Below are 451,818 nucleotides of genomic sequence, written 5' to 3'. Positions count from 1 at the left end.
TCCCGGCCCAAGCTGACCCTTAGAGCGTTGCTGCAAGGCACACGCGCGAACGCCATTGCCGTTATAGGCGGAGCTAGATAACCACAATGAAGAATGATGCGCTGCATATAGCAAGCCTGCTGGTGCATTGCCGGCCCGAGCTGATCGCGGCCGTAAAACAGAACCTGGCGCTTCTGCCTGGCCTTGAGCTGCATCAGGAAAGCGCTGCAGGAAAGGTGGTAGTAGTCCTCGAGGCCGAGCATGAAAGCCAGATTCTGACCACCATCGACCAGATTCAGCAGCTGCCCGGCGTACTCAACGCTGCGCTGATCTACCACGAACTCCTCTCTCTCGAAGGAGAAGCCTGAATGAGCCTCACCCGTCGTCAATTTGCCAAGGCCAACGCCGCCGCTATCGCTGCCTCGGTAGCCGGCATCCCGATTGCCACCAGCGCCACCAACCTGATTACCGACCCTGAGGCCACCAATCTCAAGTGGCACAAGGCGCCCTGCCGCTTCTGCGGCACCGGTTGTGGGGTCATGGTCGCCACCCGCGATGACCGCGTCGTCGCCACCCACGGCGATGTAAAGGCCGAGGTCAACCGCGGCATCAACTGCGTCAAGGGCTACTTCCTGTCGAAGATCATGTACGGCACCGATCGCCTGACGCAGCCGCTGCTGCGCATGAAGAACGGTCAGTACGACAAGCAGGGCGAGTTCCAGCCGGTGAGCTGGGACCAGGCCTTCGACATCATGGAAGAGAAATACAAGAAGGCACTCAAGGAAAGCGGACCGAGCTCGATCGGCATGTTCGGCTCGGGCCAGTGGACCATCTGGGAAGGCTACGCAGCCAACAAGCTGATGAAGGCCGGCTTTCGCTCCAACAACCTCGACCCCAACGCCCGCCACTGCATGGCCTCGGCGGCGGTCGGCTTCATGCGCACCTTCGGCATGGACGAACCCATGGGCTGCTACGACGACATCGAAGCCGCCGATGCCTTCGTACTCTGGGGCTCGAACATGGCGGAGATGCACCCGGTGCTCTGGACGCGCGTGACCGATCGCCGTCTGACTGCTCCGCATGTGAAGGTGGCCGTCATGTCGACGTTCGAGCACCGCAGCTACGAGCTGGCCGACATTCCGATGACCTTCAAGCCGCAGACCGACCTGGTGATCCTCAACTACATCGCCAACCACATCATCCAGAGCGGTGCGGTCAATCAGGACTTCGTCAAGAATCACACCCGCTTCGCCAAGGGCGCGACCAACATCGGCTATGGCCTGCGCCCGACCGATCCGCTCGAGCTGAAGGCCGAGAACGCCGGCGTTGCAGGCAGCTGGACAGACATCAGCTTCGAAGACTACGCCGAGTTCCTCAAACCCTACACCCTGGAGCACGCGGCCAAGGAGTCCGGCGTGCCGGCCGAGCGTTTGAAGGCGCTGGCCGAGCTTTATGCCGACCCCAAGGTCAAGGTGATGTCCTTCTGGACCATGGGCTTCAACCAGCACACCCGCGGTGTCTGGGCGAACAACATGATCTACAACATCCACCTGCTCACCGGGAAAATCAGCGAGCCGGGCAACAGCCCCTTCTCGCTCACCGGCCAGCCTTCGGCATGCGGAACCGCGCGGGAAGTCGGCACCTTCTCCCATCGCCTGCCGGCAGACTTGGTGGTCAACAACCCGAAACACCGCGCCATCACCGAGAAGATCTGGCAGCTGCCAGAGGGCACCATCCAGGAAAAGCCAGGCTTCCACGCCGTGCAGCAAAGCCGCGAGCTGAAGGATGGCGGCCTCAAGGTCTACTGGACCCAGGTCACCAACAACATGCAGGCCGGGCCCAACGTAATGCAGGAAGTTCTGCCAGGCTGGCGCAACCCGGAGACGTTCGTCATCGTCTCCGACGTCTACCCCACGGTTTCTGCCCAGGCCGCCGACCTGATCCTGCCCGCCGCCATGTGGGTGGAAAAGGAAGGCGCCTATGGCAACGCCGAACGCCGCACCCACTTCTGGCACCAGCTGGTCAGCGCTCCCGGGGAGGCTCGCTCCGACCTGTGGCAGCTGATGGAGTTCTCCAAGCGCTTCACCACCGACGAAGTCTGGCCTGCCGAGCTGCTGGCCAAGAAGCCGGAGCTCAAGGGCAAGACGCTGTTCGAGGTGCTGTTCAAGAACGGCAAGGTTGACCAGTTCCCGACCAGCGACATTGCCGATGGCTACCGCAACCAGGAATCCGAGGAATACGGCTTCTACGTGCAGAAGGGTCTTTTCGAGGAGTACGCCGAGTTCGGTCGCGGACATGGTCATGACCTGGCTGATTTCGATGCCTATCACCAGGAGCGCGGCCTGCGCTGGCCGGTGGTCGATGGCAAGGAAACCCGCTGGCGCTACCGCGAAGGCCACGACCCCTATGTCGAGAAAGGCACCGGCGTGCAGTTCTACGGCTACCCGGACAAAAAGGCGATCATCTTCGCCCTGCCCTACGAAGTGCCTGCGGAGATGCCGGACGCGGAATACCCGTTCTGGCTCAGCACCGGGCGCGTGCTGGAACATTGGCATACCGGCAGCATGACCCAGCGTGTGGACGAGCTGCACCGCGCGGTACCCGATGCCCTGGTGTACATGCACCCGGAGGATGCGCGTGAGCTCAACGCGCGGCGCGGCAGCGTGGTCAAGGTCATCAGCCGTCGTGGCGAGATGCAGGCACGAATCGAAACCCGTGGCCGCAACAAGCCGCCGAAAGGCCTGATCTTCGTGCCCTTCTTCGATGCCAACAAACTGATCAACAAGGTCACCCTCGACGCCACCGACCCGATCTCCAAGCAAACCGACTACAAGAAATGCGCCGTGAAGATCGAAGTGGTCAGCATCGCCTGAGGAGAGCCATCATGAAATTTCGTGTACTGACATTGACCCTCCTCGCCGTTTGCGGCCTGGCCATCGCCGCCGAACCCAACTACCCGCTCGACGCTCCGGCGCCGGACGGGCGACGGGCGGGAGGCACCATCACCCAGGAGTTCACCCCGCCACCGCTACGTGACGAGGAGAACAAAGATCTCAAGCGCGAACGCAACTATCCCGAGCAGCCGCCGACCATTCCACACGCCATCCGCGGCTATCAGGTGGATATCAACAGCAATCGCTGCCTGGCCTGCCACAGCCGCGCCAACAGTGCCCGTACCCAGGCACCGATGATCAGCATCACCCACTTCACTGACCGTGACAGCCAGACGCTCGGGGCGGTCGCGCCACGCCGGTATTTCTGCACCCAGTGCCATGTAGTGCAGCACGACGTGAAACCGCTGGTGAAGAACGACTTCGAGAACATCGACCAGTTGCTCTATCACGAAAACACCCAGAACCAACAGTGAGGACGCCTGGATGAAGTCGCTACTCGCGTTTCTCAAACGCTACTGGAACGTTCTGAGCCGTCCCAGCGTGCATTACAGCCTGGGCGCCCTGACGCTCGGCGGGTTTATCGCCGGGATCATTTTCTGGGGCGGCTTCAACACCGCTCTGGAGGCGACCAACACCGAGACCTTCTGCATCTCCTGTCACGAGATGGAAGACAACGTCTATATGGAGATCAAGGAAACCATCCACTACAGCAACCGCTCGGGCGTCAGGGCCACCTGCCCGGACTGCCACGTACCCCATGAATGGACCGACAAGATCGCCCGCAAGATGCAGGCCTCCAAGGAGGTCTGGGGCAAGATCTTCGGCACCATCAACACCCGGGAAAAATTTCTCGGCCTGCGCCGGGAAATGGCCGAGCGTGAATGGCGTCGCCTGAAGACCAATGACTCGCTGGAATGCCGCAACTGCCACAACTTCGAGTACATGGACTTTACCCGTCAGGCTCCCCGCGCCGCTCAGTTCCACTCCACCGCTCTGGCCAGCGGAGAAGCGACATGCATCGATTGCCACAAGGGCATTGCCCACCGGCTGCCTGACATGCACGGCGTACCGGGCTGGTAAGACATTGGCTAAACAGGCTCGGCCCTACTCATGTAGGGCCGAATTTATTTAGCCTTTGCGTGTCGATCCGATAGCCGCCCTGCTCCATTGCTCGTCCTGGCAGTGCTCAAAACAATAAAGGAGAACCCCGATGCGTTATCCCCTGCTCGGCCTGCTCATGGCCACCAGCCTTGCCGCTCATGCTGAAATCCAGACCCAGGAAATCCCCTATACCGCCGCCGACGGCACCAAGATGGTTGGCTACTACGCCTACGACGACGCAGTCGAAGGGCCACGCCCCGGCGTCGTGGTGGTACATGAGTGGTGGGGACTGAACGACTACGCCAAGCAGCGCGCCCGTAATCTCGCCGAGCTTGGCTACAGCGCCCTGGCCATCGATATGTACGGCGAAGGCAAGAATACCGATCACCCCAAGGACGCCATGAGCTTTATGCAGGCCGCCACGGCGGACGCAGACGCTGCCAAGGCACGCTTCAATGCCGGCCTTGACCTGCTGAAGCAGCAACAACAGACGGACGCCGCCAAACTGGCTGCAATCGGCTACTGCTTCGGTGGCAAGGTGGTGCTGGATATGGCTCGCCAGGGTGTACCACTGGACGGCGTGGTCAGCTTCCACGGTGCCCTCGCCACCCAGACACGCGCCGTCCCCGGCAGCGTCAAGGCACGCGTGCTTGTCGAGCACGGCAGCGCCGACAGCATGATCAGCCTCGAAGACATTGCGGCCCTCAACTCGGAGATGGTGGCAGCCGGTGCCGACTACCAGTTCGTCAATCACCCAGGTGCCAAGCATGGCTTCACCAACCCGGGCGCGGACAAGTCCAAGGAAAAAGGCCTGGACCTCGCCTATGACAAGCAGGCCGACGAGCGTTCCTGGGCCAACATGCAGCGCTTCCTGGAAGACACCTTCAATAACCCACGGCCATAAACTACAGCGACCAAACATTTGCGCCTTCGGCTGACTCAGGCTATCTGCTGAAGCAGCAGTAGGCGCGAGCCATGCTCGCGAAGTTTTTTGCAGGAGCTACTTGCGCGGGCTCGGCAATGTCGTCCGAGGCTTATCCAACGCCCTCTGGCGCGGGCGGCTTCACCGTACCGTGCTAGCATTGCCGCCACCGCAACCCTCAACCGAACCCGAGTCATGGCCGAACACGATTTTCGCTACACCCTGCTCAACCCCGCCCACACCCTTACCGAATGTCGCGCACTGGCGCCGGGCCGTTATCAGGTCACCGGCAATGGCGGCTCGATTCGCATCGGCGATGTCCTGATCGTCACCCTCAAGGGCAGCCGTGACCTGTCGCAGCGCCTGGTCGTGGACAAGGTTCGTCATCTGATCAACCCGCCAGGCCAGTGGACAGCCATGGCCAGCGGCCCGGTCTTCCGAGAACTGGCGATCCACAACTGGCAGGTCGATTGTGATGGCTGCGGCGAGCAGCTGGATTTCGAATTCGCCGTTGACGCAGCCAAAGGCGAGGCCGCTCGCACCCCGGCCGCCGAAGCCCGTATCGCCGAACTCGGCTGGACCAACGACGCCGGCCGCCATCTGTGCCCGGCCTGCAAGGAAGCACAGCAATGAAAAAAGTCCTGCTGACTGCCCTCGCCGCGCTATTCGTAAGCGGCTGTGCCAACGACACGCAGAAGCTGCAATACGATGTCACCTACATCACCGAGTGGATTGGTGAGGAACCCGTGGTTGGCCGCAACCCCGTCTCGCTGACCTTCAGCCACGACCGTGCTTACGGGAACTCCGGCTGTAACCACTGGTTCGCCAGTTATGAGCTCGATGGCCAGAAGATCCGTTTCAGCCAGATCGGCAGCACCCGCAAGATGTGCGCCGAGCACTTGATGAAGCAGGAGCAACACTTCCTGCATCTGCTCTCGCAAATCGAGCGCTGGGATATCTCCAATATTGATCAGCTGCGCTTCTGGCCTGCCGAAGGCGCACCGATTCGCGTCTGGCCGGAACAGAACTGACTGCACCCGATCTGGGCATGCCGATGGCTCTGCACCATTGGCATGCACTACGAGCGCCCCAGCCAGACACCTCTCCGCCACAATAGCCGCGCCAGCGTTGGCGTACCGGCTTAAAACCCTGTTCACTGAAACTGGCACACGTAATGCATTGCGTAAAGCAATCCAGTTTTGGGGTCCTCGGTACAGGCAGGCCGGGGCAACCCCTCTTTTCTTCGCAGCTCAGTACGATGCTCAGGGAGCATCAGCACCCAGCCTGCGCCACATCGCACGGGTGATCCGCTGTCGATTGGCGTAACCCTCCCATGGATCCTGCTCAAGCTCCTCCAGGCGCTGCTGCAGATTGCCTACAGTCCATTGCCCTGCGCTGCGCAGGCCAGCCAGTTCGTCCCGCGCTATCGGCACCGAAACCGGCAAACCCGGCCGCGCTCGCACCGAGTAAGCAGCCACCGTACTGGCGCCACGGCCGTTGCGTAGGTAATCCAGAAATATCTTGCCGACCCGGTTCTTCGGTCCGGATGTCGCCGTGAAGCGCTCGGGCAGCTGGCGCGCCATGAACTGCGCAACCGCCTTGGCAAAGGCCTTTACAGTGTCCCAATCGGCACGCCGCGCCAGCGGCACGATGATGTGGATCCCCTTGCCGCCGCTGGTCTTGAGGAAGGCTTGCAGGCCCAGCTCGTCGAGCACGGTCAGGGTCAGCTGCGTCGCCTCCAGCATGCTGCGCCAGGGCAATGCGGGATCTGGGTCAAGGTCCAGTACGAAGTGGTCCGGCGTTTCGATGCGATCACTGGTCGCGCCCCAAGTGTGGAACTCGATACAGCCCATCTGCGCCGCACCCACCAGCGCCGGCAAGCTGTCGATTTCCATCAAGCGCGCGTGGCCGGGGTCCAGAGCCTGGTCCAGATGCTTGATGTTGGGAATCGCCAGACGCTCGGCGTGCTTCTGAAAGAACTGCTCGCCGCCGACACCTTCCGGCGCTCGCAGCAGCGACACTGGACGATTGTTCAGAAACGGCAACAGCCAGTCGGCGATGGCTGCGTAGAACTCCGCCAACTCCAGTTTGGTAATGCCACTCTCGGGATCGATGACCCGCTGCGGATTGCTGATCGTCACCCCCGCAATCACAGGCTTGCCGCTCGCTTTGGCTGCTTTCCTTTTTGCGCCCTTTTCAGGCTCAGCTGCGGGCGTGTCGCCCGGCCGTTCACGGATGATCTGCGTGGCCGGCTTGTCGCTGCGCAGGGCGATAAAGCTGGCCTGGCGCACGATGCCTTCACGCGTCCACTCGGCAAACTCGACTTCGCCCACCAGTTGCGGCTCTACCCAGCTCACGCCACGGGCCTGCGCCGCACTCAGCTTCTTGGCCAAGGGTGAGTCGGCGCGAGCCAGTTTGTGCAAACGCTGGTGGATATCCTTGAGTGAGGCCTCGCCAAAACCGGTCCCGACCCGCCCGGCGTAACGCAGGCCGTCATCCTCGCTCACTGCCAGCAACAAGGCGCCAAAACCACTGCGACTGCCTTTAGGGCTGCTATAGCCGACGATAACGAACTCCTGCCGCAGACGGCACTTGAGCTTGATCCAATCCGGATTGCGGCGCGAAACATAGAGGCTGCCCGAGCGCTTGCCGATCACGCCTTCCAACGACATGGCGCAGGCGCTTGCGACGATGTCACGGTGGTGGGCGGTAAACGCATCGGAGAAACGCAGAGGCGTATCGTCCGTATTGCCCAGAAGCGCCTTGAGCTGCTCCCGGCGCTGCTCCAGAGGAGACTGACGCAGGTCCTGGCCGTTGATAAACGGCGCGTCGAACAGGAAATAGATGAGACCCTGGCTGCGCCCGACATCAAAGGCATTCTGCAGTTGCTGAAAGTCCGGCAGTCCCTCTTTATTGAGCGCCACCACCTCGCCATCCAGCCAACTGTCCTCCAGCCCAAGTTTGGCCAGGGCCTTGGCCTGCTGCGGCAGCCGCTGCGTCCAGTCATGGCCGTTACGGGTGAAAAGGCGCACCTCGCCGCCCCTGATACGGGCAAGGATACGGTAACCGTCGTACTTCACTTCGTATAACCAGTCGCCTTCCGGAGGGCGGTCAACGAGCGTTGCCAACTGAGGGGCCAGGCTGTCGGGAAACGCCGCTGAAACCTCACGGGTTTCCTTGGCTTTGCTCGCCGCCTTGCGCTTGGGCGCCTTGCTCGGCCCACCGACCAGGGTGCCGCTGATCACGCTCTGCGGCTGCGCCTCGACGATGTCGTATTCGTCGCTGGAGCGGGCAATGTCGTCACGTTCCTTGATCAACAGCCATTGCTGCTTGTCGCTGCTACCACGCAGGCGGGTGCGGACCAGCGTCCAGTCACCTGCCAACTTCTCGCCAACCAGGGTGAACTTGAGTTTGCCCGCGGCATAGTCCGCTGCCGGGTCACCCTGGGGCTGCCAAATGCCGTGATCCCAGACAATGACGTCTCCGGCGCCGTAACTGCCCTCGGGAATGCTGCCTTCGAAACCCGCGTAGTCCAGCGGATGGTCCTCAACATGCACAGCAAGACGCTTGTCACGCGGGTCCAGGCTCGGCCCCTTGGGCACTGCCCAACTCTTCAGGGTGCCATCCAGTTCCAGGCGAAAGTCATAGTGCAAACGACGGGCATCGTGCTTCTGCACCACGAAACGCAGTGCACCGGCCTTGCTGCGGCGTTTCCCGGGCCGCTCGGGCGGTTCGCTGGTGCGTTCGAAGTTGCGCTTGCGGTTGTATTCGCTCTGCACCCTGGCCACGGTCGTGCTCTCCGCTTATTTACGCGCGGCCCTGGCGGCGGGCTTGCTGGGGCTGGAACGCTTGCGTGCCGGCTTCTTCGGCTTGTCCTCGGAGGAGTCTTCGGACTTGGCCGCCGGCTTGCCGCCAAGGCTGCGCTTGAGCAGCTCGGTAAGGTCGATGACATCGGCGCCGCGACGCTCCTCTTCGCCCTCCACTTGCTCGACGGCCTCGATCTTGCCAGCCCTGGCCTTCTGCTCTACCAGTTCGAGGATGCGCTCCTGGAAGCTATCCTGATATTCCTCCGGTCGCCACTCATCGCTCATGTCCTTGATCAGGCGCTTGGCCATGTCCAGCTCGCTTTTGGCCAGCTTGGGCTGGGTTACAGCCGTACCAAGATCCAATGCATCGAGGCTGCGGACATCGCTAGGCCAGCGCAGCATGACCAGCACCAGGGCGGACTCCAGCGGAAACAGTGCTGCCAGATGCTGACGAGTGCGCAATACCACGTGGGCCAGCGCGACCTTGTCCGTGCTGCTCAGCGCCTCACGCAACAGGGCATAGACCTTTTCACCCCGGTTGTCAGGGGACAGGTAGTACGGGGTGTCGATGTTCTGCAGCGGTATCTGCTCACGGTCGACAAACGAAAAAATGTCGATCGTCTGGGTCGACTCGGGGTGAGCGGCACGGATTTCCTCCTCACTCAGCACCACGTAGCGCCCCTTCTCGTAAGCGACGCCCTTGACGATATTTTCCTTGGTGACTTCCTTGCCGGTGACCTTGTTCACCCGCTTGTAGCCAACCGGCTCCATGCTGCGCTTATCCAGCCAGTCAAAATCCACTCCTTTGGAAGAGCTGGCGGAAACCAGCGCAACCGGTATGTGGACCAGGCCAAAACTGATGGCGCCTTTCCAGATGGCTCGGGGCATGGCGATCGACTCCTGAAGCTAGCAATGACAGGCGTGGCGACCGTAGCTTTGGGGCCCTGCGCCCTGAGCTGCAGCCCACAATCAATCGACCATCGATCGGCGGAAATGGTTTTATCGGAAGGCCGAGCGGTGTACATGCGCGCTAGAACAACCGCAGCTGCTCGAAACCACTGCGCAGATCGATCAGGCGCACGCCCACCCCGATCAGCCGCACCGGGCGTTTGCCGCGGTCAAAGGCGACTGCCAGCAAATCGGCATAGTCCTCCAGCTCCAGACCAGCGCCTGCCTGCTCCAGAGTGGTTTGAGTGAAATCGTGGAACTTGAGTTTGACGAAGGGCTTGCCGGGCCGATAACTGCCATCGAGCCGCGCCATCCGCTTGCTGAGCTGGTCGAGCAATTCAGGCAGCCGTTCGAGACATGCGGCAAGATCGGGCAAATCGCGCTCGTACGTATTTTCGACGCTCACCGACTGCCGCCGACTATCGACCTGCACCGGGCGCTCATCAATCCCATGAGCGAGGCTCCACAAGCGCTCGCCGAAGGAGCCGAAATCGCGAACCAGCTCCAGGCGCTTCCACTGACGCAGGTCGGCGCAGGTGTGGATGCCCCGCTTGTTGAGCTTTTCGGCGGTGACGCGGCCGACACCATGCAGCCTGGAGACCGGCAGCTCACGCACGAAATCATCGACCTGCGCCGGTGTAATCACGAACAATCCGTCAGGCTTTTTCCAGTCGCTGGCGATCTTGGCGAGAAACTTGTTCGGCGCTACGCCCGCCGAGACCGTGATCCGCAATTGCTGCCAGACACGCTGGCGAATGTCCTGGGCAATGCGCGTGGCACTTCCGGAAAAGTGCTCGCAGCCGGTGACGTCGAGGAATGCCTCGTCCAGGGACAGCGGCTCGATCAGGTCGGTATAGGAGCGGAAGATGCCGTGGATTTCCCTCGATGCTTCACGATAGGCCTCCATCCGCGGACGCAGAATCAGCAGATCAGGACAGAGCTTGAGCGCATGGCCCGAGGCCATTGCCGAACGTACGCCGTAGGCGCGCGCTTCGTAGTTGCAGGTAGCAATGACACCGCGACGCTCAGCCAACCCACCTACTGCAATGGGTCGATTCGCCAGACTGGGATCGTCACGCATCTCGATGGCGGCGTAGAAGCAATCACAATCGATATGGATGATCTTGCGCACGCGTGAATCACTCACTGCCGCTGCGCTCCGTAGGGAACGAGGCAGGAATGTGATCTGTCATCAATACTGATGTCGAGCGGTTTCCCTACCCGCAGCCTGAACAATTGGAGGTTCACATGAAAATCCTGAACGCTGGAACACTGTTTCTTGCCGCCCTGTTCTGCATCGCCAGCGTGGCGCAGGCTCAAGGCAAGGATATGCAAACCGAACGCCCCGTGCAGAACAAAGCCAACAACCCGCACATCGAGGCCCGCGAAGAGGCCAAGCGCGAGCACATGAAAAAGCTGAAGCAGGATCAATACCGAGAGGATGCCAAGCAACGCAAGGATGCCGATATGAAGCGCCCCGAGAGCGGCGGATAACCAGGTCGATCATTCACGCCTGTTGCTTTTTAGGAACGGACTCGTCCGCGAGTTTTGGCAGATAAACCAAGGCTCGCGGACAAGTCCGCTCCTGATCTCGAGGCGTTCGCAAGCCAACTCGACTTACAGCTGTAATGGAAAAGGTTCGACCAACGCCTTGCCATAACCCTCAAGAAACTCCGGCGGCATCCTCTTCGGCTTGCCGCTGGTCATTTCGATACAGACGAAAGTGGTCTTTGCCCGCAGCAGCGTCACCTTGTCGGTGGGCCTGATCAACTGGAAGTGCCGCTTCATCTTCAGCCGCTGATCGGATTCGACAATCCAGGTACCCAGCTGCAGACGCTCCCCTTCATAGGCAGCGGCCAGGTAGTCGATCTCGTGGCGCACTACCGCCATCGCACGATTGAGCCGCTGATAGTCTTCCAGACCAAGCCCCAGGCTCTGCGAATGCTGCCAGGCGCATTGCTCCAACCAGGTTACGTAAACCGCATTATTGGCGTGTCCGAGCTCATCGATGTGCTCGGGCTCGACGCTGATATCGCAGATGAAGACATCAGGCTGATCCCAGATCATGCATACCTCTCATTCCATGCGCAGTGAATCACGTTCGGTGAACCTATCTTGCACGGCGCATAGGACAGCGTCATGCATGATTGATCATTCACGGACTTTGCCGCCCGCTGCGCCTGAATGTTTTCGGCAGCCTACTGGCTGAACTCCGCGCAAAACAAAAAGGGCCATTTCTTGAGAAATGACCCTTTGGTGCCCAAAACGGGCAAGAAAAATGGCGTCCCCTAGGGGACTCGAACCCCTGTTACCGCCGTGAAAGGGCGGTGTCCTAGGCCACTAGACGAAGGGGACGAAACCTTCGAGACGATCCGGCAATGCCGAAGCGCGTGGAAATTGGTGGAGCTAGACGGGATCGAACCGTCGACCTCTTGCATGCCATGCAAGCGCTCTCCCAGCTGAGCTATAGCCCCGGATTTAACGTCTCCCGACTCGCAATGCTCGCGCATCACTGCTGGATATGGCGTCCCCTAGGGGACTCGAACCCCTGTTACCGCCGTGAAAGGGCGGTGTCCTAGGCCACTAGACGAAGGGGACAAAACCTTCTGACGCGACCCGCCGTCTGGCGCGTCGGTGGCAATCATTACCCGAAGATTGGTGGAGCTAGACGGGATCGAACCGTCGACCTCTTGCATGCCATGCAAGCGCTCTCCCAGCTGAGCTATAGCCCCATCTCGTGGACGGGGCGCATATTAGGGGCGGACCGGCGTAGTGTCAACGAAATTTTCATCTGCTTGGTGAAGAAAATTTGGCATCAGAACAATCACTTACCGTAAACGGCCGATGCGGAGGCTACATCCCGCCGACCTGGTGACCACAAAAGTCCGCAGGCGCCTTGTCATAAGGCCTAACCTGCCCCACCACTGCATGATTCAGCCAGCGGCAGGCAGGCCTTCAGGCGCTGCGAGCTGAGTCAGCCCATGGCTGCCAGCAGCTTCTCCCACTCCTTCACTTCCTTCTTCGATGCACCACCCAGCAACTCCAGCGCCTGGCGCAGACGGAAGCGCGTCAGATCCGGGCCGAGAATTTCCATCGCATCGAGCACGGAGACCGAACTGGCCTGACCGGTGATCGAGGCGAACATCAGCGGCATCACATCACGCAGTTTCAGTTCAAGATGCGCAGCGACCCCCTGGATGACCTCGGTGATGCGTTCCTTGTCCCACTGGCGCAGTGCTTCGAGCTTCCATAGCGTCAGCTGCAGCACCTGGCGCACCTGAGTGGCATCAAGCTTCTTGTGCTCGAACAGGGCCGGATCAAGGTTCAGCGCACCAGAGAAGAAGAAGCCGGCCAGCGGAGCGATCTGGCTGAAGGTCTCCACCCTGCCCTGCACATGGGGTGCAATCTTCATCAGGTATCGGGGGTTCAGCGCCCACTCCTGCACCTGGTTGGCGAAGGCCTCGACGCTCAGCTCGCGAATCCACTGCCCGTTGAGCCAGGAAAGCTTCTCGATATCGAAGATCGGCCCGCCCAGGGACACGCGATTGATATCGAAATGCTCGATCATCTCCGCGAGGGTGAATTTCTCGCGCTCATCGGGCATCGACCAGCCCATGCGCCCCAGATAGTTGAGCATCGCCTCGGGCATGTAGCCCATGCGCTCGTAGAACGTCACCGAGGTGGGATTCTTGCGCTTGGACAGTTTGCTCTTGTCCGGATTACGCAGCAGCGGCATGTAGCACAGCTGCGGCTGTTCCCAGCCGAAGTACTCGTAGAGTTTGATCAGCTTCGGCGCCGAAGGCAGCCATTCCTCTCCACGCAGCACGTGGGTGATGCCCATCAAATGGTCATCGACCACGTTGGCAAGGAAGTAGGTCGGCAGGCCGTCGGCCTTCATCAGCACCTGCATGTCCATGCGGTCCCAGCCGATCTCGACGGTGCCGCGCAGCATGTCCTGCACCTGGCAAACGCCTTCGGTAGGCACTTTCATGCGGATCACGTGGGATTCGCCCGCTGCAATGCGCTGCTGCGCCTCGGCCGGAGCTATATGCATGCAATGGCCGTCGTAGCGCGGGGTTTCCTTGTTGGCCATCTGCTCGGCGCGCACCTGATCCAGGCGTTCGGCACTGCAGAAGCACGGGAAGGCGTGGCCCTTGGCGACCAGCTCGTCCGAGTACTTCTTGTAGATCTCGCCACGCTCGCTCTGCCGGTACGGGCCGTGCGGGCCGCCAACGTCGGGGCCTTCATCCCACTCAATGCCCAGCCAGCGCAACGCATCATAGATCTGCTGTTCGGACTCGCGGGTCGAGCGCAGCTGGTCGGTGTCCTCGATACGCAGGATGAACTGACCACCGTGCTGGCGGGCGAAGCAGAGGTTGAACAGCGCGATATAAGCGGTGCCGACATGCGGGTCGCCGGTAGGCGACGGCGCGATACGGGTACGAACAGTGGTCATGAAGGCTCTCGGAAGAACGGAAATCGAAGAGCGGATGTTAGCAGGCGACGGGCTGCACGCTCCAGCCAAGGGCCGCGCTGCAGCCGGTTTGCCTTCAATTGGAGTCGGCTATTGCCGGTCGAGCACTGCGGGCCGTTCCGACGACAGGTTCTCAACAAACGGCTCGGCCAACCGATAACCCGGCATACAGGTTTCAGCCGCAAGCTCTTTCACATGCGGCGCCGCCAACACAAGCACCTCAGGGGAAGCCCGGCATGCAACTGATCGACAACAAGGCACTGATCGACGAAGCCCTGCGGCAGTCGGCCACGCTCACGGGCGATCGCTTCGATCATGGCTACTGGCTGAGCAAGGTCGGCGATGTGAAACTGGTGATCATCTCCAAGCCGGAAGTGCTTTTCGATCTCTCGATCAAGGTCTTCATCCCACTGGCGCCGGGACAGTCTCCGTCGGCAAGCTACGACGACGGCTGGTTCAACTGGCATTTTCTGGGAAGCAAAGGTGCACTGGTGACCATTGCCAGGGAAATTCTTGCCAGCGCCATGCGCAACCAAAAATCTCAATCCCCCACCCTCCAGGCCTGGAGGACAGCACTGGCTTCCTTCAAGCGCAGCGAACAGACCATCGCTGTTCTGGAGAAGAAACCACAACAGGATCTGGCTGGCCGCTAAGCCGCTTCGATCCTGCTCTTTGTATCTGCGCCCGCACCCGTCCAGAACTTTGGACTACCTTTCCAGTTTTTTGGACATTCATAGAAAAGCGTTGCCGGGAGTGTCTGCCAAGCTGGACTCGGGGCCGGCCTGCATTTGCACAAACCGCTCTAGCTCGCTACTTACAAGCGAGATCCAGAGTCAGGCACAGAACCTGCTACGTAACCGATGCCAGACGCCGGAGCGCTTGAAAGAGCGAGCAAGCGCGCTGCGCTTGATAGCCTGCCGCCATCCAGGTCTGCAACGTTTCCGCTTACCAGAACAAAAACAAAATTAAGGAATTCGCAATGTCGATAACAAAAAAGCTTTCCCGCCTTGCCTGCGCCACCGGTGCGACCACCGTCCTGAGTGCCTGCCTGATCAGCACCAACGCAGCCGCAACTGAAAAAATACGCTGGCAAGTGCCGCTCGCCTTTCCTTCCCACCTGATCGGCCTGACCACACCGGTTAAACACCTGTCTGAATCGCTCAAGGCCGTTTCCGGTGGTGATATCCAATTGCGCTACTACGAACCCGGCGAGCTGGTACCGCCCTTTGAGATCATGGACGCCGTCAGCAACGGCAAATACCCAGCCGGCTATACCTGGATCGGCTACGACCAGGGCACCATCGCCGCATTGCCACTGTATTCCGGTGCACCGTTCAACCTGGAGCCGCCGGCCTATCTGGCCTGGTACTACGAAGGTGACGGCAAAAAGCTGCTCGAAGAGATCTACGCTCAGCGCAATATTCACCCGATGCTGTGCAGCATCATCGGTCCGGAAGGCGCCGGCTGGTTCGCCAACCCCATCGAGAAGCTGGAAGACTTCGACGGCCTGCGCATCCGCTTTGCCGGCATCGGCGGCAAGATCCTTGAGAAGCTCGGTGCCTCGGTGACCATGGTGCCGGGCGGCGAGATTTACCAGGCGTTGGAACGCAAGACCATCGACGCCACCGAGTTCTCGCAGCCTGCCGTCGACAAGATGCTGGGCCTGGATCAGATCATCAAGAACTACATCATGCCGGGCTGGCACCAGACGCTGACCACTTCTCATCTGCTGGTTAACAAGGGTGTCTGGGACAAGCTCCAGCCGCAAAGCCGTGCCCTGATCGAGATGGGCTGCGAGTCCGCCACGCTCAAGGGCTTCGCCGAAAGCGAATGGGCGCAGCCGACCGCCCTGCGCGATTACGAAAAGCAGGGTGTGAAGGCTCAGGTACTGCCTGAAGAAGTGTTGCGCGAGCTTGAGCGCGTAACCAACGAAGTGCTCGACGAGATGGCTGCCAAGGACGAGATGTTCAAACGCGTGCTGGCCAGCCAGCGCCAGTTCATGAAGCATCACTCCATCTGGCACGGCAAGGGCTACCTACCGCGCGATTTCTACCGGTACGAGTAAGCGTCCGAGTCAAGGAGCGCAGCGCCGCTGTGCTCCTTATTTCAAGCGGGCCGTTGCCGTTCCTGTTTAGTGGCGACGCCTGTCCGTGCTCGATTTGCCGAGGTCGTCATGTCCTTTCATCCCGCTTCTCCTGATGACGCAGTGCCCGCCCCTGTCGCCCAAGCTGCGCTGCCCCATAACCGGCTCTCCTACTGGCTGGACAGGATTCTGGTCGCAATAGGCGAACTCAGCGCCTGGCTCTGGGTGCTGTGTCTTTTGGTTGTACTGACGAATGTGTTCAGTCGTTTCGTGATGTCACGCGGCTCGATTGCGTTGGAGGAGTTGTCCTGGCACCTGTTTGGCGCTGCCGTGCTGCTGTCCCTGGCTTACGCCGTGGTACGCGACGATCACGTACGCGTCGATGTGCTGAGCGAAAAATTCAGCCTGCGCAGTCGGGCCATCATCGAGTTGTTGGGGATCGTGTTTCTTGCCCTGCCGATCGTGGTGCTGATGGTCGACGCGCTGATTCCCTTCGCTTACCAGTCATTCGTTTACAACGAGCGCTCGCAGGCGCCAAGCGGCCTGCCGCATCGTTTCATTTTCAAGAGCGTGCTCCCTCTGGGCTTGCTGCTACTGGCCCTGGCCCTGTTCTCCAAAGCCACGCGCTGCAGCACGCTGCTGTTCAATTTCCCACGGGCTTTCATGGCCCCTTCGAATGGCCGGAATCACGGCCATTCGCAGCCCTGATGGAGTAGCCGTAATCATGGGTCTGGAACAAATCCTCGTTATCGGCATGTTCGCCAGTTTCATGGTGTTTCTTCTGCTTGGTTTCCCCGTAGCCTGGTCACTGGCCGGCATCGGCTTGCTGTTCGCCATCCTCGGTTACGTCCTGGTCGAGCACTTCGATGCCGACCTCTGGTTCACCTGGGAAGGCACCATTGGCGTACTGGACGCGTCGGCGGCTTCGATACCAACCCCGGCGGCGAGCTGGAGTTCGGCATCAGCTATATCGACGAGCCCAGCGGCGATAATGAAAACAGCGGCTGGGCGGTCACGCTGCAACACGAGCAGGCCGGCTTTCTGGGCGGCAAGAATACCTTTGCCGTTCAGTACGGAGAGGGACCGGGAACCGGGCTTGGCTACACCGGTGACACCAGCCTCGACAGCAGCGACAAGAGCTGGCGGGTGGTGGAGTACTTCGATTGGGAGTTTTCGCCTCGATTCACCGGGCAGCTGTCGGCGATATATCAGAAGGACAAACGCTCGAACAGCGCGGACTCGGAATGGATTTCCCTCGGGGTTCGGCCGGTCTACGCCTTTACCGATACTTTCAAGTTGGTCACGGAGCTGGGGCACGACCGGATCAACACCCAGGGCGAGAACAGAAAGCTGACCAAATTTACCATTGCGCCTACCTGGTCACCCAACGGGCCAGGCTTCTGGAATCGCCCGGAATTCCGCCTCTACTACACCTATGCGGTATGGAACGATGCAGCGCAGGACGCCGCAGCACCTGGCACCGCGCTTTCAGATTCGGGCAGCTTTGGCGGTGACCGTCACGGATCCAACTTCGGTGTGCAGGTCGAGCACTGGTGGTAGTCAGTGCTCTCCGAGGCTGGGCCAGGAGCGCGCTCAGGCGCGCAGGAACTCCAGCACCTGCTGACTGAACAGCTCCCCTGCCTCGACGTTGGACAGGTGAGCCGCTTCGAGCTCCAGCAACTTGGCGCCAGCGATACGCGCCTGCATAAAGCGGCCATCTTCGGTGGTGGTGACCGGGTCCTGGCTGCCGCAGACGATCAACGTCGGCACCTGGATCGCGCTCAGCTGCTCGCGGTAGTCGGCGTCACGCACAGCAGCGCAGTTGGCCGCATAGCCTTCGGGCGAGGTGCCGGCAATCATCTGGGTGATGCGCTGCGCTTGTGCTGGCTGCTGCTCGGCGAACGCCGGGGTGAACCAGCGGGCAATGGAGGCATCGCGCATATCACGCATGGTCTGCTCGCCGCCCTTTAGCACGCTGTCGATACGCTCGTTCCAGCCATCAGCGTTGCCGATCTTCGCTGCGCTGTTGCAGATCACCAGCCGCGTCAGCCGCTCACCGGCGTTGATGCCCAGCCACTGGCCGATCAGCCCGCCCATGGACAAGCCGCAAAAGGCGAAATGCCCGATGCCCAGTGCATCCACCAGCCCCAGCACATCACGCCCCAGCTGCTCGATGCTGTAGGGGCCCGGCGTGACCGACGAGCCGCCATGGCCGCGGGTGTCGTAGCGCAGCACGCGGAAATGCTCGCTGAAGGCCAGTGCCTGGGCATCCCACATGTGCAAATCGGTGCCCAGCGAATTGGAGAGCACCAGCACCGGTGCATCGACCGGGCCTTCAAGGCGGTAATTCAGTTCACAGTCGTCAAGTTTTACGGTGGTCATGGATAACCCCATCGAGAAGCAAAATAAAAGATGACCTGACCCCCGCAGCGAGGCAGAGCGCAGCTCATCGCAACGCTGTCAGACCCGTTCGATCGCCAGCGCCAGGCCCTGTCCAACCCCCACGCACATGGTCGCCAGGCCCAGCTTGCCACCGTTTTTTTCCAGTTGGTGAATCGCTGTCAGCACCAGCCGTGCACCGCTCATACCCAGCGGATGGCCGAGCGCGATGGCGCCGCCGTTGGGGTTCACCTTGTCGCTGTCATCGGCCAGGCCCAAATCACGGGTCACGGCCAGGCCCTGAGCGGCGAAGGCTTCGTTGAGTTCGATCACGTCGAAATCATTCACCGCGATGTTCAGCCGCTCGCACAGTTTGCGCACCGCCGGCACCGGGCCATAGCCCATGACACGCGGCGCCACGCCGGCGCTGGCCATGCCGAGAACCCTGGCGCGCGGCTGGAGTCCGTACTTCTGCACCGCTTCGGCGCTGGCGAGGATCATCGCTGCCGCGCCATCGTTGACGCCCGAAGCGTTGCCAGCGGTGACGGTCTTGTCCGGGCCGTTGATGGGCCGCAGTTTGGCCAGCACTTCTGCGGAGGTATCTGCACGGGGATGTTCGTCGGTATCGACCACGGTATCGCCCTTGCGACCCTTGATCACCACCGGCACGATTTCTTCGGCGAAGAAGCCGGCCGCCTGGGCGACGGCGGTGCGCTGCTGGCTGCGCAGGGCAAAGGCGTCCTGATCCTCACGGCTGATCTTGTAGTCCTCAGCCACGTTATCTGCAGTCTGCGGCATGGCGTCGACGCCATACAGCTCCTTCATCTTCGGGTTGATAAAGCGCCAGCCAATGGTGGTGTCCTCGATCTTCTGCGTGCGACCAAAGGCCGTGTCAGCTTTGCCCATCACATAGGGCGCGCGGGACATGGACTCCACACCGCCGGCTATGGCCAGCTCGATCTCGCCACAGGCGATGGCGCGAAAGGCGCTCCCCACGGCATCCATACCCGAGGCGCAGAGTCGGTTGAGAGTCACCCCGGGAACGGTTTCCGGGATGCCGGCCAGCAATGCGGCCATACGAGCGACGTTGCGGTTGTCTTCGCCGGCCTGGTTGGCGCTGCCCATGAACACTTCGTCAATGGCCGCCGGGTCCAGTTGCGGGTTGCGCTCCAGCAGCGCGCGAAGCGGAATCGCCGCCAGATCATCGGCGCGCACCGCTGCCAAGCCGCCGCCGAAGCGGCCGATGGGTGTACGCACGGCGTCGCAGATAAAGACTTCGCGGGTCATTCGTCACCTCCAGCCTGGCCATGGGCCGCCGCCGTGCGGGCTTCCAGCGCACGCAGCGCTTCCAGTTCTTCGGCGCGTGGCGCTTCGGTGGTAACGACGTTCTCAGCGAAACGGATGTCCCAGCCGGTGTTCTCGATCACCTGCTCGCGGGTCACGCCCGGATGCAGGGAGGTCACTACGAATTCATTGGTGCCGGCTTCCGGCTCCATGATGCACAGGTCGGTGATGATGCCTACCGGGCCATTGCCCGGCAGCCCGAGCTGCTTGCGATGCTCGCCGCCTTCACCAAAACCAACCGAGGTGATGAACGCCAGCTTGTCGACGAAAGTGCGGTGCGACTGCTTGAGAATGATCAGCACCTGCTTGGCCGAACCGGCAATTTCCGGCGCCCCGCCCGCCCCTGGCAAGCGCACCTTGGGCTGATGATAGTCACCGATCACTGTGGTGTTGATATTGCCGTACTTGTCCACTTGCGCCGCGCCGAGGAAACCGACGTCAATGCGCCCGCCCTGCAGCCAGTAGCGGAAGATCTCGCCGGTAGGCACCACGGTGTCGGCGGTCTCGGCCAGCTCGCCATCTCCGATGGACAGGGGCAACACCGAAGGCTTGGCGCCGATGGGGCCGGATTCGTAGATCAGCACCACTTCCGGTGCATGGGTCAGGCGCGCCAGGTTGGCGGCTTTGGACGGCAGGCCGATGCCGACGAAGCAGACGCTGCCATTGCCAAGGCGACGCGAGGCGGCCACAGTCATCATTTCATTGGTCGTGTAGGTCATCACTTGGCCTCCTGCTGCGCGGCCAGCTTGGCCTGGAATGCACTGAAATCGGCGGTACCGCGGATGAATTCATCGATCCAGGCGGTAAAGGTTTCGCGGCTGCGGGCAATCGGGTCCCAGGCCTGATAGAAGCGGTTGTCGCGCTCGTAGTAGCCATGAGCGTAGGACGGATGTGCGCCACCCGGTACCAGGCAGACGGCGGTTAGCGCCCAGGTTGGCAGCACGCAGGAATTCATCGGCGCCTGCAGGTCATCGACAATTTCCTCAACGGTGACGATGCAGCGCTTGGCTGCCAGAGCCGCTTCCTTCTGTACACCAAGGATCCCGGAGATCAGCACGTTGCCCTTGCGATCGGCCTTCTGCGCGTGGATCACGGTGACGTCCGGACGCACGCTTGGCACTGCCGCCAGCTTCTCACCGGAGAAGGGGCAGTCGATGAACTTGATCATCGGGTTGACCTTCGGCAGATCGGAGCCGAGGTAGGCACGCAGCACCGCGAACGGCAGGCCCGAGGCGCCGGCGACATAGGCATTGGCCAGATCGGCGTGGCTGTGTTCTTCGATTTCCAGCGGCTGCGGCCACTGCTTTTCCACCGCGTCACGCAGGCGGTGCAGGGAACCGACGCCGGGGTTTCCGCCCCAGGAGAAGATCAGCTTCTTCGCGCAACCGGCACCGATCAGCAGGTCATAGACCAGATCGGGCGTCATCCGCACCAGGGTCAGGTCCTTCTTGTCCTGGCGAATGATTTCGTGAGCGGCAGCGGTGGGAATCAGATGGGTGAAGCCTTCAAGGGCGACGGTATCGCCGTTCCTGACGAAGCGATCAATTGCTTCGCGGAGAGAAAGAATCTCGGCCATGGTCATGTCTCGTGTAATGGACTGGATGCACCAACGGATCGGCGCCTTCTCCAAACACTAACCATCGCCCCATAGCGAAACAATCCGATAATCGATTATCCGTTCGATAATCGAACACAAACAGTATTGGCTAAAACTGATACTTCGGCGGGAATTGTCTTTTTCGCGGGCATGGCCCGGTCCTACAGAAGCGGGCTGTACAACCTCTGTAGGGCAGGCAGGTCATGCCTGCGAACAAGGGATCTTCTGGGAACGTCTCGGGTGCCGCGATGAAAGCAGCCTAGGGATCGAATCATCGAACGCGCAGTTGCGCGCTCGTCGAATCCTCAATGAAACAAGCGCGTACTCAGCTCTTTGCTGGCTTCCAGCAGCACCGGCAGGAAGCGGGTTTCCAGTTCCTGGCGAGTCACGCGGCTGACGTGGGTACCAACGTTGAGCGCGGCCAGGACCTGGCCAGCGGAATCTTTCAAGGGCACGGCCAGTGAGCGCAGCCCGATTTCCAGCTCCTGATCGACAATGACCCAGCCCTGCTGGCGAATTTCGGCAACCGATGCACGAATGGCTTCCGGGGTATGCAGCGTGCGGCTGGTCTTGATCTGCAGATTGGCGTTTTCCAAATAATCGTCCAGGGCCGCATCATCCAGCGCGGCCAGCAGGATGCGGCCCATGGACGTGCAGTAGGCCGGTAACCGGCTGCCAACGCTGAGGTCGACGGAAATCAGCCGCTGGGGTGTGGCCGAGCGGGCGACATAGAGCACCTCATCGCCTTCCAGCGTGGCCATGGAGCAGGCCTCGTGGAGCTGGTTGCTGAGCTGGTCGAGGATCGGCTGCGCGGTTACGGCCAGAGGTGTCGAGGACAGGTAGGCGTGGCCGAGGGTCAGCACCTTGGGCAGCAGCGAATAGGTTCGCCCGTCCGTGGTGGCGTAGCCGAGCTTGATCAGCGTATACAGGCAGCGCCGCACCGCAGCTCGGGGGATCTCGGTGCGGTGGCTGATCTGGGCGATGGTCAGATGGCGCTTACGCTCCTGAAAAGCGTGGATGACCGCCAGCCCGCGCGCCAGCGAGCTCATGAAATTCGGGTCGCCTGTCAGCGCTTCGATGCGCTTGGCCGGCGATGCCACGATGGCCGGCGCCATCGGCGCGACAGCGGGGCGAGATTCCTCAGTCATAGCAGACGACCTTGTCAGAAAGCAGCGCTCGATTATCGACCAGGACTTCGATAATCGCAAAATGCCTGGCGCCGCCTGCCCTCCTTATCTGGGTTCGTCACCGCGCCGTCCCAAAGCCACTGACTGACCCGCGGCCAACGGCTGCGGGTCCACAGGACCTTACAGCAGCTGCCAGGTGTAGTTGAAGATCAGGCGGTTCTCGTCGATGTCGCTGCGGTAGTTGGAACGCGCTACGACATTGCGCACACGCACGTTGAGGTTCTTCAGCAGGCCGCTCTGGAAGGTGTAACCCACATCCAGATCGCGCTCCCACTCCTTGCCCTCGAAGCCCCTGCCGGTGTCCACGTTGTCGCCCGAGATATAGCGCACCGTGGTCACCAGACCGGGGATGCCCAGCGCGCTGAAGTCGTAGTCATGGCGAACCTGCCAGGAGCGCTCATCGGCGCCGGCGAACTCATAGGTGGGGACCTCATTGCCCAGCGGCGTGATGTTGTTGAACACGCGCGGAAAGGCGTCATCGCCGAACATGGCCTGATAGCCGACCATAAAGGTGTGCCCGCCATACCTGGCGGAAAGCTGGGTAAACGCCGCCTGGTTGTCGATATTGCCCAGCAGTTGGTCGCCGTCTTCCTTGGAGTCGTAGAAGCCGATGTTGACGCCCAGTACCCAATCTCCCACCGGCTCGCTGTGTTTGAGGCTGTAGAAGCGCTGGTTGTAGATATCCTCCAGCTGCGCGTACCAGACACCCACCGAAGTGCGTTTGTCATTGAAGGCGTAATCGGCAGCGGCGTAGTTGAAGCGGTCGCTCGCCGCATCGCCGCCCAGCTGTGGCGTATGGCCGAGCTTGACGCGCATCTTGCCGTCACCCGCCGCATTCAGCAGGCTGCCGGAACGAAACTGGCCACCTTGCAGGGTCAGGCCGTCGATCTCCCGGGAAACGATACTGGCGCCCTGGTAGGTCGGCGGCAGCAGGCGGATATCGCTGAAGGTGAGCACCGGCAGGTCAGGCGTTTGCTCACCGATCTTTAGCTCGGTTTGCGACAGCCGCACCTTGAGCGCCGCGCCAAGACGGCTGTAGTTGTCCACGGCCTTGCCATCGCTGTCGTTCGGCAACAACCCGGTATTGACCCGCCCCCCGCCGCTGTCGAGTTTGATGCCCAGCTGGCCGAGCAGATCGACGCCGAAACCTACCGTGCCCTGGGTGTAGCCGGAGTTCACTTTGAGAATGAAGCCCTGCGCCCATTCTTCGGATTTGGACTGCTGGCTGGGACCGACGATATCGGAGAAGTCACGGCTGAAATAATAATTGCGTGCCTGCAGGGTCGCCGTGGTGTCCTCAATGAAACCACCCTCGGTAGCGAAGGCAGACGGCATCGCCAAGGAGGCTCCGATAGCCAGGGCCAGCGGAGAGATGTTCAGCATTTTGGTCATGTCTTTTCTCGTTGTTGTTGTTTTTTAGGTACAGGCCAGCGCTTCCCGGGCACAGCAGCGGAAAGCGGCGGCAATTTCGGTTGCTCTTTTCGTTTCTTTTTTAGGTTTAGCTCAGCGCGCCGGCTGTTCGCTTTCGGAAGCGACTGGCGGGTGAGCCGCAACACTTGGCTTGGGCTTCTTCAGCCCCAGCAGAAAATGGGCGGCGATACCGAAGATCAGCCCCCAGAAGGCGGCGGACAGCCCTAGCAGCGACATACCCGAAGCAGTCACCAGGAAGGTGATCAGGGCGGCTTCACGATCCTTCGGAACCGCCATCGCCGAACTCAATGCGCCGCCAATTGCTCCCAGCAGGGCAAGACCTGCAAGGGCTGCGATAAGGGCCGCCGGAAAGGCGGTAAAGATCGAGACCAGGGTGGCGCCGAAAACGCCCAGCAGCAGATAGAACACACCGCCGGAAACGCCCGCGACATAGCGCTTGCCGGGGTCCTCATGGGACTCCCTGCCGGTACAGATGGCGGCAGTGATGGCCGCCAGGTTCAGGCCGTGGCAGCCAAACGGCGCCAGCAGCAATGAGCCCAGCGCGCTGCTGCTGATCAGTGGGCTGGCCGGTGTGTGGTAGCCATCGTTGCGCAGCACCACCATGCCTGGCACGAACTGCCCGGTCAGCGACACCATGACCAGTGGCAAGGCGATGCTGAGCATCACCTGCCAGCTGAATTCCGGCGTGATCCAGACCGGCGTGGCCAGCCCGATTACCAGCGCTCCGCTGTTCAGTTCCCCGCTGGCGAGCGTCATCAGCACGCCCACCACCAGCACGGCGAGCACTGCATAACGGGGCAATACCCGCTTGAAGATCAGGTAGGTGATGAACATCGCCAGCACCAGCCAGGGCTGATCCTTGACCGAAACGAACAGGCCGATGCCGAAGGAAAACAGGATGCCTGCCAGCATCGCCGCGGAAATCGCAGCAGGCAGTTTGCCGATGATGCGATCGAAGGCCCCCGACAGGCCGACCAGCAGGATGATCGCATTGGCGACCAGATAGGCACCGATTGCCTGATTCAGGGAAATGCCCGGCAAGAGCGTGACCAGCAGTGCCGAGCCAGGCGCGGACCAGGCGATGACGATGGGCACTCGATAGCGCAGGCTCAGAAGAATACCGAGCACGCCGCTGCCGATGGAAATGGTCCAGACCCAGGACGACAGCACGTCATGGGGCATGTTGGCCGCCTTGGCCGCCTGGAAGATGATCACCAACGGGCCGGCATAGGAAATCACCGTCGCGATAAAGCCGGCGACCACAGCAGATACCGAACAGTCCTTCAGTAGCGCTTTCATAGTGCCTCGCAAGTCAGGCATGGCTATCCGTGGCAGTGCCCGGATTGCTCTTGTTGTAGAGGTAACGCGGTGAAACGGTGGAACCAGGCGGGTCAACGGTGGATAAAAAGAGCGTTATCCACCCTACGAACCCTGATGCAAACGTAGGGTGGATGGCGCTTTATCATCCACCTTGAGTACCGCGAGAGGCTTAGGCCTCCTGCAGAGCGCGCGGACGCTGACTGCGTTGCTCGGCCTGGGGGGCTGGAGCCTTCTGCAGCTGGAAGTCGAAGTCCACTTCGGCAAAGCGGCCTTCAACACCACGGGCCCGTGCAGCTTCGGCATCTTCATTGAAGCGGATCTCGCCCACCAGGCCATCGCGAGTGGCATAGGCGAAGTCGTCCCACAGGTACTTGTCGCCGGACAGGTTGATCTGCGTGGTCAGGTGACGGTGACCTGGCGCGGAGATAAAGAAGTGGATGTGCGCCGGACGCTGGCCATGACGACCCAGCAGATCGAGGCATTCCTGGGTCGGGCCGTCCGGCGAGCAGCCATAGCCGGACGGTACGATGCTGCGAGCGCGGTAGCGGCCTTCGGCGTCGGTAATGATGCGGCGACGCAGGTTGTAATCCGACTGGCTCTTGTCGAAATAGGAATAGTTGCCCTGGGTATTGGCGTGCCAAAGATCGACCGTAGCGCCAGCGATCGGCTTACCGTCCACGTCGACGACCTGCCCTTCCAGGAACATCACGGTGGCAACGCCATCTTCGCTACCGTCATCCATGCGCACCTGCCCTTCGGCGATCGGCGCGCCAGCGACATACAGCGGGCCTTCGATGGTGCGCGGGGTGCCGCCGGTCAGGCCGGCCTGCTCGTCCTTGGCATCCTGCAGCAGGTCGAGGTAGTGCTCCAGACCGAGGCCGGCAACCAGCAGACCTGCCTCATTACGGCCACCCAAACGGTTGAGGTAATCCACCGCCTTCCAGAACTCATCCTGAGTAATTTCCAGGTCTTCGATGATCTTCGCGGCATCCACCAGAATGCGATTGATCACCGTCTTCAGGCGGCTGCTGCCGGCATCGTTACCGAAGCCGCTGGCTTCTTTGAAGAAGTTCTGTACATGTTCGGTGTGGGAAATTTGGACGGTCATGGTTTGAGCCTCATCTTGTATTTGTCGTTACACGGTTGACGCGCCGGGACGGGCCCGGCCTTGAGCGATTGATCAGCTGTCGTCGTCACGGATCGAGGACGGATGACGGCACAGCGGGTTGACTTCAATATCCATGTAGGGGAACAGCGGCAGCTGCATCAGGGTGTCGTGCAGCTCCTGCACGCTGGCGACATCGAACACGCTGTAGTTGGCGTACTGGCCGGCAATGCGCCACAGGTGGCGCCATTTGCCCTCGCGCATCAGGTTCTGCGCCAGTTCCTTCTCGTCAGCCTTGAGCTTGGCGGCCTTGGCCGGGTCCATATCCACCGGCAGTTTTACGATCATCTTTACGTGGAACAGCATGTTTTCAGCCTCCGGTCAGGTACGAGCGAAGAACGCCAGGCGCTCCTCGTCCAGGGTCAGGCCGAGGCCCGGCGTGCGCGGAACTTCCAGCTGGAAGTCGCGATAAACCGGCGCCTCGGTGACGATTTCTTCGGTCAGCAGCAACGGGCCGAACAGCTCGGTGTGCCAGGTCAGTTTGTTCAGGGTTACGAAGGCATGAGCCGAGGCCAGGGTGCCGATGGCACCTTCGAGCATGGTCCCGCCGTAAAGGGCGATGCCCGCCGCTTCGGCAATCTGGGCAGTACGCAGCACCGCGCGCGGGCCGCCGTTCTTGGCGATCTTCAGGGCGAAGATGCTGGCGGCGCCGTCGGCAGCGAGGCTGAAGGCATCCTCGACGCTCTCGATGGACTCATCGGCCATGATCGGCGCGATGCTGCTCTGGTTCAGGCGGATCTGGCCGCCGCGATTGATGCGCGAGATGGGCTGTTCGATCAGGTCGATACCGTTCTCGCCCAGCACCCGGCAGCCGCGGATGGCCCGGGACTCGTCCCAGCCCTGATTGACGTCGACGCGTACACTGGCGCGCTCCCCCAGGGCCTTCTTGATCGCCACCACGTGCTTGAGATCCTGCTCCAGCGGGTTGGCACCAATCTTCAGTTTGAAGATGCGGTGGCGGCGGATGTCGAGCATCTGCTCGGCTTCGGCGATGTCGCGTTCGGTGTCACCGGAGGCCAGCGTCCAGGCCACTTCGAGACCGTCACGGACGCGCCCGCCGAGCAATTCACTGACCGGCAGACCGAGGCGTTTGCCCTGGGCATCCAGCAGCGCGCTTTCCAGGCCGGACTTGGCGAAGGTGTTGCCCTTGGCGATCTTGTCCAGACGCTGCATGGCGGCGTTGATGTTGCTTGCATCCTGACCGACCAGCATTGGCGCCAGATGGCTGTCGATGTTCGCCTTGATGCTCTCAGGGCTCTCATTGCCGTAGGACAGTCCACCGATGGTGGTGGACTCGCCGATGCCTTCGACACCATCGCTGCAGCGCAGGCGGATGATCACCAGCGTCTGCTTCTGCATGGTGTGCATCGCCAGCTTGTGCGGGCGAATGGTGGGCAGATCGACGATCAGCGTCTGGATGCTTTCGATCAGGATTTGACTCATTGCTAGTCCAACCTCGTGTGATAAGTGTTCAGGCTTTCGCAGCCATCAGCGGAGCTGGCGCGGCGCGCTCAGGCCGCCTGGAAAGCACGAACAGGGTCATGGCAAGCGCAGCGATCACCCCGGGAATGGCGAAGGCGATGAAGTTCAGTTGCAGTGGCAGGTTGATCCCCAGCAGCGCGCCGCCCAGCAGCGGGCCGACGATGGCGCCGTTGCGGCCGATGCCCGAGGCCCAGCCCAGGCCGGTGGAGCGAATCGACAGGCCGTAGAATTGCGCGGCACAGGCGTAAAGCAGGATCTGCGTACCGATTACAGTGGCGCCGGCAATGGTGATCAGGCTGTAGAGCACCGGCATCGGCGTCTTGAAGCCCAGCAGGCTGATGGACAGCACCGACACGGCGAAAAACACCACCACCACCTTGGCCAGGTTGAAGCGATCCCCTAGCCAACCGCCGAGAATGGCGCCGAACATGCCGCCCAGATTGAGCGCCACCAGGAAGGACAGGCTCGATCCCAGGCTGTAGCCAGCATTGGCCATCAGCTTCGGCAGCCAGGAACCCAGCGCGTAGACCATCAGCAGACAGCAGAAGAACGCCACCCAGATCGACAACGTGCCCAGCAGGCGACCGTCGCGAAAGAGTTCGGTCACCGAGGCGCTCTTGGCCTTGGCCTCGACCAGTTCCAGCTCCTCGTCAGCGGCGAATTCCCGCTGCGGCTGGATCTTTTTCAGCAGTGCGCGCGCCTCCTCCATACGCCCCTGGCGCACCAGGAAACCCACCGACTCCGGCAGCTTCCAGAGAATCACCGGCAACAGCAGCAGCGGTACGGCGGCAGCGAAGAACATGGCCTCCCAACCGAAGCGCGGCAGCATGTAGATCCCCAGGCCGGCGGAGAACATGCCGCCCAGGGAATAGCCGCTGAACATGATCGCCACCAGCGTGCTACGCAGCCTCTTCGGCGCGTACTCGTTCATCAGCGCCACCACGTTTGGCATCAGCCCGCCGCAGCCAAGACCGGCCAGAAAACGGAAGATACCGAACTCGGTCGGCGTGCTGGCAAAGCCGTTGAGCACCGTCGCCGTGCTGAACAGCAGAAAACAGATGGCAATGCCCTTCTTGCGGCCGATACGGTCGGCCAGGGTGCCGAAGATCAGCGCACCGAACATCATCCCGAACAGTGCGTAGCTTCCTAGTGCGCCGGCCTGCAGCGGGGTCAGGCCCCACTCCTGCATGATCACCGGCAAAACCACGCCGTAGATGAACAGGTCGTAGCCGTCGAAGATCAGCAGCAGTGCGCACAGGCACATGACCAGCCAGTGAAACTGGCTGAAACGAGCGTTATCGATAACCTCGTGAACATCTATTCTTTTCTGCATGGCAAAGCGCTCTCTATTGTTTTTGTTGTGAAACCAAGCTGAATTTCTGCCGTTCAAGTAGCTCTCACGAGCCGTTTCAACCCTGATCGCCACCGCCTACCGGCAGGGTTACACCGGTGATGTAACTGGCATCGTCAGAGGCCAGGAACAGGATCGCGCCGGCCTGCTCATCGATGGTTCCGTAGCGCTTCATCTGGGTGGAATCGATGGTCTGGTCGACGATCTGCTGGTACCAGACTTTCTCCTGCTCGCTCTGCTCGGCGCTGTTGCGCGGGATGCGGCGCGGCGGCGCTTCAGTACCGCCTGGTGCGGTGGCGTTGACGCGGATACCGCGCTGAGCGTTTTCGAAGGCAAGGCAGGCGGTCAGTGCATTCACGCCACCCTTTGCGGCGCCGTAAGGCACGCGGTTGATGCTGCGGGTGGCAATCGAGGAAACGTTGACGATGGCGCCAGCGCCCTGCTCCAGCATGTGCGGCAGCGCGGCGTGGCAGCACCAGAGCGTGGGGAACAGCGAGCGGCGCACTTCGGCTTCGATCTCGTGCTCCTGGTAATGCTCGAAGGGCTTGGCCCAGATGGTGCCGCCGACGTTGTTGACCAGAATGTCCAGCCGGCCGAAGCGCTCCCTGGCCGCATCCATAACCCGGTGGCAATCGGCGAACTGCTCAAGATCGGCAGTCAGGGTCAGCACGTCGACACCCTTGGCGCCCAGCTCGTCGGCCAGTTCATGGACCAGCTCGGAGCGATCCACCAGCAGCAGCCGGCCACCCTCCTCACTCATGCGCTCGGCCACCCGACGACCAATGCCCTGGGCAGCTCCGGTGATAACGGCAACCTTGTTTTCGAAACGCTTGTTCATCTACCTGTCCTCGATTCGTACGGCTATCGCCGTGGCGAGCAGTTTTTGTAGGAGCGAGCTTGCTCGCGAAAGGCGCCCCCCGCCGAACGGGGCTTCGCGGGCAAGCCCGCTCCTACAAGGTCGGCTGTGTCCGCCCCTCAAGCGCTGGCGGCGAATTTCTCGTAGTAGAAGTTCGCTGGCTGCAGGCCCTGCTCACGGATGAACTGGCTGACGGCCTCGACCATCGGTGGCGGGCCACAGAGGTAGATGTCCACTTCGCCGTCGTTCAGGTGCTTCGGCTCGATGTGCTGGGTGACATAGCCCTTGTGCGGCCAGGCACTTTCCGGGCTGGCTACGCAGGCGCTGTAGGTGAAATTGGGAATCCGCGCCGCGAAAGCCTCGAGCTTGTCCATTTCCACCAGATCGTGATCCATGGTGACGCCATAGATCAGGTGCAGCGGATGCTCGCTCCCTTGCTCGGCGATCTTCTCCAGCATGGCGGTAAACGGCGCCAGGCCCGTGCCGCCAGCCAGCAACAGCAGGGGACGCCTGATGTCACGCAGGTAGAAGCTGCCCAGGGGGCCTGCCAGGGTGAGGCTGTCGCCGGCCTTGGCCAAGCCGGTAAGGAAGCTGCTCATCAGCCCGCCCGGCACGTTGCGGATCAGGAAGCTGACCTCGCCATCGCGGGGCAGCGAGCTGAAGGAATAGGCACGGGTCTGATCGCTGCCCGGCACCTTGAGGTTGACGTACTGCCCGGGCAGGAACGCCAGCTGATTCAGGGCTTCACCCTTGAGCGAAAGAGTGATGGTGCTTTCGGAGAGCTGGCGCACGTCGCTGATGGCTGCCTCGAAGCAGACCTGTTCGGTCTTGCAGACCTCGGACGAGGCCGGCACACGAATCACGCAATCGCTTTCGGCGAGCATCTGGCAGGTCAGCACGTAGCCCTGCTCGGCCTCGTCTTCGCTCAGCGCATCTTCGATGTATTCCTCACCGAGGTCGTACTTGCCCGCCTCGGCGAAGCATTTGCAGGCACCACAGGCACCGTCGCGACAATCCAGCGGGATGTTGATGCCCTGGCGATAGGCAGCGTCGGCGACGGTTTCGCCGCTATTGGCGTCGATAAAACGAGTGACGCCATCTTCGAAGTTCAAAGCAATCTTGTGAGTCATGGCGGCAGCCCTCAGAGGTGGTACACGTCGATCATCTGGCGGATGTAGTCGTTCTTCAGCACAACCTTCTTGGCCTTGATCAGCGGGTTGTCGCCGCGCACGTCGAGGGTGTAGAAGTTGGTGCCGTAGAAATGGTCGACGGTCTTGTAGCGGAAGCTCATGGTGTGCCAGTTGTAGCGCAGCTTGCAGAAGCCGTCGGCCTGCTCCAGCAGCTCGAGGTTGCTGATGTTGTGCGTGGTCCGGGTATCCGGAATGGTGGCACTGGAGCGCTCGGTCTTGATGCGGAAAACACGGTCTTCCAGGCCACGACGGTTGCCGTACCAGATCAGCGAAATTTCACGCTGCGGGTCTTCGGTCAGCTGATCGCGGTCATCCCAGGCCGGCATCCAGAAGGTGGCATCCGGGGCATAAAGCTCCAGCCAGGCGTCCCATTCCTTGTCGTCGAGGTAGCGCGCTTCGCGGTAGAGAAAATCCCGCACGGCTTCGTAAGTAATGGCCATTTACGCGCCCTCCACGTGGATCAGTTTCGCCTGTTCGGCCTCGACCGCCTTGATCATCTGCTCCTGCCAGTAGCGGTGCTGCATGACGAACAGCCCTTCATCCTCCGAGCGCACACCGCTGAGCAGCGGCTGCAGGTCGATCTCCTTGGCGCTTTCATCCGGCCCTTCGATCCAGTGTTTGGCACCGCGGGACATGTCGTTCCACTCCATGGCACGGCCCTGGAAACCGGCCTGGCAGGCGCGGAACTCTTCCAGATCGTCGGGCGTTGCCATGCCGCTGACGTTGAAGAAGTCCTCGTACTGGCGGATGCGGGTGGCGCGCGCTTCGGCGCTTTCGCCTTTTGGCGCGATGCAGTAGATGGTGACTTCGGTCTCGTCCACCGAAATTGGACGGGCAATGCGCAGCTGCGAGCCGAACTGGTCCATCAGGTACAGGTTCGGGTACAGGCAGAGGTTGCGCGAGTTGCCGATCATCCAGTCCGCGCGGGCTTCGCCGACTTCAGCAACCAGCTCATCGCGGCGGCTGAACAGAGGGCGGTCTTCCGGGTTGTCCCAGCGCGTCCAGAGCAGCATGTGGCCGTTTTCGAAGGAGTAGAAACCGCCGCCCTTCTTGCCCCAGCCGCCGGCGCTCATGGTGCGGATTTCCTCACCGGAGTCGCGCAGCTTGCGCTGGTTCTGGGTAGCGGCGTAGTTCCAGTGCACCGCGGTGACGTGGTAACCGTCAGCACCGTTCTCCGCAGTCAGCTTCCAGTTGCCGCCGAAGACGTAGCTGGAGGAGCCGCGCAGCACTTCGATGCCGTCATCCGACTGGTCGACCACCATGTCGATGATCTTCTTCGACTCGCCGAGGAATTCCTCCAGCGGCGCAACGTCTTCGCGCAGGCTGCCGAAGAGAAAACCGCGATAGGACTCGAAGCGGGCAACCTTCTTCAGGTCATGGGAGCCTTCGCAGTTGAAGCTTTCCGGGTAGCCGGCTTCCTTGGGGTCTTTGACCTTGAGCAGCTTGCCGGAGTTATTGAAGGTCCAGCCATGGAACGGGCAGGTATAGGTGGCCTTGTTGCCGCTCTTGAAGCGGCACAGCATCGCTCCGCGATGGCTGCACGCATTAATGAAGGCGTTGAGCTCACCTTCCTTGTTGCGGGCGATAAAGATCGGCTGCCGACCCATGTAGGTCGTGTAATAGTCGTTCTTTTCGGGAATCTGGCTTTCGTGGGCAAGGTAGATCCAGTTGCCCTCGAAAATGTGTTTCATCTCCAGCTCGAACAACCGCTCGTCCGTGAACATCTCGCGCTTGCAACGGAAGATGCCTTTTTCTTTGTCGTCTTGAACAAGCGAATCCAGGTAATCGATTCCCAGGGACATGGCCGGGGCCTCCATTGTTTTTGTTTCAACGTGATGAAGGCTATTGCGCGGAGAGAGGGATCAATATCCGTTTCCTGCAGCACCTCTATCCGTTTTCTGCAATGTGGCATGGAGTCGCACGACCAAGCCCAGCCATGGGCCGTCGAGTCGGGAACGCAAACGTGGGAGAAGGAAAAGGCTGCTAGCCGCGCCGGGTAGCAGCCTGAGGGGAATCAGTGGTGGCGGCGCAGCGTATCGGAAGGCAGCTCGCCGAAGGTGCTCTTGTAGCTTTCGGAAAAACGACCCAGATGCAGGAAGCCATAGTCCATGGCGATCTCGGTGATGTTGCGAACCTTGGCCGCAGGGTCACTGAGACGGCCGTGAATCTGCTCAAGCTTCCTCTTGCGAATATAGGACTTGGGCGTCGTACCGACCTTGCGCTCGAACAGGCTGTAGAGCGAACGCGGACTCATACGCGCCAGCTGCGCCAATTGCTCGACGGAGATGTCCTTTTTCAGATGCTCTTCAATGTAGTCGAGGATGCGCCCGAATGAGGGGCAGCTCTCGCCCTGCGATTCATACTGCACATTGCTGGCAAAGGTGCACAGCAGTTTGGAGGCAATGATGCGTCCGTACTGTTCCTGGAGCTGCGCAGCGCAATTCTCGGCTTTCGCTTCCTGACAAATCAGCCCGAGCAGGCTCTCTACACCTTCGAGCGACTTGAGGTCATAGCGACTTGCACTGAACCGGATGCCCTCGGCCGGCGCATGCCATTGGTTGTCAGCGCAGGCCTGCTGGAGAAAAGAGGCTGGCAGTTTGACGATCAGCTTTTCGCAATCCTCGGAATAGGTCAGGTCCACCGGATCGTCAGGATTAATCAGCAACAGCTCACCAGGGGTGAAGTAATGCTCCTCCCCGCGACCACGCCACAGGCAATGACCACGCTGCAGCAATTGCAGGTGATAGATGGTTTCCAGAGCCGGCGAAGTGACGTGCACACTGCCGCCGTAGCTGATCTGGCAAAGGTCCAGCTTGCCGAAACTGCAATGACTCAGGCTGGCCTGCAGGCTGCCGGAACGCGGTAGCCGGATGCAGTGGGTACCGACATGCTGATTTACATAGTCCGATACCGCATGGGGATCGGCTTGCTCGAAGACCGTATTTTTTGCACCAAGCAGACTAACCATCACAAGGCACTCTTTATATTTATTGGCGATGTGGGCGCCTCAGTGCCGCCGCCATCGGGCAGCTCCTAACGCCAGCATCAGGCAGAGTACTGCTGGACTGGAGCTTAGAAGATACGACCAAGGCACAACACTCAGGCCGTGCGATAACCGCACGCTTTCGGAATGAGGCGATCGCCGGCCGCTTAATTCCATATGGCCAATCCACCATCCCTTTTACACCCGATGACCTCCTCTAGGCGGCACTAGAACCTGCTCCCCGCAGCTCTCGCCTGCGCACCGGACAACGTTGTTTTGCGCGGTGACGAACGGCGGAATCTTTTTATTACAAAGCGTGTCCCACTTAACGGACCAGGATTAAGTTTCACAGTTGAAACTTGAACAAATCCTTGGCTGCGGTGCGAAAGCAAAAGGGGACGAGCATCCAGCCTGGATGCTCGCGGGGCAGCTACCGTCCAAGCGGACGTTATGAAGACTCGAAAGGGATATACCGATGCTCTTCAACTCCATGGAATTCATCGCCGGATTTCTGCCGGTGGTTCTGCTGGGTTTCATCCTGCTCGCAGGAAGCGGCAGGCAGCGTTACGCCGCCATCTGGCTAACTCTGACCTCCCTACTCTTCTATGGTTGGTGGAACCCCGCCTACGTACCGCTGCTGATCGGCAGCATGCTGTGCAACTACCTGATCGGTGGAGCCCTTGTGCGCCGCCCGTCGCGGGCCCTGCTGATACTGGGGGTTACCGCCAACATCGCCTTGCTCGGCTACTACAAATACACCGGGTTTCTTTTCGGCACGCTCGACCAGGCCTTTGACCTGGGCTGGACGGTGGGCGACATCATCCTGCCGCTGGCCATCTCCTTTTTTACCTTTCAGCAGATTGCCTATCTGGTCGACGCCCATGACGGCCAGGTGAACGAAAACGATTTCGTCAGCTACTGCCTTTTCATCAGCTTCTTCCCTCAGCTGATAGCCGGCCCGATCACCCATCACAAGGAGATGCTCAGTCAGTTCAAGGATTACGACACCTTTGCCCCGCGACTGGACAATATCTCCCTGGGGCTGACCGTCTTCCTGCTCGGCCTGTTCAAGAAAGTGATCATCGCCGATCCGTTGGGCGCACAGGCCTCGCCGGTCTTCGCGATTGCCGCCGACGGCACGGTTCCGGCTCTCTATGACGCGTGGTTTGGCGCGCTTTCGTACACGCTGCAGATCTATTTTGATTTTTCCGCATACAGCGACATGGCCATCGGCCTGGCGCTGCTGTTCGGGGTGCGCCTGCCGATCAACTTCAATAGCCCTTTCAAGGCGCATAACGTTATCGACTACTGGTCGCGCTGGCATATGACGCTGACGCGCTTTCTCACGGCCTACATTTACAACCCCATTGTCATGCGGATCACTCGCTCGCGCATGGCAGCCGGCAAACCGCTGCCTCGCCGAGGCAAGATGAGCCTGGGCACTTTCGTCATATTGGTGGCCTACCCCACCGTGCTGACCATGTTCATCTCCGGTGTCTGGCACGGTGCCGGCTGGCAGTTCGTTGTATTTGGTCTGCTGCACGGCTTTTACCTGGTGGTCGCCCACGGCTTTCGAGCCTGGAAGGTACGTCGGGGGTTGCCGCTCGACAGCGACAAGCACCTGTATCACTGCGCCGCCGTGCTGCTGACCTTTCTCTGCGTGGTCGTGGCCATGGTGTTCTTCCGCGCCGAAAGCGTTCAGGCGGCGCTGGCGATACTCACCGGTATGGTCGGCCTGAGCGAGCTGAGCACCAAGTTTGACAAGTCGGATTACCTCACCCTGGCGCTGCTGCTGGCCTTTGTCTGGCTGATGCCCAATGTGCAGCAGTGGATGGCGCACTTTCGCACCGCCCTGGATGCAAAACCTCAGGAGAGCTGGCTGCTGCGCTGGCTACCTGCCGCCTCCTGGAGGCCGACACCCGTCATTGGCGTCGCCATCGGCATGCTGGGTTTCTTCGCCCTGGGCGTGGCGTTCTCCGTTGCCCCTACAGAGTTTCTCTACTTCCAGTTCTGACTTTTCAGGGAGAACACAGGCATGGATCAGCTTCTCTGGCTAGCCGAACACCCGGACTTGAGTGCAGCCATCGGCGCAGGCAAGCGCGAGACAGATTCGCTCGCTCGGCTGCGGGCTGCCAAAAGCCTGACCGGTTACCGACGGGACTTCACCCTGACGATGCGCCTGGACCGGCTGGCGAGCGAAGGCCTGCAGGCAGTCGCCAGGGGCGAAGCAACCGTTGCGGATCTGCGCCCGCTGCGCATTGCCCTGCTTGCTTCGCATACGGTGGACCATCTGCTGCCAGCGATCCGCGTGGCCGGGCTGCAACGAGGCCTGGCGCTCGCGCTTCATGTGGCACCCTACGGCATGTACCGCCAGGCGTTGCTGATGGATGACCCGGAACTGGCGAGCTTCGCTCCGCAATTGATAGTGCTGGCGCTGGACGCCCGCGACGCACCCTTACAGCTGCCGCTAGAGGCCTCGACCGAAGAAGTGAACGCGGCGGTGAATGCACGGGTCGAGGAGCTGCGCCTGCTGTGGCGTCGCGCCCGCGAGCGCTACGCGGCGCAGGTGGTTCAGCAGACCATAGTGCCGGCCGACCCGCCGATCTTCGGCTCGTTCGAAGCGCTGGTGCCGGCTTCGCCCTGGGCCCTGATCGAGCAGCTCAACACAGCCATCCGCCGTGCCGCCCAGGAAGACGGCGTACTGCTGATGGATCTCGCCTGGGAAGCGGCACGCGGCAGCTACGGCGATGGCCTGGCCGAGCCGCTGCGCTGGCACCAGGCCAAGCAGCTGGTCAGCCCGAACCTGGCACCGCTGTACGGCGACCAGCTGGCTCGCATCGCCGCTGCGAGCGTCGGGCTATCGCGCAAATGCCTAGTGCTGGACCTGGACAACACCCTGTGGGGCGGTGTTGTCGGCGACGATGGCGTCGAGGGCCTGCATCTGGGACAAGGCTCGCCCAGCGGGGAAGCCTTTCTCGCCTTCCAGCGCTACGCCGCGTTGCTGGCGCGGCGCGGGATAATCCTCGCGGTGTGCAGCAAGAACGATCAAAACATCGCCGAAGCGGCATTCAACCACCCGGAAATGGCGCTCAGGCGCAGTGACATCGCCGCCTTTGTCGCCAACTGGGAGGACAAGGCCACAAACTTGCGCCGCATCGCTTCAACCCTGGATATTGGCCTGGACAGCCTGGTCTTCGTCGACGACAACCCAGCCGAGCGCGATATCGTGCGTCGCGAGCTGCCGCAGGTTGCGGTGCCGGAGTTGCCTGATGACGTCGCTGACTATCCGGCACGCCTGGCAGCAGCGGGCTATTTCGAAGCCGTTTCCTTCACCTCGGACGACACCACGCGAGGGCGCAACTACGCGCTGAATGCCGAGCGCAAGGCGGCCCTGAGCCAAGCCACCGATATGGAAGGCTATCTGCGTGGCCTGGAGATGGTGCTGCATGCCAGCCCAATCGGTGACGCCGAGCTTGCCCGCAGCACCCAGCTGCTCAACAAGACCAACCAGTTCAACCTCACCACGCGCCGCTACAGCGAAGCGGAGGTCGAGCGCATTGCGCGAGATACAGGCTCAGTGACGCTGGCGTTCCGTCTGGCAGACAAGTACGGCGACAACGGGCTGATCAGCGTCGTGCTGGCGCGCCCCGACCCAGCTTTCGCCGATGATGAATTACTCATCGACAGCTGGCTGATGAGCTGTCGGGTACTGGGCCGCCAGGTCGAGGAAGCCGTGCTCGAAGTGCTGGTCAATGCAGCCAGGGCGGCCGGCTATCGCACCCTGATCGGCGAATACCGACCCAGCGGCCGCAACGGCATGGTCGCCGAACACTATCCGAAGCTGGGTTTCGTCCAGCACCCCGTGCACACCGAGGCCGCCAGCGATGCAAGCTTCTGGCGCTACGACCTCGACTCCAACCACTCTACTCGACATTTCATCGAGGTAAGGCCATGACCGAAGCAGAAGTTATCAACGCACTCGCGCCGGTATTTCACGATGTATTCGACGACGACAGCATCGTCCTCTCGCCGGAAATGACGGCCAACGATATCGACGGGTGGGACAGCCAGACCCACGTGATGCTTACGGTCGCGGCTGAACAGCGCTTCGGCATCAAATTTCGCACGGCGGAGCTGGAATCGCTGCGCAACGTCGGCCATTTCGCCCAGGTCATCAGTGCCAAGCTCGAGGGAAGGTAGACATGCATCAGAACGCTAGAGAGTCCGCAGCCGGGAGCGACGATGAGCAGACAGCTACCGGCACTTCAGACCCATCGCCGGCCTGGTACCTCCTGGCGGTTCTGGCAGGTCTTGTCGGGGCACTGGCCTTGTTCTGGCTGACGCTCTTTGGCCTGGATCGGAGCGGCAATCTGCCGCCACCTGCGTTCTCCAACAACCTGTGCGTCGACGAAAAACTCAACTTCCTGCGGGACCATCCGATTCACGCACCCAACCTGCTGATCATCGGGTCCTCAGTGGCCTGGCGGCACGTAGATGGCAATGCGCTGGTCCAGGCCATGCCGAAGACCCGCCCCATGAACGGCGCGTTCTGCGGGCTGTTCGCCAACCAGTCGACTTACGTCGGCCACTGGCTACTCGACCAGGAGCCGAGCATTCGTAGTGTCGTGATGATCACCAACCCGCAGGACTTTACGGGGTGCTGGAAGGTGCCGACTGCAGTTTTCAGCCGCGAGGATGTCACGCCCTTCGTTTATGAGCGCGCGCCACGGTGGGGATACTACATGCGTTATTTCGCACCCCAGTCGCTTGTGCGCAACGCGCTGAGCGTCAAGGCACAGCGCGCCGGAGAAATCGAATGGGACCCGCTGGTTTTCAATCGCTTCGGTGACGGTCCGCTGCGGACCGACAACACCCGTGAACTCCTGTATGGCCGCCCGGACGCGCTGGACCAGAACTGCTTCGATGCCCTGCAAGAGATGAGCTCACGCCTGCGGCGCGAAGGTCGCACCCTGCTCGTGGTATCCACGCCACTACACCCGCAATGGAAAGAAAAATACGATCCAGACAGCTCTTTTCTCGCCAGCTTCGACGCACGTATCGAGGCTGCTCTGGATGCTGCCGGAGGCACCTACTGGAACGCCGACAAGGACTGGTCGACGCCATCGGATTCCTTCGTAGATGCGGTGCATTTGCGCTGGTCCGCCGTTCCAGAATTTACCCAAGCGCTTGCCGAGCAGATGAACAAAACCGCCAGCCAGACGGCTGCACCGAATGTGGCCAACCGTTCCGCCGAACGGCGATTGCCGATCTTTTGACACCATGCTATCTAAGTGACTGTATCCCGTCGTACCACGCAAGTTCCAGGGAAGAAAGACATGGACACTAAAACGGTTGCAATGACAGGTGCCGAGCAGTGGGGAGTTGTCTACTCGTACGGCAGCGTATTGGCGGTATTCGATAACGAGCAGGATGCTTTACTCGAAGCGAACAGCTTCGGGGGCGCAACGGTGAGGCTGGTTGAGGAAGCGTTGGGCGTAAGCGGCGACAGCAAACCCGACGCCGCTCTGCCATTGCTGGCGGCTCAGGCCATCGCCTGAGCCATAAGGAAGGACAAGGGCGGCGTTACCGTACCGCCGCCCTTGCATAGCCGCTGACTCTCAGAGCCGGCCTCGGCCTGATGATGCTCTGGCGCTGCCTGAGAATGATGTCCAGCACCCGGCTTGGCTGAACCTCGATGTCATCGAAGGTGATCATCTGGCCAGGTTCAAGGGCCCGCTTGAGCACCGTATGGCGCAGCAACCCGATCGGTACATGGTCCGGTTCTTCCACGAGGCGCACTGCCTCACCGCGCACATCGAACCCACCGATACCACGCACGATCGTCTCACCAGGCTTCATTGCGCGCTTGGCTATGGCCGCCACGCCCAGCGTCGGCCTGGTCGAGTTGTTCAGCAGCACACCTCCCCCCGCAAGCACACGCCGTACCGTTTTCCCGACCTCCAGCGAGCAGAGGTGGAATGGCCGCGTAAGTACATAGTACGGACCGGGACCCAGCTTGAAGTACTCAAGTGCCGGGGCCTGAACTTCATCGTGGCGACAGACCAGAAATACGCCGCCGGCCGGATAACCGCTGGGGATGACGTAGTCCACGATCGGCTGGCCGGCGGCTTCAGCAATCAGCCCCAGCACATTGGCACTGCGATTGAGGTCAGTGGAAGCCAGACCTTCCAGGCCAGGCCGGGAGATGGTCGCGCCAAAACCATTGCCCACGACCACCTGCTCGATCTGCACCTTGGTGCCGTCAGTGAACGAGGTGGTCTGTTCGATACTGATCCCCTGCCGTTTCGACCAGTAAGCCATGTCTTCACGGGTGGGGTTATGGTCGAGGTAGCCTTTCATGTTGCCGTATACGAGGGGCTTGAAGCCCATCTGCACGGCGTCCTCATGCAGCGCGGCAAGCGAGCCGGGCTGATCGCCTTCGGCCTCGGTAAGCAGCCCTTTTCCCGCCAGGCATGAACCGGTGGTGACCTGCAATTCGGCGTTCACGGTAACCACCGGCAAACCGGCTTCGAATGCACGCTCGATGACAGAGGTTCCAAAGAACACGTCGCCGCTGCATTCGACGATAAGGTCTGAATGCTCGACAAGCTCGTCAATGGAGTTGGTCAGCGCTCCCGGCAGCGGAAAGTCGCTTAGTGCATCCACCTTTCGGCGCGTAAGCACTCGGCTTATCCGCAACTCGGGATAATGTTGCATGATCAGCCGCACGAAGCAGCGCGAAATCATGCCAGTGCCGGAAACACCCACTCTCTTTTGTATTGTGGTGGCCATCTGGAAAATCCCTTTTTAGCGACCCTGTTTCGGACCGCCTCCTACAAAAAAAGTTGTATCTAAAGATCTACAGGGAATACCGGTTCAGGGAGGTATCTGGCCCCTTCATGGTGTAGCGTTAGGTCTCAAGCGGCTCCGCTGCCAGCGCCTCGCCTTTTGGCAGTGCCGTCGACTCCGAAAAGTACTGACGAACGGTCACCCCGAGCGCCTCGACAGGTGCGTCAGCTGGCTCCGCTTCAGGTGAGAACTTCCAGGCTTCCAGCAGGCCGGCGAATACGGTACGGGCTTTGAAAGACTGGCCAAGCCACAGCAAACGCATCACCAGTTTCAGGCGCGATAAGAACAGCAGCGGTACACGCCGCCAGTGGTGATAAGCGCGGGCGATAAACAACTCGTTGCGGACGAAATGCCGGTGCAACGCAATCCGCTGCGGGTTCGTTTCACGATGGATGTCAATCGAGCCGCTGACGCTGCGCAGATGCATAACGCGGCTCTCGGCAACCAGGTAGCCTGGCGTTTCCTGGCTGATACGCAGGGTGAATTCGGTATCGTCGCCCCACATGAACATCGCCGCGATCGGCAGCCCGTGGCGCTGCAAAGACAAACGAGGCACCAGAATCGAGACGTAAGTCGCCGGGCGCACTGGAACCAGACCGAACTGCAGCAGAGCCGGCCAGTTCTCATAGCCGATGGGATTGGTGCGCGTGTCCACCTGGGGCACGTTGGTCAGCAGACCATCGCCGGTATAAGCCGTGGAAAGCAGAAAGGAATAAGGCTGCTCGCGGGCGTCGAGCGTATCTCGGGCATCTAGCAGACGTTGCAGTGCGTCCGGCTCGGGTATGACATCGTCATCCATCATCCAGATGAAATCGGCACCCTTCTGGTAAGCGATGCGAAACCCGGCGCTGAAACCGCCCGAGGCGCCGGTATTGCGCGACAACTCGTAGACTTGGAGATTCGGCAGCTGCAATTGCAGCAGCATCTCCAGCGTTCCGTCACTGCTTGCATTGTCCACCACGATGATGCCGTCGCAAGGGCGACTCTGGCCATTGATCCCCTCCAGACAGCGTTTCAGCAAATCCTTGCGTTTGTACGACAGTACGACTGCGTAAATTTTGTCCATAGTGCCGCTCTCTGATCTGGCTCTGCTCCGACCAGCCAAACGAAGCCGGGTTCAGGCATCTGTAACAAATATTGAGTTTTACCCTTGCCCTAAAAAAGGACCACGCACGGGCAGCTGCACTCATTTGGCCCATCACTCGTCCGCACACAGCCTCCTGAAAAACCACAGGTATCCCGCGCAAGTCGTGCCAGCTCTGGGCTGCAGCCGACTTTTCCAGGACTGGCACACAAGCTGCTATTTCCCCCTCAGCGATAGGCCGACGAATTTGGAACGGCTTCGATTGAGGATCAGCTTATGAATGCAAGCGTCACCCCGCCCACCCGAGAAATTTTGGTCATCGTCGGCAACGGCATGGTTGGTCACCACTGCGTTGAACAGCTGACCGCCCGCGGCGCGGCGGAGCGCTATGAGATTCATGCCTTCGGCGAGGAGCACCAGCGCGCCTACGACCGCGTGCATCTTTCCGAATATTTTGGCGGGCGCGATACCGACAGCCTGGCGATGTGCGAAGCGGGCTGGTACGCCGAACAGGGTGTGCAGCTACATCTCGGTGTACAGGTGCTGGAAATCGACCGAGCCTGCAAGGAGCTGGTGACCACGCAAGGACGCCAGCCTTACGACCGCCTGATTCTCGCGACCGGCTCCTACCCGTTCGTACCGACAATTCCTGGGGCCGAAGGCAGCGCTCGGCTGGTCTACCGCACGTTGGACGATCTCGATGCGATTCGTGCCGCCGCAGCCAATGCCCGCCGCGGCGTGGTGATTGGCGGCGGCCTGCTGGGCCTGGAGGCTGCCAACGCGTTGAAGTCCCTGGGGCTGGAGGCCCACGTGGTTGAATTCGCGCCGCGTCTGATGCCGGTGCAGCTGGACGAAGAAGGTGGTGCCGCGCTGAAGGCCCGGATCGAGGCGCTGGGAGTGGGCGTGCATCTGTCGCGCGCCACCCAGGCCATCGTCACTGGTGAGGAGCACGCCTGGCGCCTGGTTTTCAATGACGGCGAGTTTCTGGAAACCGATCTGGTGGTGTTTTCCGCCGGCATCCGTCCGCAGGACGCACTTGCCAAACAGGCCGGACTGGAGCTCGGGGCACGTGGCGGCATCGCCATCGACAACGCCTGCTGCACCAGCGATCCGGCCATCTATGCGGTAGGAGAATGCGCCGCCTGGAATGGCAGCCTGTTCGGCCTGGTAGCGCCAGGCTACAGCATGGCCCGCACCGCGGCAGCGCACCTGCTGGACGACACCCAGGAAGCCTTCACCGGCGCGGACATGTCCACCAAGCTCAAGCTGCTCGGCGTCGATGTCGGCTCCATTGGCGATGCCCACGGCGCCACACCAGGATCGCGCAGCTACCGCTTTATCGACGAGGCGACCGCCAGCTATCGACGCCTGGTGGTCTCGCCGGACGGCAAGCACGTCATTGGCGCTGTGCTGGTCGGTGACAACAGCTACTACGACACCCTGCTGCAATACGCACAGAACGGCATCAAGCTGCCCGAGGAGCCGGCCAGCCTGATCCTGCCGCAATCCGGCGGCGCACCGGTGCTGGGCGCTGCAGCCTTGCCGGATACCGCCACCATCTGCTCTTGCCACAACGTCAGCAAAGGTGCGGTGTGCTGCCAGGTCGAGGCCGGAGTTACCGACCTTGGCGAGCTGAAGGCGGCGACCAAGGCCGGCACCGGTTGCGGCGGCTGCAGTGCGCTGCTCAAACAGGTCTTCGAGCACGAGCTGGCCGCGCGCGGCGTTGCGGTGGACAAGAGCCTTTGCGAGCACTTTGCCCATACCCGCCAGGAGCTGTACGGCATCGTTCGCGTCGAAGGCATCCTCAGTTTCGACGAGCTGCTGGCCAAACATGGCCGTGGCGCCATCGGTTGCGATATCTGCAAGCCGACGGTGGGCTCGATCCTGGCTTCCTGCTGGAACCAGCCGATCACCGATCCGCTGCTGATCCCGCTGCAGGACACCAACGATACCTTCATGGCCAACATGCAGAAGAACGGCACCTATTCGGTGGTGCCGCGTATCGCCGGCGGCGAGATCACTCCTGACAAGCTGATCGCTCTGGGAGCGGTGGCGAAAAAATACGACCTCTATACCAAGATCACCGGCGGCCAGCGTATCGACCTGTTCGGCGCCCAGTTGCACGAACTGCCGGAGATCTGGGGCGAGCTGATCGAAGCCGGCTTCGAGACCGGCCACGCCTACGGCAAATCCCTGCGCACGGTGAAATCCTGCGTCGGCAGCACCTGGTGCCGCTACGGTGTGCAGGACAGCGTCGGCATGGCGCTGCGCCTGGAAGACCGTTACAAGGGCCTTCGCGCACCGCACAAGATCAAGTTCGGCGTCTCCGGCTGCACTCGCGAATGCGCCGAGGCACAGAGCAAGGATATCGGGGTGATCGCCACCGAGAGCGGCTGGAACCTCTACGTCGCCGGCAACGGCGGCATGCGCCCGCGTCACGCCGAGCTGTTTGCCACCGACCTGGACGATGAAGCCCTGGTGCGCATCATCGATCGCTTCCTGATGTTCTACATCCGCACCGCCGACAAGCTGCAGCGCACCTCGGTCTGGCGCGAGTCCCTCGAAGGCGGACTCGACTACCTCAAGGCCGTGATCCTCGACGACAGCCTGGGCCTGGCGGCCGAACTGGAAGCCCAGATGCAACAGGTGGTCGATCTCTACGAATGCGAATGGGCCAACGCGCTGAAGGACCCGGAGAAGCTCAAGCGCTTCCGCACCTTCGTCAACGACCGCCGCGGCGACCCCGATATCCACTTCGTCAAGGAGCGTGGCCAGCGCCGCCCTGCCCGCGCCAATGAACTTCACCTGATTCCCGTCACCGAGGAGATGCTCTGATGAGCCAGTCCAATGCCCTGCGCCTGCCATCCGTCGAATCCAGCCACTGGCACACCCTGTGTAGTCGACGCGACCTGGTCGCCAATTCCGGCGTAGTCGCCTGGCTGGATGGCAAACAGGTCGCCCTGATTCACCTGCCCCACGGCGATGCCGGCGAACAGGTGTTCGCCGTCGAGAACCGCGATCCCAAATCCGGCGCCAACGTCATCGGACGCGGCATCGTCGGAAAGCTCCAGGGCGAGCTGGTGATCGCTTCCCCCTTGTACAAGCAGCACTTCAGCCTCACCGACGGGCGCTGCCTGGAATACCCCGACCAGCAGCTGCAGGTCTGGCCCGCGCGCCTGAACGGCGACGCGGTGGAAATCGCTGTCTGAGCGCACGGCAACGCGCACCCAAAACCCTAAAGAGAAGCCAATCATGTCTTACATCATTCCTGCGGAATTCGTCACCAAGATGGTCGACGCCGGCGAGTCGAAGATCTTCATGTCCACTCGCGACACCCTGATTCGAGCCTTCATGGCCGGCGCGATCCTGGCCCTGGCTGCCGTGTTCGCGGTAACCGTGACCGTGCAGACCGGCTCGCCGTTGGTCGGCGCGATGCTGTTTCCGGTCGGTTTCGTAATGCTTTATCTGATGGGCTTCGATCTGCTCACTGGCGTTTTCGTACTGGCGCCATTGGCGCTGCTGGACAAGCGCCCCGGCGTCACAGTGAACGGTGTGCTGCGCAACTGGGGGCTGGTATTCCTCGGCAACTTTGGCGGCGCGCTGACCGTGGCCATCATGATGGTGTTCGTCTTTACCTACGGCTTCTCCGCCGAGCCGGGTGAAGTGGCCAAGCGCCTCTCGCACATCGGAGAGGCCCGAACCCTGGGTTATGCGGAGTACGGCGCAGCCGGCTGGGCGACCATCTTCCTGCGCGGCGTGCTGTGCAACTGGATGGTGTCCATGGGCGTGGTCGGCGCGATGATCTCCACCACCGTCGGCGGCAAGGCCATCGCCATGTGGATGCCGATCATGCTGTTCTTCTACATGGGCTTCGAGCACTCGGTGGTGAACATGTTTCTGTTCCCGGCCGGACTGATGATGGGCGGCGACTTCTCGGTCATGGACTACATGCTGTGGAACGAAATCCCCACTGCCCTGGGCAACCTTGTCGGCGGCCTGGCATTCACCGGCCTGACGCTCTACACCACCCACATCAGAACCGCGCCGAAGCGTGCCTTCAACTGAGTGAGGTCAGCTGGCCCAATGAGTCAACTAAGCATCTCGCTGGGCCAGCACAGCGATCAAGGTTGCAAGGACTGCAACCAGGATTTCCACGGTGCCTGGTTGCCGGACGAACCGCAACTCACCAGCAAGGGCATCGCCCTCGCCGTGGCGGACGGCATCAGCAGCAGCGCCGTCGGCCATATCGCCAGCGAAGCCGCAGTGAGCGGCTTTCTGGCCGACTACTACTGCACCTCGGATGCATGGTCGGTAAAGACTTCCGCACAACGGGTGCTGATGGCCAGCAACTCGTGGCTACATGCCCAGACTCGACAAAGCCAGTATCGATACGACCGTGACCGCGGTTACGTCTGCACCTTCAGCGCCCTGGTGCTCAAATCCAACACGGCGCACCTCTTCCACGTTGGTGATTCGCGCATCTACCGTGTCCACGGCAAGGCGCTGGAACAACTGACCAACGACCACCGGGTCTGGCTCTCTGCGAGCCAGCATTGCCTGAGCCGCGCGCTTGGGGTCCATGATTCGCTGGAAATCGATTACCGCACCGAGCCACTGGCGGTCGGCGACGTCTTTCTCCTGGCCACCGATGGCGTTTACGACTACGTCAGCGCGGTTTTCATCACCGAGACCATCGAGCAGCATCCGAATGATCTGGATGCGGCCGCCCGGCTGATCATCGCTGAGGCCGTCAGCAACGGCAGCCCGGACAATCTCACGCTGCAGATCGTACGCATCGATACGCTGCCGACGCTGGCAGCCGATGAGCTGTACCGGCAGCTGACCGAGCTGCCCTTCCCGACAGTGCTGGAAGCCGGCGCGACCTTCGATGGCTATCGCATTCTGCGCCGCCTGCATGCCAGTAGTCGCAGCCATATCTATCTGGCACGTGACGAGGAGAGCGGCGCAACGCGGGTGATCAAGACGCCGTCCATCGACTTGCGGGAGGATGCCGCCTATCTCGAGCGCTTTCTCGCAGAGGAATGGATCGCCCGGCGCATCGACAGCCCTTATGTGCTCAAGGGCTGTTCGCAGCAACGTCCGCGCAACTTCCTCTATACCGTCAGCGAGTTCATCGAAGGGCGCACGCTCAGACAGTGGATGATCGACCATCCCCGCCCTGACCTGGAGGCGGTACGCGGTATCGTTGAACAGATCGCCAGTGGCCTGCGAGCCTTTCACCGGCAGGAAATGCTGCATCAGGACCTGCGCCCCGAGAACATTCTGATCACCCCTACCGGCACGGTGAAGATCATCGATTTCGGCTCGGCGCGGGTGGCGGGGCTGCTGGAAATCGCCTCGCCCATTGCCCGCATCGACCTGCTGGGTACGGCCCAGTACAGCGCACCGGAATACTTTCTCGGGGAAAGCGGTACAACCCGCTCGGACCAGTTTTCCCTGGCCGTCATCACCTATGAGATGCTCAGCGGCAAGCTGCCCTACGGCACCCAGGTGGCCCGCTGTCGCTCCCGAGCGGCACAGCACAAGCTCAACTATCAGCCGATTCGTGAGCAGAGTCTCGATGTTCCTCCATGGATCGATGGCGTGCTGCACAAGGCGCTGCATCCCGATCCGTACAAGCGCTTCGAAGATCTATCGGAGTTCGTCTTCGAACTGCGCCAGCCGAGCCAGGCCTTTCTCGATAGAAGCCGACCGCCCTTGCTGGAACGCAATCCGGTGCGGTTCTGGCAGTTGCTGTCGCTGTTCCTCGCCATCGCACTGGCCGCAGCACTGGTGCGCTGAAAAGGCGAGCTCACCACTGATCCGCTCCGCGCTGCCGGGCCCCGCTGCCCGTGGTCATATGACCGACGCGTGCCATTTCCGGAGCCCACATGTACCTCACACAGCTACTGCTGCCGCTCTACGATAACGACGGCAAGGACCTGCCAAAGGCACTGTTCGCCGAGGTTCGCGATGAGCTGACTCAGCAGTTCGGTGGGCTGACCGCCCATTCCCGCGCGCCCGTCGATGGGCTGTGGCAGGAAAACGACAGCCATGCCGTACGCGATGATCTCATCATCTACGAGGTCATGAGCGATGAACTCGATTACGCCTGGTGGAAGAGTTATCGCGCTTCGCTGGAGAAGCGTTTTCGCCAGGAGCAGGTACTGATCCGCGCGCACCTGATCGAAATCCTGTAGCGGGCAATGCTCGTTTCCGGTGATAGCGACGGATAAAGATCGCTTCGGCGTTTACCAATGTTCGACGCCAGGGAACCTTCGGTTTCGTGCGCTGTCATTCCTGACTGCAGTGTGACGGGCTGCAGGCTAAATCTTGGGAGAAAACATCCTCCTGTCGCCGCATCAACGCGCCTGCCCGTTGACTCATCGCAGCACGCTGCAGAGAAATCTCACTGGCTCCGGGTCCGCTTTCGCGCAGGCCTGCTCACATCGCCTTCATCATTTTTCAACGCGAAGATCATCATGTTCCTATCCCGTCATCTGCTTGCCCTGCTCTCCCGCCTTTCTTCGCCTTCTCGACACAACGCCTTCCGCGCCGGCGTCCTGAGTACGCTATTGGCGGTCATCGCACCGGCCCATGCGCAGCAGGCGGACAATGATCGCTGGGTCAGTGACAGCCTGGCCACTTACGTACGCAGCGGCCCCACTGATGGTTACCGGATAGTCGGCACGCTCCGCTCCGGGCAGAAGGTCGAGCTGCTGCAAAGCAGTGGCGACTACAGCCAGGTTCGCGGTGAAAACGGCGACCGCGTATGGATTCGTACCAGCGATCTGCAGGACGTACCCGGCCAGGCAGAGCGTCTGCCGCAACTCGAACAGCAGGTTGCCGAGCTCAGCGAGGAACTGCGCACCATCGATGACAGCTGGAAGACCCGCGTGCAGGGCATGCAGGAGACCCTGGACTCACGCAAGGCGCTGATCGAAGAGCTGGAGGCACGCCGCACCGCGCTCGACGAAGCGCTCACGGCGACCCAGGCGGAACTGCGCGAAACCCAGGCGAAGCTGGGCGACGAGAATAATCAGTTGCTGATGCGTTACATGGTCTATGGCGGCAGCATCGCCGGTGCGGGCCTTCTGGCCGGGTTGATCCTGCCGGCGCTGACCCGGGGCCGCAAGCGCAACAGCGGCTGGGTCTGATTGGGAAAGTCTCAGGCGCGCTTGCGCTCAGGATTGTCGCTGGCGATCAGGTCGCCCCAGTCGCCGTGCAGATACCAGTCTTCACCGATCATCTCCGATGGATGCTGGGTGCGATCGGCGCCGTTGCCACAGGCGAGCGCATCCGCAGGGCAATAGCGGTCGCAACCCCAGCAGATGCGTTCTGGATGTGGCGGGTTCAGCGGAAATTTCTTGGCCATGGCAACCTCGACCTGCGCCGATGAGTGCCGTCAGGTTACTCCCCGTGCCGAGGGCGGAAACTTGACCACACTCAAGAAAGGCACCAACCAGTAGGAGCGAACCTGTTCGCGAGCTTTTCTCCGCTCCGTACCGGCCCACAGAGCAAAGCTCGGGGCCTGGGCGCTCCCACACGAAGCGCACTTGATCGGGTGTAGAAACCGAATTCGTTCGGCGAGCACGCCACCCCTTCGGCACAGAGGAGCGCACAGCTCAGAACAACCCCAACTGCTCGTCGATCAGGGCGCTGAAGCTGTCATCCACGAACGGCAGGATGGCATCGGCGATGGGCTGCAGCTGGCGGGTTACGTAGTGATCGTAATCAACGGCCGCGCGGCGCACCTCCAGCGGTTCCGGGCCTGCAAGGGTCATCACATAGCTGATCCAGCCACCGCTCTGGTACTGCCGAGGCCGGCCCTGCTGCAGGTTGTACTCATCGGCAATCCGCGCAGCGCGCACATGCGGCGGCACATTGCGCTGGTAGTCATCCAGCCGACGCCGCAAACGCTTGCGAAATACCAGCAGCTCGTCCCGTTCACCTGCCAGAGTGCTGCGCACATAGTCGCGCACATAGTCCTGATAAGGCTCGCGCAGGAAAATGCGCCGGTAGAGCTCCTGCTGAAACTGCTGAGCCAACGGTGACCAGTCCGAGCGAACGGTTTCCAGCCCCTTGAACACCAGCCCTTCGCTGCCGTCAGGCTGGGTGATCAGTCCGGCATAGCGCTTCTTGCTGCCCTCCTCCGCACCGCGGATGGTGGGCATGAGGAAACGCCTGAAATGGGTTTCGAACTGGATTTCCAGCGCGCTGTTCAAACCGAACTCCTGCTGCAGGTGCGTTTGCCACCACTGGTTGATATGGCGCACCAGCGCCCGACCGATCTGCTCGGCCTCCGCGTCGCCGTGCGCGCGCTTTAGCCAGACGAAGGTCGAGTCGGTATCGCCGTAGATCACGCGGTAGCCCTGAGCCTCGATCAGCTCGCGCGTCCGCCGCATGATCTCGTGGCCCCGCAGGGTAATGGACGAGGCCAGGCGCGGATCGAAGAAACGACAGCCGCTGGAGCCGAGTACGCCGTAGAAGGCGTTCATGATGATTTTCAGCGCCTGGGAAAGCGGCTGGTTGCCCTCACGCTTGGCGGTCTCACGACCCTGCCAGACGCGCTCGACAATGGCCGGCAGGCAATGCCGCGTTCGTGAGAAGCGAGCCCCGAGAAAGCCTGCCACCGAGTCACTGTCCGCCGGATGACGCATGCCCTCGACCAGCCCCACCGGGTCGATGAGAAAGGTACGGATAATCGACGGATAAAGGCTTTTGTAGTCCAGCACCAGCACCGATTCGTAGAGGCCTGGCTGCGAGTTCATGACAAATCCGCCGGGGCTGGCCTGCGGTGGTCGCGCCCCCAGGTTCGGCGCGACGAAGCCCTTGCGGTGCATCAGGGGAATATACAGATGCTCGAACGCGGCCACCGAGCCGCCACTGCGGTCTGCGGGCAAACCAGTGACCGTGGCGCGTTCCAGCAGAAAGGTCAGCAGCTCGGTCTTGGCGAAGATGCGCGTGACCAGTTCGCAGTCCTTTAGGTTGTAACGCGCCAGCGCCGGCTTGTCCTCGGCAAACATGCGGTTGATTTCATCCATCCGCTGATAGGGCGTGTCGATGGCCTTGCCTTCGCCGAGCAGCGTTTGCGCGACACTTTCCAGGCTAAACGAAGGAAAGCTCCAGGTCGCCGAGCGCAACGCTTCTATACCGTCGATGACCAGCCGCCCCGCTACCGAGGCGAAGAAATGGTTGCGCCCGCCGCCATGCTCGCGCCATCCCATTTCCTCACCGCCCCGGCCCAGACGCAGCGGCACCTGATAACGCTGTGCCTGCTCACGCAGCACGCGCAGATCGAACTGCACCAGGTTCCAGCCAATGATCGCATCGGGATCATGCAGCGCCATCCAGTCGTTCAAGCGCTCGATCAGTTGCTTGCGGCTATCGCAGTACTCCAGCTGGAAATCCACCTCGCCGTCATCCCCGTTGGCCGGGCCGAGCATGTACACCTGTCGCTGACCGCAACCTTCAAGGGCAATGGAATACAGCTCGCCCCTGGCCGTGGTTTCGATATCCAGCGAGAGCAGTTTCAGTTGCGGGCGGTAGTGCGGCGCCGGCCTGACCTTGGCCTTCGCCAGCACGCCATCGATATCCGGCACACCAGTGAAGCTGACCGGCGCAGTGATAAAGCGCTCCATCAGGTAGCGCTCCGGCGGGCGAATGTCGGCTTCGTAAACATCCAGCCCTGCCTGGCGCAGGCGCTTTTCAAGGTTCATCAGCTGACGATGCTGGCGACAGTACAGGCCGACCACCGGACGCTGATCAAAGTCGCACAAATCGAGGGGGCGCAACTCCACGTCGCGCTCGCCCTTGAGCAAGGCCCGCGCCTGCTCGCACTGTTCAACAGGAAGGAAGGCCACCGAGGTCTGATTGGGCACACGAATCCTGCGCGGCCCCGTATCGGTCGCCAGCCAGAACTCCACCTCGGTACCCGCAGCCGTGTCGCGCCAATGCCGGGTCAGGACAAAACCCTGCTGTAGTTCCACCGCTGCCATCCTCAATCTGCGTAGCAGCACATTCTACGTGGCATTGGCTTAGCGCATCAGACCTCGGCGCCCTCGCCCAGGTGAATCGTCCGGGCTGCCTGGAGCATGCACTTGGTGATTTCCGGCGGGGAGAATTTGGTCAGAATGGCATTGGCCCCAACCGCCCTGGCCTTGTCGGCGCTGATGGTGCTGTCCAGGGAGGTATGCAACAGCACGTAGATACTGGCGTGATCCGGATGGCTGCGCAGCAGCTGGGTAAAGGAATAGCCGTCCATTTCAGGCATTTCGATATCCGAAACCACCACATTGATCGCCTCGGCGGTGTCTTTCAGGCGGTCGAGCGTCGCCAGACCTTCGCGAGCGCTACGCACTGCATGACAGGTGATGCCCATCTTGCTCAGGGCCGCCAGGGACATGTGCAGTGCTACCTGACTGTCATCGACGATCAGTGCGCGGGTTTTTCCGAGCAGCTGAGCGTCCTGGTCATCGAGCTCGGACATATCGGCTTCGACCGGCGCCGGCACGATATTCAGCAGCACCTTTTCCACATCGAGGATCTGCACAAGCTGGCCATCAATTTCCGCCGCACCGGTGATAAACGAATTGGCGCGGGTACCGTAGGGCGGCGGCAGAATCTTCGACGAGGGGATGTGCACGATCCTCACCACCGACTGCACGTGCAGTCCCTGCTTTGAGCGGCTGAACTCGGTGACGATCAGGCAGCCACCCTGGGCGTCCTGCAATGGCGGCATGCCGATGGCCATGCTCAAGTCGATTACCGACAACGGCTGGCCACGCAAGGTAGCGACACCGCGCACATGGGGATGCGACTCCGGAAGGCGGATCAGCCCCGGAGTCGGAATGATCTCGCTGACCTTCAACAAATTGATCGCCATTTGTTTGCCGCTACGCAGCGTGAACAGCAGAAGCGACAGGGAGCCGGTGGCCGATAGATTGTCCATGCATAGTCCTGTGGAGAAAGCCGGTTCGTCACCGGGAAGTCATCTCGATTCAGGATCTTATCGGCTGGGCTGGCGATTTCTTCAGGCGGCCTAGGGTACTTTCATCTCATGTGCTCGGTAAGGCGGCATCGGTGGCGATCAGGTCCGTCTGTTTGCCAGTTTTGTAGGCCTTCTTGCGGGCGCTGATGCTGGCCACACACTGGTCCTCATTGTTGAGGATGACGATGCATTCCAGGCACTGAATGCATTCGTCATAGTCGATGCGACCATCCCGCCGAATGGCGCCGATTTCGCAGTGGTTTCGGCAATGCTGGCAGGGCTTGCCGCAGGCATCGATGCGCTTGAGCCAGGAGAACAGCCGCAAGCGACCGAGCACTGCCAGCCCGGCGCCCAGCGGGCAGACGTAGCGGCAATAGAACTTGTGCACGAACAACCCAAGCCCGAGCAGCGCCAGCGCATAGAGCACGAACGGCCAGGAGCGCGCGAAGAACAGCGTGATGCTGGTCTTGAACGGCTCCACCTCCGCTAACCGCTCGGCCAGGGTCAGCGAATAGAAGGCCACCGGCACCAGGCCGATGAGGATCAGGTACTTGAGCCACTGCAGACGCAGGTGTGTGCGTTCGGAGATCTTCCACTGACGAATACGCAGGCGCTTGGCCACCCAGCCGAGCATTTCCTGCAGCGCGCCGAAGGGGCACAGCCAGCCGCAGAACACCCCACGCCCCCAGATGAATAAGGTGACGAAGGTGAAGCTCCAGAGAATGAAGATCACCGGGTCCATCAGAAATACCCGGATATCAAAATCCTTCGCCAGCGCCAGCAACAGGGTGAAGATGTTGACCACCGACAGCTGGCCCTGGGCGTACAGACCGATAAATACCAGGGTGAACAGCAGAAAACCTGCGCGGAACAGATGAAAGGCCCGACGTTCCCGGCTGATGCGGTGCTGCCAGATAAACACGCCGGTGAGCACGATCAGAGAGAGGCCGAGCAAACTGACCTGCCACCAGCGTTCCTGCCACATGCGCAACCAGATCGGAACAGGCTTGGCCGCCTCGACCGGTTCCAGAATATCGAACAGCTCTGGAGCAAGCGGGAAATCGCGGGTAAAGCTGGCGTTGTTTTCCACCAGGTGGTTGCGCTGCAGCTGGGCAATCAGCCGCAGCTGGGTACTCTCCGCCGGGTTGAAGGCGGCATGGGCCTTGATACGGAATACATTCGCCTCAGCCTCTTCAATGGGCGAGTTGAGTACATCCAGCACCGCGCCGTTATTGAAGTTCATGTCGTGCAGCTCGATGGCATGCTCGTTCTGCACCAGCACGATCCGGTTGGGCGCCGTGGCCGGGATGAAATCCTCGGGTACGTGAGGGTATGTACCGGACGACACCACCAGCACGGCCTGCTCACCCGGCTTGAGTTCCTCACTGAGCCGCTGGAAGCCTGCCTCTCCCAACAGATTGCGACCGATGATTGGCGCATTCAGGTAGGCGAAATACATGTCGGTGAAGGCCGGCTGATCCAGATCCAGCTGCGGATAGCCATCGAGTTCATGCCCGATGGCGGCCTCAACTTCCTCTTGCGACAGCGTCCAGCGCTGAACCAGCCCGCGCTCTAGCAGCTGGCTCCACTCAAGCGGTTCGTAGACATCCATCTTCGGGGTGGCCAATGGGCTGCTGGCGAAGTCTTCCAGCAGCTGGCGTGCGACCGTCAGTGCCGACAACAGAACCGTCTCGTTGAGAATGACCACCGACACCGTGGCCTTGCTGACGTTATCAATGCGCGTGACCGATTCGCCCTCGGCGGCGCCCTGCCGTCCACCAACGATGATCGGCTTGCTGATGGTCTTTTGGCGGTACTGGTCGACGAAGTCCAGCAACGATCGCTCGCCCAGACCGTGCAGAAATACCGGCTCGTGATGCTCAAGTACCTGGACTCCCGCCAGCACACCCTGCGGGTCCATGCCGATCAGCAGCCGTATTGGCTTACCGGAAAACCCCTGTAGGTTCGAGTAGTCATTGGATTCGAAGGCATAACCGATCAGTTCGTCCAACTGGAATACGCTATAAACCGGAGGTTGCTCCAACTTCGGCTCGATCCGCGTAGCCTTGGGGAACAGCTGCATGATCCGCGCATCCATTTCCTGGGCGTGTAGCGACGGGCTGAGCAAAATGCACAACAGCAAAAGCGCGCGCATGTAAAACGGAAGGCTGGCGCTACGTGTCATCGAGGACCTCGAACCTTGTTCCAGTTCCTCCCATGCTATCCAGCAGCCAGACCTGCACCATGCGACTTGCCGGTCGATGAGGCAGTACTTCAGTGCAACCCAAGGTCTATCTGCAAGACAGAACGCCACTCACGAGGACAGCCACATGAGCCATCCAGAGGCAAAGGTTCGGCACGACGAAGATCAGCAGCGCTACGTCCTGGAAATCGAGGGACAGGCCCTGGGCTTTGCGCAGTATCGCGCGGAGGGCAAGCGCATGGTTTTCACCCACACCGAAGTTGACGACAGCCTTTCCGGTCAGGGCATGGGCAGCCTGTTGGTTCGTGAATCACTCGACGATGCCCGCCGGCGCGGCATGGGCATCGTGCCGATTTGCGAGTTCATCGCGGCCTACGTGAAGAAGCATCCGGACTGGAACGACATCATCGAACAACCCGCCTGAAGTCCACCAGGGCGACTTCAAGGGGTACCATGGCCGGCCCAACGGCCCGGAAATCAGCGTCCAATGGACCGCACCAATCGCAAGATCGATCAGCTGAGACGCCAGATTCCCAGCTTTGCCTGTGAGCCCGGTTGTCATGACTGCTGTGGCCCGGTGACGGCCTCATCGGAAGAAATGGCGCGCCTGCCCCATAAGAGTGATGCCGAACACGACGCCGCGCTGGCGCACTGGAACTGTGTGCATCTCGGCCCGCATGGCTGCGAAGCCTATGACGAACGCCCGCTTATCTGCCGCCTGTTCGGCACCACCGCCAGCCTGCCCTGCCCGCGCGGCTGCGGGCCGAAAACACCAACCACGCCGCAGGTGGAAAAACAGGTGCATCAGCTGATCGCCAGCACGCGCCAAGTGCTGGTATGACGGCTTTTGCCGAACACGGCCCACAAGCGAAAACCCCGCCTTTCGGCGGGGTTTCAGAGATGGAACGAGACGGCCTTTATCAGGCCACTGATGTCTGCCGAGCGGAAGAAATGGGAACGACAACCGCCTCAGGCAAACCCAGCGACTGGCCCACCACATCGCCAATCATGTCCGCAGTGACGGCACTCAGCGTCCAGCCCAAGTGGCCGTGGCCGGTGTTGTAGAACACACAAGGTGACTTGCCGCGCCCGACCTTGGGCATCATGTTCGGCATCATCGGACGCAACCCGGCCCATGGGACGACGCTCTGGGTGCTGACACCTGGGAAACACTCGTTCACCCATTCCACCAGCGGGCGAATGCGGTCGGCACGAATGTCGCGGTTGTAGCCGTTGAACTCGGCAGTTCCTGCAACCCGGAAACGGTAGTCGCCAAGACGGCTGGTCACCAGCTTGGTTTCATCATCCAGCAGGCTGACCGTCGGCGCGGCAGCACGGCTGGCTTCGTCGGTAAGGTTGACGGTAATGGAATAGCCCTTGACCGGATAGATGTTCACACGGTCACCCAGCTGGGCAGCCAGCGCACGGCTGGCCGTACCGGCGCAGATCACCATGCCATCAAAATGCAGGGTTTCTTCGCCACTGGCGTTGCCGATGGTTACGCTGGCCTGCTTGCCATCTGTCGACACGCGCTTCACGTCCTGGCCATAGCGGCAATCAACACCAAGGCGAACGGCTGCGGCTGCCAGACCATTGGTAAACAGGTGGATATCGCCGGTGGAATCGCACTCGGTGTAGTAACCGCCGTAGTACTGCCCGGCCAATGTAGGCTCGATGGCACGCATTTCGTCCGGGGTCACGCTGCGGCGCGGCAGGCCACCGGCAGCCAACAGCTTGGAAACCTCACCGGCATGATTGAAGCTGGCCTGATCCCGATAGATATGCAGGATGCCAGCCTTCTTCAGATCAAAGTCGATGCCCTCTTCCTCGGCCCAGGCAAACAGATGCTCACGCGCCGCAATCGCCAGGCGCGCTGTTTCGGTGGTGTTATGGCGGTATTGGGAGATGGACGCGATGAACTCGGCGAACCAGGAAAGCTTGTGCCAGCTGGGCTTGGGATTGACCAGCAACGGCGCATCGCTCTTGAGCATCCATTTCATGCCCTTGACGATGGTCGACCAGTGGTTCCAGACCTCGGCGTTCGATGCGGAAAGCTGGCCGCCGTTGGCGAACGAGGTTTCCATCGCGGCATAACGGTGCTTTTCGAAAAGGGTGACGTTGAATCCGCGCTTGGCCAGCGCATAGGCCGTAGTGATACCTGTGATACCACCACCAATGACAGCGATTGTTTTCATTGTGTCGCTCCAGAACGTCATAGGGATTGGAACCCACCCGCAATATGCGAATAAGGCGCCCCCTCTGTCCTGGACCTGAGAGTTTTCGCGAGCGTACTCGCTTGCTCCTTCGGTGCGCCCGGCTGACGAATGCCCGGCGGCTCTTCAGAGTTCAACAGCAGTATCGGTCCTTTTGCCTGAGAGTTTCCGGGGCGGTTGCTCCTTCGGCGCTGTTTGCGGCCATGCCGTTACAGTCTCTCCCGATACCACATCACGCAGCTGCATTAGCAGCTCTGCAGAACACCCTGTCCCGCGCATTTTTTTGTAGCGCAGGACGGACTGCTCAAATTATTTCCCTGTGTTTCTACAGCAGGCTTGTAAGAAAAGATAGCCCAGAAGAATTTGGGTCGATAGTCGTACTTTTGGCTAGCGGGCTGGAAAGCGCATGTACTGGGCAATACACGGCCAAAAGCTTTGCAGATTGAAGAAATGAACCGGGCTCAATCACGAGCCCGGTTCTTTATTACAGACACAGGAATTGAGGTTCCGAGCGCAATTCTAGGACTACTACCTCGGCAGGCGGAAGGTAATGAAACTTGCCCGCCCCTGACGCAACACCCTCATTGACACCGAGCGATTGTGCGGCAGCTTTTCAACGACCTGACTGAAGGTCTTTACCGAATCAATGGCCTGGTTGTTCAGATGGGTGATCACGTCACCCGGGCGCAGGCCGATCAACGCTGCCGGCCCACTGCCGATTTCGCTGATTACCACTCCACCTTCCAGATCAAGAGCCCGCTTCTGCTCGGCATTCAACGCGCTCACCGTCACGCCCAGGCGATTGTCGCTGAGCTTGCCCGAGCCATTGGCCGCAGCGAGGGTCTGCCCCTCATCCGGCAGTGCACCGATCTTCATCTTGACGTTCTTGCGACTGCCATCGCGGATTACCTCGAACCTGACCGTGGTATCGGGTTTCAGCGCGCCGACCTGGTGTGGCAGGTCTCCGGACCTGTCGATGGACTTGCCGTTGATACTCAAGATCACGTCACCCACCCGCAGCCCACCCCTGGCCGCTGGCCCGCCATCCATCACCTGCGCCACCAGGGCGCCAGCGGGACGTTCCAGCCCAAAGGACTCGGCCAGATCCTTGTTCACATCCTGGATCACCACGCCGAGCCAGCCACGGCTGACCTTGCCATCTTCACGCAGCTGATTGGCGACATCCATCGCTACGTCGATGGGAATCGCGAATGAAAGGCCCATAAAGCCTCCAGAACGCGTGAATATCTGCGAATTTATCCCCACCACTTCGCCATCCAGGTTGAACAGCGGACCACCGGAGTTGCCCGGATTAATCGCCACGTCCGTCTGGATAAAGGGCACATAGCTTTCGTTGGGTAGGCTACGGCCGATGGCGCTCACCACGCCTGCGGTCACGGTGTGATCAAAGCCGAACGGTGAGCCGATGGCGACCACCCACTCGCCAGCCTTGAGCTTTTCCGAATTGCCCAGTTTCACCGTCGGCAGGTTATTGCCTTCGATCTTCAGCACGGCCACATCACTGCGCGGATCAGCGCCCACCAGTGTCGCCTGCAGTTCGCTGCGGTCCGGCAGGCGCACGATGATTTCATCGGCATCGGCCACCACATGATTGTTGGTCAGGATGTAACCATCCTTGGAGATGATGAAGCCTGAGCCCAGCGACTGCCCTTCACGCCGCCGATCCGGTTGCTGCGGTATGCGGCGTTCGAAGAATTCACGGAACATGGGTGGGATGCCCTCAAGATCGGGCATTTGCGCGGATGCACCGCGCACCGGCTGGTTTTGCCGGGTGCTGATGTTCACCACCGCCGGCGAAGCGTCCTCCACCAGCGGCGCGAAATCAGGCAATGCGGCCTGGGCAACGAGCGCCTGCCCGAGCAGGACGAAACCCGCTACAACGGCCAGGAAATGACTGCGAAGAAACATGATCGTTGATCTCCCGACGTGAGTATTTGATTGATCCGCCCGGACAGGCCGGGCAAACAAGCCAAGAATCTCTGGCTATCCCGGCGGCGACAAATGCCGACCGCTGAGGCGCCTCGGACAAATGTACGACAACCACAGTCAGCTTCGTGTGAAGTGGATGTAAAGGGAACGTAAGCTCTCGCTGCGATCCGAAAACACATTCTCCACTGTCAACAGGCTGTAACCCGGACCGGGCAATCTCTGCAGCATGGAAGGCCAGGACGGCCGGCGCAGGGATGCGATCCCTTATTCGCCCAAACGAGGAGACGCCATGAACAGCAAGACACTGGAAAATCTGGTCCGTCAAGCCGCACCCAGCACCCAGCCGCCGCTCGAGACCTGGAAGCAGCGCCGCAGAGGTAAACGTGATTATCGTCCCTGTGCTGCCGCGCTGGTTCGCCGCGCTACGCTGGATGCCGGGGTACAGGCTGCCGAAGGCTGGGGATAGCTTCCGCGCTCAACACAGCCACCATTCAATTGGCGGCCCTTAGTTCCTGCAAACGCAGCGCCCAGACGATCGACAGGCTGCCGACGGCCACCAGCGCGGCGCCGAGAAAAGCGTTCTGCAAGCCGATCCAGCTTGCCAGCCCACCCATCACCAAACCCGACATCCCCAGGGCGAGGTCGAAAAACATGGCAAAAACGCTTAGGCCGGAACTACGACTGGCCTCTCCCACCCTGGCCACTACCGCTACACCCAACGCCGGATAGAGCAGCGACAGGCCACACCCGGTCAAGGCGGAGCCGGCCAGCGCTCCACTTGGCGTTTCAGCCAGCCAGAGCATCATCAGCCCGAGAATTTCCACTGCCAGGCAAGCCAGCGCGACCCTGTAGCCGCCCACTCGATTGACCAGATCACGGCTCACCAAGCGTGTCGCGATAAAGGCAAAAGCGAATGCTGACAGACACCATGCAGCCCCCTCCCAACCGCGTGCACTGTAGTACAGCGCAATAAAAGCGGTCAGGGTTCCGTAGCCGACAGTAGCGAATGCCAGGCTGAAACCGGGTGGCGCGACCTTCCACAAGACCTTGCCGAAGGGCAGCCGCTCGCCAGGAGCAATCGGTGCCTCACCGCGGCGCCAGGCCAGCGCAAGTCCCGTTATCGCCAGCAACATGGTGATGGCTCCCAGAGTCCATATCCCTAGGGATTGAGTCATGAAGACGCCCAGCGGAGCGCCGATCCCGACCCCGCCGTAGGCGGCGACACCGTTCCAGGAAATCATTCGCGCGGTACTTTGCGGGCCAAGCCGGTTAATGCCCCAGCTGATGGCCGAAATCCCGATCAGGCTCTGCGCACAGCCAAGAACCAGGCGACTCGTCAGCATCGCGCCAAGACTTAGCAACGGCCAGCCCTCCAGCAAAGCAGCAACCAGCAACATGGCCCCGCTGATCAGACTGCAGGTCATGCCGACCAGCAACGCCCTGCGCGCGCCCCGCTCATCCACCAAACGACCCGCCAGCGGACGGCACAACAGCGTGACCAGGTATTGCAGCCCGATTACGCCCCCGGCCACAACGGTGCTGAAGCCGAGGCTTTCGTGGATGTAGCCCGGTAGCGAAGCCAGCGGAATGCCAATGGAGATGAATGAAATGAAGCTGAAAACCACTAGCGAGAGAATGAAAGAGGTATCTCTTGCAGAAGCTTTCATAGCGGACATCGATAGGCCTGCCTGACGTGTGAGGGTAAGTCTGATCTATCCTGGACCACCCAAGACCATTTTCATCCCACAGAAACGCCGAAGGCCCCGGAATACGGGGCCTTCGGTTCGCGATATGGCGGAGGAGGTGAGATTCGAACTCACGGAAGAGTTTCCCCTTCGACGGTTTTCAAGACCGTTGCATTCAACCGCTCTGCCACTCCTCCGCAGAGAGCGGGCGCAATAGTACCGGAACGAAACACACTGTCAAACTCTGTTGTCAGCTGTGAAGAAAAAGCTCTGTTATGATCCAGGGCAATTCGTCTCTGGCTGAATACATCTACTAGGAGTGTCGCCATGCAGCAACAGTACGCATCTACGCACACGCAGGTTGAACAACGGGAAGTCAGCCGTGTATTGCGCAATACCTATGGCCTGCTGGCCCTCACGCTGGGCTTTAGCGCTCTGGTGGCTTATATGGCCATGCAGGCCGACGCCGCCTACCCCAACATCTTCGTAGTGCTGATCGGCTTCTACGGTCTGTTCTTTCTTACCGCGAAGCTACGCAATTCCGTTTGGGGCCTGGTTTCCACATTCGCCCTGACCGGTTTCATGGGCTATACACTCGGCCCGATTCTAAACATGTATCTGGGCCTTTCCAGCGGCGGCGAACTCATTGCCTCTGCTTTGTCGATGACTGCCCTGGTGTTCTTTGGCCTTTCTGCATTCGTGCTGATCACCCGCAAGGACATGAGCTTCCTGAGCGGCTTTATCACCGCCGGTTTCTTTGTCCTGCTGGGCGCGATGGTTGCCAGCTTCTTCTTCCAGATCAGCGGCCTGCAACTGGCGATCAGCGCCGGCTTCGTGCTGTTCTCCTCGGTCTGCATCCTCTACCAGACCAGCGCCATCATCCATGGCGGCGAGCGCAACTACATCATGGCCACCATCGGCCTGTACGTTTCGCTGTATAACCTCTTCATCAGCCTGTTGCAGTTGATGGGCATCATGGGTGGCGACGACTGATAGAAACCAGCCTGCCAGACGATCAGCCCGCTTCGGCGGGCTTTTTCGTTTCTGCCGCTGGCGTATCATTGTTGCCCTGTTATCAAGGTGCCCCATGAAATTCGTTATTGCTTTACATGCCCCCGCCCACTCTCCCGCCTCCCGGCGCGCCTTGCGATTTGCCGAGGCGGCGCTTGCCGGTGGCCACGAGATCGTTCGACTGTTTTTATATCAGGATGGGGTGCATAGCGCTTCGGCAAATATCGTCTCCGCACAGGATGAACTCGATATCGCCAGCCAATGGAGCCAGTTCATCCAGGCGAACCAGCTCGACGGAGTCGTCTGCATTGCTGCCGGCCTGCGTCGTGGCGTGCTGGATGAGCAGGAAGCCAAACGCTATGGGCGACCCGCCGGCAACCTCGCGTCAGGCTGGGAGCTTTCCGGGCTGGGCCAACTGCACGAAGCAGCGCAGCAGGCCGACCGCCTTGTCTGCTTTGGAGGTCACTGATGGCCCGTTCGATGCTGATCATCAGCCGCCAGTCACCCTGGTCAGGCCCCTCGGCCCGCGAGGCACTGGATATCGTGTTGGCCGGCGGTGCTTTCGAGCTGCCGCTGGGCCTGCTTTTTCTCGATGATGGTGTATTTCAGTTGGCCCCCGGCCAACAGGCGGCGTCTGCCCAGCAGAAAGACCTCACCGCCAATCTTCAGGCATTGCCGCTGTTCGGCATCGAAGCGCTGTACGCGGCCAAGCGCAGCCTTGACGAACGGGGACTGTGCGAGGCCGACCTTGGACTACCCGTCGAGGTGCTGGGCGACGATGCTCTGCGCACACTTATCAACCGTTTCGACCATGTGGTTACCCTCTGATGGCTACCCTGCATCTACTTTCGCATTCGCCGTTCGCTGACAGCCGCCTCTCCAGCTGCCTGCACTTGCTGAGTGTCGGTGATGGGCTACTGCTCAGCGGTGACGCCGTCTACGCTCTGCAGCCCGGTACTGCCCAGCGCCAGGCACTGGAGCTGTTGCCGGAGGGTATCGCCCTCTTCGCTTTGGACGAGGACATCGCGGCACGCGGGCTAAAGGATTTGCCCAAGCAGCTGCGACAGGTCGATTACCCCGCCTTCGTCGAACTCTGCTGCCGCTACGCGCGGACCAATGCCTGGCTATGAGCGACCTCATGGTGGGCGGTATGGCGATTGCCACCGATAAGGAAGGCTATCTGTTGGATCTGGGCGACTGGAGCGAACCGGTGGCACAGGCACTGGCCCAGGCCGAAGGCCTCGATCTGCAAAACGAGCATTGGGAAATCCTGCTGTTGCTGCGCGAGTTCTATCAGGAGTTCCAGTTGTCCCCGGCAACTCGTCCGCTGATCAAGTATGTCGCACTGAAACTTGGCCCGGACAAGGGCAACAGCATGCACCTTAACCGTCTATTCAAGGGCACACCTGCCAAGCTGGCCGCCAAACTGGCGGGCCTGCCCAAACCGAGCAACTGCATATGAGTATCGTCACGCCTGCCGAACATCCCTTTGCCGTGTTCGTGCGCATCCTTGGCAAAGGCAAGCGCGGCGCCCGCGACCTGACCCGCGAAGAAGCTCGCGAAGCCATGGGCATGCTGATCGACGGCAAGATCGAAGACACTCAGCTGGGCGCTTTTCTGATGTTGCTGCGGCACAAGGAAGAGAGCGCCGAAGAGCTCGCAGGCTTTACCGAGGCGGTACGCGAACGGCTCCACGCTCCGTCAATCAGCGTGGACATCGACTGGCCGACCTATGCCGGCAAGCGCCGCCATCTGCCTTGGTATCTATTGGCAGCCAAGTGCCTGGCGCAAAACGGCGTTCGCATTCTGATGCACGGTGGCGGCGCCCATACGGCGGGCCGGTTATATAGCGAGCAACTGCTGGGGCTGCTGGATATCCCTCGTTGCGAGGACTGGAACGCCGTTGCCCATGCACTCGACACCGGTCAGTTGGCCTTCATACCGTTGGCCGCGTGGATGCCCGCTCTGCAACGCATGATCGACCAGCGCAATGTTCTCGGGCTGCGCTCGCCAATTCACTCGCTTGCGCGCATTCTCAATCCCCTGGGCGCGCGCTGCGGCCTGCAAAGCATTTTCCACCCCGGCTATCAGCCCAATCATCGCGAAGCCAGTCGCCTGCTGGGCGACAACAGCATCGTCATCAAGGGCGAAGGCGGCGAAATTGAAGTCAATCCGGACGGAGCATCCCATCTGTACGGCACCACGGCTGGCGTGGCTTGGGATGAAGAGTGGCCTGCCCTTTCGCCTCAACGCCATGTAAAACCCGCGCAGCTCGACCCGCAACATCTGCTCGCCGTATGGCGCGGCGGCGAAGATGCCTATGGCGAACTGGCGGTTGTTTCAACCATGGCGCTAGCCCTTCGCGGTCTGGGACACCCCCGCGAGGCGGCTTTCGAACAGGCCCGACAATACTGGGCGCAGCGAAACCCATCGCTTTGATCGATGGGTTTCATCCGACATTAGCCGCCTTCGTTCGAACCTTGCCCCCTAAACTGTCTCCAAGACATTTGCACTTGGGAGACGATCATGGGACTTCTGATTGACGGGCAGTGGCACGACCGCTGGTATGAAAACAGCGACGGCGGAGAGTTTCAGCGAGAACAGGCCCAGCGCCGCGACTGGGTCAGTGCTGACGGCTCAGCTGGGCCGGGCGGTCAACGCGCCGTCAAAGCGGAAGCCGGGCGCTACCACCTCTATGTTTCACTCGCCTGCCCTTGGGCTCACCGCACACTGATCTATAGAAAGCTCAAGCAGCTGGAATCACTGATCGATGTTTCAGTGGTCAGCTGGCTGATGGCAGAAAACGGCTGGACATTCGACAAGAGCACAGGCTCCAGCGGCGACGCGCTGGGCAGTCTGGAGTTCCTGCATCAGCGTTACACCGCCGATGATCCGGACTACACGGGCCGGGTCACAGTCCCTTTGCTTTGGGACAAGCAGGAACAGCGCATCATCAACAACGAATCCTCCGAGCTGATCCGCATCTTCAATAGCGCCTTTGATGCGCTGACCGGCTCGAAGCTGGACCTGTATCCCGAGCCATTGCGCGCCGAAATCGACAGCCTCAACGAGCGAATTTATCCAGCCGTCAACAATGGCGTCTATCGCGCGGGCTTTGCGACTACTCAGAAGGCTTACGAAACCGCTTTCGACGAAGTTTTCAGCGAACTGGACTGGCTCGAGCGGCGCCTCGGTCAACAACGCTACCTGGCTGGTGAGTTTCTGACCGAAGCGGATTGGCGACTGTTTACTACCGTGGTGCGCTTCGATGCCGTTTACCACGGCCATTTCAAGTGCAACCTACGGCGCATTGAAGACTATCCCAACCTGTCGAGCTGGCTGCGCGAGCTGTACCAGTGGCCGGGCATCGCCGAAACCGTGGATTTCACCCATATCAAGAGTCACTACTACGTGAGCCACCGCCAGATCAACGCCAATGGCATAGTCCCCAAGGGCCCGAAAGTGGAACTGGAGCGTGCCCATGATCGAGAGCGGCTGCCGGGCAAGGGTATCTGGTCGCGCTAACGGGAGAGGCTTTCAGTCCTCCGAGGGCTGAAAGCCTCAGCAGTCAGTCGCTCGCCTCACGACCTTCGAACCAGGCGAGCTTGTCACGCAGCTGCACCACCTCACCGACGATGATCAGCGTTGGCGCCTGTACCTGCTGATTTGCAATACGCTCGGGAAGATCGGCCAGCGTTCCGGTAAAGACACGCTGGTTGCTGGTAGTGCCCTGCTGAATCAAGGCGACAGGCGTATCGGCAGCGCGACCATGAGCGATCAGCCGCTGACAGATCAACGGCAACCCTACCAGGCCCATGTAGAACACCAGCGTCTGGCTTGAAGCCACCAGTTCCGACCATGGCAAATCGCAACTACCATCCTTCAGATGCCCGGTGACGAAGCGCACAGATTGCGCATAGTCGCGATGGGTCAAGGGAATGCCCGCGTAGGCAGCGCAGCCACTGGCAGCAGTAATGCCGGGTACCACCTGGAAGGGTATGCCATGGGCGGCCAGCTCCTGGATTTCCTCGCCGCCACGGCCAAAGATGAACGGGTCACCGCCTTTGAGGCGCAGTACCCGCTTGCCTTCCTTGGCCAGCGATACCAGCCGCTGGTTGATCTGCTCTTGCGGCAAGGCGTGCTCTGCGCGTCGTTTGCCCACATAAATACGGTCTGCATCGCGGCGACACAGATCGAGAATGGGCGGCGCTACCAGGCGGTCATAAAGCACCACATCAGCCTGCTGCATCAGGCGCAGGGCGCGGAAGGTCAGCAGGTCTGGATCACCAGGCCCGGCGCCGACCAGATAGACTTCGCCCAATGCCTTGGAGCCCGAACCGGCAAGTTTTTCCGCCAGCAGGCGCTCCGCCTCGTCAGTACGCCCGGCCAGCGCCTGTTCGGCGATATTGCCTTGGAATACCTCCTCCCAGAACACGCGCCGCTGTTGAACATCGGCGAGTTTCGCTTTGACCTGGGCACGGAATATTTTTGCCAGTCCGGCCAATTGCCCGTAGGCGGCAGGAATCCAACTTTCAATACGCGCGCGCATCAGCCGCGCCAGCACCGGAGCGTCGCCTCCACTAGAGACTGCAATCATCAGTGGAGAGCGGTCGACGATGGCCGGAAAGATCACCGTGCACAGCTGCGGCGAATCCACCACATTGACCGGAATGCCAAGGGTGCGGGCATCTTGCGAAACAAGGGCGTTCAGGGACTCGTTATCCGTGGCAGCGATAGCCAATACACAACCACCCAAATCGCCATCGGCATAACCGCGAAGCAGCGACTGCCCGCCGCCCTGCTCAACCAGTTCAGCCAGCTGTGGATCAATCTCGGGTGCAACGACGCGAAGGACCGCACCCGCCTCGGACAGCAGCCGGGCCTTGCGCAGAGCAATATCGCCCCCGCCTACGACCAGCACCAGGCGGCCTTTGAGATTGTGGAACAGCGGAAGGTAATCCATGCGGCTTTATCCTGATACCGGCAACTAGGTTAGGGCATCACAGCCTTCAGTGCCGGTCCGCCCCGTCGAAAATCAAAGGAGCGTCGTCAACCGATGATTTCGATGCCGCCCATGTAAGGTTTCAGCACCTCCGGCACCTTCACGCTGCCGTCGGCCTGTTGGTAATTTTCCAGCACCGCAACCAAGGTACGTCCAACTGCCAGGCCTGAGCCGTTCAATGTATGCACCAGCTCTGGCTTGCCGGTTTCAGGGTTACGGTAGCGCGCCTGCATGCGGCGCGCCTGGAAGTCGCCACAGTTGGAGCAGGAAGAGATCTCGCGGTATTTCTCCTGGCTCGGCACCCAGACTTCCAGGTCATAGGTTTTGGTTGCACCGAAGCCCATGTCACCCGTGCAAAGCGACAGGACGCGATACGGCAGCTCCAGCAGCTGCAGGACCTTCTCAGCATTGGCCGTCAGGCTTTCCAGCGCCTCGAAGGACTGGCTCGGCTCGACGATCTGCACCATCTCGACCTTGTCGAACTGGTGCTGGCGGATCATCCCGCGGGTGTCGCGACCGGATGCCCCGGCCTCGCTGCGGAAGCACGGCGTATGGGCAACGAACTTAAGCGGCAGCTGTTTGGCATCGAGAATTTCGCCGGCCACGATATTGGTCAGCGAGACTTCCGCAGTGGGGATCAGGTAGAAATCAGCCTCACCTTCGCGGCTGATCTTGAACAGATCCTCCTCGAACTTGGGCAGCTGGCCAGTACCCTGCAGTGCAGGCGCCTGCACGAGATAAGGCGTGTACGCCTCTTCGTAGCCATGCTCACGGGTATGCAGATCGATCATGAACTGCGCCAGCGCGCGGTGCAGACGGGCAATCGGCCCGCGCATCAGCGCAAAACGCGCGCCGGACAACTTGGCAGCGGTCTCGAAATCCAGCCAGCCATGCTGCTCGCCGAGGGCAACGTGGTCCTGCACGGGGAAATCAAAGGCCTTCGGCGTACCCCAGCGACGCACCTCGAGGTTGTCGTCTTCATCCTTGCCTACCGGCACCGACTCATGCGGCAGGTTCGGCAGACTCAGCATCAGCTGGTCAAGCTCGGCCTGAATGCTCTCAAGCTCCTGCTTGCCGGCGTCCAGCTCGGAAGCCATGCGATCGACATCAGCCAACAGCGGCGCAATGTCTTCGCCGCGCTGCTTGGCCTGGCCGATGGATTTGGAACGCGCGTTGCGCTCAGCCTGGAGTTGTTCGGTGCGGGTTTGTACGGTCTTGCGCTGGGCTTCCAGCGCCTCGATACGCGCCACGTCCAGCTGGTAGCCGCGCGTCGCCAGGCGATCTGCCACATCCTGCAGTTGTGTGCGTACCAGTTTTGAATCAAGCATGGTGAGTCTCGTCTGTAAGCCGGGATAAAAGACAAAGAAGAAATCGAAAGATGGCGAAGTTTACTGTGAACAGGCACAGGTTCATAACCTGGCAAGTGCCAGACCGGCCCAGGTAGCCAGCAATCCGCCCAGAAGACTACCGCCGATGTAACCGAAGGCCGTCGCAACCTGGCCGCTCTCCAGCAGCCGCAACGCATCCAGGGAGAAACTGGAAAAGGTCGTCAGAGCGCCCAGGAAGCCAATTATCAGTGCCCCTCTCAGCTCTGGAGAGATATCATGCCGCGTCAGAAAGGTGGCATACAGATAGCCAATCAGCAGGCAGCCAACCAGGTTTACCGCCAGAGTCGCCAGATAGAAATGCCGCGGCCATTGCGTACCGACCCAAGTGGCTACAGCGAAGCGAAGCAGGGTTCCGACCACACCGCCACAGGTGACGGCAAACAACATACGGATCATTCCTTTCTCCGTCGGATCGGGCTCTCGCGATCGAGTCGGGCCAGGTGTTCGAGCTTGTCGCGAATCTTGCCTTCCAGGCCTCGTGGCACGGGATGATAGTACTGGCGCGGCGTCATGGCCTCGGGGAAGTAATCCTCGCCAGCGGCGTAGGCATCGGGTTCATCATGGGCGTAGCGGTACTGGTTACCGTAGCCCAGCTCTTTCATCAGTTTCGTCGGGGCGTTGCGCAGATGCAGCGGCACCTCATGGGAGCCGTTCTCGCTCACATCACGCTTGGCGGCATTGAAGGCGCTGTAGACAGCGTTGCTTTTTGGCGCGCAGGCCAGATAGACGATGGCCTGAGCAACCGCCAGCTCACCTTCGGGGCTGCCCAGACGCTCCTGAACATCCCAGGCATTGAGGCAGAGCGTCAAAGCACGAGGATCGGCGTTACCCACCTCCTCGCTCGCCATACGTACCACTCGCCGGGCGATATACAGCGGGTCGCAGCCGCCATCGAGCATCCGCGTGAACCAATAAAGCGCAGCATCGGGATTGGAGCCGCGAACGGATTTGTGTAGGGCCGATATCTGGTCGTAGAAGGCCTCACCGCCCTTGTCGAACCGTCGGCGACCGTCGCCCAGCAGATCCTGCAGCAGCTCGACCCCAATCTCGCCGCCCTCTTCAGCCAGATCAGACGCATTTTCCAACAGGTTCAGCAGGCGCCGACCATCACCATCGGCGGCAGCCAGCAGCATCTGAAAGCTTTCTTCAGGCAAAGTCAGCCGCAGATCGGCCAGCCCGCGCGGCTCATTCAACGCACGGTGGACCAGCTTGCGCAGCGCCGCTTCATCGAGACTTTTCAGCACGTAGACGCGCGCCCGGGAAAGCAGTGCATTGTTGAGTTCAAAGGAAGGGTTTTCGGTGGTCGCGCCGATGAAGATCAGCGTGCCGTCCTCCACATAGGGGAGAAACGCATCCTGCTGGGACTTGTTGAAGCGGTGCACCTCATCAACGAAAAGAATGGTGCGTCTGCCGTACTGGGCCGCCTGTTGCTTGGCGACTTCCACGGCGTGGCGAATTTCCTTGACCCCGGCCAGCACTGCCGAAACCGTTTCGAAGTGGGCATCGGAAACCTTGGCCAGCAGCCGTGCCAGGGTGGTCTTGCCCACGCCCGGCGGGCCCCAGAACACCATCGAGTGCAGCGCGCCCTGCTCCAGCGCTTCGCGTAGCGGCTTGCCGCGCGCCAGCAGGTGTTCCTGCCCAACATACTCATCCAGGCTGGTGGCGCGCAGACGGGCAGCTAGCGGTTGAGCAACGGGTTCGCGACTGAACAGGTCCATCGTGGCTGCTAAACCCTCATGCAAACGGCCTGCAAGAAAGCAGGCCGTATCGGTTGGTCGAGTGTACGACTGGTATCACTCGGAAATGACGTCGGTGCCTTCAGGAATCTCGAACGTGAATTGCTCAGCTGCCAGAGGCTCGTTTACCCGGACGCCACTGAACAGGATATTGGTGCGCTGCCCAACGCCATCGATCATCTGCATGTCATTGATCAAACCATTGCGAAAGGACAGGCGCAGGTTATCGAACAGGGTGTCCTTGGCTTTTGGTCTGAGCGTGAAATCGATCACCTCGCCTGCCTGCTGATAGGACACCTCGAAGTTCTCACTGATGGTCGAGACGTCGCCGGAAAGCAGCAGCGCCGGCGTGTGGGTCAGGCGCTGGTCCAGAGTCTGGATAGTCACCTGTTCAAGATCCGGATCGTACAGCCAGACCTTTTTGCCATCGGACACCAGCAGCTGCTCCATGGGCTCATCGGTGTGCCAGCGGAACTGCCCGGGACGCTTGAGCGCGAGCTCACCGGAGGTTTCCTGCAACTGGGTGCCGGAGCCATCGAGTGAAAGCTGCGAGAAGCGCCCGGTCAGGGTTTCGGCCTTTTGCAGCAGACCGGTAAGGCGCTGCACAGCGCCAGTCTGATCGGCTTGAGCCGGCAACAGCGTGAACAACAGAGCAGACGCAAACAGCAAGCGAATCAATTGCATAATCCCTCGGTGCGACTCAGTCGCGCATGGGCGGCGGCGCAAGCACTTCGCGCGAGCCATTGGTATTCATTGAGGTAACCACACCGGCCATTTCCATGGCTTCGATCATTCGCGCGGCGCGGTTGTAGCCGATCTTCAGTTTACGCTGCACAGAGGAAATCGATGCGCGTCGAGTTTCGGTGACGAAACGTACAGCTTCATCGTACAGCGGGTCTTCCTCGCTGCCTTCACCGCCACCCTCACCGCCGCCGCCATCGAAGCCACTGCCCGACTCCTCGACGCCCACCAGAATCTCCTCGATGTAATCGGGGGCGCCGCGCGCCTTCCAGGCCTCGACCACCCGATGCACCTCGTCATCGGAAACGAAAGCGCCATGCACACGTATCGGCAGGCCGGTGCCCGGAGGCAGGTAGAGCATGTCGCCGTGGCCCAACAACTGCTCGGCGCCGCCCTGGTCGAGAATCGTACGCGAGTCGATCTTGCTCGAAACCTGGAATGCCATGCGGGTAGGGATATTGGCCTTGATCAGGCCGGTGATCACGTCCACGGATGGGCGCTGGGTGGCCAGGATCAGGTGAATGCCGGCGGCCCGAGCCTTTTGTGCAATACGCGCAATCAGCTCTTCGACCTTCTTGCCGACGATCATCATCATGTCGGCAAATTCGTCCACCACAACGACGATGGTCGGCAGCTTCTTCAATAGCGGCGCTTCGTCTTCCATGCTTTCGCGTCGGTACAGCGGGTCGGTCAGCGGCGTGCCGGCCTCTTCGGCTTCCTTCACCTTGCGGTTGAAGCCTGCCAGGTTGCGCACGCCCATGGCCGCCATCAGCTTGTAGCGCCGTTCCATCTCGGCAACGCTCCAGCGCAGCGCGTTGGCCGCCTCCTTCATGTCGGTGACGACCGGGCAGAGCAAGTGCGGTATGCCTTCGTAGATCGACAGTTCAAGCATCTTCGGGTCGATCATGATCAGGCGCGCATCTTCCGGCGGCGACTTGAAGAGGATCGACAGGATCATCGCGTTGACCCCCACCGATTTACCCGAACCAGTGGTACCTGCAACCAGCAGATGCGGCATCTTTGCCAAGTCGGCAATCACCGGCTTGCCGCCGATATCGTGGCCCAGAGCGAGAGTTACCGGCGATTTGGCATCATCGTAGGGGGCTGATGACAACACTTCGGAGAACCGCACAATCTGCCGATCTTCGTTGGGAATCTCGATGCCGACGGTAGTCTTGCCAGGAATCACCTCGACCACGCGAACGCTGATCACTGCCAGCGAGCGCGCCAGGTCCTTGGCCAGGTTGGAGATACGGCTGACCTTTACCCCCGCAGCAGGCTGGATTTCGAAACGGGTAATCACCGGCCCCGGATGCACGGATTCGACGATGACCTCGACACCGAACTCCTTGAGCTTGATCTCCAGCAGCCGGGACATGGCTTCCAGGGATTCGGGCGAATACTGCTTGGGCTGCTTGTCGGCGGCATCGAGCAGGGAAATGGGAGGCAGGCTGCCTTCGATCAGCGGATCGACGAACAGATTGGCCTGCTTTTCCTTCATCACGCGCTTGCTCGGCTCCACCGCCTTGGATGGCGCGGGCGGCGTAATCACGGGCGCTACACGCTTCTCGCGCTCGCTCATGTGCTTGTTCAGCGAGCCTTCTCGTTCCAGCACCCGCTCTTTTACCTTGGCCCGCTCACGGCGATCGGACAAGGAGCCGGCCACTTCGTTGACCACCTCATCGGCCTCACGCAGTTGGGCAATCCTCTGTCTGCGCTCGGTACGACCTGCCCACCAGCGGCTGAAAAAGCTCTGGATCAGCTCGATCAGGTCAAGGGTGATCTTGCCGGTCAGGTCCATGACCCGAAACCAGGACAGGTCAGTGAAGACGGTCAGGCCAAACAGGAAAACCGCGATACACATGAGCGTGCTGCCCTGGACGCCCAGCGCGTTCTCGGTCCACGCGCCCAGACTGTCACCCAGCATGCCGCCGCCGGAGTCCTGCATGCCTTCCTGCGCGACAAAGTGAATGTCCGCCAGCACTGTCCCGGCAGCAACCAGGCATATCAGGCCGGTCAGGTGCCAGACGAACTGCAGGCCGTTCCAATGCCACTGCTGATGCCTGTTGCGGAAGATTCGCCAGGCACGGATGCCCAGCAATAGAGGAAAGAGGTAAGCGAAATAGCCCAGACTGGCCAGCAAGATACTGGACAGCCACGCACCGATCATCCCGCCAGCGTTCTCGAAGGAGTGCACCTTGACGCTGACATCCCATGCGGGGTCGTTGCTGCTGTAGCTGAGCAGTGTCATCAGCAGGAACAGGCACGCGGCAACCGCTGCGATCAGGGCGCCCTCTTTAAGACGGTAGTGCAATTGCTGTCGCCAGACGGAAGTCGGCGCGGTAGAGGAGGTATTCTTCAAAACGCTTTATTTCCTGCGCCAGCGGCGCGCTCTGTGAAACCGTGTAATCAGCCAGAACCTCGGCATTGTACGGCTTTGTCGGCTCGATGACATGCCGGTTCCGTGCCGGCTCGGGTTTTTCCCGATGCTTCGGTGTAGCATAAACGCCAGTTTTCACAGCGTGTCTCGATTGCAGCACGCTTCTTTATTGGCAACAAAGGCTTATGAGGGCTTTTTATGAGTGAAGTCAAGCATTCACGTCTGATCATCCTCGGCTCGGGCCCGGCCGGTTATACCGCCGCGGTATACGCTGCCCGCGCCAATCTGAAACCTCTGATCATCACCGGCATGCAGCCTGGCGGTCAGCTGACCACCACCACCGAAGTGGACAACTGGCCTGGCGACGTCGAGGGGCTCACCGGCCCAGCCCTGATGGAGCGCATGCAGAAGCATGCCGAGCGCTTCGATACTGAAGTGGTGTTCGACCATATCCACACCGCAGAGCTGCAGCAGCGTCCTTTCACGCTCAAGGGCGACAGCGCCACCTACACATGCGACGCGCTGATCATCGCCACTGGCGCCTCGGCGCAGTATCTCGGCCTACCGTCTGAAGAAGCATTCGCCGGCCGCGGCGTTTCCGCCTGCGCCACCTGTGATGGTTTCTTCTACCGCAATCAGGTCGTTGCAGTAGTCGGCGGCGGCAATACTGCTGTGGAAGAGGCGCTGTATCTGTCCAATATCGCCAAGGAAGTTCACCTGATCCACCGCCGCGACAAGCTGCGCTCGGAGAAGATCCTGCAGGACAAGATCATGGACAAGGCCACCAACGGCAACATCCGCCTGCACTGGAACCACACCCTGGAAGAAGTATTGGGCGATGCCAGCGGCGTAACCGGCGTGCGCCTGAAGAACACCCTTTCCGGTGAAGAGCAGAAGCTCGACCTGGCCGGCGTCTTCATCGCCATCGGCCACAAGCCCAACACCGATCTGTTCCAGGGCCAGCTGGAAATGAAGGACGGCTACCTCACCATCAAGGGTGGTAGTGAAGGTGATGCGACCTGCACCAGCATCCCCGGCGTGTTCGCTGCAGGTGACGTGGCTGATCACGTCTATCGCCAAGCCATCACCTCTGCCGGCGCTGGATGCATGGCGGCGCTGGATGCAGAGAAATACCTCGACCAGTAATCCATTGCGGCGGTTGCTCGCAACCGCCCTCTCCTGACTTTATATCGATATGCTGACCTGGCTGCAGCGCGACTCCTTTTCTTTCCCTCCCCTGGAGCAGGCTCTGCACGAGCCAAACGGTCTGCTGGCCGCCGGTGGTGACCTGTCGCCCCAACGCCTGCTGGCAGCCTACCGCCACGGCTGCTTCCCCTGGTATCAAGAAGGCCAGCCGCTGCTCTGGTGGTCGCCAGACCCGCGCACGGTGCTCTATCCGCACGAGCTACATGTTTCACGCAGCCTGCGTAAAACCTTGCGCCAGGGCATATTTCAAATCACCTTCAACCAGGCATTCGAGGATGTCATCAAGGCCTGCGCCGCACCACGCAGCTATAGCGACGGCACCTGGATCACGCCCGCAATGCAAGACGCTTATGTGCAGTTGCACCACATGGGCATCGCCCAGTCCGTGGAAGTCTGGCAGGACCGGAAGCTGGTCGGCGGGCTTTACGGCTTGGCCATGGGGCAGCTGTTTTTCGGTGAATCCATGTTCAGTCGCGTCACTGATGCCTCCAAGGCAGGGTTCGTAACCTGGGTGGAACATCTTCGTCAGCGCAACTTCAAATTGATCGACTGCCAGATGCCAACACAGCACCTGGCCAGTTTTGGCGCCCGGCCAATCTCCCGAAAAGCTTTTGCAGAAACGCTTGCCAGATATCTCGGCGAGCCCGACGCCCGCTGGAGGCCCTAGTCGACCCAGCCGGGCTGGCCTACACTGAGCTCATGATTTGCGAGAGTTGACCATGACTTCACTGGCTCGTCTCAAGTTCTATGCCACCCAGCCTCATGCGTGCAGCTACTTGCCCGATGAGCAGGCGACCACGCTGTTCCTGGATCCCAGCCAGCCAATGGACGTTCAAGTCTATGCCGAGCTGTCGGAGCTGGGCTTTCGGCGCAGTGGCGATCATCTCTACAGACCTCACTGCCAGCGCTGCAACGCCTGTATTCCGGCGCGTCTTCCCGCCGAAGGGCTACAACTGAACCGGCAGCAGAAGCGCATCCTCAAGCGTAATGCGGACCTCACTGTCACCAATGTGCGCCCCTCATTTACCGAAGAGTATTACGGGCTGTACGCCACCTATATCGAGCAGCGTCACGCTGACGGCGACATGTATCCTCCCAGCCGTGACCAGTTTCATACCTTTCTCGTACGCGACCTGCCCTTCTCCCGCTTCTACGAGTTCCGCCTCGACGGCCGCCTACTCGCCCTTGCGGTGACCGACGTCCTGCCCAACGGACTGTCGGCGGTGTACACCTTCTACGATCCCAGCGAGGAACGCCGCAGCCTTGGCCGCTTCGCCATCCTGTGGCAGGTCGGTGAAGCAGCCCGACTGGGGCTGGAGGGACTTTATCTTGGGTACTGGATCAAGAACTGCCGCAAGATGAACTACAAGACCGAATATCGTCCAATCGAGCTACTGGTCAACCAGCGCTGGATCACCCTCAACTAGGACAGGCTTCAGCTCATACGCCCAAAATCGGTAACAGACCCTAGCCCCTTGGCTCTCGAGGCCCTTTCAGGCACAATACTTGCCGCTTTTACCCGCGCATTCGTGCGTCGGGTCAATCTTTGATACCGAGGGCTTTACTGAATGTCGAAAGAAGACAGCTTCGAAATGGAAGGTACTGTCGTCGACACCCTGCCTAACACCATGTTTCGCGTGGAGTTGGAAAATGGGCACGTCGTTACTGCGCACATCTCCGGAAAGATGCGCAAGAACTACATCCGGATTCTCACCGGCGACAAGGTGCGTGTTGAACTGACGCCTTACGATTTGAGCAAAGGTCGCATCACCTACCGCGCTCGTTAATACGAGACGCGAGAAAGAATGCCCGGCCAGAGCCGGGCTTTTTTGTTTCTATCTGCCGTCGGCACCCGCCCTGCACACTGAGCAGATAGCAAAACGCCCGGCAAACTAGTTACCAGGCGTTCCGGTTCCCCTCAGAAGAAGTGAGCTCTGTCAGGCGGGTTCGACACTGGTTTCGAAGTCAAAAACCAGCTCGCCCTCCCGCACGTCGACGTGAACCACGCCACCATGTTCGGCCAGCTCCCCAAAGAGGATCTCCTCTGCCAGTGGCCGCTTGATCTTGTCCTGGATCAGCCTTGCCATTGGCCGAGCCCCCATCTGCACGTCGTAGCCGCCCTCGGCCAGCCAGCCACGAGCTGCGTCCGAGACCTCAAGCGTGACGTGCTTGTCCTCCAACTGCGCCTGCAGCTCAATGAGGAACTTATCGACGATGCTCTTGATCACTTCGTGACTCAGGCGACCAAACTGGATAATGGTATCCAGACGGTTTCTGAATTCCGGCGTAAAGCTCTTCTTGATCACTTCCATCGCATCGGACGCGTGGTCCTGATGCGTAAAGCCAATCGAAGCTCTTGCTGCCGTTTCCGCTCCGGCATTGGTGGTCATGATAAGAATGACGTTGCGGAAATCCGCCTTGCGCCCGTTGTTGTCGGTCAGCGTGCCATGGTCCATGACCTGCAGCAGCAGGTTGAAGACTTCCGGATGCGCCTTCTCGATTTCATCGAGCAGGAGCACGCAGTGCGGCTGCTTGGTGATCGCCTCGGTCAACAGACCGCCCTGATCGAATCCAACATATCCGGGAGGTGCACCAATCAGGCGCGATACGGTGTGCCGTTCCATGTACTCGGACATGTCGAAACGCACCAGCTCGATACCCAACGCTCGAGCCAGCTGCCTGGCGGCTTCGGTCTTGCCGACACCGGTAGGGCCGGCAAACAGGAATGACCCGACCGGCTTGTCCGGCGCCTTCAGGCCGGCACGGGAAAGCTTGATTGCGGTAGATAGCGAGTCAATTGCATCATCCTGGCCGAAGACCGTAAGTTTCAGATCACGCTCCAGATTTCGCAGCAGCTCCTTGTCGGACGTACTGACGTGCTTCGGCGGAATCCGAGCAATCTTGGCTACGATGTCTTCGACCTGCTCGACATCGATACGCTTGGCACGCTTATCTTCCGGCTGCAACCGCTGGAAGGCGCCCGCTTCATCGATCACGTCGATGGCCTTGTCCGGCATATGACGGTCATTGATATAGCGCGACGCCAGTTCCGCGGCGGCACGCAACGATTCGTCGCTGTATTCAATCTTGTGATGCTGTTCGAACCGCCCTTTCAGGCCACGCAGGATGCCAATGGTGTCTTCGACCGACGGCTCACTGACATCGACTTTCTGGAAGCGTCGTGCCAGCGCCCTGTCCTTCTCGAAGATTCCGCGGAACTCCTGAAAGGTTGTCGAACCGATGCAGCGAATCTCGCCCGAGGACAACAGCGGCTTGAGCAGGTTGGACGCATCCATCACGCCGCCCGATGCAGCGCCCGCACCGATAATGGTGTGGATTTCATCAATGAACAGCACCGCCTGAGGCTTCTTGCGCAGCTCATTCAATAGCGCTTTAAAGCGCTTCTCGAAGTCGCCCCGATATTTGGTACCAGCAAGCAGAGCCCCCAGGTCCAGCGAATAGACAACGCTATCGGCCAGCAACTCCGGCACCTGATTGTCGACGATGCGCTTGGCCAGGCCTTCGGCTATCGCTGTCTTGCCTACGCCCGCCTCGCCTACCAACAGCGGATTGTTCTTGCGGCGACGCGCCAGAATCTGCGCCACGCGCTCGACTTCATGCTCACGCCCGACCAGCGGATCGATTCTGCCTTGGCGCGCCAGCTCGTTGAGATTGCTGGCATAGGCGTCCAACGGATTACCGGAAGCGGAGGCCTCTCCACCTTCCTCATCCTGCATTTCCGAATCGCTTTCGGGATTGCCGCTGCCAGGCACCTTGGAAATGCCGTGGGCAATAAAGTTAACGACATCGATACGCGCGACATTCTGTTGCTTGAGCAGGTACACCGCCTGGCTTTCCTGCTCACTGAAAATCGCTACCAGCACGTTGGCACCGGTAACTTCGCGCTTGCCGGAGCTCTGCACATGAAAAACAGCGCGCTGTAATACGCGCTGGAAGCCGAGCGTGGGCTGAGTCTCCCGCTCCTCATCATGCTGTGGAATCAGGGGTGTGGTGGAGTCGATGAATTCCTGCAATTCATGCCGGAGCTTATCGAGGCTGGCACCGCAGGCGCGCAACACGGTTGCAGCAGCCTCGTTATCCAGCAGGGCTAACAGGAGATGCTCCACCGTCATGAATTCATGACGCTTGGTACGAGCCTCCTTGAAGGCCAGATTCAGAGTGACTTCGAGCTCACGGTTCAACATAGCTTTCACCTCTTACCCAGCAATCGGGTTAACCGTCCTTCTCGATCTCACAAAGCAACGGATGCTGGCATTCCCTTGCATATTGATTGACCTGCATCGCTTTGGTTTCAGCAACATCCCGTGTGTACACACCGCAAACGGCTCTTCCTTCAGTATGAACCGTCAGCATGATCTTGGTGGAAAGCTCCCGGTTGTGATTGAAAATCCCTTCCAGCACCTCCACGACAAAGTCCATTGGCGTGTAGTCGTCATTGAACATGACCACTTTGAACATGGGTGGTGCCTTCAGTTGCGGTCTGGCTTCTTCGATCGCCAACCCGAAGGCGTCATCGCCCTCGGTCGCTGGCCGATCCTGATTGAATATTAGTCGAATCATGGGTGATGCACGCATGCGATTAAACGGTCTACGTCGGGGCACCAGGGCCGGGTAATTTAAAGGGCTTCACAGCCACCTGACGAGTCGCCTTGACTATCGGCAAAACGATGATACAAACAGTATGTGCCACAAAGGCAACAGGTTGCGCGCAAGGTGTCATGCAGTGCTTCACCCGCGCGGAATGAAATGGATGTTACTCCAGTGATGGACTCCTTTGCAGAGGGATAAGAGCATGCTAAGCGGTAAGGTCAAGTGGTTCAACAACGCCAAAGGCTATGGTTTCATCGTAGCAGACGGCGACGATGAGGACCTGTTTGCCCACTACTCTGCCATTCAGATGGAAGGGTATAGAACTCTTAAAGCCGGGCAGGCGGTAAAGTTTGAAATTCTGCAGGGACCCAAGGGCCTGCACGCAACCAATATCAGGTCGTTGCAGGCAACCGAGGATGCAACCGTAACCGCGCCTCAAGACGCGACGGTCGAAGCCTGATCCAGCAAAAGAAAGGGCCGATCACTTGATCGGCCCTTTCCGTTTGCCTCACGTTTCTACATGTGAGAGATCATGGCGTCGCCGAAGCCGGAACAGGACACCAGTTTCGCGCCTTCCATCTGACGTTCGAAATCGTACGTGACCGTTTTGGCAGCGATGGCCGCTTCGGTTGATTTGATCAGCAAGTCGGCTGCTTCAACCCAGCCCATATGGCGCAGCATCATTTCGGCCGAAAGAATCAGCGAGCCGGGGTTGACCTTGTCCTGACCGGCGTACTTCGGCGCAGTACCGTGAGTCGCTTCGAACATGGCCACCGTATCGGAAAGGTTTGCACCCGGCGCAATGCCGATACCACCGACCTCGGCCGCCAGAGCATCAGATAGATAGTCGCCGTTGAGGTTCAGGGTAGCGATAACATCATACTCAGCAGGGCGCAGCAGGATTTGCTGCAGCATGGCATCGGCGATGGCGTCCTTGACGACAATAGTCTTGCCAGTATTGGGATTCCTGAACTGCATCCAGGGTCCGCCGTCCAGCAGCTCGGCACCAAACTCATCGCGAGCCACCTCGTAGCCCCACTCCTTGAAGGCACCCTCGGTGAACTTCATGATGTTGCCCTTGTGCACCAGAGTCACTGAGCTACGGTCGTTATCCACTGCATACTGCAGAGCCTTGCGCACCAGGCGCTTGGTGCCTTCAAGAGATACCGGCTTGATACCAATCCCGCAGTTTTCAGTGAAACGAATCTTCGTGACGCCCATTTCCTCAGTGAGGAACTTGATGACCTTCTCGGCCTCGGGGCTGCCAGCCTTCCACTCGACGCCGGCGTAGATGTCCTCGGAGTTCTCACGAAAGATCACCATATCCACATCGCCGGGCTTTTTGACCGGGCTGGGTACGCCTGTAAACCAGCGAACCGGACGCTGGCATACGTATAGATCCAGCTCCTGGCGCAAGGCCACGTTCAACGAACGGATACCGCCTCCCACCGGGGTCGTCAGTGGCCCCTTGATGGAAACCACGTAATCGCGCACTACCTCCAAGGTCTCTTTTGGCAGCCAGGTATCTGGATCGTATACCTGCGTGGCTTTTTCACCGGCATAGATCTCCATCCAGGCAATCTTGCGCTCGCCACCGTAGGCTTTCTCCACGGCAGCGTCGACGACCTTGATCATTACCGGACTGATGTCCACACCAATGCCGTCGCCTTCTATATAAGGAATGATCGGATTGTTCGGAACGTTCAGGGTGTTATCGGCGTTGACGGTGATTTTGTCACCGTTGGCTGGCACCTGGATCTTTTGGTATCCCATGCTGGACTCCGTTTTGCTGATTGAAAACAGTGAGAAACATTGGTCACCCCTCGAGAGTAGCCCACATGAATCGTTCGAAACCATCTCTGCCATCGTCTTATGGTCTAGGCATTCAGGGAAAGTGACCTACGGTGATATACTACTTAGGTGACTAACGAGTCATGAGGAGCCAGCCGGTCTCTAACGAGTCCTTTATCTCCTGTAACCATTCGTCTGCCAACCGCAGCCGAATGGAGTCAACACTCTAGTGGTGTACCCAACATCATCGCGGCGAACCTCGAATCCTGGCTCAACGAACGCAGCCAGAGCGTCTACCCACGCACTTCGAGATTCTGTGCACGCACAGCAAGAGAGAGCCATCACCAATGTCCACCCGCTCGAAGATCATCTACACCTTCACCGACGAAGCCCCCGCGCTGGCCACTTATTCGCTTCTGCCCATCGTGGAAACTTTTGCGGCCTCAGCTGATATAGCCGTTGAAACCAGTGACATCTCTCTTGCAGGGCGAATTCTTGCAAGCTTTGCCGACCAACTGGGTGCCGACAAGCAAATCGAGGACGACCTCGCCAAGCTGGCGGTCCTGGCGACCAACCCGGAAGCCAATATCATCAAGCTGCCTAACATCAGCGCCTCCGTTCCCCAGCTGCGCAACGCCATTGCTGAACTGCAGGCCCAGGGTTACAACATCCCCAACTACCCTGAAGAGCCGCAGACCGAAGCCGAGAAAGATGCCCACGCCCGCTACGCCAAGGTATTGGGCAGTGCCGTGAACCCGGTCCTGCGTGAAGGCAACTCCGATCGTCGCGCGCCAGCGGCCGTCAAGGCCTACGCGCGCAAGCATCCGCATTCCATGGGCAAGTGGAGCAAGGCTTCGCAATCCCATGCTGACTACATGCGCGGCGGCGACTTCTTCTCCAGCGAGCAGTCCGTCACTCTGGACAGGGCCGGTGACGTGCGCATCGAATTCGTCGGCAAGGATGGCCAGGTCGAGGTCAAGAAGCAGCTTTCCTTGCAGGAAGGCGAAGTGCTCGACAGCATGTTCATGAGCTGCAAGAAGCTGCGCGACTTCTTCGAAGAAACCCTGCAGGACTGCAAGGAAACCGGCGTTATGTGGTCCCTGCACGTCAAGGCCACGATGATGAAGATCTCCCACCCCATCGTTTTTGGTCATGCCGTCAGCGTTTACTACAAAGAAGTGTTTGAAAAGTACGGCGAGCTGTTCGAGCAGCTGGGCGTCAACCCGAACAACGGCATCAGCAGCGTTTTTGACAAGATCAAGACTCTGCCGGCTTCGCAGCAGGAAGAAATCCTCGACGACATCCATGCCTGCTACAGCCATCGCCCGGAAATGGCCATGGTCGACTCGGTCAAGGGCATCACCAACCTGCACATCCCAAGCGACGTTATCGTCGATGCTTCGATGCCGGCGATGATTCGCAGCTCCGGGCAGATGTGGGGCAAGGACGGCAAGCTCAAGGACACCAAGGCGGTAATGCCGGAGAGCACTTACGCCCGCATCTACCAGGAAATGATCAACTTCTGCAAAACCAACGGCGCCTTCGACCCAACCACCATGGGCAGCGTGCCGAACGTAGGCCTGATGGCGCAGAAGGCCGAGGAATATGGCTCTCACGACAAGACCTTCGAAATGACTGCTGACGGCACCATGCGCGTAGTCCTCGCCGATGGCACCGTACTGATGCAGCATGAAGTCGAGAAAGGCGACATCTGGCGTGCCTGCCAGACCAAGGACGCGCCTATCCGCGACTGGGTCAAGCTGGCAGTCAATCGTGCACGCCAGTCCAACACGCCGGCGATCTTCTGGCTGGACCCCGAGCGCGCCCACGACCGCGAACTGCAGAAGAAGGTCGAGACCTATCTGCAGGAGCATGATCTGAGCGGCCTGGACATTCGCATCATGGGCTACAACGAGGCCATCCGCGTCAGCATGGAGCGCATGATCCGCGGCCTGGACACCATCTCCGTGACCGGCAACGTACTGCGCGACTACCTGACCGACCTGTTCCCGATCATGGAACTGGGCACTTCGGCCAAGATGCTGTCCATCGTTCCGCTGATGGCCGGCGGCGGCATGTACGAAACCGGTGCTGGCGGTTCGGCTCCGAAGCACGTCCAGCAGCTGATCGAAGAAAACCACCTGCGCTGGGATTCGCTTGGCGAGTTCCTGGCCTTGGCGGTTTCCCTGGAAGAAACCGGCATCAAGACCAACAACCCCAAGGCCAAGCTGCTCGGCAAGACCCTGGACGCTGCTACCGGCAAGCTGCTCGACAACAACAAGTCGCCTTCGCGTCGTACCGGCGAGTTGGACAACCGCGGCAGCCACTTCTACCTGGCGCTCTACTGGGCACAGGAACTGGCCGCACAAACCGAGGACCTGGAGCTGCAGGCGCATTTCGCCCCGCTGGCCAAGGCCCTGAGCGATAACGAGCAGACCATCGTCGCTGAACTCGCCGCAGTTCAGGGCAAGCCTGTCGATATCGGCGGTTACTACCGCTCCAACCCCAAGCTGACCAGCGAAGTCATGCGCCCCAGCGCAACCTTCAACGCTGCACTGGCCGCTCTGGCCTGAAGCACGGGTGGCGCCTGAAGGCGTCGCGCTAAACGAAACCCCAGCCTCGCGCTGGGGTTTCGCGTTTCAGGCGTACCATAGTCCTCCAACAACATTCTGCGAGAAGCCCATGACCTGGCATCCCCATATCACCGTCGCCACCATTGTCGAGCAAAACGGCCGCTTCCTCATGGTCGAAGAATCCCAGGCTGGCCAGCAGGTTCTGAATCAGCCGGCCGGGCATCTGGAGCCCAATGAAAGCCTGCAGCAGGCCGCGATACGCGAAACCCTCGAAGAAACAGGCTGGGAGGTGGCGCTAAGCGCTGTGGTCGGTATCTATCTTTATACCGCGCCGTCTAACGGTGTGACTTACCAACGCATCTGCTTCGCTGCTCGCCCCGTCATCCACCATCCAGAACGCCCACTGGACAGCGATATCACCGCAGCCCACTGGTTGAGCCGAGACGAGCTTTTTGCCGAGCCGGCACGCTGGCGCAGCGAGCTGGTGCCGCGCTGTATCGACGATTACCTTGCCGGGTCGCTGTACAGCCTGGACATCCTGCGCGACCCTCGCCCTTAGCCTTTGCCTGCGTCAGCCTGTAGAATTTCGTATTTTTGGCAGCCCGCTCCCGAGATCCCATGTCTGATCCAGCCCTACAAACTCCTGAAACGCTGCGCGTCATTGTCGGCATGTCTGGCGGCGTCGACTCATCGGTCTCCGCTCTACTCCTGCTCGAACAGGGCTATCAGGTCGAAGGCCTGTTCATGAAGAATTGGGAAGAAGACGACGGCACCGAATACTGCACCGCCCGAGAAGATCTGGCAGATGCCCAAGCGGTCTGCGACAAGATCGGGATCAAGTTGCACACAGCCAACTTTGCCGCCGAGTACTGGGATAACGTCTTCGAACACTTTCTCGCCGAGTACAAGGCAGGACGCACGCCGAACCCGGACATCCTCTGCAACCGGGAAATCAAGTTCAAGGCGTTCCTCGATTACGCCATTTCCCTCGGTGCAGACATGATTGCCACCGGCCACTACGTGCGGCGCCGCGATGTCGATGGACGCTGCGAGCTGCTCAAGGGGCTGGACCCAAACAAGGATCAGAGCTACTTCCTACACGCGGTGAGCGGGGAGCAGTTGGGCAAAACATTGTTCCCTGTAGGCGAGCTGGAGAAACCGGAAGTCCGAGCAATTGCGGAGAAATACGGCCTTGCCACCGCCAAGAAAAAAGATTCGACGGGCATCTGCTTCATCGGCGAACGCCGTTTCAGGGACTTTCTCAAGCAGTACCTTCCCGCCCAGCCCGGTGACATCGAAACTACCGACGGCGAAGTCATTGGCAAGCACCACGGCCTGATGTATCACACGATTGGGCAGCGTCAGGGCCTTGGCATCGGCGGCCTGAAAGATGCCGGCGACGAGCCCTGGTATGTCCTGAGCAAGGACCTGAAGCGCAACGTGTTGCTGGTCGGCCAGGGCAACAACCATCCTCGTCTGTTCGCACGAGCCCTGCATGTATCGGATATTTACTGGGTGAACCCTGTTGAGCTAGATGCGCCGCTGCATATCGCAGCCAAGGTTCGCTACCGCCAGGCTGACCAGGCCTGCAGTCTGGAAAAGACTGCCTCAGGCTATCGGGTTGAATTCGACGAGCCTCAGCGCGCCGTTACACCCGGCCAATCGGTTGTGTTTTATGACGGTGAAATCTGCCTGGGCGGCGGCGTGATCGAAAGCGCCGAGCCCTGGATTGACGGAGAGCGAGCATGACTCCGATGCAGGAACAGCTGGTTGCTCTCGGCGCGGTATTCGAGGCCGCCGCTCTGGTCGACCGGATCGCCCGCACCGGCCAGGTTTCCAACGCTTCGCTGGCCTGCATGTTAGCGAGCCTGCTGGTGCGCGAGAGCAAGCCGGTCGTGGAGATATACGGCGGCGATGACATCAATCTACGTGACGGTTACCGTGCGCTTGCCAGTGCTCTGGAGCGCGATACCAACAGCCTGCAGCGCGAACCGCTGCGCTATGCACTGGCGATGATTGGGCTGGAGAGGCAGCTGGACAAGCGCGGCGACATGCTGCAGGTCATCGGCAGCCGTCTGGACCAGATCCAGCAGCAGGTCGACCATTTCGGGCTGACCCACGAAAACGTGGTCGCCTCCTTTGACGGGCTTTACCAGGACACCATCAGCACCTTCCGTCAGCGCATCCAGGTGCAGGGCGACATGCGCCATCTCCAGCAGAGTGACAACGCCGCAAAAATACGCGCGCTGCTCTTCGCTGGTATCCGCTCCGCGAGGCTCTGGCGCCAGCTGGGCGGGCACCGCTGGCAGCTGGTCTTCAGCCGTCGCAAGATGCTCGACGCGCTCTATCCGATGCTGAGACCCGAATAGCCTGTCCACTCGCAGACTGGCAGCCTTCGGCCGACCTGGTCGCTTTCGTGTATAATCTGCGCCCTCTTTTCGTGCTCGATTGTCTGAGATGCCTTCTATGCAGCTTTCCTCGCTCACCGCGGTTTCCCCCGTCGATGGCCGCTATGGCGGCAAAACCAGCGCCCTGCGCCCGATTTTCAGCGAATTCGGTCTGATTCGCTGCCGCGTCCAGGTCGAGGTACGCTGGCTGCAGCGCCTCGCCGCCCACAGCGGCATTCCGGAAGTTGCCCCCTTCTCTGCAGAAGCCAACGCGCTGCTCGACAGCCTGGCCGAGAACTTCCAGCTGGAACACGCTGAGCGCGTCAAGGAATTCGAGCGCACCACCAACCACGACGTAAAAGCCGTGGAGTACCTGCTCAAGGAACAGGCCAAGCAGCTGCCTGAGCTGGCGAAGGTCAACGAATTCATCCACTTCGCCTGCACCAGCGAAGACATCAACAACCTTTCCCACGCGCTGATGCTGCGTGAAGGCCGTGACGAGGTGCTGCTGCCGCTGATGCGCCAGCTGGCCGACTCGATTCGTACTCTGGCCGTGCAGTATGCCGATGTGCCAATGCTGTCGCGCACCCATGGACAGCCGGCCTCGCCGACCACGCTGGGCAAGGAACTGGCCAACGTCGTCTATCGTCTGGAACGTCAGATCGCTCAAGTCGAAGCCGTACCGCTGCTGGGCAAGATCAACGGCGCCGTGGGCAACTACAACGCCCACCTGTCCGCCTATCCCGATGTGGACTGGGAAGCCAACGCTCGCGAATTCGTCGAGGGCGATCTGGGCCTTGCCTGGAACCCCTACACTACTCAAATCGAACCGCACGATTACATCGCCGAGCTGTTCGACGCCGTGGCGCGCTTCAACACCATCCTGATTGATTTCGACCGCGACATCTGGGGCTATATCTCGCTCGGCTATTTCAAGCAGAAGACCGTAGCCGGTGAGATCGGCTCGTCCACCATGCCGCACAAGGTCAACCCGATCGACTTCGAAAACTCCGAAGGCAACCTGGGTATCGCCAACGCCATTCTGCAGCACCTGGCAAGCAAGCTGCCGATCTCCCGCTGGCAACGCGACCTGACCGACTCCACAGTGCTACGCAACCTGGGCGTCGGCTTCGCTCACAGCGTCATCGCCTACGAGGCCAGCCTGAAGGGCATTGGCAAGCTGGAGCTGAACGCCGCGCGCATCGCCGAAGATCTGGATAACTGCTGGGAAGTGCTGGCCGAGCCGGTCCAGACCGTCATGCGCCGTTACGCAGTGGAAAATGCCTACGAGAAGCTCAAGGATCTCACCCGCGGCAAGGGGATTACCCCTGAAGCACTGCAGACCTTTATTGAGGCTCTGGACATCCCTGCTCAGGCGAAGGCTGAACTGCGTCAGCTCACTCCGGCGAGTTACATCGGCAACGCTGCGATCCAGGCCAAGCGGATCTAAGCGATACACCTTTCTCGCACGCCCGGCTGTGCCCGGGCGTTTTTTATTAAAGCTCTGCCAGCAGAGCAAGGTACACGGCATGACATCCGATATTCCCCTGCAAATCCTCGGCGGCATCAGTGCGCGCGAGTTCCTGCGTGATTACTGGCAAAAGAAGCCGCTGCTTATACGTCAAGCCATTCCATCCTTCGAAAGCCCCATTTCACCTGATGAGCTGGCTGGATTGTCTCTGGAAGAAGAGGTCGAGTCCCGCCTGATCGTGGAGCACGGCGATAGCCCTTGGGAGCTTCGCCGCGGCCCGTTTGCAGAAGACACCTACCAGAATCTACCCGAGCGGGACTGGACACTACTGGTTCAGGCCGTGGATCAGCTGGTCCCGGAAGTCGCCGAGCTAGCGGAGCACTTTCGCTTCCTGCCTAACTGGCGCATTGACGACATCATGATCAGCTTTGCCGCTCCCGGTGGCGGTGTTGGCCCGCATTTCGACAATTACGACGTCTTCCTGCTCCAGGCCCACGGCCGGCGTCGCTGGCGTATCGGGCAGATGTGCGATAGCGAAAGCCAGCTGCTCGAGCATGGTGATTTGCGCATTCTCGCTGACTTCCAAGGCACCGACGAATGGGTGCTGGAACCTGGCGACATGCTTTACCTGCCACCACGCCTGGCACACTTCGGTACGGCCGAGGATGCTTGCATGACTTACTCGGTAGGCTTCCGAGCGCCCAGCGCAGCGGAGGTCCTTACGCACTTCACCGATTTTCTCGCGCAGTTCCTGCCCGATGAAGAGCGTTACAGCGATGCCGACCTGCTGCCTGCCGAAGATCCCTACCAGATCCAGAGCGACGCATTGGAACGCCTGCGGAGCATGCTCAACGAGCACATGGGTGACGAGCGCTTGCTGCTGACCTGGTTTGGCCAGTTCATGACCGAGCCCCGCTACCCCGAGCGCGTCCAGGGTCCGGAAATCGATGAGAAGCAGCTGCTCGATGCCCTCGCCGACGGCGCAATACTGGTGCGTAACCTCAGTGCCCGCCTGGCCTGGAGCGAAATAGACCTTGGCCTGTTGCTTTTTGCCAGCGGGCAGAGCCGTCTGTTGCCTGCCCATTTGAAGGAGCTGCTGAAACTGCTCTGCTCCGCCGATGCATTGCACAGCGACAACCTTGGTCCATGGCTGAATGATGAAGATGGGCGTAACCTAGTGCTGCAACTGGTAAAACAGGGAAGTCTGGAGTTTGCTGATGAGTGAAATAGCCGTTCGAATCGCTGACTGGCAACAGGACAACGCAGATCTGCGCCGGATCCGGGAAGCCGTATTCATTGCTGAGCAATCAGTCCCGCCGGAACTCGAATGGGACGGCGACGACGAAGCAGCCATTCATTTTCTCGCCTTGGAAAATGGCTACCCCATCGGCACTGCACGCCTGCTGACAGATGGCCAAATCGGTCGTGTCTCGGTGTTGCGCGATTGGCGCGGAATGAATATTGGCGATGCGCTGATGCGCGCTGTCATTGCCGAAGCCGAGCGTCGCGGTCTGAAAGAGCAACGACTAACCGCCCAGGTCCATGCTACGAAATTCTACGAACGGCTTGGCTTTGAAGTCGTAAGCGAAGAGTTTCTGGAGGCCGGCCTCCCTCACGTCGACATGCTGCGCAAGAGCGGCTGAGCACTGCATGAGCTCGAATGAGCGAGATCGTTCGATGGCCGCAACTGAACTGGCGGCCATCGAATTCGTGCCATCACACCGTTACCACATCGATAACCCTCAACCGCAACAAGCGAAACAACCCCCCAGCGACACCTTGCAGGCTGGGAGCGAGCCTCACCACCCTGTTGCCTCTCGCGAGGATGTGCACCGACATACGCTAAGGTTGCTCTGCCAGGCGCGACACTCGCTGTGTCTGTACAGTCCCGATCTGGAGCCCTGGCTCTATGACGAGGATGGAGTCATTCAGGCATCCAAGCGCTTTCTCCTGGGGCATCGCCGCAATCGCCTGCGCATCCTGCTAGCAGACCCGACCCTGGCGATCAGGCAAAGCCACCGACTGCTAGCGCTGGCGCGTCGATTGACCAGCAACCTGCAGATCCGCACACTTAATCCCGAATATCCGGCGCAGTCCGCGGCCGTTCTGGTTGTTGATCATTGCGGGCTGCTCGTGCGCCCTGGACCGGAACACACTACAGGCTATGCGTTATACCAGAGCCCCGGCAGGGCTCGTGCCATTCAACGCCAATTTGACAGCGCTTGGGAGCGCAGCCTGTCCCATCCGGATCTGCGGAGCTTTCTGTTATGACTTGCCGCCTTCTGCTTCTCGTATCACTCCTGTTCAGCATGACCCTGCACGCTGCGACCGAAGTGATCCCGCTCAATTTCCGTATGGCTCAGGACATGCTACCCATTGCGGAGTCGGTAGTCGGCGACCAGGGCAAAGTGAACGCTTACGGCAACCAGCTGATCGTCAATGCCCCCAGTGAGGTGATCACGGAGCTGCGGCAGGTTCTTTCTCAGCTGGATAGCGAGCCCAAACGGCTTCTCATCAGTGTGGATACTCAGAACTCTGCCGTGAGCAACCAAAGCGGCTATCACGTTGATGGATCGGTCGTCATCGGCGATACCGAGGTGCGCACCGGGCGCGGCGAAACAGGAGGCCGCGACCAGGCTCGTATCATTCGCCGCAGCACAAGCAGCCAAGGCGACGGCATACAACAAGTACAGACAACCGAGGGTTACCCTGCCCTGATTCAAGTCGGACAAAGCGTGCCGCTCACCACTAGCGTTACCGACGAGTATGGCCGGCTTTACCAGCAGAATCAGTATCGCAACGTCACACGCGGCTTCTACGCCACTGCAACGGTTCACGGTGACCGGGTACAGATCAGTATCAGCAGCCAACAGGATCGCATGAGTTCGTCCAGGGCGGACGTCGTTGATATCCAGGAGACCGATACTCGCGTCAGCGGGCGCCTCGGCGAGTGGATTTCTCTTGGTGGCATCGATCAAAGTGCCAGTTCCAGTCAGAGTGGAACCCTGCGTCGCCATTCGACGACGGGGCGCCAGGATCTTTCCCTGCGGTTGAAAGTGGATCTGTTGCAGTAGGCCACACCCCCCCTAGCCAATCTCAAAATATGTAGTGCCATAAAAAAAGCACTACAAAACAATTGACGAACCAATTTTGGCGGCGCATTATTGCCTCGCTCCCGCTAACCAGAGGCCTGAAAGGCCTCCGGATCACACTCAGCCAACCAGCAGAGACGATCCGTGACTGTACTGCCCACAAGGCGGACTGACGAGGTTGCGACTGGAACGAGTCGTCCTGAGGGACGGGGAAGCGATTAACGCATCAGCTTGAAGATGTCAGCCAGCCCACGTAGCAGCCACGCGCCGCAACGTATAGGAATGCCACGACCATTCCACGGCGAAACGCCTTATTCTGATGAGCGTAACTGCACACCCTCCCCTCTGGTTCAATCCTCGCTCTGGTCGGTATTTCGACACTCTGCCACGTGCTGTCTTGCATGATCAGCGTAAGCACGTAGGTTTCGGTGGGAAAGTCGGTGCTCAACCAAACACGAATTTCTTTGAAAGGATTGACCATGTCCGCTTATCAAAACGACATCAAGGCAGTTGCCGCTCTGAAAGAAATGGCTGGAAGCAGCTGGAGCGCTATCAACCCTGAGTCTGTGGCTCGCATGCGTGCTCAGAACCGCTTCAAGACCGGTCTGGAAATCGCTCAGTACACCGCCGACATCATGCGCAAGGACATGGAAGAGTACGACGCTGACTCGTCCCTCTACACGCAGTCGCTGGGTTGCTGGCACGGCTTCATTGGTCAGCAGAAGCTGATCTCCATCAAGAAGCACCTGAAGACCACCAACAAGAAGTACCTGTACCTGTCCGGCTGGATGGTTGCCGCCCTGCGCTCCGAGTTCGGCCCGCTGCCGGACCAGTCGATGCATGAGAAGACTGCGGTTTCCGATCTGATCGAAGAGCTGTACACCTTCCTGCGTCAGGCCGACAGCCGTGAGCTGGACCTGCTGTTCACCGCACTGGATGCTGCTCGTGAAGCCGGTGACTCTGCCAAGGCAGCCGAGATCCAGTCGCAGATCGACAACTTCGAGACCCACATCGTCCCGATCATCGCCGACATCGACGCCGGCTTCGGCAACCCGGAAGCCACCTACCTGCTGGCCAAGCGCATGATCGAAGCGGGTGCCTGCTGCATCCAGATCGAGAACCAGGTATCCGACGAGAAGCAGTGTGGTCACCAGGACGGCAAGGTTACCGTTCCGCACGCTGATTTCCTCGCCAAGATCGCTGCCGTTCGCTACGCGTTCCTCGAGCTGGGTATCGACAACGGTGTCATCGTTGCTCGTACCGACTCCCTGGGTGCCGGCCTGACCAAGCAGATCGCCGTCACCAAAGAGCCGGGCGACCTGGGCGACCTGTACAACTCCTTCCTGGATTGCGAAGAAATCTCCGAAGCCGAGCTGGGCAACGGCGACGTCGTGATCAAGCGTGAAGGCAAGCTGCTGCGTCCGAAGCGTCTGCCGTCCAACCTGTTCCAGTTCCGTGCTGGCACTGGTGAAGACCGCTGCGTACTGGACTGCATCACCAGCCTGCAGAACGGCGCTGACCTGCTGTGGATCGAAACCGAGAAGCCGCACGTTGGCCAGATCAAGGCCATGGTTGACCGCATCCGCGAAGTCATCCCCAATGCCAAGCTGGTCTACAACAACAGCCCTTCCTTCAACTGGACCCTGAACTTCCGTCAGCAGGTCTTCGATGCCATGGTTGCCGAAGGCAAGGATGTTTCCGCCTACGACCGCGACAAGCTGATGAGCGTCGAGTACGACAACACCGAGCTGGCTCAGCTCGCCGACGAGAAGATCCGCACGTTCCAGCGCGATGGTTCGGCTCACGCCGGTATCTTCCACCACCTGATCACGCTGCCGACTTACCACACTGCCGCGCTGTCCACCGACAACCTGGCCAAGGGGTACTTCGCCGACCAGGGCATGCTGGCCTACGTCAAGGGCGTGCAGCGCGAAGAGATCCGTCAGGGCATCGCCTGCGTCAAGCACCAGAACATGGCTGGCTCCGACATCGGTGACAACCATAAAGAGTACTTCGCTGGCGAAGCAGCTCTGAAGGCAAGCGGTAAAGACAACACCATGAACCAGTTCCACTAAGAACAGGTTCAGCTCGACCTTCGGGTCGAGTCAGAGCGTTGAACTGGAAAGCCCCGGCACTTGTCGGGGCTTTCTGTTTTCAGGCCTTCGGCTGGACTTGGCTAATCTGCCTCGGAAGAGGTGAACAGCCCCCAGGATGAAATGAACAAAGCAGCGATCAGAGGCCCGATTACAAACCCATTCAAGCCGAAGAGACTCAGTCCGCCCAGGGTGGAGATCAGCACCACATAGTCCGGCATTTTCGTATCTTTCCCCACCAGAATGGGTCGCAGGATATTGTCCACCAGGCCGATCACCAGTACGCCATACAGGATGAGAATTACACCTTGCATGATCAGCCCCTGCATCAGGAAGTAGATTGCCACTGGCGTCCAGATCAGCCCCGCCCCTACCGCCGGCAGCAAGGAAAGAAAAGCCATCAGCACTCCCCAAAGCACAGAGCTGGGGATACCGAGCACTGCAAAGATAATCCCGCCTAATGCCCCTTGCGTAATGGCCACGACAATATTGCCTTTCACGGTGGCTCGTACGACACGGGTAAACTTGCTGAACAGCCGCCGTTTCTGGTTGACGCTCAACGGCACCGCTTGCCTGATACGGGCGACCAGTTCGCGCCCGTCACGAATCAGGAAGAACAAAAGATAGAGCATCAGAAAGAAGCTCAACACGAACTGGAAGGTCCCCTGCCCGAAGCTAAAGGCCTTGGTTGCCAGAAACTGGCTGCCTTCCAGTGCGCCCGAGGAAAGACGCTCGCGCATCTGTTCCCAGTCGTCAAAACCGAAACGCTGCAACTGCACCTGTAGCGAAGACGGCAGCAGGTCTTTGGCCGCGCCTACAAAGCTTCCGATATCCAGCTCACCGCTTTCGATGCGCCCGTAGAGCGCCGAACCTTCCTGCACGAGCAACCCGGTAATGAAGATTACCGGCAACACAGCGACCAGTAAGCAAACACTTAAAGTGATCAGTGCGGCCAGATTGCGGCGTGGTCCGAGGCGGTTATAAAGGCGGAGCTGTAACGGCGCGAAGATGATCGCCAGAATAACAGCCCAGAAAACGGCCCCGTAGAAAGGCAGCAGTATCCAGCCGAAGGCCAGCGATACGACAACCAACAGAGCAAGAAATACTTTCTGTTCGAGTCTCGAATTGGCCATCGTGCACCCTATCGCGGTAGTTGTACCTTTTAGTCAACGTTCGCGGTGAGGAGTGCTGAGAGTGGGCAGAGCTACGCTGCGGAAGCGCATTCTGCCCTTGGGAAGCGGGGTTAGAGCACCATCGCAGCAACCCAACCGAATGCCAGCAACGGTAGGTTGTAATGCAGAAAGGTGGGAACCACAGTGTCCCAAATATGATTGTGCTGACCATCCACGTTCAGCCCGGCCGTTGGGCCCAGCGTCGAGTCGGAAGCAGGCGAACCGGCATCCCCCAGAGCTCCAGCGGTTCCAACGAGACTGACGATAGCCAAGGTGCTGAAGCCAAGCTCCATGCTCAAGGGAACAAAAATCGCGGCAATGATCGGCACCGTCGAAAATGACGAGCCAATGCCCATGGTCACCAGCAAGCCAACCAACAGCATCAGCAGCGCACCTACCGCCTTGCTGTTGCCAACCAGCTGCGCCGAGGTATCAACCAGTGTTTTTACCTGTCCCGTCTCGCGCATGACCTCGGCAAAACCCGAAGCCGCAATCATGATGAAGCCGATCATTGCCATCATCTTCATGCCTTCGGTAAACAGGTCGTCAGCTTCACGCCAACGTACGACTCGCGATACCGAAAAGATAACGAAGCCTGCCAGCGCTCCGATGATCATCGAATCAAGCCATAACTGAATAGCGAAAGCGACCGCGATCGCAACCCCAGCAACAAGCAACGTCAGCGGGCTGTACTGTACGCCCGTCTGCGCCGTACTTTCGAACTTCTGGGGCTGGTAAGCACGCGGTTTGCGATAACTGAACAATGCGATCAGCAGGCCTGTGACCATCCCCAGCGCCGGAATTAGCATCGCCTGAGTAACCGCTACTCCTGTGACGTCAGCCCCGCTTTTAGCGACGTTGGCGAGCAGAATTTCCTTGAGGAAGATGTTGCCAAACCCGACTGGCAGAAACATGTAAGGCGTGATCAAGCCGAAAGCAAGAACACAGGCGATCAACCGGCGGTCGATCTGCAGCTTGGTCAGAACATACAGTAGCGGTGGAACCAGCAATGGTATGAATGCGATATGAATCGGCAGGATATTTTGCGAAGAAATCGCCACCGCCAGTAGCAAAGCAACCAGTAGCCACTTTACCGCGCCGGCGCCACCAGACTCCTGCCGGCCAAGCATCGACAGCACCTTATCTGCCAAGGCATGAGCCAATCCGCTCTTGCCTATCGCCACAGCAAAAGCGCCAAGCAACGCATAGGAAAGGGCGACCGTGGCACCACCACCCAGGCCTTTGTTGAAAGCCGCCAGACTACCGTCAATTCCCAACCCGCCAAGCAACCCGCCCGCAATGGCGCCGGTAATCAACGCCACTACCACGTGGACGCGACACAAGCTGAGAACCAGCATGATCCCCACTGCTGCAACTACAGCATTCATATCATCCCCTTTCGCCACATGGCAGCACTGATAAAAAGCTGCGTACTTTGCATTACACACACAAGAGAGTCAAAGAAACATTACCGAACGGCAATCTGTCGCATACAACCTGTAATCTCCGATAAGTATCGATACTTGCCGGGCGGCACCTGTTACGAGGAAAAGAAGATAAAATGACCGTCTCGGCCATGAGGCCCGCCTGAGTGAGAGAAACAACTACGTGGAAATATTCAAAGAGTTTACATTCGAGTCTGCGCATCGTTTGCCGCATGTGCCCGAGGGTCACAAGTGTGGACGTCTACACGGCCATTCATTTCGCGTAGCGCTTTACATCGAGGGGCAGGTAGATCCGCATACGGGATGGATACGTGATTTCGGCGAGATCAAAAGCATATTCAAGCCGCTCCTCGAGCAGCTTGACCATAACTACCTGAACGATCTGCCTGGCCTAGAAAATCCCACCAGCGAAAATCTAGCGAAATGGATTTGGGGTGAGCTAAAGCCGCTACTGCCAGAACTGTCGCGCATTCGCATCCACGAAACCTGTACCAGCGGCTGTGAGTACCGCGGAGACTGAGAAAGGCTCAATCTCCTCCGGTGGAAACAGAGCACCTACACGAGACGTAATGCCAGTTAGGTTGTCACCATCGCGTCGTACTGGCTTTATCCAGCGAAGCGCCCAGGCTGGTATTCATCCAGCCTCCAAGGCCGGCATCAGCCCTTTGCCGGGCAGCCACATGGGACCATTTTTCTTCCGCACAAAGACAAACCCCCGACCCTCTTTCGAGGATCGGGGGTTTGGTGTATGAGCTTGACGATGACCTACTCTCACATGGGGAAGCCCCACACTACCATCGGCGATGCGTCGTTTCACTTCTGAGTTCGGGATGGGATCAGGTGGTTCCAACGCTTATGCCTTCGATCAACTCAGCGTCTCTCGTCAGCGGGAGGCGAATTCTACAGCGTTCAAACCCGCTGTCAACCACCTCTTTCAACCGCTTTCGATCAACCTGACCGAAGCACCGACAGAGCCAAACCACCGCCCTGTCAGTCCGGCGCATTCTACGTGAATCCGCCGTCCGTGCAAGCCTTTAATTTAGCTAACTTCTTGATTTACAAGAGGTTTTTCCGAAGGCCTGCGCCGGAGAAGGTGCGCATTATAGGCACCTCAAATCTCGCGTCAACCGCTATTTGAAGATTTCTTGGCACGGGCCATTGCCCGCGATCGCACCTATATATAGAGGGAAGCAACGCTGGGCCGTTGAACTCGTCCGTGCTTTCTTCAAACTACCCGGCACAGCCTTTACACTGGCCGCCTTACTCGATAGCCCGACGAATCTCTATGCCGCCTATTTCCCCGGAACCCCTTGACCTGCTTCTCTTCCCTACCTGGCTCGTTCCGGTAGAGCCAGCCGGTGTCGTCCTGAGGAACCATGCCATTGGCGTCCGAGAGGGGCGTATTGCTCTGATTGCACCGCGTGAACAGGTCAGCGGCTATGTTGCCAGCGAAACCCTTGACCTCAGCGGGATGCTGCTGACACCCGGCCTCGTCAACGCCCACGGTCATGCGGCGATGACCCTTTTCCGTGGCCTTGCCGACGACCTGCCGCTTATGGCCTGGCTGCGTGAGCACATCTGGCCGGCGGAGAAGAAATGGGTCGATGAGCACTTTGTTCGCGCCGGCACCGAGCTTGCCATCGCCGAACAGTTGCAGAGCGGCATCACTTGCTTTTCGGACATGTACTTCTTTCCCGATATCGTCACCGAGCTGGCACACAAGCACGGTGTGCGAGCGCAGATAGCCGTGACCATCCTGGACGGCACGACACCCGGATCGAGGGACGCCAACGAAGCATTGCGCAAAGCCGTCTCGCTATTTGATGACCTCAAACATCACCCCAGACTGAGTGTTGCCTTCGGGCCGCACGCACCCTACACGATCTCCGATGCCAAGCTTGAAAGCATCCGCACACTGGCCGCCGAGATGGACGCCTGTATCCACATGCATGTTCATGAAACCGCACATGAAGTGCAGGAAGCCATGCGCATGCATCAGGAGCGCCCCCTGGCTCGGCTCGCTCGCTTGCAGTTGCTGGGCCCGCGCTTTCAAGCGGTGCACATGACGCAGGTAAACGATGAAGATCTGGCCCTGCTGGTCGAGCACAACTGCAGCGTCATCCACTGCCCCGAATCGAACATGAAACTGGCTAGCGGCTTTTGTCCCGTCGAGCGCCTATGGGAAGCCGGCGTCAACGTGGCCGTCGGCACAGACGGTGCGGCGAGCAACAATGACCTTGATCTACTGAGCGAAACACGCACAGCAGCACTACTGGCCAAAGCGGTAGCGGGATCAGCGACCGCCCTGGATGCACATCGCGCACTGCGCATGGCCACCCTCAATGGAGCAAGGGCGCTCGGCCTGGAGGATCACACCGGCTCGCTGGAACTGGGCAAATTCGCCGACATGGTGGCGTTCGACCTGACTCGCTTGGCGCAGCAGCCTATCTACGACCCGGTGTCGCAACTGATCTATTCCGGTGGACGGGAATGTGTAAAGCACCTGTGGGTCGGCGGCAAGCAGTTGCTCCAGGATCGTCAGCTGTTGCGCATGGATGAACAACGCGTCATCGCAACCGCACAGGAGTGGGGGCGTAAGATAGGCGCCAAAGGGTGAGCCGCCCCGCCACCGAGCGACACCGCGACAAACTGACAGGCTGCAGATTCTGCGCCGAAGCCCCCTTCCTCTGACAGAAGCTGGCAACATGTGCGTTTTGCAGATAAAGCTTCTTCAGGCTTTCATACGGAACAGACTATGAGCAACGTCGATCACGCCGAAATCGCTAAATTCGAAGCGCTCGCCCATCGCTGGTGGGATCGCGAAAGCGAGTTCAAACCTCTGCACGATATCAATCCCCTGCGGGTGAACTGGATTGACGAACGTGCTTCATTGGCCGGGAAGAAGGTGCTGGACGTCGGCTGCGGCGGAGGAATCCTCAGCGAAGCCATGGCCCAGCGCGGCGCAACGGTTACCGGCATAGATATGGGCGAAGCACCGCTTTCGGTCGCACGTCTGCACCTGCTGGAGTCGGGGCTTGAGGTAGATTACCGGCAGATTACTGCCGAAGCCCTGGCACTGGAGTGCCCCGAGCAATTTGACGTGGTGACCTGCCTGGAGATGCTAGAGCACGTTCCTGACCCGGCATCGATCATCCGAGCTTGCTACAAAATGGTAAAACCGGGCGGGCAGGTGTTCTTCTCGACCATCAACCGCAACCCCAAGGCTTACGCACTGGCCATCATCGGCGCGGAATACGTGCTGAAAATGCTGCCCCGCGGCACCCACGACTATCGCAAGTTCATCCGGCCTTCGGAGCTCGGAGCCTGGAGCCGCGACGCCGGACTTGCCGTCAGGGACATCGTCGGCCTGACCTACAACCCGCTGACCAAGGACTACAAGCTGTCCCAGGACGTGGATGTGAATTACATGCTGCAAACGCTGCGGGAGGCCTGATGCATCTTCGTGCCGTTTTATTCGACATGGACGGAACGCTGCTGGATACCGCGCCCGACTTCATAGCCGTGACCCAGGCCATGCGTCAGGCGCGTGGCCTGCCGCGGGTTCCCGATCAGCAGATCCGTGATGTCGTCTCAGGCGGAGCGCGCGCCATGGTGCTCAGCGCCTTCGACGTCGATCCTGCGTCCGACGAATTCGAAGTTCTGCGGCTGGAATTCCTGGATCGTTATCAGGAACATTGCGCAGTCGAAAGCCAGCTGTACGACGGCATGGCACAACTGCTAAGCGAGATCGAGGAAGCCGACCTGCTCTGGGGCGTGGTGACCAACAAGCCGCTGCGCTTCGCCGAACCCATCATGCACCAGTTGGGGCTCAGCTCCCGCTCGACCGTACTGGTCTGCCCCGATCATGTCAGCCGGAGCAAGCCTGACCCGGAGCCGATGCTGCTGGCCTGCAGCCAGCTGGGACTACCCCCAGCGAGCACCCTGTTCGTGGGCGACGACCTGCGTGATATCGAATCAGGGCGGGCCGCCGGCAGCCGGACGGCAGCAGTGCGCTACGGCTACATTCATCCCGATGACGATCCCGACCAGTGGGGCGCGGACCTCGTCGTCAGCCACCCCCTGGAGCTGCGCGCTGTACTCAACCGCGTTTTCGGAACCTGCTGATCGATTCGCAGGCTTTAACCATTTTTTGGCGACCATTGCAGGCGCCCATATCCTGACTGTGTGAGGCTTCAGATGTTCGAGTATTCAGCCCGACCCAACCTATTGGAAGGCCGGATCATCATGGTGACTGGCGCGGGCCGCGGCATTGGCGAAGCCGCCGCCAAGGCCTACGCAGCACATGGCGCAACCGTGCTGCTGCTGGGCAAGAATGAAGAAAACCTGAACAAGGTCTATGACGACATCGAAGCCGCCGGCTGGCCACAGCCAGCGGTGATCCCCTTCAACCTGGAAACCGCCTTGCCACACCAGTACGACGAACTGGCAGCCACCGTCGAACGCGAGTTCGGCCGGCTGGACGGGCTGCTGCACAACGCCGGCATCGTCGGCCCGCGAACCCCGATCGAACAGCTGACTGGGGAAAACTTCATGCGGGTCATGCAGGTCAACGTCAACGCTGCCTTTATGCTGACCAGCACCCTGCTGCCGCTGCTAAAGCTCTCCAGCGACGCATCGATCGTCTTCACTTCCAGCAGCGTCGGGCGCAAAGGTCGCGCCTACTGGGGCGCCTACGCGGTTTCCAAGTTCGCCCTTGAAGGCCTGATGCAGGTGCTGGCCGACGAAGTGGACGGCATCAGCAATGTGCGCAGCAACAGCGTCAACCCAGGCGCGACCCGTACCGACATGCGAATCAAGGCCTATCCGGGAGAGAATCCAGCAGTCAATCCGATGCCAGCCGAAATCATGCCGGTGTACCTCTATCTCATGGGGCCGGACAGCCAGGACGTCAATGGTCAGGCGCTGAACGCACAGTAAATCCTACAACTCAAGATCCGCCGTTTTTATGGCGCTCCCAAGTGGCAGATCGGGCGAAGCGGCAGCGATCTGCCATCAAAATGGCGAACTGCCATCACCGTTACTCTATGAACCTTATAAGCTGTTGATATATAAGTAGAAATAAGAGTTGGCATTGAATTCGCTATGTAGTTTCCCACTAGCGCCGTTGCGTTTATGGGGAATCAAATGCTGCCGCTCCAGCAGAACACCGCTGTCGTCAATATCAAAACAGCGTCGATCGCGCACTTGAATCCGGCTCCTTCGAAGCCGTTGCTGCCCCGAGCACCCTGCTTCGCCGGGTTGCTACGCAATCTGACTCTACGGCTGCAGACCAGCCTGGAACTCGACCGCGTACTGGGCATGTTTTTCAGCGAAGTGCGTGCCCTGATTCCGTTGGTAGCTCTGGTCTACCAACACGTCGAAACGGATTTTCGTCTGCAGTTGAGCGAGGCCGAAGGCCGGGGTATCACCTACCGGCTATCCCACGAGGGCGAATGCCTCGGCGAACTCAGGCTCTACAGTCACATGCCATTTTCCGAGACTGCGCTCGAACAGCTCGAGAAGGCCATCACCTGCCTGCACTTCCCACTCTGCAATGCCCTGCTCTATCGACGTGCCGTCCAGGCATCACTGAAGGACCCGCTGACCGGAGCCGGCAACCGCGTGGCGCTAGAGCATGCCTTGAACCGAGATATGGACATGGCACGCCGCTACGGCCAAGCGCTCTCGGTGATCATGCTGGACATGGATCACTTCAAAAGCCTCAACGACACTTACGGCCATCACGCCGGCGATGCGGCCCTGCGAGCGGTAGCACTGCTACTCCGGGAGCAGTTGCGCAACATCGATATGAGTTTCCGCTTCGGTGGCGAAGAGTTCGTCGTGCTGCTGGCCAATACCGACGCCAGAGCAGCTGCCCTTGTTGGCGAGCGCATTCGCAGTGCAGTTGAACAGCTGCCGTTACTGGTCGGCGATAGAACCATACGTCTATCTGCCAGCCTCGGTTGTGCAACGTACCAGCTGGGCGAAACCCAACAGGCTCTGCTGCAACGTGCCGACCGGGCACTGTACGAGGCCAAGCGCGGCGGCCGCAATCGCCTGTGCGTTGAGCCAGCCTGAGAGCGCCTACGGCCAAAAAAAAAGAGCGAGTCCGTTACCGGCTCGCTCTTTTCGTTTTGGCTCATGGGCTACGGGCGCTTGGGTCCTGGACGCCCCGCAGGCTTGCGACCACGCCCGCCCGCATTTGGGCGCTCGGCTAGTGGCGTACCACGCGCTGGCGTGCTGCGCTCGCCCGAATCACGAGACTTACGCGCCGGCCGCTCGGTGCGTGGCGCGCGACTTTTCTCGCTAGCGCCATCTTCGGCCGGACGCAGCACGCGTGGACGCCGCTCAGCGCGGACGGCCGGCTTGCTCGCCTTGCGCTGCATGCGCTCGATCTTCTCTTTGGTTTTGGTCTTCATTTCCGGCAAGGCGACTGGCTTGAGCCCGACTTCCTCGCTGAGGATATCCACCTCGCGCTGAGACATTTCGCGCCAGCGGCCCATCGGCAGATCGGATGTCATGAACACCGGGCCAAAACGCACGCGCTTCAGACGGCTGACTACCAGACCCTGAGATTCCCACAGACGGCGCACTTCGCGGTTACGGCCTTCCATCACCACGCAGTGATACCAGTGGTTGAAACCCTCGCCGCCCGGTGCCTGCTGAATATCGGTGAAACGTGCCGGACCGTCTTCGAGCATGACGCCCGTTTTCAGGCGCTCGATCATTTCGTCATCAACCTCGCCACGCACACGCACCGCGTACTCGCGGTCCATCTCGTAGGAGGGATGCATCAGGCGGTTGGCCAGCTCACCGTCGGTGGTGAACAACAACAGACCTGTAGTGTTGATATCCAGACGGCCGATGTTGATCCAGCGACCATCTTTCGGACGTGGCAGCCGGTCAAATACGGTTGGGCGGCCTTCCGGATCGTCGCGGGTGCAGATCTCGCCGTCGGGCTTGTTATAGATCAGCACGCGACGGACCACTTCGGCCGTTTCTTCGCGCTTGAGCAGTCGTCCATCTACAGCGATGGCGTCATGCGAATCGACACGCTGGCCAAGAACGGCGACAGCACCATTGACCTTGACCCGGCCGGCGGCAATCCAGTTTTCCACGTCGCGCCGTGAAGCCAGGCCGATACGGGCAAGGACTTTCTGCAGCTTTTCGCCATGGGCAATATGAGGGGTTGAATCTTCGTGTTCGGTCATCTGGGCACCTCCCGGTGTGGCAGTTCCGATAGAAAGGCCGCGCACTATACGCGCTGTCTTGCCTGAGCACTATCGGGCCATGAAAAATCGCGCTTCAGCCCAGAGCCGCCAGTGCTTCGCTTGTTGCATGCTCGATGGCTGTCCAGTCGCCATTTCGCAGCGTTGCGCTGTCGATCATCCAGGTGCCGCCAACACACATGACATTCGGCTGCGCCAGATACTTCGCGGCATTACCAGCGTTGACACCACCGGTCGGGCAGAAGCGCACATCTGTGAACGGGCCTCCCAGCGCCTTGAGCGCCGCGACGCCACCGCAGACTTCAGCGGGGAACAGCTTGAAACGGCGGTAGCCAAGGCCATAGCCGCGCATGATATCGGAAGCGCTGCTGATTCCCGCCAGCAGCGGCACCGAGCAATACAAGCCGGCCTGCAACAGTTCATCGGTGCATCCCGGCGAGACGATGAACTGGGCACCGGCCGCCTCGACCTCATCCATCATGCGCTTATCCAACACCGTACCGGCCCCAATACACAGCTCGGGACGCTCCTGGCGCAGGCGGCGAATGGCGGTCAACCCGTGCGCCGAGCGCAGGGTGATCTCCAGCGTCTTCAGGCCGCCGGCGGCCAGCGCATCGGCCAGCGGAAGGATCTGCTCCTCGCTGCCGATGGTAATGACCGGCAAAATGCGCGCCTCGGTGCAAATGGCGTCAAGCAAGGCATTTTTTTGATCCATGTTCATGGGGTTTCCTCGGGCCGTCATGGGCACCAGTAGATTTCCAGTGGCGCGTTCAGAAACGCGCGGATGGGCATTTGCGCAGGCTCTACTTGGATGGCCTGGCGCAGGGTTTCCAGTTTTTGCGCGCCCTGTATCGACAGGCACTGCAGTCGCGCCGATGCCAGCAGCGGATAGGTCATGCTGATGCGCTGACGGGGCTCAACCGGAGCCAGCATCGGCAAGCAGGGTTGCATGCCCTCTTCGTCCAGCCCCTGCGCCAGCAATGGGCTGTCAGGAAACAGCGAGGCCGTATGACCGTCATCGCCCATGCCCAGTACCAGCACATCAATGGGTTTTCTTAACGCTTGCAGGGCCTCGCTCGCCAGGCGGGCCGCCTCTTCCAGGCTTTCAGCCGGCTGATAGAGGCCCAGCAGCTCGGCATTTGCGGCGGCGTTGCGCAGCAGGTGGCGACGCAGCAACCCTTCATTGCTGTCCGGGTGATCGCGGTCGACCCAACGTTCGTCGGCCAGGCTGATCTGGACCTTCTGCCAATCCAGTTCGCACACCGACAAGGCTTCAAAGAAAGCAATCGGGCTGCGCCCGCCGGACAGCACCAGGCTCGCGCCGCCGTGAGTGGTCACGGCGTAATCCAGCGCCGCGGCCACCCGCTCGGCGAGTGCCTGTGCCAGTTGCTCGGGCCCTGCCAGGCTGTGCGCCAGCACACCAGAGGGCAGTTCAAGTTCAGAGATCGCCATACCAGGACCTTCCGTCACGAGTAATCAATGCAATGGACGCCACCGGCCCCCAAGAGCCGGCGGGATAGGCTTTCGGCGCATCGCCGATCCGCGACCAGCCTTCGATGAGCTGATCGCACCACTTCCATGCGTATTCGACCTCATCCTTGCGCACAAAGAGGTTCTGATTGCCCTGCATTACTTCCAGCAGCAGACGCTCATAGGCATCTGGAATACGCGAACTTTTGTAAGTTTCGGAGAAATTGAGCTGCAGGGGGCCACTGCGCAGGTGCATGCCCTTATCCAGCCCCTGCTCCTTGGTCATTACCTGCAGCGAGATGCCTTCATCCGGCTGCAGACGAATAATCAGGCGGTTGCTGATCAGCGACCGCTGTTCGGGAGCGAAGATGTAGAAAGGTGGTTCTTTGAAGTGGATAACGATCTGCGACAGCTTTTCGGCCATGCGCTTGCCGGTGCGCAGGTAGAACGGCACGCCGGACCAGCGCCAGTTGCAGATCTCGGCACGCAAGGCAACGAAGGTTTCGGTGCAGCTTTCGGCGTTGGAGTTTTCCTCGTCGAGGTAGCCCGGCACCGTCTTGCCGGCTACCGAGCCTGCCACGTACTGACCACGTACCACCGAGTTGCCGAGCTTCTCCGGCGTGATCGGCGCCAGCGCCTTCAGCACCTTGACCTTCTCGTCGCGAATGCTGTCGGCGGTAAGGTTGCTCGGCGGGTCCATGGCGATCAGGCAGAGCAGCTGCAGCAGGTGGTTCTGGATCATGTCGCGCAGCTGGCCAGCCTGATCGAAGTAGCCCCAGCGGCCCTCGATGCCGACCGTCTCGGCGACGGTAATCTCCACATGGGAGATATGATGCTGATTCCACTGCGTCTCGAACAGGCTGTTGGCGAAGCGCAGCGCGATCAGGTTCTGGACCGTTTCCTTGCCCAGGTAATGATCGATGCGGTAGATGCGCGTTTCGGGAAAATAACGGGCTACCGCCTCGTTGATGACCCGCGAGGATTCGAGGTCATGCCCGATGGGTTTTTCCAGCACCACCCGCGCCTGTTCGGCCAGGCCCGCCGCAGCGAGATGCTCGCAGATAGGCCCATAAACCGCCGCGGGGGTAGCGAAATAGGCGATCAGCGGCAGGCTCGACGAAACCCTCTCCGCCAAAGCCAGATAATCCTGCGCATTGCGAAAATCCATGGCGAGGTATTCCAGCCGCACCAGGAATCGCTCCAGCACTTGCTCATCCAGATCTGCCGCGGGAATGCGGCGGCGCAATGCCTGGGCAATTTGCTCCAACCGGGCCGACGGCTCTCCCTCGTCGCGTGAGAGCGCCAGGATGCGTGTATCACTGTGAAGAAGCCCTGCCTGATCGAGCCGATAAAGTGCCGGAAACAGCTTGCGCAACGCCAGATCGCCCAGGGCGCCGAACAGAGCAAAGGTTGTAGCTTCTACAGTAATGGCAGGCATGTATTGATACCAACAAAGTTAGACGACAAAGCGGCACTACAAATGGCAGTCTAGGCGCATAATGTTGTCATTAAAACAACGGCACTCAATTTTTACTCAGCACCTAAAGAACAGCAGACAGGGATCGAATGAAAAATCTCTTGGAACAGATAAAAAATCGGCTCAACGAGCTCAACAAGGCGGAAAGGAAGGTCGCCGAGGTGATACTGAGCGATCCACAGCGTGCGACCCGATACAGCATTGCCGCACTAGCGCAGGCGGCCAAGGTCAGCGAACCGACGGTAAACCGCTTCTGCCGTTCATTTGAAGTCATGGGCTATCCCGCGCTGAAGATCCAGTTGGCGCAAAGCCTGGCCAGCGGCGCGGCTTACGTAAGCCGCGCCGTGGAGGCTGGCGACAGTCCGGAAGCCTACACACGCAAGATCTTCGGCAGCACCATCGCCTCCCTCGACAGCGCCTGCCAGGCCATTGACTCGCAAGTGATCGGCCAGGCCGTGGACCTGATGATCCAGGCCCGCCAGATCCACTTCTTCGGCCTTGGCGCTTCTGCCTCGGTGGCACTGGACGCCCAACACAAATTCTTCCGTTTCAACCTGCCGGTAACGGCTCACAGCGATGTCCTTATGCAACGGATGCTGGCATCGGTTGCCCATACCGGTGACCTGTTCGTGGCGATTTCCTATACCGGGCGCACCCGTGAGCTGGTTGAAGCCGCGACGATCGCCCGGGACAACGGCGCTTCGGTGCTTGGGCTGACCGCGGCGAATTCGCCGCTGGCCAAAGTCTGCACCCTAAGCCTGGACATACCATTGCCGGAAGATACCGACATCTACATGCCCATGACCTCGCGCATCATTCAGCTGACGGTGCTGGACGCACTGGCCGCGGGCGTCACCTTGCGTCGAGGGGTCGATTTCCAACCTCACCTGCGCAAGATCAAGGAAAGCCTGGTGCCCACGCGCCATCCGAGCGAACAGAACTGATCATTTTTTCTTCCGTTTCTTGCCCAAGGCTTTCAGCCGTGCCGCCGCCATTTCGTTAACCGCCCTGCGCTCCTTGTTCTTCATGCTCTTCCAGGCCTTCATCTCGTCTCGACTGCGTCCGCAACCGATACAGATGTCGTCCTTGACCTCGCAAATGCTGACGCACGGATTTTTCGCCTTGTCGCCCAAATAACACCTCCGGTAAGTCGAGGGCTCTACACAACCAGTAGAAGCCCTCCTCAGCCGCAGGTTCTATCGAAAACAAGCTATCGAAACGATCAGTCCCACCAATACTCGACCTGTAGGCCGAAGTTCGAGCCGTGCCGGTCGCCGCCAAAGGTGCCGGTATCCGACAACGCGCTACCGGCAGCCATCAGGTTGGCCGCCTCCTGGGCCGCTTCGTTCCACTGCGCATAGGTGTAATACAGGCGCACTTCCGGACGAGCCCAGAAATCAGGTCCTGCCGGCGACCAGGTTGGCGCGATGGTGAACTTGGTTAGCTTGCGGGTACCCCCCGGCGCGTCGATCTGGTCATGGCCCAGTTCGGCAACCAGCTTGAACTGTTGGGTAAATGCATAGACCGGACGCACGCCCACCGAAATCCAGTCCTGATCGCCGCCGCCCTGGCGCTTGTCCTTCTGATACACCGCCTGGAACTGGCCGCCAAAGCGCGGCGTCACCTGCCAGTCGAAGAATTCGACCACGCGCCAGCTCTTGTCGCTGCTACCGAGCGTGACGTCGCCGGTATAGCCGAGACCGGTCCCCGGCCCTTCGCCGTACTGAACAGCGAAAGTGTTGCTACCGCCGAGGAAGCCGATCTGCTTGTGCTGCACAGTAACGGCCCAGCCGCTGTTGGCATCGCGCTGGTCCGGTTCGTCGATATAACTGACACCGAACTCCAGCTCGCCACCGGGATTGCTGTCAAAGCCGCCGACGTTGAAGTCATGACGGTTGATGTAGTTGTCCTGGAAAACGTTGTCCTTGCGGGAGAAGGCGTAGCTGTACTTCAGCCCGCCGATCTCCATGTCCTCGATGCCGGCGCCGGTTGCGCTCTGGTTCCAGTAGTAGAAATCGGAAATGTGAATGTCGTTACGCTTGTAGAAACGTCGCCCCGCCCACAGAGAACCGCCGTAAAGTGCGGGCACCTTGCTCCATTCGGCGTACGCCTGAACCATCCGCGCCCAGCCGTGGTCGCCAGTGAACTTGGGCGTGTGGTCGTATTCGTTATACAACGCCGCCATACCTTCGATACTCAGCACCGAACCGTCATCGAGGGTGAACAGATCCTGTCGCAAGCCCAGCTCTGCATACTGCTCGCACTCGTTACCGAGACGAAATTTCGAGGGCGCGCCAGGCAGCTGAAAACAGGCCTGTGATCCACTGCTGCTCGAATCGCCAACGCCGCTGCGCACGTAACCATTGAAATCGAGGGCCTGAACGGTAAACGGCGTGGCAATGCCGGCCAGCACTGCCACAAAACCCAAAGATTTGGCTTTTTTCATGTCCGCTCCAATTAGCTCTTATTTTTGTTACTGCCGTTGGATCGAGCCGGTGAAGGCCCGCTCTTCCGAGCCGCATGGCACTGCACGTGCACAACGGTTCGAGTGGGTGCGCCCGGCGCCAGATGCTGCGCTGGGCTGACAGGCCGGAGGCAGCTACGCGGCGCCCGGCTGCTGAATCTCGATTCAGGCGAAACGGTCACTCAAGGGGCGAGCGTTCGAGCGGCCGGCTGGTTGGGCTGCACGAGGCCTTTGTCTGGAGCGATGCAAAGGCGCTCGCCGGTTTGCGCATCGAACAGCAGCACCTTCTCCGACTCGAACTGCAGACACATCGTCTGGCCGGGATCTGGCGCGAGATCCGGCGCCAGACGGCAGCAGACCTTGGCGTCGTTGAGCTTGACGAAGACCATGGTGTCCGGACCGGTAGGCTCGACGACCTGAACCTCGGCGCGCAGCGATAGAGAAGCGCCCTCCACCCCAACACCAATCCGCTCGGGCCGGATGCCCAGAATCACTTCGCGGCCTTCCAGTGATTCGTCCGTGGCGAGCCTCAACGGCAACTCGCAACGGTCCCGGTCGCTTTCCAGCAGCGCACTCCAACCCCCAGCACGCCTGCTCAGCCGCAGCGGGACGAAGTTCATGGGCGGCGAGCCGATAAAGCTGGCCACGAAAAGATTTGCCGGGTTGTCGTAGATGTCCTTCGGCGTGCCGAACTGCTGAACGACGCCATCCTTCATGACCGCGACCTTGTCACCGAGGGTCATCGCCTCGATCTGGTCATGGGTGACGTATACCGTGGTGGTCTTCAGTCGCTGATGCATCAGCTTGATTTCGGTGCGCATCTCCACCCGGAGCTTGGCATCGAGGTTCGACAGGGGCTCATCGAACAGATAGATCTTTGGCCGGCGTGCCAGCGCCCGACCCATGGCCACGCGCTGTTGTTGCCCTCCGGACAGCTGCGACGGCTTGCGAGCCAGCAGGTGCTCGATCTGCAGCAGCTTGGCAACGCGGGAGACCTCCTCCTCGATCATCGCCGCCGGCATCTTGCGCATCTTCAGGCCGAAGGCGATGTTTTCCCGCACGGTCATGGTCGGGTACAGCGCGTAGGACTGGAACACCATGGCGATATCCCGATCCTTGGGACTGGCGGAGCTGATGTCGGCACCGTCAACGCGGATCTCGCCGCCGGTGATGTTTTCCAGCCCCGCGATGCAGTTCATCAGTGTGGACTTTCCGCAACCCGAGGGGCCGACGAGGATTAGAAACTCGCCATCACCGATCTTCAGGTCGATGTCTTTAAGCGTCTCGTTGCCGCTTCCGGCGTAGCTTTTGCGGACGTTACGTAATTCGAGTGCAGCCATGGTCCTTCTCCTACCCCTTGACCGCGCCGGCCGTAAGCCCACGCAAGAAATACTTGCCGGCGAGGATGTACACCACCAGCGTTGGCAGGCCGGCGATCATCGCCGCGGCCATGTCGACGTTGTATTCCTTGGCGCCCGTGCTGGTGTTGACCAGGTTGTTCAGCGCCACTGTGATCGGCTGGGCATCGCCGCTGGCGAACACCACACCGAAGAGAAAGTCGTTCCAGATCTGGGTGAACTGCCAGATCAGGCAGACCATGATGATCGGGATCGACATGGGCAGCAGAATGCGCCCGAAGATGGTGAAGAAGCCTGCGCCATCCAGACGCGCCGCGCGCACCAGCGCCTCCGGCACGCTCACGTAAAAATTGCGGAAAAACAGCGTGGTGAAGGCGATGCCATAAACCACATGCACCAGCACCAGCCCCGCCGTGGTGTTGGCCAGGCCGAACTTGCCGAGTGTGAACGAGGCCGGCAGCAGCACGGTCTGGAACGGCAGGAAGCAGCCGAACAGCAACAACCCGAAGAACAGTTGCGAACCCCGGAAGCGCCACATCGACAGGACATAGCCGTTCAAGGCACCCAGTGCGGTCGAAATCAGCACGGCGGGTACCGCCATCTTCAGGGAGTTCCAGAAGTAGCCATCGACCGCCGCCCAGGCTTTCAGCCAGCCGATCAGGGTGAAGGTCTCCGGCCAGGAGAGCAGGTTGCCGCTGCGAATATCCTCCGGGGTCTTGAAGCTGGTCAGCAGCATCACCACCAGCGGCACCAGGTACAGGGCTGCCGCCAGCAGCAGCGTGGCGTGGATGGCCAGGCGGCTCGGGCTGACAGACTTAGACATGGCGCTTGCCCCGCAACTCCGAGTAGAGATAGGGCACCAGAATCATCAGGATCGCGCCCAGCATCATCATTGCGCTGGCCGAACCTATGCCCATCTGGCCGCGGCTGAAGGTGAAGTTGTACATGAACATCGCCGGTAAATCGGAGGCGTAGCCCGGCCCGCCGGCGGTCATGGCGGCGACCAGATCGAAGCTCTTGATCGCGATGTGCGCAAGGATCATCACTGCACTGAAGAACACCGGCCGCAGGCTCGGCAGCACGATGCGCAGGTAAATGGTCGGCAGGCTGGCGCCATCGATCTGCGCGGCGCGCACGATGGATTGATCGACCCCACGCAGACCGGCAAGAAACAGCGCCATAACGAAGCCGGATGCCTGCCAGACCGCCGCAATCACCAGGCAGTAAATGACCCGCTCCGGGTCTACCAGCCAGTCGAAGCGGAAGCCTTCCCAACCCCAGTCGCGGAGCATCTTGTCGATACCCAGACCGGGGTTGAGCAACCACTGCCAGGCGGTCCCGGTGACGATCATCGACAAGGCCATCGGGTACAGGTAGATGGTGCGGATAAAGCCTTCTCGGCGAATGCGCTGATCCAGCAGCACCGCGAGCAACACGCCAATCGCCAGGCTGACGCCGATGAACAAGCCCCCGAATACCACCAGATTCTGGCTCGCCACCCACCAGCGGTCATTGGCCATCAGGCGCGCGTACTGCTGCAGGCCGACCCACTTGTAGCTGGGCATAAAGCTGGAGTTGGTGAACGAGAGCAGCAGCGTCCAGAGGATGTAGCCATAGAAACCAACCAGCACCATCACCATGGTCGGCGCCATCACCAGCTTGGGTAGCCAGCGTTGTAGCGCATCCAGAGGTGAGGCCTTGGTGTAAAACATCGTGACACTCATCGGGCGTTACCAGACAGAGCAGGAAATCCGGGCCGAACGCTCCCTGCGACGGCCATCGCGGGCTGTCGCTGAGGGCATTAACGGGGTACGGCGGGCCGCAGAAGCTGACCCGACTCTTAGCCTATTGCGCGGACTTGATCGCCGCGTAAAGCTGCGCGCCGACCTTGCTCGGGTCAGCGTTTTTCTCACTCATGAAGTTGGTCACCACATCGAAGATGGCGCCCTGCACGGCGAGGTTGGTAGCCATGCTATGGGCCATGCTCGGCTCCAGTTGGCCGTTCTGATCGGCCTCCCTGAAGTCCTTCATCGAAGCCTGGGCGCAACTGTCGAACTTGCTCATGTCCAGATCGGAACGCACCGGAATGGAGCCCTTGTTCTGGTTGAACACGTATTGGAATTCAGGCTCCAGGGCGATTCTGGCCAAGGCATGTTGCGCGGCAATGTCGCCCTTGTTCTTGAGCTTGAACATGGCGATGGAGTCGATGTTGTAGGTGTAGCTGCCAGCAGTTCCGGGCATGGGCACGCACTGGTAATCCTCGCCAGCCACCTTGCCGGCTGCGGTCCATTCGCTCTTCGCCCAGTCGCCCATGATCTGCATGCCGGCCTTGCCGTCGATCACCTGGGCAGTCGCCAGGTTCCAGTCACGCCCGGCGCGGTTGTCGTCCATATAGCTGGCCAGCTTCTTCAGCGCGGTGAACACTTCGGTCATCTGCGGGCTGGTCAGGGTCGCCTCGTCGTTCTCGATGAATGCCTTGTGATAGCCATCGGCACCCATGATGCCAAGCACTAGCGCTTCGAAAACGGTGCTGTCCTGCCAAGGCTGACCACCGTGCGCCAAGGGCACGAAGCCTGCAGCCTTGAGCTTGTCACCCGCGGCATAGAGCTCTTCAAGGGTGGTGGGTGCCTTGTCGATGCCGGCCTTCTCGAACACCTTCGGGTTGATCCACAGCCAATTGACTCGATGGATGTTCACCGGCACCGCCACGTAATGTCCGTCGTATTGCATGGTATCGATGACGGTCTTCGACAGCAGGTCATCCCAGCCGTTGGCCTCGGCCACTTCGTCGAGCGGGCTCAGCAGATCGAGCGCACCCCATTCCTGCAGGTCAGGTCCCTTGATCTGCGCAGCGCCCGGCGGGTTGCCGGATACCACACGGGTCTTCAGTACGGTCATGGCGGCAGAACCGGCGCCTCCGGCGACGGCACCATCCTTCCAGGTGAATCCATCCTTCGCGACCAGATCTTTCAGAACTTTCACCGCAGCGGCTTCGCCACCGGATGTCCACCAGTGAACCACTTCGACGGTGCCTTTGCTGTCGGCAGCCAGCGCGGACAAGGGGAACAACGAAGCAAGGGAAACAACAGTGACAAAACGAGTGATGGTGTTCATGGGTGCACCTTTTCTTGTTTTTATACATGCAGCCTGATGCTTGCATTGCACCGAGTCTAAGCCGGTGCAACAGCCAAAGGCGTAACGAAGGGATGCGGATATGTCACAGCCCGGTTACACAGCCCAGCGCGGTGGCCAGGCTTGGGGCCAGTGGCAGGCGTGGCAGCAATGTCGCCTGGTAGGCGTGATAGAGATCCGGCTTGCCTGGCCAGATACTGCTTGCCGGCCGGTTGTCATCATCGAGCTCATGGTGCCAGCTGCCGTTCTGCAGATCGATGAAATGCTGCGCAACGAACTCCCAGAGTCGGCGATACCAATCCTCGTAAACAGGTTCGCCTGTGCGCCTGAGCAAGGCCGCTGCCGCCGCAATCGCTTCGGCATGCACCCAATGCAGGCGCGCACGCACCACCGGCTGGCTCGACCAGTCGAGGGTATAGACCAGGCCTGGCTTGCCGTCCGCGCCCCAGGCGTCTCGGCCGGCACTGGCGAACAACCCGCCGGCATCGGTCAACAACCACGCCGGCGCAGCGAGGCCGGCGCGCTGCAGGGCAGCTTCCAGATGCAACAACAGCCGAGCCCACTCGAAGCTATGCCCGGGCGTGCTGCCATAGGGGCGAAACGGGTCAGCGCGGTTGCCTTCGCTATAGTCGGGCCGCGCTCGCCACGCCTGATCGAAATGCTCGACCACTACGTACCCGCTCGCTGCAGCATGTCCGTGAATCAAGCGCTCGGCGATGCGCAGCGCGCGCAGTAGCCACAGGCTATCACCGGTGGCGTCGGCCAGGGCGAGAAAGGCCTCGGTCGCGTGCATATTGCTATTGGCGCCGCGATATTCCTCTTCCTGCTGCCAATCGCGGCTCAGGCTCTCACGCAGAGCGCCCTGCTCCTCACTCCAGAAATGCTTTTCGAGAATGGCAATCGCTTCCTCCAGCAGCACTCCAGCCCCGGGCCGACCGGCGACCGTTGCAGAGCTTGCTGCCAGGGCAACGAATGCATGCAGGTAGGCGGACTTGCCGCCCTGGCGCGTTGCATCGGCAAAACAACCGCCGAACTCGGCATCATGCAAAGCGCCCCCTTGCAGCGCAGCGACACCATGGTCAATCAGCTCAGCGTGTCCGGGAATGCCCTGGATGTGTGCAAGGACGAAACAATGGGTCATGCGAGCTGTATGGATCAGCTCGGCACAAGCGTGCTCAGGGAGCTGGCCGTTGGCATCAAGCGCAGCGAAGCCATGCTCGACTCGCGAAGCCTGGGCGAACGACAGCAGGCGCGTGCCTTCGTCAGCGAGCCAGCTCAGGTGGGCTGGCCGCTGCAGCCAGCTTTCAGCGGGTAATGCAGGTGTTTTCATTGTTGTTCCCATGCAGGTGCTCGCAGCCGTTCAGCATCGAAAAAGCGGGCAGCGCCACGATGGGTGCACCTCTCGAGAGGCAGAACCGAGCCTGATGCCAGAATTCTAGCGGCCGCTTGGATGCATCAGGTCACGAAAGCGACCGCTTTTGTCACCGGGTGGTGACAATCACTCCAGCTTGCGAGGTAAACGCAAGGTTACCCGCAGCCCGCCCTCCGGCAGATTGCGCAGGGTAATCTCGCCGCCATGGCTGTGAGCAATGTTGCGCGCGATGCCCAGCCCGAGGCCGTAGCCTGGCTTCTTGGCCGACAGGCGGAAATTCGGCTCGAACACCTGAGCCAACCAGGCTTCCGGCACGCCAGGTCCCTCATCATCGACGTGCAGCACGAAGTGCTCCGGGCTGTCTTCGATGCTCAGGTGTGCCCGCTCCCCATATTTCAGTGCATTGTCCAGCAGGTTGCCGATGCAGCGTTTGAGCGCCAGCGGTTTGCCCGGATAAGGCAAACCGGCTCGGCCCTGCAATGAGACCCGACCGTTACCAGTGGGCGTAAGGTAAGGCTCGGTAATGCAGTTGAGCAGCAGGTTCAGATCCAGCGGCTCGATGTTCTCGTGAATGTCGGTGTCCTTGACGCACTGTAGAGCGCCCTTGACCAGCAACTCGAGCTCATCCAGATCACGGCTGAATTTCGCCTGCAGGGCCGGATCCTCCAGAAGCTCCACTCGCAGGCGCAACCGGGTAATCGGCGTGCGCAAGTCATGCGAGATCGCAGTGAACAGCTGCGCACGCTCAGTCAGATAACGCCCGATGCGCTCGCGCATGCTGTTAAACGCCCGGCTGACTTCGACTACCTCGCTACCCCCCGCCTCAGGCAGCAGCTCCACTTCGCTGCCGAGCGACATCTCCCGCGCCGCCTGCGCCAGCCGCTTGAGTGGACGGCTCTGCCAGTGCACGAGAATACCGATGAACAGCAGCAGGAAGCTGGTGGTGAGCAGGATGAACCAGAGCTGCTGGGTTGGAACGCCCTCGTTCTCCAGACTGACGTAGGGCGCGGGCATCAATGAGGCAAGGTAGAGCCACTCTCCAGGCGCAATCTGGATCTGCGTTACCAGCACCGGCGGATCCAGCGGCTTCAGGCTCAGCGCGTAATGCGCCCAGGAGCGCGGCAATTCGTCGAGCTTCAACCCGCCGTTGAAAAGACGTAGATCGTCGGGACTCACAAAGTTGACCGACATGTCCACCTCGCTGCCGAGGCGCTCGCGCAGCACTTCATCCACTGCTTCCAGCACCGCCTGTTTGCGTTTTGTCGGCGGCAGGATCTGCATGTCCAGCGGTTTGTCATTCAGCGACACGAAGAAGCGCGTGCCGCCCATGCTGCGCAGCTGATCAAGCACCAGCGGCCGGTAGCCGAGTGGCAGCGAGCGGAAAAAGCTGACGCTGGCTGACATCGAATGCGCAAGGCTGCGGGCACTGGCCAACAGACCTTCCATCTGGTTGGCACGCAACTGCGATACCCAGATGAAACTGGACAAACCTTGCGCCAGCAGCACCACCAGCAGCGTCAGAAACAGCATGCGACCCAGTAGCGAACGCGGCACCAGCCGCCAGCGGCGCCTAGCCGAGCGTGTCATGGTGCTGCACGACCTGGGCCGCAAGCAGGTAACCACTACCTCGCACGGTACGGATCAGCCGCGGGCACTTGCCGGTATCACGCAAGCGCTGACGCAGGCGACTGACGCCCATATCGACGATTCGGTCCAGCGGCATGACCTCGCGGCCCCGGGTGGCATTGGCAATGGTGTCACGGTCGAGAATCTGCTGAGGGTGGTCGAGAAACAGCTTCAGCAGCGCGAAATCAGCCCCGGACAGCAGCACTTCCTCGCCGTCCTGATGGAACAGCCGCCGGCTGACCATATCCAGCCGCCACTCATCGAAGAGCAACACCTCGCGGGTACGCTCCTGGCTGAACTGAACCCGGCGCAGCAGCGCCTTGATGCGAGCCAGCAATTCACGGGGGCTGAAGGGCTTGGCCAGATAGTCGTCAGCCCCCAACTCCAGACCGATAACGCGATCAGCCTCGTCGGAACTGGCCGTGAGCATGATGATGGGCAACTGTGCCAGACGCTGATGGCCGCGAACCCAGCGACAGAGGCTGAAGCCGTCTTCGTCGGGCAGCATCACATCGAGAATTACCAGATCGGCCGGGCCACCGGCCATCGCATCGCGAAATTGAGCGCCATCGGCCACGGTGCGAACCTGGAAACCGGATCGGCTCAGGTAGGCGTCCAGCAACTCCCGGATTTCCTGGTCATCATCAACCAGCAGAATCGATCTTCCAGCCTGGTTCACTGTGCATCCCTTCCCTTGTTCTGGCTCCGGCATGGACCTGGACGAAGCGGCCTGCTAGTAAGACATGCTCTCCAGTTGCTGCTGTAAAGCGACGCCGGCGCCTTCCAGGCCAGAGTACTCGGCTGTCACCAACCAGACCGGAACATTGTCAAAGTAGCGACTCATACGGCCCTTGTCGCGCAGGCTCCGACTGAAGCCGCTGCGGGCGAAGAACTCGGCAAAGCGCGGCACGATGCCACCGGCGATATAGACGCCACCCTGCGCGCCCGTGGTGAGGACGTTGTCGCCGGCAATTCGACCCAGCCAGACGCAGAATTGTTCCAGCACGGCTTCGGCGTAGGCGTCGCCGGCCAAGGCGGCAGCTGTCACTTCCATGGGCGAGGCCAGGCGAGGCTGTTTGCCGTCGAGCACACAGCTGGTGCGATAGAGCGCCAGCAAGCCGCTGCCACTGAGCACAGCTTCGGCATTTACATGGCCGAGCTCTGCGTGCAGGCAGCCCCATAGCGCCGCTTCCCGAGCCGAGCCGACCGGCAGGCAAACGTGCCCACCCTCTCCCGGCAGCGCTCGCCAACCGCCATCGGTCAAGGGCAGCAGTGTAGCCACGCCAAGCCCGGTACCAGGTCCGACCACCAGCCGCGGCCTGCCAATTTCGGACTGGCCAGGGCAGATTTCGATCAACTCGCCGTCGCGCAGACGGGTCATGCCCAACGCCATGGCAGTGAAGTCATTGATCAGCAGCAGGTCGCGCAGCCCAAGCTCACGGCAGAACGCCTGACGGCTCAAACGCCAGTGATTATTGGTGAAGACAAATTCATCCCCAGACACCGGACCTGCGCAGGCCAGGCACACCGACTGCAGCGCTTCGACCGGCTGCCCGATGTCTTGCAGATAGGCGCGAATAGCGGCTTCGACAGACGGAAAGTCAGCGGTTGGCAGCACCCGCACCGCCTCGACGTGCTGCCCGTTCCACAACGCAAAGCGGGCGTTGGTGCCGCCGATGTCGCCTACCAGTGCTGTCACTTGAGTGCTTCCAACGCTTCGGTGAACACGCTGGCGCCCTTCTCCGCCGGGCTGAAGGCCGTGCGCAGGAAGCCGAACAGTTCTCGCCCGCAACCGATACCCAGATCGCTTGGTGCCACCGCCGGCTCACGGCTGGCGAACTCAGCCTGATCGACCCGCACGCTCAGCTCTCCCGTTTCGCCGTCGACGCGGATGACATCGCCGTCACGCACCCGGCACAACGGGCCGCCATCGAGCGCCTCGGGGCTGACGTGAATCGCAGCCGGCACCTTGCCGGATGCGCCGGACATGCGCCCGTCGGTGACCAGCGCCACCTTGTAGCCACGATCCTGCAGCACGCCGAGAAATGGCGTCAGCTTGTGCAGCTCGGGCATCCCATTGGCCTTCGGGCCCTGAAAGCGCACCACGGCGACAAAGTCTTTTTCCAGCTCGCCATCCATGAATGCCTGGGCCATTTCGCTCTGGTCGCTGAACACCCTTGCCGGCGCCTCGACCACACGATGCTCCGGTGCCACCGCGGAAATCTTGGTTACCCCGCGGCCCAGATTGCCTTGCAGCACGCGCAATCCACCTTCGGAAGAAAACCCCCGTTCAGCCGGCCGCAGAATCGCCTCATCCAGGCTGTTGGTCGGTCCTTCTTTCCACACCAGAGCCCCGTTCTCCAGGAACGGCTCGCGGGTGTAGCGGCGCAACCCCTGCCCCACGACCGTATGGACATCCTCATGCAACAGCCCAGCATCCAGCAGGGTGCGCACCATGAAGGGCACACCGCCGCAGGCATGGAAGTGGTTCACGTCGGCCTGCCCGTTGGGGTAGACCTTGGCCAGGGTCGGTGTCACCGCCGAAATATCAGCCATGTCCTGCCAGGTCAGCTGGATGCCGGCGGCCTGGGCGAATGCGGGGATGTGCAAGGTATGGTTGGTCGAGCCGCCTGTCGCGCACAGTGCTACCACGGAGTTGACGATGGCCTTCTCGTCGACGATCTGGCACAGCGGCATATAGTTGCCGGACTGCGGTGTCAGACGGGTCACCTGGCGTGCCGCCTCACGGGTAAGCTCGTCGCGCAGCGGCGTGTAAGGGTTGACGAAGGAGGAGCCCGGCAGATGCAGGCCCATGATTTCCATCACCACCTGGTTGGTGTTCGCCGTGCCATAGAAGGTGCAGGTACCGGGGCTGTGATAGGAGAGCATTTCCGACTCCAGCAACTCCTCGCGGCTGGCCTTGCCTTCGGCGTAGCGCTGCCGCACCTCCGCCTTCTGCTTGTTGGGAATGCCCGAAGGCATCGGACCGCCGGGAACGAATACTGCCGGTAGATGACCGAAGCGCAACGCGCCGATCATCAACCCCGGAATGATCTTGTCGCAGATGCCCAGATACAGCGCCGCATCAAACATGTTGTGCGACAGGGCAATGGCCGTCGCCATGGCAATCACTTCGCGGCTGGCCAGGCTCAGCTCCATTCCCGCCTCGCCCTGGGTCACGCCATCACACATGGCCGGCACGCCGCCAGCGAACTGCCCGACCGAGCCAAAGTCACGCAGCGCCTGCTTGATGATGTCCGGGAAATGCTCGTAGGGCTGATGCGCCGAAAGCATATCGTTGTAGGCCGAGACGATGGCCACGTTGGCTTCGTTCATCAGGCGCAACTTCTGCTTGTCACCAGCCGAAGCGCAACCCGCCACGCCATGCGCAAAGTTGGCGCACTGCAAGCTACCGCGATGCGGCCCCTCGCTGGCAGCGGCAGACATCATCGCTAGATAACGCTGTCGTGTGGGCCGGCTGCGCTCGACCAAACGCTCGGTAACCTGTTGTATCTGCGCATGCATGGCATTACTCCCGGTTCGTGGTTTGAGGCTCGTCAGGCAGATCGTCGAAATCAGTCTTCAGGCCGCTTTCCATATTGTCCAGTTCCTGCAACAGACTGCGGAAGCTGGGTTTCTCATCTGGTGTCTGCATCGGCGCAGCGAGGTCGGCACGCGCCTGCAGGGCGTCTGGCACCGGTGCGTCTTCTTCGTCCAGGGCCAGCGGTGCAGGTTCCATCTCACGCAGTACCGCCAGCGGCGGCAACTCGTCGAGGTTCTTCAGATTGAAATGGTCGAGAAATTGCCGAGTGGTGGCGAACATTGCCGGACGCCCCGGCACTTCGCGGTGGCCGACCACACGTATCCACTCACGCTCCAGCAACGTCTTGACGATCTGGCTGTTGACCGCGACGCCACGGACATCTTCGATCTCGCCACGAGTGATTGGCTGGCGATAGGCGATCAGCGCCAGAGTTTCCAGCAAGGCCCGGGAATAACGCTGCGGCCGCTCTTCCCAAAGCCTCCCGACCCAGGGTGAAAAGCGCGCACGCACCTGCAAGCGATAGCCACTGGCGACTTCCTTGAGTTCAAAAGCACGCCCCTTGCAGGACTTTTCGAGCACCTCCAATGCTTTGCGCAACTGCGCGTTGGAGGGACGCTCGGCCTCCTCGAAGAGTTCGCTTATGCGCTCGATGGACATGGGCTTGCCGGAAGCCAGCAACAGCGCTTCCAGCAGCGCAGCGAGGTCCTTGGGTTCGGAAAGGTTCACAACCAGACTCCTAGGATTGCGTCATTCGGTGCGCAGACGCACATGGATCGGCGCAAGAGGCTCGTTCTGCACCAGTTCGACCAGCGATTCCTTGACCAACTCCAGCACCGCAATGAAGGTGACCACCACACCGGCGCGGCCCTCTTCGGCGCTGAACAATGCGACAAAGGGCACGAAAGCGCCACCCTGGAGACGCTCCAGCACCAGGCTCATGCGCTCGCGGGTCGACAGCGCCTCACGACTGATCTGATGGCTCTCGAACATGTCGGCGCGGCGCAGCACCTCGGCCATGGAAAGCAGCAGCTCTTCCAGACTGATACTCGGCAACAGCTTGCGCGCACGGGCTTCTGGTGCTTCCAGGCGCGGCACATGGAGTTCGCGCCCGACTCGCGGCAGCTCATCGAGGCCCTCGGATGCGGCCTTGAACCGCTCGTATTCCTGCAAACGGCGAATCAGCTCGGCACGCGGGTCAACTTCGTCCTCCTCGGACGCGGTGGAACGCGGCAACAACATGCGCGACTTGATTTCAGCCAGCATCGCGGCCATCACCAGGTATTCGGCGGCGAGTTCCAGACGCACGCTTTTCATCAGCTCGACATAGCCCATGTATTGGCGAGTGATCTCTGCCACGGGAATGTCGAGGATGTCGATGTTCTGCTTGCGAATCAGGTACAGCAACAGGTCCAGCGGGCCTTCAAAGGCTTCGAGAAAGACTTCAAGGGCATCCGGAGGAATGTAGAGATCCTGCGGCAGTTCGTTGAAGGCCTCTCCGTAGACCAGCGCCAGCCGCAGCTGCTCACCGGGCAGGGTATCGACGGCCTCGGCCTCGGCTTGCTGCGACATGCGTGCTCCTGGCAGGGTGGTTTCCTTCGTTATATCCAACTAGGCGTGACTTGCTCAGGAGATGAATGGTGCAGGATCACCGCAGCCGACACGCACCACTTCGGGGTCGCCATCAACCAGGCTGATGACGGTCGAGGCTTCAATACCGCCGTAGCCACCATCGATAACCAGATCCACCTGATGCTCAAGCACATCGCGCATTTCGTAGGGATCACTCATCGGCTCGGCCTCACCCGGCAGAATCAGGCTGACACTCATCAATGGCTCACCAAGCTCAGCCAGCAAGGCCTGGGCAATGGGCAGCTTCGGTACTCGCAAGCCTATGGTGCGACGCTTGGGATGCAGCAGCATGCGCGGAACTTCACGGGTGGCGCTAAGAATGATCGTGTAGGGGCCGGGCAGATGCGTCTTGAGCAGGCGGAAGGCCGCCGTGTCGACCTTGGCGAACAACCCGAGCTGAGACAGATCGCGGCACACCAGGGTGAAGTTGTGCTTGTCATCGAGCTGGCGCAGACGCCGGATGCGTTCGATACCCGACTTGTTGCCCATGGCGCAGCCGATGGCGTAGGACGAATCGGTCGGGTAGACCACCACACCGCCCTGACGAATGATCTCTACCGCCTGCTTGATCAATCTGACCTGGGGGTTTTCCGGATGAATCTGAAAGAATTGGCTCACGGCGACTCCCTGTTCAGCGGGCAAAAGACTTGTCTGGTTCATGCTCGAAATGCCTCCAAATGGGCTGCAAATCGTCCGGTAGAGCACGGTACATCCCCAACTCCGACCAATCGCCCGGCGCATGGAAATCACTGCCGAGACTGGCCATCAAACCGAATTCCCTCGCCAGAATCGACAGCCCCCCCACCTGCTCCAGCGGCTGCATGCCGTTGACCACTTCCAGGGCGTGACCACCGCCCTGGGCGAAATCAGCAACCAGTCGGCGGCGTTTGCTACGGGTGAAATCGTACTGCCAGGGATGCGCCAGGCTGATCCAGGCACCCGCATCGCGCAAGGTGCTCAGGGTTCCCTCAAGGCTTGGCCAATGCTGTTTCACATCGCCGAGCTTGCCCGATCCGAGCCATTTACGAAACGCCTCGGCATGATCCCGCACATGCCCGGCACGCACCAGAAACTCCGCAAAGTGCGGGCGAGCCGGCGCGTTGCCGCTGTCGCCCCGCTGCTGCTGTACCTCGCGCGCGCCCTCAAGCGCACCCGGCATGCCCTTGGCAGCCAGGCGCTGGGCAATCAGTTCGGCGCGTTGCCAACGGCCAGCATGCAACTTGGCGATGGCGTTTTTCAGCGCACTCGCCTCCGGGTCAAAGGCATAGCCGAGCACATGAATGGTCGCCCCATTCCATTGGCAGGACAGCTCAATGCCGCTGACCAGGCGGATACCCAGCGAATCGGCAGCGGCGCGGGCCGCACCAAGTCCTTCGAGGGTGTCGTGATCGGTCAGGGCAAGCAATTCGATCCCACGCGCATGCGCCCGTTCGACCAGTACCTCAGGGGCCAGGACACCATCGGACGCGGTGCTGTGGCAATGCAGATCGACAATCATTCGGGTGCTCATTCTCCAAAGACGTAGCGGTTGCCATGTTGGACCACTACCGCCTGTTTGCGTGCCTCCACCATCACGGGCACTCGCATGCATCGCGAACAGATCCGCCAAAAACTCAGGGCGTTCAGCGTCTCAATTGTGTTCCGCCAAAAATGCAGTTTCCGTATTATGCCGGCAGTCCATGCTCGTGGCTCGCGCCGAGATTGAATCAGCCGCTTCATGAAGCCTGTTCACGGCGCCCTCCAGCACATGCGAAAAACATAGGGTTGATGCATTAAATTGGCCAAAAGCCCCATATACAGCTCATCATGTTGCGCCATCCAACTGCCACCAGCGCAGCACTTACTACGCACTCGATCATAGGAGACACCATGCTCTACGCCATCATCGCCACCGACCTGCCCGACACGCTGCAAAAGCGCCTCGACTCCCGCCCGGCTCACCTGGCGCGCCTCGACCAGCTGAAGAGCGAAGGCCGTCTGGTCCTGGCCGGCCCGCACCCAGCCGTAGACAGCAATGATCCTGGCGCCGCCGGCTTTACCGGCAGCCTGGTCGTGGCAGAGTTCGAGTCCCTGCAGGCCGCCGAGCAATGGGCCGAAGCCGATCCCTACAAGGCCGCCGGGGTCTATGGCCCGGTCATCGTCAAACCGTTCAAGCAGGTTTACCCCTGATAGCGTTTGCAGTCTGAGGTCGTGGCAGCCCACGACCCATAAAAAGGAAAGAGGAGTTCCGATGCGCCAAGGTTCGCTGTCCCTGCTGCTTGCGCTGTGTCTTGCTTCACCGCTGCTACATGCCGAAGAAGAAATGGCCGCTCCAACCGAGCATCAGCCCCTACCCGTACAGACTTCAGCCGAACACGAACCGCAGCGCACAGAGCCTGACCGCCGCACCCCGGCAGTCAGCGCCGAACAGATGCAGTTGGCTCAGCTGCGTCAGGAAAATCGACGCCTGCGCATTCAGCTGCATGAAGAACAGGCGAAGCTTCAATCGCACTCGCAACCAGAGCCGCAACTGCTCAACGAGCAACAGCAGTGGTTCGCCATTGGTGGCGGTGTCGGAATGCTGGGGTTCCTGCTGGGCGTGCTGACCACGCGCAGCGGCCGCCGCCGGCAATGGTTGAACTGAACCCATACGAGCGAAGGCATGAGCGAACTGCTGTTGATAGATGACGACCAGGAGCTCTGCGAGCTGCTGGTCAGCTGGCTGGCCCAGGAAGGCTTCGTCGCCCACGCATGCCACGACGGCCAAAGTGCCCGGGCAGCGCTAAGCGAACATCAGCCCAGTGCGGTAGTACTCGATGTGATGCTGCCCGACGGCAGTGGGCTGGAGCTGCTCAAGCAGCTGCGCAGCGAGTATCCCGACCTGCCCGTACTGATGCTTTCCGGTCGTGGCGAACCACTGGACCGCATCCTCGGACTTGAGCTGGGCGCTGACGACTACCTGGCCAAGCCCTGCGACCCGCGCGAACTTACCGCTCGCCTGCGGGCCGTCCTGCGCCGCAGTCAGCCGACCAGTACGCCGAGCCAGCTGGAGCTGGGCGACCTGTGCTACAGCCCGGCGCGTGGCGTGGCCAACGTGGGCGAGCACGAAGTATCGCTAACCCTGTCCGAGGGCCGTATTCTCGAAGCATTGCTCGCGCAACCTGGCGAGCCCCTGGACAAACAGGCCTTGGCGCAGCTAGCCCTCGGGCGCAAGCTGACCCTCTACGACCGCAGCCTGGACATGCACGTCAGCAATCTGCGCCGCAAGCTCGGACCGCACCCGGACGGCCGCCCACGAATCGTCGCCCTGCGCAGCCGCGGTTACCTTTACGCCTCCTGACCGGCTTTACCGAGCCTTTACCCTGCCCTGACCGCCGCTGACCTTGCGCTGCGTAAACTGAGCTCATCCGGTCAAGGCAGCACCATCGCCTCTGATGCAGACCGGTTTCCATACACAGGAGAACTCTCATGATGCGTAAAACTCTTATTGCCCTTGCCTTTGCTGCCAGCATTCCTGCCGTTGCCCTGGCGATGCCCGGCGCCGGTCATGGCCACCATGGCGGCAAGCACGGCTCGCACATGTTCGAGCAACTCGACCTGAGCAAGGAGCAGAAGCGCGACATGCGCAAGCTGATGGGCGAGCAGATGAAGAACCACCACGATATTACCCAGCGCTATCTGAACAAGCTGCCCGAAGCCGAGCGCAAGGCCATGCAGGATGAGCTGAAGACCAGCAAGCAGGAAACCCACAAAAAGATCCGCGACCTGCTCAAGCCAGAGCAGCAGAAGCAGTTCGATGAAATGCACACGAAAATGGAAGCCAAACGCGCCGAGCGCGCCGAATTCCAGAAGTGGAAAGCCGAACGCGACAGCAAGAACTGATAGCAACACCAACATTGAAGCCCCTCCCACTCTGGTAGGGGCTTCAGCCCGCTAGCCCTGTTTTGGAGTATCCATCCGGTGCGATCCCTGTTCTGGCGCATTCTTGCCACATTCTGGCTGGCCATTGCCCTGGTCGCCGGGCTGGCGGTTTTGTTGGGCCATGCGCTGAATCAGGACACCTGGATCGTCAACCGCCATCCTGGCGTCAAGCAGCTCTCGCAGATCTGGACCGAGGTCTATGAACGCCAGGGCCCGATAGCCGCGCAGTTCATGCTGGAAAGGCACCGACATCGTTTCCATATCGATGTACAGGTGCTTGCCGAAAACGGCCAGCCAGTCATACGTGGCACCTTTCCCGCCCGCGCAGCCGCATTCGAGGCCCGCCAGCAAAACCAAGCTGGGCGTTTGCCGTGGCGACGCCTGACCACCGACTACACAAGTCCGCTGTCTGGCGAAACCTACCTGTTCATCTACCGCATCCCCAATACCGAGCTGCACGCCTGGCATCGCGACAGCCTGTTCTGGCCGTTGAGCGCCCTGGGCATCGCACTGATCGTACTGACCGGCTTCAGCTTGCTTTTGACCCTGTCCATTACCCGCCCACTGGATCGCCTGCGCAGCGCGGTGCATGACCTGGGGCAAACCACCTATCAGCAGAACTCCCTCGCCCGACTGGCCACCCGTCGTGACGAGCTGGGGGTGCTGGCCAAGGATTTCAACCGCATGGGCGCTCGCCTGCAACGCCTGATTGGCAGCCAGCGCCAACTGCTGCGCGACGTCTCCCATGAGCTGCGCTCGCCATTGGCACGACTGCGCATCGCAATTGCCCTGGCCGAACGCGCCACCCCAGCCGAACGCGAGGTCATCTGGCCGCGACTGGCCAAGGAGTGCGACCGCCTGGAAGCGCTGATCAGTGAAATCCTCGAACTGGCCCGGCTCGACGCCGAACCTGGCGCGGCAAGCCCAGTCAGCCTGCAACCGATTTTTCAACAGCTGGTGGAAAACGCACGCATCGTAGCGCCCAACCAGCGGATAGACAGCCAGGTGCAGGACGGTGTCTCCCTGCGCGGCTGGCCCGACATGCTCGAACGGGCGCTGGACAACCTGCTGCGCAATGCCCTGCGTTTCAACCCCGAAGGCATGCCCATCGAACTCCGTGCCCAGGCCGACGCCAACTGGCTGATCCTGACCATTCGCGATCACGGCCCCGGCGTGGATGACGAGCACCTTGCCCGGCTTAGCGAACCCTTCTTCCGCGCCCCTGGCCAAACCACTGCGGGCCACGGCCTGGGCCTGGCCATCGCAAGACGCGCCGCCGAGCGCCACGGCGGTGAGCTATTGCTGAGCAACCATCCCCAGGGCGGCTTCGTCGCCACTCTGAAGCTGCCGCGCAATTCACCACCGGAACAGGTCAGGCCGCTCGAACAAGCGTGACCGTAGAACCAAATTATCCAACCAACGAGCCTTGTAGGCGAACGAACTCGGCTACAGGCTACTTTCGCCGCTCCACTGCTCGACAAAATCCTTCGGCTCCAGTGCTGGCGGGATGCGCAGGCCACCCTCCGGCGTCCCGAGATAGATAAAACCAAGCAGCTGCTCACCCGCCGTCAGGCCCAGACCTTCAGCCACATGCCGGTCATAGGCAAACTCTCCGGTGCGCCACACCGCACCCAGCCCCTGCGCATGGGCCGCCAGCAGCAGCCCGTGAGCGGCACAGCTGACGGCTAGCAACTGTTCGACCTCTGGCACTTTCGGGTGTGGTACCGGACGCGCAATCACAGCCACCAGCATCGGTGCCCGCAGAGGCATCTTGCGCGGCTTCTGCAACACCTCTTCGGAAGCGTCCGGCTGGCGCAGGCGCAAGGCTTCGGCAAACAACTCACCCAACCTATCACGCGCCTGCCCTTCGATAGTCAGGAACCGCCAGGGCCGCAACTGCCCATGATCGGGCGCCCGCAGAGCCGCACGAAACATCAGCTGCAGCTGCTCGGCGCTCGGCGCGGGCTCGACCAGCCGGGTAACCGAAACACGATTGAGCAACAGGTCAAGCGCATCCATCCAGAATCTCCTCATTCAACTTCGCCACGACAACTGCCTATCGAGGCTCAAGAAGAGACAGCTTACCGGCGATGGCCCGAACTCCGAAGCCCGGCCGGCATGGAACGCGGAATGACAGGCCCTCACGCCACCCGATCGGGCGATGCCTGCGGTGACAACGGTGGAGTCAGCGGTGGCAGACCGTGGGCGGCTCGAGCGGCGTCACAGTGGGCATTGTGCTGACCGTCGACCCAGGACGCTTCGAATTCACGGCAAGTACTCGAGCGCTGTTCATAAAGGGTACAGCGCACCCCGCAGCCCACATCGCCCAACAGCCCGACGCAGCGCGCCGGCTTGCTCTCAGTGCCTTGCATCGCAACGTGGAACGGGCTGACCTGCACGGTTATCCCGTCGGGAACCGTACCACCAGACGAGACACATTCGCCCCAAAAGAAAGACACTCGAAAATACGCGCAGCAGGCACCGCAGGTGAGGCAAGGATTGTCGGTCGACATGAATGATGAGCACCAGAAAGCCGGCAAAGGGCCGGCGCCAAGCGGACATTTTATTCACCTGGATAAATTCCGGAGAAGCCCCTCTAGAGGTCAAACAAAAGATTTTTTTGCGCACTCGACGAGCGGTGTACTGGCGTAGCCACAAGGGTAGAATGGCGTCCTTCGTTTAGTGCCGAGTTCGTACCATCATGGCCTTGCCGACGCTGCGCATCATTGGTTTCATTCTCGGCATCTTCCTCATCACCCTGGCCGTCAGCATGGTGGTTCCAATGCTGGCGTTGCTGGCGTTCGAGCGCACCGACGATCTCACCGCATTCATCTGGGCCAGCCTGATCACCTTCGGTAGCGGCCTGGCACTGGTCCTGCCCGGCAGGCCACGCAATACCAACTTGCGCCCACGCGACATGTACTTCCTGACCACGGTGAGCTGGCTCACGGTGTGCTGCTTCGCCGCCCTGCCGATGATGCTGATCCACCACATCAGTTACACCGACGCCTTCTTCGAAACCATGTCCGGTATCACCACCACAGGCGCCACGGTGATTTCCGGCCTGGACGCAGCCTCTCCGGGGTTCCTGATGTGGCGCTCTCTGCTGACCTGGCTCGGCGGCATAGGCTTCATCGGCATGGCGGTAGCCATCCTGCCGTTGCTGCGGGTGGGGGGCATGCGGCTGTTCAAGACCGAGTCCTCGGACTGGTCAGAGAAGGTCATGCCGCGCTCGCATATGGCCGGCAAGTACCTGATCGTGATCTACCTGGCCATCACCCTGCTCGCCTTCATTGCCTTCAGGCTCGCCGGCATGGACAACTTCGATGCCATCAACCACGCCATGTCCACCGTGGCCACCGGCGGCTACTCCACCTCGGACGCCTCCCTCGGCCAGTTCAGCAATGCCTCGCACTGGGTAGCCATCGTTTTCATGATCATCGGCAGTCTGCCGTTCACCCTGTACGTCGCCACCGCACGCGGCAACCGCGGCGCGCTATGGCGGGACGAGCAGGTACGTGGGTTCCTTTTGCTGCTGACCACCACCAGCCTGTTGTTCAGCGCCTGGTACTGGCTCAAGCATGACGACAGCCTGCTTGACTCGCTGCGTATCGTGACCTTCAGCGTGGTGTCGGTCGTCACGACCACGGGCTTCGCCGTGGATGACTACACCCAGTGGGGCGGCTTCGCGGTGATGGTGTTCTTCTATCTGACCTTTATCGGCGGCTGCTCAGGCTCGACCTCCGGCGGGCTGAAGATGTTCCGCTTCCAGGTGGCCTATGCCCTTTTGCGCGCCAACCTGCAGCAGCTGGTGCACCCGCGCGCGGTCATCCGGCAGCAGTACAACCGGCACAATCTGGACGAGGAAATCGTCCGCTCGATCCTGACCTTTTCCTTTTTCTTCACCATGACCATCGGCGTTCTGGCGCTAAGCCTGGCGCTGCTCGGGCTGGACCCGCTGACTGCCCTTACCGCTGCGGCTTCGGCGGTATGCAACGTAGGGCCCGGGCTTGGCCCGGTCATCGGCCCGGCGGGGACCTACCAAAGCCTGCCGGATGCGGCGAAATGGCTACTATCGGCCGGCATGCTGCTCGGACGGCTGGAGATCATTACCGTACTGGTGCTGCTGACTCCGGCCTTCTGGCGCCACTGAACCCTTCCGGTCGTCGCGCGGCCAATCCGCATAACGGCCGAGCTTCAGTGTTGAGGGGCCCGTTTGAAAAGCCGACTACCCCAGCTGACCACTAAAAACACCACGGCACCGACAAAAATCCCAAACACCGCGTCGAGCAGAGTCGGTAACAGCCCGGCAAGTACCGAGCCGATATAAGGCAGCGCGATGGTGTGCTCGGCGCTGTTTTCGATGAAATGATGGACCGCCTTGATGCCGTGGCTGAGGATGCCGCCGCCGACCATGAACATGGCGGCAGTGCCGATCACCGAGAGCGACTTCATCATCCACGGAGCCGCACGCAGGATGCCTCGCCCAAGCGCCTGCGCAACATTGCCACTGCTTTTGCTTAGTGCCAGACCGGCATCGTCCAGCTTGACGATGCCCGCAACCAAGCCATACACGCCGATGGTCATGATGATCGCGATGCCGGCAAGGACCGCGACCTGCTCGATGAACGAGGCCGCCGCCACCGTGCCGAGTGTGATGGCGATGATTTCCGCTGAAAGAATGAAGTCGGTGCGCACGGCGCCGCTGATCTTGTCCCGCTCGAAGGCCACCATATCGACCTTCGGGTCCAGAGCTGCGGCGGCGTGTCGAGCATGCCCATCTTCGTCCTTGTGCAGGAAGCGATGTGCAAGCTTCTCGAAACCCTCATAGCACAGGAACGCACCACCGAGCATCAGTAGCGGCGTTACCGCCCACGGGATGAACGAACTGATCAGCAGCGCCGCTGGAACCAGAATCAGCTTGTTGCGCATCGAGCCCTTGGCGACGGCCCAGACCACCGGCAACTCCCGGTCGGCATTGACGCCAGTGACCTGCTGGGCATTGAGCGCAAGATCGTCGCCCAAAACCCCCGCGGTTTTCTTGGCGGCAACCTTGGTCATCACGGAAACATCGTCTAGAACCGACGCGATATCGTCGATCAGCGCAAGAAGGCTACTGGCCAATGCGAGCATCCTGTGTCCGGGCAGCTGCAAAATGCTGTTACCTGTAAAGCTAAGGCTGCCTGGGCCTCGCACAAGTTCCTGGAGCCAGTGGCGGTTGGACCGACACCTCATATGGCCGACCAGTGCTCGGCCAGCCTGTTATCGCGCTTGAATCACCCGGTTTGGCGCAACCTCGGCGACTTGTTATGATCGCTCGACTTACGCTGGCGACGCGCAGCAACTGACAGGGGTGCATGCCAGAGCGCAGGCCTTTCCAGGGATAGTCTTCATAGATGTCAACCGTGACCGGAGAACGTCGTAACGGCCTTGCGACCCGCCCGCTGCGTGAATATTACGCCAGGGTACTCGCCTATCTGACCTGCGCAGCCACGTTGGCCGCGGGGGTTCATACCCAGTACTTTGCCGTCGACCTCCTGTGGATGGTGCCCTATGCCCTGCTCTATCCACATTTCGCCTACCACCTGAGCTATCGCTTCAAGCGCAAGTACCCCGAACGGACAGCACAGGTGCTGCTCGGTCTCGACGCGCTAAACGCAGGTGCGGGCATCGTTCTCCTTGATGCATCGCTGGTTCCCAGCCTGATGTTCCTGTTGACCTTGAGCTTCAGCGCCCTGGTGATTGGCAGCCTCGGCCACCTGCTGATAACCCTGGTGCTGGTTCTCGCCGGTATCGGCATGACCAGCCTGCTGGTTCCGCTGCAGTTCAGCACCACCACGCCGGTACTGGTTTCGGCGGTAAGCATCCTGTTCACCACGCTCTATGTCTGCATCACGGCCTATTACGTGCACCAGCAAGGCGAACGCCTGGCGCAGACGCGCCGTGAAGTGGAAGCGGAACAGGCCAAAGCCGCGCGGCTGGCACGCAACCTGGCCAAGTACCTGTCACCGCAGGTGTGGGAATCAATCTTCTCCGGCAAGCGCAGCGTGCGCCTGGAAACCCAGCGCAAGAAACTCACGGTGTTCTTCTCGGATATCAAGGGTTTTACCGAGCTGGCCGAAGAGCTCGAAGCCGAAGCGCTTACCGACCTGCTTAACAACTACCTCAACGAGATGTCGAAGATCGTCCTCAAGTACGGCGGCACCATCGACAAGTTCGTTGGTGACTGCGTGATGGTCTTCTTCGGCGACCCCAACAGCCAGGGCGCGAAAAGAGACGCCGTGGCGGCGGTGTCCATGGCAATCGCCATGCGCAAGCACATGAAGGTGCTGCGCCAGCAGTGGCGCGCCCAAGGCATCACAAAACCCATGGAAATCCGCATGGGCATCAACACCGGCTACTGCACCGTGGGCAACTTCGGCGCCGATACGCGCATGGATTACACCATCATCGGTCGCGAGGTGAACCTGGCCAGTCGATTGGAAAGCAATGCCGATGCCAGTGAAATTCTGATTTCCCACGAGACCTATTCTCTGATCAAGGATGTGATCATGTGCCGCGACAAGGGCCAGATCACCGTCAAGGGCTTTTCCCGCCCGGTGCAGATTTATCAGGTGGTGGACTTCCGCCGCGATCTGGGCGCAACCTGCAGCTTCGTCGAACACGAAATGCCTGGGTTTTCCATGTACCTGGACACCAATGGTGTGCAGAACTTCGACAAGGAGCGCGTGATCCAGGCGCTCAACCAGGCCGCCGACAAGCTGCGCGACAAGGTCATCATGTAGCGCTATCGTGCTGCCCTCCTCCAGCCCAAGACCACGCTGCCATGACACACCGCAACGCCTTGCTGGCGATCCACTTCGGCGCGCTGATGTTCGGCCTCTCCGGTGTATTCGGCAAACTGGCCGAGAGCGCTCCGCTTACCATCACCTTCGGTCGGGCCCTGTTCGCCGTACTCGCACTGCTGCTGGCCGCTCACTTTCTGCGCAGCAGCGGCGCACGACCCAATTGGCGCCAGCGAGGCGGTCTGCTGCTTGGCGGCTTGCTGCTGGGGGGACACTGGTTCACCTTCTTTATCGCGGTGAAAGTCGCCGGGGTCGGCATCGCTACCCTGGGCTTCGCCAGCTTTCCGGCCTTTACCCTGCTGCTGGAAGGGCTGCTGTTTCGCGAACGCACACGCCCGATCGAGTTCGCCATGGTGGGCCTGGTCTGCGCGGGACTGCTGCTGGTCACACCGGATTTCAGCCTGGCCAGTGACAACACCCTCGGCCTGCTCTATGGGGTGCTGTCGGGCCTGCTGTTCGCGCTGTTGTCACTGCTCAACCGCGCCGTAACCCGCGGCATCGACCCGGTGCAGGCGGCGCTCTGGCAGAACGCGGCGATCATGCTTGGCCTGTTGCCCTTTGCCTGGTCGGCGCTGCCCGCCCTGCCCACCGCGGACTGGCTCTGGCTGGCACTGCTTGGGGTCTTCTGCACCGGCCTTGCGCACAGCCTGTTCGTCGCCAGCCTGAAGGTACTGAAGGCACGAACCACCTCGGTGATCTTCGCGCTGGAGCCGGTGTACGGCATCCTCTTCGCCTGGTGGTTGTTCAACGAGCAGCCGACCCCGGGCATGGCGGCAGGCGGCGTCCTGATTATCCTCGCCACGGTGATCACCAGCCGCCTGAAGACCGCAGCACCCACGCCGGCCAGTGCCGGCTGACTCAGCGGTCGTTGTGCCCCAGGTCCCGCTGTGGGTCGATCAGGTCGCGCACGCGCTGCTTCAGTACCTTGGCTTCGGGAAAGCCGCCGTCGTGCTTGCGCTCCCAGACCTGTACACCATCGCAGGTGATCTGGAAGGCGCCTCCGGTAGCCGGCACCAGCGAGACTTTGCCCAGGTCCTCGGCAAACGTGGATAACAGCTCCTGGGCAAGCCAGGCGGCCCGCAGCAGCCACTGACACTGGGTGCAATATGTAATGACTACTTCCGGTTTGCTGGCGGACATGGCGTGCGTTCCGTAACTGATAGAGCGCCTATAATAGCCGCCCTTTTTCCAGCCCTTAGCCCGGTGTGGTCATGTTCCGTTTAGTGTTTTTTTTGCTGATGTTGCTGCTGCCTACAGCAGGATTTGCCGACTCCCAGCCAAAAACCGGCCTGGTTCTGTCTGGCGGCGCGGCACGCGGACTGGCACATATCGGTGTGCTGAAAGCCCTGGAGGAACGCGGCGTTCGTATCGATGCCATCGCCGGCACCAGCATGGGTGCGGTGATCGGCGGGCTTTACGCCTCGGGCTACAGTACCGAAGAGCTGGAAAAGCTGGCCCTTGAACTTGACTGGCAGCAGGTGCTCTCCGACGACCCTCCGCGCCAGGATGTCCCCTTTCGCCGCAAGCAGGACGACCGCGATTTCCTGGTCAAGCGCAAGCTCAGCTTTCGCGACGACGGCAGTCTAGGCCTGCCGCTCGGGGTAATTCAGGGACAGAACCTCGCGCTACTACTCGAACGGCTACTGGTGCATACCAGCGATACCCGCGACTTCGACCGCCTGCCCATTCCCTTTCGCGCCGTAGCCACGGACATCGCCAACGACAAGAAAGTGATTTTCAGCCGCGGCCACCTGCCCCAGGCGATTCGCGCCAGCATGTCGATTCCCGCCGTGTTCGCACCGGTCGAAATCGACGGCCGACTGCTGGTGGACGGAGGCATGGTCGACAACATTCCCATGGATGTCGCCCGCAGCATGGGCGTCGAGCGCCTGATCGTGGTGGACATCGGTTCGCCACTGCTGAAACGTGACCAGCTGCTGACCGTTGTTGATGTACTCAACCAATCCATCACCATGATGACCCGGCGCAATTCCGAAGCGCAGCTGGCAACGCTGCGTCCGGAAGATGTGCTGGTCCAGCCGGCGCTGGCAGGCTTCGGCTCGACCGATTTTGGCCGCGCCGAACAGCTGATCGATGCCGGCTACCGTGCGGCCAACGCCCTCGATTCCCGCCTGCTGGCAATGCGCAGCGAAAGCGGGGGCAATCCGGCGCTGAGCCTGGCTCGCTCTGCCGAACCACGCACGCCGCTAATCAGTGCGGTAGAAATCGAGAACGATTCGAAAGTCGGCGACGCAGTCATTCGCCGGCATATTCGCCAGCAGGTCGGCGAGCCACTGGATCTGCAGGACCTGCAGAAGGACATGGGCACGCTCTACGGGCTGGATTACTTCGAACAGGTCGAATACCGCGTGGTCCATGGCGAGGCCGGCAACACACTGGTGGTTACCGCCCGCGAGAAGCGCACTGGCACCGACTATCTGCGCCTGGGTATCAACCTCTCGGACGACTTCCGCGGTGACAGTGCCTTCAATATCGGCGCCAGCTATCGCAAAAACGGTATCAATGAACTGGGCGCCGAATGGTTGACCCGCATACAGCTGGGCGCTCATCAGGAGCTGTTTACCGAATTCTATCAGCCGCTGGATGCCGGCTCGCGCTGGTTCGTGGCGCCAAACCTGCACGCCGAAAACCAGAATATCGAATCGGTAATGGATAACGACCCCATCGCCGAATACCGCCTGCAACGCTATGGCTATGGCCTGCATGTAGGCCGGCAGATTGCCAACAATGGCGAAATCCGCTTCGGTATTGGCCAGGCCTGGGGCGAAGCGGATGTGCGCATCGGTGATCCGGAGTTGCCCGACTTCAACTTCGAAGAAGGTTATTACCAGTTGAAGTACTCGTTCGACACGGTGGACAACGTCGACTTCCCCCGCGAAGGCGAGGACATCGGTCTGACGCTGCGCCAGTACGACGAAGGCCTGGGCTCCGACGAGCGCTACCGGCAGTGGGAATTCAAGCTGGACAAGGCCCTGAGCCACGGCCCCAATACCCTGGTCTTCGGCGGACGCTATGGACGTACGCTGGATGATGCGGAAGTCGTCACCTCCAGCTTTATGCTCGGCGGTGCACGGCAGCTGTCCGGCTTTCGTCAAAACGCCCTACCGGGGCAGAACATCAGCCTGGCGCGACTGATCTACTTCCGGCGAATGACCCCGCGCTCCTTCCTGCCACTGGATTTCCCGCTGTATCTGGGCGCCTCCCTGGAGCGAGGGCGCGCCTGGAACAACGACAACGAATTCGACAGTGGCTATATCAACGCCGGCAGCGTATTCATCGGCTACGAAACGCCGCTCGGCCCGCTGAACTTCAGCTACGGGCTGAACGACGAAGCCGAACGTGCGCTGTACATGAATCTGGGGCGCAGCTTTTGACGCCGCGCTAGCAGGCGTCTTTCAACGGCCTGCTAGCGCTTGACCAGATTGGAGAGGATACGGGCATGCACCTGCTGGCACTTGCGCAGGTCTTCTTCGGGGATACCGTTGAACAGCTCCTGCCGCACCTGGGTGGAAATCGCCTCGATCTTTTCGATCATCGGCCGCGCCGAGGGTTGCAGCGTGATCAGCTTGGCCCGGCGGTCTTCGGGCGCCGCCTTGCGTTGCACCAACCCCTGGGCTTCGAGGCTGTCCAGCAGCCGCGCCAGCGTCGGGCCTTCCACTGCCACGCTTTGCGCCAACTCGCGCTGAGTGGGCTCATGGTCGAAACGGGCCAGATGCAGAAGCACCAGCCAGCGCGCCTGGGAAAGACCAAGGTCGGCCAAGCGGCGGTCCAGCTCGGCACGCCAGCCGCGCGAAAGTTGCGCCAACTGCATGGCGAATCGATGTTGATCGAGGTACATGCCGCGAACTGCCCTGCAAAACTAATTATTAGTTAGCTAACCACGAAGGGCCAAATGCTGGCAATAGCCCTAAGGTAGGACGGACCCACGCTTTGCAGACTGTCAGCCTGGCGCTTTGGTCAGAGATCGAACTCTGCCTCAAGCGAGGCCCTGACGCAGAACAGCACCGCTTCAGGCACGCGACCGGCAAACAACTGCGCCACCGAGGCGACGCTGGGGAGTTCTCCTTCGGCGTCGAGAAAGGCGTCCTGAATTTCGCCTAGCAGATCCTCAGGCAGGTCCAGGGCCTGCTCCAGGCTCAGTAGCTGTTGGCCGATGGCTTCGGCAAGCATGGTGTAGACGTTCTTCTCGCTGCAATCGAGTTGACGGGCAATCTGAGAGGGGGTCATGCCGGCCCGCGCCAGGGTAATCAGCTCATGGCGCAGATCGGCTGGCGACCTGGCGGCCGCGGCGCTGCCCTGCAGCACATCGAGGAAGGCCTGCCCGTAGCGCTCCAGCTTGCGCGCACCGACACCGCTGATTCGCGCCATGTCGCCGAGCGTGGCCGGCTGGCTGCGGAGCATTTCCAACAGGGTCGCGTCGGGAAAGATCACGTACGGTGGCACACCGTGCTCTTCGGCCAGCTTGCGGCGCAAAGTGCGCAGCGCTTCCCAGGTTTCGCGTTCCTCGCTGCGCACCAGCTGGCTGGCAGCGCTGCCTGCCGGCTTTGCCGTCTTGCTGGCTATTTCACGCCGCAGCTCCAGTGTCACCTCGCCGCGCAGCAAGGGCCGGCAGCTGTCGCTTAGGCGCAGCCCACCGAAGCCGTCCAGGTCGACATCGGCCAAACCACGCGCCACCAGTTGGCGAAACAGCGAGCGCCACTCTCCTTCCGCGAGCCCCTTGCCAACGCCGAACACCGAAAGATGCTGGTGGCCAAGGCTGCGCACCTTCTCGTTGTCGCGTCCCAACAGCACATCCACCAGATGACCGACGCCATAACGCTGGCCGCTGCGGTAAATCGCCGACAGGGCCTGGCGTGCCGGTTCGGTAGCGTCCCAGGTTTGCACTTCATCGACGCAGTTGTCGCAGTGCCCGCACGGCTCGGCCAGCACCTCGTCGAAATAAGCCAGCAGCGCCTGGCGCCGACAGCGAGTTTCCTCGCACAGCGCCAGCATGGCGTCGAGTTTGTGCTGTTCGACGCGCTTGTGGCGTTCGTCACCTTCGGAGTTGTTGAGCATCTGCTTGAGGAAGATCACGTCCTGCAGGCCGTAGGCCATCCAGGCATCTGCTGGCAGGCCGTCGCGCCCGGCACGCCCGGTTTCCTGGTAATAGGCTTCCAGGGATTTGGGCAGATCCAGGTGTGCCACGAAGCGCACGTTGGGTTTGTCGATACCCATGCCAAAGGCGATGGTAGCCACCATGATCAGGCCTTCCTCATTGAGGAAGCGCTTCTGGTTGAAGGCACGCAGGTCATTGGGTAGGCCGGCGTGGTACGGCAATGCCGGAAAGCCCTGCTCGCTGAGAAAGGCCGCCATCTCCTCGACTTTCTTGCGCGACAGGCAATAGACGATCCCGGCATCGCCGCGGCGTTCGGCTAGAAAGCCCAACAACTGCTTGCGCGGCTGATCTTTCGGCACGATGCGGTAGAAAATATTTGGCCGGTCGAAGCTTGAGAGGAAGCGCTCGGCATTTTCCAGCTTGAGCCGCTGGACGATTTCCTCACGGGTGCGCTTGTCTGCTGTGGCGGTCAGAGCGATGCGCGGTACGGTCGGGAAGAATTCCGCCAACTGCCCCAACTGCAGGTATTCGGGGCGGAAATCATGCCCCCACTGCGATACGCAATGCGCTTCATCAATGGCGAAAAGGCCGATCTCCAGGCGCTGCAAGAAAGCCAGCATACGCGGCTGGACCAGGCGCTCAGGCGCCAGGTAGAGCATCTTGATTTCATTACGGCGCAGGCGGTCGGCAATATCGCGCTGCTCTTCGGGGCTCAGCGTCGAGTTCAACGCCACCGCGGCAATGCCCAGCTCGTCAAGGGTCGCGACCTGATCATCCATCAGCGCGATCAATGGCGAAACAACCACCGTCAGGCCTTCACGCAGCAGGCCCGGAACTTGGAAGCAAAGCGATTTGCCACCGCCTGTGGGCATCAGCACCAGGGCGTCACCGCCACTGGCCACCTGCTCGATGATCGCGCTCTGGTTGCCGCGAAAGGCGTCATAACCGAAAACGTCTTTGAGTATGCGCTGTGCCTGGTCGAGCATGCCGGTCTCCGAAACAAGGCGCGCAGTATACGCGAGGCAACCGGCAAGTTCAGGCGCAACCCGGCCGTTCGGTCGCGGCAGCATGCGGTGTGCAGTTATCCCCTGCGGTAGCTTGCAACCCACGGCTCGTCTAGAATCACCGCTACTCTTCACTCAAGGTAGCAGCCCATGTCCTTCGCCGAGCAACTCGCCCGCCTGCAAGTGTTTCTGGATGCAGACGATCTGCACGATGAGGCACTGGATTACATCGCCGCTCACGGTTACATGACCGCCCTGAGCATCTGTTCCGAGCAGGTGCCTGATCGTGAGTGGATCGACGCACTATTCGCCGAGCCGCCGCATTACGCGGACGACACCGAGCGCGAAGCCATTGAAGCGACGCTGATTCAGCTCAAGGCGCATATCGCCCGTCAGCTGGCCAGCGACGAAGACATGGAGCTGCCCTGCGAGCTGGACCTGGGCGATGAGCCGGACGACTCCGACCTGCGCGGCTGGTGCATCGGCTTCATGGAAGGCGTATTCATGCGTGAAGCGGTCTGGTTCGAAGACTCCGAAGAGGAAGTCAGCGAGCTGCTGCTGCCCATCATGGTCGGCTCGGGACTCTTCGACGAGCAGCCCGAGTTCAGCGATATCGCCGCCGACCCGGCGCTGGCCGACGAGATGGTGTCGCAGATTCCGGAAATCCTGACGGCGCTGTATCTGCTCTGCCACGCTCCGGAGGAAAAGCCGGCCCTGCTCAAGCCTCGTCGCCACTGATCAGGTAGCCTCTTGGCCCACCGCGACATACCGGCCTATCGCAACCCGCTTGTACGTTATCTGCTGCTGGCGGTGGGATGGCTCAGTGTCGCGCTGGGCTTCATCGGCATCTTCGTGCCGGTACTGCCGACCACACCTTTTCTGCTGCTCGCCGCCGCCTGCTTTGTCCGCAGCTCACGGCGTTTCTACGACTGGCTGGTGATGCACCCCCGCCTGGGTCCCTGGTTTCGGGACTATCTGGAGGGCAACGGCATTCCGCTCAAGGGCAAGGTCTACGCCATCGGGACCATGTGGCTGAGCATCGGTATCTCCTGTTGGCTGGTACCACTGCTCTGGGCACGTATCGGCATGCTGACCAGCGCAACGCTGGTGACGCTCTACATCCTGCATCTGAAGACCCGCCCGAGTCGTTAGCTGCTCGACGCCAGCCGACAGCTAGTTGCCTGCCCGCTCCGCATGATTGCGCTGATAGACATCAGCGCCCATGGCCTCGATCTGTGCGTCGATCATGGCCTCGAAGGGACGCAGCAACGGGTCGAACTTCCCCGCGCCCTCCAGTGTATTGAGCGCCGCCACCACCGCTTCGAGTGTCGACAGTGCGCCTGGCTGCGCTGCCTTGCGAACTCGGTAACGAGAGGTCAGCCCCTCGGGCAGCGCCACTCGCGGCAGATCGGCAATGACAGGATTGAGGTGCAACAGCTTACGTGCCTTGCGCCAGGTGCCATCAGGCACGATCAGGCGTATCGGTGCGATGCCGGAAGCCAGAGTCGACAGCGGTACTGCTCCTTCACCAGGAAACAGCAGGTAATTCTCCAGGCCGTCTTCGGGCAGATCATCGAACAACTCGCCCACACGCAACTCGGCTGTTTTCAAACCAAGCGCAACCAGCCGCGCGGTATTCAACGCATGCCCTGCTTCGCTGGGATGCTGCAACAGCAATACCTGCGTTCGACTGGCAAGATCGGGAATCAGGGAACACAGACAATGGCTCAGCGGGCGCTGGCATATGGGGCATTGCGGACGGGACATGGCAACTCTTCGAGACCTCACCTGCTGAAGATGCTGCCTGCGAGCAATTGAAGGGCGTGTTCGTCGCGAGCGTTCAGGGCGAACTCGCTCATACAGCCTTCATCGGCCGGGCCGCTGTAGCCAGACCGGCTGATGAAGGAGATAAACCGCGGCCGTGTCAGCGTCGCGAGGACGCATCCTTATCACGCTGAGCGCGCACCGGGATCGGCTGCAGACGGGGCGGTTCGATAAAGCCAAGCGCCACGCCGAGGTTCCAGATTACATTTTCGAGCCACGCTTTCATGGTCTAACCCTCCTGCTTGTGACGGGTACTGATGGAGCCATGGGGCCTTGTTACACAGCATAACCCAGGAAGCCCTTTATTGCCGCTGGCAGGTGTTGCTGATTATTCGCCGCACGCTTCCGGCAGGCTCTAAATAGTGGACTGAAGACACAACAGCAGGTTCAGGCGCTGCGCTGAGGGCAAAGAGAAGCAAGCGACGGTTACGCGCCGTCCAGTGTCCTCCGATAAGGGAACACATCGATCACCTTTCCCGCTCGTATGGCCTCTTGCAGCCCTTTCCAGTAGTTGGCGTCGTACAGATCGCCGTGCAGCCTGGAAAACAGCTTGCGCAATTTGATATCGGCAAACAGGAAGCGCGGGAACTCCTCAGGAAATACATCGTTGGGGCCTACCGAATACCAAGGCTCGGAGGCCATCTCATCTTCTGGATAACGCGCCTCGGGGATGACGCGAAAGTTTATCTCGGTAAGAAAGCAGATCTCGTCATAGTCGTAGAACACCACTCGCCCGTGACGGGTTACACCAAAATTCTTCAGCAGCATGTCGCCGGGAAAAATATTGGCGGCGGCCAGCTGCTTGATGGCCAGACCGTAGTCGTCCAGCGCCTCCTCGACCTGCTGCTCGCTGGCTTTCTCGATATACAGATTCAGCGGCGTCATACGCCGCTCTGTCCAGCAGTGACGCACCAGCACCGTATCGCCCTGCACCTCCACCGTTGAAGGGGCGACCTCCAACAGCTCTGCGAGGCATTCGGGCTCGAAACGGGAGACGGGGAAACGGAAGTCGGCGAATTCCTGGGTATCAGCCATGCGTCCGACGCGGTCGACGTTCTTCACCAGCCGGTATTTCTCGATCACCGTGGCACGGTTGACGCTCTTGGTATGGGAAAAGCGGTCCTTGATGATCTTGAACACCGTATTGAAGCCCGGCAGCGTAAATACGCTCATCACCATGCCGCGGACGCCCGGCGCCATGATGAAGCGATCATCGCTGGTCGCCAGGTGGCCAATAAGGGCGCGATAGAACTCCGATTTGCCGTGTTTGTAAAAGCCGATGGAGGTGTACAGCTCGGCAACATGCTTGCCAGGCAGAATGCGCTTGAGCAGCTCGATGAATTCGGCCGGAATCGGCACCTCGACCATGAAGTACGAGCGCGTGAAGGAGAAGATGATCGAAACCTGTGCCTCGTCGGTAATCAACACATCGGCGACGATGCCCACGCCCTCACGATGCAACAGCGGAATCACCAGCGGCCAGTGCTCATCGCGGGTAAACACGCGCCCGACCAGATAAGCGCCCTTGTTTCGATAAAGCACCGAGGCAAACAGCTCGATGGTCAGCTCACGGTCCTTGCGCACCCAGTCCGGTAACGAGGCATGCAACTGAGTCTCGAGCCGCCGCAGGTCGCCGCTCAGGTCGGCATAGGGGACATCGAAGGCGAAATCATCGAGGATCTGCGCCAACGCCTTGCGCAAGTTGCCCTCAGGCCGGTAGCAGCGGGTCTGAGCCATGCTCGAATCAAAGCGGCCCGTTGGACGGGTGCTGTGAATAAACATGGTTTCATCGCTGATACAGTCATGACTGAGCAGCGCACAGAAGATCGAGTTGTACCAGGTCTCCGCCAGCTCATCGTCCAGGCGCAGATCGATCAGTTCGATATAGGCATGCTTGATGACCGGCCAGCGGCGCACGTCCAGCAGCACCTCACGTTCGAAAAGGGACTGCAAGTGCGTTGCCGTCTCCGCGACCTTCTCCACGTACAGAACGATACGTGCCGCAGAGGCGCGTTGCGCCTCCTGCCACTGTGCCTGCTCGAAACGCGACCGCGCGCCTTCGGTGATTCGCTGAAAGTGCTCTCGGTAGTCGTCAAAGCCCAGCAATATCTGCCGGGCTATCTCGGTATCCAGCGAAACCTGCGTCATGCCGATTCCTTCCCCGCCGGTGAGCCGCTCTTACTGCTGGAGCTCTTGTTCACCGAAGATATCAGCGAAAAGCATCGTCGACAGATAGCGCTCACCCGAGTCCGGCAGGATCACGACGATGGTGCGCCCGTTCATTTCAGGACGTTCGGCCAGGCGCACCGCTGCAGCCATGGCGGCACCACCAGAAATTCCGCAGAGGATGCCCTCTTCGCGCATGAGGCGCAGGGCCATGTTCTTGGCCTCTTCGTCATCCACCAGCTCGACCCGGTCCACCAGCGACAGGTCCAGGTTCTTTGGCACGAAACCGGCGCCGATACCCTGGATCTTGTGTGGGCTGGGTTTGACCTCTTCCTTGGCCAGCGTCTGAGTGATGACCGGCGAACCGGCCGGCTCGACCGCCACACTGATGATCTGCTTGCCCTTGGTCTGTTTGATGTAGCGCGAGACACCGGTCAGGGTGCCGCCGGTTCCCACGCCCGAAACCAGCACATCGATGCCGCCATCCGTGTCGTTCCAGATTTCCGGACCGGTAGTCTTCTCGTGAATAGCCGGGTTGGATGGGTTCTCGAACTGCTGCGGCATGTAATACAGCTCGGGGTTCGAGGCCGCGATTTCACTGGCCTTCTCGATGGCGCCCTTCATCCCCTTGGCCGGATCGGTCAGCACCAGTTCGGCACCCAGAGCCTTCAACACCTTGCGCCGCTCCAGACTCATGGACGACGGCATGGTCAGGATCAGCTTGTAACCCCTGGCCGCTGCGACGAAGGCCAGGCCAATCCCGGTATTGCCAGAGGTAGGCTCGACCAGGGTCATGCCCGGTTTGAGGGAGCCGTTTTCCTCGGCGTCCCAGATCATTCCGGCACCGATCCGGCATTTCACCGAATGCGCTGGATTGCGGCCCTCGATCTTGGCCAGGATGGTCACGCCCTTGGGTCCCTGGCGGTTGATCATCACCAGCGGCGTATTGCCGATGGCGCGTGCGTTGTCTGCATAGATGCGGCTCATGATGTGTCCTTGCAATGAGAAAAAACAGAGTCTGAGCCTATGCGCTGATGGGAGCGTAGTCCAGCCGAACTCCTGCCCGGGGGTTTGGGTCCATCCAATACGCCATGTCTGGACCGCACCAAGATGAAAAGCCGCCGACTTTCCCTGTGGATTCTGCTTGCGCTCGCCGTCGCGCTCATCGTGCTGCATCTGGCGCTGCCCGGCCTGGTGCGCGACTACTTGAACCGGCAGATGGCCGATATGGGCGACTACCAGGGGCATATAGAAGATGTCGATCTGGCCTGGTGGCGCGGCGGCTATCGGCTCGAAGGGCTGCTCATCGAAAAGAAGGATTCGCAGGTTCAGGCGCCTCTATTCAACGCGCCGCTGATCGACATCGCCATCAGCTGGAGCGAATTGTGGCAGCACCGTGCGATCGTCGCCGAGGTGCTGTTCCTGCAGCCCGAACTCAACTTCGTTGACGGTGGTGCTGAAGGTGAATCGCAAACCGGTGACGGCGTTGACTGGCGTGATCAACTCGACGCCCTGCTACCTATAACCCTCAATGAAATCCGCGTACTGGATGGCCAGGTGTCGTTTCGCAATTTCAGCGCCGAGCCACCGGTAAATGTCTACGCCAGCGCCATCGAAGCGACCCTGTACAACCTGACCAACAGTGCCGATGCCCAGGGCGAGCGAGTCGCCACCTTCGAAGGCACGGCCAAGCTGTTCAACCAGGCGCCCATGGAGGCGCGGGCCAGCTTCGACCCCTTTACCGACTGGGAGGACTTCGAGGTGAGCCTGCGCGTTACCGGAGTCGACCTGACCCAGCTGAACGACTTCAGCAGCGCCTACGGCAGTTTCGACTTTGCCAAAGGCACCGGCGACCTGGTCATGGAAATCGAGGCCAACGACAGCCAGCTCAACGGTTACATCAAGCCGCTGCTGCGCAACGTCGAGGTCTTCAACTTCCGTCAGGACATAGAGGCAGAGGACAAGGGGTTCTTCAGAGGCATCTGGGAAGCCGTGGTCGGCGGCGGCCAGCAGGTGCTGCAGAATCAGCGCAAGGACCAGTTCGCCACTCGCATCGAATTGTCCGGCAGCACGCGCAGTACCGATATCAGCCCCTTCCAGGCTTTTATCGAGGTTCTGCGCAATGCTTTCGTCGAGGCCTTCTCGGCCCGTTTCGAACGCTCGCTGAGCGAAGACGACGAGTGACCACGAACACCTGAGTGCCGCTCGATCATTCAGTGACTGAATGCGCCGCTCACGTTCACAGCAGCGCGCCCTTCACTTATAGTCAGGCGCAAAATTCATACATGCACCGCCTGCCTGCAGGCCATCCAAGGAATTCTCGATGAAGTTCGAAGGCACTCAGTCCTATGTCGCGACCGACGATTTGAAGCTTGCGGTCAACGCCGCCATCACTCTTGAACGCCCTCTGCTGGTCAAGGGCGAGCCAGGTACCGGCAAGACCATGCTCGCCGAGCAGCTGGCCGAATCCTTTGGCGCCAAGCTGATCACCTGGCACATCAAATCCACCACCAAGGCGCATCAGGGGCTGTATGAATACGATGCCGTGAGCCGCCTGCGTGATTCGCAGCTGGGCGTGGACAGGGTTCATGACGTCAAGAACTACATCAAGAAGGGCAAGCTCTGGGAGGCCTTCGAGGCGGATGAGCGGGTCATTCTGCTGATCGACGAAATCGACAAGGCCGACATCGAGTTCCCCAACGACCTGTTGCAGGAACTCGACAAGATGGAGTTCTACGTCTACGAGACCAACGAAACCATCAAGGCGAAACAGCGACCGATCATCATCATTACCTCCAACAACGAAAAAGAACTGCCGGACGCCTTCCTGCGCCGCTGTTTCTTCCACTACATCGCCTTCCCTGACCGGGCCACGCTGCAGCGCATCGTCGACGTGCATTTCCCTGATATCAAGCAATCGCTGGTCAGCGAGGCGCTGGACGTCTTCTTCGACGTACGCAAGGTTCCGGGGCTGAAGAAGAAACCCTCCACCTCAGAGCTGGTCGACTGGTTGAAGCTGCTGATGGCGGACAACATCGGCGAGGCGGTGCTGCGCGAGCGCGATCCAACCAAGGCAATTCCGCCGCTGGCCGGCGCCCTGGTGAAGAACGAGCAGGACGTGATGCTGCTCGAACGCCTGGCCTTCATGACTCGCCGCCAAAGCCGCTGACTGCAGCCGGCTCCGCCCTTGGAGCCGTTGCGCCCGTCGCTTGGAGGAATGAGCCATGCAAAGCTATACCGGAAAATGCCTGTGCGGTGTCGTGCGCTATCGTATCGACGCACCCATCGACCAACTGACCCATTGCCACTGCAGCATGTGCCGCAAGGCCCACGGCGCCGCCTTCGCCAGTTATGCGAGCGTGCCGCTGGAGGCCTTCCACTTCATGTCCGGCAAGGATCAGTTGGGCGTCTACCACTCATCCGCACATGTCACGCGTACCTTTTGCATCCGCTGCGGCTCCAATCTGCAGTTCGTCGATAACCGCGAGCATGAACTGGGTGTTGCAGTAGGCACGCTCGACTCGCCACTGCCCGCCCCACCGCAGACGCACATATTCGTCGACTCCAAGGCCGACTGGTACGAAATCCGCGACGAACTGCCCCAATACAACGGCGACAGCCCCCGCTGATCGCCCAGAGGTTCTGTAATGCTGCTTGGCCTGTTCAATGAAATGCGTGCCGCCAAAGTACCCGTATCGGTGCGCGAGCTACTGGATCTGATCGATGCGCTGGAGCACCGCGTCGTCTTTGCCGATATGGACGAGTTCTACTATCTGGCACGCACGGTGATGGTCAAGGACGAGCGCCATTTCGACAAGTTCGACCGGGCCTTCGGCGCCTACTTCAATGGTCTGCAGAGCCTCGACCAGCATCTGGAGGCGCTGATTCCCGAAGAGTGGCTGCGCAAGGAGTTCGAGCGCAGCCTCAGCGACGAAGAGCGTGCACAGATCCAGTCCCTGGGCGGTCTGGACAAGCTGATCGAAGAATTCAAGAAGCGCCTGGAAGAGCAGAAGGAGCGCCATGCCGGTGGCAACAAGTGGATCGGCACTGGCGGTACCAGCCCCTTCGGCTCGGGCGGCTACAACCCGGAGGGTATCCGCGTTGGCGATGCCGGCAAGCGTCAGGGCCGCGCCGTGAAGGTGTGGGACCAGCGCGAATACAAGAACCTCGACGATCAGGTTGAACTGGGCACGCGCAACATCAAGGTCGCCCTGCGCCGACTGCGCAAGTTCGCGCGTCAGGGCGCCGCGGAAGAACTGGATATCGACGGCACCATCGACCACACCGCACGCGATGCAGGGTTACTGAACATCCAGATGCGCCCCGAACGACGCAACGCGGTGAAGCTGCTGATCCTGTTCGATATCGGCGGCTCGATGGACGCCCATGTGAAGGTTTGCGAGGAGCTGTTTTCAGCCTGCAAGACCGAGTTCAAGCATCTTGAGTACTTCTACTTCCACAATTTCATTTATGAATCCGTCTGGAAGAACAACTTCCGCCGCACCGCCGAGCGCACTCCAACCATGGATCTGCTGCATAAGTACGGCCCGGACTGGAAGATAGTTTTCGTCGGCGACGCAGCCATGGCGCCCTATGAGATCACCCAGCCGGGCGGCAGCGTCGAGCACTGGAACGAAGAAGCCGGCTATGTCTGGATGCAGCGTTTTACGGAGCAGTACAAGAAACTTATCTGGATCAATCCCTACCCCAAGGACACCTGGGGCTACACCGCATCCACGAGCATCGTTCGCGAGCTGGTGCAGGACCATATGTATCCCCTGACCCTGAGCGGCTTGGAAGAAGGCATGAGCTTTCTGGCGAAATAAGCGGCTTATCCCGTTGCTATCAATCGGATGAAGCACCGCCGCCAGGCTCGCCATCGCGCTGGAAGTCGGCTACTCCTTAAAACGCAATCAGCGTTTTCGGGAGATAAACCATGAATGACGAAGAACCGCGCCAGCTGCCCACTGCCTTCTTTGTCGAAGCCCTGACCCTGGCCGCAACGGTACTCGGCGGCGCAAAGGACGGAAAAGAACTGCTGGACAGCCTCGGCAGCCGCATCGACCCTGCCAAACCGCTGCGCTACGCCGTGCAAACCTGCGAGCTGCGCGACGGCCATATCCTGATTCGGGTCCAGATTCGTAACAGCGGCGAACACGGCGTCCATGTACAGTCTCTGGCAACCGAGGAGACACTCAAGACCGGGATTCTGGAAGTCCGCGACGTTACCGGCCGCGACGCCGAGGTCGGCTTCAAGATGTCTGCAGACTCCGACACCACTCTATTAAGCGACCGCCTGTTCCTTGCGCCAAGAGTTGCGCGATTGCTGGAGATAAGGCTGCAAGCCTTTGACGAGCGACGCTTGCGCAGCACACCGCACGGAAAACTGATAGTCGGCTACGTGGTCAGCGGCGTAGCGAGAAGCAACCTGCGTGACGAGCTGGAGTTCGCGTTCCCCACCCGCACCAGCCTCCTTTCATAATTCATCTGAGTCGTCGCGAGGCAGCTCCGACAGACGCACAGATTAGTAGCGGCGCAACCGATCGTTGCGCCTAGGCCATAGCAAGCTGGCCAGCAGCATACCCAGCGCCTCTACTACCCAGGCCAGGACCAGCGCGCAGGCGATGCCCCAGGCAATGGCTCGTGGCGCCAGCAGCACCTGGAATCGATAGCCCTGCCACACTTCACTGCGTAGGCGGGCTTCGCCCGCGATCGCCACATGCCACGCCTGCGCATACCAGGGTTGCTGCATGGCCTGCCATTCGCGCTCAAGCAGACGGGCGCGTTGGAGCAAGACACTCACACTCTGGGCATCGCTCTGAAAAACCGGGTCCTCGCTGCTGCGGTAATGCTCCACCAGCACATCCATGTCGCCGTGAAAGAAACGGCGCGCCGTCTCCTGGAACCCTTGCAAACCCTCTTGCGCTTCTGCTCGACGGGCCTCGATATGCTGGGCATAAGCCTCGATGAAGCCCGGCACCTGCACGCCTACCAGCAGTCCCAAGGCGAACAGAGTCAAGCGCAGGTAGCTTCTCAGCATGGTTCTATCTGCCCGCGTGCGATGCATTCGCCCAGACGCCAGAGCGTCCATTCGCCGGGCTGGTGGATGTCCCACTGTTCGTTATCGGTCAAAGCCTCGGTGGCCAGCACCGTCACCACGTCGTCAGGTGTGGTTTCGGCAGTGAAGTCCACGGTCAGCTCGGCATCCTTAAGCTGCGCCGGACCGAAGGGCGCCCGCCGGGTGATGTGCGCCAGCTTGGTGGTGCAGAAACTGAACAGCCATTCCCCGTTACTCAACAGGCAGTTGAATACGCCCCGGGCACGGTAGCCCGCACAGGCTTCAAGCAAGTGTGGCAGCAGGTCCCGGGCCTCGACCCGGTCAGGAAAGTCGGTGCGGATTCGGTTGAGCAGGTCGCAGAAGGCTGCTTCGCTATCGGTATCGCCCACCGGCCGGTAGAAACCTTGCGGCGGATTGAAGTCGGCGAGTTGGCCGTTGTGAGCGAAACACCAGTGCTGACCCCAGAGTTCACGCACGAAAGGATGGGTATTGACCAGCGCCACCTTGCCAACGTTGGCCTGACGAATATGGCCGATCACCACTTCACTCTTGATCGGATAGCGCTGAACCATCTTCGCCACCTCCGACTCGCAACTGGCCACAGGATCCTGAAACAGACGCAGGCCACGCCCTTCGTAAAAGGCGATGCCCCAGCCATCGCGGTGCGGCCCGGTGCGCCCACCTCGCTGCATCAACCCGGTAAAGCTGAAGTGGATATCCGTAGGGACATTGGCACTCATGCCGAGCAATTCACACATCGCGAGCTCCGGTTTCAGATCACAGGCGGGGTTCGGTTCTGGTCTGGTAGCGGCCTGTCGGACGGTAACCCGCGTCGTCTTCCTCGGCTTCTTCGAGCCGTTCACGCAGGGTCCGCGGATCTTCTTCGGCTGCGGCGGCTTCGCGCCGACGACGCAGCTTGCGCTCGATTGGCCAGCGCAGCGCCACCACCACGGCGTACAGAGCGAAGGCAATCAATCCGTAGAGCGCCAGATCGGCAACCGCACGCCAGGCGTTGGTACCGACCTCGAATAGTAGGTCTAGGGCAGTAATGGCCACGGCAGGAGCGAACAGTTCCTTCTCGGCATCAACGATGGTCGGTGTCAGCAGCAAAACGGTAACAATCAGTCGCAAAGGCTCACGCAACCAGCGCCACAAGGGACGAGTCATACGGAACCACACCAGCAGGCAGCCCAGCGCGGCTATCCCATAAACCGTCCAGGCAAGCAGATATTCATTGGCGATCAGGAACATGAAAGTCTCTTTTGGGAAAGTGCACCGGCATTGACGCCGCGCATGATAACAGCCAGAAGCCCCTCATCCGTCACTTCGGCGATGCGATAGCACTGGCCACCCTGCTACCAACGCCGTATAAACGCGAAAACAAAAATGGCATCGCAAGGGCCATACTGTCCTTAACAGGCACAGCCAGGAGAATAATCATGAACTACCATCATATTCTGGTCGCTACCGACCTTAACGACGAGTGCCATCCGCTCGTCGCGCGGGCCCAGGCTCTGGCGACCGCGAGCAACGCCAAGCTGGCGCTGGTGCATGTCATCGAACCGATGGCCATGGCGTTCGGTGGCGATGTTCCGATGGATTTGTCCATGCTCCAGCAACAGCAGTTCGACCAGGCTCGCGAGCGTATCGCAAGCTTTGCCGACCGCTACCCTGGCCTGACTCCGGAGCAGCAGCACCTGGCTTACGGGCAGCCTCGACAGGAGATCCACCGCCTGGCCAAGGAAAATGACTGTGACCTGATCGTGGTAGGCAGCCATGGCCGTCATGGTCTGGCACTGCTGCTGGGTTCAACCGCCAATGACGTCCTTCACGGCGCCCCATGCGATGTGCTCGCCGTGCGCCTGAAAAAGGCCGAGTGATCAGGCGACTTCGACACCCTCTCCGGCAGACATGACCAAAGGCCTGATCTTCTGCAACTGGGTTTCCAGGGAGTAGGTCAGGCTCGATGCCATGGAAAAGAAGGTAAGAAAGGCTTTCAGGTTGGAGTCGCCGTGACAGGTGTCATGAATACGCTGCCAGAAAGCCTGATTGACCAATTGTAGCTGTTGGAACGAGCGCACCAACCCACGCAACTCCCAGTCGGCATGCCGCCCTTCGCGCAGGTTGAAATACTGCCTGGCCAGATAAAGGGAAACGGCTCGCAGTACAAACTCGTGATTGCTGGCAAAAGGCAGGTGCTGCTGTGCCATCGGCCGGAGTGTTCGCAGAACCGGGCAGGCGCTGGTCGCCATGATCACGCCCAGCAACGCACGTAAGCCCTCGTCCAGCCCGACCATCTTGTTGTACTCACGCTCCGGCGTGCGCACCCAGACTCGCGCCTTCTGCACGGCTGGCAGACCCTGAAAGTCTTCGATCACGCGATGCAAATCCACCGCCGCCGGGCAGTGGCTGAACTCGTCCCGGCTCAGCGGGCAGTTAACGCAACGCTGATGCTCGAGACGCGTCCATTTTGGCGCCTGGACAGCTACTTCCCTGTCATACCCGCGATCCATTTCGATGCGGTAACTGAAACTGTGCTCATCATCCAGAGTGATGCGATATTCGATGGCCATTTACGCTCCGCAATGATGGCGAACCTACATCATCCATTAAATACGACCTGTCATGGGTCGCATTGATCCAACTCAAACGCCATGCGGTATCGCTGGTCGATCAGCCTTCCAGTTCGGCCCAGCGCTCCAGCAAGCCATCCAGTTCCTGCTGCAAGCTTTCCAACCGGGCCAGAACCGCAGCCGTGGTTTCAGCAGGCTGCTGATAGAAACTCGCATCCGAGATTTCCACCTGCAGCGCTTCGATGGCCTGTTCCAGCTCATCGATCTGCTCGGGTAGCGCCTCCAGCTCACGCTGCAGCTTGTAGCTGAGTTTCTTCTTTACCGGCGCGGCTTCTTTAACCGGCGGTGCTTCTGTAACAGGTACTGCAACAGTTTCAGCCTTGGCTTCCTTCGCTTCAGCCTGAGTCTCGGCAACCCCAAGCAAACGTGGCGAACCACCCTGGCGCAGCCAGTCCTCGTAACCACCGACATATTCACGTACCACACCCTTGCCTTCGAATACCAGAGTGCTGGTCACCACGTTATCGAGAAACGCACGGTCGTGGCTGACAATCAGTACGGTGCCCTGGAAGCTCGCCAGGACTTCTTCAAGCAACTCCAGGGTTTCTACGTCGAGGTCGTTGGTCGGTTCGTCGAGCACCAGCAGGTTCGCCGGCTTACTGAACAGTCTTGCGAGCAAGAGTCGTGCCCGCTCCCCACCGGACAAGGCTTTTACCGGTGTACGCGCACGCTGTGGGCTGAAGAGGAAGTCGCCCAGATAGCTCAGCACATGGCGGTTCTGACCATCGATGGTAATGAAGTCGCGGCCCTCGGCGACGTTGTCGATAACGGTCTTTTCCAGGTCCAGCTGGTGACGTAACTGGTCGAAATACGCCACTTCCAGTTTGGTCCCAGCCTCCACCTTGCCGCTGGTTGGCTGCAGTTCGCCCAGCAGCAGCTTGAGCAGAGTAGTCTTGCCGGTGCCATTGGCGCCCAGCAGGCCGATGCGGTCGCTGCGCTGCAGGACCATGGAAAAGTCCCGTATCAGCGGTTCGCCACCCGGGTGAGCGAAGCTCACATGCTCAACGACGATCACCTGCTTGCCGGACTTCTCCGCCGCCTCGATCTGGATATTGGCCTTGCCCTGGCGCTCGCGACGCTCGCTGCGTTCAGCTCGCAGTGCCTTGAGCGCCCGTACCCGCCCCTCGTTGCGGGTACGGCGGGCCTTGATACCCTGACGAATCCAGACCTCCTCCTGGGCCAGCTTCTTGTCGAACAGCGCGTTGGCGGTTTCTTCAGCCGCCATCTGCTGCTCCTTGTGCACCAGGAAGCTTGCGTAATCGCCGTTCCAGTCGATCATGTGCCCGCGGTCGAGCTCCAGGATGCGCGTGGCCAGGCTCTGCAGAAAGGCACGGTCGTGGGTAATGAACAGCACGGCGCCGTTGAAACCCAGCAGCGCCTCTTCCAGCCAGGCGATAGCACCGATATCCAAGTGGTTGGTAGGCTCGTCCAGCAGCAGGAGGTCTGGCTCTGAAACCAGCGCTTGAGCCAGCAGCACACGCCGACGCCAACCTCCGGACAGCTCGGCCAGGGTCTTCTCGGCCGGCAGCTGCAGGCGGCTAAGGGTGCTGTCGACCAGCTGTTGCAGGCGCCAGCCGTCCTTTGCTTCCAGCTCCTGCTGAACATGCATGAGCTTTTCCAGGTCGGCATCATCGCGAATGTTCTGGCTCAGGTGGTGGTACTCAGCAAGCAACTGGCCGACGCCGGACAGACCTTCGGCCACAACGTCGAATACGGTACGCTCGTCGGCCTGCGGCAACTCCTGGGGCAGCTCGCCGATTTTCAATCCAGGCGCCCGCCAGATTTCGCCGTCATCCGGCAGCTGGCTGCCCTTTACCAGACTCAGCATGCTGGACTTGCCCGTGCCGTTGCGGCCGATGATGCAAACCCGCTCACCTCGCGCAATCTGCCAGGACACCCCGTCGAGCAGGGGATGAGTGCCGTAGGCGAGGGACACATCGGTCAACTTGAGCAGGGTCATGACTACCTCCGGAAAACTGGGCGCGCATTCTAGCAGACCGCCAAAAAACTAACCGGGCGGCCCCAGGCCGGAGGTCGCTACAGCCGGAGCGGATGCCCCTTCATCGGAAGGTCGGCTTTGTTTGTTTCAAGAGCTTAATCCGCGTTTAACTAGCTGACTGGCCACGCTAAGCTAGCCGCCAAACACCCCTCCCTGCCCGTCTCCGGAAGTATCATGCGCGGTCGCCTCTCCAGTTTCTGTTTTTGCCTGCTCCTCGCTACCGTAACCTTTCAAAACGCCCACGCCGCCAACCTCGAACAACAACGTCGCTATTACGACGAAGCCAAGCAGGCGTTGGCCAAAGGTGACAACGGGCCCTACCGGCGTTACGCCAGTGCCCTGCGCGACTATCCGCTCGAGCCGTACCTGGCCTATGACGACCTGACCGCACGGCTGAAGTCTGCCAGCAATACCGAGGTCGAAAAATTTCTCGCCGAGCATGGCGACCTGCCGCAGATCAGCTGGATGAAACTGCGCTGGCTGCGCCTGCTGGCCGCGCGTAACGATTGGCAGCCCTTCGTTCGCCACTACGATCCCAAGATGAATTTTGCCGAGCTGGACTGCCTGTACGGCCAGTACCAGCTCAGCAATGGCCAGGTACAAGAAGGCTACGCCACGGCTCAGCGGCTCTGGCTGGTAGGCAAGTCGCAGCACAATGCCTGCGACCCGCTGTTCGAGCGTTGGAGCGCAGCCGGCCAACTCACCGAGGAGCTGCGCTGGCAGCGCCTCAAGCTGGCAGTCGAAAGCGGCAATTACGGCCTGGCCGCCTTTCTGGCGAAAAGCCTGCCAACGCTCAAGGCTCAGGGTGAACGCCTGATCGAGGTGGCGCAGAAGCCGCAACTGCTGAAACAGCCTGAACGTTTTGCCGCAACCAACCAGACCACCGCAGACATCGTCTCGATTGGCCTGCGCCGCCTGGCGCGACAGGACCCCGAGCAGGCACTGGCGCTGCTCGACGGCTATGCCCGCCGTCTTTCGTTTTCGTCGGAAGAAAAGGTCGCCATCGCCCGGCAGATCGGCCTTACCTTGGCCAAGCGCTTCGATCCGCGCGCGCTGTCGGTAATGGCCGAATACGATCCGCAACTTCGCGACAATACGGTCAGCGAATGGCGCGCGCGCCTGCTGCTGCGCCTGGGTCGCTGGGAAGAAGCGCATACCCTGACCCAGCGTTTTCCGGACGAGCTGGCCAACAGCAATCGCTGGCGCTACTGGAAGGCTCGCAGCCTAGAGCTGGCTCAACCCAACAACAAGCAGGCAGCGCTGCTTTATCAGCCGGTATCCACCGAGCGTGATTTCTACGGGTTTTTGTCCGCTGATCGCATCCAGGCGCCCTACGCCTTCAATCACCAGCCAATGAAGCTGGACCCCAAGGTGGTGCGCAAGGTGCGTAACACCGCCGGCATTCGTCGCGCACTGGAATTCCATGCCCGTGGGCAAATCGTCGACGGTCGCCGCGAGTGGTACCACGTCAGCCGCCTATTCAGCCGCGAGGAGCTGGTCGCCCAGGCCCGCCTGGCCTATGACATGGAGTGGTATTTCCCGGCAATCCGTACCATCAGCCAAGCGCAATATTGGGACGACCTGGATATCCGCTTCCCCATGGCCCACCGCAATAGCCTGCTCCAAGCCGCCAAGGCGCGGGACATCCATCCCAGCTGGGCATTCGCGATCACCCGTCAGGAGAGCGGCTTCATGGCCGACGCGCGCTCCCACGTGGGCGCCACCGGCCTGATGCAGCTGATGCCTGCAACTGCCAAGGAAACCGCCAAACGCTTCAACATTCCATTGTCATCGCACCAGCAGGTCCTCAACCCCAACACCAATATTCAGCTGGGTACGGCCTACCTCAGCCAGATCTACGGGCAGTTCAAGGGCAATCGGGTGCTGGCCTCGGCTGCCTACAACGCAGGGCCCGGTCGGGTGCGCCAGTGGCTAAAAAACGCCGAACACCTGCCCTTCGACGTCTGGGTGGAAAACATCCCCTTCGATGAAACCCGCCAGTATGTTCAGAACGTGCTCACCTACTCAGTGATCTACGGACAGAAGCTCAACGCCCCACAGCCACTGGTCGAGTGGCACGAGCGTTATTTCGATACGCAGTGAGGCGACTTACTCGAGGACTTCCACCGGCATGCCTTCGACCAGCGGGCCGCTACCTTCGGCGATTAGGTTCTGCCCGAAGAACACGCCGTCTCTGCCCTTGCGATAGGTCAGCAGCGTCGCCATGGGCTCCATATCGGGGCTACGCTGCGCCGTTGCCGGATCGAGGATCGGAATCGCGCAGCGAGTGCAGGGCTTGACCACGCGAAACTCCACGGTGCCGATGCGAATGCGTTTCCAGCTGTCCTCGGCGTAGGGCTCGGCGCCGGCCACCACCAGACTGGGCCGGAAACGCAGCATTTCCAGCGGCCTGCCGATCCTGGCGCACAGGTCGTCCAGTGACGCCTGCCCGATCAGCATAAAGGGAAAGCCGTCAGTGAACGCGGTGAGCTCACCGTCCCGGGCGTAGGTCAGATCCACTTGAATGGCGTCGCTTTCCGGCAGGTACACCAGGCGCACCGCACGACCAAGAAAGTCGCTCAGCCACTGAGCCGCATCGTCGCCGCAATCCGGCACCCGCACCACCTCACGCCAGATAAAGGCACCACGCAACGCTGCCGAGGACATCGGCACCGGCACTGCAAGCTCAGCCATGCCAGGCGCACTCAGCCGCACACCCTCTTCACCCTGCCAGCGCACTTGCAGCAGTGCCATGGACGGCACCGAGCGCTGAGTGAGAAAGCGCCCGTTGGTTGCATCAATCAGCATCCAGCGGCGATCGCCGTGCAAGCCAAGAGGGCCGCAATAAGCCTGTTCGAGCCGTTCACCCGCGCCAGATTTAAGGGGGTAGCGATAGAGTGCTGACAGCTGCATGGGCGCCCTCGACGTTCAGTTCATTCGGTTAAGTAGGCTCATCCTGCAGCAAACGCTCGCGAACAACATCAACCAGCTTCTCTGGCTGGAACTTGGAGAGGAAGTTGTCGCAGCCAACCTTTTTCACCATCGCCAGGTTGAAGCTGCCCGACAGCGAGGTGTGCAGGACAACGTACAGATCACGCAGGCGCGGGTCCTCGCGAATCTCGGTCGTGAGGCGATAGCCGTCCATTTCCGGCATTTCGGCATCGGTGAAGACCATCAGCAGTTTGTCGGTCAGCACCTCGCCGGCATCGGCCCACGACTTGAGCTTGTTCAGGCCTTTCAGACCGTCACTGGCCGAGTGCACGGTAATGCCGAGCTGACCCAGGGTCTCGCGCAACTGCGCCAGAGCAACATTGGAGTCATCAACACAGAGCACTTCGCGGCCCCTGGCACGCTCGAGCACCGGATCGGCGAGGCGCTCCGGGGAAATGCTGCTGTTGTAAGGCACGATCTCCGCAAGCACCTTTTCCACATCAATGACTTCAACCAGTTCCTCATCCACCTTGGTGATGGCCGTCAGGTAATGCTGGCGCCCTGCTGTGGAGGGAGGCGGCAGCACCTCTTCCCAGTTGAGGTTGAGGATACGGTCCACCCCACCGACCAGAAAGGCCTGCACCGAGCGGTTGTACTCGGTAACGATGATGGTGCTGTTCTCATCAGGGACCAGCGGGCGCAGGCCAATGGCTCGCGACAGGTCGATCACCGGCAGCGTCTGCCCACGCAGGTTGACCACGCCACAGACCGAGCCATGGCGATGCGGCATCAGCGTCATTTTCGGCAGCCGGACCACTTCCTGCACCTTGAACACGTTGATGGCGAACTTCTGCCGGCCCGCGAGCCTGAACATGAGGATTTCCAGGCGATTCTGGCCCACCAAGCGAGTGCGTTGATCGACTGAATCGAGAATGCCGGCCATGGGGTTGGCTCCTTGCTGAATACGGGACATGGAGGCTATCGGCAGCCAGGCCCGACGCTTAATGGGCCCACCGCCGATTTTGTCTTGCCATGATCGGCCCGAGCAGCCAATAGCGCAATGCCATCACGCTTATCGCTGCTGCGTCAACCGCACATCAAGCACTTCTATTGGATGCTGGAATCACTGAGCAATGGGGAGGATTCGGGCAAGTGTAGCCGCAAGGCCTTGGAGCGCACTGAGAAGCGCATGTGCTTCGCCGCTGCCGGTTCACCATCGAGGTTGATATCGATCTCTTCCGGGGCCTCGATTTCAAGCCAGGGCAGCCGCGCATTTACGGAAACACTTTCGATACCCAGCAGACCGCCGCTCAGCAGGGTGCCCAGTGTGCCCACCGTATCGGCCGGCGCCGGAATGATGCACAAGTCGAGCAATCCATCGTCCATCATCGCCTGGGGACACAGCACTTGCCCTCCCCCCGACTGACGTCCATTACCGACGCCCATTGCGAGAAAATCCCCCTCCCAAGTGAAATCCGGCCCGGTAAAGCGGCCCCAGGCCGAACTGATTTCATTGAATCGGGTGAGCCCTGTCAGCAGATAAGCGCTGCCACCGAGGACCTTTTTCAGCTCTTCCGAGGTATTGGCCGTCACTTTCGAGCCAAAGCCACCGGTGGTCATATTGACGAACGGCTCGCCATTCATCTCACCGACGTCAACGGGTGTCGGCACGCGCTCCAGCAAGGCCAGGGCTTCCAAGGGCTCCAGAGAGATGCCGGCGGCGTGGGCGAAGTCATTGGCAGTGCCCAACGGCATCACTGCCAGGCTGGCGTCAATACCGCTTTCAAGCAGTGCCTGCGCCACTTCACGCAGTGTGCCGTCGCCACCGCCGGCAACCAGAGTGCGGTAACCCTCATCCAGCGCCTGCTGAACTATACGGCGAGTATCACCGGGTTCCCATGTCACGCGCACCGCCAAATTCCGACCCAGCTCACGCCAGGCGTTGACTGCTGCCCGCACTTCGTCGTTGAGCGCCTGTTTTCCATGAAGAATCAGCAACGCCCCGGATACGTTCATGGCCATGCTTCCTGTAATTGAACGACAGGTAGGACTCGCCGGCCGTCAAGAAGTTGTGAACGCTGCAGCACTCGTTCCGACTGTCATCGCCACATGTCGACCGGCAGTCAGAAAATCTCGCGAAGCAAGTACAAACAAAAGTTTTATCCCTTTAATTTCAATGACTTGAGCTACCAGATATAAAGGTGCCAACAAAACAGCACTTTGCACTCATACGCTGAACTCATTTCACGGGTGGCGGTCGGAGCAGTTGTCCCGTTGCAGCTTGTTGCGCCTGCGTGCTGTCACGCAGATCCAAGGAACGCAGCGACTTGAACGAGAACATTGAGCTGACAATAGCCGAAGGAAGGAGCCTTGTATGCGCTTACAGTCCGTTGGAACCCTTGAGTACGCCCACCCCAGTTTCGTCGATTACTTTCTTGCCAGCATTCGCCTGATTCACGGACTGACCGCAGTACTGCCGGGCATGCTGCTCCTGCTGTTCCTACCCATCAGCGGCGGTACATTCAGTACCTTCCTGGCGTTCTTCGGCGTAATCAGCGTCGTGATCTTCCAGTCGGTGGGTATTTATAGCGAAGAGGTGTTCAGCACCCTGTTGCGTTTTCGCACCATGCTGGTGGCTTGGGCAGCAGCGTTCAGCCTGTTGATCTTCATGCATCAGGGCCTCGGGATGTTCAGCTACCTGGAAACGGGTCATCTGGCGTTCTGGTTCTTCACCAGCGCCGTCCTTTTCGGTACCGAACGCATATTGATGCTTGCCCTGTTCCGCCGCCTGATGGCCAAGGGCGTGTATCTGCAAAATGCAGTGATTCTGGGCGGCACCGACAACGGTGTGCGCGTAGCCGAGTACCTTGCCAGCCATCGCGATATCCGCACCGGCGTTCTAGGCTTCATCGACGACCGTCTGGAGCGGTTGCCTAAGCAGCTCGCCAACCTGCCGTTGCTGGGTAATACCCGCGACCTGGAGCAGATGATCCGCGAAGAAAAGGTCACCCAGGTGCTGGTCGCCCTGCCCTGGTTTGCCGACAGCCGCATCGGCCAGGTGATCAATGAGCTGCGCAAGCTGCCAGTCAACGTTCTGCTGGTGCCCGACATGGTCGCCTTCCGTCATGCCAACAAGCGCATCACCGAGGTGGCCGGCCTGCCTACGCTGATTGCCTCGGACCTGCCGCTGCGGGGTTGGTCGCCGGTTTTCAAGCGCATTGAGGATATCGTTCTCTCGAGCCTGGCCCTGTTGGCGGCCGCACCAGTCATGCTGCTGGTGGCTCTGGCGATCAAGCTCGACTCCCCCGGTCCGGTCCTGTTCAAGCAAAAACGCTACGGCTACAACAACCGTCTGATCGAGGTCTACAAGTTCCGCTCCATGTACCACGCCCGCTCGGATGCCAACGCCGAACGGCAGACCACCCGCGACGACGATCGCATCACCCGTGTCGGTCGCTTTATCCGCAAGACCAGCCTCGACGAGCTGCCACAGCTGCTGAACGTGTTCCTCGGCAGCATGTCGATGGTCGGCCCACGCCCTCACGCCACCGCGACCAAGGCCGCCGGCGTGCTGTTCGAAGACGCCGTCTCCGAATACTCCGCACGCCATCGGGTCAAGCCGGGCATCACCGGCTGGGCGCAGATCAACGGCTATCGCGGCGAAACCGACACTCTGGAAAAGATCGAAAAACGTGTCGAGTACGACCTGGACTACATCGAGCGCTGGTCGGTCTGGTTCGACATTTACATCCTGGCCCGGACCATTCCCGCCCTGCTGTTCAATCGCGACGTTTATTAACGGACTTTCGCGCGTAAAGGAATGAACCCATGAAACGAGCCACTATCAAATGTGCGTTCGGCACCCGCCTGGCTTTCTCTGCAGGAACGCACTGAGATGTTCCAAAACATATTGATTGTTTGCGTCGGCAACATCTGCAGAAGCCCTGCGGCTGAAGCACTGCTGCTCCACAGATTGCAGGGCAAGGGCATCACGGTCAGTTCGGCCGGTATCGGCGCACTGGTCGGAAACCCGATGGACAAACTCGCCCACCAAGTGCTGCAAGAACACGGACTGGAACATACGACCCACCGCGCTCGTCAGGTCGACAGCGAAATGCTGCACCAGGCCGATCTGATCCTGACCATGGAGCAAAGCCACATCCAGCACCTTCGCCAGATAGCTCCCGAAGTACACGGCAAGACCTTCCTGATGGGCAAATGGCTGGACGGCATGGAAATACCCGATCCATTCCGTCAATCCAAACCCGCTTTTGACCACGTCCACAGCCTTCTGACGCAAACCGTCGAGAGCTGGCTTCCTTACCTTGAATAAGAAGAAGGAACTTCAATGACAACCATGCCACGCCCCATATATGAAACCAAAGAGGACAAGGACATTGATCTTGCCCACCTCTTCGACACCTTCCTCAACAACCGGGGCACCATAGCCGTCATAACCGGCTTTTTTGCGGCGCTGGGTATCGCCTATGCGCTACTCAGCACACCCGTATACCTGGCTACCGCGATGATTCAGATCGAAGCCAAGAGCGGCCTGCCAAGCTTGACTGACGTGGTCGGCAATACGCCGGCGGTGTCGCCTGCACAGACCGAGATCGCCCTGCTCAAATCACGCTCCGTGGTGGGCGGCGCCGTGGAAGCGCTCAATCTCGACATCATCATCGAGCCGCGCTATTTCCCGCTGATCGGCGGCTTCATGGCGCGCAACTTCGAACCAACCGAGGAAGGCGAACTGGCCTGGTATCCGGCCGGCTTCGAATCCTACGCCTGGGGTGGCGAGACCCTGCGCATCACCCAGCTCATCGTGCCGGACAAGATGCACGGCGAGGAACTGACTCTGGAAGCCGCCGAGGGCAATGGTTTCATCCTGCGCGACCCGGACGGTGAAGTGGTCGTTCAGGGCCTGGTCGGCGAGCCGGTTGAAACACCCGACTACGGCATTACGGTGGCCGAGCTCAACGCCCGCCCCGGCACCACTTTCAATGTGACCCGCAACCGGACCTACGCCACCACCGAGGATTATCAGAAACGCCTGTCGGCCGGCGAGCGCGGCAAGCAGTCCGGCATCGTTGGCGTGAGTCTGGAAGACACCGACCCGGAAAAGGCCATCAAGGTTCTGGAAGAGGTCGCTCAGCGCTATGTGCAGCAGAACATCGCGCGTAATGCTGCAGAAGCGACTCAGAGCCTCGAGTTCCTCAGCGAGCAGATCCCGGAGGTGCGCAAAAACCTCGACGCCGCCCAGACCGCGCTGAATCAATATCAGACCGGCAATCGCTCGGTGGATATCACCGCCGAGACCCAGTCGGTGCTGGATCGCATCGTTGATCTGGAAAAGCAGATTTCCGAACAGAACCTCAAGCGTACCGAGATGGAGCGGCGCTTCACCCGCCAGCACCCGAACTTCCAGGCGCTGATCAATCAGATCAACCAGCTGCAGACGCAGAAATCGGAACTGGAAAAGCAGATCAGCACCCTGCCCTCTACCCAGCAGGAGCTGCTGCGCCTGACCCGCGACGTCGAGGTTTCGTCTGAAACCTACGCCATGCTGCTGAACAAGACTCAGGAGCTGGACATCATCCGCGCCGGCACTGTGGGCAACGTGCGCATCGTCGACCACGCCGCTGCCGACATTGACGAGCCGGTGAAACCCAACAAGCCGCTGGTGATCATTGTCGCCACGCTGCTCGGCGGGCTGCTTGCCGTTGCCTTCGTCTATGTGCGCGAAGCCCTCAAGCGCGGCGTGGAGAATCCGGAAGATATCGAGCGTTCCGGCATTCCGGTGTATGCAGCCATTCCCTTCAGCGAAAAGCAAGGTCTGCTGGAAAAGCGCCTGGCCAATTTCAAGCGGGACAAGAGCAACGCCTCCTATCTGCTTTCGATCAACGACCCTGCCGACCTGGCCACAGAAGCCATGCGCAGCCTGCGTACCAGCCTGCACTTCGCCATGATCGAGGCGAAAAACAATATCCTGATGATCACCGGTCCGAGCCCTGGTGTGGGCAAGTCATTCGTAACCAGTAACCTGGCTGCTGTGATCGCACAATCGGGCAAGAAGGTGCTGCTGGTCGACGCCGACATGCGCAAGGGCTACCTGCACAAGGTCATGCGTTGCCAGGGCGACAAGGGTCTCTCGGACATTCTTTCCGGTCGCATTACGCTGTTCGATGCCATCCAGAAAACCCAACTGGCCAACCTGCACGTGATTGCCCACGGCCAGGTGCCGCCTAATCCGTCCGAGTTGCTGATGCATGAGAACTTCTCTCGCTTCGTCAGAGAAATCAGCAACATGTACGACCTGGTGATTTTCGATACACCTCCGATCCTCGCTGTTACCGACGCTGCTCTTGTGGGCAGCCAGGCAGGCACCACGCTGATGGTGACCCGCTACGGCCTCAACAGCATCAAGGAGATCGAACATGCCAAGCGCCGCCTGGAACAGAACGGACTGCTGGTCAAGGGCGTGATCTTCAACGCCGTGCTGCGTAAAGCCTCCAATTACAGCGACTACGGCTACTACCAGTACGAGTACAAAGCCAAGTAACTACCGATTCACACCAAGCCGCTCACCTGCCCCGGGCAGGCGGGCGGTGCCTGCCGCTGCGGTAGCCGGCAGATCAGACAAAGGGATGCACTCATGCTTTCGTCTTTTCCACGCACGCTGAGACTTGTCACTGCACTCTCGCTGGCTACCTGCGCTTCAGTCGCACTGGCTACCGAGACCGACACTAAAGGGATCGACCTGATCGGTATCAACCTGTCCGGCGCCAATTTCGCCCCGCATATCACGCCAGGCAAAGTCGGTACCAATTACTTCTATCCGGAAAAAAAGCACTTCAGCTACTACGCCGAGAAGAACATTCGCCTGATTCGCTTCCCCTTCATCTGGGAGCGGCTGCAGCATGACCTGGACAAGGGCATCAACTTTGACCAGATGCGCCTGCTCCGCAAAACCCTTGATCAGGCTGCCCGGCATGGCCAGAAAGTCATTCTGGATATGCACAACTACGCCCGCTACAAGGATCAGCTGATCGGCTCGCCGGAAGTCCCCTATGAGGCCTATGCGAATGTCTGGCGCCACCTGGCCGAGGCGTTCAAGGACCATCCAGCCCTTCTTGGCTACGACATCATGAATGAGCCCCACTCCACCAAAGGCTTGTGGCGTGACGCAGCCCAAGCCGCGGTGCACGCCATCCGTGAAGTCGACATGAAGACTCCGATCATCGTGGAGGGAGATCGCTGGGCCAGCAGCTTCCACTGGCGCATGGTAAACGAGGATTTTCTCCTGGAGGACCCGGCAGACAACCTCATCTATTCGGCGCACATCTATTTCGACAAGGACTTCTCAGGCCGCTACGCCGAAGAAGAAGTAGTCGGTCCAATGCTGGGCGTGGAACGTACCCGGCCTTTCGTGGAGTGGCTCAAGGAGCACGGCCAAAAAGGTTTTCTCGGTGAATACGGCGTACCCGGCCATTCCGAATCGATGCTGCTCGCGATGGACAATATGCTCGCCTACCTCAATGAAAACTGTATTCCCAGTGCCTACTGGGCCGGCGGGCCTGGCTGGGGGAAATACGTGCTGGCTGTCGAGCCAATAGATGGCGAAGACCGTCCGCAAATGCACATCCTGCAAAAACATATCCAGAACGACTGCAGCGATATCGGCCCTCAGTGATGAAATTTACGTCTCATAGCGAAATAACATCAATGTAAGCGAATTGAAGTTCGCGGAAAGCTGGATATTCACAAATATTCACGGAACTCACGCAACCGCGGGAGGAACCCACTGTCAAACCTTGCGACCTGAGAATGAGGGACTTAATTCAACGGTATTGAAGCGCCTCGCCTGATCAGACGGGCGCTCTGCGGGGAATCCGAGAAGACACGTATGGGCAGAGGCTCGACGTGCTGCTGCAACCTAAAGCCCTATTGTTTGCGGCACATTGGTACTTAAAAGGAAAAGGCGCCCAAGGACTTAGGTGATGACGAACATCAGTTCAAAATTGATTTATGTGCCATTGCTCACGCTGTTGCTGGTTCTGCACTTTTCCGTGCTGGGTGAAAGTACGCACAACCCTATCGGCTTAAAGTTTCTCAACGAAGCCTATATGGCAGCCTGCCTGGGCCTAGCCCTGCTATTGATTCTCGCATCAACCGATGAGTCGCCTCGCGAATACCGCGTGCTCATGTATTACGGGCTCTACAGTGTCTTGATATTCACTCTGCTGCCCGCGATTTTTGCCTATCACACCTATGGTCAGCCCATCGTCTACGGTCTTATCGAAGAGCGGCGGATACTTTTCGCCTTCGGCTTCGTACCGCTATTGCTGCTCGCCAAACGAGTCAGCACCCTTCAATTCGAGCGCGCATTGCTTTATGCGGCACTTGTCGCCGTCATCCTGTCCTGGCTTTATAAATTCGGTCTGATTCCTGATTTACGCGAAGAACAGACCGCCTGGGACCGCCCGGACCGCTCATCGATCGGCCCGTTCCTGCTGTGCTTCACCTACTTCTACTGCATTCAGACATGGGCAAAAGGTCAGTCGCCCATCAACGGCGACAAACGCCAGAAAACGTTCTATCTGATCGTTGCCGTGCTGATTCTGCTGACGCTGGTTTTCGCGACTCAGACGCGCCAGCTCATAGCGCTGTGTCTGGCCTTCACCCTGTTCTGCCTCAGGGCAAAAGCCCTCATATGGGCGGTGTCGTTGTGCTTTCTCATATCTCCTTTTTACTTCTACCCAAGCTTATTGGAGACACTCGGGGTAAATCTCGACTTTTATGCGAGCAACCTTGAGGAGGGAGTCGAAGACAACGTCCGCTCCAACACCATCGCTTCCATCTTCGGTCATCTTGCATTGGTCAAATGGCTGCCCAGTGGCTCCTTGTCATTGATGTGGCAGGACGGCTTCATTCCCTACTTTGGCGAGCACTTTTTCCTTTCCGATGTCGGCATCATCGGAACGCTTTTCCGCTTTGGCTTCCTCAGCTTCATCATTGTGCCGCTGACACTCTATATCTATCAGCGTATCGCTAAAAACATACATTCTGACATGCGGTTTACCTACGCGGTCATTCTCGCTTACATGGTGATCTGGCCCCTTAATGCTCTGCTCGAATATACACAGCAGGTTTTCGCCATGCTTTTTGTAATACACGCTCTGAGAGCACGCCATCTTCGCAGCAAGGAACGAGCACATGAACGTCGCACTTATTCTCAATTACAAAGCTGCTACTGAGACCATCAGCTGCGCTGAGAGCATACTTGCTCATTGTGCAACGCTCGATCATGTCGTAATCATCGACAATGATTCGCAAGACGGCTCCGCAGTCGCCCTGCAGCAATGGCTGGATGAAAAGCAGCATCGCAATGTGACTGTGCTTAACAACCCGGAAAACAGCGGTTATGCAGGTGGCAATAACTACGGCCTGCGCTGGGCAGTGGAAAATCTTAACCCCGAATACTTTTGGGTCATCAATAATGACACCTATGTAGACAGCGACGCCTTTTCACCGCTTTTAGAAGCACTTAAGCAAAACGACCGGCAGTTCGTCGGCTCGCTGGTATTGAGTGCCGAAACCGGGCGATTGGAGTGTTATGGCGGCGGAAAGCTCTACCCGATCCTCGGAAAGGCGCGCCTGTTGGGTAAGAACCAGAGCATTGAAACCCTGCAGCAACAAGGTCTCGCACACATCCCGGACTATTTAATGGGCTGCAGTCTTGCGTTTTCTACAGCGCTGACAAAAGAAATTGGTTTGATGGATGAAAAGTACTTCATGTACTTCGAAGAAGTCGACTGGCAATACCGCGCCAGAGAGTTTGGCATATCAATCAAGGTAATACCTGAAAGCCGTCTCTTTCATTATGGTTCGCTTAGCCTGGGCAGTCGCTCGGCCTTCTACCATTACTACCGGAACCGAGCCGCCACACGCTTCAACAAGCGTTTTTACGGCCCGGGTTTTGCGCTCGTTTCCGCCTTTCTTCTATCAGCCGTTACCACCATCAAAGAGTTCAGACACCCCACTCTTGCATGGTCGGGTATCAAAGGCGCTTTCAAGGGAGTAGCAATGAGTGTCAAGTGATACTACAGCCTTCGGCATCAACTTTTATTCCGGCAACAAGAAGGCGTTGCTGGGCTGCATTCGTGAGGGCGTGAAACAGCCCTATTCGTTTGTGGTCACGCCCAATGTCGACCACCTGGTGCAACTACAGCATGACGACGCGCTGCGCGATGCTTATGCAAGAGCACGGTGGCGATTGTGCGACAGCCGGGTCCTGCTGGCATTGCTGGACCGGCTGGGGGTCGAGATCGAGGAAGCCATCCCTGGCAGTGACCTGACGCTTGATCTATTGCAGTGGGCGAGCGAAGACCGCCTGCGCGTGGTTCTGATTGGCTGTTCGACTGCTGAAACCCAGAAGCTGAAAGAGCTTTACCCCGGCATCGATCTTTACCACCACAATCCGCCCATGGGCTTCATCAACAATCCGGAAGAAGTGCAACGGTGCTTGCAGTTCATTCGGGACACCCCTTCGGAGCTGGTGTTGTTCGCCGTCGGCACCCCGCGCGGCGAAATATTGGCGGCGGCGATACAGCCCCATGAGCGCTCGGGAATGGCCTTCAGCATTGGCGCCTCGATTGCCTTTGCCACCGGCACCATCAAGCGAGCACCGTTGTGGATGCGCGAATGCAAGCTCGAGTGGCTGCATCGCATGTGTCTGGAGCCACGGCGCTTGGCAAAGCGTTACTTTCAGGACGCGCTGTATATCGTGCCGGCGTATTGGCGTGAAAAGAACTCCCGACACAAGGCAAGTCTTGCCAAGCAACAGTCCTGAACGCAGCCCCCTTCAACTTCATGTAGGGAAGTAAATGAAAGCGCTGATCACCGGCGTTACCGGTTTTACCGGTCGCTACATGGCCGAGGAACTCGCAGCACACGGCTACGAAGTCCATGGCCTCAGCTATCGCCCTCTACAAGGGGAGCTGCCAGCGAGCATTGCTGCGATTCACTGCTGTTCGCTGAATGAACCGCAGATGCTGAAAGACCTGCTGTTGGAATTGCGCCCGAGCCATGTCGTGCACCTGGCCGCCGTGTCCTTCGTGGCGCATGCCGACGCTGACGCCATTTACCGCGCCAATCTCATCGGCACCCGACACTTGCTCGAAGCACTGCGGCCGGTTGCCGACGGCCTCGCTGCAGTCATTCTCGCCAGCAGTGCCAATGTCTATGGCAACACCGAAGGTGTGCTGGACGAGTCGTCCCCTTTTGCACCCGCCAATGATTACGCGGTCAGCAAAACCGCAATGGAATATCTGGCGCGGCTGTATCAACGGCAATTGCCATTGATCATCACGCGCCCGTTCAACTACACGGGCGTTGGTCAGTCTGAGCAGTTCCTGATTCCCAAGATAATTGCGCATACGCGCCGCGGCGCCGAGTTCATCGAACTGGGGAACCTGGATATAGCCAGGGATTTCTGTGATGTACGCGATGTAGTAAGAGCCTACCGGCGCTTGCTTGAAACGCAGGACGCGATCGGGCAGACCGTCAATATCTGCTCAGGCACTGCCCACACCTTGCAATATGTTTTGCAGCAGGCAGCTCTGATATCCGGTCATCAAATGCAAGTTAGGGTTAATCCCGCCTACATACGCAGCGCTGATGTAAAGAATCTGTTCGGCTGCAATGCCAGGCTGACCCGACTAATTAGTGAGCACAAACCGATAGAACTTCGCGAAACACTGCGCTGGATGATTGAAGCGCCCGGGGCGGGAGTTTGAGCCCTATGGCGGCGGCAAGAGTAGTACAACCCTGACCAGCCAAAACGCGGCTAACAACCACGCAGACCGCGCAAGCAATTTGTCGAGTCGCATCTGAACCCAGCCGGAACACAACGGTCTATGACTTCTGTGAACGGCAAAGCCAACTACATAAGGCTGTCGGCACACCGGCCCATAAGTGTCGAGCCATGCCTGCGAGAACAAATGGGTAGCGATCGATTGATATGGAGAGCCGCTTTCATCGGGCTTTTCTAATGAAGCAGCGACAAGTGAATCCAGCCGTTTCACTCCGAAAAACAACTATTCCGTCAAGGATGAAGACCCATGAAACCATTATTTGCGCTCGCGTTCTCTTCCGTTCTGGTACTCCAGGGATGCGTCTTTTCACCTGGCCAACACCTTGACCCGGATGAGTTCAAGGACGGAGCAAAATCAGAAAACGGCAGCGTACAGCTGTTGCGCATCACGCCGGAAATGCTCACGGGCGAGGTGCCTTCCGACAGAGGCACGTCCAGCAAGCAGGAACTGATCGACTACAAGCCTGAAGCCTATCGCATCGGTGCCAACGATCTGCTCTACATTACCGTTTGGGATCACCCCGAATTGACTGCGCCGTCCGGCCCGCAGCAGCAACTTGATGCCAACGGTCGCCTGGTTCGCCCTGATGGCACGCTCTTCTATCCCTATATCGGTAACGTCAACGCAGCCGGCCGCACCATTGAAGAGTTGCGAGCCGAGATTGCACGCCGCCTTGCCAATTACATCGATAGCCCGCAGGTAGACGTCAACCTGCTGCGCTACGGCAGCCAGCGCATCGTGCTCTCCGGCGCGTTCAACACTGGCGGTGAAGTTCCAGTGACCACCGCACCGATAAACATCGTGCAAGCCATCGGCCAGGCCAACATCGACACTGAAAACGCTGACCTTTCCAGCCTGGTGCTCAAGCGCGACGGTCGCGAGTACCTGCTCGACCTCGACGACCTGAACCGCCCGGACTCCTGGCTGCATCAGGTCTATCTGAAGGACGGCGACCAGCTGCATCTGCCCTACAACGATCAGAAGAAGATCTACGTTCTTGGAGAGGTCAACGAGCCGCTGGCCCTGAGTTTCAAGACCTCCAGCTACAACCTGATGGACGCCATCGGTACTGCCGGTGGCATCCGCCAGGAGACAGCTGACGGCGAAGCGGTCTACGTCATTCGTGGCGCGGCAAACATCGCCACCGAGCCAGCCAAGGTCTTCCAGCTGAATGCCAAATCGCCCACCGCGTTCGCCTTGGCCAAGAGCTTCCCGCTTCAGCCTCAGGACGTTGTGTTTGTTGGCCCTGCAGGTATCACCCGCTGGAACCGCTTCATCAGCCAGCTGCTGCCATCTGCTGCTGTAGTAGGCACCGGAGCGGCGTTCAATCGCTGATACCGGTTTGAATATTCGCGGCTGAATCGCTCTCAACTGCACAGCAGTACGGGAGCGGCTCAGCCGCGAAGTCTTTTCAGGCCGTGGCCTGCTCCAGCCATCCCAGCACACGGATGGCTTCTTCGCGGCTCTCGCCGCAGACACTCTGATCAGCACTGAACGCCGCACATACTGCGGGTCGATTTGGCTGACCGAACAGCCCGCAGTAATTCGCGTCCGTCAGATGTAGGCAACGCACACCTGCCGGTTTACCGTTCGGCATACCGGGTATTGCAGAACTAATCGAAGGGGCAATGCAGCAGGCACCGCAGCCGGGGCGACATTCCATTCCGGTCATCCAGAAAAAACCGGCGCAAATAATAGTCACTGCTTTGGCAAAACGCAGCAGGCGAGGTGCACCACGCATCGGCTATGACCAACAGTTGCCTGGCCAGCAGAAAGTCAATCTGGGCGTCCTCGTAACGCTGGAGCACTTAACCCTTTCCATGCGCCAAAGCCGCTTGAGACCAAGTCAGGCCTGATTTACGCGATGTTCCTTGCCTGTAGAAGCTAAGCGGTATCGCGCATTTCGGTATGGCCCGTGCCGCGCCGCGCTCAAGTCGGCTAGCCAGAACAGCTTCTGATGACGGCGCCGCTGTGCTTGGGCATACTTTCCAACCTTTTCCCCACCCATCAGGTAACCCGCATGTTCAAGGTCAACGAATACTTCGACGGCACCGTCAAATCCATCGCCTTCGACATGGCCGACGGCCCCGCCACCATTGGCGTGATGGCTCCAGGCGAATACGAATTCGGCACCGCCCAGCTGGAAGTCATGCATGTGGTAGCCGGCAGCCTGGACGTGAAACTGCCAGGCAGCGACAGCTTCGAAACCTTTGCCGCCGGCACCCGTTTTACCGTACCTGCAAACAGCAAATTTCAGCTGAAGGTCGCGACCGATACCGCTTATCTGTGTGAGTACCGCTGAGCAAAAAAACGCTAAACGGAAGCCAGACAGGCCGGGTGAAAAGCTGAAAATCGCTATATAATCCGCCGCCATTTTTTCCAGCTGCATCACCGAGGCCCGGCCTGTCATGTCGAATAAAGTCCCAAGCGTAGGGTTCGTTTCACTCGGGTGTCCCAAGGCAACGGTGGACTCGGAGCGCATTCTTACCCAGCTGCGCATGGAGGGTTACCAGATCGTGCCGTCCTACGAGGACGCCGATGTCGTGGTAGTAAACACTTGCGGCTTTATCGACAGCGCCAAGGCCGAGTCATTGGATGCAATCGGCGAAGCCATCGCCGAAAACGGCAAGGTCATCGTCACCGGCTGCATGGGTGTGGATGAAAACAACATCCGCGGCGTGCACCCAAGCGTTTTGGCGGTCACCGGGCCGCAGCAGTACGAGCAGGTGGTCAATGCCGTACATGAAGTGATCCCGCCGAACATCGAGCACGATCCCTTCGTCGATCTGGTGCCACCCCAGGGCATCAAGCTCACCCCGCGCCACTACGCCTATCTGAAAATTTCCGAAGGCTGTAACCACAGCTGCAGCTTCTGCATCATTCCTTCCATGCGCGGCAAGCTGGTCAGCCGGCCGGTGGGCAGCGTATTGAGCGAGGCCGAGCGCCTGGTCAAGGCCGGCGTCAAGGAAGTCCTGGTGATCAGCCAGGACACTAGCGCCTACGGCGTCGATCTCAAGTACAAGCTGGATTTCTGGAACGGCCAGCCGGTCAAGACGCGCATGCTGGAACTGTGCGAGGAGCTGGGCAAGATGGGCGTCTGGGTACGCCTGCACTACGTCTATCCTTACCCCAACGTGGACGACGTAATTCCGCTGATGGCCGCCGGCAAGATCCTTCCGTATCTGGACATTCCCTTCCAGCACGCCAGCCCCAAGGTACTCAAGGCGATGAAACGCCCGGCTTTCGAGGACAGGACCCTGGCGCGCATCAAGAAGTGGCGTGAGATCTGCCCCGATCTGACCATCCGCTCCACCTTTATCGTCGGCTTCCCCGGCGAGACCGAGGAAGACTTCCAGTACCTGCTCGACTGGCTCACCGAAGCCCAACTGGATCGTGTCGGCTGCTTCCAGTACTCCCCCGTCGAAGGCGCTCCTGCCGAAGTACTCGGCCTGGAACCGGTACCGGACGAGATCAAGCAGGAGCGCTGGGACCGCTTTATGGCCCATCAGCAGGCCATCAGCGCCGCGCGCCTGCAACTCAAGATCGGCAAGGAGATGGATGTACTTATAGACGAGGTGGACGAGGACGGCGCCATCGGCCGCTCCTGGGCCGACGCCCCGGAAATCGACGGCATGGTCTATGTCGACAGCGAGCACCCGCTACAGCCCGGCGACAAGGTACGCGTGCGCGTGACCCATGCCGACGAGTACGACCTCTGGGCCGAAGCGATCTGATCACACACCATCAAAGAAGCCCCGCTCATACGGGGCCGAGCGCTAGCTGGTTACGGCAGAAACTTCAGCTTTCGCTAGTGCAGAAATCGGCTTCGATATTGCGAGCCGGTTCGTTTGGCACGCCGCAGCGCTCGTCCTTTGGGTCTAAGCCCATCATCTTTTGGATGCAAACCTGTTCTCGCTCATGCCTGTGGGCTGCTAAAGAGTGCCTGGAAGGCTCGCGTCTGCCCGGACGCATAGCTCAACTAGCAACCGCCCTACTTCGGGCGCCTCAGCCAGGAGCAGACAATGACTCAGTACTTGATCGAACGTGAAATCGCAGGTGCAGGCGACATGTCGGAGCAAGCACTCCGCGACGCATCCAAGCACTCCAACAGCGTACTCGCACGGATGAGCCCGGAAATCCAGTGGGTCCATAGTTACGTGGCCGGTGACAAGATCTACTGCATCTACAACGCGCCCAGTGAACAGCTGATCCGGGAACATGCCGAGAAGTCGGGCTTCCCCGCCAACAAGATCACCCCCGTCAGCGCCGTCATCGATCCTTCTACAGCGAACGAATAAGCAGCCGGCCCTCAACGATCAATGGCCGAGTTCCCGCACCCACACGAACTCCGCCATTGATGCGTCCGTGCCGCGTAAGCCAGCCTCACGAAGCGGCGACGTCAACTTTGCGTCCTCCAAGAGCACCTCTTTACCCCCGTGGCCCATGCAACTCGATCGGCGTTAGTGGTCGCCCTGCTCGCGGTCACGCTGCCCTGCAGCAGCCTATAACTCTCTGTCCGCGACGTGCGCGGCCGCTCAAGCAACACGTCACACAACACACTGAGGCGTTGTCGGCGCTATCATCGCTGCTCTTTTTCTGTCGGCCATCACCATGCATCACACAGTCAGCCCCGTTGGCATTCTGCGCTCCTGCTTCAGAGAGAAGTTTGCCATTCCGCGCCAACCGCAGCTGGCCCCAGCCGCGCGCGGCGTACTGGAGCTGCTGCCACCGTTCGATACCGGCGAGGCGGTCGCGGGACTGGAGCAGGTGAGTCATGTCTGGCTGCTGTTTCTCTTCCATCAGGCGCTGGAGGAAAAGCCGCGCCTGAGGGTTCGCCCACCACGGCTGGGCGGCAACAAGATGGTCGGTGTTTTTGCCACCCGCGCCACACATCGCCCCAATGGCATCGGTCAGTCAGTGGTCAGGCTCGACGAGGTTGAGCCGGGGCGCCTGCTGGTATCCGGCATCGACCTGCTGGACGGCACACCCATTATCGACATCAAGCCCTATGTGCCCTACGCCGATGCCCTGCCTGAGGCGCGCAATACCATGGCCGCCGACGCCCCCCTTCTGATCGACGTGCACTGGAGCGAAAGCGCCCTTACCCAGGCACACAGCGAGGCGCTGCGACTGGATGAACCTGTGATTGAACTGATCGAGCAATGCCTGGCCCAGGACCCGCGTCCGGCTTACCAGAAGCCCGACCCGGAACGACGCTATGGCGCGCAGTTCTGGGATTTGCAGGTTCGCTGGCATTACCCCGAGACAGGACTTATCCGTGTGCTGGAAGTGGTACCTGCTTAGGCTCTGTACGAAAAGTGCCTGCGCTCGGTGATGCTTCGTTAAAAACGGGTTCGGAATGCTCATTTACAGCTCGTAAACTCCGCTTCCTCACCCGTTTTTGCCTCGCCTGACCTTCGCTCGACGACTTTTCGTACACATCCTAGGTGGAAAAGCCTTTGGCATTTTCTGACTACTTCGGCCCTTCAGCGTTTCTCAGGCACCAGCCATAGGCGCTGATTGCCGTACACCTTGTCGAGGTTCTGCGCCTTGAACGGGAAGCTCGTATAGCGCCCCTTCATCCAGGCCTCGATACCATCGGCATAATGCGGGCTGGCCGGATTGCCGGACTGCCCCGAGCTGTTCAGGCCGATTAGCGGCTCGTCTCGCCCGAAATCAACGACGATCCGCATGGCTGGTATCAACCAGGTATCGAAGTTTTGCCCCCAATGGTACGCAGAGACGTTCAACGTGTTGTGATCACCGCCGGCAGAATATGGCCCCCGATCCAGATAACCCCGAATCGCATTGACGCTGCTGCGCCTGCTGGCAGGCAGGTACTGCGCGAGCTGCGTTGTACCTGTCACCCAGGTGTAGCTGTGCAGCTTGCCCCACTGCCAGGCGCTGATATCGCTGCCCAGTTTCGCGCTCAGGTGATCGACCGCCGCGACCAGGCTGCGCGCCAGAATGGCTGGTTTGTCCTCTTTCTGCGGCGTGGTCACATCATCCCAATAGGGGCTGTCGTCACGCCCGAGCAAGTGATCGGCCTGCGCCGAATATGAAGTGTTGGCGCTCTGTACCAGGGCCTTCCAGGCGGAGCTGTCATCCGGCCCAAGCTCATCGAGAAAGGTCAGCCGAGCGCTTTCGTAAAGAAACGCCGAATAAAGCGCTGCATCGGCAGATGCGGCGTCCATGCCCCCATCGAACTTCAAAAGCCGCGACAGAGCCAAGCGCGCCTTGTCGCGCTCGCCGGCTGGCAGCGCTGCAATGGCTTGCTGCAATGGCTCGCGCATGGACGGCCCTTCGAACATGGCGGCCAGCTTAGCGGCGAATGGGGTCTGCCGGTCGTACTGCATTGCGATCATGCTGGCGGTATCGTGACGCCCCCGTTCAGCCAGCTCGGCAATTCGCTCGGCGCGTTCGGGGTAATGCCAAGAGTTGGACAACTGCATGCCGTAGCCACGCGGCACGGTGCGATGATTGGCGGTGCCGAGCCAGCCTTGGGCCGGATCCTGGTCATACGGATGCAACATGGGATCGGCAAAACCATCCCAGTCATACAGCCCATCCCAGCCAGGCGATGGCAACAGCCCCAGACCACCCCGGCGGTTGGGATAGCGTCCGGTGACCTGCCAGCCGATACCCTGCTCGTCAGCGAATACCAGGTTGAGTGCCATGGCGCGGATGTCACGGGCGGCCTCGAAGGCTTGATCCACATTCTGAGCGCGGGTCAGGTCGAAGAAGGCATCGAGTGACTTGTCCGCCTCCAACTGGGTGGTCTTCAGCGCAATGCCAAATCCACTGCTGAGCTGCAAGGGTTGCAAGGCATGCTTGCGCTCGCCCAGCACGCTGTTGAGCAGCGGGCCGTTGCGCGTTTCATAAATGGTTTCGCGGAGGGGCCGCTGCCCCTTGATGATGAAAGTCTCGTGGCGCTCGCGCGCTGGCAGCCACTTGCCGTCGGCCAGGTATTGCAGGCGCCCGTTCTCTCGCCGGACCTTTTCCAGGAACAGGTCCTGGTTGTCGCCCATGACCATGGTCATGCCCCAACCAAGCTTCCCGTTGAAGCCTGCGACCACCGCCGGAACGCCCGCCACCGTCACACCCGCCGCATTGAGTTTGGGCGAGCGAATCTGCACAAAATTCCAGTACGAGGGCATCGACAGCGGTAGATGGGTGTCGTTGGCCATCAACGGCTTTCCGCTGCGCGTACGACTGCCGGAAATCGCCCAGTTGTTGGAAGCCGCAACGCCAAGCAGTCCCAGCTCAGCCACCTGCGCGGCAGCACGATCAATGGCTGCGAGGCCGGGAAGCTCTCCCGTCAGCTTTAGGCCTTTGAGCTTTGCTGCCTCTTCAAAGGGCAGCGGCTCGTCAGGATAGGTCGGCAGCAGCCAGGCCAGTTGGTCACTGCCGACTCGCTGGGCCATCACCAGAGCGGCGATTTCCTCCTGCAGATTCACCGACAGACCGAAGTTCAGCAGGCAGAACACCAGCACCGAATCCTCGGGAGTCCAGTATTCGGGCGTATAACCGGCAGCTGCCAGGTCCATCGGCAGCTTGTCGCGGTGCCTGTACAGATAAGCGTTGACGCCACGCGCATAAACCTCGAAGAAGCGCTTCATCCGCGGCGAGCTTTCGCGGTAGAGCACCTCGGCGCTCTTGCGCAGATTGACCGCACGCATGAAGCGGTCGATCTCCAATACGCCCGGCCCTGCCATTTCGGCCAGTCGCCCCTGAGCCATCAGGCGCAGGCTGACCATCTGGCTCAGGCGGTCGGTGGCATGGATATAGCCCAGGCCAAACAGCGCGTCGTGGAAGGTAGAGGTTTCAATCAGCGGCATGCCCAGCGCGTTACGCCGTATGCTGACGCGCTCAGCCAGCCCGGTCAGCGGTTGTACACCCTGCTTGGGTGGCAAGCTGTCGCTGTAACGGCCGTCCAGATATGCCTGGCACCCTGTCAGGCTAAAGGCAGCGATACCGGCACCGAGGATCAGGCGGACCAGATGAAACGGCAGACGCAGGGACATCAACGGCTCCTTTGAGCTGAGCGCAACAGGGCTAAGGTCAGGATAGAAGGAAAGGTATGCAGCCGTCGGATCAGGCGGCAGCCGGCGTCAACGCCTCGTCCAGCAGCCAGCGCGCCGAACGTCGAGCAGCGGCCTTGTACTGCAGCTCAAGGGCGCTGAAATGCGCCTCATGACGGCGCCGCTCGGTCTTGTCCAAGGCCTTCCAGGCGCCGTGAGTCGGTATCTGGGCAGTGGCGTCATAAAGTGCCTGAAAGACCTCGCAGCGGGGGTCCTGGCTCAGATTGGTGTCGTAATTATCGAGCAACACCTTGATGCGGATGGCACCTTCGATCAGCGGCACCTGCTCATCCAGCAGGCTACTGGCGAGGATACGCAAATCGGCTGCGAGGTCCGCGTGCTGACGAGCCTGAGCTTCAGCCTGTCGCACTGCCTGCTGACGCTCCTTGCGCCAGACCCGCCGCCACAAATGCAGTGCATAACCTGCCAGCGCGGCGATCAACAGAGCACCGACAAGCAGCAATCCTGCAGCGACCGGCGTCATAGACGGATCAGGCTCCGTGGCACTTCTTGAATTTCTTCTGGCTGCCGCACGGGCACGGGTCATTGCGCCCGACGTCCTTCAGCGGATTGCGCACCGGGTCATGACTATGATTGCAGTGCGGGCCATGAACATGCCCGTGGCCATGATCATGATGATCGTGGTCGTGATTGCAGTCGGGACCATGTACATGAGTTTCGTTGTTCATCGAGTCGCTACTCCGGAATGAGGGTGCCGGGAATTATCTCGCCATTCTGGGAAATATGCACTCTGCGCCCGCCCCACATACCGACTTTAAGCTCGCCATCGAGCCGGTAGGCGATTGGGCGATCAGGCTTTTCAAGCAAGCGTACGATGTACTTCATGTGACGCCAGAGATTGGTGTTCACCGGCACCTCGTAATAATCGAAGCTGTTCGCCGGCACGGTCAGCCAACCACCGGTTTCGCCGCTGGCGAGCTGGACGTCATTGAGGTGAACGTTATAGCGCATGCCACGCACGGGCAGGCTATGGTCGTTGGGGTTATCGATACGGAAACGCAGCATGAACTGCTGCTCGAGCAGGCGTGCCTTGATGATCTCGACCTTGGCCAGCTCCACTTGCGGATTTTTGAAATCACTGCCCAACCAGGTCGAGCAACCCGACAGAGCGGACAGAAGGCTGAGCAACGCCATCATTCTAAATATTTTTATCGTGCGTTCCTGGCAAAGCATTCCGGTACTCCAAAGGACGGCCCAGTGTAGCAAGCGCCAGACCGTCTGCAACGCGCTAGTACGCGAATATCGCACACTTGCGTTACGCATTCCTGACAGGCTTTATCAGATCAGCAGACGCGCCAGCACAGCACGCACCTTGACGATACCCTCGGCCAGTGCAGCCTCAATCTCGTCCATGGTGATGATGCCGGCTCCCTTGCCCGCCGCCGGATTGACTACTAATGCCAGACACACATACGGCAGATCAAGTTCACGCGCCAGCACAGCCTCCGGCATCCCGGTCATGCCCACAATGTCGCAGCCATCGCGTTCCATCCGCGCTATCTCAGCCACCGTTTCCAGGCGCGGACCCTGCGTGCAGCCGTATACGCCGCTACTGCTGAACGGATATCCCTCGGCCACCAGACCGGCAATCAGACGCTGCCGCAGCCTCTCGTCATAGGGATAGCTGAAATCGACATGGGTGACATGCTCGATATCGCCTTCGAAAAAGGTGTGCTCGCGGCCATAGGTGTAATCGATGATTTGATGCGGTACGCATAGATGGCCGCTGCCCATGGCCGAGTGGATACCGCCTACCGCATTTACCGCGACGATCGCCTGCGCGCCGGCCTGCTTCAGCGCCCAGAGATTGGCGCGATAGTTGATCTGATGAGGCGGAATCCGGTGCGGATGACCATGGCGAGCAAGGAAAAGCACCTTCCGGCCGGCATACTCGCCTTGCAGAATGTCGGCTGAAGGCGAACCGTAAGGCGTCTGCAGCGCCGACCTTTTATGCAGGACGAAACCGCTGAGCTCGGTCAGGCCAGTGCCGCCGATGATGGCGTAGACAGTCATGATCTGTTCCTGTCAGTCGATCAGTTCTGCGGTTTTCAGGGCAGAGATGGATGCCTGCCAGCGCGGGTCCTGCTTGTACTCCGGCGTCACGTCGAAGCCACCACGCATGCTTTGCAGCGCTGGTGAAGGCGTCACCTTGAGCTTCTGCAGGGCGACCAGCGCCAGTTCGGCAGCGGCGCGGTCATTACACACCAGACCCATGTCGCAACCGGCCGAGAGCGCCGCCTGGATGCGGTCTGCCGCGTCTCCCGCAACATGGGCACCGGCCATGGACAGGTCGTCGCTGAAGATGACGCCGGTAAATCCCAGCTCGCGGCGCAGGATGTCCTGCAGCCACCGCCGCGAAAATCCGGCGGGCTGTTTATCGACGTCTGAATAGATGACATGCGCAGGCATCACCGCATCAAGCTGGCGACTCAAACGCATGAACGGCACCAGATCAGCTGCTCGCAATTGGTCCAGACTGCGTTCGTCCACCGGGATTGCCACATGGGAATCGGCCTCGGCCCAACCATGGCCCGGAAAATGTTTTCCGGTGGCGGCCATGCCCGCCGCGCGCATGCCCTTCATGAAGGCGCCGGCCAGATCGGCCGCGCGCAGCGGATCACCCTCGAACGCCCGCGTACCGACCACTGCACTGCGCTGGTGATCAAGATCGAGCACCGGTGCAAAGCTGAAGTCCAATCCTACGGCGCGAACCTCGGTGGCCATCACCCAACCGCAGGTCTCCGCCAACCGTTCAGCCTCAGCGTGCCGCGCAATTTCACGCATCGCCGGAAGCCGGATGAAGTCGCGCCGCAGCCGCTGCACACGGCCGCCTTCCTGGTCGACCGCCAGCAGCATGTCGGGACGCACCGCACGGATGGCCCTGCACAGCTCAAGCACTTGGCGCGGGTGCTCGATATTGCGCGCGAACAGAATAAGCCCACCGACTTCCGGTTGGCGCAGCAGTTTCCGATCCTCGGCGGTCAGCCAGGTGCCGGCGATATCCAGCATCAATGAGCCTTGCATGATAGGGAGCAGTCCTTAATTCAATATGGCGCTCGACCAGTCTGGACAGGCCCGTTCCTCTATCTGCACCGCACAACCCACCGGTACACGAGGAAAAAGCGCCAGCAAGTCGTCGTTGCGCAGTCTGATGCAACCATGTGAAAGCGGCACACCCATGGGTTCCGAATCAGGAGTGCCATGCAGATAGATATAGCGCCGAAAAGTATCGACCTCACCCAACCGGTTGTAGCCGCGCTCGCAGCCACTGAGCCAGAGAATTCGGGTCAGGATCCAGTCACGGCCGGGAAACTGCGCATGCAGCTCGGAGCTCCAGACTTCGCCGGTCCAGCGGCGCCCGCGCAGCACTGCACCGCTAGGCAGACCGTCGCCAATCCGTGCCCGCACCCGATGGCGCCCACGCGGCGTGCAGCCGGAGCCGTTGCGCTCTCCGGCGCCATTCAATGCAGTGGAAACTGGCAGACGTACGCACAGCTGGCCGGCAGTGAAGCCGTATAGCAGTTGGTCGGCGATGGATATATGTAGCAGATCGAGATCGGGCATGGCCGTCAGCTTACCGCTCCATGCCTGCCCGTGCACCCTGGCAAGGCGTAGAAATCGTCTGCTCGTCTCAAGCCTTGGGGGTCATCGCCAGGGCATTGCGCCTCACAATGGGATGCGCCTGAGCCAGCGCCTCGTCATCCACACCCGAGTCGGCACGCATGCCTGCTGCCAGAAACGGCACCATCATCCGCATGACCTGTTCGATGGAAGTCCTGGCCCCGAAATCATTCTCGGCAATGGCACGCAGCGCCTTGATGCCGGACATGCTGAACGCCGCTGCACCCAGCATGAAATGTACCCGCCAAAAGAGTTCGATCGGAGGAATCGAAGGTGCCGCCTCGTGCACTCGCATCATATAGCGGCGGAATACCTTGCCGTACATGTCGTCCAGATAGCGGCGCAGGTGTCCCTGACTCTGACTGAACGACAGCCCCAACAGACGCATAAAGATGGACAGGTCGTCGCCACTGCGAGGCTTCACCGCCAGCGCCTGCTCAACCAGGATCTCCAATAGCTCTTCGAGGCTTTCTTTGCGCTCGGCCTGTGCTTCGCGCCTATCCAGCTCACGCTCCAGACTCGCGCAGAACGGACCAAGGAAACGCGAAAAAACCGCCTGGATAAGCGCCTTCTTCGAGCCGAAGTGATAGTTGACCGCCGCCAGATTGACTCCGGCCTTGCTGGTAATCAGGCGAAGCGATGTCTCGGCGAAGCCTTTCTCCGCGAACAGCTGTTCCGCTGCATCAAGAATCCGCTCCACTGTTTCCGACTGCGCCATGCCCCCTCCAAAAGACAAACACCTGTTTGAAACTTACGTTTCAAGCGCTGACAAGTCAACTGACTATTCGGTCACCGGCGGCTATTAGCCGCCAACAGACAACGCGGAAAGAACGATTGCCAAGCCCAGATCACTGTATATAATCCCAGTCACTGTATAAAAGAACAGAGACCGCCATGATCAAGCTGACCCCACGCCAGTCGGAAATCCTAGCCTTCATCAAGCGCTGCCTGGAAGAAAATGGCTACCCGCCGACGCGCGCGGAGATTGCGCAGGAACTGGGCTTCAAATCACCAAACGCCGCCGAAGAGCACCTCAAAGCGCTGAACAAGAAAGGCGCTATTGAGATGACGCCCGGCGCCTCGCGCGGGATACGTATTCCAGGCTTTGAGCCGGCCACAGAGGAAAGCGGCCTGCCAATCATTGGTCGCGTCGCCGCCGGCGCGCCCATCCTGGCTCAGCAACATATCGAAGAGTCCTGCCAGATCAACCCCGCATTTTTCAATCCCAGCGCTGACTACCTGCTGCGTGTTCGCGGCATGAGCATGAAGGATGTCGGGATCTACGATGGCGACCTGCTGGCCGTACACACCACCCGCGAAGCCCGCAACGGTCAGATCGTCGTTGCACGCATCGACGACGAAGTGACGGTCAAGCGCTTCAAGCGCGAAGGAAAGAAAGTCTGGCTATTGGCCGAAAACCCCGAGTTCGCCCCAATTGAGGTCGACTTGGAACAGCAGGAACTGGTTATCGAAGGTTTGAGCGTCGGCGTCATACGCCGCTGAAAATATAGGCAGCGCAGGTTGCAAGCGACCTGCCAAGGAGAGGTTTATGCAGTACCAAACCACGGCCAGCACACCCCCTCAACTTTCCCTGTTCGAAGGGCTCATCGCCCGCAACCTGGCACCTTTTGCGGATATCGCACGGGTTCCGGCTCAGGCTTCGCAGGAGCGTCTCAGCGAGATGACTCTGAGTGGCAGCCACGAGCATTGCCGCCTATTGCTCGCACCCATTCTGCGCGAACTCAGCGAAGCGGCAGATATCCGCTGGCTGACCCTGATCGCACCGCCCCCATCGCTATCCCAAAACTGGCTGCGTGAAAGCAGCCTCAATCGCGACCGCATCCTGCTGCTGCCCGCATGCGAGCCCCAAAACGCACTGGATCTTGCTTGCAAGGCACTGATGTCAGGCTGCAGCCATACGGTGATCACCTGGTTTACAAGGCTCGACCGCAGCAGCCGGTTGAAATTGAGCGCCGCTGCCGAGCTGGGCCGTACACAAAGCCTGAATATACGCCTGGGCAGCTGAGCAACACGGCACAGGGATGTGCCAGCTCTCAGAATCTCGGCGTTTCGCGCTCTAAGTTAAGTGCTCCAGTAATCAGTGCAGAACGTGCGCTACTTCTTCCTGCACTAACTCCCCCTCTGCCATCTGCCCGGCCATTTGCACGCCTACGGTGAACATCGCCTTGGCGATTTCAACGTGCTGCCCTTGCAGGAACACCTTTGCGTCATCGGAAAAATCCAATGTCACCAGCACCCCTTCGTCTTCAGCACGACGCAGCACTATGCTGCCGTCGGGTAGCTCGACGATTTCCAGAAAAGACGTTGGCATGAGTCTGCTCCCCGTGAAAGGCGCGCATTGTATCAGCCGACTGCCCGGCAAACAGCCCTTGGCCGACCGGGTAGAAACCAGTGGCATTTGCTGCTCTGCCGGATCACCGGCAGCCGACAACAATCTTTAGTATTCAGCGCGGCTTCTCGCGACTGCGCTAGCATCACAACGCCACACCGCCGTGTGGTGGTCCCCTGCAAGGATTTTTTTCGCGAATGACCGCTCGCACCCTGTTACTGATCGCTTTGGCGATGCTGGCTTTTGCCGGCAACTCGTTGCTCTGCCGCGTCGCGTTGCGTGATACCGGTATCGACCCTGCTAGCTTTACTGCGCTGCGCCTGCTGGCCGGTGCGATCATCCTGTGGCTGCTGCTGCGTTTGCGGCGAGCACCTTCCAAGCCCACCGGCAGCTGGGCCGGGGCGTTTGCGCTGTTTCTCTATGCTGCAGCTTTTTCATGGGCCTATGTAAAGCTTGATGCCGGCGCGGGGGCGCTGCTGCTGTTCGCCGCAGTTCAGCTGAGCATGATTGCGTGGGGAATATTCAAAGGCGAAAGGCTTTCGCCCTTGCAGGCGCTGGGTTCAGCTCTGGCACTTGTCGGCCTGATTAGCTTGCTGCTGCCCGACGCCAACGCTCCGGCATTCGCTGCTGCACTTCTGATGATTATCTCTGGCGTTGCCTGGGGCGCCTATTCACTCTTGGGCCGCGGTATTGGCGACCCGCTGGCTGCGACCGCCGGCAACTTCATCCGCGCGGTGCCGATGGGGGCTGCTTTATGCCTTCTGACACTGCCCGCACAGGGATGGGACCAGGACGGCGTGCTTCTCGCCCTGCTGTCCGGCGGGCTTACCTCAGGGGTGGGCTATGCACTCTGGTATGCAGTGGTACCACGCCTGGCGTCTACCCAGGCCGCCAGTATCCAGCTCAGCGTGCCGTTACTGACCGTCCTGGCAGGCAGCATGTGGCTGGGCGAGGCCCTGACCAGCCGACTGCTGATCAGCGGACTGGCAATCTTGGGTGGCATCGTTCTGGTTTTCTGGACCAGAAGCCGCACCTAAACGCTCATTACCATTCGGTAAGGGATTCACGGAAGCGCAAGGCCAGGGTTTTAAGCTGCTGTCGCCAGCCCTGTACCTGCTCAAGCGACACTGGCAGCACCCCCTCATCCATCCCGACCGCCGTGATCAAGGGCAGGCGCGGGTCGGTCTTGGGCTTCACCGGTTCACGGGGAGGCTCGAACAAGGCTGCGTAAGCCGCAAGCAAATCGGCAACCCAGGAACCGGACTGCTCCGAGAGTTCGAAAAGCTCTGCCAGCTCCGGGCTGACTGCAGAATCCTGCGGCGAGCGCGTCAGGAAAAACTCGACGCGTGTCGCATTGGCCCCCGGCAAACGATAGTAACCAGCAATTTCGTGACAGAGGCCAAGCAAGGCACCATAGAGATGAAAGAGGCTCGACTCGCGCTCCGCCTGAACCAACCCAGGCGAGCTGAGCGAATCCTGAGCTTCAGCCCGCTGCCAGTTCTCCAGCGACAGGCCAGCGAAGTAGAGTTTCTGATTGGTTCGCGTGTAGCGCTCGTGAGCCATGGCAACGGCCTCGTGGGTCAGCTTGCAGCTTGAGGGAAAGCATTGCTGGACGGCAGCGAGGCTGCAGGGGCGACGTCACGCTCCCACAGCCTCCTGCGCTTACAGCTTCAGCCTATTTTGCGCTCTTGTCCTCGACTCTCCACTTACCGCCATCGTAGAAAGCCTTCCAGCCCGTCGGCTTGCCGTTGACCTCGGTTTGCACGTACTGCTCCTTGGTCTTGCGGCTATAACGGATGACGGCAGGGCGGCCTTCCGGATCCTTGCTCGGCGCATCCATCAGGAAGTGGTACTTGGGATCGATCTCGTCCTTGTGCGGAATCAGCTCCAGCACCAGAGGCGCTCGGGTTTCGCGATTCTTCGGGAACTGGCTGGCCGCAAGAAACAGACCCGAGGCGCCATCACGCAGCACGTAAGTGTCATCGACCTTCTCGCACTTGAGTTCGGGCATCGGCACCGCGTCCATCTTCGGCGGTGCCGCCTCACCATTCTTGAGCAGCTTGCGAGTGTTCTTGCACTCGGCATTGGTGCAGCCGAAGAACTTGCCAAAACGACCGGTCTTGAGCTGCATCTCGCTGCCGCACTTGTCGCATTCCAGGCTCGGCCCTTCGTAACCCTTGATGCGGTACTGGCCTTCTTCGATCTCGTAGCCGGTGCAGTCGGGGTTGTTGCCGCAGATATGCAGCTTGTGCGTCTCATCCAGCAGATAGGCGTCCATGGCCGTGCTGCAGATCGAACAGCGGCGCTTGCCCAGCAGCACCAGCGATTCGGACTCGCCCTCGTCATCGGCAGCGATTTCGTCACCCGGAATCAGGTTTACCGTGGACTTGCAACGCTCCTTCGGCGGCAGGCTGTAGCCGGAACAGCCGAGGAACACCCCGGTGGAAGCCGTGCGAATCATCATCGGCCGGCCGCAGGTCTTGCAGGGAATGTCGGTCAGGGTCGGCTGGTTGGCACGCATGCCGTTTTCACCGGACTCGGCAATTTCCAGCTTCTTGCGGAAGTCACCGTAGAACTCGTCAAGCACGGCTTTCCACTCGCGCTCGCCCTGGGCGACGTCATCCAGGTGTTCTTCCATGCCGGCGGTAAAGCCGTAGTCCATCAGGTTGTTGAAACTCTCGGACAAGCGCTCGGTGACGATATCGCCCATCTTTTCGGAGTAGAAGCGGCGGTTGTGCAACGAGACGTAGCCACGATCCTGAATGGTGGAAATGATCGCCGCATAGGTAGAAGGACGACCGATACCGCGCTTTTCCATTTCCTTGACCAAGCTCGCCTCGGAGTAGCGCGCTGGCGGCTTGGTGAAATGCTGGCTCGGATCGAGCTTGAGCAGCCCCATGGCATCGCCCTTGTTCATCTCCGGCAGCACATCATCTTCGCCGCTCTTGCTCTGCTGCGGCATGACTTTGGTATAACCGTCGAACTTGAGAATACGGCCCTTGGCACGCAGCTCGAAGTTGCCTGCAACCACCGTGACACTGGTGGAAAGGTACTGCGCCGGCGGCATCTGACAGGCAACGAACTGGCGCCAGATCAGCTCATACAGACGCTCGGCGTCACGCTCCATCCCCGTGAGCTGCGCCGGGCGCAGATTAACGTCGGAGGGGCGAATCGCCTCGTGCGCTTCCTGGGCGCCGTCCTTGCTGGAATAGACGTTGGGCTTCTCCGGCAGGTACTTGTCGCCGAACTCGTCCTGGATGAAACCGCGTACCATGCCAATAGCATCAGCCGACAGGTTGGTCGAGTCGGTACGCATGTAGGTGATGTAGCCGGCTTCGTAAAGACGCTGGGCCATCATCATGGTCTTCTTCACGCCGAAGCCGAGGCGATTGCTCGCCGCCTGCTGCAGGGTCGAAGTGATGAAGGGCGCAGACGGCTTGCTGCTGGTCGGCTTGTCTTCACGCTTGCTGACGCTGTAGCTGGCACCTTGCAGCTGCTCCAGCGCGGCCATGGCCTGGCTCTCGTTGAGCGGCTTGAACGCCTGGCCGTTTTCACGTGCAACTTCGAAGCGAACCTTGGCCTTGTCGGCTGTGGCGAGGTCGGCGTGGACCTCCCAGTACTCTTCAGGCACGAAGGCGCGGATCTCGCGCTCACGCTCGACCACCAATTTTACCGCCACTGACTGCACGCGGCCGGCCGAAAGGCCACGGGCGATCTTCGCCCACAGCAGCGGCGAAACCATGTAGCCCACCACACGGTCAAGGAAGCGCCGTGCCTGCTGTGCGTTGACGCGGTTGATATCCAGCTCGCCCGGCTTGGCGAAAGCCTCCTGAATCGCCTTCTTGGTGATTTCGTTGAACACCACGCGCTTGAAGCGGCTGTCATCGCCGCCGATGGACTCGCGCAGGTGCCAGGCGATCGCCTCCCCCTCTCTATCCAAGTCGGTCGCGAGATAGATGGTGTCGGCTTCCTTGGCCAGGCGGCGAAGCTCTTCGATCACCTTTTCCTTGCCCGGCAGGATCTCGTACTTGGCTTTCCAGCCCTGTTCGGGATCGACGCCCATGCGGCTGAAGAGCTGACGCTTGGCTTTCTCCTTGGGCGATAACGCAGGCGCTTCGGCAGCCGCCTTGCCACGCTTGGCCGGCTCCCTGGAAGCGGAACCGCTGGTAGGAAGGTCGCGGATGTGGCCGATGCTCGATTTCACCACGTACTGGCTGCCCAGGTACTTGTTGATTGTCTTGGCCTTGGCCGGTGATTCCACAATGACCAGCGATTTACCCATGGAGAGGAGAGTTCCTGAATCGAGAGGTGAACTTAGAAGATTTGCTCCGCAGCGTCGAAAGGCGGCACTGTCGGAATAAAGCGAAGCAGTGTTTTCATCCACTGCACAGGGCATTCCATGCCCCGAAGGTATTCATCATCCGCGACCAGCATGGCTGTCCTGCGGAGTTTGTAACAAGCCGGATCGGGCCGCAGTGCATTCACTCTGCCCCAAAAGCACCGCTATATATAGTGGCGAGCGAGGCAAGGTCAAGCGCAAGGGGCAAGCACGCCGTCAGGCTAAGCCGGCAAAAAGGCTGGATTCTTCTTCGATCAGCGCGAAGCGAGGCAAGGTCTCACCGTCGACCTCGACCGTTTCGGTGAACATCGAAAGCGGCCGAACCCAGAGTCCGAAATCTCCGTAGAGCGCCTGGTAAAACACCATGTACTCTTCTGTTTCGGAGTGTTGGGCCACCGCGAACACCCGATACTCGGGCCCCTTGTAGTGGCGGTAACGCCCTGGTGTCACCTGCATTTATCGACTGCCTCTAGCAATTTATTAACCCATGAAATGAAAACCGGGGCACAAGGCCCCGGCTTCCTTACCGCGCTCGAACAGCTTAGACGCGTTCGAACACCGTGGTGATACCTTGACCTAGGCCGATACACATCGTGGCCACGCCGAGGGTACCGCCCTTCTGCTTCATGACGTTCAACAGGGTGCCGGAGATACGTGCTCCCGAGCAACCGAACGGATGCCCCAGAGCAATGGCACCGCCGTGCAGGTTGACCTTCTCGTCCATCTTGTCGAGCAGCTTGAGATCCTTGAGCACCGGCAGAGCCTGTGCAGCGAAGGCCTCGTTCAGTTCGACGTGGCTGATGTCGTCCATGGTCAAACCGGCGCGCTTGAGCGCCTTCTGCGTGGACGGCACCGGGCCGTAGCCCATGATCGCCGGGTCGACACCAGCCACCGCCATGGAGCGGATCACGGCCATCGGCTCGACGCCCAGATCCTTGGCGCGCTGTGCAGACATCACGATCATGCAGGAGGCACCATCGGTGATCTGCGAGGACGTACCAGCCGTCACGGTACCGCCTTTTGGGTTGAACGCAGGCTTGAGGGTCGCCAGGCTCTCCAGGGTGGTATCCGGACGAATGGTTTCATCGTAGTCGAAGACCTTGAGGAAACCGTTCTCGTCGTGACCCTGCATCGGGATGATTTCATCCTTGAACAGGCCTTCGACGGTCGCCTTGTGCGCCAGACGGTGAGAACGCTCACCGAAGGCATCCTGCTGCTCGCGGCTGATGCCATGCATCTTGCCCAGCATTTCAGCGGTCAGACCCATCATGCCCGACGCCTTGGCGGCGTGCAGCGACAGCTGCGGGTTCGGATCCACGCCGTGCATCATGCTGACGTGGCCCATGTGCTCGACACCACCGATGACAAAGATGTCGCCGTTACCGGTCATGATCGCCTGAGCGGCAGTGTGCAGCGCGCTCATGGACGAACCGCACAGGCGGCTGACAGTCTGCGCCGCGCTGGTGTGGGGAATGCTGGTCATCAGGGAAGCCATACGGGCAATGTTCCAGCCCTGCTCCAGGGTCTGGTTGACGCAGCCCCAGATCACATCTTCCACTTCTGCCGGATTGATCTTCGGGTTGCGTGCAAGCACGCCCTCGATCAGTTGCGCAGACATGGTCTCAGCGCGGGTGTTGCGGTGCATGCCGCCCTTGGAACGACCCATCGGGGTACGGCCGAAGTCGACAATGACGACGTCTCTCGGATTAAGGCTCATATTCTCTATTCCCTCGATTAACCGTAGAAGCGCTGGCCGTTGGCAGCCATTTCACGCAGCTTCGCAGTCGGTTGATACAACGGGCCCAGGTCGGCGTACTTGTCCGCCAGCGCCACGAACTCGGCAACACCGATCGAATCGATGTAGCGCAGTGCACCACCACGGAAGGGTGGGAAACCGATACCGTAGATCAGGCCCATGTCGGCCTCGGCTGCGGTTTCGACGATCTTGTCTTCCAGGCAGCGGACGGTTTCCAGGCACAGCGGGATCATCATGTAGTTGATGATGTCCTCGTCGGACAGCTCACGCGTCTCGCTGACGATCGGCTTGAGCAGCTCGTAGGACTGCGGGTCGACGACCTTCTTCGGCTTGCCCTTCTTGTCCATCTCATACAGGTAGAAGCCCTTGCCGTTCTTCTGACCCAGGCGGTTGGCGTCGTACATGACGTCGATTGCCGTGCGGCCATCGTCCTTCATGCGATCCGGGAAGCCTTCGGCCATGACGTCACGGCCGTGGTGGCCGGTGTCCATACCAACAACGTCCATCAGGTAAGCCGGGCCCATGGGCCAACCGAACTTCTCCATCACCTTGTCGACGCGAACGAAATCGGCACCGTGGTTGATGGCACGGGCGAAGCCGCCGAAGTACGGGAACAGCACGCGGTTGACCAGGAAGCCAGGGCAGTCGTTGACCACGACCGGGCTCTTGCCCATCTTCTTGGCGTAGGCGACGGTGGTGGCAATGGCGGCTTCGCTGGTCTTCTCGCCACGAATCACTTCCACCAGCGGCATCATGTGTACCGGGTTGAAGAAGTGCATGCCGCAGAAGTTTTCCGGACGCTTGAGCGCCTGGGCCAGCAGACTGATGGAAATGGTCGAGGTGTTGGACGCGATGATGGCATCTTCACGCACCAGGCCTTCGACTTCAGCCAGTACCGACTGCTTGATCTTCGGGTTCTCGACCACGGCTTCGACGACGATGTCGACATTGCCAAAATCACCGTAGGAGGTGGTCGGGCGGATGGCATTGAGGGCATCGGCCATCTGCGCTGGGGTCATGCGGCCCTTCTCGACGCGCTTGCCGAGCAGCTTGGAGGCTTCATCCAGCCCCATCTTCAGGCCTTCCTCGCGGATATCCTTCATCAGGATCGGCGTGCCCTTGATGGCCGACTGGTAGGCGATGCCGCCGCCCATGATGCCGGCACCCAGTACCGCAGCCAGCTTCACGTCACGGGCCTGCTTGTCGTAGGCCTTGGCCTTCTTCTTCAGCTCCTGGTCACTCAGGAACAGACCGACAAGGCTTTCGGCTACCGAAGTCTTGGCCAGCTTGGCGAAGCCGGCGGCCTCAACCTCGATGGCCTTGTCACGGCCGAAGTTGGCGGCTTTCTGAATGGTCTTGATGGCTTCGACCGGCGCCGGATAGTTCGGGCCTGCCTGGCCGGCCACGTACGCCTTGGAAGTCTCGAACGACATCATCTGCTCGATGGCGTTGAGCTTGAGCTTTTCCAGCTTCGGCTGACGCTTGGCCTTGAAGTCCAGCTCACCGGAAATGGCGCGTTTGACCAGATCCAGCGCAGCTTCCTGCAGTTTTTCCGGTGCAACCACGGCATCCACGGCGTGGACCTTCAGCGCGTCTTCAGCGCGGTTTTCCTTGCCCGAGGCGATCCACTCAACGGCATTGTCCACACCAATCAGGCGCGGCAGACGCACGGTGCCGCCGAAGCCTGGGTAGATGCCCAGTTTCACTTCTGGCAGACCGACCTTGGCGCTGCTGGACATGATGCGATAGTCAGCCGCCAGGCACATTTCAAAGCCGCCACCCAGGGCGATGCCGTTGATGGCGACGACGGTGGGAACGTCCAGGTCTTCGAAATCACTGAAGATCTTGTTCGCTTCGAGGTTGCCGGCGACCAACTCTTCGTCCGGAAGCTTGAAGCTTTCGACGAACTCGGTGATGTCGGCGCCGACGATGAACACATCCTTGCCGCTGGTGACGACAACGCCTTTGACCGAAGCGTCAGCCTTGATGGCGTCGACGGCTTGGCGCAGTTCGTTGAGGGTGAGGCGATTGAACTTGTTGACGGACTCACCCTTGAGGTCGAAATTCAATTCGACGATGCCACTCTCAAGAGCCTTTACCGTGATGGCTTTACCTTCGTAAATCATCAACTGATCTCCAGGTATGGAAGCTGAACGTTACGTGTCGCACGTCGCCGGTCTTCATGACCGTCACCGACACCCACCGACACGATAATCAGGGTAGACGGCATTTGCATGGCAAACGCTCGATTCATACGCCCGTTTGATTGGGTAATACACCTTCATGGAAAAGCGAGATCTTGTCAATCACAGGCTGCTACGTGAATGTACCGCACCTCATAGCCTCTATATGACCGCTGAACCCGCGCTCGCCCTCACCATCACAACTGTGCAGGCACCTGTACACTGTGCCTTTCAGTCGGCCAAACCAATTTTTGCCAGGAGTTTCCATGCCAGCCCCAATTGCCCGCGTCGACCACGGTCAAGATCCCTATAAATGGCTGGAGAAGCGCGACGCGCCGGAAGTACTCGATCATTTGAAGGCGGAGAATGCCTGGGTGGAGGAACAGCTACTCGAGCAGAGCGCATTGCGCGAAACGCTGTATCAGGAGATCAAGGGCAGGATTCGCGAGACCGACTTGTCACTGCCCTCCCCTTGGGGACCGTGGCTGTATTACCAGCGCACCACCGCCGGCGACGAGTACGCGCGGCACTACCGCTGCCCGCGCCCTGCCGACGGCTCATTGCGCGTAGACGAAAGCGCCGAGCAACTGCTGCTCGACCCCAACCAGCTGGCCGCCGGCGGCTTTCTTTCCCTGGGCGCGTTCAGCATCAGCCAGGATCACAGCAAGCTGGCCTACAGCCTCGATACCCAGGGCGACGAGATCTACCGACTGTTCGTCAAGGACCTGGCCAGCGGCGAAGTGCTTGCCCTGCCCTTCGATCATTGTGACGGCAGCATGGTCTGGGCCAACGACAGTCAGACCCTGTTCTTCGGTGAGCTCGACGATACCCACAGACCGCACAAGATCTATCGTCACCGCTTGGGCACGGAAGATCGCGAAGCGGTTTATCACGACCCCGACGGCCGCTATTTCGTGCATTGCTACCGTGCCAGCTCCGAGCGTCAATTGGTAATCCTGTCCAACAGCAAGACCACCAGCGAAGCCTGGGTCCTTTCGGCCGATGAGCCTGAAGGCACCTGGACCTGCCTTGCCGCGCGCGAGGAAAACCATGAGTACTATCCGGATCACGGTCAGCTGGACGGCAAGTGGTGCTGGTTCGTGCGCAGCAACCAGAGCGGCATTAACTTCGCCCTGTACCTGGCAACGGAAAACGCCCCGCAACGTGAAAACTGGCAGGAGCTGGTGGCACACAATGATGCCGTGATGCTTGAAGACATCAGCCTCAACAGTAGTGCGCTGACCCTTAGCCTGCGTGAAGCCGGCTTGCCGGTCATCGAAGTAAGACCACAGGGTGGCGCGGCCTATCGGCTGCAGCTGCCAGACGCGGCCTACAGCCTGCACGTACAGAACACCCTGGAATTCGAGAGCCCGGTGATCCGCCTACGCTACGAGGCGCTCAACCGCCCGGCGCAGATTCGTCAGTTGCGCCTTGCCGATGGTGCGCAGGAGGTCTTGAAGGAAACTCCGGTGGAAGGACCCTTCGATGCAGACGCCTACGAAAGCCGGCGCATCTGGGCCACTGCGAATGACGGCACACAGGTGCCCATCAGTCTGGTTGCCCGACGCGAGACCTTCGCCACAGCCGCACCGCTCTACCTCTACGGCTACGGGGCTTACGGCCACAGCCTCGACCCCTGGTTTTCCCACGCGCGGCTGTCGTTGCTAGATCGCGGCTTCATCTTCGCCATCGCCCACGTGCGCGGCGGCGGCGACCTGGGCGAAGCCTGGTATCGCGCCGGCAAGCTGGAGCACAAACCAAACACCTTCAGCGACTTTATCGCTTGCGCAGAAAAGCTGATCGCCGACGGCTACACCACACCACAGCGCCTGGCCATTAGCGGCGGCAGCGCCGGCGGCCTGCTGATCGGCGCGGTACTCAATATGCGCCCGGACCTGTTCGGCGCCGCCATCGCCGAAGTGCCCTTCGTCGATGTGCTGAACACAATGCTCGACGAAGATCTGCCCCTGACGGTCACCGAGTACGATGAATGGGGCAACCCTAACGAGCCGGACGTATATGCCCGAATCAAAGCTTACGCGCCGTATGAAAACGTGCAGGCGCAGGCCTATCCCGCGATTCTCGCCGTGGCCGGCTACAACGACAGCCGTGTCCAGTACTGGGAAGCGGCGAAATGGGTCGCCAAGCTTCGCGCCAGCAAGACCGATGACAACCTGCTGCTGCTCAAGACCGAACTCGAAGCCGGCCACGGCGGCATGAGTGGTCGCTACCAGGCGCTCAAGGATGCCGCACTGGAATACGCCTTTTTGCTCAAGGTATTCGCGCTCACGGATGCCTGATAAGCGCTTCCGACCTGCGGCTGGAACGCTCCCAAGCCGCAGCAGTCATCCATAGCAGGTAGTTCTTCAACGGCTAACAGAGCTCATCCTGCTGGAGCAAACAATATGAAACAGAACTCTTCGACCCCCAACGTACACGGCTGGGAGCGTGCAGCTTCCATTGCTGGCGGACTGTATTTTCTCGGAAAAGGCCTTGCGCGCGGTGGCCTGGGAGGGATCTTGCAGTTAGGTTTGGGCGGCCTGGCTCTGGCTCGGGGCATCAGTGGCCATTGCGAAGCCAAGCGGGTTCTTTGCGAAATGAACGAGCACTCGGCTGCCAATGCCAGCTCAAGCCGCATGCCCGAACCCCAGGAGGCCGATAAGCAGCAAATGAAGGCCAACGCCCAAGCGGCAACCGGCACAGCGACGGTGACCGGTAACGATTCGCTGGAGAACCCACCGGCAGGTGTCTGAACCAGCCATAGGCCGTTGCCGTTTCGTTCGCGACCGCGCCGAAACGGCAGGCCCTAATGCGACGGCTGCGCCATCAAGGCCGCAGCCGTTACATCCGTATCAGTGGTCGCAGTCCGGGCCATGCACATGCTCTTCGTCGCCCGCTTCCATTGGCTCCATTTCCAATTCCAGGCTGACCAGGTTGGTTGCCAGCGGGCGCAGCAGCAGGTTGGCGTATTCAGTGTCGCCATCCTCCACGTCGACGCCGATCATCAGCTGATTGTTGCCGACCTGCTGAATCCACACCTCACGCCCCTGCCACATCACGGCAAAACGGGTGCAGGAAGTTTCCAGCTGGGTGCCGTCCACGTCTTCAAGGATCAGTTGCAGCGCATCGCTCATAAAGGTTCTCTCTGTCTGGAAGTGAGGGCGGCATAACCGCCCTGAAAAAAATCAGGCCTTGGTCAGCTTAGCCAGGGCGCGCTCGAAACGTGCCAGCCCTTCGACGATATCGGCTTCCTCGATCACCAGGCTCGGCGCCAGGCGGATGACGTCCGGTCCGGCCTGCAACAGCATCAGCGCTTCCTGCTCGGCGGCATCGAAGATTTCCCGGGCCCGCCCCTTCCAGGCCTCGTTCAGCACGCAGCCGATCAGCAGCCCCATGCCGCGTACCTGGCTGAACACACCGTAGCGCTCACCCAGCTCCAACAGACCGGCTTTCAGTCGCTCATGACGATCCCGGACGCCCTGAAGCACTTCCGGGGTATTGACGATATCGACCACCGTTTCCGCCACTGCGCAGGCCAGCGGGTTGCCGCCGAAGGTGGTGCCGTGGGTACCGACGCTGAAGTGCTGGGCGACCTTGTCGGTGGTCAGCATCATGCCGATGGGGAAGCCACCGCCGAGGCTCTTGGCGTTGGTGAGAATGTCTGGCGTGACGCCGTAATGCATATAAGCGAACAGCTCGCCGGTACGGCCCAGGCCAGTCTGCACTTCGTCGAAGATCAGCAGCGCACCGTGCTCGTCACACAGCTTGCGCGCACCTTCGAGATAAGCCTGTTCGGCCGGTAGCACGCCGCTTTCGCCCTGGATCGGCTCCAGTACCACGGCACAGGTCTTGTCGGAGATTGCCGCCTTCAGTGCCTCAAGATCGTTGTAAGGCACATGCTTGATGCCTTCGATCTTCGGCCCGAAGCCATCGGAATACTTTGGCTGCCCACCCACCGTGACGGTGAACAGCGTGCGCCCGTGGAAGCTGTTCACTGCCGAGATGATCTCGTATTTCTCGGAGCCAAAGACGTCATGGGCATAACGACGCGCCAGTTTGAACGCCGCCTCGTTGGCCTCGGCGCCCGAGTTGCAGAAGAACGCGCGCTCAGCAAAGGTCGCATCCACCAGCTTTTTCGCCAGGCGCAGCGCCGGCTCGTTGGTGAAGATATTGGAGATGTGCCACAGCTTACCGGCCTGCTCGGTGAGCGCCTGCACCAGTGCAGGATGGGCATGGCCCAAGACGTTCACAGCGATACCGCCAGTCAGGTCAATCAGCTCTCGTCCGCTTTGATCCCATACTCGCGAACCCTCGCCGCGCACCGGAATAAAGGCAGCTGGAGCGAAAGTGGGAACGATGACCTGGTCGAAATCGGAACGTTCTACCGGGGTGTGCGGGGCGGACATGAGGCTCTCCTGCAATACGCGCGAATGGGAAAAGAAACGCCCCACCGTCAGGCGGGGCGTTCCAGGCGCAGTTTAAACGCAGGAGGGCTCGGAATGAGCGCCAGGAGGAAAATTCTCTTCTGCCCGACCGCTGTCATCTCAACCGAAATGCTGCTGGTCCAGCGCAATGGCTTCGTCCAGCGCATCGAGCAGGCCCTTGCGCGCCTTGCGCTTGGTGTTCTTGTGCGCCGTCATATTGATCTTCTGCAGCTGCAGGGCTGCGGCTCGGGCGGTCTCCGTCAGCGCTTCCGGTGCCACCACCTTGTCCAGGAAGCCTGCTTCCAGCGCCCCTTGGGGGTCGAAGATCTCACCGTTGATCACCGAGCGCTGAAAGGCCGCCTTGCTCAGGCGATCACGCGCCAACTCGATACCGGCGTGGTGCATGGTCATGCCGATCTGCACTTCATTGAGGCCGATATGGAAAGCGCCCTCGACACCGATGCGGTAGTCCACCGACAGCAGCAAAAACGCACCCTTGGCGATGGCATGGCCCGGGCACGCCACGATGACCGGGAACGGATGGGCGAGCAGTCGGCGCGAGAACGTAGAGCCGGTGGCAACCAGCCCCATGGCGTTCTCGGGACTGGAGGTCATCACCTTGAGATCGTAACCGCCGGACAGAATCCCCGGCTGGCCGGTCAAGATCACTACCGCACGGTCCTGCTCGGCACGATCCAGAGCCGCATTGAGCGCCTCGAAAACTGCCGGTGACAGCGCATTGACCTTGCCATTGTTCAACGTCAGCGTGGCGATGCCGTCTTCAAGTTGGTAGGCAACCAGATCGCTCATGACTCGATTCCTTGTTTAGAAGTTGGCCGACGTTACCCAGCACACCACACGGCGTAAAGCGCTGTGACTGACTCACAAGTCACGGATTTGGCTGTCTCGCCCGCCCTCAAAGCGCAGGAAAACGCCCTCGCATTTCGCTTAAGCACATGAAAAATCAAAAAACTTTTGCCATCTGGAAAGTGTTCGGCTACATTAGCGCGCCTCGACGGACAGCACGCCCGTTGAGACCCGGTGAGGTGTCCGAGCGGTTGAAGGAGCACGCCTGGAAAGTGTGTATACGAGAAATCGTATCGTGGGTTCGAATCCCACCCTCACCGCCACTTTCGATATTGAAAAGCCCTGAAAGCTGAAAAGTTTTCAGGGCTTTTTCGTTTGCGCCTCATTTTGCTTTTTCGCGCGCCAGCCGGACAGTGGACTAGTGATTGACCAGATCGCTGTGTTGACGCCACTGACGAGGGCTTACCCCGAACCAGCGGCGAAACGCCCTGGAAAACGCGCTGGTTTCTGAATAACCGAGCAAGGGCGCCAGCTCGGAGATGGGCAGCTGCCGCTGCCGCATGTAATAGGTCGCCAGCTCCTGCCGCTGCTTGTCCACCAGCGTGGAGAAATTCAGTCCCTGGTCGCGCAAGCGCCGTTGCAGTGACCAGGCGGTCATACCCATCTGCTCGGCAATATCCTCCAGCACCGGCTCACCCAATAGCAGGCGCTGACGAATCTGCGCGCGCGCGTCATCGACGATGTCCGGCTCAGTGCGTCCAGCCAGGCTCAGCTGGCGTAGGGAGTCCTGCATGACCATCAGCAGGACCGGATCGCTGCCCGGCATAGCTCGATTCAGACCGACCTTGGGGATCAGCAACGAGTTGTAGGGCTGCTCGAAGTACACCGGTGCATCGAATACCTTACCGTGTTCGTGCCAGTCGGCCGGGCGCGGATGCTCAAAGTGCACTGCCCGTGGCGCCCACTGGTTTCCCAACACATGGCGGATCAGGTTGCGCGCCATGCCCAGAGTCAGCTCGGCATCCTGCCGCCGGCAAAGGATGGCGCCGTGCCGCACCTGATAGTCGAAGCGGTAGCACTCCCCGTCATCGACCAGACGGATCAGGCTGTTGCGCTGGTGCAGCGGGAAGGCGCGGGCGAAGTTGATCAGCGCCTGCTCCACCGTCGCCGAACACAGCCCGATATAGCCCAACAACCCCAACGCCTGTGGCTTGAACTGCTGGCCATAGTAGAGACCGAAGTTGTCACAGCCGGATTGCCGTGCTGCCTCCTCCAGTACCTGGCAGTAGTTTGGTAGCGCCAGGCTGAGCGTCGGGTGCTGCAACAAGTCCGGGTCGATTCCAGACACACCGAGCACTCGCTCGGCATCGCCACCCTGCCTCTCGATAAAGCCGCAAAGGCCACTGGCAGCCGCCGCCAGGACGCCTGCGTGTTTCTGTCCCGTGGTGACAAGTGCCAGGCCGGCAGATGCATCTGACTGATCGAAAAAGGAACTCATCTATGCCTCCACACCTAACTTTCCGCGACTTGAAGCAAGAAACACACCGCGACTACTGGGCGGCGCCAAGCCCGCTTCTACCCTCCGGCCAGAACAACGCACTGGGCCGTGCCTGACCGGACGCCTCCGAGACCTGCGACATCTCACCACGAAGTTGACTCTAGACGACAGCAGAGCTTTGTCCGGGTCAAGTTGACCCCATGAAACTGACTCATGATCAACCTGAGCCGCGCTGAGATTCAGCCAGTGCATCAATTATTACAAGAGTTATCCTTCGGAGGATTCCCATGATCTACGCCCAACCCGGTACCGCAGGCGCCGTAATTTCCTTCAAGCCTCGCTACGGCAACTACATCGGTGGCGAGTTCGTCGCTCCGGTGAAGGGTGAATATTTCGTCAACACCTCGCCGGTCAACGGCGAAGTCATCGCTGAATTCCCGCGCTCGGGCGCCGAGGACATCGACAAGGCCCTGGACGCCGCCCATGCCGCCGCCGATGCCTGGGGCAAGACCTCCGTGCAGGAGCGCTCGCTGGTCCTGCTGAAGATCGCCGACCGCATCGAAGCCAACCTGGAAAAACTCGCCGTCACCGAAACCTGGGACAACGGCAAGGCCGTGCGTGAAACCCTGAACGCCGACATCCCACTGGCGGCTGACCACTTCCGCTACTTTGCCGGTTGCCTGCGGGCCCAGGAAGGCAGCGCCGCGGAGATCAACGAACACACCGCCGCGTACCATTTCCACGAGCCGCTGGGCGTGGTCGGGCAGATCATCCCGTGGAACTTCCCGTTCCTGATGGCTGCCTGGAAACTGGCTCCGGCGCTGGCTGCCGGCAACTGCGTGGTACTGAAGCCCGCCGAGCAGACCCCGCTGTCGATCACCATCTTCGCCGAGCTGGTTGGTGACCTGCTGCCACCGGGCGTGCTGAACATCGTGCAGGGCTTCGGCCGTGAAGCTGGTCAGGCGCTGACCACCAGCACCCGCATCGCCAAGATCGCCTTCACCGGCTCGACTCCGGTCGGTTCGCACATCATGAAGTGCGCCGCCGAGAACATCATCCCCAGCACTGTGGAGCTGGGTGGCAAGAGCCCGAACATCTTCTTCGAAGACATCATGAAGGCCGAACCCGAGTTCATCGAGAAGGCCGCTGAAGGCATGGTGCTGGCGTTCTTCAACCAGGGTGAGGTCTGCACCTGTCCGTCACGTGCGGTGATCCAAGAATCGATCTTCGAGCCCTTCATGGAAGTGGTGATGAAGAAGATCGCCCAGATCAAGCGCGGCAACCCGCTGGATACCGAGACCATGGTCGGTGCCCAGGCGTCCGAGCAGCAGTTCGACAAGATCCTCTCCTACATGGATATCGCCCGCGGCGAAGGCGCCGAGATCCTCACCGGTGGTGCCGCCGAGAAGCTGGAAGGCAGCCTGTCGACCGGTTACTACGTGCAGCCGACCCTGATCAAGGGCCACAACAAGATGCGCGTGTTCCAGGAAGAGATCTTCGGGCCGGTGGTGGCCGTGACCACCTTCAAGGACGAGGCCGAAGCCCTGGCGATTGCCAACGACACCGAGTTCGGTCTGGGTGCCGGCGTCTGGACCCGCGACATCAACCGCGCCTACCGCATGGGCCGCGGGATCAAGGCCGGTCGCGTCTGGACCAACTGCTACCACCTGTATCCGGCGCATGCCGCGTTCGGTGGCTACAAGAAATCCGGCGTCGGCCGCGAAACCCACAAGATGATGCTCGATCATTACCAGCAGACCAAGAACCTGCTCGTCAGCTACGACATCAACCCGCTCGGGTTCTTCTAACCTGAAACCTGATGGGGGCTGGCCTTGCGTGCACCAGCCCCTCAACGGTCACCGTGATCCTTTCAGCGGGAGGCGAACCTTCCCTGAAGAACACAGATATTAGCTCAAAGCCGGTTGCGGCCTGCCCGGCGGCAGCCCCGCACCGGCTTCTGACGCCTGGTAAAACCATAAGAAAAGGGCATAGCAATGGATCAGATCGGTAATTACGTCCTGTACGTCATCATGTTCTGCGCGGTCCTGGGGGCTATCGCAGCCATCCGCGACAGTGAAAAAGGCCTCGGTAAGGAGTTCATGGAGGGTATCCATGCCACGGGGCACATCTTCGTCCCGGCGGCCGGGATCATGGCCTCCATCCCCTACCTCACCGTGATGATCGAGAGCGTCTTCGGGCCTTTCTTCGACGCCCTGGGCGCCGATCCGGCACTGGCGGCGACCATGATCATCGCTTCGGACATGGGCGGCTATCACCTCGCATCGGCCCTGGCGGCAAGCAAGGCAGCACTGATCATGGCGCTGATCACCGGATTCATGGGTGGTGCGACCATCGTCTTCTCGATCCCCATGGGCCTGGCCATGCTCGACAAGCGTGACCACAAATACATGGCGCTGGGCATCATGTCCGGCATTCTGACCATTCCCATCGGCGTGATGATCGCCAGCGCCATCCTGGTGTTCAGCAACCCCATGGTGCGTGAAGTGGTCGCCACCAATGGCGAAGCCACCTACCAGCTGGCCATGGGGCTGGGCAGCGTATTCGCCAACCTGCTGCCGATCATCATCTTCGTGGTGGCCCTGGCTCTGGGCCTGCGCTTTCTGCCGGACATGATGATCAAGGGCTTCATCGCCTTCGGTCGCGGCATGGATGCGCTGATCAAGCTGGTGCTGGTGTTTTCCATCGTCGAATACTTCACCGGCTTTTTCACCATCGTCCTGGGCGGCTGGGGCTTCGACCCGATCATCGCCGATGCCGAAGACCAGACCCGTGCGCTGGAGACCGCAGGCTACATCGGCATCATGCTGGCCGGTGCCTTCCCGATGGTCTATCTGCTGCGCAAGTACTTCGGCGGTCCGCTGGAGGCCCTGGGCAGCAAGGTCGGCCTGAGCGCCGTGGGCAGCGCCGGCATGCTGGCAACCATCGCCAACATCCTCGCCATGTTCCGCCTGGTGCGCTTCATGCCACCGAAGGACAAGGTGCTGAATATCGCCTTCGGCGTGTGCGCGGCCTTCCTGCTGGGCGATCACCTGTCCTTCACCGCCAACTTCCAGCCGACCATCATCCTGCCGGTGTTGATCGGCAAGATCCTCGCCGGCTTCACCGCCGTAGGCCTCGCCTACTGGCTGTCGGTACCCAAGGCGCTGCAACTGGAGCAACAGGATCGTGCCGCCGGCATCATCGAGGAAGGCGAGTACCTCGATCCGCAAGCCACCGGCAGCGAATTGCCGACGAAGAAGCCCGTTCCGGTCTGACACGGCGAGGTAAACGAGCATGCCGCAGGCGGTTGCCAATGGCGGACAAGTGCTGTTGCTGGGGTTGGACTTCGGTTCCACCACCAGCAGCGCACTGGTCGCGCAAGCCAGTATCAGCAGCCATTGCGTGACCGGACGCATGGCTCTGCAGAACCCTTGCGTGCTCTACCGTGGCGAACCGGTGTTCACACCCTTCAACCACGGCAGCATCGACCTCGCTGCCATCCGCGGCCTGATTGCTGGCTGGCTGAATGAAGCCGGCGTGACGGCCGCAGACCTGTTCTCCGGCGGCGTCATCATCACCGGTCTGGCCGCTCAGCAGAACAACGCGCAGGCGCTGGCCGAGCTGGTGAGCGAGCTGGTCGGTGATGCGCTGGTCACCCGCGCCGACGACGGCGGCCTGGAATCCTGGCTGGCGTTCATGGGCAGCTGCTCGACCCTGAGTCGCTTCCATGAAGGGCAGCCGCTGCTGAACCTGGATATCGGCGGCGGCACCACCAACGCGGCCCTAGGGCTCGCCGGTAACGTGCTGGCCTGTGGCTGTCACTTCATCGGCGCCCGTCACCTGCAGTTCGAACCGGGCAGCTATCGTTTGCGTGGCCTCTCGGTTTTTGCTGAGCACCTGCTGCGGGCGCTGGGCATCGATTTCCGTGTCGGCGCCGAACTGAACCGTACGCAAGTGGCGGCAGTACTGGATTGGAATATCCAGGCGCTGCTGGCCATCGTCGAGGGTGATACGGCGTTCTTCAGATCCGAGCTGGGGCAGCAGATCGAACAGATCCCCCTGAGCCTGCCCTCGCCATCGGCCCCTTGTGCCGTGACCTTCTCCGGCGGTGTCGGCGAGTTGCTCTATCGCCACCTCGACGGCCAGGCCCTGCCCGGCACCACCCACTACGGCGATCTGGGCATCGACCTGGCTTTGGCCATTGCCGCCACACCGCGCCTGGTGCGCGATGCACGGCGGCTGGTACCGGAAAACCGAGGGCGCGCCACGGTTTACGGCCTGACGCTGCACAACACCGAGATCTCCGGCACCACCCTGTTCCTGCCGCGTCCGCAGGCGCTGCCGCTCAAGGACTTGCCCATCGTCGCGCGCCTGGACACCAACGCCAGCCAGGCACAACTGGCCGATGCCATCGCCATGGCGCGCAGCAGTCGGAGCGGCGCCTGCCTGCAACTGCTGGACAGCGGCAACGCCCTCGGGCTTCAGGGCATTCGCCAGCTCGGCGGTCGCCTGGCCGGCGCCATCACCCAGGTCGGCCCGGATGCCGACTGGCCGCTGGTGATTCTGCTTGAGGGCAACGCCGGCAAGGCATTGGGCAGCTACGCCAGTGATTGGGGGCGCTTGCCGGTCAATCTTCTGGTGATCGACGAAGTGCGCGAACGGCACGCGCATTACGTCAACCTGGGCAAACCCCGGCAGCAAATCGTGCCGGTCGCCTTTTACGGCGTGCACTGAACAACAACAATCCGTACGGGAGAAACTGCATGTCTCTGAAATCGCTTGAGCAGATCCAACTTCCAACGGCATCGGCCGATCGCAGCTACGCTACGCGCATACTCGATCGCCAGATTGAATTTCCCAGCCTCAAGGCTGTTCTCGGTGCCGCCGACATCAGCAAGGCTGGCGACCGCGTAGCTGGTCTGGCCGCTGGCGATGAAGTAACCCGCGAAGCAGCGCGCAAAGTGCTCTCCGAGCAAACCCTGCAGCATTACTACGACCACCCGCTGACCGACCGCAAAGGCCGCATCGACAGCGTGATGCGGGTCAACTACGACATCGACCTGGACACCTTCAGCGAAATCGCCGGGCTTACGCTGGGCGAACTCAAGGACCGACTACTGCGCAGCAACGGCAATGAGATTCGCCGCATCGGCCAGGCGCTGACCGGGGTAATGGCCGCCGCCCTGACCAAGCTGCTGGATGTCCACGAGCTGATCCTGCTGTCGAAGAAACTCAAGAGCGGCGCGGCCGCCAAGGCGCGAACCCTGGTCGGCCTGCCTGGAACACTGTCTTCACGGCTGCAGCCCAACCATCCGACCGACAACCTCAGCGGCATCACCCTGCTGGTCTATACCGGCCTGAGCATGGGCTCGGGCGATGCGCTGATCGGCCTCAACCCGGCCATCGACACCGTGGACAACATCAGTGCCACCCTGCGCCATCTGGACAAACTGCGCCGCGAAACTGGCGCGCCAACCCAGATCTGCGTGCTCTCGCATATCAAGACGCAACTGGCCTGCCTGGAACAGGGCGCGCCGGTGGAGATCATGTTCCAGAGCCTGGCCGGCACCGAGCGCACCCTGACCGACGAATTCGACGTCACCGTCGAGCTGCTCGATCAGGCCTGGCAGACCATGCGCGAAAAAGGCCCACTGCGGGATGTGGCGGAAAACTTCATGTACTTCGAGACCGGCCAGGGCAGCGAGCTGACCTACGGCAAGCACGAAGGCATCGACATGACCACCACCGAGGCGCTGTGCTACGGCCTGGCGCGGCGCTACAAACCGTTCATGGTTAACAACGTCACCGGCTTTATCGGCCCGGAGACCCACCTGGACAACTTCGAGATGACCTATTCCTGCCTGCAGGATCAGTTCATGGGCAAGCTGCTGGGTCTGCCGATGGGCATGGCGCCCTGCTACACGCTGCACTCTCAGGTCACCATTGAAGGCCAGCAGATGGCCACCGAGCTGCTCACGGCAGCAGGCGCCAACTTCTTCATGGACGTCTACCTGAGCACCGACCGCATGCTCGCCTACTTCGACACCAGCGCCCATGACAACCAGACCCTGCGGGAAGTCCACGACCTGACGCCGGCCCCGGAGTACCTGCGCTGGGCGCTGTCGAAGGGCATCTTCGAGCAGGACAGCCACGGCAACGTCAGCCGCGGCCCGAACTGGGGCAACCCGCGCATCTTCTGCGAGTCGGATATCGATTTCCAACGCCTGAACGAGTCGACACCCGGCACCTACGGCTTCGACAACGCTGGGCCGCGACCAGCCAACCGGGTCTCGCGCACCGTGCGCGCCAACCTGGCGGTAGCCCGCGAAGCGATCTACGTCGACCTGCGCCCAACGGAAATCGCCGATATTCCGCTGCGCGAGCTGCACACCCGCGCCCCGGACAAACTGGCCCACCTGCAGGACCCGGAACTCGGCGCCCGTCTGGCCGAGGAAGAACTCCAAGGTCTGCAGCCCGAATACAACGACGTGCAGATCGTCATCTCCGACGGCCTGAGCGCCGAGGCCATCCACCACAACATTCCCGACTTGTTGCCGGTGCTGCTCGATGGCCTGCGCAGCCGCGAGCTGCGGGTCGGGCAGCCGATCCTGGCGCCGTATGGCCGGGTCAAGCTGGCGGAGTCGGTGGGCGAGGCGCTGCAACCACAGCTGATTGTCGTGTTGATCGGCGAGCGTCCCGGTGGCGACACCCTGGCCTCGCGCAGCATGTCGGCCTACCTCGGCTATCGCCTGCCAGACGACAAGGCACGTGAGGAGGCAGCCCGCCTCAGTGGCAACGCCGACATCCGCTACGAATACACAGTGATCTCCAACATCTACAGCGGCGGCCTGCCACCCATCGAGGCCGGCAGCGTGGTGGCCGAAAAAATATTCGAAATACTCGAACACCGCGCCGCCGGTAACCGCCTGGAAGGACTGCTGAAGAAGCAGGCGTCCTGATTGGTCTAACTACAACGCATTCCAGGAGACTGAAATGACAACCTACTCTCACAGCATCGGCGGCCAGACCTGGCGTTTCGACAACCTGCGTGAACTGCTGGCCAAGGCCAGCCCGCTGCGCTCGGGCGACTGCCTGGCCGGCATCGCGGCGACCAGCGACGCCGAGCGCGCCGCGGCGCAGATGACCCTGGCTGACGTGCCGCTCAAGCAGTTTCTGACCGAAGCGGTGATTCCCTACGAAAGCGACGAAGTCACCCGCCTGATCCTCGATACCCACGACGCCACGGCTTTCGCCCCGGTCAGCCATCTGACCGTAGGCGGCTTGCGTGACTGGCTTCTGGGCGACCAGGCCGACGAAGCCAGCCTGCGCGCCCTGGCACCGGGGCTGACGCCGGAAATGGCCGCGGCGGTGTCGAAGATCATGCGGGTGCAGGACTTGATCCTGGTGGCGCAAAAGATCCGTGTGGTGACCCGCTTCCGCAATACCATGGGCCTGCGCGGTCACATGTCCACCCGCCTGCAGCCCAACCACCCCACTGACGATCCGGCCGGCATCGCCGCCAGCACCCTCGACGGGCTGCTCTACGGCAACGGCGACGCCATGATCGGCATCAACCCGGCCACCGACAGCATGGGCTCGATCTGCACCCTGCTGGACATGATCGATGCTGTTATCCAGCGCTACGATATTCCGACCCAGTCCTGCGTGCTGACCCACGTCACCAGCTCCATTGCCGCCATCGAGCGGGGTGCGCCGCTGGATCTGGTATTCCAGTCCATCGCCGGCACCGAGGCGGCCAACGCCAGCTTCGGCATCAGCCTCAAGGTTCTGCAGGAAGGCTATGAAGCCGGTTTGAGCCTCAAGCGCGGCACCCTGGGCAACAACCTCATGTACTTCGAAACCGGCCAGGGCAGCGCGCTTTCCGCCAACGCCCATCACGATGTCGACCAGCAGACCTGCGAAGCCCGCGCCTACGCCGTGGCCCGCCATTTCAACCCGTTTCTGGTCAATACCGTGGTCGGTTTCATCGGCCCGGAGTATCTCTACAACGGCAAGCAGATCATCCGCGCCGGCCTGGAGGACCACTTCTGCGGCAAGCTGCTGGGCGTGCCCATGGGTTGCGACATCTGCTACACCAACCATGCCGAAGCCGATCAGGACGACATGGACATGCTGCTGACCATGCTGGGCGCCGCCGGCATCAACTTCATCATGGGCATCCCGGGATCCGATGACGTGATGCTCAACTACCAGACCACTTCCTTCCACGACGCGCTTTACGCCCGCAAGGTGCTGGGCCTGCGTGCGGCACCGGAATTCGAGGAGTGGCTGGCCCGCATGGGCATCCTTCACCAGCAGGACGGCCAGCTGCGCATGGGCAACGACCTGCCACCCGCCTTCCGCCAGGCACTGGCGCAATTGTCCTGAGTCTTCCAGATTTTTCATGCAGAGGTACGCATGTCCGAACAGACCCCCACCACCGAAAACCCCTGGCAAGAGCTGCGCCAGCTGACGCCAGCGCGCATCGCCCTGGGCCGCGCCGGCATCAGCCTGCCCAGTCGTGCCCAGCTCGATTTCCAGTTCGCCCACGCCCAGGCGCGAGACGCCGTGCACTTGCCGTTCGACCACACAGCCCTGCGCGAGGAGCTGCACAGTCTTGGCCATCGCACTTTGCTGCTGCGCAGCGCTGCCGGTGACCGCCACATCTATTTGCAGCGCCCCGATCTCGGTCGTCGGCTGGATGACGAATCTGCAACCCTGCTGAACGAACACGTCAAGGAACACGGCGGCGGTCACGACCTGGCTATCGTCATCGCTGATGGTTTGTCTTCGCTGGCGGTCAGCCGCCATAGCCTGCCCTTCCTCAAGCGGCTGCTGGAACAGGTGACCGCCGAGGGCTGGTCTCTGGCGCCCATAACCCTGGTGGAACAAGGCCGGGTAGCGGTGGCCGACGAGGTGGGCGAGCGATTGGGCGCGAAGATGACGGTAATCCTGATCGGCGAGCGGCCCGGCCTCAGCTCACCCGACAGCCTCGGCCTGTACTTCACCTACGCGCCCAAGGTCGGCCTCAACGACGCCTACCGCAACTGCATCTCCAATGTGCGCCTGGAGGGGTTGAGCTACGGCATGGCCACCTTCCGCCTGATGTACCTGATGCGCGAAGCCTGCCGTAGGCAACTTTCGGGGGTCGACCTCAAGGACGAAGCGGAAGTGCCAACGCTGGAAAACAAGGGCCCCGGCAATTTCCTGCTGCCAGACAAGACCTGAACCGATACGCCGCGGCAGCCGTGTTCTGCGGAACCTGAGCTGCCAGCCCCCATCCCACCGCTGCGCCCGTTACCCTCTCTGTTCCGTTTCCACCCGCCGCCTGCCCAATCCCCGCGGCGGCGCACCCACCATGACACCCCAACCAGGCGTGAAAGCAGCGAAGGCCGGCGCGTTGCAGCGGCCTGCTCGCAATGGTCTGCATATTGCTTACTTTCTACTTTCCGGGCGCTTGCAGGCCCGACCGCTTGAGGGAACGCCACAAGCCCGACTGGAACATCACTGCTGCAATAACAATAAAAAGGGCTTCAGCAATGTTCAAACAGAAGAAGTTCAAGCAGGCTACGCTGATTCTGATTGCCGTTACTGTCATCCTGATCTTGCCGAACCTGACTCGCCTGGTCAGCTGAACGACAGTCTCAAACCAATTGAGAGGAGGCGCCATGTATAAATTGCTCACAATGCTCATGACCGTCGCCACCGCCGCTGCGGCAGGTGAGGTCGACCGGCCGGCGGCACTTGCCGCGTTGCAGAACCCCGGCACCGTTCTGATCGATGTCCGCACCGCGCCAGAGCACGCTCAGGGAGCGCTGCCCGGCGCCGTACGCATCGAAACCGCTGACCTGGCGCAGCGTATCGCCCTGGTCGCGCCCGCCAAAGACACGCCCATCGCACTCTACTGCCGCAGCGGCCGCCGCTCGTCCGCCGCTCAGGACCTGCTGCTTGAGATGGGCTACACGCAGGTGATCAACGCCGGCGCTTACGAACAATTGCGCGAACACCTTCCCTCCCGCTGACAGCGTTCTGGCGGTGGCGCAACGGCCGGCCTTTTCAGACGAACCTCGAAAACAAGGAACTAATGGGTCGCAAAGGCTACTGAAAAAGTAGCCATTGCCCGGCGCTTGGCCGCGTCTGTTACGGGAGGTTATTGATGAACTGGGAAGCGATGCTGGACCAGGCACTGTGGATAAACATCGCCATCGTCCTTGGCACCACCTTCGTCAGCTATGTGGTGTTGCAGACGGTTCTCAAAGTCGTCACCTATCGACTGCGCAAACTGGGCAAAGGCTCGACCAGCGGCTTTGCCGGCATGATCGCGGAGATGCTCAGCCGCACCAGCCAGCTGCTGCTGATCGCAATGTCGCTGCTGATCGGCCTGAAATTCGCAGAACTGCCGCTGCGCTGGGAATCGGCCATGTCTCACACATGGTTCATCGCCCTGGCCGTGCAGATGGCGCTCTGGCTCGACACCGCTGTGCACCTGTGGATGGACAGCCTTACCCGCGACGGCAAGGCACGCAACCCGGTAACCACCACCATCATCGGCATCATGCTGCGCATCGTGGTCTGGACCATGATGTTGCTGTCGATCCTGGCCAATCTCGGCGTGGACATCACCGCCATGGTGGCCAGCCTCGGGGTCGGCGGTATCGCCATAGCCCTGGCGGTACAGACGCTGCTCAGCGACGTCTTCGCCTCGCTGTCCATCGGCATCGACAAGCCATTCGAGATCGGCGACTTCGTGGTCTTCGGCGATATCGCCGGCAACATCGAGCATATCGGGCTGAAAACCACACGCATCCGCAGTCTGAGCGGCGAGCAAGTCGTGTGTGCCAACGCCGACCTGCTCTCGCAGACGATCCACAACTACAAGCGCATGGATACGCGGCGGATCGTGTTCAAGTTCGGGATCAGTTACAAGACACCGGCCAGCAAGCTGCGCGAGGTGAGCCAATTGGTGCGCCGGATCATCGACGATATCGAAATGGCCAAGTTCGATCGCGCCCACTTCTTCGCCTTCGACAACAGCCAGCTGACCTATGAGGTGGTCTACATCATGCAGACCGCCGACTACAACGCCTACATGGACGTGCAGGAGGAGATCAACCTGCGCCTGCTCGAAGGCGTGCATGAGCTGGAAGTGGACTTCGCCTTCCCCATCCGCCAGGTAGAGTTCATCGGCGGCAACCTGCCGGAGATGCTGGTCAGTCAGGTGCAGCAGGAGCTGCCCACGACGCCACAGCCATCGCCGGCTTCCTGATCAAAATGCCGATTCGCCTGAGATGGCGGCGAGCCTAACCCTCGCCGCCATCTCCGCTCAGCCTGCATGGGCAGCTTTATGCGCATCGATCAACTGCTGCACCACGCCTGGATCGGCCAGCGTCGAGAGATCACCCAGCGAATCGAAATCGTCCGTGGCGATCTTGCGCAGCAGGCGCCGCATGATCTTGCCCGAGCGCGTCTTCGGCAGCCCTTCCGCCCACTGAAGGGTATCCGGCACGGCGATCGGGCCGATCTCGTGGCGCACCCACTGAAGTAATTCCTTGCGCAGCGCATCGCTTGGTTGTTCACCGTGCAGCAGCGTGACATAGACATAGATGCCCTGCCCCTTCACCGGATGCGGCACTCCCACTACCGCTGCCTCGGCCACCTTGGGATGTGCGACCAGCGCACTTTCGATTTCCGCCGTGCCCATGCGGTGCCCGGAGACATTCAGCACGTCATCCACGCGCCCGGTGATCCAGTAATAGCCGTCCTCGTCGCGGCGCGCGCCGTCACCGGTGAAGTACATGCCGCGGAATGTCTTGAAATAGGTATCGACGAAGCGGTCGTGATCGCGGTAAAGGCTGCGCATCTGCCCCGGCCAGGAGTCGAGAATCACCAGATTGCCTTCGGCTGGTCCCTCCAGCAGATTGCCAAGGTTATCCACCAGGCCGGGGACCACACCGAAGAACGGTCGGGTGGCGGAGCCTGGTTTCAACGCAGTAGCGCCGGGCAAGGGACTGATCAGGATGCCGCCCGTCTCGGTCTGCCACCAGGTATCGACAATGGGGCAATTCGACTTGCCCACCGTCTCGTAATACCAGTGCCACGCCTCCGGATTGATCGGTTCCCCGACAGTGCCAAGCAGGCGCAGACTGGAACCGTCGGCCCCTGCCACTGCAGCTTCACCTTCGGCCATCATCGAGCGGATCGCCGTAGGTGCGGTGTAGAGGATATTCACCCGGTGCTTGTCGATGATCTGCGCAATGCGCGTCACATCGGGATGGTTCGGCACGCCCTCGTACATCAGCGTGGTCGCACCGTTGGCCAGCGGCCCGTAGATGATATAGCTGTGCCCGGTGATCCAGCCGACGTCGGCGGTACACCAATAGATCTCGCCAGGGCGGTAATCGAAGACTCGCTCATGGGTCAGCGCGGCGTACAGCAGATAACCACCCGAGGTATGCAGCACGCCCTTGGGTTTTCCAGTGGAACCGGAGGTGTAGAGGATAAACAGCGGCTCCTCGGCGCCCATTTCCTTCGGCGCGCAGACTTCGCCGGCCACGTGCATGAGCTCGTGGTACCAGACGTCACGATGCTGGTTCCATTTGATGTCGCCGCCGGTGCGACGCACCACGATGATCTTCTGTACGCAGCGGGTGCGCGGGTTGGTCAGGGCCTCATCGACGTTGGCCTTCAGCGGCACGCTCTTGCCGCCGCGCAGGCCTTCGTCGGCGGTGATCACGACCTTGGACTCACCGTCAATGATGCGCCCCGCCAGCGCTTCGGGTGAAAAGCCGCCGAACACCACCGAATGGATCGCGCCGATGCGCGCGCAAGCCAGCATCGCCACCGCGACCTCGGGGATCATCGGCATATAGATGGTCACCACATCGCCACGATGTACATCCTGACCACGCAGGGCGTTGGCGAACTTGCTGACCTCCCGGTGCAACTCACGGTAGGTGATATGCCTGCACTCGGCCGGATCGTCGCCTTCCCAGATGATCGCTACTTCATCACCGCGCGCCTGCAGATGACGGTCCAGGCAGTTGGCCGACACGTTCAGCGTGCCATCAGCGAACCATTTGATATCCACATGATGGTCGTCGAAGGAGGTCTGTTTGACGCGTGTGAAGGGCCTGATCCAGTCCAGACGCGCCGCCTGTTCGCGCCAGAATCCTTCAGGGTTGATCACCGATTGCTGATACAGGGCCTTGTACTCGGCCTCGTTGGTCAGCGACCGCGCCGCCACTTCGGGCCGCACGGGGTATAGGGACGCGGTAGTCATGGGCACTCACCTCACGGCATCAGTTGTACTCCTGTCTCGCAGGCGAACCCCTGTTCCCATCCACGCGCCTGGCAGACATTGCGTTTGATTCCAGCTGCGCCGGATGCGTTCCTTCACCGCCACGACCCGCTCCGGCTTTTCCAAGCATAGACCGGACAGACCAGGGGGCGAGATTGCCCGCACGGCAGCCCTCGGTCATGCTCACCGGGAACGACGCATTCAGGTAGGTAGCCATGGAACAACTCAGCAATGCCCTGCCCCTGCAGGGCATCAAGGTCATCGAAATGGGTCAGCTGATCGCCGGCCCCTTCGCCAGCAAGCTGCTGGGCGAGTTCGGTGCCGAGGTGATCAAGATCGAGCCGCCGCGCGCCGGCGATCCTTTGCGCAAATGGCGCAAGCTCAAGGACGGCACCTCGCTCTGGTGGCATGTGCAGTCGCGCAACAAGCATTCGCTCACCCTTGACCTGCGCGAGCCTGAAGCCCAGGACATCGTGCGCCAGTTGGTGGCCGAAGCCGACGTGGTGGTGGAAAACTTTCGCCCCGGCACCCTGGAAGGCTGGGGGTTGGGGTGGGAGGCCCTGTCGCAGCTCAACCCGCGCCTGATCATGCTGCGCATTTCCGGCTACGGCCAGACCGGCCCTTACCGCGACCTGCCGGGCTTCGGCGTGGTCGGCGAGGCCATGGGCGGCCTGCGCCACCTGACCGGCTACCCAGGCCAGCCACCGGTGCGAGTCGGCGTCAGCATTGGCGATTCACTGTCTTCGCTATACGGCGTAATCGGCGTGCTGCTGGCATTGCAGGAACGCCATCGCAGCGGCATTGGCCAGCAGATAGACGTGGCGCTGTACGAGTCGGTGTTCGCCATGATGGAAAGCCTGGTGCCGGAGTACGACGCCTTCGGCTATGTACGCGAACCGGCTGGCAGCGCCCTGCCCGGTATCACACCGTCGAATTCCTATCTCTGCAAGGATGGCAACTACGTCCTGATCGCCGGCAATGGCGACAGCATCTACAAACGCTTGATGACCCTGATGGGCCGCCAGGATCTGGCCGAAGACCCGCGTTTCGCCCACAACGACGGTCGCGCCCAACACGCGGAGCTGATCGATAACGCCATCGGCGAATGGACCTCAGGCTTCAGCCGAGACGAAGTGATGAAAGCGCTCAGGGGCGCTCATGTTCCAGCAGGTTACCCCTACACAGCTGCCGATATCGTCGCCGACCCACATTATCTGGCGCGGCAGATGATCGAGCAGACCCAGACCTTCGCCGGCCCGCTGAAGGTGCCCGGGGTGTTGCCCAAGCTCAGCCGCACACCAGGCCGCATCGGTGAGGGCGGCCCGAAGCTCGGTGAGCACACCGACGACATTCTCGCGGGGCTCGGCCTGTGCGAGGCGCAACGCCAGGGTCTGCGCGAGCGCGGCATCATCTGATAGGCGCCTTTGCAAGCAGCCCCTTGCCGCCATGGCGGGGGTTGTAAGGCGCTGCAAACACCCAAAGAATGCAAGGTTTAAAAAAAGCAAATCCGATGCTGGAAACTAACCTTTTCAGCAGTTTCCCGAATATGTACCCCGTTCCGTTCGCCATTTGCGACAGTGCGTGGTATATTCCGCTCGCTTTTGCACGTCAGGCCATGAGCTGCCAGACGTGATTTCAACTGTCGACTGACGACTGCCGGCACTCTTGGCCACAGGCCGGAGCGGCGAAGCACGAAGGCTTCGCCCATGCTCAGGATCGCACCGTGCGATCTCTTCCTGTGGGCCTTCCCAGCTCGCAACCCCTCGAGCTAAAGCTCGACCACGTCTGCGCTATGCAGCAAACGGGTTGCCTATAAAACGCCTGCCGTATTTACGGCCTAGCGTCGCGCCGGCGGTGCTTGAGGCTATGAAAGGAGTTTTCGTGTACCAACTCGCCCTACCCACCGTTCTGCTGCTATTGCTGGGCTTCTACGGCCTGACTTTTCTGGTGTCGACCCGCATCGTGCAGAAGAAAGAGAACGTGGACAGCTACATGGTTTCCAACAACGAGGTGGGCTTCGGCATGTCAGCCGCAAGCATGACCGCCACCTGGATCTGGGCTGCTTCCTTTTATGCGGCGGCCAGCGCCGGCTACAAATACGGGCTATCCGGCGCCCTGCACTACGGCTTCTGGGGTGCATTGATGATTCTGTTCATCTACCCCTTCGGCAAGCGCTTCCGCCAGCTGGCACCTAAAGCGCATACCCTGGGGGAAATCATGCATGCCCGACACGGGCGCTCTAGTCAGATGATCCTCGCCGGCTCCAATATCCTCGGTAGCTGCATCAGTCTCACAGTCAACTTCACCGCCGCAGGCGCCCTGGTCGCAGTCCTCTCTCCTCTTAGCTTCGTGCATGGCGTGCTCTTCGCCGGCTTCGGCGTACTTTCCTACACGCTCTGGTCAGGATTCCGCTCTTCAGTGCTGACCGACTTCGGCCAGTTGATAGCCATGATTCTCGCCGCGGTCATCATCATTCCGATGATCTTCTTCCAACTCGGCGGCCCCGAGCTGTTCGAACAGGGCATGCCACGGTTGGCGCCAGAACAGGCAAGCTTTTACTCACCGACGGCGATCCTTGAGCAGGGTGCCCCGTTCTTCGTCGCCGTGCTGGCTTATGCCATTGGCAACCAGACCATCGCCCAGCGTTTGTTCGCCGTGCGGGAAGACCTGATCAAGCCAACCTTCCTCACCGCAACCGTCGGCTACGGCGCCATCGTCATCGGCCTTGGCATGCTCGGTCTGCTGGCGCTGCTGGCCGGCATCGAGCCCATCGACGGCGATCTGAACAACCTGATCCCGCAGATGGCATCGAGCTATCTGCCGCCGTTCATGATCGGGCTGTTATTCATCATGGTGATTGGCTCGCTGTCCTCTACCGCAGATTCAGATCTGTCGGCCCTGTCCTCCATCGTGATGACCGACATTTACGGCAAGACCCTGGCCAAGAACAAACCCAACCCCACCGTAATGCTGCGCATCGGTCGCCTGACCATGATCGTAGCGACCACCATTGGCGTGATCTTCGCCAGCCTCAAGCTCGACATCCTCACCATGCTGATTTTCGTCGGAGCACTGTGGGGTTCCATCGTGTTCCCCGTAATCGCCAGCCTGTTTTGGGATCGGGTCACCAACAAGGCCTTCACCTGGGCAGCTCTTTCGGCGTTCGCAATGTTCCTCGTCACTCGCTTCGAGCTGGCCCCGATGGACGGCCTGCTAGGTGTTTTCTTCGAACTCTGCGCCTCGATTGGAGGGGGGGTCGTGATCGGACTGATGACCTTCGGCTTCTTCGGTCGCCGCGCCGGCATCCTCTTCGGCACGCTCGCCGCACTGATCCTGGCCCCGTTCGCCGTGGGCTTCCTGCGCGATTACACCGTTCTGCTCAGCTCTCTGACCGCTTATGGCGTCAGCATGATGGTTTGTGTGGCCATCAGTCTGCGCAATCAGGAGCGCTTCGATTTTGATCAGATCGGCCATGAGGTCATCGCTTTCCAGACAACTGAACAAGACATCAAGACCAAGACGAAAGAAAAGGAGAATGTTCCATGTCCAGTATCGCTCTAACCGCCTATGTACTGATTTGGCCTGCCATCGCCACCGCCGTGCTCGGCCTGCTCTGCTTCGGCCTTGCCAATGACATCCGCGCCGCCAAGCGCAACGGAACAGACCTGGTCTGATCCACTCGGGAGTTTCCCGCCGGCATAAACGACAAAGGCCCGCAGTAGCGGGCCTTTGTCGTTACAGCAGCAGTGGTCAGGACGGCTGGTTGGCTGAAATCGCGGCGTCGATCAGTTCCTTGCCTATATCAGCTTCGAACTTCTTCCACACCGGCTGCATTGCTTTGCGCCATTCTTCACGCTGCTCGGATGTCAGCTGAATGACTTCGCTGGTGCCTGCCTGGATGATGCGCTGCTTGGACTCCTGATTCAGTTCCTCGGCCATCCTGTTCACCTCGACGGTAACCTCGGCCATGATCGCATCCAGCTCGGTGCGTACATCGTCCGGCAGGCCGTTCCAGAATTTGGTGTTGGTGATCACCATGTAGTCGATGGCGCCGTGATTGGACTCGGTGAAGAACTTCTGCACCTCGTGCACCTTCTGGCTTTCATAGTTCGACCAGGTGTTCTCGGTACCGTTGACCACGCCGGTCTGCAGGCCTTGATAAACCTCGGCGAAACTCATCTTGCGCGGCGCAGCACGCAGGGCCTTGAACTGCTCGTCGAGCACGGCGGAGGCCTGTACCCGGAACTTCAGACCGCGTGCGTCCTTGGGTGAATGCAGCGGCTTGTTCGATGACAGCTGCTTCATCCCGTTATGCCAGTAGCCAAGGCCGGTGATGCCTTTGCCCTCCATGGCAGTCAGCAGCGACTTGCCCTGGGGGCTCTGCTGAAAGCGATCGACGGCATGAATGTCGTCAAAGATGAACGGCAGATCGAAGATCTGGATCTGCTTTGCGTAATGCTCGAACTTGGCCAGCGACGGTGCCAGCAACTGCACATCGCCAAGCAGGAGGGCTTCCATTTCCTTGCCATCACCGAACAAGGACGAGTTCGGATAGACCTCGACCTTTACCCGCCCCGGCAGACGTTCCTCGGCCAGCTGCTTGAACATCAATGCGCCCTGTCCCTTGGGCGTGTGCTCGGCCACTACGTGGGCAAACTTGATGCTGATGGGAGCGGACGCCGTCTCGGCCGCCTGGACCATGCCAACTACTGACAGAGAAATTGCGCAGGCAAGTGTCTTGATGGTGCGATGGATCATGCTTGTACCCTCTTGTTTTTATGAATCGGTACGCTCGCAGGCAGGCGCCCCCTTTTCAGGGAGTCGCTTGCCCCGCACGTTGCAGAAGGCGGCGGGCACGACCGATGACTGGGGCATCGACCATTTGTCCGTCCACCACGAACACCCCTTCACCACTGGCTCCAGCGGCAAGGATGCGATTGGCCCAGTCAAGCTCCTCGGCGCTGGGCATAAGCGTTTCATGCACCACGGCGACCTGACTGGGATGAATGCACAGCACCCCGCCAAAGCCCATTTCGCTGGCGCTGGCGGCAAAGGTGGCGAGGCCACTGAGGTTCTTGATATCGGGGAACACGCTGTCCAGCGGCGCGGCCAGGCCGGCCAGGCGCGACTGCAGCACGATGCCGTAACGCGCCTGGTCGAGCATGCGCTCGGCACCGGCTGTGCCGCTGGCAAGGCCGAGGTCCAGGCCCAGGTCCAGGGCGCCGAATGACAGGCGCTCGACACCCTGGGCGTGGGCGATTTCCGCCAGATGAGCAAGCCCTCGCGCACTTTCAATGATCGGCCAAACCGGCTTGCCGCAGCCGGCCGCACGGGCCACCTGCACGGCGCTTTCCACTTTCGGCAGCAGCACGGCAGCTACACCTGCATGGCGCGCGCACAACGCCAGATCATCGGCCTGTTCTGGATGAGTCGGCGCATTGATGCGTACCAGCACCCGTGCTTGCGGGTTTTCGCTGAGTAAGGCATCGAGGTTATCCCGCGCTTCACGCTTCAGGTCCTCCGCCACTGCATCTTCCAGGTCGACGATCACCACGTCGGCCCCCGTGGCCAGCGCCTTGGGGATGCGCTCGGGGCGCGTGGCCGGGACGAATAGCGCGCTGCGGATAATGTTCGAATTCATGGTCATTCCTTTTTGTTGGTCGTTTCGGTAGAGCGAGCCGGCGTACCGGCGCGTGGCGAAGCAGCGACGTTACTGGATCGCCGGCCATCTGGCTCTACCGGCGCCTCATACCGCGCCCTGTTCGTGCAGCCGCTGGATGTCACCGGCGGCGTAGCCGAGCTCGGCCAACAGCGCATCGGTGTGCTGGCCGAGGGCCGGAATCGGGTCCATGCGCGGCGTAAATGCGGTATTGCGCCCTGGCGGCAGCAGCGCTGGCAGCCTGCCGGATGGGCTGTCCACCTCGCTCCAGCGCTGGCGCGCCTTGAGCTGCGGGTGCTCCCAGACGCCGGCCATGTCGTTGACATGGGCATTGGCGATGGGCGCGGCGTCCAGGCGGGCGATAACTTCCTCGGCGCTCAGCCGGGAGAAGGCTTCGACGATGATGGCGCGCAGCGCGGCGCGGTTTTCCGAACGCTTGAAGTTGGCGGAGAAGCGCTCGTCCCGCGCCAGCTCCGGCTGCAACAGCACCTTCTCGCAGAACAGCAGCCATTCGCGCTCGTTCTGCAGGCCGAGCATCACGGTACCGCCGTCACCGGTGGGGAACGGCCCGTAGGGGTAGATGGTGGCGTGGGCGGCGCCGGCCCGGGGTGGCGGCGTGGCACCCTTGTAGGCGTAGTACAGCGGGTAGCCCATCCACTCCACCAGGCTTTCCAACATGGAGACGTCCACACGGCTGCCCTTGCCGGTCTTGTCGCGCAGCATCAGCGCAGACAGCACGCCGGTGTAGGCGTACATACCCGCGGCGATATCGGCGATGGAGCATCCCGCCTTGGCCATTTCCTCTTCACCCGGGCCGCCGGTGACCGAAAGGAAACCGCCTTCGGACTGGATCAGCAGGTCATAGGCCTTCTTCTGTTCGTAGGGGCCGCCCTCGCCGTAGCCGGAGATGTCGCAAACGATCAGCCGCGGGAAACGCTCGTGCAGCGCCTCGAAGGACAGCCCCATGCGCGCCGCAGCGCCCGGAGCAAGGTTCTGTACCAGCACGTCGGCCTTGGCCAGCAGCTGGTCGAGCACCTGGACGGCATCCTGCTGCTTGACGTCCAGGGTCAGACTTTCCTTGGAACGGTTGGTCCAGACGAAATGCGAGGCCAGGCCGTCGACGCGCTCGTCATAACCGCGGGCGAAGTCACCGGAACCGGGCCGCTCCACCTTGATCACCCGGGCGCCGAGGTCGGCCAGCTGGCGCGTGCAGAACGGCGCGGCGATGGCGTGCTCGAGGCTGACCACGGTGATGCCGTCGAGTGGGCGGGGTTTGGCGGTTGTGTCGTTCATATCAGGTTCCTGCAAATTCGGCGTAGGGTGGAAAACGGCGAAGCCTTTTCCACGCGTTCGTTCAAGTCCCAGCAGCGCTTGCGCCGTTCTGGTGGATGAGGCTTCGCCGTCATTCACCCCGAGCGGATCCACGGTGGATGTAAAAAGCGACATCCACCCTACGCCAGGTCGTTTAACTGGCTCGCCTCGCGCAACCGCCAGACCCGGTCGATCAAGGCGCCCGCCTCGTCCGCGCTGCGTGCGCCGGAGAACGCCACCAGGCGGCGGAACTTGTCTTCCAGCTCTTCGCGGCTCAGGGTGTTGCCCGGATCGCCCTTGGGCTCGTCGATGGCGCCATGCAGGTTGCGACCGTCCCGGGTGTTCACTTCCACCCGGCCCAGCCAGCGCGCCGGATAGGCGTCATCCACCTGGGCGTCGAGCATCATCGAGACCTTCTCGCGAAACGCCCCGACGCGCGGATCGGTAAGCGCGTGAGTATGGAATTCGGTCAGCCCGGCCTTGCCGTAGAGAGCGATCAGGCCCAGCACGGTGCCCATGGAGAACTTGGCCTGGTGCACGGTTTGCGGCACCACCACGCGCCCCAGCACGTCGATGGCGCCCTGGTGCACGCGGGTGATGACGCTGGTGATGTCGTCGGCCTGGAGCTGCTCGCGCTGCATCAGATCCAGCAGCGCGTCGGCGGCCGGATGGGTGTGGCGGCAGGAGGCGTGGAACTTGAACGAGGTCTCCACCAGCGCCCAGCGGCTGCCGAGACGGTCGGACAGCGCGGCGGGGTTGGCGTCCTTCGACATGCCCGCCGCCAGGCCCTGGTCGCCTTCGAGGATGTTCTGCGCGCCGGTCAGGCCGTCCTTCGTCAGGTAGGCCGCCAGCAGGCCGTCGGCGGCCGCCTTGGCGGTGTGCAGCTGCTTGGAGTCGGCGGCGTCGCGGAGGAATTCCCAGAGGCCCGCCGCCTGGGTGCCGGCGCTACCCAGCAGATGGGTGAACTGCTTCTGGTCGAAGCCCATCAGCTTGCCCACGGCGACGGCGGCGGCCAGGGTGCCGACGGTCGCGGTGGTGTGGAAGATGCGGTAATGCGAGCGGCCGAGGAATTCGCCGATGCGGATGCCCGCCTCGTAGCCCGCCACCGAGGCCACCAGCAGATCACGGCCGGATTTGCCGAGGTCCTGGGCGGCTGCCAGGGCAGCCGGGAACACTACCGTGGCCGGGTGCAGCACCGAGCTGTTGTGCAGGTCGTCCTGCTCCACCAGGTGCGAGCTGGCGCCGTTGACCAGCGCGGCGAAATAGGCGCTGCTGCTCTTGCCGTTGACGAAGATGCGTGCCGGCCCTTCAGCCGGGCCCATCTGCTCGGCGTAGCGCTCGAACAGTGAAATCGGGTGCGAACCGGCGCTGGCCAGGGCCGATGCCAGCCAGTCGAGGAACAGGTCTTCGGTGCGCGCAAGCACCGTATCGGGAATCTGCTCGTACTGCAGCCCGGCGAGGAATTCGGTCAGCGCTTGAGTGTGCTGGCTCATGCGGTCGGCTCCAGGGGGTTGGAAAGTTCGATGAGGTTCAGGTCCGGATCGCGCAGGTAGACCGAGCGGATCGGGCCGGTGGCACCGGTCCGCCGGACCGGGCCCTCGATAATGGCCACGCCCTGCTTTGCGAGGTGCTCGATGACCTCTTCCAGTGGGGTGGAGACGATGAAGCAGAGATCCGCCGAGCCTGGCTGCGGGCGTTCGGCCTTCGGCTCGAACTCGCGCCCGGCCGGGTGCAGATTGATTTTCTGGCGACCGAAGGCCAGCGCCTTACGCCCTTCGCCGAACGTCACCGCCTGCATGCCCAACACGCGGCAGTAGAAGTCCGTCGTGACATCGATGTCGGCGACGGTCAGAACCAGGTGATCGAGGTGGCTGATCTGCATGGCTTCTCTCCGGTCGTTGTTCGTAGGGTGGAAAACGACCGAAGGTCTTTTCCACCGTGCAAGTGGTGGATGTAAAAAGCGACATCCATCCTACGTTCACATTTAGAACGAGCGCGGCAGCTCGAGCAGGTGTTCCGCGACGTAGGAAAGAATCAGGTTGGTGGAGATCGGCGCCACCTGGTACAGGCGGGTCTCGCGGAACTTGCGCTCGACGTCGTATTCGTTGGCGAAGCCGAAGCCGCCGTGGGTCTGCAGGCAGGCGTTGGCCGCTTCCCAGGAAGCCTTGGCGGCCAGGTACTTGGCCATGTTGGCCGCAGCACCGGCATTGCGGCCGGCGTCGTACTCTTCACAGGCGCGCCAGCGCATAAGGTCGGCCGCTTCCAGCTCGATGTGCGCTTCGGCAATTGGGAACTGCACGCCCTGGTTCTGGCCGATCGGGCGACCAAACACCACGCGGTCACGGGCGTATTGGGCCGATTTTTCGGTGAACCAGCGGCCATCACCTATGCACTCGGCGGCGATCAGGGTGCGCTCGGCGTTCAGGCCGTCGAGGATGTAGCGGAAGCCCTTGCCCTCTTCGCCGATCAGGCTGCTGGCGGGGATTTCCAGGTTGTCGAAGAACAGCTCGTTGGTCTCGTGGTTGACCATGTTGGCGATCGGCTGCACGGTCAGGCCGTTGCCGATGGCTTCGCGCAGGTCGACGAGGAAGATGGACATGCCGTCGGCCTTGCGCTGCACCTCGGCCAGCGGCGTGGTACGGGCCAGCAGGATCATCAGGTCGGAGTGCTGGATACGGGAGATCCACACCTTCTGGCCATTGATGACGTACTTGTCGCCCTTCTTCACCGCCGTGGTCTTGATCTTGGTGGTGTCAGTGCCGGTGGTCGGCTCGGTCACACCCATGGACTGCAGGCGCAGCTCGCCGCTGGCCAGCTTGGGCAGGTAGTAGCGCTTCTGCTCTTCGCTGCCGTTACGCAACAGGGTGAACATGTTGTACATCTGGCCGTGCACGGTGCCGGAGTTGCCGCCGCAGCGGTTCACCTCCTCGAGAATGATCGAGGCTTCGGCCAGGCCCAGGCCCGATCCGCCGTACTCTTCCGGAATCATCGCCGACAGCCAGCCAGCTTCGGTCAGCGCAGCAACGAAGGCCTCGGGGAAGCCCTTTTCCTCGTCGATCTTGCGCCAGTATTCAGCGGGGAAGTCCGCACAAAGGGCGCGCACGCCTTCACGGATGGCGTTGTATTCTTCGTTCAGGTACGGGTTCATATTGATTCCTCAAATTCCAGGGTGGGAGCGAGCTTGCTCGCGAAGAGTGGACTCGGTTCGCGAGCAAGCTCGCTCCTACGGAAGTCCGTTTGTCCCTCACTCTGCACCTCGGAAAGAAGTCAGAGGTGAGGGGCTGGCGTCCGCCTCACTCGAATTCCACTTCAGCCTTCTGCGCGATACCGCCGGTATTGCCTGCCCACAGCTCGGCCTTGCCCGGCGCCACGATGCGCCCGCCCACTTCGAAAGGCTGCGGCGCGATCAGCGGGCGCACGCCCCGGTAGGAAAAACGCTGTACGCGTGCTTCGGGTATCGCCCGGCAGAAGGCACGCAGGTTCAGGGTTGCGATCAGCGGGCCGTGCACCACCAGGCCCGGGTAGCCCTCGGTCTCGGTGACGTAGGGCCAGTCGTAATGAATGCGGTGGCCATTGAAGGTGACCGCCGAATAGCGGAACAGCAGCGTCGGAGTGGGCTCGACCCTCTCGCGCCAGTTGCCTTCCGGCATTGGATCACCGCCAGCGAGCTTCGGCGGGGTCGGCTCGCGGTAGACGATGTCCTGCTCCTCACGGATGGCCAACCGGCCGTCCTGCAGGTAGTCATGACGCAGGGTTACGAACAGCAGCGAACCCGTGCGGCCGACCTTTTCCTCGACATCGAGAATGGTGGTGGTGCGAGTGGCTTCGCCGCCTACCTTCAACGGCTCGTGGAACTCCAGACGTCCGCCCGCCCACATGCGATTGCGATCGCCGGCCGGCGGCAGGAAACCACCCCGCGCCGGATGACCGTCTTCGCCAAGGCCGGACTCGGCGACCGTGTCCTGAAAAAAGCACCACTGCCACAGAGGAGGCAGCGGTTCGCCATGGCCCGGATTCGGCTCGCCGAAGGTTGCGGCGATACGCTGAATCAGGTTGCGGCTCAGTTGATCGTGAACATCCTGGGTGCGCCCGATCCAGGCGGTCAAAGCAGAGTCGGTCATCGGAGTGGTCCGCGCTGTGTTGTTTTTTTGCAGGATGCAACGAAGCCAGCGTTCCGAGAATTTGTATTTACCGACACCAGCGTTCGGCTATGCTGAACGCCGGAATCGTTACTTTGAGCTCACCATGCACTTCGCTCTGGCCGACCTGCGCCTATTCATTCACATTGCCGAATCCCCCAGCCTGACCCAGGGCGCACGTCGCGCGCATCTCTCGCCGGCCGCCGCCAGCGCGCGCATCAAGGCGCTTGAGGGGCAGTTCGACACCCGCCTGCTATACCGTGACAGCCGGGGCGTGGAGCTCACTCCAGCCGGGCACAAGCTGTTGCAGCACGCACGGCTGATCATGCGCCAGGTGGACTACCTGAAAAGCGAGTTCACCGAATACGGCACCGACCAGGCTGGGCACATCCGCATCTTCGCCAACACCACCGCGGTTACCGAGTTTCTGCCGGAGGTGCTGGCAGGCTTTCTCGCCCAGCGGCCCGGCGTTACGGTGGACCTGCAGGAAAAGCTCAGCCGCGACATCGTCCGCGGCGTGCTGGACGGTTCGACGGACATGGGCATCATCGCCGGCCCAGTCCGCGCCGAGGGTTTGCAGGTTCTGCATTTCAGCACCGACCGCCTGCTGCTGGCCGTGCCCCTCGGGCACCCGCTGGCGGCTGAGAAAAAGCTGACCCTGCGCCAGACCCTGGCCTATCAGCATATCGGTCTGCATGACGGCAGCACCCTGCTGAGCTTCCTCCGCGATCAGGTGGAGCGCCTGGGTGGTACCCTTTCCCTGCGGATTCAGCTGTCGAGCTTCGAAGCGGTGTGCCGAATGATCGAGGCTGGCGTGGGCATCGGCATCATTCCCGAGTCGGCCGGCCGCAGGCACAGCCGCACCATGCAGCTGGCCATGGTCGAACTGGACGAACCTTGGGCGGTGCGTGAACGCAGCATTCTGGTCCGCGAACTAGACGCCTTGCCAGGCAGCGTCCGGGCTCTGATCACCACGCTCCAAGGCGACGAGCCTCAGATTTGAGGTGAACCCAGGCAGGGTTTCACGAGTCTGGTGAAGTACGCCGTTCCGTTGCCGATAGCCGCGCCTGGCTGACCGCAGCGGATCGACGGCTGACCAGGCACCTATACTCATCCGCTGAATCATCGGTCTGCTGCAGACCCTCTTGAAGACAAGCCTGCATGGCGCCGCTTGTCTCTCCGGTTCACTAGCTTAAGGTTGTTTGCCATGAGGACCATGTTAGCTCCCATCAGCTCACTGCTCGTTGGGGTTACGCTGTTGCTGCTTGGCCACGGCCTGCTCAACACCCTGCTGACGCTTCGCGGTGTGGCCGAAGGCTACTCCACGGGGATGATCGGCCTGCTGATGTCCGGCTATTTTTCCGGCTTTCTCATCGGCACCTGGCTGGCACCGTCGCTGATCCGCCGGATCGGCCATATCCGCACCTTCTCCTTCTACGCCGCGCTGGCCGCCACCGCGGTTTTGCTGCACGTGATGATCGTCAACCCCTGGGTCTGGCTGGTGCTGCGCGTCATGTACGGCGTCGCCCTGGTGACGCTGTACATCGTCATCGAAAGCTGGCTCAACGCCCAAGTAAACGGAGAAAAGCGCGGCCAGGTATTCGCCATCTATATGGCGGTAAACCTCGGCTCGCTGGCAGCCGCTCAGCAGCTGCTGGGCCTGGACAGCCCCATGGCGTTCACCCTGTTCGCCCTGGCGACCATGCTCATCGGCGGCGCGATGATGCCCATCACCCTCACCCGGCAGCCGCAACCTGCCCTGCCGGACGTGCCCTCCACCGACCTGCTACAACTGGCCCGCGTCGCCCCGCTGCCGCTGATGGCAGCCGGCATCTCGGGCTTCGCCCTGGGCGGTTTCTGGGGCCTGGCGCCGGTGTATGCCGGCCAGGTGGGCTTCGATGCGGCAGGCGTAGGCCTGATGATGAGCGTGACCATCCTCGGCGGTGCCGTGCTGCAATGGCCGATCGGGCTGCTTTCCGACCGTTTCGAGCGACGCGTGGTATTGCTTTGGGTGGTGACCCTGGCGGCGGCACTGCCGCTGGTGGCGACCATACTCGAGGCGAGCAACCTGTTGTTGGGGCTGATGTTCGTCTGGGGCGGGCTGGCGTTCTCGATCTATTCCATCGCCGTGGCGCAGATGGTTGACCACCTGAACCCTGACGAGATTCTGTCTGGCTCCAGCGGGCTATTGCTGTCCAACGGCTTCGGCGCCGCACTCGGCCCTGTGGCCGCCGGTGGCCTGATGCACCTGGGCGGGCCCGTGGCGCTGCCGCTGTTCTACGCGGTGTCGCTTGGCGTGCTGGCGTTTTACGCCTTCTATCGCCCGCGCAAGGTCATGGACCTGGTCACCGAACCCCATGGCCACTTTACCCCGATGCTACGTACCAGCCCCACCGTGATGGAGCTGATGCCCGATGCCCCCGAAGTGCCCCCAACCGAGGAATCGATTCCCGACGAAGAGCTGGACGACCTGCCACCCGAAGAGCCAACGCTCGAGCCCGAAACCCAGCCGGAACAACGCACCGGGTCCTGAGCCCGGTGGCGGCCCGGGCATCGTTCAGAAATCCACCTTGCCCCGCCCCGCCTTGATCGCACCACGTTTGCTCTTGCCGTCCAGCCGGCGGTTCTTAGAGCCTAGGGTCGGGCGCGTCGGGCGCCGCGCCTTCTCAACCTTGGTTGCGCTGCGAATCAGCTCCACCAGCCGTTCCAGCGCATCGGCACGGTTCTGCTCCTGAGTTCGATACTGCTGCGCCTTGAGAATGATCACGCCATCAGCCGTGATGCGGCTGTCGCGCAGTGCCAGCAGCCGTTCCTTGTAGAAATCCGGCAACGATGAGGCCTTGATATCGAAACGCAGATGCACCGCACTGGAGACCTTGTTGACGTTCTGCCCACCGGCACCCTGCGCACGGATCGCGGTCAATTCGATCTCGCTGTCGGGCAAATGGACGGCATTGGAGATTTCCAGCATCAGAAGCCTTCGTTGCTGTGGAATGAGCAGCGGCATTGTCCTATGACCCGGCAGCCGCCGACATGCTTTTACATGATTTACCGGTAGATCGTGCGAATGCTTCGGCTAATGTAATGCCCCCGCCGCAATAGGACACTTCATGGATTCGATCACCCAGGCCCTTCTCGGCGCCAGCGTGCAGGCCTCCCTGCTAGGCCGCTGGCAGGGCCGAAAAGCGCTGCTTTACGGCGCCATGCTCGGCACCCTGCCTGACCTCGACGTGCTTATCGATTACGGCGACGCGGTTGCCAACACCACCTATCACCGGGGTTTTAGCCACTCGCTGTTCGTGCTCAGCATGGTGGCGGTGTTGCTGGCCTGGCTGGTCCGACGAGTACGTCCGCACCCCGACTACTCGGCGATGCGGCTGTTCTTTACCGTCTGGCTGGTGCTAGCCACCCACGTGACGCTGGATGCCTTCACCACTTACGGCACGCAGCTGTTCTGGCCACTCACCACGGCGCCGGTGGCCTGGTCCAGCGTGTTCATCATCGATCCGCTCTACAGCGTGCCGTTGCTGCTGGCCGTGCTCGCTGGTGCGATAGCCGGCTTTAGGGGGCGGGCAACCCGCTGGGTAAATGCCGCACTGCTGCTGTCGACCCTCTACCTGGGCTTCACCCTGGCCGGCAAGCAGATGGCCGAGCAACGGGTCGAAGCCCTGCTGGCACAGGAGAACCTGCAGGTCGAAAAGTTGTTCAGCGCACCGACACCCTTCAACAGCCTGCTATGGCGAGTAGTCCTGGTGGACGGCGACCACTATTACGAAACCCTGGTGAGTTGGTTCGATTCCGAGCCGCCGCGACTGGTACGGTTGCCCCGGGGCGAACCGCTGTCGGCCCTACTGGCCGACTCGCCGCAACATGCGCGGCTGCAGTGGTTCACTGGCGGGGTGATGCGCTATGACGTCATTGGCGAGCAACTGCTGGTCACCGACCTGCGGCTCGGCATGACCGGCTTCCATCCATTCCGCTTCGCCCTGGCAGAACAGCAGGACGGCGACTGGCAGCTGATCCAGCACGTGGAGCGAGTGCCGACCGAACGCGGCGATATGAGCCAGCTGAAAGCGCTGTGGCAACGGATCTGGCAGCAGCACCCTGAAATCCCTCTGGACGAATGGGCAGCGGATCTCAGCCGACGCTAAGTCGTCGCGCCTGCCAGCGGCCGATGCCGTAAAGCAGCACGCCCAGGCCCAGCAGCAAGCCGGCACGCAACCAGGTGCCGGCACCCTGCTGGGCGAGCAGCATCAGGCAGGAAAGGATCGCCAGCACCGGCATGATGGTCGGCGTGCGGAAGTGAGGTTCGGCAATGCGCTCCTTGCGCAGCACCAGCACGGCGACGTTGGTTGCGATAAACACGTACAGCAGCAGCAACACCACCGTCTCCGCCAGCACCGCCAGGCTGCCGGTCACGGTCAGCACCATCGCCACCAGAGTCGTCAGGACGATGGCCAGCCAAGGCGTGCGCCGCCCTGGCAGCACCCGGGTCAACGCCGCGGGAAGCAAACCGCGATCGGCCATGCCATAGGCCAGCCGACTGGCCATGATCATGGTCAGCAGCGCGCCATTGGCTACCGCCACCAAAGCAATCAGTGCGAACAGATTGTCCGGCACGGCGTTACCGGTAGCCCGCACCACCTCCAGCAAGGGCGCCGAGGACTCGCCCAGAGCCTCGGGTGGCAACACCACTGCCGCCGCCAGCCCGACGCCCAGATAGATAAGCCCGGCCACCAGCAGCGCGCCGAACAGCGCACGCGGATATACGCGGCGCACATCGCGAACCTCCTCGGCCACATTGGCCGATACCTCGAACCCTACATAGGAATAAAACGCCAGCAGCGCCGCACCCAGCACCGCCACCGCCGGGGAAATGCCCGGTGTGAATTCCAGCACGCGCTCCGGCTCGCCGGCGCCGCCAAGAACGAAGCGCGCGGCCAGCACTATCACCAGCACCAGGCCGGAGACTTCGATTATCGTCATCACGATATTGGCGCCCATGGACTCGCGGATGCCGCGGGCGTTGAGCAGTGCGATCAACAACAGGAACGCCAGTGCCGCTGGTACCGCCGGAACATCCAGAAAGGCGCCGAGATAATCCCCAGCGAAGGCCAGCGACAACCCCGCAGCGCTGGTCACCGCGGCGGCGAGCATGGCGAAGCCGACCAGAAATGACAGCAAGGGACTGCCGAAGGCACGTTCGGCAAATACCGCCGAGCCGCCCGCCTTGGGGTATTTGGTCACCAGCTCCGCATAGGACCCTGCGGTGAGCAGCGCGAAGCCCAGCGCCACCAGCAGCGGCACCCAGACCGCGCCGCCTACCTGCACGGCAATCTTGCCCACCAGCGCATAAACCCCGGCGCCCAGCACGTCGCCAAGAATGAACAGAAACAACGCCGGCCCGGTGATGGCGCGACGCAAGCGGGTCTGGTCGTCACCGACCGGCGCTGAGGCCGTGGTAGGGGCAGTACGCATGAACAGGCTTCCTCGCTAGGTGGCTTCGGCCACAGGCATCACTGCTGCCGCGACCTTTAACTAGATCGACGCACCTACGCGGAGTTCAGAACCACCAAAACCAAAGACCCCGGCGCAGGGCCGGGGTCCGGAACATCGATGAAGCGTTACCGCATCAGGTTCGGAACTGCTTTACCAGCGCCTGCAGTTCGACACCCAGACGCGCCAGCTCGGCACTGGCGCCCGCAGTCTGCTCGCTGGCGGCCGCACTCTGCTCGCCGATATCGTGAACGCGGGTCACGCTCTGGGAGATGTTCTCCGCCACGGCGCTCTGCTCCTCAGCGGCGGCGGCAATCTGCTGGTTCATCTGCTCGATGGTGGACACCGACTCGGTGATCCGCCCCAGCGCCGCGCCTGCCTCATTGGCCAGCTCAACGGTGCGCTGCGTGAGATCACGGCTGCTTTGCATCTGCTCTACAGCCCGCTCGGCGACACGTTGCAGGTTGCCGATCAGACCCTCGATTTCCTCGGTGGAGTCGTGGGTACGTCGCGCCAGCGCTCGCACTTCGTCGGCGACCACGGCAAAGCCGCGGCCCTGTTCACCGGCACGTGCCGCTTCAATGGCGGCGTTAAGTGCCAGCAGGTTGGTCTGCTCGGCGACCGCACGAATCACTTCAAGAACGCTGCCGATGCGCCCACTTTCAGCATGCAGCGCCTCGATGGCGTGGGCGGACTGTTCGACCTCGCCAGCCAGGCTGCCCACCTGCACAACGGCGTCCTGCACCACCAGGTCGCCCTGGCGTGCCTGGCGGTCGGCTTCGTTTGCCGCTTGCGAAGCCTGCTCGGCGTTCTGTGCCACTTCCTGGACAGTGGCCGACATTTGGTGAATGGCAGTCACCACCTGCTCGGTTTCAACACGCTGCCTTTGCACGCCGGCGCTGGTCTGCGCGGTCACTGCGGAAAGCTGCTCAGCGGCAGTGGCGATTTGCCCGACACCACCGCCAATGCGCCCGATCAGGCCGCGCAGACTTTGCGTCATGTCAGCCATCGCCTGCTGCAGCTGGCCCAGCTCGTCGCCACGGGTAACTCGCTGCGTCTGGGTGAGATCACCACCAGCCACCTGTTGCGCCAGCTCAACGGTGTAGCGCAGCGGCACCACGATCATGCGCGAGATCAGTGTGGCGGAGACCATGCCGATAAGCGCTGCCAGAGCGGTAATGACTGTCAGTAGCAGGAAGGCATTGCTGCGCTGCGCCTGCATGGCCGCCGTCGACTGGGCCAGCGCCTGGTCGGCTGTATCAAGGATGCGCCGGGCCTGTGCCTCCATGGCCTGCTCCAGGGCAACCCGCGTACCGCGGTTACCACGAAACTCGGTGAATGCCTTCTCGTAGTTGCCGATGGCCGCCAGGGCGCCGTCCATATTGGTCTGCTGGTCCTCATCGAGCCAGCGCTTGAGGCCCTCGCCAACGCTCTTTACTTCGGCGTAAGCCTCGTTCCAACGGTCCACTGCTTCCTGAGAGCTGCTGCCGATATAGAGACTTTCGTAGGTACGCAAGTCGAGAATTCGCTTGGTCAGACCCGAGGTCGCCTCGGCAACAGTCAACGGGTCACTACCTGGCATCCGGTTGCCTTCGATTCGCAGCAAGCGCACGGCGTCGTACATGCTCAGTTCGACGAACTCGAACTCCTCGCGACTCAGCTGTGCTGCCTCGTCCATGTGTTCACGCAACTGCGCGCCACGGTCGATAAGAAAGCCGTACTCGTTGAACTGTTTGGCATAGACCTCGGCATCGCTGCGAATCTGCCGCAAGCGCGCCCGCTCGTCTCCTGCGGACTGCGCCTCCAGCCTGATCAACTCCTGGTCGAGACGCTTCAGCGTTTCGCGCAAGGCTTCGGCGGATGCCGGCCGGCGCGTCAGAGCGTAATCGCGCTCCTGGCCGCGGGCATCGAGAATCGCCGCGTTGACACGCGAGAGCTGGTTCATCTGTGCGGAGCGGGTCAGGATCGAATCCACTGCATAGAAACCGGTGCCGGCGACACCCAGGGTCAAGACGATGACCATGGCGAAGCCAAACAGCAGCTTTTTGCCGACAGAAAGATTGGCGAAGAAATCGAACTGCATCAGGGCACCTGCAAATGGCGGAATACGGACTCGCCGAAAGTGCGACGAAACGGACGTGAATAATAGCCTTTTGCCAAACAGATCGCAGTAGAGCGTCAGCAATCTACCGCCATAAATCGGACGAAATGCGTATCAGCTGTTGCGATGCAGGCCGCTCAATGTTGCTGCAGATGCCCATACAGCCGTGCGTACAGCCCGCCTTCCGCAATCAGCTGACCGTGCTCGCCCTGCTCGGCGATCCGCCCGCCATCGAATACCAGCACCCGGTCGGCCTGTTTCACCGCTGAGAGTCGATGGGCGATGATCAGCGTGGTGCGCCCCTTGAGAAAGCGGCTCAGCGCCTGGTGCAGTGCAAATTCGGTAGCGCTGTCCAGAGCCGACGTGGCTTCGTCGAGAATCACCACGCTGGGGTCGGCGAGAATCATCCGCGCCACCGCCAGTCGCTGACGCTGACCGCCCGAAAGACGCACCCCGGAGCGCCCGACGATGCTGTCCAGACCTTGCGGCAACTGGCGGATGGTGTCCGCCAACTGAGCGATTTCCAGCGCCTGCCAGCACGCCTCGTCATCACGTTCGCGGCCCATCAGCAAGTTGGCACGCACCGTATCGTTGAACAGTGCCGGGTGCTGCATCACCACGGCGACATGCTCGCGCACGCAGTCCAGGCCGATCTGCTCCAGTGTCGCACCGCCATAGCGAATTTCTCCCGCCTGAGCGCGGTATAGGCCCAGCAGCAACTGCACCAGAGTGCTCTTGCCGCCGCCACTGGCGCCAACGATGGCAACCTTCTCGCCAGGCGCGATGCTGAGGTCCATCCCTTCCAACACCGGTTCGTCCTGATAAGAGAAATGCAGCCCACGCACCTCGATGCCCACCGTGCGACTTACCGCAAAGGGATTGCTTCCCCCTTCGTACTGCGGTTCGTCAGCCCGCGCCAGCAGCTGGTTGATCCGCGTCAGCGCGCCGCCGGCGGCGTAGAAGGCGTATTGCAGGGAGAGCAGCTGCTCCACCGGTCCGATCATGAACCAGAGGTAGCTGAACACCGCCAGCATCTGCCCGATGGAGAGGTCCGAGAGCAGCACGGTAAGCATCGCCGCGGCACGAAAGACATCGATACCGAACTGGAACAGCAAGCCGCTGGCACGGTTGGAGGCATCGGTCTTCCACTGCGAAGCCACCGCATGGTCGCGCACTTCCCGGGCCTTGAAGCCCAGCCGGCCAAGGAAGAAGCCCTGGCGGTTGCCGGCGCGCACTTCCTGAATGGCATCCAGGGTTTCGGTGAGCGCCTGAGTGAAGCGTGCAGTGCTATCGTTTTCCAGCTTCTTCAGATGTTTGACGCGCTTGCCCAGCTGCACCGTGGCGTAGATCACCAGCGGGTTGAACAGCAGGATCAGCAGCGCCAACTGCCAGTGCATCCACAGCAGGATTGCCGCCGTGCCGGCAATCGACAGCAGCGCCACCAACAGACGGCTCAGGGTCTCACCGATGAATTTGTCGATGGTCTCCAGGTCGGTGACCAGATGCGCCGCCACCGTTCCGCCGCCAAGGCTTTCGTATTCGGCCAGCGCAATGCGCTTGAGGCGTTCGATCAGGCGGATGCGGATACGGTAGACGATGTCCTTCGATAAACCCGCGAACAGACGCGCCTGCAATACGTTGAACACCAGCGCGGTGCCACGCAGCAGCAAGGTCAGGCCGAGCATCAGGCCGATGTAACCCGCCGCGGTCTGCCAACCCTGGGGAAGAAAGTGATCCATGATCTGCAGCGCGGTGTTGCCGTCGCCAAGCAGCACCTCATCGACCAGCAGCGGCAGCAACAGGGGGATCGGTACGCTGCTCAGGGTCGCCAGCACGGCGATCAGGTTGGCCAGGATCAGCGCCTTGCGATGATGCAACGCAAGACGGCGGATCTCTGCCCAGCTGAGCCGGTCAGCCACGGACGTTGCGCTCCAGCCAGCGAGTCAGCAGCGGCTGCAACGCGGCCAGCGGCTGATAACCGTTGGTCAGCAGCGCCAGCTGGCCATCCTGCTCGGCCAGCAGGGTCGGAAAACCGGCGATGCCAAGATTGCGTGCCCAGGCAAAGTCGGCGACGGTAGCGTCGCGAATGGCCTGGGAATCGAAATGCTCGGCAAACCTGCCACGCGCAAACCCGACTTCTGCAGCCAGTTCCACCAGCCGTTGCGCCTGGGTGACATCCCAGCGCTCCACGTAAAACGCCTGCTGGATACGCTGTGCCAACGGCCAGACACGCTGTTCGTCGAGATCACGCGCCGCCACCAGCGCCCGGCACGCCGGCTCGGTGTCGTAGATCAGACCGTCTGGCAGGCCGCCTTCCAGGTCGAACGGCTGACCGCTGGCCTCATGCACGGCCTGCCAGTAGGACAGCGTGCGCTCGCGACCGGCACGGTCCATCACCATGCGCTCGCGGCGCAGGCCGCCCACCACCAGGCGCATCCCGACGCCGGAATCAGCCGCCTGCTCTGTCAGAGCCCGGGCTACCGGCGCAAAGCCCCAGCACCAGGAGCACATGGGGTCCATTACGTAGATCAGTCCGGTGCTCATCCGTGCTCCTCAAGAGGTGTTTTCACGCGCCCTGCTTGCGGTAGTTATGACCGATAGGATGTGGCTGGTTGCGTTGGAGCGCCAACTCGATCTGCTTCTGCCGCTCACGGGCGCTGGTGCGGGTTTTCTCGCTCAGCGTATCCCAGCAATGCGGGCAGCTGATACCGGGTGCGTAATGTTCCGACTGGCGATCCTCAACGGAAACCGGAGTACGGCACGCGTGGCACTGCTCGAAATCGCCCTCGCTCAGATCGTGGCGCACGGTCACACGGTTGTCGAACACATAGCAGTCGCCGCGCCAGCGAGTTTCCTCCTGGGGCACCTCCTCTAGATATTTGAGGATGCCGCCCTTGAGGTGATAAACCTCCTCGAAGCCCTCGCCCAACATGTAGCTGGAGGCTTTCTCACAGCGGATGCCGCCGGTGCAGAACATGGCCACCTTCTTGTGCTTCGCCGGGTCGTAATGCGCCTTGATGTACTCGGGAAACTCGCGGAAGGACTTGGTCTGCGGATCGATCGCGCCTTCGAAGGTGCCGATGGCCACTTCGTAGTCGTTACGGGTATCGATCAGCAGCACCTCGGGGTCGTCGATCAGCGCGTTCCAGTCCTTCGGCTCCACATAGGTGCCGACACGCTGGTTGGGATCGACGCCCGGCACGCCGAGGGTGACGATCTCCTTCTTCAGCTTGACCTTGGTGCGGTAAAACGGCGGCTCGGCGCAGCGGGATTCCTTGTGGTCGATATCGGCCAGACGTGGATCGGTACCGAACCAGGCGAGCAGCGCATCGATTCCTTCGCGACTGCCGGCAACGGTGCCATTGATGCCTTCCTCGGCAAGCAGCAGCGTGCCCTTGATGCCATTGGCTTCGAGGACATTGAGCAGGGGCTCGCGTAACGCGACGTAGTCCGGCAGGGAGACGAACTTGTACAGCGCCGCAACGACGACTTTCTGAGTCATACGGAATATTCCTCCAGTGGTCATCCTCGTAAAGGACGGACCGGGGATGCAAAAAAGACAACGCCGGCATAAGCCGGCGCGGTGCGCAATTCTATCAACAAATGCGCAGCTGTCTTCTCAATGACGATCAAACGCTACTTGTGCCCACCCGCGCAAACCGGAGAGGCCGGCGCAACGCCCTGCTCCTTCCATTCTTCAGGGGTATAGGTGTGCAGTGCCAGTGCATGGATCTGCTGCATCAGCTCGCCCATGGCGGCATAGGCCTTCTGGTGGCGTTTGACGGCGCTGAGGCCGGCGAACTGCTCACTGACGATCACCGCCTTGTAATGAGTCTCCTGCCCGCGACTGTGCATATGGCTTTCATCGAGCACCTGCAGATGCTCGGGCTGCAGCGCCTGCAGGGCGCCTTCGATCGTGTTCAGTTTGCTCATGCCTAACCAACTCCATCAGGGCTTTTTCTGGGTATCGAGTTCGGCGGTCATGTCCGCCAGCAGCTTGTTCACTTCGGGTACGGCGCCTTCAAGCCGGGCCTGAGTCAGCTGCGCCGAGCGGGCGTTGAGTTGCGGCAATCTTGCCAGCACCTTCTTGCCCAACTCGGATGCATAGAATTCATTCAGTTCGGCCAGCTCCTTCTCGCTGAACGCTTCGCTGTAGAGCGCAACCAGGTCGGGCTTGAGCTTGTGCCAGCCGATCTCCCGATCAAGCACTGCATCAGCCTTGGACTGGTAGCTTTCCAGCAGGGCGCGCTTGCTTTCCGGCGCCTGGGTCTGGGCAAAGCGCTCGGCGAACATCTGCTGGACCTGGGCATATACCGGCACGGTCAGGCGGTTGGCTCCGACCAGCTCGAGGAAGCGCTCGGCCTTGGCAGCATGGCTGGCCTCGTCGGCACTGACCTGAACGCTCAGCAACGCAAGTGAAAAGGCGCTGCAGAGCGCGGCGATACGAAACATGTCCATTGAATGATCCTTGGGAGGCGATAGATGTGCCTCAGTGGACACATTCTGCGCGGGGAGTTCCAATCTCTCAAGGAACGAAAAACCGGCCGATTGAACCTGGGCCGGCTCCGGGCGACCTAACTAGCCTAGCCCTAACATTTCCAATGGAGTACGGCATGACCCGCACCGAAACCGACAGCCTCGGCCCTGTGGAAGTACCGGAGCAGGCCTATTGGGGCGCTCAAACCCAGCGCTCGCTGAGCAATTTTGCCATCGGCGATCAGCGCATGCCGCTGGCCGTCTGCCACGCTCTGGCGCTGATCAAGAAAGCCGCGGCACGGGTGAATGACCGCATTGGTGATCTGCCGCCGGATGTGGCCCGCCTGATCGAGCAGGCTGCCGACGAGATCCTCCACGGTCAGCACGATGAACAATTCCCGCTGGTGGTCTGGCAGACCGGCAGCGGCACCCAGAGCAACATGAACGTCAACGAGGTGATTGCCGGTCGTGCCAACGAACTGGCCGGCGGCACGCGCGGCGGGAAAAGTCCGGTGCACCCGAACGATCACGTCAACCGCGCGCAAAGCTCCAACGACTGCTTCCCCACCGCCATGCACATCGCGGCGGCCAGGGCGGTACACGATCAATTGCTGCCGGCCATCGCCGAGCTGTCCGGAGGCCTCGCCGAACAGGCGGCTCGACACGGCAAGCTGGTAAAAACCGGGCGCACCCACATGATGGACGCCACGCCGGTCACCTTCGGTCAGGAGCTATCGGCGTTTGTCGCACAGCTGGATATCGCCGAGCGCGCCATTCGCCAGGCCATGCCGGCAGTTCTCGAACTGGCCCAGGGTGGCACCGCCGTGGGCACCGGGCTTAACGCACCACACGGCTTTGCCGATGCCATCGCGGCGGAGCTTGCCGCGCTCTCGGGGTTGCCCTTCGTCTCGGCACCGAACAAGTTTGCCGCACTCTCCGGTCATGAGCCGCTGGTGGCGCTGTCCGGCGCGCTGAAAACCCTCGCCGTGGCATTGATGAAGATCGCCAACGACCTGCGCCTGCTGGGTTCCGGCCCGCGTGGGGGATTTGCCGAAGTGCGCCTGCCGGCCAACGAGCCCGGCAGTTCGATCATGCCCGGCAAGGTCAACCCGACCCAGTGCGAGGCACTGTCGATGATCGCCTGCCAGGTCATGGGCAACGACACCACCATTGGCTTCGCCGCCAGCCAGGGCCACTTGCAGCTGAACGTCTTCAAACCGGTGATCATCCACAACCTGCTGGAATCGATCCGTCTGCTGGCCGATGGCTGCCGCAATTTCAACAGCCACTGCATCACCGGCATGGAGCCGGATGCCGAGCGCATGGCCGAGCACCTGGAGCGCGGCCTGATGTTGGTTACGGCACTGAACCCGCATATCGGCTACGACAAGGCCGCGGAAATCGCCAAGAAGGCCTATGCCGAAGGCAGCACACTTCGTGAGGCGGCACTGGAGCTCGGCTACCTCAGCGATGAGGAGTTCGACCGGTGGGTGCGCCCGGAAACCATGCTGGAGCCGGGATAAAAGAAGGCTTCGTAACTGAAGCCACTTCCACGGGCTCGGTACAGCTGAGAACCTATGGGAGCAGCTTCAACCGCGAAGGGCGCGCCGGGCTTGGCCACCGCTCTAATCCTTGGCGACGGCGGCCTCTAACGCATCGTTGAGCGTGCGCAGCACCTTAATCCTGGCGAAGCGCTTGTCGTTGGCCTCCACCAGGGTCCAGGGCGCGATCTCGGTGCTGGTGCGATCCACCATGTCTGTGACCGCATTGCTGTAGTCGTCCCACTTCTCGCGGTTGCGCCAGTCTTCCTCGGTAATCTTGAAGCGCTTGTGTGGGGTGTTCTCTCGTTCCCGGAAGCGCTCCAGCTGGGTTTCCTTGTCGATGGATAGCCAGAACTTGACCACCACTACGCCCGCATCCACCAGCTGCTCCTCGAAGTCGTTGATTTCATTGTAAGCCCGCAGCCACTCGTCCGGTGTGCAGAACCCCTCGACCCGCTCCACCAATACCCGCCCGTACCAGGATCGATCGAAGATGGTGAACTGCCCGCGGGCCGGCACGTCACGCCAGAAGCGCCACAGCCACGGCTTGGCGCGCTCGTCCTCGCTGGGCGCCGCTACCTGCACGGTGCGATATAAGCGCGGGTCCAGCGCGCCGGTGATGCGGCGGATGGCGCTGCCCTTCCCGGCCGCATCATGCCCCTCGAACAGCGCCAGCACGCCACGCTTGCGCAGGCGACGATCACGCAGCAGCTGGGAAAGCCGTGCCTGCTCGTCGGCCAGTTGCTGCTTGTAGGCTTCCTTGTCCAGCTTCTGCGAAAGATCCAGGCTACCGAGCAGGCTGATCCGGTTCAGGCTCATGTCCGCTTCCACCGGGGCCGTATGGGGCGCTACCGTTGGACCGCTTTGCGCAGCGAGCGCCGCATTCAGTCCGTCGAGCAACAGCCGCCCGGCGATCAGGCTGCGATAACGCTCGTCGGCACCTTCGATTACATACCAGGGCGCGAAATTGCGGCTGCTGCGCCGCAGGATCAGTTCGCCGTAGCGCACGAACCGGTCATAGGTTTTGGACTGCTGCCAATCCAGCGGGCTGATACGCCAACTGTGCAGCGGATCGTCCTTGAGCGAAGCCAGACGCTGAAGCATGCGCTCCTTGGACAGGTGGAACCAGAACTTGAAGATCAGCACGCCTTCATCGCAGAGCATGCGCTCCAGACGCTGCGCACGGCTGATGGCCAACTCCAGATCGACCTTGCGGATGCGGCCGTGAACACGGTCTTCCAGCATCTTGCTGTACCAGTTGCCGAAGAAGATGCCGGTCTGCCCCTTGGCCGGCATCCGTCGCCAGTAACGCCATGCAGGCGGATGCGAAAGCTCCTCGTCGCTGGGTACATCGAAGCTGTCGACGCGAATCAGGCGCGGATCCATCCATTCGTTGAGCAGCTTGATCGTCTCGCCCTTGCCCGCCCCTTCGATCCCGTTGATCAGGATCAGCACCGGAAAACGCGCCTGCTCACGGAGCCGGTTCTGCGCGTCCAGCAAGGCCTCGCGCAGGAACGGCACTTCGGCGTCGTAGGTGGCCTTGTCGATGCTGTGGCCGATTTCCGCAGACTCGAACATCGTTTTCTCCAAGTATTCATCGCCGGGCGCTTCCCGAGAGGGGCGCCAGTGTCGCAAAAACGGGCCGTCAAAAATTGACAGATGGCAGTGGTCAGCCACTTATGCCCTTGGACATGCGACAACGCATGCCGCATCGGTTTTTCACCGGCTGCTAGAATCGCGCACCCAGTTTTTCAGGACACATCCATGCCCGCCGACACCCCGACGCCTCTACAGCACGCCGAACTCGACTGGGACGAAAACGGCCAGCCGCAATCGCGCCGCTACGGTGATGTGTACTTTTCGCGCGCATCGGGGCTGGCCGAAACGGCACATGTATTTCTGCAGCCGAATCGGCTGGCCGAGCGTTTCGCTGCGCTGCACAGCGGCCAGCGACTGGTGATCGGCGAAACGGGCTTCGGCACGGGGCTGAACTTTCTCTGTGCCTGGCGGCTGTTCGAGCAGCAGGCACCAGCTGGCAGCTTCCTGCATTTCATCAGTGTGGAAAAGCACCCGCTGACCCCCGAGGATCTGCAACGGGCGCTGGCCTTGTGGCCCGAGCTCCATGACCTGACGCTGCAACTGCTGGAGCAGTATGTGGCGGTGAATCCGGGCTTCCAGCAATTTCGCTTCGGGCGCATCACCCTGACGCTGATGGTGGGCGAAGCGCTGGAGAGCCTGAGCCACCTCGACGCACGGATCGATGCCTGGTTCCTCGACGGTTTCGCCCCGTCAAAGAACCCGGACATGTGGCAGCCGGAACTCTTCGCACAACTGGCACGCCTGTCCGCTACGGGTGCGACTCTGGCGACTTTTACCAGCGCTGGGGTCGTTCGCCGCGGCTTGCTGGCGGCAGGGTTCGAGGTCGAACGCATCCAGGGTTTCGGACATAAACGTGAAAGCCTCAAGGGACACTTCAACAGCCCCGCTTCACAGCCGGAAAAACCCTGGTTTGCCCGCCCAGCTTTCAATCCGACGCAGCGCAAGGCACTGGTGATCGGTGCAGGATTGGCCGGTTGCGCCAGCGCCGCCAGCCTGGCCGCACGCGGTTGGCAAGTGACGCTGCTGGAGCGCCACGCCGAGATCGCTGCAGAAGGCTCGGGCAATCCGCAGGGCGTGCTTTACCTGAAGTTATCCGCCCACGGCACAGCGCTTTCTCAGCTGGTCATAAGCGGTTTCGGCTACACCCGCCGCCTGCTACGCAATCTGCAGCAGGGCCGGGACTGGGATGCCTGCGGCGTGCTGCAGATTGCCTTTGATAACAAGGAAGCCGCACGCCAGGCTGAACTGGCTAGCGTTTTTCCACATACCCTGCTGCATGAACTGAACCGCAGCCAGGCCGAGCTGCTGGCCGGCGTAGAGTTGCGCGACGGTGGGCTGTTCTACCCCGACGCAGGCTGGGTACACCCACCCGCACTGTGCCGCTGGCTAAGCCAAGACCCGGCCATCGAACTGCGCACCCACAGCCACCCTGTCAAATTGCGGCGTAATGGCGAGCTGTGGCAAGCCGTTGAGAACGGCGTGGTGTTGGCAGAGGCGCCTGTGGCGATTCTCGCCGGCGCTGCCGATGTGGCGCGTTTCGAGCAAAGCGCCTGGCTGCCGCTCAAGCGTATTCGTGGACAAATCACCGAGCTGCCGCTGACCGGTCAGAGCGAGGCCTTGAAAACCGTGCTCTGCGCCAAGGGCTATGTGGCGCCCGCACGGGATGGCCAGCACACCCTGGGCGCGAGCTTCAATTTTGCTGACACCGACCCGGCGCCCAGCGAAGCCGAACACCGCGCCAATCTGGAAATGCTTGAAGAAATCTCCGGCGATCTGCATCAGAGACTCCAAGCCGACAGCCTCCCCGTCGAACAGCTGCAGGGGCGCGCCGCCATGCGCTGCACCAGCCCTGACTACCTGCCGATCATCGGCCCCTTGGCCGATACCGCCGCCTTTGCCGACGCCTATGCAGTGCTCGGCCGCGATGCCCGACAGGTCCCGAATACGCCCTGCCCCTGGCTGGACGGACTTTTCGTCAATACCGCCCACGGCTCGCGCGGCATGATCACGGCGCCTTTGTCGGGCGAACTGCTGGCTGCCTGGATCGACGGCGATCCGCTGCCACTGCCACGCGCCATCGCCGAGGCCTGCCATCCCAACCGCTTCCTGCTGCGCAAGCTGATTCGCGGTACTGCTTGAGCTTCTGATCAGCGACGGCTCAGCGGATCGTCCCAGAACGGCTTGCTGACCTCTGCCTCGACATCAGCGCGGCTGCGTCCGATGTCCTTGAGCATCTCGTCGCTCAGTGCAGCAAGCTGCTGACGCTGGCGATAAAGCGTCTGCCAGCGGACCAGCTGAGCCCAGGCGCGGCGGGCAACATTCGCATGCGATTGCAGGGTGAATGATGGCGAATGAGCCCGGTGCACAAATGCGTTTTGGCCTTTCATCTGTGTGCCCTCCAAGTGGGATGGCGCCAGTTTCTCGCCCGACCAACGAATGTTTCTGATGGCGTGCATCTCGGAGATTGATGAATGGCCAGCTATCCCAGCATTGACGCCGAGCTGCTGCGCAGCTTCGTTGCGATTGCCGATCACGGTGGGTTTACCCGCGCAGCTGAGGCGGTGAACCGCACGCAGTCGGCAGTCAGCATGCAGATGAAACGCCTTGAAGAGGACGTGCTGCAGCGCTCGCTGTTCGAGCGTGACGGCCGCCAGGTCAAGCTCACGCCTGAGGGCCAGGTGCTGCTTGGCTATGCGCGACGGATTCTCAAATTGCATGGCGAGGTACTGACGACCCTGCGCGAGCCACATATGGTCGGTTCGGTGCGCATCGGCACCCCGGACGACTATGTGATGCGCTTTCTACCGGGGATTCTCTCCCGCTTCGCCCAGAGCTACCCACTGGTGCAGGTCGAGGTTCACTGCGAGCCTTCCTACCTGTTGTTGCAACGGCGGGACCTGGACCTTTCCATCGTGACTCGCGAGCCCGGCACGGAGATCGGCCAGCTGTTGCGGCGGGAACGTTTCGTCTGGGCCGAAGCGCCCGGTTTCTATACCCATGAGCAGCGACCGATCCCACTGGCGATGTTCAATACCGACTGTTTCTGCCGGGCCTGGGCGTGCAATGCACTGGACGGTCTGGATATCGCCTACCGAGTGGCCTACACCAGCCCCAGCCTCTCTGCGCTACTAGCGGTCGTGGGTGCAGGCCTGGCGGTTTCCGCGCAGTTGCAGAGCATCGTCCCCCCCGAACTACGGCTGCTTGGCCAGGCCGAAGGCATGCCGGAACTGCCACTAGCCAGCATCATGTTGCTGCGCAGCGAGCGCAATCGCTCACAAGCCAGCGAGACATTGGCCGAGCACATCATTGAAGGCTTTCGACTGTAGCGAACGCAGCATGGCCCGCTGCTCGAAATTTGACCGGCAGGCCAGGCTTTGTTTCCCTGTAAAGGTTGACGGGCCATGGAAACGAGCCCTCGGCAACACACCGTCTGGAAACCTGAACTTCGCGCTCAGGCTGCCAGTCACACTCCCGAACGGCAAAACCGGTAAGGAATTCCATGTGTGGCATAGCTGGAGAACTTCGTTTCGATAACCGACCCGCCGATCTGGCGGCTATCGAACGCATCACTCAACACCTCACCGCTCGCGGCCCGGACGCCAGCGGCTTTCACAGTGCCGGCCCGATGGCCATGGGGCACCGTCGGCTAAAGATCATGGATCTGTGCGAGGCCTCTGGCCAGCCGATGATCGACTCGGCGCTGGGCCTGTCCATGGTCTTCAACGGCGCCATCTACAACTACCCCGAGCTGCGCGCCGAACTCGAAGGCCTGGGCTACCGCTTTTTTTCCGAAGGCGACACCGAGGTGCTGCTCAAGGGCTTCCATGCCTGGGGCGAGGCCCTGCTGCCGCGTCTGAACGGCATGTTCGCCTTCGCCATCTGGCAGCGCGATGTGCAGGAACTGTTCATCGCCCGCGACCGGCTCGGCATCAAGCCGCTGTACCTATCGCGCACTGGCGAGCGGCTGCGCTTCGCCTCCAGCCTGCCGGCGCTGCTCAAGGGCGGCGACATTGCCGGGGTGCTGAACCCGGTCGCGCTCAATCACTACATGAGCTTTCACGCCGTGGTACCGGCGCCGGACACGCTGATCGCCGGGATCGAGAAACTGCCTCCGGGCACCTTCATGCGGGTCGACGCCAGCGGCAAGGCTCACCAGCAACGTTGGTGGCAGCTGTCGTTCGGTGCCCATGAGGAAGAGCGCGACTACACCTTCGAGGATTGGCAGGAACGCACTCTGGACGCGCTACGCGCCTCCGTCGCGTTGCGTCAGCGGGCGGCGGTGGATGTCGGCGTGCTGCTCTCCGGCGGCGTCGATTCCAGCCTGCTGGTCGGATTGCTGCGCGAAGCTGGCGCGGCGGACAACCTGCTGACCTTCTCCATCGGTTTCGAGGACGCCGGTGGCGAGCGCGGCGACGAATTCAAGTATTCCGACCTGATCGCCAATCACTACCAGACGCGCCACCACCAGTTGCGCATTCAGGAAAAGGAGATCCTCGAACAGCTGCCGGCCGCATTCCAGGCCATGAGCGAGCCGATGGTCAGCCATGACTGCATCGCCTTCTACCTGCTTTCACGCGAAGTATCGAAGCATTGCAAGGTGGTGCAGAGCGGCCAGGGCGCTGACGAGTTGTTCGCCGGTTATCACTGGTATCCGCAGGTGGATGGCGCCGCGGACCCGGCAGCGGCCTATCTCGCCGCGTTCCGCGACCGCAGCTACGAGGAATACGCCGAAACCGTGCAGGCGCAGTGGGCCAAGGGCGATTTCTCCGGTGACTTCGTGCGCCAGCACTTTGCCCAACCCGGAGCCGAGGCGGCGGTGGACAAGGCGCTACGCATCGACAGCACGGTGATGCTGGTAGAGGACCCGGTAAAGCGCGTGGATAACATGACCATGGCCTGGGGCCTGGAAGCCCGGGTGCCCTTTCTCGACCACAACGTCGCCGAGCTTTCGGCGCGCATTCCGGCGCAATACAAGCTACCCGGCGGCGGCAAGTACGTGCTCAAGGAAGCCTCGCGCAAGGTTATTCCGGCGGAGGTCATCGACCGACCCAAGGGCTACTTCCCGGTGCCCGGCCTCAAGCACCTGCAGGGCGTCACCCTGGAGTGGGTGCGCGAGCTGCTTACCGACCCCAGCCAGGATCGCGGCCTCTACCAGCCGGCGACGCTAGACCGGCTGTTCAGTGACCCGGACGGCCAGCTGACGCCCTTGCGCGGTTCCAAACTGTGGCAACTGGCAGCACTCAATCTATGGCTGAGCGAACAGGGACTTTGACCCGCCTCGCTCGTGAGACCACCACAAACAAGGGAAGCCACATGCAGAAGTCTCAAGCATACGGACAGCGATTGTTGCGCGGGCAGGCCCCGACTTACGAGAGGCTACAGGCGCGTTTGGCTGGAGATGGCCAAAGCGAACGCCAAGGCCCGGTTACCCTGCATTGCGGCTGGGGCCGCATCCTGCTGGGGCATACCTATGCCGAGCCGGCGGAACTGGCGGAGGATCTGCTGGCCGAGCAGGCCGGCGAGCGGGATATTGCGCTGTATGTCGCCGCACCCCATCAAGTCCTTGCCCATGCGCCACAGCAGCTATTCCTCGATCCCTCCGACACCCTGCGTATCTGGTTTAGCGACTACCGCCCTGCGCGTCGAAGCTTTCGCGGCTTCAGCATCCGCAGGGTGCAAAGCGAAGCGGACTGGAAGGCCATCAACTGCCTTTATCAGTCCCGCGGCATGCTGCCGGTCGATCCCGAGCGCTGTACCCCACGCGAGGAAGGCGGGCCGGTCTACTGGCTGGCCGAGGATGAAGACGGCGGCCAGGTGATCGGCAGCGTCATGGGCATCAATCACCAAAAGGCCTTCAACGATCCGGAAAACGGCTCCAGCCTCTGGTGCTTGGCGGTAGCCCCAAGCTGCACACGCCCAGGCGTCGGCGAGGCGTTGGTGCGACACCTGATAGAACAATGCATGGGCCGTGGTCTGGCCTACCTCGACCTCTCGGTGCTACACGATAATCACCAAGCCAAGGCGCTCTACGCAAAGCTTGGTTTCCGTGACCTGCAGACCTTCACCGTCAAGCGCAAGAACAGCTTCAACCAGCCACTGTTCCTTGGCCCGGCTCCCGAAGCCACGCTCAATCCCTACGCGCGGATCATCGTCGACGAAGCACGCCGACGCGGTATCGAAGTCAGTATCGACGATGCCGAAGCCGGGCTGTTCACCCTGACCCAGGGCGGTCGGCGCGTGCGTTGCCGGGAATCGCTGTCGGACCTGACCTCCGCCGTGAGCATGACGCTGTGCCAGGACAAGTGCCTGACCCATCGCACGCTTGCCCGCGCGGGCCTCAATCTGCCCGCCCACCGTCTGGCGGGTTCCGCCGAAGACAACGCCGCCTTCCTGCACGAGCACGGCAGCCTGGTGGTCAAGCCCGTCGATGGCGAACAGGGCAACGGAGTCTCGGTGGACCTGCGCACCCCCGAGGACGTCGAGGACGCCATCGCCCGCGCCCGCCAATTCGACCAGCGCGTGCTGCTGGAAAGCTTCCATCCGGGGCTGGACCTGCGCATCGTGGTCATCGGCTATGAAGTGGTCGCCGCCGCCATTCGCCGCCCGGCCGAAGTCGTCGGTGACGGTACCCACTGCATAGGCAAGCTGATCGAAGCCCAGAGTCGCCGGCGCCAGGCGGCCACCAGTGGTGAAAGCTGCATCCCCATGGACGACGAAACCCTGCGCTGTCTGCAGGAAGCCGGCTTCGACTACGACAGCGTCCTGCCCTGCGGCCAGCATCTGACCGTGCGCCGCACCGCCAACCTGCACACGGGCGGCACCTTGGAAGACGTCACCGAGCAGTTGCACCCCGTGCTGGTTGAAGCCGCTGTTCAGGCTGCGCGGGCGCTGGATATTCCCGTGGTCGGGCTGGACCTGCTAGTCACCGCGGCGGATCAGCCGGACTACGTGTTCATCGAAGCCAACGAGCGCGTGGGCCTGGCCAACCATCATCCACAACCCACCGCCGAACGCTTCATTGACCTGCTGTTCCCGCTGAGCCACAGCGCCAATCTGGTCCATCCCCAATAATCTGAGCAGGAGTACCAGTGACCAACCGCATTCCCGAGCCAGATCTCAATTACCTGCAGCGCGTGCTGCTGGAAACCCTCGCCATCCCCAGCCCCACCGGCTTTACCGACACTATCGTGCGCTACGTCGCCGAGCGCCTCAAGGAACTGGGCATCCCCTTCGAGCTGACCCGGCGCGGCACCATTCGCGCCACGCTCAAAGGGCGCCAGGACAGCCCTGACCGCGCCATCGCCGCGCATCTGGATACCATTGGCGGCAGCGTGCGCGAGATACGTGAAAGTGGACGTCTGAGCCTTGCGCCGGTGGGTTGCTGGTCGAGCCGCTTCGCCGAAGGCAGTCGCGTCAGCGTGTTCACCGACGAGGGCGTGATTCGCGGTAGCGTACTACCTCTCCTCGCCTCCGGGCACGCCTTCAATACCGAGGTCGACGCCATGCCCATCAGCTGGGACCACGTCGAACTGCGCCTGGATGCGCGGACCTCCAGTCGCGAGGAAACCCTGGCTCTGGGCGTCAACGTCGGTGATTTCGTTGCCTTCGATCCGATGCCGGAATTCACCGACAGTGGCTATATCAGTGCCCGCCACCTGGACGACAAGGCCGGCGTGGCCGCCCTGCTGACGGCACTGAAAGCGGTGGTCGAGAGCGGTCAGGAGCTGCCCATCGACTGCCACCCACTGTTCACCATTACCGAGGAAACCGGCTCAGGTGCCGCAGGTGCGCTGCCTTGGGACGTCAGCGAATTCGTCGGCATCGACATCGCCCCGGCGGCCAAGGGACAGGCTTCCAGCGAACATGCCGTCACCGTCGCCATGCAGGACTCCGGCGGCCCCTACGACTACCACCTCTCGCGCCATCTGCTGAAGCTGGCGACCGGAAACGATATCCAGGTGCGCCGCGACCTGTTTCGCTACTACCACAGCGATGCGCAGTCGGCGATTGCCGCCGGCCACGACATTCGCACGGCGCTGCTGGCGTTTGGCTGCGACGCGACCCACGGTTACGAGCGCACCCATATCGATAGCCTGGTGGCCCTGAGCCGGCTGATCAGCGCCTACCTGCTGAGCCCGCCGGTTTTCCCCAGCGACGCCCATGCCTGCCAGGACTCGCTGGAAAGCTTCAGTCATCAGCTGGAACACGATACGCAGATGGAGAACGACACCCGGGTGCCGCCGGTGGACACGATTCTTGAACGGCCGGCAGAGGGCGGAAAAGACGATTAAAGGCTCTGCCTGTATGCTTACGCGCCGTAATCAGCCACATGAAAAATCATGCTTATCCCTTACGACCAGCTTGAACCCGATACCCTGACCCGCCTGATCGAGGATTTCGTCACCCGCGACGGCACCGACAATGGTGACGAAACCCCGCTGCAAACACGGGTCGAGCGGGTGCGTCGAGCGCTGAAAAAGGGCACTGCGGTGATCGTCTTCGATGTGGAGCACCAGCAATGCCAGCTGGCGCTCAAGCGCGATGTACCCAAGGAGTGGCTGGAAGATTGAACGAGAGTTCAGGCCGCAACGTAGGGCCGAATTTATTCGGCCTTGGGATGATTCCGGTCGAATAAATTCGACCCTGCAAGTTCAAGGATCGCTCAGCCCAGCACACCACCATCCCGTTCCCAGGCGCAGCGCATGCGCAAGTCGCGCTGATGCGGGCTGTGCGAGCCGCTTTCGGTTTCCCAGCGGAAGGTGTGGGTACCGTTGAGTTCAGTCTCCAGATGCACCACTGCGCTGGTCCAGTAGAGCTCATTGAGCAGTGCTTCGAAGTTGCGCACCCACAAGGCCCATTCGTACTCCACGGCCCGATAGCTGGCGCCGAAGTGAATCACCTGGGTCTGATACACCCCTTCGTCCTGACACCAGGAAAACATCTCCCGGCCGATAAAGGGCCAGCCCTCCCCTTGCGGCAGATTATCCAGCGCACGGCGGTTGACGGCACGACGCACGCGGCACTGCTCGACGTCAGCCGAAGGCCAGTCGCGGATGCTGCCGTAGACGATGGATTCTGGCTCCACAGGCTCACTCCAGAGGGAAAGCGCGACATGTTCAACCAATTCGTGCCGCCGTTCCAGTTCCGAAATCGCTGACGCCGGGCCTCACGGTTCACAGAGTGATCCAGGCCACAGTTGCCCTGTTTAGCCAGCCGGCGCACGTCGCGGCGGTGCCAGCCCCAACGCCAGCACCGACATGGTCGCCGACATCCCTGCCAGCACCAGGAACGGCACCCGATAGTCACCGGCCAGATCACGGCCCAGGCCGACCAGTACCGGCGAGAAACACGCCAGGCAATAGCCGGTACAGAGCATCATCGCCGTCAGGCGACTGACCGCCAGCGGTGAGCCGGCTTCATACATGGGTAGCAGCATCGCCAGCGAAAACGTCCCGTTCAGGGCGATCCCCAGCAGCATGCAAACCAGCAGCGGCTGAACCTGCGGCGCCCAGGCGATCAACAACAGCGAGGTGGTGGCGACCAGCCCGCAGACGACCATCAACTGGTGCCGGTTGCCAAAACGCTGCGCCACCCACGGCAGCGCAAAGGCACTTGGCAAGCCGATCAGCATAAAGCCGCTGAAGAAAGCGTTGCCCTGCGTCAGGCTGAAGCCGGCCTCGTGATAGCGTGCTACCAGCCAGGTCGTCAACGCGTAGAACAGCCCGGCCTGCAATGCAAAATAGGCGCTTACAAGCCAGGCCCTGGGCTGATTCCAGGGCAGCCCGGCAGCACTTTCGCTTGGTGCTTCCGGCTGATTCGGCAAGCGCAGCCAGATCAACAAAGCCAGCACCGCGGGGATCGCCCAAAGCGCCAGCGCCCAGCTCCAGCGTCCGCCAAGCCATTGCACCGCCGGTGCGGTGAGTACCACGCCGATGGTGCCGCCGATGGCCATGCTCAGGGAATAGAAGGCGGCAGTCTTGCCAATGCGGTCGAGGAAATAGCGTTTTATGAAGCCCGACAGCAGCGGTCCGGCCACGGCGATGCCGGCGCCGACCATGGCTGCCGTGGCGATCAGCAGCACCGGGTTGTCGCCCAGAACCCGCAGCGCCAAGGCCGCGGCGATCAAACCCAGGCAACTGGCAATGGTCCGCTCCAGCCCGAAACGCACCGCAAGGCGAGGCGCCGACGGCGCCAGCAGGCCCATCAGCAGCACCGGCAGGGCCGTGGTAAGGCTGACCAGGCCGCGACTGAGGTCAAGCGCCTCGGCAATACGCTCGATCAGCGGCGCAAAGGAAGTGATACCGGGACGCAAGTTGATGGCGGCTAGCACCAGAGCCAGCATGAGCAGCCAGCGGGATGGGTTATTCACAGCGAATCCTGAAAGCGGAGCCGAAAAGCGGGTCGGCCACCCTACCCCCGCCTCCAGTCTTCCGGCAAGCTTTTCAGACTTCTCAGTCAGGTTTCTTCTTGCTGAGCATCTTCACCGTCATCGCGGCCATCTCGTCATAGATCACTTGAGGATCACGCTGCTTGGCTTCCCAGGCCATGCGCCCCTGCTCGTGGGGCAGGATCATGAACACGCCTTCGGCAACCTGCCGATAGATGTAGTCGGCAATCTCTGTGGCGGTAATCGGTGAGGCTTCAAGCAACTTGCTGACCTGGGCCTTCATGCTGGGCGTCGGGCCGCGGAACGAATCCATAAGGTTGGTCTGGAAGAACGACGGGCAGACCACATGGACGTTCACGCCCTGCGGCTTGAGTTCCGCCTGCAGGCTTTCCGACAGCGCCACCACGCCTGCCTTGGCCACGTTGTAATTGCTCATGCCCGGCGCCTGCATAAGCGCCGCCATGGAGGCAATATTGATGACAGTGCCCCGGCTTTCCCGGATCAGAGGGAGAAAAGCCTTGCAGCCCTTGACCACACCCATCAGGTTGATCGCGATCTGCCAGTCCCAATCCTCCAGCGAGAGCTCCTCGAAGAAACCGCCCGAGGCGACGCCAGCATTGTTCACCAGCACATCGATGCCACCCAGCTTGGCCCCGCAGGCCTGCGCCAATGCCGTCAGCTGGCTGTAGTCGCGTACATCGCAGCGCTGGGTGAAACCGTCGCCCCCCGCTGCGCGAACCATCTCCAGAGTCTCCGCCAGACCGGCTTCATTGACGTCCGAAAGCGCCAGCCGCCAGCCTTCCTGCGCCCAGCGCAAGGCCATTTCGCGCCCAAGGCCAGAGCCGGCACCTGTAATCATCATCCGATTTTGCATCGTCCGCCGCCTTTCGTTCGTTGGGTCGCAGCGAGTCTAGCCAAAGCCATAGCTGGCCCTGACCTTCATTCAAGTACTGAATGACGAGGGCTTTACACCGCCGCTTAACGCAAAAAGGGCAGCTCGAAAGCTGCCCTTTTTATCCCAACCGAATGCCTCGATCAGTGAGCTACGGCGCCAGTGGCACCCAGCCCGGTCTGCGAGCGAACGAACTGCGGGAAGAACCGCGCACGCTCGTCGCCTGCACGACGGCTCTTGTCGGTGATCGAGAAGAACCAGATGCTAACGAAGGCAGCGCTAACCGAGAACAGCGCCGGGTAGGAGTACGGGAAGATCGCCTCGGCGTTACCCAGTACCTGCACCCATACTGTCGGGCTGAGAATGGTCAGAACTAGCGCGGTGAACAGGCCGATGGCACCACCAAACAGCGCTCCGCGGGTAGTCAGGTCCTTCCAGTACATGGAAAGGAACAGCACCGGGAAGTTACAGCTGGCGGCGATGGAGAAGGCCAGGCCCACCATGAAGGCAATGTTCTGCTTCTCGAAGGCGATGCCCAGCAGGATCGCGATCACACCCAGCGAGAGCGTGGTGATCTTGGTCACGCGCATCTCGTCGGCTTCCTTGGCCTTGCCCTTCTTGATCACGCAGGCGTACAGGTCATGGGATACCGCCGAAGCGCCAGCCAGCGTCAGGCCGGCAACTACCGCCAGGATAGTGGCGAAGGCGACTGCCGAAATGAAGCCCAGGAACAGGTTGCCGCCGACCGCTTCGGCCAGATGCACCGCTACCATGTTGGTGCCGCCGATGATGGCGCCAGCCGCGTCCTTGTACTCGGGGTTGGTGCTGACCAGCAGGATCGCGCCGAAGCCGATGATAAAGGTCAGGATGTAGAAGTAGCCGATGAAGCCTGTGGCATAGAACACGCTCTTGCGCGCTTCCTTGGCGTCGGAAACGGTGAAGAAGCGCATCAGAATATGCGGCAGACCAGCGGTACCAAACATCAGTGCCAGACCCAGGGAAATCGCCGAGATCGGATCGGTCACCAGGCCGCCAGGGCTCATGATCGCCTCGCCCTTCTCATGAATCTTCACCGCTTCGGAGAACAATGCACCGAAGTCGAAGTTCACGCTCTTCATCACCATCAGCGCCATGAAGCTGGCACCGGACAGCAGCAGCACGGCCTTGATGATCTGCACCCAGGTGGTGGCCAGCATGCCGCCAAACAGCACGTACATGACCATCAGAACACCAACCAGAATCACCGCGACCATGTAGTCCAGGCCGAACAGCAGCTGAATCAGCTTGCCGGCACCGACCATCTGGGCGATCAGGTAAAAAGCCACCACGGTCAGCGAACCGAATGCCGACAGGATGCGGATCTGGGATTGGCCGAGGCGATAGGAAGCCACGTCCGAGAAGTTGAACTTGCCCAGGTTACGCAGGCGCTCGGCCATCAGAAACAGGATCAGCGGCCAGCCAACCAGGAAGCCGATGGAGTAGATCAGACCGTCGTAACCACTGGTGAACACCAGTGCGGAAATACCCAGGAAGGACGCTGCGGACATGTAGTCACCAGCAATCGCCAAGCCGTTCTGGAAGCCGGTAATGCTGCCGCCGGCTGTGTAATAGTCTGCGGTGGAGGTGTTTCGCTTGGCCGCCCACTTGGTGATCCCCATCGTGAAGGCGATGAAGACCACGAACATGGCAATGGCAGTCCAGTTGGTCGCCTGCTTCTGGACTTCGCCTGTCAGGGCTTCGCCGGCCAGCAGCAACGGTGAGGCTGCCAGCAAGGCAGCACCGATCAGGAAACGAGATTTCATCACTTCTGGGCCTCGTCAAGAATTTCCTGGTTAAGACGATCGAATTCGCCATTGGCACGCTGTACGTAAATACCGGTCAGCACGATGGCCATAAAGATCACACCGACACCCAGCGGAATTCCCCAGGTAGTGACACTGCCTGCGGCAAGCGGAATGCCCAGGATTTCAGGCTCAAATGCGATGGTCAGGATGAAGGCCAGATAAGCGCCAAGCATCAGGCTCGACAGCAGCCAGGCAAAGCGACCGCGCTTTGCAACCAGCTCCTGGAACCGCGGATTGTCATAGATTTGCTGGTACAGGGTTTCATTGTTCATTGTGTTTTCTCCGCACGTTCCTCGCCCGCAAATGAGGGCGGGGGCGCTACTTTAGGGCCGCCTCAGATGAGCGCTACTCGACTATAGTCTTGTTTTTATTCCGCCCAAACCCGCGTCCTAGACGCATCCGTGACATATCGTCGCGCAATAGAGCATGGCTATACCGCTGATCGGCTTCTCTCATTTTTTCCTTGACTAGGGATGGCTCAGAATGCGTTTCACAAGCGCCATTTCGTCCGCTCTACCTCCTGGAAGCAGCAGCCATGACCAAGACCATCACTTTTACCCTGATGCACTTCTGTATCGCCTTCTCGGTCACCTATGCCTTGACTGGAAGCCTCGCCATCGGAGGCCTGGTAGCTGCAGTCGAACCCCTGTGCAATTCGATCGGCTTCTACTTCCATGAGAAGATCTGGCAGCGCCTGGATAAGCGCCAAACCTTTTCGGAGGTGATTCCGCCTCACGCCTGGCTGCATCACCAGGCCTGACGCTCTCACAGCAGGCACATGCCAGCGCAACCAGACGGTTTCGCCGCGGTCAATGAGTGGTACAAGGAGTCCGAAGCGGAGCGTGAATGCCGGCTCAGACACTCACCCCGTCAATGGAGAAGTACCCGATGCGATTGCCGTTGTTGTCCGCCCTGCTCGCGCTGGTCATGAGCTCTGCCCATGCGGCGGACATCAGCGTCGAGGCGTATGGCTACCCGCTGAGCAATCCCTTCGAGGCGACCATCGCTTCGACTCCCCTGGAGCTGCGGGCCGTCACCCCGACGAACGAGGATATCGATCAGGCTGACTACAGCCTGCGCCTGCGCCCGGAACGCGAGTTCACCCTGCCGGACAACTTCTGGGCGGTTAAGAAGCTGACCTATCGCCTGGCGCGCCAGCCCGGCGCCGCACCCTTGATGTTCATCATCTCCGGAACGGGCGCGAGTTATGCCGCCGGCAAGACCGAAGCGCTAAAGCGCGTATTCTACGGCGCCGGCTATCACGTGGTGCAACTGTCATCGCCCACCAGCTTCGACTTCATCGCCGCCGCTTCGCGCTTCGCCACGCCGGGTTACAGCCCCGAGGACGCGCAGGATCTGTACCGGGTCATGCAGGCGGTCCGGGCACAACAGCACGATCTGCCGGTCACCGAGTTCCACCTCACCGGCTATAGCCTTGGCGCACTCAACGCCGCTTTTGTCAGCCAACTGGACGAGACGCGGCAGAGCTTCAACTTCAAGCGCGTGATGCTGATCAACCCGCCGGTGAATCTCTATACCTCCATCAGCAACCTGAACAAGCTGGTACAGACCCGCGTAGAGGGCATCGACAGCACCACCACCTTTTACGAACTCATCCTGGAAAAGCTCACCCGCTATTACCGCCAGCAGGGTGTGATCGATCTTGATGCGGCCATGCTTTTCGACTTCCAGCAATCGGCGCTGCGCCTGAGCGACGAGCAGATGGCGATGTTGATTGGCTCGGTGTTCCGCTTTTCCTCGGCCGACATCGCCTTTACCTCCGACCTGATCAACCGCCGTGGCCTGATCGTTCCACCCGGCTATCCCATTGACGAAGGCACCAGCCTGGAGCCTTTCTTCCGTCGCGCCCTATTGTGCGATTTCGACTGCTACCTCACCGAGCAGCTGATCCCCATGTGGCGCGCCAGGCAGGACGGCGCTGGCCTGCAGCAATTGATCCAGCAAGTCAGCCTTTACGCACTCGAAGACTACCTGCGGGACAGCCCCAAAATCGGCGTCATGCACAATGCCGACGACTTCATTCTGGGTACCGGCGACCTGGGCTTTCTACGCAGAACCTTTGGCGAGCGCATGACCCTGTACCCGCGAGGCGGGCACTGCGGCAATCTCGATTACCGGGTCAACGCGAACCACATGCTGGAGTTTTTCCGTGGCTAGGATGCTGATGAAGAAACGCGGCACTGCCGCCCTCGCCCTGCTCGCGCTACTGGCCGGCGTTGCCCAGGCCCAATCCGATATTCCGGACGAAGACGGGTTCACCCACCCACTGCGTGCATTGGAATTCAACCCGGGGCTGGATCAACGTGAGTTCGAGCGTGCCACCTTCGATGCCCTGGACATCCACGACCCGTGGGAGTCGCTGAACCGGCGCATGTACTACTTCAACTACCGTCTGGACCAGTGGGTAATGCTCCCGGCGGTGCGCGGCTATCGCTACGTCACCCCGCGGATCGTGCGCACCGGCGTCAGCAACTTTTTCAACAACCTCGGCGACATCCCCACGCTGTTCAATAGCGTTGCGCAACTCAAGGGCGAGCGCGCGATGAACACCACGGCCAGGCTGCTGTTCAATACGATCATCGGCGTTGGCGGCATCTGGGACCCGGCAACCCGCATGGGCCTGCCGCGTTATCAGGAGGATTTCGGACAAACCCTGGGGTTTTACGGCGTGCCCAACGGGCCTTATCTGATTCTGCCGGCGCTTGGACCGTCCAATCTGCGCGACACCGCCGGACAGGCCATGGACTTCGCCGTCGAAAGGCAGATTGATTACTTCAGCTATTCCCAGGCCAGTGGCGGCGAGCTTAGCCTGACAGCTCTACGCCTGATCGACCTACGTCACAGCACCAGCCTGCGCTACGGCCAGCTCAATTCGCCATTCGAGTACGAAAAGGTCCGTTATATCTATACCCGGGCGCGAGAGCTGCAGATCGAGGAGTGATCAGGGTCTCTTCAGCGCATGGTGGGGCGGCCTTGTCCGCGAGCCTTGTTTTTTTGCTAGGGCACGCAAGCTCGCCTTCAACGCTCGCAGATGAAATTCACTCCCACAGCCAGCGATAGCCCGGCGCGACAGTTCACGGCGCTGAAAACAGCAACAGCTTCTAGTACAGCTTGGGCTCGCCTTCAGGACGGGTCTTGAAGCGCCGATGCGCCCACAAGTACTGCTCCGGGCACTGCCCGACCGCCTGCTCGATCCAGGCATTGACCCGCCGGCAATCCGCCTCCTCGCTTTCACCCGGAAAGTCCGTCAGCGGTGGATGAATCACCAGCCTGTACCCACTGCCGTCCGCCAGACGCTCCTGGGTATAGGGCAACACCCGCGCACGCCCCAGCCGAGCGAATTTCGTCGTCGCGGTAACGGTGGCTGCCTGGATGCCGAACAAAGGCACGAAAATGCTCTGCTTGCGACCGTAATCCTGATCCGGCGCGTACCAGATCGCCCGCCCTGCGCGCAGCACCTTGAGCATCGCGCGCACGTCCTCGCGCTCGATGGCCGTGGCGTCGTCATTGTGACGCTCGCGGCCACGTCGCTGGACGTAGTCGAACACCGGGTTCTTGTGTTCGCGGTACATGCCGTCGATGGTGTGATGCTGGCCAAGCAACGCCGCGCCGATTTCAAGCGTGGTGAAATGCAGCGCCATCAGAATTACGCCCTGCCCGTCAGCCTGTGCCTGCTGCAGATGCTCCAGACCCTCGACATGCGCCAGCCGCTGCAAACGCGCCTTGGGCCACCACCAGCTCATGGCCATTTCGAAGAAGGCGATGCCGGTGGAGGAAAAATTCTCACGCACCAGCCGTTCACGCTCACTGGCGCTCAGCTGAGGGAAGCACAGCTCGAGGTTACGTTGCACAATATGCCGGCGCGAGCGGGCGAACCGGTACATCAGCACACCCAGCCCTTGGCCCAGACGCAGCAAAACGCCATAGGGCAACTGGACAACCAGCCACAGCAAGCCGAGGCCCAGCCAGAGCAGCCAGAAGCGAGGGTGAACAAAGGACGCGCGAAAGCGGGGACGATCCATCGGTGAACTCGTACCGGTAAAAACGCAGCATTCTAAGCCCTCGGGGCAAAAAATGTCGGTGCGGCGGCCACAAGCCGAGGTGCCGTGGTTTCTTAGTTTTTCCGTAGCATGTCGCTTGCGACTTGCAGCTGCTCGCCTGCCCCGCTATAAGTCCTCGCCATTTACCGCAGCAGGCAGACCATGAGCCAAGCCGACCTTCTCGACCAAGCCCCCATGTTCCAACTCAAGGGCAGCATGCTGGCCATCACCGTGCTGGAGTTGACGCAGAATGATCTGGAACGCCTCGACCAGCAACTGGCCCTGAAAGTCGAGCAGGCGCCCGACTTCTTCAACAACACGCCTCTGGTGCTCGCGCTGGACAAGCTACCAGCCAGCTGCGACCTGGACCTGCCGGCGCTGATCGCCCTGTGTCGCAAGCATGGCCTGCGTACCCTGGCCTTGCGCGCAGCTGATCCGCAGGTAGTCGAAGCCGCGAATGCCCTCGACATGGCGGTTCTGCCGCCTTCCGGCGCGCGCGAGCGTAAGCTCGACCTTTCCGCCAAGGCGGCTGCCGAGCCAGCCAAACCTGCTGAACCGATCTATCGACCGACCCGCATCATCACCACTCCGGTTCGGGGCGGTCAGCAGATTTATGCACAGGGCGGCGACCTCATCGTCATGGCTACCGTCAGCCCCGGTGCGGAACTTCTCGCCGATGGCAACATCCATGTCTACGGTCCGCTGCGCGGTCGCGCCCTGGCCGGCATCAAGGGCGACACCAACGCACGAATCTTCTGCCAACAGCTTGGCGCGGAAATGGTTTCCATAGCCGGGCACTACAAGGTGGCTGAAGACCTGCGGCGCGACCCTTTATGGGCAGAAGCAGTACAGATGAAGCTATCTGGCGACGTGTTGAACATCATTCGCCTTTAACGGATACTTCCGCGAATTTTCAAGACCAACGGGCAACTGGACGCCGACCCGGCTGAAAGCCCCGATTTCCATATTCTTAGGGTGAATAACCTTGGCCAAGATCCTCGTAGTCACTTCCGGCAAGGGTGGCGTCGGCAAGACCACTTCCAGCGCCGCCATCGGTACCGGCCTCGCCTTGCGTGGCCACAAGACCGCAATCGTCGACTTCGACGTCGGCCTGCGCAATCTTGACCTGATCATGGGCTGCGAGCGACGCGTGGTGTATGACTTCGTCAACGTCATCAACGGCGACGCCACCCTGTCCCAGGCCCTGATCAAGGACAAGCGCCTGGAAAACCTCTATGTGCTGGCCGCCAGCCAGACTCGTGACAAGGACGCACTGACCCTCGAAGGCGTGGGCAAGGTCATCGACGAGCTGGCGCAGAATTTCGACTACGTGATCTGCGATTCTCCGGCCGGCATCGAGAAAGGCGCGCATCTGGCGATGTACTACGCCGACGAGGCCATTGTCGTGACCAACCCGGAGGTCTCCTCGGTGCGCGACTCCGACCGCATGCTCGGCCTGTTGGCGAGCAAATCGCGCCGCGCCGAAAATGGCGAGGAGCCAATCAAGGAACACCTGCTGCTGACCCGCTATAACCCTGAGCGTGTGGTCAAGGGCGAAATGCTTGGCGTCGAAGACGTCGAGGAAATTCTATCCATCCGTCTGCTGGGCGTAATCCCCGAATCCCAGGCGGTACTCAAGGCTTCGAACCAGGGCGTGCCAGTCATCCTCGATGACCAGAGCGACGCCGGTCAGGCTTACAGCGACGCCGTCGAGCGTTTGCTGGGCAAGGAAGTCAATCACCGTTTCCTCGATGCCAAGAAGCAGGGATTCCTTGCGCGTCTGTTTGGAGGTCGAGAATGAACCTGCTGGACTTCTTCCGCGAGCGCAAGAAAAAAGAAACCCCGGCAAACATCGCCAAAGAGCGCCTGCAGATCATCGTCGCCCATGAGCGCGGCCAGCGTACCCAGCCGGACTACCTGCCGGCGCTGCAGAAAGAGCTGGTTGAGGTGATCCGCAAGTACGTCAATATCGACAAGGATCAGGTTCAGGTCGCCCTCGAAGACCAGGGCAGCTGCTCGATCCTGGAACTGAATATCACCCTGCCCGATCGTTAAGCGAAGGCTACGCCCGAGCTTTCGCTGCGGACCAGGTGACGACCCCGCAGGACAAGCCTTATCAGAGATGCCGGCCATTGGCTGGCATCTTCGTTTTTGGAAAGCCGATGCCTCTGAGCAACATCCAGATCGTCCATCAGGACGCCGCCCTGTTGGTGATCAACAAGCCCACCCTGCTGCTCTCGGTGCCTGGCCGCGCCGAGGATAACCGGGACTGTCTGGTGACCCGGCTGCAGGAAAACGGTTTTCCCGAAGCGCGCATCGTGCACCGACTGGACTGGGAAACCTCCGGTCTGATCGTGCTGGCCCGCGACGCCGATAGCCACCGCGAACTGTCACGCCAGTTTCACGACCGCGAGACGGAAAAAGCCTATACAGCTCTGTGCTGGGGCGAGCCGGAACAGGACAGTGGCAGCATCGACCTGCCCCTGCGCTACGACCCACCCACCAAGCCGCGGCACGTGGTCGATCATGAGCTGGGCAAACACGCCCTGACCTACTGGCGCGTCCTGGAGCGTTGCGGGCACTACAGTCGCGTCGAGCTGACGCCCATCACCGGCCGTTCGCACCAGTTACGCGTACATATGCTGTCCATCGGTCATCCACTACTGGGTGATGGCCTCTATGCCCATGAACAGGCGCTGCAGGCCTATGAGCGTTTGTGCCTGCACGCCAGCATGCTCGCACTGACTCACCCGCAGACCGGGGTGCGGATGCGCTTCGACAGCCCGGCGCCGTTCTAAACCGCCAGGGCCCGAGGCCATCAGCTGCAGTCTTGCCGAGCGATGGGATAGACTTTCCCGTCCTGTCGTCCGGAGTCCCTCATGCGCGAAGAACTCAACCAGGGCCTGATCGATTTTCTCCAGGCCTCCCCCACCCCATTTCATGCCACGTCCAGCATCGCCCAGGCTTTACAGGGTGCTGGCTTCAAGGCGCTGAATGAAAGCGAGAGCTGGCACACCGAACCTGGCGGGCGTTACTACGTAACCCGCAACGACTCCTCGATCATCGCCTTCCAACTGGGCCACAAGTCCCTCGCCGAACACGGCCTGCGCCTGGTCGGCGCGCATACCGACAGCCCCTGCCTGCGGGTCAAACCGCAACCTGAGCTGCAGCGTCAGGGCTTCTGGCAGCTAGGTGTGGAAGTCTATGGCGGCGCACTTTTGGCGCCCTGGTTCGACCGAGATCTATCTCTGGCGGGGCGCGTTACCTTCAGCCGTGACGGCCGTATTGAAAGTCGCCTGATCGATTTCAAGCTGCCGATCGCGGTAATACCCAGCCTCGCCATTCACCTCAATCGAGAGGCCAATCAGGGTTGGGCCATCAATCCGCAAACTGAACTGCCACCGATCCTGGCGCAAATCGCCAGCGAGGAAAGCCCGGACTTCCGCGCCCTGCTGGCTGACCAGCTCAGCCGTGAACACGGCCTGCTCGCCGACGTGGTGCTGGATTTCGAATTGAGTTTCTACGACACCCAAGCTGCCGCCGTCATCGGCCTGCACGGCGACTTTATTGCCGGGGCTCGACTGGACAACCTGCTGTCGTGCTTTGCCGGACTGCAGGCCCTGCTGCGAGCCGCGCCAGAGGAAAGCTGCGTACTGGTCTGCACCGACCACGAGGAAGTCGGTTCGGCCTCCATGTGCGGCGCGGATGGCCCATTTCTGGAGCAGGTTCTTCGCCGTCTGTTGCCTGAAGAGGAGGCTTTCCAGCGCTGCATAAACCGCTCGCTGCTGATCTCTGCGGACAACGCCCACGGCGTGCATCCCAACTACAGCGACAAGCACGATGGCAATCACGGACCGAAGCTCAACGCCGGCCCGGTGATCAAGATCAACAACAACCAGCGCTATGCCACCAGCAGCGAAACAGCAGGCTTCTTCCGCCATCTCTGCCTGGAAAGCGAAGTCTCGGTGCAAAGCTTCGTTACCCGGAGCGACATGGGCTGCGGCTCCACCATCGGCCCCATCACCGCCAGCCAACTGGGCGTGCGCACTGTCGACATCGGCTTGCCCACCTTCGGCATGCATTCGATACGGGAACTGGCCGGCAGCCAGGATCTGGCGCAGCTGGTCAAGGTGCTCAGCGCCTTCTATTCGAGCCCCACATTGCCCTGAAATGACAGCCAGGCCGGACGAACCACAGTTCGCCCGGCCTCTGCCTCATTGCAGGTCGGGATCGATCACCAGCGCTACCTTGCCGGATACGGTGTTGCTGGCCAACGTCTCGAAGGCCGCCTCCACGTCACCGATCGGGAATATCCGCTCCAGGCGCGGCGATAGCTGACCGCTGGCAAGCAACGGCCAGACCTTCTCTTTCAGTTCGGCCATCAGCTCGGCCTTGTCATCGGCATCGCGGCTGCGCAGGGTCGAGCCAATCAGATTGACCCGCTTGGCCAGCAATGCGCCGAAGTCCAGTTCGCCCTTGCGTCCGCCCATCAGGCCGATCATCACCCAGCGCGCGTCAGTGCCGAGCAGCTGCAGATTCAGCGCAGCGTATTTCGCGCCTACCGGGTCGAGAATAAGATCAAACGGCGCGAAGTCACGCAGCGACTCCAGCGTCTCGCCGCGCAGCACACCGCCCTGCGCACCAAGGGATTCGCAATACGCCAGCCGCTCGGCCGAACCGACGCTAACCCAGCAGGGGTTGTCAAAAGCCTTGCACAGCTGGATAGCCGCCGAGCCGACACCACTGGCCCCCGCATGCAGCAGCACCTTTTCACTTGGCTGCAGAGCGCCGAGGCGATAAAGGTTGAGCCAGGCAGTCGCGTATACCTCGGGGATAACCGCCGCCTCATGCAGCGACAGACCCTCGGGAACCGGCAGCACGTGCCGCCCGTCGACAACCACTTCCTCTGCCATGCCGCCACCAGCCAGCAAGGCACAGACACGGTCTCCCACCTGCCACTGACTGCCCGCGCCCACCTCGCTGATTACACCAGCACACTCAAGGCCAAGGATGTCGGTAACCCCGGATGGCGGCGGGTAATACCCGGCACGCTGTAGCAGATCCGCACGATTCAACCCCGCCGCCGCGACCCTAATACGCACTTGCCCTGGAGCACATTGCGGCGCGTCACGTTGCGTCCATTCCAGTTCTCCCTCGACACCTTGCAAAGCCTTCATGCTGCCTCCATATTGTTGAAACTTGCGTTTGCCCAACCGTCACTCGCTGACGTTCGCAACCACCTGTTACCATCGGGCTATTACTCTTCACCGTCGACCATGATTGCGGCCGGCGCTCTACTTGATGGCCTAATATGCGTTATTACCCAGCCTCTCGTCGCCCCTCCCGCCTCAAAGCTAGCCTGACCGTCGGGATCTTAGCCTTGTTTTTTGGCCTTCAGGCCTCCTCTGCACTGGCCAAGGCCGGCAATGTCACCAGTTGGGACTATCTGCAGCCCGACCGCGACCAGGTGATTGCCAGCCTCAACGTGGTTGAGCTGCTCAAACGACATCATTACAACAAGCCACCGCTCAACGACGCTCGTTCAGCGAAGATCTTCGACAGTTACATCGAGATGCTCGATCCGTCGCGCAGCTACTTCACTGCCGGCGACCTGGCCAAATTCGAAGCCTCGCGCCATGACTTCGACAACTACCTGAAGAATGGCAACCTCGAGCCGGGATTTGCCATCTACAGGCTGCACCTGGAGCGCTTGCAAGGCCGCCTGCAATACGCCCTTGGCCTGCTGGAAAAAGGCGTTGACCACTTCAACTTCACCATTGACGAGGAACTCCTCGTCGATCGCAAGAACGCCGCCTGGGCGAAGGATTTGGCAGAGCTGGACGACCTCTGGCGCAAACGCGTCAAGGACGAAGTCCTACGTCTGAAGATTGCCGGCAAGGATTCCAAAGACATCCAAGAGCTGCTCACCAAACGTTACAAAAACCAGCTGTCGCGGCTGGATCAGACTCGCAGCGAGGATGTATTCCAAACCTATATCAACGCCTTCGCACAATCCTACGACCCCCATACTCAGTACCTGTCGCCGGATAACGCGGAAAACTTCGATATCAACATGAGCCTCTCCCTGGAGGGCATCGGCGCCGTCCTGCAGAGCGATAACGAGCACGTCAAGGTCGTACGCCTGGTTCCGGCCGGCCCTGCCGAGAAGAGCAAGCAGATCGCCCCCGCCGACAGGATCATTGGCGTTGCCCAGAGCGATGAAGAAATGGTGGATGTGATCGGCTGGCGACTCGATGAAGTGGTCAAGCTGATTCGCGGCCCCAAGGGTTCGGTTGTTCGCCTGGAAGTGATCCCCGCGAGCAACGCGCCGAATGACCAGACCAGCAAGGTCGTCGCCATCACGCGCGAAGCCGTAAAACTCGAAGAACAAGCCGCCAAGAAGTCGATCCTCAACCTCCAGCATGAAGGGCGAGACTACAAACTTGGCGTCATCGAAATCCCGGCCTTTTATCTTGACTTCAAGGCGCTGCGTTCCGGCGACAAGAACTACAAGAGCACCACCCGTGACGTGAAGAAGCTGCTGACCGAACTGCAGCAGGAAAAGGTTGACGGTGTGGTGATCGACCTGCGCAACAACGGCGGTGGATCACTGCAGGAAGCCACCGAACTGACCGGCCTGTTCATCGAGCAAGGACCAACCGTGCTGGTACGCAATAGCGACGGCCGTGTAGATATCCTCGCCGACGAGCAGCCAGGCGCCTTCTACAAGGGCCCGCTCGCCGTGCTGGTGAATCGTTTGTCCGCCTCGGCTTCGGAGATCTTCGCCGGCGCGATGCAGGATTACCATCGGGCGCTGATTCTCGGCGGCCAAACATTCGGCAAGGGCACAGTACAGACCGTTCAGCCGCTCAATCACGGCGAGCTGAAACTGACGCTTGCCAAGTTCTATCGGGTTTCGGGGCAGAGCACGCAGCACCAGGGCGTGATTCCGGACATCTCCTACCCGGCTGAGGTCGACACCAGCGAAATCGGCGAAAGCGCCCTGCCCGAAGCCCTCCCGTGGGACAGCATTCGGGCCGTGCACAGCGAAGAAATGAATCCGTTCACGCCATTCCTTGCTGAGCTTAAAGCCCGCCACGAAACACGGACTGGAGAGAACCCCGACTTCGTCTTTACCCGCAATCGGCTGGCCCTTGCGCAGGAGCTGAGCCATGAAACCACGGTCAGCCTTAACGAAGAAAAACGTCGGGCGCAGCAGGAAAGCATCGAGAAGCGTCAGCTGATGCTGGAAAACGCTTTGCGCGAGGCGAAGGGTGAGGAGCCGTTGGCGAAGCTGGAACGCCAAGACGAAGCGGCGCCCCATGGCGAAGACAAGAAAGGTAAGCCTGAAGACGATGCTTATCTTGCAGAAAGCGGCAGAATCCTGCTCGACTGGCTGGGCCTAAACGAGGCCGTAGCCAAGAACAGCCTACCGAAAGACTAAGCACCTGCTCGTCGAAAAGACTACATCGTGGATTGAAGTGAAGAGCCGCTCAGCGGCTCTTCACTTTTCAGTCACTCGGTTCCGATAGATTTCGTGATTTCTCGAAACCGGCAACCGCAGTCCGGGACGGCTAACCGATGTACCAAAGCTGAAAACTCATCAGGCGCAGGCGTCAGGCAATGCGCCTACATGGCAGCGTCCGATTTTTTGCGTGAAGTCGCCAAACCCATATCTGAGTTGGCAGGCCCACTCGCCTCTACCAAGTGCTTCGGTAATCGAACGCCCGATCTCAATAGGTAGAACAGCGATATCACAGTCCAAGGTTTGAAGCCCTGGTCTTGTAATGCTCGGCCTGCTGCTTGTCGGATTCCAGTCCATGGCCGCCTGCGGTGTATAGCTGTGCCAGGCGAGTGGCGGCCAGTGGATGGCCGGACTCAACCGCCCGCTTCCACCAGTACGCGGCCTGGACCCCGTCAGGACCGTGGCTTGCGTCCTCACTGAGGCTGACGACGCCCATTTGATAGGCTGCCTTGGCATCGCCAGCCTCGGCTGCCAGACGTAGCAGGCGTATACCCTCTTTCTTTGCTCCATAACCCTGGCCACGAAAAAGCAGAATATGGCCATAAAAGCTCTGCGCCTTCGTATTGCCAATACTGGCCATGCGGGCAAACTGTCCTTCCATCCAGCGCCACAGTTTTGGCTGCTGCACAGCCCAGCGTGAGCCCATCATTTTGCGTGCAATCCAGTAGCCCACACGGGCTCGAACCTTGAGCAGCATTACGGCGCCTCCGGGTAGTCGAATTCAAACACTCGCGCTACTTCTCCAGCATGCCAAGAGGCCGCAGCCGTGCCATCTGCGGGGCCGCAGAAGCGCCCCAGGCGTGCTGCACACTCGAAGAAGCCTGTTCGGGGCAAACGGCTGGCGCTCTGGCTGATCACCAGCACGCTGCGCAGCGGTCGGTCGGCCCGAGCGTCCAGCATTGCCAGATGCTCTAGCGCAGCAGCCAGGGTCTGCATCGCGGGAGCAGGCAACTGAAGTCGTTCGAGCAAAGAGCGGTAGGTCACCAGATGACGCTGCAGCCGGGCGTCATTCAGCTCTTCAAGCAGCGCATCCCAGTGAGGTCGGCTGATGCGAATCGGCGCAGTAGCGTCGTTCACGCGTCCGGACTCCATTGCGCAATCTCCAGAGCGCGTGCCAGCGCACGCCGTATAGGGTCACCCGGGTCGCGCTCGCCCTGCTCGATCAGAGCCAGGTATACCGGGCTGATACCAACTGAGCGCGCCAGAGCCTCTTGGCTCATGCCCTTCGCTTCCCGCAGGGCCGACAACTCCGAGAACCTGGGCAAAGCAGCCGGAGCGGGCTTATCAATGATTTCTTCAGACGGCTGGCCGAGAGCCTTCAGCAGAGCCTGATAATCGGCCCAGGCCAATACCGCGTACTCAGGCTTGCCATCGCGCATGATGGTTTGAATATTCATCGACTACCTACCTACTGCTGACTTTGTAGAAGCCGAATCTTAACAGCCCGAGGGGGCTTTTTTAGCCAAAGCGTCCACAGGTCGAATCAAAGCAAAACGACGTTCGCGCTTTTTTAAGGCCATTTGACGCAGAAAAGGATTAATACCTGACTTTTTACGACAATTGTTGTTTCCCCTATTCCGCCTTGGGCTCATCGGCAGCCGGAAGGCGTTTCAAATCTTCACGTACCTCTGTGGATTGGCTGTCTCGCCAAACGCGAAAGGCCTCCAGTTCAACAGACCACTTGCGCATCACCCATCCGAGCACGGCCAGATCATCAAGAAAGCCAAGGCCAGGGATCCAGTCAGGTACGGCATCCAACGGTGCAAGAAAATATAAAAGGCCTGCCACCACTGCGACCAAAGCCGAGGTACTCACTGCCCGGTAGTCGCCTCGCCACCAAGCTACACACAGTGCCTGAAGCAACGCGAGATCGCTGCGCAGCTCCTTAAGCACTCCACCGCGAGACGAACTCTTGCGCGCTACGGCAATAAGCACCGCAGGCAGCCTGCCTCGGGCCAGAACCTTCTGCGCCATCGGTAGATATTTGATCAATCGCCAGGGTACTTTCATCGCTTCACCTCCAGAGCCAACCCGCCGACGCCCGTCCTGTTTGGCTTGTAGCCGCTTATCCACAAAACCTGTGGATAACACTGTGAACAGATTATGGATGACCGCCCCAAACGCCCGCCTGATGCGGGTTCCAATCAGATCGACGAGTTTTTGCTCAATCCTAAAAACTCCTTATAAATCAATAAGTTATTCCATTCATTGAAAAATCTGATAGCAGATTCAACGAACGAAGAGGCGTGCTATCAGGAATGTGCATAACCATACATGTCAATGCTTTTTTAATGTTCTTTACCAGCCTTGGGACTGGACAAAGATGCTCACAGTCCTGCAGGAGACCATGCTGTTTACCCTGACGTTCACGCCTCGACTGCACCGCTTCGCACTGGCTGACACAAACAAAAAAGCCGGTCGACTGGACCGGCTTCAGAACGACAGGGTTATGTAATCAGTTCAGGCTGAGTTTGGCCCGGTTTTTATCCAGGATTGACGTGCCAATACCCTTGACCTCGAGTAGCTCATCAACGGAGCTGAACGGGCCATGTGCTTCGCGGTACTCGATGATGGCTTGGGCTTTTGCCGCACCAATTCCTTTGAGTTCGCGAACCAGGGTTTCGGCGTCGGCTGTATTGAGGTTCACTGGGGCAGTTGCTGCCATCGCAACGGGGGCTTCGGCAGGCTTGCTAGCTGCATGGCCAACGACGGAGAAACCGGTAAGCAGAGCCAGCAATGTTGCATAGATAAATGACTTGGTCATGTTCAGGTCCTTGTGATGTCGGAATGATCCGGCGCGCTACTCCATGCGCCGACGACCACTCTAAGAGGCAACAACTACAAGTCAAACAAGGCCGGTCTGTTTTGTGACAGGGTCGCCCAGCTTGCCTGTCACATTCTATTGAACAAATTCAGCCCGCTTATTTTTATATAACTCTGCTGAGCCGCTTCGAGAATAATCGTCTGGAAGGAAAGCCGCGACAGCGCTTCGGCGTAATCCAGCTCACGCAGTTCGGCCTGTACCGACTTGTTGACCAGCGCCACGTCTTCGTTGTCGGTCAGGGTGGTTTCGATCACGTTCAGCCGCGCACCGATATTGCCGCGCGCGGCATCCACGCTGACCATGCCGTGATCGAGGTTGGTCACACTCACGGCAACGGCATCGCGGATGTCGGTGTTGCTGGAGGTCGAGTCTTCGAGCGTCATGCGCAGGTTGGCGATGGTGCCCAGGATGCCTTGTTTCTCTTCTGCTGGAACTTTCGCCTGCACAATAACTTCAGAACCCAATGGCGGCTGCCCACCGACAAACAATGTCACGCCACCGAACACCAGTTGGTCATCGGTCTCTGGGTCGTTGTCGAGACTGCCTTGCCCAAGCGAGACCTCCGGGGAGCCATCCCTCGGCGTTGCAAAGACCTCGAAACTGCCCTCCGTCGCAGCGTCAAACACGACACGGATTTCGCTGTAATTAGCGAAGGCGACTTCGTCACTCACCAACGGCTGCGAAACTGGAAAGCCGAGGGCCGCCGCGCCATCCACTTCAAGGCGACCAGCATTGACAACATTTTCAAAAATACTCTTGCCGCTATCGCTGATGGCGATATTCAGCGAGCTGGCGATCTGCAGTTTGCGTTGGCCCTCGTCGCCCTGGTAGCTGTAGCTGCCGTCAGGACCGCGCACGAAAGGCTGGGTCTTGCCCTGGAAGCCGGAAAAAAGGTATTCGCCACGCGCATTGCGGGTATTCATCAGCGACAGGAGTTCGTCTTCGCGCTCACGCAGCTCGGCAGCGATGGATTGGCGATCCTGCGGATCGAGAGAGCCGTTGCCGGCCCTCAGAGCCAGTTCGCGCACGCGATGCAATACGGTATTGACGGAGTTGAGGGTGACTTCTTCCTGGGTCAGACTGTTGTTCGCCGCCGTCAGGTTGGACTTGTACTGGCTGAGCACATTTTGCTGCTGTTCGAGCTGCAGCAGCCGCACCGAGGCAACGGGGTCGTCCGCCGGGGTCAGGATCCGGTTGCCGGTGCTGATCTGTTCCTGGGTGCGGGTCGCGTTGGCGTAGTTGCGCTGCAGCCCGGCGACGCCGTTGTTGAATGCTTGCAAGGAGGAAATGCGCATGGTCGGGCCTATTAGCGGAAGGTGCTGATCAATGTATCGAACATCGAGCGCGCAACTTGAATGATCTGTGCCGAGGCGTTGTAGTACTGCTCGAACTTGATCAGGTTGGCGGCTTCTTCGTCGAGGTTCACCGCCGACAGCGAGTCGCGGTTGTCCTGGGCCTGCTTGAGGATCGCGCCGGTGGCATCGCTGTCCATCCGCGCCTGGGCGGTCAGGGTGCCGACACGCTCGACCAGCTCGCCATAGCCGTCGGTGAGGCTGAAGCCTGAACCCACGACGGTGTTGTCCACGCCAACCGTCTGCTTGGTCTGCAGATCGACCAGCTTCAGCGCGTTGCGGTTGTCGGAAACGCCGCTCTGGTTGTACTCCAGCGTGAACGTATCACCTGCGGCGGGACGCCCGCTGAAGGTTTGCGAAACATCGACGGTACTGCCACCAAACTCAAGGGTGTAGCTGAGCGTATTGCTCTGCCCCGGCGTGATGCTCAGCGTCGCCGGCGAAACGGTGACCCCGGCGGGCGCTGTCAGGGTGAACGTACCCGTGGTCGCTGGTGCCACAGGCGCGGCGTAGCTCAGGGACAGGGGCGACATGCCCTTCAGATCCGCCGGGACCAAGGGGTCCTGCACGTTATCGATGGAAGGCTGGCCGATCACGCCATTGCCCGCATTCTGCAGCTCTGCCTGCGCGCGCAAGGGCGCGGCAAAGGCCAGTTGATCCGCCTGATCCAGAACTGCGGAAATATCCGTGGCGCCGCGACGGGTGGGCTGCAGGATAAAGTTGTCGCCATCCACTGGCGTTCCGCTGATGCGGACGGTGAAGCCCTGGTCGCGACCGTTGGCATCGGCAAAGGTCAGGTGCGCCGGCGGCCCGGCATTCGGCGTCACCGTGATGGGCGCACCGTCACTCAGGCGCCTGGCCCGGTACTGGGTGCCGTCGTACTCCAGGCGGTAGTCGCTGGTGGTGAGCAGGCTGGTATCGCTGATATCCAGGGCGGCATCGGCGGGGGTCGCCGTATTCAGCGAGGGGTTGTCGCTGAAGGCCCTGGCCCGCAGATCCGCCAGCGCGGGGTCGTTGAAATTGCCAAACAGCGCCGAGCCCACCTGGCCCTTCAGGTCCAGGCCCTGCCCCAGTTGTGTATTGACCTGGTCGCTGACCACCAGCGCCAGCCGGCCCAGCGAGTTCAGGGTGGTATCCAGCACTTCTTCGCGGTAACGAATCAACCCGCCCAGCTCACCGCCGGTGATCTGCGTGGTGATGGTCTGCCGCGAGCCGCCGCTGACGAACTGTACTTCGTGGCGATTGGGATCGCCCAGCCCCGGCACCACTTCCAGGCGCGACACGCTGCTGCCCACCACCAGCGGCTGGCCGCTGCCGACGAAGAGGTTAAAGCTGCTGTCATCCTGCGGTACCACGGTGACGCCAATGTACTTCGACAGCTCGCGCACCGCTTCATCGCGGGCATCGAGCAGGTCGTTGGGTTGCTGGCCATTGGCTGCGGCGATGGCAATGGAATCGTTCAGGCGACCGATGTTGCCCGCCAGGCGATTGACCTGGTCGGTCACGGCGGTCATCTGCTTGTTGACGAAGCTGTTCTGCTCGGTCAGACGGTCGTACACGGTGTTGAAACGCCGCGCCAGGCCTTCGGACTCGGCCAGTACCAGCTGCCGCGCCGGGATGTTGGCCGGGTCTTCGGCGGCCGTCTGCAAGGCGGAGAAGAAGCTCTGCAGCGATGGCGTAATACCCGTGGTGCTGCCCGCCAGCAGGGAATCGAGCTGGCTGATCTGGCTTTTATAGGCCTCGACATCGCTGTTGAGCGCGGTGCTGCTGCGCAGCTGGGTGGTGAGGAATTCGCTGTAGGTGCGGCGAATGTCCACCAGGGTCGTGCCCGAGCCGATATAGCCGGCGCCGCTGAACTGCGGATGGCGGGTCGCCTGGGTCGCATCCTGGCGGCTGTAGCCCGGCGTGTTGACGTTGCTGATGTTGTGGCCGGTGATGGACAGCTGGGTCTTGCTCGCGGCCAGGCCGGACAGGCCAATACTCAGTAGGTCAGACATGTTTTAGCCTCTGGTCCTCATAGCGGACGTCGTGCTTGCGTCGGCGATGGTTTGATAGGTCTGCACCTTGCGCGCGATCTGGTTGATCTTGCGCGCGTATTGCGGGTCGGTTGCGTATCCGGCCCGCTGCAATTCATTGACGAAGCGTTCAGAGTCGCCGGAGGTGCTCGCCACCTGAATAGCCTTCTGGTAGCGGCCGTTGCTCTCCAGCAGCCTCACGTAATCATTGAAGCTCTGCTCGAAGGAATCGTAGGCGCGGAAACCCGCCCTCTCACGAGTGGCTTTGCCGTTGACGTATTCGGTAGTCATCACGGTCGCCGACGCACCCTGCCAGCCGGTGGCCTTGATGCCGAACAGGTTGTGGCTGTTGCTGCCGTCCTTCTGACGGATCATGGACTTGCCCCAACCAGTCTCCAGCGCGGCCTGAGCCACCAGGAAACGTGGCTCAACCCCAAGTCGCGCTGCAGCCTTTTCGGCCATCGGCAGCATGGTGGCGATAAATTCTGCGGGTGAGTCGAAACGGGTCTTGCTTGGAGAGTTGGCTGCCGTTGCGTCGATCCCATTAACGATCAGTGGCTTGTCCTGTGGCGCTGCAAAGGCCGTGGCTGGCTGCCAATCGATATTGACCAGCGGCTGCGGCTTGCCCGGCTGCGAACTATCCGGGCTACTGTTCACGACCTCGGCTGGAGCCGTAGCGGCTACTGCAAGCTTGCCCGGCAAAGCCAGTCGTCGCTGGTTGAGCAGCCGGGAGTCATCTCGAGCAGGCTCTGTGACGGCGGCGTTCGGATTGCTCGCCCATTTGGCGCCTGTGGTTTGTGCCACCTGAGCGAACGGGTTGGGCTTTTCTGCCGAAGCTTCCCGCTTGCTCAGTTGGCGCATCAGTACATCGGCCAGCCCGATTCCGCCCCCGTCTCTGGCCAGAGTGACCGAAAGCTGCTGGTCATGCATGTCCTGATACTGCTTGCTGGCCTGGCTGTTAAACGGATTATCCTGGGACAGCACCTCAGTGGCCGACCGCATGGACTTGAGCATTTCGTTGAGAAACAGCGACTCGAACTCCTGCGCCACCTTGCGCACGTTCTGTTCGCTGTCGCGATCCCTGCCCACCTTGAGCTGGTTCAGGCGATTCAGGTCCGAGTAGCTGCCACTGTCGAGCGTGCGCCGGCCGAGTCCCAGTCGATTTTCCATAACCTCGTCCTTAGATCACGATCAGGTCGGCTTGCAAGGCACCCGCCTGCTTGAGCGCTTCGAGAATGGCCATCAGGTCACCGGGCGCAGCGCCCACCTGGTTCACCGCCCGCACGATTTCGTCCAGGGTGGTGCCGGGGCCGAACTTGAACATCGGCTTGGCTTCCTGCTCGGCCTGCACCCGGGAGTTGGGTACGACCACCGTTTGCCCATCCGAAAAGGAATTGGGCTGACTGACCTGCGGATCTTCGGAGATGGTCACGGTGAGGCTGCCATGGGTGACCGCCGCCGGCTGCACCCGTACGTTCTGGCCGATGACGATGGTACCGGTGCGCGAATTGATGATGACCTTGGCCACAGCCTGGCCGACATCGACCTCGAGGTTTTCCAGAATCGACAGATAGTCCACCCGCTGGCTGGGATCCAACGGCGCGCTGACGCTGATCGAACCGCCGTCAAGCGCCTGGGCGACGCCCGGGCCGAGCAGGTCATTGATCTGATCAACGATATTCTTTGCCGTAGTGAAGTCAGGCCGGTTGAGATTCAACGTCAGGGTGTTGCCCTGGTTGAAGGCCGTCGGCACGGGGCGCTCGACGGTGGCGCCACCAGGGATGCGACCGGCCGAAGGCGAGTTGACGGTGATCCGCGAGCCATCGGCACCACCGGCATCAAAACCGCCAACCACCAGGTTGCCCTGGGCGATGGCATAGACGTTGCCGTCGATTCCCTTCAGCGGCGACATCAGCAGACTGCCGCCGCGCAGGCTCTTGGCGTTGCCAATCGAGGAAACGGTGATGTCGATAGTCTGCCCAGGCTTGGCGAACGGCGGCAGCTCGGCATGGATGGAAACCGCTGCAACGTTCTTCAACTGCACGTTGCCCCCCGGCGGCACCTTGATGCCGAACTGCGCCAGCATGTTGTTGAAGGTCTGCACCGTGAACGGCGTTTGCGTGGTCTGGTCACCGCTGCCGTTGAGGCCGACTACCAGGCCATAGCCCACCAACTGGTTGCTACGCACGCCCTGGATGGTGGCGATGTCCTTGAGGCGCTCGGCGTAGGCCGAAGTACCGAGGGCCAGCAAGCCGAGAAGCAGCATGACATTCCTGAACATGACGTCTTTCCTCAGAATGGCCACAGCGGGCTGACGAAGAAGCGGCTCAGCCAACCCGGCTGGCTCGCATCGGCGAAGGCGCCAGTGCCGGAATAGGTGATGCGCGCATCGGCCACACGCATGGACGACACGGTGTTATCCGTCGCGATATCGTCAGCCCGCACCAGGCCAGCGATACGTACCAGCTCGTCGCCCGTGTTGAGTGTCAGCCACTTCTCACCGCGAATGGCCAGGATGCCGTTGGGCAGCACTTCGGAGACGGTAACGGTGATCGAGCCGGACAGGCTGTTGCTCTGCCCTGCCTGACCGGCGCCACTGGTCGAGCTGGAACTGCCGAATTCGGTATCGAGCGAAAGCGGGCCGCCGTTTCGCAGCAGTCCGGCTGCCGGGTTATTCAGGCTAACCGCATTGCCCAGCAGCGAGGTCAGCCCCATCTCCGTATTGCTGTCCTTGGAGATCTTGGAGCTGGCGTTCTTGCTGGCCTGGGTGCGCTCGTTGAGCGTGATGGTAATGATGTCCCCGACGCGGAACGCCTTGCGATCATCAAACAGGCTGGTTTCGAAGCCGGCCTGGTAGATGGCGCCATTGTTCTGCGCCGCTGGCAGCGGCGTGCGCGGCAGCACCGGAGCGTAATAGGGATCGTCAGGCTTGGGCGCAGGCGCGACGCAACCGCTCAGCACAACCACCGAAACCAGCGAGAAAGCAATCAATACGCGACTCATGGAACACCTCAGCCCAGCCAGGGCTATTGAAACAGCGGCAGACGCCGCAGCCGCCTGCCTACAACAGCCAGCGCCCGTCAGAGCTGCTGGGTGACGAACGACAGCATCTGGTCGGCGGTGGAAATCACCTTGGAGTTCATTTCGTAGGCACGCTGAGTGGTGATCATGTTCACCAGCTCCTCAACGACGCTGACGTTGGAGTTTTCCAGAGTGTTCTGCAGCACGGTGCCCAGGCCGTTGAGTCCAGGCGTGCTGACCTGCGGCGCACCGCTGGCAGCGGTTTCCAGGAACAGGTTGCTACCCATGGCCTGCAAGCCGGCGGGATTGATGAAGTCAGCGGTCTGCAGGTTGCCGATGATTTGCGGCGCCGGGTTGCCAAGGGTGGTGACCGACACGGTGCCGTCCTCACCGACGGTGAAGGTCTGGGTCTCCGGCGGCACGACGATGGCCGGTTCCAGGGCATAACCGTTGGAGGTCACCACCTGGCCGTCGGCGTTGAGGTGAAAGCTGCCGTCGCGTGTGTAGGAAACCGTGCCATCGGGCAGCAGCACCTGGAAAAAGCCGCGGCCGTTTATGGCCATGTCCAGCGGCTGCTCAGTGGTTTGCAGGCTGCCGGCGGTGAATTGCTTCTGAGTGCCGACGATGCGCACACCGGTGCCCAGCTGAAGACCGGAAGGAAGCTCGCTGTCCTGCGTGGATTGGCCGCCTGGCTGACGACGGATTTGATAGAGCAGATCCTGAAACTCGGCACGGTCCTTCTTGAACCCAGTGGTAGAAACGTTGGCCAGGTTGTTGGAAATGGTGGTCAGGTTCATATCCTGTGCGGACAGACCTGTCTTGCTCACCCAAAGTGCTGGAAGCATATTCTTCTCCTCATGCGCCGGTATCCGGGCGCTACGCGCTATTTACTAGCTGATCTGCAATACTCGGGCCGCAGCAGCGCCATCTTCTTCGGCGGTGCGCATCATCTTTACGTGCAACTCGAACTGTCGCGCCAACGCCAGCATCGATGTCATCTCAGCTACCGCATTGACGTTGCTGGCCTCGAGAAAGCCAGAGGTCACGCGCACTGCCGCATCGGCCTCCAGAGGCTGGCCGTCCTTCATGCGAATCATGCCGTCGGTTCCCTTCTCCAGTTGCTGCGGATCGGGGTTGACCAACTTGAGCCGGTCGACCGTCACCACCACATTGGGGTCTTCGCCAAGGGCACGAATGCTGATTGAGCCATCGTGACCGATCTCGATTTTCTCTTCCGGCGGGATGGCAATCGGCCCGGCGTTGCCGAGTACCGGCAAACCATCGCCGGTGCGCAACATGCCCAGGGTGTCGATATTGAGGCTGCCGGTACGCACGTAAGCCTCACTGCCGTCAGGCGCCTGTACAGCGATCCAGCCATCCCCCTCTACGGCAACATCCAGATCCCGCCCGGTTTCCTGCAACGAGCCAGACGTGAAATCCGTGCCTGGCCGTTCAGTCATGGCATAAACACGCGCCGGAAAACTGTCGCCGAACACCTGCATTGAGCGGGCCTGCTCGAAATCACGGCGAAAACCGGTGGTGGACAGGTTGGCCAGGTTGTTGGCATGAGCCTGCTGCGCGCGCGCGTTCTGGCTGGCGCCGGTCATGGCCACATAGAGCATCTTGTCCATCGATACCTCCAAGACGCGGGCTTGACGCCCGGGCTGCTAGTAGCGTCAGAAAATGCAAGCAGCGTGCCACGTCACCATAGATGAGATATCTGCTTGATTCTGAAAGCTTTAATACGCAAAAGGCCCCTAACGGGGCCTTTTGCCTGGAAACCATGGCGGAATATTGCCGCCGGTGCGTTACCGCAGGTTGATCAGGGTCTGGGTCACCGCACTCTCGGTCTCGATGGTCTTGGCGTTCGCCTGGTAGTTACGCTGCGCCACGATCAGGTTGACCAATTGGTCGGAAAGCTCGACGTTGGAGTCTTCCAGCGCACCGGACTGCAAGGCGCCCAGCGTACTCGAGCGAGGAGTGCCGATAACCGGCTCCCCGGACGCGAAGGATTGAGTCCAGGCTGTTTTCCCCGAGGGAGTCAGCCCCTGGACATTAGCAAAGTTGGCCAACAACACTTGCCCCTGCACCTTGGATTGACCATTGGTATAGCGCGCAAAGACCATGCCCGAATCGTCAATCTCCAGACCAGCCAGCAACCCGGTGGTGTAGCCATCCTGACTCAAGCTGTTCACTCCAAAGGAACTGGCGTACTGCGAAGAACCGCGCATGTCGAAAACGATCGCCGAGTTCTCTGCTCCATTGGCCACCATGGTGCCCGGCACAGCCGGATTCGGCTCGGCCGGCGTCCAGTCTGCAGCACCAAAGCTTATCGTGCCGTTTTCACCCGTAACGGCAGGTGCATCCAGGGCCGCGTTGGCTGGGGTAGATGAAATCGCAGTGAATGCCGGATTGGCGAACTGCCCCGCCGGATTGAAGTTCACGTTGTAGCTGAACGGCTGGGTCGATGCAGGATCCCGAGGATTTACCCCATCGATCAGAACATGCATGGTCCATGCATTGGTTGCAGGCGGGGCGCTCTTGACGAAGTACTGCGTCATGACGTGCGGATTGCCCTGCGCATCATAGATATTGGTGGACGTGGAAGAGTTGTAGGACAGCGGATCCTCGGGGTCGAAAACAGCCGCATTGGCTGGGCGCGTCTCAGTAGAGTTGAGGTTGTAGGTCTGCACCACCGAGGAAGTGGCCCTCGGCTCCTGCTGTCCCGACTGAATCCGCAGATCGCTCTGCACTCTGATCAGGTTGCCAGCAGCATCCACTGAATAGCCCTGCAGGCGATTGCCGAAGTTGTTGACAACATAGCCTTCGCGGTCCGTGCCGAAATATCCGGCTCGGGTGTAGCTAATTTCACCGTTGTTGCTGGTGATGAAAAAACCGTTGCCGTTGATCGCAAGATCCAGAGCATTCTGGGTGTAGTTAATGTTGCCCTGACTGAACTGCTGGGACACGTTCGCCAGCAGTACGCCACTGCCCACCGGATTTTTGCCGACGCCCATGCTGGCCGCGTACACATCGGCGAACTCCGCACGAGACTGTTTGAAACCTGCGGTACCAGCGTTAGCAATATTGTTACCGGTGACGTTGAGGTCCTTGCTGGCAGCACGCATGCCGCTAAGGCCAATATTGAACGACATGAAGAGCTCCTTTGCCGGAACTGCCGGCACTTAAAACCGATAGTTGCGGCCGATGGTTATTGGCCGATGACCTGCACTTGGGAAAGTGGAACACTGCCGAGCCCGGCAAGATTGAGCATCAGTTCATTGCCCCCCAGGGTCACGCTGTCGACGTTGGCCGGCAGCAAGGTGTACAGCCCCTTGGTTTCGCCGTCATAAGTGGCCTGGGCCTCGAACTTGTAGGTGCCAGGCGGCACGGTATTGCCGCTGGCATCCTTGCCGTCCCACATGAAGGAAATGCTGCCCGCCTCCTGCTGCCCCATGTTGATCCGGTTGACCACCGATCCGGCCTCGTCATAGATGTTGACGTAGACGTTGCTGCTGCTGACGGGAAGAATCATGCTCGCCTTAAAGGTCTCGCTGGTATCCACCACGGCCTTTTCGGTCGGCACGATTACCTTGCGCCCAACCAGCGAAGACGCCTGCAGCGCCTGGGAAGACTGATAGCCAGAAAGAATGGTCTCCATGCTGGAGTTCAGCTTCTCAACCCCTTCGACCGTACTGAACTGCGCCAGCTGGCCGATGAACTCGCCGTTTTCCTGCGGCTCTAGCGGGTTCTGGTTGTTCAACTGAGCCACCAGCAGTTCAAGAAACTCGTTCTTGCCCAGATCGTTGCTCTTAACCTCTCTGTCCTTGAGCTGATACTGGTCCATTACCGAACCGGTACCGCCGACGCCGCCTGTAATGCTCATGGCAATTTCTCGCTATTACTGACCCAGGGTCAGGACTTTCTGCAACATGGTCTTGGCCGTGTTCATCAACTCGGCGTTGGTCTGGAACGAGCGGCTGGCGGAAATCATGTCAGCCATCTCTTCCACTACATTGACGTTCGGGTAATACACATACCCTTCTTCGTTCGCCGCGGGATGATTGGGCTCGTAACGTGCCTGCAGCTCGCTCTGGTCCTCCACTACGCCCAACACCTGAACACCAGCGCCGGCCTGATCCCGATCGGCGAACAGCGATTCGTTTGGCGCACCGCTGGCCTGCTGCAGCACAGTGGCGAACACCGGATGACGGGCACGGTAGGTCTGGTCGACACTGGAGGACACCGTCTCGGCGTTGGCGATGTTGCTGGAAATGGTATTCAGGCGCGTGCTCTGGGCACTCATGCCGCTACCGGCGATATTGAAAACACTGCTAAGTGACATGGCGCTGCTCCTTGTTATTCGCCGCGCAGGGCGCTCATCAGGCCTTTGAATTTGCTGTTGAGCAGAGTAAAACTCGCCTGGAAATCTATGGCGTTCTCGGCATAGGTCGCCTGCTCCACCTGCATATCAACCGTGTTCTGATCCAGCGCCGCATGCGCCGGAGTGCGAAAACGCAAACCGGGATCGGCAATTTCCAGCCCTTCGGCGGCAATGTGCCGGCTACTGGTCACGGCAACTGCGAAGCCACCTTGATTTTTGTTGGCCTGCTCAGCCAGAACGGCACTGAAATCCAGATCTCGCGCCTTGTAATGGGGCGTATCTGCGTTGGCGATATTGTTGGCCAGCACTTCAGCGCGCTGAGCGCGAAAGCCGAGCGCTTTTTCGTGAATGCCAAGTGCCTTGTCGAAACTGATGCTCATGGTTGGCCCTCTGCGGGTACAAGTCTTACTGGGCTATCACCAGCAAGGGCCGTGCCATCACAACAAAAGGCTGATTTAACAAGGGTTTTTAGTGGGGTAAAAGCCAGGAAGCGTCAAAAGCGGCAAAGCCTTTCCAGTGTTTTGCCGCATTTATCCAGCAAGGCGACATTTTTTTGCCGCTACAGGAGAGAAGAAGTCTGGGCTTATTTGGCTTTATAGATGATGCCCGGGCTGCACTGAACCATCTGATATAGCTCTGGCAGACCGTTGAGCGCCTCGGAGGCCCCGAGGAACAAGTAACCACCCGGCTTCAGAGTGGCGTGAATACGCTTGAGGATGTCCTTCTTCACATCCGCGGAAAAGTAGATCAGCACATTCCGGCAGAACACCACATCGAACTTGCCCAGAACCGCATAGCTATCGAGAAGATTCTGCACCCGGAACTCTACACGACTGCGAATGGCCGGCTTGACGACCCAGCGCCCAGGCGTCTTGACATCGAAATAGCGCTGCAATCGCTCACTCGACAAACCCCGCGCAATGGCCAGACTGTCGTACTCTGCTGCCTTACAGGCTGCAAGCATGGTGGCGGACAACTCGGTCGCGACGATCTGCACCGAAGGCTTGGGCTGGCCAGGATTGCTGCGCTCATACTCATCGACAGTCATCGACAACGAATAGGGCTCTTGCCCAGACGAGCAGGCAGCCGACCAGATGCGCAGCCGCTGCCCCGGCGCGGACTTAAGCAACTCGGGAAGTACGCGGCTTTTGAGCACCTCGAATGGATAGGTGTCGCGAAACCAAAGTGTTTCGTTGGTCGTCATCGCATCGATGACCTGCTCACGCAACCCCCTGTGGGATTGCCCTTGAATGAGACGAACCAGCTCGCCAAGACTCTTCAGCCCCTGTTGCTCCATCAGCTTGTTGAGCCGACTGGAAACCAGGTACTGCTTGTTGTTACCCAGAAGAATGCCGCAGCTCTTTTCCAGGAACACTCGAAACTGATCGAATTCCAGATCACCTGACACTAATCACGCCTCAACATTCAAAGGGGCACTGCTTCGACATCAACCCGTGGTGCGGATTCGATCAAGCACTCGATTGGCCAGATCATCCGGCTGGAACTTGGCGAGGAAGTCATCCGCCCCGACTCGCTGGACCATGCTCAGGTTGAATACCCCGGAGAGCGAAGTATGCAGCAGAATATGCATATCACCCATAGCCGGATCCTGCCGCACTTCGGTTGTCAGCGTATAACCGTCCATTTCCGGCATCTCGATGTCGGAAATCATCATCATGAACTCCTCGGACGGCTTCTTGCCTTCTGCGATAAGCCCTTTGAGATAGTTCAGCGCCTGGCGGCCGTCGTTTTGCGTGACCACCTCGATACCCAACCCCTGCAAACAACGGACGATCTGCTTGCGCGCCACTGACGAGTCATCGACGATCAGTACGCGACTGGAAGACGTGCGGTCGTGCATCTCTACGCTGCCGACACCAACCGACACCTGTTCGGAGACGGGCGCCACCTCAGCCAGCACCTTTTCAACGTCGATGATCTCGACCATCTGGCCATCTACATGAGTCACAGCCGTCAGGTAATGGTCGGTCCCCACGCCCTGGGGCGGTGGAAGAATATCCTCCCAGTTCATATTGACGATCCGCTCGACCGAGTGAACCAGGAAGCCAAGCACCCTATTGTTGTACTCGACAATGATGGTGAAGCTGTTGGTCAGATCATCCAGCGCCGCTTTGCCTGTCGCCAGCGAGAGATCGAGGATGGAGAGCGTACTGCCTCGGATATTGGCAACACCCCGCACGACCGGACTCGACTTGGGCATCAGCGTCAGCCGTGGGCACTGTAGCACTTCCCTGACCTTGAAGACGTTGATTCCGTAAAGCTGCTTGCCTTCGAGCCTGAACAACAACAATTCAAGGCGGTTTTGCCCTACCAGCTGAGTACGCTGATTAACCGAATCCAATACACCGGCCATGCCAGTTTCCTCTTTGCTTGCGCGATGGGCTGATAGACGCTTCGACTGCGCGTTACGGCACGTACCTTGCTTTTGTATAAGCCATGAGCGAACAGATGACTTTTTCCCGGCGGACATACAAGGCTTTTATCAGCGCAACCCTTTTGCCGCTGCTGTGCGGACTAGGCCAGCTTGCCGAATCGGCAACCGTAACGCGACCTGAACAGCTTATCGGCGCGACACGGGAATTTCTTGAGCGCGAGGTGGCTGATTATCTGCAACGCAGCCAGATCCAGGCGCGCTATCAGGTCGAGGTCAACCGGCTGGACCCGCGGCTGCGCCTGGCCTTGTGTGACCAGCCTTTGACAACGAAACTGGAAAGTCCCGCCCAGCCGATCGGTCGAGCCACGGTTCGAGTAAGCTGCGAAGGCACTGCACCCTGGTCCGTTTTCGTACCTGCACAAATCCATCTGTATCGCGATGTCGTTGTGGCCAGAAGACCACTGCAGCGCAACAGCACTATCGAAGCCGCAGACATAACGCTGGCCGAACGAGATGTTGGCCTGCTGAATCAGGGCTATCTCACTTCGCTCGACCAAGCCCTGGGCAACAAACTCACACGTCCGCTACAACCGGACCAGGTGTTGCCGCCCAGCCAGGTATCGCCAGCCGAAGTCGTGCGCAAGGGAGATCAGGTGGTAATCACCGCGAAAAACTCGACAATAAATGTGAGAATGCCCGGCGAGGCGTTGTCAGATGGGGCACTGGGTAGCCAGATCAGGGTTAAGAACCTACGCTCTGGACGAGTGATCAGGGCTAGGGTCACGGGCCCAGGACAAGTAGAAGTTATGATGTAAGACGCAATCTGTTTTGCACAGAAATATAGCTAAAGTTTTACAGCGTCCTGCCGAAGAACTGGCAAGCGTACTGATTTCTTCGAGGTTTCGATCATGGTTATCGATTTCAACCGGCCTAATGGTGCCGCCAACCTGCCTAACAGCGGGCGTAGCAACGGCGTTCAAAGTACCGACCAGCCTGCTGCACAGCAGAATCCAGTGGCCGATACGGCCAAGGGCACCAACAACACCGTGGCATCGGGCGAGAATGTTCAGCTCAGCCCCGAAGCACAGCGACTGCAGCAGGCAACGGAAAAGCTCAACCAGCAGCCTTCGGTTGACCAGGAGCGTGTTGCCCGCATTCGCCAGGCCATTGCTGACGGCAGCTACCAGGTGGACAGCCAGCGCGTGGCATCGAAACTGCTGTCTTTCGAAAGCCAGCACTGAAACCGGCGTCAAGATAGCTGGGCGTCGGCGTACGGAGAGTGAACATGCGTGATACTGAACTGCTTCAACAGCTCACCGAAGATGTCGGCACCGCGCAGAAGCTTCTTGAGCTCATGGACGCCGAATATCTGGCACTTGCCGAACGCAACCTGGCTGGCTTGGAAGCGTTGCTCACGCAAAAACAGGCCCTACTGGCAATTCTGGGACAGCACGGCACCCTCCGCAGCCAGACACTCGCCAAGTCACAACTGAGCATCGACAAGAATGGCCTTGCGGCTTTCGCCGCTGCATCAACGGTGGGCCCCGGCATTCTGGAACAGGCGGAGCTGCTCGATAAAGCACTCGAAGCCTGCCGGATCGCCAACGAGCGCAACGGCCAGCAAATCCGCAACAACCAGAGCGCCGTTAACAGCATGCTGACCGTGCTACAGGGCAACAACCAGACCCCGGATCTCTATGATCGACGCGGTAGCGCAGCCAAAAGCTCCTACAACCGCCCTCTCAGCCAAGCCTAAGCCTCGCAACCCGATACAGGCACAATGCTAGTATGCGGTCGTTACCGTAAAGTGCCGGAGAGCAATGCAAGTGTCCAACCCTTTTGCGAAGGATGAAGGCCCACAGCCGCCTCAAATCCTCAAGACGCCCGTTGAAATCTATTCCAGCCTGCGCGCCCTTAACGAAAGCAATACGCCTCTACTGCTCCGCTTTACTGAACGTAGCCAGCGCTATCAGACCTTTCTAGTGGATATAAACCAGGAAAAAGGCTGGATCGCCATCGATGAGCTGGTGCCCAATGATGGCGAACGACTCTTACTAGCCGGAGAAGCCTTTCAGATCGAAGGCTTTCAGGAAGGCGTTCGCATTGCCTGGAACAACGAATACCCGGCCCATGCCGGCGAGCTCAACGACGCCCCCTGTTACTGGATCCCGCTGCCTCTAGAGATTCAATACCACCAGCGTCGCAACGCATATCGGGCTCAACTTATAGGGCAACCCATCAGCGCCGTGCTCGATGGACGCATGATCAAGAAGCCGCTGGAAGGCACGCTGCTGGACATGTCGGCCACCGGCTGCAAGCTGAGTTTCAAGGGCGACATTCAGGATCGCCTGCAAACCGGTCAGATTTACGAGAAGTTTTCGGCCCGCCTACCTTTCGGCACAATCACCACCGAAGTGGAACTGCGCCACCTCATCTACGATGAAAAAATCGACATAACCTTCTGCGGTCTGCGTTTCTACCGTATCAGCGGGATGACTCAACGGCAGGTCGAACGCTTCGTCTATCAGATGCAGCGTGAAGCGCGACGCGATCAAGTAGTAAGCCGTTTCGACTAGCCAACGCTCCACTCGCCTCACTTTCAACTATCAGGTGAGGCATAGCGCAGACGGAGCCCTCGCCGCTCGCATCTTGTACCCCTTCATCAGCCCCTGCTTGATCGACACCGTCACAACCCAGACAATACTGTATAAAACCACAGCCATTGTCGCCATGCCTTCCAGTCTTGCAGTCGAGTTCTACTACGTTGGCAACTTTCGTACCGCCATTCTCTGGGTGCAGGAGCGCTATGCCGATTTGCTGACAGTTGAGGAGCGCACCTTTATTGAGTGCTTCTTTGGACTGACACTACCCGCCCAGGCGCTGCTGGTGCGAATGATCATGCGCCGCGGCTGCCACTTTCGCCTGAGCAAACTCGACTATCCCGAAATTGGCGACAGCCTGGCCGCAGCCCTGATGCTGCTCGAGCTTGGCTGGCTAAGTGAGCAGGCATTGCTGAGCGCCACAGAGGTAGCCAAGCTGCTGCGCAAAGAGGAAGTGCTCGCTCACCTGCCGCTACTGGACCGCCGCGCCGTACAGAAGAAAAGCGAGCTGCTTGAACAGCTGTTGGCTCAAGACCTGCCGGCTCAGAGTTTCATTAGCTGGTGCCCCAATCTGGATGATCGAGTGCTGAGTCTGCAGGTGGGCGAGCTCTGCGACCGTCTGCGCCTGATGTTCTTCGGCAACCTGAGTCAGGAGTGGTCCGAGTTCGTCCTGGTCGACCTGGGCATCTACCGCTACGAGCCAGTAAAGATCACCCCACACTCTCGCGGATTTCAGTGTCGCCAGGACATTGAGGATTACCTGCACCTGCGCGGGCTACGCCAGCACTGCGACGAAGGCCACGACGTGGAAGCAATCCTGCCGGCGTTGCTTAGCTTTTCCTCGGAGAATCCGTACCTGCGCACCCGCCAGTCACGACTACTATTCCAGGTCGCCCAGCAACTGGAACGCTGTGGCGAGCTGGAACAGGCCCTGACGCTTTACCGGCAGACCAGTCACGACCAGTCACGCTGGCGGCAGATTCGCGTCCTGGAGCAACTGGGCCGCGATATCGAAGCCCTGGAACACGCACAAATCTTTAGCCAACAGCCCGGCAGCGACGAGGAAAGCCAGCGCCTTGAGCGCGCCCTGCCCCGCCTGCGGCGCAGGCTCGGCTTACCACTGGGCAAGCGGACCAAGTCGTTTGCCGAGGCGCGACTTGATCTGACGCTTTCGCCTGTCGAGAGCTGCGTAGAAATTGCCGTGCGCGACCATCTGCATCAGGACACCGCACCGGTGTTTTATGTGGAAAACTCCCTTCTATGCAGCCTGTTCGGCTTGCTGTGCTGGGATGCCATCTTTGCCCCGCTGCCTGGCGCCTTCTTTCATCCATTCCACAGCGGACCGGCAGACCTGTACAGCCCGGAATTCCACCCTCGGCGCCAGGCGCTTTTCGAGCGGTGCCTGGCGCATCTTGAACAACCCGACTACCCGCAGCTGCTGCGCGAGCGTTACCGGGAAAAGTTCGGTGTTCAGTCGCCGTTCGTGTTCTGGACAACGCTAGATGAGCCGCTCCTGGAGATGGCCCTGCACTGCATTCCTGCGCACCACCTACAGGCCTGTTTCACCCGTCTGCTGAAAGACCTGAAGGCCAACCGCGCCGGCATGCCCGACCTGATCCAGCTCTACCCCCACGAGCGGCGCTACCGCATGATCGAGGTGAAAGGCCCCGGTGACCGCCTGCAGGACAACCAGAAACGCTGGCTGAGCTTCGCCGCCGAACAGGGCATTGCCGTTGAGGTGTGTTACGTGACCTGGGCGGCGGCATGAGCTATCGGGTCGCGGTGCGGGCGCTGTGTGAATTCACCGCCAAAGAGGGCGACCTCGACCTGCGCTTCACGCCCTCGCCCACCGCCCAGGAAGGCATCGCCGGACATCAGGCCGTGGTCAGCCGGCGCGGCGGGCACTACCTGGCGGAACTGCCTCTGAGTGGCAGTTATCCAGGGCTATTGGTCAGCGGCCGCGCTGACGGCTACGACCCCGAAGCCAACCGCCTGGAAGAGATCAAGACCCACCGCGGCGACATCAGCCGCATCCCGGCCAACCACCGGCTGCTGCACTGGGCCCAGGTCAAGGTCTACGGCTGGCTGCTTTGCGAACAGCTCGGGCTGGAAGAACTGGAGCTGGCGGTGGTGTATTTCGAGGTCATGACCCAGGTCGAGCACGCCTTCACCGAGTGTTTCTGCGCCTCTGACCTGAAAGCCTTCTTCGATCAACAGTGCCTGCGCTTTCTACGCTTTGCCGAGCAGGAACGAGCCCACCGTCTAGAGCGTGACGACTACCTGGACGCCTTGACCTTCCCCTACCCCGCTTTTCGCCATGGCCAGCGGCAACTGGCCGAAGCGGTCTATCGCAGCGCCCGTGATGGCCACACGCTGATGGCCCAGGCTACCACGGGAATCGGCAAGACCCTGGGCACGCTGTTTCCCCAGCTCAAGGCTATGCCCGGTCAGCAACTGGATCGGCTGTTCTTCCTCACCGCCAAGACGCCCGGCCGCCGCCTGGCCCTGGACGCGCTGCACAGCCTACGCCCTGAGCATCAGGCCACACCACTGCGGGTGCTGGAGCATGTGGCGCGAGACAAGTCCTGTGAACATCCGGACAAGAGCTGCCATGGACAATCCTGCCCGCTGGCCAGGGGATTCTATGATCGCCTGCCGGCGGCTCGGCACGCCGCCCTCCAACACGGCTGGCTGCCTCAGGAGCAAGTACGCCGCATCGCCCTGGAACACCAGATCTGCCCCTACTACCTGAGCCAGGAATTATGCCGTTGGGCGGACGTGGTGGTCGGCGATTACAACTACTACTTCGACATGGGCGCCCTGCTCTACAGTCTGACCACCCTCAACGAGTGGCGCGTCGCTGTGCTGGTGGATGAGGCGCACAACCTGGTCGACCGGGCGCGCAGCATGTACAGCGCCGAACTGGACCAATCCATCCTTCACGACCTGCTGCGCCGGGCGCCGGCGCGCATCCGCAGCGAGTTGCAGCGCGTGGGTCGGCATTGGGAACAGCTCAACCGCGTGCAGGAACACGACTACCAGATTTACCCCAGCGTGCCGGATCTTTTCGTCGCGGCCCTGCAAAAAGCCGTAACCGCCATCACCGACCACCTGAGCGAACAGCCTGACGGCAACGACCGCAGCCTGCTGCAGTTCTACCTGGACGCCATGCTGTTCTGTCGCCTGAGCGAGGCCTACGGCCCCCATTCGCTGTGCGATATCACCCGCCAAACCGGCAACGCAATGAGCCTGGACACCACCCTGTGCCTGCGCAACGTGGTACCGGCGCCGTTTCTCGCTGCGCGCTTCGACGAGGCCCACACCACTACGCTGTTCTCGGCCACATTGCGTCCGGCCAACTATTACCGCGACCTGCTGGGCCTGCCGGAAGAGACCCAGTGGATTGATGTAGCCTCACCCTTTGCTGCCGAACAGCTGAGCGTTCGCGTGGTGCGCAATCTGTCCACTCGTTATCAGCATCGTGAAAGCAGCCTGGCGCCCATCTGCCAACTGATGGCCGAGCAGTACCGACGCGAGCCTGGCAACTACCTGGCCTTTTTCAGCAGCTATGCCTACCTGGAGCAAGTACGCGAACTTTTCGAAACCCTGCACCCGGACATCCCCACCAGCGTGCAGACCCGAAACATGCTGGAAGGCGAGCGGCAGGCCTTTCTCGACCGCTTCACCTTGAGTTCTGAAGGCATTGGCTTTGCCGTGCTGGGCGGCGCTTTTGGCGAGGGCATCGACCTGCCCGGCAAACGTTTGATCGGTGCCTTTATCGCCACCCTCGGTTTGCCTCAGGTCAATGTGGTCAACGAAGAAATCAAAGCCCGAGTGCAGGAGATGTTCGGCGAAGCCCATGGCTACGATTACGCCTACCTCTACCCGGGAATGCAAAAGGTCGTGCAGGCCGCCGGTCGCGTGATCCGCACCACCGATGACCGTGGCGTGGTTTATCTGCTGGATGACCGCTTTGCGCAAGCCAAGGCAAGAAACCTGCTTCCCAGTTGGTGGCAGGTGGAGTCTTGCTGGCTGTAACGGGCTCCATCGATCTAGCACAACGCGCCTGGCCGAATAGAATCGGGCCGATCAATCAGGAGACGGGCAAAGCTCGCACATAGGGCATGTGCTTCAGGTGATCGCAGCTTGGTAGACGAAGCTTGGCTTGATGGCGTCCCAGGCGAGGTTCGAACTCACAACCTTCCCCTTAGGAGGGGGATGCTCTATCCAATTGAGCTACTGGGACCATGCGGGGGCAACATCTTAGCGGTGCGCGAGCTGTTTGTCATGCTCGCGCAGGCACTCGCAGGCACGTCTGATCTTGCCCTCTTTAGGGAGGCTTTTCGCCTTGGAAAACTCAACGAGCCGTGACAATTGCATTTTGCACGGGCCAACCAGTGCAACCTTGCAAAACGCAGTATCGCCTTCGCCCTGTCAAAGCATAAATAGTTGATTTTAAAGGACTTTTTCGGCATGCAAAATTGGCACAGCGAATGCTACTAAAGTAGTTAGCCATAACGCGAAGGAGACGCCTATGACACATTCAGCGTATTTGCTCAGCACAGTGATGCTGGCAGCCGCAGCTGCGATCCACTTGCAAGACATGAGGTCAGGCATGGATCGCCCAGATTTCCATACAACACCGAATGTAGTGCACTCAGCCCGTAGTACTCCCTCCTTCGCTTCGCCTCCAGCTATCCAGACTATTGGCACTGGTGAGGTGAGAACAGTTCAGCAGCCTCAGCGATGGGTCTTCTAGCGCTTTGCAATCATCGAATCGACCGAGGAAAAAACCATGACCATCCATGCTTTTCTGTTTCTGTCACTGTGCATCGCCTGCTCAATACTGGGACTGACAGCTGAAATGAGCGATAGCTGGGCTACCTTGGCAAAAGTTGGAGCCGTGGTGTTCGGGGCGCTCTTTGCAGGTTCACTGGTGATCGGAAAACGGATCAAGTTCGACCCCGTCCTGCGCTGAAAAGCGCGGCGGGTCACAATAGAGGCACTCTGACACTATTATGCCTTCGCTTTGCTAAAAGCTTGACGTATAATTGGCGCCATTAAGTCGTCTACATCTTTTTTTCAGGTTGTGGAACAGCCGCGGGGTTTGGCTGTCAGACCGATGACTAGAACGGCAATAAGCCACCATCGCCCACCTGACTAACCGGTTTATAGTATGCGCCCAATGAAGCAGGCAGTTTATTCCAGCCGTACGGCTGACAAGTTTGTCGTTCGGCTACCCGATGGGATGCGTGAGCGGATTGCGGAAGTTGCACGTAATCATCACCGCAGTATGAATTCGGAGATCATTGCCCGCCTGGAGCAAAGCCTTCTTCAGGAAGGTGCACTGGGTGATGATCTGAACATGCGTCTCGACAGCCCCGAGCTGTCACTGCATGAGCGTGAGTTGCTGCAACGGTTCCGGCATCTTGCGCATCGCCAACAGAACGCGCTGATTGCGCTGATTGCGCAAGACAGCGAAGCCGGCAAAGAAGAAGACTGATAGACGATTGCAGTCTCGCCTATCCTCAAACGCCTCGACTTGTCGAGGCGTTTGCATTTCTGGCATTGCGAAAGCTATCTCGCTAAAGGGAACGGGACCTGGGACTAAAGCCCAATAAGGCTTGTGCGCCTATCCAACCGACGCACAAGGTCAACTACAGGCGAAACAGTATCCCCAACCAGCTGCGCCAGAGTGCAATCAGAGCAGGAAGAGCGTCGCCAACCCAAGGAAGATGAAGAAACCACCACTGTCAGTCACTGCAGTGATCATCACACTCGACCCCAGGGCGGGATCTCGCCCCATGCGTGCCAGAGTCACCGGAATCAGCACGCCCATCAGCGCAGCCAGCAAAAGGTTGAGCGTCATCGCGGCAGTCATGACCACCCCGAGCGACCAACTGCCGTAGAGCCAGTAGACCACCAGCCCTATCACACCACCCCATATCAGACCGTTCAGCAGCCCTACACCCGCCTCCTTGCGTAGCAACCGGAAGCCATTGCCGGTGCCCATCTGATCCAGGGCCATCGCCCGCACAATCATGGTAATTGTCTGGTTGCCCGAGTTGCCGCCAATTCCCGCCACGATCGGCATCAGAGCCGCCAGCGCCACCAGCTTCTCGATCGAGCCATCGAACAGCCCGATCACTCGCGACGCGACGAAAGCCGTAATCAGGTTCAGCGCCAGCCAGGCCCAGCGGTTGCGCAGTGATTTCCAGACCGAGGCAAAGATATCCTCCTCTTCACGCAGACCGGCCATGTTGAGGACTTCGCTCTCGCTCTCCTCACGAATCAGGTCAACCATCTCATCGATGGTCAAACGGCCAATCAGCTTGCCCCCCTTGTCCACCACAGGCGTGGAAACCAGGTCATAACGCTCGAAGGCCTGAGCTGCCTCGTAGGCATCCTCATCGGGATGGAAAGTGACCGGATCATTGGCCATCACCTCGGCCACCTGCTTTTCAGGGTCATTAACCAACAGACGCTTGATGGGCAGAACACCCTTGAGCACGCCGTCGTAATCCACTACGAACAGCTTGTCGGTATGACCAGGCAGCTCCTTGAGTCGGCGTAGATAACGCAGGACCACCTCCAGGCTCACATCCTCGCGGATCGTGACCATTTCGAAGTCCATCAGGGCACCGACCTGATCCTCCTCGTAGGACAAGGCCGAACGGACGCGCTCACGCTGCTGCGCATCAAGGGTCTCCATCAGCTCGTGGACGACGTCGCGCGGCAGCTCTGCAGCCAGGTCGGCCAGCTCGTCGGCATCGAGATCCTTGGCGGCCGCCAGGATTTCGTGATCATCCATGTCGGCGATCAGCGTCTCGCGTACCGCGTCGGAAACTTCGAGCAGGATGTCACCGTCGCGCTCGGACTTGACCAGCTGCCAGACGGTCAGGCGGTCATCCAGCGGCAGCGCTTCAAGGATGTATGCAACGTCTGCCGGGTGCAGCGCTTCCAACTTGCGCTGCAGCTCGACGAGATTCTGACGATGCTCCAGGTTGTCGATCAGCTCCTGCGGCTGACCGATACCCTGGCGGTAGGCAAGATCCTCAACGATCTTTTGACGATGCAGCAGTTCGACAACTTGCGCCAGACGATCCTGGAGACTTTCCTGCGGCTTTTTTGCTTCTACTTCAGTCATGGCGCACTCCACCCCCGACGAACGGAGCGCGCCAGGGGATCAATCATTCAAAACGTGATTGGCCAACAAAAATCGTGTACGACTACAGGGCAAATCCATGAGAGGGATCCAAAAGCCCGAATGGGCGGACCGCGCAATAATAACACCGCAGCCGCCGCCTCGAAGCACGAAATACAGGCAATACAAGTAGTTGCGCGACATCAAATGACAAGCAGCACACTTTGCCATCCTGTCGACGCATTCACGTTGCGCGAAGACACGCCTGCAGTACATGTGATTATTGGCTAGGGTTTGTTACCGCCGTAGATCGTCAAGGAGGACGACCATGAGAACGCTGCTTGCCTCTAGCTGCTGCGCCCTACTTCTTAGCGCCCCACCCGCGCTTGCCACAAGCATTTACCGCTGCGTCGACGAAACCGGGCACCTGACCTTCACACGCCAAGGCTGCCCGCCCCAACAGACCACCGAACGCCAGCAAGCGTTCAATCCAACGCCTGGCTCCAGCAAGCCCGTTCCCATGGCAAAAGCGCCCAAGCAGCGCCCCGAGTCCAAAAAAAAGCAGGAGCAGACGCTGACCGTCGTCGGCGAACCAGATGATGGCTGTGGCAACCGCATAACCGGCAGCGCAAGACGCAACGCCATGATCAATCGGCAAAGCCTGCCGGGCATGACCCGCGCCGACATCGAAAGCACTTTCGGCAAGCCTGACAGCATCACCAGCCGCAATGGGCAGACGCAATACCGCTACACAGCAAGCAAGGGCCGCACTCACAGCATCAGCTTCGATGAAAGCGGCTGCGTAGTCGGCAAGCGTTGAATGAGAACAAAAAAAGGGCCTGCATCACTGCAGGCCCTTTCTCGTATGGCGGACTCAGGAGGATTCGAACCTCCGACCGCTCGGTTCGTAGCCGAGTACTCTATCCAGCTGAGCTATGAGTCCAATTTGCGCTTTTAGACCAGATCACCCCTGGTTGAAGCAATGAACCACATTGCTGCGATTCACTTTTGTATAGTGGCGGACTCAGGAGGATTCGAACCTCCGACCGCTCGGTTCGTAGCCGAGTACTCTATCCAGCTGAGCTATGAGTCCACTAAGGGTGCGCATTATAGGTTCGTGATTTTTCCGGTCAAGCTGTTTGATTCAATGAAGCATCAAATCTGAACAGTAAATCCAACCACGATCCAACTCTGCAAAATGGCGGAGAGGGGGGGATTCGAACCCCCGACACCCTTTTGAGATGTACTCCCTTAGCAGGGGAGCGCCTTCGGCCACTCGGCCACCTCTCCGCAACACGGGGCGCATAATACCCGCCTTTACCCCGCTTGCAAAGCGAAAAATCGATAAAAATTAATGGTTTGGTTCCTGATCTTTCTCTTTCTGGATCCGTTGATAAATTTCCTCGCGATGCACCGCAACCTCTTTAGGGGCATTCACTCCTATACGCACTTGATTTCCCTTTACACCCAACACAGTGACGGTCACATCGTCACCCACCATCAGGGTCTCTCCGACCCGGCGAGTCAGAATCAGCATTCCTTTCTCCTTAAAACGGATTCAATTCAGTAAGCAGTCTGCAAAGATAAAAGGCGGACATGTTCCGCAAGACATGGAACCTCAAGCTTTCCACCAGCTATTGACCAGTAACGACAAGCTTAAAGTTCCGGGGGCAGCCTTCCAAACGACGGAAGGTTGGAGCCTTCCGCCAAATCAGTGTTACTCCGCCGTTCCGGCCGGGGCATCCAGGTCAAAGGCGGTATGCAAGGCACGCACCGCCAACTCCAGATACTTCTCTTCTATGACAACCGAAACCTTGATTTCTGAAGTGGAAATCATCTGGATATTGATATTTTCTTTGGCCAGCGCTTCAAACATGCGGCTGGCGACTCCGGCATGCGAACGCATGCCCACGCCAACAATAGACACCTTGGCGATATCAACATCCCCAACGACTTCGCGGGCACCCATTTCCTGAGCGATATGCTCGAGCACGTGGAGCGCGTTCTGATAGTCGTTGCGATGAACAGTGAAGGTGAAATCCGTGGTGTTATCGTGCGCGACGTTTTGCACGATCATGTCCACTTCTACATTCGCCGAGCTGATCGGACCAAGAATCCTGAACGCCACGCCTGGGGTATCCGGCACACCGCGGATCGTCAGCTTGGCCTCGTCACGATTGAAAGCGATGCCGGAAATGATGGGCTTTTCCATGGAGTCCTCTTCATCAAGGGTAATGAGGGTTCCCGGACCCTCTTTGAAGCTGTGCAACACGCGTAGAGGCACGCCATATTTACCGGCAAACTCGACGGCACGAATCTGCAATACCTTGGAGCCGAGGCTGGCCATTTCCAGCATCTCTTCAAAGGTGACCTTCTCCAGCCGCTGTGCCTTGGGCACGACGCGCGGATCGGTGGTGTAAACGCCATCCACATCGGTGTAGATCTGGCATTCGTCGGCCTTGAGTGCTGCTGCCAGCGCAACGCCGGTAGTATCGGACCCACCACGTCCAAGGGTAGTGATATTGCCCGCCTCATCTATCCCCTGGAAACCGGCAACCACCACCACACGCCCAGCCTTGAGGTCCTTGCGGACGTTCTGCGCGTCGATTTGCATGATGCGCGCCTTGGTGTGGGAGCTGTCGGTGAGAATACCTACCTGGCTGCCTGTATAAGATATCGCCGGCACGCCGATCTTGATCAGCGCCATGGCAAGCAGAGCGATGGTCACCTGCTCGCCGGTCGAAACCATTACATCCAGTTCGCGGGCAACGGGTCGCTCGTTGATCTGCCGAGCCAGCTCGATCAGGCGGTTGGTTTCACCGCTCATAGCCGAGACCACCACGACGATGTCATCGCCGTTGTCACGGAATTTCTTGATCTTCGCTGCCACCTGCTCGATGCGCTCGACAGAGCCCACCGAGGTCCCACCAAACTTCTGTACGATCAACGCCATTTCATCGCCGCCTAAGCCATTCGTTAAACAACCCGACTTTCACCACGCTTTGTTGCAATTCAGTTATCGCTGATCGGCCTCAGAGCCCCTGCTCGACAAAGGTGCTGACCAGCGCCAGTGCCTGGTCAAGCTGCTGCGGGTCGGTGCCGCCGCCCTGCGCCATATCTGGACGTCCGCCGCCCTTACCGCCAACAGCAGCAGCCGCCTGGCGCATCAGATCGCCGGCCTTGAGCTTGCCAGTCAGGTCCTGGGTCACGCCGGCGACCAGCACGACTTTGCCGTCCAGCTCGCCACCCAGCAGGATCACTGCACTGCCCAGCTTGTTCTTCAATTGGTCCACCAGCGCCAGCAGCGCCTTGCCATCCACGCCATCGATCCGGGCTGCCAGGGTCTTGACCCCTTTGACATCGACTGCAGAGTTTGCAAGGTCATTGCCGGTAGCGCTGGCCGCCTTTGCCTTGAGCTGTTCGAGCTCTTTCTCCAGCTGGCGGTTACGCTCGATTACGCCACCGAGCTTGTCCAACAGGTTGTCGCGGTTGCCCTTGACCAGTGCTGCGACGTCCTTCAGCTGCTCCTCGGTGCTGTTCAGGTAGCTCAGCGCATGCTCCCCCGTAAGGGCTTCAATACGACGCACTCCAGCGGCCACGCCACCTTCACTCACGATCTTGAACAGGCCGATATCACCGGTGCGCGAGACGTGGGTACCGCCGCACAGCTCGACGGAGAAACCACCACCCATGCTTAGCACGCGCACCTGATCGCCATACTTTTCGCCGAACAGCGCCATGGCGCCCTTGCGCTTGGCGGTATCGATGTCGGTCTCCTCGATTTCCACAGCGGTATTGCTGCGGATCTCAGCGTTGACCCTGTCCTCCAGCGCCTTGATCTGCTCTGGCTTGATCGCCTCGAAGTGGCTGAAGTCAAAGCGTAGACGCTGGCTGTCCACCAGCGAGCCTTTTTGCGTAACGTGCTCACCCAGGATCTGGCGCAACGCGGCGTGCAACAGGTGTGTCGCCGAGTGGTTCAGAGCAGTGGCCTGGCGTACGGAAGCATCCACGGTGGCTTCGACGCTGGCCCCCACCCTCAGGCTGCCGCTGTCAAGGATGCCGTGGTGCAGGAAGGCGCCACCGGCCTTGCTGGTGTCGCGCACGTCAAAACGCAGACCTTCGCTGGCGAGGTAGCCGCAGTCGCCGATCTGCCCACCGGACTCGGCATAGAAAGGCGTCTGGTCGAGCACCACTACACCCTCTTCGCCTGCATTGAGCTGCTCAACGCTCATGCCTTCGCGGAACAGCGCAACAACCTTGCCGTTGCCGGAGGTGCCGAGGTAGCCGGTGAAGCGGGTCTCACCCTCAACCTTGACCAGGCTGTTGTAATCCATGCCAAAGGCACTGGCCGACCGCGCGCGCTCGCGCTGGGCCTGCATTTCGCGCTCGAAGCCTTCCTCGTCCAGAGTCAGCTCGCGCTCACGGGCGATGTCTCCGGTCAGGTCCACCGGGAAGCCGTAGGTATCGTACAGTTTGAAGATCACCTCACCGGGAATGACGCTGCCGGAAAGCTCGGCCAGATCCTGCTCGAGGATCTTCAGGCCCTGCTCCAGCGTCTTGGCGAACTGCTCTTCTTCATTCTTGAGCACGCGCTCGATATGCGCCTGTTGCTGCTTGAGTTCGGGGAAAGCCTCGCCCATTTCGGCGACCAGCGCGGATACGATCTTGTAGAAGAAGCTGCCCTTGGCACCCAGTTTGTTGCCATGACGACAAGCGCGACGAATGATACGGCGCAGCACGTAGCCACGACCTTCGTTGGACGGCGTTACGCCATCGGCAATCAGGAAGCCGCAGGAGCGAATATGGTCGGCGACCACCTTGAGCGAGGCCTGGCCTTCGTTGGTGCACCCTATAGCCTGTGCCGCCGCGTTCAGCAGGCTCTGGAACAGGTCGATCTCATAGTTGGAGTTGACGTGCTGCAACACCGCGCTGATGCGCTCCAGCCCCATGCCGGTATCGACGCTTGGCGCCGGCAGCGGGTGCATGACCCCGTCGGCGGTACGGTTGAACTGCATGAACACGTTGTTCCAGATTTCGATGTAGCGATCGCCATCTTCTTCCGGTGAGCCGGGCGGGCCGCCCCAGATGTGCTCACCGTGGTCGAAGAATATCTCGGTGCAGGGGCCACAGGGACCGGTATCACCCATCGCCCAGAAGTTGTCGGAGGCGTAAGGCGCGCCCTTGTTGTCACCGATGCGCACCATGCGTTCGGCCGGCACCCCGACTTCCTTGGTCCAGATGTCGTAGGCCTCGTCATCACTGGCATAGACGGTAACCCAGAGCTTTTCCTTGGGCAGGTTCAGCCACTTCTCCGAAGTCAGGAATTCCCAGGCATAGGTGATGGCGTCACGCTTGAAATAGTCGCCAAAGCTGAAGTTGCCCAGCATTTCGAAGAAGGTGTGGTGGCGCGCGGTGTAGCCGACATTTTCCAGGTCGTTGTGCTTGCCGCCGGCGCGCACGCATTTCTGGCTGGTGGTGGCGCGGGTATAGGCGCGCTTTTCCAGGCCAAGAAAGCAGTCCTTGAACTGGTTCATCCCCGCGTTGGTAAACAGCAGGGTTGGATCGTTCGCAGGAATCAGCGAACTGGAGGCCACACGCGTATGGCCCTTCTCTTCGAAGAAGCGGAGGAAGGCTTCACGGATTTCTGCGCTTTTCATAGATCTCTTCCAGAAGACTGCGGCCGAGGCTGCAAGACGGCAAGGCAAACGACACTGGGCGCCGATATGCAACCATCCAAATGGGTAATCGGCAAAGGGCCGCATTATATCGGCCCAGCGCGCCGCGCATAGGGGATAGGCCTGATTGAATCAAGCTATTTGACGGCTAAAAATTACCTGCACGGGCAATCAGCCGTTAAAACAGCTCAAGTGCCGCTTGGATCAATAAGCTTCAGACGGTCTCGAAAGAGAACGGTCGAGCTCGGACGCTGAAAGCTAGCCTGTTTTTTTCCTCGATCAGACTGGCTCGATTGCTTTAGCACTATGGCTTGGCGCAAATCACCTCAACGCAGCAGCCGGGTGTCCAGGACCGACGAGCCGCCGCCGAGCAGACTCTCGGTGATGTTGATGAAGTCTTCCGTTGTCGCCTTGTCCAGACGCATCAACCCACGCGCCACATCATCGAGCGAATGCTGGTTCTTGCTGCGCTGGCGGATTTCCCGGTCAAGCTCCTGCAACAGCAGTACCGCACGAGCGGTCACGGGTCCGGTGGATCGTTCGGTGCGCAGGGATTTGACCTTACGGCTCCATTTGCTCAGGTGCTCGCGAACCGCTTGGTAGCGGTCCTCGCTCATGCCTCCGGCGCGACGCATCAGCTCGATTGCGTAGTACTCGGCCAGACCTTCGCTGATCCAGTCGCTGCGATCCGCATCGCTGATGCGGCTGAATACATGGACCAGCTCATGAACCAGCGAACTGGTGCCATTCTCACTGACCAGCGGACGGTCCGCATGCATGAACAGCGAGTTGGGACCGGACAATCCACCGCGCCACATCGGGTCGCCCGCTCCCACGATCAGCAGCTTTTTCGGATCGCGGGGGAACACGCTCTGCACTTCAGGCCAGACAAAGGTCAGCAGCGTGAGGATATCCATTCGTCGCACCCCCTCGCCCACCGGCGCGGCGACCGTCACGTCGGTTTCCCCAAGCCGGGCACGGCGACTGCCCAGCTTGCCGGCCAGAATCCAGCCTGTCGGCCGGTCAAACATGCGCTCGGGGTTGTCGATGCGAAAACGGTTTTTGCCGATACGTGGCCAGCCGGTCTCGACGCTTTTCCAGCCTTTCGGCAGTTCGAAAGACAGCCGCGACACCAGGGTGTAACCACCCGGCTGGTCAAAGCGAGCGGCCGGCACCAGATCATCGCCACGAAGCAAGGCCCAATCAGGCGTCATACGCGCGTCGTAACGCTCATTGCTGCGCTGATGGCTGACGCGCACCCGATAGGCCAGCCGTGCCTTGCCCGCCGCGGGGCGCCAGACACCACGGCCATTCTCTTCCTGCCAACTGGCCTGCTCATCGGTCTTGAAGTCGCTATAGAGCCCCTCATCGCCCAGATTGAAGTCCAGATAGCTGACAGCGCTGCCTTCCTCGAGTACCAGTTCTACCTCAGCGACATCCTCCTCAGGCAGAAAACGGACGTTGAAGTCCAGATCGACACGCTTGGCCGCATAGGCAGGAGCAGCAAAAAGGCACAACAGAACGGCGAGTAGCGGCAGCTGGCGGAGGAACATTGGGCGGCTCCAGACAAAGGTTCAGTGCTAAGACGACAGGCTCCAGCGGAGATTCAACCGGCACGAAAAATCAGATGCTCCTCCCAGTCATCCTCTGCCACAGAGCCTTCGGCCAGCATGCGACCTGCCTGGGAGATACGCTCGGCATGTACAGCCTGCGGGTCACCGCATACCAGATGGTGCCAAAGCGGCAAGTCCTTGCCTTCGGCGACCAGACGATAACCACAGGTCGGAGGCAACCACGTGAATTGCGCCGCATCGGCAGCCGTCAGCTGAATGCAATCGGGCACACTGGCGCGGCGGTTGGGGTAATCCGTGCAGCGGCAGCTCTGCAGATCAAGCAGTTTGCAGGCGATGCGGGTGTAATAGACGCTGCCGTCCTCCTCGTCTTCGAGCTTCTGCAGGCAACACAGGCCGCAGCCATCGCAAAGCGATTCCCACTCTTGCGCGTCCAGCTCGGCAAGGGTCTTGCGCTTCCAGAAGGGTTCGACTTTCGCCGCCATCAGTAATCCACCTCGAACAAATGTGCCGCTTCAGACTGCATCGTTACGGCGCAGCAATTCTTCCGGGAGATGCTCGATATAGTCGTCCTGGGGCGGAGGCATCTGCAGGTGGAAGCCCTGCTTGTCCAGATTCTCCAGGACGGTCGCGATATTTTCCCGCGCCAAGGTACGCTCGGGTGTCAGCACCAGATCGAAGGCATGCTGCGGTGTACCGAACACGGCCAGCAGGGCCTCTGGCACGCGCGTGAGTGCTTCGCTGCGATCGACGTAGAGATACATCTCATCCTTGCGCGGACTTTTGTAGATGGAGCAAAGACGCTTCATGATTTTTTCTCCAGTGCATCGAGAAGGGATTGCCCCAGCCGCTCGCGGCGCCAGCCCCGAAACGAATCGGGCAACTGATAGGGGCCATCCGGATAGCCGGTCTTCAATAGAGCCTCGAGTACCTTCTTACGCAGCACCAGCTCGGGAGCGATGTCCAGATCGATTGCCGCCCGCTGCCCCACCGCCCGCAGTTTTTTCAGCAGCTTGGAAGCCTCCAGCGGCAAGGGCTCCGGCAAAACCGCTGGCCATTCCTGCTCAGGCGTAGCAGCCGCGGCGCGAATCAGTTCGAGCAGGGTTTCGCCATCCTGGCGAACGGTACGCGGATGCATGTCCTCGATGCGCGCCAGGCTGACCAGATCCCCGGGCTGGGTGCGTGCCAGCGGCCACAAACTGGCCTCGCGCAGCACACGGTTGCGTGGCTGATTGCGCTTGCGTGCCTGGGTCTCGCGCCAGCACGCCAACGCCCGCAATACGGCCAGCTGGCGCGGCTTGAGGCGCCAGGCCTGCTTCACATCACGATAGGCTTCGGCCGGATCGGTCTCGCGTCGCTGGTTGGCCACCAACTCGGCGCCATCTTCCAGAATCCAGGCGAACTTCTCTTCGGACAGCTTAGGCAGCAGCGCCTGATAAAGCTCGGCAAGATGCTGCGCATCTTCGGCTGCATATTGAACCTGCATTTCGCTAAGAGGCCGCTGCAACCAGTCGGAACGTGTTTCACCCTTGGGCAATTCGATATTCAGCACGCTCTGGACCAGCCGCGAATAGCCCATCGAAAAGCCAATATTGAGATAGCCAGCCGCAAGCTGTGTGTCGAACAGCGGCACAGGCAAGCTGCCAGTCAGGCGCAGAAAGACCTCAAGGTCTTCGCTGCATGCGTGCAGCACCTTGACCACGGCCTGATCTTCGAGCAGGCCGGCGAAGGCGCTCCAATCGGAAATCTGCAAGGGGTCGATCAGGTACGCACAACGCCCGTCGCCAACCTGAAGCAAGGCTGCGATGGGGTAGAAGGTATCGACCCGCATAAATTCTGTGTCCAGCGCAACGAACGGCAGCTGCCGCCACTCGGTACACAGGCGGGCCAGATGCTCGTCATCCAGGACCCATTGGGTAGTGATGGCCACTATGGCCTCCTTATCATCGGCTGAAGGCCGAACAGCAGCGCAGTATATAGGTGCGACCCATAATTCGCCGCGCAAACATCAGTGAAGCAATGTTAACGTTTGGCGAACCAACCACCGGAGCGTCTCGATGTCGCTTGCACAACTGATCAATGCTCAACAACTGGCCGAACGCCTGCCGCAGCCGGATTTGGTCATTCTCGATTGCCGCTTCGCCCTGGACGATCCGCAGTATGGCCAGCGCAGCTATGACGAAGCACATATACCTGGCGCTCACTTCGCCGACCTGGAGAAGGATCTGTCAGGACCTGTGATCCCCGGCAAAACCGGACGCCACCCGCTGCCCGAACCCGACCAGCTGCTGGCAAAGCTCCAGGCCTTGGGCGTGAATGCCGACAGTCAGATTGTGCTTTATGACGACGGCCCCGGCGCCTTCGCCGCACATGCCTGGTGGCTGTTGGTCTGGCTGGGCAAACGTGACGGTCTCTATTTGCTGGACGGCGGTCTGCGAGCCTGGCGCGAAGCCGGCCTACCGCTCGACGACAAGCGCCCCACTTCCGCGCCTGGCACTCTGCAGGGCAATGCGGACGACAGCCTGACCATCGACGCAGCAACACTGTCGAGCCAACTGGCCTCGCCTGACCTGACACTCCTTGATGCCCGCGCACTGCCGCGCTTTCTTGGCGAAGTCGAGCCCATCGACCCGGTGGCCGGCCACATTCCCGGCGCTCACTGCCTGCCGTTCACGGAAAATCTCGATACCGCCGGGCGCTTCCTGTCGCCCAACCAGCTACGTACGCGCTTCGAGCAACATCTGGCAGGCAAATCTTCGGACAGTCTGGTGGCCTACTGCGGCTCCGGGGTAACCGCCTGCCATAATCTGTTCGCGCTTTGCCTGGCCGGCTATCCACTGGCGAGGCTGTATCCAGGCTCGTGGAGCGAATGGATCACCGACCCGCAGCGCCCAGTTGCCCGCCAGCGGTAATGACAGAATCAGCCTGCCGGCTTCAGCGCCAACAGCACGAAGCCGCAGATGATCCCCGCCAGCGCAATCAGCCAGCCGATTCGGTGCGCATGGTTTTTCTGCGCCTGGCGAACGGGGTCCACGGGCTTTTTCTTTCTCACAACTCACCTGCCTTTCGAACGAAACAAGAACGCATGCACGGCGCAGCCGCTGAATGCCGACGGCATCCTCCTTCATAGGCGCTAAAAGTGAAAGTCCTGATCGCTGACAGCGCTGTCTCAACAATGCGGATCAACAGCGCAGGTTATCGCCAGCTGTATTGTCGAAACAGTAGCTTCCACTTGCAATGAGCGCCCAATGAACAGCCAGCAATCGATCCTGCTCCGCTACCCCTCCGCCAGCCTGTTACTAATCCAGCTGCTGGGCATCCTGCTGTACCCCTTTCTTGAGGACCTGTCTCGCGGACGGGCAGTCATGGGTGCCTTCGGCATTGTGGTACTGGTGGCAGCCCTGCGTATGGTGCGGCGCAGTCCCTTGATTCAGTGGATCGCCCTTACGCTGGCAGCGTGCATCCTGGCCCTGACCATCATTGGCGAGGTGCGCAGCAGCCCGGCATTGCAGCTGTCGCTGGCAGCACTCCAGGCTGCCTTCTACTTTTATGCTGCGGCCAGCCTGATCGCCTACATGATGGAAGACCAGCGCGCCACCACAGATGAGCTGTTCGCGGTGGGTGCAACCTTCACCCTGCTCGCCTGGGCCTTCGCCTACAGCTTCGTTGTTTGTCAGATGTTGCTGCCGGGCAGCTTCGCTGCGGCGATCGAGGCTGAGGCGCCGCGTAGCTGGGTCGAGTTGCTTTTCCTCAGTTTCAGCATCCTCTCCGGCGTGGGCATCGGCGACATACTGCCGCTGAGCCCCATGGCACGCGCACTGGTGATGCTCGAGCAGTTCGCCGGCGTGATGTACATCGCCCTGGTGGTTTCACGGCTGATCGGCCTGACCATCAGGCGCTAGCGCGGCAAACCTGAGGGCTCCGATCTCGCATTCACTGCGCGCCGAACATTGCCGTCCAGTAGATGCCACCATCGCTTTGCGGATCGACCGCATAAGCCGCGCCGAGGTCACTGAATCGCGGATTCATTAAGTTGGCGCAATAGCCGGGGCTGGCCAGCCAGCCGTCAACCACCTTGCGCGGCGTATCCAGCGCGGCGGCGATGTTTTCGCCGATTTGCGCGCCGTCGTAGCCGGCAAGCTCTGCTCGGTCGCCCGGGGTACGGCCATCACTGCCCAGATGACTGAAGAAGTTGCCATTGGCCATGGCCCGGCCGTGAGCCTCGGCCGCCGTACCCAAAGCCGCGCTCCAGGCCAACGGTGTGGCAGCGCTGAAGGATTGCGTGCCACATTGACGCGCTTGGCCACGCGCCTGATTGATCAGGTCAAGGAGCTTTTGCCCTTCGGCCTGCCAGTCGCCGAGTTTTCCACTCAGCAGCGGACGGGCCACGACGATGCGCCAATCACGGCCCTCCTGACTTACGCCGATGTCGACGAACTGTGGGTCCAGGAGAATCTTGCAGTAGCTGTCCTGCAGCACCTGCATGGCGGCTTGCGTATCCCGAGGCCCCGACAGGCTGATGGCTCGCACGTTGATCAGCGGATAGGCCGCCGTGGTCAATTCGCGTTGCAAATCGCCGCCACCTCGAACCGGCAATGCCAGGCGTGGATCGATCGTCAGGGGCGGCAGGGCTTCATACGACTGCCCCGCGCAGCTGCGCACTTCGGCGCGGTAGACGTTGATCGACTCGACCAGCTGCTTCTGCTCCAGCGCGCTCGCGGCGCCCGCGCAAACCAGTCCCAACACGACCACTGCAAGACGTAGCGCCGATGACCCGCATCCCATGGTTAGCTCCCAGACCAGACCGTTTGATAAAGGCGCTATGTTGCACGTGATTCAGGCAGAAGTTGCAGAGTTTTCCGCCGGAAAACCTTCCACGCTCCTGTGGAAGGCTTCCCCTGGAGGGCTTTGCGCTAGCGGCCTTGCGGCAGACCCCGCGTCTTCAGCAGCGAGAGCAGCACACCACCGGCCAGCACCCCGAGCGTCACGCTGAGCGACAACAGCGCCGGCACCTGGATGAAGCCATGCAGGAAGATCTTGCCACCAATGAATATCAGCACGATCGCCAGCGCGTACTTCAAATACACGAAGCGGTGCATCAACGCGGCAAGAGCGAAATACAGCGCCCGCAAACCGAGGATGGCGAAGATGTTCGAGGTGTAGACGATGAACGGATCCTGGGTGATGGCAAACACCGCAGGCACGCTGTCCACCGCAAACACCAGGTCCGCCAGCTCGATCAGCACCAGCGCTAACAGCAGCGGTGTGGCATAGAGCAGCATCTTGCCGCTGGCCGGGTCGCGCTGGCGTACCAGAAAGTGCCCCTCATGTAGCTCGTCGGTAACACGGATGTGCCGACGCAGGAACTTCAGCAAGGGGTTTTGCGAAAGATCCGGATGCTCTTCATGATCCTTGCTGAACAGCATCTTGATGCCGGTAAACAGCAGAAACACGCCGAACACGTAGAGAATCCAGTCGAATTCCTGCACCAGAGCGGTACCCAGACCGATCATGATGGCGCGCAGCACGATCACCCCGAGGATGCCCCAGAACAGCACGCGATGCTGATATTTGCGCGGGATGCCGAAGAAACCAAGGATCATCGCCATGACGAACACGTTGTCCATCGACAGCGACTGCTCGACCAGAAAGCCGGTATAGAACTCCAGCGCCTTGGTCGCGCCAAGCTGCCACCAGACCCAGCCGCCGAAGGCGACGCCGACGCTGAAGTAGCCGGCGTAGAGCAGCAGGCTTTCGCGCATTTCGATTTCGTGCTGGTCGCGGTGCAACACGCCGAGGTCGAAGACCAGCAGCGCGAGAACGATGATCAGGAATGCCAGCCAGAACCAGTAAGGTGTACCAAGAAACGGTGTCGCCAGAAACGCCTGCAGAGCTGTCATGAGCCCTCCCTGTATGTCTGTCTAAGTCAAATTTCAACTTAGTGACTCCGACATCACGATAAGCACTGCTTACCGCCAGAGGGGCCCGGCGTCACGTGCACCAAGGGTAGTGAAAAGCCGATTCACTGTCACCTGGCAGAACCGCTTTATTCCGCCGCTTTCGGGCCACTGCGAGGGATTCCCGCACGGCGTTTGCAAGCGACTCTGCACAAATGCTCAGCGCGGGTTGATTTCGCCGTCGCGCTCGGCGTTATCGGTTTCCTGTTGCACACGTTCTGGGTCAACGATGTCTTGCTGCTGATCGATGGGCGGAATGCCCTCGTTGCCTGGCAGCTGATCAACGCCGGGTTCGCGGTCCGGATTCACGTCGGTACGCCCGGGCGTGAGCGGATCCGGCTCTCCAGGCATGGGCGAATCGGGATGCTGTTCCGGGCTCGGGTTCTTGGGGTCGATGGCCATGCTGCAATCCTCCTCTGAAACGAAGTCTTCCCTTCTTCGAGGAGCCGGCCCCGGCGTGCGTTCAATGGCGATGCCGGTTTTCGGCCGACTGACCCGGCCGTCGATCAATTGCCTCGACGCAACCGCACCACGGGCTAGAATGCGCGCCCTTCGAAACCACCAAGGTCTGCCAACCCATGAAGAACGTGCTCCTGCTCAACGGCGCCAAGCAGTTCGCCCACTCCCAAGGGCGTTACAACACCACGCTGCACGACGCGGCCGCAGCCTTTTTCGACCGCGCCGGCATCGCCTTCAAAACCACCGACATCGACGCCGGCTACGACGTTGCCGAGGAACTGGAGAAATTTCTCTGGGCCGACGTGGTGATCTACCAGATGCCCGGCTGGTGGATGGGCGCTCCCTGGACGGTCAAGAAGTACATCGATGAAGTCTTCACGGCTGGCCATGGCAGCCTGTACGCCAACGACGGCCGCACTCGTTCGGACGCCTCGCAGAAATACGGCAGCGGCGGCCTGGTGCACGGCAAGCAGTACATGATCTCTGCCACTTGGAACGCACCGCAGCAGGCATTCGACGACCCGACCGACTTCTTCGAGGGCAAGGGCGTCGACGCGGTGTACTTCCCCTTCCACAAGGCCCATCAGTTCCTCGGGATGCGTGCGTTGCCGACCTTCCTCTGTGTAGACGTGATGAAGGTGCCTAGCATCGAGGCCGACGTGGCGCGGTACGAGCAGCATCTGGCAGCTGTCTTCAAGCCCCAGGCGTAGCAAACCAGCCGATAGAGGCCGATTGCGTGCTATCGCTGGTTGCAAACGCCTTATCCAGCAGGTCGTTTGGCGCTTGAATGCCCGTTGGCTTGCTCGGAAACGGTGGCTGCCGCGACGCGTCGGTCACTGGCGTTCGGTGAGGAAAGCCGTCGGCGCAGAGCCGTCGGCATTCAGCTGATAGATTTCCAACGGCCTACCATTGGGGTCGAGCACCAGCAAGCCGATACCGCTGCCATTCCACAGCCGTTCGCCGGCCTGGCTACGATCCGGCACCCGCGGCACCACTTCCAGCCGGCGACGCTTGGTCAGCCAGTTCAGCGGCGACCAGGGCGCGTAAAGCCAGCGATTAAGGCGGTCGAACCAGTCCAACAGGCGACGTGGGAATTCGTTTTTCACGCCGCTGCTGGTGATCTGCCACAGCTGTGGGCCGCTGTCGCGGTCGCGAATGTGCAACTGGTAAACGAAGGAGTAATGCACGTCGCCGGAAAGAATCACGTAGTTACCCGGCGTCCGCGAGTGGCGGAAGATGTTCATCATCACGTGAGCGGCACCGCGATGCGCCATCCAGTTCTCCGCATCCACCAGCAGCGGATGCCCCGCCCAGCTGAAGATGCGCTGTACCGTCTCGATCAGTTTGACGCCGAACATCGGCGCCGGCGAAACGATAAGGGCGGCCGGGTGGTCCAGCAGGTTCTGCTGGAATTCACTCAGCGCTTCCCAGTCCATCAGGCCCGAGGGTCGGCTGAGGTTGCGTTCACTGCGCCAACGGCGGGTACGCGTATCCAGCGCCACCAGCGGCGGTTGCGTCGCGAGTTTGTAACCCCAGCCATGAAACTGGTGCAGGTCATCGATCAGACGATCCTGCGGCTCGCTGTCGAGCCAGGTGTCGTTGGCCGAGTCCATGAGTTGCCGTGTCTGCTCCAACAGTTCGGCAAAGCCGTCTGGCTGATTGCCCCAGGCCTGGCACAGCAGGTAGGCAATCAGCGCGTTGCCGATGATCCGCCGCGACAGCGGATGGCCGTAGGCGGTCTCTTCCCAGCGCGCCGAAAGGTTCCAGTCATCGGTGATGTCGTGATCGTCGAAGATCATCAGCGTCGGCACATGCGCCAACGCCCGGGCTGCCTGTGGCAGGCCCTCCACAAAGGCCTGCAGGCAACCTGCTTCGCGCCGATAGCGCGCCTGTTGCTCGGCGGTCAGCGCTGGCATCACCGGCTCGATCAGTGTCCAGGGCGTTGGCGACCAGACCAGCAGGTACATGGCCATGACCTCACCGAAAGTGATCAGGTGATTTTGTCCGTTGGAAGTCGTGAACACCGGCTTTTCCACGCCGCCGAAGAAGCGCTCGCGCAACGCCTCGTTGGACTTGAACGCCGGTAGCAGCTTCTCGCGCTGGTAATAGGTGGCCGGATGACGGAACAGCTCTTCGCTGTCCTCCACGACAGCGCCTTCCAGGCGCTCGCCATATAGCCCAAGCCGCTGTACCAGCGCGTGAATGGCCACCAGCATCGGGCCGGCGACATCATCGGCGTAGACCTGGTCGCCGGTCATCAGCAACAGCGCGGGGCGGCTTTCAGGCGTGTGCAGATACTCCTCGATCAGGTCGTCAACGCACAGCAGGCCGTCCTTTGCCGCGTGGTGCGGCTTGCGGCAGGAGCCGTGCAGCACCCGGTCGAGCCGGGGCTTGATGACGAAACTGGGCCTCGTTGCGCCCTCATACAGTAGATGCGGCGCCCAGTGAGCGATGCCCTGCCCTTCTTCACCGATGCGCAGGTCATATTCGATCAGGCAATCGGTCGGCAGCGGTTCGTCCAGCGACACCTCGATCAGGTGCAGCACCGCATTGCGACCGAACGCCAGCTGCTGGCAGCCGGCGCCATCCAGCGGCAAGGCGAGCCGCAAGTCGTGCGCATTGTTTTCGACAAGCAGGGACAGCTGCAATGGCCGGGAAGCCACCAGCCAGAGCACCAGCCGCGTCGGCTCGATGCGGCGTAACAGCGGTCCGACGAGGACCGGCGGCAGTGCGTCGGTGGAAGTGCTTGATTCGGTCAAGGGAGGCTTCGTCGTGGTGAACAGGTCGGAATTGAGACAGCGGCAGGCGTGTCGGGGTCATTCGGATCGGCTGCCCGCTCGCGGATGCCCGCCGGCCGGCGATGGCCAAGCACCGACCCGTCTGGCTATGATCGTCGGTCATGACGACCGTTCCGTTTCGCGCGCCCTGTCCGCCCGCCACCTGCAACTGCAGGCGCGACGAGCTGCTCGCGGCGCCCGGAGCGGATGTGCGTATCCTGCGTCTGACTCGCCACGAAGAACAGCGCCTGCTCGAGCGCCTCGAGAATATCCAGAGCCTTGCCGATCTGGAGAAGCTTCAGCAGCGGATGCACGAGCAGCTCGGCATTCGCCTGAGCATCAGGCCCAGCCACAATGAAGTACGCACCATGCGCGGCATCGCCATCGACTTCGCGGAACAACCGGGCCTGTGCCGCAAGACCCGCCAGTCGATCCCCGCCGCCATTCGCCGCGGCCTGGAGAAACAGCCCGAAATCGCCTTCCGCCTGCTGGATGCCCATGACCTGCTGCGCGATGCCTGAGGCGAGCAAGTTGGATGTGTACGGCGATCTTCGACAGAAATATCAACTGCAGCTTGCTGCAACTGCTGAATCTCAAAGTATAATCATTCCCATTTGAGCCAGCGTCATGCCTCAGGCTTTACAGCAGATTCTCGCCATCGAGGACGATCCCGTCCTCGGCTCGCACCTCAAGACCTCACTCGAAGCACGCGGCTTCGGCGTGACCCTCGTGGACGAAGGTACCCGCGGTCTTTCTCTGGCCAGTGCAGAGGATTTTGACCTCATCCTGTTGGACGTCCTGCTGCCTGAAATGCATGGCCTGGAGTTGCTAGCCAGGCTGCGTTGCAGCCGCAGCACACCAGTGCTGATGATGTCCGCGCTGGGCTCCGAGGCTGACCGCATTCAGGGCTTTCATCACGGTGCCGACGACTACCTGCCCAAGCCATTCAGCATCGAAGAGTTGCAGGTGCGAATCGCCGCGATCCTGCGTCGGGTCGCCTACGAGCGCTCATCGGCGCCGCACAACGGCAACGACGATGTATTGCAGTTCGACGAGCAACGCAGCGATCTGTGCTACGAGGGACGCTGGATCGGCCTTACCGCTACCGAATATCGCCTGGTTAGCGTCCTGCACGAATCGACCGGCGAAGTGCTGAGCAAGCCGTTTCTCTACCAGCAGGTGCTGCACAGGGGCTTTTCCCAGCATGATCGCAGCCTGGACATGCACATCTGCAACATTCGCCGCAAGCTGCTGCGCGAAGGCGTGCGGCTGATTCGCCTGGAGTCGGTCTGGGGCAAGGGCTACGTACTGGAAAGGCTATCCAGCTGATGCCCAACCGCCACTCGTTGTTCTGGCGACTCGCCCTGCTGGTCGCAAGCTTCTGCCTGGCCATGATCTGGGTGAGCGACCAGGTGGACCGTCAGGTGGCCTATCGCAGCTCCTTCCTCTCGCCACAGGCGCTGGAAACCCTGCAAGGCTATGCCGAACAGGCACATGCTGCTGTACGTCAGGGCCCCGCAGCGGTGGATCGCTGGATCGCCGCGCAGCAACGCAAGGAGCCCGGCGTGGTGCTGGTCCTGGACGCCCACCAACAATCGCTCGGCACCCGCCAGCCCGATGACCGGGAACGCAACCTGCTGCGTTTCGCCCGCCCATACGACCGCCCCATGAGCCGTCGTGCCGGCCCCCGCCCGCTCGTTTACCTCGACCTCGATGAACGCGGCAATCAGTTGGTCATCCAGCTGCCCGAGCACCTCAGCCCCTGGGATCATCGCGCCCTGCTGGTGGCTGTCAGCGTCTACCTGCCGCCGGTGGTGCTGTCGGTGCTGTTCGGCTGGCTGCTCTACCGGCTTCTCATATCGCCGCTGGATCGCCTGCGTCGACAGGCCAATGCGCTGCGCGGCAACCGTCTGGGCTCGCTGCTGCCTGCGTCCCTCACCCATCGTAACGACGAGCTCGGAGAGCTTGGCCGCTCGCTCGAATACCTGACCCAACGCCTGAACGACTCGATCCGCCAGCAGCAGCAACTGCTGCGCGACCTGTCCCATGAGTTGCGCACGCCGCTGAGCCGGCTGCGGGTCGCCTGCGAGAGCGAGCTGCCCCGCGACGTGCTGTGCGAACGGGTCGAGCGGGAGGTGTCCGGCATGCAGCGCCTGGTCGACGGCACCCTGAACCTGGCCTGGCTCGACAGCGAACAGCCGCAGCTGGAATGCACGCCGGTCGATATCGAGTCACTGTGGAACCTGATCTGCGAAGACGCCTGCTTCGAATCAGGATGGCCGCGAGAGCGCCTTGCCAGCGACATTCCGCCCGACTGCCTAGTGCTCGGCAACCTCAACGCCCTGGCGCAAGCGCTGGAAAACGTTCTGCGCAACGCCATTCGCCACTCACCGGCCGACGGCACCGTGAAACTGACGGCCCACCGTGAAGGAGCGCAATGGCGGCTGAGTGTCGATGACCAGGGGCCCGGTGTGCCACAGGACAAGCTCGACGTGATGTTCCGCCCCTTCTCTCGCCTGAGCGCCGCCCGGCCCGGTGGTGACGGCTTTGGCCTGGGCCTTGCCATCGCGCAGCGCGTGATCGCCTTGCAGGGTGGGCGTATCTGGGCCGAAAACCTGCATCCTGGGCTGCGGGTAAATCTTGTGCTGCAAGATGTATAGATTGTAAATGCGCTTTACTCTCAAATGAGAATACATAGCATTCACGCAGATCGGCGTATTGGTGCCTGCGCCTGAACACGCGCCCGCATCCGGGCCGTTTTAAAAATGATGCGTGATGATTCTCAGGGAGTTGTTGTAGATGGTCATTTTCAGAAGAAACCGACTGGCGTTGTCGATAGCCGTAGCCGCTTCAATGAGCAGTCTGGTTCATGCCCAGGATGCAATCGAACTGCAGCCGACCACGGTGGTGAGCGCCGCCGGTTATGAGCAGAACATCGCCAAGGCTCCTGCCAGCATTTCGGTGATCACTCGCGAACAACTGGAAAAGCAGTCCTACACCAATATCGTCGATGCGATGAAGAACATTCCGGGTGTTTATGTGACCGGTGGCGGCCAGGCGCAGGACATCAGCATTCGCGGCATGACCTCCACTTACACCCTGTACCTGGTCGACGGCCGTCCCATTTCTGCCGGCCGCTCGGTCAACACCAACGGCAGCGATGGCGGCAAGCAGATCGGCCTGCCGCCACTGTCGATGATCGAACGCGTCGAAGTCATCCGCGGGCCGATGTCCTCGCTCTACGGTTCCGAAGCCATGGGTGGCGTGATCAACATCATCACCCGCAAGGGTGCCAATGACTGGGGCGGCACCGTTTCCACCGAATACACACACTCGCTGAACGATCTGCAGGAAAACGAGAGCTACACCAGCCTCTACCTGGGCGGAGCACTGGTACCCGATATGCTCGGCCTTCGCTTGAACGGCGGGTTCACCCGCACCGAAGAAGCCGAATACGTAGGTGGCGGCGACAGTGCTGCCAGTACGCCCGACGGCAAACGCAAGCAGGGCGGCGCAGAACTGTACCTGACCCCCGATGAGAGCAACCGCTTCGCGATCAGCTATGACGCGGCGCGACTGGACGAGAGTGCGCATCCAGGCAAAAGCATCGCCTACACCCCGACCGCAGTGGCCAGCTCCACCGAGTACGACAAGGATGTGTTCGCCATCACCCACGACGGCCACTACGACAACTTCCAGATCAGTACCTACCTGCAGAAGGACGTCTCCGAACGCGTGCAGGAGCTGAGCAAGAAGGAAGAAGTGACCACCTTCAACACCCAGGGCAGCTACTTCTGGGGCGACCACGTGATTACTCTGGGCGGCCGCTACAAGGAAGAGGAACTGACACGCAAGGACAACGGCCTGCTCAGCCTGCTGCCCGACGCGGTCGGCGAGATGGATCGCTGGATCGCTGCGGTGTACACCGAGATCGACTGGGGCGTGACCGATGACCTGCGCGTCACCACTGGCGTGCGCTACGACGACGATGAATATTTCGGCGGTCAGGTCTCCCCGCGCGTCTATGGCGTCTACACCTTTACTCCCGAGCTCACGCTCAAGGGCGGCATCTCCACCGGTTATCGGCAGCCGACCCTCACCGACGCCACCGAAGGTTTCGGCGGCACCACTGGCGGCGGTGGCTGGCAATCCGTCGCACCGCACTCGCGAGCGATCAGCATCGGCAATCCGGACCTGAAGCCGGAAACCAGCACCAACTACGAAATCGGCTTCAACTACACCGACTCTGCCGCTGGTCTGAGCACCAGCATGATGCTCTTCCACACCCAGTACGAAGACAAGATCGCCGAGGATCGCTTCTGCTCCACCGATGCCAGCGGCAATGCCAACCGCGACAACTACGCCGCCTGGTCATGCAACTACGGCGGCGAGCGCTGGTACTTCCTCAGCACCCGGCAGAACATCTCCGAAGCCGTCATCCAGGGCGTGGAATGGACGCTGGAATACGACATCCTGCCTTCGGTTCGCCTGACGTCCAGCTACACCTTCACCGATTCCGAGCAGAAGTCCGGCGAGTTCAAGGGCGAACCCCTGAACAAGCAGCCCAAACACATGGCCAACGCCCTGCTGGACTGGCAGATCGATGATCGACTGTCGGCATGGGTCCAGGGCAACTACCGTAGCGAGACGTCCGATTACATCAGCCGCACCAGCATGTCCGAGGGCACCCCCGGCTACGGCTTCGTGGACATCGGTGGCGTCTACCGACTCACCAAGAACGTCGATCTCAAGGCTGGCCTGTACAACGTCGCCAACAAGGAAATCACCAACGAGGACTACGACGTAGTGCTCGATGGCCGGCGCCTGGTGGTGGGCATCAGCGCCGACTTCTAAAGCAGCCACCCACCTCGAAGAAACCTCGTTGCCCGGCCAGCTCTGTCGTCCGGGCAACGTCGTGAAGGACTCCTTCAGGAAGCTCGACTTTGCACCGATCAGCCGCTTCCAGCCGGCCCTGGCTGGATATAACCCTGCGCAGCGTCCTCGCCATCATTGGCGGGTACGCCCTGACCTACGCCTGCACCGCCGCGCTGGCGCGAACGCTGCCTATGCCGCGCGCCGACGCGGTCATAACCGCAACCCTGCTCTCCTTCGTCATCTATCTGGCCTTGGTGCTGTGGAGCTTCTCGGGCATCGCACTGCAAAGACTCGCGGCCATTCTCGCGACCAGCACACTAGCCCTCGCCCTCATCGGCTTCTGGCCGCAACTGCTGGAGCGTCTCGGATGAAATCCCGGATTAAGCAGAAGACCTTCACCCAGTCCATGTCCTGGCTGCATACCTGGTGCGGGTTGTTGCTCGGCTGGGTGCTGTTCGCGATCTTCCTGACCGGCACTATTGCGGTCTTCGACAAGGAGCTGAACTGGTGGATGCAGCCTGAGCTGAGCCAGCAGACGCTGGATCAGCCGGCAGCGGCGCTTGCCGCCCAGCGCTGGCTGGAGGCCCATCACCCTCACGAAGCAAGCTGGAATATCAGCCTGCCCACCGAGCGCTCGCCGGCGCTTGCGGTATCGACCGCAGAGCAGCGACGCGGTGAGCGCACCTATCTCGACCCGGCCAGCGGCGCGGTGCTGGAGCCCCGCCAGACCGCCGGCGGCAATTTCTTCTTCCGTTTCCATTACACGCTGCACATGCCGCGCAACATCGGCATCTGGGCGGTGGGCTTCGCCGCCATGGCGATGCTGGTGGCATTGATCAGCGGCATCGTCATCCACAAGAAGATCTTCAAGGAGTTTTTCACCTTCCGCCCGGCCAAGGGCCAGCGCTCCTGGCTCGATGGGCACAACGCCAGTGCCGTCCTGCTGCTGCCCTTCCATCTGATGATCACCTACACCGGACTGGTGATCTTCTTTCTCATCTACATGCCGGCGGCGCTGGATGCACTGTACGACGGTGACCGCCAGGCCATGCAGCGCGATCTGCGCGGCGCCGCGCAGACCCAGGGCGCGCCCGAGCGTGGCGGACGTGGGCGCGGCGAACAGCCGACGCAAGCGGCCCCATTGCTGCCATTGAAAGCGTTCATCCATAAGGGCGAAGCCCACTACGGAGCGGGAATGCTCGCGGGCCTGTCGGTGAGCAATCCCGGCAGGATTGATGCGCGCGTCACCGTCCGCCCCTTGCTGGGCAGCCGCATCGAGTTGACCAAGGGCGAAGCGCTAGTGTTCGACGGGGCCAGCGGCAAGGTCGTGCAAGCACCCCCACCCTCGCGGGCGAGCCAGCTTACCCAGCGGGTGATGGCTGGGCTGCATTTCGCCCAGTTCGGGGGCTATCCGATGCGCTGGCTGTATTTTCTCTGCGGGCTGATCAGCTGCGCCATGATTGCCAGCGGACTGGTCCTCTACAGCATCAAGCAGCGCAAGCAGGTCAAGGGGTCGCTGCGTTTCCTGAACATTGTGGAGCGACTCAACGTGGCCACGGTATCTGGGCTTAGCCTGGCGTGTGTTGCCCTGCTTTGGGGCAACCGTCTGCTGCCGGCGGAACTGGCCGGCCGCAATGCCTGGGAAGTACGGCTGTTCTTCGCCATCTGGCTGGCAAGCCTGGCACATGCCGCGCTGCGCCCGGTAATGCGCGCTTGGCGGGAGCAGCTGGCCGCCGCGGCGCTACTGTGCATCAGCCTGCCCTTACTCGACCTGGCGACCGGCCTCGGCGCTGACGGCCTGCGCCTGGGTGTTGACGCAGCGGCCCTGGCGCTCGGCCTGTTGTTGTTCTGGGCGGCTCGCAAGATCCCCGCGACCGCCTCCCTTTTGGTGCGCAAGGGTTCTCCTCTGATGGAAGCTGCGACATGAGTACCACCGCCCTGTTGCTTTCCCTGACCCTAGCCTATGCCGGTATGCTCAGCCTCTGCCTGGGTATGCAGCGCCACTGGAAACAGCTTGCCAACCCACGCCTGCCGGCCATGTTACGACGTATATACACACCGCTCGGAGGGGCATTGCTCGGTCTTTCCGGCTGGGCCGCCACGGACATATGGTCGTCCGCCATGGCTGCCGTCGCCTGGTTCGGCATGATTTCGCTAACCGGCCTGGCGCTGGTACTGCTGATGCCGTACCGGCCGCGCCTGGTGCTCTCTATACCGCTGTTCGGCACGCTGCTTACAGTGCTGGCTACCGTCTTCGGGTAGCCCAGGCTTTGCCAGCCACTCCCCGACAGATATGTAACGGGCTGCCTGCCTCAACTGGCGGCTATTGCTGGATAGCGCTTCATCATCAGCACGGACAACAGCAATGCCGCCAGCGCCAGCGCGCCACCGAAGAAGCCGATCGTCCCCAGCCCGATTTGCTGGCTGACCACGCTACCAAGCAAGGCACCAGCCCCGATGCCGACGTTGAAAAGACCGGAGAAAAGCGCCATGGCAACATCGGTGGCGTCGGAAGCGAAATGCAGCACCCGGGACTGCAGCACCAGCAGGAAGCACAGGACAACCGTCCCCCACACCACGCTCATCACACAGAACACCAGCGGCAACTCAGCCAGTGGTCGCAGCATCAGCAGACACAACGCCAGAACCACCAGCGTGCAAATCAGGAACGGCCGCGTATAGCGTGAGCCGTAGCGACTGAACAGCAACGATCCGAATAGTCCGGCGCCACCGAACAGCAGCAGTACCAGAGTGGTCATGTTGCCGCTCATCTGCGCAACTTCTCGAGTAAAGGGCTCGATGTAGCTGTAAGCGGTGAACTGCGCGGTGACTACCAGCACCGTCAAGGCATAGACGGTAACCAGCAGCGGCCGCTTGAACAGGACGGGCAAGCTGCGCAACGAGCCGGAGTTCTGGCTGGGTAGCAATGGTAGGGTCCGCGCCAGACAAAGGAGAGCCAACCCAGCCAGCACAGCGATGACCAGGAATGTGGTTCGCCAGCCCATCATCCCGCCTATTACGCGCCCCAGAGGAACGCCCAGCACCATCGCCATGGTGGTACCGGTGGCAAGCAGACCCAGCGCCTGCGCAGTCTTGCCGGGCGGCGCCACGCGCACGGCCAGCGAAGCGGTAATCGACCAGAACACCGCGTGGGCGAAGGCGATGCCGGTGCGGCTGACCAGCAATACCTCAAAGCTCCAGGCGACCCCGGAAAGCAGATGGCTGCCGATAAATAGCAGGAACAACCAGATCAGCAGCTTGCGCCGCTCGATATTGCGCGTCAGCAGCATCAGCGGCAGCGAGGCCAGCGCGACGATCCAGGCGTATACCGTCAGCATCAGCCCCACATGTGCGGTGGACATATCGAAGCTTGCGCCGATATCGCTGAGCAGGCCCACGGGCGCGAACTCGGTGGTATTGAAAATAAACGCCGCCAGCGTCAGTGCGAGAACACTGAGCCAGCTTCCGCTGGGGGTAGCGGTTTGCATGGTGGTCATGGAGGTAAACGAGCTCGGGGGCAACAAGGAGGCGAACCACACCCTAGACGCCAATAGGCATCGCCGCAAACGGAAGCAGGGCTAGCGGGACTGTCTAGACTGGGCTGAGAGGCGCGATTCTATGCCCCGTGGCGCGGCGCGACAACGAAAGCTCGACGTCTGACGCCACCGTATTACCACGCGGGCAGTTAGCTGTGCTCCGCGAATCCGCCACATAGCCGATGCAAACCCCAAAGCTGTCGCAAGCCTTTACAATGGCGCTCTTTTCATCTGGTACCCGGTCCGCGCGCATGTCTCTACCCAAGCACCACCTCGAACTGTTGAGCCCCGCACGGGATGTCTCCATTGCAAAGGAGGCCATTCTGCATGGCGCCGATGCCGTGTACATCGGCGGGCCCAGCTTCGGTGCGCGGCACAACGCCGAGAACAGCGTGGCGGATATCGCCGGCCTGGTGGAGTTCGCCCATCTGTTCCATGTGCGGGTGTTCGTCACGCTCAACACCATCCTGCATGACGATGAGCTGGAAGCGGCACGCACGCTGATTCACCAGCTGTACGAGATTGGTGTCGATGCGTTGATCATCCAGGACATGGGCATCATGGAAATGGATCTGCCGCCCATCGAGATCCATGCCAGCACCCAGACCGATATCCGCACCCTGGAGCGGGCGAAATTCCTCGACCAGGCCGGCTTCTCCCAGCTGGTCCTGGCGCGCGAGCTGAACCTGCAGGAAATCCGCGCCATCCACGAGCAGGTGGATTCGACCCTGGAGTTCTTCATCCATGGCGCGCTGTGCGTGGCGTTTTCAGGCCAGTGCAACATCTCCCATGCCCAGACCGGACGCAGCGCCAACCGCGGCGACTGCTCCCAGGCCTGCCGCCTGCCCTACACGCTGAAGGATGACCAGGGCCGCGTGGTGGCCTTCGACAAGCACCTGCTGTCGATGAAGGACAACAACCAGAGCGCCAACCTCAGCGCGCTGGTGGACGCCGGCGTGCGCTCGTTCAAGATCGAGGGGCGCTACAAGGATGTGAGCTACGTGAAGAACATCACCGCTTACTACCGCCAGCGCCTGGACGGCATCCTCGAAGGGCGGCCGGACCTGGCCCGCGCTTCCAGCGGCCGCACCGAGCTCTTCTTCGTGCCGGACCCGGACAAGACCTTCCACCGCGGCAGCACCGACTACTTCGTCAACGACCGCAAGATCGACATCGGCGCCTTCGACTCGCCGACCTTCACCGGATTGCCGGTGGGCGAAGTGCTCAAGGTCGGCAAACATGATTTCGTTGCGCAGACCAGCGAGCCGCTGTCCAACGGCGACGGCCTCAATGTGCTGATCAAGCGCGAAGTGGTGGGCTTTCGCGCCAGCGTGGTGGAGCAGCTGAGCCAGTTCGAAGACGACGGAAAGGCCCAATGGCAATACCGCATCGAACCCAACGAGATGCCGGCCGCGCTCAAGCAGCTGCGGCCGAACCATCCGCTCAACCGCAACCTGGACCACAACTGGCAGCAGGCGCTGCTGAAGACTTCAGCCGAGCGCCGCGTCGGCGTGCGCTGGTTGGCCAAGCTGCGCGCGGACGAGCTGGAGCTGCATGTCACCAGTGAAGAAGGCGCCTACGCCAGCGTTTCCCTGGCCGGTCCCTTCGGCGAAGCTAAGAAGCCCGAGCAGGTGCCCGGTCAGATCGCCGATCTGCTGAGCCAACTGGGCACCACCATCTACCACGCCGAAGAGGCCGAGATCGACGCGCCCCAAGCCTTCTTCATCCCTAATTCGCAGCTCAAGGCCCTGCGCCGCGAGGCCATCGAGGCGCTGACCGAAGCACGCGAAGCCATACGCCCGCGCGGCGGGCGCAAGCCCGTCAGCGTGCCGCCGCCGGTCTACCCTGAAGCGCACCTGAGCTTCCTCGCCAACGTCTACAACGAGAAGGCGCGGGCCTTCTATCACCGTTACGGCGTGCAACTGATCGACGCAGCCTACGAGGCCCACGAGGAAACCGGCGAAGTGCCGGTGATGATCACCAAGCACTGCCTGCGTTTCTCCTTCAACCTGTGCCCCAAGCAGGCCAAGGGCGTTACCGGCGTGCGCACCAAGGTCGCGCCGATGCAGCTGGTGCATGGCGATGAGGTGCTGACCCTGAAGTTCGATTGCAAGCCGTGCGAGATGCACGTGATCGGCAAGATCAAGGGCAACATCCTCAACCTGCCGCAGCCGGGCAGCGCTGCCAGCGTGGTCGGACAGATCAGCCCCGAAGACCTGATGAAGACCATTCGCAGCAGGCCGCAGCGCTAACGGGTCGTTGAAAAACCACCTGCGTGCTAATGTGCGGCCATCCTGACATCACCTGGAGACGCCCCATGTTGCTTCGTCTGCTAACAGCTTTTGTACTGAGCACAACCGCCCTGAGCGCCCTGTCCCATGAGCACGGCCACGCTGATCATCAGCAGGCAGCCGAGTCGCTTACTGTCAGTGGCGCCTGGTCCCGTGCGATGCCACCGAGCGTGCCTACCGGGGCGGCGTATTTCACCCTGAACAATTCGGGGAAGCAGCAGGACCGCCTGATCGGCGCGCAGACACCCCGTGCCGGCAAGACCGAATTGCACACCCATGTGCATGAGGGCGACATGATGCGCATGGAGCAGATCGAATCGGTTGAAATCCCAGCGGGCGGGCAAGCGGAATTCAAGCCCGGCGGCAATCACGTCATGATGTTCGAGCTGAAAGAACCGCTTGCTGCTGGCGATACCTTTCCCTTGACGCTGATCTTCGAACACGCCGGTGAAGTCGTCGTCGATGTCGTCATTCAGGAAGACGCGCCGCAAGCCGCTGGCGACGCGCATCATCATCACTGATCACTAGCCACTGAGCCTGCCGGAGCCGAGCTGGCTCCGGCCGTCAGCTGCCGGTCGGTGTGCGCATGGTGACGAACTCTTCGGCCGCCGTCGGGTGAATACCGATGGTCTCGTCAAACACCCGCTTGGTGGCACCCGCCTTAAGAGCCACCGCCAGCCCCTGAATGATCTCGCCCGCTTCAGGACCCGCCATGTGGCAGCCCAGCACCTTGTCCGTGTCGGCATCGACCACCAGCTTCATCAGGCAGCGCTCCAGGCTGTCGGTCATGGTCAGCTTCATGGGCCGGAAACGGCTTTCGAACAGTACGATCCGGTAACCCTGCTCCCGGGCCTGCTCTTCGGTCAGGCCAACGGTGGCCAGGTTCGGAAGGCTGAACACCGCCGTGGCGATGGTGTTGTAGTCCACCGGCCGATAGTCCTCCGGCTTGAACAACTGTCGCGCCACGGCCGTGCCCTCGGCCAGTGCCACAGGCGTAAGCTGAACGCGCCCGATCACGTCGCCAATGGCAAGAATCGAAGGCACCGAGGTGCAGTAGTTGTTGTTCACCTTGATAAAGCCGCGTTCATCCAGGGCGATATCGACCTGATCGAGGCCAAGGTTGTCCAGCATGGGGCGGCGCCCCGTGGCGTAGAACACGCAGTCGGCCTCAAGGGTGCGGCCGTCTTTCAGGGTCGCTAACAGGCTGCCGTCAGGTTGTTTGTCGATGCGCGCAATATCAGCATTGAATTGCAGGTCGACGCCCTTCTTGATCATTTCGTCCTTGAGGTGATCACGCAGCGAGCCGTCGAAGCCACGCATGAACAGCTCGCCGCGATAAAGCAGTTTGGTATCGGCACCGCAGCCGTGGAAGATGGAGGCAAACTCCACGGCGATATAGCCACCGCCCACCACCAGCACCCGACGCGGCAGGGCCTCAAGGTAGAAGGCCTCGTTGGAGGTAGTTACATGTTCACTACCGGGAAACTCCGGCACGTGAGGCCAGCCGCCGGTCGCGATCAGAATATGCTCGGCGCTGTAGCGCTGCCCCTCGACCTCGACGGTATGGGCGTCGACCAGCCGTGCGTGGGCCTGCAACAGGGTCACGCCGCTGTCGACAAGAAGATTCTTGTAGATGCCGTTGAGTCGCTGGATTTCCCGATCCTTGTTGGCGATCAGGGTGTTCCAGTCAAAGGTGGCGCCATCGATGGTCCAGCCGTATCCCTGCGCCTGCTCGATGTCTTCAGCATAATGAGCGCCATAGACCAGCAACTTCTTTGGTACGCAACCGACGTTGACGCAGGTGCCGCCCAGATAGCGGCTCTCGGCTACAGCCACCCTGGCACCGTAACTGGCGGCGAAACGAGCAGCACGTACGCCACCCGAGCCGGCGCCGATAACGAAAAGATCGAAGTCGTAAGCCATTAGCAATTGTCTCCTGTGAAGTACCAACAGCATAACCGAGGCCTATGGCCTGCTCATCACCGGGAGTGTATATGCGCCCTACTCTGACCCATCTCGCCCTGCACGTACCCGACCTGGACGCCTGCATCGAGTTCTACTCGGAATTCTGTGGCATGCGGGTATTTCACGAACGTGCAGGCAAAGGTTCACGCATTGTCTGGATGGCCGAGCCGGGCAAGGAGCAGACCTTCATATTCGTCATCATGCCGGGCGGAATGGACCGCGGATTGGCCGCCAACGACTACAGCCATTTCGGCTTCGCCCTTTCCAGCCGTGACGAAGTGGATGCCATAGCGGATCGCGCTCGTGAAGCCGGCTGCCTGATCTGGGAACCGCGTGACGAGCCCTATCCGGTCGGCTATTACTGCGGGTTGCGAGACCCGGCGGGAAATTATGTGGAATTCAGCTACGGCCAGCCGCTAGGCCCCGGCGCCGAGGAGCTGCCGGCTCCCTGAGAGCGGGCCGCCGTGCTGGCGGCCCGTGCTTACTCAGAATGCCTTGCCGGTGAGGTAGAAGTTTTCGTAGCAGAAGTTGGTCGCCGCGATATAGCCCTCGGCGCTGCCGCAGTCGAAGCGCTGCCCTTTGAACTTGTACGCCAGCACACAGCCATCCTTCGCCTGGCGCATCAGCGCATCGGTGATCTGGATTTCACCGCCCTTGCCCGGCTCGGTCTGCTCGATCAGCTCGAAAATGTCCGGGGTCAGAATGTAGCGGCCGATGATGGCCAGATTGGACGGCGCCTCCTCCGGCTTGGGCTTCTCGACCATGTGACTGACGCGGAAAATGTCGTCGCGGATCATCTCGCCGGCGATCACCCCGTACTTGCTGGTCTCTTCCGGCGGCACTTCCTGGATGGCGACGATGGAACAGCGGAACTGGTTGTACAGCTTGACCATCTGCGCCAGCACCGGATCACCGTCGAGATTGATGCACAGGTCATCCGCCAGCACCACGGCAAAGGGCTCATCACCGATCAGCGGGCGACCGCTGAGGATCGCGTGGCCAAGGCCTTTCATTTCCACCTGGCGGGTGTAGGAGAAGCTGCACTCGTCGATAAGGCGGCGAATGCCGACCAGGTACTTTTCCTTGTCGGTGTTGCGAATCTGGTGTTCCAGCTCATAGCTGATATCGAAGTGGTCTTCCAGCGAGCGCTTGCCACGGCCGGTGACCACGGCGATCTCGTTCAGCCCCGCTTCCAATGCCTCTTCAACCCCGTATTGAATCAAGGGCTTGTTCACTACCGGCAACATTTCCTTGGGCATCGCCTTGGTCGCAGGAAGGAATCTTGTGCCGTAGCCGGCCGCAGGAAAAAGGCATTTCTTGATCATGTGAGTCCTTGAAGAAATAGGTTCCGGTTACTGCGCAGCCCTGACATCGTTAGCCGTTGCCCTGCCCGCCTCGTCGGCAGCCCGACGCAGAGGCTACGACCATGGAATTCGGACGGGGTTCGCGCTTCGGTCACTGCGTCTAAAAATGCGGAGCGCTGAAATGATGTGACCAGCTCTCCTCGGTCTGCGTAATGGCACATAGCCTGACTGGTGACAGCATGAATGCCAAGCCCTCTTTCGGCCGATTTCCCAAATCTTCCGAGGCCCAAAAGCCGGCACGAGCAGCAACGGTCGAAATCCGGCGCTAAATGCCAAACAGATGATCTATGTCATTGAAACGGCAAATAGTTTTTCCAAAGATCGACGTAAACCGCCCCGCGAGACAGCCTGCTCATACTATGCGGCCATTGATAGAAATAGCCTTTAGCCATCACATTGGCCGAGCTTAAAAACTCATCAAGAAAACCGCTACCAAGCCGATAGAGGATTGCCTGTCGAGGCACCCCTCGGCAGGTGAATCGCTGGATGAAACGTCCCACTCAGCGAGCCGGTAAAAACAGCGTCTTGGCCATACCAGTAGCAGACCCCAAGGAATACGATGAACAGCTCTCCCGCTACTCGACAAATATCTGTCCAGGCGAAGATCAACCTGGCTTTGCTGGTGGTATTCGCACTGGTGCTATCCGCATCCTTGCTTCACGCAGCCATCACCGAGAAACGACTGGTGCTGCAGGTGGTCGAGCAACAGACCAAGGATGCTGCCGACTCCTATTTCGACAGCATCAACACCATGATGCTGACCGGCACCATGGCCCAGCGCGACGTCCTGCGAAACAAGATCCTCGCCCGCCCAGGCGTAATCGATGCTCGCATCATTCGCGGCGAGTTGGTCACCTCGGTCTTCGGCCCCGGCTACGCCCACCAGGCTCCGGCCGATGCGCTGGACCAGCGGGCACTGACGGGTGAGTCCATCATCGAGGTAAGCGAAGGAAAGAATGGCCGCGTCCTCACAGTGGTCAACCCGATCGTCGGCCACAAGGACTATCGCGGCACCAACTGCCTGACCTGCCACCAGGTACCGGAAGATTCGGTAATGGGCGCAGTGCGCATCAGCTACGACCTGTCGGCACTGGATAACGAGGTAGACCGCAACATCATGATTTCCGCCGGCATCCAGCTATTGCTGCTGCTGGCCGGTTTGCTGGTTACGGGCTTTATCGTCCGCCGCGTGATCATCAGCCGTATCAACGACATGCGCCACACCATGGAGGCCATGACCGAGAACGAAGACCTAAGCCGCACCGTGACAATCCATGCTCAGGATGAAATCGGTGCCATGGGTCACGCTTTCAACCGCATGATCGGCAAGTTCCGTCACAGCCTGGAAGCGGTTGCCGGCGCTACGCGCACCTTGGGTGAAGTATCGGAGCGCGTCTCCAACGTGGCCGAAAAGACCCATTCGGCGGTTATGGAGCAGCGCCTGGAAACCGACATGGTGGCTTCAGCCATGAACGAGATGAGCGCCACCGTGCAAGAAGTAGCACGCCACGCCACCCAGACCGCTTCGGCCTCAAGCGGTGCGGACGAGGAGTCCAGACTGGGTGTTCGGGTCGCTACCGAAGCGCTGGATGGCATCGAGATACTGATCCGTGACATCGAGAATGCTGCCCAGGTGATCAAGCAGGTGGAAGCAGACAGCGTCAGCATCGGCATGGTGCTGGGCGTGATCAACGGCATCGCCGAACAGACCAACCTGCTGGCCCTCAACGCCGCTATCGAGGCCGCACGGGCCGGTGAGCAGGGTCGCGGCTTCGCCGTGGTAGCCGACGAAGTGCGCACCCTCGCTTCACGCACACAGAAGTCCACGGAGGAAATCCAGGCCACTATCGAGCAGTTGCAGAACGGCGTGCGCAATGCGGTCAAGGCCATGGAAGGTGCTCAGGTCAAGGCGCACGCCGGTTCGGACAGCGTCGCCAAGGTAGCCCAGAGCCTGAACGTGATCGCCGGTGAAGTCGGCACCATCAATGACATGAACACTCAGATCGCCACGGCTGCCGAGGAGCAGAGCGCGGTAGCCGAAGAGATCAACCGCAACGTCACAACCATCAGCGTGATCGCCGATACGACCTCGAATGACGCTCAGCAAACCTCGCAGATCAGCGAGGAGCTGGTGCGCCTGGCGGCCGAGCTGAATCGGCTGGTCGGCCAGTTCAAACTCTAAGGTCGCGCAACCGACGAAGCCGGGCCGAGCGCCCGGCTTTTTTCGTTGCACGGGACGCCCCGACCATTCTTGATCTGGGACAGCCAGCCGATGAGCTAAAATCGCCGATAATCCGTCGCAGAACATCGGCCCACGGCCTTTTCTCCGGCCAGCCAGAATTTTCTTGAACAAGGTGAACACTCATGGACCATACGCCGCGCTTCAACCGCGCCCTGGTCGAGAAATATGACCGTCCAGGTCCCCGCTACACCTCCTACCCCACTGCACCCCAGTTCCATCAGGCCTTCGCCATCGATGACTACCGCAGTGCCGCCCAGGAGACCAATGAGGCTCCGGCACCCAAGCCGCTGTCGGTGTACATCCATATCCCGTTCTGCAAGAGCCTTTGCTACTACTGCGCCTGCAACAAGATCATCACCCACAAGACCGAGCGCGCAGTCGAATACCTCGAGTACCTCAAGCGTGAAATCCAGATGCAGGCCGCGCTGTTCGACCGCTCGCGCAAGCTGACCCAACTGCACCTGGGCGGCGGCACCCCGACCTATTTCACCAGCGAGCAGTTGGCGGACCTGATGGCAACGCTGCACCAGGCGTTCAACATGGACGACAGCGACAGCCACGAATTCTCGCTTGAAGTCGACCCGCGCACGGTCACGCCGGAGCAGATTCATGGCCTGCGCAAGCTTGGCTTCAACCGCCTAAGCTTTGGCGTGCAGGACTTCGATGAGCAGGTGCAGATTGCAGTCAACCGCATCCAGACCGAAGAGCAGACCCGTGAGCTGGTCGAGGCCGCTCGGGCAGCCCGATTCAAGTCCATCAGCGTCGATCTGATCTATGGCCTGCCGCTGCAGACCGTCGATAGCTTCAACACCACGCTGGACAAGATCATCGACATCCGCCCAGACCGCATTGCCGCCTACAGCTACGCGCACCTGCCGGAACTGGTGCGCGCACAGAAGCTGATCCGCCCCGAGGACATGCCGCCACCCGAGCGCAAGCTGGAGCTGCTGGAGCTGACCATCCGGCGCCTGACCGATGCAGGCTACGTCTATATCGGGATGGACCACTTCTCCCTGCCCGAGGACGAGCTAACCCTGGCGCGTGCCAACGGCACTCTGCAGCGCAACTTCCAGGGCTACTCCACCCATGCCGATTGCGACCTGATTGGTCTGGGCATCTCCTCCATCGGCAAGGTCGGCAATAGCTACAGCCAGAACGTGAAGGAACTGTCCCAGTACTACGCGCGCCTGAACCAAGGCATGTTGCCGGTGCAGCGAGGCTACAAGCTCAGCGAAGACGATCGCCTGCGCCGCGAAGTGATCATCTCGCTGATGTGCCACGGCCGCATCGACTTCGCCGAGATCGAGCAGCGTCACGGCATTGTCTTCAAGGACTACTTCGCCGAATCGCTGGCCCAGCTGGACGAGCATGTCGCCGACGGTCTGGTCGATATCCGCGACGATGCTCTGGTGCTGCTGCCCCAGGGGCACCTGATGATGCGCAACGTGGCCATGGCCTTCGATGCGTATCTGGGTGGCGAACAGCGGGGACGCTTCTCGCGCACCGTCTGAGCCGGCCGAAAAGCACAGACGCAAAAGACGAACGGGGCAGGATTTCGTATCCTGCCCCGTTTTCGTTCCCCGAGAAGCGTTCATGTCGCCCGTCAGTTCAGCCCCGTTTGCCCGCCACATCGCCGTATTGATACTGCTGTGCCTGGGTTGTGCGTTCGCCGGCAATCATATCGCCGCCCGTGTCGCCTTCGATGATGGCGCCGGCGTGCTACTGGCCATTCTGACGCGCTCCGGCGGCACCCTGCTGGCTCTGACGGGGCTCGTGATCTGGCAACGCCAGACGATCCGATTACCCACGGCGAGCGTACGCTGGCAGCTTCTGCTTGGCCTGCTTATCGCCACCCAAAGTCTGTTTTTGTATTCCGCCGTGGCGCGGATTCCCGTGGCGCTGGCGCTGCTGGTGGCCAATATCTTCCCCATCATTCTGGCGCTGCTGACCTGGGGCCTGGGCGGACCGAGGCCTACCGCGCGCAACGCTGCCCTCATGGGGGTGATACTGATCGGATTGCTGTTGGTGCTCGATATTCCAGGCTTGCTGCGAGGCGGTGCAAACTTGGACACCCAGTGGATTGCCGGTGTGGCGCTGGCCTTCGGCGCCGCCTGCGCTTTCGCCAGCGCGCTCTGGGTCACTGACCACAAGCTGTCCCAGGTACGCGGCTCGGTACGCAGCATGCTGACCATGCTGGTCGTGTTCTGCAGCGCGGCAATTGCAGGCGCCAGCGATGCCCTACCCGGCGCACTGAACACACCGGCCACAGCCAGCGGCTGGCTCGCTCTACTGATCCTGATGGTGCTCTATGGCACTGGCTTCATCACACTGTTCATCTCCATCCCGCGGCTGGACATGCCACGCAATGCGCCGGTGATGAACATCGAGCCGCTGGCTACCCTGGTGATGGGTTGGCTGGTGCTGGGACAGATGCTGTCCGCGATACAGATTCTCGGTGGCGCAGTCGTGGTTGCAGGGATTGTGCTGCTGACCTATCGACGAGCCTGAGAAGAACCTGAAGTGTTGGTGCCCGGAGCGGGAATCGAACCCGCATACCCTTTCGGATGAGGGATTTTAAATCCCTTGCGTATACCAGTTTCGCCATCCGGGCCGAAGAATAAGCAAGCGCTACTACCACCTGCCGGTAACAATGCCGCATTGGCGGCGCAGGACTATAACCAGCCACCTGCGCCCGCGCAAGGCTAGCGATTGAACCTGCTGCCAATAAGCCATACTCCAAAAAAAAGCCCCGCAAGCGTTAACTTGCAGGGCTTTTAATATGGAGGCCGATGTCGGAATCGAACCGGCGTACACGGATTTGCAATCCGCTGCATAACCACTCTGCCAACCGGCCTCAAAACGAAAACGCCGCAGATTGATGCGGCGCAATCTTTACAAACTGGAGCGGGAAACGAGACTCGAACTCGCGACCCCGACCTTGGCAAGGTCGTGCTCTACCAACTGAGCTATTCCCGCGTAACTTTTACCAAAAATGGCGTCCCCTAGGGGACTCGAACCCCTGTTACCGCCGTGAAAGGGCGGTGTCCTAGGCCACTAGACGAAGGGGACGCTGCCCGGATCTACTTCTTTCCGGCTTGCAACTTTCGCTGTGCTTCTCGCTGCAAGTGGCGCGCATTCTAGGGAGGAGCGGCAAGGTCGTCAAGCGCCAAATAAAACTTTTTCAATCAAGGACTTCTACAACCTACATCGTGCTATCAGCTTGCCACCCAACCCACTACACTCAGAGAAAACCACCGTCGATAGAGGTGTGCATAGTGTCTCCGGCTCTGATTGCAGGATTGGTCCTCGCTGGCCTGTTCATCTTGATCCTGATTGGCTTTATCAACCAGCTCGTGGAAAAGAACAATCTGGAAAAAGCACGTGCCAAGGCAGAGCTCAGCAATCGCATGCGACGTTGCTCTGATCTGTCGGACTCCTTTCCGGGCCAGCTGATTACCCCCGCCCTCAAACTGATGCTGACCCAGCTTGAACTCCACGCAGGCGAGCGACTGATGACTCTGGATAAGAAAAACCAGGACCTCGCCAGCCGCGTCGAATTGCTGCGAAACGCTGCCGCCATGGGCGAGGCGATTCCGGTAACGAACGCCCCAGTGAAAGTTCTTACCGAAGCCCAGGCCAAAGCCGTTCGCCTCTTGCTGGAGGACCTACACGCCCAGGTGGTCTGGGGCAACAAGCAGGGCCAGCTGGATACTGCTGCCGCCAAGCGCTGGGTTGGTGAGGTTCGGCGCATGATGGTGATATTGCATATCGAATACTTCAACAATCTCGGCAAGCAAGCGTTGCAGCAGGGCAATGCTCACAAGGCGCGCCTGGCTTTTGAGCGCGGTATCCAGCACGTGCGCAAACAGCCCGACAAGGCCAGCTTTCAAGCACAACTCAAGCAGCTCGAAGCCCACTTCGCCCACGCCAGCCATCTAGAACAGACACAACAAAAACCCCGCCTGGAAGAAACCAGCGAACTGACCGAGGGATTGAAAGACCTCGAGAGCGAAGACGACTGGAAGAAAAACAATATCTATTGAGTCACCCTGGAGAACCCGCATGTCCCTGACCCTGTACGGCGCTCAGCTGTCACCCTTCGTCCGCAAAGCCAACCTCTGCCTGCTCGAAAAGGCACTGGATTATCAGTTCGAAGTAGTCATGCCATTCACGCCACCTGAGTGGTATCTGCAACTTAATCCACTGGGGCGCATTCCGGCGCTCAAGGATGGCGAACTCAGCCTCGCCGACTCCAGCGTGATCTGCCAGTACCTCGAAGAGGCCTATCCAGAAACCGTTCGCCTGTACGGCAGCGATGCGGCACAACGTGCGCAGATTCGCTGGCTGGAGAAATACGCCGACTACGAACTCGCACCTTTGACGACCTTCGGCGTCTTCCGCAATCGCATTCTCAAGCCGAGCACCGGCAAACCCTGCGACGAAGAAAGCGTGCAGGCAGCGCTGCAGGAGAAGCTGCCCCGGCACTTTGATTATCTTGAGCGTCAGCTGGGTCAGAACGAGTATTTCGTTGGCTTACAACTCTCTATGGCGGATATCGCCATTGCTTGCCAACTGATCAACCTGGAACACGGTGGAGAAAAAATCGACGCGAACCGCTGGCCAGCCCTGGCAGCGCACTTCACCCGCATGAAGGCGCTCGCCTCGGTTACCAGCCTGATGCCGGTTGAACAACGCATGAACGCCAAGCTCATCGAGATGGGCAAGCGAGCGTTACAAGGCTAATTCGACAATAGGTGAACGCCTACCCACTGCCGGGCAAACTGGTAGGCACAGCGTCCGTTGCGGTTGCCGCGCGCGGTAGCCCAACGGACGGCCTCCTTCTCCAGCGTTTCACTCCACTGCCAATCGAGACCTGCCTGTGCGGCCAGTGAATCGATCCAGTGACGCACCACATCCAGATAATGCTCCTGGCTGAAGGGATAGAACGAAAGCCAAAGCCCGAAACGGTCGGACAGAGCAATCTTGTCCTCCACCGCCTCGTTGGGATGCAACTCGCCATCAATCATTTGCCAGTTTTCGTTATCGCTCTGACGTTCCGGCACCAGGTGCCGGCGATTGGAGGTTGCGTATAGCAGCACGTTTTCAGGCGCTCGTTCCAGGGAACCATCCAGTACGCTCTTCAGCACCCGGTAATCGCCCTCTCCTGCCTCGAACGACAGATCGTCACAGAACACAATAAAGCAGTGCGCCTGCCCCGCAAGCAACTCGACCACTTTCGGCAAATCGGCCAGATGATCGCGTTCGATTTCGATCAGACGCAGACCAGCCGACGCATGCTCGGCCAGCAAGGCACGGATCAATGACGACTTGCCGGTTCCCCGGGCTCCCCAGAGCAGTACGTGATTGGCCGGCAGTCCGGATACGAATTGCCGCGTGTTACTCGACAGAAGCTCACGCTGTCGATCAATGCCGATCAGATCGTCCAGCCCCAGATCCAGCGTTACTTCCAGCGGCTGCAGGTAACCGCCCTGCCCCTCCCGATGCCAGCGGGCGGCCACGCTTTGCTCCCAGTTCACCGGTGAACGCAAGGCGGGCAACAACGGCTCCAGGCGGGCCATCAGCATTTCGGCACGCTGCAAAAAAGCCTTCAACTCAGCATCCATTCAATACTCCAAAAAATTCGACTACAGACGGGCACGGATAAACCCCGAGCGAGGCGCCTCGAACGCGAGACAATTAACGGAACGGACGCGACTAGATCAGGGCTTCGATAGATTCCACCAGCGCTTCGGGCGTCGTACGCGAAGCAAAGCGCTCGACATGACGCCCTTCATCGGCGATCAGAAACTTGGTGAAGTTCCACTTGATCGCCTTGCTGCCCAGCAGCCCCGGCGCGCGCTTCTTCAGTTGCACGAATAGTGGATGAGCATCACTGCCGTTGACCTGAACCTTGGCGAATAATGGAAAGCTAACGCCATAGTTGCGCTCGCAAAAAGCAGCAATCTGCTCTTCGTCACCAGGTTCTTGCCTGCCAAACTGGTCGCAGGGGAAGCCCAGCACCACCAAACCGCGTTCGCCATAGCGCTGCCAGAGCGCCTCCAGCCCCTTGTATTGCGGAGTAAAGCCGCACTGGCTGGCCGTATTGACCACCAACAGCACCTTGGCATCGTAGTCGGCAAGGGTCTTCTGCTGGCCATCAATGGTCAGGCAGGCAATATCAAACAGCGGATCGCGCATCGGTGATGCTCCATCGATTCGTGCAGGCCGCTCAGAGATCGTGCGGCTTGTGATTTAGGGACGCCGAATTGATACAGTAGCGCAAGCCCGTCGGTGCCGGGCCATCGGGAAAGACATGTCCCAGATGCGCATCACAGCGAGAGCACTTGACTTCGATACGGTGCATGCCGTGACTGAAATCGTCGACGTTGGTAATGGCGCTTTCACTCACTGGCTGAAAATAGCTCGGCCAGCCACAGCCGGCATCGAACTTGGTAGCAGAATCGAACAATGGCGCATCACAGCAGACGCAGTGGTAAAGACCCGGTGCTGATGTGTCGTTGTATTTGCCAGTAAACGGACGCTCGGTGGCACCCAGTCGGCATACTTGAAACTGCTCCTCCGTAAGCTCTGCACGCCAGGTTTCCAGGGGTTTTTCAAGCTTTTCCATGGGTACACCTCATGAATTCAAAAAAGGCCGATCTGTACCTTTTCCCGTGATCAGGCCACACGTATCATGCAACGCTCTCAAACGCCTAGTCTGGCAGTGGAATTTCAGGCTGCCAAGGCGCCAGGTTCACGTCAACGTTGCCAGCCTCCTGGCATGGCACGTCCTTACTTTGGGACACTCAGGATCATGCAGGTCAGCAAATCGAACAAGCTCGCCAATGTCTGCTATGACATTCGCGGGCCAGTGCTCAAGCACGCCAAACGTCTGGAGGAGGAAGGCCACCGCATCCTCAAGCTGAATATCGGCAACCCGGCGCCGTTCGGTTTCGAGGCACCGGAAGAAATCCTCCAGGACGTGATCCGCAACCTGCCAACAGCCCAGGGCTACAGCGACTCGAAAGGCCTGTTCAGCGCACGCAAGGCCATCATGCAGTACTACCAGCAGAAGCAGGTAGAAGGCGTGACCATCGAGGACATCTATCTCGGTAACGGCGTATCCGAGCTGATCGTCATGTCCATGCAGGCGTTGCTCAACAATGGCGACGAAGTACTGATTCCGGCCCCCGACTACCCCCTGTGGACCGCAGCGGTGAGCCTGGCCGGCGGCAAGCCGGTGCACTACCTGTGTGACGAGCAGGCCAACTGGTGGCCGGACCTGGATGACATCAAGGCCAAGATCACGCCAAACACCAAGGCTCTGGTGCTGATCAATCCAAACAACCCCACCGGTGCCGTCTACTCCAAGGAAGTACTGGAAGGCATGGTCGAGCTCGCTCGCCAGCACAATCTGGTGCTGTTCTCCGACGAGATCTACGACAAGATCCTCTACGACGATGCCGTGCACATCTGCACCGCCTCCCTGGCGCCGGATGTACTCTGCCTGACCTTCAACGGGCTCTCCAAGTCCTACCGGGTCGCTGGTTTCCGCTCCGGCTGGGTAGTCATCACCGGGCCCAAGCAAAGAGCCAAGAGCTATATCGAAGGGCTGGATATCCTGGCCAACATGCGACTGTGCGCCAACGTGCCGGCTCAGCATGCAATCCAGACCGCACTCGGCGGCTACCAGAGCATCAACGATCTGGTACTGCCACCGGGACGTCTGCTGGAACAGCGCAACCGTACCTGGGAGCTGCTCAACGACATTCCTGGGGTCAGCTGCGTGAAGCCCATGGGTGCACTCTATGCGTTCCCGCGCATCGACCCGAAGGTCTGCCCGATCCACAACGACGAGAAGTTCGTCCTCGACCTGCTGCTGTCGGAAAAGCTTCTGATCGTTCAGGGGACCGCCTTCAATTGGCCCTGGCCCGACCACTTCCGCGTCGTCACCCTTCCTCGGGTGGATGATCTGGAACAGGCCATCGGACGCATCGGAAACTTCCTGCGCACTTATAGCCAATAACGGCAGCAGTCTTCCGCAGATCGCAGAGCCAGGCGACATAGCTTGAAATAGTCGCCTGGTTGAATAGCTCCGATCGGCACCTTATATAGCCTTACGTTATTGATGTTTCCCTTGGAGTTCGCCGCAACATGATGCGCATTTTGTTGTTCCTGGCCACTAACCTTGCCGTACTGGTCGTCGCCGGCATCACCCTGAAGCTGCTTGGGGTGGACCGCTTCACCGGACAGAATCACGGCAGCCTGTTGGTCTTCTGCGCTGTGTTTGGCTTCGCTGGCGCACTGGTATCGCTATTCATCTCCAAATGGATGGCGAAGATGAGCACTCGCACCGAGATTATCAGCCAGCCACGCACCCGCCATGAACAATGGCTGCTGCAAACCGTCGAACAGCTGTCCCGTGATGCCGGCATCAAGATGCCGGAAGTAGGCATCTTCCCCGCTCACGAAGCCAACGCCTTTGCCACCGGATGGAACAAGAACGATGCCCTGGTCGCCGTCAGCCAAGGTCTGCTTGAGCGTTTCTCACCGGATGAAGTAAGAGCCGTACTGGCCCATGAAATCGGCCACGTGGCCAACGGCGATATGGTCACTCTGGCGCTAATTCAGGGCGTGGTGAACACCTTTGTCATGTTCTTCGCACGCATCTTCGGCAACTTCGTCGACAAGGCGATTCTGAAGAACGAAGACGGTCATGGAATCGGTTATTTCGTTGCGACGATCTTTGCCGAACTGGTACTGGGCATTCTCGCCAGCATTGTGGTCATGTGGTTCTCGCGCAAGCGTGAATTTCGCGCCGACGAGGCCGGCGCTCAGCTGGCCGGAACCGCTGCCATGATCGCTGCATTGCAGCGTCTGCGCGCCGAACAGGGCCTGCCCTCGGAGATGCCCGACACCCTTACCGCTTTTGGTATCAAGGGCGGCCTGAAGAACGGCCTGGCCGGTCTGCTGATGACCCACCCGCCCCTCGAAGACCGCATCGAAGCCCTTCGCCAGCGTCGCGGCTAAACATCCAAAGATGCAAAGAAAAGCCCAGCCAATCGGCTGGGCTTTTTCATGGGCGTGAACAGCTTCACAAGCGCCCGTCTGGTTCTCAGTCGCCCTGCAGCATGGCCTCGATATCCATACCTGCATCACGCATCAGCGCAAGCTTGTAGCGCAAGGTGCGGGCGCTGATACCCAGACGGTCGGCTGTTTCCTTGCGCCGCCCACGTTCGCTACGCAGGGTCTCCAGAATCAGCTCGAACTCGCGCCGCCGCAGATCATCACCCAAAGCACCGCCGCCGTCAGCGGGCTGCACCGGCGAGCCGGGCAACGGCATCTGCTGAGCCTGCAAAACGCCAGCAGGACTCGCTGTAGCCATTCCGGCCAGAGAATCCAGGCAAAGGTCTTCCGGGCGAATGCTGCCGCCCTGCTGCAGGATCAAAGCCCTCTGGATGGCATTGTCCAGCTCACGGACGTTGCCCGGCCAGCCATACGCCAGCAGGCACTGGCGCGCCTCGCTGGTAAGCCTGGGCAGCGGCTGGCGCATCTTTGCAGCATGACTGCTCAGAAGCCGCTCGGCCAGTGGCAGGATATCTGCCGGGCGCTGTCGAAGAGGCGCCCAGGCCATCGGAAAGACCGAGACACGATAGAACAGATCCTCTCGAAAACGCCCAGCGCGTACTTCCTCGGCCAGATCGCGGTTGGTGGTGGCGATGACACGAATATCCAGTACCACTGGCTTGCGCGCCCCGACCCGTTCCACCTCGCGCTCCTGCAATACGCGCAGCAGCTTGGCCTGCAACGCCAGCGGCATTTCGGAAATCTCGTCGAGTAACAACGTGCCGCCTTCGGCCAGCTCGAACTTGCCCGGCTGGCTGGCGATGGCACCGGTAAAGGCGCCCTTTTCGTGCCCGAACAGAGTGGCTTCCAGCATGTTGTCCGGAATCGCCGCGCAGTTGATGGCCACAAAGGGCTTGTTGGCACGCGGTGACTGCTGATGGATATAGCGCGCCAACACCTCCTTGCCTGTACCTGATTCACCGGAAATCAGCACTGTCGAGTCGCTTTGGGCCACACGCGCGGCCAGTGCCAGCAGCTGCTTGCTGGCCGCCTCCTGGGCGATCGGACCTTCATCCGCAGAGCCGGGCTGACCACAGGCGTGCCGCGCAATCAGCTCCAGCAAGACCTTGGGCTCGAACGGTTTGAGCAGGTAATCCACCGCCCCCTGACGCATCGCCTCAACGGCACGCTCAACCGCACCATAAGCAGTCATCAGCAGGACCGGCAGTTGAGGATAATGCTTGCGGATAAATACCTGCAGCCCATGCCCATCCATGCCCGGCATGTTCACGTCGCTGATCACCAACCCGAAGGTATCGGCCTGCAGCGCGAGCACCGCTGACTCCGCACTATCCACCGATTGGTAACTGAAGCCTGCAAGCTCCAGGGTATCGCTCAAGGCTTCGCGTAGCGCGCGATCATCTTCGACCAGCAAAATCTTCACACTCATCGAGCCGGCTCCGGAAGTAATGGCAAACGCAGGGTGGCACACGTACCACGACCTTGCCTGGAGCGCAGTGCCAGCGTGCCAGAGTGGGCGCGAGCAATGGACTTGACCACCGCCAGCCCCAACCCGGTACCGGTCGCCTTGGTCGTAAAGAAGGGCTCGCCAAGCCGAGCCAGCGTCACGGCATCAATGCCGACTCCGCTGTCGCTGACGCTGACATGCATAAGCGCCCCCCGTGCATATAGGTGTATTTTTAAACGCGGCTCATCCGGACTGGCCTGCAGAGCGTTCTCGATCAGGTTTAGCAACGCTCCGACCAGGGTGTCACGGTTGCACAGCAGCACCCCGCCGCGCACGTCGCACTGCCAGCGCACCCGTGCACCCTGCAAGCGGGTTTCGGCCGCGGCGCGCAATGCAGCCATCAACTGCGTGGGAGCTAAGCGATCCTCAAGCGGTAGATCACCGCGAGCAAACACCAGCATGTCGCGCACCTGATGCTCCAGCTCGTTCAAGCGGTCTTTCAGCCGGCCGGCAAACCGTTGCTGCTGCTCAACGCTTAGCCCGCCCTGCTCCAGATGGCTGGCATATAGCAGCGCCGACGACAACGGCGTGCGAATCTGATGCGCCAGCGATGCCACCATGCGGCCTAGCGAGGACAAGCGTTCATGGCGCGCCAGCTGCTCCTGCAGGCGCCTTGTCTCGGTCAGGTCAGTCAGCAGAACCAGCTGCCCTGGCTCGCCATTCAACGAGCGAGTGGCAATCGATACCCGGCGACCGTCTTTCAGAGATACCTCATGGCCATCGTCCTTGCGAGGGGCAAAGCTGCGCGAAATGACTTCGCGCCAGAGCAGCCCTTCAAGCGGCTCACCAAGCAGCTCCAGAGCCACCGGATTGGCTTCGCGAACCACGCCCTGACCATCGATGACGATGACACCGCCTGGCAGCAGGTCGAGCAGGCTCTGCAGGCGATTGGCCAACCGCTCCTTCTCGTCGAGCTCGCGCAGGCGCTGCGCACTGGCTTCTGCGAGCTGCCCTTTAAGCTCGGACATGCGCTCCTGCAGCAGTTCCTGCGAGTCTTCGAGACGACCAGACAGGTGCGAGAAACGCTCGAGCGACTGCTCGAGCTCAGCGCTAACGCAGGCCTCGGCAGAGCGCGGAACGGCGGCGGATGGAGAAAACACAGAAGTCACTGGCACATGTCCGTCAAAAGATGGTCGGTCAGGTGGTTTCAGTGACTAGGAGCAAGGATCATGCCCGGCGGTAACGCGGACGCATCGCCGCTCTTGCAGCGGCGCGGCGAATGCGTCAGCTTTCGACTTCCTCGTCGCGGCGGTTCATGCCGTACTTGCGCATCTTCTCAACCAGGGTGGTACGGCGAATACGCAAACGCTCGGCAGCCCGCGCAACGACCCCACCGGCATCATCCAACGCTTGTTGAATCAAGCCCTGCTCCAGGTTGGCCAGATAATCCTTCAGATCAAGCCCTTCGATGGGCAGCATGGCCTGCGCATCCCCGACCAGCACGGGGGCATTGATGGCAGCGCGCTCTTCCATTTCGGTGTGCAGGCTGGCGGCGTACTGCTCGTCGTCATCATCCACATGGCGAAACTTCTTCGGCAGCTCCATCACCCCGATGACCCCGTAAGGGTGCATGATCGCCATGCGCTCGACGAGGTTGGCCAACTCACGAACGTTGCCAGGCCAATCGTGGCGGCATAGCGACATGATGGCCGCCGAGTTGAAACGAATTGAGCCGCGCTTTTCGTGCTCCATGCGCGAGATGAGCTCATTCATCAGCAACGGAATATCTTCGATGCGCTCGCGTAGCGGAGCCATTTCGATGGGGAAGACATTGAGTCGATAGTAGAGATCCTCGCGGAAAGTCCCATCGACGATCATCTTTTCCAAGTCTTTATGGGTCGCCGCGATAATGCGCACATCGGCGTTTTGCGTACGGTTACTACCAATTCGCTCGAAAGTGCGCTCTTGCAATACGCGCAGCAGCTTGACCTGCATCGGCAACGGCATGTCGCCGATTTCATCGAGGAACAGCGTCCCACCCTCGGCCAGCTCGAAACGGCCGGCACGGGAAGTGATCGCTCCGGTAAAAGCACCCTTCTCGTGGCCAAACAGCTCGCTCTCCAGCAACTCAGCCGGAATCGCGCCGCAGTTGACCGGAACGAAAGGGCCGTTGCGTCGCTTGGAATGGTAATGGAGGTTTCTGGCAACCACTTCCTTGCCGGTACCGGACTCACCAAGGATCAGCACACTTGCCTCGGTATCGGCGACCTGCTGCATCATTTGCCGGACATGCTGCACGGCACGACTGGTGCCCACCAGGCTGCGAAACAGGTTGGTTTCGCGCTGACGACCGCGCGCTCTCGCCTGGTCATAGACCTCGCGATAGACCTGGGCACGATGCAGGGAGTCGAGCAGCTTGTTGTAGCTGGGCGGCATTTCCAGGCTGGCCAGCACTTGCCGGCGCAACTCTTCTGGCCAATCCGCCGGGGCCGGCTCACCGATCAACAACAGCGGCAGGTTCTCATCCCATTTGGCCAGCTGCTTGAGCAGCTCTACCGCGCCGCCCTTGGTTGATACAGAGCCAAGCATGACCCCAAGAACGCCTCTGCTTGACTCAAGTGTCCCAACAACTTCTCGCCAGCTTTCACTGGTACAAGCCAGATGATCTTCACCCAGAAAGTTGAGGATAACCGCCAAATCACGCCGACGATCCTTGTCGTCGTCTATCAACAAAATCTTGGTTTCACGCCACATCTTGTTTATAGGCTCTAGAAGCTGGGTAAGAAGTACAAATGCGCGTCGAGAAGCAAACGAAGCGTCACCGGCAGATAGCCACTAGTTAATTAAAAAAAACACGTGGAGTCAAATTTATGACGTGATTTCGCGACTAAAGAACAGTCATTTTCTATCAAAAATTTTTTACATGCGTCCGCTCAAGCGCGACTTACGCAATAGCCCGCAGAGAGATGCCAATTAGAGAGAATGTGAAAAGCGGTTTCTTTCGGCGAAGAACGCTGCTTATTAGCCGATTTTCGCTCGAAGTAATTGTTTTGATGAGAATTTTGAGAGGCAGCCGATCTGCGATTTGTCACTAATAAGAACTGCTATGCAACCTGACGAGCGGCAGCGCACTGGATGTTTAGATGCTCAACCAAAGAGTTTATAAATATTGGCGCCACGTTGGCTTTTATTGATCCGGATCAACTCACCAGTGACTCGCTTCTGCTCCGCCTGACAGGCACTCACCAATTCGCGATAAATAAGAGTCAGTTCCTGCAAGTGCTGACGAATCGCTGATTCATTTTCGCGAGGTTCGCTCATTGCAGCTTCTACAACCTGACGACACTGACTATCCAGAACGCTGATCGACGTCCAGTCCTGCTGCACCATCGCCTCGCGCAGTGCGTTACCGGTTTCCTCAAGACGTCTAACTGCATTCATGAATCTGCTCCGTTCACAGCCAGGCCCTTGCCGCCTGAGACAACACTTTCTTGCGTGCCAAGACTGTATCGGCAATTGCCGAAAGGGCTTTAGGGAGCTTTAGATAAAACAGCATGTGCCTCTACAAGCGACGCGTGGAGAGGCAGCTTGACTGCATCAATGCAAGTGCCGAAGCCCCGGCGGCACACTGGGAGCCGCAACTGGCTCCCATGGGCCTTCCGGACGCCCAGCGCTGTACCAGTCACCGTCCCAGCGATAATAAAGGCGCTCGCGGTAGTAAAGGCCCCGCCCCTCCACAACATAGACGTTCAGCCGGTTGTCCCAGTGAGCGGCGGCATGTGGTGGGGGCGCATAGCGCGGATGACTTTTTTGCGTCGCTGGCGGTTGCGGTGCGGACGGCGCCGGTGCGGGAGGTGGCTTGATGACCGGCTCGCGCGGGGAGTCAGGCACAGGCGGAGCCGGCCGGGGCGCCGGCTCGGACTGATAGGGACTCCCCGCACAGGCCGCCAGCAGCAGCGCCAGTGCCATTGCTGCGCTCACCTTGAGCAGGCTTGCAGTCTGGCTATAAACCGAATCGGTCATCACTCGCCTCTTGCTCACCCCACTAGCGATCAGGGCGTTACAGGTTGATCTATGGTGAGTCGGACCATTTCCCCGGCGCCCGGTTTCATTGGCTCGCTGCTACCTTGCCATTCGCCTTGCGTCGCATCGCCATTACGTGAAATGCGAGCGAGCAGGACTACCCGTTCGAAGTTGGACAAACGCAGCTGGGGCATCATGGCATCGGTATCGCTCAAACTGACGGTTGCCGGAAGGTCGCTGACGCTGAGGCGCTTGACCGCCAAGGGCATGGCCGGACCAGAAGCAGCGCGGGCGAATACGAAGACCGCATCACCAGGTTCGACCTTCCCTTTCAGCGCTTCCCCGAGGTTAACTTCAACCTCGAGGCTCACCGCATCAGCCGAGGCCGCTTCCTCAGGCTGCTCAGCCGCACCGGTGGTTTGACCAATTCGCTCACGAGCTTGGGCAATACCGCCTTGAATGGCTTCACGCGACGGATCCTCAGGTGGCAACGTAGCCACCAGGCGTTCCCAGAAGCCGGCAGCCTCCTCGAAACGACCCTCTTCAAAAGCGGCAATACCCAACAAGCCCAGGCTCGTCACCTCATGGGGATCAGCCTTCAAGGCCTCGTCGGTGAGCTGACGTATTTCATCGGTCCACTTGCGACCTTCGGCAAAGTACAGCGCCTGCGCCCATTGTCCGAGCAGCTCCGGCGCACGTCCGGCCAGCTTGATAAGTTGCTCATAAGCAGCAGCAGCCTCAGCCGGGCGCTCTTGATTCATGTAGGTTCGCGCAAGGAAATACCAGGCCTCGGTAGATTCGGGCTGCGCCTTTACCGCTTGCTCAAGGCGCGCTGTCATTTCTTCGATCGTTCGCGGCTGCTCGACGAACTCACGCGCCAGCGCCACCTTGTCGATCGCGCCCCAGTGCATGTACATGCCATAGCCGAGCAGCGGCACCAATATCGCTGCGATCAGCGGAATAGTGCGTCCCAGGCTGCCGCTGCGCCGTAATTCATCACCTTCGGTATCGTCGAGTAGCTCACGCGCTGCGTCGGCACGCCCCTCTTCGAACTGTTCCGCCGTAAGTGTGCCGGCAGCCCGCTGGTTGGCCAATTCGCCGAGCCTTTCTTCATACAGCGCAACGTTCAGCGCCGTTCTGTCTTCTTCGGCTTGTAGCCGGCGTACCCGCAATGCAGGAATCAGCAGGAAAGCCAGAGCGGCCAGCAACAGCACGCCGGCCCCCATCCAGAAATCAATCATGGTTCTTTTTTATCCAGCAATGTGGCGAGGCGCTCGCGTTCTGCCTCGGAAAGAGTGTTCTGTACTTCGCGGCCGCCGCTATGCCGACGACGCATCAGGATCAGCGCGAGCACGCCGAAGCCGACTACCAGCATGGCTATAGGGCCGTACCAGAGCGCCAGCGTCTTGAGGTTGACCGGCGGCTTGTAGCGGACGAAATCACCATAACGATCTACCAGGTAGTCAACGATTTGCTCGTTGCTCTGGCCCTCTTCCAGCATGCGGAAAATTTCCCGGCGCAGATCCATGGCAATGGGCGCATTGGAATCGGCGATATTCTGGTTCTGGCACTTCGGGCAACGCAGCTCTTCGACCAGGGTCCGGTAGCGTTGGCGCTCGGCCTCGCTCTCGAATTCATAAGCATCGATGGCCGCCTGCGCGCCACCGACAAGGCACAGGGCCAACAGAAAGCCTTGGATCAACTGCTTCATTGGTCCACCAATTCCTGATAGAGCGGAGCAAGCTGTTCACGCCAGACGCGCTGATCGATGGCGCCGACATACTTGTGACGAATCACGCCGTTCTTGTCGATCAGGAAAGTTTCCGGCGCGCCGTAGACGCCGAGGTTGATTCCCAGGCTGCCTTCGGGATCTTCAACATTCAGGCGATAGGGATTGCCCAGCTCATTCAGCCAGCGACGCGCGGCCTCACTGTCGTCTTTGTAGTTGACCCCATAGACCACCACCCCCTGTCCAGCCAACTGGTTGAGCATCTCGTGCTCGGCGCGACAGGTTGGGCACCAGGTCGCCCAGACATTGATCAGCGCAGCCTCGCCTTTGAAATCGGCAGCACTCAGCATGCGCTCGGGGTTTTCCAGCGAAGGCAGGGAGAACTCCGGCACCGGCTTGTCGATCAGTGCCGAAGGCAGCTCGGACGGGTCAAGAAACAGGCCGCGGTAGAGAAAGACCGCTACCGTCAGGAAAACCAGCAACGGCAGCAGCATCAACAGTCTTTTCATCATCAGGCTCCTTGCTGCGCCAGACCAAGCGCCTCACGGACACGGACCTTGACCTTTACGCGATAGCGCCGATCACAGGCGGAAAGAACCCCACCCAGCGACATCAGCAACGCACCCAGCCAGATCCAGCGTACGAAAGGCTTGATATGCACCCGCACAGCCCAGGCGCCATTCTCCAGAGGCTCACCCAGCGCCACGTAAAGGTCGCGGGTAAAGCCTGCATCGATGCCGGCTTCGGTCATCGGCATTTGCTGCACTGTATAGAGGCGCTTCTCGGGATGCAGGACGGCAATCTGCTTGTCACCATCAAACACCCGGATGGTGCCTTTGTCTGAGGTGAAGTTCGGCCCGTCAAAATGCTGGGCGCCTTCAAAGACGAAGCTGTAACCACCCAACTCCAGCGACTCACCCGGTGCTAGGCGCAGATCACGCTCGGAGCTGTTCTGGCTGACCAGAACTACGCCGATGGCACAAACCGCTAGCCCCAGGTGCCCTAACTGCATACCCCAGTAACTTGGCGCCAGGCTGCGGATGCCCTTGATCAGACCCTTGTGGCGAGTTTTGTCGAGAATATCGCGCACGCCGGCCAACACCACCCAGGCAGCCAACAGGCATACGGCAAGCACCGCCCAGTGGAAATCACCCAGCAGCACCGAGCCCAGTCCACCCAGCACGGCGCTGGTGATCAGCACTGGAGTCAGCATGCTCATCAGCCATTTCACCGGAGTGTCTTTCCAGCGCACCAGCACACCCACTGCGAGCGCCAGCATCAGAGCAGCCATCAGCGGCAGGAACATGGCATTGAAATAAGGCGGGCCAACAGACAACTTGGTGTCGGACAGAGCATCGAGCAACAATGGGTACAGCGTGCCCAACAGGATCATCGCGGTAGCAACCACCAGCAGCAGGTTGTTGACCAGCAGCAGGGTTTCACGCGACCAGAGGCCGAAGCCGACCCGGCTCTTGACCACCGGAGCGCGCAAGGCGAACAGCGTCAGCGAGCCACCGACCACCAGCAGCAGGAACGCGAGGATGAAGACACCGCGCTCCGGGTCGGTAGCGAACGCATGTACCGAGGTCAGTACACCGGAGCGAACCAGAAAGGTACCCAGCAGGCTCAGCGAGAACGCTGCAATCGCCAGCAACACCGTCCAGCTTTTGAACACGCCGCGTTTTTCCGTGACAGCCAGCGAATGGATCAGCGCCGTACCGACCAGCCAGGGCATGAAGGACGCATTTTCCACCGGATCCCAGAACCACCAGCCGCCCCAGCCCAGCTCGTAATAGGCCCACCAGGAACCCAGCGCGATACCGGCGCCAAGAAAGGCCCAGGCGACCAGCGTCCAGGGCCGGGACCAGCGGGCCCAGGCGGCATCCAGACGACCGCCCAGCAATGCCGCGATGGCAAATGAGAAGGCCACGGAAAAACCGACATAACCCATGTAGAGCATCGGCGGATGCACGATCAGGCCGAAGTCCTGCAGCAGCGGATTAAGGTCGCGGCCGTCCATGGGAGACTGCGGCAGGTAGCGCTCGAAGGGGTTGGAAGTGACGATCAAGAACAGCAGGAAACCGATACTGATCAGCCCCATGACGCCCAGCACTCGCGCCAGCATGTCTTCGGGCAATTGGCGCGAGAAAATCGCCACGGCGAAGGTCCAGCCAGCCAGAATGAAGGCCCAGAGCAGCAGCGAGCCTTCGTGCGCGCCCCACACGGCGCTGAATTTGTAGTACCAGGGCAGTGCGCTATTGGAGTTGTGCGCAACATAGGCGACGGAAAAGTCATCGACCATGAACGCATAGGTAAGGCAGGCGAAGGAAAACCCGAGAAAGGCGAACTGCCCCCAGGCGGCCGGCTGCGCCAGGCTCATCCACTGGTGATCACCGCGCCAGGCGCCGATCAGCGGCAGCGTGCCCTGCACCACCGCCAGGCACAGCGCCAGAATCATGGCCAGATGGCCGAGCTCGGGAATCATTTTGCATACTCCTGCTTATCGCCTTCGTAGTGCTTCATCATTCCGCTCTGCTCCAGCGCCTGAGTGACTTCCGGCGGCATATAGTTCTCGTCATGCTTGGCCAGCACTTCGTCGGCCACCAGAACGCCCTCGCTGTTGACGCGCCCCAGAGCTACGATGCCCTGCCCTTCGCGGAACAGATCCGGAAGGATCCCCTGGTACTGAATGGCGATGCTTGCGTTGTTGTCAGTAACCCGGAAGGTCACGGTGAGCGAGTCGCTGCTACGTGTTACCGACCCGTCTTCAACCAAGCCACCGGCACGGATCCGGGTGCCCTCCGGTGCTTCGCCGGCAGCGATCTGGGTCGGCGTATAAAAGAGATTGATGTTCTCTTGCAAGGCAGACAACGCCAGCGTTACGGCAACTCCCACGCCGGCAAGGATTGCCAGAATGATGAACAAACGCTTCTTGCGCACAGGATTCACTTCATTTCCTCCCGGCGCAAACGACGCGCCTCTTCTTGCAGATATCGCCGGCGCGCCAGCATTGGCAGCGCGACGTTCAAAAGCAAAACAGCCAGGCTGATGCCATAGGCCGTCCAGACATACAGCCCATGGTTGCCCATGGCGATGAATTCCGAGAACGATGAAAAATTCATGATGCTTTACCTACCAGCCCCTTCACCTCGGCCTTGACCCAGCTACTGCGTGACTCACGACGCAGCACTTCCAGACGCATGCGCATCAGCAGCACCCAAGTGAAGAAGCAGTAGAAACCCAGAACCATGACCAGCAGCGGCAACCACATTTCCATTGGCATCGCAGGCTTCTCGGTGACCGTAAAAGTGGCAGGTTGATGCAAGGTGTTCCACCACTCCACCGAGTATTTGATGATCGGAATATTCACCACCCCGACGATGGCCAGTACCGCGCAGGCCTTCGCCGCACTGTCACGATTACTGATAGCCTGCCCCAGCGCAATGATGCCGAAGTACAGGAACAGCAGAATCAGCATGGAGGTCAGGCGGGCATCCCAGACCCACCAGGCGCCCCAGGTCGGCTTGCCCCATACGGCACCGGTCAGCAGCGCGATGAATGTCATCCAGGCTCCAATGGGGGCTGCCTGCTGCAGCGCGACATCCGCCAGCTTCATCTTCCACACCAGCCCGACCAGGCCGGCGACGGCCAGCATCACATAGATCGACTGCGCCAGAAACGCAGCAGGTACGTGGATATAGATGATGCGGAAACTGTTGCCCTGCTGGTAATCCTGGGGCGCAAACGCCAGCCCCCAGACTGTCCCAACTGCCAGCAACAGCAGTGCGGCCCAACCCAGCCAAGGCATCCAGCGACCACTGATGCCGTAGAACCATTTGGGTGAGCCCAGCTTGTGGAACCATGTCCAGTTCATAGCACCTGCCTCAAATCCGCTACGCGTTGCGATACTGTCCCGAAACCGCACTCAGACCACTTGTTCATGATCAGCAAATGCATCGGGGCCGAGGTCCGTCCGTCGACGGAAGCCGTAGCGCTATCGAATAAATCCATCGTGCAATCCATCACTCGCCAACGCTGATTTTCAAGCCAGCAGCTATGGCAAAGGGTGTAAGGGTGACCGCCAGGGCCGTCAGGCTGGAAAGCCATAACAGATGGCCAACAGCCGGCAGACCCTGCAACGCTGCCTGCAGCGCCCCGCTACCCAGAATGAGTACCGGGATATATAGCGGCAGGATCAGCAGCGCCAGCAGCAAGCCACCGCGCTTGAGGCCGACAGTCAATGCCGCACCGACCGCACCAAGCAGGCTGAGCACAGGCGTGCCTAGTAGCAGCGAGATCAGCAGAACCGGCAACGCGCTCATCGGCATGCCCAGCATCAACGCCAGCAGCGGCGCCAGCAATACCAGCGCCAGACCGGAAAACGCCCAGTGTGCCAGTACCTTGGCAAGAACCAGAAGTGCCAGCGGGTGTGGCGAAACGACCCACTGTTCCAGAGAACCATCCTCAAAATCGCTGCGAAACAGCCCGTCCAGTGAGAGTAGTACGGCCAATAGCGCTGCAACCCAGATCAGGCCTGGAGAAATGGTTTGCAGCAGCTGCGTCTCAGGCCCCACCGCCAACGGAAACAGGGCGATGACGATGGCGAAAAAAACCAGCGGGTTGGCCAGCTCAGCGGGGCGGCGAAACAGCAAACGGCTTTCGCGGGCCAGCAGTAGGGTGAAAACATTGCTCATGCCGCGCGCTGCCCCAGATCGATCTCACGAAAACCAGCCGGCTTTTCGGCGAGCGAGTGATGTGTGGTCAGCACCACCATGCCACCCTGCTCGCAGTGCGCGGCAAGGTGCCGCTCCAGCTGCGCCACACCGTGCTTGTCGAGCGCAGTAAACGGCTCGTCGAGAATCCACAGCGGCGGCGGCGACAGATACAACCGGGCCAAACCGACACGACGCTGCTGGCCGGCAGACAGCGTATGGCAGGGAACGTCCTCGAAACCGCGCAGTCCTACCGCCTCCAGTGCTTGCCAGATGGCATCACGAGTCGCGGGCTGATGCAGGGCACAAAGCCAGGTCAGGTTTTCCTCCGGGGTCAGCAACCCCTTGATACCCGCGGCATGGCCAATCCAGAGAAGATTGCGCGCCAATTCGTCACGCTGGCTTTCGAGGTTGCGGCCCTGCAGCCGCACTTCACCCGCCGTTGGCTGCATAAGCCCCGACAGTAGCCGCAGCAGGCTGGTCTTACCACTACCGTTGGGGCCGGCGATCTGCAACATCTGGCCTTTTGCGACCTGCAGGTCCAGCCTTTCGAACAACAGCCGCCAGTCCCGCTCGCAGGAAAGCGCCACAGCTTCTAGAAAGGGACTGGACACGCTATGGACACCTCAAGATGAAAAGGACGTAGCCGCTACAATGACAGGCTCGTCAGGCGGGCCGAATTATACATGCCGCGCATTGGGGTCGAAGACCACAAAGTCGAAAGGTTGTAAGAGCATTTAAGTAAAAATGACCGAGATCAAAGGTACCCAGGCGATTCCTCCTGCCAACCCGGCCCGCTCGGCGACAGCTTCGGCCGAACTGGCGTTGAAGCTGTTACAACCCATGCAGGGGCTGCTCGCCGCCGGAGAAAGTGCCGAGGCCGAAGTTGTCAGGATCAAGGAAGCGCTTCAAGCATTCCAACTGACGCTGCGCTTGACGATGGGCAGCGGGCGCCAGGCGACGGTAGAAGCCACCAGCAGCAAAGCGGTTGCACCGGGCGCTGCCCTGTACGTGACTGCGGCATCCGACACCCGTCTGATGGGCGTCCTGCAGCCGGGCAACCGCCAGCCGGTGAACAGTATTGATCTAGGCCAGCTTCCCGTCGGCACGGTGATTCAGGGCAAGGTCATTGCCAGCCAGCCGACCCAGCAAGCCGGCCAGACCACTTTCACTCTAGTGGTGAGCCTGCTCAGCTCGCCGCTGGCCGGGCAAAAACTCAATATCGAATCAAGCCAGCCACTGGCCCCGGGCAGTCTGCTCACCGCCCGTGTGCAAGGTGATCAATCCCTGGCTTTCATGCCCCTAAGCGGGCGCCTCGACCAGCTGATGCTAAGCCAGCACCTGGGCGCGCAGAGCAGCCGCCAGGGCTCGCTTGAAGGCCTTTTCAGCGCACTGGCAAACCCGGCAACGCTGCCCGACAGCTTGCGCAGCGCGGCCGAACGCCTGCTCGGCCTGATTCCGCAAGTGCAGGAGCTGGGCGACGCCAAGACTCTGGCCCAGGCGCTGGCCAAGAGCGGCATTTTTCTCGAAGCGCGCCTGCTCAATGGACAAACCGACAGCCTGCCCACGGACATGAAGGCCGCCCTGCTGCGCCTGATCGCGCAATTGCCAGGGCTCCCTGGTAGCGGGCCATTGGCGGCAGCCCAGACAGCCGCAACGCTTGGCCAGGCACTACCGGCATTCGCTCGCAATGCCCTCGGCGCACTCGGGCAGCCGAATGTACGCCAGCTTGCACAAAGCTTCCCGCTACCGAGCAGACTGCTATTCAATGCCGACGGCGAAGCCGATCTGGAACTGATGCTGAAACTGGCGGCAGCAGCAGTGTCGCGACTGCAGACCCATCAGCTCTCCAGCCTCGCGCAAACCCAGACCGGCCCCGATGGCACCCAGGTCACCACCTGGCAGATCGAAGTGCCGATGCGCGACGCTCGCGATATCGTCCCGCTACAGATCAAGCTGCAGCGCGAGGACGACTCCCGGCAGAACGCCAAGGAGAAAGGCGAAACCCTGTGGAAGGTCGAGCTGGCTTTCGACGTCGCCCCGCTGGGACCTTTGCAGGTGCAGGCGCAGTTGATCAACGGCAGCCTGGCCAGCCAGATCTGGGCCGAGCGCAGCGGAACCGCCCGGCTGATTTCTACCGAACTCGATTACCTGCGCCAGCGACTGCTCAACGCCGGACTGACTGTCGGCGAACTGGCGTGTCGCCAAGGCAACCCACCCCAGGGCCCGCGCACCGCACTGGATCAACGCTTCGTGGATGAAACCGCATGACTGCCAAGCCCCCGCGCCAAGCCATCGCCCTCACCTATGACGGCGTCAATACCCCAAGCCTTTCGGCCAAGGGCGACGATGAGCTGGCAGAGGCGATTCTGGCCATCGCCCGCGAGCACGAAGTGCCGATTTACGAGAACGCGGAACTGGTCAAGCTGCTGGCACGCCTGGAGCTAGGCGATGCCATTCCCGAGGCGCTGTATCGCACCATCGCCGAAATCATCGCTTTCGCCTGGTATCTGAAAGGAAAATGCCCACCGGGTTTCGAGCAACAAGCCGAACCGTCGCTGCCTCTGCTCGGCGGGCCCGAGTCCTGAGCCGTATCAGTCAGGCTTGCGCCGTGCCTGATGCAACTTGCTCATCAATTCGGCTTCGGACTGGGACAGCCCGCAGGATTGCGTCAGATCATCGACGCTGGCCCCCATGCCGACCAACTTGGCGGCCTGGGAGAAGGAAAAGTTGTTGGGATCACGCTGTTCAAGCTGGGTGATCCGATCAGGCAATGGCGAGACCGTGCGCGAAAGCTCGTGCAGTTCATGCCCCATATGCACACTGCCATCCAGAACACTATCCAGCCGAGCACCCAGCTCCTTGATTCGCCGATCCCGAACCGCATCGCTGCGCGCCTGCGCCTCGGCCTGCTGGCGCTGGCGCCGGAACAGCCAGATACAAAACCCCAGCAGCGCAACGCAGCACAGGGCAAGCGCGACGACCGACGCGACCAGCGAGGCAATCAGCATGTATCAGATGCTCTCAAGTTCCGCCCATTCTTCTTCGCTCATCAGTTTTTCGAGCTCGACCAGGATCAACAGTTCGTTGTTCTTGTTGCAAACACCCTGAATGAACTTGGCCGACTCGTCGTTACCGACGTTGGGCGCGGTTTCAATCTCGGACTGACGCAGGTAGACCACTTCGGCAACGCTGTCGACCAGAATGCCGATCACCTGCCGGTCCGCTTCGATGATTACGATCCGGGTGTTGTCCGTGACCGATGCGCTCTGCAGCCCGAAGCGCTGACGCGTATCGATCACCGTGACCACATTGCCACGCAGATTGATGATGCCCAGCACGTAGCTTGGCGCACCCGGAACCGGTGCAATCTCGGTATAGCGCAACACTTCCTGAACCTGCATCACATTGATGCCATAGGTCTCGTTATCCAGACGGAAGGTCACCCATTGCAGGACTGGATCATCGGAACCCTGCACGGAAGTCATCTTCATAGCCCTACCTCTTATATGCCGCCACGGCGGTCGATTCTATAGATTGCTCGGGCCACGGACGCAGCCCCTTGTTGTTCAAATGATTATGAAGGTACGCCCTTCAGATGGCGTGTGGCCCCGCTGGCGATCAGTTCCGCAAGCTCGGCTACATCGAGCAGCGCACACATATGGTCGATGACCGTTCCGGCCAACCAGGGTCGCTGGGTCCGCTGAGAGCGCCATTTGACCTCGCGCGGGTCCAGTCGAATCGAACGGCTGACCTGATGCACTGCCAACCCCCATTCGTAGCCTTGCACCGAGATCACGTATTGCAGACCTTGGCGAAAATCGTCGCGATACCGCTCGGCCATCACCCAGCGTGCCGTATCCAGTACTTTCAGGTTGCCCGCCTGGCTGGGCAGGATCCCGAGAAACCAGTCGGGCTGGCCGAACAGCGGCGTCAGCTCCTGACCTGCGAGTGGGTAAATCGAGCCGAGGCTGATCAGCGGTACCGCCAGGGTCAGGCCGGCGACATCAAACAGCAGACACTCGAATGGTTCCTCACCCCACTCCGGCTGGCCACCCTTACGAGGCGGCAGCCCGCCTGAATTCAACCCTGCCGTTTCCAGCGTGGCGACCGGTTCGATCAGTGCAGGCGGTGCCAGGTTTGCAGGTGCGGGCTCGAGCACCAGCGGGGCTACAGGCTCAGCCACCTCAATGATCGGCTGGGAAACTTCAGCCGGCGCGGGCTCAATCGCTCGCTGCTGATCGCGCAGCTGTTCTTCAAGCACAGCCGCCTTGAACTCGTCATGACTGACCGCCTCGGCCAACTCAAGGCTGGCATCCAACAGCAGCTCATCGAGGTACGACTGCAGTGCCTGTTGCGACCGATTTTCCTTAAGTTGGATGCTGCTCATGAAAACCACTCGCTCAAAGCTACTGGGTAGGCTATCGGCCGCGCACAGGCTGAACTTGAACTCGCTTCATGACGCGTCATCAGGCCACCTGCGGAGAAGCTTGTGCCGCCAGCAAGGCCTTGAGTAGCGAGCGATAGGCAAGCACCGCCCGACTGCTGGAATCGTGTTGCGAGGGGGTGACACCGGCGAGGCTGGCATCACGCAGACGCGTATCCACGGGTATGAAGGCCTGCCACAAATTCTCTTGATAACCGTTGCGCAGCACCTTCAGGGTGTTCATCGACGCCTGGGTGCGACGGTCGAACATGGTCGGCACGATGGTGTACGGCAGCGCCTGTTTGCGCGAGCGATTGATCATCGCGATGGTACTGACCATCCGCTCAAGGCCCTTGATCGCCAGGAACTCGGTCTGCACCGGGATGATCAGCTGCTGACTGGCGGCCAGCGCGTTGACCATCAACACACCCAGCAGTGGCGGACTGTCGATGATGGCGTAATCGAAATCCTGCCAGAGCTGCGACAAGCTCTTGGCAATCACCAACCCCAGCCCGCTTTGCCCTGGGGCCTGGCGCTCCAGGGTCGCCAGTACCGTGCTGGAGGGTAGCAGCGAAATTCGCTCATGGCTGGTCGGCAGCAGCAGCTGCCAGGGCAGACCTTCAGGCACCGAGCCCTGATGCTGAAACAGGTCGAAAACGCTGTGATCGAGATTGTCTGGATCATGGCCAAAATAGCTGGTCATCGAACCATGGGGGTCGAGGTCCAGCACCACGACACGCTTGCCGGCATCGGCGAGCAATCCGGCAAGGGCGATGGAGGTAGTGGTTTTACCCACTCCGCCTTTTTGGTTGGCGACAGCCCAGACTCTCATAACTCAATTTCCACCTAGCTCGAACCAGAGCATGAATAAGTCACAGCGACGCTGCCGAAGATTTGACGGCATTGCCCGCAACACTCGTTGATCCCAAGCAAAAGCATCTTATGTGCCAGACGGCTCGGCAGCGCGAGCCGCCTGTCCGCGCGAGCCGGCATCGCTCTGCCGCACATCAAGATGGCGTGATACAACCAGTACCACCCGACGATTGCGCGCCCTGCCTTCTGGCGTCGAATTATCTGCTATGGGCTGAAATTCACCGTAGCCTACCGCTGCCAATCTTGATGGCGCAACGCCATCGGCTACTAGCATACGTACCACACTCCCGGCGCGAGCGGCAGACAGCTCCCAGTTAGTTGGGAACTGTTCGGTGTTGATCGGCAGGTTGTCGGTAAAGCCCTCGACCCGAATCGGGTTGTCAAACGGTGCCAGAATCCTGGCGACCCTCTCCAAAAGCTCAAAGGCCTGATCATTGGGCAAAGCATCGCCGCTGGGAAACAGCAGGCTCGAATTCAGTTCGATCTCGACCCACATCTCGTTGCCGCGCAAGGTCAGCTGGTTCGCACCGATCAGGTCGGAGAAAGCTTCACGCATGCTTTGCATAATGCTTTCCAGCGGGTCCTGAGCCGCTGCGGCGTCATCGTGTTGCAAGTCTTTCGGTTCAGTAGTGCGAGGCCGCTCTTCGCCAATGGGAATCGGCTTGATCGCTCGATCGGGCTGGTTGAAGACACCGACCAGGGAATCGGAAAGAATCTTGTACTTGCCTTCATTGAGTGAAGAAATCGAGTACATGACCACGAAGAAGGCGAACAGCAAGGTAATGAAATCCGCGTAGGAAACCATCCAGCGTTCGTGGTTGTGCGCTTCTTCCTCGAATCTACGGCGGGCCATCTCTTCGCTCCCTCTGTGCGGCGCGCACCGCACGCCGGCGTCTACCCTTCACTCAGTCGATGAAACCCTGGAGCTTCATTTCGATCGAGCGGGGGTTTTCGCCCTCGGCGATGGACAGGATGCCTTCGAGCAGCAGTTCGCGGTAGGTGGTCTGCTTCTGCACGATGCTCTTGAGCTTGGCGCCAATCGGCAGCACCAGCAGGTTGGCAAACGCCACCCCGTAAATAGTGGCAACGAAAGCCACGGCGATACCGCTGCCCAGCTGACTGGGGTCGGCCAGGTTGCCCATCACGTGGATAAGGCCCATGACCGCGCCGATGATGCCGATGGTCGGCGAATAACCACCCATGCTTTCGTAGACCTTCGCCGCGCGAATGTCACGGGCTTCCTGGGTGTACATGTCGACTTCAAGAATGCTGCGAATGACCTCTGGCTCGGCGCCGTCGACCAACAGCTGCAAACCCTTGCGGGCATAGGGGTCGAGCTCGGTCTCGGCGACCGGCTCCAGACCCAGGAGGCCTTCCTTGCGTGCGGTGTTGCTCCAGCCGGTGACCAGGCTGATGCCTCTCATCATGTCGATGCGCGGCGGGAAGAAAATCCAGCCGATGATCGACATTGCCCGCATGAACACCGCCATGGGCGTCTGCAGTAACACCGCGCCCATGGTTCCACCCAGCACGATCAGCGCTGCCGGGCCGTTGAGCAGCCCGGAGATATGCCCACCCTCGAGGAAGTTGCCGCCAACTATGGCGACGAAGGCAAGCACCAGCCCGATAAGGCTGAGGACATCCATCAGATGCACGCCTCGTTCAGGTGCCGACCGATATCATCGAGCGGATAGACAGCGTCACTGAGGTTGGCCTTGGCCACGGCCATGGGCATGCCGTAGATGACGCAGCTGGCCTCGTCCTGGGTCCAGACCTGACTGCCGCTCTGCTTGAGCATGCGTGCACCCTCGCGACCGTCGGCGCCCATGCCGGTGAGAACCACCGCCAGCACCTTGTCGTTGAAGGCCTTGGCCGCAGAGCCGAAGGTCACGTCGACGCAGGGGCGATAGTTGAGTCGCTCGTCGCCCGGCAGAATGCGCACCGAGCCGCGCCCGTCGACCATCATCTGTTTGCCGCCCGGCGCCAATAGTGCCAAGCCGGGACGCAGCTGATCGCCATCCTCAGCTTCCTTGACGCGTATGTTGCACAGCTTGTCCAGGCGCTCGGCGAAAGCCTTGGTGAACGCGGCCGGCATATGCTGAATCAGCACGATAGGCGCCGGGAAACTGGCGGGCAGCTGGGTCAGCACGCGCTGCAACGCTACGGGACCGCCCGTGGAGGTGCCGATGGCGACCAGGCGATAGGCCTTGCGGCGCGGTGCGGGCGATGTTGATGTCGGGGCCGCTGCTGGTGCAGAAGCCGGTGCACTGCGCGATGACGTGAACGCCGGAACCGATGCGGCGCGGGTAGCTGGCGCAGGTGTCGGGGCCAGCGACGGGGCATGCGGAACGGAGACGCTGCCGGAACGTCGATTGCTGCGTGCAATGCTATGGACCTTCTCGCAGAGCAGCTGCTTGACCTTGTCCGGGCTGCGCGAAATGTCCTCAAAATTCTTCGGCAGGAAATCCACGGCTCCCGCATCCAGCGCATCCAGCGTCACGCGAGCGCCTTCGTGAGTCAGCGAGGAAAACATCAATACCGGAGTCGGGCAACGCTGCATGATGTGCCGTACCGCAGAAATGCCGTCCATTGTCGGCATCTCATAGTCCATGGTGATGACATCCGGCTTGAGTGCCAACGTCTGGTCAATCGCCTCACGCCCGTTGATGGCGGTACCGATCACCTGGATATTCGGGTCTGAAGAGAGGATTTCGGATACCCGGCGCCGAAAAAAGCCGGAATCGTCCACCACCAGGACCTTGACTGCCATAAAACACTCCTAGCGGCGGCGCATCCTCGGGAAGCGCCGCCCAACTGATCAGATCCTGCGTGCGTAACGCTTGAGCATGCTCGGCACATCAAGGATCAGGGCTATCCGACCATCGCCAGTGATGGTCGCACCGGACATGCCTGGCGTGCCCTGCAGCATTTTGCCCAGAGGCTTGATCACCACTTCTTCCTGCCCCACCAGCTGATCGACGACGAAGCCGATGGTCTGGTTGCCGACACTCAGGATCACCACATGCCCTTCACGCTGCTCCTCCTGCTTCGCGTCTGGCACAAGCCAGCGCTTGAGGTAGAACAGCGGCAACGCCTTGTCGCGCACGATCACCACTTCCTGGCCATCAACAACGTTGGTATGGGACAGATCGAGGTGGAAAATCTCGTTGACGTTGACCAGCGGGAACGCGAATGCCTGATTACCCAGCATCACCATCAGGGTCGGCATGATCGCCAGCGTCAGCGGCACCTTGATCACGACACGCGAGCCCTGGCCCTTGGTGGAAAAGACATTGACCGTGCCGTTGAGCTGGGAAATCTTGGTCTTGACCACGTCCATGCCGACGCCACGGCCGGACACGTCGGAAATTTCCGTCTTGGTCGAAAAGCCCGCCGCGAAGATCAGGTTGTAGCACTCAAGCTCACTCAGGCGCTCGGCCGCATCCTTGTCCAGCATGCCTTTCTCGACCGCCTTGGCGCGCAGGACATTGGCATCCATCCCCTTGCCGTCATCGCTGATGACCAGCAGGATGTGATCGCCCTCCTGCTCGGCGGACAAAACCACCTTGCCGGCGCGCGGCTTGCCGGCGGCCTCACGCTCATCCGGCATTTCGATACCGTGATCCACCGCGTTGCGCACCAGGTGCACCAGCGGATCGGCCAGTGCCTCGACGAGGTTCTTGTCCAGATCGGTTTCTTCACCGATCAGCTCAAGGTTGATTTCCTTCTTCAGGTTGCGCGCCATATCGCGAATCAAGCGTGGGAAACGACCGAATGCCTTCTTGATCGGCTGCATGCGCGTTTTCATCACCGCGCTTTGCAGGTCGCCAGTGACCACGTCAAGGTTGGCTACAGCCTTGGACATGGCCTCGTCGCCGCTGTCGGCACCCAGGCGCACCAGCCGGTTACGCACCAGCACCAGCTCGCCGACCATGTTCATGATCTCGTCGAGCCGCGCAGTGTCGACACGCACTGTGGTTTCGGCTTCGCTGGCCGCGGCAGCTGCCTTGGCAGGTGCGGCAACCGGTTTCGCTGCAGCCGCCTTTGCCGGTGCCGCACTTGGCTTGGTCGGTTCAGGCTTAAGCTCAGGCTTTGACGCAGGCGCTACTGCTTCTGCTTCGAACTTGCCCTTGCCATGCAATTGATCGAGCAGGGCTTCAAATTCATCATCGGTGATTTCATCACCAGCAGCCTCAGCGGCAGCGACCGGCGTATCTACGCTGGCCTGTTCAGACACAGCGGCAGGCGCCTCGCTAAACTGGCCCTTGCCGTGCAGCTGGTCGAGCAGAGCCTCGAACTCTTCATCGGTGATTTCGTCGCTAACCGGCGCCTCTGGAGCCTTGGCTGCAGACGCATGTTGCGCAGCACCGGAGTCGACCTTGAACTGCCCTTCACCATGCAGCTGATCGAGCAGGGCCTCGAATTCGGCATCGGTGATTTCATCGCTCGCCGCACCGGAATCGGCGGCAGGCGCATCGACAGCAGCCGAACCGCCCAGCGCCCCGAGCAGCTGCTCGAACTCATGATCGGCAGTCGTCACTTCAGGCTCCGGCTCGGCCGGAGCAGGCTCTGCTGCCGGAGTATCCAGCGTGTCCGGCTCGGCAAGCCGGGCCAGGGCAGCCAGCAGCTCGGGCGATGCCGGAGTGACTTCGCTGCGCTCGCGCACCTGGCTGAACATGGCATTGACGGCGTCCAGTGCCTGCAGCACGACGTCCATCAGTTCCGGCTCAACCCGGCGCTCGCCCTTGCGCAGGATGTCGAAAACGTTTTCGGCAACGTGGCAGCATTCGACCAGCTCATGCAGCTGGAGGAATCCGGCACCGCCTTTTACCGTGTGAAAGCCGCGAAAAATCGCATTGAGCAAGGCACTGTCATCCGGGCTGCTTTCCAGCTCCACCAGCTGCTCTGACAATAGTTCGAGAATCTCGCCGGCCTCTACCAGGAAGTCCTGGAGGATTTCTTCATCGGCGTCGAAGCTCATATTCACATCCCCTAAAAGCCCAAGCTCGAAAGCAGGTCGTCGACATCATCCTGACCGGACACGACATCCTCTCGTATATCGGCATGCATCTGCGGACCTTCACCGTTGGAAGATTCTTTTTCTCGTCTTTTTCGCTCTTGCTCTGCGCGCATTGCTTCGCAGTCGTGCCGGATGCCTGCCATGCGATCGACCTGACCGGCCATCAGCACCAGGTTCAGCAGGTTGCTTTCAAGCTCGCTGACCAGCCGTGTGACCCGCTTGATCACTTGTCCGGTAAGGTCCTGGAAATCCTGAGCCAGCATGATTTCGCTGAGATTTTGCGATAGCTGGCTACCATCGTTCATGGCGCGCTGGAGAAACGTGTCGACCCTTCGAACCAGCTCGCGGAACTCGTCGGCATTCATGTCGCGGCGCATGAAGCGCTGCCAGTCGGCCGTCAGGCTCTGGGCTTCGTAGCTGACGTAGTTGACCAGCGGCGTCGATTCTTCCACCAGGTCCATGGTGCGGTTGGCGGCCTTTTCGGTCATCGCCACCACGTAGGAAAGACGATCGGTCGCATCGGTAATGGGCGATGGATCGCCGCCGGTGGCGCTGGTATCCATCTCGAGCTTGACGATGGCGTTATGCAGTTCGCGTGTGAGCTTGCCAACCTCCTGATAGAGGTTGTTGTTGCGAATCTGGTTGAGCTCATTGAGCAGCTGCGCCGTCTCGTCGAGCCGGCCCTGCTGCAGACTTTCGAGCAGCTGAGGCACACGTGCTCGCAGAGTTACTTCGAACTCCACAAGACTTTGATCTGCTTGTGACATAGTCCCCTCGCGACGCTGCTTCAGCCGTTGACGCGCTCGAAGATCTTCTCGATCTTCTCCTTGAGCACCTGAGCAGTGAATGGCTTGACCACATAGCCGTTCACCCCGGCCTGTGCAGCCTCGATGATCTGGTCACGTTTGGCTTCGGCGGTCACCATCAGCACCGGCAGATGCTTGAGGCGTTCATCGGCGCGCACATGGCGCAACAGGTCGATGCCGCTCATACCGGGCATGTTCCAGTCGGTCACGAGGAAATCGAAACTGCCGCTCTTGAGCATCGGCAACGCGGTGGTACCGTCGTCTGCTTCGGCAGTGTTGGTGAAGCCCAGATCGCGCAAGAGGTTCTTGATGATCCGTCTCATCGTCGAGAAGTCGTCAACGATGAGGATTTTCATATTCTTGTCCAAGTAAACCTCCGTAAATCTCGAAATCCCTAGCCCTGCTCATGGCTTGCGGCGGGCTTCATCGATAAAGCCTGTAGGACGTCTGTAAACTACCTGCGTCGTCATCGCTGCGTTAAAAAAACAAGCTCGTGCGCGAGCCCGATCAAAAGCTCATCTACAACTCGTAAACGGCGCCTGATGCGCTGCGTTTCTCGACTGTTGCTTCCTTGCGTTGACTGCCCCACCTATCAGAAGCGCCCTGTAAAAGCCGCCTCGAGTAATTTTCGCAGTCGACCTTACTGCGCGCGCCACTCTCCCAGGCGAGCACGCAGACGTGCCGCACACTGGCTATGCAGCTGACTCACCCGCGATTCACTGACGCCCAGAACCTGGCCGATTTCCTTCAAGTTCAGCTCTTCGTCGTAGTACAGCGAAAGCACCAGCTTTTCACGTTCCGGCAGGTTGCTGATGGCCTCCGCCAGGGCCTGCTGAAAACGCTCGTCTTCGAGATCACGGAACGGCTCGGGATGTGCGCTGGCGGCATCCTCGCCAAACTCTCCGTGTTCACCCTCTTGAAGCAGATCGTCAAAACTGAACAAACGGCTGCCCAGAGTGTCGCCCAGAATGCCGTAGTACTCGTCCAGACTCAATTCAAGTTCGGCCGCAACCTCATGATCTTTAGCGTCGCGGCCGGTTTTCGCCTCGATGGCCCGGATCGCCTCGCTGACCATGCGCGAATTGCGGTGTACCGAGCGCGGCGCCCAGTCTCCTTTGCGCACCTCATCAAGCATGGCACCACGAATACGAATACCGGCGTAGGTCTCGAAGCTGGCGCCTTTTCCGGCGTCGTATTTCTTCGATGCCTCGAGCAGCCCGATCATGCCCGCCTGCAGCAGATCATCGACCTGCACACTGGCCGGCAAGCGCGCCAGCAGGTGGTAGGCGATGCGCTTGACCAAGGGTGCGTACTGGTCGATGAGCTGGTACTGAGAGTCTTTTGCCTGAGCCTTGCTGTAATACATACCCAATCCAGCCACTGTCATTCGTGAGTGTCTGCGGCAGGCCTGATAAGGCGCTCCACAAAGAACTCCAGATGGCCGCGCGGGGTTGCCGGCAGCGGCCAGGTATCCACCTTCTGAGCGATGGCCTTGAACGCCAGCGAGGACTTGGCCCGCGGGTACGCTTCGTATACGGCACGCTGTTTCTGGACGGCCTTGCGCACAGATTCGTCGTAGGGCACCGCTCCCACATACTGCAATGCCACATCGAGGAAGCGCTCGGTAACCTTGGCCAGCTTGGCAAACAGGTTGCGTCCTTCCTGCGGGGTATGCGCCATGTTGGCCAGCACGCGGAAGCGGCTGATGCCATAGTCGCGATTAAGCAGTTTGATCAGGGCGTAGGCATCGGTGATGGAGGTCGGCTCATCCGTTACCACCAACAGCACTTCCTGGGCGGCACGGACAAAGCTCACCACGCCGTCGCCGATCCCGGCAGCGGTGTCGATGATCAGTACATCGATGTCATCGCCGATATCACTGAACGCCTGAATCAAACCCGAGTGCTGCAGGCTGGACAGCTGCACCATGCTCTGGGTACCGGAGGCCGCAGGCACGATACGAATGCCGCCCGGCCCCTGGATCAGCACATCTCGCAGATCGCACTCACCGGCGATGACGTCGGCCAAGGTGCGTTTGGTAGTCAGGCCCAGCAAGACATCGACATTGGCCAAGCCAAGGTCGGCGTCGAGCAGCACTACCCTACGACCGAGTTCAGCCAGCGCCAACGCCAGATTGACCGATACGTTGGTCTTGCCGACGCCGCCCTTGCCGCCAGTCACCGCAATCACCTGTACGGGATGAGTACCCATCTTCACACGCCTATATCTTGCTGGGGCCACAAGGCCATCGATGCGTTCAGCCGGAACGCGTCTTCATTGTCTGCTTCACGGAACCAAGCCTTCATCCGACTTTCCGTGATGATCCGTTGTACAACCCGGTAAACAGGTCAGCCATGGCCTCCTCGCTGGGAGACTCCTCTAGTTGCAAGCTTACCGCGCGACTGACCAGTTGATGACTGCGTGGCAACTGCAGGTCATCAGGTATACGCGGCCCGTCGGCCAGATAGGCTATCGGCAGATGCTGGCTAATCGTTAGCCCAAGCACGTCGCCCAGACTGCCCGCCTCATCCAGCTTGGTCAGGATGCAGCCGGTCAGTCCGCAACGCCGATAGTTATGCCACGCCGCCTTCAAGACCTGGCTCTGGCTGGTTGCCGCCAGCACCAGGTAGTTTTTTGACTTGATGCCGCGATCGGCCAGGGTTTCGAGCTGCATGCGCATCATCGCATCACCTGCCGGCAGGCCGGCGGTGTCGACTAGAATCAGGCGCTTGCGCGCCAGGGGTTGCAGCGTCTTGGCCAGGGGCTGGCTGGGGTCAATCTGAACGACCGGTACATCGAGGATGCGCCCCAAGGTTCTCAGTTGCTCCTGAGCACCGATACGGTAGTTGTCCATGCTTGCCAGGGCAATGCTCTGCGGCCCGTGCTTGAGCACATAGCGCGCCGCCAGCTTGGCCAGCGTGGTGGTCTTGCCTGCGCCAGCCGGGCCGACCAGGGCAATGACACCACCCTCTTCCAGGGGCTCGACCTTGCTGACCTTGATCGACTGCGCCAGGTGCGCCAACAGCATGCGCCAGGCCTGACGCGGTTCGGCAACGGTGGACACTTTCTCCAGCAGGCTTCGCGACAGATCAGCCGGCAGGCCAATGCGCTGCAGACGTCGCCAGAGGCCGGCCTGCTGCGGACGGCGACTTTGCTCCTGTCCCCAGGCAATCGACCCCAGCTGTACTTCGATCAGTTCGCGCAGACCCTGCAACTCGCTGTGCATGGCTTCCACTGCACGGGAATCCAGTGCAGCCGTAGTGGTTGCCGCTGGCACCGGCGGTTCAAATGCAGGGGGCTTTTCGTCAAGCAGTTGACGATCCCTGCCACTCTGCACCCGCGAGGGTGAGCTCAGCTCGGCATGAGCCGTAGCGATCCGCGCCTGGGTCTTGCGCAGCTCTGCTTCGAGCGCCGCATTAGGCTGGCTGGATGCAACCGGTTCCATCGGATAATCGAGCATAGCGGTCAACTCGACGCCGCCAGCGACACGGCGATTGCCCGTAATCACGGCATCGGCGCCCAGTTCGTCACGAATCATCTTCATGGCGATGCGCATGTCGGCTGCGAAGAAACGTTTGACCTGCATGGTCGTACCCTCGGTTAATTCTGACCCACCGTCGCAACGATGGTGACCTGCTTGTTATCCGGTATTTCCTGGTAGGCCAGGACATGAATGCTGGGCACTGCCAGGCGGGCGAATCGCGACAGCATCGCGCGAACCGGACCGGCCACCAGCAGAATCGCCGGTTTGCCCAACATTTCCTGACGCTGTGCTGCATCAACCAATGACCGCTGCAGCTTTTCAGCCATTCCCGGCTCCAGAAGAATGCCGTCATCGGCACCCTGTCCAGCCTTCTGCAAACTATTGAGCAATATCTGTTCCAACCTGGGCTCCAGGGTGATCACAGGCAGCTGCGGCTCTAGTCCCACAACGTTTTGCACGATTGCACGGGAAAGCGCGACACGCACCGCCGCCACCATAGCGGCGGGATCTTGACTCTTGGGCGCGACGTTGGCGATGGCCTCGGCAATGGTGCGGATATCGCGCACCGGCACCTGTTCCTGCAACAGCGCCTGCAGCACCTTGAGCAGGGTCGAGAGGGAGATCATCCCCGGTACCAGTTCCTCGGCCAGCTTCGGAGAACTCTTGGCCAGCAGCTGCATCAGTTGCTGGACTTCTTCATGCCCCAACAGTTCATGGGCATGCTTGTGCAGGATCTGATTCAGATGAGTAGCGATCACGGTGCTGGCATCCACCACCGTATAGCCCAGCGATTGCGCCTGATCACGCTGGCTGGCCTCGATCCATACGGCTTCCAGGCCGAACGCCGGGTCCTTGGCCGCGATGCCGTTGAGTGGCCCGAACACCTGGCCCGGATTGATTGCAAGTTCGCGGTCGGGATAAACCTCGGCTTCGGCCAGGCTTACGCCCATCAGCGTCAGTCGATACGCATTGGGCAGCAGGTCGAGGTTGTCGCGAATGTGTACCGACGGCATTAGAAAGCCCAGGTCCTGGGACAGCTTCTTGCGCACCCCCTTGATTCTGGCCAACAGCTGCCCGCCCTGATTGCGATCCACCAGTGGAATCAAACGATAGCCGACTTCCAGGCCGACCATATCCACGGGCGTGACGTCTTCCCAGCCCAGCTCCCTGGTTTCCGCCGCTCGCTGGGCCGGCAGCAGTTCCTGCTGCGCCTTGACCTCTTGCTCGGCCTTTTGCTTGACCTGTTTCTGGCGATGCCAGATCCAATAGGCGGCACCCGCAGCGACGCCACCGAGCCCGAGAAACGACATATGCGGCATGCCCGGCACCAGCCCCATGGCAATCATCAGCCCTGCGGACACAGCGAGCGCCTTGGGTGAGGCGAACATCTGCCGATTGATCTGCTGACCCATGTCTTCGGAGCTAGTGACGCGGGTAACCATAATGGCCGCAGCAGTGGACAGCAGCAGTGATGGAATCTGTGCCACCAGGCCATCACCGATGGTCAGCAGGGCATAAATTTGTCCCGCTTCGGAAAAGCTCAGGCCATGCTGGAGCATGCCGATACCCATGCCACCCAGCAGATTGATAAACAGAATCAGCAGACCGGCGATGGCGTCACCGCGAACGAACTTGCTGGCACCGTCCATGGAACCGTAGAAGTCAGCCTCCGATGAAACCTCGACACGCCGTTTCTTGGCTTCGTCCTGATCGATCAAACCTGAGTTCAGGTCGGCATCGATGGCCATCTGCTTGCCAGGCATGGCGTCGAGGGTGAAGCGCGCGCTCACTTCTGAAATACGCCCCGCGCCCTTGGTCACCACAACAAAGTTGATGATCATCAGGATCGCGAAAACCACGACACCCACGACGTAGTTGCCGCCGATGACCACGTTGCCGAAGGCTTCGATCACATGTCCAGCCGAGCTGCCTCCTTCATGACCGTGGATCAACACGACTCGGGTAGAGGCGACGTTCAGCGCCAGGCGCAGCAGGGTGGCGACAAGCAGTACGGTTGGAAATACGGCGAAGTCTAGAGGTCGCAACGCATAGACGCTGACCAGCAGAACGACGATGGACAGTGCGATATTGAAGGTAAACAGCACGTCCAAGAGGAACGGCGGCACCGGCAGCATCATCATGCCGAGCAGCACGAGCAGCAGCAGCGGCACGCCGAGGTTGCCTCGGCCGGCCCCCATCACGCCATTGCCTATCTGGAAGATTTGCGTGCGATTCAACTCGGACCCCGAACAAGAACAAAGAATTGACGCAAAACGCGCCTGCCACGGGATAAAGCAAGAAGAGGTCCAACTTGTCGGCATCCTGGCCGCCGAACCGAGCCAGCCGCCGACAGTCTCAAGCCCAGGTCGTCCTCGATTGAAACGACGACGTTTGCCGGCAGCAGCTGCCGCTCACACTTCATAGGAGTCTTGCCATGAAACAATGGTTTATCGCGGCACTTGCCGGCTGTACGGCACTGGGGCTGCAAGCCGAAACCCTAAGCGTGCCGGTCCATGCCGTGACGGCTCAGGGGGTTGGCGAATCCCTGGGCGATGTCCGAATCGAAACCAGCCAGTATGGGTTGGTGTTTCATCCCGAGCTGTCCGGCCTGGAGGCTGGAACCCACGGTTTCCACCTGCACGCAAAGGGCAGTTGCGAGCCTGCCGACATCGACGGCAAGGCCACTCCGGCGGGAGCCGCAGGCGGTCACTGGGACCCGAAGAACAGTGGCAAGCACGGCGAACCTTGGGGCGACGGCCACCTGGGCGACCTTCCGGCCTTGATGGTTGACACCCAGGGCAAGGCCAGCCAGCCGGTCCTGGCGCCACGCCTGCAAAGCCTGGGCGATATCAAGGGGCTGGCATTGATGGTGCATAAGGGGGGCGACAACCATGCCGACCATCCCCAACCACTTGGCGGTGGCGGCGCGCGGGTCGCTTGCGGGGTGATCAAGTAACGCGAAGCAGGCATTTGCCTTTATCGGTTTCTGTAGGAGCCGGCTTGCTGGCGATGCTGTTGAAGCACGGCTCGCCAGCAGGCGGGGTTACGGAATGCGCGCTCCTCGCCCTAGGTTTCATCCCGCCGCAGATCGGGTGGGATCGGCAATTCATTTAGCGGCTCCGGCCGTTTGCCCTTGCCCGCACGGTACTGGCGCAGCTGATAGACATAAGCCAATACCTGCGCCACCGCCAGGTACAGGCCAGCCGGAATCTCCTGCTCCAGCTCAGTGGAGTAATACACCGCTCGCGCCAACGCCGGCGATTCAAGCACGGTGACCTGGTGTTCCTGGGCGATCTCGCGAATCTTCAGCGCGGTAAAGTCGCTCCCCTTGGCCACCAGCAGCGGCGCCCCGCCCTTGCCGCCGTCATATTTCAACGCCACGGCAAAGTGCGTCGGGTTGGTGATCACCACATCGGCCTCCGGCACGGCCTGCATCATCCGGCGCTGGGCCGCCTCACGCTGCAGCTGACGAATCCGCGACTTGACCTCGGGCTTGCCCTCGGAATCCTTGTACTCGTCCTTGACCTCCTGCTTGGTCATCATCAGCTTCTTCTTGTTGTCCCAAAGCTGGAACGGCACATCCACCGCAGCGATCAGGATCAGTCCGCAGGCCATCCACAATGCACACCAGCCGACGATTTCCACGCTATGGGCGATAGCCAGCTCCAGCGGCTGCTTGGCGATAGACAGCAGATCATCCTGATAGGCATTGAGTACCAGCAGCGCGACCGTCAGCACCACCAGAAACTTGCCGAGGGCCTTGAGCAGCTCCACCAGGGCCTTGGCGGAGAACATGCGCTTGAGGCCGGCACCCGGATTCATCCGACTGAACTTCGGCGCCATCGCCTTGGCTGAAAACAGCCAGCCACCAAGCGACACCGGGCCAACGATGGAGACGATCAACAATACGACTAGCAGCGGCATGATCGCTTCAAGCGCCAGCATGCCGCTGCTCGTCAGCAGCCTGACCATGGAGCTTTCATCGAGCAGGGTTTCACGACTGAGGTCGAAACTGCCCTGCATCATCATCATCAGGCTGCCGGCCAGCCCCGCACCCGAAGCGAGCAGACCGCCAATTCCGCCCAGGGTAACGGCCACTGTGTTGAGTTCGCGGGAACGTGCAAGCTGTCCTTTCTCGCGGGACTCACGCAGCCGTTTGGCCGTGGGTTCTTCGCTTTTTTCGGCGCCGTTTTCGTTCTCAGCCATATGTGGCCTCGCAACGGTTCAAAGAAGACAGCGACATCAGCGCACCCCAATCAACTCGCGCAGCATTGCCAGCGCTTCGCTGACGAAGACCTGGTACTGCGCCAGAATATCGGCCATGCCAAGCCATACGATCACCAGGCCCAGCACCAGCGTCAGGGGAAAGCCAATGGAAAAGATATTCAGCTGAGGCGCAGCTCTGGTCATCAGGCCGAAAGCGAGGTTGATTACCAGCAGCGCGGTGATGGCCGGCAGCACCAGCAACAGGCCGGCGCCCAGCACCCAGCCGAGCTTGCCTGCTACTTCCCAGAAGTGATTGGTGCCAACCAGCCAGCCCCCGATCGGCAGCGTGACAAAACTCTCCGTGAGGATTTCCAACACCACCAGATGACCGTTCATGGCCAGAAACAGCAAGATCACCAGCATATTGAAGAACTGCCCGAGCACCGGCACCGAAACGCCGTTGGCCGGATCGACCATGGACGCGAAACCGAGGCCCATCTGCATGGCCAGCATCTGCCCGGACACGATAAATACCTGGAAGAACAACTGCAGCACGAAGCCCAGCATTACTCCGATCAGGATCTGTTCGGCAATCAGTATCAGCGCTTGCCCGCTCAACGCTTCCACTACCGGTACCGCAGGCAGCCCCGGCACCAGTACTACGGCTATGGCGAGCGCCAGATACAGCCGAATCCGCATCGGCACCAGTTGTGTGCCGATGATCGGCATGCTCATCAACAGCGCAGCGATGCGAAACAGCGGCAGCAGAAACTGCCCAACCCAGGCGCTGATCTGGGCATCGCTGAGGGCAAACATCAGCCGATGATCAACGGAATGTTCTGAACCAGAGTCTCGGTGTACTCCATCAACTTGCGCACCAGCCACGGTCCCGTCCAGATCAGTGTCAGCAACATGACCAGCAGGCGCGGCAGAAAGCTCAGGGTTTGCTCGTTGATCTGCGTGGCGGCCTGAAACATGGCCACCAACAGGCCCACCAGAAGGCTCGGCATCACCAGCACACCGACAATGGTGGCGGTCATCCACAGACCGCCACGAAACAGGTCAACCGCTACTTCGGGTGTCATGGCTCCGGCCCTCTAGAGTGTTCCGAAACTGCTGGCGAGCGTGCCGATGATCAGCCCCCAGCCATCGACCAGCACGAACAGCATGATCTTGAACGGCAACGAGATGATCAGCGGCGAGAGCATCATCATGCCCATGGCCATCAGCACGCTGGCCACCACCATGTCGATGATCAGAAAGGGAATGAAGATCATGAAGCCGATCTGAAACGCAGTTTTCAGTTCGGAGGTGACGAATGCCGGAACCAGGATGGTCAGTGGCGTAGCCTCAGGCGACTGGATATCGGTGCGCCGGGACATGCGCACGAACAACGCCAAGTCGCTTTCACGGGTCTGCGCCAGCATGAAGTTTTTCAGCGGCACCTCGGCACGGGAAATCGCCTCCTGGGCCGACAGTTGCTCATTCAGGTAGGGCTGCACCGCCTCGTTGTTTATCCGCTCGAACACCGGCGCCATGATGAACAGCGTAAGGAAGATCGTCAGGCCCACCAGTATCTGGTTCGACGGCGTCTGCTGCAGCCCCAGTGCCTGACGCAGAATGGAAAATACGATGATGATGCGGGTGAAGCAGGTCATCAGCATGACAAACGCCGGGATAAAACTCAGCGCGGTCATGATCAGCAGAATCTGCAGGCTGACCGAATACTCCTGCTGTCCCTCGGCGTCGGTGCTCAGGGTAATCGCAGGTATCGACAGAGGATTGTTGCCCTGGGTGATCAGCCCGCCAGCATCCTGCCCGGCAGCGAAAGGCGCAGCCAATACCAGCATGAGCGCCAGCAACAATCGAAGCATCAGGGCTTATCCTTCTGATCCCGGCCAAGCAGTTCCATGAGGCGCTGGGCAAATTCCGGGTTGGCGGGCTCGGCATCCGGCAGGTGCACCGGCTCGGCGAGTACATGCAAGGGGGTGATGCGACCGGCACTCAGACCGAGCAGGATCTGCTCGCTGCCCACCTGTACCAGGACCAGGCGCTCACGCGGGCCGAGGGCATGACTGGAAACCAGCTTGATGGCCTGATTGCTGCGCGGATTGAGCTGCTGCATCCGCCGTAGCACCCAGGCCAGGAGGAAAATCAGCCCCACCACCAGCAGCAGGCCCAGCAGCAGCTTGGTCAACTGCCCGCCCACGTCGACGCCACTCATATTCGCCGCGGGTTCGGCAGCCATGACTGGCATCGCCAGCAGCAACGCCGGCAAGAGTGTGATTCGCATGTCAGCGCAACTTCTTGATGCGTTCGCTCGGGCTGATCACATCAGTGAGACGGATCCCGAACTTCTCATTCACCACCACCACTTCACCGTGGGCAATCAGAGTGCCGTTGACCAGCACGTCCAGCGGCTCACCGGCCAGCCGGTCCAGTTCAACTACAGAGCCCTGGTTGAGCTGCAGCAGGTTGCGAATACTGATCTCGGTGCTGCCGACCTCCATGGAAATCGACACTGGAATATCCAGGATCACGTCCAGATTCGGACCATCGAGGCTGGGCGGAGTCGGGCTTGGCTTCGGGCTGCTGCCAAACTCTTCCAGCGGTGCACGCGGCATAGCCGCTGCCGCAGGCGCTGCTGCACTCTGGTTCAACAGCGCATCAATATCATCCTGTCCGGCATCGCCCGCTTCAGCCAGGGCCGAAGCCCATTCATCAGCCAGCGCCTGTTCGTCTGTACTTATCTGCTCGTGTTCGTCAGCCATTATTTGTCCTCGATGTAGTTGTCGGCAGGCCGGGTCAGCGTGAACGCACAGCCGGTTCCAGTACCTGCAGGGCCAGATTGCCCTTGTGCGCGCCGAGCTTGACCTTGAAGGCCGGCATGCCGTTGGCGCGCAGAATCATGTCTTCGGGCATTTCCACCGGGATAATGTCGCCCGGTTGCATGTTGAGGATGTCACGCAGCTTGAGCTGGCGTCGCACCACGGTGGCGCCGAGCGGAACGTTGACATCGAGCACATCCTCGCGCAGAGCCTTGGACCAACGTTCGTCCTGATCGCTGACGTCCGATTGGAAGCCGGCATCGAGCATCTCGCGGATCGGCTCAATCATTGAATACGGCATGGTTACGTGGAGATCGCCACCGCCGCTGTCCAGTTCGATATGGAATGTCGAAACGACAACTACCTCGCTGGGGCTGACGATGTTGGCCAGCGCCGGGTTCACTTCCGAATGCACGTATTCGAAATTGACGTCGAGCACCGCATGCCAGGCTTCTTTCAGATCGACAAACGCCTGCTCCAGCACCATGCGCACCACACGCAGTTCGGTCGGGGTGAATTCGCGGCCCTCGATCTTGGCATGACGACCATCGCCACCAAAGAAGTTGTCCACCAGCTTGAATACCAGCTTGGCGTCGAGAATGAACAGCGAGGTGCCGCGCAAAGGCTTGATCCGCACCAGGTTTAGGCTGGTCGGCACGTACAGCGAGTGGATGTACTCGCCGAACTTCATCACCTGCACGCCGCCCACGGAAACATCCGCCGAACGCCGCAGCAGGTTGAACATACTGATGCGTGTGTAGCGGGCGAAGCGCTCGTTGATCATTTCCAGCGTCGGCATACGGCCGCGGACGATGCGGTCCTGGCTGGTCAGGTCGTAGCTTTTGATGCTGCCCGGTTCCGCATCACCTTCGGTGTCGACCAGGCCATCATCGACCCCATGCAGGAGTGCGTCGATCTCGTCTTGTGAGAGCAGGTCTTGAACAGCCATCTGCCAGGCCCCTATTGAAGTACGAAGTTGGTGAACAGCACTTGCTCGATTGCCGGCTTGCCAATTTCCCGCTGCGCCAGCTCCTGAACGCTGGCAGTGGCCTGCTGGCGAAGCATCTCTTGCCCTACCGGCGTGGTCAGTGAAGCGAACTCCTGACTTGAGAAGAGCATGACCAGTTGATTGCGCAACAGGGGCATGTGTTCCTTCAGCGCGTCCAGCGCCGCCTGGTCACGAGACATCAGGGCCACGCTGACCTGCATGTAGCGCTGACGGCCGCCGGTGTTGCTGAAGTTGACCACGAACGCAGGCATCAGCGTTTCATAAACAGCTGCCTGACGCAGAGGTGCCCCCTGGGTATCGGCCGCCACATCAGCACTCTTCGATTCGCCCCTGCTCACGAAGTACAGGGTACTGCCCACTGACAGCCCGACAGCCAGCAACAGGCCGAGCACGACCAGAACGATCAGCTTGAGTTTGCGTTTGCCGTCTGCCGAAGCTGCAACCGCGGGACTCGCTATATCCGGAGGTCCCTGTGTTTTAGCCATGCCAAATATCCGTCATTACACGTGAATTCGCTTGTTAAAGGAGTTGGGAGCAACTGCTGTGCCAAAAGTATCGGACCGCGAAGAAAGACAGTAAACGACTGGCCCGCTCAGGCGCCCTGATGAACGCGGCGCATTATCCCCGGAAAAGAAAAGCCGGGCACCAATAGTGTTTCGGTGCCCGGCTTTTCTGGATTCGCGCCCTGTCGTCAGGCGTAGAAATCCACCAGCCCTCGCGCCTCTCCGGCCCGTCCGCCGCTGATTTCCAGCGCGCCCTGATGCACCTCGTCGTCATTCCCGGTCACCCCGGCGAGAGCACCGCGCCCATCACTCGACTCGGCATCCTTCTCGCCCTGCTGGCCCTGTGTCGACTGATCCGAAACGTTCACGTCCATGTTCATGCCCTGCTGGGCGAACATGTCGCGCAGTCGCTGCATCTGCCCTTCCAGCGTATCTCTAACACCCGCATGCGGACTAAGGAAGGTCACCTGACTATGTTCCTTGCTCATGTCGATGCGGATTTCCATACGGCCGAGTTCCGCCGGATCAAGTTGTATCTCTGCCGATTTTAGGTTCTGGCTCGACAGCCACATCACCCGGTCCACCACCGCCTCGCTCAGGTTTGCTTGCTGGAGGTTCAGAGGCTGCCCTGGAACCAACGCCGGACGTTGGGCCTGCAGGTTTTGCTGAGTAATGGCCTGCGTCAGGGCATTGAGCCGATCAGGCACGGCATCGACGGCACTGCTGCGGCCCTCCTTGGGCGAGATCGGCTGATCAAGCAGCTCAACAAAGTCCTCTTCAAGCGAAAACGTCTCGCCATCATCGCCAGCCATCTCGCTCGGCAGCAGCGAGGCAAGGTGAGCTTTGCCTTGCGCAAGTTCCTCGCCTTCAGCCAAGGCCTGTGCCGGCAGCATCTGTGCCTTCTGCGCGGACGCCTGGGTATCGAGCAGCGCGCGCTGAGCCAGCAACGGCTCCTCGGCCTCCAGCGCGACATCCGCTTCTGCCAGCGTTACCTGACCCTGTGGCAGTCCTGCCAGCAACTCACTGCCTGAGACTGGCAGTGAATCCGCAGCTTCGCTCTGCGCGCCCATGCCCATCAACAGCAAAGGATCGAGTTCGACTTCAGCCCCAGCCACATTTTCTTCCAGCGGCAAGTCATTGCCAGCCTCGCTCGGAGCCGGCGCCAGCGTGCCGCTTTTCTCGGCAGTCTCACTCGCTGCCCGGTCTTTGTCGGACTCGTTGCCGGTACCGGTTGCAGCGCTATCCCGACGCTCGACCGGCTTGCTCTGGCGCTCTTTGGCATAAACGTCAGCAAAGCTGGAAGCATCGTTGCGGCTGGCTTGCGAGCTATCCCTGGAGGAGCTGCTCGCAGGCTTGGCGACTGCAGCCGGCGCCTTGGTATTGAGCAATAGATCAGGAGAAACAACCATGAATAGTCCCGCTCGAAAATAATGACTTGTGTGGCCCTGATTGAATCTCAAGCAAACTGCGGGCCACCGAGATTGGAGCGCGGCGGTTAGTCAGCTGCCGCTGAACCGCTGACGCTCGGCCCGACAGAGAATCCGCACGATGGCGAACTCGCGTTCGACCAGCTCGATCAGCTTGCCCGCCCGCTCGAGCTGCCTGCTCTGCGCGGCCTCTTCCAGGGCGTGGCAATGCTCGGCCAACTGCGCTGCCCCCATGTTGCTGCAGCTGCCCTTGAAACTGTGCGCCGCTCGACGCAAAGATTCGGCTTCGCCTCGCTGGTACGTCGCCTGCAACAAGCGCAGCCTCTCTTCGGAATCGACCAGAAAGGCTTCCAACAATTGTGGATATTCAGCCTCCATCACCTGCTGGAGTGTCAGCAGGACACGAGGGTCCAAATGATCGGCCACAGCGCTGCTCCCGGTTGAAATGGTCAATCAAACCCAATCCGTCAAAATACTTGATCGACCTGTTTCGCAAACCGGCCAGGCCGCCAACTATTTGACCGCCTCCTCTCGCCCGTCGCGACCCGCCTTTCAATCCTGCTTGGGGCGACCCGCCAGACGCTGCGCAAACTCATCGAGCAGCTTCTGTTCACGCTTGTCAGCCGCCACTCGTGCTTCCTGCAAATAGCGCTCGACCAGCTTGCGCAAGCCGTCCAGCCGCGCACGACGCTGCTGCCATTGCTGGCGCAGCTTGTCCAGATTGGCCCGGTGCCAGTCCACGCTGCGCTGTTGCTGGCCGATGGCCGACTCGAGCTGCGACAGAAAGCGCTGATAGTTGACCAGCCACTGACCGGAAACACCCTGGCTTCCCTGCGTCATCCATTGCTGCTGGTAGTCGCCGAAATACTGGTGCAGCTCGCCCAGCTTGGCTTCCGCCTGGGTGAGCTGGGCCTGGCCCTGGCCGAACAGGCGTGCTGCCTCGCGTTCGGCACGCTCAGCCATATCGATCACCGGCGCCAGGCGGGCCGCACGACTCGCAGGCAAGGCTTAGCTGCCAGGCCGCGGATTGAACACGGTGGCCAACAGGGCTTCGCTTCGGGCCAGATCCTCGGAGTCATTCAGGCCCTGGCGCAGGTAACCGACCATCTCGGCCTGGCGGCCAATGGCCAGGTCGGTCTCAGGATCACCACCAGGCACATAGGCACCGACGCTAATCAGATCGCGGCTCTGCTGGTAGCGCGACCAAAGCTGCTTGAAGCGCTGCGAATGACGCACATGCTCCTCACTGACCACTTGCGGCATCACCCGGCTGATGGAAGCTTCGATGTCTATGGCCGGGTAGTGCCCCTCCTCGGCCAGGCGTCGCGACAGCACGATATGCCCGTCGAGCACACCACGCGCGGCATCGGCGATGGGGTCCTGCTGGTCGTCACCCTCGGACAACACCGTATAGAACGCCGTGATCGAACCACCGCCCGCCTCGGCATTGCCGGCACGCTCAACCAGGCTCGGCAACTTGGCGAACACCGATGGCGGATAGCCTTTGGTCGCCGGTGGCTCGCCGATGGCCAGAGCGATTTCACGCTGGGCCTGGGCGAATCGCGTCAGCGAATCCATCAGCAACAGTACGTTCTTGCCCTTGTCGCGGAAGTATTCTGCGATGCGCGTGCAGTACATGGCTGCACGCAGGCGCATCAATGGCGCCTCGTCCGCCGGTGATGCGACGACCACCGAACGCTTGATGCTTTCCTCGGTAAGGATGTTCTCAATGAACTCCTTGACCTCACGACCCCGCTCGCCGATCAGCCCGACCACGATGATGTCGGCCTCGGTGAAACGAGTCATCATGCCCAGCAGCACCGACTTGCCCACGCCGGTACCGGCGAACAGGCCCAGCCGCTGACCGCGACCGACCGTAAGCAAACCGTTGATGCTGCGGATACCGACATCCAGCGGCTCGCTGATGGGGTGGCGCTTGAGCGGGTTGATCACCGGGCCATCCATCGGCACCCAGTCCTCGGCCTTCATCCCGCCCTTGCCATCCAATGCACGCCCGGCACCATCGAGTACCCGCCCCAGCATCGACATGCCCATGGGCAGACGCCCGGTATTGGGCAGCGGCACTACGCGTGCGCCCGGCGCGATACCGGCAAGGCCGCCCACCGGCATCAGGTAGAGCTTGCCAGCGGAAAAACCCATGACTTCGGCCTCGACCTGGGTCGGCTGATAGCTGTCTTCGTTGATCACCAGGCAGCGACTTCCGACGGCGACCCGCAGCCCCTCGGCCTCTAGCGTCAGCCCGACCATACGCAACAGCCGACCCTCAAGGATCGGCTGGCTGGGAAGCTTTATCGCCTCGCTGTAGGTTTCCAGGCGCCTGGCGAAACTGACTCGATCAAGGCGCATCGGGACTCTCCAGACCCGTTTCCGGCTCCGCACTCAAATCCAGATGCAGATCAGGCGCAGGCGGGCTGGTGGCATTTTCGCGCTGCTGCTCGAAAAGCTGTTTGATCGCCTGCGCCAGCCGCGTTTCGATACTGGCATCGATCCGGCTGTGCTCGGTTTCGATCCGGCAACCGCCGGGCAGCAGGTCGTTGTCCTCGACGATCTTCCAGCTTTCCTCGTGCCGCTCACGCAGCTCCTTGACCAGTTCGAAGTCCTGCGGATTGATATGGATACGCACATTGCCGGCGCCCATGGGCAGCAGCTTCAGAGCTTCGCGCAGAACCTGACGAATCTGACTGGAGTCGATCAGAAGGTCACGCTGGATGACCTCTTTGGCCAGTTGGCTGACCAACGTAACCATGGCGTGCTCCAGGTTGCGATCCTGCTCGGCAATGGGATCGAGCAGTTGCGCCATCAAGCGCTCCAGACTTTCGAGCCGCGGCGCCAGGGCTGCTTCCGCTTCGCGCCGGGCCTTGAGCTGGCCGGCGTGAAATCCATCCTTTTCCCCAGTACTGAAGCCTTCGTTGTAGGCCTCCTGACGAATCGCTTCCAGCTCGTCAAGGGTCAGCGGCTTGACCTCCTCAACAGGTACATCTTCGCTATGGGGAAGCTCTTCGGCAGCAGCGGGCTCGATCTCTTCCGAAACCGGCTGCTCTTCGCCCGGCTCGTCGAAACTCGGCAGGGCCCAGCGATCAAAGACATTGACGTCTTGCGCACGGATAACGTCGCTGGGGTTTTCCCTGGACATGGTTTAGATCATCTCTTCGCCGCCCTTGGCGCCGAGCACTATTTCTCCGGCTTCGGCCATGCGACGGGCAATGGTGAGGATTTCCTTCTGTGCGCTCTCGACTTCGCTGATGCGCACAGGCCCCTTGGCTTCCAGGTCGTCACGCAGCAGTTCGCCCGCACGCTTGGACATGTTCTTGAAGACCTTCTCCTTGATGGCTTCGTCGGCACCCTTGAGCGCCATCACCAACACCTCGGAGGATACTTCGCGGAGCAAGGTCTGGATGCCCCGGTCATCGACATCAGCCAGATTATCGAAGACGAACATCAGGTCTTCGATCTGTGCCGACAAGTCTTCGTCGATATCACGAATGGCATCCATCAACTGGCCTTCAACCGAGCTGTCGAGGAAGTTCATGATGTCGGCGGCGCGCTTCACGCCACCCAAAGTCGTGCGACTGGTGTTGGCGTTGCCGGAGAACTGCTTCTCGAGAATCTGGTTGAGCTCTTTCAGGGCCGCAGGCTGCACGGTATTGAGCGAAGACACGCGCAACACGATATCCAGCCGAGCCTTGTGGTCGAAGTGCGACAGCACTTCACCCGCCTGATCCGGATCGAGGTAGGCGACGACAATGGCCTGAATCTGCGGGTGCTCGTAGCGAATTACATCGGCGACCGCCCGCGGCTCCATCCACTTGAGGCTGTCCAGGCCGCTGGTGTTGCCGCCCAGCAGAATGCGATCGATCAGCCCACCGGCCTTGTCTTCGCCCAATGCCTGGGTCAGCATTTTGCGGATATAGCCTTCGGAACCTATGCCCAAGCTGGTCTGATCGCCGACGATCTCGACAAATTCGCTCATCACCCGCTCGACCTGGTCGCGATGAACGTTGCGCATCTGCGCCATCGCCGTACCTACACGCTGTACTTCCTTGGGGCCGAGGTGGCGCAATACCTGCGCGGCGTCGGCTTCGCCAAGGGACAGCAGCAGAATAGCGGCCTTGTCGACCTTGCTCAGCTTGGTGGCAATACGGGCGTCACTCATCGGCGTTGATCCACTCTTTGACGACCTGGGCCACTCGACCCGGGTCCTCGGCTACCAGATTCTTGATGGCATTCAGTTGCGCGTCGTATCCCTCGGTCGGGCTCGGCAACATGATGCTCTGCGGCCCACTCAGACTGACCCTGTCATTGGCCAGCCCGCCCTCTTCGTCCAGGTCGCCCAACTCGTCGTCACCGCCGACCGGCTGCAACTCCTTGCCCTTGCCGGCATTGGTCAGGTTGTTGAGTACCGGACGCAGCACGCCAAACACCAGCACCAGGATGAACAACACGCCGAGCACCTGCTTGACGATGTCCCAGAACCAGGGCTGCGAATAGAACGGTGGCTCTTCGAAGGCATTGTCGAAGGAGTCTGGGGCAAAGGGTGCGTTGATCACGCTGACGCTGTCGCCGCGACTGGCATCGAAGCCCACGGCATCCTGAACCAGGCGGGTCAAGCGCGCCAATTCTTCGGCGGTTCTCGGCACCCGGGTCACCTGTCCGTCAGCAGCGATGACGGTCTGGTCGTCCAGCACCACAGCCACCGACAGGCGACGCAAGCGGCCCTGCTGCTGTTTGGTGTAGCTGATGGAGCGATCCAGCTCGTAGTTGCGCGTGGATTGCTCGCGTCGGTCCGAGGGATAAGGCGCCAGCATCGGCTGGCCGGTCACCGGATCCATAATCTGCTGGCCGTTGGCGTCCAGCAGCGGCTGCCCCGGCGCGACGGCACCAGCGCCAGCCTGTCCGGCCAGGGCATTTTCCGGCGCTGTGGCCGGGCCTGGGGGCTGATTGCTCAGAGCACCCGGCACACCCTGGGGGCCGAGGCTGCTCTGGCGTTGCTCATTCACGCTCTGCTCACTGCGCAGCGCAGGCTGATCGGGGTTGAAGGTCTCGGAGGTGGATTCCACCGCACTGAAATCGACGTCAGCGGATACCTCGGCCTTGTAACGGCCGCTGCCCAGCACCGGCTGCAGGATGTTGTGCACGCGCTGGGTGTAGAGGCTCTCCATACGGCGGCTGTAGTCGAACTGTTTGCCGGCCATGCTCAGCTCGGTCAGCTCCTGCTGATCGGACAGCAGGTTGCCCTTCTGGTCGACCACGGTGATCTGCGACTTATGCAGCTCCGGCACGCTGGTCGCCACCAGGTTGATGATCGCCATCACCTGACTCGGCTCCAGGCTACGTCCCGGATAGAGTTCCACCAGCACCGAGGCACTGGGCTTGCGCTCGTCGCGAACGAAAACCGAGCTTTTCGGAATTGCCAGATGCACGCGCGCAGCCTTGACATTGTTCAGGCTGGCGACGGTTCGCCCCAGCTCGCCTTCCAGGCCGCGGCGATAACGCGTGGCCTCCATGAACTGACTGGTACCGAGTCCCTGCTCCTTATCGAGGATTTCAAAGCCGATATTGCTGTCAGCCGGCGCTATGCCAGCGCTGGCCAGGCGCAGACGCGCGCGGGCGAGATCGTTCGCCTTGACCAGCAGAGCACCGGATGTAGGCTCCACGGTGTAGCTGATATCAGCCGCCGCGAGGGTCTCCATGACCTGGTTGGCGTCCATTCCGGCAAGGCTGCCGAGCAACGGACGATAGTCCGGCTGTTGTGACCAGAGCACAACGGCAAAGCCGATGGCAACGCTGGCAGCCAGCCCGACAAGCAGGCCGACCTGCCGCAGCATCGACATTTCGGAAAGATTTTCCAGGAAGGACAGGCCAAACAGCGGCTTCTTCGGCTCTTCCGAATCCACTGTCGCTGGAACCTTGCCAAGCGCGTCAGCCATCGTTCAACCCTGCCTCAAACCGGCATCTGCATGATGTCTTGATAGGCCTGAACCAGCTTGTTACGCACCTGGGTCATGGCCTGAAAGGAAACGCTGGCCTTCTGCGAGGCGATCATGACGTCGGTCAGATCGATACCGCCCTGCCCCATTTCAAAGGCAGTGGCCAGCTGGTTGGAAGCCTGTTGGGTTTCATTCACTTTGTTGACGGCCTGCCCGAGCATCTCGGAAAAGCTCGGCGCGCCGACTTCGGGAACAGCAGGTACCGGCTTGGACCGTGCCATGGCGTCGGTCTGCATGGCCCGCATTTCCAGCATCAAGCGATTGAATTCAACACCTTGGCTCATCTTGTCCTCCAACAGCTGCGGTTTTTTTGACGCTTCGCAGCGAGCACGTTGGTAATAGCAACATCGGTGCCAGTCTCAAACGAGCCAGGGTGAAGGCCGACGGAAGCGCCCAGGCGAGGGTTCCAGCTTGGCCGGCTAGCTCGCTGTAATGCTCATCACGCCAGTGTCTGTATGGTGACTCGGGCCGCCGAGGCGCTTAGGCTTGGGCGCAAAATAAATCCAACAAGGACAACCATGCCCGATAGCAACCGTCTGCTGCGTCCGTTTACCGATAGCTCGCCTTCGACGATAGTCGCCGGGTTTATCGCCATGCTCACCGGCTACACCAGCTCGCTGGTGTTGATGTTTCAGGCGGGCCAGGGTGCCGGACTCAGTAGCGGCGAAATTTCATCCTGGATCTGGTCGCTTTCCATCGGCATGGCGATCTGCAGCATCGGGCTTTCGCTGCGCTACCGAACGCCGGTGGTGATCGCCTGGTCGACCCCCGGCGCAGCCCTGCTTATAACCAGCCTGCCCGGCGTTCCCTATGGGGAGGCTATCGGTGCCTTTATCTTCGCCTCCGCCCTGATTGCCCTGTGCGGCCTGACAGGCAGTTTCGAACGTCTCATGCGACGAGTTCCGGCATCGCTCGCCGCAGCGCTCCTGGCGGGTGTGCTGTTCAATATCGGCATCGAGATTTTCCGTGCGGTGGAGGTGCAGCCGCTCCTGGTGCTGGGGATGTTCTTCGGCTACCTGCTGGCCAAGCGCCTTGTGCCGCGCTACGCGGTCCTTACGGCGCTGGTAATCGGCTGCGCACTGGCCGGCGTACTGGGCTTGCTGGACTTCCGGCAACTAAGCCTGGAGATCGCGGCGCCGGTCTGGACGACTCCGGCGCTGTCGTTCGCCGCCATCTTCAGCATCGGCATTCCACTGTTCGTCATCGCCATGGCATCGCAGAACATGCCGGGGCTGGCCGTGCTGCGCGCCGAAGGCTACCAGGTGCCGGCCTCACCACTGATTTCCGTCACCGGCGTCGCGTCGGTGCTGCTTGCTCCGTTCGGATCGCACGGTATTCATCTGGCGGCCATCACCATGGCCATCTGTAGCGGGCCTGAAGCGCACCCCGATCCTAAGCGGCGCTATACCGCTGCGGTGTGGTGCGGAGTGTTCTACGGCATCGCCGGCATTTTTGGCGCGACACTGGCGGCACTGTTCGCCTCGTTTCCAGCGGCGCTGGTGCTGTCCATCGCAGCGTTGGCGCTGCTGGGTTCGATCGGCAGTGGCCTGACCCAGGCCATGCATCTGCCGCGCGAGCGTGACGCAGCGCTGATCACCTTTATGGTCACCGCCTCGGGGCTGACGCTATTCGGCATCGGCTCCGCTCTGTGGGGGCTGGTTGCCGGCGTACTGACACTGTGGATCCTCAACGGTCACAAGACTGCGAGCTGAGCACCCGTTGTGACACCGGTGGATCTCGCAGCCCGATCACTCGTACGGATAGCGCGTCATTCCAGCCTTCCGGCTTTGCTTGCGCGGCCAGCATCGGCGGGCTAAACCGAGGCTTTGTATAGAGCAGAGGTTTTCATGAGTCAGATCAATCGCCAGTTCCTGCTGGCCAAGCGACCCATCGGCACTCCCAGTCGCGATACCTTCGAGTTCGTCGAACAGCCACTGGGCGAACCCGGCCCGAACCAGATCCTGGTCAAGGTGGAGTACTTGTCGCTGGACCCGGCGATGCGTGGCTGGATGAACGATGCCAAGTCCTATATTCCGCCGGTCGGCATTGGTGAAGTCATGCGTGCCCTGGGCGTCGGCAAGGTGATCGCCTCTCGTCATCCGAACTACGCCGAAGGCGATTACGTGAATGGCGCGCTGGGTGTACAGGCGTACTATCTCGACGAGCCGAAAGGCTTCTACAAGGTTGACCCGAATCAGGCGCCACTGCCTCGCTATCTCTCGGCGCTGGGCATGACCGGCATGACCGCCTACTTCGCTCTGTTGGCGGTGGGTGAGCCCAAGCCCGGTGATACCGTGGTGCTCTCGGGTGCTGCCGGCGCAGTGGGCAGCGTTGCCGGGCAGATCGCCAAGATCAAGGGCTGCCGTGTGGTGGGCATTGCTGGGGGCGCCGACAAATGCCGTTTCCTCATTGAAGAGCTCGGCTTCGACGGTGCCATCGATTACAAGAGCGAAGACGTCGCTGCCAGCCTCAAGCGCGAGTGTCCCAAGGGTGTCGATGTGTATTTCGACAACGTTGGCGGCGATATCCTCGATGCCGTGCTGACCCGTCTGAGCGTGGGAGCCAGGGTGGTGATCTGCGGGGCGATCAGCCAGTACAACAACAAGGAAGCGGTCAAGGGCCCAGCGAACTACCTGTCGCTGCTGGTCAACCGCGCGCGCATGCAGGGCATGGTCGTCACCGATTACGTGTCGCGCTACCCCGAGGCCATGAAGGATATGGCCGGCTGGCTGCAAAGCGGCGAGCTGAAGAGCAAGGAAGACATCGTCGAAGGGCTTGAAACCTTCCCCGAGACGCTGATGAAGCTCTTCACCGGTGAGAACTTCGGCAAGCTGGTGCTGAAGGTCTGAGCCTCACTTGGCAGCGGCAGGGCTGGATGCATCCAGCCCTGTACGTTCACCGAATCTTCAGGCGAAGGCTATGACAGCTCGGCCACCACAGCAGCCAGCGCCAGGGCCGGGTCAGCCGCCTGGGCAATGGGGCGCCCGATAACCAGATAGTCGGAGCCTGCCGTCATCGCCTCGGCCGGCGTCAGGATACGGCGCTGATCATCGGCAGCGCTGCCGGCTGGGCGAATGCCCGGCGTTACCAGTTGCAACTGCGCGAACTGCTCCTTCAGCGGCCGGGCCTCCTGAGCCGAACAAACCAGCCCATCCAGGCCAGCCTGCGCAGCCAGTCCGGCCAGGCGCAGTACCTGTTGCTGAGGAGCGATATCCAGACCGAGATCAGCCAGATCCACCTGCTCCATACTGGTCAGCACCGTCACGCCGATCAGCAGCGGCTTGGCTCCATTTGCCTTGTCCAGCGTCTCGCGGCAGGCCGTCATCATCCGCAGACCGCCCGAGCAATGCACGTTGACCATCCATACCCCGAGTTCGGCAGCCGCCTTGACGGCCATCGCGGTGGTGTTGGGAATATCGTGGAATTTAAGATCCAGGAACACCTCGAAACCCTTGGCCTGCAGAGCCTCAACCACTTGAGGACCACAGCGGGTAAACAGCTCTTTGCCGACCTTGACCCGGCACAGCGTGGGATCGAGCTGCCCGGCCAGCTCCAGCGCGGCAGCCTGGGAAGGAAAGTCGAGCGCAACGATGATGGGAGTCTGGCAGGTCATGAGGGAGTCCTTGGCAAAATTCGGCGCGTATTGTCGCAGAAAATCTAAATCGAAACCGCGCCGGCACATCGCCCTGAACACCAGGGGTGACGCTGCCAGGCGCCTCGGCGTAAGGTGGCAGACATATTCCTAGCAATGTTCAGGAGAAAGCCATGCCCTGGTATATCTGGTTGCTGCTGGCAGTGGTGCTCGGCAGCATCATCGGCGGCCTGCTGATGCTGCGTGCAGGGGCACGCAAGATCCCACTTACCGAAGAGCAGAAGCAGCGCATCGCCCAGCGCAACGCCGAAGCGGACGCCGAAGACGCTCGCAACCGTTAGGCCGCCTCGCGACAGAGCTGCGCAGCAAGCTTGCCAAGCGTTTCAAGCGCCCGCTCCGTTCCGACCGACCATGGCAATCCGCAGTTGAGCCGCACGCAGTGGTTGAACTGCTCGGTATTGCTGAAAATCAGTCCCGGCGCAATGCTGATTCCCTGCTGCAGCGCCAGGGTATGCAGATCCTTGGTATTGATTCGCGCCGGCAGGCTGACCCAGAGGATGAAGCCGCCGGTGGGTCGCGTCATCTGCGTGCCTTCCGGGAAGTAACGCTGCACCGCCAGCTGAAAGGCGCTGAGATTCTTACGGTACTCCTGCCGGATAAACCGCAGATGGCGGTCGTAACCGCCGTTTTCCAGATAGGCAGCGACGCCCATCTGGGTAACGCTGCAGGCGGAGTGGGTGCTGAAGGTCTGCAGTCGCTGAATCTCTTCACGATAACGACCGGGCAGGATCCAGCCGATACGCACGCCGGGCGAAAGGGTCTTGGAAAAGCTCGAGCAGTAGGTCACCCGCCCTTCATGATCATTGGACTTGAGCGCTCTGATCGGCCCCGACTCGAACATCAGCTCGCCGTAGATATCGTCCTCGACGATCTGGATATCGAAATGCGCCGCCAGCTTCAACAGCTGCTTCTGACGCTGATCGGGCATGCTGCCGCCCAGGGGGTTGCTCAGCCGCGCGGTCAGCACCAACGCCTTGATCGGCCACTGGCTGGCAGCCAGCTGCAAGGCCTCGAGACTCAAGCCGGTGTCCGGATCGCAGGGGATCTCGATAACCTTCAGCCCAAGCAGGTCGGCCAGCTGCAAAAGACCGTAATAACTGGGCGATTCGGTCGCAATCAAATCACCGGGACGGGTCAGCACCCGCAGCGACATCTGCAGCGCATCGACGCAACCGTGGGTGATCACCACCTCGTCCGGCCCGACCACCACCCCGGCATCACGCATACGAATCGCCACCTGCCGGCGCAGCGGCTCGTAGCCTGGGCTGAACATATAGCTGAAGGCACGCGGGCTCTGAAAACGGGTGACCTTGGACAGTTGCTGGTGCAAGGCCCGCACCGGCAGGTAGTCGACATGGGGTACCGCTGCGCCCAAGGGGATCAGGCCTTCGCGGCGCGACTCGCTGAGCACCTGATTGATGATGCTGCTGCGGGTTATCAGAGCCGGGCTTTCCACCAGGGCGATATCCGGCGTCGGCGCCGTGAGCGCCGGCGTATGGTGAACATAAAAGCCAGACTGCGGGCGGGCACGAATCATGCCCTGGTCTTCGAGGTTGGCGTACGCCTGCAGCACGGTAGCGTGACTGACCTTTAGCTGCTGGCTCAGCTTGCGCACCGAGGGCACTCGCTCGCCCGGCAGATAGACACCGCTGCGGATATCCTCCGCAAGCTGCTCAGCGATGCGCTGATAGAGCAACAGACTGGTCATTTCGTCGATCTCCGCCAACTGAACCGTAACAGTAGTACAGCGATAGCAATCATGACCGGTACAGTTTCGGATTAACTCGGCGACACAGTGAGCGACACGGGCCGCAGTTATTACTCGCGCGGGTTGCCCAGCCGCCCTTCGGCATCGGAAAAGACGATCTCGACCCGGCGGTTCAGTGCACGGCCACGCGCTGACGCATTCTCGCTGATGTGGAAGGCCTCACCGTAACCCGCTACCTCCATCCGACGAGCCTCCACACCCAGCTCCTCCAGGAAATTGGCGACCACCTGGGCGCGGGAGTGCGACAGCGCCAGGTTTTCCGCTGCGCTGCCACGGTTGTCCGTATAGCCTTCAATGCGCACCCTGCGCGTAGGATTGAGCTGGAGAAAATGCGCCAGCTTGAGCAGCCGCTGATTAGCCGCTTCGCCCAATTCGGCACTGGCGGGCTTGAACAGTACATCACCCAAGGTCATCACCAGCCCGCGCCCGGTTTCGGCAGCGGCGAGGCCGTCCATCTGCTCCTCCAGCCACTGGCTCTGCTGACGCCTGTCCAGCAAGCGCGCCTGCTGCAGGGTCCGGCGCAGTCGTTCGTGTTCCATTTCTAAGTGGGTAGCCCGTCGCTCGTTCTGCAGCTGCTCGCCGTGCTGACTGGCAATCTGGCTATAGCGCAGACTCAGGTAGGCATAATGCCGGGCATCCTCGGCGCCACCCCAATAACCGGCAAAGCGTTTGGCACGCTCCAGCGATTCTTCGGCACGTCGCACGTCCTTGGGTGCATCTGCGAACACTTGAGGATCTTTGCTAACGGCCTGGTAGGCCAGCTCTGCATCATCCAGCGCCTGCTTCACTTCGGAGCCCACACACCCCTGCAGCAAGCCCAGCACCAGCAACCCGGCGATGACAGACCTGTTCATTGCAAAGCTCCCAGCTGCTCACGCAGTTGAGCGATGCGCCGGTTCAGCTCCGACAGCTGAAGCTGGCTCTTCTCGTTCAACACCCGGGCCTCGGCCAAACGCGCGTCCAGCTCGGCCTCCTCGGCCAGCAAGCGTGCCTCGCGGTAGTCTTTCTTCTGCATAGCAACCTGGGCTTTGGCGAGTTTTGCTTCAGCCATGCGCAGATCCGAAGCTTGCGGCGCAACACCACTCGCATGTGCCTGAGCTACGGCCTGCTCGGTAATTTTCAGCTGTTCGTAGGGCGCCGGATCACTGGCGCACCCGGCAAGCATGGCCAACGACAGGAAGGCGCAGGAAAAGGATGTTCGCAAACACGTGCTCCCGATCAGATTAAGGTTTCGATTCAGCCAACTGCTGTTTCCAGCGCTCGAGATTCTCCGCCAGCAATTGCTCTACGATGCCGGCAGCGCGCAATTCTGTCATTTTCACCGCCAGCTGTCCGCGCAGCCAGGGGCTGTTGCAGGCCGAGTCGTGGGACACCGCAAAATGCATCCCCTGCTCGACCACCGGCGGCTCCAGCCGCTGCACCGTGTCGAGAACGCCCAGCGCACTCAGCTGCGCCACGGCGTTGTAGCGCTCGTGCAATACATAGTCGACCTTCCCCGCCTGCAGCTGCTGGACGGCTTCGGCCAGACCCGGCAGCGAGCGTATACGGAGATTCTTCTTGGCGTACGCCTCGAAATCACCCCGAAATTTTGTCTCTCTCCCAAGGACTCCAGAGCGCTCGTGCAGGTCCTCACGGCTGGCGTAGAGAAAGCCTGGCTCAGGACGAACCCAGGCAACCCATTGGCGAGAGGCAATGGGCGGGTGGACGATGTCCATCTGCTGCAGCGACTGCGAGCTCACCGAGGCATCGATCAAAAGGTCCATCCGGCCACTACGGACTTCGTCGTAGGCCTTGCCGGAGTCGCCGGCGTACAGAACCTCAAGCTTGAGCTCGAGTGAATCGGTGATTTTCTGCAGCAGATCGGCATTGGCGCCGATCAACCTCTTGGGATTCTGCGGATCACGCCAAAGAAACGGCGGATTATCTGCGCCGCCGGTGGCAATCAGGCGCTCGCATTTCCCTGCTGCCGCGCTGGCAGCCAGCGGAGCCGCCAGAGACAACACGATCAGAGTGATTTTCAGCAGCAACGCACCACGCATGGAAAGCCTCGTCATCAATAGCAGGCCAATGAAGCCAGGCGGCGATCTTAGCATTGCAACCGAGCGCCCAAGAAAAACCCGCTACGCGAGCGGGTTTTTTCTTCAGCACATTAGGGGCTCAGACGAGCTTTTCCAGCTCCGGCACGATCTCGAACAGATCGCCTACCAGGCCGTAGTCAGCCACCTGGAAGATCGGTGCGTCTTCGTCCTTGTTGATCGCGACGATCACCTTGGAGTCTTTCATGCCCGCCAGGTGCTGGATGGCGCCGGAGATGCCGACCGCGATATACAGCTGCGGCGCGACGATCTTGCCGGTCTGGCCGACCTGCATGTCGTTGGGCACGAAGCCGGCATCCACTGCCGCGCGGGAGGCGCCCACTGCAGCGCCGAGCTTATCGGCCAGCGAGTACAGGTGCTTGAAGTTGTCGCCGTTGCCCATGCCACGGCCACCGGAGATAACAACCTTGGCGGCAGTAAGCTCAGGACGGTCGGACTTGGCCAGCTCTTCGCCGACGAACGAAGAAATGCCCGCATCACCGGTAGCGGATACCTGTTCAACGGTAGCGGAACCGCCTTCGGCATTGACCGGATCGAACCCGGTGGCACGTACGGTGATGACCTTGATAGCCGCCGAGGACTGCACGGTGGCGATGGCGTTACCAGCGTAGATCGGACGCTTGAAGGTATCAGGGCTTTCGACCGAAACGATCTCGGAGATCTGATCGACGTCCAGCTGAGCGGCCACGCGCGGCAGGAAGTTTTTGCCGTTGGTGGTCGCCGCAGCCAGAACGTGGCTGTAGTTGCTTGCCAGACCGGCGATCAGGGGCGCGACGCTTTCCGGCAGCTGATTGGCGTAGGCAGCATCATCGGCGACCAGAACCTTGGATACGCCTTCGATCTTGGCAGCCGCTTCACCGATGGCCGCGCAACCGCTGCCAGCCACCAGCACATGAATGTCGCCGCCGATAGCCTTGGCAGCTGCCACTGTATTGAGCGTTGCAGCAGCCAGAACGGCGTTGTTGTGTTCAGCGATAACCAGGATAGTCATTTAGATTACCTTCGCCTCGTTCTTCAGTTTCTCGACCAGTTCAGCCACGGACTTGACCTTGATACCGGCGCTACGTGCAGCCGGCGCCTCGACCTTGAGGGTCTTCAAGGTAGATGTGGTGGTAACACCCAGCGCGTCTGGCGTCAGGGTTTCCAGCGGCTTCTTCTTGGCCTTCATGATGTTCGGCAGCGACGCATAGCGCGGCTCGTTCAGGCGCAGGTCAGTGGTAACGATCGCTGGAAGGTTCAGCGCTACGGTCTGCAGACCGCCATCGATTTCACGGGTGACGTTGACCTTGTCGCCGGCCACTTCCACCTTGGAGGCGAAGGTGCCCTGGGCATAGCCAGTCAGTGCACCAAGCATCTGGCCGGTCTGGTTGTTGTCGCTGTCGATGGCCTGCTTGCCAAGGATGACCAGTTGCGGCTGCTCCTTGTCGACCACCGCCTTGAGCAGCTTGGCCACCGCCAGGGAATTCAGCTCTTCGCCGGATTCGATCAGGATCGCTCGGTCAGCACCCAGCGCCAGCGCGGTACGCAGCTGCTCTTGAGCCGCGGTCGGGCCGATGGTGACGACAACGATTTCGCTCGCCACGCCTTTCTCTTTCAGGCGTACGGCTTCTTCCACGGCGATTTCGCAGAAGGGGTTCATCGACATCTTGACGTTGGCGAGGTCAACGCCGGAGTTGTCCGCCTTGACGCGAACCTTGACGTTGTAATCGACCACTCGTTTGACAGCTACGAGAATCTTCATGGATTCCTCTTACTCTCCGGTGATGGGGATTCCGCCGAGGCGAACCGAAATCGATTCGTGATTCAGGCTGCAATCATGGCCGCCAGCCTGTTCGGCGAGTGCAAAACTGCCCGTATCTTGAACGCTGGGCATTGGGCCGGTCAACAAAACATACAGCCCGTCACAGGTACGGCCGGTCGATTCTAAACAGGGTTCGGAAAAATTCAAACAAACGTTTGTATTGGACCCGTCCGGGTGGCTATATATAATGCCTGCCCGGCGGGGTCAGGTAACCAGTAAAGCCCCTTCCATCCTCTATATAGAACAATCAGCCTGAGTAGGAGAAAGCCAATGGAACGCGAATACATGGAATTCGACGTCGTTATCGTCGGTGCCGGCCCCGCGGGCCTGTCCGCTGCCTGCCGGCTGAAACAGAAAGCTGCCGACGCTGGCCAGGAGATCAGCGTCTGCGTCGTCGAGAAGGGCTCCGAGGTTGGCGCCCACATTCTATCCGGTGCGGTGTTCGAGCCGCGTGCACTCAATGAACTGTTCCCCAACTGGAAGGAACTTGAGGCGCCGCTGAACACCCCGGTCAAACGCGACGACATCTACCTGCTCAAGAGCGCGGAATCGGCCAGCAAGCTGCCCAATGCATTCGTTCCCAAGACCATGCACAACGAGGGCAACTACGTTATTTCCCTCGGCAACCTGTGCCGCTGGCTGGCGCAACAGGCTGAAAACCTGGGCGTCGAGATTTACCCTGGCTTTGCCGCCCAGGAAGCACTCATCGACGAACAAGGCGTGGTGAAGGGCATCCTGACCGGCGATCTGGGTGTCGACCGCGAGGGCAATCCCAAAGAAGGCATGTACACCCCGGGCATGGAGCTGCGTGCCAAGTACACCCTGTTCGCCGAAGGCTGCCGCGGGCACATCGGCAAGCAGCTGATCAGCCGCTACCAGCTCAACGCCAACGTCGATCCGCAGCACTACGGTATCGGTATCAAGGAACTCTGGGACATCGATCCGGCCAAGCATGAGCAGGGCCTGGTGGTGCACACCGCCGGCTGGCCGCTGGACGACGAGAACCCCGGCGGCTCCTTCCTCTATCACCTGGAGAACAACCAGGTCGTAGTGGGACTGATCGTCGACCTGTCCTACAGCAACCCGCACCTGTCGCCGTTCGACGAGTTCCAGCGCTATAAGCACCACCCGGTGATCAAGCAGTATCTGGAAGGCGGCAAGCGCGTGTCCTACGGTGCCCGTGCCATTGCCAAGGGTGGCCTGAATTCCCTGCCGAAGATGGTATTCAAGGGCGGCGCGCTGATCGGCTGCGACGCCGGCACCCTGAACTTCGCCAAGATCAAGGGCAGCCACACGGCAATGAAGTCCGGCATGCTGGCCGCCGAAGCCGTCGCCGATGCACTGCTGGCAGGCAACGAGGGCGGTGACGAGCTGAGCGCTTATGAAGAAGGCTTCAAGAACAGCTGGCTGTACGACGAGCTGTACAAGAGCCGCAACTTCGGCGCTGCGATCCACAAGTGGGGCGCAGTCAAGGGCGGCGCATTCAACTTCATCGACCAGAACATCTTCGGCGGCAAGATCCCCTTCACGCTGCACGACACCAAGCCGGATTACGCCTGCCTGAAGCTGGCCGACGAAGCGAAGAAGATCGACTACCCGAAACCGGACGGCAAGCTCAGCTTCGACAAGTTGAGCTCGGTATTCCTCTCCAATACCAACCACGAGGAAGAGCAGCCGGTTCACCTCAAGCTGACTGACCCGAGCATCCCGATCGACAAGAACCTGCCGATGTACGATGAACCGGCGCAGCGCTACTGCCCGGCAGGCGTCTACGAGGTGGTGACCAACGACGACGGCAGCAAGCGCTTCCAGATCAACGCGCAGAACTGCGTGCATTGCAAAACCTGCGATATCAAGGACCCTGCCCAGAACATCACCTGGGTAGCGCCGGAAGGCGCCGGTGGCCCCAACTACCCCAACATGTAAGACAGAAAAAAGGCTCCTTCGGGAGCCTTTCTTTTTTGCCGCGCTTTGGTCTCGGCCACCGCTTGGGCCGGACACCGAAGGGTTATTGGCGTCCTATCGGAAAGAACTTACCGCCACTCCAGACGCCCAGCCAATCTTCATCATTGATCTGGCAAGGCACCGCCAAGTCCACCAGCTGATAGAACACATTGCGGTGGATCAGCGCATCCAGATTGGCGCGCACGTGTACATAGGGCGCCGGTTCCTGGGTCTGCGGATCGATCTCGAAACGCAGCGGATGCTCAGGCCCAGCTTCGACCTCGTCCTCGACGTTGGTCACAAAGCGCAGCAGCTGCCCCTCGCCCTGCCCCTCGACTTCCAGTCGAACCGCCACAAAGGGGGCATCCTCGACCTGAATACCGACCTTCTCGACGGGCGTCACCAGGAAATAATCGTCGCCATCACGGCGTATCACGCTTGAAAACAGCTGCACCATGGCCGGCCGGCCAATGGGCGTACCCATGTAATACCAGCGCCCATCGCGGGCGATGCGCATGTCCAGATCGCCGCAGAATGGCGGGTTCCACAAGTGCACCGGGGCTGGTCCCTTTTTACCGCTTTTGGGAATCTGCCCCAGCAGGTTTGCAGCTTTGTCCGAATCTGTCATTGGAAGTCCTCAGCGTGCAGTACCCAGCAAACGCCGTGCATAGTCGCGCAGCGGCGGCCCTAGCAACTCTTCAGGCTGATTATCGTACAAGCCCAACACCCCGCCTCGGCTGCGGATCCGAGCCGTGTCCACCAGATAGCGGGTGCCCGTCTCGACCAGCATCAGCTGCACCACGCTGCTATCCACGCCCAGGCGATCCAGGGCACGCTGGTCATTCAGTTCATCGAAGCTGCCAATGCGATCGTCCGCTGCGGCAAAGCGCATGTACAGCAGATAGTGGGCACCGACGGCGGTCGCCTGTGCCATCGCCTCTTCAAGCCCGAGCGGCTGGGCTGAACGGCGGACCATAGGAAAATATTCGACGAAGCCCTTGAAAGCTTCCTCGGCGACCACGTTTGGCCGCGGGTAGGCATCCCCCGGCGGGACGAAGTGGCCCTGGGCAATATAGATGAAAGAATCGGGCTGCAACCGCCATGAGGCTGAACGGCGCGTTTCACTGTGATCAAGAATGCCCGCGTCGCGCAGGTGATAACGCGTGCCCTCGGCCATGTCGCTGATTTTCATACAGCCACTTAGCACCAGCATCGCCAGTACAACGCCCAACAATCGCATGTCACCGCCTCCTGTAGAGACGTCGGAATTCCGACGACAGGCCCGGGCAATGCAGCAACCGCGCCATCTGGCTCTGTCAGCCCGCTAGTCGCGCTTGCGCTTGTTGCCCATCCGCACGCCTATATCCATCAGGAACTGGAAGAAGCCTTCCTGATCCTCCAGCACATTGCTCCAGAACGGCGAGTGGTACAGCGCTACGGCCCCATGCACCAGCGCCCAGGCAGCGCAGTAATGGAAGTAGGGCGGCACGTCTTCCAGTTTGCCTTCGGCGATTCGCCCCTTGATCAGCTGGGTCAGGTGCTCGAAGTTCGAGGCACGGATACGGTGCAGTTCCCCGATCATCTCGGGCTCCTGATTACCCTTGACCACCTTTTCCTCAAGGCGATCGAACAGCCGATAGCGCTGCGGATCGCCCATGCGAAACTCGAAGTAGGCGCGCGACAACGCTTCCTTGTCCTGGTCCAGGCTCGGCGAATGCAGCAGTTCGTTGAGGTCGCGCTCGTAGTCGAGCATCAGCCGCAGATAGATCTCGGCCTTGGATTTGAAGTGCTTGTAGATGGTGCCTTTGCCGATCCCGACCTTGTCGGCGATCATCTCGACGGTAACGCTGTCTTCGCCCTGCTCCAGAAAGAGCTGGAGGGCGATGTCAAGAATCTCTTGCTCGCGGCGGCGGAATTCACGGACCTTGCGCGGTTCAATTTGCATAAGAGGGTGTAACGTCAAAAGTCTAGGCAGAACATTATGCCTATCCAGTCAGAAAATGCACGGAACAACACCGATGAGAACATTGAATGACGAATTTCCTCAAATCGAAGGCCTTCGTTACCTAAATCACGCTGCAGTCGCGCCTTGGCCACGTCGTGCAAGCGAAGCCGTTACGCGCTTCGCCCAGGAGAACTTGACCCTTGGCGCCCGGGACTATCCTCAGTGGCTGAAAGTCGAGACCAGTTTGCGCGGGCGACTGGCCCGACTGCTGAATGCACCGACCACGGCCGACATTGCCTTGGTGAAGAACACCTCCGAAGCGCTGTCGTTCGTAGCCTTCGGCCTGGACTGGAGAGCTGGCGACCAGATCGTTATCAGCGACGAGGAATTCCCGTCAAACCGGGTGGTATGGGAAGCTCTGCAACCCCAGGGGGTCGAGGTGATACGCGTCAGTCTCAAGGGTGCCGATCCGGAAGCTGCGCTGCTGGCCGCCTGCGGGCCGCGGGTACGCCTGATGTCCATCAGCGCCGTGCAGTACGCCAGCGGCCTGCGTCTGGATCTGCCACGACTCGGCGAAGGCTGCGAGCAACGCAGCGTATTGCTGTGCATTGATGCGATCCAGCAGCTCGGTGCCCTGCCCTTCGATGTGCGTGAGAACCGTTGCGCCTTTGCCATGGGCGATGGGCACAAATGGCTGTTGGGCCCCGAGGGCCTAGGCGTGTTCTATTGCCGCAGCGATCTTCGCCCCCAGCTGAAACTGCATGAGTACGGCTGGCACATGCTGGAGCACGCGGGCGACTATGACCGCGAAGACTGGCAACCGGCCCGTAGCGCGCGTCGCTTCGAATGCGGCAGCCCGAACATGCTCGCAGCCATGGCGCTGGAAGCGAGCCTTTCATTATTGGAAGAGGTGGGCATGGAAAAGGTCGCCCAGGGACTGTCCGCACGGATCGATCACTTGCAAGGCGAGCTATCGGCCATGCAAGGGGTCGAACTGAAGAGCCCGGCCGAGCCCCAGCGACGCGCCGGCATTCTGACCTTCAGCGTCGACGGCTGGGACAATCAGGCTCTGTTCGAACGACTTAAATCGGAGCAGATCGTCTGTGCGCAGCGCGGTGGAGGTATCCGCCTTTCACCACACTTCTATACCCCAACCGAGGTGATCGAGCAGACATTATCGATCATTCATGGCTTGAAATCGGGGTAGGCGATCAATGGCCCGACAGCTATTCCAAATCCGTTTTAAAACGGCGGCAAATGCTCAGCAGAGTCATCGATAACGACCAATACTTCTCTTACTGGGCGTGCCCTCCCCCCCAAAGCACGGCCAGTTGAGGGAGCGAGGAGCGTGACCTCAAACTCCTATATGGTCTTACCCGGCGTTGAGCCGGGTTTTTTTTTGCTGGCCAAAGGATCAGCTTGCCCCGGCCCGCTGACGGGCACAGCGCAGACGGAAGCATCCCCAGATGAACAGCACCCAGAACGGCACTACGATGACCGACGTACGAACATTCGGCAGCCAGAGCATGATTACCGCGATCAGCACCACGAAAGCCAGGCACAGGTAGTTGCTGAACGGATACCAGAACGACTTGAAGAACGGGTCGACGCCCTGAACCAACATTGCCTTGCGAAACTTCAGATGCGCCAGGCTGATCATTGCCCAGTTGATCAACAGCGCCGCAACCACCAGCGACATGAGCAGCACCAGAGCGTCTTGTGGAAGCAGGTAATTGACCAGGACGCATAGCAGGGTCATCGCCCCGGAAAAGGCGATGCCCAGTACAGGCACACCACGGCGGTTCACCCGCATCAGCGCCCGCGGCGCATCGCCCTGCTCGGCCAGCCCGTAGAGCATCCGGCTGTTGCAGTACACGCCGCTGTTGTAGACCGAGAGCGCCGCCGTCAGCACTACGAAGTTGAGGATATGCGCCGCCGTATCGCTACCGATCAGGGAAAATATCTGTACGAACGGGCTGCTGCTATACGGATCACCCGCAGCCCCCAAGGCTTGCAGCAGGCTATCCCAGGGATACAACGCCAACAGCACGCTAAGCGCGCCGATATAGAAAATCAGGATACGGTAGACCACCTGGTTGACGGCTTTGGGAATCACCGTCTTTGGATCAGACGCCTCGGCTGCAGTAATGCCCACCAACTCCAGCCCGCCAAAGGAAAACATGATGATCGCCAGCGCCATCACCATCCCGCTGATGCCGTTGGGAAAGAAGCCGCCGTGGGTCCACAGATTGCTGAAGCTGGCCTGCTCACCGCCCCGCCCGCTGAACAGCAGATAAAGCCCCAGCACGATCATGCCAATGATGGCCCCGACCTTGATGATCGCGAACCAGAACTCGGTCTCACCAAACGCTTTTACGTTGGCCAGGTTGATCAGATTGATCAGTATGAAAAAGGCCGCCGCCGTGGCCCAGGTCGGCACTTCCGGCCACCAGAACTGGACGTACTTGCCGACCGCAGTCAGCTCGGCCATGCCCACCAGCACATAAAGCACCCAGTAGTTCCAACCGGATAGAAAGCCGGCAAAGGGCGACCAGTATTTGTGAGCAAAATGACTGAAGGAGCCTGCGACCGGCTCCTCAACGATCATCTCGCCGAGCTGACGCATGATCAGAAAGGCGATAAACCCGCCGATGGCATAGCCGAGGATCATCGAGGGCCCGGCACTGCGCAGGACGCCGGCCGAACCCAGGAAAAGCCCAGTGCCGATGGCGCCACCCAGTGCGATCAGCTGAATGTGCCGGTTTTTGAGCCCCCGCTGTAAACAGCCGGTGGGTGACGGGTCACTGGACATGGCACAACCTATTTAAAAAGCATGGCGCCCTGCCCTGACGAGCAGGATGAGATAGCCTGGCCTGTAGCTTCTGCTGACAGGCCAGTCGGGCGGTCGGAGTAATAAAGCGGCGCGAATTGTACAGGCTAGCGGCCGGAACAGCCCGCGTCATGACGTAGCGCCTGTCGACCGGTGCTTATGTTCAGACTCGAGCCAAGGGGAACAGCCGACGAAAATTATCGGTGGTTTGCTCGCTCAGCTGATCGAAGTCGACACCACGCAGCTGCGCCACGAACTGCGCCACTTCACGTACGTATTGCGGCAGATTCGGCTTGCCCCGATGCGGAACCGGCGCAAGATAAGGCGAGTCGGTTTCCACCAGCAGACGGTCGGCAGGCACTCGCCGCGCCACGTCGCGTAGGGCATCGGCGTTGCGGAACGTGACGATACCCGAGAAGGAGATGTAGTAACCCAGGTCGAGCGCCGCCTTGGCCATGTCCCAATCCTCGGTGAAACAGTGCAGCACGCCGGCGTGGGGCAATGCGGCCTGGCGCAACAGCTCCAGGGTATCGGCGCGAGCCGAGCGGGTATGGACGATCACCGGCTTGCCGCAGATACGGGCAGCGTCCAGATGCAAGCGGAACGAGCGCCGCTGCAGCTCGGCGGCTTCCGGCTCGTAGTGGTAGTCGAGCCCCGTCTCGCCAATGGCTACGGCATGTGGATGCTCCAGTTCGGACAGCAGCCAGTCGAGCGCCGGCTCGCTATTGGCCGTCAGATCCAGCGGGTGCACGCCCACCGAACAATCGACATCCGCGTAACGCTCAGCCAATGCCTTTACCGCAGCGGCATTGTCCGCGCTGACACCGATACAGAGAAAGTGACCGACACCACGCTGGCGCGCAGCCTCCAGCGCTGCATCGAGGGAACCCTCGTGGGCGGTGAGATCAAGGCGATCGAGATGACAGTGGGAATCTACCAGCATTGAGCACACAACCAGAAAATCAGGACAGGTCGCGCATTATAGAAGGAAAGGAGCTGGAAGTCGGAGCGGGTCCGTGAGCGCAACGCCGGGAAGCTATGACTTGAGGCCTGGATGGCCAGGTACAAGCAGTGCTACATCGTATGCGTAGGACGGTCGGACTTCATTGCGCCGGCCAGGTAGGTTTCGATCTTGTTGCGGGCGGTGGAGTCGTTTTCACTGAACTGCACACCGACACCAGCCGCCCGGTTGCCCTGGGCACCCTTTGGGGTAATCCAGACGACTTTGCCGGCGACGGGGATCTTTTCTGGCTCATCCATCAGGCTAAGCAGCATAAAGACCTCATCGCCGAGGTTGTAGGTCTTGTTGGTAGGAATGAAGAGTCCGCCATGCTTGATAAACGGCATAAAGGCGGCATAGAGCACCGATTTGTCCTTGATGGTCAGAGACAAAATTCCGTTACGTGGCCCCAGGTTTGCAGGCAGGCTCATGAGCAATTCCTTGCAAAAATTCCGTCAGAGTCTAACGCGCTCCAGGCAGATTTGCCCACTGTACCAACAGCGCTTCGAGAAGCAAGACACGGTTGAGGTTGGCTTTGCCCAAAACTTTCTGTCGATGGGCCAGCAGCCAGTCCTGTAGCGCCAGCAGCTTCGCCGGTGTCGTTTTTTGCGCCAGATACTGGATCACCTTGGCCATATCGGCTGCCCCCAGCCCCTGCTCATCGCCACTCATCTGATAACGCAGGATCAGGTGCGCCCACTCGCAGAACCAGTCGAACAACAGGATCAGCGACAGCGGGTTCCAGGCTTCCGCCAGCTGGCTGGGCGACTGTTGCTGCTTGAGCAGTTTCTTTATCCCCTCAACGACCTGCGCGCGCATTTCCAGCACACCCAGCTCGTGCAGCCGGCACGCAGCCAGAGGCGAGCCCGCCGCCAGCGTCAGCAACTCCTCACGTTGCTCGCTGGGCAATTCGGGAAGTTGCTGAGCTATCCAGTCAAGGCTCTGCTCACGCGCCGGCAAAGGGCAAGCCTGCTGCACGCAACGACTTCTGATGGTCGGCAACAGCCGACTTGGCTGATGACTGATCAATAGCAACACGGTATCGCCGGCCGGCTCTTCAAGGCTTTTGAGCAGAGCATTGGCCGCGTTGAGATTCATAGCCTCGGCCGGTTCGAGCAGCACCACTTTGCGCCCGCCGAGCTGCGCGGTCTGGGTCACGAAACTGACCAGCTGGCGTACCTGATCGACACGGATTGCCTTGTCGGCCTCTTCCGGTTCAAGGATGTAATGATCGGGATGAGTCTGTGCGGCGAGCAGCTGACAACTCCTGCAGTCGCCACAGGCGCCGGCCAGGGATGGCTGCCGACACAGCAACAGTGCCATCAATTGCTCGGCCAGAGCCCGCTTGCCGATACCCGCCGGACCATGCAGCAAGTAGGCATGGGCATGCTGCTCGCGCCCCGCCAGTAATTGCCACAGACCGGACTGCCAGGGAAGGATGTCAGCCACGGAGGCGCTCCAGGATCTGCGGCAGCAGTGCCTGCAGGTCGCGCTGTACCGCAGCCAGCGGCTGGCCGGCATCGATCACCTGATAGCGTGTCGGCGCCTGTCGAGCGCGCTCGAGATAGGCATTACGCACGGCTTCGAAGAAGCCCAGACCTTCCTGCTCGAAACGATCAAGCCGCCCACGGGCGGCCGCTCGGCTCAGGCCGATATCGACCGGCAGATCGAATATCAGCGTCAGGTCCGGACGCAGGTCGCCCTGCACGAAGCTTTCCAGTTGCTCGATACGCTGCTTGGCCAGGCCGCGGCCACCACCCTGGTAGGCATAGGTGGCGTCGGTGAAGCGGTCGCACAGTACAACCGTTCCCCGCGCCATCGCCGGACGGATTACCTGATCGAGGTGCTGCGCACGCGCGGCGAACACCAGGAGCAGCTCCGTATCACTGGCCATCGGCTCATCGCTGGGGGCCAGCAGCAGCTCGCGAATACGCTCGGCCAGTGGCGTGCCTCCCGGCTCGCGGGTCAGCAGCACATCGATGCCACGCTCGCGCAGGCGCTCGGCGAGGAACTCGCGGTTGGTACTCTTGCCCGCACCCTCAGGCCCTTCCAGGGTAATAAAGCATCCTGTCACTGATCATTCTCGCTTGAAGCCGGCGCCGGCCGGGGCGCTGGACTGGAACGGTAATCGGCGCGGCGCTTGAGCTGATATTCGCGTACCGCCCGATTATGCTCGGCCAGCGTATTACTGAAGACGTGGCTGCCATCGCCCCGCGCCACGAAATACAGGCTGCTGCCCTCCAGCGGATGCAGGGCTGCGTGGATCGCCTCGCGCCCGACCATGGCAATGGGCGTCGGCGGCAGACCAGCATTGGTGTAGGTGTTGTAAGGCGTCGGCCTGCGCAAGTCGGCTCGGGTAATGCGCCCGCGATAGCTCTCGCCCATGCCGTAAATCACTGTCGGATCAGTCTGCAGCAGCATGCCGCGAGCCAGACGGCGCACGAATACGCCGGCAATCTCCCCCCGTTCCTCGGGCACGCCGGTTTCCTTCTCGATGATCGAAGCCATGATCAGCGCCTGATACGGATCCTTGTAGGGCAAGCCCTCGCTGCGCCCTGCCCACTCCTCGGCCAGCACGCTTTCGAGACGGGCGAAGGCCCGTCGCAGCAGCTCGATATCGGTCACGCCGCGGGTGAAACTGTAAGTATCGGGGAAGAAGCGCCCTTCCGGATGCAGATCGGCATAACCAAGCTCTGCCATGACCTGGCTGTCCGACAGCTCGCTTATGGTCTGCTCGATCAGCGGCGATGCTTTCAGCGCAGCACGCACCTGCCGGAAATTCCAGCCCTCAACAAGGGTCAGGGTATGCTGGACCACCTCACCACGCTGCCAAAGCCCGACCATATCCCTCGCCGTCATGCTCGGAAGCAGCCGATACTCCCCACCGTGCAGATTCTGACCGGAGAGATTCAGTCGCCAGTACAGACGCAGCCAGAAAGCATCTTTCAGAACACTTTCACGCTCCAGCCGCTGGAACAGGCCACTGGGCGTATCTCCGGTTTTGACTTCAAGGGTATAAAGGTTATCCAGCTGCAGCGGTTGCTCCAGCGCGGCGTAGAGCTTCCAGGCAACCAGGCCAAGCGACAGCGCGGCGAGCAGCACAAGGCCCAGCAGCGCAAAAAACAGTTTACGAATCACGTACCACTCGACAGGTCGGCAATGAGATTCTGCAGTTTACGTGTGAGCGGACCCAGCGGCCAGACATGGCTCTTAAGCTGGCGCACGGGCCAGATGCCATAAAGGCTATTGCAGACAAAAACCTCATCAGCCGCGAGCAGCGCCTCGAAGCTGACATCACAGACCTCTACAGCGATGCCCGCACGCTGCGCCCGTTCAAGGATTTCAGCCCGCATCACGCCCGCGATACCGCAGCGTTCAAGGGATGGCGTCTGCAGAACGCCTTTGCTGATCAGAAAGATATTGCTGTATACGCCCTCAATGACGCGCCCGGACATATCGCGCATCAACCCCTCGGCAAAGGCCGGATCCTGCCATTCACTACGAGCAAGAACCTGCTCCAGGCGATTAAGATGCTTCATCCCGGCCAAGGCCGGTTGCTCGGCCAGGCGCGTGGCACAGGGATATAGCTGCACACCCCGCTCGGCATGCTCGCGGGGATAGGCGGGCGCCGGCGAACCCAGCAGCAGCGTACGCGGCGAGCTTGGTCGTGGCGGTGCATAGCCACGCTGGCCATCCCCTCGGGTAAGAATCAGCTTGGCAACGCCGTCACCAAGCGCCGCACTGAATTCAAGGATCTGCGCGCGCAACTGCTCAGGTTGGCAAGGAATGTCCAGACGCTGACAGCCCGCCTCCAATCGTTGCAGGCGGCGGCTCAGCAATAGCGGCCGTTGATCGACCACCCGGATGGTTTCGAACAGACCGTCGCCATAGGCGACGCCACGGTCGTGAACGGGCACCCCGGCAGCGGGGTACCCGTCCACCCAGGTCAATGTCACTCGGCGAACCGGCGGAATACCAGCGAGCCGTTGGTGCCGCCAAAACCGAAGGAGTTGGACACCGCAACGTCGATCTGCCTTGGCTTGGCCTGATGCGGCACAAAGTCCAGATCGCAGCCTTCGTCCGGCTCATTGAGATTGATGGTCGGCGGCGCAACCTGATCGCGAATGGCCAGAATGCTGAAGATGGCTTCGACCGCACCGGCGGCACCCAACAGGTGGCCCACCATGGATTTGGTCGAGCTAACCGACAGGTTGTAGGCGTGGTGACCGAAGACCGTCTTGATCGCTGTCGCTTCAGCCTTGTCGCCCGCTGGCGTCGAGGTGCCGTGGGCATTGATGTAATGCACCTGCTCGGCATCGATCCGCGCATCCTGGATCGCATTACGGATGCAGCGCGCAGCACCTGCGCCGTCTTCCGGCGGCGAGGTCATGTGGAACGCATCGGCGCTCATGCCGAAACCTATCAATTCGGCGTAGATCTTGGCACCGCGCGCGCGCGCGTGCTCCAGTTCCTCCAGGACCAGCGCACCGGCGCCATCGGACAGGACGAAGCCGTCTCGCCCCTTGTCCCACGGCCGGCTCGCCGTCGTCGGGTCGTCGTTGCGCGTGGACAGTGCCCGAGCAGCGCCAAAACCACCGATCCCCAACCCGCAAGCGGCCATTTCCGATCCGCCCGCAACCATCACGTCAGCTTCGCCATAAGCGATATTGCGCGCCGCCATACCAATGCAGTGCGTGCCAGTGGTACAGGCCGTGGCAATGGCGTAGTTCGGACCTTGCAAACCCAGATGGATCGAGAGGAAGCCCGAAACCATATTGATAATGGAGCCCGGTACAAAAAACGGCGAGATACGCCGCGGCCCTTGCTCGATAAGGGATCGGCAGCTGTTCTCGATATTGGTCAGGCCACCAATGCCCGAACCCATGGCAACACCGATACGCTCACGATTGGCATCGGTGACTTCCAGCCCGGAGTCGCTCACCGCCTGAAAGCTGGCAGCCAGGCCGTACTGGATGAAGAGATCGAGTTTGCGCGCCTCTTTGGCTGACAAATATTGCTCGACGTCGAAATTCTTGATCGATCCACCGAATCGGGTGGCATAAGCGGAAAGATCCATGTGGTCCAACAGGCCGATGCCACTGCGGCCGGCGAGAATCCCCTGCCAGCTGCTTGGCACATCGTTACCCAGCGGCGACAACATGCCCATACCGGTAATGACGACGCGTCTACGCGACACAGTAATTCTCCTTACGTTTACTTTTAGCCCGAGCTGCTCCGTTGGCAATCACAACGGAAAGGGAGCATCTTTCACAGAGATCGCTCGCGTGGGCGCGTTACGTCACTGCATTTATTCTGTTTTTCAAACAAAAGCCGCACTACCCGTTCAGAGGCAGTGCGGCTCTACTGACTTGAAGCAGGATTACAACTTACTGCGCGTGGGCGTTGATGTAATCGATGGCTTCTTGAACAGTGGTGATCTTTTCGGCTTGCTCGTCCGGGATCTCGGTCTCGAATTCCTCTTCCAGAGCCATCACCAGCTCAACGGTGTCAAGGGAATCGGCACCCAGGTCTTCGACGAAGGAAGCGCTGTTGGTGACTTCATCTTCCTTGACGCCAAGTTGCTCGGCAACGATTTTCTTGACGCGTTCTTCGATGGTGCTCATACCTTGTTTTCACTCCTATGGAAAAATCCAGGCAGCTGGTGGTCTGCGCGGTAGTGTATAGAAAGCGTTTTCCGCATTTCAAGCTGAAAGCGGGCAAGCATGAATCAGCTTGCAACCTTCTGTCTATAAACTTGCCGCAATTTTATAACGAAAAATATCAGCCGTTATGGCTGCACACATGCATTGGGCGGCGCATCAGCTCATGTACATGCCGCCATTCACCGGAACCGTAGCCCCGGTAACATAGGCAGCACCATCAGAAGCCAGAAAGGCGACGACCTTAGCAATCTCTTCCGCCTGACCGAGACGACCCAGAGGGATCTGCCCCAGCAGCGCGTCACGTTGAGCTTCAGGCAGCTCACGCGTCATGTCGGTATCAATGAAACCCGGCGCCACGGCATTGACCGTGATACCGCGCGAGCCTACTTCACGAGCCAGCGCACGACTGAAACCCTCGAGCCCCGCCTTGGCTGCGGCGTAGTTTACCTGCCCCGCATTGCCCATGGCACCCACTACGGAACCAATGCTGATGATCCGCCCCCAGCGCGCCTTGGTCATGCCGCGCAGAACACCCTTGGTAAGGCGGTAGAGGCTATTCAGGTTGGTATCGATCACATCATTCCATTCGTCATCTTTCATGCGCAGCATCAGGTTGTCGCGAGTGATGCCGGCATTGTTGACGAGGATGGCAGGCTGCCCAAGGTGCTGCTGGATGTGCTCTAGAGTAGTGGCGACGGACTCGTCGTTAGTCACGTCCAGCACCAGGCCGGCGCCCTCGATGCCATTATCCCGAAGGGTTTCAGCAATGCGCTCAGCCCCTGCAGGAGAAGTCGCAGTACCGATCACGATGGCACCTTGGCGGCCCAGCTCGAGCGCCACGGCCTGACCAATACCACGGCTGGCACCGGTAACCAGTGCAACCTTGCCTTGCAGATTCATAGTCTTCTCCTTGTTCATGCCAGCGCGCCGCGAGTGGCGGCGAAGGCATCGGGGGTGTCAAGATTGTAGGTGTTGATGCCCTTGACGCAACGCTTGTTCAGGCCCGACAGCACCTTGCCAGGACCGCACTCGACCAGATCGGTCACGCCACGCTCACCCAGCGCTACGATGGTTTCGACCCAACGCACCGGGCTGTAGAGCTGAGCCAGCAGGTCGCGCTTGAGCGTGTCGAGATCGTCGACTACCGCCGCACTGACGTTCTGCACCAGGGCAATTTCAGGAGCCTGCCAGGCCGCAGCAAGCAGCGAGTCAGCGAAACGCTCCGCCGCCGGGCGCATCAGATCGCAATGTGAAGGCACACTGACCGGTAGCGGCATGGCACGCTTGGCACCCTTAGCCTTGCAGACTTCTATAGCGCGCTCGACCGCCGCCGCGGCGCCTGCAATCACAACCTGGCCTGGTGCGTTGAAGTTGACCGCACTGACCACCTCACCCTGCGCCGCCTCGGCACAAGCAGCCAGCACATCGGCATCTTCCAGACCCAGGATGGCCGCCATGCCGCCAGTACCGGCCGGCACTGCCTGCTGCATCAGCTGACCACGCAGTTCGACCAGCTTTACCGCATCGGCAAACGGCAGGCTACCCGAGGCAACCAGCGCACTGTATTCGCCGAGGCTGTGACCCGCCACGAACGCCGGACGCGCGCCCCCCTCAGCAATCCAAAGGCGCCATAGCGCGATGGACGCGGCGAGAATGGCCGGCTGGGTCTTGTCAGTCTGATTCAGCTGCTCTTGCGGACCTTGCTGGACCAGCGCCCAGAGGTCGTAGCCCAGGGCGGAAGAGGCTTCGGCGAAGGTTTCGAGCACCAGGGCCTGAGTGCCGTACTCGGCGAGCATACCCACGGACTGGGAACCCTGTCCCGGGAAGACGAATGCAAGTGATGCGGACATGAAACAGCTCTCTTGTTGTGTGTTTCGTCAAAAGAATGCGCCATGCCGGCGCTTCGAATTCTCAGTTGGATGGCATGCCATCGACTGTAGTCACATCAATGCCACCATCAGTCGACTGATCGGTCGCAAGCAGACGCTCCAGTCGACTATGCAATTGCTCCGGCAAATTGTGTCGAACATCTTCCGCCGCGCGCCGGATGGCCGCACGAAAATCCTCTCTACCAGCGCTGCCGTGGCTTTTCACGACGATGCCCTGCAACCCCAGAAAGCTCGCACCATTGTATTGCGCGGGACTCATATCGGCGCGCAGCTGACGCAACAACGGTAACGCCAGCACACCCATCAGGCGCGAAAATAGCGAACGACGACACAATGCCTCGACACGTGACGAAACCAGTTGCGCCAGTCCTTCGGTCGACTTGAGCAGCGTATTGCCGACAAAACCGTCACAGACGACCACATCGGCCTCGCCGCGAAACAGCCCGTCACCCTCGATAAAACCACTGTAGTCGAGGTCGACCGCCTGCTGCAGCAGCACAGCGGCAGCCTTGACCTGCTGATTGCCTTTGATCGCTTCGATGCCCACGTTAAGCAGTGCCACTCGCGGCTGCGCAACGCCCAGACTTTGCGCCGCAACCGAACCCATCACACCGAACTGATAAAGCTGTTCGGCGGTGCAATCCACATTGGCACCCAAGTCGAGCAACAGGCAGGAACCCTTTCGTGTCGGCATGGCTGTCGCCATCGCCGGCCGATCGATGCCCGGCAGGGTTTTCAGCACGTGCCGGGCCAGCGCCATCAGCGCACCAGTATTGCCGGCACTGACGCACGCCTGAGCATGACCGTCGCGCACCAGCTCAAGGGCGACACGCATCGACGATCGGGGCTTGCCGCGCAGCGCCTGGGTCGGTCGCTCGTCCATCTCGACGACCTCATCGGCATCGACGATTTTCAGACGTGCAGAATCCACCCGCCCATATCGGGATATCAATTCTTCAAGGACGGAGGTTTGGCCGACGAGGGCCAGGTGCAGCGAGGGCGTTTCAGCCAGACAGTCGAGACTGGCCGGAACAATGCAGTGGGGACCGAAGTCCCCACCCATTGCATCGATCGCGATGATCGGAGCGGACAAGGCTTACTCGTCAGCGCCCTTGTCGATCACCTTGCGACCACGGTAGAAACCTTCCGGGGAAACGTGGTGACGCAGGTGAACTTCACCGGTGCTCTTTTCCACGGACAGGGCGTTCGGCACCAACGCGTCGTGGGAACGGCGCATATCGCGGGCGGAACGGGATTTTTTGTTCTGCTGAACAGCCATTGGGATCAACTCCTAAACGTTTGGGTCACGCTTTAACTGCGCCAGTACGCTGAACGGGTTGGACCGCGTTACCTCGTCCTCACTCGGCTCAGGCTCATCAGGCCCTGCCGGCGGCTGGCAAATTTCGATGTCATGGAGTGGAACAATCGGAAGAGCGAGCAAAAGCTCCTCTTCGACCAGCGCCAGCAGATCCAGAGGATCCTCTCCCACTTCCAGCACGTCATAGCCCTTGGGCAGGTGCTCGCTGCTCGAACCTTCATTCACAACGGCATAATCGCATTCGCTGTGAATCGGCAGAACAACCGGCTCCAGACAACGCTGGCAAATCATTGTGACCTCAACGTCCAGCTCACTATGGATAACCACGGTTCGCTGCTCGTCGCGCCCAAAGTCAAAACTGGCGCGCACCACACCCTTGTCGTCCTCGAGAGGTTCGACAAGCCGCTTGAGTTCCGACAACTGCAGCTCACCCTGGAGGGAGGCCGCTCGGTCAGCGAACTTGCGCGGGTCAACGTGCGGAGGTATTGGTCCTTTCAACATAAGCGCGGCATTCTAGGGATGCGCCCCACGGCTGTCAAAGGAATTCAGCTTCTCAAGCCTGCCCGACCGACGACAATCCACTACCTATATATAAGGAAGAAAAATGCGCCGCCTGCTTCTCGCCTCAAGCTCACCCTACCGACGCGAACTGCTTTCACGTCTGCGGCTGCCCTTCGACTGTCGTGCCCCGGAGATAGATGAAACCCCTCACCCAGATGAATCTCCGGAACAACTGGTACGCCGGCTTTCTCGCGAAAAGGCTCTGGCCCTGGCCGAAACACATCCGGACCATTTGATCATCGGCTCAGACCAGGCGGCCGTACTGGGCGACAGGATTATCGGCAAGCCGCATACATTGGAGCGTGCACGAGAGCAATTGTTGTCATGTAGCGGCAAGCGCCTGGACTTTCTTACCGGACTGACGCTGCTAGACACTCGCAAAGGAGCCGAGCAGGTAGACTGCCTGCGCTTCAGCGTTCATTTTCGCGATCTTAGCGAGGCGCAGATCGAACGCTATCTCATAGCCGAACAACCCTTTGACTGTGCCGGCAGTTTCAAGGCCGAAGGCCTGGGGATCAGCCTGTTCCGCGCCACCGAGGGCGAAGATGCCACCAGCCTGATTGGCTTACCGCTGATCAGGCTGGTAGAGATGCTCAACAGCGCAGGAATCGAAGTTCCTTGATGGCTGCATGACTCAGCGCAGAGTCGGCCCTTGCAACCCCATCCACAGGGCCATCTGAGTGCCAACAGCAGCCCCCAGCTTCTTGGTAAAGCGATCCAGCGGAGAATCCTTCACGGTGAAATCCACCAGGGTTTCTTCGCCAACCACCTCCCGCGCCACATAACTCGTACTGCCAAGCGCATCGACCAACCCTAGCTCCAGCGCCTGCTCGCCAGACCAGATCAGGCCGGAGAACAGCTCAGGATTGGCTTCAACCTGCAGCCGCTCGCCACGCCCCTGCTTGACGCTTTCAATGAACTGGCGGTGAGTGGTCGCCAGCACACTGCTCCAGAACTCGGTTTCTTCTGACTTCTGCGGCTGAAAGGGATCAAGGAATGCCTTGTGCTCGCCGGAGGTATACACCCGCCGCTCAACACCCAGCTTCTCCAGGGCGCCAACGAAACCGAAGGTAGCAGCGGTCACACCGATGGACCCCACCAGGCTCGACTTGTCGGCATAGATTTCATCGGCGGCACTGGCAATGTAATAGGCCCCCGAAGCGCCCAGATCGGTAATTACCGCGTAGACCTTGGTCTGCGGATACTCTCCGCGCAACCGGCGGATCTCATCGTAGACATAACCCGATTGCACCGGACTGCCACCAGGACTATTGATACGCAAGACCACCGCCCTGGTGGCAGAGTCCTCAAATGCCGCACGCAAGGCACCGATAATGTTGTCGGCGCTGGCCTGCTCTTGGTCAGCAATCATCCCGCGCACATTGATCACTGCGGTATGACCGCCGTCGGCATTTTTGCCGTCACCCATCTGCAGCAACGGAGAAAAAAGCGCCAGCACGACGAACAGATACACGAAGGTCAGCGACTTGAAGAAAATACCCCAGCGCCTGGCCCGGCGTTGCTCCTGAACACTTGCCAGCAGCGTCTTCTCCAGCAACTTCCAGCTGCTCCGCTCTTCCTTGCCCCCCTCGACCGGGGCTTTCCATTCATCCGACATATATACCTGCCTCAGCTGTCCCCACAGAGCGCAGCCACCGGCCGAGCTCGGAAAACTCATTTATTGCAAAACGCGGCGAATAAGCATGCAGCACCTCAGAGGGCTGCGCACCATAACCAACCGCAACACTGTCCACCCCGGCACGCCTGGCCATCTCCAGGTCGAACACCGAGTCGCCAATCATCAATGCCTGCTCGGGCTCAACCCGGCAGTGCGCCAGAATTTCCTGAATCATCAGAGGATGAGGCTTGCTGGCGGTTTCATCCGCACAGCGCGTCACATCAAAGAAATCTGTCAGCCCCTGACCTGCGAGCACCCTATCCAGCCCCTGCCGCCCCTTTCCAGTTGCCACGGCAAGCTGATGGCCCTGCTCGCGAAACTGCTGCAAGCCTTCGATGACCCCGGGATACAGCGCCGCAGGCTCGGCATCCAGGGCCAGATAGTGCGCAACATAAGCCTCCCTGAACGCCTCCGCGGTAATCGCATCGGTGAGATCCGGGTAGAGCGTTGCGATGGCTTCCGGCAAGGAAAGCCCGATGATGCCCTTGATGGCATTCTCATCAAGCACAGGCAGGTCACAGGAGGCAGCCGCTGCACAGACCGACTCGACGATTCGCCCGATGGAATCCATCAGAGTGCCGTCCCAATCGAAAATCAACAGGCTGTAATTACTCACCCAGGCGCTCCAACGTGCGCGCCCAGGTTTCGTCCACCGGCGCCTCCAGGCTCAGCTCGCCTCCATCGGGTAGCGTCACTCGCAATGCGCAAGCGTGCAGGAACAGACGCTTGCCACCCAGCTCGCGAATCAGCCCGGAAAATTCTTCATCGCCATATTTGTTGTCACCAGCGATGGCGTGTCCCGCATGGCGCGCATGCACCCGAATCTGGTGGGTACGCCCGGTAATCGGCCTGGCCTCGACCAGAGTGGCGAAATCGCCGAAGCGCCGCAGCACGCGAAACAGCGTCAACGCCTCCTTGCCCTCATCGGTTACCTCTACCATGCGCTCACCGGAACGCAGGGTATTTTTCAGCAAGGGGGCATTGACCTGCTTGGTACCGGTTTCCCAGCGACCGCGCACCAGCGCCATATAGCGCTTGTCGACACCATCGCCGCGCAGTGCCTGATGCAGATGGCGCAGCATGCTGCGCTTCTTGGCAATCATCAGCAGACCAGAGGTATCACGATCCAGACGATGCACCAGTTCCAGCTCTCTGGCGTCCGGGCGCAGCTGGCGCAAGGCTTCGATCACACCGAAGCTGAGCCCACTGCCACCATGCACGGCAATACCGGACGGCTTGTTGAGCACAATCAGGGCATTGTCTTCATAGACGATGGCTGCTTCCAGACGATCGAGCAGACCCTGCGCCAGCGGCACATCCTCGTCACGCTCAGCCATTCGAAGCGGTGGCACACGCACCACATCGCCGGCCTGAAGTTTGTACTCCGGCTTGATCCGCCCCTTATTGACCCGCACCTCACCCTTACGCAGGATGCGGTAGATCAATGTCTTGGGCACACCCTTGAGCTGGGTGCGAAGAAAGTTATCGATGCGCTGGCCGGCAAGCTCCGGCGAGACCTCAAGCATTTGCACGCCAGTGGTCTGGGAAGGGGTATTGGTCATTGGCGAATGGTATCAATTTTCATGCAATTGAAGCACTTAAACATTACTGTTATAGTCAGGCACGCCGCTAAAACGGCCAGGTCCGAGGATGCATCTAAACCAGCCATCCCTGACCGCAACATGTTTGAGGACGTGAGGCCGTCCGACGCACCCTCTCTCCAGTAGCGACGAGGTTGCGAAACAAGCCTAGAAGACATGATGCGTGCCCCCTCTTTTGGGCAATCGCGATAATCGAAACCCGCTCCCTGGATTCTGCGAGCGGCACCCGATTTTCAACGTATGCGTGTTGGGTCGAGATGCACAGCACCGGATTGCGTAGCAAAGGCTTACACAGACGTTTCATTCCGTCCGCTACCGGTGCCTGATTCCTCCTCCCTTAAGCATTGCTGCTGTGTTACAGCAAGCAGGAGACGTCGTCGCGACGCCGGCCCAACTGGCCTCACATCGCTGGACACTGGAGTGCCTGACAAGCCCTCCTGACGCACCTGACACCGACTGCGAGAGTCGTGTGTGCCGAACGCCGTTTCCGGATGCCACGGAAACCGACGGTACTACATGAAAAGAATGCTGATTAACGCAACCCAACCTGAAGAGTTGCGTGTTGCACTGGTCGACGGCCAGCGACTGTTCGACCTGGATATCGAATCCGGAGCGCGCGAACAGAAAAAAGCCAATATCTATAAAGGCAAGATCACTCGCGTCGAAGCCAGCCTTGAAGCCGCTTTCGTCGATTTCGGCGCCGAGCGCCACGGCTTCCTGCCACTCAAGGAAATCTCCCGCGAATACTTCTCCAAAGCCCCTGAAGGCCGCGTCAACATCAAGGAAGTCCTGAAAGAAGGCCAGGAAGTCATCGTCCAGGTTGAAAAGGAAGAGCGTGGCAACAAGGGCGCAGCCCTGACCACCTTCATCAGCCTGGCTGGCCGCTACCTTGTACTGATGCCCAACAACCCACGCGCAGGCGGCATCTCGCGACGCATCGAAGGCGAAGAGCGCAACGAACTGCGTGAAGCCCTGAATGGCATCAACGTACCGGCCGACATGGGCCTGATCGTGCGTACCGCAGGCCTTGGTCGCTCCAGCGAAGAACTGCAGTGGGACCTCGATTACCTGGTACAGCTCTGGAGCGCCGTCAAGGAAGCCTCCCAGGACCGCCCTGCTCCATTCCTGATCTACCAGGAATCCAATGTCATCATCCGCGCCATTCGTGACTACCTGCGCCAGGACATCGGCGAAGTACTGATCGACAGCATCGACGCCCAGGAAGAGGCCCTGAGCTTCATCCAGCAGGTGATGCCGCAGTACGCCAGCAAGATCAAGCTGTATGAAGACAGCGTGCCGCTGTTCAACCGTTTCCAGATCGAAAGCCAGATCGAGACCGCCTTCCAGCGTGAAGTGAAGCTGCCCTCCGGCGGCTCCATCGTCATCGATCCGACCGAAGCGCTGGTGTCCATCGACATCAACTCGGCACGCGCCACCAAGGGCTGCGATATCGAGGAAACCGCCCTGCAGACCAACCTCGAAGCCGCCGAGGAAATCGCTCGTCAGCTGCGTCTGCGCGACATCGGCGGTCTAATCGTCATCGACTTCATCGACATGACGCCGGCAAAAAATCAGCGCGCCGTGGAAGAAAAGGTCCGCGAAGCGCTGGAAGCCGATCGCGCGCGCATTCAGGTAGGTCGCATTTCTCGCTTTGGCCTGCTGGAAATGTCTCGCCAGCGCCTGCGTCCGTCACTGGGCGAAACCAGCGGTATCGTCTGCCCACGCTGCAAGGGTCAGGGCGTCATCCGTGACGTTGAGTCGCTGTCGCTGGCCATCCTGCGCCTGATCGAAGAGGAAGCCCTGAAGGATCGCACCGCCGAGATCCGTGCGCGCGTGCCGTTCCAAGTGGCGGCCTTCTTGCTCAACGAAAAGCGCAACGCCATCACCAAAATCGAACTGCGTACCCGCGCACGTATCTTTATCCTTCCGGATGACCATCTGGAAACGCCACATTTCGAAGTTCAGCGCCTACGCGATGACAGCCCGGAAATCATTGCCGGCCAGGCCAGCTATGAGATGAGCCCGACTGAAGTCGAAGAAACTCAGCCGGTCAGCTCGACCCGCACCCTGGTACGCCAGGAAGCGGCAGTGAAAACTGCACCACAGCGTACGGCGCCTGCCCCTACAGCCAGCCCTGCGCCCGCCGCTCCCGTAGCGTCAGCAGCAGCTCAGGAGCCAAGCCTGTTCAAAGGCCTGGTCAAATCCCTGGTCGGTCTGTTTGCCGGGAAGCAGGAAGAACCCGCCGTCGAAGTTGAGAAGAAGCAGCCTTCGAGCAATCGCCCACAGCGCAACGATGAGCGCCGCAGCGGTCGCCAGCAGAATCGCCGCCGTGACTCGCGCGGTGCTCGCGACGAAGAGCGCAAGCCTCGGGAAGAGCGCGCACCGCGCGAAGAGCGTCAGCCACGGGAAGAGCGTCAACCGCGCCCGCCACGTGAAGAGCGTAAGCCACGCGAGCCGCGCGAAACGCAAGAGACCAACAGCGAGAGCAATTCGCAGCAGCCACGTCGCGAACGCGCACCGCGCGAAGAGCGTCAGCCACGGGAAGAGCGCAAGCGCGAGCTGCGTGCACCGATCGATGAGAACGATCAGGCCACCCCGGCAGTGAGCGAAGAGAGCACCGAGCGCAAACCGCGCCCGCCGCGCGAAGAGCGCAAGCCTCGCGCAGAGCAAGTTGTCAACGAGGAAGCTCTGCAGCAGAACGAAGAAGTCCAGGAAGGCGCTAGCGACGACCAGGATTCAACCGAAGGCGGCGATCGTCCACGTCGGCGCTCCCGTGGTCAGCGCCGTCGCAGCAACCGCCGTGACCGCCAGCGCGATGCCAACGGCAATGAGATCGAGGGCGAAAACGAAGCAGAGATCGCAAACGTCAGCGAAAGTAATGCTCCTGTTAAATCCGAGCAGGTAGCCATCGCCGCAAACGTTGCAGCTCTGGCAGCTGAAACTGCTGAAACTGCTGAAACTGCTGAAACTGTGACTGAAGCACCATCGGCGCCTGCAGTCGAGACCGAAGCGGTCACCCAGGAAGCTACGCCTGCGCCTGTTGAAGCTGTCGAGGCCAAGCCGGAAGTAGTGGTCGAAGCGCCTGCTCAAGTCGCAGCAGAAGCACAAGAAGCACCTACTGCCGAGGCTAAGCCCCTCACAGCAGAACCGGAGCCGGTTGCCGTTAGCCCTGTTGTAGATCAGCCCGCCGCTGTTGTCGCCGAGCCTGCGCCAGCCGTGGCAGCTCAACCCGCGGTTCGGACATCGAGCCTGACGCCTTCGGGTCGCGCGCCCAACGACCCACGAGAAGTGCGTCGCCGTCGCCGCGAAGAAGAGCGCCTGGCCAAGGAGGCCGCGGAGAAAGCCGCTGCCGAGGCACAGGCCGCTGCGGAGCAACCTCTGGCCAGCCCGGAGATCGTTGCTGCTGATCCTGCAGAGCAGCCCCAAGTCGAGCCTTCGCTGGAAGCTCCGGTAAACCGTGTGGAGAACACTGTTTCCGAGCCGGCTGAACAGCCGCTGGGCGAGGTTGAAAAACCCGCCAGCGCACCGGCGCCTGCAGGCGAAGAGGAAAAAGGCAGCGAGCCTGAAAGCGATGAGAATCGCCAGGGCTGATACATGCCGCTGACAGGGATGCCTTGCATCCCACCTCAAAACAAAACCCCGCCTTAGTGCGGGGTTTTGTTTTTTATATATCGGACAATCCGCTTAACGGCTCGGTTTATCGAGCAAAGACTGGCAATGGACCAGGCCCCGCATTGGTCATTTCATGGCAAGTGGCTGTTTTCTACAAAAAGCAACGTCCGCCGGTGCACCTGGCACTGACTTTCACATTCACTTTGTGGGCCTCCGCAACCTGAAACAGCCTGATCTCTCAGCCGCAGGTTTTCCTGATCCGACGTACTGCTGAACGAGATCCTGGAAGATGGCTTCTATCCGAAGATACGGGAGATGGTTCTGGCGAGAGCCTTAGGCCTCGGCAAGAGCGACTATCCCGGCCCGAACGCCTAGATAACGTTCGGCTCGATTTCCAGCTCCACCCCAAAGCGGGCGGCGATATCCGCCTGTATACGCTGCGCCAGCATCAGGATCTGGCGACCACTGGCTTCACCGTGATTGACCAGAACCAGGGCCTGCAGGCCATGCACAGCGGCATCGCCTTCACGATAGCCCTTCCAGCCAGCCTGCTCGATCAGCCAACCGGCAGCGAGCTTGATCCGGCCATCGGTCTGGGGATAGGCCACCAGCCCGGGATACCGCTGGCGCAACTCGTCGGCCTGTACCGGCGATACCAGAGGGTTTTTGAAGAAACTGCCAGCATTACCCAACACCTGCGGATCGGGCAGTTTCTCCCGGCGAATCGCACACACCGCCTCGCTAACGTCGCGGGGTGTCGGCTGCTCCACACCCATCTGCTGCAGACGCTGACGCAGAGGGCCATATTCCAGCCGCAGGCTCGCTGTGCGCTGCAACGCGAAACGCACCCGCAGGATGATGAAACGCCCGCCCTGCTGCTTGAACAGACTGTCGCGATAAGCGAAGGCGCAAGTCGCTGCATCAAATTCACAAAGCTTGCCCGTGGTGCGATCAAGTGCGGTCAAACCGGCGAAAACATCACTGATCTCCACTCCATAGGCGCCGACATTCTGGATCGGCGCAGCTCCAACGGTTCCGGGAATCAGGCTCAGATTTTCCAGCCCCGCCAGGCCCAGCTCCAGACTATGCAATACAAAGGGGTGCCATGGCTCACCGGCCTCAACCTCAAGCACCACCTGCTGGCCATCGTCGGCCAGCAGCCGAATGCCCCGGCTGTTCAGGCGCAGCACCAACGCCTCAACGTCCTGGGTCAGCAAAAGGTTACTGCCCCCGCCGAGCACGCGCAGGGGCAAGCCCAGACGCTGCGCAGCCGCCAGCGCCTCGCGCACCTCGTTGTCGTCATGGGCTTCGGTGAAGTAGCGCGCACAAGCATCAACAGCGAACGTGTTGAACGCCCGGAGCGAGCGATTTTCCTCAATTAGCAGGCTCAAAGGCGTGCCTTGATTTCGTTCAGCAACGCGGCGCTGGCCTGCTCGACGAGATCCAGCACATCTTCGAAGCCTTCATCACCACCGTAGTAAGGGTCAGGCACGGCATCGCGGGGCAAACCGTAGCGCTTGAGAAACAGATCCAGCTCGGCGCGGGCATTGGTCGGCTGCATCTGCCGCAGGTGCGCCAGGTTGTCATGGTCCATGGCCAGAATCAGATCGAAATCGTGGAAGTCATCGACACTCACCTGGCGCGCGCGCAATGGCTCAAGATCATAGCCACGGCGGCTGGCGAACTGACAACTGCGGCTATCCGGCGATTTACCTCGATGCCAGTCAGCCGTACCGGCGGAGTCGATATGAATCCGTTGCTCGAGGCCGGCCGCCTGGGCCTGATGCCGAAATACCGCCTCGGCGGTGGGTGAACGGCAGATATTGCCCAGGCAAACAAACAGAACCTTCACGCTCATGCTCCCAACAGACCGCGGACACGCTGTAGATCTTCAGCTGTATCAACCCCGGCCGGCGGCGCTTCGATGGCATCGGCCACATGAATCCGCTGGCCGTGCCAAAGCGCACGCAGCTGCTCCAGGCACTCGGTACTCTCCAGCCAGCAGGGTCCCCAGGCTACGAAGTCGGCGAGAAAGCCTGCCCGGTAGGCATAGATTCCAATATGACGGCGATAGGGCACGCCGGCCGGAAGCGCAGCACGGTCCCGCGCGAAGTCGTCCCGCGCCCAAGGCAATGGCGCACGGCTGAAGGTCAGCGCCAAGCCATTGATGTCGCTGAGCACCTTGACCACATTGGGGTTGAACAAGGCCTGGGCATCATCAAGCGGCTCGGCCAGAGTAGCGATAGAGGCTTCCGGGTGCGCCGCCAGGTTCGCCGCCACCTGGTCGATCACGGCCGGCGGAATCATCGGCTCGTCACCCTGTACGTTGACCACGATGGCATCCGCCTCAAGACCCAGAGCTGCCGCAACTTCGGCCAGGCGGTCGGTTCCGGATTCGTGATCGGGCCGGGTCAGCAGCACTTCCGCTCCGAACTCGGCGCAGGCGGTGACGATCCGCGAATCATCGGTCGCCACTACCACTCGCTGCGCCGCGCTTTTACATGCCTGCTCCCAGACATGGCGAATCATCGGTTTGCCGGCAATATCCTGAAGGGGTTTGCCCGGCAGGCGGGTGGAGGCATAGCGCGCCGGAATCACTACGACGAAAGCTGGTTTCATTTATCGAGCCGCTCGTCCACATCCAGGGTGCGAGCTTCGCCTTCAAGCATCACCGGGATGCCGTCGCGTACCGGGAAGGCCATGGCATCGACCTTGCAAATCAGTTCGGATTTGTCGTCAGCCAGCTTCAGCGGGCCTTTGCACAACGGGCAGGCAAGAATATCGAGCAGTTTGGTATCCATGGGCGGTCCTTGGATGCAGCCGAGCACGACGTCAGCGCGCGGCTTAGGAAGATTGGGGCAGCAAGCGATCGAGCTGGGTATCGAACCAGGTCACGAAGGCTGCGGACGGCTCGGCCTGGACCTGCAGATAACTCCAACCCGGCAACGCGAATGCCCGGCATTTGACCGCATCCTTCTCGGTCATGACCACTGGCAGCTCCGGACTGAAACTCAGCTGCTCCAGGTCATAGCGGGCATGATCGACGAAGGGATGCGGAATCGGTCGCCAGTGTAGCGCCTCAAGCGTAGTGAAGAAACGCTGTGGGTTGCCGATGCCAGCCACCGCGTGCAACTGCTGCTCCGGCGGAAAGTGATCCAGTGGCCAGGCGTCGCCGCTGACCAGCTCGATCAGCCGCGATGGCTGTAGGGTGAAGCCATAACCTTCAGCGCTGTCGACGTCGGAGCCGTTGAACAGCACGGCATCTACGGACTGCAATCTGTCGGCAGGCTCACGCAAAGGACCGGCCGGCAGGCAGCGCTGGTTGCCAAGCCTGCGCGCAGCGTCAATCAATACCAGCTCCAAGTCACGGGCAAGCCGGTAATGCTGCAGGCCATCATCGGACAGGACCAGATCCAGCGGCTCGCTTTCGAGGAGTGCGCGAACGGCACGCGCACGATCCGGATCGATCACCAGCGGCACTCCGGTGCGCTGCACGATCAACAACGGCTCGTCGCCCGCCTCCGCCGCCGAATCTTTGGGCAGCACACGCCAGGGATATGAAGGGGGTCGAGCGCCGTAGCCACGGCTGACCACGCCGACCTTCAACCCACGCCGGCGGCAGTGTTCGATCAGCCAGAGAATCAGTGGCGTCTTGCCGGTGCCGCCGACCGTGATATTGCCCACCACGATGACCGGCACCGGCGCTCGATAGCTATCGCTATCACCGGCGAGAAACCTCCGGCGTTTAGCCATGACCACATGCCGGTAGAGGGCTTCCAGCGGAGCGAGCAAGGACAGAGCGGGATGCCCTTCATACCAGGCGCGCTGCAGGCGATTGACGAATGCCATCAGGGTTCCGGCTGAGCCTCGACAGTAGTGATGCGCAATTGAGCGAAGCCGAGCTTGCCGGCAGCGTCCATGGCCGTGACCACCGCCTGGTGCGGTGCCTTGCCGTCCGCACTGATGACCAGCGGCAGGCTGGTGTCACCAGCCGACTCCTTGCTAAGAGCGGCCATCAAAGTCTTGAGGTCATGACTGATCAGCGGATTGCCGTTGAGGCTGAAATGCCCCTCGACATCGACCAGCACCTCCAACTGCCGGGTTTCAGCCTGCGGCGGCGTGCCGCTGGCGGCTTCCGGCAGCTCGACCCTGAGCTGGGTCTCGCGAGTGAAAGTGGTGGTGACCACGAAGAACAGCAGCAGGATAAACACCACATCGATCAGCGGCGCCAGGCCAATCTCGACGTTCTCCCGTGCCTTGCGCCGGAACTTCACGCCTTGCCCTCACCCAGCTCGACATCACGGTCGCCCTGTACCACCTCGACCAGCTTGATGGCCTCCTGCTCCATGCCGACAACCAGTTCCTCGACCCGACGAGTCAGGAACCGGTGGAAGAACAGTGCCGGAATCGCCACTATCAATCCCGCCGCCGTGGTAATCAGCGCCTTGGAGATGCCGGAAGCAAGCAAGGCGGCATTGGACATGCCCGAACCCATGAAGGCACTGAAGATCTCGATCATGCCCAGCACCGTGCCAAGCAGGCCAAGCAGCGGCGCAATACCTGCAATGGTGCCGAGGGCGTTCAGGTAGCGTTCCAGATCATGAATCACCCGTGCTGCCGCTTCCTCGATGCACTCCTTCATAATTTCGCGGCCATGTTTCGAGTTGGCCAGCCCCGCCGCCAGAATTTCACCGAGCGGCGAGCCGGCACGCAGCTCCTTGAGCTTCTGGTTGCTCAGCTTCTTGTCCTTGATCCACTTCCATACCTGCCCAAGCAGGTGTGGAGGTGTCACGCGACTCGGCCGCAGGGTCCACAAGCGCTCGGCGACGATGCCTGCCGCTGCGATGGAACACAAAATGATGGGCAGCATGATCCAGCCACCCGCTTTGACAAGCTCCCACACGAGATGCATCCCCCTCGAAAAAGTGGCGCAACTCTAGCATAGGAGCGGCGACCCGCCGACGGCGCCGGTTCTCATTTTTCCCGCCAGAATCGTCGCTCGCTACGCAAGCCCAGAGCCGGCTCGAAACGGCCAAGGCGAATTCTGATGGCGCCCCGCTCGGCGGTGTCATGAAGTGAGATACCCGAATCCTGCAAACGCCGTAGTACATCTGGATGTGGGTGGCCGAATGCGTTGTGCAGGCTACGGGAAACCAGCGCATCCCTAGCGCCAACTGCCTCGATAAAAGAGGCTGAAGATGAGCTGCGACTACCGTGGTGCGGCAGCAATAGCCAGTGCGCCGAAATCTCCAGGTTACTGGCCTGCAATGCCCATTCGGTAGGCTTGTCAATATCACCGGTCAGCAGCAGACGTTCTCCATTAGCCTCAACCAGCAGCACACAAGACGCCTGGTTACCGTTGCGTGCTCCGGACCATTGCCAAAGGGTGAAACGCACGCCATCCCACTCCCAGTGCTCGCCTGAGCGGCAGCTTTCCGCCTGTAGCGATGCCGGCAACCTCTGCGGCTCACCGCTGATGACCCGTGGCGCCAGCATATATCGCTGGACTGCCTCGGCGCCGCCAGCATGATCGTTGTCGGCATGGCTAAGCAGCAACAGGTTCAGATCCCGCAGCCCGAGCGCCCGCATTGAGGGATATACCACCCGCTCGCCGACATCGAAATCACCGTAACGCGGCCCAGCATCGTAGAGCAGTGCATGCTCGCGAGTTCGCACCAGGACCGCCAGCCCCTGGCCGACGTCCAGCACCCATATCTCGGCCTGACCGACAGGCGGCTTATCGACAGGTGGAAAAAGCAAGGGCGTCAGCAGTATCAAGCCAAAGGCCCGGAAGGGTATGCCTGCAGGCAGCAGAAGCAGCAACATGCCCAAGGTCACCAACAGCCAGCACCACAGCGGCAGGTCTGTAGCGAACCAGGCAGGCTGCCAGGCGGCCAGCACTTCCAGTAGGGCGAATAGCGCCACAAGCAGGCTGCCGGCGATCCACAGTAACCACTCACCAATTGCAGGCAGCCACAAGAGCGCTGTGCCCAGCAACGACAGCGGCACGATCAGCGCCCCCACCAGCGGCACTGCGAAAAGGTTGCCCAGCGGCCCGCTGATACTCACCGGCAGGCCCAGCGCCAGAAGCGCCGGCAACAGCCCCAGGGCCATACACCACTGCGCGCGCCCAAGGGCGTACCACCCGTTCCAGATGCCGAGGCGGCCACGAAAGATCAGGACCAGCAGCGCCACGGCCGCAAACGACAGCCAGAAACCTGACTGCAGGCTCACCAGCGGCTCTATCAACAGCACGGTGTCAAAAGCTGCCAACAGGGGCAACCAAACGCCGAGATGACGAAAACGCAGGCGCCAGAGCAGCACCAGTGCAACCATCAGGCAGGCTCGCTGGACCGGCACCTCGAAACCTGCCAGCCAACCGTAGCCAAGCGCACCCAGCAACGCGAGCGCGCAGGCGCAGGGCAACCATGGCAGGCGTGCCGGCCACAGCCCCCAGCGCGCCAACAGCAGCACCAGGCCATAGAGCAAGCCGGCTAGCATGCTCACATGCTGACCGGAAATCACCATCAGGTGGATGGTCCCGGTGTCCTGCAGGATGCGCCAGTCTGCGCTAGTCAGCCCACTGGCATCGCCCACCACCAGCGCTGCGATGGCACCCGCGCGGCCCTGCGCATCAACCGCCAGCAGACGCTGCCGCAATTGGTCGCGCCAGGCCTGCAGACCTGCGGCAGCAGCTACCCGCTCACCGGCCTTGACCGTACCGTTGGCGCCGATCCGCCCGACCAGCAGCCAGGCTTCATAATCGAAGGAATGAGGATTGACCAAGCCTCGTGGACGCTTCAGCTTGGCTGCCACTCGCCAGCGTTCTCCGGCCTCTAGCGGCGGCCCGCCGTACCAGGCGAGGCGCACGCGTGAAGGGAGACCGGCATGCCGAGAGGAAATATCAACCAGTTCGAAGCGCACCACGCCATCACGGGTGTCCGGCAAGCCGACCACCCGCCCTTCCAGCCAGAAGGTTCGCCCGTCCAGTTCTTTCGGCAGCCGATCATCCAGCGCCCACTGCGCGCTTAGGCAGGCCCAGGCAAGACCGAAAAAGAAGAACGCCAGCATGCGGCAGCGTGTTGGCAACATCGCCAGGCCGACCACAAGCATGACCGGCAGCGACCACATGGGTGGCAGTTGCGGTAGAAAACGCAGCAGCAATAAGCCTGCTGCCAGCGCCAGCATCGCCGTACGCATTGCATCTCCCGGAATCCTTTCCACAGGGATGAAACGAGCCGAAAGTGCTCGGCCGTTCGGCGCTGCAGTTTATACCTATTGTCACAAACTCTTGGCAGGAGCTGTTCCCGTTTGAGGCATAATCACCAAGCTTAAGCCCGCCAGAGAATCTCCATGCCGCGTCGTTTTTTCAAGCGCTACATGCCGCATCCAGATCGGATAAAAGGCAACAAATCGCTGCGATTTCTGGGCGAGCTGATTCACGACCCCAACCTCTGGCACCTCAACCGCCATTCAGTCTCTCGCGCCATGGGTATTGGACTTTTCTGGGCCATGCTGCCCATTCCCATGCAGATGCTCGCATCAGCCGCTTGCGCTCTGCCCGCACGCGCCAACCTGCCAATCGCGGTCGGCCTGGTCTGGCTGACCAACCCGATAACGATGCCGCCAGTGTTCTACTGCAACTACAAACTCGGCACCTGGCTGATGGACACACCCGCAGTGAGCATGCCCGATGAGCTGACCCTGAGCTGGGTGACCGAACTGCTGCGAAGCCAATGGCAACCGCTGTACCTCGGCTCCCTCGTAGCGGCCGTGATACTGGCCGTGCTTGGCTATGGCGCCACCCAGGCTTACTGGCGCTGGTGGGTTGGCCGCAGCTGGCGCAGGCGCCAGCAGGATCGCCGGTAGCCTTATTCGTAACGCAATGCCTCGGCAGGCTGCGTCTGCGCGGCACGCCAAGCCGGGTAAAGAGTCGCCAGGAAGCTCAGCAGCAGCGCCGCAGTCGTCACCAGAAGCACATCTCCCAGGCGCAGCTCGGATGGCAAGGTGCTGATGAAGTACACATCGGAGCTGAACACGTGCTGCCCCGACACTTTCTCCAGCCAGCCCACCAGGGCACTGACGTTCAAGGCTCCCAGAACGCCCAACAGGGTTCCGATCAGGGTGCCAATTAGACCGATGATGCTGCCCTGCACCATGAAGATGGCCATGATCTGACGTGGCGTTGCCCCCAGCGTGCGCAGAATGGCGATATCGGCGCGCTTGTCGGCCACCACCATGATCAGGGTGGCGATGATATTGAACGCCGCCACTGCCACAATTAGCAGCAACAGCAGGCCGATCATGGTCTTTTCCATCTTCATCGCACTGAACAGACTGCCCTGGGTCAGTGACCAGTCCTCGCTCCGAAAGCCCTCGCCCTGTTGCGCGACCAGCTCGGCGGCTATCTCCGGCGCCCGGTAGAGATCGTTCAGGCGCACCCGCACACCTTCTACCTGCTCCGGCTGCCAGCGCAGAATACCTGCCGCATCGACGCGATGGATAATCGCCAGGCTGCCATCAAGCTCGGCACCCACCCTGAACACTCCAACCACGTTCAGGCGCTGCATGCGTGGCGTTACACCACCAGGCGTGTCGCTGATCTCAGGCACGATCACCGTCAGTTTGTCGCCCAATTTCAGGCCGAACCGACGTGCCGTCATCAGGCCGATGATTACCCCGGCCTCGCCCGGCTTGAGGTCCTCGAGACGGCCTGCAACCATCTTGTCGGCAAGGGTCGAAACACCCGCTTCGGCCTGGGGATCTATGCCGTTGATTTCCACCGGCTGCATGCTGCCCCGAAAAGACAACATCCCTTCAAGCTGGGTAATGGGCGCAGCTCCAAGTACAGCCGGATGTGCCACAACACTTTCGGCAACCCTGGACCAATCATCCAGTGGCTGCCCGTCACCCTTGACCACGGCGTGGGGCACCATGCCGAGGATCCGCTCGCTCATTTCGCGCTGAAAGCCGTTCATCACCGACAGCACCATGATCATCGCCAGCACACCCAGCGACAGTCCGATCATCGAGGTCAGCGATATGAACGAGATGAAATGGTTGCGACGCTTGGCTCGCGTGTAGCGGCTGCCGATGAAAATGCTGAGTGGCCTGAACATCAGCTAGCCACCAGCCGGCCATCTTCCAGGCGTAGGATGTGGTCCATCTGCGCCGCCAGCTGCGGGTCATGAGTCACCACGAGAAAGGCTGTGCGCAGCGAAGTGCTCAGTTCCAGCATCAAGTCCTGAATGCCCTGCGCAGTGTGGTGATCGAGGTTGCCGGTAGGCTCGTCAAGCAGCACCAGTGCCGGGCGATTGGCCAACGCGCGTGCTATCGCCACACGCTGGCGCTCGCCGCCGGACAATTCGGCCGGTTTGTGCGCCAGCCGATGTCCCAGGCCTACCCGCTGCAGCAGCTCAGTGGCGCGCGCACGGGCTTCGGGAATTGGCGTCTTGCTGATCAACAGCGGCATGCAGACGTTTTCCAGCGCGGTGAACTCGGCCAGCAGATGGTGAAACTGGTAGACGAAACCCAACGCGCGGTTGCGCAGCAAACCACGCTCCTTCTCGCTCAGCGCGGACAGCTCCTCGCCGGCCAGCCAGACACTGCCCTCGCTGGGCGTATCCAGTCCGCCGAGCAGGTTCAGCAGCGTGCTCTTGCCCGAGCCTGAGCTACCGACGATGGCTACGCGCTGGCCGGGGTACAGCTCCAGCTGCAGACCGCTGAGCACGCTTACCGACTCCGGGCCCTGCTCGTAGCGCTTGCCCAGGTCACGGCAGCTGAGTACCGCAGCGCCCAGCGACGACTTCTCATTCATAATCTGCTCACTCATAACGTAGCGCCTCCGCCGGCTGGGTACGGGCCGCGCGCCAGGCCGGGTAAAGGGTGGCGAGAAAGCTCAGGACCAACGCCGCGACGCAAACCTGGATCACATCGGCAGCCATCAGCCGCGACGGCAGGTAGTCGATGAAATACACATCGGCGTTGAGAAACCGGTGCCCGATCAGCCGCTCCAGGGCGGCGATCCAGTCGCTTACATTGCGTGCCGCGAAAATCCCGAGCAAGGCGCCGACCAAGGTCCCGACCACACCAATGATCGTTCCCTGCACCATAAAGGTCGCCATAATCTGCCGTGGGGTTGCGCCGAGAGTACGCAGGATGGCGATATCCCCACGCTTGTCGGTAACCACCATGACCAGCGTCGAGATGATATTGAATGCCGCCACCGCAACGATTAGCAGCAACAACAGGCCGATCATCGCCTTTTCCATGCGGATCGCCTGGTAGAGATTGCCGTGGGTACGAGTCCAGTCACGGGAATAGAAATCTTCACCCAGTTCCCTGGCCAGCACGGCGGCAATGGCCGGGGCCTGGAACAGGTCGTCGAAACGCAGCCGCAGACCCTGCACCTGATCGGTTTTCCAACGCTGCAAGCGAGCCATGTCGGTGATATTGGCCATGGCTACGTAACCATCGATCTCGCCAGCGCCTACATGGAAGATGCCCTGTACGGTAAAGCGCTTCATCCGCGGAAACACGCCTGCCGGCGTGACTGTCACTTCGGGCGCGACGAAGGTGATTTTGTCGCCAACTCCCACCCCGAGCCGGGCCGCCGCCCGATCACCAATGACGATGCCGAACTCACCTGGCGCAAGTTCCGCCAGCGACCCTTCCCGGAAGAACCGGTCAATGATCGATACCTGCGGCTCAAGCTCGGGCTCCACTGCATTGATCAATATCTTGGTGACCTGCCCGCGATGGGTCAGTAGCCCCTGCATCTGAATAAAGGGCGCCACTGCCTCCACTTGCGGGTGCTCGGTCAAACGCTGCCCCAGTTTTTGCCACTGATTGATGGGCACCGGGCTTTCGACGGTCGCGTGCGGCACCATCCCCAGCACGCGGGTGCGCATTTCGTGATCAAAGCCGTTCATCACCGAAAGCACGACGATCATCACCAGCACGCCCAGTGCAAGTCCGATCATCGAGGTGAAGGAGATGAAGGAAACGAAGAGGCCACGACGCCTGGCGCTGGTGTAGCGCGCTCCGATATAAACGGGCAGCGGTCTGAACATAAATCGATGGGTTCGCTTTCGCTGGCGGGAAAATAACAAGCTGAATGACGTACTCAGGCGGCCTGATACACTCAAGCCATTACTGCAGCCCAGGGACCAACATGTCCATAGAAGACACTGAAGATCGCCGCGAATACTATCGTATCGAGGACATGATCGCACTGGAAATCCTCCCCCTCGAAGGCCAGGGGGTTAGCGCAGGCGAGAGTCCCAGCCGACTGTTCGACCTGCTTGGCGAACTGCACCAGATGGACTTCGAAGCTCAATACCTGTTGCGCCAGATCAGCGAGCAGAACCGCACGCTGGCCAATTACCTGAAGGTACAGAATAGGCGTATAGATCTGCTGGGCCAGGCACTGGCCCAGGGCCTGGTAAAGGACATTGGTCCTACGCGCGAAGTCGGCCTGTCCGAAGGTGGACTCAATTTCATCCACGACCAGCCGCTTGCGCTAGATTCCATCTGGACCCTCAAGATAGTGCTGATGCCCCAGGGACTAGGCATGATGCTGAAAGCCCGCGTGGTCAGCTGCGTTGCGCGGGATGATGGGCAATTTGCTGTCAGCACTGCCTTCGAAGCGTTGACTGATGCACAACGGCAATTGCTCGCGCGACATATCCTGCAGAAACAGGCGACGGAACGACGCCTGGCCCGTGAAAATCTGCAAGGAACTTGACATGCACCCTCTGCTCATACCTTCTCTGCTGCTCGCCCTCAGTCTCCCTGCGCAGGGAGATGTCATTCGCATTCCTGTCGGCCAGCAGGGTGCTGGCGATATCGCCACGCCCAGCCGGGGAGCAACCAAGACTCAAGTACTCGAGCGCTTCGGCCTGGCCGATGAGGAGCATCCCGCAGTCGGCCAGCCTCCCATCACCCGCTGGGATTACCGGACGTTCTCGGTGTATTTCGAAGGCAACCGCGTGATCAACAGCGTGATACATCATCAACGCGCCAGTTCATTGGAAAGAGACGCACAACCGTGACCCTGATCTATGGCCATCGCGGCGCCAAGGGTGAAGCTCCGGAGAACACCTTGGCGAGCTTCCAGCAATGCCTTTCCCACGGCGTACGCCGCTGCGAACTTGACCTTCACCTGTCCAAGGACAGCGAGCTGATGGTCATCCACGACCCGACCCTCAAGCGCACCACTGGTCGGCGCGGCAAGGTAGTGGAACATGATGCCGCCGAACTGGTGCGCTATGACGCCCGTCACGGCGGGCCGGGCTGGAAGCAGCCCTGCCCCATTCCGCGACTATCCGAGCTGTTCGAGAAATGCGATTTCGAGCACTGGCAGCTGGAAGTCAAAAGTGCTTCGCGGGTACGGGCCGCACGCACGGTGCTGGCAATCAAGGCATTGGCCGAGCAGTACGACCTGTCGGAGCGCATCACCGTAACGTCCGGCTCGCGGGAGGTACTGCGCGCGTTGAAGCGTCTGACGCCGGAACTCGCCTGCGGCCTGGTAGCCGAGTACGCCTGGCTCGACCCGCTGAAAGTAGCCAAGCAGTACGACTGTCAGTTGCTGGTCCTGAAATGGACCCTATGCACCCCCGAGCGCATCGCCAAGGCCCAGGCGCAGGGGCTGCATGTTTCCGTCTGGACCGTGAACGATCCTGCCCTGATGCGCCGTCTTGCAGACTTCGGGGTCGACAGCATCATCACTGACTTCCCCGGGCTGGCAGTAGAAACCCTGGCCAAACTTTAAGCTGGAAGCCCGGGGCTTCAGCTACTCCTGCCTGATCAGAAGCCCTCCCGATTCGGCCAGCGCCAGTTTCGGGTGTCTTCTCCGACCGCCTCAGGCCACAGGTCGGAGCCGCTCAAAAAAGCCGATTGAGCCCGTCGAACGCCGCCACCCGATAGGCTTCCGCCATGGTCGGATAGTTGAAGGTGGTGTTGATGAAGTATTTGATGGTATTGGCTTCGCCCGGCTGGTTCATGATTGCCTGGCCGATATGCACGATCTCCGATGCCTGATAGCCGAAGCAGTGCACGCCAAGCACTTGCAGGGTCTCACGATGGAAGAGGATCTTCAGCATGCCGGTCTTTTCCGACGAAATCTGCGCACGCGCCATGCCCTTGAAGAAGGCCTTGCCCACTTCATACGGTACTTTGGCCTGGGTCAGTTCGCGCTCGGTCTTCCCGATGGAGCTGATCTCGGGAATTGTGTAAATGCCGGTAGGTACATCATCAACAAAACGCCAGCTGTCGTTGTCAACGATGCTGCCCGCAGCAGAGCGCCCCTGGTCATAGGCGGCACTGGCCAGTGACGGCCAACCGATGACGTCACCAGCTGCGTAGATGTTGCCAACATCGGTGCGGTAATACTCATCGACGTGGATCTGGCCGCGGCTGTTAACCTTCAGGCCGATGTTCTCCAGCCCCAGCCGGTCCGTGTTGCCCGTGCGGCCATTGCACCAGAGGAAAGCGTCGGCCTTGATCTTCTTGCCAGACTTCAGGTGCAGGATCACTCCGTTGTCCAGCCCTTCTACGCGCTCGTATTCCTCGTTGTGCCGCACCAACACGTTATTGCTGCGCAGGTGATAACTGAGAGCGTCGGAAATCTCATCATCCAGGAAGCTGAGCAACTGGTCGCGGTTATCGATCAGGTCGACCAACACACCCAGACCGCTGAAAATCGACGCGTATTCACAACCAATCACACCGGCTCCGTAAATGATCAGGCGACGGGGCGTGTGGCTCAGGGTCAGGATGGTGTCGCTGTCGTAGATGCGCGAATGCGAGAAATCGATGTCGGCTGGGCGATAGGGACGCGAACCTGTGGCGATGATGAATTGGGTAGCCACCAGACGCTCGACCATGCCGTTGGCGCTGACTACTTCGACCGATTGCTCATCGGAGAAGCTGGCCACACCGAAAAAGATGTCGATGCGGTTGCGAGCGTAATAGCCGGTGCGTGAGGTGACCTGTTTTTCGATCACGTCTTCGGCACTTTTCAGCACATCAGGGAAGGAGAACCAGCGCGGCTCGCCAATCTGGCGGAACAGCGGGTTGTTGTTGTACTGCATGATCTGCCGCACCGAGTGGCGCAGTGCCTTCGACGGAATGGTGCCCAGGTGGGTCGAGTTGCCGCCTACTTTCGGCCGGCTATCCACCACGGCCACCTTGCGTCCGGCCTTGACCGCATTCATTGCGGCGCCTTCGCCTGCGGGACCTGAACCCAGAATTACCACATCGTAGTTGTAGACAGCCATATACCCCCCTGGACACGCGGCAGCAAACACTACCGCTTAAACAAGCTTTACTTTGGACCTGCCGCCGTCAGTTCTTGGTCGCATCGTAGGCAAGAGCGGCACGCTCATCCTTGCCGGCGTTCACCTCTTCACATTTCTCACGACTGCCGCCACAGATCGAGCATTCCTTTTCGATCCCCAGATTGGCAATACCACCGCAAGAGCCCGCGATGGGCTTACGCCCCATGATGACTCCGATAGACATGCCGAATACCACCAGCAGCATGACAAGAAAAGCAGCCAACCAAATCATTGCTCTACTCCCGCACCGAACAGCTCGTCAAAAGCTGCAGTGCTTGTAGTGACGAATTCCTGCTCTTCATGAACCACAAAGAGCGCTGCAATACCATGCTCGGCAGCAAACGCCTGTCCGCGCTCCGGACCGAGCACCATTAACAAAGTAGACAACCCATCGGCACGTAATGTCGACGGATCAACAACCGTAACTGCGGCCAGCGAATGTTCAATGGGCGTACCGGTCGCTGGGTCCAGCGTGTGCGAGTAACGCCTGCCGTCGCGCTCGAAATAATTTCGGTAGTCGCCTGAAGTAGAAACCCCGTAACCATCGAGCTCCAGCACCTGCTGAGCCACACGCTCATTGACCCGAGGCGCCTCGATGGCAATGCGCCAAGGTTCGTCACCTGGCTTACGTCCCTTTGCCTTGAGCTCTCCGGTGATTTCCACCAGATAGCTTTCTACCCCTAGCGCTTCAAGCCGCTGCGCGACCAGATCCACTGCATAGCCCGCGGCGATGCTGTTGAAATCAATCTGGACGGCCGCATCCTTGCACAGCTGCTCATCTTCGACCCGCACATGCTGATGACCAACAGACTGCCGCACCTTGGCGACTTCCTCGGCCGAAGGCATTTGCTCCCGTCGCCCCTGTGGACCGAAGCCCCAGAGGTCGAGTAGCGGACCAATAGTGAGATCCAGAGCACCGTCGCTTTCCTGCGACAATTGCTGTCCAGCCAGCACCAGCTCGCGTGCCGAGTCGGGCATAGGCATGCACTGACCAGCGGGCAAGGCATTGAAAACTGAGATATCCGAATCGGCACGGTAAGTCGACAGCTGCCGGTCAAACCGCTCAAGAAGCGACTCGATTTCGACCAGCAACTGCTTCTTCGGAGCCGCATCGCTAGCCGCCACGTACTTCACTGAATAGGTGCTGCCCATGGTCGGGCCGGACAACTCTTCCACCCGCTCCTGAAACAGGCAGCCTGCCAGAGCTGTCGCCAGAGCGACAGCCGTGACAGGCTTCAATAAAGCGGTGACGCTGAGGAACTGATGTAGCGTCCTTGTCATCCTAACCGCCGAAGTCGTCGAGCAGGATATTCTCCGGTTCGACCCCGAGATCGGTGAGCATCTTGATCACCGAAGCGTTCATCATCGGCGGGCCGCACATGTAGAACTCGCAATCCTCCGGAGCCGGATGATCCTTGAGATAGTTCTCGTACAGCACGTTATGAATGAACCCGGTCGGACCGTCCCAGTTATCTTCAGGCTGGGGATCTGACAATGCCAGGTGCCACTCGAAGTTCTCGTTCTCGGCCTGCAGCTGATCGTACTGATCGACATAGAAGGCTTCACGCATGGAGCGCGCGCCGTACCAGAAGCTTATCTTGCGCTTGGATTTCAGGCGCTTGAGCTGGTCGAAGATGTGCGAGCGCATCGGCGCCATACCGGCACCACCACCAACGAAAACCATCTCGGCATCGGTGTCCTTGGCGAAGAATTCACCGAAGGGCCCGTAGACGGTGACCTTGTCGCCCGGCTTGAGGCTGAACACCCAGGACGACATCTGGCCCGGCGGCAGGTGATCCTGACCTGGCGGCGGTGAAGCGATACGGATGTTGAACTTAACGATGCCCTTCTCTTCCGGGTAGTTGGCCATGGAGTAGGCACGAACCACGGTCTCGTCGACCTTGGATACGTACTTCCACTGGTTGAACTTGTCCCAGTCGCCGCGATATTTTTCCTCGATGTCGAAGTCCTTGTAATGGACCACATGCGGCGGACACTCCAGCTGGACGTAGCCACCGGCACGGAAGTCGACGTTTTCGCCTTCCGGCAATTTAAGCGTCAACTCCTTGATGAAGGTGGCCACGTTGGGGTTGGACTCCACCGTGCATTCCCACTTCTTCACACCGAAAACTTCTTCCGGCACCTCGATCTTCATGTCTGCCTTGACTGGAGCCTGGCAGGATAGACGCCAGCCCTCCCCCGCCTCGCGACGAGTGAAGTGCGATTCCTCGGTGGGCAGCATTTCGCCGCCACCGCTCTTGATGATGCACTTGCACTGCGCACAGGTGCCGCCGCCGCCACAGGCGGACGAGAGGAAGATGTTGTTGGCCGCAAGGGTCTGCAGCAGTTTGCCGCCGGCCGGTACGGTAATGTTGCGCTCGCCATTGATCTCGATAGTGACATCGCCACTGGAAACCAGCTTCGCGCGTGCCGCCAGAATGATCACCACCAGCGCAAGCACGATGGCGGTGAACATGCCGATGGCAAGGAAAATTTCGTAACTCATCTGTTCATCCCGTCCTTAGAGCTGTACGCCAGAGAATGACATGAAGCCCAGCGACATCAGGCCGATGGTGATGAAGGTGATACCCAGACCTTGCAGGCCATCCGGGACATCGCTGTACTTCAACTTCTCGCGGATACCTGCCAGCAAGGCGATGGCCAATGCCCAGGAAAGGCCCGAACCCACGCCATACACCACGCTCTCGCTGAGGTTGTAGTCACGTTCGACCATGAACAGCGTGCCACCCATGATGGCGCAGTTCACGGTGATCAGCGGCAGGAACACCCCAAGCGCGTTGTAAAGGCTGGGCACATATTTATCGAGCAGCATTTCAAGAATCTGCACGATTGCCGCAATCACGCCGATGTAGCTGAGCAACCCGAGGAAACTCAGGTCGACGTCCGGCAAACCGGCCCAGCTCAGCGCACCTGGTTTGAGCAGGTAGGCGAAGATCAGGTTGTTAGCCGGCACGGTGATAGCCTGCACCACGATAACCGCGATACCCAAGCCAATCGCAGTCTCGACCTTCTTCGAAATCGCGATGAAGGTACACATGCCGAGGAAGAACGCCAGCGCCATGTTCTCGATGAACACGGCTCGGACGAACAGACTAATGTAGTGCTCCATTAGTAAGCCTCCTTGTTCGAGACCTGCGGTGCCATCTTGAAGGATGGCTGCTCAATCTGGTCCTTCTTCCAGACACGAATGGCCCAGATGAACAGGCCGATAAGGAAGAATGCGGAAGGCGGAAGCAGCATCATGCCGTTGGGCAGGTACCAGCCACCATCGTTGACTGCTGGCAGGACGGTATAGCCCATCAGCTTGCCGGCGCCGAATAGCTCGCGGATGAAGCCAAGCGCGATCAGCATGACACTGTAACCCAGACCATTACCGATACCATCGAAGAACGACAGCATGGGTGGATTCTGCATGGCGAAGGCTTCAGCGCGGCCCATCACGATGCAGTTGGTGATGATCAGTCCGACGAATACCGAAAGCTGCTTGGACAGCGAGTAGGCGAAGGCTTTGAGCACCTGGTCAACCAGGATAACCAGCGAAGCGATGATCACCATTTGCACGATCATGCGGATCGAGCTCGGGATCTGGCTGCGGATTATCGAGATGAACAGGTTTGAAAAACCCGTAACCAAGGTCAATGCTACCGACATCACCAAGGCAGTATTCAGGTTGGAGGTAACCGCCAGCGCCGAACAGATTCCGAGAATCTGCAGCCCGATAGGGTTGTTATTGAAAAGTGGGTCAAACAGAACTTGTTTGATAGTGGGTTGCGACATGCTTATGCCTCCCCTGTGCGCAGATTGGCGATGAAGGTGCCGAAGCCGTTCTCACCCAACCAGAAATGCAGCAGATTGTTGACGCCGTTAGTGGTGAGGGTTGCACCGGCCAGACCATCGACCTGGTGCTGAGCTCTCGGGCTTTGCGGATCGACGTTGCCCTTGACGATCTGTACCGCCAACTTGTTGCTGTCGTCGAACAGTTCTTTACCCGGCCACAGGCCGCGCCACTTCGGATTGTCGATCTCCCCCCCGAGGCCGGGAGTCTCACCGTGCTGGTAGAAGCCGAAACCTGCAACGGTATCCAGATCACCCTCCACCGCCATGAAGCCATAAAGGGTTGACCACAAACCGTAGCCGCGGACAGGCAGAATCAGCGTTTCGATTTCGCCGCCCTCGCCTTCAACGATATAAACGGTGCTGAAACGCTCGCGACGCTTGATCGAGGCAATATCTTGGCTGCCAGGCAACGGCTTGGACAATTCCGGATCCTTCGCAGCGGCCAGCGGATCAAAGGTACGCGCATCGAACTCGTCGCTGAACCGGCCGGTTTCCAGGTCGACCAGGCGCGCCACAATACGCTCATCGAACAGCGACTTGACCTGATTGCCGGACATACCCGGCTCTCCCAGACCGGCGATCGCGAGAATGCTGCGCTGCTTGTCCAGCAGACGGTTTTCTTCCTGGGTCGGACGCAGTGCCACCGCGGCACCTGCCACGAAGATGGAGCACACCAGGCAGACCAGCAGGGCTACCGTCAGCGTGCGAACGGTGGATTCTTTCTGACTAGACATTACGTGCCAGCCTCCGCTTGATATTGGCCTTAATAACGAAGTGGTCGATCAGCGGCGCACATAGGTTGGCAAACAGAATGGCCAGCATCATGCCTTCCGGGAAGGCCGGGTTGACCACCCGAATCAGCACAACCATGACGCCGATCAGGATGCCGAACACCCACTTGCCGGTGTTGGTCATGGACGCCGACACCGGGTCGGTAGCCATGAAGATCATGCCGAAGGCGAATCCGCCCACCACCATGTGCCAGTACCAGGGCATGCCGAACAATGGGTTGGTATCGGAACCGATCAGGTTGAACAGCAGGCTCAGGCCGATCATGCCGATCATCACGCCGGAGACGATGCGCCAGGAGGCGATCTTGGTCAGCAGCAGCACGGCGCCGCCAATGAAGATGGCCAGTGCGCTGGTTTCTCCGATCGAGCCATGAATGGTGCCGATGAAAGCGTCCATCCAGGTGATGCCACCCTCGATGACATTCTCGATACCACCGGTAAAGCCCAAGCTCAGAGCGGTGGCGCCGGCATAGCCGTCGACCGCAGTCCAGACGGCGTCGCCAGACATCTGCGCCGGATAGGCGAAGAACAGGAAGGCACGTGCGGTCAAAGCCGGGTTGAGGAAGTTCTTGCCGGTGCCGCCGAAGATTTCCTTACCGATCACCACGCCAAAGCTGATGCCCAGCGCAACCTGCCACAGTGGAATGGTTGGCGGCAGGATCAGCGCGAAGAGGACGGAAGTAACGAAGAAACCTTCGTTGACCTCATGCTTGCGGATTGAAGCGAACAGGACTTCCCAGAAACCGCCGACAATGAAGGTCACCGCGTAGATCGGCAGGAAGTAGGCCGCACCCTGGATGAAGTTGTCCCACAGACTGCCCGGATCGAAGCCGGCCAGCGCGCCGATCAGCGCAAAACGCCAACCTTCCTGAGCTGCCAGCAGGTCAGGGCTCTGAGCGTAGATCAGGTTGGCCTGGTAGCCAGTGTTCCACATCCCGAAGAACATCGCCGGAAAGGTACACAGCCAGACGGTGATCATCATGCGCTTGAGGTCGATGCCGTCACGCACGTGAGCAGTGGTTTTGGTGACACTACCAGGGCGGTAGAGGAATGTATCAGCGGCCTCGTACAGTGCGTACCACTTTTCGTACTTGCCGCCTTTCTCGAAATGGTGCTCGATCTTGTCGAGGAATGCGCGAATGCCCATGCCTTACCCCTCCTTCTCGATGCGGGTCAGATTGTCCCGCAGGATCGGGCCGTATTCGTATTTGCCGGCGCAGACATAGGTGCACAGCGCCAGATCCTCTTCGTCCAGCTCGAGACAGCCAAGCTTCTGGGCAACCTCGGTGTCGCCGACGATCAGCGCGCGCAGCAACTGGGTCGGGAGGATGTCGAGCGGCATCACTTCCTCGTAGTTACCCACCGGCACCATGGCCCGGGGGCTGCCGTTGGTCGAGGTTGAGAACGCGAACTTCTTGCCGGCGTTGAGCTTGGAAATGAAGATATTCAGCACCGAATGCTTTTCCGCACCCGCGCGCAGGTAATGCAGCATCTCGCGCTCCTTACCTTCACGAAGGCAGGAAACTTGCTGGTGGTAACGACCCAGGAAGGCAAAAGCGCCATGCGCAGTACGTCCGCCCAGCACCGAGCCGGAAATCACTCGGTTAGAACCTGGCTGCAGCTCGCCAGCGCTCAGCTCATCCAGGTTCGCCCCAAGACGGGTGCGTACCAGACGCGGGCTTTCCACCACTGGACCGGCCAGGGATACGACGCGCTCCACCGAAATGTGTCCCGTCGTGAACAGCTTGCCGATAGCGATTACGTCCTGATAGCCGATACTCCAGACGCTTTTGCTCGCGCTTACCGGATCAAGGAAGTGAATGTGTGTACCTGCCAGACCTGCCGGATGCGGGCCAACAAATGCTTCGGTGCGGACCTTTGCCAGGTTTTCACCCGGCAGGCTGCTTTCCGGGGCCTTGCACAGGAAGATCTTGGCCAGGTTGCCAAGCACCTTGAGTCCGGCTTCGAAATCTGCCGCCTGCTCGCCGATGATCACAGCCGGATCGGCCGCCAGCGGATGGGTATCGATCGCTGTAACGAAAATAGAACTCGGTGTGGCATCGATGGCCGGCACTTGGCTGTAGGGCCGGGTGCGCAGAGCAGTCCAGAGGCCCGACTGCTGCAGATTTTCTCGCACCTGTGTGTCGCTGAGCGCCTCTAGCTCAGCAGCAGCATACTGACTGAACGTCAGCTCCTCATCGCCTTGCAGATCGATGACTACTGACTGCAGCACGCGCTTCTCGCCGCGATGGACGGCACTGATAACTCCCGCCCCCGGAGCTGTGAAGTTAACCCCAGGCGAACGCTTGTCGGAAAAAAGAACCTGCCCCAACTTGACGCGGTCGCCGACCTGAACTTCCATTTTTGGCTTCATGCCCGGGTAATCAAACCCTATTACGGCGACGCTTCGCACGGGCCTCGCGGCCTCGATACGCTGCGCCGGCGCACCTGTAATGGGCAAATCAAGCCCACGTTTTATATTGATCATCGGCCCGCCTAACCAGTGATTTACAGAACTTGGGAACCCCGACGACTAGCGAAAAGTCCAATGGCTTAATTCACGCCAATCAAGCTGAAAGGCGCGGCGCTATGTCGCGGAATGTAGAAATCTGCGCGATTATAAGGGCCTCCCACAGCGACTGGCCACCCAAGTGCTTTCAAATTTTGACTAAGAACAAGCGCGCCGTGCCAAATGGGCAATAGCGGCTTGGAATAAGGCGTGCTAATGGAGTGCCTCGATTGCTTCTATTCACTCCGCCCCTTCGTTACAGCCGTCTCGCCCCTTGGAGCCCGGCAAATGCCTTTCGAAACAACCTATGCGTCTCATGCACCTACGCGCGCTGAGGTAGACACGTTGCCAGGCCTGACCCTGCTGGAGTTTGGCACTGACTGGTGCGGCCATTGCCGGGCAGCACAAGGCCCTCTCGCTGCAGCAATGGCCGAGCGGGATATACGCCACTTAAAGATTGAAGACGGACCGGGCCGCGCTCTAGGTCGTTCGTTTCGAGTCAAACTCTGGCCGACCTTGATCCTCCTGCGTGAAGGTGAGGAGCTGTTTCGCCTGGTTCGCCCCACCAGCAGTACGACCATAGTTGAAGCACTAGACCTTAGTAGCAACAAGGGTGCCAACCTGCCATAATTCGCCACCCATACGGTAAAAAGCGAAATTCTTCCATGCCTCACAAGAACAAACTGCGTCTGTATGGCATCAAGGCCTGCGACACCATGAAAAAGGCCCGCACCTGGCTTGACCAGCAGGGGCTAAATTACGACTTTCACGACTACAAGAGTGCCGGCATCGATCGTACTCATCTGCAGGCCTGGTGCGACGAGCACGGCTGGCAGATCATCCTCAACCGTGCCGGCACCACGTTCCGCAAGCTCGACGAGTCCCAGAAGGCCGATCTTGACCAGGCCAAGGCCATAGAACTGATGCTGGCCCAACCGTCAATGATCAAACGCCCGGTGCTCGACCTCGGTGACAGGACGCTGATCGGCTTCAAGCCTGATACTTATGCTGCCGCGCTGAGCGGGACGAACTAAGCGCACGCCGCGAGCGCATGCGCCCCGACAACAGGATCACTAATGAACAATTCGCTTTTCAGCCTCGCCTTCGGTGTCGGCACCCAGAACCGCCAGGGCAGCTGGCTTGAAGTCTTCTATGCACAGCCGCTGCTGCACCCTGCCGCAGACCTGCTCGCAGCCATTGCACCGCTGCTGAACTACCAGGGTGGCAACCAGGCGATCGCCATCACCACCACGCAAGCCGCTCAACTGGCCGATGCGATCAAGTCACTGGATGCCGCCCAGCATGCTCTGCTGACGCGCCTTGCCGAGAGCCAGCGCCCGCTGGTGGTTACCCTGCTGGCAGAAGATAGCGAGCCGACCTCCACCCCCGAGGCTTACCTCAAGCTGCACCTGCTGTCGCACCGCCTGGTCAAGCCTCATGCACTGAACCTCTCCGGCATCTTCGCTCTGCTGCCCAATGTCGCCTGGACCAACCAGGGTGCGGTAGATCTTGCCGAGCTGGCCGAGCGTCAGCTTGAGGCTCGTCTAAAAGGCAACTTGCTGGCGGTCAATTCGGTGGACAAGTTCCCGAAGATGAGCGACTACGTGGTCCCGTCCGGCGTACGTATCGCCGACACTGCACGTATTCGCCTGGGCGCCTATATTGGCGAAGGCACTACGGTCATGCACGAAGGTTTCGTCAACTTCAATGCCGGCACCGAAGGCCCCGGCATGATTGAAGGACGCGTTTCCGCAGGCGTCTTCGTTGGCAAGGGTTCGGACCTGGGCGGCGGTTGCTCCACCATGGGCACGCTCTCCGGTGGCGGCAATATCGTTATTTCCGTTGGCGAGGGCTGCCTGATCGGCGCCAATGCCGGCATCGGCATTCCGCTGGGTGACCGCAATACCGTGGAGTCCGGCCTGTACGTTACCGCCGGCACCAAGGTGAACCTGCTCGATGAACAGGGCGAGCTGGTCAAGGTGGTCAAAGCGCGCGAACTGGCCGGTCAGTCCGACCTGTTATTCCGTCGAAACTCCCTGAGCGGCGCGGTGGAATGCAAAACCCACAAATCCGCCATCGAACTGAACGAGGCGCTGCACGCGCACAACTGATCGCAGCTGAAAGACCAGGCCATTAAGCAGCACACCTGGTCTTTTGGCTTTCTGCCTCAGGCTTAACGCTATGCTCTGCTCTCCCTGGCGTTCCGACTTCCCTGCCCTGGCCATTCTCGAGGCCCAGGGGCAGACCTATCTGGATAGCGCGGCAACCGCGCAAAAGCCTCAGGCACTGATCGAATCACTGACCGGCTACTACACCAGCGGCACAGCCAATGTGCACCGCGCCCAACATCAGGCCGCCGAACGTGCGACACGCGCTTTCGAGAATGCCCGACTCAAGGTGGCGCACTGGCTTAATGCCCGGAGCCCAACCGAGATCCTCTTCACTCACGGCGCCACCGAGGCACTGAATCTGCTGGCATATGGGCTGGAGCACCTGCTGCAACCCGACGACGAAATCGTCATCAGCGCCCTTGAGCATCACGCTAATCTGCTGCCCTGGCAGCAGCTGGCACAGCGCCGGGGGGCGAAGCTGGTCGTCTTGCCGCTGGATAAAGATGGCCTGATTGATCTTGAATCAGCCTCCCGGTTGATTGGTTCACGCACCCGCCTGCTTGCCGTCAGTCAGCTGTCGAATGTTCTCGGCGCCTGGCAGCCGCTGACGCCATTGCTTTCCCTGGCCAAGACCCAGGGCGCACTGACAATCGTCGATGGCGCTCAGGGCGTGGTGCATGGCCGTCACGATATGCAGGCACTGGCCTGCGACTTCTATGTCTTTTCCGGCCACAAGCTTTACGGGCCGGAGGGCGTCGGCGTGCTCTATGGCCGGGACGAGTCATTGCTCAAGCTTAAGCACTGGCAGTTCGGCGGTGAAATGGTGCGGATAGCCGAGTACCAGCACGCGGAGTTCCACGCTGCGCCGTTGGGTTTCGAAGCCGGCACCCCTGCCATTGGCGCCGTGATCGGCCTCGGCGCAACGCTGGACTATCTCTCCAGGCAGGACGCCACAGCCGTAGCCGCCCACGAGCAGAAACTGCACAGCCAGTTGCTCAGCGGGCTAAGCGCCTACTCCGGCCTTCGCCTCTTGGGCAAGCCCACGATAGCGCTGGCCTGCTTCACCATAGATGGCGTTCATCACGGTGACCTTGCACATCTGTTGACCGAACAGGGCATCGCCGTGCGCAGCGGCAGCCACTGCGCCCAGCCGCTAATGAAAACTCTGGGTATCGATGGTGCCATTCGTGTTTCGCTTGGGCTGTATAACGACGGCGGCGACTTGCAGCGCTTCTTCAGCGCAATGGACCGAGCTCTGGAGCTGCTGCAATGAGTGATCTTTCTCCAGCAGCCTGCGACGCTCTGGATGAATTCCAGCAGGCCGCCGGCTGGGAGCAACGTGCACGACTGCTGATGCAGTGGGGCAACCAGCTTGAGCCCATGAGCACGGAAGAATGCAACGATGCGGCCCAGGTCGCCGGCTGTGAAAGCCGCGTCTGGCTGATCGGCGAGCGAAAGGACGACCGCTGGCACTTTCGCGCTACTAGCGAAGCACGCTTGCTGCGTGGTCTGCTCGCCGTGTTGCTGGTCCGTGTAAACGGGCTCGACAGCGGCCAGCTACAGCAGCTCGATATTACACACTGGTTCGAACAGCTCGGTCTTTCCCGACAACTGTCACCGTCCCGCAGCAATGGCATGAATGCGGTGCTGGAGCGTATGCGCCAAATCAGCCGGGCAGACGGATAGCAGCCCGCGGGGCTTCAGCCAAGCAAGCATTGATCCCGCAAGAAAGTGGGAAACGCCGCAGCTAAAGCCACTGCCGTCGCCGGCTGTTTTGTTTATGTGCCGAGCCCATCGGCGGAAGATGGGCGGATAAGCTTCGCGTTATTCAGCCGAGCGCCATAGGCGGTGCGGTTGCCGAACCATGTGGAAATGGGCCACGCCCCTGAAGAGAGAGACCACGCGCTAAAGCCGCTCCCGCTGGCCGGATGTGCCGGGCTCTTGCGCAAGTGACTTCAGCTACGAGGGCTCTCTGGCGGTCAGCCCTTGAGCTTGAGCGCAGTTTTGGCCACCAGTTCGCCCTGATATCGGGCGATGGTCAGCTCCTTGGTAGAAGGCTGGCGCGACCCATCACCACCGGCAATCGTCGAAGCCCCATAAGGCGTACCACCGTTGGTTTGGGAAATATCAAAGAACTCGCCGATGCCGTAGCCGGTCGGCACGATGATCATTCCGTGGTGCGCCAGAGTGGTCCAGGTCGAGGTGATGGTCATTTCCTGGCCACCGCCGGTACCCGTCGAGGTAAAGACGCTGGCGACCTTGCCATGCAATGCGCCCTTGGCCCAGAGCCCACCGGTCTGATCGAGGAAGTTGCGCATCTGCCCGGACATGTTGCCGAAGCGCGTGGGTGTGCCAAAGATGATCGCATCGTAGTCCGGCAGTTCGCTCGGGCTGGCGATTGGCGCTGCCTGGTCGGTCTTGCCGCCGGCATTCTTAAATATCTCCTCGGGCATCGTTTCAGGTACGCGCTTGACCGTCACTTCAGCACCTGGAACGCCACGCGCACCTTCGGCGACGGCGTTAGCCATGGTCTCTATATGGCCGTACATGGAATGGTAGAGCACTAGAATCTTTGCCATTTCTGTTTCCTCTTTTTCGAATTGAGTTGGACGGAACACCTGCTCAAAGGACATCCACAAGCACCACTTCGCTGTCCTCCAGCGCCTTGACGCTCAGCTGCGTCTCGTCCCGTATGGCTACACCGTCCCCCTGGCTGGCAATGACGTCGCCGATCTCGATTCGCCCAGTGGCCGGAACCAGGTAGACCTTGCGGCCTGCGGCGATCGGGTATTGGGCAGCCTGCCCGGCAGAAAGTGTCGCCGCCACCAGCCGCGCATTGGCACGAATCGGTAGCGCATCGGTATCTCCCTCGATGCCGCTGGCGAGCGTCACGAAGGCACCGGCGCGCTCGCCACGCGGAAACGGTCGCGTGCCCCAGCTGGGCGGCAGGCCGCTGCGATCAGGATAGATCCATATCTGGAAAAGCTCGCAGGCTTCGTCTTCCAGGTTGAACTCGCTATGAGTGATCCCGGTGCCGGCGCTCATCACCTGCACATCGCCTGCCTGAGTGCGACCGCTGTTACCGAGGCTGTCCTGGTGACTGATGGCGCCCTTGCGGACATAGGTGATGATTTCCATATCGCGGTGCGGGTGCGCCGGAAAGCCCGAGTGCGCTGCGATGGTGTCGTCGTTCCAGACGCGCAGCCTGCCCCAATGCATACGCAGCGGGTCATGATAATCGGCGAAGGAGAAGTGGTAATGGGTGTCGAGCCAGCCATGATTGGCCTTGCCCAGCTGGCTCCGTGGACGGTGTTCGATCATCGATAGCAGCCTCCGATTCAGTCAGCCCGACGCCATGTCGAGCGGCTTATGGAGCTATCTTCCATCCAATCCGTTGCAAAATGGTTGGATATTATCGGTAGAAACAATCGAAGAAGCCGATATGACTCAAATGTTCAGCTCAGGAACGCCAGGGTTTCATCCAGCAAAAGCTGCGGCACTTCCTCGGCGATGTAATGGCCACACGGAAGCGCCCTGCCTTCTACATTCCGGGCCACCTTGCGCCACTCTGCCAACGGCTCGAAACAGCGCGCGATAATGCCATTGGCACCCCAAAGCACCAGCAGCGGCGCTTCGATTTGGCGCCCGGCTTCGCGGTCTTCACGGTCGTGCTCAAGATCGATACCTGCGCTCGCGCGATAGTCTTCGCAGAAGGCATGGATGGTGCCCGGCAGCTTCATGCAGCGCAGGTATTCCGCGTAAGCAGCCGGGGTGAACGGATGCGCATGATCAGCACGTGTCGCCACGGCCGAATCCAGCACCAGCTCAGGCGCGGCTTCCAACAGCATTTCCGGCAATGGTGCAGGGCGGATCAGAAAGAACCAGTGCCAGTAGGCACGTGCGAAGGTTTCGTCTGTCTGGCTGTACATGGCCAGCGTCGGCGCGATGTCGAGCAGAATCATCCGCCGTACCGCTTGTGGATGATCCATGGCCAGACGATGACTGACCCGCGCGCCCCGATCGTGCGCAAGTACATCAAAGCGTACGAAGCCCAGGCTACGCATCAGCTCGACCTGGTCTCGCGCCATCTCGCGCTTGCTATAGGCAGCGTGATCGCCGCCACCTTCCCGCTTGCCGCTATCGCCGTAGCCGCGCAAATCAGCCGCCACGACGGTGAACCGCTCAGCTAGCTGATCGGCCACCTGATGCCACATGAAATGCGTCTGCGGATAACCGTGCAACAACAGCAATGGCGGACCCGAGCCGCCTTTACGATAGGCGATACGCACGCCGTTGACTTCGCACTCGCTACGCTGGAATTGCTCGAACATGACCTTCCTCCAATAAGCAGACAGTGCGCAGCTGACGCCAGATGCGCAACGACGTGTTCTAACTGCTAGATCAGCCCAAAGTCAGTGGCACAAACAGCGCAATCAGGATGCCCAGGAAGCTCATCCCCAGCGCAGAAAATGCGCCGCACTCGTCGCCCTCCTCCAATGCGCGTGCCGTACCGATGGCATGGGCGTTCATACCGTAACTCAAGCCGCGGGCAGCCGGATGATCAACCCCGGCCCAGCCCAGCAACAGCGGCCCCAGTGCGGTTCCGATCACCCCGGTAAGCATCACGAAAACCGCTGCCAGCGAGGCGATACCGCCAATCTGCTCAGCCGCCAGCATGGCTATCGGCATGGTTGCCGCTTTGGGCGCCAGGCTCATCAGCACCGCCATATCTGCACCCATCAGGCCGGAAATCACCAGCGTCAGCGCCACACAAAGAACGCCGCCGACGCACAGCGTGATCATGATCGGCCAGAACAGCTGCCGGATACGTCGCAGATGACGGTACAGGGGAATCGCCAATGCCACCGTTGCGGGGCCGACCAGGATGGCGATCATCGAAGCGCCCTCGCGGTAGGTCTGGTATTCCAGGCCGCTCAGATACAGCACGGACACTACCAGCAGCATCCCGATCATCACCGGTTGCAGCACCAGCCAGCCACTGCGCCGGTAGAGTGCCAGTGCCAATTGGAAGGCGATCAGGGTCAGGCCCGCCGAGAACAGCGGATGCTCCAGCGTCAGCCGCCAGACGGTAGCCAGATCAAAGCTCGTCATGCCTGGTCCTCCTGCTTACGCTCCATACGACGGATCAGCATCTGCATCAGCCAGCCGCAGAACGGCACGGTGATGACCAGCGACAGCACCAGACCCACAGCGATGGCCGGCAGATCATTCAGCAGAGCTTCGCTGCTGGTGATGATCCCGGCTGCAGGAACGATCAGCAGCAGCGGCAGATACTGCAGCAGCAACGCAGTGGTCTTCTCCAGCGACTCGGGGATGCTCCTACGAACCAGCAGAGCGACAAACAGCAGCACCATGCCGATGATGGGACCGGGCAGCGCCGGTAGCAGCAAAAGGTTTACGACGCTGCCGAGCAACTGCAGCACAATCAGCCAGGTCAGGCCTTTGAGGATCATTGAGGGAGTTTCCTTGAAGCAGACAGAACGGAGAAAGACCGCCAGCCGAGCCGGCTGACGTCTACGTTACAGCGAAACGCTGGACTATGGCCCGGCAGCGATCCTGACAAACAGGTGCAGTTGAGCTCAAAAAATGCGTATCAGTTACCCACGTGGTAGCAGCAAGTGGGCCGGTACAGCATACCTGTGACACCAACATCTTGCCGTTCTGGCGAACATACGGGACAAGCAAGGCAAACGCTCTAAATAGGTGTCAGTGCTTATACCGTCAACCCAGCTGTTGCCACGCTTTACTCTGGATCGGGCGAGCTTGATGAAACTACGCGCCTACGGTGAAGCGCTGATCGCCGCGCAGGCATTGCCTCACCGTGAAGCTTCCTACTATCTGATCCGTATTTTTCTCAAACAGCTGAGTCTGTTACTCAAACAGTATCCCGCCGATCATTCGCATCGCCTGAAAGCCTGACTTGGTGGTGCCATGACCGAACGAATTCCTGCCAGGATCATCGACAGCGTTGATCCGAGCAAACCCATACGCCTGACGCCCGCCCAAGCGGGGGGGCCTATTCATACCCGCAGCTTCAGCGGTCTGTATCGCAATCTGCGACTGTTTGGCACAGGGCTTCTGTTTCTGCTCTATTTCGGCACGGTCTGGCTGAACTGGGAAGGCCGCCAGGCAGTGCTTTGGGATATCGGCAAGCAGCAATTTCATATCTTCGGCGCGACCTTCTGGCCGCAGGATTTCATCCTGCTGTCGGCGTTGCTGATCATTGCCGCCTTCGGCCTGTTCTTCATTACGGTACTGGCCGGGCGGGTGTGGTGCGGCTATGCCTGTCCGCAAAGCATCTGGACCTGGCTGTTCATGTGGTCAGAGAAGGTCACCGAAGGCGACCGTAGCCAGCGGATCAAGCTAGACGCCGCGCCCTGGTCCGCCGCCAAGGTGCTGCGCCGCTCGGCCAAGCACGCACTCTGGCTCGCCATCAGCCTCGCTACTGCGCTGACCTTTGTCGGCTATTTCACCCCCATTCGCGAGCTGGCCCTGGACCTGTTCACCCTGCAAACAGGCCTGACCGCCGGTTTCTGGCTGTTCTTCTTCACTGCTGCGACCTATATCAACGCCGGCTGGCTGCGCGAGAAGGTCTGCCTGCATATGTGTCCCTATTCCCGTTTCCAGAGCGTGATGTTCGATGCCGATACGCTGATGGTTTCCTACGACGCAAGCCGCGGCGAAAACCGCGGGGCGCGGCGCAAGGACATTGACCATCGCGCCCAGGGTCTGGGTGATTGCATCGACTGCACCCTCTGCGTGCAGGTCTGCCCCACCGGAATCGACATTCGCGACGGTTTGCAACTGGACTGCATCAGCTGCGGCGCCTGCATCGATGTGTGCAACGAGGTGATGGACAAGATGAACTACCCGCGCGGCCTGCTGCGCTACACCTCCGAAAACGCTCTGCAGGGCGGCAGGACCCGCCTGCTGCGCCCGCGCCTGGTGGGCTATGCCACGGCGCTGCTGGTGATGATTGGTGCCTTCGGCTGGGCACTGGCCGAGCGGCCGCTGCTATCGCTGGATGTCACCAAGGACCGCACCCTGTACCGCGAGAACAGCCAGGGCCAGATCGAAAACATGTACAGCCTCAAGGTCATCAACAAGACCCAGCAGCATCGCCAGTACGCGGTGTCGCTTGGTGAAGGCCCGTTCCAGTTGCATGGCGTGCGCGAGATCAGCCTGGCACCTGGGGAAATCGTCAACCTGCCGCTCAGCGTCGCCCTCGTCGAAAGTGAGCCTGGCCGGGGCCTGAGCCGCTCGCTGGATTTCGAGCTTCGCGACCTGAGCGATCCGGCCAGCGTGGTGCGTGCCGACAGCACTTTCGTGGCGCCGGCTGGCCGCTGAGGATGGCGCCATGCGGTATCGTGCATGCTGCCGCAACCGCCTGGCAGGTCATTGAAGAACGACCTGCCAGCCCGAACCGAACCTGAGCCCGATGAAGCGCTACGAGAAATTTGCCGACGAAATTGCCGAACTGATCCGCACCGGCGTGCTGCAACCCGGGCAGAAGGTACCGTCGGTGCGCCATGCCAGCCGCACCTATGGTGTCAGCCCGTCAACGGTTTTCCAGGCCTATTACCTGCTGGAGGATCGCGGCCTGATCCAGGCGCGACCACGTTCGGGCTACTTCGTGCGCGAGCACGCCAAGCGCCCGCTGCACGAACCGGATATCAGCCCGCGTCCTGCCGAAACCACAGACGTAGACGTCAGCGAACTGGTGTTCTCGGTGCTCGGCTCGCTGCGTGATCCGAATACCGTGCCCTTCGGCTCGGCCTTTCCCAGCGCCGACCTGTTCCCGCTGCAACGCCTGGCACGCTCGATGGCGCAAAGCGTACGCGACATGCCGGTGCGCGAAGTGATCAGCGAGATGACCAGCGGCAACCCTGATCTACTGCGGCAGATTGCGCTGCGCTACATGGTCGGTGGGGTGATGTTGCCGATGGAGGAGCTGGTGATCACCACCGGCGCCATGGAGGCTTTGAACCTCTGCCTGCAGGTGGTGACCGAGCCGGGCGACCTGGTCGCCATCGAAGCCCCGGCCTTCTACGCCACGTTGCAGGTACTGGAACGGCTCAAGCTCAAGGCCGTGGAAATTCCAGTGCACCCGCGCGAAGGTATCGACCTCGAGGTGCTGGCCGACAGCCTGGCCAACCTGCCGATCAAGGCCTGCTGGCTCATGAGCAGCCTGCAGAACCCGCTGGGTGCCAGCATGAGCGAAGCACGCAAGCAGCAGCTCTATGAACTGCTGCAGCGCCATCAGGTGCCGCTGATCGAAGACGACGTCTACGCCGAGCTTTACTTCACTCGCGAGCCGCCAAAGCCGGTCAAGAGCCATGACCGCGACGGCCTGGTGATGCACTGTGGCTCCTTTTCCAAAAGCCTGGCGCCGGGCTACCGGGTCGGCTGGGTCGCTGGCGGCCGTTATGCCGAGCAGATCAGTCGGCTCAAGCTGATGACCACCATTTCACCCTCGGTGCCTGCGCAAGCCGCCATCGCCGACTACCTGCAGCATGGCGGTTACGATCGCCACCTGCGCAAGCTGCGTCACGCGCTGGAAATGCAGCAAGGCGCGATGCTGGCCTCAGCGGCAAGACACTTTCCCGCCAGCACGCGGGTAACGCGGCCTAGCGGCGGCTATTTTCTCTGGTTCGAATTCCCCGAGCAGGTCGATTCGCTGCAGTTGCTGCAACTGGCGCTGGCCCAGGGCATCAGCCTGGCGCCCGGGCCGATCTTCTCTGCCACCCGGCGCTACCGGAACTGTGCGCGATTGAACCACGGCCATCCCTGGAATGAGCGCAGCGAAAAGGCCATGGAACTGTTAGGACGGATGATCAAGTCGTTCTGACGACTGCGCTGGCCGAACTGGCTCGGCCCTACCGACGGGAAATCGTGGGGGCGGCGCCCTTGGCGCGAAGCTTTTCGCTCTAAACGATCGCGCCCCAGCACAAGCCGCATTGAATAGCACCCCTTGGACATAGCCAGGCTTTAGCTTGACCAGGCCTTCAGCCTGCATTCGCCCCGCGGGCGGCCCCCACGCATGCGTGTCAGGGTTTGGCCGAGTCTGTGCCTGCAGTCAGGGTGGGCGCAACGGGCTCCGCCGGCGGTTGGCATATCTGGCCGGGGCTTTCCAGGTAGGGCTGCAGAATTGGCGCCATGCCCTTGAGCACCTGCACCGGCAGAGCCGAGGTGAAGCTGAAGTTGTCCGCCTTGCGCCCCGGCACATAGGCGGTGAGGGTGCCGAAGTGATCAGGGCCGAGATAGAACACGAAGGTTGCCGTGCGGTTCATCGCCGTGGAACTGATCAGCCGGCCACCAGCGCCGATGGTCTGTATGCGGTTGTCGCCCGTGCCGGTCTTGCCGCCCACGCGCAGGGGCTCGCCATCAGCCTGTACAAAAATGCCGCGCAAGCGCCGTCCAGTGCCCTGCTCCACCACGCTCTGCAATGCAGAGCGCAAGGCCGCCGCCACTTCACTTGGCATGACCCGTTCGCCGCCATAGGGGCTGATGCCCAATCGCGTTTCATAGGGTGTATCGCTGGCGAAATGCAGGCTGTCGATACGGACGCTGGGCAGCCGCACGCCATCGTTGACGATAATGCCCATCAGCTCCGCCAAGGCCGCCGGACGATCACCGGAGCTGCCCAAAGCGGTGGCCAGCGATGGCACCAGATGTTCGAAGGGATAGCCCAGTCGCTGCCAACGACGGTGGATATCGGTAAAGGCTTCCACCTCCAGCATGATGCGGATGCGGCTGTCGCGGGCGCTCTTGTGACGGCTGCGGAACAGCCAGCCATAGACTTCCTGACGCTGTTCGGCGCTGGCGGCAATGGCCTCGAAAATTCCTGCGTCGGGGTTGCGGATCAGGTAGCCAAGCAGCCACAGATCCAGCGGATGCACCCGGGCGATATAGCCCTGATCAGGCAGGCTAAAGCTGCCAGGTGCGTAACGCTCATGGAGCAGGTCGATATCGACATCGCTCAGGTCAACATCCGTTAGCCGCGTCCGAAGAAAGCGCTCAAAGCTGGCGCGCTCGGCATCCGGGAAAAGATAGCGGTGCACAGCTGCCAGGCGTGACGGCGTGGGTCGTATTCCGTCAAGAAGCACTTCGATGCGCTCATCGGCGCTCTTGTTCTGGTACTTGCGCCAGAAGCGCATCAGGAACACCGAACCCTCTCGATCGGCAAACCGCCGCAAGTATTCTGCGCGCTGCGGGTTGTCATCGCTTTTCAGCAGCTCGGCTCCGTTCCCGACTTGATAGGTGCTGTAACTCACCACATCGCGCATCAAACGTACAAACGGCAGGTTGATCGACTCCTGCAGGGCTTCCCGCAGGGTTGGCAGGCGATTATTGTCCTCGCGGCGGAAGTTGCCGAAGCTGTGCATGCCAGCGCCGGTGAAAAAGCGCTCGCCGGGGCTGGCTGAATAACGCCGCTCCAGCGCCGCTTCGAGCATTCCCGACAGGCTGGGCTCTGGTGTGCGGCCCAGATAGGCCAGCGCCCAGCGGGTCAATGGTTCGTCGGCCTCAACCTGGCTCAACTCATCACGGCTCAGCGGGGCGTAGCGCTCATACAGCTCGGCGATGATTTCCAGGTAAGTGGTCAGTACGCGCAGCTTGGCCGTGGAGCCCAGCTCCAGCTTGCTGCCCTCGTTGATATCGAAGGGCTGGTTGGTGTTGTCGGTCTGCACCCGCACGCGAAAGCCCTGCTCGCCGCGCTCGAACAAGGTGAAGCTGTAGCGTACGTCGGCAGTCCGCTCTGCCGACAGCATGCGCTCGCCGAGCAGCCCTACCTCCCCGGCAAACGCGGGGTCGGCCAGGCGTGCCAGATATTCGCTGACCTGCTGTTGCAGCTCACCGTGCAAGGGTGTGGTTGCGGAAAGATCGAGGCGGTCGAGTTCGTACAGCGACACACCCAGCAGGTTGCTCAGGCGCATCCGCGCGGCGCTGATGCCCTTGTCCGCCGCGACTTCGCGGATGCCCGGCTCACTGCGCAAATCGCGAAACACGACCTGCTGTTTCAGCGCCGCATCGCGCAGGCCGCTGTCGATCACCCCGCCGCTGGCCAGCAATCGCAGATGGCTGTCGGTGAGCTTGGCCAGCTCGTCACGACCGGAGATGAGGTAGTAGGACGGGCGCCGCTGGGCGATCAGCAGCGACAGCACCTGACGCAGCGCCAGCGCCTGGGCATCAAGCGGCGCTACGGCGTTGCGCCGGGAGTCGAGCAGCCGATTCACCTCGGCAAAGTCGGCACCAAACCAGAGCCGCAGACCATCGGCAATGCCATGTACCTCGCCATGCCCGTAGGCGGCGGACAAGGGCACGCTGTTGAGGTAGTCGCGCACGATCTGCTGGCGCGCTTCCAGCGTAAGCTGGCCTTGGCTATAGGCGCGCACGCTGGCGGAGATCATCTGCCGGAATTTTTCCTCGGCGCTGCCGGTGCGGCCTTCAGGCGAATGCCGGTACTTTTCCACCTGGGTCGCCAGCGTACTGCCACCAGCCGTCTGGCCTGACAGGCCGAGATGCCTCTCCACCTGAGTGAGGGCTGCCCTGGTGAAGCGCGGCCAGTCCACCGCCGGATTGGCCAGTGGCCGCCCGGTATCGAGCAGCCCGCGGTCTTCGATAAACAGCAGACTCATGGCTACCAGAGGCGGCACATCCTCGAAGGCTTCGTAGTATTGATGCGGATAACGGTTGTGGTAGAGCGGCTCACCGCGGCAGTCGTAAATGCTCAGCCCGGCCTGGAATTTCTCTGCGTAGGGCACGAAGAAGCCGTGGCTGACGTAACGCTGCAGTGCCGGCGAGAAATGCACCTGTTGCTCTACGGTAAAGCCGCTGCGCGCCAGGCGCTCGAGAAAATTCGGGAGTTGCGCATAGCCCAGCCGGCGATCGAACGGCCCGGCCTCGGGGAAGTGGATGCTGGGACTGACGCCGGGCTTGAGCTGATAGTCGAGATTATCGGCGTAGCGGCTCAGCCATAGTGCCTGCAGCTTGGAGCTGTGCATTTCATGCCAGGCTGCATAACCGCCGCCTGCCACCAATGAAACAACCAGCAACCAGCCCATGCGGCGTGCCAGCCGGCGACCGTCTCGGGATTTATTGCCCGCCTTGCTGGGTGGCGGCACTCGCTTGCCACCGCCCGAACGGGTACTGTCGGACCGCCATACTACGCCCATCGTCTTCGGCCTGGCTTCCCATAGGAGTTACGCTGAGCTTAGCCCAACGTGACCCGCCAGTCAGCCTCTTCACGCCCTAAAACAGGGCCGTGTAAAGCATCGACCGCAGCGACGCCCTCCCCCGTTGATAAGCAACGTACGCGGCTAACGAATCAGATCTCGATCTCACCCTGCAGATACTTGACCACAGCGCCCGCAATGAACACACGCTCACGTTCAACGCGACAGTAGAGCAGCCCGCTGCGACTCGAAGCTTGCAACGCAACGAGCGACGACTTGCCCAGCCGCGCGGCCCAATAAGGAGCGAGACCGGCATGGATGGAGCCGGTAACCGGATCCTCATCGCCGCCATTGGCAGGCCAGAAGTAGCGCGAGGCGAAATCCTGCCGCTCACCCGGCGCGGTGACCACCACATCCAGCGGCGCCAGGGCTTTCAGTGCTTCGAGATCGGGCGCGGCGGCACGGACCTGCTGTTCGCTGGCATACACGACGAACCAGGCCTGCGAATTCTTCAGCACCGCCTCGGGCGCGATATCCAGGGCCTTCAGCAGCGCCTGTGGCGGCTCGGCAACCAGCTCGGGCGCACGCTTGGGAAAGCTCATTTCCAGCAGCCCGTCGTTACGCCGGGATACCTCGATATCCCCGACCGCCGCGGCACGGAAGGTCAGCGGCGTCTCGGCAATCATCTGCTCAAGGATGACGAAAGCGCTGGCCAAGGTTGCGTGGCCGCAGAAGTCGATCTCGGTCAGTGGTGAAAACCAGCGGATGTCGAAGGCGCCATCTGGCTCGCGGACGAAGAAAGCGGTCTCGGAAAGATTGTTCTCGAGGGCAATGGCCTGCATCTGCGCGTCGGTCAACCACCGCTCCAGCGGCACCACGGCAGCCGGATTGCCCTTGAAACGTTCATTCGTAAAGGCATCGACCTGATAAATCGGCAGCAGCATCGGCAGAATCTCGGCAGTGGCGGGAGCGCAGTATCCCGCCACTGTCGAAACCTGGCTACTCCCCTTCCCTGACCCGGAACCAGGCAGCGTAGAGCGCCGGCAGGAACAGCAGCGTGAGCACCGTGGCGACGATCAGCCCGCCCATGATGGCAACAGCCATGGGGCCGAAGAAGACGCTACGCGACAGCGGGATCATCGCCAGCACCGCCGCCAGCGCGGTGAGCACGATGGGCCGGAAGCGGCGCACGGTGGCATCGATGATGGCGCTGAAACGGTCATGCCCGGCACTTATATCCTGCTCGATCTGATCCACCAGAATCACCGAGTTGCGCATGATCATTCCCGACAACGCAATGGTGCCAAGCATGGCGACGAAGCCGAACGGCTGACCGAACAGCAGCAGGAACAGCGCGACACCGATCAGGCCCAGCGGCGCGGTGAGAAACACCATGGCCGTGCGCGAGAAGCTCCGGAGCTGGATCATCAGCAGGCTCAGCACGACGATGACGAACAGCGGGATGCCGGCGTTCACCGAAGCCTGTCCGCGACTCGAATCCTCCACCGCACCACCGACCTCCAGAAGGTAGCCGCCAGGCAGCGCGTCACGTATCTCCTGCAGCGTCGGCTGGATCTGCTGAACCAGCGTGGCCGGCTGATGCTCGCCGTAGATATCGGCACGTACCGTCACTGTTGGCAGGCGGTTGCGGTGCCAGATCACACCTTCCTCGAAGCCATATTCAAGAGTGGCGACCTGCGCCAGCGGCACACTCCGCCCGCTGGCCGTGGGAATCGCCAGGCTGGGCAGCATCGACAGGGTTTCACGCTCGCGCTCGGTGCCGCGCAGGAGGATTTCGATCAACTCGTTGTCTTCTCGAAAGCGGCTCGCCGTGGTGCCGGTGAAGGTGCGCTGAAGAAAGCTCGACAGCTCCATGGTGCTCACGCCCAATGCGCGGGCACGGTCCTGGTCGATATTCAGCCAGACCACCTTGCTCGGCTCCTGCCAGTCGAGGTGGACGTTGGTCACGTGCGGGCTCTGCCGCACCTTTGCCGCTACCTGCCGCGCCAACCCGCGCACCACATCGATATGCTCGCCGGTGACCCGGAACTGCACCGGATAGCCCACCGGCGGTCCGTTTTCCAGGCGACTGACACGCCCGCGCAGGCTGGGGAAGTCATGCTCCAGGCGCTCGATCAGCCAGCTGCGAAGAGCCTCTCGCTGCTCGATGCTCTCGGCCAACACCACGAACTGGGCAAAGCTGGTGGCCGGCAGTTGCTGATCCAGTGGCAGATAGAAGCGCGGCGAGCCATTGCCTACATAGGCCACGTAGTTGTCGATGCCGGGCTGCGTCTTGAGTAGCTCCTCCAGACGCCGCACCTCGGCTTCAGTGGCCTTGAGCGAAGCCCCTTCGGCCAACTTCAGATCGACCATCAGTTCCAGACGACCCGAGGCCGGAAAGAACTGCTGCGGCACCAGTCGGAACAGGCCAATCGAGGCGACAAAGAGCAGCAGTGTCAGCAAGATCACGCTCTTGCGCCAGCGCACGCAAAATAGGATCAACCGCCTTACCCGCTGATAGAACGGCGTGGCATAGGGGTCGTGGCCGCTGTCACTGCCGCCATGCTTGCGCGCGTGGCGCTGGGCCATATCCGGTAGCAGCTTCTCGCCCAGCAGCGGGACGAACATCACCGCAGCGACCCAGGAGGCGATGAGCGCAATGGTCACCACCTGGAAAATCGAGCGTGTGTATTCCCCCGTACTGGATTGCGCGGTGGCAATCGGCAGGAAGCCGGCGGCGGTAATCAGAGTGCCGGTGAGCATCGGGAAGGCAGTGCTGGTCCAGGCGAAACTGGCGGCCTTGAGCCGGTCGAAGCCCTGCTCCATCTTGATCGCCATCATCTCCACCGCGATGATCGCATCGTCCACCATCAGCCCCAGGGCCAGCACCAGCGCGCCGAGGGAAATTTTGTGCAAACCGATATCGAAGTAGTTCATCGAGGCGAAGGTCATCGCCAGCACCAGCGGGATCGACAAGGCCACCACCAGCCCGGTACGCACGCCGAGCGAGAAGAAGCTCACCAGCAGCACGATGACCAGGGCCTCGATCAGCACTTTGACGAACTCACCGACGCCGGTTTTCACCGCCGCAGGCTGGTCGGAGACTTTGCGCAGCTCCATGCCGGCCGGAAGCTCCTGCTGCAACCGGGCGAACTCGCTCTGCAGCGCCTCACCCAACAGAAGAATGTCGCCACCGTCCTTCATGGACACCGCCAGGCCGATGGCAGGCTCGCCCATGAAGCGCATGCGCGGCGCCGGCGGATCATTGAAACCGCGGTGCACCTCGGCCACGTCACCGATGCGGAAGGTCCGGCCCGCTACGCGAATAGGAAAATCACGAATCTGCTCGACCGTCTCGAAGCTGCCCGTCACACGCAGCCGAACGCGCTCGCTGGGCGTTTCGACGAAGCCTGCCGACATCACCGTATTCTGCGCTTCCAACGCCTGTTTCACGGCCTCCAGCGGCACTCCGAGGGTGGCCAGCTTGACGTTGGACAGCTCGATCCAGATCTTCTCGTCCTGCAGGCCGATCAGCTCGACCTTGCCAACGTTCTTCACCCGCTGCAGCTGTAGCTGGATGCGATCAGCGTAATCCTTGAGCACGGCATAATCGAAACCCTTGCCAGTCAGCGCATAGATATTGCCGAAGGTGGTGCCGAACTCGTCGTTGAAGAAGGGCCCCTGCACGCCGGCAGGCAGCGTATGGCGAATGTCGCCGATCTTCTTGCGGATCTGGTACCAGAGATCGGGAATCTGCCGGGAACGCAACGAGTCGAGGGCAATGAAGGTAACGTTGGATTCACCCGGACGCGAGAAGGACACGATGCGCTCGTAAGCCCCTGTTTCCATCAGCTTTTTCTCGATGCGTTCGGTGACCTGGCGGGACACCTCCTCGGCCGTGGCGCCCGGCCAGTTGGTCTGGATCACCATGGCCTTGAAGGTGAACGGCGGGTCCTCGCTCTGCCCCAGCTTGCCGTAGGACAGCGCCCCGACGGCGGCGACCAGCAGCATGAGAAATACCACAATCTGCCGGTTGCCCAGCGCCCAGGCGGATAGGTTGAAGCGCATCGTGCTTACTCCTGGCCAGCCAGTGCTACCGGACGGTTATCGCGGTCGATCGGCCTGACCACCTGCCCCTCATGCAGCAACTGCACGCCGGCCATGACGATCCAGTCGTCTGCTTGCAGCCCCTCCAGCACCGGAACCTGGGTTTCGCCAAAGGCGCCGATGCGCACGTCCACGCGCTCCAGGGTGGCATCCGCTTTCAGGCGCCAGACATAAGCCCTGCCCTGCTCGGCGGTGATCGCCGACAGCGGCACCGCAAGCGATACCTGATCGGCATTGCGGATCGACACCAACGCACTCTGCCCCAGCTCGACGGCCACATCGGCCTCGGTAAAGGCAACCCGTGCCGAGTAGGTCCGGGACTGTTCATCTGCAGCCGGCGACAGCTCGCGAATACGCCCTGGATAACGCTTGTCCGGCTGCGACCAGAGCTCGATCGTCACCTCCTGGTCCAGCGAGTAATGCTCCAGCGCCTGCTCCGGCAGATTGATGGCCACCTCGCGCTCACCGTCGGCGGCGAGGACAAATACTGTCTGTCCGGCAGCGATTACCTGACCGACCTCGAAAAGACGCTGAGCGATCACACCATCGCGAGTGGCGCGCAACTCGGCGTAACCGACCTGATTGTTGGCGACGTCAAACTCGGCGCGTGTCTGGCGCAGGCGCGCCTCGGCGGAGCGAAGGGAGTTTTCCGAGGCATCGAACTGCGAGCGGCTGACCAGCTCTCGCTTCATCAGGGTCTTGTAGCGCTCATGCTCGGCTCGCGCGACACGCAGATTGGCCTCAGCCGCAGCCACCTGGGCGCGGATGCCTTCAAGCTGCAGGCGTACGTCCTGCGGGTCGAGCCTGGCCAACGGCTGGTCTTTACGCACCCTTTCACCCGCCTCGACCAGACGCTCGACGACCTTGCCGCCGATGCGAAACGCCAGCTGTGGCTCGTAGCGGGCGTGGATCTCGCCCGGGTAGCTGGCGAAGGCTTCGCTCGCAGGTTGCGGCTGAACCACCATCACTGGACGTACCGAGGTGGGCTCGACCTCACCATTGCCACAGCCAGCCAGCAACGCAACGCCAAGGACACCGATCAGAGACAAGGCAGGTCTGAGCACGCGGGTTCTCTCTCGCAAACGGGGATTTAATATTTATACTGCCCGGTATAGTAAAAATACCAAACCAGCCAGTCCAGTATTAAACGTATCCCATGATTGAAGATCTGCCTGCTCCACCTGGCCCCGGCCGACCAAAGGATCCCGCCAAGCGCGAGGCGATCCTCGCCGCCGCGCAGAGCCTGTTTCTCAACAACGGTTACGAGGGCAGCAGCATGGACGCTATCGCCACCGAAGCCGGGGTTTCCAAGCTCACGCTCTATAGTCATTTCAAGGACAAGGAGGCGCTGTTCGCCGCTGCGGTGAAGGCCACCTGCGAAACGCGCCTGCCACGCAAGCTGTTCCTTCTGGAGGAAGGCCGTTCGATTCGACAGGTGTTGCTGGAGCTCGGCCAGGCCTTCCACGAACTGGCCAACAGCCCCGAATCCATCGGTCTGCACCGGGTCATGGTGACCATGGCCACGCAGAATCCAGCGCTGTCCCGGATGTTCTATGACGCAGGACCACAATTGCTGCTTCAGGACCTTGAACAGCTGCTGGGCGAGGCTCACGCGCAAGGCCTACTGCACGTGCCGGCCCCTGCGCATGCTGCCGAGCACTTTTGCTCGCTGCTAAAGGGCGGCGTGCATTTTCGCCTGATGATCGGCTATGACGATGCCTTGGATGCCGCCGAAGCCTGCAGGCATGTGGACGAGGTAGTCACGCTGTTCGTCCGCGCCTATGCGCCGCTATCAAGTCATTGAAACACCGCTATAGCGCCGACAGGGTGCGAAATTCGTCCTGAGCCAGCTGGTCGGTCATACCGCTGACGAAGTCCTGCAGCATGCGGCAGCGATAGTAGAACGCCCACAGCGGGTAATCGGGCGCAGATTCGGCGTGTTCCGTCAGCGCTTCGTGATAGGCCTTGATCAACTGGCTCGGCAGGCGCCGGGCCAGCATCTGCAAGTGTGGCTCGCTACGGCAAACGCCTTCGGTCAGCTCGTGGAAGACCGGCACCGGCACCCGCAGCAACGGCGCATAGAAGTCCAGCAACCCCTGCAGGATCCGGTAGCCCTGTAGCTGCAGCGTCTCCACCTCACGGTGGCAGAACACATGTTCCATCGCCACATCCTTGAAGGTCTGCACAATGGCATTCTCCAGGCTGGCATCTTCCAGCAGCGCACGATCCAGAGTGCCGTGATACACCGCTTCGATATGCTCGATGAATTGCCGGGCCGCATGCTGCACCAGCGGGTGCACCAGATTCACCCGCAGCCAGATGAAGAACTCGCCAACCTTGTTGATCGTCTCCCGCTGCGCTCGGGACTCGGCGTAGGCGACCATGCTGCGAAAGCTGCGACCGGTGGCTCCGATGGGCTCATCCGGCGAGCCGTGCTCGGCAAATTTTTCCACCAGCAGGCCGGCCAGCTGCTCGATGCTGAAAATGCCTTTTTCTACCGAATCTTCGATATCGGCCAGGCAATAGGCGATGTCGTCCGCCGCCTCCATGACGTAGGCCACCGGGTGTCGCGTGCCGGGTGCCAAACCCAGCGCCGCCTGCAAATCAGCGACAAAGCGCTCCTCGGACAGGTAGTAACCCGGCTTCTTGTGTAGATAGGCGCCAGGCGAGCCTTTTTCGGGTTTCGGCATGTAGGCCGGCCGCACATATTTGAGCAGCCCGGCGGTCTGGGCGTAGGTCAGGTTCAGGCGTTGCAGACTGACCACCAGACGAATGGCCTGGGCATTACCTTCGAAGGCGCGCAGATCGGCCAGCATCCGCGTACGCAGGCTTTCGTCGCCCCGCCCGTGCGGCACAGCGGCCTCGAACAGCTCTTCCAGATGGCGCCCAAACCACTGACCGATGGAAAATTCGCCGAAGTGGCCGAAAGGCGGATTGCCGGTGTCGTGCATCAGGCAAGTCATTTCCACCAAGCTTTCCAGCACCCCTTCGAGGCCATCGAGGCCATAGATCGGGGCCTTCTCACCCAGCTGCCGGTACAGCGTGCGGACGATGAAACGACCGGTCTGCTGCACTTCCAGCGAATGGGTCAGGCGGCTGCGCACCGCTGCATTGCGCTCCAGGGGAAAGACCTGGGTCTTCTGCTGCAAGCGGCGTACACCAGCTGAATTGATGATGCGCCCGCGGTCGCTTTCAAGCTGATCGACGATCAACGACAGATCGCATTCCGATGGCTTCAGGCCCTCCTCCAGGCGACCATAGGGGCGCTGGCGGGAAATCTTGTTCTTGAAGTTCACAGGCATCGGCATGAAAACAGGCTCGCAACAACAAAGAAGAGACGAGCCTAACGCGGCGTATCGGGTTTACCAAGTTGCATGCTGCGCAACGCGTGCCTGCCTGTACTGCAGCAGCTAGAATCGCCCCTTGGCAGGCGACTTCTTCGACCCGCACGCAAACGAGAATTAGCATGGGCGCACAGTGGAAAGCGAAACATAAGGAAGCAGCAGCGAACGCCAAGGGCCGTACATTTGGCAAGCTGTCCAAGGAAATCATGATCGCGGCGCGCAACGGTGCCGACCCCGACATGAATCCGCGCCTGCGTCTGGTGGTTGAGCAGGCGAAAAAAGCGTCCATGCCCCGCGAAACTCTGGAACGCGCCATCAAGAAAGGTGCCGGCCTCTTGGGCGAGAGCGTGCACTACGAGCGCACTACCTACGAAGGCTTCGCCCCACACCAGGTGCCGGTGATCGTCGAGTGCCTGACTGACAACGTCAACCGCACCGTGGCCGAGATCCGCGTCCTGTTCCGCAAGGGACAACTGGGCACCTCCGGCTCGGTAGCCTGGGATTTCGACCACTGCGGCATGATCGAAGCAGCGCCAGCCAGCGCTGATTCCGATCCGGAGCTAGCCGCAATCGAAGCCGGCGCTCAGGACTTCGAAGAAGCCGATGAAGGCGCCTGGCTGTTCGTTACCGAGGCAGCTGATCTCGATACGGTCTGCCGCGCCCTGCCTGAACAGGGCTTCACTGTGCATTCGGCCCAGCTTGGCTATCGTCCGAAGAACCCGGTAACCACACTGTCGGCTGAGGCACTCGAAGAAGTCGAAGCCTTTCTCGCCGCCATCGACGCCCATGATGACGTGCAGAACGTCTACGTCGGGCTGGCAGGCTGACCGTTAAGTCATACTGTGCAGGCTTCAAACGAATCGCTTCTTCGGCAGGACCACATCGTGACAAGCAAATCGAACATACCTTACGCCCAGCGCGAACAGGGCTACCGTGAAAAGGCTCTGAAGATGTACCCATGGGTATGCGGGCGTTGCGCCCGTGAGTTTTCGGGAAAGCGCCTGAGCGAGCTAACGGTCCATCACAAGGACCATAACCACGACAATAACCCTGAAGATGGCTCGAATTGGGAGCTGCTGTGCCTGTATTGTCACGACAACGAGCATTCCCGCTATACGGATAACCAGTATCAGGCCGAAGCCAGACCCGGAAGCGACTTGGGACCGAAGGAAACCTTCAAGGCATTCGCCAACCTTGCCGACCTGCTAAAGAAAAAGCCGGACTGAGAGCAGCCCGGCTTTCGTTTTGCGTTTGCTGCGCCGGTTTTATTTCACCAGTAGAACCGGCACCGACACCTCATGAATAACGCGGTTGGCAACCGAACCCAACAGCATGCCGGTGAAGCTGCCCAGACCGCGCGTACCCATCACCACGGTATCGCACCCCAGGCGCTTGACGGCTTCATTGACCTGCTCGGCGACGTTGCCGAGAACGGCGTGGCCTTGATGAGCGATACCCGCCGCCTGCAGCACCGTTGTCGCTTCGGCGATGGTAGCTCGCGACTTGTTCAGCAGGTTGTTGTTGAGATCCTCGATCATGTTGGAAGTAACGTACTCACCGTAGATCACCGGCTCATGCTGGGCATTGAGGACATGCACTTCCAGCGGCTTTGGCGCATCGGTGGCGAGATTGACGATGTACTGCAACGCCCGCTTGGCATTGTCCGAACCGTCGAAAGCAAGAAGAATATTGCGCATGGCGAACCTCCATGAAAGATGTGAAATCAGCATAACCCAACGCGCTGAAGCCTCGATCACTTCCCCTGCTTTCATTGATCTGCGACAGGCTACTGCGGCTTAGTCCACCCGCCCCGAGAGCACAACCCTATGCCCCAGGAGCATCTGCGTCTGCTTCCGGACGCCTGTAGACCTCTGCTGAACAAGTTCTACCGTGCCCATCGCAGCCATATGCGCGCTCCACCCGGCGCCCGTTGCTGGGTGGCCGGGCACAATGAAATCGTAGCGGCTTTGTGTCTGAGCAGGGTCGAAAGCGGGTATTGGCTTACCGGGTTGCTGGTAGCGCCGGAGCAGCGCAAGAAAGGACTTGCTGCAAGCCTGGTAACCCGAGCGGTGAACGAAAGTACCGGCCCTGTGTGGCTGTTCTGCGCCCCGGAGCTGATTGGTTTCTACCGCAAGCTTGGTTTTAGCGAAAGCATCCGATTACCCGAAACCCTGGCCGCTCGCCTACAGCGCTACAACCGTCATAAGACGCTGGCAGCGCTGTGTCACGATGCTGAAAACCAGGTCCAAGGTTTGCGTTGCGATTATGGAGAGATGGGGTCGCTGGCGGGAAAGGTTTCTTCCAGAGCTTCATCCAGCTGATCTTCGTCCACATCTTCCGGACCACGATCAACCTGATCTTCCTGCGGCTGTTCCGGCTGGGGCGATTCCTGCGGGGTTTTACCGTTCATGATTAACTCCCTGTGAGTTGTGTCATGAATTTAGTCTGCCAAACACGAGAGTCGTTCAACGGGCAAACTGGAGCATTGGGTACCTTAAATACATGGTATTCCAATGACAGCCTATTTTTTACAGGCAAAAAAAGGGGCGGGGGTTAAGCCCCGCCCGCCTCCTTCCATGCTCCCTCTATTTCCGCTCATCGTCCTGATGAAGCCACATCCCGCAGCTGTCCTGGCCGTCATCCTTGTCGGCTGTGCCTGTCCATAAGCACAGGCGTGATATTAAGCATCTGCTGGCCAATGGCAACTTGAGGGGAACCATTGCCATTTCCAAAGAATCAAACGATATTGAAAATAACTCCTTTAAAAACAATGAGTTATTCATAAGTCAGAAAAATCCATCATCGACTTTTTACTTTGGCTTACACCTTGTGTAAGTGAAAGCTTACAGAGAATAACGTCTTGCTAAATCAGTCGCCGCTTACGGATTAACCTGACGCCAGCCTTGCTCTTGCATCGCATTGTCTGCCATGTGCAGCCCCTTGCCAGAATCGGCAAGAGGCTGCAATCACTAGCCGATATCGCTATCCAAAAAGCGCTTCGCTAGACAGGCCGTTGCGCTCGAAGATCTCGCGCATGCGCTTGAGTGCTTCGACCTGGATCTGGCGTACCCGCTCTCGGGTAAGGCCTATTTCCTTGCCAACTTCCTCCAGAGTGCAGCTCTCATGGCCTCGTAAGCCAAATCGGCGAACAACCACTTCCCGCTGTTTTTCGGTCAGGTCTGATAGCCACTGATCGATACAGGCCGAAAGGTCATCATCGAGCAATAGCTCGCAAGGATCGTTCGGCTTGTCATCGCTGAGGGTATCGAGCAGTGTTTTATCGGTGTCCGGACCGAGCGACACATCAACCGAGGTCACCCGCTCGTTCAGCCCAAGCATGCGCTTGACGTCGGCAACCGGCTTTTCCAACAAGTGGGCGATTTCTTCGGGGCTGGGCTCGTGGTCGAGCTTCTGGGTCAGCTCGCGCGCTGCACGCAGGTAGACGTTCAGCTCCTTGACCACATGGATCGGCAGGCGAATGGTGCGAGTCTGATTCATGATCGCCCTTTCAACCGTCTGCCGAATCCACCAGGTGGCATAGGTGGAGAAGCGGAAACCGCGTTCGGGGTCGAACTTTTCCACGGCCCGGATTAGCCCGAGGTTGCCTTCTTCGACCAGATCCAGCAGTGATAGCCCGCGATTGACATAGCGTCGGGCGATCTTCACTACCAGTCGCAGGTTGCTTTCAATCATGCGCTTGCGTCCCGCCGGATCACCCTTGCGGGCCAAGCGAGCGAAATGCACTTCTTCTTCGGGTGTCAGGAGGGGGGAAAAGCCAATTTCATTGAGGTATAGCTGGGTGGCGTCGAGTGCCCGGTTGTAATCGATGAACTTGTGCTGCCTGACGGCTGCAGGTCCCGAACGGGCGCCTATGGAACGAACGCGAGGAGTGTCGCTGGAGCGGTTTAGCCCAGCTGGCTGGTCCATAAGTAGAACGCTATCGTCTACGTCAAACTCCGGCACTTCTTTTTTGAGAGCCATTATTGTTGTCCTGTTCTGAGTTCGACAACAGGCTCGGGTGGCACGCTATCCCTGGCAACACACGAGCCCCCTGCGCCGGAACAGGCGGGCCTCAGCTCAAGGTTTTGGCAGGTATTGCAACGGATCTACAGGCTTGCCCTGGCGACGAATCTCGAAATGCAGCTTCACCCGGTCGGTTCCAGTCGATCCCATCTCGGCAATAGTCTGCCCAGCTTTGACTTGTTGGCCTTCCTGCACCAGCAGCCTGCGGTTGTGGCCGTAGGCACTTACATAGGTATCGCTGTGCTTGATGATCACAAGTTCGCCGTAACCCCGTAAACCACTACCGGCGTACACAACAGCTCCATCAGAAGCAGCTAAAACAGGCTGTCCTAATTCCCCGGCGATATCAATGCCTTTATTCAAACTACCGTTTGAGGAAAACCGACCGATGATCTGCCCTTTCGCCGGCCAAGCCCAACCACTCGCCGAACGAGCTACAGGCTTGGTGGGCGTAGTGGCTTGAGGCGGTATTTGCGGAGCCCTGACAATCGGCGGCGGCGTGGGAACCGGAGTCGCAACCACCGGG

436 protein-coding genes, 14 tRNA genes, 1 rRNA gene, 8 pseudogenes and 1 riboswitch (2 of these 460 cut by a window edge) are annotated in these 451,818 nt (G+C 60.6%); of the genes and pseudogenes, 181 read left to right on the top strand and 278 right to left on the bottom strand.

Going from position 1 to position 451,818, the window contains the following annotated elements; genetic code table 11:
• The 8 genes from BN1079_RS02525 to BN1079_RS02490 form a co-directional block, all read left to right on the top strand.
• Positions 1-16, top strand: partial view of a nitrate reductase gene (locus BN1079_RS02525; RefSeq protein WP_037022100.1) — the 3' portion only. 152 nt of this gene lie to the left of the window's left edge; only the last 16 of its 168 coding nucleotides appear in the window; its start codon lies off the left edge, out of view; it ends in the stop codon at positions 14-16.
• A 70-nt stretch (positions 17-86) separates the two neighbouring features.
• Complete coding sequence (locus BN1079_RS02520; protein ID WP_037022098.1) at positions 87-347, top strand: chaperone NapD; 261 nt, start codon at positions 87-89, stop codon at positions 345-347.
• The gene (napA, locus tag BN1079_RS02515) at positions 348-2,852 is read left to right on the top strand and encodes a nitrate reductase catalytic subunit NapA (RefSeq protein ID WP_037022097.1); all 2,505 of its coding nucleotides are present in this window, start codon (positions 348-350) and stop codon (positions 2,850-2,852) included.
• 11 nt (positions 2,853-2,863) lie between these two features.
• The gene (locus tag BN1079_RS02510) at positions 2,864-3,346 is read left to right on the top strand and encodes a nitrate reductase cytochrome c-type subunit (RefSeq protein ID WP_037022095.1); all 483 of its coding nucleotides are present in this window, start codon (positions 2,864-2,866) and stop codon (positions 3,344-3,346) included.
• Positions 3,347-3,356: 10 nt separating this feature from the next.
• On the top strand, positions 3,357-3,953 hold the full coding sequence (locus BN1079_RS02505; protein ID WP_037022092.1) for a cytochrome c3 family protein: 597 nt from the start codon (positions 3,357-3,359) through the stop codon (positions 3,951-3,953).
• 130 nt (positions 3,954-4,083) lie between these two features.
• A complete protein-coding gene (locus BN1079_RS02500) occupies positions 4,084-4,878 on the top strand; it encodes a dienelactone hydrolase family protein (protein WP_037022090.1) in 795 nt (264 codons plus the stop codon).
• 213 nt (positions 4,879-5,091) lie between these two features.
• Positions 5,092-5,529 (top strand): hypothetical protein, encoded by a 438-nt coding sequence (locus tag BN1079_RS02495; protein ID WP_037022087.1) that lies wholly within the window; start codon positions 5,092-5,094, stop codon positions 5,527-5,529.
• Positions 5,526-5,927 carry an META domain-containing protein gene (locus tag BN1079_RS02490; RefSeq protein WP_037022085.1) on the top strand — a complete coding sequence of 134 codons (402 nt, stop codon included), beginning with the start codon at positions 5,526-5,528 and terminating at the stop codon, positions 5,925-5,927. The genes BN1079_RS02495 and BN1079_RS02490 overlap by 4 nt, the downstream gene beginning before the upstream one ends.
• Before the next feature lie 231 nt (positions 5,928-6,158).
• Here the strand turns inward: BN1079_RS02490 and ligD are convergent, their stop codons facing one another.
• The 3 genes from ligD to dinB form a co-directional block, all read right to left on the bottom strand.
• Positions 6,159-8,684 (bottom strand): DNA ligase D, encoded by a 2,526-nt coding sequence (gene ligD, locus BN1079_RS02485; protein WP_037022083.1) that lies wholly within the window; start codon positions 8,682-8,684, stop codon positions 6,159-6,161.
• Between the two features lie 15 nt (positions 8,685-8,699).
• Positions 8,700-9,590: a non-homologous end joining protein Ku gene (gene ku, locus BN1079_RS02480; RefSeq protein ID WP_037022082.1), complete on the bottom strand. Its 891-nt coding sequence runs from the start codon at positions 9,588-9,590 to the stop codon at positions 8,700-8,702.
• A gap of 142 nt (positions 9,591-9,732) precedes the next feature.
• A complete protein-coding gene (gene dinB, locus BN1079_RS02475) occupies positions 9,733-10,782 on the bottom strand; it encodes a DNA polymerase IV (protein ID WP_171819315.1) in 1,050 nt (349 codons plus the stop codon).
• A 116-nt stretch (positions 10,783-10,898) separates the two neighbouring features.
• Between dinB and BN1079_RS02470 the strand changes: the two genes are divergently transcribed.
• Complete coding sequence (locus BN1079_RS02470; protein WP_037022079.1) at positions 10,899-11,144, top strand: hypothetical protein; 246 nt, start codon at positions 10,899-10,901, stop codon at positions 11,142-11,144.
• Positions 11,145-11,267: 123 nt separating this feature from the next.
• Here the strand turns inward: BN1079_RS02470 and BN1079_RS02465 are convergent, their stop codons facing one another.
• The 6 genes from BN1079_RS02465 to gltX all read right to left on the bottom strand — a co-directional run bounded on the left by BN1079_RS02465 (position 11,268) and on the right by gltX (position 14,106).
• A complete protein-coding gene (locus BN1079_RS02465) occupies positions 11,268-11,717 on the bottom strand; it encodes an acyl-CoA thioesterase (RefSeq protein ID WP_037022078.1) in 450 nt (149 codons plus the stop codon).
• Positions 11,718-11,929: 212 nt separating this feature from the next.
• A tRNA-Glu gene (locus BN1079_RS02460) sits at positions 11,930-12,005 on the bottom strand.
• 43 nt (positions 12,006-12,048) lie between these two features.
• Positions 12,049-12,124, bottom strand: a tRNA-Ala gene (locus BN1079_RS02455).
• A gap of 48 nt (positions 12,125-12,172) precedes the next feature.
• Positions 12,173-12,248: transfer RNA gene (locus BN1079_RS02450), tRNA-Glu, on the bottom strand.
• 58 nt (positions 12,249-12,306) lie between these two features.
• Positions 12,307-12,382: transfer RNA gene (locus BN1079_RS02445), tRNA-Ala, on the bottom strand.
• A gap of 242 nt (positions 12,383-12,624) precedes the next feature.
• Complete coding sequence (gene gltX, locus BN1079_RS02440; RefSeq protein WP_037022077.1) at positions 12,625-14,106, bottom strand: glutamate--tRNA ligase; 1,482 nt, start codon at positions 14,104-14,106, stop codon at positions 12,625-12,627.
• Between the two features lie 254 nt (positions 14,107-14,360).
• Between gltX and BN1079_RS02435 the strand changes: the two genes are divergently transcribed.
• The 5 genes and pseudogenes from BN1079_RS02435 to BN1079_RS02420 form a co-directional block, all read left to right on the top strand.
• Positions 14,361-14,777 carry a hypothetical protein gene (locus BN1079_RS02435; RefSeq protein ID WP_037022076.1) on the top strand — a complete coding sequence of 139 codons (417 nt, stop codon included), beginning with the start codon at positions 14,361-14,363 and terminating at the stop codon, positions 14,775-14,777.
• A gap of 326 nt (positions 14,778-15,103) precedes the next feature.
• Entirely contained in the window at positions 15,104-16,189 is a 1,086-nt protein-coding gene (locus tag BN1079_RS02430) for a TRAP transporter substrate-binding protein (RefSeq protein WP_037022075.1), read from the top strand.
• A gap of 108 nt (positions 16,190-16,297) precedes the next feature.
• The gene (locus BN1079_RS02425) at positions 16,298-16,915 is read left to right on the top strand and encodes a TRAP transporter small permease subunit (RefSeq protein WP_037022074.1); all 618 of its coding nucleotides are present in this window, start codon (positions 16,298-16,300) and stop codon (positions 16,913-16,915) included.
• A gap of 16 nt (positions 16,916-16,931) precedes the next feature.
• Positions 16,932-17,123, top strand: a pseudogene (locus BN1079_RS17775) (C4-dicarboxylate ABC transporter); the annotation flags it as partial.
• Positions 17,123-17,767, top strand: a pseudogene (locus BN1079_RS02420) (carbohydrate porin); the annotation flags it as partial. The pseudogenes BN1079_RS17775 and BN1079_RS02420, both read left to right, overlap by 1 nt.
• Before the next feature lie 33 nt (positions 17,768-17,800).
• Here BN1079_RS02420 and pcaD read toward each other — a convergent pair.
• The 16 genes from pcaD to BN1079_RS02340 form a co-directional block, all read right to left on the bottom strand.
• The gene (gene pcaD, locus BN1079_RS02415; RefSeq protein ID WP_037022073.1) at positions 17,801-18,589 is read right to left on the bottom strand and encodes a 3-oxoadipate enol-lactonase; all 789 of its coding nucleotides are present in this window, start codon (positions 18,587-18,589) and stop codon (positions 17,801-17,803) included.
• A 78-nt stretch (positions 18,590-18,667) separates the two neighbouring features.
• Positions 18,668-19,873 carry a 3-oxoadipyl-CoA thiolase gene (gene pcaF, locus BN1079_RS02410; protein WP_037022070.1) on the bottom strand — a complete coding sequence of 402 codons (1,206 nt, stop codon included), beginning with the start codon at positions 19,871-19,873 and terminating at the stop codon, positions 18,668-18,670.
• Entirely contained in the window at positions 19,870-20,652 is a 783-nt protein-coding gene (locus tag BN1079_RS02405; RefSeq protein ID WP_139053043.1) for a CoA-transferase subunit beta, read from the bottom strand. Before BN1079_RS02405 ends, pcaF begins: the two co-directional genes overlap by 4 nt.
• Positions 20,649-21,506 carry a CoA transferase subunit A gene (locus BN1079_RS02400; RefSeq protein WP_037022068.1) on the bottom strand — a complete coding sequence of 286 codons (858 nt, stop codon included), beginning with the start codon at positions 21,504-21,506 and terminating at the stop codon, positions 20,649-20,651. Before BN1079_RS02400 ends, BN1079_RS02405 begins: the two co-directional genes overlap by 4 nt.
• A 326-nt stretch (positions 21,507-21,832) precedes the next feature.
• Positions 21,833-22,675: an IclR family transcriptional regulator domain-containing protein gene (locus BN1079_RS02395; protein ID WP_037022067.1), complete on the bottom strand. Its 843-nt coding sequence runs from the start codon at positions 22,673-22,675 to the stop codon at positions 21,833-21,835.
• A 159-nt stretch (positions 22,676-22,834) separates the two neighbouring features.
• Entirely contained in the window at positions 22,835-24,097 is a 1,263-nt protein-coding gene (locus BN1079_RS02390; RefSeq protein ID WP_414860255.1) for an OprD family porin, read from the bottom strand.
• 120 nt (positions 24,098-24,217) lie between these two features.
• Positions 24,218-25,444, bottom strand: a complete 1,227-nt coding sequence (locus BN1079_RS02385; RefSeq protein WP_037022065.1) for a benzoate/H(+) symporter BenE family transporter — start codon at positions 25,442-25,444, stop codon at positions 24,218-24,220.
• A 190-nt stretch (positions 25,445-25,634) separates the two neighbouring features.
• Complete coding sequence (gene catA, locus BN1079_RS02380) at positions 25,635-26,573, bottom strand: catechol 1,2-dioxygenase (protein WP_037022063.1); 939 nt, start codon at positions 26,571-26,573, stop codon at positions 25,635-25,637.
• Between the two features lie 72 nt (positions 26,574-26,645).
• Positions 26,646-26,936: a muconolactone Delta-isomerase gene (catC, locus tag BN1079_RS02375; RefSeq protein WP_037022062.1), complete on the bottom strand. Its 291-nt coding sequence runs from the start codon at positions 26,934-26,936 to the stop codon at positions 26,646-26,648.
• 15 nt (positions 26,937-26,951) lie between these two features.
• Positions 26,952-28,073 (bottom strand): muconate cycloisomerase family protein, encoded by a 1,122-nt coding sequence (locus BN1079_RS02370; protein WP_037022060.1) that lies wholly within the window; start codon positions 28,071-28,073, stop codon positions 26,952-26,954.
• Between the two features lie 28 nt (positions 28,074-28,101).
• The gene (locus tag BN1079_RS02365; RefSeq protein WP_037022058.1) at positions 28,102-29,445 is read right to left on the bottom strand and encodes an MFS transporter; all 1,344 of its coding nucleotides are present in this window, start codon (positions 29,443-29,445) and stop codon (positions 28,102-28,104) included.
• 76 nt (positions 29,446-29,521) lie between these two features.
• The gene (locus BN1079_RS02360; protein ID WP_037022055.1) at positions 29,522-30,301 is read right to left on the bottom strand and encodes a 1,6-dihydroxycyclohexa-2,4-diene-1-carboxylate dehydrogenase; all 780 of its coding nucleotides are present in this window, start codon (positions 30,299-30,301) and stop codon (positions 29,522-29,524) included.
• Between the two features lie 137 nt (positions 30,302-30,438).
• The gene (gene benC / locus BN1079_RS02355) at positions 30,439-31,449 is read right to left on the bottom strand and encodes a benzoate 1,2-dioxygenase electron transfer component BenC (protein WP_037022053.1); all 1,011 of its coding nucleotides are present in this window, start codon (positions 31,447-31,449) and stop codon (positions 30,439-30,441) included.
• A gap of 11 nt (positions 31,450-31,460) precedes the next feature.
• Positions 31,461-31,949 (bottom strand): benzoate 1,2-dioxygenase small subunit, encoded by a 489-nt coding sequence (gene benB, locus BN1079_RS02350; RefSeq protein ID WP_037022050.1) that lies wholly within the window; start codon positions 31,947-31,949, stop codon positions 31,461-31,463.
• A complete protein-coding gene (gene benA, locus BN1079_RS02345) occupies positions 31,950-33,311 on the bottom strand; it encodes a benzoate 1,2-dioxygenase large subunit (protein ID WP_037022048.1) in 1,362 nt (453 codons plus the stop codon).
• Positions 33,312-33,523: 212 nt separating this feature from the next.
• The gene (locus BN1079_RS02340) at positions 33,524-34,477 is read right to left on the bottom strand and encodes an AraC family transcriptional regulator (protein WP_037022047.1); all 954 of its coding nucleotides are present in this window, start codon (positions 34,475-34,477) and stop codon (positions 33,524-33,526) included.
• Between the two features lie 490 nt (positions 34,478-34,967).
• Here BN1079_RS02340 and BN1079_RS02335 point away from each other — a divergent pair, with 490 nt between their 5' ends.
• Genes BN1079_RS02335 through BN1079_RS02315 form a run of 5 tightly spaced genes read left to right on the top strand, consistent with a single transcriptional unit; the run spans position 34,968 to position 40,050 of the window.
• Positions 34,968-36,506 carry an MBOAT family O-acyltransferase gene (locus BN1079_RS02335; protein ID WP_037022046.1) on the top strand — a complete coding sequence of 513 codons (1,539 nt, stop codon included), beginning with the start codon at positions 34,968-34,970 and terminating at the stop codon, positions 36,504-36,506.
• Positions 36,507-36,527: 21 nt separating this feature from the next.
• A complete protein-coding gene (locus tag BN1079_RS02330) occupies positions 36,528-38,447 on the top strand; it encodes an HAD-IIIC family phosphatase (protein ID WP_037022044.1) in 1,920 nt (639 codons plus the stop codon).
• A complete protein-coding gene (locus tag BN1079_RS02325) occupies positions 38,444-38,692 on the top strand; it encodes an acyl carrier protein (RefSeq protein WP_037022042.1) in 249 nt (82 codons plus the stop codon). The genes BN1079_RS02330 and BN1079_RS02325 overlap by 4 nt, the downstream gene beginning before the upstream one ends.
• A gap of 2 nt (positions 38,693-38,694) precedes the next feature.
• On the top strand, positions 38,695-39,768 hold the full coding sequence (locus BN1079_RS02320) for a hypothetical protein (protein WP_231850757.1): 1,074 nt from the start codon (positions 38,695-38,697) through the stop codon (positions 39,766-39,768).
• Positions 39,769-39,828: 60 nt separating this feature from the next.
• Positions 39,829-40,050 (top strand): hypothetical protein, encoded by a 222-nt coding sequence (locus tag BN1079_RS02315; protein ID WP_037022035.1) that lies wholly within the window; start codon positions 39,829-39,831, stop codon positions 40,048-40,050.
• Between the two features lie 25 nt (positions 40,051-40,075).
• Here BN1079_RS02315 and BN1079_RS02310 read toward each other — a convergent pair whose 3' ends face one another.
• Both BN1079_RS02310 and BN1079_RS02305 read right to left on the bottom strand, forming a co-directional pair.
• The gene (locus tag BN1079_RS02310; protein ID WP_037022032.1) at positions 40,076-41,239 is read right to left on the bottom strand and encodes an NAD(P)-dependent oxidoreductase; all 1,164 of its coding nucleotides are present in this window, start codon (positions 41,237-41,239) and stop codon (positions 40,076-40,078) included.
• 163 nt (positions 41,240-41,402) lie between these two features.
• On the bottom strand, positions 41,403-42,407 hold the full coding sequence (locus BN1079_RS02305) for a glycosyltransferase family 2 protein (protein WP_074436817.1): 1,005 nt from the start codon (positions 42,405-42,407) through the stop codon (positions 41,403-41,405).
• Positions 42,408-42,701: 294 nt separating this feature from the next.
• On the opposite strand from BN1079_RS02305, the gene nirB reads away from it, so the two are divergent.
• From nirB to BN1079_RS02275, 6 genes are all read left to right on the top strand, one after another.
• Positions 42,702-45,260 carry a nitrite reductase large subunit NirB gene (nirB, locus tag BN1079_RS02300; protein ID WP_037022031.1) on the top strand — a complete coding sequence of 853 codons (2,559 nt, stop codon included), beginning with the start codon at positions 42,702-42,704 and terminating at the stop codon, positions 45,258-45,260.
• Positions 45,260-45,634 carry a nitrite reductase small subunit NirD gene (gene nirD / locus BN1079_RS02295; protein WP_037022030.1) on the top strand — a complete coding sequence of 125 codons (375 nt, stop codon included), beginning with the start codon at positions 45,260-45,262 and terminating at the stop codon, positions 45,632-45,634. Before nirB ends, nirD begins: the two co-directional genes overlap by 1 nt.
• Positions 45,635-45,677: 43 nt before the next feature.
• Entirely contained in the window at positions 45,678-46,490 is an 813-nt protein-coding gene (locus tag BN1079_RS02290; RefSeq protein WP_037022028.1) for a formate/nitrite transporter family protein, read from the top strand.
• An 18-nt stretch (positions 46,491-46,508) separates the two neighbouring features.
• Positions 46,509-48,227: a bifunctional protein-serine/threonine kinase/phosphatase gene (locus tag BN1079_RS02285; RefSeq protein ID WP_037022027.1), complete on the top strand. Its 1,719-nt coding sequence runs from the start codon at positions 46,509-46,511 to the stop codon at positions 48,225-48,227.
• Positions 48,228-48,316: 89 nt separating this feature from the next.
• A complete protein-coding gene (locus tag BN1079_RS02280) occupies positions 48,317-48,625 on the top strand; it encodes a hypothetical protein (protein ID WP_037022025.1) in 309 nt (102 codons plus the stop codon).
• A gap of 282 nt (positions 48,626-48,907) precedes the next feature.
• Positions 48,908-49,582, top strand: a complete 675-nt coding sequence (locus BN1079_RS02275; protein ID WP_037022023.1) for a TIGR04211 family SH3 domain-containing protein — start codon at positions 48,908-48,910, stop codon at positions 49,580-49,582.
• Positions 49,583-49,593: 11 nt separating this feature from the next.
• Here the strand turns inward: BN1079_RS02275 and BN1079_RS02270 are convergent, their stop codons facing one another.
• The 4 genes from BN1079_RS02270 to BN1079_RS02255 all read right to left on the bottom strand — a co-directional run bounded on the left by BN1079_RS02270 (position 49,594) and on the right by BN1079_RS02255 (position 55,600).
• Positions 49,594-49,800 (bottom strand): DUF3079 domain-containing protein, encoded by a 207-nt coding sequence (locus BN1079_RS02270; protein ID WP_037022020.1) that lies wholly within the window; start codon positions 49,798-49,800, stop codon positions 49,594-49,596.
• Between the two features lie 250 nt (positions 49,801-50,050).
• The gene (locus BN1079_RS02265; RefSeq protein ID WP_037026543.1) at positions 50,051-52,414 is read right to left on the bottom strand and encodes a DNA polymerase II; all 2,364 of its coding nucleotides are present in this window, start codon (positions 52,412-52,414) and stop codon (positions 50,051-50,053) included.
• Between the two features lie 56 nt (positions 52,415-52,470).
• Positions 52,471-53,376 (bottom strand): chemotaxis protein CheV, encoded by a 906-nt coding sequence (locus tag BN1079_RS02260; protein WP_037022019.1) that lies wholly within the window; start codon positions 53,374-53,376, stop codon positions 52,471-52,473.
• A gap of 106 nt (positions 53,377-53,482) precedes the next feature.
• Positions 53,483-55,600 (bottom strand): NosR/NirI family protein, encoded by a 2,118-nt coding sequence (locus tag BN1079_RS02255; RefSeq protein ID WP_081950790.1) that lies wholly within the window; start codon positions 55,598-55,600, stop codon positions 53,483-53,485.
• A 145-nt stretch (positions 55,601-55,745) separates the two neighbouring features.
• Here BN1079_RS02255 and BN1079_RS02250 point away from each other — a divergent pair, with 145 nt between their 5' ends.
• Positions 55,746-56,042: a GNAT family N-acetyltransferase gene (locus BN1079_RS02250; protein ID WP_037022018.1), complete on the top strand. Its 297-nt coding sequence runs from the start codon at positions 55,746-55,748 to the stop codon at positions 56,040-56,042.
• Between the two features lie 63 nt (positions 56,043-56,105).
• On the top strand, positions 56,106-56,459 hold the full coding sequence (locus tag BN1079_RS02245; protein ID WP_037022017.1) for a YkgJ family cysteine cluster protein: 354 nt from the start codon (positions 56,106-56,108) through the stop codon (positions 56,457-56,459).
• Between the two features lie 79 nt (positions 56,460-56,538).
• Here BN1079_RS02245 and BN1079_RS02240 read toward each other — a convergent pair whose 3' ends face one another.
• A complete protein-coding gene (locus BN1079_RS02240; protein ID WP_037022015.1) occupies positions 56,539-57,813 on the bottom strand; it encodes a D-amino acid dehydrogenase in 1,275 nt (424 codons plus the stop codon).
• Between the two features lie 154 nt (positions 57,814-57,967).
• Positions 57,968-58,065: riboswitch (glycine riboswitch) on the bottom strand.
• A gap of 294 nt (positions 58,066-58,359) precedes the next feature.
• Entirely contained in the window at positions 58,360-59,760 is a 1,401-nt protein-coding gene (locus BN1079_RS02235; protein WP_037022014.1) for a DegQ family serine endoprotease, read from the bottom strand.
• 310 nt (positions 59,761-60,070) lie between these two features.
• Between BN1079_RS02235 and BN1079_RS17680 the strand changes: the two genes are divergently transcribed.
• Positions 60,071-60,247, top strand: a complete 177-nt coding sequence (locus tag BN1079_RS17680; RefSeq protein WP_171819278.1) for a hypothetical protein — start codon at positions 60,071-60,073, stop codon at positions 60,245-60,247.
• 25 nt (positions 60,248-60,272) lie between these two features.
• Here the strand turns inward: BN1079_RS17680 and BN1079_RS02230 are convergent, their stop codons facing one another.
• The gene (locus tag BN1079_RS02230) at positions 60,273-61,448 is read right to left on the bottom strand and encodes an MFS transporter (RefSeq protein WP_037022013.1); all 1,176 of its coding nucleotides are present in this window, start codon (positions 61,446-61,448) and stop codon (positions 60,273-60,275) included.
• Between the two features lie 125 nt (positions 61,449-61,573).
• Positions 61,574-61,663, bottom strand: a tRNA-Ser gene (locus tag BN1079_RS02225).
• A 130-nt stretch (positions 61,664-61,793) separates the two neighbouring features.
• Between BN1079_RS02225 and BN1079_RS02220 the strand changes: the two genes are divergently transcribed.
• From BN1079_RS02220 to BN1079_RS02190, 7 genes are all read left to right on the top strand, one after another.
• Positions 61,794-62,459: a Bax inhibitor-1/YccA family protein gene (locus BN1079_RS02220; RefSeq protein WP_037022011.1), complete on the top strand. Its 666-nt coding sequence runs from the start codon at positions 61,794-61,796 to the stop codon at positions 62,457-62,459.
• Between the two features lie 94 nt (positions 62,460-62,553).
• A complete protein-coding gene (tusD, locus tag BN1079_RS02215; RefSeq protein WP_037022008.1) occupies positions 62,554-62,946 on the top strand; it encodes a sulfurtransferase complex subunit TusD in 393 nt (130 codons plus the stop codon).
• Positions 62,946-63,305, top strand: a complete 360-nt coding sequence (tusC, locus tag BN1079_RS02210; protein ID WP_037022007.1) for a sulfurtransferase complex subunit TusC — start codon at positions 62,946-62,948, stop codon at positions 63,303-63,305. The genes tusD and tusC overlap by 1 nt, the downstream gene beginning before the upstream one ends.
• Positions 63,305-63,607 (top strand): sulfurtransferase complex subunit TusB, encoded by a 303-nt coding sequence (tusB, locus tag BN1079_RS02205; RefSeq protein WP_037022006.1) that lies wholly within the window; start codon positions 63,305-63,307, stop codon positions 63,605-63,607. The genes tusC and tusB overlap by 1 nt, the downstream gene beginning before the upstream one ends.
• Entirely contained in the window at positions 63,604-63,939 is a 336-nt protein-coding gene (locus BN1079_RS02200) for a TusE/DsrC/DsvC family sulfur relay protein (RefSeq protein WP_037022005.1), read from the top strand. The genes tusB and BN1079_RS02200 overlap by 4 nt, the downstream gene beginning before the upstream one ends.
• On the top strand, positions 63,936-64,916 hold the full coding sequence (locus BN1079_RS02195; protein ID WP_037022004.1) for a glycosyl transferase family protein: 981 nt from the start codon (positions 63,936-63,938) through the stop codon (positions 64,914-64,916). Before BN1079_RS02200 ends, BN1079_RS02195 begins: the two co-directional genes overlap by 4 nt.
• A gap of 87 nt (positions 64,917-65,003) precedes the next feature.
• A complete protein-coding gene (locus BN1079_RS02190; RefSeq protein WP_037022003.1) occupies positions 65,004-66,002 on the top strand; it encodes a glutathione S-transferase family protein in 999 nt (332 codons plus the stop codon).
• Between the two features lie 43 nt (positions 66,003-66,045).
• On the opposite strand, the gene cysG is transcribed toward BN1079_RS02190, so the two are convergent.
• The 6 genes from cysG to BN1079_RS02160 all read right to left on the bottom strand — a co-directional run bounded on the left by cysG (position 66,046) and on the right by BN1079_RS02160 (position 73,706).
• Positions 66,046-67,440: a siroheme synthase CysG gene (gene cysG, locus BN1079_RS02185; protein ID WP_037022002.1), complete on the bottom strand. Its 1,395-nt coding sequence runs from the start codon at positions 67,438-67,440 to the stop codon at positions 66,046-66,048.
• A gap of 86 nt (positions 67,441-67,526) precedes the next feature.
• Positions 67,527-68,807 carry a serine--tRNA ligase gene (serS, locus tag BN1079_RS02180; RefSeq protein ID WP_037022001.1) on the bottom strand — a complete coding sequence of 427 codons (1,281 nt, stop codon included), beginning with the start codon at positions 68,805-68,807 and terminating at the stop codon, positions 67,527-67,529.
• Positions 68,808-68,888: 81 nt separating this feature from the next.
• Complete coding sequence (crcB, locus tag BN1079_RS02175) at positions 68,889-69,263, bottom strand: fluoride efflux transporter CrcB (RefSeq protein ID WP_037022000.1); 375 nt, start codon at positions 69,261-69,263, stop codon at positions 68,889-68,891.
• Positions 69,260-70,585, bottom strand: coding sequence for a replication-associated recombination protein A (locus BN1079_RS02170; RefSeq protein WP_037021998.1), 1,326 nt, complete (start codon positions 70,583-70,585; stop codon positions 69,260-69,262). Before BN1079_RS02170 ends, crcB begins: the two co-directional genes overlap by 4 nt.
• 75 nt (positions 70,586-70,660) lie before the next feature.
• A complete protein-coding gene (gene lolA / locus BN1079_RS02165) occupies positions 70,661-71,287 on the bottom strand; it encodes an outer membrane lipoprotein periplasmic chaperone LolA (protein WP_037021997.1) in 627 nt (208 codons plus the stop codon).
• Between the two features lie 16 nt (positions 71,288-71,303).
• Positions 71,304-73,706, bottom strand: a complete 2,403-nt coding sequence (locus BN1079_RS02160; RefSeq protein WP_171819277.1) for a DNA translocase FtsK — start codon at positions 73,704-73,706, stop codon at positions 71,304-71,306.
• Positions 73,707-73,922: 216 nt separating this feature from the next.
• Here BN1079_RS02160 and trxB point away from each other — a divergent pair, with 216 nt between their 5' ends.
• The 4 genes from trxB (at position 73,923) to infA (ending at position 76,717) form a co-directional block, all read left to right on the top strand.
• Positions 73,923-74,870, top strand: coding sequence for a thioredoxin-disulfide reductase (trxB, locus tag BN1079_RS02155; protein ID WP_037021996.1), 948 nt, complete (start codon positions 73,923-73,925; stop codon positions 74,868-74,870).
• Between the two features lie 49 nt (positions 74,871-74,919).
• Positions 74,920-75,597 (top strand): leucyl/phenylalanyl-tRNA--protein transferase, encoded by a 678-nt coding sequence (gene aat / locus BN1079_RS02150; protein WP_037021995.1) that lies wholly within the window; start codon positions 74,920-74,922, stop codon positions 75,595-75,597.
• A gap of 52 nt (positions 75,598-75,649) precedes the next feature.
• A complete protein-coding gene (locus tag BN1079_RS02145) occupies positions 75,650-76,357 on the top strand; it encodes an arginyltransferase (protein WP_037021994.1) in 708 nt (235 codons plus the stop codon).
• A 141-nt stretch (positions 76,358-76,498) separates the two neighbouring features.
• On the top strand, positions 76,499-76,717 hold the full coding sequence (gene infA / locus BN1079_RS02140) for a translation initiation factor IF-1 (protein ID WP_002553999.1): 219 nt from the start codon (positions 76,499-76,501) through the stop codon (positions 76,715-76,717).
• A gap of 150 nt (positions 76,718-76,867) precedes the next feature.
• Here the strand turns inward: infA and clpA are convergent, their stop codons facing one another.
• Positions 76,868-79,135: an ATP-dependent Clp protease ATP-binding subunit ClpA gene (clpA, locus tag BN1079_RS02135; protein ID WP_037021993.1), complete on the bottom strand. Its 2,268-nt coding sequence runs from the start codon at positions 79,133-79,135 to the stop codon at positions 76,868-76,870.
• Between the two features lie 28 nt (positions 79,136-79,163).
• Positions 79,164-79,526, bottom strand: coding sequence for an ATP-dependent Clp protease adapter ClpS (gene clpS, locus BN1079_RS02130; protein WP_037021991.1), 363 nt, complete (start codon positions 79,524-79,526; stop codon positions 79,164-79,166).
• Between the two features lie 217 nt (positions 79,527-79,743).
• Here clpS and cspD point away from each other — a divergent pair, with 217 nt between their 5' ends.
• Positions 79,744-80,001, top strand: a complete 258-nt coding sequence (cspD, locus tag BN1079_RS02125) for a cold shock domain-containing protein CspD (RefSeq protein ID WP_037021989.1) — start codon at positions 79,744-79,746, stop codon at positions 79,999-80,001.
• A 56-nt stretch (positions 80,002-80,057) separates the two neighbouring features.
• Here cspD and icd read toward each other — a convergent pair whose 3' ends face one another.
• Complete coding sequence (gene icd, locus BN1079_RS02120) at positions 80,058-81,314, bottom strand: NADP-dependent isocitrate dehydrogenase (RefSeq protein ID WP_037021988.1); 1,257 nt, start codon at positions 81,312-81,314, stop codon at positions 80,058-80,060.
• Positions 81,315-81,679: 365 nt separating this feature from the next.
• Between icd and BN1079_RS02115 the strand changes: the two genes are divergently transcribed.
• From BN1079_RS02115 to BN1079_RS02065, 10 genes are all read left to right on the top strand, one after another.
• Positions 81,680-83,905 carry an NADP-dependent isocitrate dehydrogenase gene (locus tag BN1079_RS02115; RefSeq protein WP_037021987.1) on the top strand — a complete coding sequence of 742 codons (2,226 nt, stop codon included), beginning with the start codon at positions 81,680-81,682 and terminating at the stop codon, positions 83,903-83,905.
• A gap of 109 nt (positions 83,906-84,014) precedes the next feature.
• Complete coding sequence (locus BN1079_RS02110) at positions 84,015-84,464, top strand: NUDIX hydrolase (protein ID WP_037021985.1); 450 nt, start codon at positions 84,015-84,017, stop codon at positions 84,462-84,464.
• 59 nt (positions 84,465-84,523) lie between these two features.
• Positions 84,524-85,654 (top strand): tRNA 2-thiouridine(34) synthase MnmA, encoded by a 1,131-nt coding sequence (gene mnmA / locus BN1079_RS02105; protein ID WP_037021983.1) that lies wholly within the window; start codon positions 84,524-84,526, stop codon positions 85,652-85,654.
• Positions 85,651-86,274, top strand: coding sequence for a high frequency lysogenization protein HflD (gene hflD, locus BN1079_RS02100; protein WP_037021982.1), 624 nt, complete (start codon positions 85,651-85,653; stop codon positions 86,272-86,274). The genes mnmA and hflD overlap by 4 nt, the downstream gene beginning before the upstream one ends.
• A 97-nt stretch (positions 86,275-86,371) precedes the next feature.
• The gene (gene purB, locus BN1079_RS02095; protein WP_037021980.1) at positions 86,372-87,742 is read left to right on the top strand and encodes an adenylosuccinate lyase; all 1,371 of its coding nucleotides are present in this window, start codon (positions 86,372-86,374) and stop codon (positions 87,740-87,742) included.
• 79 nt (positions 87,743-87,821) lie between these two features.
• Positions 87,822-88,988, top strand: coding sequence for a ribosomal protein uL16 3-hydroxylase (locus tag BN1079_RS02090; RefSeq protein ID WP_037021978.1), 1,167 nt, complete (start codon positions 87,822-87,824; stop codon positions 88,986-88,988).
• Positions 88,981-89,406 carry a GNAT family N-acetyltransferase gene (locus BN1079_RS02085; protein WP_037021976.1) on the top strand — a complete coding sequence of 142 codons (426 nt, stop codon included), beginning with the start codon at positions 88,981-88,983 and terminating at the stop codon, positions 89,404-89,406. Before BN1079_RS02090 ends, BN1079_RS02085 begins: the two co-directional genes overlap by 8 nt.
• A 34-nt stretch (positions 89,407-89,440) precedes the next feature.
• Complete coding sequence (locus BN1079_RS02080) at positions 89,441-90,034, top strand: DUF7931 domain-containing protein (protein ID WP_231850756.1); 594 nt, start codon at positions 89,441-89,443, stop codon at positions 90,032-90,034.
• Complete coding sequence (locus tag BN1079_RS02075) at positions 90,031-90,837, top strand: secretin N-terminal domain-containing protein (protein WP_037021974.1); 807 nt, start codon at positions 90,031-90,033, stop codon at positions 90,835-90,837. Before BN1079_RS02080 ends, BN1079_RS02075 begins: the two co-directional genes overlap by 4 nt.
• 497 nt (positions 90,838-91,334) lie before the next feature.
• Entirely contained in the window at positions 91,335-92,930 is a 1,596-nt protein-coding gene (locus tag BN1079_RS02065) for an isocitrate lyase (RefSeq protein ID WP_037021970.1), read from the top strand.
• A gap of 101 nt (positions 92,931-93,031) precedes the next feature.
• Here the strand turns inward: BN1079_RS02065 and BN1079_RS02060 are convergent, their stop codons facing one another.
• The gene (locus BN1079_RS02060) at positions 93,032-94,081 is read right to left on the bottom strand and encodes an AI-2E family transporter (RefSeq protein WP_037021968.1); all 1,050 of its coding nucleotides are present in this window, start codon (positions 94,079-94,081) and stop codon (positions 93,032-93,034) included.
• A 110-nt stretch (positions 94,082-94,191) separates the two neighbouring features.
• Complete coding sequence (locus BN1079_RS02055) at positions 94,192-95,508, bottom strand: Na+/H+ antiporter family protein (protein WP_037021967.1); 1,317 nt, start codon at positions 95,506-95,508, stop codon at positions 94,192-94,194.
• 220 nt (positions 95,509-95,728) lie between these two features.
• Between BN1079_RS02055 and queD the strand changes: the two genes are divergently transcribed.
• Positions 95,729-96,085, top strand: coding sequence for a 6-carboxytetrahydropterin synthase QueD (gene queD, locus BN1079_RS02050; protein WP_037021966.1), 357 nt, complete (start codon positions 95,729-95,731; stop codon positions 96,083-96,085).
• Positions 96,086-96,317: 232 nt separating this feature from the next.
• On the opposite strand, the gene rrf is transcribed toward queD, so the two are convergent.
• Positions 96,318-96,431, bottom strand: a 5S ribosomal RNA gene (rrf, locus tag BN1079_RS02045).
• 419 nt (positions 96,432-96,850) lie between these two features.
• On the opposite strand from rrf, the gene BN1079_RS02040 reads away from it, so the two are divergent.
• The 5 genes from BN1079_RS02040 to BN1079_RS02020 all read left to right on the top strand — a co-directional run bounded on the left by BN1079_RS02040 (position 96,851) and on the right by BN1079_RS02020 (position 101,643).
• The gene (locus tag BN1079_RS02040) at positions 96,851-98,182 is read left to right on the top strand and encodes a TRZ/ATZ family hydrolase (RefSeq protein WP_037021965.1); all 1,332 of its coding nucleotides are present in this window, start codon (positions 96,851-96,853) and stop codon (positions 98,180-98,182) included.
• A gap of 138 nt (positions 98,183-98,320) precedes the next feature.
• Positions 98,321-99,019 carry a bifunctional 2-polyprenyl-6-hydroxyphenol methylase/3-demethylubiquinol 3-O-methyltransferase UbiG gene (ubiG, locus tag BN1079_RS02035; RefSeq protein WP_037021963.1) on the top strand — a complete coding sequence of 233 codons (699 nt, stop codon included), beginning with the start codon at positions 98,321-98,323 and terminating at the stop codon, positions 99,017-99,019.
• Entirely contained in the window at positions 99,019-99,690 is a 672-nt protein-coding gene (gene mupP / locus BN1079_RS02030; RefSeq protein ID WP_037021962.1) for an N-acetylmuramic acid 6-phosphate phosphatase MupP, read from the top strand. The genes ubiG and mupP overlap by 1 nt, the downstream gene beginning before the upstream one ends.
• Before the next feature lie 72 nt (positions 99,691-99,762).
• On the top strand, positions 99,763-100,503 hold the full coding sequence (locus BN1079_RS02025; RefSeq protein ID WP_037021961.1) for a YciK family oxidoreductase: 741 nt from the start codon (positions 99,763-99,765) through the stop codon (positions 100,501-100,503).
• A gap of 207 nt (positions 100,504-100,710) precedes the next feature.
• Positions 100,711-101,643 carry a GGDEF domain-containing protein gene (locus tag BN1079_RS02020; RefSeq protein ID WP_037021959.1) on the top strand — a complete coding sequence of 311 codons (933 nt, stop codon included), beginning with the start codon at positions 100,711-100,713 and terminating at the stop codon, positions 101,641-101,643.
• 6 nt (positions 101,644-101,649) lie between these two features.
• Here the strand turns inward: BN1079_RS02020 and rluB are convergent.
• The 4 genes and pseudogenes from rluB to zwf form a co-directional block, all read right to left on the bottom strand.
• Positions 101,650-102,776: pseudogene (rluB, locus tag BN1079_RS02015) on the bottom strand (23S rRNA pseudouridine(2605) synthase RluB).
• A 94-nt stretch (positions 102,777-102,870) separates the two neighbouring features.
• Positions 102,871-103,515 carry a bifunctional 4-hydroxy-2-oxoglutarate aldolase/2-dehydro-3-deoxy-phosphogluconate aldolase gene (locus BN1079_RS02010; protein ID WP_037021954.1) on the bottom strand — a complete coding sequence of 215 codons (645 nt, stop codon included), beginning with the start codon at positions 103,513-103,515 and terminating at the stop codon, positions 102,871-102,873.
• A 17-nt stretch (positions 103,516-103,532) separates the two neighbouring features.
• Entirely contained in the window at positions 103,533-104,246 is a 714-nt protein-coding gene (pgl, locus tag BN1079_RS02005) for a 6-phosphogluconolactonase (protein WP_037021952.1), read from the bottom strand.
• Complete coding sequence (zwf, locus tag BN1079_RS02000; protein ID WP_037021950.1) at positions 104,233-105,702, bottom strand: glucose-6-phosphate dehydrogenase; 1,470 nt, start codon at positions 105,700-105,702, stop codon at positions 104,233-104,235. The genes pgl and zwf overlap by 14 nt, the downstream gene beginning before the upstream one ends.
• 128 nt (positions 105,703-105,830) lie before the next feature.
• On the opposite strand from zwf, the gene BN1079_RS01995 reads away from it, so the two are divergent.
• The gene (locus BN1079_RS01995; RefSeq protein WP_037021948.1) at positions 105,831-106,685 is read left to right on the top strand and encodes a MurR/RpiR family transcriptional regulator; all 855 of its coding nucleotides are present in this window, start codon (positions 105,831-105,833) and stop codon (positions 106,683-106,685) included.
• On the opposite strand, the gene BN1079_RS01990 is transcribed toward BN1079_RS01995, so the two are convergent.
• The 15 genes from BN1079_RS01990 to BN1079_RS01920 all read right to left on the bottom strand — a co-directional run bounded on the left by BN1079_RS01990 (position 106,686) and on the right by BN1079_RS01920 (position 122,364).
• Entirely contained in the window at positions 106,686-106,874 is a 189-nt protein-coding gene (locus tag BN1079_RS01990) for a DUF1289 domain-containing protein (RefSeq protein ID WP_037021946.1), read from the bottom strand.
• Positions 106,875-106,963: 89 nt separating this feature from the next.
• On the bottom strand, positions 106,964-108,187 hold the full coding sequence (locus BN1079_RS01985) for a maltoporin (protein WP_037021944.1): 1,224 nt from the start codon (positions 108,185-108,187) through the stop codon (positions 106,964-106,966).
• Positions 108,188-108,387: 200 nt separating this feature from the next.
• A complete protein-coding gene (locus BN1079_RS01980) occupies positions 108,388-109,545 on the bottom strand; it encodes an ABC transporter ATP-binding protein (protein ID WP_037021943.1) in 1,158 nt (385 codons plus the stop codon).
• Positions 109,546-109,555: 10 nt separating this feature from the next.
• On the bottom strand, positions 109,556-110,386 hold the full coding sequence (locus BN1079_RS01975; RefSeq protein ID WP_037021941.1) for a carbohydrate ABC transporter permease: 831 nt from the start codon (positions 110,384-110,386) through the stop codon (positions 109,556-109,558).
• Positions 110,379-111,287 (bottom strand): carbohydrate ABC transporter permease, encoded by a 909-nt coding sequence (locus BN1079_RS01970; RefSeq protein ID WP_037021939.1) that lies wholly within the window; start codon positions 111,285-111,287, stop codon positions 110,379-110,381. Before BN1079_RS01970 ends, BN1079_RS01975 begins: the two co-directional genes overlap by 8 nt.
• A gap of 121 nt (positions 111,288-111,408) precedes the next feature.
• A complete protein-coding gene (locus tag BN1079_RS01965; protein WP_037021938.1) occupies positions 111,409-112,677 on the bottom strand; it encodes an ABC transporter substrate-binding protein in 1,269 nt (422 codons plus the stop codon).
• 103 nt (positions 112,678-112,780) lie between these two features.
• On the bottom strand, positions 112,781-114,025 hold the full coding sequence (locus BN1079_RS01960; protein WP_037021937.1) for a D-mannose isomerase: 1,245 nt from the start codon (positions 114,023-114,025) through the stop codon (positions 112,781-112,783).
• Positions 114,026-114,193: 168 nt separating this feature from the next.
• Entirely contained in the window at positions 114,194-115,621 is a 1,428-nt protein-coding gene (locus BN1079_RS01955) for an ATP-binding protein (RefSeq protein ID WP_197538859.1), read from the bottom strand.
• Between the two features lie 16 nt (positions 115,622-115,637).
• Entirely contained in the window at positions 115,638-116,405 is a 768-nt protein-coding gene (locus BN1079_RS01950; protein ID WP_414860253.1) for a response regulator, read from the bottom strand.
• Positions 116,406-116,426: 21 nt separating this feature from the next.
• Positions 116,427-117,392: a glucokinase gene (locus BN1079_RS01945; protein WP_037021933.1), complete on the bottom strand. Its 966-nt coding sequence runs from the start codon at positions 117,390-117,392 to the stop codon at positions 116,427-116,429.
• Positions 117,389-119,218, bottom strand: a complete 1,830-nt coding sequence (gene edd / locus BN1079_RS01940; RefSeq protein WP_037021932.1) for a phosphogluconate dehydratase — start codon at positions 119,216-119,218, stop codon at positions 117,389-117,391. The genes BN1079_RS01945 and edd overlap by 4 nt, the downstream gene beginning before the upstream one ends.
• Before the next feature lie 4 nt (positions 119,219-119,222).
• Positions 119,223-119,963 (bottom strand): SMC-Scp complex subunit ScpB, encoded by a 741-nt coding sequence (scpB, locus tag BN1079_RS01935; RefSeq protein WP_037021931.1) that lies wholly within the window; start codon positions 119,961-119,963, stop codon positions 119,223-119,225.
• 21 nt (positions 119,964-119,984) lie between these two features.
• Positions 119,985-120,806 carry a segregation and condensation protein A gene (locus tag BN1079_RS01930; RefSeq protein ID WP_037021930.1) on the bottom strand — a complete coding sequence of 274 codons (822 nt, stop codon included), beginning with the start codon at positions 120,804-120,806 and terminating at the stop codon, positions 119,985-119,987.
• A 54-nt stretch (positions 120,807-120,860) separates the two neighbouring features.
• A complete protein-coding gene (locus BN1079_RS01925; RefSeq protein WP_037021929.1) occupies positions 120,861-121,484 on the bottom strand; it encodes an L-threonylcarbamoyladenylate synthase in 624 nt (207 codons plus the stop codon).
• A 13-nt stretch (positions 121,485-121,497) separates the two neighbouring features.
• A complete protein-coding gene (locus tag BN1079_RS01920; protein WP_037021928.1) occupies positions 121,498-122,364 on the bottom strand; it encodes a PHP domain-containing protein in 867 nt (288 codons plus the stop codon).
• Between the two features lie 371 nt (positions 122,365-122,735).
• On the opposite strand from BN1079_RS01920, the gene BN1079_RS01915 reads away from it, so the two are divergent.
• The 5 genes from BN1079_RS01915 to BN1079_RS01895 all read left to right on the top strand — a co-directional run bounded on the left by BN1079_RS01915 (position 122,736) and on the right by BN1079_RS01895 (position 126,161).
• Entirely contained in the window at positions 122,736-123,035 is a 300-nt protein-coding gene (locus tag BN1079_RS01915) for a YciI family protein (RefSeq protein ID WP_037021927.1), read from the top strand.
• Between the two features lie 61 nt (positions 123,036-123,096).
• Positions 123,097-123,489 (top strand): SH3 domain-containing protein, encoded by a 393-nt coding sequence (locus BN1079_RS01910; protein ID WP_037021926.1) that lies wholly within the window; start codon positions 123,097-123,099, stop codon positions 123,487-123,489.
• Between the two features lie 18 nt (positions 123,490-123,507).
• Positions 123,508-124,185, top strand: coding sequence for a response regulator transcription factor (locus BN1079_RS01905; protein ID WP_037021925.1), 678 nt, complete (start codon positions 123,508-123,510; stop codon positions 124,183-124,185).
• A gap of 131 nt (positions 124,186-124,316) precedes the next feature.
• Positions 124,317-124,727 (top strand): Spy/CpxP family protein refolding chaperone, encoded by a 411-nt coding sequence (locus BN1079_RS01900; RefSeq protein WP_037026540.1) that lies wholly within the window; start codon positions 124,317-124,319, stop codon positions 124,725-124,727.
• 78 nt (positions 124,728-124,805) lie between these two features.
• Positions 124,806-126,161: a sensor histidine kinase gene (locus BN1079_RS01895; protein ID WP_037021924.1), complete on the top strand. Its 1,356-nt coding sequence runs from the start codon at positions 124,806-124,808 to the stop codon at positions 126,159-126,161.
• A 51-nt stretch (positions 126,162-126,212) separates the two neighbouring features.
• Here the strand turns inward: BN1079_RS01895 and BN1079_RS01890 are convergent, their stop codons facing one another.
• Both BN1079_RS01890 and BN1079_RS17210 read right to left on the bottom strand, forming a co-directional pair.
• The gene (locus tag BN1079_RS01890; RefSeq protein ID WP_037021923.1) at positions 126,213-126,785 is read right to left on the bottom strand and encodes a nitroreductase family protein; all 573 of its coding nucleotides are present in this window, start codon (positions 126,783-126,785) and stop codon (positions 126,213-126,215) included.
• Between the two features lie 122 nt (positions 126,786-126,907).
• The gene (locus BN1079_RS17210; protein ID WP_074436815.1) at positions 126,908-127,279 is read right to left on the bottom strand and encodes a YkgJ family cysteine cluster protein; all 372 of its coding nucleotides are present in this window, start codon (positions 127,277-127,279) and stop codon (positions 126,908-126,910) included.
• 188 nt (positions 127,280-127,467) lie between these two features.
• On the opposite strand from BN1079_RS17210, the gene BN1079_RS01885 reads away from it, so the two are divergent.
• On the top strand, positions 127,468-128,919 hold the full coding sequence (locus BN1079_RS01885; protein ID WP_037021921.1) for a TrkH family potassium uptake protein: 1,452 nt from the start codon (positions 127,468-127,470) through the stop codon (positions 128,917-128,919).
• 44 nt (positions 128,920-128,963) lie between these two features.
• Here the strand turns inward: BN1079_RS01885 and BN1079_RS01880 are convergent, their stop codons facing one another.
• Positions 128,964-129,890 carry a DUF808 domain-containing protein gene (locus BN1079_RS01880; RefSeq protein WP_037021919.1) on the bottom strand — a complete coding sequence of 309 codons (927 nt, stop codon included), beginning with the start codon at positions 129,888-129,890 and terminating at the stop codon, positions 128,964-128,966.
• A gap of 272 nt (positions 129,891-130,162) precedes the next feature.
• Between BN1079_RS01880 and BN1079_RS01875 the strand changes: the two genes are divergently transcribed.
• Complete coding sequence (locus BN1079_RS01875) at positions 130,163-131,551, top strand: adenylate/guanylate cyclase domain-containing protein (RefSeq protein ID WP_037021918.1); 1,389 nt, start codon at positions 130,163-130,165, stop codon at positions 131,549-131,551.
• A 41-nt stretch (positions 131,552-131,592) separates the two neighbouring features.
• Positions 131,593-132,468 carry a DMT family transporter gene (locus BN1079_RS01870; RefSeq protein ID WP_037021917.1) on the top strand — a complete coding sequence of 292 codons (876 nt, stop codon included), beginning with the start codon at positions 131,593-131,595 and terminating at the stop codon, positions 132,466-132,468.
• Position 132,469: 1 nt separating this feature from the next.
• Here BN1079_RS01870 and BN1079_RS01865 read toward each other — a convergent pair whose 3' ends face one another.
• Positions 132,470-132,751: an Rdx family protein gene (locus BN1079_RS01865; protein ID WP_037021916.1), complete on the bottom strand. Its 282-nt coding sequence runs from the start codon at positions 132,749-132,751 to the stop codon at positions 132,470-132,472.
• 71 nt (positions 132,752-132,822) lie between these two features.
• Between BN1079_RS01865 and BN1079_RS01860 the strand changes: the two genes are divergently transcribed.
• Positions 132,823-135,006, top strand: a complete 2,184-nt coding sequence (locus BN1079_RS01860; protein WP_037021915.1) for a patatin-like phospholipase family protein — start codon at positions 132,823-132,825, stop codon at positions 135,004-135,006.
• Positions 135,007-135,038: 32 nt separating this feature from the next.
• Here BN1079_RS01860 and BN1079_RS01855 read toward each other — a convergent pair whose 3' ends face one another.
• Both BN1079_RS01855 and recQ read right to left on the bottom strand, forming a co-directional pair.
• On the bottom strand, positions 135,039-135,470 hold the full coding sequence (locus BN1079_RS01855; protein WP_037021914.1) for a MarR family transcriptional regulator: 432 nt from the start codon (positions 135,468-135,470) through the stop codon (positions 135,039-135,041).
• A gap of 119 nt (positions 135,471-135,589) precedes the next feature.
• The gene (gene recQ / locus BN1079_RS01850; protein WP_037021913.1) at positions 135,590-137,713 is read right to left on the bottom strand and encodes a DNA helicase RecQ; all 2,124 of its coding nucleotides are present in this window, start codon (positions 137,711-137,713) and stop codon (positions 135,590-135,592) included.
• Positions 137,714-137,881: 168 nt separating this feature from the next.
• On the opposite strand from recQ, the gene BN1079_RS01845 reads away from it, so the two are divergent.
• Together BN1079_RS01845 and BN1079_RS01840 are read left to right on the top strand one after the other, a co-directional pair.
• Positions 137,882-138,469, top strand: a complete 588-nt coding sequence (locus tag BN1079_RS01845; RefSeq protein ID WP_037021911.1) for a UPF0149 family protein — start codon at positions 137,882-137,884, stop codon at positions 138,467-138,469.
• Between the two features lie 12 nt (positions 138,470-138,481).
• Entirely contained in the window at positions 138,482-138,883 is a 402-nt protein-coding gene (locus tag BN1079_RS01840; RefSeq protein WP_037021910.1) for a YbaN family protein, read from the top strand.
• 21 nt (positions 138,884-138,904) lie between these two features.
• On the opposite strand, the gene BN1079_RS01835 is transcribed toward BN1079_RS01840, so the two are convergent.
• The 4 genes from BN1079_RS01835 to cysK form a co-directional block, all read right to left on the bottom strand.
• On the bottom strand, positions 138,905-139,498 hold the full coding sequence (locus BN1079_RS01835; RefSeq protein WP_037021907.1) for a tRNA-uridine aminocarboxypropyltransferase: 594 nt from the start codon (positions 139,496-139,498) through the stop codon (positions 138,905-138,907).
• A gap of 157 nt (positions 139,499-139,655) precedes the next feature.
• Positions 139,656-139,781 carry a PA1414 family protein gene (locus BN1079_RS17865; RefSeq protein ID WP_265332984.1) on the bottom strand — a complete coding sequence of 42 codons (126 nt, stop codon included), beginning with the start codon at positions 139,779-139,781 and terminating at the stop codon, positions 139,656-139,658.
• A 200-nt stretch (positions 139,782-139,981) separates the two neighbouring features.
• Positions 139,982-141,703 (bottom strand): bifunctional isocitrate dehydrogenase kinase/phosphatase, encoded by a 1,722-nt coding sequence (gene aceK / locus BN1079_RS01830; protein ID WP_037021905.1) that lies wholly within the window; start codon positions 141,701-141,703, stop codon positions 139,982-139,984.
• Between the two features lie 30 nt (positions 141,704-141,733).
• Positions 141,734-142,708, bottom strand: coding sequence for a cysteine synthase A (cysK, locus tag BN1079_RS01825; RefSeq protein ID WP_037021903.1), 975 nt, complete (start codon positions 142,706-142,708; stop codon positions 141,734-141,736).
• A 123-nt stretch (positions 142,709-142,831) separates the two neighbouring features.
• On the opposite strand from cysK, the gene BN1079_RS01820 reads away from it, so the two are divergent.
• From BN1079_RS01820 to BN1079_RS01800, 5 genes are all read left to right on the top strand, one after another.
• A complete protein-coding gene (locus tag BN1079_RS01820; protein ID WP_037021902.1) occupies positions 142,832-143,905 on the top strand; it encodes a DUF748 domain-containing protein in 1,074 nt (357 codons plus the stop codon).
• 139 nt (positions 143,906-144,044) lie between these two features.
• Entirely contained in the window at positions 144,045-144,890 is an 846-nt protein-coding gene (locus tag BN1079_RS01815; RefSeq protein ID WP_037021901.1) for an AAA family ATPase, read from the top strand.
• Positions 144,891-144,945: 55 nt separating this feature from the next.
• Positions 144,946-145,350: a GFA family protein gene (locus tag BN1079_RS01810; RefSeq protein WP_037021900.1), complete on the top strand. Its 405-nt coding sequence runs from the start codon at positions 144,946-144,948 to the stop codon at positions 145,348-145,350.
• 18 nt (positions 145,351-145,368) lie between these two features.
• Positions 145,369-146,547 (top strand): vWA domain-containing protein, encoded by a 1,179-nt coding sequence (locus BN1079_RS01805; protein ID WP_037021899.1) that lies wholly within the window; start codon positions 145,369-145,371, stop codon positions 146,545-146,547.
• A gap of 110 nt (positions 146,548-146,657) precedes the next feature.
• Positions 146,658-147,203, top strand: a complete 546-nt coding sequence (locus BN1079_RS01800; protein ID WP_037021898.1) for a hypothetical protein — start codon at positions 146,658-146,660, stop codon at positions 147,201-147,203.
• Positions 147,204-147,245: 42 nt separating this feature from the next.
• On the opposite strand, the gene BN1079_RS01795 is transcribed toward BN1079_RS01800, so the two are convergent.
• Genes BN1079_RS01795 through BN1079_RS01785 form a run of 3 tightly spaced genes read right to left on the bottom strand, consistent with a single transcriptional unit; the run spans position 147,246 to position 149,030 of the window.
• Positions 147,246-147,761 carry a DUF2937 family protein gene (locus BN1079_RS01795; RefSeq protein WP_037021897.1) on the bottom strand — a complete coding sequence of 172 codons (516 nt, stop codon included), beginning with the start codon at positions 147,759-147,761 and terminating at the stop codon, positions 147,246-147,248.
• A complete protein-coding gene (locus BN1079_RS01790; protein WP_037021895.1) occupies positions 147,755-148,537 on the bottom strand; it encodes a class II glutamine amidotransferase in 783 nt (260 codons plus the stop codon). The genes BN1079_RS01795 and BN1079_RS01790 overlap by 7 nt, the downstream gene beginning before the upstream one ends.
• A 19-nt stretch (positions 148,538-148,556) precedes the next feature.
• Positions 148,557-149,030 (bottom strand): hypothetical protein, encoded by a 474-nt coding sequence (locus tag BN1079_RS01785; protein ID WP_037021892.1) that lies wholly within the window; start codon positions 149,028-149,030, stop codon positions 148,557-148,559.
• Positions 149,031-149,218: 188 nt separating this feature from the next.
• Here BN1079_RS01785 and BN1079_RS01780 point away from each other — a divergent pair, with 188 nt between their 5' ends.
• Positions 149,219-149,659: a universal stress protein gene (locus tag BN1079_RS01780; RefSeq protein ID WP_037021890.1), complete on the top strand. Its 441-nt coding sequence runs from the start codon at positions 149,219-149,221 to the stop codon at positions 149,657-149,659.
• Here the strand turns inward: BN1079_RS01780 and BN1079_RS01775 are convergent, their stop codons facing one another.
• A complete protein-coding gene (locus tag BN1079_RS01775) occupies positions 149,660-150,352 on the bottom strand; it encodes a DUF6901 family protein (protein WP_037021889.1) in 693 nt (230 codons plus the stop codon).
• A 100-nt stretch (positions 150,353-150,452) separates the two neighbouring features.
• Positions 150,453-152,372, bottom strand: a complete 1,920-nt coding sequence (locus BN1079_RS01770; protein ID WP_037021887.1) for an ATP-binding cassette domain-containing protein — start codon at positions 152,370-152,372, stop codon at positions 150,453-150,455.
• A 213-nt stretch (positions 152,373-152,585) separates the two neighbouring features.
• On the opposite strand from BN1079_RS01770, the gene BN1079_RS01765 reads away from it, so the two are divergent.
• Entirely contained in the window at positions 152,586-154,514 is a 1,929-nt protein-coding gene (locus BN1079_RS01765) for a transglycosylase SLT domain-containing protein (protein ID WP_037021886.1), read from the top strand.
• 6 nt (positions 154,515-154,520) lie between these two features.
• Here the strand turns inward: BN1079_RS01765 and BN1079_RS01760 are convergent, their stop codons facing one another.
• From BN1079_RS01760 to yegS, 3 genes are all read right to left on the bottom strand, one after another.
• Positions 154,521-155,324, bottom strand: coding sequence for an MOSC domain-containing protein (locus BN1079_RS01760; protein WP_037021884.1), 804 nt, complete (start codon positions 155,322-155,324; stop codon positions 154,521-154,523).
• A gap of 28 nt (positions 155,325-155,352) precedes the next feature.
• Positions 155,353-156,285, bottom strand: a complete 933-nt coding sequence (locus BN1079_RS01755; RefSeq protein WP_037021883.1) for a chemotaxis protein CheV — start codon at positions 156,283-156,285, stop codon at positions 155,353-155,355.
• A gap of 164 nt (positions 156,286-156,449) precedes the next feature.
• Positions 156,450-157,358, bottom strand: coding sequence for a lipid kinase YegS (gene yegS, locus BN1079_RS01750; RefSeq protein WP_037021882.1), 909 nt, complete (start codon positions 157,356-157,358; stop codon positions 156,450-156,452).
• 358 nt (positions 157,359-157,716) lie between these two features.
• Between yegS and BN1079_RS01745 the strand changes: the two genes are divergently transcribed.
• The 9 genes from BN1079_RS01745 to BN1079_RS01705 all read left to right on the top strand — a co-directional run bounded on the left by BN1079_RS01745 (position 157,717) and on the right by BN1079_RS01705 (position 168,550).
• Positions 157,717-159,141 (top strand): undecaprenyl-phosphate glucose phosphotransferase, encoded by a 1,425-nt coding sequence (locus tag BN1079_RS01745; protein WP_037021881.1) that lies wholly within the window; start codon positions 157,717-157,719, stop codon positions 159,139-159,141.
• Positions 159,142-159,237: 96 nt separating this feature from the next.
• Positions 159,238-159,675: a low molecular weight protein-tyrosine-phosphatase gene (locus tag BN1079_RS01740; protein WP_037021880.1), complete on the top strand. Its 438-nt coding sequence runs from the start codon at positions 159,238-159,240 to the stop codon at positions 159,673-159,675.
• A 15-nt stretch (positions 159,676-159,690) separates the two neighbouring features.
• Positions 159,691-161,901 carry a polysaccharide biosynthesis tyrosine autokinase gene (locus BN1079_RS01735; protein ID WP_037021879.1) on the top strand — a complete coding sequence of 737 codons (2,211 nt, stop codon included), beginning with the start codon at positions 159,691-159,693 and terminating at the stop codon, positions 161,899-161,901.
• Positions 161,902-161,994: 93 nt separating this feature from the next.
• Entirely contained in the window at positions 161,995-163,032 is a 1,038-nt protein-coding gene (locus BN1079_RS01730; protein ID WP_037021878.1) for a glycoside hydrolase family 5 protein, read from the top strand.
• Between the two features lie 307 nt (positions 163,033-163,339).
• Positions 163,340-164,596, top strand: coding sequence for a hypothetical protein (locus BN1079_RS01725; RefSeq protein WP_037021877.1), 1,257 nt, complete (start codon positions 163,340-163,342; stop codon positions 164,594-164,596).
• Positions 164,556-165,440, top strand: a complete 885-nt coding sequence (locus BN1079_RS01720) for a glycosyltransferase family 2 protein (protein ID WP_037021876.1) — start codon at positions 164,556-164,558, stop codon at positions 165,438-165,440. The genes BN1079_RS01725 and BN1079_RS01720 overlap by 41 nt, the downstream gene beginning before the upstream one ends.
• A complete protein-coding gene (locus BN1079_RS01715; RefSeq protein WP_037021875.1) occupies positions 165,430-166,191 on the top strand; it encodes a WecB/TagA/CpsF family glycosyltransferase in 762 nt (253 codons plus the stop codon). Before BN1079_RS01720 ends, BN1079_RS01715 begins: the two co-directional genes overlap by 11 nt.
• A 34-nt stretch (positions 166,192-166,225) precedes the next feature.
• Complete coding sequence (locus tag BN1079_RS01710; RefSeq protein WP_037021874.1) at positions 166,226-167,137, top strand: GDP-mannose 4,6-dehydratase; 912 nt, start codon at positions 166,226-166,228, stop codon at positions 167,135-167,137.
• 324 nt (positions 167,138-167,461) lie between these two features.
• Positions 167,462-168,550, top strand: coding sequence for a polysaccharide biosynthesis/export family protein (locus BN1079_RS01705; protein WP_037021873.1), 1,089 nt, complete (start codon positions 167,462-167,464; stop codon positions 168,548-168,550).
• Positions 168,551-168,626: 76 nt separating this feature from the next.
• Here the strand turns inward: BN1079_RS01705 and BN1079_RS17770 are convergent, their stop codons facing one another.
• Positions 168,627-168,878 carry a YkgJ family cysteine cluster protein gene (locus BN1079_RS17770; RefSeq protein ID WP_074436850.1) on the bottom strand — a complete coding sequence of 84 codons (252 nt, stop codon included), beginning with the start codon at positions 168,876-168,878 and terminating at the stop codon, positions 168,627-168,629.
• On the opposite strand from BN1079_RS17770, the gene BN1079_RS17675 reads away from it, so the two are divergent.
• The 5 genes from BN1079_RS17675 (at position 168,844) to tsaA (ending at position 172,519) form a co-directional block, all read left to right on the top strand.
• Positions 168,844-169,071 carry a hypothetical protein gene (locus tag BN1079_RS17675; protein WP_171819276.1) on the top strand — a complete coding sequence of 76 codons (228 nt, stop codon included), beginning with the start codon at positions 168,844-168,846 and terminating at the stop codon, positions 169,069-169,071. The two genes, BN1079_RS17770 and BN1079_RS17675, sit on opposite strands and share 35 nt — an antisense overlap.
• A 164-nt stretch (positions 169,072-169,235) precedes the next feature.
• Positions 169,236-169,517, top strand: a complete 282-nt coding sequence (gene ppnP, locus BN1079_RS01695) for a pyrimidine/purine nucleoside phosphorylase (RefSeq protein ID WP_037026539.1) — start codon at positions 169,236-169,238, stop codon at positions 169,515-169,517.
• Between the two features lie 106 nt (positions 169,518-169,623).
• Entirely contained in the window at positions 169,624-170,949 is a 1,326-nt protein-coding gene (rimO, locus tag BN1079_RS01690; RefSeq protein ID WP_037021871.1) for a 30S ribosomal protein S12 methylthiotransferase RimO, read from the top strand.
• Between the two features lie 288 nt (positions 170,950-171,237).
• Positions 171,238-171,513: a DUF4242 domain-containing protein gene (locus tag BN1079_RS01685; protein ID WP_037021870.1), complete on the top strand. Its 276-nt coding sequence runs from the start codon at positions 171,238-171,240 to the stop codon at positions 171,511-171,513.
• Positions 171,514-171,826: 313 nt separating this feature from the next.
• On the top strand, positions 171,827-172,519 hold the full coding sequence (tsaA, locus tag BN1079_RS01680; protein WP_037021869.1) for a tRNA (N6-threonylcarbamoyladenosine(37)-N6)-methyltransferase TrmO: 693 nt from the start codon (positions 171,827-171,829) through the stop codon (positions 172,517-172,519).
• A 182-nt stretch (positions 172,520-172,701) separates the two neighbouring features.
• Here tsaA and BN1079_RS01675 read toward each other — a convergent pair whose 3' ends face one another.
• The 8 genes from BN1079_RS01675 to BN1079_RS01640 all read right to left on the bottom strand — a co-directional run bounded on the left by BN1079_RS01675 (position 172,702) and on the right by BN1079_RS01640 (position 179,656).
• Positions 172,702-175,239 (bottom strand): penicillin acylase family protein, encoded by a 2,538-nt coding sequence (locus BN1079_RS01675; RefSeq protein ID WP_037021862.1) that lies wholly within the window; start codon positions 175,237-175,239, stop codon positions 172,702-172,704.
• A gap of 70 nt (positions 175,240-175,309) precedes the next feature.
• Positions 175,310-175,780, bottom strand: coding sequence for a DUF2489 domain-containing protein (locus BN1079_RS01670; protein WP_037021860.1), 471 nt, complete (start codon positions 175,778-175,780; stop codon positions 175,310-175,312).
• 7 nt (positions 175,781-175,787) lie between these two features.
• Positions 175,788-175,985, bottom strand: coding sequence for an SEC-C metal-binding domain-containing protein (locus BN1079_RS17200; RefSeq protein WP_037021859.1), 198 nt, complete (start codon positions 175,983-175,985; stop codon positions 175,788-175,790).
• Between the two features lie 7 nt (positions 175,986-175,992).
• Positions 175,993-176,490, bottom strand: a complete 498-nt coding sequence (locus BN1079_RS01660; RefSeq protein WP_037021857.1) for an LEA/WHy family protein — start codon at positions 176,488-176,490, stop codon at positions 175,993-175,995.
• A 105-nt stretch (positions 176,491-176,595) separates the two neighbouring features.
• Positions 176,596-177,330, bottom strand: a complete 735-nt coding sequence (locus BN1079_RS01655; protein WP_037021856.1) for an S-methyl-5'-thioinosine phosphorylase — start codon at positions 177,328-177,330, stop codon at positions 176,596-176,598.
• 12 nt (positions 177,331-177,342) lie between these two features.
• The gene (gene nagZ / locus BN1079_RS01650; protein WP_037021854.1) at positions 177,343-178,341 is read right to left on the bottom strand and encodes a beta-N-acetylhexosaminidase; all 999 of its coding nucleotides are present in this window, start codon (positions 178,339-178,341) and stop codon (positions 177,343-177,345) included.
• Between the two features lie 15 nt (positions 178,342-178,356).
• Entirely contained in the window at positions 178,357-178,881 is a 525-nt protein-coding gene (locus tag BN1079_RS01645) for a L,D-transpeptidase (RefSeq protein WP_037021852.1), read from the bottom strand.
• Positions 178,882-178,948: 67 nt separating this feature from the next.
• Positions 178,949-179,656: a TetR/AcrR family transcriptional regulator gene (locus BN1079_RS01640; protein WP_037021850.1), complete on the bottom strand. Its 708-nt coding sequence runs from the start codon at positions 179,654-179,656 to the stop codon at positions 178,949-178,951.
• Positions 179,657-179,832: 176 nt separating this feature from the next.
• Between BN1079_RS01640 and lexA the strand changes: the two genes are divergently transcribed.
• Complete coding sequence (gene lexA / locus BN1079_RS01635) at positions 179,833-180,441, top strand: transcriptional repressor LexA (protein ID WP_037021848.1); 609 nt, start codon at positions 179,833-179,835, stop codon at positions 180,439-180,441.
• Between the two features lie 46 nt (positions 180,442-180,487).
• A complete protein-coding gene (gene sulA / locus BN1079_RS01630; RefSeq protein ID WP_037021846.1) occupies positions 180,488-180,964 on the top strand; it encodes an SOS-induced cell division inhibitor SulA in 477 nt (158 codons plus the stop codon).
• A gap of 72 nt (positions 180,965-181,036) precedes the next feature.
• Here the strand turns inward: sulA and BN1079_RS01625 are convergent, their stop codons facing one another.
• Positions 181,037-181,270, bottom strand: a complete 234-nt coding sequence (locus BN1079_RS01625; protein ID WP_037021845.1) for a hypothetical protein — start codon at positions 181,268-181,270, stop codon at positions 181,037-181,039.
• A gap of 215 nt (positions 181,271-181,485) precedes the next feature.
• Here BN1079_RS01625 and BN1079_RS01620 point away from each other — a divergent pair, with 215 nt between their 5' ends.
• Entirely contained in the window at positions 181,486-182,325 is an 840-nt protein-coding gene (locus BN1079_RS01620; RefSeq protein ID WP_037021843.1) for a DMT family transporter, read from the top strand.
• A 7-nt stretch (positions 182,326-182,332) separates the two neighbouring features.
• On the opposite strand, the gene BN1079_RS01615 is transcribed toward BN1079_RS01620, so the two are convergent.
• The 5 genes from BN1079_RS01615 to fadB all read right to left on the bottom strand — a co-directional run bounded on the left by BN1079_RS01615 (position 182,333) and on the right by fadB (position 189,509).
• Positions 182,333-182,851 carry a DUF6586 family protein gene (locus tag BN1079_RS01615; RefSeq protein ID WP_037021841.1) on the bottom strand — a complete coding sequence of 173 codons (519 nt, stop codon included), beginning with the start codon at positions 182,849-182,851 and terminating at the stop codon, positions 182,333-182,335.
• Positions 182,852-182,963: 112 nt separating this feature from the next.
• Entirely contained in the window at positions 182,964-185,570 is a 2,607-nt protein-coding gene (gene topA / locus BN1079_RS01610) for a type I DNA topoisomerase (protein WP_037021839.1), read from the bottom strand.
• A gap of 273 nt (positions 185,571-185,843) precedes the next feature.
• Positions 185,844-186,083, bottom strand: a complete 240-nt coding sequence (locus BN1079_RS01605; RefSeq protein WP_037021837.1) for a DUF1653 domain-containing protein — start codon at positions 186,081-186,083, stop codon at positions 185,844-185,846.
• Between the two features lie 85 nt (positions 186,084-186,168).
• Positions 186,169-187,344, bottom strand: a complete 1,176-nt coding sequence (gene fadA, locus BN1079_RS01600) for an acetyl-CoA C-acyltransferase FadA (protein ID WP_037021836.1) — start codon at positions 187,342-187,344, stop codon at positions 186,169-186,171.
• A gap of 17 nt (positions 187,345-187,361) precedes the next feature.
• Positions 187,362-189,509, bottom strand: coding sequence for a fatty acid oxidation complex subunit alpha FadB (gene fadB / locus BN1079_RS01595; RefSeq protein WP_037021833.1), 2,148 nt, complete (start codon positions 189,507-189,509; stop codon positions 187,362-187,364).
• A gap of 323 nt (positions 189,510-189,832) precedes the next feature.
• Here fadB and BN1079_RS01590 point away from each other — a divergent pair, with 323 nt between their 5' ends.
• Together BN1079_RS01590 and BN1079_RS01585 are read left to right on the top strand one after the other, a co-directional pair.
• Positions 189,833-191,866 carry a S9 family peptidase gene (locus BN1079_RS01590; RefSeq protein ID WP_037021832.1) on the top strand — a complete coding sequence of 678 codons (2,034 nt, stop codon included), beginning with the start codon at positions 189,833-189,835 and terminating at the stop codon, positions 191,864-191,866.
• Between the two features lie 105 nt (positions 191,867-191,971).
• A complete protein-coding gene (locus BN1079_RS01585; RefSeq protein ID WP_037021831.1) occupies positions 191,972-192,319 on the top strand; it encodes a YgaP-like transmembrane domain in 348 nt (115 codons plus the stop codon).
• A 99-nt stretch (positions 192,320-192,418) separates the two neighbouring features.
• On the opposite strand, the gene BN1079_RS01580 is transcribed toward BN1079_RS01585, so the two are convergent.
• The 3 genes from BN1079_RS01580 to BN1079_RS01570 all read right to left on the bottom strand — a co-directional run bounded on the left by BN1079_RS01580 (position 192,419) and on the right by BN1079_RS01570 (position 194,800).
• Complete coding sequence (locus tag BN1079_RS01580; protein WP_037021830.1) at positions 192,419-192,700, bottom strand: hypothetical protein; 282 nt, start codon at positions 192,698-192,700, stop codon at positions 192,419-192,421.
• A 51-nt stretch (positions 192,701-192,751) separates the two neighbouring features.
• Positions 192,752-193,972, bottom strand: a complete 1,221-nt coding sequence (locus BN1079_RS01575; RefSeq protein WP_037021829.1) for an aspartate aminotransferase family protein — start codon at positions 193,970-193,972, stop codon at positions 192,752-192,754.
• Positions 193,973-194,110: 138 nt separating this feature from the next.
• Positions 194,111-194,800, bottom strand: a complete 690-nt coding sequence (locus tag BN1079_RS01570; protein WP_037021827.1) for a crotonase/enoyl-CoA hydratase family protein — start codon at positions 194,798-194,800, stop codon at positions 194,111-194,113.
• Between the two features lie 230 nt (positions 194,801-195,030).
• On the opposite strand from BN1079_RS01570, the gene BN1079_RS01565 reads away from it, so the two are divergent.
• A tRNA-Ser gene (locus BN1079_RS01565) sits at positions 195,031-195,120 on the top strand.
• A gap of 95 nt (positions 195,121-195,215) precedes the next feature.
• Here BN1079_RS01565 and qhpR read toward each other — a convergent pair.
• Positions 195,216-196,295 (bottom strand): AraC-like transcriptional regulator QhpR, encoded by a 1,080-nt coding sequence (gene qhpR / locus BN1079_RS01560; protein WP_037021824.1) that lies wholly within the window; start codon positions 196,293-196,295, stop codon positions 195,216-195,218.
• A gap of 287 nt (positions 196,296-196,582) precedes the next feature.
• Here qhpR and exaC point away from each other — a divergent pair, with 287 nt between their 5' ends.
• From exaC to BN1079_RS01520, 8 genes are all read left to right on the top strand, one after another.
• Complete coding sequence (gene exaC / locus BN1079_RS01555) at positions 196,583-198,103, top strand: acetaldehyde dehydrogenase ExaC (RefSeq protein ID WP_037021823.1); 1,521 nt, start codon at positions 196,583-196,585, stop codon at positions 198,101-198,103.
• Between the two features lie 186 nt (positions 198,104-198,289).
• A complete protein-coding gene (gene eutH, locus BN1079_RS01550; protein WP_052114400.1) occupies positions 198,290-199,570 on the top strand; it encodes an ethanolamine utilization protein EutH in 1,281 nt (426 codons plus the stop codon).
• 19 nt (positions 199,571-199,589) lie between these two features.
• Positions 199,590-201,029: an ethanolamine ammonia-lyase reactivating factor EutA gene (locus BN1079_RS01545; protein WP_037021821.1), complete on the top strand. Its 1,440-nt coding sequence runs from the start codon at positions 199,590-199,592 to the stop codon at positions 201,027-201,029.
• A 29-nt stretch (positions 201,030-201,058) separates the two neighbouring features.
• Positions 201,059-203,254: an ethanolamine ammonia-lyase gene (locus BN1079_RS01540; RefSeq protein WP_037021819.1), complete on the top strand. Its 2,196-nt coding sequence runs from the start codon at positions 201,059-201,061 to the stop codon at positions 203,252-203,254.
• A gap of 34 nt (positions 203,255-203,288) precedes the next feature.
• Entirely contained in the window at positions 203,289-204,683 is a 1,395-nt protein-coding gene (locus BN1079_RS01535) for an ethanolamine ammonia-lyase subunit EutB (RefSeq protein WP_037021816.1), read from the top strand.
• Positions 204,684-204,713: 30 nt separating this feature from the next.
• The gene (eutC, locus tag BN1079_RS01530) at positions 204,714-205,523 is read left to right on the top strand and encodes an ethanolamine ammonia-lyase subunit EutC (RefSeq protein ID WP_037021813.1); all 810 of its coding nucleotides are present in this window, start codon (positions 204,714-204,716) and stop codon (positions 205,521-205,523) included.
• A 440-nt stretch (positions 205,524-205,963) separates the two neighbouring features.
• Positions 205,964-206,317 (top strand): rhodanese-like domain-containing protein, encoded by a 354-nt coding sequence (locus BN1079_RS01525; protein ID WP_037021811.1) that lies wholly within the window; start codon positions 205,964-205,966, stop codon positions 206,315-206,317.
• A gap of 134 nt (positions 206,318-206,451) precedes the next feature.
• Positions 206,452-207,561 carry a mechanosensitive ion channel family protein gene (locus BN1079_RS01520; RefSeq protein ID WP_037021810.1) on the top strand — a complete coding sequence of 370 codons (1,110 nt, stop codon included), beginning with the start codon at positions 206,452-206,454 and terminating at the stop codon, positions 207,559-207,561.
• Positions 207,562-207,618: 57 nt separating this feature from the next.
• Here BN1079_RS01520 and acs read toward each other — a convergent pair whose 3' ends face one another.
• Positions 207,619-209,574: an acetate--CoA ligase gene (gene acs, locus BN1079_RS01515; protein WP_037021802.1), complete on the bottom strand. Its 1,956-nt coding sequence runs from the start codon at positions 209,572-209,574 to the stop codon at positions 207,619-207,621.
• 233 nt (positions 209,575-209,807) lie between these two features.
• Between acs and BN1079_RS01510 the strand changes: the two genes are divergently transcribed.
• The 3 genes from BN1079_RS01510 to BN1079_RS17765 all read left to right on the top strand — a co-directional run bounded on the left by BN1079_RS01510 (position 209,808) and on the right by BN1079_RS17765 (position 213,266).
• Positions 209,808-211,007, top strand: coding sequence for a CaiB/BaiF CoA transferase family protein (locus BN1079_RS01510; RefSeq protein WP_037021800.1), 1,200 nt, complete (start codon positions 209,808-209,810; stop codon positions 211,005-211,007).
• A gap of 466 nt (positions 211,008-211,473) precedes the next feature.
• Positions 211,474-213,153 (top strand): sodium:solute symporter family protein, encoded by a 1,680-nt coding sequence (locus tag BN1079_RS01505; protein ID WP_037021798.1) that lies wholly within the window; start codon positions 211,474-211,476, stop codon positions 213,151-213,153.
• Positions 213,135-213,266, top strand: coding sequence for a putative transporter small subunit (locus BN1079_RS17765; RefSeq protein WP_221739848.1), 132 nt, complete (start codon positions 213,135-213,137; stop codon positions 213,264-213,266). The genes BN1079_RS01505 and BN1079_RS17765 overlap by 19 nt, the downstream gene beginning before the upstream one ends.
• Before the next feature lie 76 nt (positions 213,267-213,342).
• Here BN1079_RS17765 and BN1079_RS01500 read toward each other — a convergent pair whose 3' ends face one another.
• The 7 genes from BN1079_RS01500 to BN1079_RS01470 form a co-directional block, all read right to left on the bottom strand.
• A complete protein-coding gene (locus BN1079_RS01500; RefSeq protein ID WP_037021797.1) occupies positions 213,343-214,350 on the bottom strand; it encodes a TRAP transporter substrate-binding protein in 1,008 nt (335 codons plus the stop codon).
• A 55-nt stretch (positions 214,351-214,405) separates the two neighbouring features.
• The gene (locus BN1079_RS01495; RefSeq protein WP_037021796.1) at positions 214,406-215,233 is read right to left on the bottom strand and encodes an HpcH/HpaI aldolase/citrate lyase family protein; all 828 of its coding nucleotides are present in this window, start codon (positions 215,231-215,233) and stop codon (positions 214,406-214,408) included.
• A 105-nt stretch (positions 215,234-215,338) separates the two neighbouring features.
• Positions 215,339-216,544, bottom strand: coding sequence for a CaiB/BaiF CoA transferase family protein (locus BN1079_RS01490; protein ID WP_037021795.1), 1,206 nt, complete (start codon positions 216,542-216,544; stop codon positions 215,339-215,341).
• Positions 216,545-216,702: 158 nt separating this feature from the next.
• Positions 216,703-218,055 (bottom strand): MmgE/PrpD family protein, encoded by a 1,353-nt coding sequence (locus BN1079_RS01485; protein ID WP_037021794.1) that lies wholly within the window; start codon positions 218,053-218,055, stop codon positions 216,703-216,705.
• The gene (locus tag BN1079_RS01480) at positions 218,052-218,444 is read right to left on the bottom strand and encodes a VOC family protein (protein WP_037021793.1); all 393 of its coding nucleotides are present in this window, start codon (positions 218,442-218,444) and stop codon (positions 218,052-218,054) included. The genes BN1079_RS01485 and BN1079_RS01480 overlap by 4 nt, the downstream gene beginning before the upstream one ends.
• A 102-nt stretch (positions 218,445-218,546) precedes the next feature.
• Entirely contained in the window at positions 218,547-219,710 is a 1,164-nt protein-coding gene (locus tag BN1079_RS01475) for an acyl-CoA dehydrogenase family protein (protein ID WP_037021792.1), read from the bottom strand.
• Between the two features lie 145 nt (positions 219,711-219,855).
• Positions 219,856-220,683: an HTD2 family dehydratase gene (locus BN1079_RS01470; protein WP_037021790.1), complete on the bottom strand. Its 828-nt coding sequence runs from the start codon at positions 220,681-220,683 to the stop codon at positions 219,856-219,858.
• Positions 220,684-220,807: 124 nt separating this feature from the next.
• On the opposite strand from BN1079_RS01470, the gene BN1079_RS01465 reads away from it, so the two are divergent.
• Together BN1079_RS01465 and BN1079_RS01460 are read left to right on the top strand one after the other, a co-directional pair.
• Positions 220,808-221,704 carry a LysR substrate-binding domain-containing protein gene (locus tag BN1079_RS01465; RefSeq protein ID WP_037021788.1) on the top strand — a complete coding sequence of 299 codons (897 nt, stop codon included), beginning with the start codon at positions 220,808-220,810 and terminating at the stop codon, positions 221,702-221,704.
• Positions 221,705-221,908: 204 nt separating this feature from the next.
• Positions 221,909-223,234 carry an MFS transporter gene (locus tag BN1079_RS01460; protein ID WP_037021786.1) on the top strand — a complete coding sequence of 442 codons (1,326 nt, stop codon included), beginning with the start codon at positions 221,909-221,911 and terminating at the stop codon, positions 223,232-223,234.
• Between the two features lie 24 nt (positions 223,235-223,258).
• Here BN1079_RS01460 and arfB read toward each other — a convergent pair whose 3' ends face one another.
• Positions 223,259-223,672, bottom strand: a complete 414-nt coding sequence (gene arfB, locus BN1079_RS01455) for an alternative ribosome rescue aminoacyl-tRNA hydrolase ArfB (RefSeq protein WP_037021785.1) — start codon at positions 223,670-223,672, stop codon at positions 223,259-223,261.
• A 139-nt stretch (positions 223,673-223,811) separates the two neighbouring features.
• Between arfB and BN1079_RS01450 the strand changes: the two genes are divergently transcribed.
• The gene (locus BN1079_RS01450) at positions 223,812-224,852 is read left to right on the top strand and encodes a metal-dependent hydrolase (RefSeq protein ID WP_037021783.1); all 1,041 of its coding nucleotides are present in this window, start codon (positions 223,812-223,814) and stop codon (positions 224,850-224,852) included.
• Here BN1079_RS01450 and BN1079_RS01445 read toward each other — a convergent pair.
• From BN1079_RS01445 to BN1079_RS01415, 8 genes and pseudogenes are all read right to left on the bottom strand, one after another.
• Complete coding sequence (locus tag BN1079_RS01445; RefSeq protein ID WP_037021782.1) at positions 224,839-226,179, bottom strand: APC family permease; 1,341 nt, start codon at positions 226,177-226,179, stop codon at positions 224,839-224,841. The genes BN1079_RS01450 and BN1079_RS01445 overlap by 14 nt on opposite strands.
• A 154-nt stretch (positions 226,180-226,333) precedes the next feature.
• A pseudogene (locus BN1079_RS17925) lies at positions 226,334-226,930 on the bottom strand (methyl-accepting chemotaxis protein); the annotation flags it as partial.
• A gap of 261 nt (positions 226,931-227,191) precedes the next feature.
• A pseudogene (locus tag BN1079_RS17920) lies at positions 227,192-228,142 on the bottom strand (HAMP domain-containing protein); the annotation flags it as partial.
• Positions 228,143-228,435: 293 nt separating this feature from the next.
• Positions 228,436-230,217, bottom strand: a complete 1,782-nt coding sequence (locus tag BN1079_RS01435) for an ABC transporter ATP-binding protein (RefSeq protein ID WP_037021778.1) — start codon at positions 230,215-230,217, stop codon at positions 228,436-228,438.
• Positions 230,210-230,842, bottom strand: coding sequence for a DsbA family protein (locus BN1079_RS01430; RefSeq protein ID WP_037021776.1), 633 nt, complete (start codon positions 230,840-230,842; stop codon positions 230,210-230,212). The genes BN1079_RS01435 and BN1079_RS01430 overlap by 8 nt, the downstream gene beginning before the upstream one ends.
• A gap of 22 nt (positions 230,843-230,864) precedes the next feature.
• Positions 230,865-231,800 carry an oxygen-dependent tRNA uridine(34) hydroxylase TrhO gene (gene trhO / locus BN1079_RS01425; protein ID WP_037021775.1) on the bottom strand — a complete coding sequence of 312 codons (936 nt, stop codon included), beginning with the start codon at positions 231,798-231,800 and terminating at the stop codon, positions 230,865-230,867.
• A gap of 134 nt (positions 231,801-231,934) precedes the next feature.
• Positions 231,935-232,231, bottom strand: a complete 297-nt coding sequence (locus BN1079_RS01420; RefSeq protein ID WP_037021774.1) for a BolA family protein — start codon at positions 232,229-232,231, stop codon at positions 231,935-231,937.
• A gap of 15 nt (positions 232,232-232,246) precedes the next feature.
• Entirely contained in the window at positions 232,247-232,756 is a 510-nt protein-coding gene (locus BN1079_RS01415) for a DUF2059 domain-containing protein (RefSeq protein ID WP_037021773.1), read from the bottom strand.
• Between the two features lie 155 nt (positions 232,757-232,911).
• Here BN1079_RS01415 and BN1079_RS01410 point away from each other — a divergent pair, with 155 nt between their 5' ends.
• A complete protein-coding gene (locus BN1079_RS01410; RefSeq protein WP_037021772.1) occupies positions 232,912-234,297 on the top strand; it encodes a class II fumarate hydratase in 1,386 nt (461 codons plus the stop codon).
• Positions 234,298-234,399: 102 nt separating this feature from the next.
• On the opposite strand, the gene pap is transcribed toward BN1079_RS01410, so the two are convergent.
• The gene (gene pap, locus BN1079_RS01405; RefSeq protein WP_037021771.1) at positions 234,400-235,893 is read right to left on the bottom strand and encodes a polyphosphate:AMP phosphotransferase; all 1,494 of its coding nucleotides are present in this window, start codon (positions 235,891-235,893) and stop codon (positions 234,400-234,402) included.
• A gap of 186 nt (positions 235,894-236,079) precedes the next feature.
• On the opposite strand from pap, the gene mnmC reads away from it, so the two are divergent.
• A complete protein-coding gene (mnmC, locus tag BN1079_RS01400) occupies positions 236,080-238,053 on the top strand; it encodes a bifunctional tRNA (5-methylaminomethyl-2-thiouridine)(34)-methyltransferase MnmC2/FAD-dependent 5-carboxymethylaminomethyl-2-thiouridine(34) oxidoreductase MnmC1 (protein ID WP_037021770.1) in 1,974 nt (657 codons plus the stop codon).
• Between the two features lie 8 nt (positions 238,054-238,061).
• On the opposite strand, the gene BN1079_RS01395 is transcribed toward mnmC, so the two are convergent.
• Entirely contained in the window at positions 238,062-238,301 is a 240-nt protein-coding gene (locus tag BN1079_RS01395) for a DUF1127 domain-containing protein (protein ID WP_037021769.1), read from the bottom strand.
• Positions 238,302-238,385: 84 nt separating this feature from the next.
• Here BN1079_RS01395 and BN1079_RS01390 point away from each other — a divergent pair, with 84 nt between their 5' ends.
• The 5 genes from BN1079_RS01390 (at position 238,386) to BN1079_RS01370 (ending at position 244,484) form a co-directional block, all read left to right on the top strand.
• On the top strand, positions 238,386-239,240 hold the full coding sequence (locus tag BN1079_RS01390) for a LysR substrate-binding domain-containing protein (RefSeq protein WP_037021768.1): 855 nt from the start codon (positions 238,386-238,388) through the stop codon (positions 239,238-239,240).
• Positions 239,241-239,413: 173 nt separating this feature from the next.
• Positions 239,414-241,186, top strand: a complete 1,773-nt coding sequence (locus BN1079_RS01385) for an N-acetylglutaminylglutamine amidotransferase (protein ID WP_037021767.1) — start codon at positions 239,414-239,416, stop codon at positions 241,184-241,186.
• A gap of 41 nt (positions 241,187-241,227) precedes the next feature.
• Positions 241,228-242,985, top strand: coding sequence for an N-acetylglutaminylglutamine synthetase (ngg, locus tag BN1079_RS01380; RefSeq protein WP_037021766.1), 1,758 nt, complete (start codon positions 241,228-241,230; stop codon positions 242,983-242,985).
• A gap of 17 nt (positions 242,986-243,002) precedes the next feature.
• On the top strand, positions 243,003-244,205 hold the full coding sequence (locus BN1079_RS01375) for an osmoprotectant NAGGN system M42 family peptidase (protein WP_037021765.1): 1,203 nt from the start codon (positions 243,003-243,005) through the stop codon (positions 244,203-244,205).
• Positions 244,206-244,253: 48 nt separating this feature from the next.
• A complete protein-coding gene (locus BN1079_RS01370) occupies positions 244,254-244,484 on the top strand; it encodes a YheU family protein (protein ID WP_037021763.1) in 231 nt (76 codons plus the stop codon).
• A gap of 92 nt (positions 244,485-244,576) precedes the next feature.
• Here the strand turns inward: BN1079_RS01370 and BN1079_RS01365 are convergent, their stop codons facing one another.
• The 5 genes from BN1079_RS01365 to BN1079_RS01345 form a co-directional block, all read right to left on the bottom strand.
• Positions 244,577-244,999 carry a hypothetical protein gene (locus BN1079_RS01365; RefSeq protein ID WP_037021760.1) on the bottom strand — a complete coding sequence of 141 codons (423 nt, stop codon included), beginning with the start codon at positions 244,997-244,999 and terminating at the stop codon, positions 244,577-244,579.
• A 120-nt stretch (positions 245,000-245,119) separates the two neighbouring features.
• A complete protein-coding gene (locus BN1079_RS01360) occupies positions 245,120-246,256 on the bottom strand; it encodes an MFS transporter (RefSeq protein ID WP_037021758.1) in 1,137 nt (378 codons plus the stop codon).
• Between the two features lie 109 nt (positions 246,257-246,365).
• The gene (locus BN1079_RS01355) at positions 246,366-247,175 is read right to left on the bottom strand and encodes an SDR family oxidoreductase (protein WP_037021756.1); all 810 of its coding nucleotides are present in this window, start codon (positions 247,173-247,175) and stop codon (positions 246,366-246,368) included.
• A gap of 161 nt (positions 247,176-247,336) precedes the next feature.
• Complete coding sequence (locus BN1079_RS01350; protein ID WP_037021755.1) at positions 247,337-248,995, bottom strand: cation acetate symporter; 1,659 nt, start codon at positions 248,993-248,995, stop codon at positions 247,337-247,339.
• Positions 248,995-249,309, bottom strand: a complete 315-nt coding sequence (locus BN1079_RS01345; protein WP_037021754.1) for a DUF485 domain-containing protein — start codon at positions 249,307-249,309, stop codon at positions 248,995-248,997. Before BN1079_RS01345 ends, BN1079_RS01350 begins: the two co-directional genes overlap by 1 nt.
• 263 nt (positions 249,310-249,572) lie before the next feature.
• Here BN1079_RS01345 and BN1079_RS01340 point away from each other — a divergent pair, with 263 nt between their 5' ends.
• The 3 genes from BN1079_RS01340 (at position 249,573) to BN1079_RS01330 (ending at position 251,999) form a co-directional block, all read left to right on the top strand.
• Positions 249,573-249,797, top strand: coding sequence for a DUF2061 domain-containing protein (locus BN1079_RS01340; protein ID WP_037021753.1), 225 nt, complete (start codon positions 249,573-249,575; stop codon positions 249,795-249,797).
• 167 nt (positions 249,798-249,964) lie between these two features.
• Positions 249,965-251,215 (top strand): alpha/beta fold hydrolase family protein, encoded by a 1,251-nt coding sequence (locus tag BN1079_RS01335; protein ID WP_231850794.1) that lies wholly within the window; start codon positions 249,965-249,967, stop codon positions 251,213-251,215.
• 1 nt (position 251,216) lies between these two features.
• Positions 251,217-251,999, top strand: coding sequence for an MlaA family lipoprotein (locus tag BN1079_RS01330; protein WP_231850793.1), 783 nt, complete (start codon positions 251,217-251,219; stop codon positions 251,997-251,999).
• A 160-nt stretch (positions 252,000-252,159) separates the two neighbouring features.
• Here BN1079_RS01330 and BN1079_RS01325 read toward each other — a convergent pair whose 3' ends face one another.
• Positions 252,160-253,080 carry a lipid A biosynthesis lauroyl acyltransferase gene (locus BN1079_RS01325; protein ID WP_037021750.1) on the bottom strand — a complete coding sequence of 307 codons (921 nt, stop codon included), beginning with the start codon at positions 253,078-253,080 and terminating at the stop codon, positions 252,160-252,162.
• Between the two features lie 180 nt (positions 253,081-253,260).
• Here BN1079_RS01325 and minC point away from each other — a divergent pair, with 180 nt between their 5' ends.
• The 5 genes from minC to BN1079_RS01300 all read left to right on the top strand — a co-directional run bounded on the left by minC (position 253,261) and on the right by BN1079_RS01300 (position 257,267).
• On the top strand, positions 253,261-253,992 hold the full coding sequence (gene minC / locus BN1079_RS01320) for a septum site-determining protein MinC (RefSeq protein ID WP_037021749.1): 732 nt from the start codon (positions 253,261-253,263) through the stop codon (positions 253,990-253,992).
• A gap of 91 nt (positions 253,993-254,083) precedes the next feature.
• On the top strand, positions 254,084-254,899 hold the full coding sequence (minD, locus tag BN1079_RS01315) for a septum site-determining protein MinD (RefSeq protein WP_037021748.1): 816 nt from the start codon (positions 254,084-254,086) through the stop codon (positions 254,897-254,899).
• Entirely contained in the window at positions 254,896-255,153 is a 258-nt protein-coding gene (gene minE / locus BN1079_RS01310; protein WP_037021747.1) for a cell division topological specificity factor MinE, read from the top strand. The genes minD and minE overlap by 4 nt, the downstream gene beginning before the upstream one ends.
• 107 nt (positions 255,154-255,260) lie before the next feature.
• The gene (locus BN1079_RS01305) at positions 255,261-255,896 is read left to right on the top strand and encodes an RluA family pseudouridine synthase (RefSeq protein ID WP_037021746.1); all 636 of its coding nucleotides are present in this window, start codon (positions 255,261-255,263) and stop codon (positions 255,894-255,896) included.
• Between the two features lie 81 nt (positions 255,897-255,977).
• Positions 255,978-257,267, top strand: coding sequence for a M18 family aminopeptidase (locus BN1079_RS01300; protein ID WP_037021745.1), 1,290 nt, complete (start codon positions 255,978-255,980; stop codon positions 257,265-257,267).
• Positions 257,268-257,312: 45 nt separating this feature from the next.
• Here BN1079_RS01300 and BN1079_RS01295 read toward each other — a convergent pair whose 3' ends face one another.
• Positions 257,313-258,275 (bottom strand): NAD(P)H-quinone oxidoreductase, encoded by a 963-nt coding sequence (locus BN1079_RS01295; RefSeq protein WP_037021744.1) that lies wholly within the window; start codon positions 258,273-258,275, stop codon positions 257,313-257,315.
• A gap of 134 nt (positions 258,276-258,409) precedes the next feature.
• On the opposite strand from BN1079_RS01295, the gene BN1079_RS01290 reads away from it, so the two are divergent.
• Positions 258,410-260,542, top strand: a complete 2,133-nt coding sequence (locus BN1079_RS01290; RefSeq protein ID WP_052114399.1) for a carboxy terminal-processing peptidase — start codon at positions 258,410-258,412, stop codon at positions 260,540-260,542.
• 310 nt (positions 260,543-260,852) lie between these two features.
• Here the strand turns inward: BN1079_RS01290 and BN1079_RS01285 are convergent, their stop codons facing one another.
• The 18 genes from BN1079_RS01285 to BN1079_RS01200 all read right to left on the bottom strand — a co-directional run bounded on the left by BN1079_RS01285 (position 260,853) and on the right by BN1079_RS01200 (position 276,593).
• Complete coding sequence (locus BN1079_RS01285) at positions 260,853-261,320, bottom strand: SEL1-like repeat protein (protein ID WP_037021742.1); 468 nt, start codon at positions 261,318-261,320, stop codon at positions 260,853-260,855.
• A complete protein-coding gene (locus BN1079_RS01280; protein ID WP_052114398.1) occupies positions 261,320-261,715 on the bottom strand; it encodes a hypothetical protein in 396 nt (131 codons plus the stop codon). The genes BN1079_RS01285 and BN1079_RS01280 overlap by 1 nt, the downstream gene beginning before the upstream one ends.
• Entirely contained in the window at positions 261,697-262,020 is a 324-nt protein-coding gene (locus BN1079_RS01275; protein ID WP_037021740.1) for a helix-turn-helix transcriptional regulator, read from the bottom strand. Before BN1079_RS01275 ends, BN1079_RS01280 begins: the two co-directional genes overlap by 19 nt.
• Positions 262,021-262,195: 175 nt before the next feature.
• Positions 262,196-262,633 carry a YkvA family protein gene (locus BN1079_RS01270; protein ID WP_037021739.1) on the bottom strand — a complete coding sequence of 146 codons (438 nt, stop codon included), beginning with the start codon at positions 262,631-262,633 and terminating at the stop codon, positions 262,196-262,198.
• Between the two features lie 445 nt (positions 262,634-263,078).
• Positions 263,079-263,387, bottom strand: coding sequence for a ComEA family DNA-binding protein (locus tag BN1079_RS01265; protein WP_037021737.1), 309 nt, complete (start codon positions 263,385-263,387; stop codon positions 263,079-263,081).
• Positions 263,388-263,515: 128 nt separating this feature from the next.
• Complete coding sequence (flgL, locus tag BN1079_RS01260; protein WP_037021735.1) at positions 263,516-264,742, bottom strand: flagellar hook-associated protein FlgL; 1,227 nt, start codon at positions 264,740-264,742, stop codon at positions 263,516-263,518.
• Between the two features lie 11 nt (positions 264,743-264,753).
• Positions 264,754-266,796, bottom strand: a complete 2,043-nt coding sequence (gene flgK, locus BN1079_RS01255) for a flagellar hook-associated protein FlgK (RefSeq protein ID WP_037021734.1) — start codon at positions 266,794-266,796, stop codon at positions 264,754-264,756.
• 3 nt (positions 266,797-266,799) lie between these two features.
• Complete coding sequence (gene flgJ / locus BN1079_RS01250) at positions 266,800-267,984, bottom strand: flagellar assembly peptidoglycan hydrolase FlgJ (protein WP_037021733.1); 1,185 nt, start codon at positions 267,982-267,984, stop codon at positions 266,800-266,802.
• Positions 267,985-267,994: 10 nt separating this feature from the next.
• A complete protein-coding gene (locus BN1079_RS01245; RefSeq protein WP_037021732.1) occupies positions 267,995-269,095 on the bottom strand; it encodes a flagellar basal body P-ring protein FlgI in 1,101 nt (366 codons plus the stop codon).
• Positions 269,096-269,106: 11 nt separating this feature from the next.
• Positions 269,107-269,817 carry a flagellar basal body L-ring protein FlgH gene (gene flgH, locus BN1079_RS01240; protein WP_037021731.1) on the bottom strand — a complete coding sequence of 237 codons (711 nt, stop codon included), beginning with the start codon at positions 269,815-269,817 and terminating at the stop codon, positions 269,107-269,109.
• 77 nt (positions 269,818-269,894) lie between these two features.
• Positions 269,895-270,680: a flagellar basal-body rod protein FlgG gene (gene flgG / locus BN1079_RS01235; RefSeq protein WP_037021730.1), complete on the bottom strand. Its 786-nt coding sequence runs from the start codon at positions 270,678-270,680 to the stop codon at positions 269,895-269,897.
• A 45-nt stretch (positions 270,681-270,725) separates the two neighbouring features.
• Positions 270,726-271,466, bottom strand: a complete 741-nt coding sequence (gene flgF / locus BN1079_RS01230; RefSeq protein WP_037021728.1) for a flagellar basal-body rod protein FlgF — start codon at positions 271,464-271,466, stop codon at positions 270,726-270,728.
• Positions 271,467-271,643: 177 nt separating this feature from the next.
• The gene (gene flgE / locus BN1079_RS01225; RefSeq protein WP_037021727.1) at positions 271,644-272,990 is read right to left on the bottom strand and encodes a flagellar hook protein FlgE; all 1,347 of its coding nucleotides are present in this window, start codon (positions 272,988-272,990) and stop codon (positions 271,644-271,646) included.
• A gap of 56 nt (positions 272,991-273,046) precedes the next feature.
• A complete protein-coding gene (flgD, locus tag BN1079_RS01220) occupies positions 273,047-273,682 on the bottom strand; it encodes a flagellar hook assembly protein FlgD (protein ID WP_408581900.1) in 636 nt (211 codons plus the stop codon).
• Between the two features lie 54 nt (positions 273,683-273,736).
• Positions 273,737-274,180 (bottom strand): flagellar basal body rod protein FlgC, encoded by a 444-nt coding sequence (gene flgC, locus BN1079_RS01215; RefSeq protein WP_037021725.1) that lies wholly within the window; start codon positions 274,178-274,180, stop codon positions 273,737-273,739.
• Positions 274,181-274,194: 14 nt separating this feature from the next.
• Complete coding sequence (flgB, locus tag BN1079_RS01210) at positions 274,195-274,599, bottom strand: flagellar basal body rod protein FlgB (protein ID WP_037021724.1); 405 nt, start codon at positions 274,597-274,599, stop codon at positions 274,195-274,197.
• Positions 274,600-274,802: 203 nt separating this feature from the next.
• On the bottom strand, positions 274,803-275,627 hold the full coding sequence (gene cheR / locus BN1079_RS01205) for a protein-glutamate O-methyltransferase CheR (protein ID WP_037021722.1): 825 nt from the start codon (positions 275,625-275,627) through the stop codon (positions 274,803-274,805).
• A 39-nt stretch (positions 275,628-275,666) separates the two neighbouring features.
• A complete protein-coding gene (locus tag BN1079_RS01200; protein WP_037021721.1) occupies positions 275,667-276,593 on the bottom strand; it encodes a chemotaxis protein CheV in 927 nt (308 codons plus the stop codon).
• An 83-nt stretch (positions 276,594-276,676) separates the two neighbouring features.
• Between BN1079_RS01200 and flgA the strand changes: the two genes are divergently transcribed.
• From flgA to BN1079_RS01170, 6 genes are all read left to right on the top strand, one after another.
• Complete coding sequence (flgA, locus tag BN1079_RS01195) at positions 276,677-277,429, top strand: flagellar basal body P-ring formation chaperone FlgA (RefSeq protein WP_139053042.1); 753 nt, start codon at positions 276,677-276,679, stop codon at positions 277,427-277,429.
• A gap of 93 nt (positions 277,430-277,522) precedes the next feature.
• Positions 277,523-277,855, top strand: a complete 333-nt coding sequence (gene flgM, locus BN1079_RS01190; RefSeq protein WP_037021719.1) for a flagellar biosynthesis anti-sigma factor FlgM — start codon at positions 277,523-277,525, stop codon at positions 277,853-277,855.
• A gap of 44 nt (positions 277,856-277,899) precedes the next feature.
• Positions 277,900-278,370 (top strand): flagella synthesis protein FlgN, encoded by a 471-nt coding sequence (locus tag BN1079_RS01185; protein ID WP_037021718.1) that lies wholly within the window; start codon positions 277,900-277,902, stop codon positions 278,368-278,370.
• 70 nt (positions 278,371-278,440) lie between these two features.
• Positions 278,441-279,190, top strand: coding sequence for a flagellar brake protein (locus BN1079_RS01180; RefSeq protein WP_037026534.1), 750 nt, complete (start codon positions 278,441-278,443; stop codon positions 279,188-279,190).
• Between the two features lie 154 nt (positions 279,191-279,344).
• Positions 279,345-280,982 (top strand): VRR-NUC domain-containing protein, encoded by a 1,638-nt coding sequence (locus BN1079_RS01175; protein WP_037021717.1) that lies wholly within the window; start codon positions 279,345-279,347, stop codon positions 280,980-280,982.
• A complete protein-coding gene (locus tag BN1079_RS01170; protein ID WP_037021716.1) occupies positions 280,979-283,252 on the top strand; it encodes an ATP-dependent DNA helicase in 2,274 nt (757 codons plus the stop codon). The genes BN1079_RS01175 and BN1079_RS01170 overlap by 4 nt, the downstream gene beginning before the upstream one ends.
• A 131-nt stretch (positions 283,253-283,383) precedes the next feature.
• Here the strand turns inward: BN1079_RS01170 and BN1079_RS01165 are convergent.
• Positions 283,384-283,460: transfer RNA gene (locus BN1079_RS01165), tRNA-Arg, on the bottom strand.
• 549 nt (positions 283,461-284,009) lie between these two features.
• On the opposite strand from BN1079_RS01165, the gene BN1079_RS01160 reads away from it, so the two are divergent.
• Both BN1079_RS01160 and BN1079_RS01155 read left to right on the top strand, forming a co-directional pair.
• Positions 284,010-284,192, top strand: a complete 183-nt coding sequence (locus BN1079_RS01160) for a PA3371 family protein (protein ID WP_037021715.1) — start codon at positions 284,010-284,012, stop codon at positions 284,190-284,192.
• Between the two features lie 198 nt (positions 284,193-284,390).
• Positions 284,391-284,717: an Arc family DNA-binding protein gene (locus BN1079_RS01155; RefSeq protein WP_037021714.1), complete on the top strand. Its 327-nt coding sequence runs from the start codon at positions 284,391-284,393 to the stop codon at positions 284,715-284,717.
• A gap of 198 nt (positions 284,718-284,915) precedes the next feature.
• Here BN1079_RS01155 and mgtE read toward each other — a convergent pair whose 3' ends face one another.
• Positions 284,916-286,361, bottom strand: coding sequence for a magnesium transporter (gene mgtE, locus BN1079_RS01150; RefSeq protein WP_037021713.1), 1,446 nt, complete (start codon positions 286,359-286,361; stop codon positions 284,916-284,918).
• A gap of 325 nt (positions 286,362-286,686) precedes the next feature.
• Here mgtE and BN1079_RS01145 point away from each other — a divergent pair, with 325 nt between their 5' ends.
• A complete protein-coding gene (locus BN1079_RS01145) occupies positions 286,687-287,178 on the top strand; it encodes a DUF4124 domain-containing protein (protein ID WP_037021712.1) in 492 nt (163 codons plus the stop codon).
• Positions 287,179-287,224: 46 nt separating this feature from the next.
• Here BN1079_RS01145 and BN1079_RS01140 read toward each other — a convergent pair.
• The 10 genes from BN1079_RS01140 to rnd all read right to left on the bottom strand — a co-directional run bounded on the left by BN1079_RS01140 (position 287,225) and on the right by rnd (position 295,534).
• Positions 287,225-287,301: transfer RNA gene (locus BN1079_RS01140), tRNA-Arg, on the bottom strand.
• 73 nt (positions 287,302-287,374) lie between these two features.
• Positions 287,375-287,451, bottom strand: a tRNA-Arg gene (locus BN1079_RS01135).
• Between the two features lie 106 nt (positions 287,452-287,557).
• Positions 287,558-287,648, bottom strand: a tRNA-Ser gene (locus BN1079_RS01130).
• A 61-nt stretch (positions 287,649-287,709) separates the two neighbouring features.
• Positions 287,710-287,895 (bottom strand): carbon storage regulator CsrA, encoded by a 186-nt coding sequence (csrA, locus tag BN1079_RS01125; RefSeq protein WP_003085981.1) that lies wholly within the window; start codon positions 287,893-287,895, stop codon positions 287,710-287,712.
• 180 nt (positions 287,896-288,075) lie between these two features.
• Positions 288,076-289,311, bottom strand: coding sequence for an aspartate kinase (locus BN1079_RS01120; RefSeq protein WP_037021710.1), 1,236 nt, complete (start codon positions 289,309-289,311; stop codon positions 288,076-288,078).
• A gap of 79 nt (positions 289,312-289,390) precedes the next feature.
• The gene (alaS, locus tag BN1079_RS01115) at positions 289,391-292,015 is read right to left on the bottom strand and encodes an alanine--tRNA ligase (RefSeq protein ID WP_037021709.1); all 2,625 of its coding nucleotides are present in this window, start codon (positions 292,013-292,015) and stop codon (positions 289,391-289,393) included.
• A gap of 344 nt (positions 292,016-292,359) precedes the next feature.
• Positions 292,360-293,586, bottom strand: coding sequence for a M61 metallopeptidase family protein (locus tag BN1079_RS01110; protein ID WP_037021707.1), 1,227 nt, complete (start codon positions 293,584-293,586; stop codon positions 292,360-292,362).
• Positions 293,587-293,639: 53 nt separating this feature from the next.
• A complete protein-coding gene (locus tag BN1079_RS01105) occupies positions 293,640-294,089 on the bottom strand; it encodes a YcgN family cysteine cluster protein (RefSeq protein WP_037021706.1) in 450 nt (149 codons plus the stop codon).
• Between the two features lie 30 nt (positions 294,090-294,119).
• Positions 294,120-294,413 (bottom strand): YcgL domain-containing protein, encoded by a 294-nt coding sequence (locus BN1079_RS01100; RefSeq protein ID WP_037021705.1) that lies wholly within the window; start codon positions 294,411-294,413, stop codon positions 294,120-294,122.
• On the bottom strand, positions 294,410-295,534 hold the full coding sequence (gene rnd, locus BN1079_RS01095) for a ribonuclease D (protein WP_037021704.1): 1,125 nt from the start codon (positions 295,532-295,534) through the stop codon (positions 294,410-294,412). The genes BN1079_RS01100 and rnd overlap by 4 nt, the downstream gene beginning before the upstream one ends.
• Before the next feature lie 127 nt (positions 295,535-295,661).
• Here rnd and BN1079_RS01090 point away from each other — a divergent pair, with 127 nt between their 5' ends.
• Positions 295,662-296,516 (top strand): sulfurtransferase, encoded by an 855-nt coding sequence (locus BN1079_RS01090; RefSeq protein ID WP_037021703.1) that lies wholly within the window; start codon positions 295,662-295,664, stop codon positions 296,514-296,516.
• 336 nt (positions 296,517-296,852) lie between these two features.
• Entirely contained in the window at positions 296,853-297,506 is a 654-nt protein-coding gene (locus tag BN1079_RS01085; protein WP_037021702.1) for an ion channel, read from the top strand.
• Between the two features lie 31 nt (positions 297,507-297,537).
• Here BN1079_RS01085 and BN1079_RS01080 read toward each other — a convergent pair whose 3' ends face one another.
• The 3 genes from BN1079_RS01080 to BN1079_RS01070 form a co-directional block, all read right to left on the bottom strand.
• Positions 297,538-298,389 (bottom strand): CAP domain-containing protein, encoded by an 852-nt coding sequence (locus BN1079_RS01080; RefSeq protein ID WP_037021701.1) that lies wholly within the window; start codon positions 298,387-298,389, stop codon positions 297,538-297,540.
• A gap of 128 nt (positions 298,390-298,517) precedes the next feature.
• Positions 298,518-299,504: a TerC family protein gene (locus tag BN1079_RS01075; protein ID WP_037021700.1), complete on the bottom strand. Its 987-nt coding sequence runs from the start codon at positions 299,502-299,504 to the stop codon at positions 298,518-298,520.
• A gap of 216 nt (positions 299,505-299,720) precedes the next feature.
• Positions 299,721-299,963, bottom strand: a complete 243-nt coding sequence (locus BN1079_RS01070) for a hypothetical protein (protein ID WP_037021699.1) — start codon at positions 299,961-299,963, stop codon at positions 299,721-299,723.
• Positions 299,964-300,139: 176 nt separating this feature from the next.
• Here BN1079_RS01070 and mdaB point away from each other — a divergent pair, with 176 nt between their 5' ends.
• Complete coding sequence (gene mdaB / locus BN1079_RS01065; protein WP_037021698.1) at positions 300,140-300,730, top strand: NADPH:quinone oxidoreductase MdaB; 591 nt, start codon at positions 300,140-300,142, stop codon at positions 300,728-300,730.
• Between the two features lie 123 nt (positions 300,731-300,853).
• On the opposite strand, the gene BN1079_RS01060 is transcribed toward mdaB, so the two are convergent.
• Positions 300,854-302,779 carry an alkaline phosphatase D family protein gene (locus BN1079_RS01060; protein WP_052114397.1) on the bottom strand — a complete coding sequence of 642 codons (1,926 nt, stop codon included), beginning with the start codon at positions 302,777-302,779 and terminating at the stop codon, positions 300,854-300,856.
• Between the two features lie 140 nt (positions 302,780-302,919).
• Here BN1079_RS01060 and BN1079_RS01055 point away from each other — a divergent pair, with 140 nt between their 5' ends.
• The 7 genes from BN1079_RS01055 (at position 302,920) to BN1079_RS01025 (ending at position 309,934) form a co-directional block, all read left to right on the top strand.
• The gene (locus BN1079_RS01055) at positions 302,920-303,318 is read left to right on the top strand and encodes a hypothetical protein (protein ID WP_037021697.1); all 399 of its coding nucleotides are present in this window, start codon (positions 302,920-302,922) and stop codon (positions 303,316-303,318) included.
• A 106-nt stretch (positions 303,319-303,424) separates the two neighbouring features.
• Positions 303,425-304,126, top strand: coding sequence for a response regulator transcription factor (locus BN1079_RS01050; RefSeq protein ID WP_037021696.1), 702 nt, complete (start codon positions 303,425-303,427; stop codon positions 304,124-304,126).
• The gene (locus BN1079_RS01045) at positions 304,126-305,457 is read left to right on the top strand and encodes a sensor histidine kinase (RefSeq protein ID WP_037021695.1); all 1,332 of its coding nucleotides are present in this window, start codon (positions 304,126-304,128) and stop codon (positions 305,455-305,457) included. Before BN1079_RS01050 ends, BN1079_RS01045 begins: the two co-directional genes overlap by 1 nt.
• Before the next feature lie 139 nt (positions 305,458-305,596).
• Complete coding sequence (locus tag BN1079_RS01040) at positions 305,597-307,651, top strand: TonB-dependent receptor domain-containing protein (RefSeq protein ID WP_037021693.1); 2,055 nt, start codon at positions 305,597-305,599, stop codon at positions 307,649-307,651.
• A gap of 89 nt (positions 307,652-307,740) precedes the next feature.
• Entirely contained in the window at positions 307,741-308,043 is a 303-nt protein-coding gene (locus BN1079_RS01035; RefSeq protein ID WP_037021691.1) for a hypothetical protein, read from the top strand.
• Positions 308,040-309,599: a PepSY-associated TM helix domain-containing protein gene (locus BN1079_RS01030; RefSeq protein WP_037021690.1), complete on the top strand. Its 1,560-nt coding sequence runs from the start codon at positions 308,040-308,042 to the stop codon at positions 309,597-309,599. Before BN1079_RS01035 ends, BN1079_RS01030 begins: the two co-directional genes overlap by 4 nt.
• On the top strand, positions 309,596-309,934 hold the full coding sequence (locus BN1079_RS01025) for a DUF3325 domain-containing protein (RefSeq protein WP_052114396.1): 339 nt from the start codon (positions 309,596-309,598) through the stop codon (positions 309,932-309,934). Before BN1079_RS01030 ends, BN1079_RS01025 begins: the two co-directional genes overlap by 4 nt.
• Positions 309,935-309,984: 50 nt before the next feature.
• Here BN1079_RS01025 and BN1079_RS01020 read toward each other — a convergent pair whose 3' ends face one another.
• Positions 309,985-311,169 (bottom strand): sugar transporter, encoded by a 1,185-nt coding sequence (locus tag BN1079_RS01020; protein WP_037021689.1) that lies wholly within the window; start codon positions 311,167-311,169, stop codon positions 309,985-309,987.
• A gap of 290 nt (positions 311,170-311,459) precedes the next feature.
• Here BN1079_RS01020 and BN1079_RS01015 point away from each other — a divergent pair, with 290 nt between their 5' ends.
• Entirely contained in the window at positions 311,460-313,460 is a 2,001-nt protein-coding gene (locus BN1079_RS01015) for a peptidase U32 family protein (RefSeq protein WP_037021686.1), read from the top strand.
• A gap of 65 nt (positions 313,461-313,525) precedes the next feature.
• A complete protein-coding gene (locus tag BN1079_RS01010; RefSeq protein ID WP_037021685.1) occupies positions 313,526-314,020 on the top strand; it encodes a copper chaperone PCu(A)C in 495 nt (164 codons plus the stop codon).
• 43 nt (positions 314,021-314,063) lie between these two features.
• Here the strand turns inward: BN1079_RS01010 and gorA are convergent, their stop codons facing one another.
• A complete protein-coding gene (gene gorA, locus BN1079_RS01005) occupies positions 314,064-315,422 on the bottom strand; it encodes a glutathione-disulfide reductase (protein WP_037021683.1) in 1,359 nt (452 codons plus the stop codon).
• Between the two features lie 71 nt (positions 315,423-315,493).
• Between gorA and BN1079_RS01000 the strand changes: the two genes are divergently transcribed.
• Positions 315,494-315,916 (top strand): VOC family protein, encoded by a 423-nt coding sequence (locus BN1079_RS01000; protein WP_037021682.1) that lies wholly within the window; start codon positions 315,494-315,496, stop codon positions 315,914-315,916.
• 33 nt (positions 315,917-315,949) lie between these two features.
• Here BN1079_RS01000 and galU read toward each other — a convergent pair whose 3' ends face one another.
• On the bottom strand, positions 315,950-316,789 hold the full coding sequence (galU, locus tag BN1079_RS00995; RefSeq protein WP_037021681.1) for a UTP--glucose-1-phosphate uridylyltransferase GalU: 840 nt from the start codon (positions 316,787-316,789) through the stop codon (positions 315,950-315,952).
• Between the two features lie 598 nt (positions 316,790-317,387).
• Here galU and BN1079_RS17915 point away from each other — a divergent pair.
• The 4 genes and pseudogenes from BN1079_RS17915 to BN1079_RS00980 all read left to right on the top strand — a co-directional run.
• Positions 317,388-318,146 (top strand): annotated as a pseudogene (locus BN1079_RS17915) (HAMP domain-containing protein); the annotation flags it as partial.
• Between the two features lie 345 nt (positions 318,147-318,491).
• A pseudogene (locus tag BN1079_RS17910) lies at positions 318,492-319,010 on the top strand (methyl-accepting chemotaxis protein); the annotation flags it as partial.
• 182 nt (positions 319,011-319,192) lie between these two features.
• Positions 319,193-320,581: an oxygen-independent coproporphyrinogen III oxidase gene (hemN, locus tag BN1079_RS00985; RefSeq protein WP_037021675.1), complete on the top strand. Its 1,389-nt coding sequence runs from the start codon at positions 319,193-319,195 to the stop codon at positions 320,579-320,581.
• Between the two features lie 82 nt (positions 320,582-320,663).
• Positions 320,664-321,578 (top strand): EamA family transporter, encoded by a 915-nt coding sequence (locus BN1079_RS00980; protein ID WP_037021674.1) that lies wholly within the window; start codon positions 320,664-320,666, stop codon positions 321,576-321,578.
• 16 nt (positions 321,579-321,594) lie between these two features.
• Here the strand turns inward: BN1079_RS00980 and BN1079_RS00975 are convergent.
• The 4 genes from BN1079_RS00975 to BN1079_RS00960 all read right to left on the bottom strand — a co-directional run bounded on the left by BN1079_RS00975 (position 321,595) and on the right by BN1079_RS00960 (position 322,139).
• A tRNA-Leu gene (locus BN1079_RS00975) sits at positions 321,595-321,681 on the bottom strand.
• Between the two features lie 169 nt (positions 321,682-321,850).
• Positions 321,851-321,924 (bottom strand) — tRNA-Cys (locus BN1079_RS00970).
• 46 nt (positions 321,925-321,970) lie between these two features.
• Positions 321,971-322,046, bottom strand: a tRNA-Gly gene (locus tag BN1079_RS00965).
• Between the two features lie 17 nt (positions 322,047-322,063).
• A tRNA-Glu gene (locus BN1079_RS00960) sits at positions 322,064-322,139 on the bottom strand.
• A 206-nt stretch (positions 322,140-322,345) separates the two neighbouring features.
• Here BN1079_RS00960 and BN1079_RS00955 point away from each other — a divergent pair.
• Together BN1079_RS00955 and BN1079_RS00950 are read left to right on the top strand one after the other, a co-directional pair.
• Positions 322,346-323,113, top strand: coding sequence for a hypothetical protein (locus tag BN1079_RS00955; RefSeq protein ID WP_171819313.1), 768 nt, complete (start codon positions 322,346-322,348; stop codon positions 323,111-323,113).
• Positions 323,114-323,132: 19 nt separating this feature from the next.
• Entirely contained in the window at positions 323,133-323,813 is a 681-nt protein-coding gene (locus tag BN1079_RS00950) for a glutathione S-transferase family protein (RefSeq protein ID WP_037021672.1), read from the top strand.
• On the opposite strand, the gene BN1079_RS00945 is transcribed toward BN1079_RS00950, so the two are convergent.
• The 3 genes from BN1079_RS00945 to msrB all read right to left on the bottom strand — a co-directional run bounded on the left by BN1079_RS00945 (position 323,810) and on the right by msrB (position 325,698).
• Positions 323,810-324,694 (bottom strand): ATP-binding protein, encoded by an 885-nt coding sequence (locus tag BN1079_RS00945; RefSeq protein ID WP_037021671.1) that lies wholly within the window; start codon positions 324,692-324,694, stop codon positions 323,810-323,812. The genes BN1079_RS00950 and BN1079_RS00945 overlap by 4 nt on opposite strands.
• A 91-nt stretch (positions 324,695-324,785) precedes the next feature.
• Positions 324,786-325,268 (bottom strand): glutathione peroxidase, encoded by a 483-nt coding sequence (locus BN1079_RS00940; RefSeq protein WP_037021669.1) that lies wholly within the window; start codon positions 325,266-325,268, stop codon positions 324,786-324,788.
• Positions 325,269-325,299: 31 nt separating this feature from the next.
• Complete coding sequence (gene msrB / locus BN1079_RS00935; RefSeq protein ID WP_037021668.1) at positions 325,300-325,698, bottom strand: peptide-methionine (R)-S-oxide reductase MsrB; 399 nt, start codon at positions 325,696-325,698, stop codon at positions 325,300-325,302.
• A 186-nt stretch (positions 325,699-325,884) separates the two neighbouring features.
• Here msrB and BN1079_RS00930 point away from each other — a divergent pair, with 186 nt between their 5' ends.
• Both BN1079_RS00930 and htpX read left to right on the top strand, forming a co-directional pair.
• Positions 325,885-327,096 carry a pyridoxal phosphate-dependent aminotransferase gene (locus BN1079_RS00930; protein WP_037021667.1) on the top strand — a complete coding sequence of 404 codons (1,212 nt, stop codon included), beginning with the start codon at positions 325,885-325,887 and terminating at the stop codon, positions 327,094-327,096.
• Between the two features lie 128 nt (positions 327,097-327,224).
• Positions 327,225-328,100: a protease HtpX gene (htpX, locus tag BN1079_RS00925; RefSeq protein WP_037021666.1), complete on the top strand. Its 876-nt coding sequence runs from the start codon at positions 327,225-327,227 to the stop codon at positions 328,098-328,100.
• Between the two features lie 85 nt (positions 328,101-328,185).
• On the opposite strand, the gene BN1079_RS00920 is transcribed toward htpX, so the two are convergent.
• The 14 genes from BN1079_RS00920 to ccmA all read right to left on the bottom strand — a co-directional run bounded on the left by BN1079_RS00920 (position 328,186) and on the right by ccmA (position 340,682).
• Positions 328,186-329,586 (bottom strand): sigma-54-dependent transcriptional regulator, encoded by a 1,401-nt coding sequence (locus BN1079_RS00920; protein ID WP_037021665.1) that lies wholly within the window; start codon positions 329,584-329,586, stop codon positions 328,186-328,188.
• Positions 329,583-330,773, bottom strand: coding sequence for a sensor histidine kinase (locus BN1079_RS00915; protein ID WP_052114395.1), 1,191 nt, complete (start codon positions 330,771-330,773; stop codon positions 329,583-329,585). Before BN1079_RS00915 ends, BN1079_RS00920 begins: the two co-directional genes overlap by 4 nt.
• 115 nt (positions 330,774-330,888) lie before the next feature.
• Positions 330,889-332,358, bottom strand: a complete 1,470-nt coding sequence (locus BN1079_RS00910; RefSeq protein ID WP_037021664.1) for a sigma-54 dependent transcriptional regulator — start codon at positions 332,356-332,358, stop codon at positions 330,889-330,891.
• A 393-nt stretch (positions 332,359-332,751) separates the two neighbouring features.
• The gene (locus tag BN1079_RS00905) at positions 332,752-333,045 is read right to left on the bottom strand and encodes a hypothetical protein (RefSeq protein WP_037021663.1); all 294 of its coding nucleotides are present in this window, start codon (positions 333,043-333,045) and stop codon (positions 332,752-332,754) included.
• A gap of 156 nt (positions 333,046-333,201) precedes the next feature.
• On the bottom strand, positions 333,202-333,627 hold the full coding sequence (locus BN1079_RS00900) for a hypothetical protein (protein ID WP_037021662.1): 426 nt from the start codon (positions 333,625-333,627) through the stop codon (positions 333,202-333,204).
• 29 nt (positions 333,628-333,656) lie between these two features.
• Positions 333,657-334,868, bottom strand: coding sequence for a c-type cytochrome biogenesis protein CcmI (ccmI, locus tag BN1079_RS00895; RefSeq protein WP_037021661.1), 1,212 nt, complete (start codon positions 334,866-334,868; stop codon positions 333,657-333,659).
• Positions 334,865-335,338, bottom strand: coding sequence for a cytochrome c-type biogenesis protein (locus tag BN1079_RS00890; protein WP_037021659.1), 474 nt, complete (start codon positions 335,336-335,338; stop codon positions 334,865-334,867). The genes ccmI and BN1079_RS00890 overlap by 4 nt, the downstream gene beginning before the upstream one ends.
• Positions 335,335-335,865 (bottom strand): DsbE family thiol:disulfide interchange protein, encoded by a 531-nt coding sequence (locus tag BN1079_RS00885; protein WP_037021656.1) that lies wholly within the window; start codon positions 335,863-335,865, stop codon positions 335,335-335,337. Before BN1079_RS00885 ends, BN1079_RS00890 begins: the two co-directional genes overlap by 4 nt.
• A gap of 2 nt (positions 335,866-335,867) precedes the next feature.
• The gene (locus tag BN1079_RS00880) at positions 335,868-337,841 is read right to left on the bottom strand and encodes a heme lyase CcmF/NrfE family subunit (protein WP_037021653.1); all 1,974 of its coding nucleotides are present in this window, start codon (positions 337,839-337,841) and stop codon (positions 335,868-335,870) included.
• The gene (ccmE, locus tag BN1079_RS00875; RefSeq protein ID WP_037021649.1) at positions 337,838-338,305 is read right to left on the bottom strand and encodes a cytochrome c maturation protein CcmE; all 468 of its coding nucleotides are present in this window, start codon (positions 338,303-338,305) and stop codon (positions 337,838-337,840) included. The genes BN1079_RS00880 and ccmE overlap by 4 nt, the downstream gene beginning before the upstream one ends.
• The gene (gene ccmD, locus BN1079_RS00870) at positions 338,302-338,478 is read right to left on the bottom strand and encodes a heme exporter protein CcmD (protein WP_037021648.1); all 177 of its coding nucleotides are present in this window, start codon (positions 338,476-338,478) and stop codon (positions 338,302-338,304) included. The genes ccmE and ccmD overlap by 4 nt, the downstream gene beginning before the upstream one ends.
• On the bottom strand, positions 338,475-339,230 hold the full coding sequence (locus tag BN1079_RS00865; RefSeq protein WP_037021646.1) for a heme ABC transporter permease: 756 nt from the start codon (positions 339,228-339,230) through the stop codon (positions 338,475-338,477). Before BN1079_RS00865 ends, ccmD begins: the two co-directional genes overlap by 4 nt.
• 148 nt (positions 339,231-339,378) lie before the next feature.
• On the bottom strand, positions 339,379-340,050 hold the full coding sequence (ccmB, locus tag BN1079_RS00860) for a heme exporter protein CcmB (RefSeq protein ID WP_037021645.1): 672 nt from the start codon (positions 340,048-340,050) through the stop codon (positions 339,379-339,381).
• Positions 340,047-340,682: a cytochrome c biogenesis heme-transporting ATPase CcmA gene (gene ccmA, locus BN1079_RS00855; protein WP_037021644.1), complete on the bottom strand. Its 636-nt coding sequence runs from the start codon at positions 340,680-340,682 to the stop codon at positions 340,047-340,049. The genes ccmB and ccmA overlap by 4 nt, the downstream gene beginning before the upstream one ends.
• A gap of 133 nt (positions 340,683-340,815) precedes the next feature.
• Here ccmA and fliK point away from each other — a divergent pair, with 133 nt between their 5' ends.
• Together fliK and BN1079_RS00845 are read left to right on the top strand one after the other, a co-directional pair.
• Positions 340,816-342,339, top strand: a complete 1,524-nt coding sequence (gene fliK / locus BN1079_RS00850; protein WP_037021643.1) for a flagellar hook-length control protein FliK — start codon at positions 340,816-340,818, stop codon at positions 342,337-342,339.
• Complete coding sequence (locus tag BN1079_RS00845) at positions 342,336-342,656, top strand: EscU/YscU/HrcU family type III secretion system export apparatus switch protein (RefSeq protein ID WP_037021642.1); 321 nt, start codon at positions 342,336-342,338, stop codon at positions 342,654-342,656. Before fliK ends, BN1079_RS00845 begins: the two co-directional genes overlap by 4 nt.
• 6 nt (positions 342,657-342,662) lie before the next feature.
• Here BN1079_RS00845 and BN1079_RS00840 read toward each other — a convergent pair whose 3' ends face one another.
• The 14 genes from BN1079_RS00840 to flhA all read right to left on the bottom strand — a co-directional run bounded on the left by BN1079_RS00840 (position 342,663) and on the right by flhA (position 356,914).
• Positions 342,663-343,079: a DUF2802 domain-containing protein gene (locus tag BN1079_RS00840; protein WP_037021641.1), complete on the bottom strand. Its 417-nt coding sequence runs from the start codon at positions 343,077-343,079 to the stop codon at positions 342,663-342,665.
• A gap of 3 nt (positions 343,080-343,082) precedes the next feature.
• Positions 343,083-343,562: a chemotaxis protein CheW gene (locus BN1079_RS00835; protein WP_037021640.1), complete on the bottom strand. Its 480-nt coding sequence runs from the start codon at positions 343,560-343,562 to the stop codon at positions 343,083-343,085.
• Positions 343,563-343,645: 83 nt separating this feature from the next.
• Positions 343,646-344,458, bottom strand: coding sequence for a CheW domain-containing protein (locus tag BN1079_RS00830; protein ID WP_037021639.1), 813 nt, complete (start codon positions 344,456-344,458; stop codon positions 343,646-343,648).
• A 79-nt stretch (positions 344,459-344,537) separates the two neighbouring features.
• Positions 344,538-345,326 carry a ParA family protein gene (locus BN1079_RS00825; RefSeq protein WP_037021638.1) on the bottom strand — a complete coding sequence of 263 codons (789 nt, stop codon included), beginning with the start codon at positions 345,324-345,326 and terminating at the stop codon, positions 344,538-344,540.
• Positions 345,327-345,434: 108 nt separating this feature from the next.
• Positions 345,435-346,220 carry a flagellar motor protein MotD gene (gene motD / locus BN1079_RS00820; RefSeq protein WP_037021636.1) on the bottom strand — a complete coding sequence of 262 codons (786 nt, stop codon included), beginning with the start codon at positions 346,218-346,220 and terminating at the stop codon, positions 345,435-345,437.
• A 52-nt stretch (positions 346,221-346,272) separates the two neighbouring features.
• Entirely contained in the window at positions 346,273-347,013 is a 741-nt protein-coding gene (locus BN1079_RS00815; RefSeq protein WP_037021633.1) for a flagellar motor protein, read from the bottom strand.
• Positions 347,013-348,137: a protein-glutamate methylesterase/protein-glutamine glutaminase gene (locus BN1079_RS00810; protein WP_037021629.1), complete on the bottom strand. Its 1,125-nt coding sequence runs from the start codon at positions 348,135-348,137 to the stop codon at positions 347,013-347,015. The genes BN1079_RS00815 and BN1079_RS00810 overlap by 1 nt, the downstream gene beginning before the upstream one ends.
• A 48-nt stretch (positions 348,138-348,185) precedes the next feature.
• Positions 348,186-350,348 (bottom strand): chemotaxis protein CheA, encoded by a 2,163-nt coding sequence (locus BN1079_RS00805; RefSeq protein ID WP_037021626.1) that lies wholly within the window; start codon positions 350,346-350,348, stop codon positions 348,186-348,188.
• A gap of 11 nt (positions 350,349-350,359) precedes the next feature.
• Entirely contained in the window at positions 350,360-351,154 is a 795-nt protein-coding gene (locus BN1079_RS00800) for a protein phosphatase CheZ (RefSeq protein WP_037021624.1), read from the bottom strand.
• A 20-nt stretch (positions 351,155-351,174) separates the two neighbouring features.
• Positions 351,175-351,549, bottom strand: a complete 375-nt coding sequence (locus tag BN1079_RS00795; protein WP_171819274.1) for a chemotaxis response regulator CheY — start codon at positions 351,547-351,549, stop codon at positions 351,175-351,177.
• A 284-nt stretch (positions 351,550-351,833) separates the two neighbouring features.
• Entirely contained in the window at positions 351,834-352,559 is a 726-nt protein-coding gene (fliA, locus tag BN1079_RS00790; protein ID WP_037021623.1) for an RNA polymerase sigma factor FliA, read from the bottom strand.
• A 17-nt stretch (positions 352,560-352,576) separates the two neighbouring features.
• Positions 352,577-353,404, bottom strand: coding sequence for a flagellar synthesis regulator FleN (gene fleN, locus BN1079_RS00785; protein WP_037021622.1), 828 nt, complete (start codon positions 353,402-353,404; stop codon positions 352,577-352,579).
• A 91-nt stretch (positions 353,405-353,495) separates the two neighbouring features.
• The gene (gene flhF / locus BN1079_RS00780; protein WP_037021621.1) at positions 353,496-354,779 is read right to left on the bottom strand and encodes a flagellar biosynthesis GTPase FlhF; all 1,284 of its coding nucleotides are present in this window, start codon (positions 354,777-354,779) and stop codon (positions 353,496-353,498) included.
• A gap of 14 nt (positions 354,780-354,793) precedes the next feature.
• Positions 354,794-356,914 (bottom strand): flagellar biosynthesis protein FlhA, encoded by a 2,121-nt coding sequence (gene flhA, locus BN1079_RS00775; RefSeq protein WP_037021620.1) that lies wholly within the window; start codon positions 356,912-356,914, stop codon positions 354,794-354,796.
• A 197-nt stretch (positions 356,915-357,111) separates the two neighbouring features.
• Between flhA and sodC the strand changes: the two genes are divergently transcribed.
• On the top strand, positions 357,112-357,633 hold the full coding sequence (gene sodC, locus BN1079_RS00770; protein ID WP_037021619.1) for a superoxide dismutase family protein: 522 nt from the start codon (positions 357,112-357,114) through the stop codon (positions 357,631-357,633).
• A gap of 110 nt (positions 357,634-357,743) precedes the next feature.
• On the opposite strand, the gene flhB is transcribed toward sodC, so the two are convergent.
• The 16 genes from flhB to fliE form a co-directional block, all read right to left on the bottom strand.
• A complete protein-coding gene (gene flhB, locus BN1079_RS00765) occupies positions 357,744-358,883 on the bottom strand; it encodes a flagellar biosynthesis protein FlhB (protein ID WP_037021618.1) in 1,140 nt (379 codons plus the stop codon).
• Between the two features lie 36 nt (positions 358,884-358,919).
• Positions 358,920-359,699: a flagellar biosynthetic protein FliR gene (fliR, locus tag BN1079_RS00760; protein WP_037021617.1), complete on the bottom strand. Its 780-nt coding sequence runs from the start codon at positions 359,697-359,699 to the stop codon at positions 358,920-358,922.
• Entirely contained in the window at positions 359,699-359,968 is a 270-nt protein-coding gene (fliQ, locus tag BN1079_RS00755; protein ID WP_037021616.1) for a flagellar biosynthesis protein FliQ, read from the bottom strand. Before fliQ ends, fliR begins: the two co-directional genes overlap by 1 nt.
• Positions 359,969-359,980: 12 nt before the next feature.
• Positions 359,981-360,757: a flagellar type III secretion system pore protein FliP gene (fliP, locus tag BN1079_RS00750; protein ID WP_037021615.1), complete on the bottom strand. Its 777-nt coding sequence runs from the start codon at positions 360,755-360,757 to the stop codon at positions 359,981-359,983.
• On the bottom strand, positions 360,757-361,176 hold the full coding sequence (gene fliO / locus BN1079_RS00745) for a flagellar biosynthetic protein FliO (RefSeq protein ID WP_037021614.1): 420 nt from the start codon (positions 361,174-361,176) through the stop codon (positions 360,757-360,759). The genes fliP and fliO overlap by 1 nt, the downstream gene beginning before the upstream one ends.
• Before the next feature lies 1 nt (position 361,177).
• Positions 361,178-361,654 carry a flagellar motor switch protein FliN gene (fliN, locus tag BN1079_RS00740; RefSeq protein WP_037021613.1) on the bottom strand — a complete coding sequence of 159 codons (477 nt, stop codon included), beginning with the start codon at positions 361,652-361,654 and terminating at the stop codon, positions 361,178-361,180.
• A gap of 34 nt (positions 361,655-361,688) precedes the next feature.
• Complete coding sequence (gene fliM, locus BN1079_RS00735; protein ID WP_037021612.1) at positions 361,689-362,660, bottom strand: flagellar motor switch protein FliM; 972 nt, start codon at positions 362,658-362,660, stop codon at positions 361,689-361,691.
• A gap of 11 nt (positions 362,661-362,671) precedes the next feature.
• On the bottom strand, positions 362,672-363,205 hold the full coding sequence (locus BN1079_RS00730; protein ID WP_037021610.1) for a flagellar basal body-associated FliL family protein: 534 nt from the start codon (positions 363,203-363,205) through the stop codon (positions 362,672-362,674).
• A 206-nt stretch (positions 363,206-363,411) separates the two neighbouring features.
• Entirely contained in the window at positions 363,412-364,632 is a 1,221-nt protein-coding gene (locus tag BN1079_RS00725) for a flagellar hook-length control protein FliK (RefSeq protein WP_037021608.1), read from the bottom strand.
• Positions 364,633-364,722: 90 nt separating this feature from the next.
• Entirely contained in the window at positions 364,723-365,028 is a 306-nt protein-coding gene (locus BN1079_RS00720; protein WP_052114514.1) for an Hpt domain-containing protein, read from the bottom strand.
• Positions 365,029-365,202: 174 nt separating this feature from the next.
• Positions 365,203-365,655, bottom strand: a complete 453-nt coding sequence (gene fliJ, locus BN1079_RS00715; RefSeq protein WP_037021604.1) for a flagellar export protein FliJ — start codon at positions 365,653-365,655, stop codon at positions 365,203-365,205.
• Positions 365,656-365,658: 3 nt separating this feature from the next.
• On the bottom strand, positions 365,659-367,017 hold the full coding sequence (fliI, locus tag BN1079_RS00710) for a flagellar protein export ATPase FliI (RefSeq protein WP_037021603.1): 1,359 nt from the start codon (positions 367,015-367,017) through the stop codon (positions 365,659-365,661).
• Entirely contained in the window at positions 367,007-367,804 is a 798-nt protein-coding gene (gene fliH / locus BN1079_RS00705) for a flagellar assembly protein FliH (protein ID WP_037021601.1), read from the bottom strand. The genes fliI and fliH overlap by 11 nt, the downstream gene beginning before the upstream one ends.
• Before the next feature lie 3 nt (positions 367,805-367,807).
• Entirely contained in the window at positions 367,808-368,824 is a 1,017-nt protein-coding gene (gene fliG / locus BN1079_RS00700) for a flagellar motor switch protein FliG (protein ID WP_037021600.1), read from the bottom strand.
• Positions 368,817-370,598 (bottom strand): flagellar basal-body MS-ring/collar protein FliF, encoded by a 1,782-nt coding sequence (gene fliF, locus BN1079_RS00695; protein ID WP_037021599.1) that lies wholly within the window; start codon positions 370,596-370,598, stop codon positions 368,817-368,819. Before fliF ends, fliG begins: the two co-directional genes overlap by 8 nt.
• A 14-nt stretch (positions 370,599-370,612) precedes the next feature.
• On the bottom strand, positions 370,613-370,942 hold the full coding sequence (gene fliE, locus BN1079_RS00690) for a flagellar hook-basal body complex protein FliE (protein ID WP_037021598.1): 330 nt from the start codon (positions 370,940-370,942) through the stop codon (positions 370,613-370,615).
• A 234-nt stretch (positions 370,943-371,176) separates the two neighbouring features.
• Between fliE and BN1079_RS00685 the strand changes: the two genes are divergently transcribed.
• Both BN1079_RS00685 and BN1079_RS00680 read left to right on the top strand, forming a co-directional pair.
• Positions 371,177-372,370, top strand: a complete 1,194-nt coding sequence (locus BN1079_RS00685) for a benzoate/H(+) symporter BenE family transporter (RefSeq protein WP_037021597.1) — start codon at positions 371,177-371,179, stop codon at positions 372,368-372,370.
• Positions 372,371-372,505: 135 nt separating this feature from the next.
• The gene (locus BN1079_RS00680) at positions 372,506-373,507 is read left to right on the top strand and encodes an NADP-dependent oxidoreductase (protein ID WP_037021595.1); all 1,002 of its coding nucleotides are present in this window, start codon (positions 372,506-372,508) and stop codon (positions 373,505-373,507) included.
• A 68-nt stretch (positions 373,508-373,575) separates the two neighbouring features.
• Here BN1079_RS00680 and pyrF read toward each other — a convergent pair whose 3' ends face one another.
• Positions 373,576-374,271: an orotidine-5'-phosphate decarboxylase gene (gene pyrF / locus BN1079_RS00675; protein WP_037021594.1), complete on the bottom strand. Its 696-nt coding sequence runs from the start codon at positions 374,269-374,271 to the stop codon at positions 373,576-373,578.
• 152 nt (positions 374,272-374,423) lie between these two features.
• Between pyrF and BN1079_RS17195 the strand changes: the two genes are divergently transcribed.
• Complete coding sequence (locus tag BN1079_RS17195; RefSeq protein WP_074436812.1) at positions 374,424-374,591, top strand: DUF2897 family protein; 168 nt, start codon at positions 374,424-374,426, stop codon at positions 374,589-374,591.
• Here BN1079_RS17195 and BN1079_RS00670 read toward each other — a convergent pair.
• The 6 genes from BN1079_RS00670 to BN1079_RS00645 all read right to left on the bottom strand — a co-directional run bounded on the left by BN1079_RS00670 (position 374,588) and on the right by BN1079_RS00645 (position 379,915).
• On the bottom strand, positions 374,588-376,018 hold the full coding sequence (locus BN1079_RS00670; protein WP_037021593.1) for an aminotransferase-like domain-containing protein: 1,431 nt from the start codon (positions 376,016-376,018) through the stop codon (positions 374,588-374,590). The genes BN1079_RS17195 and BN1079_RS00670 overlap by 4 nt on opposite strands.
• A 110-nt stretch (positions 376,019-376,128) precedes the next feature.
• Complete coding sequence (locus tag BN1079_RS00665; RefSeq protein WP_037021592.1) at positions 376,129-376,932, bottom strand: OmpA family protein; 804 nt, start codon at positions 376,930-376,932, stop codon at positions 376,129-376,131.
• Entirely contained in the window at positions 376,929-377,282 is a 354-nt protein-coding gene (locus tag BN1079_RS00660; RefSeq protein WP_037021591.1) for a DUF4398 domain-containing protein, read from the bottom strand. The genes BN1079_RS00665 and BN1079_RS00660 overlap by 4 nt, the downstream gene beginning before the upstream one ends.
• A 19-nt stretch (positions 377,283-377,301) precedes the next feature.
• Positions 377,302-378,117, bottom strand: a complete 816-nt coding sequence (locus tag BN1079_RS00655) for a substrate-binding periplasmic protein (RefSeq protein ID WP_037021590.1) — start codon at positions 378,115-378,117, stop codon at positions 377,302-377,304.
• Positions 378,118-378,235: 118 nt separating this feature from the next.
• On the bottom strand, positions 378,236-379,165 hold the full coding sequence (locus tag BN1079_RS00650) for an electron transfer flavoprotein subunit alpha/FixB family protein (RefSeq protein ID WP_037021589.1): 930 nt from the start codon (positions 379,163-379,165) through the stop codon (positions 378,236-378,238).
• On the bottom strand, positions 379,166-379,915 hold the full coding sequence (locus tag BN1079_RS00645; RefSeq protein ID WP_037021588.1) for an electron transfer flavoprotein subunit beta/FixA family protein: 750 nt from the start codon (positions 379,913-379,915) through the stop codon (positions 379,166-379,168).
• 330 nt (positions 379,916-380,245) lie between these two features.
• On the opposite strand from BN1079_RS00645, the gene BN1079_RS00640 reads away from it, so the two are divergent.
• Positions 380,246-381,901, top strand: a complete 1,656-nt coding sequence (locus tag BN1079_RS00640; RefSeq protein WP_037021587.1) for an electron transfer flavoprotein-ubiquinone oxidoreductase — start codon at positions 380,246-380,248, stop codon at positions 381,899-381,901.
• A gap of 82 nt (positions 381,902-381,983) precedes the next feature.
• Here the strand turns inward: BN1079_RS00640 and BN1079_RS00635 are convergent, their stop codons facing one another.
• The 3 genes from BN1079_RS00635 to BN1079_RS00625 form a co-directional block, all read right to left on the bottom strand.
• The gene (locus BN1079_RS00635) at positions 381,984-382,547 is read right to left on the bottom strand and encodes a DUF1285 domain-containing protein (protein WP_037021586.1); all 564 of its coding nucleotides are present in this window, start codon (positions 382,545-382,547) and stop codon (positions 381,984-381,986) included.
• Between the two features lie 9 nt (positions 382,548-382,556).
• Positions 382,557-383,159: a DUF4823 domain-containing protein gene (locus BN1079_RS00630; protein WP_037021585.1), complete on the bottom strand. Its 603-nt coding sequence runs from the start codon at positions 383,157-383,159 to the stop codon at positions 382,557-382,559.
• Positions 383,160-383,243: 84 nt separating this feature from the next.
• Positions 383,244-383,864 carry a TetR/AcrR family transcriptional regulator gene (locus tag BN1079_RS00625; protein WP_037021584.1) on the bottom strand — a complete coding sequence of 207 codons (621 nt, stop codon included), beginning with the start codon at positions 383,862-383,864 and terminating at the stop codon, positions 383,244-383,246.
• A gap of 73 nt (positions 383,865-383,937) precedes the next feature.
• On the opposite strand from BN1079_RS00625, the gene BN1079_RS00620 reads away from it, so the two are divergent.
• Positions 383,938-385,071, top strand: a complete 1,134-nt coding sequence (locus BN1079_RS00620) for an aminotransferase class V-fold PLP-dependent enzyme (RefSeq protein ID WP_037021583.1) — start codon at positions 383,938-383,940, stop codon at positions 385,069-385,071.
• 207 nt (positions 385,072-385,278) lie between these two features.
• Here the strand turns inward: BN1079_RS00620 and BN1079_RS00615 are convergent, their stop codons facing one another.
• From BN1079_RS00615 to BN1079_RS00550, 14 genes are all read right to left on the bottom strand, one after another.
• Entirely contained in the window at positions 385,279-386,676 is a 1,398-nt protein-coding gene (locus BN1079_RS00615; RefSeq protein ID WP_037021582.1) for an amino acid permease, read from the bottom strand.
• 181 nt (positions 386,677-386,857) lie between these two features.
• Complete coding sequence (locus tag BN1079_RS00610; RefSeq protein ID WP_037021581.1) at positions 386,858-387,637, bottom strand: TatD family hydrolase; 780 nt, start codon at positions 387,635-387,637, stop codon at positions 386,858-386,860.
• 131 nt (positions 387,638-387,768) lie between these two features.
• The gene (locus BN1079_RS00605; protein WP_037021579.1) at positions 387,769-388,125 is read right to left on the bottom strand and encodes a PilZ domain-containing protein; all 357 of its coding nucleotides are present in this window, start codon (positions 388,123-388,125) and stop codon (positions 387,769-387,771) included.
• A 31-nt stretch (positions 388,126-388,156) separates the two neighbouring features.
• Positions 388,157-389,143: a DNA polymerase III subunit delta' gene (locus BN1079_RS00600; RefSeq protein ID WP_037021577.1), complete on the bottom strand. Its 987-nt coding sequence runs from the start codon at positions 389,141-389,143 to the stop codon at positions 388,157-388,159.
• Positions 389,136-389,768, bottom strand: coding sequence for a dTMP kinase (gene tmk / locus BN1079_RS00595; protein ID WP_037021575.1), 633 nt, complete (start codon positions 389,766-389,768; stop codon positions 389,136-389,138). Before tmk ends, BN1079_RS00600 begins: the two co-directional genes overlap by 8 nt.
• Positions 389,765-390,832 carry an endolytic transglycosylase MltG gene (gene mltG, locus BN1079_RS00590; protein ID WP_037021574.1) on the bottom strand — a complete coding sequence of 356 codons (1,068 nt, stop codon included), beginning with the start codon at positions 390,830-390,832 and terminating at the stop codon, positions 389,765-389,767. Before mltG ends, tmk begins: the two co-directional genes overlap by 4 nt.
• The gene (gene pabC, locus BN1079_RS00585; protein ID WP_037021573.1) at positions 390,829-391,644 is read right to left on the bottom strand and encodes an aminodeoxychorismate lyase; all 816 of its coding nucleotides are present in this window, start codon (positions 391,642-391,644) and stop codon (positions 390,829-390,831) included. Before pabC ends, mltG begins: the two co-directional genes overlap by 4 nt.
• A gap of 2 nt (positions 391,645-391,646) precedes the next feature.
• Positions 391,647-392,891, bottom strand: a complete 1,245-nt coding sequence (gene fabF, locus BN1079_RS00580) for a beta-ketoacyl-ACP synthase II (RefSeq protein WP_037021572.1) — start codon at positions 392,889-392,891, stop codon at positions 391,647-391,649.
• A 190-nt stretch (positions 392,892-393,081) separates the two neighbouring features.
• Positions 393,082-393,318, bottom strand: a complete 237-nt coding sequence (gene acpP / locus BN1079_RS00575) for an acyl carrier protein (protein ID WP_016493661.1) — start codon at positions 393,316-393,318, stop codon at positions 393,082-393,084.
• A 195-nt stretch (positions 393,319-393,513) separates the two neighbouring features.
• Positions 393,514-394,257 carry a 3-oxoacyl-ACP reductase FabG gene (fabG, locus tag BN1079_RS00570; protein ID WP_037021571.1) on the bottom strand — a complete coding sequence of 248 codons (744 nt, stop codon included), beginning with the start codon at positions 394,255-394,257 and terminating at the stop codon, positions 393,514-393,516.
• 14 nt (positions 394,258-394,271) lie between these two features.
• Entirely contained in the window at positions 394,272-395,207 is a 936-nt protein-coding gene (fabD, locus tag BN1079_RS00565; RefSeq protein WP_037021570.1) for an ACP S-malonyltransferase, read from the bottom strand.
• A gap of 61 nt (positions 395,208-395,268) precedes the next feature.
• Positions 395,269-396,339: a phosphate acyltransferase PlsX gene (plsX, locus tag BN1079_RS00560; protein WP_037021569.1), complete on the bottom strand. Its 1,071-nt coding sequence runs from the start codon at positions 396,337-396,339 to the stop codon at positions 395,269-395,271.
• Between the two features lie 3 nt (positions 396,340-396,342).
• The gene (rpmF, locus tag BN1079_RS00555; RefSeq protein WP_037021568.1) at positions 396,343-396,525 is read right to left on the bottom strand and encodes a 50S ribosomal protein L32; all 183 of its coding nucleotides are present in this window, start codon (positions 396,523-396,525) and stop codon (positions 396,343-396,345) included.
• Positions 396,526-396,537: 12 nt separating this feature from the next.
• Positions 396,538-397,065, bottom strand: coding sequence for a YceD family protein (locus BN1079_RS00550; RefSeq protein ID WP_037021567.1), 528 nt, complete (start codon positions 397,063-397,065; stop codon positions 396,538-396,540).
• 103 nt (positions 397,066-397,168) lie between these two features.
• Here BN1079_RS00550 and BN1079_RS00545 point away from each other — a divergent pair, with 103 nt between their 5' ends.
• A complete protein-coding gene (locus BN1079_RS00545; RefSeq protein ID WP_037021566.1) occupies positions 397,169-397,747 on the top strand; it encodes a Maf family protein in 579 nt (192 codons plus the stop codon).
• 12 nt (positions 397,748-397,759) lie between these two features.
• On the opposite strand, the gene BN1079_RS00540 is transcribed toward BN1079_RS00545, so the two are convergent.
• From BN1079_RS00540 to rluC, 3 genes are read right to left on the bottom strand one after another with little or no spacing between them, the layout of a single operon-like run.
• Positions 397,760-398,743: a S49 family peptidase gene (locus BN1079_RS00540; RefSeq protein WP_037021565.1), complete on the bottom strand. Its 984-nt coding sequence runs from the start codon at positions 398,741-398,743 to the stop codon at positions 397,760-397,762.
• Positions 398,733-399,419, bottom strand: coding sequence for an HAD-IA family hydrolase (locus BN1079_RS00535; RefSeq protein ID WP_037021564.1), 687 nt, complete (start codon positions 399,417-399,419; stop codon positions 398,733-398,735). Before BN1079_RS00535 ends, BN1079_RS00540 begins: the two co-directional genes overlap by 11 nt.
• Complete coding sequence (gene rluC, locus BN1079_RS00530; protein WP_037021563.1) at positions 399,412-400,365, bottom strand: 23S rRNA pseudouridine(955/2504/2580) synthase RluC; 954 nt, start codon at positions 400,363-400,365, stop codon at positions 399,412-399,414. Before rluC ends, BN1079_RS00535 begins: the two co-directional genes overlap by 8 nt.
• Positions 400,366-400,920: 555 nt before the next feature.
• On the opposite strand from rluC, the gene rne reads away from it, so the two are divergent.
• Positions 400,921-403,995, top strand: coding sequence for a ribonuclease E (rne, locus tag BN1079_RS00525; RefSeq protein ID WP_197538848.1), 3,075 nt, complete (start codon positions 400,921-400,923; stop codon positions 403,993-403,995).
• Positions 403,996-404,387: 392 nt separating this feature from the next.
• Here rne and murB read toward each other — a convergent pair whose 3' ends face one another.
• From murB to BN1079_RS00485, 8 genes are all read right to left on the bottom strand, one after another.
• Positions 404,388-405,407 carry a UDP-N-acetylmuramate dehydrogenase gene (gene murB / locus BN1079_RS00520; RefSeq protein WP_037021561.1) on the bottom strand — a complete coding sequence of 340 codons (1,020 nt, stop codon included), beginning with the start codon at positions 405,405-405,407 and terminating at the stop codon, positions 404,388-404,390.
• Positions 405,404-405,868 (bottom strand): low molecular weight protein-tyrosine-phosphatase, encoded by a 465-nt coding sequence (locus tag BN1079_RS00515; RefSeq protein ID WP_037021560.1) that lies wholly within the window; start codon positions 405,866-405,868, stop codon positions 405,404-405,406. Before BN1079_RS00515 ends, murB begins: the two co-directional genes overlap by 4 nt.
• A gap of 2 nt (positions 405,869-405,870) precedes the next feature.
• On the bottom strand, positions 405,871-406,635 hold the full coding sequence (gene kdsB / locus BN1079_RS00510; protein WP_037021558.1) for a 3-deoxy-manno-octulosonate cytidylyltransferase: 765 nt from the start codon (positions 406,633-406,635) through the stop codon (positions 405,871-405,873).
• Positions 406,632-406,817: a Trm112 family protein gene (locus BN1079_RS00505; protein WP_037021556.1), complete on the bottom strand. Its 186-nt coding sequence runs from the start codon at positions 406,815-406,817 to the stop codon at positions 406,632-406,634. The genes kdsB and BN1079_RS00505 overlap by 4 nt, the downstream gene beginning before the upstream one ends.
• 43 nt (positions 406,818-406,860) lie before the next feature.
• Positions 406,861-407,865, bottom strand: coding sequence for a tetraacyldisaccharide 4'-kinase (lpxK, locus tag BN1079_RS00500; protein WP_037021554.1), 1,005 nt, complete (start codon positions 407,863-407,865; stop codon positions 406,861-406,863).
• Entirely contained in the window at positions 407,865-408,290 is a 426-nt protein-coding gene (locus BN1079_RS00495; RefSeq protein ID WP_037021553.1) for an ExbD/TolR family protein, read from the bottom strand. Before BN1079_RS00495 ends, lpxK begins: the two co-directional genes overlap by 1 nt.
• The gene (locus tag BN1079_RS00490; protein ID WP_037026529.1) at positions 408,287-408,919 is read right to left on the bottom strand and encodes a MotA/TolQ/ExbB proton channel family protein; all 633 of its coding nucleotides are present in this window, start codon (positions 408,917-408,919) and stop codon (positions 408,287-408,289) included. The genes BN1079_RS00495 and BN1079_RS00490 overlap by 4 nt, the downstream gene beginning before the upstream one ends.
• A 71-nt stretch (positions 408,920-408,990) precedes the next feature.
• Complete coding sequence (locus tag BN1079_RS00485) at positions 408,991-411,216, bottom strand: DNA internalization-related competence protein ComEC/Rec2 (protein ID WP_171819273.1); 2,226 nt, start codon at positions 411,214-411,216, stop codon at positions 408,991-408,993.
• Between the two features lie 153 nt (positions 411,217-411,369).
• On the opposite strand from BN1079_RS00485, the gene BN1079_RS00480 reads away from it, so the two are divergent.
• Positions 411,370-411,885 (top strand): DUF2062 domain-containing protein, encoded by a 516-nt coding sequence (locus BN1079_RS00480; RefSeq protein ID WP_037021551.1) that lies wholly within the window; start codon positions 411,370-411,372, stop codon positions 411,883-411,885.
• A 2-nt stretch (positions 411,886-411,887) separates the two neighbouring features.
• Here the strand turns inward: BN1079_RS00480 and BN1079_RS00475 are convergent, their stop codons facing one another.
• The 3 genes from BN1079_RS00475 to BN1079_RS00465 are packed head-to-tail and all read right to left on the bottom strand — an operon-like array spanning position 411,888 to position 415,088.
• A complete protein-coding gene (locus BN1079_RS00475; RefSeq protein ID WP_037021549.1) occupies positions 411,888-413,135 on the bottom strand; it encodes a lipoprotein-releasing ABC transporter permease subunit in 1,248 nt (415 codons plus the stop codon).
• On the bottom strand, positions 413,135-413,833 hold the full coding sequence (lolD, locus tag BN1079_RS00470) for a lipoprotein-releasing ABC transporter ATP-binding protein LolD (RefSeq protein WP_037026527.1): 699 nt from the start codon (positions 413,831-413,833) through the stop codon (positions 413,135-413,137). The genes BN1079_RS00475 and lolD overlap by 1 nt, the downstream gene beginning before the upstream one ends.
• Positions 413,834-413,840: 7 nt before the next feature.
• Entirely contained in the window at positions 413,841-415,088 is a 1,248-nt protein-coding gene (locus BN1079_RS00465) for a lipoprotein-releasing ABC transporter permease subunit (protein ID WP_037021547.1), read from the bottom strand.
• Between the two features lie 101 nt (positions 415,089-415,189).
• Between BN1079_RS00465 and BN1079_RS00460 the strand changes: the two genes are divergently transcribed.
• From BN1079_RS00460 to BN1079_RS00450, 3 genes are read left to right on the top strand one after another with little or no spacing between them, the layout of a single operon-like run.
• Positions 415,190-415,762, top strand: a complete 573-nt coding sequence (locus tag BN1079_RS00460; protein WP_037021545.1) for a PilZ domain-containing protein — start codon at positions 415,190-415,192, stop codon at positions 415,760-415,762.
• Position 415,763: 1 nt separating this feature from the next.
• Positions 415,764-416,069, top strand: coding sequence for a hypothetical protein (locus BN1079_RS00455; RefSeq protein ID WP_037021543.1), 306 nt, complete (start codon positions 415,764-415,766; stop codon positions 416,067-416,069).
• Positions 416,066-416,788 carry a glycerophosphodiester phosphodiesterase gene (locus tag BN1079_RS00450; RefSeq protein ID WP_037021541.1) on the top strand — a complete coding sequence of 241 codons (723 nt, stop codon included), beginning with the start codon at positions 416,066-416,068 and terminating at the stop codon, positions 416,786-416,788. Before BN1079_RS00455 ends, BN1079_RS00450 begins: the two co-directional genes overlap by 4 nt.
• Before the next feature lie 112 nt (positions 416,789-416,900).
• Here the strand turns inward: BN1079_RS00450 and sthA are convergent, their stop codons facing one another.
• The 9 genes from sthA to BN1079_RS00405 form a co-directional block, all read right to left on the bottom strand.
• Positions 416,901-418,295 (bottom strand): Si-specific NAD(P)(+) transhydrogenase, encoded by a 1,395-nt coding sequence (sthA, locus tag BN1079_RS00445; RefSeq protein WP_037021539.1) that lies wholly within the window; start codon positions 418,293-418,295, stop codon positions 416,901-416,903.
• Between the two features lie 67 nt (positions 418,296-418,362).
• Positions 418,363-418,587: a (Na+)-NQR maturation NqrM gene (gene nqrM, locus BN1079_RS00440; protein ID WP_037021538.1), complete on the bottom strand. Its 225-nt coding sequence runs from the start codon at positions 418,585-418,587 to the stop codon at positions 418,363-418,365.
• Positions 418,584-419,507: an FAD:protein FMN transferase gene (locus tag BN1079_RS00435; RefSeq protein WP_037021537.1), complete on the bottom strand. Its 924-nt coding sequence runs from the start codon at positions 419,505-419,507 to the stop codon at positions 418,584-418,586. The genes nqrM and BN1079_RS00435 overlap by 4 nt, the downstream gene beginning before the upstream one ends.
• 130 nt (positions 419,508-419,637) lie before the next feature.
• Positions 419,638-420,861: an NADH:ubiquinone reductase (Na(+)-transporting) subunit F gene (nqrF, locus tag BN1079_RS00430; RefSeq protein WP_037021536.1), complete on the bottom strand. Its 1,224-nt coding sequence runs from the start codon at positions 420,859-420,861 to the stop codon at positions 419,638-419,640.
• Between the two features lie 15 nt (positions 420,862-420,876).
• Positions 420,877-421,485 (bottom strand): NADH:ubiquinone reductase (Na(+)-transporting) subunit E, encoded by a 609-nt coding sequence (gene nqrE / locus BN1079_RS00425; protein ID WP_037021535.1) that lies wholly within the window; start codon positions 421,483-421,485, stop codon positions 420,877-420,879.
• Positions 421,485-422,159 (bottom strand): NADH:ubiquinone reductase (Na(+)-transporting) subunit D, encoded by a 675-nt coding sequence (locus BN1079_RS00420; RefSeq protein WP_171819312.1) that lies wholly within the window; start codon positions 422,157-422,159, stop codon positions 421,485-421,487. Before BN1079_RS00420 ends, nqrE begins: the two co-directional genes overlap by 1 nt.
• Entirely contained in the window at positions 422,156-422,947 is a 792-nt protein-coding gene (locus BN1079_RS00415) for a Na(+)-translocating NADH-quinone reductase subunit C (protein ID WP_037021532.1), read from the bottom strand. The genes BN1079_RS00420 and BN1079_RS00415 overlap by 4 nt, the downstream gene beginning before the upstream one ends.
• Positions 422,940-424,151 (bottom strand): NADH:ubiquinone reductase (Na(+)-transporting) subunit B, encoded by a 1,212-nt coding sequence (locus BN1079_RS00410; protein ID WP_037021531.1) that lies wholly within the window; start codon positions 424,149-424,151, stop codon positions 422,940-422,942. Before BN1079_RS00410 ends, BN1079_RS00415 begins: the two co-directional genes overlap by 8 nt.
• 3 nt (positions 424,152-424,154) lie before the next feature.
• Positions 424,155-425,492: a Na(+)-translocating NADH-quinone reductase subunit A gene (locus BN1079_RS00405; RefSeq protein ID WP_037021530.1), complete on the bottom strand. Its 1,338-nt coding sequence runs from the start codon at positions 425,490-425,492 to the stop codon at positions 424,155-424,157.
• Between the two features lie 309 nt (positions 425,493-425,801).
• Here BN1079_RS00405 and BN1079_RS00400 point away from each other — a divergent pair, with 309 nt between their 5' ends.
• From BN1079_RS00400 to BN1079_RS00380, 5 genes are all read left to right on the top strand, one after another.
• Positions 425,802-426,143, top strand: coding sequence for a thioredoxin family protein (locus BN1079_RS00400; protein ID WP_037026526.1), 342 nt, complete (start codon positions 425,802-425,804; stop codon positions 426,141-426,143).
• 35 nt (positions 426,144-426,178) lie between these two features.
• On the top strand, positions 426,179-426,547 hold the full coding sequence (locus BN1079_RS00395; RefSeq protein ID WP_037021529.1) for an ArsC family reductase: 369 nt from the start codon (positions 426,179-426,181) through the stop codon (positions 426,545-426,547).
• 42 nt (positions 426,548-426,589) lie between these two features.
• Positions 426,590-427,624, top strand: coding sequence for a 2,3,4,5-tetrahydropyridine-2,6-dicarboxylate N-succinyltransferase (gene dapD / locus BN1079_RS00390; protein WP_037021528.1), 1,035 nt, complete (start codon positions 426,590-426,592; stop codon positions 427,622-427,624).
• 70 nt (positions 427,625-427,694) lie between these two features.
• The gene (locus BN1079_RS00385) at positions 427,695-428,897 is read left to right on the top strand and encodes an aminotransferase class V-fold PLP-dependent enzyme (RefSeq protein ID WP_037021527.1); all 1,203 of its coding nucleotides are present in this window, start codon (positions 427,695-427,697) and stop codon (positions 428,895-428,897) included.
• Positions 428,894-429,310, top strand: a complete 417-nt coding sequence (locus BN1079_RS00380) for a SufE family protein (RefSeq protein ID WP_037021526.1) — start codon at positions 428,894-428,896, stop codon at positions 429,308-429,310. Before BN1079_RS00385 ends, BN1079_RS00380 begins: the two co-directional genes overlap by 4 nt.
• 293 nt (positions 429,311-429,603) lie before the next feature.
• Here BN1079_RS00380 and wrbA read toward each other — a convergent pair whose 3' ends face one another.
• The 5 genes from wrbA to BN1079_RS00355 form a co-directional block, all read right to left on the bottom strand.
• Positions 429,604-430,203, bottom strand: coding sequence for an NAD(P)H:quinone oxidoreductase (wrbA, locus tag BN1079_RS00375; RefSeq protein WP_037026525.1), 600 nt, complete (start codon positions 430,201-430,203; stop codon positions 429,604-429,606).
• 43 nt (positions 430,204-430,246) lie between these two features.
• Complete coding sequence (locus tag BN1079_RS00370; protein ID WP_037021525.1) at positions 430,247-430,945, bottom strand: pirin family protein; 699 nt, start codon at positions 430,943-430,945, stop codon at positions 430,247-430,249.
• A 134-nt stretch (positions 430,946-431,079) separates the two neighbouring features.
• On the bottom strand, positions 431,080-431,955 hold the full coding sequence (locus BN1079_RS00365; RefSeq protein ID WP_037021524.1) for an alpha/beta fold hydrolase: 876 nt from the start codon (positions 431,953-431,955) through the stop codon (positions 431,080-431,082).
• Between the two features lie 70 nt (positions 431,956-432,025).
• A complete protein-coding gene (locus tag BN1079_RS00360; protein WP_037021523.1) occupies positions 432,026-432,736 on the bottom strand; it encodes an LrgB family protein in 711 nt (236 codons plus the stop codon).
• On the bottom strand, positions 432,733-433,098 hold the full coding sequence (locus BN1079_RS00355; RefSeq protein WP_037021517.1) for a CidA/LrgA family protein: 366 nt from the start codon (positions 433,096-433,098) through the stop codon (positions 432,733-432,735). The genes BN1079_RS00360 and BN1079_RS00355 overlap by 4 nt, the downstream gene beginning before the upstream one ends.
• A gap of 313 nt (positions 433,099-433,411) precedes the next feature.
• On the opposite strand from BN1079_RS00355, the gene BN1079_RS17670 reads away from it, so the two are divergent.
• The 3 genes from BN1079_RS17670 to mapR all read left to right on the top strand — a co-directional run bounded on the left by BN1079_RS17670 (position 433,412) and on the right by mapR (position 436,493).
• Complete coding sequence (locus BN1079_RS17670; RefSeq protein WP_171819272.1) at positions 433,412-433,564, top strand: hypothetical protein; 153 nt, start codon at positions 433,412-433,414, stop codon at positions 433,562-433,564.
• 12 nt (positions 433,565-433,576) lie between these two features.
• The gene (ccoG, locus tag BN1079_RS00350) at positions 433,577-434,992 is read left to right on the top strand and encodes a cytochrome c oxidase accessory protein CcoG (RefSeq protein WP_037021516.1); all 1,416 of its coding nucleotides are present in this window, start codon (positions 433,577-433,579) and stop codon (positions 434,990-434,992) included.
• 91 nt (positions 434,993-435,083) lie between these two features.
• Positions 435,084-436,493, top strand: a complete 1,410-nt coding sequence (gene mapR / locus BN1079_RS00345; RefSeq protein ID WP_037021515.1) for a GntR family transcriptional regulator MpaR — start codon at positions 435,084-435,086, stop codon at positions 436,491-436,493.
• 199 nt (positions 436,494-436,692) lie between these two features.
• Here the strand turns inward: mapR and BN1079_RS00340 are convergent, their stop codons facing one another.
• The 4 genes from BN1079_RS00340 to BN1079_RS00325 form a co-directional block, all read right to left on the bottom strand.
• Positions 436,693-439,818, bottom strand: coding sequence for a transglycosylase domain-containing protein (locus tag BN1079_RS00340; protein ID WP_081950788.1), 3,126 nt, complete (start codon positions 439,816-439,818; stop codon positions 436,693-436,695).
• 152 nt (positions 439,819-439,970) lie between these two features.
• On the bottom strand, positions 439,971-440,750 hold the full coding sequence (locus tag BN1079_RS00335) for a PhzF family phenazine biosynthesis protein (RefSeq protein ID WP_197538858.1): 780 nt from the start codon (positions 440,748-440,750) through the stop codon (positions 439,971-439,973).
• A 67-nt stretch (positions 440,751-440,817) separates the two neighbouring features.
• Positions 440,818-443,886 carry an efflux RND transporter permease subunit gene (locus BN1079_RS00330; protein WP_037021513.1) on the bottom strand — a complete coding sequence of 1,023 codons (3,069 nt, stop codon included), beginning with the start codon at positions 443,884-443,886 and terminating at the stop codon, positions 440,818-440,820.
• 5 nt (positions 443,887-443,891) lie between these two features.
• Positions 443,892-444,989: an efflux RND transporter periplasmic adaptor subunit gene (locus tag BN1079_RS00325; RefSeq protein WP_037021512.1), complete on the bottom strand. Its 1,098-nt coding sequence runs from the start codon at positions 444,987-444,989 to the stop codon at positions 443,892-443,894.
• Positions 444,990-445,081: 92 nt separating this feature from the next.
• Between BN1079_RS00325 and BN1079_RS00320 the strand changes: the two genes are divergently transcribed.
• A complete protein-coding gene (locus BN1079_RS00320) occupies positions 445,082-445,729 on the top strand; it encodes a TetR/AcrR family transcriptional regulator (protein ID WP_037021511.1) in 648 nt (215 codons plus the stop codon).
• A gap of 7 nt (positions 445,730-445,736) precedes the next feature.
• On the opposite strand, the gene dgt is transcribed toward BN1079_RS00320, so the two are convergent.
• Positions 445,737-447,233 carry a dGTPase gene (gene dgt / locus BN1079_RS00315; protein ID WP_037021510.1) on the bottom strand — a complete coding sequence of 499 codons (1,497 nt, stop codon included), beginning with the start codon at positions 447,231-447,233 and terminating at the stop codon, positions 445,737-445,739.
• A 158-nt stretch (positions 447,234-447,391) separates the two neighbouring features.
• Here dgt and BN1079_RS00310 point away from each other — a divergent pair, with 158 nt between their 5' ends.
• Together BN1079_RS00310 and BN1079_RS00305 are read left to right on the top strand one after the other, a co-directional pair.
• The gene (locus BN1079_RS00310) at positions 447,392-448,096 is read left to right on the top strand and encodes a YebC/PmpR family DNA-binding transcriptional regulator (protein ID WP_037021509.1); all 705 of its coding nucleotides are present in this window, start codon (positions 447,392-447,394) and stop codon (positions 448,094-448,096) included.
• Positions 448,097-448,150: 54 nt separating this feature from the next.
• Complete coding sequence (locus BN1079_RS00305) at positions 448,151-448,495, top strand: YajD family HNH nuclease (RefSeq protein ID WP_037026523.1); 345 nt, start codon at positions 448,151-448,153, stop codon at positions 448,493-448,495.
• Positions 448,496-448,534: 39 nt separating this feature from the next.
• On the opposite strand, the gene BN1079_RS00300 is transcribed toward BN1079_RS00305, so the two are convergent.
• A complete protein-coding gene (locus BN1079_RS00300; RefSeq protein ID WP_037021508.1) occupies positions 448,535-448,966 on the bottom strand; it encodes a universal stress protein in 432 nt (143 codons plus the stop codon).
• A gap of 129 nt (positions 448,967-449,095) precedes the next feature.
• Between BN1079_RS00300 and BN1079_RS17190 the strand changes: the two are divergent.
• Positions 449,096-449,503, top strand: a pseudogene (locus tag BN1079_RS17190) (GNAT family N-acetyltransferase); the annotation flags it as partial.
• Positions 449,504-449,532: 29 nt separating this feature from the next.
• Here BN1079_RS17190 and BN1079_RS17665 read toward each other — a convergent pair.
• From BN1079_RS17665 to BN1079_RS00290, 3 genes are all read right to left on the bottom strand, one after another.
• On the bottom strand, positions 449,533-449,679 hold the full coding sequence (locus BN1079_RS17665; protein ID WP_171819271.1) for a hypothetical protein: 147 nt from the start codon (positions 449,677-449,679) through the stop codon (positions 449,533-449,535).
• Positions 449,680-450,251: 572 nt separating this feature from the next.
• Positions 450,252-451,250 (bottom strand): RNA polymerase sigma factor RpoS, encoded by a 999-nt coding sequence (rpoS, locus tag BN1079_RS00295; RefSeq protein ID WP_037021507.1) that lies wholly within the window; start codon positions 451,248-451,250, stop codon positions 450,252-450,254.
• 96 nt (positions 451,251-451,346) lie between these two features.
• Positions 451,347-451,818 carry the 3' portion of a peptidoglycan DD-metalloendopeptidase family protein gene (locus tag BN1079_RS00290; protein ID WP_037026522.1) on the bottom strand. It continues 335 nt past the right edge of the window, so only the last 472 of its 807 coding nucleotides appear in the window; the start codon falls outside the window, past its right edge; it ends in the stop codon at positions 451,347-451,349.

This window comes from Pseudomonas saudiphocaensis, assembly GCF_000756775.1.
GTDB classification, from domain to species: domain Bacteria; phylum Pseudomonadota; class Gammaproteobacteria; order Pseudomonadales; family Pseudomonadaceae; genus Stutzerimonas; species Stutzerimonas saudiphocaensis.
Note: the sequence above shows the minus strand (reverse complement) of the source record. Positions and strands in the feature narration are given on the sequence as shown.

What these genes read in the sequence shown, in the direction of transcription:
- BN1079_RS01370 (WP_037021763.1), top strand. Translation starts at nt 244,254, where the DNA reads ATGCTTATCCCTTACGACCAGCTTGAACCCGATACCCTGACCCGCCTG.
- BN1079_RS01280 (WP_052114398.1), bottom strand. Translation starts at nt 261,715, where the DNA reads ATGGAGTCCGGACGCGTGAACGACGCTACTGCGCCGATTCGCATCAGC.
- BN1079_RS00810 (WP_037021629.1), bottom strand. Translation starts at nt 348,137, where the DNA reads ATGGCAGTCAAGGTCCTGGTGGTGGACGATTCCGGCTTTTTTCGGCGC.
- BN1079_RS17680 (WP_171819278.1), top strand. Translation starts at nt 60,071, where the DNA reads ATGAACAGCAAGACACTGGAAAATCTGGTCCGTCAAGCCGCACCCAGC.
- BN1079_RS01300 (WP_037021745.1), top strand. Translation starts at nt 255,978, where the DNA reads ATGCGCGAAGAACTCAACCAGGGCCTGATCGATTTTCTCCAGGCCTCC.
- fliA (WP_037021623.1), bottom strand. Translation starts at nt 352,559, where the DNA reads ATGTATTACAGCAAGGCTCAGGCAAAAGACTCTCAGTACCAGCTCATC.
- fliG (WP_037021600.1), bottom strand. Translation starts at nt 368,824, where the DNA reads ATGAGTGACGCCCGTATTGCCACCAAGCTGAGCAAGGTCGACAAGGCC.
- lolD (WP_037026527.1), bottom strand. Translation starts at nt 413,833, where the DNA reads ATGAATGAGAAGTCGTCGCTGGGCGCTGCGGTACTCAGCTGCCGTGAC.
- BN1079_RS00805 (WP_037021626.1), bottom strand. Translation starts at nt 350,348, where the DNA reads ATGAGCTTCGACGCCGATGAAGAAATCCTCCAGGACTTCCTGGTAGAG.
- tusC (WP_037022007.1), top strand. Translation starts at nt 62,946, where the DNA reads ATGGCCCGTTCGATGCTGATCATCAGCCGCCAGTCACCCTGGTCAGGC.
- BN1079_RS02390 (WP_414860255.1), bottom strand. Translation starts at nt 24,097, where the DNA reads ATGCTGAACATCTCTCCGCTGGCCCTGGCTATCGGAGCCTCCTTGGCG.
- BN1079_RS17765 (WP_221739848.1), top strand. Translation starts at nt 213,135, where the DNA reads ATGTCCAGTATCGCTCTAACCGCCTATGTACTGATTTGGCCTGCCATC.
- benB (WP_037022050.1), bottom strand. Translation starts at nt 31,949, where the DNA reads ATGGCCATTACTTACGAAGCCGTGCGGGATTTTCTCTACCGCGAAGCG.
- nqrM (WP_037021538.1), bottom strand. Translation starts at nt 418,587, where the DNA reads ATGATTTGGTTGGCTGCTTTTCTTGTCATGCTGCTGGTGGTATTCGGC.
- BN1079_RS00625 (WP_037021584.1), bottom strand. Translation starts at nt 383,864, where the DNA reads ATGCAAATTGAACCGCGCAAGGTCCGTGAATTCCGCCGCCGCGAGCAA.
- BN1079_RS01105 (WP_037021706.1), bottom strand. Translation starts at nt 294,089, where the DNA reads ATGGCGGCGAAAGTCGAACCCTTCTGGAAGCGCAAGACCCTTGCCGAG.
- BN1079_RS01790 (WP_037021895.1), bottom strand. Translation starts at nt 148,537, where the DNA reads ATGTGTGAATTGCTCGGCATGAGTGCCAATGTCCCTACGGATATCCAC.
- BN1079_RS00435 (WP_037021537.1), bottom strand. Translation starts at nt 419,507, where the DNA reads ATGGGCAGCACCTATTCAGTGAAGTACGTGGCGGCTAGCGATGCGGCT.
- BN1079_RS00905 (WP_037021663.1), bottom strand. Translation starts at nt 333,045, where the DNA reads ATGAATGCAGTTAGACGTCTTGAGGAAACCGGTAACGCACTGCGCGAG.
- BN1079_RS02290 (WP_037022028.1), top strand. Translation starts at nt 45,678, where the DNA reads ATGTCTTACATCATTCCTGCGGAATTCGTCACCAAGATGGTCGACGCC.
- BN1079_RS00800 (WP_037021624.1), bottom strand. Translation starts at nt 351,154, where the DNA reads ATGTCACAAGCAGATCAAAGTCTTGTGGAGTTCGAAGTAACTCTGCGA.
- BN1079_RS01735 (WP_037021879.1), top strand. Translation starts at nt 159,691, where the DNA reads ATGACAACCATGCCACGCCCCATATATGAAACCAAAGAGGACAAGGAC.
- cysK (WP_037021903.1), bottom strand. Translation starts at nt 142,708, where the DNA reads ATGAGCCGCATCTATGCAGACAACGCACGCGCCATCGGCAATACGCCG.
- BN1079_RS00645 (WP_037021588.1), bottom strand. Translation starts at nt 379,915, where the DNA reads ATGAAGATTCTCGTAGCTGTCAAACGAGTGGTCGATTACAACGTCAAG.
- sodC (WP_037021619.1), top strand. Translation starts at nt 357,112, where the DNA reads ATGAAACAATGGTTTATCGCGGCACTTGCCGGCTGTACGGCACTGGGG.
- BN1079_RS00460 (WP_037021545.1), top strand. Translation starts at nt 415,190, where the DNA reads ATGTCCATAGAAGACACTGAAGATCGCCGCGAATACTATCGTATCGAG.
- BN1079_RS02240 (WP_037022015.1), bottom strand. Translation starts at nt 57,813, where the DNA reads ATGAAAACAATCGCTGTCATTGGTGGTGGTATCACAGGTATCACTACG.
- BN1079_RS01875 (WP_037021918.1), top strand. Translation starts at nt 130,163, where the DNA reads ATGTCAACCGTGACCGGAGAACGTCGTAACGGCCTTGCGACCCGCCCG.
- BN1079_RS01870 (WP_037021917.1), top strand. Translation starts at nt 131,593, where the DNA reads ATGACACACCGCAACGCCTTGCTGGCGATCCACTTCGGCGCGCTGATG.
- recQ (WP_037021913.1), bottom strand. Translation starts at nt 137,713, where the DNA reads ATGCTCGACCAGGCACAGCGCATACTCAAAGACGTTTTCGGTTATGAC.
- minE (WP_037021747.1), top strand. Translation starts at nt 254,896, where the DNA reads ATGAACCTGCTGGACTTCTTCCGCGAGCGCAAGAAAAAAGAAACCCCG.
- BN1079_RS00340 (WP_081950788.1), bottom strand. Translation starts at nt 439,818, where the DNA reads ATGGGCGTAGTATGGCGGTCCGACAGTACCCGTTCGGGCGGTGGCAAG.
- BN1079_RS01460 (WP_037021786.1), top strand. Translation starts at nt 221,909, where the DNA reads ATGAGGACCATGTTAGCTCCCATCAGCTCACTGCTCGTTGGGGTTACG.
- BN1079_RS02520 (WP_037022098.1), top strand. Translation starts at nt 87, where the DNA reads ATGAAGAATGATGCGCTGCATATAGCAAGCCTGCTGGTGCATTGCCGG.
- fadA (WP_037021836.1), bottom strand. Translation starts at nt 187,344, where the DNA reads ATGAGCCTTAATCCGAGAGACGTCGTCATTGTCGACTTCGGCCGTACC.
- flhB (WP_037021618.1), bottom strand. Translation starts at nt 358,883, where the DNA reads ATGGCTGAGAACGAAAACGGCGCCGAAAAAAGCGAAGAACCCACGGCC.
- BN1079_RS01420 (WP_037021774.1), bottom strand. Translation starts at nt 232,231, where the DNA reads ATGAGCAAACTGAACACGATCGAAGGCGCCCTGCAGGCGCTGCAGCCC.
- ccmD (WP_037021648.1), bottom strand. Translation starts at nt 338,478, where the DNA reads ATGAATTTTTCATCGTTCTCGGAATTCATCGCCATGGGCAACCATGGG.
- BN1079_RS00360 (WP_037021523.1), bottom strand. Translation starts at nt 432,736, where the DNA reads ATGACGAGCTTTGATCTGGCTACCGTCTGGCGGCTGACGCTGGAGCAT.
- BN1079_RS01080 (WP_037021701.1), bottom strand. Translation starts at nt 298,389, where the DNA reads ATGGGATGCGGGTCATCGGCGCTACGTCTTGCAGTGGTCGTGTTGGGA.
- BN1079_RS02080 (WP_231850756.1), top strand. Translation starts at nt 89,441, where the DNA reads ATGGCCGCAACTGAACTGGCGGCCATCGAATTCGTGCCATCACACCGT.
- BN1079_RS01395 (WP_037021769.1), bottom strand. Translation starts at nt 238,301, where the DNA reads ATGAAAGGCCAAAACGCATTTGTGCACCGGGCTCATTCGCCATCATTC.
- dapD (WP_037021528.1), top strand. Translation starts at nt 426,590, where the DNA reads ATGAACAATTCGCTTTTCAGCCTCGCCTTCGGTGTCGGCACCCAGAAC.
- BN1079_RS01045 (WP_037021695.1), top strand. Translation starts at nt 304,126, where the DNA reads ATGCCCAACCGCCACTCGTTGTTCTGGCGACTCGCCCTGCTGGTCGCA.
- BN1079_RS01855 (WP_037021914.1), bottom strand. Translation starts at nt 135,470, where the DNA reads ATGTACCTCGATCAACATCGATTCGCCATGCAGTTGGCGCAACTTTCG.
- cysG (WP_037022002.1), bottom strand. Translation starts at nt 67,440, where the DNA reads ATGGATTACCTTCCGCTGTTCCACAATCTCAAAGGCCGCCTGGTGCTG.
- BN1079_RS02020 (WP_037021959.1), top strand. Translation starts at nt 100,711, where the DNA reads ATGCTGCCGCTCCAGCAGAACACCGCTGTCGTCAATATCAAAACAGCG.
- BN1079_RS01770 (WP_037021887.1), bottom strand. Translation starts at nt 152,372, where the DNA reads ATGACCCTGCTCAAGTTGACCGATGTGTCCCTCGCCTACGGCACTCAT.
- motD (WP_037021636.1), bottom strand. Translation starts at nt 346,220, where the DNA reads ATGGCCCGCCGTAGATTCGAGGAAGAAGCGCACAACCACGAACGCTGG.
- htpX (WP_037021666.1), top strand. Translation starts at nt 327,225, where the DNA reads ATGATGCGCATTTTGTTGTTCCTGGCCACTAACCTTGCCGTACTGGTC.
- BN1079_RS00665 (WP_037021592.1), bottom strand. Translation starts at nt 376,932, where the DNA reads ATGAACAGGTCTGTCATCGCCGGGTTGCTGGTGCTGGGCTTGCTGCAG.
- rpmF (WP_037021568.1), bottom strand. Translation starts at nt 396,525, where the DNA reads ATGGCTGTTCAGCAGAACAAAAAATCCCGTTCCGCCCGCGATATGCGC.
- BN1079_RS01355 (WP_037021756.1), bottom strand. Translation starts at nt 247,175, where the DNA reads ATGCAAAATCGGATGATGATTACAGGTGCCGGCTCTGGCCTTGGGCGC.
- BN1079_RS00475 (WP_037021549.1), bottom strand. Translation starts at nt 413,135, where the DNA reads ATGTTCAGGCCACTCAGCATTTTCATCGGCAGCCGCTACACGCGAGCC.
- BN1079_RS01030 (WP_037021690.1), top strand. Translation starts at nt 308,040, where the DNA reads ATGAAATCCCGGATTAAGCAGAAGACCTTCACCCAGTCCATGTCCTGG.
- BN1079_RS00795 (WP_171819274.1), bottom strand. Translation starts at nt 351,549, where the DNA reads ATGAAAATCCTCATCGTTGACGACTTCTCGACGATGAGACGGATCATC.
- BN1079_RS01495 (WP_037021796.1), bottom strand. Translation starts at nt 215,233, where the DNA reads ATGAATTCGAACATTATCCGCAGCGCGCTATTCGTCCCGGCCACGCGC.
- BN1079_RS00980 (WP_037021674.1), top strand. Translation starts at nt 320,664, where the DNA reads ATGTCGCCCGTCAGTTCAGCCCCGTTTGCCCGCCACATCGCCGTATTG.
- BN1079_RS01835 (WP_037021907.1), bottom strand. Translation starts at nt 139,498, where the DNA reads ATGTCCCGTCCGCAATGCCCCATATGCCAGCGCCCGCTGAGCCATTGT.
- fliM (WP_037021612.1), bottom strand. Translation starts at nt 362,660, where the DNA reads ATGGCTGTTCAAGACCTGCTCTCACAAGACGAGATCGACGCACTCCTG.
- BN1079_RS01055 (WP_037021697.1), top strand. Translation starts at nt 302,920, where the DNA reads ATGACGACCGTTCCGTTTCGCGCGCCCTGTCCGCCCGCCACCTGCAAC.
- BN1079_RS01050 (WP_037021696.1), top strand. Translation starts at nt 303,425, where the DNA reads ATGCCTCAGGCTTTACAGCAGATTCTCGCCATCGAGGACGATCCCGTC.
- BN1079_RS17210 (WP_074436815.1), bottom strand. Translation starts at nt 127,279, where the DNA reads ATGTCGACCGACAATCCTTGCCTCACCTGCGGTGCCTGCTGCGCGTAT.
- BN1079_RS02245 (WP_037022017.1), top strand. Translation starts at nt 56,106, where the DNA reads ATGGACCGCACCAATCGCAAGATCGATCAGCTGAGACGCCAGATTCCC.
- hemN (WP_037021675.1), top strand. Translation starts at nt 319,193, where the DNA reads ATGGACCATACGCCGCGCTTCAACCGCGCCCTGGTCGAGAAATATGAC.
- BN1079_RS02465 (WP_037022078.1), bottom strand. Translation starts at nt 11,717, where the DNA reads ATGATCTGGGATCAGCCTGATGTCTTCATCTGCGATATCAGCGTCGAG.
- topA (WP_037021839.1), bottom strand. Translation starts at nt 185,570, where the DNA reads ATGGGTAAATCGCTGGTCATTGTGGAATCACCGGCCAAGGCCAAGACA.
- fliE (WP_037021598.1), bottom strand. Translation starts at nt 370,942, where the DNA reads ATGAGCCAAGGTGTTGAATTCAATCGCTTGATGCTGGAAATGCGGGCC.
- BN1079_RS01800 (WP_037021898.1), top strand. Translation starts at nt 146,658, where the DNA reads ATGAATGACGAAGAACCGCGCCAGCTGCCCACTGCCTTCTTTGTCGAA.
- BN1079_RS02090 (WP_037021978.1), top strand. Translation starts at nt 87,822, where the DNA reads ATGACATCCGATATTCCCCTGCAAATCCTCGGCGGCATCAGTGCGCGC.
- fliP (WP_037021615.1), bottom strand. Translation starts at nt 360,757, where the DNA reads ATGCTTCGATTGTTGCTGGCGCTCATGCTGGTATTGGCTGCGCCTTTC.
- BN1079_RS02310 (WP_037022032.1), bottom strand. Translation starts at nt 41,239, where the DNA reads ATGATTTCGCGCTGCTTCGTGCGGCTGATCATGCAACATTATCCCGAG.
- BN1079_RS01980 (WP_037021943.1), bottom strand. Translation starts at nt 109,545, where the DNA reads ATGGCTGCACTCGAATTACGTAACGTCCGCAAAAGCTACGCCGGAAGC.
- BN1079_RS01535 (WP_037021816.1), top strand. Translation starts at nt 203,289, where the DNA reads ATGACAACCTACTCTCACAGCATCGGCGGCCAGACCTGGCGTTTCGAC.
- infA (WP_002553999.1), top strand. Translation starts at nt 76,499, where the DNA reads ATGTCGAAAGAAGACAGCTTCGAAATGGAAGGTACTGTCGTCGACACC.
- BN1079_RS01525 (WP_037021811.1), top strand. Translation starts at nt 205,964, where the DNA reads ATGTATAAATTGCTCACAATGCTCATGACCGTCGCCACCGCCGCTGCG.
- BN1079_RS01470 (WP_037021790.1), bottom strand. Translation starts at nt 220,683, where the DNA reads ATGACCGACTCTGCTTTGACCGCCTGGATCGGGCGCACCCAGGATGTT.
- BN1079_RS02270 (WP_037022020.1), bottom strand. Translation starts at nt 49,800, where the DNA reads ATGGCCAAGAAATTTCCGCTGAACCCGCCACATCCAGAACGCATCTGC.
- BN1079_RS00830 (WP_037021639.1), bottom strand. Translation starts at nt 344,458, where the DNA reads ATGAGCAGCATCCAACTTAAGGAAAATCGGTCGCAACAGGCACTGCAG.
- BN1079_RS01290 (WP_052114399.1), top strand. Translation starts at nt 258,410, where the DNA reads ATGCGTTATTACCCAGCCTCTCGTCGCCCCTCCCGCCTCAAAGCTAGC.
- BN1079_RS01100 (WP_037021705.1), bottom strand. Translation starts at nt 294,413, where the DNA reads ATGAAGCGTCTTTGCTCCATCTACAAAAGTCCGCGCAAGGATGAGATG.
- BN1079_RS01785 (WP_037021892.1), bottom strand. Translation starts at nt 149,030, where the DNA reads ATGTTCCTGATCGCCAATGAATATCTGCTTGCCTGGACGGTTTATGGG.
- BN1079_RS01075 (WP_037021700.1), bottom strand. Translation starts at nt 299,504, where the DNA reads ATGACAGCTCTGCAGGCGTTTCTGGCGACACCGTTTCTTGGTACACCT.
- BN1079_RS02370 (WP_037022060.1), bottom strand. Translation starts at nt 28,073, where the DNA reads ATGAGTCAAATCCTGATCGAAAGCATCCAGACGCTGATCGTCGATCTG.
- eutC (WP_037021813.1), top strand. Translation starts at nt 204,714, where the DNA reads ATGTCCGAACAGACCCCCACCACCGAAAACCCCTGGCAAGAGCTGCGC.
- BN1079_RS01660 (WP_037021857.1), bottom strand. Translation starts at nt 176,490, where the DNA reads ATGCTTTGCCAGGAACGCACGATAAAAATATTTAGAATGATGGCGTTG.
- BN1079_RS01815 (WP_037021901.1), top strand. Translation starts at nt 144,045, where the DNA reads ATGAAGTTCGAAGGCACTCAGTCCTATGTCGCGACCGACGATTTGAAG.
- tusB (WP_037022006.1), top strand. Translation starts at nt 63,305, where the DNA reads ATGGCTACCCTGCATCTACTTTCGCATTCGCCGTTCGCTGACAGCCGC.
- ubiG (WP_037021963.1), top strand. Translation starts at nt 98,321, where the DNA reads ATGAGCAACGTCGATCACGCCGAAATCGCTAAATTCGAAGCGCTCGCC.
- fliQ (WP_037021616.1), bottom strand. Translation starts at nt 359,968, where the DNA reads ATGACACCCGAAGTAGCGGTTGACCTGTTTCGTGGCGGTCTGTGGATG.
- ngg (WP_037021766.1), top strand. Translation starts at nt 241,228, where the DNA reads ATGCAGAAGTCTCAAGCATACGGACAGCGATTGTTGCGCGGGCAGGCC.
- BN1079_RS01385 (WP_037021767.1), top strand. Translation starts at nt 239,414, where the DNA reads ATGTGTGGCATAGCTGGAGAACTTCGTTTCGATAACCGACCCGCCGAT.
- BN1079_RS01085 (WP_037021702.1), top strand. Translation starts at nt 296,853, where the DNA reads ATGAACAGCCAGCAATCGATCCTGCTCCGCTACCCCTCCGCCAGCCTG.
- BN1079_RS02195 (WP_037022004.1), top strand. Translation starts at nt 63,936, where the DNA reads ATGAGTATCGTCACGCCTGCCGAACATCCCTTTGCCGTGTTCGTGCGC.
- ccoG (WP_037021516.1), top strand. Translation starts at nt 433,577, where the DNA reads ATGACCGAACGAATTCCTGCCAGGATCATCGACAGCGTTGATCCGAGC.
- BN1079_RS00630 (WP_037021585.1), bottom strand. Translation starts at nt 383,159, where the DNA reads ATGCGATTGTTGGGCGTTGTACTGGCGATGCTGGTGCTAAGTGGCTGT.
- pyrF (WP_037021594.1), bottom strand. Translation starts at nt 374,271, where the DNA reads ATGACCTGCCAGACTCCCATCATCGTTGCGCTCGACTTTCCTTCCCAG.
- flgA (WP_139053042.1), top strand. Translation starts at nt 276,677, where the DNA reads ATGAGCGAACAGATGACTTTTTCCCGGCGGACATACAAGGCTTTTATC.
- acpP (WP_016493661.1), bottom strand. Translation starts at nt 393,318, where the DNA reads ATGAGCACCATCGAAGAACGCGTCAAGAAAATCGTTGCCGAGCAACTT.
- lexA (WP_037021848.1), top strand. Translation starts at nt 179,833, where the DNA reads ATGATCAAGCTGACCCCACGCCAGTCGGAAATCCTAGCCTTCATCAAG.
- pcaD (WP_037022073.1), bottom strand. Translation starts at nt 18,589, where the DNA reads ATGACCACCGTAAAACTTGACGACTGTGAACTGAATTACCGCCTTGAA.
- BN1079_RS02110 (WP_037021985.1), top strand. Translation starts at nt 84,015, where the DNA reads ATGACCTGGCATCCCCATATCACCGTCGCCACCATTGTCGAGCAAAAC.
- BN1079_RS01070 (WP_037021699.1), bottom strand. Translation starts at nt 299,963, where the DNA reads ATGGCCATCGACCCCAAGAACCCGAGCCCGGAACAGCATCCCGATTCG.
- BN1079_RS01390 (WP_037021768.1), top strand. Translation starts at nt 238,386, where the DNA reads ATGGCCAGCTATCCCAGCATTGACGCCGAGCTGCTGCGCAGCTTCGTT.
- flgC (WP_037021725.1), bottom strand. Translation starts at nt 274,180, where the DNA reads ATGTCACTTAGCAGTGTTTTCAATATCGCCGGTAGCGGCATGAGTGCC.
- nagZ (WP_037021854.1), bottom strand. Translation starts at nt 178,341, where the DNA reads ATGCAAGGCTCATTGATGCTGGATATCGCCGGCACCTGGCTGACCGCC.
- qhpR (WP_037021824.1), bottom strand. Translation starts at nt 196,295, where the DNA reads ATGAGTTCCTTTTTCGATCAGTCAGATGCATCTGCCGGCCTGGCACTT.
- BN1079_RS00950 (WP_037021672.1), top strand. Translation starts at nt 323,133, where the DNA reads ATGTCCCTGACCCTGTACGGCGCTCAGCTGTCACCCTTCGTCCGCAAA.
- BN1079_RS01485 (WP_037021794.1), bottom strand. Translation starts at nt 218,055, where the DNA reads ATGAGCCAGCACACTCAAGCGCTGACCGAATTCCTCGCCGGGCTGCAG.
- ccmI (WP_037021661.1), bottom strand. Translation starts at nt 334,868, where the DNA reads ATGATTGATTTCTGGATGGGGGCCGGCGTGCTGTTGCTGGCCGCTCTG.
- BN1079_RS01905 (WP_037021925.1), top strand. Translation starts at nt 123,508, where the DNA reads ATGAGCGAACTGCTGTTGATAGATGACGACCAGGAGCTCTGCGAGCTG.
- BN1079_RS00465 (WP_037021547.1), bottom strand. Translation starts at nt 415,088, where the DNA reads ATGTTCAGACCGCTGCCCGTTTATATCGGAGCGCGCTACACCAGCGCC.
- BN1079_RS00815 (WP_037021633.1), bottom strand. Translation starts at nt 347,013, where the DNA reads ATGGATGTCCTCAGCCTTATCGGGCTGGTGCTTGCCTTCGTCGCCATA.
- dgt (WP_037021510.1), bottom strand. Translation starts at nt 447,233, where the DNA reads ATGCCGATGCCTGTGAACTTCAAGAACAAGATTTCCCGCCAGCGCCCC.
- BN1079_RS02395 (WP_037022067.1), bottom strand. Translation starts at nt 22,675, where the DNA reads ATGACTGAGGAATCTCGCCCCGCTGTCGCGCCGATGGCGCCGGCCATC.
- tusD (WP_037022008.1), top strand. Translation starts at nt 62,554, where the DNA reads ATGAAATTCGTTATTGCTTTACATGCCCCCGCCCACTCTCCCGCCTCC.
- fadB (WP_037021833.1), bottom strand. Translation starts at nt 189,509, where the DNA reads ATGATTTACGAAGGTAAAGCCATCACGGTAAAGGCTCTTGAGAGTGGC.
- pgl (WP_037021952.1), bottom strand. Translation starts at nt 104,246, where the DNA reads ATGGCGATCTCTGAACTTGAACTGCCCTCTGGTGTGCTGGCGCACAGC.
- flgE (WP_037021727.1), bottom strand. Translation starts at nt 272,990, where the DNA reads ATGTCGTTCAATATTGGCCTTAGCGGCATGCGTGCTGCCAGCAAGGAC.
- BN1079_RS00920 (WP_037021665.1), bottom strand. Translation starts at nt 329,586, where the DNA reads ATGAGTGTGAAGATTTTGCTGGTCGAAGATGATCGCGCGCTACGCGAA.
- BN1079_RS01340 (WP_037021753.1), top strand. Translation starts at nt 249,573, where the DNA reads ATGACCAAGACCATCACTTTTACCCTGATGCACTTCTGTATCGCCTTC.
- mapR (WP_037021515.1), top strand. Translation starts at nt 435,084, where the DNA reads ATGAAGCGCTACGAGAAATTTGCCGACGAAATTGCCGAACTGATCCGC.
- BN1079_RS00610 (WP_037021581.1), bottom strand. Translation starts at nt 387,637, where the DNA reads ATGCTGGTAGATTCCCACTGTCATCTCGATCGCCTTGATCTCACCGCC.
- BN1079_RS00545 (WP_037021566.1), top strand. Translation starts at nt 397,169, where the DNA reads ATGCGCCGCCTGCTTCTCGCCTCAAGCTCACCCTACCGACGCGAACTG.
- BN1079_RS01605 (WP_037021837.1), bottom strand. Translation starts at nt 186,083, where the DNA reads ATGCAGGTGACACCAGGGCGTTACCGCCACTACAAGGGGCCCGAGTAT.
- BN1079_RS01590 (WP_037021832.1), top strand. Translation starts at nt 189,833, where the DNA reads ATGCCAGCCCCAATTGCCCGCGTCGACCACGGTCAAGATCCCTATAAA.
- rne (WP_197538848.1), top strand. Translation starts at nt 400,921, where the DNA reads ATGAAAAGAATGCTGATTAACGCAACCCAACCTGAAGAGTTGCGTGTT.
- BN1079_RS02490 (WP_037022085.1), top strand. Translation starts at nt 5,526, where the DNA reads ATGAAAAAAGTCCTGCTGACTGCCCTCGCCGCGCTATTCGTAAGCGGC.
- BN1079_RS00825 (WP_037021638.1), bottom strand. Translation starts at nt 345,326, where the DNA reads ATGAGAGTCTGGGCTGTCGCCAACCAAAAAGGCGGAGTGGGTAAAACC.
- BN1079_RS00605 (WP_037021579.1), bottom strand. Translation starts at nt 388,125, where the DNA reads ATGAGCCTGCCTGCAAACCTGGGGCCACGTAACGGAATTTTGTCTCTG.
- BN1079_RS00865 (WP_037021646.1), bottom strand. Translation starts at nt 339,230, where the DNA reads ATGAACTGGACATGGTTCCACAAGCTGGGCTCACCCAAATGGTTCTAC.
- lpxK (WP_037021554.1), bottom strand. Translation starts at nt 407,865, where the DNA reads ATGGCATTCGTCAATCGCCTGCAGCGCGCCTGGTATGAAGGGCATCCC.
- BN1079_RS01325 (WP_037021750.1), bottom strand. Translation starts at nt 253,080, where the DNA reads ATGGATCGTCCCCGCTTTCGCGCGTCCTTTGTTCACCCTCGCTTCTGG.
- BN1079_RS00880 (WP_037021653.1), bottom strand. Translation starts at nt 337,841, where the DNA reads ATGATTCCCGAGCTCGGCCATCTGGCCATGATTCTGGCGCTGTGCCTG.
- BN1079_RS01110 (WP_037021707.1), bottom strand. Translation starts at nt 293,586, where the DNA reads ATGTTCCTCCGCCAGCTGCCGCTACTCGCCGTTCTGTTGTGCCTTTTT.
- fliR (WP_037021617.1), bottom strand. Translation starts at nt 359,699, where the DNA reads ATGTTTGCCCTCAGCGATGCCCAGATCAGCGCCTGGGTTGGGCAGTTT.
- BN1079_RS02305 (WP_074436817.1), bottom strand. Translation starts at nt 42,407, where the DNA reads ATGGACAAAATTTACGCAGTCGTACTGTCGTACAAACGCAAGGATTTG.
- fabG (WP_037021571.1), bottom strand. Translation starts at nt 394,257, where the DNA reads ATGAATCTGCAAGGCAAGGTTGCACTGGTTACCGGTGCCAGCCGTGGT.
- fleN (WP_037021622.1), bottom strand. Translation starts at nt 353,404, where the DNA reads ATGGGTACTCATCCCGTACAGGTGATTGCGGTGACTGGCGGCAAGGGC.
- BN1079_RS00940 (WP_037021669.1), bottom strand. Translation starts at nt 325,268, where the DNA reads ATGCGCGATCCGCTGTTTGATATTGCCTGCCTGACCATTGATGGCCAG.
- BN1079_RS02190 (WP_037022003.1), top strand. Translation starts at nt 65,004, where the DNA reads ATGGGACTTCTGATTGACGGGCAGTGGCACGACCGCTGGTATGAAAAC.
- BN1079_RS02505 (WP_037022092.1), top strand. Translation starts at nt 3,357, where the DNA reads ATGAAGTCGCTACTCGCGTTTCTCAAACGCTACTGGAACGTTCTGAGC.
- BN1079_RS01640 (WP_037021850.1), bottom strand. Translation starts at nt 179,656, where the DNA reads ATGGCGCAGTCGGAAACAGTGGAGCGGATTCTTGATGCAGCGGAACAG.
- rpoS (WP_037021507.1), bottom strand. Translation starts at nt 451,250, where the DNA reads ATGGCTCTCAAAAAAGAAGTGCCGGAGTTTGACGTAGACGATAGCGTT.
- BN1079_RS02170 (WP_037021998.1), bottom strand. Translation starts at nt 70,585, where the DNA reads ATGGACCTGTTCAGTCGCGAACCCGTTGCTCAACCGCTAGCTGCCCGT.
- BN1079_RS01780 (WP_037021890.1), top strand. Translation starts at nt 149,219, where the DNA reads ATGAACTACCATCATATTCTGGTCGCTACCGACCTTAACGACGAGTGC.
- BN1079_RS00300 (WP_037021508.1), bottom strand. Translation starts at nt 448,966, where the DNA reads ATGCGCAATATTCTTCTTGCTTTCGACGGTTCGGACAATGCCAAGCGG.
- BN1079_RS00370 (WP_037021525.1), bottom strand. Translation starts at nt 430,945, where the DNA reads ATGATCGAACACCGTCCACGGAGCCAGCTGGGCAAGGCCAATCATGGC.
- BN1079_RS01745 (WP_037021881.1), top strand. Translation starts at nt 157,717, where the DNA reads ATGCGCTTACAGTCCGTTGGAACCCTTGAGTACGCCCACCCCAGTTTC.
- BN1079_RS01185 (WP_037021718.1), top strand. Translation starts at nt 277,900, where the DNA reads ATGCGTGATACTGAACTGCTTCAACAGCTCACCGAAGATGTCGGCACC.
- BN1079_RS01775 (WP_037021889.1), bottom strand. Translation starts at nt 150,352, where the DNA reads ATGGCCATCGAATATCGCATCACTCTGGATGATGAGCACAGTTTCAGT.
- BN1079_RS01025 (WP_052114396.1), top strand. Translation starts at nt 309,596, where the DNA reads ATGAGTACCACCGCCCTGTTGCTTTCCCTGACCCTAGCCTATGCCGGT.
- BN1079_RS02235 (WP_037022014.1), bottom strand. Translation starts at nt 59,760, where the DNA reads ATGTTTCTTCGCAGTCATTTCCTGGCCGTTGTAGCGGGTTTCGTCCTG.
- BN1079_RS02360 (WP_037022055.1), bottom strand. Translation starts at nt 30,301, where the DNA reads ATGAACAAGCGTTTCGAAAACAAGGTTGCCGTTATCACCGGAGCTGCC.
- catA (WP_037022063.1), bottom strand. Translation starts at nt 26,573, where the DNA reads ATGACCGTCCAAATTTCCCACACCGAACATGTACAGAACTTCTTCAAA.
- BN1079_RS17865 (WP_265332984.1), bottom strand. Translation starts at nt 139,781, where the DNA reads ATGAAAGCGTGGCTCGAAAATGTAATCTGGAACCTCGGCGTGGCGCTT.
- BN1079_RS01995 (WP_037021948.1), top strand. Translation starts at nt 105,831, where the DNA reads ATGAAAAATCTCTTGGAACAGATAAAAAATCGGCTCAACGAGCTCAAC.
- BN1079_RS02085 (WP_037021976.1), top strand. Translation starts at nt 88,981, where the DNA reads ATGAGTGAAATAGCCGTTCGAATCGCTGACTGGCAACAGGACAACGCA.
- BN1079_RS01285 (WP_037021742.1), bottom strand. Translation starts at nt 261,320, where the DNA reads ATGCTGCTCAAGGTTCGAGCCCGTGTGGGCTACTGGATTGCACGCAAA.
- BN1079_RS00330 (WP_037021513.1), bottom strand. Translation starts at nt 443,886, where the DNA reads ATGCGCTTCAACCTATCCGCCTGGGCGCTGGGCAACCGGCAGATTGTG.
- fliF (WP_037021599.1), bottom strand. Translation starts at nt 370,598, where the DNA reads ATGGCTGACGCGCTTGGCAAGGTTCCAGCGACAGTGGATTCGGAAGAG.
- BN1079_RS01335 (WP_231850794.1), top strand. Translation starts at nt 249,965, where the DNA reads ATGAGCTCTGCCCATGCGGCGGACATCAGCGTCGAGGCGTATGGCTAC.
- galU (WP_037021681.1), bottom strand. Translation starts at nt 316,789, where the DNA reads ATGATCAAGAAATGCCTTTTTCCTGCGGCCGGCTACGGCACAAGATTC.
- BN1079_RS00405 (WP_037021530.1), bottom strand. Translation starts at nt 425,492, where the DNA reads ATGATCAATATAAAACGTGGGCTTGATTTGCCCATTACAGGTGCGCCG.
- BN1079_RS02230 (WP_037022013.1), bottom strand. Translation starts at nt 61,448, where the DNA reads ATGAAAGCTTCTGCAAGAGATACCTCTTTCATTCTCTCGCTAGTGGTT.
- BN1079_RS01620 (WP_037021843.1), top strand. Translation starts at nt 181,486, where the DNA reads ATGACCGCTCGCACCCTGTTACTGATCGCTTTGGCGATGCTGGCTTTT.
- BN1079_RS01820 (WP_037021902.1), top strand. Translation starts at nt 142,832, where the DNA reads ATGAAAAGCCGCCGACTTTCCCTGTGGATTCTGCTTGCGCTCGCCGTC.
- BN1079_RS02365 (WP_037022058.1), bottom strand. Translation starts at nt 29,445, where the DNA reads ATGCAGAAAAGAATAGATGTTCACGAGGTTATCGATAACGCTCGTTTC.
- BN1079_RS00930 (WP_037021667.1), top strand. Translation starts at nt 325,885, where the DNA reads ATGCAGGTCAGCAAATCGAACAAGCTCGCCAATGTCTGCTATGACATT.
- BN1079_RS00410 (WP_037021531.1), bottom strand. Translation starts at nt 424,151, where the DNA reads ATGGGCATTCGCGCATTCCTCGACAAGATCGAGCACCATTTCGAGAAA.
- BN1079_RS02280 (WP_037022025.1), top strand. Translation starts at nt 48,317, where the DNA reads ATGTACCTCACACAGCTACTGCTGCCGCTCTACGATAACGACGGCAAG.
- BN1079_RS00400 (WP_037026526.1), top strand. Translation starts at nt 425,802, where the DNA reads ATGCCTTTCGAAACAACCTATGCGTCTCATGCACCTACGCGCGCTGAG.
- flgH (WP_037021731.1), bottom strand. Translation starts at nt 269,817, where the DNA reads ATGAGTCGCGTATTGATTGCTTTCTCGCTGGTTTCGGTGGTTGTGCTG.
- BN1079_RS00730 (WP_037021610.1), bottom strand. Translation starts at nt 363,205, where the DNA reads ATGGCTAAAACACAGGGACCTCCGGATATAGCGAGTCCCGCGGTTGCA.
- BN1079_RS02200 (WP_037022005.1), top strand. Translation starts at nt 63,604, where the DNA reads ATGAGCGACCTCATGGTGGGCGGTATGGCGATTGCCACCGATAAGGAA.
- BN1079_RS01685 (WP_037021870.1), top strand. Translation starts at nt 171,238, where the DNA reads ATGACTCAGTACTTGATCGAACGTGAAATCGCAGGTGCAGGCGACATG.
- pap (WP_037021771.1), bottom strand. Translation starts at nt 235,893, where the DNA reads ATGTTCGAGTCTGCGGAAATCGGCCACAGCATCGACAAGGCCACCTAC.
- BN1079_RS00620 (WP_037021583.1), top strand. Translation starts at nt 383,938, where the DNA reads ATGAGAACATTGAATGACGAATTTCCTCAAATCGAAGGCCTTCGTTAC.
- BN1079_RS02115 (WP_037021987.1), top strand. Translation starts at nt 81,680, where the DNA reads ATGTCCACCCGCTCGAAGATCATCTACACCTTCACCGACGAAGCCCCC.
- BN1079_RS02255 (WP_081950790.1), bottom strand. Translation starts at nt 55,600, where the DNA reads ATGACACGTAGCGCCAGCCTTCCGTTTTACATGCGCGCGCTTTTGCTG.
- BN1079_RS00485 (WP_171819273.1), bottom strand. Translation starts at nt 411,216, where the DNA reads ATGCGTACGGCGATGCTGGCGCTGGCAGCAGGCTTATTGCTGCTGCGT.
- BN1079_RS00845 (WP_037021642.1), top strand. Translation starts at nt 342,336, where the DNA reads ATGACTGCCAAGCCCCCGCGCCAAGCCATCGCCCTCACCTATGACGGC.
- BN1079_RS00685 (WP_037021597.1), top strand. Translation starts at nt 371,177, where the DNA reads ATGCCCGATAGCAACCGTCTGCTGCGTCCGTTTACCGATAGCTCGCCT.
- BN1079_RS01865 (WP_037021916.1), bottom strand. Translation starts at nt 132,751, where the DNA reads ATGTCCGCCAGCAAACCGGAAGTAGTCATTACATATTGCACCCAGTGT.
- cspD (WP_037021989.1), top strand. Translation starts at nt 79,744, where the DNA reads ATGCTAAGCGGTAAGGTCAAGTGGTTCAACAACGCCAAAGGCTATGGT.
- BN1079_RS01920 (WP_037021928.1), bottom strand. Translation starts at nt 122,364, where the DNA reads ATGATTGTCGATCTGCATTGCCACAGCACCGCGTCCGATGGTGTCCTG.
- clpA (WP_037021993.1), bottom strand. Translation starts at nt 79,135, where the DNA reads ATGTTGAACCGTGAGCTCGAAGTCACTCTGAATCTGGCCTTCAAGGAG.
- benC (WP_037022053.1), bottom strand. Translation starts at nt 31,449, where the DNA reads ATGACTCACAAGATTGCTTTGAACTTCGAAGATGGCGTCACTCGTTTT.
- BN1079_RS01580 (WP_037021830.1), bottom strand. Translation starts at nt 192,700, where the DNA reads ATGAGCGATGCGCTGCAACTGATCCTTGAAGACGTGGACGGCACCCAG.
- mupP (WP_037021962.1), top strand. Translation starts at nt 99,019, where the DNA reads ATGCATCTTCGTGCCGTTTTATTCGACATGGACGGAACGCTGCTGGAT.
- lolA (WP_037021997.1), bottom strand. Translation starts at nt 71,287, where the DNA reads ATGCAATTGATTCGCTTGCTGTTTGCGTCTGCTCTGTTGTTCACGCTG.
- BN1079_RS01330 (WP_231850793.1), top strand. Translation starts at nt 251,217, where the DNA reads ATGCTGATGAAGAAACGCGGCACTGCCGCCCTCGCCCTGCTCGCGCTA.
- aceK (WP_037021905.1), bottom strand. Translation starts at nt 141,703, where the DNA reads ATGACGCAGGTTTCGCTGGATACCGAGATAGCCCGGCAGATATTGCTG.
- BN1079_RS00840 (WP_037021641.1), bottom strand. Translation starts at nt 343,079, where the DNA reads ATGCTGATTGCCTCGCTGGTCGCGTCGGTCGTCGCGCTTGCCCTGTGC.
- BN1079_RS02220 (WP_037022011.1), top strand. Translation starts at nt 61,794, where the DNA reads ATGCAGCAACAGTACGCATCTACGCACACGCAGGTTGAACAACGGGAA.
- kdsB (WP_037021558.1), bottom strand. Translation starts at nt 406,635, where the DNA reads ATGAAACCAGCTTTCGTCGTAGTGATTCCGGCGCGCTATGCCTCCACC.
- purB (WP_037021980.1), top strand. Translation starts at nt 86,372, where the DNA reads ATGCAGCTTTCCTCGCTCACCGCGGTTTCCCCCGTCGATGGCCGCTAT.
- BN1079_RS00635 (WP_037021586.1), bottom strand. Translation starts at nt 382,547, where the DNA reads ATGACAGATTCGGACAAAGCTGCAAACCTGCTGGGGCAGATTCCCAAA.
- BN1079_RS01915 (WP_037021927.1), top strand. Translation starts at nt 122,736, where the DNA reads ATGCTCTACGCCATCATCGCCACCGACCTGCCCGACACGCTGCAAAAG.
- BN1079_RS01930 (WP_037021930.1), bottom strand. Translation starts at nt 120,806, where the DNA reads ATGTCGCAGCAAGCCGAGGCCGAGGCCGTCGATACCCTGCCCGGTGAG.
- BN1079_RS01490 (WP_037021795.1), bottom strand. Translation starts at nt 216,544, where the DNA reads ATGAACGACACAACCGCCAAACCCCGCCCACTCGACGGCATCACCGTG.
- BN1079_RS01845 (WP_037021911.1), top strand. Translation starts at nt 137,882, where the DNA reads ATGTCCTTCGCCGAGCAACTCGCCCGCCTGCAAGTGTTTCTGGATGCA.
- BN1079_RS00835 (WP_037021640.1), bottom strand. Translation starts at nt 343,562, where the DNA reads ATGAAGATGACTTCCGTGCAGGGTTCCGATGATCCAGTCCTGCAATGG.
- BN1079_RS01725 (WP_037021877.1), top strand. Translation starts at nt 163,340, where the DNA reads ATGACGAACATCAGTTCAAAATTGATTTATGTGCCATTGCTCACGCTG.
- BN1079_RS00655 (WP_037021590.1), bottom strand. Translation starts at nt 378,117, where the DNA reads ATGCGTGGTGCGTTGCTGCTGAAAATCACTCTGATCGTGTTGTCTCTG.
- BN1079_RS01740 (WP_037021880.1), top strand. Translation starts at nt 159,238, where the DNA reads ATGTTCCAAAACATATTGATTGTTTGCGTCGGCAACATCTGCAGAAGC.
- BN1079_RS00380 (WP_037021526.1), top strand. Translation starts at nt 428,894, where the DNA reads ATGAGTGATCTTTCTCCAGCAGCCTGCGACGCTCTGGATGAATTCCAG.
- rimO (WP_037021871.1), top strand. Translation starts at nt 169,624, where the DNA reads ATGTCGAATAAAGTCCCAAGCGTAGGGTTCGTTTCACTCGGGTGTCCC.
- BN1079_RS01430 (WP_037021776.1), bottom strand. Translation starts at nt 230,842, where the DNA reads ATGAGCACCGGACTGATCTACGTAATGGACCCCATGTGCTCCTGGTGC.
- BN1079_RS01415 (WP_037021773.1), bottom strand. Translation starts at nt 232,756, where the DNA reads ATGGACATGTTTCGTATCGCCGCGCTCTGCAGCGCCTTTTCACTTGCG.
- BN1079_RS01675 (WP_037021862.1), bottom strand. Translation starts at nt 175,239, where the DNA reads ATGTCCCTGCGTCTGCCGTTTCATCTGGTCCGCCTGATCCTCGGTGCC.
- icd (WP_037021988.1), bottom strand. Translation starts at nt 81,314, where the DNA reads ATGGGATACCAAAAGATCCAGGTGCCAGCCAACGGTGACAAAATCACC.
- BN1079_RS02285 (WP_037022027.1), top strand. Translation starts at nt 46,509, where the DNA reads ATGAGTCAACTAAGCATCTCGCTGGGCCAGCACAGCGATCAAGGTTGC.
- BN1079_RS17195 (WP_074436812.1), top strand. Translation starts at nt 374,424, where the DNA reads ATGCCCTGGTATATCTGGTTGCTGCTGGCAGTGGTGCTCGGCAGCATC.
- BN1079_RS01985 (WP_037021944.1), bottom strand. Translation starts at nt 108,187, where the DNA reads ATGAAAAAAGCCAAATCTTTGGGTTTTGTGGCAGTGCTGGCCGGCATT.
- BN1079_RS02435 (WP_037022076.1), top strand. Translation starts at nt 14,361, where the DNA reads ATGCAACTGATCGACAACAAGGCACTGATCGACGAAGCCCTGCGGCAG.
- ku (WP_037022082.1), bottom strand. Translation starts at nt 9,590, where the DNA reads ATGCCCCGAGCCATCTGGAAAGGCGCCATCAGTTTTGGCCTGGTCCAC.
- BN1079_RS00945 (WP_037021671.1), bottom strand. Translation starts at nt 324,694, where the DNA reads ATGGATGCTGAGTTGAAGGCTTTTTTGCAGCGTGCCGAAATGCTGATG.
- BN1079_RS01965 (WP_037021938.1), bottom strand. Translation starts at nt 112,677, where the DNA reads ATGAACACCATCACTCGTTTTGTCACTGTTGTTTCCCTTGCTTCGTTG.
- BN1079_RS00885 (WP_037021656.1), bottom strand. Translation starts at nt 335,865, where the DNA reads ATGAAAAGACTGTTGATGCTGCTGCCGTTGCTGGTTTTCCTGACGGTA.
- BN1079_RS02145 (WP_037021994.1), top strand. Translation starts at nt 75,650, where the DNA reads ATGACTTCACTGGCTCGTCTCAAGTTCTATGCCACCCAGCCTCATGCG.
- nirD (WP_037022030.1), top strand. Translation starts at nt 45,260, where the DNA reads ATGAGCCAGTCCAATGCCCTGCGCCTGCCATCCGTCGAATCCAGCCAC.
- BN1079_RS00355 (WP_037021517.1), bottom strand. Translation starts at nt 433,098, where the DNA reads ATGATCCTCAAAGGCCTGACCTGGCTGATTGTGCTGCAGTTGCTCGGC.
- BN1079_RS01570 (WP_037021827.1), bottom strand. Translation starts at nt 194,800, where the DNA reads ATGAGCGATCTGGTTGCCTACCAACTTGAAGACGGCATCGCCACGCTG.
- fliI (WP_037021603.1), bottom strand. Translation starts at nt 367,017, where the DNA reads ATGCGCCTTGATCGAGTCAGTTTCGCCAGGCGCCTGGAAACCTACAGC.
- flgB (WP_037021724.1), bottom strand. Translation starts at nt 274,599, where the DNA reads ATGAGCATCAGTTTCGACAAGGCACTTGGCATTCACGAAAAAGCGCTC.
- flgD (WP_408581900.1), bottom strand. Translation starts at nt 273,682, where the DNA reads ATGGACCAGTATCAGCTCAAGGACAGAGAGGTTAAGAGCAACGATCTG.
- zwf (WP_037021950.1), bottom strand. Translation starts at nt 105,702, where the DNA reads ATGCCTGCCATTACTGTAGAAGCTACAACCTTTGCTCTGTTCGGCGCC.
- benA (WP_037022048.1), bottom strand. Translation starts at nt 33,311, where the DNA reads ATGTCCCTGGGAATCGATTACCTGGATTCGCTTGTTCAAGACGACAAA.
- BN1079_RS01160 (WP_037021715.1), top strand. Translation starts at nt 284,010, where the DNA reads ATGACCATCCATGCTTTTCTGTTTCTGTCACTGTGCATCGCCTGCTCA.
- BN1079_RS01015 (WP_037021686.1), top strand. Translation starts at nt 311,460, where the DNA reads ATGTCTCTACCCAAGCACCACCTCGAACTGTTGAGCCCCGCACGGGAT.
- sthA (WP_037021539.1), bottom strand. Translation starts at nt 418,295, where the DNA reads ATGGCTGTCTACAACTACGATGTGGTAATTCTGGGTTCAGGTCCCGCA.
- BN1079_RS01295 (WP_037021744.1), bottom strand. Translation starts at nt 258,275, where the DNA reads ATGAAGGCTTTGCAAGGTGTCGAGGGAGAACTGGAATGGACGCAACGT.
- yegS (WP_037021882.1), bottom strand. Translation starts at nt 157,358, where the DNA reads ATGAACGTATCCGGGGCGTTGCTGATTCTTCATGGAAAACAGGCGCTC.
- BN1079_RS00310 (WP_037021509.1), top strand. Translation starts at nt 447,392, where the DNA reads ATGGGCGCACAGTGGAAAGCGAAACATAAGGAAGCAGCAGCGAACGCC.
- BN1079_RS02060 (WP_037021968.1), bottom strand. Translation starts at nt 94,081, where the DNA reads ATGGCCAATTCGAGACTCGAACAGAAAGTATTTCTTGCTCTGTTGGTT.
- BN1079_RS02430 (WP_037022075.1), top strand. Translation starts at nt 15,104, where the DNA reads ATGTCGATAACAAAAAAGCTTTCCCGCCTTGCCTGCGCCACCGGTGCG.
- BN1079_RS01755 (WP_037021883.1), bottom strand. Translation starts at nt 156,285, where the DNA reads ATGGCCGGCATTCTCGATTCAGTCGATCAACGCACTCGCTTGGTGGGC.
- BN1079_RS02250 (WP_037022018.1), top strand. Translation starts at nt 55,746, where the DNA reads ATGAGCCATCCAGAGGCAAAGGTTCGGCACGACGAAGATCAGCAGCGC.
- mgtE (WP_037021713.1), bottom strand. Translation starts at nt 286,361, where the DNA reads ATGACTGAAGTAGAAGCAAAAAAGCCGCAGGAAAGTCTCCAGGATCGT.
- BN1079_RS01155 (WP_037021714.1), top strand. Translation starts at nt 284,391, where the DNA reads ATGCGCCCAATGAAGCAGGCAGTTTATTCCAGCCGTACGGCTGACAAG.
- BN1079_RS01445 (WP_037021782.1), bottom strand. Translation starts at nt 226,179, where the DNA reads ATGCGTACTGCCCCTACCACGGCCTCAGCGCCGGTCGGTGACGACCAG.
- BN1079_RS01655 (WP_037021856.1), bottom strand. Translation starts at nt 177,330, where the DNA reads ATGACTGTCTACGCCATCATCGGCGGCACTGGCCTGACCGAGCTCAGC.
- BN1079_RS01885 (WP_037021921.1), top strand. Translation starts at nt 127,468, where the DNA reads ATGGCCTTGCCGACGCTGCGCATCATTGGTTTCATTCTCGGCATCTTC.
- BN1079_RS00890 (WP_037021659.1), bottom strand. Translation starts at nt 335,338, where the DNA reads ATGAAGCAGTTGATCCAAGGCTTTCTGTTGGCCCTGTGCCTTGTCGGT.
- flgK (WP_037021734.1), bottom strand. Translation starts at nt 266,796, where the DNA reads ATGTCTGACCTACTGAGTATTGGCCTGTCCGGCCTGGCCGCGAGCAAG.
- BN1079_RS01545 (WP_037021821.1), top strand. Translation starts at nt 199,590, where the DNA reads ATGCCGCAGGCGGTTGCCAATGGCGGACAAGTGCTGTTGCTGGGGTTG.
- BN1079_RS17770 (WP_074436850.1), bottom strand. Translation starts at nt 168,878, where the DNA reads ATGGAATGTCGCCCCGGCTGCGGTGCCTGCTGCATTGCCCCTTCGATT.
- BN1079_RS01360 (WP_037021758.1), bottom strand. Translation starts at nt 246,256, where the DNA reads ATGCTGGCTCTGGTGCTAGCCGCCATCAACTTGCGTCCCGGTATCACT.
- BN1079_RS01950 (WP_414860253.1), bottom strand. Translation starts at nt 116,405, where the DNA reads ATGCCGGAGCCAGAACAAGGGAAGGGATGCACAGTGAACCAGGCTGGA.
- BN1079_RS17665 (WP_171819271.1), bottom strand. Translation starts at nt 449,679, where the DNA reads ATGAACGGTAAAACCCCGCAGGAATCGCCCCAGCCGGAACAGCCGCAG.
- BN1079_RS02010 (WP_037021954.1), bottom strand. Translation starts at nt 103,515, where the DNA reads ATGAACATGGATCAAAAAAATGCCTTGCTTGACGCCATTTGCACCGAG.
- BN1079_RS01000 (WP_037021682.1), top strand. Translation starts at nt 315,494, where the DNA reads ATGCGCCCTACTCTGACCCATCTCGCCCTGCACGTACCCGACCTGGAC.
- BN1079_RS01975 (WP_037021941.1), bottom strand. Translation starts at nt 110,386, where the DNA reads ATGTCTAAGTCTGTCAGCCCGAGCCGCCTGGCCATCCACGCCACGCTG.
- nqrF (WP_037021536.1), bottom strand. Translation starts at nt 420,861, where the DNA reads ATGAGTTACGAAATTTTCCTTGCCATCGGCATGTTCACCGCCATCGTG.
- BN1079_RS00900 (WP_037021662.1), bottom strand. Translation starts at nt 333,627, where the DNA reads ATGACCGATTCGGTTTATAGCCAGACTGCAAGCCTGCTCAAGGTGAGC.
- BN1079_RS01540 (WP_037021819.1), top strand. Translation starts at nt 201,059, where the DNA reads ATGTCTCTGAAATCGCTTGAGCAGATCCAACTTCCAACGGCATCGGCC.
- BN1079_RS00455 (WP_037021543.1), top strand. Translation starts at nt 415,764, where the DNA reads ATGCACCCTCTGCTCATACCTTCTCTGCTGCTCGCCCTCAGTCTCCCT.
- BN1079_RS01900 (WP_037026540.1), top strand. Translation starts at nt 124,317, where the DNA reads ATGCGTAAAACTCTTATTGCCCTTGCCTTTGCTGCCAGCATTCCTGCC.
- BN1079_RS00615 (WP_037021582.1), bottom strand. Translation starts at nt 386,676, where the DNA reads ATGTCCAGTGACCCGTCACCCACCGGCTGTTTACAGCGGGGGCTCAAA.
- crcB (WP_037022000.1), bottom strand. Translation starts at nt 69,263, where the DNA reads ATGATCCGTATGTTGTTTGCCGTCACCTGTGGCGGTGTGGTCGGAACC.
- BN1079_RS01765 (WP_037021886.1), top strand. Translation starts at nt 152,586, where the DNA reads ATGCGCGGTCGCCTCTCCAGTTTCTGTTTTTGCCTGCTCCTCGCTACC.
- BN1079_RS00725 (WP_037021608.1), bottom strand. Translation starts at nt 364,632, where the DNA reads ATGGTTGTTTCTCCTGATCTATTGCTCAATACCAAGGCGCCGGCTGCA.
- catC (WP_037022062.1), bottom strand. Translation starts at nt 26,936, where the DNA reads ATGCTGTTCCACGTAAAGATGATCGTAAAACTGCCGGTGGATATGGAC.
- BN1079_RS00720 (WP_052114514.1), bottom strand. Translation starts at nt 365,028, where the DNA reads ATGGAGGCTGAATATCCACAATTGTTGGAAGCCTTTCTGGTCGATTCC.
- BN1079_RS02315 (WP_037022035.1), top strand. Translation starts at nt 39,829, where the DNA reads ATGGACACTAAAACGGTTGCAATGACAGGTGCCGAGCAGTGGGGAGTT.
- BN1079_RS01345 (WP_037021754.1), bottom strand. Translation starts at nt 249,309, where the DNA reads ATGAACAATGAAACCCTGTACCAGCAAATCTATGACAATCCGCGGTTC.
- serS (WP_037022001.1), bottom strand. Translation starts at nt 68,807, where the DNA reads ATGCTTGATTCAAAACTGGTACGCACACAACTGCAGGATGTGGCAGAT.
- BN1079_RS01615 (WP_037021841.1), bottom strand. Translation starts at nt 182,851, where the DNA reads ATGGCTCACGAGCGCTACACGCGAACCAATCAGAAACTCTACTTCGCT.
- BN1079_RS00385 (WP_037021527.1), top strand. Translation starts at nt 427,695, where the DNA reads ATGCTCTGCTCTCCCTGGCGTTCCGACTTCCCTGCCCTGGCCATTCTC.
- BN1079_RS00650 (WP_037021589.1), bottom strand. Translation starts at nt 379,165, where the DNA reads ATGACTATCCTGGTTATCGCTGAACACAACAACGCCGTTCTGGCTGCT.
- flgL (WP_037021735.1), bottom strand. Translation starts at nt 264,742, where the DNA reads ATGCGCATTTCCTCCTTGCAAGCATTCAACAACGGCGTCGCCGGGCTG.
- rluC (WP_037021563.1), bottom strand. Translation starts at nt 400,365, where the DNA reads ATGACCAATACCCCTTCCCAGACCACTGGCGTGCAAATGCTTGAGGTC.
- BN1079_RS02335 (WP_037022046.1), top strand. Translation starts at nt 34,968, where the DNA reads ATGCTCTTCAACTCCATGGAATTCATCGCCGGATTTCTGCCGGTGGTT.
- BN1079_RS01275 (WP_037021740.1), bottom strand. Translation starts at nt 262,020, where the DNA reads ATGAATATTCAAACCATCATGCGCGATGGCAAGCCTGAGTACGCGGTA.
- BN1079_RS01710 (WP_037021874.1), top strand. Translation starts at nt 166,226, where the DNA reads ATGAAAGCGCTGATCACCGGCGTTACCGGTTTTACCGGTCGCTACATG.
- BN1079_RS01265 (WP_037021737.1), bottom strand. Translation starts at nt 263,387, where the DNA reads ATGACCAAGTCATTTATCTATGCAACATTGCTGGCTCTGCTTACCGGT.
- BN1079_RS01350 (WP_037021755.1), bottom strand. Translation starts at nt 248,995, where the DNA reads ATGAAATCTCGTTTCCTGATCGGTGCTGCCTTGCTGGCAGCCTCACCG.
- BN1079_RS02495 (WP_037022087.1), top strand. Translation starts at nt 5,092, where the DNA reads ATGGCCGAACACGATTTTCGCTACACCCTGCTCAACCCCGCCCACACC.
- acs (WP_037021802.1), bottom strand. Translation starts at nt 209,574, where the DNA reads ATGACTACCGCGTCCCTATACCCCGTGCGGCCCGAAGTGGCGGCGCGG.
- BN1079_RS01170 (WP_037021716.1), top strand. Translation starts at nt 280,979, where the DNA reads ATGAGCTATCGGGTCGCGGTGCGGGCGCTGTGTGAATTCACCGCCAAA.
- BN1079_RS01585 (WP_037021831.1), top strand. Translation starts at nt 191,972, where the DNA reads ATGAAACAGAACTCTTCGACCCCCAACGTACACGGCTGGGAGCGTGCA.
- mdaB (WP_037021698.1), top strand. Translation starts at nt 300,140, where the DNA reads ATGAAGAACGTGCTCCTGCTCAACGGCGCCAAGCAGTTCGCCCACTCC.
- BN1079_RS00415 (WP_037021532.1), bottom strand. Translation starts at nt 422,947, where the DNA reads ATGTCTAGTCAGAAAGAATCCACCGTTCGCACGCTGACGGTAGCCCTG.
- BN1079_RS02065 (WP_037021970.1), top strand. Translation starts at nt 91,335, where the DNA reads ATGTCCGCTTATCAAAACGACATCAAGGCAGTTGCCGCTCTGAAAGAA.
- BN1079_RS01705 (WP_037021873.1), top strand. Translation starts at nt 167,462, where the DNA reads ATGAAACCATTATTTGCGCTCGCGTTCTCTTCCGTTCTGGTACTCCAG.
- pcaF (WP_037022070.1), bottom strand. Translation starts at nt 19,873, where the DNA reads ATGACCCGCGAAGTCTTTATCTGCGACGCCGTGCGTACACCCATCGGC.
- gltX (WP_037022077.1), bottom strand. Translation starts at nt 14,106, where the DNA reads ATGACCACTGTTCGTACCCGTATCGCGCCGTCGCCTACCGGCGACCCG.
- BN1079_RS01670 (WP_037021860.1), bottom strand. Translation starts at nt 175,780, where the DNA reads ATGACGCCGGTCGCTGCAGGATTGCTGCTTGTCGGTGCTCTGTTGATC.
- BN1079_RS00480 (WP_037021551.1), top strand. Translation starts at nt 411,370, where the DNA reads ATGCCGCGTCGTTTTTTCAAGCGCTACATGCCGCATCCAGATCGGATA.
- BN1079_RS02040 (WP_037021965.1), top strand. Translation starts at nt 96,851, where the DNA reads ATGCCGCCTATTTCCCCGGAACCCCTTGACCTGCTTCTCTTCCCTACC.
- alaS (WP_037021709.1), bottom strand. Translation starts at nt 292,015, where the DNA reads ATGAAAAGCGCAGAAATCCGTGAAGCCTTCCTCCGCTTCTTCGAAGAG.
- fliO (WP_037021614.1), bottom strand. Translation starts at nt 361,176, where the DNA reads ATGCGAATCACACTCTTGCCGGCGTTGCTGCTGGCGATGCCAGTCATG.
- BN1079_RS00910 (WP_037021664.1), bottom strand. Translation starts at nt 332,358, where the DNA reads ATGTGGCGTGAAACCAAGATTTTGTTGATAGACGACGACAAGGATCGT.
- BN1079_RS01510 (WP_037021800.1), top strand. Translation starts at nt 209,808, where the DNA reads ATGGAACAACTCAGCAATGCCCTGCCCCTGCAGGGCATCAAGGTCATC.
- wrbA (WP_037026525.1), bottom strand. Translation starts at nt 430,203, where the DNA reads ATGGCAAAGATTCTAGTGCTCTACCATTCCATGTACGGCCATATAGAG.
- BN1079_RS01720 (WP_037021876.1), top strand. Translation starts at nt 164,556, where the DNA reads ATGAACGTCGCACTTATTCTCAATTACAAAGCTGCTACTGAGACCATC.
- sulA (WP_037021846.1), top strand. Translation starts at nt 180,488, where the DNA reads ATGCAGTACCAAACCACGGCCAGCACACCCCCTCAACTTTCCCTGTTC.
- flhF (WP_037021621.1), bottom strand. Translation starts at nt 354,779, where the DNA reads ATGCAGGTCAAACGTTTCTTCGCAGCCGACATGCGCATCGCCATGAAG.
- flgM (WP_037021719.1), top strand. Translation starts at nt 277,523, where the DNA reads ATGGTTATCGATTTCAACCGGCCTAATGGTGCCGCCAACCTGCCTAAC.
- BN1079_RS02275 (WP_037022023.1), top strand. Translation starts at nt 48,908, where the DNA reads ATGTTCCTATCCCGTCATCTGCTTGCCCTGCTCTCCCGCCTTTCTTCG.
- msrB (WP_037021668.1), bottom strand. Translation starts at nt 325,698, where the DNA reads ATGGAAAAGCTTGAAAAACCCCTGGAAACCTGGCGTGCAGAGCTTACG.
- BN1079_RS00320 (WP_037021511.1), top strand. Translation starts at nt 445,082, where the DNA reads ATGATTGAAGATCTGCCTGCTCCACCTGGCCCCGGCCGACCAAAGGAT.
- BN1079_RS01480 (WP_037021793.1), bottom strand. Translation starts at nt 218,444, where the DNA reads ATGCAGATCAGCCACCTCGATCACCTGGTTCTGACCGTCGCCGACATC.
- flgF (WP_037021728.1), bottom strand. Translation starts at nt 271,466, where the DNA reads ATGGACAAGATGCTCTATGTGGCCATGACCGGCGCCAGCCAGAACGCG.
- BN1079_RS01970 (WP_037021939.1), bottom strand. Translation starts at nt 111,287, where the DNA reads ATGAGTGTCACGATGTTTTACACCAAGGCCTCACCTCTGGATGCGCTA.
- BN1079_RS01175 (WP_037021717.1), top strand. Translation starts at nt 279,345, where the DNA reads ATGCCTTCCAGTCTTGCAGTCGAGTTCTACTACGTTGGCAACTTTCGT.
- BN1079_RS01625 (WP_037021845.1), bottom strand. Translation starts at nt 181,270, where the DNA reads ATGCCAACGTCTTTTCTGGAAATCGTCGAGCTACCCGACGGCAGCATA.
- BN1079_RS01575 (WP_037021829.1), bottom strand. Translation starts at nt 193,972, where the DNA reads ATGTCCGCCCCGCACACCCCGGTAGAACGTTCCGATTTCGACCAGGTC.
- hflD (WP_037021982.1), top strand. Translation starts at nt 85,651, where the DNA reads ATGACTCCGATGCAGGAACAGCTGGTTGCTCTCGGCGCGGTATTCGAG.
- BN1079_RS01760 (WP_037021884.1), bottom strand. Translation starts at nt 155,324, where the DNA reads ATGCAGCTGTCAGCACTCTATCGCTACCCCCTTAAATCTGGCGCGGGT.
- BN1079_RS01860 (WP_037021915.1), top strand. Translation starts at nt 132,823, where the DNA reads ATGTTCCGTTTAGTGTTTTTTTTGCTGATGTTGCTGCTGCCTACAGCA.
- BN1079_RS02340 (WP_037022047.1), bottom strand. Translation starts at nt 34,477, where the DNA reads ATGGTTAGTCTGCTTGGTGCAAAAAATACGGTCTTCGAGCAAGCCGAT.
- BN1079_RS02510 (WP_037022095.1), top strand. Translation starts at nt 2,864, where the DNA reads ATGAAATTTCGTGTACTGACATTGACCCTCCTCGCCGTTTGCGGCCTG.
- BN1079_RS01890 (WP_037021923.1), bottom strand. Translation starts at nt 126,785, where the DNA reads ATGGATGCGCTTGACCTGTTGCTCAATCGTGTTTCGGTTACCCGGCTG.
- napA (WP_037022097.1), top strand. Translation starts at nt 348, where the DNA reads ATGAGCCTCACCCGTCGTCAATTTGCCAAGGCCAACGCCGCCGCTATC.
- mnmA (WP_037021983.1), top strand. Translation starts at nt 84,524, where the DNA reads ATGTCTGATCCAGCCCTACAAACTCCTGAAACGCTGCGCGTCATTGTC.
- BN1079_RS01200 (WP_037021721.1), bottom strand. Translation starts at nt 276,593, where the DNA reads ATGGCCGGTGTATTGGATTCGGTTAATCAGCGTACTCAGCTGGTAGGG.
- BN1079_RS01305 (WP_037021746.1), top strand. Translation starts at nt 255,261, where the DNA reads ATGCCTCTGAGCAACATCCAGATCGTCCATCAGGACGCCGCCCTGTTG.
- ccmB (WP_037021645.1), bottom strand. Translation starts at nt 340,050, where the DNA reads ATGAGCAATGTTTTCACCCTACTGCTGGCCCGCGAAAGCCGTTTGCTG.
- BN1079_RS01450 (WP_037021783.1), top strand. Translation starts at nt 223,812, where the DNA reads ATGGATTCGATCACCCAGGCCCTTCTCGGCGCCAGCGTGCAGGCCTCC.
- minC (WP_037021749.1), top strand. Translation starts at nt 253,261, where the DNA reads ATGAGCCAAGCCGACCTTCTCGACCAAGCCCCCATGTTCCAACTCAAG.
- BN1079_RS01410 (WP_037021772.1), top strand. Translation starts at nt 232,912, where the DNA reads ATGACCCGCACCGAAACCGACAGCCTCGGCCCTGTGGAAGTACCGGAG.
- nirB (WP_037022031.1), top strand. Translation starts at nt 42,702, where the DNA reads ATGAATGCAAGCGTCACCCCGCCCACCCGAGAAATTTTGGTCATCGTC.
- BN1079_RS00540 (WP_037021565.1), bottom strand. Translation starts at nt 398,743, where the DNA reads ATGTCGGATGAATGGAAAGCCCCGGTCGAGGGGGGCAAGGAAGAGCGG.
- BN1079_RS00550 (WP_037021567.1), bottom strand. Translation starts at nt 397,065, where the DNA reads ATGTTGAAAGGACCAATACCTCCGCACGTTGACCCGCGCAAGTTCGCT.
- BN1079_RS00395 (WP_037021529.1), top strand. Translation starts at nt 426,179, where the DNA reads ATGCCTCACAAGAACAAACTGCGTCTGTATGGCATCAAGGCCTGCGAC.
- ppnP (WP_037026539.1), top strand. Translation starts at nt 169,236, where the DNA reads ATGTTCAAGGTCAACGAATACTTCGACGGCACCGTCAAATCCATCGCC.
- fliK (WP_037021643.1), top strand. Translation starts at nt 340,816, where the DNA reads ATGACCGAGATCAAAGGTACCCAGGCGATTCCTCCTGCCAACCCGGCC.
- BN1079_RS02075 (WP_037021974.1), top strand. Translation starts at nt 90,031, where the DNA reads ATGACTTGCCGCCTTCTGCTTCTCGTATCACTCCTGTTCAGCATGACC.
- arfB (WP_037021785.1), bottom strand. Translation starts at nt 223,672, where the DNA reads ATGCTGGAAATCTCCAATGCCGTCCATTTGCCCGACAGCGAGATCGAA.
- BN1079_RS01270 (WP_037021739.1), bottom strand. Translation starts at nt 262,633, where the DNA reads ATGAAAGTACCCTGGCGATTGATCAAATATCTACCGATGGCGCAGAAG.
- BN1079_RS02325 (WP_037022042.1), top strand. Translation starts at nt 38,444, where the DNA reads ATGACCGAAGCAGAAGTTATCAACGCACTCGCGCCGGTATTTCACGAT.
- BN1079_RS02470 (WP_037022079.1), top strand. Translation starts at nt 10,899, where the DNA reads ATGAAAATCCTGAACGCTGGAACACTGTTTCTTGCCGCCCTGTTCTGC.
- BN1079_RS02260 (WP_037022019.1), bottom strand. Translation starts at nt 53,376, where the DNA reads ATGGACAATCTATCGGCCACCGGCTCCCTGTCGCTTCTGCTGTTCACG.
- BN1079_RS01795 (WP_037021897.1), bottom strand. Translation starts at nt 147,761, where the DNA reads ATGCTGAGAAGCTACCTGCGCTTGACTCTGTTCGCCTTGGGACTGCTG.
- BN1079_RS02330 (WP_037022044.1), top strand. Translation starts at nt 36,528, where the DNA reads ATGGATCAGCTTCTCTGGCTAGCCGAACACCCGGACTTGAGTGCAGCC.
- BN1079_RS01010 (WP_037021685.1), top strand. Translation starts at nt 313,526, where the DNA reads ATGTTGCTTCGTCTGCTAACAGCTTTTGTACTGAGCACAACCGCCCTG.
- BN1079_RS01730 (WP_037021878.1), top strand. Translation starts at nt 161,995, where the DNA reads ATGCTTTCGTCTTTTCCACGCACGCTGAGACTTGTCACTGCACTCTCG.
- BN1079_RS01465 (WP_037021788.1), top strand. Translation starts at nt 220,808, where the DNA reads ATGCACTTCGCTCTGGCCGACCTGCGCCTATTCATTCACATTGCCGAA.
- csrA (WP_003085981.1), bottom strand. Translation starts at nt 287,895, where the DNA reads ATGCTGATTCTGACTCGCCGGGTCGGAGAGACCCTGATGGTGGGTGAC.
- BN1079_RS02425 (WP_037022074.1), top strand. Translation starts at nt 16,298, where the DNA reads ATGTCCTTTCATCCCGCTTCTCCTGATGACGCAGTGCCCGCCCCTGTC.
- flgG (WP_037021730.1), bottom strand. Translation starts at nt 270,680, where the DNA reads ATGCTTCCAGCACTTTGGGTGAGCAAGACAGGTCTGTCCGCACAGGAT.
- BN1079_RS01145 (WP_037021712.1), top strand. Translation starts at nt 286,687, where the DNA reads ATGAGAACGCTGCTTGCCTCTAGCTGCTGCGCCCTACTTCTTAGCGCC.
- BN1079_RS02385 (WP_037022065.1), bottom strand. Translation starts at nt 25,444, where the DNA reads ATGAAAGCGCTACTGAAGGACTGTTCGGTATCTGCTGTGGTCGCCGGC.
- fabD (WP_037021570.1), bottom strand. Translation starts at nt 395,207, where the DNA reads ATGTCCGCATCACTTGCATTCGTCTTCCCGGGACAGGGTTCCCAGTCC.
- BN1079_RS02400 (WP_037022068.1), bottom strand. Translation starts at nt 21,506, where the DNA reads ATGGCCGAGATTCTTTCTCTCCGCGAAGCAATTGATCGCTTCGTCAGG.
- BN1079_RS01475 (WP_037021792.1), bottom strand. Translation starts at nt 219,710, where the DNA reads ATGAACCCGTACCTGAACGAAGAATACAACGCCATCCGTGAAGGCGTG.
- BN1079_RS00670 (WP_037021593.1), bottom strand. Translation starts at nt 376,018, where the DNA reads ATGACCAGTCTGTTGCTCTATCAGCGCATCGCTGAGCAGCTTGCGGAG.
- BN1079_RS00680 (WP_037021595.1), top strand. Translation starts at nt 372,506, where the DNA reads ATGAGTCAGATCAATCGCCAGTTCCTGCTGGCCAAGCGACCCATCGGC.
- fliN (WP_037021613.1), bottom strand. Translation starts at nt 361,654, where the DNA reads ATGGCTGACGAACACGAGCAGATAAGTACAGACGAACAGGCGCTGGCT.
- fliH (WP_037021601.1), bottom strand. Translation starts at nt 367,804, where the DNA reads ATGTCCAGGGAAAACCCCAGCGACGTTATCCGTGCGCAAGACGTCAAT.
- gorA (WP_037021683.1), bottom strand. Translation starts at nt 315,422, where the DNA reads ATGGCTTACGACTTCGATCTTTTCGTTATCGGCGCCGGCTCGGGTGGC.
- BN1079_RS01520 (WP_037021810.1), top strand. Translation starts at nt 206,452, where the DNA reads ATGAACTGGGAAGCGATGCTGGACCAGGCACTGTGGATAAACATCGCC.
- BN1079_RS01500 (WP_037021797.1), bottom strand. Translation starts at nt 214,350, where the DNA reads ATGATCCATCGCACCATCAAGACACTTGCCTGCGCAATTTCTCTGTCA.
- edd (WP_037021932.1), bottom strand. Translation starts at nt 119,218, where the DNA reads ATGCATGCGCAGATACAACAGGTTACCGAGCGTTTGGTCGAGCGCAGC.
- BN1079_RS01805 (WP_037021899.1), top strand. Translation starts at nt 145,369, where the DNA reads ATGCTGCTTGGCCTGTTCAATGAAATGCGTGCCGCCAAAGTACCCGTA.
- BN1079_RS00505 (WP_037021556.1), bottom strand. Translation starts at nt 406,817, where the DNA reads ATGGATACCAAACTGCTCGATATTCTTGCCTGCCCGTTGTGCAAAGGC.
- BN1079_RS17200 (WP_037021859.1), bottom strand. Translation starts at nt 175,985, where the DNA reads ATGAACAACGAAACTCATGTACATGGTCCCGACTGCAATCACGACCAC.
- exaC (WP_037021823.1), top strand. Translation starts at nt 196,583, where the DNA reads ATGATCTACGCCCAACCCGGTACCGCAGGCGCCGTAATTTCCTTCAAG.
- BN1079_RS01090 (WP_037021703.1), top strand. Translation starts at nt 295,662, where the DNA reads ATGTCGCTTGCACAACTGATCAATGCTCAACAACTGGCCGAACGCCTG.
- BN1079_RS01910 (WP_037021926.1), top strand. Translation starts at nt 123,097, where the DNA reads ATGCGCCAAGGTTCGCTGTCCCTGCTGCTTGCGCTGTGTCTTGCTTCA.
- BN1079_RS01960 (WP_037021937.1), bottom strand. Translation starts at nt 114,025, where the DNA reads ATGAAAACACCTGCATTACCCGCTGAAAGCTGGCTGCAGCGGCCAGCC.
- BN1079_RS02025 (WP_037021961.1), top strand. Translation starts at nt 99,763, where the DNA reads ATGTTCGAGTATTCAGCCCGACCCAACCTATTGGAAGGCCGGATCATC.
- BN1079_RS01020 (WP_037021689.1), bottom strand. Translation starts at nt 311,169, where the DNA reads ATGACCACCATGCAAACCGCTACCCCCAGCGGAAGCTGGCTCAGTGTT.
- BN1079_RS01245 (WP_037021732.1), bottom strand. Translation starts at nt 269,095, where the DNA reads ATGTTCAGGAATGTCATGCTGCTTCTCGGCTTGCTGGCCCTCGGTACT.
- BN1079_RS17675 (WP_171819276.1), top strand. Translation starts at nt 168,844, where the DNA reads ATGCAGCAGGCACCGCAGCCGGGGCGACATTCCATTCCGGTCATCCAG.
- BN1079_RS00640 (WP_037021587.1), top strand. Translation starts at nt 380,246, where the DNA reads ATGGAACGCGAATACATGGAATTCGACGTCGTTATCGTCGGTGCCGGC.
- aat (WP_037021995.1), top strand. Translation starts at nt 74,920, where the DNA reads ATGCTGACCTGGCTGCAGCGCGACTCCTTTTCTTTCCCTCCCCTGGAG.
- mnmC (WP_037021770.1), top strand. Translation starts at nt 236,080, where the DNA reads ATGCCCGCCGACACCCCGACGCCTCTACAGCACGCCGAACTCGACTGG.
- BN1079_RS02055 (WP_037021967.1), bottom strand. Translation starts at nt 95,508, where the DNA reads ATGAATGCTGTAGTTGCAGCAGTGGGGATCATGCTGGTTCTCAGCTTG.
- BN1079_RS01645 (WP_037021852.1), bottom strand. Translation starts at nt 178,881, where the DNA reads ATGCCCGATCTCGATCTGCTACATATATCCATCGCCGACCAACTGCTA.
- BN1079_RS17670 (WP_171819272.1), top strand. Translation starts at nt 433,412, where the DNA reads ATGAAACTACGCGCCTACGGTGAAGCGCTGATCGCCGCGCAGGCATTG.
- flgJ (WP_037021733.1), bottom strand. Translation starts at nt 267,984, where the DNA reads ATGGAAAATCGACTGGGACTCGGCCGGCGCACGCTCGACAGTGGCAGC.
- BN1079_RS00365 (WP_037021524.1), bottom strand. Translation starts at nt 431,955, where the DNA reads ATGTTCGAGCAATTCCAGCGTAGCGAGTGCGAAGTCAACGGCGTGCGT.
- trxB (WP_037021996.1), top strand. Translation starts at nt 73,923, where the DNA reads ATGAGTGAAGTCAAGCATTCACGTCTGATCATCCTCGGCTCGGGCCCG.
- eutH (WP_052114400.1), top strand. Translation starts at nt 198,290, where the DNA reads ATGGATCAGATCGGTAATTACGTCCTGTACGTCATCATGTTCTGCGCG.
- BN1079_RS02320 (WP_231850757.1), top strand. Translation starts at nt 38,695, where the DNA reads ATGCATCAGAACGCTAGAGAGTCCGCAGCCGGGAGCGACGATGAGCAG.
- tsaA (WP_037021869.1), top strand. Translation starts at nt 171,827, where the DNA reads ATGCATCACACAGTCAGCCCCGTTGGCATTCTGCGCTCCTGCTTCAGA.
- BN1079_RS01040 (WP_037021693.1), top strand. Translation starts at nt 305,597, where the DNA reads ATGGTCATTTTCAGAAGAAACCGACTGGCGTTGTCGATAGCCGTAGCC.
- BN1079_RS01810 (WP_037021900.1), top strand. Translation starts at nt 144,946, where the DNA reads ATGCAAAGCTATACCGGAAAATGCCTGTGCGGTGTCGTGCGCTATCGT.
- clpS (WP_037021991.1), bottom strand. Translation starts at nt 79,526, where the DNA reads ATGCGTGCATCACCCATGATTCGACTAATATTCAATCAGGATCGGCCA.
- nqrE (WP_037021535.1), bottom strand. Translation starts at nt 421,485, where the DNA reads ATGGAGCACTACATTAGTCTGTTCGTCCGAGCCGTGTTCATCGAGAAC.
- BN1079_RS02500 (WP_037022090.1), top strand. Translation starts at nt 4,084, where the DNA reads ATGCGTTATCCCCTGCTCGGCCTGCTCATGGCCACCAGCCTTGCCGCT.
- BN1079_RS01120 (WP_037021710.1), bottom strand. Translation starts at nt 289,311, where the DNA reads ATGGCGTTGATCGTACAGAAGTTTGGTGGGACCTCGGTGGGCTCTGTC.
- trhO (WP_037021775.1), bottom strand. Translation starts at nt 231,800, where the DNA reads ATGACTCAGAAAGTCGTCGTTGCGGCGCTGTACAAGTTCGTCTCCCTG.